This is a genomic window from Streptomyces sp. NBC_00483 (genome assembly GCF_036013745.1).
GTDB lineage: Bacteria > Actinomycetota > Actinomycetes > Streptomycetales > Streptomycetaceae > Streptomyces.
Genome location: NZ_CP107880.1, coordinates 3,819,527 through 4,277,799 on the forward strand (window position 1 = coordinate 3,819,527; position 458,273 = coordinate 4,277,799).

At 70.2% G+C, this 458,273-nt stretch carries 387 protein-coding genes, 7 tRNA genes, 3 rRNA genes, 1 other RNA gene, 2 pseudogenes and 2 riboswitches (1 of these 402 cut by a window edge); of the genes and pseudogenes, 173 read left to right on the forward strand and 227 right to left on the reverse strand.

What is annotated here, in order from left to right; translation table 11 throughout:
- Together OHA73_RS16865 and OHA73_RS16870 are read left to right on the forward strand one after the other, a co-directional pair.
- A protein-coding gene (locus tag OHA73_RS16865; protein ID WP_327655446.1) for a DUF6531 domain-containing protein crosses the window boundary here: on the forward strand, window positions 1-827 show its 3' portion. It extends 3,664 nt beyond the left edge of the window; only the last 827 of its 4,491 coding nucleotides appear in the window; its start codon lies off the left edge, out of view; it ends in the stop codon at window positions 825-827.
- Window positions 828-882: 55 nt separating this feature from the next.
- Window positions 883-1,905 (forward strand): hypothetical protein, encoded by a 1,023-nt coding sequence (locus OHA73_RS16870; protein WP_327655447.1) that lies wholly within the window; start codon window positions 883-885, stop codon window positions 1,903-1,905.
- Between the two features lie 78 nt (window positions 1,906-1,983).
- Here the strand turns inward: OHA73_RS16870 and OHA73_RS16875 are convergent, their stop codons facing one another.
- Window positions 1,984-6,375 (reverse strand): FtsK/SpoIIIE domain-containing protein, encoded by a 4,392-nt coding sequence (locus tag OHA73_RS16875; RefSeq protein ID WP_327658475.1) that lies wholly within the window; start codon window positions 6,373-6,375, stop codon window positions 1,984-1,986.
- Between the two features lie 211 nt (window positions 6,376-6,586).
- Between OHA73_RS16875 and OHA73_RS16880 the strand changes: the two genes are divergently transcribed.
- Entirely contained in the window at window positions 6,587-7,534 is a 948-nt protein-coding gene (locus OHA73_RS16880; protein WP_266719461.1) for a hypothetical protein, read from the forward strand.
- A gap of 3 nt (window positions 7,535-7,537) precedes the next feature.
- On the opposite strand, the gene OHA73_RS16885 is transcribed toward OHA73_RS16880, so the two are convergent.
- Window positions 7,538-8,125, reverse strand: a complete 588-nt coding sequence (locus tag OHA73_RS16885; RefSeq protein ID WP_266719459.1) for a sigma-70 family RNA polymerase sigma factor — start codon at window positions 8,123-8,125, stop codon at window positions 7,538-7,540.
- A gap of 141 nt (window positions 8,126-8,266) precedes the next feature.
- Window positions 8,267-9,040, reverse strand: a complete 774-nt coding sequence (locus tag OHA73_RS16890) for a LamG domain-containing protein (protein ID WP_327655448.1) — start codon at window positions 9,038-9,040, stop codon at window positions 8,267-8,269.
- A 244-nt stretch (window positions 9,041-9,284) separates the two neighbouring features.
- On the opposite strand from OHA73_RS16890, the gene OHA73_RS16895 reads away from it, so the two are divergent.
- From OHA73_RS16895 to OHA73_RS16910, 4 genes are all read left to right on the forward strand, one after another.
- Window positions 9,285-9,797, forward strand: a complete 513-nt coding sequence (locus tag OHA73_RS16895; RefSeq protein WP_327655449.1) for a toxin-antitoxin system HicB family antitoxin — start codon at window positions 9,285-9,287, stop codon at window positions 9,795-9,797.
- A 95-nt stretch (window positions 9,798-9,892) separates the two neighbouring features.
- Window positions 9,893-10,735, forward strand: a complete 843-nt coding sequence (locus OHA73_RS16900; RefSeq protein ID WP_327655450.1) for a DUF4097 family beta strand repeat-containing protein — start codon at window positions 9,893-9,895, stop codon at window positions 10,733-10,735.
- 130 nt (window positions 10,736-10,865) lie between these two features.
- Window positions 10,866-11,858: an ATP-binding cassette domain-containing protein gene (locus OHA73_RS16905; RefSeq protein WP_327655451.1), complete on the forward strand. Its 993-nt coding sequence runs from the start codon at window positions 10,866-10,868 to the stop codon at window positions 11,856-11,858.
- Window positions 11,855-12,631 carry an ABC transporter permease gene (locus OHA73_RS16910; protein ID WP_266719449.1) on the forward strand — a complete coding sequence of 259 codons (777 nt, stop codon included), beginning with the start codon at window positions 11,855-11,857 and terminating at the stop codon, window positions 12,629-12,631. Before OHA73_RS16905 ends, OHA73_RS16910 begins: the two co-directional genes overlap by 4 nt.
- Window positions 12,632-12,730: 99 nt before the next feature.
- Here the strand turns inward: OHA73_RS16910 and OHA73_RS16915 are convergent, their stop codons facing one another.
- The 3 genes from OHA73_RS16915 to OHA73_RS16925 all read right to left on the reverse strand — a co-directional run bounded on the left by OHA73_RS16915 (window position 12,731) and on the right by OHA73_RS16925 (window position 16,244).
- The gene (locus OHA73_RS16915) at window positions 12,731-13,420 is read right to left on the reverse strand and encodes an SPFH domain-containing protein (RefSeq protein WP_327655452.1); all 690 of its coding nucleotides are present in this window, start codon (window positions 13,418-13,420) and stop codon (window positions 12,731-12,733) included.
- A 132-nt stretch (window positions 13,421-13,552) separates the two neighbouring features.
- Window positions 13,553-15,484, reverse strand: coding sequence for an AMP-dependent synthetase/ligase (locus tag OHA73_RS16920; RefSeq protein ID WP_327655453.1), 1,932 nt, complete (start codon window positions 15,482-15,484; stop codon window positions 13,553-13,555).
- A gap of 145 nt (window positions 15,485-15,629) precedes the next feature.
- Window positions 15,630-16,244, reverse strand: a complete 615-nt coding sequence (locus OHA73_RS16925; protein WP_266725457.1) for a TetR/AcrR family transcriptional regulator — start codon at window positions 16,242-16,244, stop codon at window positions 15,630-15,632.
- A 145-nt stretch (window positions 16,245-16,389) separates the two neighbouring features.
- On the opposite strand from OHA73_RS16925, the gene OHA73_RS16930 reads away from it, so the two are divergent.
- Together OHA73_RS16930 and OHA73_RS16935 are read left to right on the forward strand one after the other, a co-directional pair.
- Entirely contained in the window at window positions 16,390-16,857 is a 468-nt protein-coding gene (locus tag OHA73_RS16930) for an SCP2 sterol-binding domain-containing protein (RefSeq protein ID WP_267070388.1), read from the forward strand.
- A gap of 21 nt (window positions 16,858-16,878) precedes the next feature.
- Window positions 16,879-18,093 (forward strand): acyl-CoA dehydrogenase family protein, encoded by a 1,215-nt coding sequence (locus OHA73_RS16935; protein ID WP_266719443.1) that lies wholly within the window; start codon window positions 16,879-16,881, stop codon window positions 18,091-18,093.
- 68 nt (window positions 18,094-18,161) lie between these two features.
- On the opposite strand, the gene OHA73_RS16940 is transcribed toward OHA73_RS16935, so the two are convergent.
- Both OHA73_RS16940 and OHA73_RS16945 read right to left on the reverse strand, forming a co-directional pair.
- The gene (locus OHA73_RS16940; protein ID WP_327655454.1) at window positions 18,162-19,055 is read right to left on the reverse strand and encodes an ABC transporter permease; all 894 of its coding nucleotides are present in this window, start codon (window positions 19,053-19,055) and stop codon (window positions 18,162-18,164) included.
- Entirely contained in the window at window positions 19,052-21,796 is a 2,745-nt protein-coding gene (locus tag OHA73_RS16945; RefSeq protein WP_327655455.1) for an alpha/beta fold hydrolase, read from the reverse strand. The genes OHA73_RS16940 and OHA73_RS16945 overlap by 4 nt, the downstream gene beginning before the upstream one ends.
- A 395-nt stretch (window positions 21,797-22,191) precedes the next feature.
- Here OHA73_RS16945 and OHA73_RS16950 point away from each other — a divergent pair, with 395 nt between their 5' ends.
- From OHA73_RS16950 to OHA73_RS16975, 6 genes are all read left to right on the forward strand, one after another.
- Window positions 22,192-23,481 carry an ABC transporter substrate-binding protein gene (locus tag OHA73_RS16950; RefSeq protein ID WP_327655456.1) on the forward strand — a complete coding sequence of 430 codons (1,290 nt, stop codon included), beginning with the start codon at window positions 22,192-22,194 and terminating at the stop codon, window positions 23,479-23,481.
- A 47-nt stretch (window positions 23,482-23,528) separates the two neighbouring features.
- Window positions 23,529-24,500, forward strand: coding sequence for a carbohydrate ABC transporter permease (locus OHA73_RS16955; RefSeq protein WP_266719435.1), 972 nt, complete (start codon window positions 23,529-23,531; stop codon window positions 24,498-24,500).
- A gap of 2 nt (window positions 24,501-24,502) precedes the next feature.
- The gene (locus tag OHA73_RS16960) at window positions 24,503-25,369 is read left to right on the forward strand and encodes a carbohydrate ABC transporter permease (RefSeq protein ID WP_266719433.1); all 867 of its coding nucleotides are present in this window, start codon (window positions 24,503-24,505) and stop codon (window positions 25,367-25,369) included.
- Window positions 25,370-25,374: 5 nt separating this feature from the next.
- Window positions 25,375-25,992, forward strand: coding sequence for a hypothetical protein (locus tag OHA73_RS16965; protein WP_327655457.1), 618 nt, complete (start codon window positions 25,375-25,377; stop codon window positions 25,990-25,992).
- A gap of 152 nt (window positions 25,993-26,144) precedes the next feature.
- Window positions 26,145-27,164: a LacI family DNA-binding transcriptional regulator gene (locus OHA73_RS16970; protein ID WP_267070384.1), complete on the forward strand. Its 1,020-nt coding sequence runs from the start codon at window positions 26,145-26,147 to the stop codon at window positions 27,162-27,164.
- A gap of 5 nt (window positions 27,165-27,169) precedes the next feature.
- Window positions 27,170-28,489, forward strand: coding sequence for a Gfo/Idh/MocA family protein (locus OHA73_RS16975; RefSeq protein WP_327655458.1), 1,320 nt, complete (start codon window positions 27,170-27,172; stop codon window positions 28,487-28,489).
- Window positions 28,490-28,511: 22 nt separating this feature from the next.
- Here OHA73_RS16975 and OHA73_RS16980 read toward each other — a convergent pair whose 3' ends face one another.
- From OHA73_RS16980 to OHA73_RS17000, 5 genes are all read right to left on the reverse strand, one after another.
- The gene (locus OHA73_RS16980) at window positions 28,512-29,903 is read right to left on the reverse strand and encodes an APC family permease (RefSeq protein WP_327655459.1); all 1,392 of its coding nucleotides are present in this window, start codon (window positions 29,901-29,903) and stop codon (window positions 28,512-28,514) included.
- 310 nt (window positions 29,904-30,213) lie between these two features.
- Window positions 30,214-31,722 carry a CoA-acylating methylmalonate-semialdehyde dehydrogenase gene (mmsA, locus tag OHA73_RS16985; RefSeq protein WP_266719423.1) on the reverse strand — a complete coding sequence of 503 codons (1,509 nt, stop codon included), beginning with the start codon at window positions 31,720-31,722 and terminating at the stop codon, window positions 30,214-30,216.
- 31 nt (window positions 31,723-31,753) lie between these two features.
- A complete protein-coding gene (gene iolD, locus OHA73_RS16990; RefSeq protein ID WP_327655460.1) occupies window positions 31,754-33,637 on the reverse strand; it encodes a 3D-(3,5/4)-trihydroxycyclohexane-1,2-dione acylhydrolase (decyclizing) in 1,884 nt (627 codons plus the stop codon).
- Window positions 33,634-34,464 (reverse strand): 5-deoxy-glucuronate isomerase, encoded by an 831-nt coding sequence (gene iolB / locus OHA73_RS16995; protein WP_266719419.1) that lies wholly within the window; start codon window positions 34,462-34,464, stop codon window positions 33,634-33,636. The genes iolD and iolB overlap by 4 nt, the downstream gene beginning before the upstream one ends.
- 15 nt (window positions 34,465-34,479) lie before the next feature.
- Window positions 34,480-35,406 (reverse strand): Cgl0159 family (beta/alpha)8-fold protein, encoded by a 927-nt coding sequence (locus tag OHA73_RS17000; protein ID WP_267070379.1) that lies wholly within the window; start codon window positions 35,404-35,406, stop codon window positions 34,480-34,482.
- A gap of 147 nt (window positions 35,407-35,553) precedes the next feature.
- On the opposite strand from OHA73_RS17000, the gene OHA73_RS17005 reads away from it, so the two are divergent.
- The 5 genes from OHA73_RS17005 to OHA73_RS17025 all read left to right on the forward strand — a co-directional run bounded on the left by OHA73_RS17005 (window position 35,554) and on the right by OHA73_RS17025 (window position 40,748).
- Window positions 35,554-36,456: a sugar phosphate isomerase/epimerase family protein gene (locus tag OHA73_RS17005; RefSeq protein WP_267070378.1), complete on the forward strand. Its 903-nt coding sequence runs from the start codon at window positions 35,554-35,556 to the stop codon at window positions 36,454-36,456.
- 236 nt (window positions 36,457-36,692) lie between these two features.
- A complete protein-coding gene (locus OHA73_RS17010; RefSeq protein WP_266719414.1) occupies window positions 36,693-36,890 on the forward strand; it encodes a helix-turn-helix transcriptional regulator in 198 nt (65 codons plus the stop codon).
- 127 nt (window positions 36,891-37,017) lie between these two features.
- Window positions 37,018-37,965, forward strand: coding sequence for a PrsW family intramembrane metalloprotease (locus tag OHA73_RS17015; protein WP_327655461.1), 948 nt, complete (start codon window positions 37,018-37,020; stop codon window positions 37,963-37,965).
- A gap of 53 nt (window positions 37,966-38,018) precedes the next feature.
- A complete protein-coding gene (locus OHA73_RS17020) occupies window positions 38,019-38,318 on the forward strand; it encodes a heavy-metal-associated domain-containing protein (RefSeq protein ID WP_327655462.1) in 300 nt (99 codons plus the stop codon).
- Window positions 38,319-38,378: 60 nt separating this feature from the next.
- Window positions 38,379-40,748 carry a heavy metal translocating P-type ATPase gene (locus OHA73_RS17025; RefSeq protein ID WP_327655463.1) on the forward strand — a complete coding sequence of 790 codons (2,370 nt, stop codon included), beginning with the start codon at window positions 38,379-38,381 and terminating at the stop codon, window positions 40,746-40,748.
- Between the two features lie 571 nt (window positions 40,749-41,319).
- Here OHA73_RS17025 and OHA73_RS17030 read toward each other — a convergent pair.
- From OHA73_RS17030 to OHA73_RS17040, 3 genes are all read right to left on the reverse strand, one after another.
- The gene (locus OHA73_RS17030; protein WP_266719407.1) at window positions 41,320-42,630 is read right to left on the reverse strand and encodes a citrate synthase; all 1,311 of its coding nucleotides are present in this window, start codon (window positions 42,628-42,630) and stop codon (window positions 41,320-41,322) included.
- A gap of 184 nt (window positions 42,631-42,814) precedes the next feature.
- On the reverse strand, window positions 42,815-45,076 hold the full coding sequence (gene recD2, locus OHA73_RS17035) for an SF1B family DNA helicase RecD2 (protein WP_267070375.1): 2,262 nt from the start codon (window positions 45,074-45,076) through the stop codon (window positions 42,815-42,817).
- A gap of 82 nt (window positions 45,077-45,158) precedes the next feature.
- A complete protein-coding gene (locus tag OHA73_RS17040; protein ID WP_267070374.1) occupies window positions 45,159-45,737 on the reverse strand; it encodes a hypothetical protein in 579 nt (192 codons plus the stop codon).
- Window positions 45,738-46,017: 280 nt separating this feature from the next.
- Between OHA73_RS17040 and OHA73_RS17045 the strand changes: the two genes are divergently transcribed.
- From OHA73_RS17045 to rbsD, 5 genes are all read left to right on the forward strand, one after another.
- Entirely contained in the window at window positions 46,018-47,082 is a 1,065-nt protein-coding gene (locus tag OHA73_RS17045; RefSeq protein WP_327655464.1) for a LacI family DNA-binding transcriptional regulator, read from the forward strand.
- Entirely contained in the window at window positions 47,079-48,632 is a 1,554-nt protein-coding gene (locus OHA73_RS17050; RefSeq protein ID WP_327655465.1) for a sugar ABC transporter ATP-binding protein, read from the forward strand. The genes OHA73_RS17045 and OHA73_RS17050 overlap by 4 nt, the downstream gene beginning before the upstream one ends.
- A complete protein-coding gene (locus OHA73_RS17055) occupies window positions 48,622-50,568 on the forward strand; it encodes an ABC transporter permease/substrate-binding protein (protein WP_327655466.1) in 1,947 nt (648 codons plus the stop codon). The genes OHA73_RS17050 and OHA73_RS17055 overlap by 11 nt, the downstream gene beginning before the upstream one ends.
- Before the next feature lie 72 nt (window positions 50,569-50,640).
- Window positions 50,641-51,540, forward strand: a complete 900-nt coding sequence (gene rbsK / locus OHA73_RS17060) for a ribokinase (protein ID WP_327655467.1) — start codon at window positions 50,641-50,643, stop codon at window positions 51,538-51,540.
- On the forward strand, window positions 51,537-51,926 hold the full coding sequence (gene rbsD, locus OHA73_RS17065; protein WP_266719393.1) for a D-ribose pyranase: 390 nt from the start codon (window positions 51,537-51,539) through the stop codon (window positions 51,924-51,926). The genes rbsK and rbsD overlap by 4 nt, the downstream gene beginning before the upstream one ends.
- A 224-nt stretch (window positions 51,927-52,150) precedes the next feature.
- Here rbsD and OHA73_RS17070 read toward each other — a convergent pair whose 3' ends face one another.
- From OHA73_RS17070 to OHA73_RS17085, 4 genes are all read right to left on the reverse strand, one after another.
- Window positions 52,151-53,311: an IS701 family transposase gene (locus tag OHA73_RS17070; protein WP_327654466.1), complete on the reverse strand. Its 1,161-nt coding sequence runs from the start codon at window positions 53,309-53,311 to the stop codon at window positions 52,151-52,153.
- Window positions 53,312-53,567: 256 nt separating this feature from the next.
- Entirely contained in the window at window positions 53,568-54,413 is an 846-nt protein-coding gene (locus OHA73_RS17075) for a sugar phosphate isomerase/epimerase family protein (protein WP_327655468.1), read from the reverse strand.
- A complete protein-coding gene (locus tag OHA73_RS17080) occupies window positions 54,410-55,564 on the reverse strand; it encodes a dihydrodipicolinate synthase family protein (RefSeq protein ID WP_327655469.1) in 1,155 nt (384 codons plus the stop codon). Before OHA73_RS17080 ends, OHA73_RS17075 begins: the two co-directional genes overlap by 4 nt.
- On the reverse strand, window positions 55,561-56,718 hold the full coding sequence (locus OHA73_RS17085) for a Gfo/Idh/MocA family protein (protein WP_267070369.1): 1,158 nt from the start codon (window positions 56,716-56,718) through the stop codon (window positions 55,561-55,563). Before OHA73_RS17085 ends, OHA73_RS17080 begins: the two co-directional genes overlap by 4 nt.
- A gap of 206 nt (window positions 56,719-56,924) precedes the next feature.
- On the opposite strand from OHA73_RS17085, the gene OHA73_RS17090 reads away from it, so the two are divergent.
- Window positions 56,925-57,971, forward strand: a complete 1,047-nt coding sequence (locus OHA73_RS17090; RefSeq protein WP_327655470.1) for a LacI family DNA-binding transcriptional regulator — start codon at window positions 56,925-56,927, stop codon at window positions 57,969-57,971.
- A 470-nt stretch (window positions 57,972-58,441) separates the two neighbouring features.
- Window positions 58,442-59,098 (forward strand): TetR/AcrR family transcriptional regulator, encoded by a 657-nt coding sequence (locus OHA73_RS17095; protein ID WP_327655471.1) that lies wholly within the window; start codon window positions 58,442-58,444, stop codon window positions 59,096-59,098.
- Between the two features lie 36 nt (window positions 59,099-59,134).
- On the opposite strand, the gene OHA73_RS17100 is transcribed toward OHA73_RS17095, so the two are convergent.
- Together OHA73_RS17100 and OHA73_RS17105 are read right to left on the reverse strand one after the other, a co-directional pair.
- Window positions 59,135-60,082 (reverse strand): ornithine cyclodeaminase family protein, encoded by a 948-nt coding sequence (locus OHA73_RS17100; protein ID WP_327655472.1) that lies wholly within the window; start codon window positions 60,080-60,082, stop codon window positions 59,135-59,137.
- 73 nt (window positions 60,083-60,155) lie between these two features.
- Complete coding sequence (locus OHA73_RS17105; RefSeq protein ID WP_327655473.1) at window positions 60,156-61,583, reverse strand: alkaline phosphatase family protein; 1,428 nt, start codon at window positions 61,581-61,583, stop codon at window positions 60,156-60,158.
- A 322-nt stretch (window positions 61,584-61,905) separates the two neighbouring features.
- Between OHA73_RS17105 and OHA73_RS17110 the strand changes: the two genes are divergently transcribed.
- From OHA73_RS17110 to OHA73_RS17125, 4 genes are all read left to right on the forward strand, one after another.
- Window positions 61,906-62,841 carry a bifunctional helix-turn-helix transcriptional regulator/GNAT family N-acetyltransferase gene (locus tag OHA73_RS17110; RefSeq protein ID WP_266719377.1) on the forward strand — a complete coding sequence of 312 codons (936 nt, stop codon included), beginning with the start codon at window positions 61,906-61,908 and terminating at the stop codon, window positions 62,839-62,841.
- A 17-nt stretch (window positions 62,842-62,858) separates the two neighbouring features.
- The gene (locus OHA73_RS17115; RefSeq protein ID WP_327655474.1) at window positions 62,859-63,659 is read left to right on the forward strand and encodes a sugar phosphate isomerase/epimerase family protein; all 801 of its coding nucleotides are present in this window, start codon (window positions 62,859-62,861) and stop codon (window positions 63,657-63,659) included.
- Window positions 63,660-64,102: 443 nt separating this feature from the next.
- Complete coding sequence (locus OHA73_RS17120; protein WP_327658476.1) at window positions 64,103-65,911, forward strand: glycoside hydrolase family 3 protein; 1,809 nt, start codon at window positions 64,103-64,105, stop codon at window positions 65,909-65,911.
- 126 nt (window positions 65,912-66,037) lie between these two features.
- The gene (locus OHA73_RS17125; protein ID WP_327655475.1) at window positions 66,038-66,643 is read left to right on the forward strand and encodes a hypothetical protein; all 606 of its coding nucleotides are present in this window, start codon (window positions 66,038-66,040) and stop codon (window positions 66,641-66,643) included.
- 55 nt (window positions 66,644-66,698) lie between these two features.
- On the opposite strand, the gene OHA73_RS17130 is transcribed toward OHA73_RS17125, so the two are convergent.
- From OHA73_RS17130 to OHA73_RS17140, 3 genes are all read right to left on the reverse strand, one after another.
- A complete protein-coding gene (locus tag OHA73_RS17130; protein WP_267070363.1) occupies window positions 66,699-67,124 on the reverse strand; it encodes a hypothetical protein in 426 nt (141 codons plus the stop codon).
- A gap of 106 nt (window positions 67,125-67,230) precedes the next feature.
- A complete protein-coding gene (locus OHA73_RS17135; protein ID WP_327655476.1) occupies window positions 67,231-70,968 on the reverse strand; it encodes an ABC transporter ATP-binding protein in 3,738 nt (1,245 codons plus the stop codon).
- A 99-nt stretch (window positions 70,969-71,067) separates the two neighbouring features.
- Window positions 71,068-72,093 carry an esterase-like activity of phytase family protein gene (locus tag OHA73_RS17140; RefSeq protein WP_327655477.1) on the reverse strand — a complete coding sequence of 342 codons (1,026 nt, stop codon included), beginning with the start codon at window positions 72,091-72,093 and terminating at the stop codon, window positions 71,068-71,070.
- Window positions 72,094-72,262: 169 nt separating this feature from the next.
- Here OHA73_RS17140 and OHA73_RS17145 point away from each other — a divergent pair, with 169 nt between their 5' ends.
- Both OHA73_RS17145 and OHA73_RS17150 read left to right on the forward strand, forming a co-directional pair.
- Window positions 72,263-74,542 carry an ArnT family glycosyltransferase gene (locus tag OHA73_RS17145; protein ID WP_443063088.1) on the forward strand — a complete coding sequence of 760 codons (2,280 nt, stop codon included), beginning with the start codon at window positions 72,263-72,265 and terminating at the stop codon, window positions 74,540-74,542.
- A 154-nt stretch (window positions 74,543-74,696) separates the two neighbouring features.
- Complete coding sequence (locus OHA73_RS17150; RefSeq protein ID WP_327655478.1) at window positions 74,697-75,500, forward strand: endonuclease I family protein; 804 nt, start codon at window positions 74,697-74,699, stop codon at window positions 75,498-75,500.
- Window positions 75,501-75,551: 51 nt separating this feature from the next.
- On the opposite strand, the gene OHA73_RS17155 is transcribed toward OHA73_RS17150, so the two are convergent.
- On the reverse strand, window positions 75,552-76,460 hold the full coding sequence (locus tag OHA73_RS17155) for a LysR family transcriptional regulator (protein WP_327655479.1): 909 nt from the start codon (window positions 76,458-76,460) through the stop codon (window positions 75,552-75,554).
- Window positions 76,461-76,552: 92 nt separating this feature from the next.
- Here OHA73_RS17155 and OHA73_RS17160 point away from each other — a divergent pair, with 92 nt between their 5' ends.
- Both OHA73_RS17160 and OHA73_RS17165 read left to right on the forward strand, forming a co-directional pair.
- A complete protein-coding gene (locus tag OHA73_RS17160) occupies window positions 76,553-77,326 on the forward strand; it encodes an alpha/beta fold hydrolase (RefSeq protein ID WP_267070359.1) in 774 nt (257 codons plus the stop codon).
- A 34-nt stretch (window positions 77,327-77,360) separates the two neighbouring features.
- Window positions 77,361-78,170: an alpha/beta fold hydrolase gene (locus OHA73_RS17165; protein WP_267070358.1), complete on the forward strand. Its 810-nt coding sequence runs from the start codon at window positions 77,361-77,363 to the stop codon at window positions 78,168-78,170.
- A gap of 17 nt (window positions 78,171-78,187) precedes the next feature.
- Here OHA73_RS17165 and OHA73_RS17170 read toward each other — a convergent pair whose 3' ends face one another.
- Genes OHA73_RS17170 through OHA73_RS17180 form a run of 3 tightly spaced genes read right to left on the reverse strand, consistent with a single transcriptional unit; the run spans window position 78,188 to window position 82,380 of the window.
- Window positions 78,188-79,861, reverse strand: coding sequence for a thiamine pyrophosphate-binding protein (locus OHA73_RS17170; protein ID WP_267070357.1), 1,674 nt, complete (start codon window positions 79,859-79,861; stop codon window positions 78,188-78,190).
- A complete protein-coding gene (gene speB, locus OHA73_RS17175; protein WP_267072889.1) occupies window positions 79,858-80,853 on the reverse strand; it encodes an agmatinase in 996 nt (331 codons plus the stop codon). Before speB ends, OHA73_RS17170 begins: the two co-directional genes overlap by 4 nt.
- A gap of 48 nt (window positions 80,854-80,901) precedes the next feature.
- Entirely contained in the window at window positions 80,902-82,380 is a 1,479-nt protein-coding gene (locus OHA73_RS17180; RefSeq protein ID WP_266719356.1) for a sodium:solute symporter, read from the reverse strand.
- Window positions 82,381-82,582: 202 nt separating this feature from the next.
- Here OHA73_RS17180 and OHA73_RS17185 point away from each other — a divergent pair, with 202 nt between their 5' ends.
- Window positions 82,583-83,998, forward strand: a complete 1,416-nt coding sequence (locus OHA73_RS17185) for a PucR family transcriptional regulator (RefSeq protein WP_267072888.1) — start codon at window positions 82,583-82,585, stop codon at window positions 83,996-83,998.
- 63 nt (window positions 83,999-84,061) lie between these two features.
- Complete coding sequence (locus OHA73_RS17190) at window positions 84,062-84,862, forward strand: phosphatase (RefSeq protein ID WP_266719354.1); 801 nt, start codon at window positions 84,062-84,064, stop codon at window positions 84,860-84,862.
- Window positions 84,863-84,890: 28 nt separating this feature from the next.
- Here OHA73_RS17190 and OHA73_RS17195 read toward each other — a convergent pair whose 3' ends face one another.
- From OHA73_RS17195 to OHA73_RS17210, 4 genes are all read right to left on the reverse strand, one after another.
- Window positions 84,891-85,856, reverse strand: coding sequence for a cation diffusion facilitator family transporter (locus tag OHA73_RS17195; RefSeq protein WP_267070356.1), 966 nt, complete (start codon window positions 85,854-85,856; stop codon window positions 84,891-84,893).
- A gap of 68 nt (window positions 85,857-85,924) precedes the next feature.
- On the reverse strand, window positions 85,925-86,797 hold the full coding sequence (locus OHA73_RS17200) for an acyl-CoA thioesterase (RefSeq protein WP_267070355.1): 873 nt from the start codon (window positions 86,795-86,797) through the stop codon (window positions 85,925-85,927).
- A gap of 35 nt (window positions 86,798-86,832) precedes the next feature.
- A complete protein-coding gene (locus tag OHA73_RS17205) occupies window positions 86,833-87,990 on the reverse strand; it encodes an acyl-CoA dehydrogenase family protein (RefSeq protein ID WP_266719348.1) in 1,158 nt (385 codons plus the stop codon).
- A 129-nt stretch (window positions 87,991-88,119) separates the two neighbouring features.
- Complete coding sequence (locus OHA73_RS17210) at window positions 88,120-88,713, reverse strand: SACE_7040 family transcriptional regulator (RefSeq protein ID WP_266719346.1); 594 nt, start codon at window positions 88,711-88,713, stop codon at window positions 88,120-88,122.
- A 106-nt stretch (window positions 88,714-88,819) separates the two neighbouring features.
- Between OHA73_RS17210 and OHA73_RS17215 the strand changes: the two genes are divergently transcribed.
- From OHA73_RS17215 to OHA73_RS17265, 11 genes are all read left to right on the forward strand, one after another.
- Window positions 88,820-90,442 carry a carboxyl transferase domain-containing protein gene (locus OHA73_RS17215; RefSeq protein WP_266719344.1) on the forward strand — a complete coding sequence of 541 codons (1,623 nt, stop codon included), beginning with the start codon at window positions 88,820-88,822 and terminating at the stop codon, window positions 90,440-90,442.
- A gap of 15 nt (window positions 90,443-90,457) precedes the next feature.
- Entirely contained in the window at window positions 90,458-92,443 is a 1,986-nt protein-coding gene (locus tag OHA73_RS17220; RefSeq protein ID WP_267070354.1) for an acetyl/propionyl/methylcrotonyl-CoA carboxylase subunit alpha, read from the forward strand.
- Complete coding sequence (locus tag OHA73_RS17225; RefSeq protein ID WP_327655480.1) at window positions 92,440-93,432, forward strand: hydroxymethylglutaryl-CoA lyase; 993 nt, start codon at window positions 92,440-92,442, stop codon at window positions 93,430-93,432. The genes OHA73_RS17220 and OHA73_RS17225 overlap by 4 nt, the downstream gene beginning before the upstream one ends.
- Window positions 93,433-93,439: 7 nt before the next feature.
- Complete coding sequence (locus OHA73_RS17230) at window positions 93,440-94,600, forward strand: acyl-CoA dehydrogenase family protein (RefSeq protein ID WP_327655481.1); 1,161 nt, start codon at window positions 93,440-93,442, stop codon at window positions 94,598-94,600.
- A 248-nt stretch (window positions 94,601-94,848) separates the two neighbouring features.
- On the forward strand, window positions 94,849-95,895 hold the full coding sequence (locus tag OHA73_RS17235; protein ID WP_267070352.1) for an ABC transporter substrate-binding protein: 1,047 nt from the start codon (window positions 94,849-94,851) through the stop codon (window positions 95,893-95,895).
- A gap of 4 nt (window positions 95,896-95,899) precedes the next feature.
- Window positions 95,900-96,757 carry a siderophore-interacting protein gene (locus OHA73_RS17240; RefSeq protein WP_266719319.1) on the forward strand — a complete coding sequence of 286 codons (858 nt, stop codon included), beginning with the start codon at window positions 95,900-95,902 and terminating at the stop codon, window positions 96,755-96,757.
- Between the two features lie 183 nt (window positions 96,758-96,940).
- On the forward strand, window positions 96,941-98,383 hold the full coding sequence (desA, locus tag OHA73_RS17245) for a lysine decarboxylase DesA (protein ID WP_327655482.1): 1,443 nt from the start codon (window positions 96,941-96,943) through the stop codon (window positions 98,381-98,383).
- Window positions 98,367-99,641 (forward strand): lysine N(6)-hydroxylase/L-ornithine N(5)-oxygenase family protein, encoded by a 1,275-nt coding sequence (locus tag OHA73_RS17250; RefSeq protein WP_266719317.1) that lies wholly within the window; start codon window positions 98,367-98,369, stop codon window positions 99,639-99,641. The genes desA and OHA73_RS17250 overlap by 17 nt, the downstream gene beginning before the upstream one ends.
- Complete coding sequence (locus OHA73_RS17255) at window positions 99,638-100,207, forward strand: GNAT family N-acetyltransferase (protein WP_266719315.1); 570 nt, start codon at window positions 99,638-99,640, stop codon at window positions 100,205-100,207. The genes OHA73_RS17250 and OHA73_RS17255 overlap by 4 nt, the downstream gene beginning before the upstream one ends.
- On the forward strand, window positions 100,204-101,985 hold the full coding sequence (locus OHA73_RS17260) for an IucA/IucC family protein (protein WP_327655483.1): 1,782 nt from the start codon (window positions 100,204-100,206) through the stop codon (window positions 101,983-101,985). Before OHA73_RS17255 ends, OHA73_RS17260 begins: the two co-directional genes overlap by 4 nt.
- A 68-nt stretch (window positions 101,986-102,053) precedes the next feature.
- Complete coding sequence (locus OHA73_RS17265; RefSeq protein ID WP_266719312.1) at window positions 102,054-102,950, forward strand: DUF4429 domain-containing protein; 897 nt, start codon at window positions 102,054-102,056, stop codon at window positions 102,948-102,950.
- Here OHA73_RS17265 and OHA73_RS17270 read toward each other — a convergent pair.
- Window positions 102,947-104,539, reverse strand: coding sequence for a purple acid phosphatase family protein (locus OHA73_RS17270; RefSeq protein WP_327655484.1), 1,593 nt, complete (start codon window positions 104,537-104,539; stop codon window positions 102,947-102,949). The genes OHA73_RS17265 and OHA73_RS17270 overlap by 4 nt on opposite strands.
- A 198-nt stretch (window positions 104,540-104,737) precedes the next feature.
- Between OHA73_RS17270 and OHA73_RS17275 the strand changes: the two genes are divergently transcribed.
- Both OHA73_RS17275 and glmS read left to right on the forward strand, forming a co-directional pair.
- Window positions 104,738-104,995: a hypothetical protein gene (locus OHA73_RS17275; protein ID WP_266719308.1), complete on the forward strand. Its 258-nt coding sequence runs from the start codon at window positions 104,738-104,740 to the stop codon at window positions 104,993-104,995.
- 36 nt (window positions 104,996-105,031) lie between these two features.
- Window positions 105,032-106,849 carry a glutamine--fructose-6-phosphate transaminase (isomerizing) gene (gene glmS, locus OHA73_RS17280; RefSeq protein WP_266719306.1) on the forward strand — a complete coding sequence of 606 codons (1,818 nt, stop codon included), beginning with the start codon at window positions 105,032-105,034 and terminating at the stop codon, window positions 106,847-106,849.
- Window positions 106,850-107,107: 258 nt separating this feature from the next.
- Here glmS and OHA73_RS17285 read toward each other — a convergent pair whose 3' ends face one another.
- Window positions 107,108-107,632 (reverse strand): universal stress protein, encoded by a 525-nt coding sequence (locus tag OHA73_RS17285; protein ID WP_266719304.1) that lies wholly within the window; start codon window positions 107,630-107,632, stop codon window positions 107,108-107,110.
- Window positions 107,633-107,978: 346 nt separating this feature from the next.
- Here OHA73_RS17285 and OHA73_RS17290 point away from each other — a divergent pair, with 346 nt between their 5' ends.
- The 4 genes from OHA73_RS17290 to OHA73_RS17305 all read left to right on the forward strand — a co-directional run bounded on the left by OHA73_RS17290 (window position 107,979) and on the right by OHA73_RS17305 (window position 110,790).
- Window positions 107,979-108,305 (forward strand): hypothetical protein, encoded by a 327-nt coding sequence (locus OHA73_RS17290; RefSeq protein WP_443063089.1) that lies wholly within the window; start codon window positions 107,979-107,981, stop codon window positions 108,303-108,305.
- Window positions 108,306-108,704: 399 nt separating this feature from the next.
- A complete protein-coding gene (locus OHA73_RS17295; RefSeq protein WP_266719303.1) occupies window positions 108,705-109,913 on the forward strand; it encodes a GlxA family transcriptional regulator in 1,209 nt (402 codons plus the stop codon).
- A 79-nt stretch (window positions 109,914-109,992) separates the two neighbouring features.
- The gene (gene orn / locus OHA73_RS17300; protein WP_266719301.1) at window positions 109,993-110,595 is read left to right on the forward strand and encodes an oligoribonuclease; all 603 of its coding nucleotides are present in this window, start codon (window positions 109,993-109,995) and stop codon (window positions 110,593-110,595) included.
- Window positions 110,596-110,717: 122 nt separating this feature from the next.
- Window positions 110,718-110,790: transfer RNA gene (locus tag OHA73_RS17305), tRNA-His, on the forward strand.
- A 79-nt stretch (window positions 110,791-110,869) separates the two neighbouring features.
- On the opposite strand, the gene OHA73_RS17310 is transcribed toward OHA73_RS17305, so the two are convergent.
- Window positions 110,870-111,925: a LacI family DNA-binding transcriptional regulator gene (locus OHA73_RS17310; RefSeq protein ID WP_267070346.1), complete on the reverse strand. Its 1,056-nt coding sequence runs from the start codon at window positions 111,923-111,925 to the stop codon at window positions 110,870-110,872.
- Between the two features lie 277 nt (window positions 111,926-112,202).
- Here OHA73_RS17310 and OHA73_RS17315 point away from each other — a divergent pair, with 277 nt between their 5' ends.
- From OHA73_RS17315 to OHA73_RS17345, 7 genes are all read left to right on the forward strand, one after another.
- Window positions 112,203-113,525 carry an ABC transporter substrate-binding protein gene (locus OHA73_RS17315; protein ID WP_266710624.1) on the forward strand — a complete coding sequence of 441 codons (1,323 nt, stop codon included), beginning with the start codon at window positions 112,203-112,205 and terminating at the stop codon, window positions 113,523-113,525.
- Entirely contained in the window at window positions 113,522-114,553 is a 1,032-nt protein-coding gene (locus OHA73_RS17320; protein WP_266710626.1) for a carbohydrate ABC transporter permease, read from the forward strand. The genes OHA73_RS17315 and OHA73_RS17320 overlap by 4 nt, the downstream gene beginning before the upstream one ends.
- Window positions 114,550-115,455 carry a carbohydrate ABC transporter permease gene (locus OHA73_RS17325; RefSeq protein WP_267070345.1) on the forward strand — a complete coding sequence of 302 codons (906 nt, stop codon included), beginning with the start codon at window positions 114,550-114,552 and terminating at the stop codon, window positions 115,453-115,455. The genes OHA73_RS17320 and OHA73_RS17325 overlap by 4 nt, the downstream gene beginning before the upstream one ends.
- 177 nt (window positions 115,456-115,632) lie before the next feature.
- Window positions 115,633-117,084, forward strand: coding sequence for a GH1 family beta-glucosidase (locus OHA73_RS17330; RefSeq protein ID WP_267070344.1), 1,452 nt, complete (start codon window positions 115,633-115,635; stop codon window positions 117,082-117,084).
- Between the two features lie 107 nt (window positions 117,085-117,191).
- On the forward strand, window positions 117,192-118,868 hold the full coding sequence (gene aspT / locus OHA73_RS17335) for an aspartate-alanine antiporter (RefSeq protein ID WP_266710632.1): 1,677 nt from the start codon (window positions 117,192-117,194) through the stop codon (window positions 118,866-118,868).
- Window positions 118,869-118,884: 16 nt separating this feature from the next.
- Window positions 118,885-120,588: an aspartate-alanine antiporter gene (gene aspT, locus OHA73_RS17340; protein WP_267070343.1), complete on the forward strand. Its 1,704-nt coding sequence runs from the start codon at window positions 118,885-118,887 to the stop codon at window positions 120,586-120,588.
- A 28-nt stretch (window positions 120,589-120,616) separates the two neighbouring features.
- Window positions 120,617-122,269, forward strand: coding sequence for a bifunctional aspartate transaminase/aspartate 4-decarboxylase (locus tag OHA73_RS17345; protein ID WP_267070342.1), 1,653 nt, complete (start codon window positions 120,617-120,619; stop codon window positions 122,267-122,269).
- Window positions 122,270-122,278: 9 nt separating this feature from the next.
- On the opposite strand, the gene OHA73_RS17350 is transcribed toward OHA73_RS17345, so the two are convergent.
- The 3 genes from OHA73_RS17350 to OHA73_RS17360 form a co-directional block, all read right to left on the reverse strand.
- A complete protein-coding gene (locus OHA73_RS17350) occupies window positions 122,279-123,307 on the reverse strand; it encodes a chitinase (RefSeq protein ID WP_267070341.1) in 1,029 nt (342 codons plus the stop codon).
- A 129-nt stretch (window positions 123,308-123,436) separates the two neighbouring features.
- Window positions 123,437-124,834 carry a sensor histidine kinase gene (locus tag OHA73_RS17355; protein WP_267070340.1) on the reverse strand — a complete coding sequence of 466 codons (1,398 nt, stop codon included), beginning with the start codon at window positions 124,832-124,834 and terminating at the stop codon, window positions 123,437-123,439.
- Window positions 124,831-125,520 (reverse strand): response regulator transcription factor, encoded by a 690-nt coding sequence (locus tag OHA73_RS17360; RefSeq protein ID WP_266710642.1) that lies wholly within the window; start codon window positions 125,518-125,520, stop codon window positions 124,831-124,833. The genes OHA73_RS17355 and OHA73_RS17360 overlap by 4 nt, the downstream gene beginning before the upstream one ends.
- A 100-nt stretch (window positions 125,521-125,620) precedes the next feature.
- Between OHA73_RS17360 and OHA73_RS17365 the strand changes: the two genes are divergently transcribed.
- Window positions 125,621-126,199, forward strand: a complete 579-nt coding sequence (locus OHA73_RS17365; protein ID WP_267070339.1) for a hypothetical protein — start codon at window positions 125,621-125,623, stop codon at window positions 126,197-126,199.
- A gap of 189 nt (window positions 126,200-126,388) precedes the next feature.
- Here OHA73_RS17365 and OHA73_RS17370 read toward each other — a convergent pair whose 3' ends face one another.
- Entirely contained in the window at window positions 126,389-127,261 is an 873-nt protein-coding gene (locus OHA73_RS17370) for a spermidine synthase (protein ID WP_267070338.1), read from the reverse strand.
- Window positions 127,262-127,340: 79 nt separating this feature from the next.
- Window positions 127,341-127,784: a hypothetical protein gene (locus OHA73_RS17375; RefSeq protein ID WP_266718623.1), complete on the reverse strand. Its 444-nt coding sequence runs from the start codon at window positions 127,782-127,784 to the stop codon at window positions 127,341-127,343.
- Between the two features lie 295 nt (window positions 127,785-128,079).
- Here OHA73_RS17375 and OHA73_RS17380 point away from each other — a divergent pair, with 295 nt between their 5' ends.
- The gene (locus OHA73_RS17380; RefSeq protein ID WP_266710648.1) at window positions 128,080-129,456 is read left to right on the forward strand and encodes a tetratricopeptide repeat protein; all 1,377 of its coding nucleotides are present in this window, start codon (window positions 128,080-128,082) and stop codon (window positions 129,454-129,456) included.
- Between the two features lie 961 nt (window positions 129,457-130,417).
- Here OHA73_RS17380 and OHA73_RS17385 read toward each other — a convergent pair.
- Window positions 130,418-131,017, reverse strand: coding sequence for a histidine phosphatase family protein (locus OHA73_RS17385; protein ID WP_267070337.1), 600 nt, complete (start codon window positions 131,015-131,017; stop codon window positions 130,418-130,420).
- A 242-nt stretch (window positions 131,018-131,259) separates the two neighbouring features.
- Between OHA73_RS17385 and OHA73_RS17390 the strand changes: the two genes are divergently transcribed.
- The 7 genes from OHA73_RS17390 (at window position 131,260) to OHA73_RS17420 (ending at window position 137,630) form a co-directional block, all read left to right on the forward strand.
- A complete protein-coding gene (locus tag OHA73_RS17390; protein WP_267070336.1) occupies window positions 131,260-132,189 on the forward strand; it encodes a phosphatase PAP2 family protein in 930 nt (309 codons plus the stop codon).
- Complete coding sequence (locus OHA73_RS17395) at window positions 132,113-133,270, forward strand: hypothetical protein (protein WP_267070335.1); 1,158 nt, start codon at window positions 132,113-132,115, stop codon at window positions 133,268-133,270. The genes OHA73_RS17390 and OHA73_RS17395 overlap by 77 nt, the downstream gene beginning before the upstream one ends.
- On the forward strand, window positions 133,267-134,865 hold the full coding sequence (locus OHA73_RS17400) for a hypothetical protein (RefSeq protein ID WP_267070334.1): 1,599 nt from the start codon (window positions 133,267-133,269) through the stop codon (window positions 134,863-134,865). The genes OHA73_RS17395 and OHA73_RS17400 overlap by 4 nt, the downstream gene beginning before the upstream one ends.
- Window positions 134,862-136,229 carry an AAA domain-containing protein gene (locus OHA73_RS17405; protein ID WP_267070333.1) on the forward strand — a complete coding sequence of 456 codons (1,368 nt, stop codon included), beginning with the start codon at window positions 134,862-134,864 and terminating at the stop codon, window positions 136,227-136,229. The genes OHA73_RS17400 and OHA73_RS17405 overlap by 4 nt, the downstream gene beginning before the upstream one ends.
- A gap of 198 nt (window positions 136,230-136,427) precedes the next feature.
- The gene (locus OHA73_RS17410) at window positions 136,428-136,778 is read left to right on the forward strand and encodes a hypothetical protein (protein WP_266710658.1); all 351 of its coding nucleotides are present in this window, start codon (window positions 136,428-136,430) and stop codon (window positions 136,776-136,778) included.
- Between the two features lie 146 nt (window positions 136,779-136,924).
- The gene (locus OHA73_RS17415; protein ID WP_267070332.1) at window positions 136,925-137,566 is read left to right on the forward strand and encodes a bifunctional DNA primase/polymerase; all 642 of its coding nucleotides are present in this window, start codon (window positions 136,925-136,927) and stop codon (window positions 137,564-137,566) included.
- Window positions 137,557-137,630, forward strand: a tRNA-Lys gene (locus OHA73_RS17420). The genes OHA73_RS17415 and OHA73_RS17420 overlap by 10 nt, the downstream gene beginning before the upstream one ends.
- 203 nt (window positions 137,631-137,833) lie before the next feature.
- Here OHA73_RS17420 and OHA73_RS17425 read toward each other — a convergent pair.
- Complete coding sequence (locus tag OHA73_RS17425) at window positions 137,834-139,126, reverse strand: M6 family metalloprotease domain-containing protein (RefSeq protein ID WP_267070331.1); 1,293 nt, start codon at window positions 139,124-139,126, stop codon at window positions 137,834-137,836.
- A 497-nt stretch (window positions 139,127-139,623) separates the two neighbouring features.
- On the opposite strand from OHA73_RS17425, the gene OHA73_RS17430 reads away from it, so the two are divergent.
- Entirely contained in the window at window positions 139,624-141,291 is a 1,668-nt protein-coding gene (locus OHA73_RS17430; protein ID WP_443063216.1) for a putative bifunctional diguanylate cyclase/phosphodiesterase, read from the forward strand.
- A 47-nt stretch (window positions 141,292-141,338) separates the two neighbouring features.
- Here the strand turns inward: OHA73_RS17430 and OHA73_RS17435 are convergent, their stop codons facing one another.
- The 3 genes from OHA73_RS17435 to OHA73_RS17445 form a co-directional block, all read right to left on the reverse strand.
- Complete coding sequence (locus OHA73_RS17435; RefSeq protein WP_327655486.1) at window positions 141,339-142,418, reverse strand: LLM class flavin-dependent oxidoreductase; 1,080 nt, start codon at window positions 142,416-142,418, stop codon at window positions 141,339-141,341.
- 246 nt (window positions 142,419-142,664) lie between these two features.
- Entirely contained in the window at window positions 142,665-143,396 is a 732-nt protein-coding gene (locus tag OHA73_RS17440; RefSeq protein ID WP_327655487.1) for a maleate cis-trans isomerase family protein, read from the reverse strand.
- Between the two features lie 3 nt (window positions 143,397-143,399).
- On the reverse strand, window positions 143,400-144,224 hold the full coding sequence (locus OHA73_RS17445) for a maleate cis-trans isomerase family protein (RefSeq protein ID WP_266710668.1): 825 nt from the start codon (window positions 144,222-144,224) through the stop codon (window positions 143,400-143,402).
- Between the two features lie 341 nt (window positions 144,225-144,565).
- On the opposite strand from OHA73_RS17445, the gene OHA73_RS17450 reads away from it, so the two are divergent.
- From OHA73_RS17450 to OHA73_RS17475, 6 genes are all read left to right on the forward strand, one after another.
- Window positions 144,566-145,972: an amidase gene (locus tag OHA73_RS17450; protein ID WP_327655488.1), complete on the forward strand. Its 1,407-nt coding sequence runs from the start codon at window positions 144,566-144,568 to the stop codon at window positions 145,970-145,972.
- 109 nt (window positions 145,973-146,081) lie between these two features.
- A complete protein-coding gene (gene ehuB / locus OHA73_RS17455) occupies window positions 146,082-147,014 on the forward strand; it encodes an ectoine/hydroxyectoine ABC transporter substrate-binding protein EhuB (protein ID WP_267070326.1) in 933 nt (310 codons plus the stop codon).
- Complete coding sequence (ehuC, locus tag OHA73_RS17460) at window positions 147,011-147,754, forward strand: ectoine/hydroxyectoine ABC transporter permease subunit EhuC (protein WP_266710674.1); 744 nt, start codon at window positions 147,011-147,013, stop codon at window positions 147,752-147,754. The genes ehuB and ehuC overlap by 4 nt, the downstream gene beginning before the upstream one ends.
- On the forward strand, window positions 147,751-148,398 hold the full coding sequence (ehuD, locus tag OHA73_RS17465) for an ectoine/hydroxyectoine ABC transporter permease subunit EhuD (RefSeq protein ID WP_266710675.1): 648 nt from the start codon (window positions 147,751-147,753) through the stop codon (window positions 148,396-148,398). The genes ehuC and ehuD overlap by 4 nt, the downstream gene beginning before the upstream one ends.
- On the forward strand, window positions 148,388-149,203 hold the full coding sequence (gene ehuA / locus OHA73_RS17470; protein WP_266710677.1) for an ectoine/hydroxyectoine ABC transporter ATP-binding protein EhuA: 816 nt from the start codon (window positions 148,388-148,390) through the stop codon (window positions 149,201-149,203). The genes ehuD and ehuA overlap by 11 nt, the downstream gene beginning before the upstream one ends.
- Before the next feature lie 174 nt (window positions 149,204-149,377).
- Window positions 149,378-150,148, forward strand: a complete 771-nt coding sequence (locus OHA73_RS17475; protein ID WP_327655489.1) for an IclR family transcriptional regulator — start codon at window positions 149,378-149,380, stop codon at window positions 150,146-150,148.
- Window positions 150,149-150,271: 123 nt separating this feature from the next.
- On the opposite strand, the gene OHA73_RS17480 is transcribed toward OHA73_RS17475, so the two are convergent.
- The 5 genes from OHA73_RS17480 to OHA73_RS17500 all read right to left on the reverse strand — a co-directional run bounded on the left by OHA73_RS17480 (window position 150,272) and on the right by OHA73_RS17500 (window position 155,456).
- Window positions 150,272-150,345 (reverse strand) — tRNA-Lys (locus OHA73_RS17480).
- 63 nt (window positions 150,346-150,408) lie between these two features.
- Window positions 150,409-152,079 carry an AMP-binding protein gene (locus OHA73_RS17485; protein WP_327655490.1) on the reverse strand — a complete coding sequence of 557 codons (1,671 nt, stop codon included), beginning with the start codon at window positions 152,077-152,079 and terminating at the stop codon, window positions 150,409-150,411.
- Window positions 152,080-152,243: 164 nt separating this feature from the next.
- Window positions 152,244-152,855, reverse strand: a complete 612-nt coding sequence (locus tag OHA73_RS17490; protein ID WP_267070322.1) for a lytic polysaccharide monooxygenase auxiliary activity family 9 protein — start codon at window positions 152,853-152,855, stop codon at window positions 152,244-152,246.
- A gap of 169 nt (window positions 152,856-153,024) precedes the next feature.
- Window positions 153,025-154,143 carry an SPFH domain-containing protein gene (locus OHA73_RS17495; RefSeq protein WP_267070321.1) on the reverse strand — a complete coding sequence of 373 codons (1,119 nt, stop codon included), beginning with the start codon at window positions 154,141-154,143 and terminating at the stop codon, window positions 153,025-153,027.
- A gap of 20 nt (window positions 154,144-154,163) precedes the next feature.
- A complete protein-coding gene (locus OHA73_RS17500; RefSeq protein WP_266718627.1) occupies window positions 154,164-155,456 on the reverse strand; it encodes a peptidoglycan-binding protein in 1,293 nt (430 codons plus the stop codon).
- A gap of 234 nt (window positions 155,457-155,690) precedes the next feature.
- On the opposite strand from OHA73_RS17500, the gene OHA73_RS17505 reads away from it, so the two are divergent.
- The 3 genes from OHA73_RS17505 (at window position 155,691) to OHA73_RS17515 (ending at window position 160,098) form a co-directional block, all read left to right on the forward strand.
- Window positions 155,691-155,764: transfer RNA gene (locus OHA73_RS17505), tRNA-Lys, on the forward strand.
- Window positions 155,765-156,193: 429 nt separating this feature from the next.
- On the forward strand, window positions 156,194-158,164 hold the full coding sequence (locus tag OHA73_RS17510; RefSeq protein WP_267070320.1) for a glycosyltransferase family 2 protein: 1,971 nt from the start codon (window positions 156,194-156,196) through the stop codon (window positions 158,162-158,164).
- On the forward strand, window positions 158,161-160,098 hold the full coding sequence (locus OHA73_RS17515; RefSeq protein ID WP_327655491.1) for a kelch motif-containing protein: 1,938 nt from the start codon (window positions 158,161-158,163) through the stop codon (window positions 160,096-160,098). Before OHA73_RS17510 ends, OHA73_RS17515 begins: the two co-directional genes overlap by 4 nt.
- Window positions 160,099-160,186: 88 nt before the next feature.
- On the opposite strand, the gene OHA73_RS17520 is transcribed toward OHA73_RS17515, so the two are convergent.
- On the reverse strand, window positions 160,187-161,188 hold the full coding sequence (locus OHA73_RS17520; protein WP_266710691.1) for a glycoside hydrolase family 6 protein: 1,002 nt from the start codon (window positions 161,186-161,188) through the stop codon (window positions 160,187-160,189).
- A gap of 160 nt (window positions 161,189-161,348) precedes the next feature.
- On the opposite strand from OHA73_RS17520, the gene OHA73_RS17525 reads away from it, so the two are divergent.
- Complete coding sequence (locus tag OHA73_RS17525) at window positions 161,349-162,089, forward strand: GAF and ANTAR domain-containing protein (protein ID WP_266710693.1); 741 nt, start codon at window positions 161,349-161,351, stop codon at window positions 162,087-162,089.
- 212 nt (window positions 162,090-162,301) lie between these two features.
- Here OHA73_RS17525 and OHA73_RS17530 read toward each other — a convergent pair whose 3' ends face one another.
- Together OHA73_RS17530 and OHA73_RS17535 are read right to left on the reverse strand one after the other, a co-directional pair.
- Window positions 162,302-162,973 (reverse strand): class F sortase, encoded by a 672-nt coding sequence (locus tag OHA73_RS17530; protein WP_266710695.1) that lies wholly within the window; start codon window positions 162,971-162,973, stop codon window positions 162,302-162,304.
- Window positions 162,974-162,980: 7 nt separating this feature from the next.
- Window positions 162,981-163,568, reverse strand: a complete 588-nt coding sequence (locus tag OHA73_RS17535) for a hypothetical protein (RefSeq protein WP_266710696.1) — start codon at window positions 163,566-163,568, stop codon at window positions 162,981-162,983.
- A 312-nt stretch (window positions 163,569-163,880) separates the two neighbouring features.
- On the opposite strand from OHA73_RS17535, the gene OHA73_RS17540 reads away from it, so the two are divergent.
- Window positions 163,881-164,660 (forward strand): HAD-IIA family hydrolase, encoded by a 780-nt coding sequence (locus OHA73_RS17540; RefSeq protein WP_266710698.1) that lies wholly within the window; start codon window positions 163,881-163,883, stop codon window positions 164,658-164,660.
- 38 nt (window positions 164,661-164,698) lie between these two features.
- Here OHA73_RS17540 and OHA73_RS17545 read toward each other — a convergent pair whose 3' ends face one another.
- The 7 genes from OHA73_RS17545 to OHA73_RS17575 all read right to left on the reverse strand — a co-directional run bounded on the left by OHA73_RS17545 (window position 164,699) and on the right by OHA73_RS17575 (window position 171,709).
- Window positions 164,699-165,760 carry a 2-aminoethylphosphonate ABC transporter substrate-binding protein gene (locus tag OHA73_RS17545; protein WP_266710700.1) on the reverse strand — a complete coding sequence of 354 codons (1,062 nt, stop codon included), beginning with the start codon at window positions 165,758-165,760 and terminating at the stop codon, window positions 164,699-164,701.
- A gap of 62 nt (window positions 165,761-165,822) precedes the next feature.
- Complete coding sequence (locus OHA73_RS17550; RefSeq protein WP_327655492.1) at window positions 165,823-166,620, reverse strand: ABC transporter permease; 798 nt, start codon at window positions 166,618-166,620, stop codon at window positions 165,823-165,825.
- Window positions 166,607-167,479, reverse strand: coding sequence for a 2-aminoethylphosphonate ABC transporter permease subunit (locus tag OHA73_RS17555; RefSeq protein WP_327655493.1), 873 nt, complete (start codon window positions 167,477-167,479; stop codon window positions 166,607-166,609). The genes OHA73_RS17550 and OHA73_RS17555 overlap by 14 nt, the downstream gene beginning before the upstream one ends.
- Entirely contained in the window at window positions 167,472-168,539 is a 1,068-nt protein-coding gene (locus OHA73_RS17560) for an ABC transporter ATP-binding protein (RefSeq protein ID WP_327658478.1), read from the reverse strand. The genes OHA73_RS17555 and OHA73_RS17560 overlap by 8 nt, the downstream gene beginning before the upstream one ends.
- Window positions 168,540-168,680: 141 nt before the next feature.
- Window positions 168,681-169,463, reverse strand: a complete 783-nt coding sequence (locus tag OHA73_RS17565) for a GntR family transcriptional regulator (protein ID WP_267070311.1) — start codon at window positions 169,461-169,463, stop codon at window positions 168,681-168,683.
- Between the two features lie 133 nt (window positions 169,464-169,596).
- Entirely contained in the window at window positions 169,597-170,292 is a 696-nt protein-coding gene (locus tag OHA73_RS17570) for a hypothetical protein (protein ID WP_266710708.1), read from the reverse strand.
- A 292-nt stretch (window positions 170,293-170,584) separates the two neighbouring features.
- Entirely contained in the window at window positions 170,585-171,709 is a 1,125-nt protein-coding gene (locus tag OHA73_RS17575) for an ROK family transcriptional regulator (protein ID WP_327655494.1), read from the reverse strand.
- 93 nt (window positions 171,710-171,802) lie between these two features.
- Between OHA73_RS17575 and OHA73_RS17580 the strand changes: the two genes are divergently transcribed.
- Together OHA73_RS17580 and OHA73_RS17585 are read left to right on the forward strand one after the other, a co-directional pair.
- Entirely contained in the window at window positions 171,803-172,885 is a 1,083-nt protein-coding gene (locus OHA73_RS17580; protein ID WP_327655495.1) for a Gfo/Idh/MocA family oxidoreductase, read from the forward strand.
- Window positions 172,885-173,370, forward strand: a complete 486-nt coding sequence (locus tag OHA73_RS17585; RefSeq protein ID WP_327655496.1) for a heme-degrading domain-containing protein — start codon at window positions 172,885-172,887, stop codon at window positions 173,368-173,370. Before OHA73_RS17580 ends, OHA73_RS17585 begins: the two co-directional genes overlap by 1 nt.
- Window positions 173,371-173,387: 17 nt before the next feature.
- Here OHA73_RS17585 and OHA73_RS17590 read toward each other — a convergent pair whose 3' ends face one another.
- The 5 genes from OHA73_RS17590 to OHA73_RS17610 form a co-directional block, all read right to left on the reverse strand.
- Window positions 173,388-174,827, reverse strand: a complete 1,440-nt coding sequence (locus tag OHA73_RS17590; protein ID WP_327655497.1) for a choice-of-anchor A family protein — start codon at window positions 174,825-174,827, stop codon at window positions 173,388-173,390.
- Window positions 174,828-174,950: 123 nt separating this feature from the next.
- Window positions 174,951-175,808 (reverse strand): fumarylacetoacetate hydrolase family protein, encoded by an 858-nt coding sequence (locus OHA73_RS17595; protein WP_327655498.1) that lies wholly within the window; start codon window positions 175,806-175,808, stop codon window positions 174,951-174,953.
- Window positions 175,809-175,949: 141 nt separating this feature from the next.
- Entirely contained in the window at window positions 175,950-176,720 is a 771-nt protein-coding gene (locus tag OHA73_RS17600) for a YidC/Oxa1 family membrane protein insertase (RefSeq protein ID WP_327655499.1), read from the reverse strand.
- Window positions 176,721-176,804: 84 nt separating this feature from the next.
- Window positions 176,805-177,122 carry a DUF6412 domain-containing protein gene (locus tag OHA73_RS17605; RefSeq protein ID WP_327655500.1) on the reverse strand — a complete coding sequence of 106 codons (318 nt, stop codon included), beginning with the start codon at window positions 177,120-177,122 and terminating at the stop codon, window positions 176,805-176,807.
- 54 nt (window positions 177,123-177,176) lie between these two features.
- Window positions 177,177-177,704, reverse strand: coding sequence for a winged helix-turn-helix transcriptional regulator (locus OHA73_RS17610; protein ID WP_327655501.1), 528 nt, complete (start codon window positions 177,702-177,704; stop codon window positions 177,177-177,179).
- Window positions 177,705-177,817: 113 nt separating this feature from the next.
- On the opposite strand from OHA73_RS17610, the gene OHA73_RS17615 reads away from it, so the two are divergent.
- Both OHA73_RS17615 and OHA73_RS17620 read left to right on the forward strand, forming a co-directional pair.
- A complete protein-coding gene (locus tag OHA73_RS17615; protein ID WP_327655502.1) occupies window positions 177,818-179,239 on the forward strand; it encodes an MFS transporter in 1,422 nt (473 codons plus the stop codon).
- A 124-nt stretch (window positions 179,240-179,363) separates the two neighbouring features.
- Window positions 179,364-181,904, forward strand: a complete 2,541-nt coding sequence (locus tag OHA73_RS17620) for an FtsX-like permease family protein (RefSeq protein ID WP_327655503.1) — start codon at window positions 179,364-179,366, stop codon at window positions 181,902-181,904.
- Between the two features lie 15 nt (window positions 181,905-181,919).
- Here OHA73_RS17620 and OHA73_RS17625 read toward each other — a convergent pair whose 3' ends face one another.
- The 3 genes from OHA73_RS17625 to OHA73_RS17635 form a co-directional block, all read right to left on the reverse strand.
- Window positions 181,920-183,425, reverse strand: a complete 1,506-nt coding sequence (locus OHA73_RS17625) for a sodium:solute symporter family protein (protein WP_327655504.1) — start codon at window positions 183,423-183,425, stop codon at window positions 181,920-181,922.
- Window positions 183,422-183,625 (reverse strand): DUF3311 domain-containing protein, encoded by a 204-nt coding sequence (locus tag OHA73_RS17630; RefSeq protein WP_266710731.1) that lies wholly within the window; start codon window positions 183,623-183,625, stop codon window positions 183,422-183,424. Before OHA73_RS17630 ends, OHA73_RS17625 begins: the two co-directional genes overlap by 4 nt.
- Window positions 183,626-183,695: 70 nt before the next feature.
- Window positions 183,696-184,499 carry a class E sortase gene (locus OHA73_RS17635; RefSeq protein WP_267070297.1) on the reverse strand — a complete coding sequence of 268 codons (804 nt, stop codon included), beginning with the start codon at window positions 184,497-184,499 and terminating at the stop codon, window positions 183,696-183,698.
- A 201-nt stretch (window positions 184,500-184,700) separates the two neighbouring features.
- Here OHA73_RS17635 and OHA73_RS17640 point away from each other — a divergent pair, with 201 nt between their 5' ends.
- Window positions 184,701-185,747: an SEC-C domain-containing protein gene (locus OHA73_RS17640; RefSeq protein ID WP_327655505.1), complete on the forward strand. Its 1,047-nt coding sequence runs from the start codon at window positions 184,701-184,703 to the stop codon at window positions 185,745-185,747.
- A 24-nt stretch (window positions 185,748-185,771) separates the two neighbouring features.
- Here the strand turns inward: OHA73_RS17640 and OHA73_RS17645 are convergent, their stop codons facing one another.
- Entirely contained in the window at window positions 185,772-186,809 is a 1,038-nt protein-coding gene (locus tag OHA73_RS17645; protein ID WP_327655506.1) for a YDG/SRA domain-containing protein, read from the reverse strand.
- Between the two features lie 89 nt (window positions 186,810-186,898).
- Here OHA73_RS17645 and OHA73_RS17650 point away from each other — a divergent pair, with 89 nt between their 5' ends.
- The gene (locus OHA73_RS17650; protein ID WP_327655507.1) at window positions 186,899-190,045 is read left to right on the forward strand and encodes a DUF3427 domain-containing protein; all 3,147 of its coding nucleotides are present in this window, start codon (window positions 186,899-186,901) and stop codon (window positions 190,043-190,045) included.
- 75 nt (window positions 190,046-190,120) lie between these two features.
- Here OHA73_RS17650 and OHA73_RS17655 read toward each other — a convergent pair whose 3' ends face one another.
- Window positions 190,121-190,786 (reverse strand): ATP-binding protein, encoded by a 666-nt coding sequence (locus OHA73_RS17655; RefSeq protein WP_327655508.1) that lies wholly within the window; start codon window positions 190,784-190,786, stop codon window positions 190,121-190,123.
- A gap of 227 nt (window positions 190,787-191,013) precedes the next feature.
- On the opposite strand from OHA73_RS17655, the gene OHA73_RS17660 reads away from it, so the two are divergent.
- A complete protein-coding gene (locus OHA73_RS17660) occupies window positions 191,014-191,868 on the forward strand; it encodes a helix-turn-helix domain-containing protein (RefSeq protein WP_327655509.1) in 855 nt (284 codons plus the stop codon).
- Window positions 191,869-191,888: 20 nt separating this feature from the next.
- The gene (locus tag OHA73_RS17665) at window positions 191,889-192,104 is read left to right on the forward strand and encodes a DUF397 domain-containing protein (RefSeq protein ID WP_327658479.1); all 216 of its coding nucleotides are present in this window, start codon (window positions 191,889-191,891) and stop codon (window positions 192,102-192,104) included.
- On the opposite strand, the gene OHA73_RS17670 is transcribed toward OHA73_RS17665, so the two are convergent.
- Window positions 192,076-193,101 carry a hypothetical protein gene (locus tag OHA73_RS17670; RefSeq protein WP_327655510.1) on the reverse strand — a complete coding sequence of 342 codons (1,026 nt, stop codon included), beginning with the start codon at window positions 193,099-193,101 and terminating at the stop codon, window positions 192,076-192,078. The genes OHA73_RS17665 and OHA73_RS17670 overlap by 29 nt on opposite strands.
- A gap of 288 nt (window positions 193,102-193,389) precedes the next feature.
- Here OHA73_RS17670 and OHA73_RS17675 point away from each other — a divergent pair, with 288 nt between their 5' ends.
- Both OHA73_RS17675 and OHA73_RS17680 read left to right on the forward strand, forming a co-directional pair.
- Complete coding sequence (locus tag OHA73_RS17675) at window positions 193,390-193,863, forward strand: carboxymuconolactone decarboxylase family protein (protein WP_327655511.1); 474 nt, start codon at window positions 193,390-193,392, stop codon at window positions 193,861-193,863.
- A gap of 90 nt (window positions 193,864-193,953) precedes the next feature.
- Entirely contained in the window at window positions 193,954-194,259 is a 306-nt protein-coding gene (locus OHA73_RS17680) for a hypothetical protein (RefSeq protein WP_266710747.1), read from the forward strand.
- A 4-nt stretch (window positions 194,260-194,263) separates the two neighbouring features.
- On the opposite strand, the gene OHA73_RS17685 is transcribed toward OHA73_RS17680, so the two are convergent.
- Together OHA73_RS17685 and OHA73_RS17690 are read right to left on the reverse strand one after the other, a co-directional pair.
- Window positions 194,264-194,677 carry a VOC family protein gene (locus tag OHA73_RS17685; protein ID WP_327655512.1) on the reverse strand — a complete coding sequence of 138 codons (414 nt, stop codon included), beginning with the start codon at window positions 194,675-194,677 and terminating at the stop codon, window positions 194,264-194,266.
- A 4-nt stretch (window positions 194,678-194,681) separates the two neighbouring features.
- Entirely contained in the window at window positions 194,682-195,686 is a 1,005-nt protein-coding gene (locus OHA73_RS17690) for a GlxA family transcriptional regulator (protein ID WP_327655513.1), read from the reverse strand.
- 183 nt (window positions 195,687-195,869) lie between these two features.
- Between OHA73_RS17690 and OHA73_RS17695 the strand changes: the two genes are divergently transcribed.
- The gene (locus tag OHA73_RS17695; RefSeq protein ID WP_327655514.1) at window positions 195,870-196,412 is read left to right on the forward strand and encodes a GNAT family N-acetyltransferase; all 543 of its coding nucleotides are present in this window, start codon (window positions 195,870-195,872) and stop codon (window positions 196,410-196,412) included.
- A 17-nt stretch (window positions 196,413-196,429) separates the two neighbouring features.
- On the opposite strand, the gene OHA73_RS17700 is transcribed toward OHA73_RS17695, so the two are convergent.
- Window positions 196,430-197,641: a DUF445 domain-containing protein gene (locus tag OHA73_RS17700; RefSeq protein WP_443063090.1), complete on the reverse strand. Its 1,212-nt coding sequence runs from the start codon at window positions 197,639-197,641 to the stop codon at window positions 196,430-196,432.
- Window positions 197,642-198,104: 463 nt separating this feature from the next.
- On the opposite strand from OHA73_RS17700, the gene OHA73_RS17705 reads away from it, so the two are divergent.
- Window positions 198,105-199,424: an SGNH/GDSL hydrolase family protein gene (locus OHA73_RS17705; RefSeq protein ID WP_327655515.1), complete on the forward strand. Its 1,320-nt coding sequence runs from the start codon at window positions 198,105-198,107 to the stop codon at window positions 199,422-199,424.
- A gap of 209 nt (window positions 199,425-199,633) precedes the next feature.
- On the opposite strand, the gene OHA73_RS17710 is transcribed toward OHA73_RS17705, so the two are convergent.
- From OHA73_RS17710 to bcp, 5 genes are all read right to left on the reverse strand, one after another.
- Window positions 199,634-199,708, reverse strand: a tRNA-Leu gene (locus tag OHA73_RS17710).
- A 10-nt stretch (window positions 199,709-199,718) separates the two neighbouring features.
- Window positions 199,719-200,375: an HNH endonuclease gene (locus tag OHA73_RS17715; RefSeq protein ID WP_327655516.1), complete on the reverse strand. Its 657-nt coding sequence runs from the start codon at window positions 200,373-200,375 to the stop codon at window positions 199,719-199,721.
- A complete protein-coding gene (locus tag OHA73_RS17720) occupies window positions 200,372-200,995 on the reverse strand; it encodes an HNH endonuclease signature motif containing protein (protein WP_327655517.1) in 624 nt (207 codons plus the stop codon). The genes OHA73_RS17715 and OHA73_RS17720 overlap by 4 nt, the downstream gene beginning before the upstream one ends.
- A gap of 157 nt (window positions 200,996-201,152) precedes the next feature.
- Entirely contained in the window at window positions 201,153-202,655 is a 1,503-nt protein-coding gene (proP, locus tag OHA73_RS17725) for a glycine betaine/L-proline transporter ProP (RefSeq protein WP_327655518.1), read from the reverse strand.
- Between the two features lie 173 nt (window positions 202,656-202,828).
- Window positions 202,829-203,296: a thioredoxin-dependent thiol peroxidase gene (gene bcp, locus OHA73_RS17730; RefSeq protein ID WP_327655519.1), complete on the reverse strand. Its 468-nt coding sequence runs from the start codon at window positions 203,294-203,296 to the stop codon at window positions 202,829-202,831.
- A gap of 135 nt (window positions 203,297-203,431) precedes the next feature.
- Here bcp and OHA73_RS17735 point away from each other — a divergent pair, with 135 nt between their 5' ends.
- The 3 genes from OHA73_RS17735 (at window position 203,432) to OHA73_RS17745 (ending at window position 204,723) form a co-directional block, all read left to right on the forward strand.
- Window positions 203,432-203,779 (forward strand): DUF3618 domain-containing protein, encoded by a 348-nt coding sequence (locus OHA73_RS17735; protein ID WP_327655520.1) that lies wholly within the window; start codon window positions 203,432-203,434, stop codon window positions 203,777-203,779.
- A 147-nt stretch (window positions 203,780-203,926) separates the two neighbouring features.
- Window positions 203,927-204,229 carry a GroES family chaperonin gene (locus OHA73_RS17740; RefSeq protein ID WP_266718636.1) on the forward strand — a complete coding sequence of 101 codons (303 nt, stop codon included), beginning with the start codon at window positions 203,927-203,929 and terminating at the stop codon, window positions 204,227-204,229.
- A gap of 61 nt (window positions 204,230-204,290) precedes the next feature.
- Window positions 204,291-204,370: riboswitch (guanidine-III (ykkC-III) riboswitch) on the forward strand.
- Window positions 204,371-204,402: 32 nt separating this feature from the next.
- Window positions 204,403-204,723: a DMT family transporter gene (locus tag OHA73_RS17745; protein ID WP_266710764.1), complete on the forward strand. Its 321-nt coding sequence runs from the start codon at window positions 204,403-204,405 to the stop codon at window positions 204,721-204,723.
- On the opposite strand, the gene OHA73_RS17750 is transcribed toward OHA73_RS17745, so the two are convergent.
- Window positions 204,701-206,965 (reverse strand): transglycosylase domain-containing protein, encoded by a 2,265-nt coding sequence (locus tag OHA73_RS17750; protein WP_327655521.1) that lies wholly within the window; start codon window positions 206,963-206,965, stop codon window positions 204,701-204,703. The genes OHA73_RS17745 and OHA73_RS17750 overlap by 23 nt on opposite strands.
- A gap of 154 nt (window positions 206,966-207,119) precedes the next feature.
- On the opposite strand from OHA73_RS17750, the gene OHA73_RS17755 reads away from it, so the two are divergent.
- Genes OHA73_RS17755 through OHA73_RS17770 form a run of 4 tightly spaced genes read left to right on the forward strand, consistent with a single transcriptional unit; the run spans window position 207,120 to window position 210,507 of the window.
- Window positions 207,120-207,923, forward strand: coding sequence for an ABC transporter permease (locus OHA73_RS17755; protein WP_327655522.1), 804 nt, complete (start codon window positions 207,120-207,122; stop codon window positions 207,921-207,923).
- Window positions 207,924-207,975: 52 nt separating this feature from the next.
- Window positions 207,976-208,740 carry an ABC transporter permease gene (locus tag OHA73_RS17760; RefSeq protein WP_327658481.1) on the forward strand — a complete coding sequence of 255 codons (765 nt, stop codon included), beginning with the start codon at window positions 207,976-207,978 and terminating at the stop codon, window positions 208,738-208,740.
- A gap of 17 nt (window positions 208,741-208,757) precedes the next feature.
- Entirely contained in the window at window positions 208,758-209,747 is a 990-nt protein-coding gene (locus OHA73_RS17765; RefSeq protein WP_327655523.1) for an ABC transporter ATP-binding protein, read from the forward strand.
- A gap of 19 nt (window positions 209,748-209,766) precedes the next feature.
- Window positions 209,767-210,507 carry a DUF1707 SHOCT-like domain-containing protein gene (locus OHA73_RS17770; protein WP_327655524.1) on the forward strand — a complete coding sequence of 247 codons (741 nt, stop codon included), beginning with the start codon at window positions 209,767-209,769 and terminating at the stop codon, window positions 210,505-210,507.
- Between the two features lie 120 nt (window positions 210,508-210,627).
- Here the strand turns inward: OHA73_RS17770 and rdgB are convergent, their stop codons facing one another.
- The 4 genes from rdgB to OHA73_RS17790 form a co-directional block, all read right to left on the reverse strand.
- Window positions 210,628-211,233, reverse strand: coding sequence for an RdgB/HAM1 family non-canonical purine NTP pyrophosphatase (gene rdgB / locus OHA73_RS17775; RefSeq protein WP_327655525.1), 606 nt, complete (start codon window positions 211,231-211,233; stop codon window positions 210,628-210,630).
- 46 nt (window positions 211,234-211,279) lie between these two features.
- A complete protein-coding gene (locus OHA73_RS17780) occupies window positions 211,280-211,672 on the reverse strand; it encodes a hypothetical protein (protein WP_266710775.1) in 393 nt (130 codons plus the stop codon).
- A gap of 166 nt (window positions 211,673-211,838) precedes the next feature.
- Window positions 211,839-212,573 carry a ribonuclease PH gene (gene rph, locus OHA73_RS17785; RefSeq protein WP_327655526.1) on the reverse strand — a complete coding sequence of 245 codons (735 nt, stop codon included), beginning with the start codon at window positions 212,571-212,573 and terminating at the stop codon, window positions 211,839-211,841.
- A gap of 85 nt (window positions 212,574-212,658) precedes the next feature.
- Entirely contained in the window at window positions 212,659-212,892 is a 234-nt protein-coding gene (locus OHA73_RS17790) for a PTS glucose/sucrose transporter subunit IIB (RefSeq protein WP_266710779.1), read from the reverse strand.
- 201 nt (window positions 212,893-213,093) lie between these two features.
- On the opposite strand from OHA73_RS17790, the gene OHA73_RS17795 reads away from it, so the two are divergent.
- Both OHA73_RS17795 and OHA73_RS17800 read left to right on the forward strand, forming a co-directional pair.
- A complete protein-coding gene (locus tag OHA73_RS17795) occupies window positions 213,094-214,377 on the forward strand; it encodes a PTS transporter subunit EIIC (protein WP_327655527.1) in 1,284 nt (427 codons plus the stop codon).
- A gap of 154 nt (window positions 214,378-214,531) precedes the next feature.
- Window positions 214,532-215,782, forward strand: coding sequence for a PTS transporter subunit EIIC (locus OHA73_RS17800; RefSeq protein ID WP_266710783.1), 1,251 nt, complete (start codon window positions 214,532-214,534; stop codon window positions 215,780-215,782).
- A 75-nt stretch (window positions 215,783-215,857) separates the two neighbouring features.
- On the opposite strand, the gene OHA73_RS17805 is transcribed toward OHA73_RS17800, so the two are convergent.
- Window positions 215,858-216,610 (reverse strand): MBL fold metallo-hydrolase, encoded by a 753-nt coding sequence (locus OHA73_RS17805; RefSeq protein ID WP_266710785.1) that lies wholly within the window; start codon window positions 216,608-216,610, stop codon window positions 215,858-215,860.
- Window positions 216,611-217,008: 398 nt separating this feature from the next.
- Between OHA73_RS17805 and OHA73_RS17810 the strand changes: the two genes are divergently transcribed.
- Window positions 217,009-217,452, forward strand: coding sequence for a type II toxin-antitoxin system PemK/MazF family toxin (locus OHA73_RS17810; protein WP_327655528.1), 444 nt, complete (start codon window positions 217,009-217,011; stop codon window positions 217,450-217,452).
- Between the two features lie 101 nt (window positions 217,453-217,553).
- On the opposite strand, the gene OHA73_RS17815 is transcribed toward OHA73_RS17810, so the two are convergent.
- The 7 genes from OHA73_RS17815 to clpS form a co-directional block, all read right to left on the reverse strand.
- Complete coding sequence (locus tag OHA73_RS17815) at window positions 217,554-218,504, reverse strand: PLP-dependent cysteine synthase family protein (protein WP_266710789.1); 951 nt, start codon at window positions 218,502-218,504, stop codon at window positions 217,554-217,556.
- A gap of 8 nt (window positions 218,505-218,512) precedes the next feature.
- Window positions 218,513-218,791 (reverse strand): MoaD/ThiS family protein, encoded by a 279-nt coding sequence (locus OHA73_RS17820; protein WP_266710790.1) that lies wholly within the window; start codon window positions 218,789-218,791, stop codon window positions 218,513-218,515.
- Window positions 218,792-218,908: 117 nt separating this feature from the next.
- On the reverse strand, window positions 218,909-219,010 hold the full coding sequence (locus OHA73_RS17825; protein ID WP_323179532.1) for a putative leader peptide: 102 nt from the start codon (window positions 219,008-219,010) through the stop codon (window positions 218,909-218,911).
- A 104-nt stretch (window positions 219,011-219,114) separates the two neighbouring features.
- Window positions 219,115-219,531, reverse strand: coding sequence for a M67 family metallopeptidase (locus tag OHA73_RS17830; RefSeq protein ID WP_266710792.1), 417 nt, complete (start codon window positions 219,529-219,531; stop codon window positions 219,115-219,117).
- Between the two features lie 98 nt (window positions 219,532-219,629).
- Window positions 219,630-221,066, reverse strand: a complete 1,437-nt coding sequence (locus OHA73_RS17835) for an amino acid permease (RefSeq protein ID WP_266710794.1) — start codon at window positions 221,064-221,066, stop codon at window positions 219,630-219,632.
- Between the two features lie 333 nt (window positions 221,067-221,399).
- A complete protein-coding gene (locus tag OHA73_RS17840; RefSeq protein ID WP_266710796.1) occupies window positions 221,400-222,005 on the reverse strand; it encodes a DUF2017 domain-containing protein in 606 nt (201 codons plus the stop codon).
- Between the two features lie 10 nt (window positions 222,006-222,015).
- On the reverse strand, window positions 222,016-222,333 hold the full coding sequence (clpS, locus tag OHA73_RS17845; protein ID WP_266710798.1) for an ATP-dependent Clp protease adapter ClpS: 318 nt from the start codon (window positions 222,331-222,333) through the stop codon (window positions 222,016-222,018).
- Between the two features lie 80 nt (window positions 222,334-222,413).
- Between clpS and OHA73_RS17850 the strand changes: the two genes are divergently transcribed.
- Window positions 222,414-223,742, forward strand: coding sequence for a nicotinate phosphoribosyltransferase (locus OHA73_RS17850; protein ID WP_266710800.1), 1,329 nt, complete (start codon window positions 222,414-222,416; stop codon window positions 223,740-223,742).
- Between the two features lie 114 nt (window positions 223,743-223,856).
- Complete coding sequence (locus OHA73_RS17855) at window positions 223,857-224,447, forward strand: isochorismatase family protein (protein ID WP_266710802.1); 591 nt, start codon at window positions 223,857-223,859, stop codon at window positions 224,445-224,447.
- Between the two features lie 12 nt (window positions 224,448-224,459).
- On the opposite strand, the gene OHA73_RS17860 is transcribed toward OHA73_RS17855, so the two are convergent.
- Both OHA73_RS17860 and OHA73_RS17865 read right to left on the reverse strand, forming a co-directional pair.
- A complete protein-coding gene (locus tag OHA73_RS17860; protein WP_266710804.1) occupies window positions 224,460-224,786 on the reverse strand; it encodes a hypothetical protein in 327 nt (108 codons plus the stop codon).
- Window positions 224,787-224,910: 124 nt separating this feature from the next.
- Complete coding sequence (locus tag OHA73_RS17865; protein WP_327655529.1) at window positions 224,911-227,319, reverse strand: immune inhibitor A domain-containing protein; 2,409 nt, start codon at window positions 227,317-227,319, stop codon at window positions 224,911-224,913.
- Between the two features lie 314 nt (window positions 227,320-227,633).
- Here OHA73_RS17865 and OHA73_RS17870 point away from each other — a divergent pair, with 314 nt between their 5' ends.
- Entirely contained in the window at window positions 227,634-227,930 is a 297-nt protein-coding gene (locus tag OHA73_RS17870) for a hypothetical protein (protein ID WP_266710808.1), read from the forward strand.
- Window positions 227,931-227,966: 36 nt separating this feature from the next.
- On the opposite strand, the gene OHA73_RS17875 is transcribed toward OHA73_RS17870, so the two are convergent.
- Complete coding sequence (locus OHA73_RS17875; protein WP_327655530.1) at window positions 227,967-228,614, reverse strand: RDD family protein; 648 nt, start codon at window positions 228,612-228,614, stop codon at window positions 227,967-227,969.
- Between the two features lie 106 nt (window positions 228,615-228,720).
- Window positions 228,721-230,151, reverse strand: coding sequence for an RDD family protein (locus tag OHA73_RS17880; RefSeq protein WP_327655531.1), 1,431 nt, complete (start codon window positions 230,149-230,151; stop codon window positions 228,721-228,723).
- Window positions 230,152-230,384: 233 nt separating this feature from the next.
- On the opposite strand from OHA73_RS17880, the gene OHA73_RS17885 reads away from it, so the two are divergent.
- Complete coding sequence (locus OHA73_RS17885; RefSeq protein ID WP_266710814.1) at window positions 230,385-230,864, forward strand: SsgA family sporulation/cell division regulator; 480 nt, start codon at window positions 230,385-230,387, stop codon at window positions 230,862-230,864.
- A gap of 22 nt (window positions 230,865-230,886) precedes the next feature.
- Here the strand turns inward: OHA73_RS17885 and OHA73_RS17890 are convergent, their stop codons facing one another.
- The 6 genes from OHA73_RS17890 to hppD form a co-directional block, all read right to left on the reverse strand.
- A complete protein-coding gene (locus OHA73_RS17890) occupies window positions 230,887-231,081 on the reverse strand; it encodes a hypothetical protein (protein ID WP_266710816.1) in 195 nt (64 codons plus the stop codon).
- A 198-nt stretch (window positions 231,082-231,279) separates the two neighbouring features.
- A complete protein-coding gene (locus tag OHA73_RS17895; RefSeq protein WP_327655532.1) occupies window positions 231,280-232,650 on the reverse strand; it encodes an FAD-binding oxidoreductase in 1,371 nt (456 codons plus the stop codon).
- A 101-nt stretch (window positions 232,651-232,751) separates the two neighbouring features.
- Entirely contained in the window at window positions 232,752-233,339 is a 588-nt protein-coding gene (gene nthA, locus OHA73_RS17900) for a nitrile hydratase subunit alpha (protein ID WP_327655533.1), read from the reverse strand.
- Window positions 233,329-233,628 (reverse strand): SH3-like domain-containing protein, encoded by a 300-nt coding sequence (locus OHA73_RS17905; protein ID WP_327655534.1) that lies wholly within the window; start codon window positions 233,626-233,628, stop codon window positions 233,329-233,331. Before OHA73_RS17905 ends, nthA begins: the two co-directional genes overlap by 11 nt.
- Window positions 233,621-233,905: a hypothetical protein gene (locus tag OHA73_RS17910; protein ID WP_323187268.1), complete on the reverse strand. Its 285-nt coding sequence runs from the start codon at window positions 233,903-233,905 to the stop codon at window positions 233,621-233,623. The genes OHA73_RS17905 and OHA73_RS17910 overlap by 8 nt, the downstream gene beginning before the upstream one ends.
- A gap of 22 nt (window positions 233,906-233,927) precedes the next feature.
- A complete protein-coding gene (gene hppD / locus OHA73_RS17915; protein WP_266710825.1) occupies window positions 233,928-235,073 on the reverse strand; it encodes a 4-hydroxyphenylpyruvate dioxygenase in 1,146 nt (381 codons plus the stop codon).
- Between the two features lie 149 nt (window positions 235,074-235,222).
- On the opposite strand from hppD, the gene OHA73_RS17920 reads away from it, so the two are divergent.
- The 5 genes from OHA73_RS17920 to OHA73_RS17940 are packed head-to-tail and all read left to right on the forward strand — an operon-like array spanning window position 235,223 to window position 239,521.
- The gene (locus OHA73_RS17920) at window positions 235,223-235,693 is read left to right on the forward strand and encodes an Lrp/AsnC family transcriptional regulator (RefSeq protein ID WP_266710827.1); all 471 of its coding nucleotides are present in this window, start codon (window positions 235,223-235,225) and stop codon (window positions 235,691-235,693) included.
- A 34-nt stretch (window positions 235,694-235,727) separates the two neighbouring features.
- The gene (locus OHA73_RS17925) at window positions 235,728-236,375 is read left to right on the forward strand and encodes an ABC transporter permease (protein WP_266710829.1); all 648 of its coding nucleotides are present in this window, start codon (window positions 235,728-235,730) and stop codon (window positions 236,373-236,375) included.
- Entirely contained in the window at window positions 236,368-237,651 is a 1,284-nt protein-coding gene (locus OHA73_RS17930) for a betaine/proline/choline family ABC transporter ATP-binding protein (protein ID WP_323179533.1), read from the forward strand. The genes OHA73_RS17925 and OHA73_RS17930 overlap by 8 nt, the downstream gene beginning before the upstream one ends.
- Complete coding sequence (locus OHA73_RS17935; protein WP_266710831.1) at window positions 237,648-238,526, forward strand: ABC transporter permease; 879 nt, start codon at window positions 237,648-237,650, stop codon at window positions 238,524-238,526. Before OHA73_RS17930 ends, OHA73_RS17935 begins: the two co-directional genes overlap by 4 nt.
- A 23-nt stretch (window positions 238,527-238,549) precedes the next feature.
- A complete protein-coding gene (locus OHA73_RS17940) occupies window positions 238,550-239,521 on the forward strand; it encodes a glycine betaine ABC transporter substrate-binding protein (protein ID WP_327658482.1) in 972 nt (323 codons plus the stop codon).
- Between the two features lie 18 nt (window positions 239,522-239,539).
- Here OHA73_RS17940 and OHA73_RS17945 read toward each other — a convergent pair whose 3' ends face one another.
- The 4 genes from OHA73_RS17945 to OHA73_RS17960 all read right to left on the reverse strand — a co-directional run bounded on the left by OHA73_RS17945 (window position 239,540) and on the right by OHA73_RS17960 (window position 244,797).
- A complete protein-coding gene (locus tag OHA73_RS17945; RefSeq protein WP_266710833.1) occupies window positions 239,540-240,331 on the reverse strand; it encodes a S16 family serine protease in 792 nt (263 codons plus the stop codon).
- A gap of 106 nt (window positions 240,332-240,437) precedes the next feature.
- The gene (locus OHA73_RS17950) at window positions 240,438-241,079 is read right to left on the reverse strand and encodes an IclR family transcriptional regulator (protein WP_266710835.1); all 642 of its coding nucleotides are present in this window, start codon (window positions 241,077-241,079) and stop codon (window positions 240,438-240,440) included.
- Window positions 241,080-241,360: 281 nt separating this feature from the next.
- Complete coding sequence (locus tag OHA73_RS17955; protein ID WP_266710837.1) at window positions 241,361-243,163, reverse strand: DEAD/DEAH box helicase; 1,803 nt, start codon at window positions 243,161-243,163, stop codon at window positions 241,361-241,363.
- Between the two features lie 185 nt (window positions 243,164-243,348).
- A complete protein-coding gene (locus OHA73_RS17960) occupies window positions 243,349-244,797 on the reverse strand; it encodes an MFS transporter (protein ID WP_327655535.1) in 1,449 nt (482 codons plus the stop codon).
- 174 nt (window positions 244,798-244,971) lie between these two features.
- On the opposite strand from OHA73_RS17960, the gene OHA73_RS17965 reads away from it, so the two are divergent.
- Window positions 244,972-245,046: transfer RNA gene (locus OHA73_RS17965), tRNA-Cys, on the forward strand.
- 60 nt (window positions 245,047-245,106) lie between these two features.
- On the opposite strand, the gene OHA73_RS17970 is transcribed toward OHA73_RS17965, so the two are convergent.
- The 6 genes from OHA73_RS17970 to OHA73_RS17995 form a co-directional block, all read right to left on the reverse strand.
- Window positions 245,107-247,449 (reverse strand): xanthine dehydrogenase family protein molybdopterin-binding subunit, encoded by a 2,343-nt coding sequence (locus tag OHA73_RS17970; RefSeq protein WP_266710841.1) that lies wholly within the window; start codon window positions 247,447-247,449, stop codon window positions 245,107-245,109.
- Complete coding sequence (locus OHA73_RS17975; RefSeq protein WP_327655536.1) at window positions 247,446-249,074, reverse strand: 2Fe-2S iron-sulfur cluster-binding protein; 1,629 nt, start codon at window positions 249,072-249,074, stop codon at window positions 247,446-247,448. Before OHA73_RS17975 ends, OHA73_RS17970 begins: the two co-directional genes overlap by 4 nt.
- On the reverse strand, window positions 249,071-249,970 hold the full coding sequence (locus OHA73_RS17980; protein WP_266710845.1) for an FAD binding domain-containing protein: 900 nt from the start codon (window positions 249,968-249,970) through the stop codon (window positions 249,071-249,073). The genes OHA73_RS17975 and OHA73_RS17980 overlap by 4 nt, the downstream gene beginning before the upstream one ends.
- 310 nt (window positions 249,971-250,280) lie before the next feature.
- A complete protein-coding gene (locus tag OHA73_RS17985) occupies window positions 250,281-251,894 on the reverse strand; it encodes a beta-N-acetylhexosaminidase (RefSeq protein ID WP_327655537.1) in 1,614 nt (537 codons plus the stop codon).
- 165 nt (window positions 251,895-252,059) lie between these two features.
- On the reverse strand, window positions 252,060-252,359 hold the full coding sequence (locus OHA73_RS17990; protein WP_266710849.1) for a DUF3039 domain-containing protein: 300 nt from the start codon (window positions 252,357-252,359) through the stop codon (window positions 252,060-252,062).
- Window positions 252,360-252,401: 42 nt separating this feature from the next.
- Complete coding sequence (locus OHA73_RS17995) at window positions 252,402-252,971, reverse strand: YqgE/AlgH family protein (RefSeq protein ID WP_266710851.1); 570 nt, start codon at window positions 252,969-252,971, stop codon at window positions 252,402-252,404.
- Between the two features lie 249 nt (window positions 252,972-253,220).
- Here OHA73_RS17995 and murA point away from each other — a divergent pair, with 249 nt between their 5' ends.
- A complete protein-coding gene (gene murA, locus OHA73_RS18000) occupies window positions 253,221-254,561 on the forward strand; it encodes a UDP-N-acetylglucosamine 1-carboxyvinyltransferase (protein WP_266710853.1) in 1,341 nt (446 codons plus the stop codon).
- Between the two features lie 209 nt (window positions 254,562-254,770).
- Here murA and OHA73_RS18005 read toward each other — a convergent pair whose 3' ends face one another.
- The 8 genes from OHA73_RS18005 to OHA73_RS18040 form a co-directional block, all read right to left on the reverse strand.
- Entirely contained in the window at window positions 254,771-255,052 is a 282-nt protein-coding gene (locus tag OHA73_RS18005; RefSeq protein ID WP_016645140.1) for an HU family DNA-binding protein, read from the reverse strand.
- Window positions 255,053-255,350: 298 nt separating this feature from the next.
- Window positions 255,351-256,784: an NAD-dependent malic enzyme gene (locus OHA73_RS18010; protein ID WP_267070268.1), complete on the reverse strand. Its 1,434-nt coding sequence runs from the start codon at window positions 256,782-256,784 to the stop codon at window positions 255,351-255,353.
- Window positions 256,785-257,121: 337 nt separating this feature from the next.
- The gene (locus OHA73_RS18015; RefSeq protein ID WP_327655538.1) at window positions 257,122-259,488 is read right to left on the reverse strand and encodes a HelD family protein; all 2,367 of its coding nucleotides are present in this window, start codon (window positions 259,486-259,488) and stop codon (window positions 257,122-257,124) included.
- A 110-nt stretch (window positions 259,489-259,598) separates the two neighbouring features.
- On the reverse strand, window positions 259,599-260,414 hold the full coding sequence (locus OHA73_RS18020) for an anti-sigma factor family protein (RefSeq protein ID WP_266710858.1): 816 nt from the start codon (window positions 260,412-260,414) through the stop codon (window positions 259,599-259,601).
- On the reverse strand, window positions 260,411-261,016 hold the full coding sequence (locus OHA73_RS18025; RefSeq protein WP_266710860.1) for a sigma-70 family RNA polymerase sigma factor: 606 nt from the start codon (window positions 261,014-261,016) through the stop codon (window positions 260,411-260,413). The genes OHA73_RS18020 and OHA73_RS18025 overlap by 4 nt, the downstream gene beginning before the upstream one ends.
- 74 nt (window positions 261,017-261,090) lie before the next feature.
- The gene (locus tag OHA73_RS18030) at window positions 261,091-261,195 is read right to left on the reverse strand and encodes a CGNR zinc finger domain-containing protein (protein ID WP_403855055.1); all 105 of its coding nucleotides are present in this window, start codon (window positions 261,193-261,195) and stop codon (window positions 261,091-261,093) included.
- Between the two features lie 113 nt (window positions 261,196-261,308).
- Window positions 261,309-261,917: a CGNR zinc finger domain-containing protein gene (locus OHA73_RS18035; RefSeq protein ID WP_327655539.1), complete on the reverse strand. Its 609-nt coding sequence runs from the start codon at window positions 261,915-261,917 to the stop codon at window positions 261,309-261,311.
- Window positions 261,918-261,982: 65 nt separating this feature from the next.
- Window positions 261,983-262,525, reverse strand: a complete 543-nt coding sequence (locus OHA73_RS18040) for a GNAT family N-acetyltransferase (protein ID WP_327655540.1) — start codon at window positions 262,523-262,525, stop codon at window positions 261,983-261,985.
- Window positions 262,526-262,618: 93 nt separating this feature from the next.
- Between OHA73_RS18040 and OHA73_RS18045 the strand changes: the two genes are divergently transcribed.
- Complete coding sequence (locus tag OHA73_RS18045; protein WP_327655541.1) at window positions 262,619-263,191, forward strand: anthrone oxygenase family protein; 573 nt, start codon at window positions 262,619-262,621, stop codon at window positions 263,189-263,191.
- 98 nt (window positions 263,192-263,289) lie between these two features.
- Here the strand turns inward: OHA73_RS18045 and OHA73_RS18050 are convergent, their stop codons facing one another.
- From OHA73_RS18050 to OHA73_RS18075, 6 genes are all read right to left on the reverse strand, one after another.
- Window positions 263,290-264,453, reverse strand: a complete 1,164-nt coding sequence (locus tag OHA73_RS18050; RefSeq protein ID WP_327655542.1) for a uroporphyrinogen-III synthase — start codon at window positions 264,451-264,453, stop codon at window positions 263,290-263,292.
- 124 nt (window positions 264,454-264,577) lie between these two features.
- Window positions 264,578-265,948, reverse strand: a complete 1,371-nt coding sequence (locus OHA73_RS18055) for a nitrate/nitrite transporter (RefSeq protein ID WP_327655543.1) — start codon at window positions 265,946-265,948, stop codon at window positions 264,578-264,580.
- Between the two features lie 161 nt (window positions 265,949-266,109).
- On the reverse strand, window positions 266,110-267,573 hold the full coding sequence (locus OHA73_RS18060; RefSeq protein WP_266710872.1) for an acyltransferase family protein: 1,464 nt from the start codon (window positions 267,571-267,573) through the stop codon (window positions 266,110-266,112).
- Window positions 267,570-269,759: a glycosyltransferase gene (locus OHA73_RS18065; protein WP_266710874.1), complete on the reverse strand. Its 2,190-nt coding sequence runs from the start codon at window positions 269,757-269,759 to the stop codon at window positions 267,570-267,572. Before OHA73_RS18065 ends, OHA73_RS18060 begins: the two co-directional genes overlap by 4 nt.
- Window positions 269,760-270,578 (reverse strand): hypothetical protein, encoded by an 819-nt coding sequence (locus tag OHA73_RS18070; RefSeq protein ID WP_266710876.1) that lies wholly within the window; start codon window positions 270,576-270,578, stop codon window positions 269,760-269,762.
- Window positions 270,579-270,736: 158 nt separating this feature from the next.
- Complete coding sequence (locus OHA73_RS18075; RefSeq protein WP_327655544.1) at window positions 270,737-271,714, reverse strand: LysR family transcriptional regulator; 978 nt, start codon at window positions 271,712-271,714, stop codon at window positions 270,737-270,739.
- Between the two features lie 106 nt (window positions 271,715-271,820).
- On the opposite strand from OHA73_RS18075, the gene OHA73_RS18080 reads away from it, so the two are divergent.
- Entirely contained in the window at window positions 271,821-273,089 is a 1,269-nt protein-coding gene (locus OHA73_RS18080) for an MFS transporter (protein WP_327655545.1), read from the forward strand.
- Window positions 273,090-273,106: 17 nt separating this feature from the next.
- Here the strand turns inward: OHA73_RS18080 and dacB are convergent, their stop codons facing one another.
- The 6 genes from dacB to ftsE all read right to left on the reverse strand — a co-directional run bounded on the left by dacB (window position 273,107) and on the right by ftsE (window position 278,801).
- A complete protein-coding gene (gene dacB, locus OHA73_RS18085; RefSeq protein WP_327655546.1) occupies window positions 273,107-274,690 on the reverse strand; it encodes a D-alanyl-D-alanine carboxypeptidase/D-alanyl-D-alanine endopeptidase in 1,584 nt (527 codons plus the stop codon).
- A 110-nt stretch (window positions 274,691-274,800) separates the two neighbouring features.
- Window positions 274,801-275,188, reverse strand: a transfer-messenger RNA (tmRNA) gene (gene ssrA / locus OHA73_RS18090).
- Between the two features lie 126 nt (window positions 275,189-275,314).
- Window positions 275,315-275,860, reverse strand: coding sequence for an SsrA-binding protein SmpB (gene smpB / locus OHA73_RS18095; protein WP_266718643.1), 546 nt, complete (start codon window positions 275,858-275,860; stop codon window positions 275,315-275,317).
- Window positions 275,861-275,891: 31 nt separating this feature from the next.
- Entirely contained in the window at window positions 275,892-277,064 is a 1,173-nt protein-coding gene (locus OHA73_RS18100) for a S41 family peptidase (RefSeq protein ID WP_327655547.1), read from the reverse strand.
- Window positions 277,065-277,142: 78 nt separating this feature from the next.
- Entirely contained in the window at window positions 277,143-278,060 is a 918-nt protein-coding gene (ftsX, locus tag OHA73_RS18105; protein WP_267070256.1) for a permease-like cell division protein FtsX, read from the reverse strand.
- Window positions 278,061-278,111: 51 nt separating this feature from the next.
- Window positions 278,112-278,801: a cell division ATP-binding protein FtsE gene (gene ftsE, locus OHA73_RS18110; RefSeq protein ID WP_266710884.1), complete on the reverse strand. Its 690-nt coding sequence runs from the start codon at window positions 278,799-278,801 to the stop codon at window positions 278,112-278,114.
- A gap of 290 nt (window positions 278,802-279,091) precedes the next feature.
- Between ftsE and OHA73_RS18115 the strand changes: the two genes are divergently transcribed.
- The gene (locus tag OHA73_RS18115; RefSeq protein ID WP_266710885.1) at window positions 279,092-279,283 is read left to right on the forward strand and encodes a hypothetical protein; all 192 of its coding nucleotides are present in this window, start codon (window positions 279,092-279,094) and stop codon (window positions 279,281-279,283) included.
- Window positions 279,284-279,351: 68 nt separating this feature from the next.
- Here the strand turns inward: OHA73_RS18115 and OHA73_RS18120 are convergent, their stop codons facing one another.
- The 4 genes from OHA73_RS18120 to OHA73_RS18135 all read right to left on the reverse strand — a co-directional run bounded on the left by OHA73_RS18120 (window position 279,352) and on the right by OHA73_RS18135 (window position 284,914).
- Entirely contained in the window at window positions 279,352-280,182 is an 831-nt protein-coding gene (locus OHA73_RS18120; protein ID WP_327655548.1) for a hypothetical protein, read from the reverse strand.
- A 342-nt stretch (window positions 280,183-280,524) separates the two neighbouring features.
- Window positions 280,525-281,631 (reverse strand): peptide chain release factor 2, encoded by a 1,107-nt coding sequence (gene prfB / locus OHA73_RS18125; RefSeq protein WP_266710887.1) that lies wholly within the window; start codon window positions 281,629-281,631, stop codon window positions 280,525-280,527.
- Window positions 281,632-281,688: 57 nt separating this feature from the next.
- Window positions 281,689-282,930, reverse strand: coding sequence for a serine/threonine-protein kinase (locus tag OHA73_RS18130; protein WP_267070254.1), 1,242 nt, complete (start codon window positions 282,928-282,930; stop codon window positions 281,689-281,691).
- A 319-nt stretch (window positions 282,931-283,249) separates the two neighbouring features.
- Window positions 283,250-284,914: a serine/threonine-protein kinase gene (locus tag OHA73_RS18135; protein ID WP_327655549.1), complete on the reverse strand. Its 1,665-nt coding sequence runs from the start codon at window positions 284,912-284,914 to the stop codon at window positions 283,250-283,252.
- A 433-nt stretch (window positions 284,915-285,347) separates the two neighbouring features.
- On the opposite strand from OHA73_RS18135, the gene OHA73_RS18140 reads away from it, so the two are divergent.
- From OHA73_RS18140 to OHA73_RS18165, 6 genes are all read left to right on the forward strand, one after another.
- Window positions 285,348-288,461: an FHA domain-containing protein gene (locus tag OHA73_RS18140; protein WP_267070252.1), complete on the forward strand. Its 3,114-nt coding sequence runs from the start codon at window positions 285,348-285,350 to the stop codon at window positions 288,459-288,461.
- 353 nt (window positions 288,462-288,814) lie between these two features.
- Window positions 288,815-290,227 (forward strand): ABC transporter substrate-binding protein, encoded by a 1,413-nt coding sequence (locus tag OHA73_RS18145; protein ID WP_327655550.1) that lies wholly within the window; start codon window positions 288,815-288,817, stop codon window positions 290,225-290,227.
- 7 nt (window positions 290,228-290,234) lie between these two features.
- Complete coding sequence (locus OHA73_RS18150; RefSeq protein ID WP_266710892.1) at window positions 290,235-291,638, forward strand: carbohydrate ABC transporter permease; 1,404 nt, start codon at window positions 290,235-290,237, stop codon at window positions 291,636-291,638.
- Window positions 291,635-292,516 carry a carbohydrate ABC transporter permease gene (locus tag OHA73_RS18155; protein WP_266710893.1) on the forward strand — a complete coding sequence of 294 codons (882 nt, stop codon included), beginning with the start codon at window positions 291,635-291,637 and terminating at the stop codon, window positions 292,514-292,516. The genes OHA73_RS18150 and OHA73_RS18155 overlap by 4 nt, the downstream gene beginning before the upstream one ends.
- Before the next feature lie 153 nt (window positions 292,517-292,669).
- Entirely contained in the window at window positions 292,670-293,512 is an 843-nt protein-coding gene (locus tag OHA73_RS18160) for a class I SAM-dependent methyltransferase (protein ID WP_327655551.1), read from the forward strand.
- A gap of 139 nt (window positions 293,513-293,651) precedes the next feature.
- Window positions 293,652-294,962: a hypothetical protein gene (locus OHA73_RS18165; RefSeq protein WP_327655552.1), complete on the forward strand. Its 1,311-nt coding sequence runs from the start codon at window positions 293,652-293,654 to the stop codon at window positions 294,960-294,962.
- A 3-nt stretch (window positions 294,963-294,965) separates the two neighbouring features.
- On the opposite strand, the gene OHA73_RS18170 is transcribed toward OHA73_RS18165, so the two are convergent.
- A complete protein-coding gene (locus OHA73_RS18170; protein ID WP_327655553.1) occupies window positions 294,966-295,379 on the reverse strand; it encodes an organic hydroperoxide resistance protein in 414 nt (137 codons plus the stop codon).
- A gap of 115 nt (window positions 295,380-295,494) precedes the next feature.
- Here OHA73_RS18170 and OHA73_RS18175 point away from each other — a divergent pair, with 115 nt between their 5' ends.
- The gene (locus tag OHA73_RS18175; protein ID WP_327655554.1) at window positions 295,495-295,977 is read left to right on the forward strand and encodes a MarR family winged helix-turn-helix transcriptional regulator; all 483 of its coding nucleotides are present in this window, start codon (window positions 295,495-295,497) and stop codon (window positions 295,975-295,977) included.
- Here OHA73_RS18175 and OHA73_RS18180 read toward each other — a convergent pair.
- Window positions 295,974-297,473: a threonine/serine ThrE exporter family protein gene (locus OHA73_RS18180; RefSeq protein ID WP_267070248.1), complete on the reverse strand. Its 1,500-nt coding sequence runs from the start codon at window positions 297,471-297,473 to the stop codon at window positions 295,974-295,976. The two genes, OHA73_RS18175 and OHA73_RS18180, sit on opposite strands and share 4 nt — an antisense overlap.
- Window positions 297,474-297,537: 64 nt before the next feature.
- Between OHA73_RS18180 and OHA73_RS18185 the strand changes: the two genes are divergently transcribed.
- From OHA73_RS18185 to OHA73_RS18195, 3 genes are read left to right on the forward strand one after another with little or no spacing between them, the layout of a single operon-like run.
- Window positions 297,538-298,029 carry a helix-turn-helix transcriptional regulator gene (locus OHA73_RS18185; protein ID WP_327655555.1) on the forward strand — a complete coding sequence of 164 codons (492 nt, stop codon included), beginning with the start codon at window positions 297,538-297,540 and terminating at the stop codon, window positions 298,027-298,029.
- A gap of 54 nt (window positions 298,030-298,083) precedes the next feature.
- On the forward strand, window positions 298,084-298,518 hold the full coding sequence (locus tag OHA73_RS18190; RefSeq protein ID WP_327655556.1) for a VOC family protein: 435 nt from the start codon (window positions 298,084-298,086) through the stop codon (window positions 298,516-298,518).
- Complete coding sequence (locus tag OHA73_RS18195; RefSeq protein WP_327655557.1) at window positions 298,515-299,378, forward strand: class I SAM-dependent methyltransferase; 864 nt, start codon at window positions 298,515-298,517, stop codon at window positions 299,376-299,378. The genes OHA73_RS18190 and OHA73_RS18195 overlap by 4 nt, the downstream gene beginning before the upstream one ends.
- 92 nt (window positions 299,379-299,470) lie before the next feature.
- Here OHA73_RS18195 and OHA73_RS18200 read toward each other — a convergent pair whose 3' ends face one another.
- Window positions 299,471-300,094, reverse strand: a complete 624-nt coding sequence (locus tag OHA73_RS18200; RefSeq protein ID WP_266710904.1) for a TetR/AcrR family transcriptional regulator — start codon at window positions 300,092-300,094, stop codon at window positions 299,471-299,473.
- Between the two features lie 148 nt (window positions 300,095-300,242).
- Here OHA73_RS18200 and OHA73_RS18205 point away from each other — a divergent pair, with 148 nt between their 5' ends.
- Both OHA73_RS18205 and OHA73_RS18210 read left to right on the forward strand, forming a co-directional pair.
- Window positions 300,243-301,163, forward strand: a complete 921-nt coding sequence (locus OHA73_RS18205) for an ABC transporter permease (protein ID WP_267070246.1) — start codon at window positions 300,243-300,245, stop codon at window positions 301,161-301,163.
- Complete coding sequence (locus OHA73_RS18210) at window positions 301,156-302,001, forward strand: ABC transporter ATP-binding protein (RefSeq protein ID WP_267070245.1); 846 nt, start codon at window positions 301,156-301,158, stop codon at window positions 301,999-302,001. Before OHA73_RS18205 ends, OHA73_RS18210 begins: the two co-directional genes overlap by 8 nt.
- A 73-nt stretch (window positions 302,002-302,074) precedes the next feature.
- Here the strand turns inward: OHA73_RS18210 and OHA73_RS18215 are convergent, their stop codons facing one another.
- The gene (locus OHA73_RS18215) at window positions 302,075-307,024 is read right to left on the reverse strand and encodes an NAD-glutamate dehydrogenase (RefSeq protein WP_266710907.1); all 4,950 of its coding nucleotides are present in this window, start codon (window positions 307,022-307,024) and stop codon (window positions 302,075-302,077) included.
- 461 nt (window positions 307,025-307,485) lie between these two features.
- Between OHA73_RS18215 and OHA73_RS18220 the strand changes: the two genes are divergently transcribed.
- Entirely contained in the window at window positions 307,486-308,055 is a 570-nt protein-coding gene (locus OHA73_RS18220; RefSeq protein ID WP_266710908.1) for a DJ-1/PfpI family protein, read from the forward strand.
- A 246-nt stretch (window positions 308,056-308,301) separates the two neighbouring features.
- Here OHA73_RS18220 and OHA73_RS18225 read toward each other — a convergent pair whose 3' ends face one another.
- The 3 genes from OHA73_RS18225 to OHA73_RS18235 form a co-directional block, all read right to left on the reverse strand.
- On the reverse strand, window positions 308,302-310,590 hold the full coding sequence (locus tag OHA73_RS18225; protein WP_267072880.1) for an ATP-binding protein: 2,289 nt from the start codon (window positions 310,588-310,590) through the stop codon (window positions 308,302-308,304).
- A gap of 181 nt (window positions 310,591-310,771) precedes the next feature.
- A complete protein-coding gene (locus OHA73_RS18230; RefSeq protein WP_327655558.1) occupies window positions 310,772-311,455 on the reverse strand; it encodes an HAD family hydrolase in 684 nt (227 codons plus the stop codon).
- Window positions 311,456-311,688: 233 nt separating this feature from the next.
- Window positions 311,689-312,195, reverse strand: coding sequence for a DUF6912 family protein (locus OHA73_RS18235; protein ID WP_327655559.1), 507 nt, complete (start codon window positions 312,193-312,195; stop codon window positions 311,689-311,691).
- A gap of 269 nt (window positions 312,196-312,464) precedes the next feature.
- Between OHA73_RS18235 and OHA73_RS18240 the strand changes: the two genes are divergently transcribed.
- A complete protein-coding gene (locus tag OHA73_RS18240; protein ID WP_327655560.1) occupies window positions 312,465-312,914 on the forward strand; it encodes an Rv3235 family protein in 450 nt (149 codons plus the stop codon).
- Between the two features lie 48 nt (window positions 312,915-312,962).
- Here OHA73_RS18240 and secA read toward each other — a convergent pair whose 3' ends face one another.
- On the reverse strand, window positions 312,963-315,776 hold the full coding sequence (gene secA / locus OHA73_RS18245; RefSeq protein ID WP_266710913.1) for a preprotein translocase subunit SecA: 2,814 nt from the start codon (window positions 315,774-315,776) through the stop codon (window positions 312,963-312,965).
- A 228-nt stretch (window positions 315,777-316,004) separates the two neighbouring features.
- Between secA and OHA73_RS18250 the strand changes: the two genes are divergently transcribed.
- A complete protein-coding gene (locus OHA73_RS18250) occupies window positions 316,005-316,577 on the forward strand; it encodes a GNAT family N-acetyltransferase (RefSeq protein WP_266710914.1) in 573 nt (190 codons plus the stop codon).
- Window positions 316,578-316,653: 76 nt separating this feature from the next.
- Complete coding sequence (locus OHA73_RS18255) at window positions 316,654-317,841, forward strand: winged helix-turn-helix domain-containing protein (protein WP_267070241.1); 1,188 nt, start codon at window positions 316,654-316,656, stop codon at window positions 317,839-317,841.
- A 52-nt stretch (window positions 317,842-317,893) separates the two neighbouring features.
- Here OHA73_RS18255 and OHA73_RS18260 read toward each other — a convergent pair whose 3' ends face one another.
- The 7 genes from OHA73_RS18260 to mtnA all read right to left on the reverse strand — a co-directional run bounded on the left by OHA73_RS18260 (window position 317,894) and on the right by mtnA (window position 326,722).
- Entirely contained in the window at window positions 317,894-318,646 is a 753-nt protein-coding gene (locus OHA73_RS18260) for a response regulator (RefSeq protein ID WP_266710916.1), read from the reverse strand.
- A gap of 204 nt (window positions 318,647-318,850) precedes the next feature.
- Window positions 318,851-319,546 carry a ribosome hibernation-promoting factor, HPF/YfiA family gene (gene hpf / locus OHA73_RS18265; RefSeq protein ID WP_267070240.1) on the reverse strand — a complete coding sequence of 232 codons (696 nt, stop codon included), beginning with the start codon at window positions 319,544-319,546 and terminating at the stop codon, window positions 318,851-318,853.
- Between the two features lie 336 nt (window positions 319,547-319,882).
- Window positions 319,883-320,710 carry a ComF family protein gene (locus OHA73_RS18270; RefSeq protein WP_267070239.1) on the reverse strand — a complete coding sequence of 276 codons (828 nt, stop codon included), beginning with the start codon at window positions 320,708-320,710 and terminating at the stop codon, window positions 319,883-319,885.
- Window positions 320,711-320,836: 126 nt separating this feature from the next.
- Window positions 320,837-322,699, reverse strand: a complete 1,863-nt coding sequence (locus OHA73_RS18275; RefSeq protein ID WP_327655561.1) for an LpqB family beta-propeller domain-containing protein — start codon at window positions 322,697-322,699, stop codon at window positions 320,837-320,839.
- Window positions 322,683-324,839 (reverse strand): MtrAB system histidine kinase MtrB, encoded by a 2,157-nt coding sequence (gene mtrB / locus OHA73_RS18280; protein ID WP_327655562.1) that lies wholly within the window; start codon window positions 324,837-324,839, stop codon window positions 322,683-322,685. The genes OHA73_RS18275 and mtrB overlap by 17 nt, the downstream gene beginning before the upstream one ends.
- 1 nt (window position 324,840) lies before the next feature.
- A complete protein-coding gene (mtrA, locus tag OHA73_RS18285; protein WP_323179534.1) occupies window positions 324,841-325,530 on the reverse strand; it encodes a two-component system response regulator MtrA in 690 nt (229 codons plus the stop codon).
- 4 nt (window positions 325,531-325,534) lie between these two features.
- On the reverse strand, window positions 325,535-326,722 hold the full coding sequence (gene mtnA / locus OHA73_RS18290) for an S-methyl-5-thioribose-1-phosphate isomerase (protein WP_266710922.1): 1,188 nt from the start codon (window positions 326,720-326,722) through the stop codon (window positions 325,535-325,537).
- 140 nt (window positions 326,723-326,862) lie between these two features.
- Between mtnA and OHA73_RS18295 the strand changes: the two genes are divergently transcribed.
- The 5 genes from OHA73_RS18295 (at window position 326,863) to OHA73_RS18315 (ending at window position 332,650) form a co-directional block, all read left to right on the forward strand.
- Window positions 326,863-328,251 (forward strand): glycerophosphoryl diester phosphodiesterase membrane domain-containing protein, encoded by a 1,389-nt coding sequence (locus OHA73_RS18295; RefSeq protein WP_266710923.1) that lies wholly within the window; start codon window positions 326,863-326,865, stop codon window positions 328,249-328,251.
- Between the two features lie 4 nt (window positions 328,252-328,255).
- On the forward strand, window positions 328,256-328,948 hold the full coding sequence (locus tag OHA73_RS18300) for a DUF4129 domain-containing protein (RefSeq protein ID WP_266710924.1): 693 nt from the start codon (window positions 328,256-328,258) through the stop codon (window positions 328,946-328,948).
- Between the two features lie 227 nt (window positions 328,949-329,175).
- Window positions 329,176-330,321: a DUF4350 domain-containing protein gene (locus OHA73_RS18305; protein ID WP_266718645.1), complete on the forward strand. Its 1,146-nt coding sequence runs from the start codon at window positions 329,176-329,178 to the stop codon at window positions 330,319-330,321.
- The gene (locus tag OHA73_RS18310) at window positions 330,321-331,310 is read left to right on the forward strand and encodes an AAA family ATPase (RefSeq protein ID WP_266710925.1); all 990 of its coding nucleotides are present in this window, start codon (window positions 330,321-330,323) and stop codon (window positions 331,308-331,310) included. Before OHA73_RS18305 ends, OHA73_RS18310 begins: the two co-directional genes overlap by 1 nt.
- Before the next feature lie 29 nt (window positions 331,311-331,339).
- A complete protein-coding gene (locus tag OHA73_RS18315; RefSeq protein WP_266710926.1) occupies window positions 331,340-332,650 on the forward strand; it encodes a DUF58 domain-containing protein in 1,311 nt (436 codons plus the stop codon).
- Window positions 332,651-332,735: 85 nt separating this feature from the next.
- Here OHA73_RS18315 and rrf read toward each other — a convergent pair.
- The 4 genes from rrf to OHA73_RS18335 all read right to left on the reverse strand — a co-directional run bounded on the left by rrf (window position 332,736) and on the right by OHA73_RS18335 (window position 339,496).
- Window positions 332,736-332,852 (reverse strand): 5S ribosomal RNA (rrf, locus tag OHA73_RS18320).
- A gap of 88 nt (window positions 332,853-332,940) precedes the next feature.
- Window positions 332,941-336,062: ribosomal RNA gene (locus tag OHA73_RS18325) — 23S ribosomal RNA — on the reverse strand.
- Between the two features lie 314 nt (window positions 336,063-336,376).
- Window positions 336,377-337,902, reverse strand: a 16S ribosomal RNA gene (locus tag OHA73_RS18330).
- The 16S, 23S and 5S rRNA genes sit together here, the layout of an rRNA operon.
- Window positions 337,903-338,488: 586 nt before the next feature.
- Window positions 338,489-339,496 (reverse strand): stage II sporulation protein M, encoded by a 1,008-nt coding sequence (locus OHA73_RS18335; RefSeq protein ID WP_327655563.1) that lies wholly within the window; start codon window positions 339,494-339,496, stop codon window positions 338,489-338,491.
- Between the two features lie 105 nt (window positions 339,497-339,601).
- Here OHA73_RS18335 and OHA73_RS18340 point away from each other — a divergent pair, with 105 nt between their 5' ends.
- Window positions 339,602-340,597, forward strand: coding sequence for an RDD family protein (locus OHA73_RS18340; RefSeq protein ID WP_327655564.1), 996 nt, complete (start codon window positions 339,602-339,604; stop codon window positions 340,595-340,597).
- 10 nt (window positions 340,598-340,607) lie between these two features.
- Here OHA73_RS18340 and OHA73_RS18345 read toward each other — a convergent pair whose 3' ends face one another.
- Window positions 340,608-341,222 (reverse strand): hypothetical protein, encoded by a 615-nt coding sequence (locus tag OHA73_RS18345; protein ID WP_266710929.1) that lies wholly within the window; start codon window positions 341,220-341,222, stop codon window positions 340,608-340,610.
- A 225-nt stretch (window positions 341,223-341,447) separates the two neighbouring features.
- Window positions 341,448-342,911: an adenosylhomocysteinase gene (gene ahcY, locus OHA73_RS18350; RefSeq protein WP_327655565.1), complete on the reverse strand. Its 1,464-nt coding sequence runs from the start codon at window positions 342,909-342,911 to the stop codon at window positions 341,448-341,450.
- A gap of 447 nt (window positions 342,912-343,358) precedes the next feature.
- Between ahcY and OHA73_RS18355 the strand changes: the two genes are divergently transcribed.
- Window positions 343,359-345,491, forward strand: coding sequence for a fructose-specific PTS transporter subunit EIIC (locus OHA73_RS18355; protein WP_327655566.1), 2,133 nt, complete (start codon window positions 343,359-343,361; stop codon window positions 345,489-345,491).
- Between the two features lie 93 nt (window positions 345,492-345,584).
- On the opposite strand, the gene OHA73_RS18360 is transcribed toward OHA73_RS18355, so the two are convergent.
- From OHA73_RS18360 to OHA73_RS18390, 7 genes are all read right to left on the reverse strand, one after another.
- Window positions 345,585-346,562 (reverse strand): cation diffusion facilitator family transporter, encoded by a 978-nt coding sequence (locus OHA73_RS18360; RefSeq protein ID WP_266710932.1) that lies wholly within the window; start codon window positions 346,560-346,562, stop codon window positions 345,585-345,587.
- An 85-nt stretch (window positions 346,563-346,647) separates the two neighbouring features.
- Window positions 346,648-347,799 (reverse strand): mannose-6-phosphate isomerase, class I, encoded by a 1,152-nt coding sequence (manA, locus tag OHA73_RS18365; protein ID WP_266710933.1) that lies wholly within the window; start codon window positions 347,797-347,799, stop codon window positions 346,648-346,650.
- Window positions 347,800-347,869: 70 nt separating this feature from the next.
- A complete protein-coding gene (locus OHA73_RS18370) occupies window positions 347,870-348,997 on the reverse strand; it encodes an SIS domain-containing protein (RefSeq protein WP_267070229.1) in 1,128 nt (375 codons plus the stop codon).
- Between the two features lie 106 nt (window positions 348,998-349,103).
- Window positions 349,104-349,274, reverse strand: coding sequence for a Trm112 family protein (locus OHA73_RS18375; protein ID WP_266710935.1), 171 nt, complete (start codon window positions 349,272-349,274; stop codon window positions 349,104-349,106).
- Window positions 349,275-349,520: 246 nt separating this feature from the next.
- Window positions 349,521-350,888, reverse strand: coding sequence for a phosphomannomutase/phosphoglucomutase (locus tag OHA73_RS18380; protein ID WP_266710936.1), 1,368 nt, complete (start codon window positions 350,886-350,888; stop codon window positions 349,521-349,523).
- Window positions 350,889-351,047: 159 nt separating this feature from the next.
- Complete coding sequence (locus OHA73_RS18385) at window positions 351,048-352,664, reverse strand: L-lactate permease (RefSeq protein WP_266710937.1); 1,617 nt, start codon at window positions 352,662-352,664, stop codon at window positions 351,048-351,050.
- Window positions 352,665-352,810: 146 nt separating this feature from the next.
- Complete coding sequence (locus tag OHA73_RS18390) at window positions 352,811-353,188, reverse strand: DUF3499 domain-containing protein (protein WP_266563502.1); 378 nt, start codon at window positions 353,186-353,188, stop codon at window positions 352,811-352,813.
- 321 nt (window positions 353,189-353,509) lie between these two features.
- On the opposite strand from OHA73_RS18390, the gene OHA73_RS18395 reads away from it, so the two are divergent.
- Window positions 353,510-353,995, forward strand: a complete 486-nt coding sequence (locus tag OHA73_RS18395) for a metallopeptidase family protein (RefSeq protein ID WP_267070228.1) — start codon at window positions 353,510-353,512, stop codon at window positions 353,993-353,995.
- A 61-nt stretch (window positions 353,996-354,056) separates the two neighbouring features.
- Here OHA73_RS18395 and OHA73_RS18400 read toward each other — a convergent pair whose 3' ends face one another.
- The 3 genes from OHA73_RS18400 to OHA73_RS18410 all read right to left on the reverse strand — a co-directional run bounded on the left by OHA73_RS18400 (window position 354,057) and on the right by OHA73_RS18410 (window position 359,675).
- On the reverse strand, window positions 354,057-355,517 hold the full coding sequence (locus tag OHA73_RS18400; RefSeq protein ID WP_267070227.1) for a DUF5719 family protein: 1,461 nt from the start codon (window positions 355,515-355,517) through the stop codon (window positions 354,057-354,059).
- Window positions 355,514-359,197: a glycosyltransferase family 2 protein gene (locus tag OHA73_RS18405; protein WP_267070226.1), complete on the reverse strand. Its 3,684-nt coding sequence runs from the start codon at window positions 359,195-359,197 to the stop codon at window positions 355,514-355,516. Before OHA73_RS18405 ends, OHA73_RS18400 begins: the two co-directional genes overlap by 4 nt.
- 214 nt (window positions 359,198-359,411) lie before the next feature.
- Window positions 359,412-359,675, reverse strand: coding sequence for a WhiB family transcriptional regulator (locus OHA73_RS18410; protein ID WP_127831770.1), 264 nt, complete (start codon window positions 359,673-359,675; stop codon window positions 359,412-359,414).
- Between the two features lie 612 nt (window positions 359,676-360,287).
- Here OHA73_RS18410 and OHA73_RS18415 point away from each other — a divergent pair.
- From OHA73_RS18415 to OHA73_RS18425, 3 genes are read left to right on the forward strand one after another with little or no spacing between them, the layout of a single operon-like run.
- On the forward strand, window positions 360,288-360,827 hold the full coding sequence (locus OHA73_RS18415; RefSeq protein WP_267070225.1) for a cysteine dioxygenase: 540 nt from the start codon (window positions 360,288-360,290) through the stop codon (window positions 360,825-360,827).
- A 43-nt stretch (window positions 360,828-360,870) separates the two neighbouring features.
- The gene (gene cofD / locus OHA73_RS18420) at window positions 360,871-361,842 is read left to right on the forward strand and encodes a 2-phospho-L-lactate transferase (protein ID WP_266710941.1); all 972 of its coding nucleotides are present in this window, start codon (window positions 360,871-360,873) and stop codon (window positions 361,840-361,842) included.
- Window positions 361,839-363,146 (forward strand): coenzyme F420-0:L-glutamate ligase, encoded by a 1,308-nt coding sequence (locus OHA73_RS18425; protein WP_327655567.1) that lies wholly within the window; start codon window positions 361,839-361,841, stop codon window positions 363,144-363,146. The genes cofD and OHA73_RS18425 overlap by 4 nt, the downstream gene beginning before the upstream one ends.
- A gap of 71 nt (window positions 363,147-363,217) precedes the next feature.
- Here the strand turns inward: OHA73_RS18425 and OHA73_RS18430 are convergent, their stop codons facing one another.
- The 3 genes from OHA73_RS18430 to OHA73_RS18440 all read right to left on the reverse strand — a co-directional run bounded on the left by OHA73_RS18430 (window position 363,218) and on the right by OHA73_RS18440 (window position 366,827).
- A complete protein-coding gene (locus tag OHA73_RS18430) occupies window positions 363,218-364,195 on the reverse strand; it encodes a DNA-3-methyladenine glycosylase family protein (RefSeq protein ID WP_443063091.1) in 978 nt (325 codons plus the stop codon).
- Between the two features lie 192 nt (window positions 364,196-364,387).
- Window positions 364,388-365,470 carry a nucleotidyltransferase family protein gene (locus tag OHA73_RS18435; RefSeq protein ID WP_266710945.1) on the reverse strand — a complete coding sequence of 361 codons (1,083 nt, stop codon included), beginning with the start codon at window positions 365,468-365,470 and terminating at the stop codon, window positions 364,388-364,390.
- 91 nt (window positions 365,471-365,561) lie between these two features.
- On the reverse strand, window positions 365,562-366,827 hold the full coding sequence (locus OHA73_RS18440; protein ID WP_266710947.1) for a peptidoglycan recognition protein family protein: 1,266 nt from the start codon (window positions 366,825-366,827) through the stop codon (window positions 365,562-365,564).
- 164 nt (window positions 366,828-366,991) lie between these two features.
- On the opposite strand from OHA73_RS18440, the gene OHA73_RS18445 reads away from it, so the two are divergent.
- The 4 genes from OHA73_RS18445 (at window position 366,992) to OHA73_RS18460 (ending at window position 372,880) form a co-directional block, all read left to right on the forward strand.
- Window positions 366,992-367,747: a TIGR03089 family protein gene (locus OHA73_RS18445; RefSeq protein ID WP_327655569.1), complete on the forward strand. Its 756-nt coding sequence runs from the start codon at window positions 366,992-366,994 to the stop codon at window positions 367,745-367,747.
- Window positions 367,748-367,873: 126 nt separating this feature from the next.
- Entirely contained in the window at window positions 367,874-369,130 is a 1,257-nt protein-coding gene (locus tag OHA73_RS18450) for an LCP family protein (RefSeq protein ID WP_327655570.1), read from the forward strand.
- Between the two features lie 277 nt (window positions 369,131-369,407).
- Window positions 369,408-371,117, forward strand: coding sequence for an LCP family protein (locus OHA73_RS18455; RefSeq protein WP_327655571.1), 1,710 nt, complete (start codon window positions 369,408-369,410; stop codon window positions 371,115-371,117).
- An 86-nt stretch (window positions 371,118-371,203) separates the two neighbouring features.
- On the forward strand, window positions 371,204-372,880 hold the full coding sequence (locus OHA73_RS18460; protein WP_327655572.1) for an LCP family protein: 1,677 nt from the start codon (window positions 371,204-371,206) through the stop codon (window positions 372,878-372,880).
- Window positions 372,881-372,948: 68 nt separating this feature from the next.
- Here OHA73_RS18460 and OHA73_RS18465 read toward each other — a convergent pair whose 3' ends face one another.
- On the reverse strand, window positions 372,949-373,995 hold the full coding sequence (locus OHA73_RS18465) for a glycosyltransferase family 2 protein (RefSeq protein WP_266710952.1): 1,047 nt from the start codon (window positions 373,993-373,995) through the stop codon (window positions 372,949-372,951).
- A gap of 175 nt (window positions 373,996-374,170) precedes the next feature.
- Here OHA73_RS18465 and OHA73_RS18470 point away from each other — a divergent pair, with 175 nt between their 5' ends.
- The gene (locus OHA73_RS18470; protein ID WP_443063092.1) at window positions 374,171-375,643 is read left to right on the forward strand and encodes an LCP family protein; all 1,473 of its coding nucleotides are present in this window, start codon (window positions 374,171-374,173) and stop codon (window positions 375,641-375,643) included.
- 88 nt (window positions 375,644-375,731) lie between these two features.
- On the opposite strand, the gene OHA73_RS18475 is transcribed toward OHA73_RS18470, so the two are convergent.
- Window positions 375,732-376,277 (reverse strand): acyl-CoA thioesterase, encoded by a 546-nt coding sequence (locus OHA73_RS18475; RefSeq protein ID WP_266710954.1) that lies wholly within the window; start codon window positions 376,275-376,277, stop codon window positions 375,732-375,734.
- A 108-nt stretch (window positions 376,278-376,385) separates the two neighbouring features.
- Here OHA73_RS18475 and OHA73_RS18480 point away from each other — a divergent pair, with 108 nt between their 5' ends.
- The 3 genes from OHA73_RS18480 to OHA73_RS18490 are packed head-to-tail and all read left to right on the forward strand — an operon-like array spanning window position 376,386 to window position 379,189.
- Entirely contained in the window at window positions 376,386-377,663 is a 1,278-nt protein-coding gene (locus tag OHA73_RS18480) for an LCP family protein (protein ID WP_266710955.1), read from the forward strand.
- A 26-nt stretch (window positions 377,664-377,689) separates the two neighbouring features.
- A complete protein-coding gene (locus OHA73_RS18485) occupies window positions 377,690-378,433 on the forward strand; it encodes an SDR family NAD(P)-dependent oxidoreductase (RefSeq protein ID WP_327655573.1) in 744 nt (247 codons plus the stop codon).
- A 12-nt stretch (window positions 378,434-378,445) separates the two neighbouring features.
- Entirely contained in the window at window positions 378,446-379,189 is a 744-nt protein-coding gene (locus OHA73_RS18490; RefSeq protein WP_327655574.1) for an SAM-dependent methyltransferase, read from the forward strand.
- Between the two features lie 37 nt (window positions 379,190-379,226).
- Here the strand turns inward: OHA73_RS18490 and OHA73_RS18495 are convergent, their stop codons facing one another.
- Window positions 379,227-380,384 (reverse strand): acyl-CoA dehydrogenase, encoded by a 1,158-nt coding sequence (locus OHA73_RS18495; RefSeq protein WP_327655575.1) that lies wholly within the window; start codon window positions 380,382-380,384, stop codon window positions 379,227-379,229.
- A gap of 204 nt (window positions 380,385-380,588) precedes the next feature.
- Here OHA73_RS18495 and OHA73_RS18500 point away from each other — a divergent pair, with 204 nt between their 5' ends.
- Window positions 380,589-381,914 (forward strand): UDP-glucose dehydrogenase family protein, encoded by a 1,326-nt coding sequence (locus OHA73_RS18500; protein WP_266710959.1) that lies wholly within the window; start codon window positions 380,589-380,591, stop codon window positions 381,912-381,914.
- 16 nt (window positions 381,915-381,930) lie between these two features.
- Here OHA73_RS18500 and OHA73_RS18505 read toward each other — a convergent pair whose 3' ends face one another.
- A complete protein-coding gene (locus tag OHA73_RS18505; protein ID WP_327655576.1) occupies window positions 381,931-382,434 on the reverse strand; it encodes a CGNR zinc finger domain-containing protein in 504 nt (167 codons plus the stop codon).
- Between the two features lie 87 nt (window positions 382,435-382,521).
- Here OHA73_RS18505 and OHA73_RS18510 point away from each other — a divergent pair, with 87 nt between their 5' ends.
- Window positions 382,522-382,884 carry a VOC family protein gene (locus OHA73_RS18510; protein ID WP_266710961.1) on the forward strand — a complete coding sequence of 121 codons (363 nt, stop codon included), beginning with the start codon at window positions 382,522-382,524 and terminating at the stop codon, window positions 382,882-382,884.
- Window positions 382,885-382,993: 109 nt separating this feature from the next.
- On the opposite strand, the gene OHA73_RS18515 is transcribed toward OHA73_RS18510, so the two are convergent.
- From OHA73_RS18515 to OHA73_RS18530, 4 genes are all read right to left on the reverse strand, one after another.
- Window positions 382,994-384,163, reverse strand: coding sequence for a dipeptidase (locus OHA73_RS18515; protein ID WP_327655577.1), 1,170 nt, complete (start codon window positions 384,161-384,163; stop codon window positions 382,994-382,996).
- Between the two features lie 802 nt (window positions 384,164-384,965).
- Window positions 384,966-386,153: a dipeptidase gene (locus tag OHA73_RS18520; RefSeq protein ID WP_327655578.1), complete on the reverse strand. Its 1,188-nt coding sequence runs from the start codon at window positions 386,151-386,153 to the stop codon at window positions 384,966-384,968.
- Window positions 386,154-386,161: 8 nt separating this feature from the next.
- Window positions 386,162-386,704, reverse strand: a complete 543-nt coding sequence (purE, locus tag OHA73_RS18525; RefSeq protein WP_267070209.1) for a 5-(carboxyamino)imidazole ribonucleotide mutase — start codon at window positions 386,702-386,704, stop codon at window positions 386,162-386,164.
- Window positions 386,701-387,903, reverse strand: coding sequence for a 5-(carboxyamino)imidazole ribonucleotide synthase (locus OHA73_RS18530; RefSeq protein ID WP_443063093.1), 1,203 nt, complete (start codon window positions 387,901-387,903; stop codon window positions 386,701-386,703). The genes purE and OHA73_RS18530 overlap by 4 nt, the downstream gene beginning before the upstream one ends.
- Window positions 387,904-388,033: 130 nt before the next feature.
- Between OHA73_RS18530 and OHA73_RS18535 the strand changes: the two genes are divergently transcribed.
- Window positions 388,034-388,558, forward strand: coding sequence for a GtrA family protein (locus OHA73_RS18535; protein WP_327655579.1), 525 nt, complete (start codon window positions 388,034-388,036; stop codon window positions 388,556-388,558).
- A gap of 43 nt (window positions 388,559-388,601) precedes the next feature.
- Here OHA73_RS18535 and OHA73_RS18540 read toward each other — a convergent pair whose 3' ends face one another.
- Together OHA73_RS18540 and OHA73_RS18545 are read right to left on the reverse strand one after the other, a co-directional pair.
- Window positions 388,602-389,882: an ATP-binding protein gene (locus OHA73_RS18540; RefSeq protein WP_327655580.1), complete on the reverse strand. Its 1,281-nt coding sequence runs from the start codon at window positions 389,880-389,882 to the stop codon at window positions 388,602-388,604.
- Between the two features lie 97 nt (window positions 389,883-389,979).
- Window positions 389,980-390,657: a response regulator transcription factor gene (locus OHA73_RS18545; protein ID WP_266710971.1), complete on the reverse strand. Its 678-nt coding sequence runs from the start codon at window positions 390,655-390,657 to the stop codon at window positions 389,980-389,982.
- 458 nt (window positions 390,658-391,115) lie between these two features.
- Between OHA73_RS18545 and OHA73_RS18550 the strand changes: the two genes are divergently transcribed.
- Window positions 391,116-392,615, forward strand: coding sequence for a peptide MFS transporter (locus OHA73_RS18550; RefSeq protein ID WP_266710972.1), 1,500 nt, complete (start codon window positions 391,116-391,118; stop codon window positions 392,613-392,615).
- A 198-nt stretch (window positions 392,616-392,813) separates the two neighbouring features.
- Here the strand turns inward: OHA73_RS18550 and OHA73_RS18555 are convergent, their stop codons facing one another.
- The 6 genes from OHA73_RS18555 to OHA73_RS18580 all read right to left on the reverse strand — a co-directional run bounded on the left by OHA73_RS18555 (window position 392,814) and on the right by OHA73_RS18580 (window position 398,370).
- Complete coding sequence (locus OHA73_RS18555; protein ID WP_327658484.1) at window positions 392,814-394,127, reverse strand: hypothetical protein; 1,314 nt, start codon at window positions 394,125-394,127, stop codon at window positions 392,814-392,816.
- Between the two features lie 38 nt (window positions 394,128-394,165).
- Window positions 394,166-395,308, reverse strand: coding sequence for a hypothetical protein (locus tag OHA73_RS18560; RefSeq protein WP_327655581.1), 1,143 nt, complete (start codon window positions 395,306-395,308; stop codon window positions 394,166-394,168).
- The gene (locus OHA73_RS18565) at window positions 395,305-396,192 is read right to left on the reverse strand and encodes a COG1470 family protein (protein WP_327655582.1); all 888 of its coding nucleotides are present in this window, start codon (window positions 396,190-396,192) and stop codon (window positions 395,305-395,307) included. The genes OHA73_RS18560 and OHA73_RS18565 overlap by 4 nt, the downstream gene beginning before the upstream one ends.
- A 169-nt stretch (window positions 396,193-396,361) precedes the next feature.
- Complete coding sequence (locus tag OHA73_RS18570; RefSeq protein ID WP_327655583.1) at window positions 396,362-397,066, reverse strand: LPXTG cell wall anchor domain-containing protein; 705 nt, start codon at window positions 397,064-397,066, stop codon at window positions 396,362-396,364.
- A 145-nt stretch (window positions 397,067-397,211) separates the two neighbouring features.
- Window positions 397,212-397,703 (reverse strand): ATP-binding protein, encoded by a 492-nt coding sequence (locus OHA73_RS18575; protein WP_266710976.1) that lies wholly within the window; start codon window positions 397,701-397,703, stop codon window positions 397,212-397,214.
- A gap of 283 nt (window positions 397,704-397,986) precedes the next feature.
- Window positions 397,987-398,370 carry an STAS domain-containing protein gene (locus tag OHA73_RS18580; protein ID WP_267070206.1) on the reverse strand — a complete coding sequence of 128 codons (384 nt, stop codon included), beginning with the start codon at window positions 398,368-398,370 and terminating at the stop codon, window positions 397,987-397,989.
- A 243-nt stretch (window positions 398,371-398,613) separates the two neighbouring features.
- On the opposite strand from OHA73_RS18580, the gene OHA73_RS18585 reads away from it, so the two are divergent.
- Window positions 398,614-399,522: an RNA polymerase sigma factor SigF gene (locus OHA73_RS18585; protein ID WP_266710978.1), complete on the forward strand. Its 909-nt coding sequence runs from the start codon at window positions 398,614-398,616 to the stop codon at window positions 399,520-399,522.
- Window positions 399,523-399,723: 201 nt separating this feature from the next.
- Complete coding sequence (locus OHA73_RS18590; protein ID WP_327655584.1) at window positions 399,724-401,406, forward strand: ricin-type beta-trefoil lectin domain protein; 1,683 nt, start codon at window positions 399,724-399,726, stop codon at window positions 401,404-401,406.
- A gap of 3 nt (window positions 401,407-401,409) precedes the next feature.
- On the opposite strand, the gene OHA73_RS18595 is transcribed toward OHA73_RS18590, so the two are convergent.
- From OHA73_RS18595 to hutU, 7 genes and pseudogenes are all read right to left on the reverse strand, one after another.
- Window positions 401,410-402,261: a hypothetical protein gene (locus OHA73_RS18595; RefSeq protein ID WP_327655585.1), complete on the reverse strand. Its 852-nt coding sequence runs from the start codon at window positions 402,259-402,261 to the stop codon at window positions 401,410-401,412.
- A 183-nt stretch (window positions 402,262-402,444) separates the two neighbouring features.
- Window positions 402,445-402,666: pseudogene (locus tag OHA73_RS18600) on the reverse strand (hypothetical protein); the annotation flags it as partial.
- The gene (locus OHA73_RS18605; protein WP_266710984.1) at window positions 402,663-402,821 is read right to left on the reverse strand and encodes an Lsr2 family DNA-binding protein; all 159 of its coding nucleotides are present in this window, start codon (window positions 402,819-402,821) and stop codon (window positions 402,663-402,665) included. The pseudogene OHA73_RS18600 and the gene OHA73_RS18605, both read right to left, overlap by 4 nt.
- 33 nt (window positions 402,822-402,854) lie before the next feature.
- Window positions 402,855-404,027 (reverse strand): imidazolonepropionase, encoded by a 1,173-nt coding sequence (hutI, locus tag OHA73_RS18610; RefSeq protein ID WP_327655586.1) that lies wholly within the window; start codon window positions 404,025-404,027, stop codon window positions 402,855-402,857.
- A 138-nt stretch (window positions 404,028-404,165) separates the two neighbouring features.
- Window positions 404,166-405,509 carry a formimidoylglutamate deiminase gene (locus OHA73_RS18615; protein ID WP_327655587.1) on the reverse strand — a complete coding sequence of 448 codons (1,344 nt, stop codon included), beginning with the start codon at window positions 405,507-405,509 and terminating at the stop codon, window positions 404,166-404,168.
- Window positions 405,506-406,717, reverse strand: a complete 1,212-nt coding sequence (locus tag OHA73_RS18620; protein ID WP_327658485.1) for an allantoate amidohydrolase — start codon at window positions 406,715-406,717, stop codon at window positions 405,506-405,508. Before OHA73_RS18620 ends, OHA73_RS18615 begins: the two co-directional genes overlap by 4 nt.
- 146 nt (window positions 406,718-406,863) lie before the next feature.
- The gene (hutU, locus tag OHA73_RS18625; protein WP_327655588.1) at window positions 406,864-408,528 is read right to left on the reverse strand and encodes a urocanate hydratase; all 1,665 of its coding nucleotides are present in this window, start codon (window positions 408,526-408,528) and stop codon (window positions 406,864-406,866) included.
- Window positions 408,529-408,672: 144 nt separating this feature from the next.
- Between hutU and OHA73_RS18630 the strand changes: the two genes are divergently transcribed.
- The 5 genes from OHA73_RS18630 to OHA73_RS18650 all read left to right on the forward strand — a co-directional run bounded on the left by OHA73_RS18630 (window position 408,673) and on the right by OHA73_RS18650 (window position 412,338).
- Window positions 408,673-410,010, forward strand: coding sequence for an APC family permease (locus OHA73_RS18630; RefSeq protein WP_327655589.1), 1,338 nt, complete (start codon window positions 408,673-408,675; stop codon window positions 410,008-410,010).
- Window positions 410,011-410,200: 190 nt separating this feature from the next.
- Window positions 410,201-410,614 carry a hypothetical protein gene (locus OHA73_RS18635; protein WP_266710989.1) on the forward strand — a complete coding sequence of 138 codons (414 nt, stop codon included), beginning with the start codon at window positions 410,201-410,203 and terminating at the stop codon, window positions 410,612-410,614.
- On the forward strand, window positions 410,611-411,369 hold the full coding sequence (locus OHA73_RS18640; RefSeq protein WP_327655590.1) for a DUF4388 domain-containing protein: 759 nt from the start codon (window positions 410,611-410,613) through the stop codon (window positions 411,367-411,369). Before OHA73_RS18635 ends, OHA73_RS18640 begins: the two co-directional genes overlap by 4 nt.
- A 44-nt stretch (window positions 411,370-411,413) precedes the next feature.
- Window positions 411,414-411,920, forward strand: coding sequence for a roadblock/LC7 domain-containing protein (locus OHA73_RS18645; RefSeq protein ID WP_266710991.1), 507 nt, complete (start codon window positions 411,414-411,416; stop codon window positions 411,918-411,920).
- 43 nt (window positions 411,921-411,963) lie between these two features.
- Window positions 411,964-412,338 carry a hypothetical protein gene (locus OHA73_RS18650; protein WP_266710992.1) on the forward strand — a complete coding sequence of 125 codons (375 nt, stop codon included), beginning with the start codon at window positions 411,964-411,966 and terminating at the stop codon, window positions 412,336-412,338.
- 85 nt (window positions 412,339-412,423) lie between these two features.
- Here the strand turns inward: OHA73_RS18650 and OHA73_RS18655 are convergent, their stop codons facing one another.
- From OHA73_RS18655 to OHA73_RS18680, 6 genes are read right to left on the reverse strand one after another with little or no spacing between them, the layout of a single operon-like run.
- Complete coding sequence (locus OHA73_RS18655; protein WP_266710993.1) at window positions 412,424-412,855, reverse strand: hypothetical protein; 432 nt, start codon at window positions 412,853-412,855, stop codon at window positions 412,424-412,426.
- Between the two features lie 11 nt (window positions 412,856-412,866).
- A complete protein-coding gene (locus tag OHA73_RS18660; protein ID WP_266710994.1) occupies window positions 412,867-414,279 on the reverse strand; it encodes a purine-cytosine permease family protein in 1,413 nt (470 codons plus the stop codon).
- Between the two features lie 12 nt (window positions 414,280-414,291).
- A complete protein-coding gene (locus OHA73_RS18665; protein WP_327655591.1) occupies window positions 414,292-415,236 on the reverse strand; it encodes an ABC transporter substrate-binding protein in 945 nt (314 codons plus the stop codon).
- 11 nt (window positions 415,237-415,247) lie between these two features.
- The gene (locus tag OHA73_RS18670) at window positions 415,248-415,925 is read right to left on the reverse strand and encodes an ABC transporter permease (protein ID WP_267070198.1); all 678 of its coding nucleotides are present in this window, start codon (window positions 415,923-415,925) and stop codon (window positions 415,248-415,250) included.
- A gap of 7 nt (window positions 415,926-415,932) precedes the next feature.
- Window positions 415,933-416,589 carry an ABC transporter permease gene (locus OHA73_RS18675; protein WP_266710999.1) on the reverse strand — a complete coding sequence of 219 codons (657 nt, stop codon included), beginning with the start codon at window positions 416,587-416,589 and terminating at the stop codon, window positions 415,933-415,935.
- Window positions 416,586-417,791, reverse strand: coding sequence for an ABC transporter ATP-binding protein (locus OHA73_RS18680; RefSeq protein ID WP_327655592.1), 1,206 nt, complete (start codon window positions 417,789-417,791; stop codon window positions 416,586-416,588). Before OHA73_RS18680 ends, OHA73_RS18675 begins: the two co-directional genes overlap by 4 nt.
- A 179-nt stretch (window positions 417,792-417,970) precedes the next feature.
- Here OHA73_RS18680 and OHA73_RS18685 point away from each other — a divergent pair, with 179 nt between their 5' ends.
- Together OHA73_RS18685 and OHA73_RS18690 are read left to right on the forward strand one after the other, a co-directional pair.
- Window positions 417,971-419,434: an aromatic amino acid ammonia-lyase gene (locus OHA73_RS18685; protein ID WP_267070196.1), complete on the forward strand. Its 1,464-nt coding sequence runs from the start codon at window positions 417,971-417,973 to the stop codon at window positions 419,432-419,434.
- 97 nt (window positions 419,435-419,531) lie between these two features.
- Window positions 419,532-420,413, forward strand: a complete 882-nt coding sequence (locus tag OHA73_RS18690; protein ID WP_267070195.1) for a MurR/RpiR family transcriptional regulator — start codon at window positions 419,532-419,534, stop codon at window positions 420,411-420,413.
- Window positions 420,414-420,778: 365 nt separating this feature from the next.
- On the opposite strand, the gene OHA73_RS18695 is transcribed toward OHA73_RS18690, so the two are convergent.
- On the reverse strand, window positions 420,779-422,170 hold the full coding sequence (locus OHA73_RS18695; protein WP_327655593.1) for a cystathionine beta-synthase: 1,392 nt from the start codon (window positions 422,168-422,170) through the stop codon (window positions 420,779-420,781).
- Window positions 422,171-422,328: 158 nt separating this feature from the next.
- Here OHA73_RS18695 and OHA73_RS18700 point away from each other — a divergent pair, with 158 nt between their 5' ends.
- The 3 genes from OHA73_RS18700 (at window position 422,329) to OHA73_RS18710 (ending at window position 425,841) form a co-directional block, all read left to right on the forward strand.
- Window positions 422,329-423,351 (forward strand): SGNH/GDSL hydrolase family protein, encoded by a 1,023-nt coding sequence (locus OHA73_RS18700; RefSeq protein ID WP_267070193.1) that lies wholly within the window; start codon window positions 422,329-422,331, stop codon window positions 423,349-423,351.
- A 207-nt stretch (window positions 423,352-423,558) separates the two neighbouring features.
- Window positions 423,559-424,779: an acetyl-CoA C-acetyltransferase gene (locus OHA73_RS18705; RefSeq protein WP_266711005.1), complete on the forward strand. Its 1,221-nt coding sequence runs from the start codon at window positions 423,559-423,561 to the stop codon at window positions 424,777-424,779.
- 243 nt (window positions 424,780-425,022) lie between these two features.
- Window positions 425,023-425,841 carry a hypothetical protein gene (locus OHA73_RS18710; RefSeq protein WP_266718654.1) on the forward strand — a complete coding sequence of 273 codons (819 nt, stop codon included), beginning with the start codon at window positions 425,023-425,025 and terminating at the stop codon, window positions 425,839-425,841.
- Between the two features lie 112 nt (window positions 425,842-425,953).
- On the opposite strand, the gene OHA73_RS18715 is transcribed toward OHA73_RS18710, so the two are convergent.
- Window positions 425,954-426,265 carry a hypothetical protein gene (locus OHA73_RS18715; RefSeq protein WP_267070191.1) on the reverse strand — a complete coding sequence of 104 codons (312 nt, stop codon included), beginning with the start codon at window positions 426,263-426,265 and terminating at the stop codon, window positions 425,954-425,956.
- Between the two features lie 87 nt (window positions 426,266-426,352).
- Here OHA73_RS18715 and OHA73_RS18720 point away from each other — a divergent pair, with 87 nt between their 5' ends.
- The gene (locus tag OHA73_RS18720) at window positions 426,353-426,583 is read left to right on the forward strand and encodes a DUF4287 domain-containing protein (protein WP_266711007.1); all 231 of its coding nucleotides are present in this window, start codon (window positions 426,353-426,355) and stop codon (window positions 426,581-426,583) included.
- Window positions 426,584-426,677: 94 nt separating this feature from the next.
- Here the strand turns inward: OHA73_RS18720 and OHA73_RS18725 are convergent, their stop codons facing one another.
- The 3 genes from OHA73_RS18725 to OHA73_RS18735 form a co-directional block, all read right to left on the reverse strand.
- On the reverse strand, window positions 426,678-427,583 hold the full coding sequence (locus tag OHA73_RS18725; protein WP_267070190.1) for a Bax inhibitor-1/YccA family protein: 906 nt from the start codon (window positions 427,581-427,583) through the stop codon (window positions 426,678-426,680).
- 147 nt (window positions 427,584-427,730) lie between these two features.
- Window positions 427,731-428,906 carry a 4-hydroxybenzoate 3-monooxygenase gene (locus OHA73_RS18730; protein WP_327655594.1) on the reverse strand — a complete coding sequence of 392 codons (1,176 nt, stop codon included), beginning with the start codon at window positions 428,904-428,906 and terminating at the stop codon, window positions 427,731-427,733.
- A gap of 244 nt (window positions 428,907-429,150) precedes the next feature.
- Window positions 429,151-429,233 (reverse strand) — tRNA-Leu (locus OHA73_RS18735).
- A 383-nt stretch (window positions 429,234-429,616) separates the two neighbouring features.
- On the opposite strand from OHA73_RS18735, the gene OHA73_RS18740 reads away from it, so the two are divergent.
- Window positions 429,617-430,390, forward strand: coding sequence for an ABC transporter ATP-binding protein (locus OHA73_RS18740; protein WP_266711010.1), 774 nt, complete (start codon window positions 429,617-429,619; stop codon window positions 430,388-430,390).
- Window positions 430,391-430,448: 58 nt separating this feature from the next.
- A complete protein-coding gene (locus OHA73_RS18745; RefSeq protein ID WP_327655595.1) occupies window positions 430,449-432,980 on the forward strand; it encodes an ABC transporter permease in 2,532 nt (843 codons plus the stop codon).
- A 70-nt stretch (window positions 432,981-433,050) separates the two neighbouring features.
- On the opposite strand, the gene OHA73_RS18750 is transcribed toward OHA73_RS18745, so the two are convergent.
- From OHA73_RS18750 to OHA73_RS18825, 16 genes are all read right to left on the reverse strand, one after another.
- Entirely contained in the window at window positions 433,051-434,370 is a 1,320-nt protein-coding gene (locus OHA73_RS18750) for an SAM-dependent methyltransferase (RefSeq protein WP_266711012.1), read from the reverse strand.
- A 210-nt stretch (window positions 434,371-434,580) separates the two neighbouring features.
- Entirely contained in the window at window positions 434,581-435,993 is a 1,413-nt protein-coding gene (locus OHA73_RS18755) for an NAD(P)/FAD-dependent oxidoreductase (RefSeq protein WP_266711013.1), read from the reverse strand.
- Window positions 435,994-436,463: 470 nt separating this feature from the next.
- Window positions 436,464-437,408, reverse strand: coding sequence for a Ppx/GppA phosphatase family protein (locus OHA73_RS18760; RefSeq protein ID WP_327655596.1), 945 nt, complete (start codon window positions 437,406-437,408; stop codon window positions 436,464-436,466).
- A 170-nt stretch (window positions 437,409-437,578) separates the two neighbouring features.
- Window positions 437,579-438,103 carry a DUF501 domain-containing protein gene (locus tag OHA73_RS18765; protein WP_266711015.1) on the reverse strand — a complete coding sequence of 175 codons (525 nt, stop codon included), beginning with the start codon at window positions 438,101-438,103 and terminating at the stop codon, window positions 437,579-437,581.
- A gap of 45 nt (window positions 438,104-438,148) precedes the next feature.
- Entirely contained in the window at window positions 438,149-438,640 is a 492-nt protein-coding gene (locus tag OHA73_RS18770; protein ID WP_266711016.1) for an FtsB family cell division protein, read from the reverse strand.
- 94 nt (window positions 438,641-438,734) lie between these two features.
- Window positions 438,735-440,015 (reverse strand): phosphopyruvate hydratase, encoded by a 1,281-nt coding sequence (eno, locus tag OHA73_RS18775; RefSeq protein ID WP_266711017.1) that lies wholly within the window; start codon window positions 440,013-440,015, stop codon window positions 438,735-438,737.
- 326 nt (window positions 440,016-440,341) lie between these two features.
- Entirely contained in the window at window positions 440,342-441,085 is a 744-nt protein-coding gene (locus OHA73_RS18780) for a transglycosylase family protein (RefSeq protein ID WP_327655597.1), read from the reverse strand.
- A 4-nt stretch (window positions 441,086-441,089) separates the two neighbouring features.
- A riboswitch (cyclic di-AMP (ydaO/yuaA leader) is annotated at window positions 441,090-441,247 on the reverse strand.
- A 180-nt stretch (window positions 441,248-441,427) separates the two neighbouring features.
- Window positions 441,428-442,483, reverse strand: coding sequence for a transglycosylase family protein (locus tag OHA73_RS18785; protein ID WP_327655598.1), 1,056 nt, complete (start codon window positions 442,481-442,483; stop codon window positions 441,428-441,430).
- Between the two features lie 143 nt (window positions 442,484-442,626).
- On the reverse strand, window positions 442,627-443,922 hold the full coding sequence (locus OHA73_RS18790) for a cytochrome P450 family protein (protein ID WP_327655599.1): 1,296 nt from the start codon (window positions 443,920-443,922) through the stop codon (window positions 442,627-442,629).
- A gap of 19 nt (window positions 443,923-443,941) precedes the next feature.
- Entirely contained in the window at window positions 443,942-444,952 is a 1,011-nt protein-coding gene (locus OHA73_RS18795) for a nucleoside triphosphate pyrophosphohydrolase (RefSeq protein ID WP_266711021.1), read from the reverse strand.
- Window positions 444,953-444,998: 46 nt separating this feature from the next.
- Window positions 444,999-445,670: a SurA N-terminal domain-containing protein gene (locus OHA73_RS18800; protein ID WP_266711022.1), complete on the reverse strand. Its 672-nt coding sequence runs from the start codon at window positions 445,668-445,670 to the stop codon at window positions 444,999-445,001.
- 180 nt (window positions 445,671-445,850) lie between these two features.
- Window positions 445,851-446,687 (reverse strand): glycoside hydrolase domain-containing protein, encoded by an 837-nt coding sequence (locus tag OHA73_RS18805; RefSeq protein WP_327655600.1) that lies wholly within the window; start codon window positions 446,685-446,687, stop codon window positions 445,851-445,853.
- 44 nt (window positions 446,688-446,731) lie between these two features.
- Window positions 446,732-447,451 carry a hypothetical protein gene (locus tag OHA73_RS18810; protein ID WP_266711024.1) on the reverse strand — a complete coding sequence of 240 codons (720 nt, stop codon included), beginning with the start codon at window positions 447,449-447,451 and terminating at the stop codon, window positions 446,732-446,734.
- A 220-nt stretch (window positions 447,452-447,671) separates the two neighbouring features.
- Window positions 447,672-449,207, reverse strand: coding sequence for a serine/threonine-protein kinase (locus tag OHA73_RS18815; RefSeq protein ID WP_323179535.1), 1,536 nt, complete (start codon window positions 449,205-449,207; stop codon window positions 447,672-447,674).
- On the reverse strand, window positions 449,204-449,803 hold the full coding sequence (locus OHA73_RS18820; RefSeq protein ID WP_327655601.1) for a hypothetical protein: 600 nt from the start codon (window positions 449,801-449,803) through the stop codon (window positions 449,204-449,206). Before OHA73_RS18820 ends, OHA73_RS18815 begins: the two co-directional genes overlap by 4 nt.
- Before the next feature lie 301 nt (window positions 449,804-450,104).
- Entirely contained in the window at window positions 450,105-452,186 is a 2,082-nt protein-coding gene (locus OHA73_RS18825) for an N-6 DNA methylase (protein WP_327655602.1), read from the reverse strand.
- A 225-nt stretch (window positions 452,187-452,411) separates the two neighbouring features.
- Between OHA73_RS18825 and OHA73_RS18830 the strand changes: the two genes are divergently transcribed.
- Window positions 452,412-453,266 carry a DUF4190 domain-containing protein gene (locus tag OHA73_RS18830; RefSeq protein ID WP_267070180.1) on the forward strand — a complete coding sequence of 285 codons (855 nt, stop codon included), beginning with the start codon at window positions 452,412-452,414 and terminating at the stop codon, window positions 453,264-453,266.
- Between the two features lie 42 nt (window positions 453,267-453,308).
- Here the strand turns inward: OHA73_RS18830 and OHA73_RS18835 are convergent, their stop codons facing one another.
- The 6 genes and pseudogenes from OHA73_RS18835 to OHA73_RS18855 form a co-directional block, all read right to left on the reverse strand.
- Window positions 453,309-454,079 carry an N-acetyltransferase gene (locus OHA73_RS18835; protein WP_267070179.1) on the reverse strand — a complete coding sequence of 257 codons (771 nt, stop codon included), beginning with the start codon at window positions 454,077-454,079 and terminating at the stop codon, window positions 453,309-453,311.
- Window positions 454,080-454,083: 4 nt separating this feature from the next.
- Window positions 454,084-454,806, reverse strand: a complete 723-nt coding sequence (locus tag OHA73_RS18840) for an HNH endonuclease family protein (RefSeq protein WP_267070178.1) — start codon at window positions 454,804-454,806, stop codon at window positions 454,084-454,086.
- A gap of 55 nt (window positions 454,807-454,861) precedes the next feature.
- Window positions 454,862-454,960 (reverse strand): annotated as a pseudogene (locus OHA73_RS45765) (SCO6745 family protein); the annotation flags it as partial.
- Window positions 454,961-455,000: 40 nt separating this feature from the next.
- Window positions 455,001-456,032 (reverse strand): endo-1,4-beta-xylanase, encoded by a 1,032-nt coding sequence (locus OHA73_RS18845; RefSeq protein WP_327655603.1) that lies wholly within the window; start codon window positions 456,030-456,032, stop codon window positions 455,001-455,003.
- Between the two features lie 35 nt (window positions 456,033-456,067).
- Window positions 456,068-456,970 (reverse strand): poly(ethylene terephthalate) hydrolase family protein, encoded by a 903-nt coding sequence (locus OHA73_RS18850; RefSeq protein ID WP_327655604.1) that lies wholly within the window; start codon window positions 456,968-456,970, stop codon window positions 456,068-456,070.
- 244 nt (window positions 456,971-457,214) lie between these two features.
- Window positions 457,215-458,258 (reverse strand): LacI family DNA-binding transcriptional regulator, encoded by a 1,044-nt coding sequence (locus tag OHA73_RS18855; RefSeq protein WP_443063094.1) that lies wholly within the window; start codon window positions 458,256-458,258, stop codon window positions 457,215-457,217.
- Window positions 458,259-458,273 lie beyond the last annotated feature (15 nt).

The following is a 458,273-nucleotide window of genomic DNA, read 5'->3' on the forward strand; positions in this document are numbered from 1 at the left end:
GCACCACCGGCGTCATCCTCACCTGGGACCACGACGGCCACCGCCCGCTCACGCAGCTGGAGCGGAAGCCGAGGAGCCAGGACGAGTTCGACTCCCGCTTCTTCGCCATCGTCACCGACCTCGTCGGCACCCCCACCGAACTCGTCGACGAGCAGGGCGGCATCGCCTGGCGCTCCCGCGCCACCCTGTGGGGCGTCACCACACGCAACCGGGACGCGATCGCCCACACACCGCTGCGTTTCCCTGGACAGTACGAGGACCCCGAGACGGGGCTGCACTACAACTACTTCCGGCACTACGACCCGGAGACCGCCCGCTACACGACGCCGGACCCGCTGGGCCTGGAGCCCGCTCCCAACCCCCGCGCCTATCCGCACAACCCCAACACCTGGTTCGACGCCCTCGGACTCGCGCCGTGCGACGAACTGGAGTCCCTGGCCACCGACGTGAACAAGGTGCTGTCCAGGCGTGGCCAGTCGGGCCAGACGGTCGCCGCGGTCCGTGACAGGACCGGTGACATCTGGGTGGGCGGAACGAGCAAGGCGAAGCTGACTCCCGCGCAGCGGGACCTCGTCGAGGCCCGCGGAGCCAAGTTCCTCCCCAACGACCAGTACATTCCGCCGAGGATGCTGGCCGGCCACGCGGAGGAGAACCTGCTGGAATTCCTCGACAGGATCGGGCGGGTGCCCACGCACGGCGCGGCCAGCCGCAGTGTGTGCGAGGACATCTGCGAGCCTCTCATCACGGGATTCGGAGGCCGCGTGGAGGGACCCATTCACGTGCGGGACGCCGGCACCAAGGTCCGGCACTTCGTATTCCCAGGTTGACCACCGCGGGCGCACGGCGGCGCCCGCACCACCCCATCAGGAACGGGAAGCACAGATGCCCGAGGAGATCGCCCCTCAACTCGTCGGTCGGGAGACCGTCGAAGGAATCACGGAGGCCTGGGGAGAATTCGACGGCCGGCAGTTCCGGGACGGGACACTGCGACTGGTGACCCGCTCGCCGGAGCTGGTGTCCGTCAGGACCCTGCGTTCGTCCACCGAGCCGCGGCTCTTCTGCGACGACGTCCTCCACGTCCCGCTGACGGATCTCTACGAGGGCGCCTACGTGACACCGACCGGGGGCGGCATCGCGGCGTCCCGGCAGGACTCGGTGTCGTACCACTCGCGCGACGGCGCCGTGGAATGGAGCTTCAGGCACTTCCCCTGGGGCGGTGGCCCGATCGGCAGCGGGGCCTGTGCGGAGACCCCGGACGGGCAGCGGCTGCTCGCCGTCGTTCCGGGAACTCCGGGAAGCACCGGGGAATATCCGGGTGACCGCTGCGTCCTCCTCGAATCGGCCACCGGGAAGGTGCTCGACGAGGCGCCGCTCCCGTCGTTCTCCGCCTCCTACACCTTGGACGCGCCCTTCGCCCGGGTCTCGGCCTTCTTCCTGTCCGCGGGGCAGGGCCAGGACAGTGCCCACTCCTGGAAGGTGGACGTCGCGGACGACCGCCTGCACCTCACGGAACTCGCATCGGGCTTGGCGCGCGTGGCGGCCACGCAGGACGACAGGGTGCTGGTGCAGGATGTCGGCGGCAGTTGGCTGCAACTGCGCGGTGTCCTCCCCGACGGGACTACGCAGGTCGAGTCCGAGGTGCGCCCGGAAGGCCTGCGGACGGCGGAGGAGTCTTACATCACGGGCGACTCCGGATTCGTCGACGCGTCCCGCGCCATCGCCGCCGTGGGCGAGGAATGGTGGTCCGAGGAGACCGAGCATTTCCTGCTCGACACAGCGGACCTGACCGTTCGTCAGCGGATTCGGTACCCGTTCCCGGACGGCCCGGACGCCAAGGCCCTCGGCGACGGAACGTGGATCACCGTGCACGAGGACGAAGTGCAACGGTGGCGGATCGCGCCGTAACGAACCCGGTTCGCACACCGCAGAGGGCCCCCGCCGAACTCATCGGCGGGGGCCCTCTGTCGTAGCTGCCGCAGGACCTCAGCCCTCGGCCGCCGGCAACACCGTCTCCGGCACCTGCACCGTCCGCAGCACCCCGTCCCCCAGATGCAGCATCGCTCGCCCGGCGGTGGGTGCGTTCAGGCGGCTGCGGGGGATCTTGACGCCGATCAGGTCGCCGTCGCTCATGTTCTGCGGCTTCAGGAGGAGGCCGCAGCGGTTGCGGCGGGCCTCCGTGTGCCAGCCGGAGAAGCCGGAGGAGAGGCGGTCGGTCTGGCCCGCGATCACCAGACCGCGGCCGTTCTCCGCACCGGACTTGGCGATCTGGGTGAGGACGGGCTCGGCCTTCGTCTTCAGCAGCAGGTCGGCGTCGTCCAGGATCACCACGGCGCCCTTCGGCGCGGACGCGAGCACCTGCTCGAGCGCCATGGGGTCGATGTCGGACTCCTCGTAGACCGCGAGGACGCCGGGCCGCCCGGCGAGCCGGCGCAGCGGTGACCTGGAGGGCGCGCCGATGACGAGGGGCGCGCCGACCGAGAGCAGCGACATCGCCAGCGTCGACAGGACCGTGCTGCGTCCCGAGCGGGCGGGCCCGGAGACCATGAACGTCGGCGTCACGGAGAAGTCGGGGCCGACCGCGGCGAGTTCGTCGCCGCCGACACCGGACATCGCCCACCGCGGCGACGGCAGCGGGCGCGGAACGTACTGGATCGCCTGCTCCCAGGTGAGCCGGTCCGGGAGGGTGTCGACCCGGAACGGACGTGTCCCGGCAGGGAGCCCCGCGGACTGTGTCCGGCAGTGTTCGGCGATCTGGTGGAGCGCCCCCGCCTGCGCCTGGCCCTCCGGGTTGTCCGTGAGGAGCGCGATCTGCACCTCCGCCTTGTCGGCGGCGCGGAAGGCGCGGCCCGGCGGGATCTCGTCCGGCACGTTGCGCTGGGTGATGCCGATCTGCCCGTACTCGGACTTCTCGTTCAGCTTGAGGACGAGCTTGTCCTCGGTGGAGCCGTTGACCCGGCTGGAGAACAGCGCACGGTCACCGGTCATCAGCAGGTGGATGCCGACGCTCGCGCCGTCCCGGAGCAGGTTCATGACGGAGGTCAGCAGGTTCCCGGAGTCGTACTCGCCGAGCTGCTTGTCGAAGACCTCCCAGCGGTCGATGAACAGCACGATGTGCGGCGGGCGTTCGGCCTCCGGCAGCGCGCGGCGGAGCTCCGGCAGGTCGGCGCTGCCGCGCGCGGCGAGCATTTCCTGGCGGCGGGTCAGCTCCTTGGTGAGGCGGACCAGCAGCCGGGCGACGCGGTCGGGCTGGGTGCGCTGGGTGATGGCACCGCAGTGCGGCAGACCCTCGATGGGCAGCAGCGCGCCGTTGCCGCAGTCGATGCCGTACATGTGCAGCTTGTCGGCGGAGTGGGCGAGCGCCATGGCACCGGCGATGGTGCGCAGCGCCTGCGACCTGCCCTGGCGGGGCGAGCCGACGATGTGCAGGTGGCCGAGGGTCGCCGGATCGATGACCAGCGGCTGCCTGGCCTGCTGGGCGGGCAGGTCCACGACGCCGTACGGGACGGGCTGGAGGTCGTAGTGCGAGGGGGCGGGGGCCGGGAGGTCGCGGGTGACGAGGACCTCGGGCAGCGGAGGGAGCCAGGGGCTGTGCTGCCGGGGGATGCCCATCTCCCGGTCGGCCGCGCGGATCGCCGTGACGAGCCCGGTGAGGTCGGTCTCGACCTCGGCGGGCGCGGCGGCGGCGCGGGGGCGCGCCGGGAGCGGCTCGCCGAGGTGTTCCCAGCCGACCGCCACTGCCCAGGGGGCGGGCAGGGAGATCGTGGAGGCGCCGGGGCGACGGCCTCCGACGCGTCCGGACTGGAACGGGACGAGGGAGTTCTGGCCGAGGCGGACGTAGGCGCGGCCCGGGTTGCTCTGCGAAATCCCGGCCGCTTCACCGGAGTTGATGACGTCCTGGCTCTCGCCGGAGTCGGTGACGCGGAGCGCGATGCGCAGGTTGGTGTTGGCGCGGATCTCCGAGGAGACGACGCCGCTGGGGCGCTGGGTCGCGAGGATCAGGTGGATGCCCAGCGAACGGCCCCGCTGGGCGATGTTGACCAGGCCCTTCACGAAGTCGGGCAGGTCGCGGACCATCGAGGCGAACTCGTCGATGACGATGAGGAGTCGGGGCATCGGGTCGCGGCCCGACCCCGGTTCGCGCTCCAGGAGGTCGATGTAGTCCTCGATGTCCTTGGCCCCCGCCGCGGCGAGGATGTGCTCGCGCCGGGTGAGTTCGGCCGTCAGCGACACCAGGGCCCGCTCGACGAGGTGGGCGTCGAGGTCGGTGACCATGCCGACGGTGTGCGGCAGGTCCACGCAGTCCTTGAACGCGGAGCCGCCCTTGTAGTCGACCAGTACGAAGGTCATCGCGTCGGGGCGGTTCGCCACGGCGAGGGACGCGACGATGGTCTGGAGGAGTTCGGACTTGCCGGAACCCGTGGTGCCCGCGACGAGGCCGTGCGGCCCGTCGCGCTTCAGGTCCAGGTGGAACGGGCCGTCGAGGGAGACACCGACCGCCGCGCGGGTCGAGCGGCCGCCGGCGAGCCAGCGCCCCCGGATGCCGGCGGCCTGCGGCGGGTCGAGGGCGAGGACGTCGAGCAGCCGCGCGGAGGCGGGCAGCACGGCGGCCTCCTCGTCGCCGCCGCCCGGGTCGCGCAGCGGGCCCATCGCCCGGGCCAGCGAACGGCAGTAGTCGGCGGAGACCAGGTCGGGCCGGACGCCGGTGACGGTGCCACGGCCGGAGCGGCCCACCCGGATGGTGCCGCCGGGCTCCTCCGCGACGACGGCGAGGCACTCCTCGGGCAGCAGCCGCTCCTCGGCGTCGAGGCAGACCGCGCGGACGCCGACGGCCGGGCCCTCGCGCAGGATCTGCGTCACGCCGGGCAGCGAGCGCAGCCTGCGGGCGCCGTCGAGGACGACGAGCACGTCGGGTCCCGCGGGCTTGCCGCGCCGTTCGGCCGCCGTCGCCGTGGCGCGTTCGGCGATCAGCGCGGTGAGTTCGGCGACGCGGAGGGCGCAGCTCTCGGTGCCGTAGCCGATGGAGGCCGGGGTGTCGCCCGACTTCTTGCGGACGTGCGGCAGCCAGCGCAGCCAGGACCAGCCGTCGCGGCCCTGTTCGCCGGTGGTCAGCAGGTGGATCTGGAGGTCGCGGGGGCTGTGCAGGACGGCGGCCTGGGCGATGGCCCAGCGGGCCACGGAGCGCGCGCCGGGCCCCTGGCCCGCGATGCCGAGGACGTGGTGCTCGCGCAGCGGCACCGTCACGGGGACGTCGTAGGCGGTCCACGGGTCCTGGCGGCGGTGCTCGTCCTTCGTCGGGTCGTGGAGCACGACGTCGGAGTCCATGTCGGCGGTGCCGACGCGCAGTTCGAGGAAGTCGGCGTCGGTGGCGCGGCGCTCCCAGAGGCGGCGCCGGGGGCCCACGGCGGTGAGGACGACCTCGGCCGGGTCGGGGAAGCCGCGGCGCCGGGCGGTGCGTTCGGCCGTCAGGGCCTCGTTCGCGTCGCCCTCGATGCGCGCCTTCTTCTCCTCGAACTCGGCGACGCTGTCGGAGTGGGACTGGCGGCCGCTGCGCCGGCTCACCACGTAGTTGCCGACGACCACGACCGGGGACAGCAGCCCGAACAGCAGCATCGACGTGCGGTTGAGGACCAGCGCGCCCACGACGGCCATCACGATCGGGGCCGCGGCGGTGATCCACGGGAGCGGCCGGGCGGCGAGCGGGGCGGGCGGCGACGGCAGGGTGAAGCGGGTGGCGCGCTCGGCGGGGTGCAGCCGCGGCGGCCGGTTGTAGTCCCAGCCGGTGCCGTCCTCGGACGCTTGCACGGCGGCGTCCGGCTTCTGCGGGAGCGCGAGCTCCAACAGGGCGCCGCCGACGAGAAGTTGCGCGCCGACGGGCCAGGCCACCGCCTCGGTGACCTTCTCGCGGTCCAGCTGGAGCGAGCCGTCGCCCGGCACGGACGCGTCGGGCGCGATCCGGCAGCGTCCGCCGGGGCCGACCGTGAGCACGGCGGACGGCAGGTCGGGGACGGCGCGCAGGACCTGGGCGGAGCCGTCGTGGCCGAGGCCGATCCGGTACTCCCCCATGTCGATCCGGTGCACGGCGCCCGCTCCGGGACCGCCGACCGCACGGACCTCCACCAGGCCGTCCGGTTCGGCGGCCGCGGTGCCGGCCGGGCGGCCCAGGCCCACGATGGAGGCGTGTTGGAGCGGCGCGTCCCGCAGCCGCAGGTCCCCGGGCAGCAGCCGGTCGTCGGCGTACAGGCCGAGGCCCTCCGGGGGCCGGTGGACGCCTCCCGCCCCGGCCAGCGCCTCCGCGACAGCGCTCATGGGCGTGTCGGGGTCGGCGTCGAGGTGGACGTCGAACGCGTCACCACCCGCCTCGACCACGGTCAACATCAACGACACGAAAACGTCCTCCAGCCAGGGTGAATGGGGGCGTGGGCAGCCGCGGTCGACGGCTCCCGTACCACTGACGTGACTACGGGGCCGGTCGGCGGACGGTTCACGGAACTTTCCTGTGAACCATCCGCAGGCCGGCCCCGTAGTGGCCATCGGGTGCACGGCGCAGCGACCGTGCCGCTCCCGTTTTGTGACAAGGAGTCAGTGGATGATCTGGTACGTCCTGGCCGCGGTGCTGGGTCTTGCGCTGATCGCGGCGGTGACGGTGCTGATCGTCACGGAGCTGCGGGGCCGGCCGCCGAAGCCCGTCAAGGCCTCGGCCGCCGTCACGAGCCGCGCCGCGCTCGACGTCGTCGACGCGGGCCTGCGCCGGCTGACGGGCGAATGCCTGCGCTCCGGCCGGTCGCTGCCCGATCTGTACGCCGTCGTCTACTCGGAGAAGCGGCTCGGGCTGCTGCTCGCCGGCGCCCAGCAGGACGCGCCCGCGCCCTGGGCGGCCGAGGAGGACGGCGAGCGCTGGACGATCTCGCCCGACGATCTGCACCGGCCGGGCCCCGACGGTGAGCCGGCCCTGCCGTACGCGCTGACGGTGACGGTGGGCCTCGACGGCCCCGACCGGGTGCTCGTCGACCTCTCCCGCGCGGCGGGCCCCATCTCGGTGACGGGCCCGGACGCCGAGGTGCACCGCATGGTGCGGGCCCTCGTCCTCGAGGCGCTCGCCGGTCCCGTGGGGGCGCTCGCCCAGGTCACGCTGGTGGGCTCGCTGGCCGACGGCCGACTCCTCACCGGCGACGAGACGCGCAGCTCGCGGCTGCACAGCGCGGCCAGCCTGGAGGAGGCCTTCGCCAGTGCGGCGGCGTCGGCGAACGCGGGTGTACCGGCTGCCGGTTCGGCCGACGTCACGCAGGTGTTCCGGCTGATCGAGGGCAGCAGCCGGATCGCCGTGCAGGGCGAGGTGCCCCACCTGTTCGTCGTGGACGCCACTCAACTCCCGCGCCGGGACGGGGTGCTCTCCGGCCTGCGCCGCGGGGACGCCCTCCTCGTGCTCGGCGAGGCGCCCACGGGGTGGCGCTGGCGCATCGGCGCGGACGGCTCGCTCGACACCGGACCGCTCGGCCTGAAGATCACCGGCCACGCTGGACGACTGGCCCTCTGAGTGTCACGCCGCCTCGCTGTCCACCGCGCCGTGCGCGTACAGCCCACGCCTGTTCAGCGCCTCGCGCATGGCACGCGCGGCGTAGTACGTGCGGGACTTGACGGTGCCGGGCGGCACGCCGAGCACCTTGGCCGTCTGGTTGACGGTGCGTCCGAGGTAGTGGACGTGCAGCAGGACCTCGCGCTGGGACGGCCGCAGGTCGCCCAGCGCCTCGACGAGGACCTGGGTGGTGAGGATGTGGTCCACGTTGTCGGACACCGGCAGGTGGGCGAGCTCGGGGTCGCCGGTCTCCGGCGGTCTGGCCTGCCGGGCGCGGTGGCCGTCGATGACGAGGTTGCGCAGCGCGGTGAACAGCCAGGGCCGCGCCGAGTCCGCTGTCGGGTCGAGTTCCGCGGCATGCCGCCAGGCGCGTATGGCGACTTCCTGAAGGATGTCCTCGGCGCGGTGCCAGTCGCCCTCCAGTCGCCGCGCGGCGAACTGCAGGAGCGCGGTTCCGTGGAATTCGTAGAGCGCTCTGAGGAACTCGTCGGGTTGGAGGTCCGCGGCACGGGGGCCGGGTATCCGGTCTTCGGGCGAAGCACTGGCCGACAAGGGCCTTTCCTCTCCGGATCTTCTGTGGGGGAAGACGGGTTCCGCCGGGTGCGGACCGACAGGCACCGCCGAAGGCCGCCGTGCGCACGTGTGGCGCCCGGCGGCCCGCGGCGGCGGTGATGTTCGGCGCGTCGGCGCCGGTCAGCCCGGTTCGTGAGAGGAGAGCGTGCTCACCTCACGGGATGTCAACTCGCGGTCGTAGACATGCACGTCGGCGATGTCACCGTTCCAGTAGTCGGTGGCCTTTCCGCCGAACTTGCCGCGGCCGATCATCACGCTGCCCGTGGGCTTGACGCTGCTGGAAGCAACCCTGGTTCCAGCGAGCTTGCCGTCCACATAGATCCGCATCCGGTGGTCCTTCTGACTGTACGTGCCGGTCAGGTGGTACCAGCGGTCGGCCTTGGGCTCCTCCGACGACTCCGCGACGGTACGTGCGCCGGGGAAACTGAAGGCGAAATTCTGGTCCTGGCCGGAGTACTGGAGGAAGAACGCGCTGTTCTTGTCGCCCTCCTGCGAGAGCGCGGTGTGCATGCCCTTCAGGTTCTGCTCGGTGAGGCGCACGCGCGCGGCGACCGAGTAGTCCTTGCCCGCGGTGTCGAGGCTGGTGTTGGTACTGGCGTATCCGCTGGTGCCGTTCAGCCGCAGGGCGCCGCCCTCGGGGCCTTCTGCCCAGGTCACGCCGCCGTTGAACACAGCGTCGTGCTCACCGACCTTCGCGGTGCCGGACCGGTGCAGCGGCCACCATCCGAGGCCGTCCAGCGATTCGGCTTCCTTGCTCGGGCTGGGCGACGCGGCCGGTTTCGCCTCGGCCTTCCCGTTTCCGGAGTCCTGGCCGCGCACCAGTTGGACGCCGACGAAGACCAGCGCGGCGGTCAATACGGCGATCGTGCTGATAAGCGCCCATCTGCGCGTCATGAAGTTCCTCAGAAGTGCGGCATAAACGTGTCACTGGTTGGCTACGCACCCCTGGCGAAAACGGTTCACCATGCACCCAGTTCACACATGGCAGTCACTTGATCCACACGCACCTCACCTGCATCCTGCGCACAGTCCGCACACTGGCACCGCGTGGCGCAGCATGGCACCACGTGATGCCACATGGTGCCACTCTGAGCCAAAGGGCTTGCGCGTGGCGCCATAGTGGTGCCACTATGACGTCATGGACCTCACGCCCTACGTCGACACCCTGCACCGCGAGCTCGCGGTGGCCGCCGAAGCCGGTGGGGACGAAGCACGCGAACTGGCGGAGCGGCTCACCGCTCCGCTGGAGTCGGCGACCCGGCTCACGATGCTCAATGTGCTCTCCGCCGCCATGGACGAGATCACCCGCGACCTGGCGCCCGGTTCGGTCGACGTACGGCTGCGGGGGCTCGACCCCGAGTTCGTGGTGACACCTCAGCCGCGCGACACCCTGGCAGCGCCCGCCGAGCCCCTTCAAGCTCCGGCCGCGCCGCCCGTACCCGAGACCGACGAGGGCGGCACCGCCCGCGTCAACCTGCGCCTGCCCGCCCACCTCAAGGCCCGCGCCGAGGAGGCCGCGAGCCGCGAGGGCCTCTCGGTCAACGCGTGGCTGGTGCGCGCGGTGTCCGGCGCGGTCGACGGCGGCACCGGGCCCCGTACGACGGAGAAGAGCCGCACCGTCGGACAGAGCTTCACGGGGTGGGTGCGCTAGCCGCGCCCCCGTCCCACCAGCACCACCGCCAGCAGAACGGCGCACCACGTCCCATCAGCGGGGACGCCCCAACGAGCCAGGAGGACGGGACAGCCATGCCTACTTACGAGACCCCCGAAGCGATTTCGGTCAACGCCCATGTGGGCGCCGGTTCCATCCAGTTCACCGCGAGCGAGCGCCCCGACACCGTCGTCGAGGTGACGCCCAGCAACCCGAAGCGGGACAAGGACGTGCGGGCCGCCGAGCAGACCGAGGTCTCGTTCGCGAGCGGTGTGCTCACCGTGCGGACGAAGGAGCGCCGCATGATCGGCCCGAGCGGGGGCGTGCACGTGACGGTCGAGCTTCCGACCGGCTCGTCCGTCGAACTGACCGGCTCCTGGACCCAGGTGCTCGGCGAGGGCCGGCTCGGCAAGGTCCGCGTGAAGACCTCGGGCGGCGATGTCCGCCTCGACACCACGGGGCCGCTGGACCTCAAGACGGCGCACGGCTCGGTCCATGTGGACCGGGTCGAAGGCATGGCCGAGATCACCACCAGCTCCAGCAGCCTGCGGGTCGGCGTCATCGACGGTCACGCCGTCCTGAAGAACTCGTACGGCACCACGATGATCGACGCCGTGACCGGTGAGCTGCGGGTGAACGGCGCCCACGGCGACATCGAGATCGGGCGCGCCGAGGGCTCGGTCGCCGCCACCACCGCCCACGGCGCCCTGCGCGTGGCCGATGTCGCCCGCGGCACCGTCCAGTTGGAGACCAGCTTCGGAGCCATCGAGGTCGGCATCCGCGAGGGCACCGCCGCCTGGCTCGACGCGAACGCCGACAACGGCCAGGTCCGCAACACCCTCACCGCCTCCGAGGCGCCCGCGGAGTCCGAGGACTCCGTCAAGGTCCGCGCCCGCACCAAGTGGGGCAACATCGACATCCGCCGCGCCAAGCACTGAGCGGAACACGGACACAACTCCCTTACGCGCCACGGCACTTCACCGGCGCCGGCACCTTCACCGGCGGCGCCTTCGCCGACACCCATCACCCCGCACCCTCACACCGGAGGGCCCCATGCCTTCATCTGTCATGTCCACATCCACCCACAGTGGGACCGGACGGGTCCCGCTCGCCGTCTCCACCGTCGGCCTGCGCAAGTCCTACGGCGACAAGACCGTGCTCGACGGCATCGACCTGAGCATCCCCGCCGGTTCGGTCTTCGCCCTGCTCGGGCCCAACGGGGCCGGGAAGACGACGACCGTGCGGATCCTGTCCACGCTCGTCGACGCGGACGGCGGCCAGGCGCAGGTGGCCGGGCACGACGTCGCCGGAGCGCCGGACGGCGTCCGCGCCGCGATCGGGGTCACCGGGCAGTTCGCCGCGCTCGACAACATGCTCACCGCAGAGGAGAACCTGCTCCTCATGGCCGACCTGCTGCGGCTCGGCAAGCGCGAGGGCAGGAAACGGGCGAAGGAGCTGCTCGAGCGCTTCGGCATCGCGGATGTCGCGGGCAACCGCGCGGCCACCTTCTCCGGTGGCATGCGGCGCCGCCTCGACCTCGCCATGACGCTCGTCGGCGACCCGCAGATCATCTTCCTCGACGAGCCGACGACCGGGCTCGACCCGCGCAGCCGCCGCACCATGTGGGAGACCGTGCGGAACCTGGTCGCCGGCGGTGTCACCGTCTTCCTGACCACGCAATACCTCGAAGAGGCCGACCAGTTGGCCGACCGGATCGCCGTGCTCGACGGTGGCCGGATCGTCGCCGAGGGCACCGCCGACGAGCTCAAGGCGCAGATCCCCGGCAGCCACGTACGGCTGCGGTTCAACGACTGGGCCGAGTACGAGCGGGCAGCCGAGGCCTTCCCCGGTTCGGCCCGTGACGACCAGGAGCTCGCGCTGCGGATCGCGGGCGACGGCGACCTCGCCGCGCTGCGCTCCCTGTTCGACCGGCTGGACGCCACCGGTGTGCAGGCCGCCGACTTCTCCGTGCACACCCCCGACCTCGACGACGTGTTCCTCGCCCTGACCGGCGACGGCACCGACGCCAACCCGCTTCACGTCAAGGAGACCCTGCGATGAGCACCCTCACGTACGCCGTGCACGACTCGATGACGATGACGCGGCGCAACATCAAGCACGCCCTGCGCTATCCCATGGTCTCGCTCGGCGCGTCCATGATGCCGATCCTGATGCTGGTGCTCTTCGTGTTCGCCTTCGGGGACTCGATGTCGGGGGGCGCGGGGCGGGACGCGTATCTGGAGTATCTGACGCCCGGGATCGTGGTCATGGGGGTCGCCTCCGGGGCCATGTCGACCTCGATCGCGGTCTGCCAGGACATGACCGAGGGCATCATCAACCGCTTCCGCACCATGAACATCACGCGCTCGTCGTTCATGACGGGCCATGTCATCGGCAGCGTCCTCACGACGACGGTGAGCCTGGTGCTGGTCGTGGCCGTGGCCATCGCACTCGGCTTCCGGCCGAACGCGAACCCGGTCGAGTGGCTGGCCGCCGCGGGGCTGCTCGTCGCGATCACGTTCGCGATCACCTGGCTCGCGGCGGCGCTCGGCCTCAAGTCCAAGACGGTCGAGTCGGCGAGCAACAAGCCGCTGCTCATCCAGTTCCTGCCGTTCCTCGGCTCCGCGTTCGTGCCGGCCGAGTCGATGGCGCCGGGCCTGCGCTGGTTCGCCGAGAACCAGCCGTTCACGCCGATGATCGAGACGCTGCGCGGGCTGCTCACCGGTTCCGCGATCGGGAACGACGGGTGGATCTCGCTCGCCTGGTGCGCCGCGATCACCGTCGTCGGCTACGTCTGGTCGCGCAAGCTGTACAACGTCAACACCGAGCGTTGATCGGTCAGTTCACCGTGGGGGCTCCGCGCCGGAGCCCCCACAGTCACGTCCCGACAGCCACGCCCCGACCGTCACGTCCCGACAGCCACATCCCCACAGTCACGTACCCGAGTCCCCGCGCGCGAACGCCACCGTCAAGTCCCGTACCAGCGCGTTGCGTTCGTACTCATCGAGCTCCACGAGGCCGCGCCCCGCCAGCCGTTCGAGTGTGTCCTCCACCGAGTCGACGACGCTGGTCAGCACGCCCGCCCGCTGCCGCGCGTCGAGCGCCGCGATCCGGCGCCGGTGCATCGCGTCGGCGATCTCCGGCGCGTACTCGATGCGCGTCGGGCGCACCGCGAGCACCTCGACGCCGATCGCCGCGCACTCCTCGGACAGCGCCTGGGCCAGCTCGGCACCGACGGCCTCGGGGTCGCGCAGGGTCGGCGCGGATTCGTGAAAGGCCCCGGGCGGCAGCCGCGAGAACACCCGGGCGAGCGCCACCTCGATCTGTCCGCGCAGATACGCGTCGTGGTCCTGCACCGCGAACAGCGCCCGCGCGGTGTCCCGCACCCGCCACACCACCAGGACCTCGACGCGCAGCGCCATCCCGTCCGCGTCGACCGCGGGCAGCGGCTCGCTGCGCCAGTGCCGCAGCCGTACGTCGATCCGGCGGCGCAGCACGAGCGGGCTGACCCAGCGCAGACCGGTGCGCCGCACGGTGCCGCGGTAGCGGCCGAAGAGGCTCAGCCCCAGCGCATCGCCCGACCGGCACCGGGTCAGCCCGCCGAAGGCGAGCACGGCGAGCACCCCACACCCCACGACGCACGCGCCCCGCGCGGCCCGGACGGCGTCGCCGCCCCGCGCCGCTCACGTTATGCGGCAATAGGTCAAAAATGCCGGAATTCAGGGAGGGCGTGGAGTTACACCGTGGTCGCGGCCTCAGTCACCGTAGAGCTCCCCGATCTCGCGCTCGTACGCGGCCATGACGGCGGTCCGCTTGATCTTCAGAGAGGGCGTGAGGAGCCCGTTCTCCTCACTGAACTCGCCCTCCACCAGCGTGAACTTACGGATCGACTCGGCGCGCGAGACGGCCTCGTTGGCGTAGTCGACGGCCTTCTGGACGTCCGCGACGATCCGGGGGTCGCCGATCACCTCGGACATCGGGGTGTCGGCGGGCATCTTGCGGACACCCAGCCAGTGCGCGACGGACTCCGGCTCCAGGGTGATCACGGCGCCGACGTAGGAGCGGTTGTCGCCGACGACGATGCACTGGCCGACGGGCGAGCGGCTGCGCAGCCGGTCCTCAAGGACGGCGGGCGAGACGTTCTTGCCACCGCTGGTGACGAGGATGTCCTTCTTGCGCCCGGTGATGCTCAGGTAGCCGTCGTCGTCCAGCTCTCCGAGGTCGCCGGTCGCGAACCACCCGTCCCCGTCCAGGACTTGATCGGTCGCGGCCTGGTTGTTCCAGTACGCGCCGAAGACGATGCCGCCCTTGATGAGCACCTCGCCGTCGTCCGCGATCCGGACGGCGCTGCCGGGCACGGGCAGGCCCACGGTGCCGGGGCGGGGCCGCAGCGGCGGGGTGATCGTGGCGGCGGCCGTGGTCTCGGTGAGGCCGTAGCCCTCGTAGATCATGACCCCGGCGGCGTAGAAGAACAGGTTCAGATTGCGGTCCAGCGGCGAGCCGCCGCTGATCGCGTACCGGAGCCGGCCGCCGAGTTCCTTGCGCACGCGCCGGTAGACGAGCAGGTCGTAGAGCCCGGCGGCGAGGGTCAGACCGGGCCCGGGACCCTTGCCCCCGTTGAGGAACCGCTCCAGATGCGCCTCGGCGTAGCGCACCGCGATCCGGTCGGCGCGGTCGAAGGACGAGCCGCGCCCGAGCTTCTCCGCCGTCGCGCGCCCGGTGTCGTGGATCTTCTCGAAGAGATACGGCACGCCGACCACGAACGTCGGCCGGAACGAGCGCAGTTCGGGCCGCAGCTCGTCGGGCTTGATGCTCGGGCAGTGCCCGAGCTCGATCCGGGCGAGCATGCACGCCACCTGGATCGTCCGCCCCAGGATGTGCGCGAGCGGCAGGAACAACAAGGTCGACGCGGACTGTCCGGTGATCGCCTTGAAGATCGGGTGGAGCAGCTCGACGGTGTTCGCGGCCTCGGCGTACAGGTTGCCGTGCGTGAGGACGCAGCCCTTGGGCCGGCCGGTGGTGCCGGAGGTGTAGCAGACGGTCGCGATGGTGTCGGGGGTGAGCGCGGCGCGGCGCTTGACGACCTCCTCGTCGGCCACGTCGGCGCCCAGGGCGGCGAGTTCGAGCACGGCACCTGCATCAATTTGCCGGATGCCGGGGCGGTCGGCCTCGGGCATGTCGGCGACGGCCTCGCCGGCCGCGACAGCGTTCTCCGGCGTCTCGACGATCAGCATCGTCGCGCCGGAGTCCCGCACGATCCACTCGATCTGCCCGGGCGAGGACGTCGCGTAGACGGGCACGGTCTGCCCGCCGGCGGCCCAGATCGCGAAGTCCAGCACCTGCCACTCGTAGCGGGTGCGCGACATCAGGGCGACGCGGCCGCCCGGTTCGAGCCCCGCCGCGATCAACCCCTTGGCGGTGGCGGTGACTTCACGGGCGAACGCGGCGGCGGTGACCGGCCGCCACTCCCCCGCCTCCTTGCGCCGTACGACGACGGCGTTCGGCGCGTCCTCGGCGTTCCGATACGGGATGTCGGCGGGCGTGGACCCGTCCTTCGGCGGCTCGGCGAGCGCCGCGACGCGCGCCTCGCGCACGGCCCCGTTCTCGCCCCTGACCAGTTCGACCTTGACGCGATCGGCCAGGTCGCGACGGGCGCCTGCCCGCTTCAGATCCTTACGTACGCCCATGACGGCTCCCGTGTGCGCGGCTGCCCGACTCGTACTTACTGGAGAGTCAACTTACCTACGCGTAAAGAAAATTCAATGGTCGCGTACGAATCCGCGACCACCGCCGGCGATCCACCGGCCAAGACGACTGGGGCAGCTGAGGCGGCTACGGCACCCAGACCTCACCGTCGAGCACGTCCCGCATCCCCACCCACACCATGTTCATCAGACGCAGCGTGATGCCCTCCGGGGACTGGCCCGGATGGTGCTCCATCCAGTCGGTGAGCGAGTCGGCGGCGCCCACGAGGGCGTGCGCGACGAAGTCGGCGTCCTCGTCGCCGAGTTGGGAGCCGCGGCCGCTGTCCGAGATGCCGTCCCTGATGAGCCCGGCCACCTCGGCCATGATCGCGCGCCGCGCGTCGGCCACGGCCGCGGCGATCGCCACGCTCAGCTCGGAGGCCTGCCGGTGCAGCACGACCCAGCTGTCGCGGTGCTCGGCGACGAACGCGAAGAACGCCGAGAGCCCGGCGTGCAGCCGCAGTTCGGGCGCGGCCCCCGCACCGCGCGCGGCCTCCTGGAACGCGGCGACGAGCCGCTCGGCCTCCCGCCGCAGACAGGCCAGGAACAGCCCCTCCTTGGAATCCAGGTACAGATACACCATCGGCTTGGAGATTCCGGCGAGTTCGGCGATCTCGTCCACGGACGCCGCGTGATAGCCACGCTTGGCGAAGACCCGCACGCCGACGTCGATGATCTGCTGCTCGCGCATCTGGCGCGGCATGCGCTTCCTGCGCGCCGCCGTACGCCCTTGAGCCGCTCCCGATGTGCCCGTCACTCTTGTCAGCCTATCTACGTCGCCGTAACCTTACCAATCAGTAAACTTACTAAGCGGTAAGGTCGCCGTAAGCAAGAAGGAGAGTGGGCCCATGAGCGGTGCCGAGGAGATCGCGGCGCTCGACTTCGCGAGCGTCACGCCCGAGGAGTTCGCGCGGATCGTGAAGGGGCTGTCCGCGAAGGAGATCGGCCGGATCGCGCGGGACGAGGAGCTGCGCACCCGCGTCCTCAAGGAAGTCTTCGGGCGCATGGAGCGGCAGTTCAAGCCGGACGTCGCCGGGTCCCTCGAAGCCCTGATCCGCTGGAAGGTGACCGGCCAGGACGAAGTCCCGGAAGCGGTCTACGAAACCAAGATCTCGGGTGGCACCTGCACGGTCACCGAGGGCCGCTCGGACGCCGAGCCGCGCGTCACGCTGATCATGGGCGACGCCGACTTCCTCAAGCTGGTCTCGGGCAACTCCTCGCCCGTCACGATGTTCATGATGCGCAAGGTCAAGATCGCGGGCGACGTCGCACTCGCCTCCGGCCTGACCCGCTACTTCGACATCCCCAAGGCGTGAAGGGAAGGAGTTCGGTCCACCATGGCCTTCTCTCTTGAACTGGGCGAGGAACAGCGCGACCTGCGGGACTGGGTGCACGGCTTCGCCGCCGACGTCGTCCGCCCCGCGGCCGCCGAATGGGACGAGCGCGAGGAGACGCCCTGGCCGGTGATCCAGGAGGCTGCCAAGATCGGCCTCTACGGCTTCGAGTCCCTCGCCGAGATGTTCGGCGACCCGAGCGGCATCTCGTTGCAGATCGCCAACGAGGAGCTGTTCTGGGGCGACGCCGGCATCGGCATGGCCCTCTTCGGCACCTCGCTCGCGGTGGCCGGGATCTTCTCCTCCGGCACGCCCGACCAGCTCGCCGAGTGGGTGCCGCAGTGCTACGGCGACGAGGACGACCCCAAGGTCGCGGCGTTCTGCGTCTCGGAGCCGCAGGCGGGTTCGGACGTCGCGGCGATGCGCACGCGGGCCCGCTACGACGAGGCGAAGGACGAGTGGGTCCTGTCCGGCCAGAAGGCGTGGATCACCAACGGCGGCATCGCGAACGTGCACGTCGTCGTCGCCTCCGTCGACCCGGAGCTCGGCTCGCGCGGACAGGCGGCGTTCATCGTGCCGCCGGGCACGCCGGGCCTCGAAGGCGCCAAGAAGATAAAGAAGTTGGGCCTGCGTGCCTCCCACACGGCCGACGTCTTCCTCGACGACGTCCGCGTCCCCGGCCACTGCCTGCTCGGCGGTCGCGACCGGCTGGACGCGCGCCTCGCTCGGGCCCGCGAGGGGACGTCGCGCTCCCGTGGCCAGGCCGCGATGTCCACCTTCGAGGTCAGCCGGCCGACGGTGGGCGCGCAGGCGCTCGGCATCGCGCGCGCCGCGTACGAGTACGCGCTCGACTACGCGGGCGAGCGCGAGGCGTTCGGCCGCCCCATCATCGAGAACCAGGCGATCGCGTTCGCCCTCGCCGACCTGCGCACGGAGATCGAGGCCTGCCGCCTCCTCATCTGGCAGGCGTCCTGGATGGCCCGCAACGACAAGGTCTTCGACGCGGGCCAGGGCTCGATGTCCAAGCTGCGCGCGGGCGAACTGGCCGTCGCGGCGAGCGAAAAGGCCATCCAGGTCCTCGGCGGGGCCGGATACAGCCGGGAACACCCGGTGGAGCGGATGTACCGGGACGCGAAGATCTACACGATCTTCGAGGGCACGAGCGAGATCCAGCGCCTCGTGATCGCACGAGCGATCTCGGGGCGGCAGATCCGCTGAGTGGGGCCGGGAAGGTTCTGTGACGTAGGACTACGACGCGGTCGTAGTCCTACGTCACAGTTCCCCTCTTAGGACACCACGTCCTTACGCGCGAACCCCCGGAACGCCAGCGCGAACAGCACCACCGCGTACGCCACCGAAACCGACGCCCCCTGGATCATCCCGCCCCATTCGGGCTGCGCCTGGATCGCGTCCGCCCAGGCGAACTGCCAGTGCGCGGGCAGGAAGTCGCGCCAGTCGCCGAGCGCGGTAACCGCGTCCAGGACGTTGCCGACGATGGTCAGGAAGACCGCGCCGCCGACCGCGCCCAGCGGGTTGTCCGTCTTGGTCGACAGCCAGAACGCGAGCCCCGCCGTGACCAGTTGGGACACGAAGATGAACGCGACCACGGCCAGCAGGCGCTGCACCGCCGTGCCCGCCGGCAGCGCGCCGCCGGTCGGGATGTCCAGCGGTCCCCAGCCGTACGCCACCGCGCCGACGCCGAGCGCGACCAGCGGGAGCAGCAGCATCGCGGCGAGGCTGAGCCCGAACGCGACGGCCAGCTTGGACCACAGCAGGCGGGCCCGCGGCACCGGAGCGGCCAGCAGATAGCGCAGGCTCGACCAGCTCGCCTCGGACGCGACGGTGTCGCCGAAGAACAGGGCCACCGGGACGACCAGCAGGAACCCGGCGGACACGAACAGGCTGACCGCCGCGAAGTTCGCCGCGGACGCGGTGGCCGTGTCCATCAGGTTCACGCGCTGGCCGCCGTCGCCTCCGCCGCCGCCCGGCTCCCCGCCGATCGCGAACGCGGCGACGAGCACGAACGGGAGCAGTGCCAGGACCGCGCCCATCACCAGCGTGCGCCGCCGCTTCACCTGGCGGACGAGCTCCACGCGCAGCGGGAGCGTGCGCCCCGGCCGGTAGCCGTGGGCAAGTTCGGGCACGTCGCGCGCCCCGGTCTCGACTCCGGTCGTCGTCATGCCGATGCCCCTCCGATCAGGGTCAGGAACGCGTCCTCGAGGCGCCGGTGCGGGCCGAGGGAGCGCACCGGTACGTCGAGCCGCACCAGTTCCGCGACCAGCCGGGCGGCCGGGTCGGACCCGGTGGTCGGGTCCGGTTCGAGGCCGGGGTCCGGGGTGAGGCGGACCAGCAGGCCGTCGTCGACCCGCACCACCGATTCCACGCCCGCGAGGCCGCCGACCTTCTCCACGAGCGCGTCGGAGACCTCGCCCGCGACGCCGACGAGCAGCGTGTCGCCGGAGCCGACGATGTCCGCGACGGGGCCCGCCTGGACGAGCCGGCCGCGGTCCATCACCACGAGGTGCGTGCAGGTCTGCTCGACCTCGGCGAGGAGGTGGCTGGAGACGATGACCGTGCGTCCTGCGCGCGCGTAGCGGATCATCACCTCGCGCATCTCGCGGATCTGCGGCGGGTCGAGCCCGTTCGTCGGCTCGTCGAGGATGAGCAGGTCCGGGAGGCCGAGCATGGCCTGGGCGATCGCGAGGCGCTGGCGCATGCCCTGCGAGTACGTGCGCACGGAGCGGGCGAGGGCGTCGCCGAGGCCTGCGATCTCCAGGGCCTCGTCGAGGTGCGCGTCCGCGGCCGGGCGGCCGGTCGCCTTCCAGTACAGCTCCAGGTTCTCCCGACCGGACAGGTGCGGCAGGAAGCCGGCGCCCTCGACGAACGCGCCGACCCTGGAGAGCACCGGGGAGCCCGGCCTGATCGCGTGGCCGAAGACCCGGATCTCGCCCTGGTCGGGCCGGATGAGGCCCATGAGCATGCGCAGGGTCGTGGTCTTGCCCGCGCCGTTCGGCCCGAGCAGGCCGAGGACCTGGCCCTGTTCGACGCGGAAGGACAGGTCGCGCACCGCGTACCGGTCAGTGGAGCCCGCGTACTTCTTACTGAGGTCCGCGATCTGGAGCGGGACCTCGGCGAGCGCCGGGTCGGGCGCGGGCGCCGACGTGCGCCGCCGGGCCGTGAGGAGCAGCCCCGCCGCGACGGCGAGCGCCCCGGCCGGCAGCCACCACACCCATGCGGGCAGCGGGGTGGGCGCCGTCTTCACGTCGGGGGCGGAGGGCACGCTCAGGCTGTCGTGCACGGAGACCTGGTACGTCGCGGGCTCGTTCGGCGACGCGAAGCCGAGGTCGGTCGCGGAGAGCACGAGCCGCAGCTTGTGGCCCTTCTGCACCTCGTGGTCGATGGCCGGGAGCGTGATCTTCACGTCCTTGCCCGCGCCGTCCGCGCCGGTCACCTTGACCGGCGTCACCAGCTGCGAGGGCAGCACCTGACGCGTCCCGTCGGGCCCGGAGTCGTACACCTTCGCGAACAGGACGGCCGTTCCGGTGGAGGACTTCACGTGCGCGGTGACCGTCGGGGAGCCGGTGACGCGCAGCGACTTCTTCAGCGGCGCCGAGTCGAAGCGCGCGAACTGGCCGGGGTACTCGAGGGAGAAGCCGACGCCGAGCGAGGACGACAGGTTCGACACCTTGCCGAGGCCCGGCACCGAGGAGATCGACGGCGGTCCGCCGCCCGGCGGGTTCTGGAAGGTCTCGGTGGCCGTCTTCAGCGGCACCGCCGTGCGCCGCTCGCCGCGCAGGCCCGGGTACATGTCGCCGCTCGCGCCGCGCAGTGTGGCCGCGCCGTCCGTGGAGTCGACGCCGCCGGTGCGGGTGACGCGGAACGCGGGGCCCGTGTCGACGTTCTCGTCCTTCAGGTAGCGGTCGAACCAGGACGTCACGCGCGCGTGCAGCCGGTCGAGCTCCATGTCGCCGCCGTCGTGCCCGCCGTTCAGCCAGTCGACCTGGACCGGCGCGCCGTTCGCCTTGACGTGGCGCGCGATCTCGTCGGCCTGCCCGAGGGGGAAGAGTGAGTCCGTCTGGCCCTGGGCGATGAACGTGGGGACCTTGATGCGGTCACCGACGGCGACGGGGCTGCGCTCCTCCAGGAGCTTGCGCGCCGCGGCGTCCGGCTTCCCGGCGACGGCGACGCGCTTGTACATGTCGCACAGCTTTTCCTCGAAGCGGCCGCAGGCGAGCCCGGCCTCACTGGTGCGCGTGCCCACCGGCGCGGAACCGGAGGTGAAGAAGGCGCCCGCCCACAGCTTCTTGAAGACGCCGTCGGGGAACAGCGCGTCCGCGAGGTTCCAGTACGTGATCTGCGGGGCGATCGCGTCGACCCGCTTGTCGTGGCCCGCCGCGAGCAGCGAGACCGCGCCTCCGTACGAGGCCCCGGTGACGCCGACGCGCGGGTCGCCCGGCTTGTCGAGCTCCACCTCGGGGCGCTCGGCGAGCCAGTCGATCATGCGTGAGACGTCGGCCACCTCGTGCTTCGGATCGTTCAGGCCGATCTTGCCGCCGGATCGGCCGAAGCCGCGGGACGACCAGGTCATGACCGCGTACCCGTGGGCGGCGAGCTTCTCCGCCTCGGCGCGGACGTCGGCCTTGCTGCCGCCGAAGCCGTGCGTGAGCAGCACCGCGGGGCGCTTGTGGGACGGATCACCCGCGGTGAAGTACGAGGTGTCGATGCGCACCCCACCGCCCATCGGCATCATCCGGTCCTGCCGGTGCACGGCGGATGCCCCGCCGGAGCCGGAGTCCGCGGCCGCCGAGAGTCCCGTCCACGTACCCGCCCCCGCGAGCACGACAAGGGCCGCCGCGACGGCTACCCACCGTCGCGGCCACCCGCGTATCCGCTCGCGCCACACGCGCCGTCGAAAAACCATGGGTCAACGGTAGGCGCCACCACCGACAACCACCGCATCCGGTGGACCGAGGCAACCACCCTCCCCTGGGCGTACGAGTCCCTCCGGGGTACTGCAGGTGTCGTACGTGGCCGCGACGCCGAGAACCACGGACTCGACCGGTCGACCGGTCCCACGTCACGGGGCTCCGCCCCGGACCCCGCGCCTCAAACGCCGGCGGGGCTGGAATTGGGGCTGAAGTTGTCCCGGCATTCTGCGAGCGCTCGCAGAGTTCGTCAAGAGGGCGTGCGGTGAAGGGAGTTGGCGGGAATTTCTAGTTCCGGAAATCCCTGCGCAACCCATTGACCGGCCTGCGAGCGCATGCAAACGTCCTCCCTCGACAGCGCCCACCGCCGAGCCGCTCGTGGAGGCCCCCTATGGGCAGTGCCGCCCCCTCCCGTCGCACCACCCTGTCCGCCCTGCTCGCCTCCGGCCTCGGTGCCGCGCTCACCGCCTGCGGCGGACCCTCGCGGTCCGTCGGCGCCGGCGGCAGCGTGACACTGCGCTACTTCTTCTGGGGCGACAGCGGCAGGGCCGACCTGATCAACAAGTGCATAGCCGTCTTCGAGCGAGAACATCCCAAGATCAAGGTGAAGTCGAGCTTCGCCGCCTTCGACTCCTTCTGGCCGAAGCTCAGCACCGCCGCCGCGGGCGGCAACCCGCCCGACGTGATGCACGTCGACTACGCCTGGATCCGCACCCTCGGCGAGCACGGCGTACTCGCCGACCTGAACGACCTCGCCGGCTCCGGCAAGGAGATCGACACCTCGACCGTGGTCGAGTCGGTGCGCACGGCGGGCCTGGTGAACGACCGCCGCGTCGGCCTGCCGCTCTCCCACAACAGCGTCGCGCTGCACTACGACGCCGAGTTCTGGGCCAAGGCGGGGGCCCGCCCGCCGACGAAGCGGATGGACTGGGACACCTTCATGGAGCAGTCCCTGAAGGTGTCCAAGTACGGCAGATACAAGCAGTTCGGCATGGACAACCCCGGCCAGAACTATCTGGGCGTCGAGATCTGGATGCGGCAGCAGGGCCTCCAGATGTGGACGGAGAACGGCGAACTCGGCTTCTCCCCCGACGACATGCGCCGCTACTTCACCAAGGTCAACGAGTGGCGCAAGGAGGGCGCGCTCGGCGGGCCCGACGTCGTCCTGGAGTCGCTGCCCGGCTACCCCATCACCACCCGCCGCGTCGCCTCCAACCTGGAGTGGGACAACCAGGTCGGCGGCCGCAGCGACATGCGCGGCAGCAAGCTCAGCCTCGGCTATGTGCCGAGCGACACCAGCAAGTCCGGCATCTACTCCAAGCCGGGCATGTTCCTGGGGGCCGCAGCGAAGAGCCCGTACCTCAGCGAGGCCGCGCAGTTCATCAACTTCCTGATCAACGACCGGCGCGTGGGCAAGATCCTCGGCACCAACATCGGCATGCCGCCCACGACGAGCCAGGAGGGCGCCGCCGATCTCAGCGACCCGAAGGTGCGCCAGGTCCAGACGTACGAGAAGCAGGTCGAGAAGACGCTCGCGTCGACCCCGCCGCCCCCGGCCGACGGCGGCGCCTCGCTCAACGTCTATCTGCAGCGCGTCGCCGAGAAGCTCTTCTACGACCGCATCTCCGTGGACCAGGCCGTGGACCTCTACTTCGACCAGTCCAAGGTCACCCTCGCCTGACGCACGGCCGCCTTCGCCTCCCCTCCCCGCAAACGTACGGAGCCCTCATGGCCTCTACGACGACGACCGACGCCGCGATACCCCGCGCACGCCGCGGCGACTCCCCCTCGACCAGCCCCGCCAAGCGCCGCCGCCGGGGCACGAACGACCGCTCCGCGTACGTCTTCCTCACGCCGTGGATGATCGGCGCGGCCGTGCTGACGGTCGGACCGATGCTGTTCTCGCTCTACATGTCGTTCACGGACTACAACCTGTTCGACTCGCCGCGCTGGATCGGCCTCGACAACTACAAGCGCATCCTGTTCGACGACCCCGAGGTCCGGGACACCGTCGGCGTGACGCTGCTCTACGTAGTCGTCGCGACGCCCCTGAAGCTGATCGCCGCGCTCGGTGTCGCCCTGCTCCTCCACACCCGGCGCAAGGGCCGCAACTTCTACCGGGCCGCCTTCTACATGCCGTCCCTGATCGGGGCGAGCGTCGGCGCGGCCATCGTGTGGCGGCTGCTGTTCTCCACCGGAAGCGTCGTCGACCAGTTCCTCGGCACCTTCGGGATCCACACGGGCGGCTGGATCTCCAACCCCGACTGGTCGCTGATGTCCCTGGTCGCGCTGTCGGTCTGGCAGTTCGGCGCGCCGATGGTCATCTTCCTGGCGGCGCTCCAGCAGATACCGAAGGAGCTGTTCGAGGCGGCGGAGATCGACGGGGCGGGCCCCTGGCGCCGCTTCCTCTCGGTGACGGTCCCCATGCTGTCCCCGGTGATCTTCTTCAACCTGGTCCTCGAGATGGTGCACGCCTTCCAGATGTTCAACTCGGCGTTCGTGCTCTCCAACGGCACCGGCGGGCCCGCGGGCTCCACCCACGTCTACTCGATGTACCTGTACGAACTCGGCTTCAACGACTTCCGGATGGGCTACGCGGCGGCCCTGACCTGGGTGCTGCTCCTGGTCGTCGGCGTGATCACCGCGGTGCTCTTCAAGACTTCGGGCCGCTGGGTCCACTACGCGGGCGAGGAGAAGTGACGATGGCTACGACGACGCCGAATGCGGCCCTTCGGACACTGCGGACCCGCTCCCTGACCTGGCACGCGGGCGCGATCGCCCTGCTCCTGGTCCTCCTCTATCCCGTGGTCTGGGTGTTCACGGCCTCCGTGAAGCCCGCCGACGAGATCATCTCCAGCTTCAACATCCTCCCGTCCCAGCTCAGTTGGAGCGGATTCGGCACGGCGCTCGACGGGATCGCCGAGGTCCCGGCGTGGCGCTTCTTCGCCAACTCCCTTGTACTCGCCGTGGGTTCGGTGATCGGCAACGTACTGTCGTGCTCGATCGCGGCCTACGCCTTCGCCCGGCTGCGGTTCCGGGGACGCGGGGCGATGTTCGCGGTGATGATCGGCACGATCCTGCTGCCGACGCACCTGCTGCTCATTCCGCAGTACACGATGTTCCAGAAGGTGGGCCTGGTCGACACCTACGTCCCGCTGCTGCTCGGCAAGTTCCTCGCCACGGACGCGTTCTTCGTGTTCCTGATGGTGCAGTTCGTACGCAACCTGCCGCGCAGCCTCGACGAGGCGGCGCTGATCGACGGCTGCGGCCACTTCCGCATCTTCGGCCACATCGTCCTTCCGCTGCTGCGCCCGGCGCTCATCACCACGGCGATCTTCACCTTCATCTGGTCCTGGAACGACTTCTTCGCACCGCTCGTCTACCTCCAGTCACCGGAGAAGTACCCGCTGCCGGTGGCGCTCCGCCTGTTCGTCGACTCGACGAGCAGCCAGGACTACGGGGCGATGCTCGGCATGTCGGTCCTCTCGCTCCTCCCGGTGATCGCCTTCTTCATCGCGTTCCAACGGCTGCTGATCGAGGGCGCGTCGACGTCCGGAATGAAGGGATGAGCGGGATGACCGGCACGGGCACGGTGACGCGGCGCGACACCCCGTACGGCGAGCGGTTCACGCTCTTCGCGGAGGTGCTGTGGATCGGTCTGCTGGTGGCGGCGGGTTCCCTGCTGCTGGTCACGTGGCCGGCGGCGATGGCGGCGGGGTGCGCGGCGGTACGTCGCTGTGTGCCGGACGGCCCGTCGCCCGGCACGGCCCGCCGGTTCGCGGCGGACTGGCGGGCGGCGCTGCCGGGCGGCTCCGCGGTGGGGGCGGTGGGCCTTGCGGTCCTCGGCTTCCTGGGCGCGGACCTGCGCCTGGCCGCGTCCGCGGGTGACCTGCCGTTCTTCTGGCTGCTGGCTCTGGTGATCGCGGGGGCGGCGGGCGCGGTGGTCGTGTACCAGGTCCGGATGGCGTCCACCTGGTCCTCCACGGGTCGCTGGGCGCGGCCTCGGCGGGATCCACGGGGGTCGGCGATGCTCGGCGGGGCGGTGCTGGTCTCGGCAGTGTGCGTATGGCAGTTGACCGTTCTGGCGCCTTTGGTGACAGGTGTACTGGCTCTGGCGGCAGTGGCGGTCGACCGCCGCAACGCCTCGGGGCTCCGCCCCGGCCCCCGCTGCTCAAACGCCGCAGGGGCTTGAATTGCGCCCTGGATCGCCGACCGCAGGTCGGCATTTCAGGGGCGCGCGGCGGTGTCGATCTGCGGCTCCGCCGCGGGGCGCAGACCCACGACGCAACCGCACCCGACCACCCACGGCGCAGACGCGAAAACGACCACCTAAAGGGGCACGCCATGCGTAACGATCACCAGCAAAGCGGCGCAGCCGCAAGCGCTGAGGACGTCGCGGCGGACGCCGGCGTCTCCCCGTCCACCGTCAGCCGCTGCTTCGCCTCCCCGCACCAGGTCCGGCCGGACACCCGCGCCCGGGTCCTCGCGGCAGCGGAACGTCTCGGCTACCGCCCCAGCCGCATCGCCCGCTCCCTCGCCGAGGGCCGCACGCGGACACTCGGCCTCATCGTGCCCGACATCGCCAATCCGTTCTTCGCGGTGATCGTGAAGGCCGTCCAGGCCCGCGCCCGCCGCAAGGACTACGCCGTGTTCCTCGCGGACACCGACGAACACCCCGACGACGAGTACGAGTTGGCGCTGACGCTGGCCCGCCAGGTGGACGGGCTGCTGCTCGTCGCCCCGAGGATGGACGGTGCCCGGCTCGGCGAGGTCGTCCGGCAGGTGCCGAGCGTCGCCGTGAATCGGAGCGTGTCCGGCGTGTCGTCCGTGGTCGCGCCCAGCGAGGACGGCCTGCGCCAGGCTGTGGCGCATCTGCACGCGCTCGGCCACCGCCACCTCGCCCTGATCCTGGGGGCCCGCAACTCCTGGTCGAGCGAGCAGCGCGGCCACGCGGTCCGTTACGCGGCCGAGCAACTGGAGCTGAAGGTAACCGAGTTCGGCCCGCACGAGCCCAAGTTCCACACGGGCGCGCAGGTCGCCGACCTGGCCCTGGCGGCGGGCGCGACGGCGATCGTCGCACACAACGACCTGATGGCACTGGGGGTACTCTCCCGCCTCGCCGACCGCGGGGTCCGCGTCCCGGACGACGTGAGCGTCGTCGGCGCCGACGACACCCTCCTCGCCACCACGGCCACCCCCGCCCTCACCTCGGTCCGCATCCCGCTCGACGCGCTCGGCGAACGCGCCGTCGATCTGATGCTGCGACTCCTCGACGACCCGAGCCGCGTACCCGAAGAGCTCACCCTGGACAGCGAGTTGATAGTCCGCCGCTCCACAGGCCCAGCCCCCCGAAAGGAATCCTGACCTCCATGAAGCGCGCCGCGATCATCGGTACCGGTCACCGTGCCCAGATGTACACCAAGGCCCTGGGCGCCCGCCCCCACTACGACGTAGCCCTCCTCGCGGACCCGAGCCCGACCCGTATCGCCCACCACAACCGGGTGCTCGCGGAGCTCGGCGCACCGGAGGCGGCGGCCTGCGACCCGAGCGACTTCGCGCAGGCCCTGCGCACGCACCGGATCGACGAGGTCCTCGTCACCACGGTCGACGCGACCCACCACACGTACATCAACACGGCACTCGAAGCGGGCTGCCGCGTCGTCACGGAAAAGCCGATGACGACGGACGCGGAGAAGTGCCGCTCGATCCTCGAAACGGTGGACCGCACCGGCGGCGAGCTCTCCGTCGGCTTCAACTACCGCTACAACCCGGCCCACGAGAAGGTCTGGCAGCTCCTCCACGACGGCGCGATCGGCGAAATCCGCTCGGTCCACTTCGAATGGCTCCTCGACGTCCGCCACGGCGCCGACTACTTCCGCCGCTGGCACCGCGAGAAGCAGCACAGCGGCGGCCTCCTCGTCCACAAGTCGGGCCACCACTTCGACCTGGTCAACTGGTGGCTGGGCGCGGCCCCTTCACGCGTGTACGCGGAGGGCGGCCTCGTCTTCTACGGCCGCGACAACGGCGAACGAACCGGCCTCCGCCGCGACTACGTCCGCGCGCACGGCTCGTCCGAGGCCACCGACGACCCGTACGCCATCCACCTCGCCGACGACCCGCACCTCAAGTCCCTTTACGTGGAGGCGGAAGCGGCGGGCGACTCCGACTACGTCCGCGACCGCAACGTCTTCGGCGACGCGATCGACGTCGAGGACGACCTGTCGGTCCTGGTCCGCTACGACTCCGGGGCCACGATGACGTACCACCTGACGGCCTACTCCCCCTGGGAGGGCTACCGGGTGATGTTCAACGGCACGGCCGGACGCCTGGAGCTGGAGGTCGAGGAGAACACGTGGCAGCCGCCACGGGTTGCCTCCGGCGGGGCGGGTGCGTCGCACGGCGGAGTGGTCATGGACCGCCCCGGCCGCACGTCGATCCTGCTGCGCCCGCTGTGGGAGGCGCCGCGGGAGATCCCGTACGAGTGGTCGGCGGGCTCCCACGGCGGCGGTGACCTCCGCATGCTGAAGGAGCTTTTCGGACCCCTGGGCGACGGCTCCGACGAGGGCGCGGCCCCTGCGGCGGGCAAGGGGGCCACCGCGCGCGACGGAGCGCTTGCCCTGGCGGTGGGTGTTGCCGGCAACTCGTCGTTGGCTACCGGCCTCCCGGTGGAGACCGGTCAGTTGTGGTGACGGCCCCGGGGATCGAGTCGAATCAATCGGTCGGCACCGACACCAACCACCGCGTCTCCTGCCTCGGCCTGAGGTAGAAGGCCCAGTACAGCGTCGCCACCGCCATGATGCCGCCCGTCCACAGCAGGTACGTGACCTCCTGTTCGATCAGGATGTAGATCATCAGCGCGATCAGGACCACGGGGATCCCCGGCCACAGGGGCATCCGCCAGGCCGTCCTGTCCTTGTGGGCGCCGCGGCGGGCGAACAGGGCGGCCACCGCGACCAGCAGGTACATGCCGGTGACGGAGACGCCCGTCACGCCGTACAGGGTGTCGAGGTTGACGAAGCAGAGGGCCGCGCCGGGGACGCCGACGGCCAGTGTCGCGACCCACGGCGAGCCGAAGCGGCCGAGCCGGGACAGCGCGTTGTTGACCGGTCCCGGCCAGGCCTTGTCGCGGGCCGAGGCGAACAGGACGCGGGAGTTCTGGATGACCATGACGATGCCCGCGTTGATGATGGCGAGCGCGACGCAGAGCGAGACGAACGCGCCGACCGCCGAGTTCGACCAGGCCACGACCATGGTGCTGATGTCGCCCGAGGTGAGCGCCGAGAGGTCCTTCGCGCCCATCGTGATCGCGACGACCGGGACGAGGATGACGACGGTGGAGATGGCGAGCGTGGCGAGGACCGTGCGGGCCACGGACTTGCGCGGGTTCTCCAGTTCCTCGGAGAGGTAGACGGCGGTGGAGAAGCCCTGGGTGACGAAGAGGGCGATGGCGAGGCCGGAGACCACGAGCATGCCCGTGACCGCGTCCGTGTGTCCGTTCGCGCCCGCGACCTGCATCGAGCCGAGCGAGCCGACACCGCGTTCGGCGTGCGCGAAGCCGAGGACCGCGACGAGGGCCGCCGCGATGACCTCAAGGACGAGGAAGATGCCGGTGATCCACGCGTTGGCGCGCAGGTCGAGCAGGCCCGCGAGGGTGGACAGCAGCATCACGCCCGCGCCCGCCATCGCCGGGTCGAGGTGGATCAGCGGCTCCAGGTAGTCGGCCGTGCCCATCGCGATCACCGGCGGCACGATGAAGACGACCAGCAGGGACAGGACGAAGACCAGCCAGCCCGCCAGGCGCCCGGCCAGCGTCGACACCATGGCGTACTCGCCGCCCGCGCTGGGGATGAGGGTGCCCAGCTCCGAGTAGAGGAAGGCGACGCCGATACAGATCAGCGAGCCGACGGCGATGGTGAGCGCGGTGGCGGTGCCGAGGCTGCCGAACAGGTCGGGGACGACGACGAAGAGCGAGGAGGCGGGCGTCACGCAGGACAGCGTGAGCAGGGTGCCTCCGACGACGCCGATGGAACGCTTGAGCTTCTGCTCCTGGGGTGCCGCCTCCGGCGGGGACGGGGCGGCGACGGGGCGAAGCGTGTCGGTCATGAAGCGGATCCGATCGGCTCGTGCGACAGGGAGGCGTCATGCAACCTCGCCGATATCCGAACGTCAACGCCTGTTCGCCTTCGGAATCCGCACCACCGCTTGCGCCAACTGCACGCGATTCTTTAGGCGTTCGCAAAGTTGCCCGGGATAGATGCAGCGACTCCCGTGAATGACCTTGCTATCCAAGGCCCTCACGGGAGTCGGCTTACGCTGCCCGGTTCATCCCCTACGTACGGGAACCGCAGCCGGAGCGCTGAAGTTCACAGCGAACTGTCCGTACTCCGGACTGTGCGGGGACGGTTCACGACCCTCAGTGGTTGCTGGGGAAGCCCAGGTCCACGCCGGCGGGGGCGTCGGCCGGGTCCGGCCAGCGGGTCGTGACGACCTTGCCGCGGGTGTAGAAGTGCGTGCCGTCGTTGCCGTAGATGTGGTGGTCGCCGAAGAGCGAGTCCTTCCAGCCACCGAAGGAGTGGTAGCCCACCGGCACCGGGATCGGCACGTTGACGCCGACCATGCCGGCCTCGATCTCCAGCTGGAAGCGGCGGGCGGCGCCGCCGTCACGCGTGAAGATCGCGGTGCCGTTGCCGAACGGGGACGCGTTCATGAGGGCCACGCCCTCCTCGTACGTCTCCGTGCGCAGCACACACAGGACCGGGCCGAAGATCTCGTCCTGGTACGCCTTGGCGGTCGTGGGGACGTTGTCGAGGAGCGACAGGCCCACCCAGTGGCCGTCCTCGAAGCCGGGGACCGTGTAGTCGCTGCCGTCGAGGACGACCTCGCAGCCCTCGGCCGCCGCGCCCTTCACGTACGAGGCGACCTTGTCGCGGTGGGCGGCCGTGATGAGCGGGCCCATCTCCGAGGTCGGGTCGTTGCCCGGACCGATCTTGATCTTCTCGGCGCGCTCCTTGATCTTCGCCACGAGCTCGTCGGCGATGGAACCCACCGCGACGACGGCCGAGATCGCCATGCAGCGCTCGCCTGCCGAGCCGTACGCGGCCGAGACCGCGGCATCAGCGGCCGCGTCCAGGTCGGCGTCGGGAAGGACCAGCATGTGGTTCTTGGCGCCGCCGAGAGCCTGCACGCGCTTGCCGTTGGCGGAGGCCGTGGCGTGGATGTGGCGGGCGATCGGGGTCGAACCGACGAAGGAGACGGCCGCGACGTCCGGGTGCTCCAGGAGGCGGTCGACGGCGACCTTGTCGCCGTGCAGGACGTTGAAGACGCCGTCGGGCAGGCCGGCCTCGGTGAGCAGCTCGGCGATCTTGACGGCGGCCGAGGGGTCCTTCTCGGAGGGCTTGAGGACGAAGGTGTTGCCGGTCGCGATGGCGATCGGGAACATCCACATCGGCACCATGGCCGGGAAGTTGAACGGCGTGATGCCGGCGACGACGCCGAGCGGCTGGCGGATCGAGGACACGTCCACGTTGGTGGCGACCTGCGTGGACAGCTCACCCTTGAGCTGCACGTTGATGCCGCAGGCCAGGTCGACGATCTCCAGGCCGCGGGCGACCTCGCCGAGCGCGTCGGAGTGCACCTTGCCGTGCTCGGCGGTGATCAGCTCGGCGATCGCGTCACGGTTGGCGTCGAGCAGCGCGCGGAACCGGAAGAGGATCTCGGTGCGCTTGGCGAGCGAGGACAGGCCCCACGACTTGTACGCCTCCTTGGCGGTGGCGACGGCCGCGTCCACCTCCTCGACGCTCGCGAAGTCGACGTGCGTGGTGACGGCGCCGGTCGCCGGGTCGGTCACCGGGCCGTGATTGCCCGACGCGCCCTCGACGGTCTTGCCGCCGATCCAGTGGTGGACCAACTTCGTGTCAGACATACGGGCAACTCCTGTGACGGCTACGTACTTCTCAGAGGTGACGGCGTCGACCGGCGGCGCGCCGGTCGTACTCCTCGCGGGCCTTGACCGCGGCGCTGCGCTCCGCCGTCTCGGCCACAGGAACATCCCACCACGCCTGCGCGGGAGGCGGGCCCGACACTGTGTCTGCCGTTTCGGTCTCCACGTAGACACATGTGGGGCGGGTCGCGGCACGCGCGACGGCGAGCGCTTCGCGCAGGTCACGCACGGTCTTGGCGCGATGCACCGTCATCCCGAGGCTGGCCGCGTTGGCGGCGAGGTCGACGGGCAGCGGCGCGCCCGCGTACGCCCCCTGCTCCCCCGTGAACCGGTACTGCGTGGCGAAGCCCTCGGCCCCCACGGAGGCGGACAGACCGCCGATCGAGGCGTACCCGTGGTTCTGCAGAATGACCACCTTGACGGGAATGCCCTCCTGCACGGCGGTCACGATCTCCGTCGGCAGCATCAGATACGTGCCGTCGCCGACGAGCGCCCACACGGGCCGGCCGGGCGCGGCGAGCGCGACTCCGAGCGAGGCCGGGATCTCGTAGCCCATGCAGGAGTACCCGTACTCGACGTGGTACTGGTCGCGGGAGCGGGCCCGCCACAGCTTGTGCAGATCGCCGGGAAGCGACCCGGCCGCATTGATGAGAATGTCGTCCCCGGTGACCAACTCATCCATCACACCCAGGACTTGGGCCTGGGTCGGACGTACGAGTTCGTCCTCGGCGGCGAAGCAGGCGTCGACGCGTTGCTCCCAGCGCTCCTTGTCCTCGGTGTACTCGGCGACGTACGCGGGCTCGGCCCGGTACGCCCCGCCGAGCGCCCCGCTCAGCGCGGCAAGCCCCGCGCGGGCGTCGGCGACGAGCGGCTGCGCGGACAGCTTGTGGGCGTCGAAGGCCGCGACGTTCAGGTTCAGGAAGCGGACGTCGGGGTTGGCGAAGAGGGTGGCGGAGGCCGTCGTGAAGTCCGTGTACCGGGTGCCGATGCCGATCACCAGGTCGGCGGTGCGGGCGAGTTCGTTGGCGGTGGCGGTCCCGGTGTGCCCGATGCCGCCGACGTCGGCGGGGTGATCGTGCAGCAGCGAGCCCTTGCCGGCCTGGGTGGAGGCGACCGGAATCCCGGTGGCGTCGACGAAGTCCTCCAGGGCACCCTCGGCACCACTGTGATGCACCCCGCCACCGGCGACGACGAGCGGCCGCCGAGCGCTCTTCAACTCCCGTACAGCAGCGGCGAGTTCGATGGCATCCGGCTCAGGCCGACGCACGGCCCACACCCGCTCCCGGAAGAAGTCGTCCGGCCAGTCGTACGCCTCCGCCTGCACGTCCTGCGGCAGCGCGAGCGTGACGGCGCCGGTCTCGACCGGATCGGTGAGCACACGCATGGCCTGCAAGGCGGCCGGAATCAGCTGCTCGGGCCGCTCGACCCGGTCGAAGTACTTCGACACGGGCCGCAGACAGTCATTGACCGACACATCGCCCGCATACGGGACTTCGAGCTGCTGAAGCACGGGATCGGCGGGCCGGGCCGCGAACACGTCACCAGGCAACAGCAGTACGGGCAGGTGGTTGATGGTGGCGAGGGCGGCGCCGGTGACGAGGTTGGTGGCGCCGGGCCCGATCGAGGTGGTGACGGCGTGCGTGGACAACCGGTCGGACTGCCGGGCGTAGCCGACGGCGGCGTGCACCATCGCCTGCTCGTTGCGGCCCTGGTGGAAGGGCATGTCGTCGCCGTACTGGAGGAGCGCCTGCCCGAGCCCGGCCACGTTGCCGTGGCCGAAGATGCCCCAGGTGGCGCCGATCAGCCGCTGCCGGGCGCCGTCGCGCTCCGTGTACTGACAGCTGAGGAAGCGGACGAGGGCCTGGGCGACGGTGAGGCGAGTGGTGCTGGTCTTCATCGGTATCCCTCCGTCACGTGATCGGGATGGAAGCAGATCCGCCACTCCCGCTCGTCCCCCGGCCCCGCCATGACATTCAGGTAGTACATGGCGTGCCCCGGCTGGGCGATCGAAGGACCGTGCCAGCCGTCGGGCACGAGCACGGTGTCGCCGGAGCGGACCTCGGCGAGGAGATCGGTACCACCGGGCCGGGAGGGGGACACACGCTGATACCCGTACCCCGGAGACGAATCCGCGGCCCCGCCCTCGGGCCCCTCGATCTCGAAGTAGTAGATCTCCTCGAGCAGCGCCTCCTCGCCCGGCCGGTGCTCGTCGTGCTTGTGCGGTGGGTACGAGGACCAGTTCCCGCCGGGAGTGATCACCTCGACGGCGATGAGCTGATCGCAGTCGAAGGCGTCGGCGGCGGCGAAGTTGCGCACTTGGCGTGCGCTCTGGCCGCCGCCCCTGTCCTCGACGGAAACCTCCGGCGCGGGGCCGTAGCGGACGGGGAGTCGTCGACCGCATTTCGCTCCTGCCAGGGCGAACCGGCCTCCCGCACCGGAGGAGATCTCCACGCTGGTGTCGCGCGGTACATAGGCGAAGTCACTCACTCCGCTGAATACGCTGCCCCTGCCCGCCAGTTCAAGGTTCATCCCTTCCGCGCGGACGGAACATCCGCCGGAGAGCGGCAGCACGATCCACTCGCTCTCCCCGGTGTCGAAGGCGTGCGTCTGCCCGGCCCGGAGTTCGAGGATCCGCAGCCCGGCCCGGGCCCAGCCGACCTTGTCGGGGTCGACGGACAGGGCGTAGGGCCCGTCGGCGGCGCTACCGCGTGGAAGGTGCGTCATCCCTCTACTCTCCTCCTAGGTGTCCGCACGCGTGGTGCGCAGCAGGCCCACGGCCGTGTCGACGGCGGCCGCGACATCCCCGTCGGCCGGGTAGAGCAGCGAGCGCCCGACCACGAGCCCCTGAACCGTGGGCAGTTGAAGCGCGGCACGCCACTTCTCGTACGTGGCGTCCTGATCGCCGTCCTTGATGTCGCCGCCGAGCAGCACGGCGGGCAGGGCGGAGGTCTCCATGACCCGGGCCATGTCGTCGGGGTCGTCGGTGACCGGGAGCTTCAGCCAGGTGTACGCGGAGGTGCCGCCGAGCCCGGAGGCGACAGCGATCGACGTGATGACACTCTCGGGACTCAAGTCGTTTCGCAGCAGCCCGGTTTCGGGATCGCGACGGCTCAGGAACGGCTCGACGAAGACGGGCAGCCGACGCGCGGCCATGGCATCGACGGCACGGGCGGCAGCCTCCAACGTCCGCACGGACCCGGATCCCGGATCCTCATGATCGACCCGCAGCAACAACTTCCCGGCATCGAAGCCGAACCGCTCCAGATCCTCGGCCCGATACCCGGTGAACCGGTCGTCCAGCTCGAAGGAGGCCCCGGCGAGCCCGCCCCGGTTCATGGACCCGATGACGACCTTGCGGTCCAACACCCCCAACAGCAACAGGTCTTCGACCACATCGGCGGAGGCCAGCACCCCGTCCACGCCCGGCCTGGCCAGCGCGACGCACAACCGGCGCAGCAGATCGGCCCGGTCGGCCATGGCGAACGCCCGCTCCCCGACGCCGAGCGCACCCCGGGCCGGATGGTCGGCGGCCACGATCATCAACCGCCGCCCCGCTCCGAGCAGCGCCCGCCGCTCCCGCCGGCCCGCGGCCTCGGCGACCGCCCCCGGATCCTCGGCCCGCACACGGGCAAGCCACCGGAGGTCGACACCCTCTGCCTCACTCAAGCCCGGCTCCATCCCCTTCGGTACGACGCCCTGCAATCTCCGTCGCCCCGCCAGATCTAGCCCCACCCGGGCCCCCTGTCAACACTTTGTCCTGACATTCGGACCACGTCTTGACACCCCTCTCCGAACGGCTCAAGGCTTGAGTCCATGACGACCACGCCCTCGCGCATCCGCATCGGTTCGGCCCCCGACTCCTGGGGCGTCTGGTTCCCCGACGACCCGCAGCAGGTCCCGTACCAGCGCTTTCTCGACGAGGTGGCCGAGGCCGGGTACGAGTGGATCGAGCTGGGCCCGTACGGCTATCTGCCGTCGGACCCGCGCGTACTCACCGAGGAGACGGGCCGCCGCGGCCTGAAGGTGTCGGCGGGCACGGTGTTCACGGGCCTGCACCACGGCCCCGCGGTATGGGAGAAGACCTGGGACCACGTGTCCTCCATCGCCGAACTCACCCGGGCGATGGGCGCGGAGCACTTGGTCGTCATTCCCTCCTTCTGGCGCGACGACAAGACGGGCGAGGTGCTGGAGGACTCCACCCTCACCCCCGACCAGTGGCGCCACCTGTCCACGCAGACCGAACGCCTCGCACGCGAAATCGGCGACCGCTACGGCCTGAAACTGGTCTTCCACCCGCACGCCGACACCCACATCGACACAGAGGAGAACGTGACCCGCCTCCTCGACGCGACCGACCCCGACCTCGTGTCGCTGTGCCTGGACACGGGCCACTACGCGTACTGCGGCGGCGACAGCGTCAAGCTCATCGAGACGTACGGGGAGCGGATCGGCTATCTGCACCTGAAGCAGGTGGACCCGGCGGTCCTCGCCACCGTCCACGAACAGGGCACACCCTTCGGCCCGGCCGTGGCACAGGGCGTCATGGTCGAACCTCCGCGCGGGGTACCGGAGTTGGAGCCGGTACTGGCCGCCGCGAGCAAACTCGACATCGACCTGTTCGCGATCGTCGAGCAGGACATGTACCCGTGCGAGCCGGACCGCCCGCTCCCGATCGCCGACCGCACACGCCGCTACCTGCGTTCCTGCGGGGTTTGACGCCGCCCCTATCCACTTACGCGCCGGAGCATGCGCCCACAGCACGCCCCCTTTGCTTCATTCGCGTCACAAACGCCCCCATCGCGTCACACATGTCAGGCCTACGCGGGTTCTGCGTCACAGAGGCCCCACAGGCCCTCCCTTCACCCCGGTTCACGTCGTTCTCCGGGCACAGGCTGAGTTGATCACGCCGGCACCCCCGAGCCGCCGTGAGCGCCGCCAGGGAGGAGCCACCGATGAACGACCGCAGGCTCTGGTCGTACAAGGACATCGCCGCGCACATCCGCGTACAGCCCGACACCGTCCGCTCATACCGCAAGCACGGCCTGCTGCCCCCGCCCGACCACGTCGAGGCGGGCAAGCCCTACTGGTACGCCGACACGGTCCGCGCCTGGGTGGCCTCCCGCCCGAGCAACCGGGGCCGCAAGGACTGACCCGGCAGCGCCGGGCCGTGCGTCCGCACGACCCGGCGCCCACACTGCGACACATCCGACCCCGCCATAAACTTCGGACAAATCACCCAAGGTGACCGTAAGTTACCGGCAAGCCGGAGGGATCTCAGTGACGCAGCCCCAGCCGCCCTACGGGGCACCCCAGGCCCGAATCCCCCAGCAGCCGCCCCCGCCGGGCCCGCAGATCCGCCCCGGCCTCTGGAAGCGCTGCCTCTGGGGCGGCCTCGCACTATGGGTGCTGACGGCGATCGTCACGTACGCGACCCAGAACACCACCCTGCTCCCCACGCTCATCCTGCTGGGCAGCTTCCTCACGCCGGCAGTCTTCGTGCTGTGGGCGTACGAGCGGCACGGCCGCGACCTGGGCGTGAGCCTGATCCTGGGCTGCTTCCTGGTGGGCGGCATCCTGGGCGTACTCGGCGCATCGGTCATGGAGTACTACCTCGTACACCCCTCGGTCTGGATGTTCGTGGCCGTCGGCCTGATCGAGGAGGCGGCCAAGCTGCTCGCCCTCGTCTACGTACTGCACCGCCACCCGCGCATCAGCGGACTGCGCGCGGGCCTGGTCCTGGGCGCCACGGTCGGCTTCGGCTTCGCGGCCTTCGAGAGCGCGGGCTACGCGTTCAACGCGGCGATCACCATGAAGGGCATCGACCTGCGCGCCCTCCTGGAAACAGAGGTCCTCCGCGGCCTGCTCGCCCCCTTCGGCCACGGCCTGTGGACAGCAATCTCCGGAGCAGTCCTCCTCTCCTTCCGCAAGCCAAACGGCGGCTACCGCTTCACAACGCCGGTAATCCTCACCTACCTGGGCGTCTCCCTCCTCCACGCCCTCTGGGACTCGATGCACGGCATCGCGATCTGGCTGGTGGCCCGCCTCACCACCACGGACCTGGACCGCACCCTCTTCGCCGAGGGCTACATCCCCAAGCCGACCGACGCGCAGCAGCACCTCTTCACGCTCTTCTCGGTGGGCGGACTAGTCATCATCACGCTCCTGGCGCTGACCTGGGTGCGCTCACTCGCCCGCCGGGACCCTTCTTGGAAAAGTACCCCCTAGGGGTATAGGGTCGGTCGCATCAGGAGATGCCCCTCACCACCAAGGAGTACGTCATGAGCGCCCACACCGAGCTCCCCCAGGCCGACACCGAGTCCGCCGGTTCCTGCTGCGGCGGCGCCTGCCACACCGACGCCGCGGCCACCGAGGGCGCCTTCACGGCCGTGTACGAGGTCAAGGGCATGACGTGCGGCCACTGCGAGGGCGCGGTGTCCAGTGAGATCTCGGAGCTCGCCGACGTCACTTCGGTCCAGGCGAGCGCCGCCACCGGCCAGGTCACGGTCGTCTCCACCGCCCCGCTCGACGAGGAAGCGGTCCGCGCGGCGGTGGACGAGGCGGGCTACGAGCTCGTCTGAGCCGCACGGCCGGGGCCGGAACCTCCACCACCGGCCCCCGCCCGTACGCTCGGCACCACCATGACGGACGACGCACCACGCCCCACGGAACAACTCGACCTGGCCATCGGGGGCATGACCTGCGCCTCCTGCTCCGCCCGCATCGAGAAGAAGCTCAACCGCATCGAGGGCGTGACAGCAACGGTCAACCTGGCCACGGAAAAGGCCAAGGTCTCCCACACACCCGAGGTCACCCCCGAATCCCTGATCACCACGATCACAAAACTCGGCTACACGGCAGAACGCCTCGCTCAGGCAGCGTCCGAAGCCGCAGCCGAGATCGAACAGGGAGTGAAGTCAGACCGGCAGCCGCCGATGCGAGGGAGGGGACGCGTCGGGGTGCCCCCGCAGGACTCCGCAGAAGCACCACTCGTGGAGTCGCAGTTCCCGGAGGCGCCCGCCCCGGTGGCCGAGGAGGTACCCCGACGCGGCCCCGCACCCACGGACAAAGACAGGACGCCCACGGCCGACCGCCCGACACCACTCCGCCAACGCCTCACGGTCTCCGCACTCCTCGCGGCCCCCGTGATCCTCATGGCGATGATCCCGGCCCTCCAGTTCACCAACTGGCAATGGCTGTCGCTCACCCTGGCGTCCCCCGTCGTCGTCTGGGGCGGCCTCCCCTTCCACCGCGCCGCATGGACGAACCTGCGACACGGCGCGGCCACCATGGACACCCTCGTCTCCCTGGGCACACTCGCCGCCTACGGCTGGTCCCTGTGGGCACTGTTCCTCAACACGCCACCCACACCACCCATCTACCTGGAAGTGGCCTCGGGCGTGGTCACCTTCATCCTCCTGGGCCGCTACCTGGAGGCCCGCGCCAAGCGCGCCGCCGGCGCCGCCCTGCGCGCCCTCCTCGACCTGGGCGCCAAGGAGGTCACCCTCCTCACCCCCGACGGCGCCGAAGTACGCGTCCCGGCCGACCACCTGAAGCCCGGCGACCGCTTCGTCGTCCGCCCCGGCGAGAAGATCGCCACGGACGGCACGGTCACCGAGGGCACAAGCGCCGTGGACACCTCGATCCTCACCGGCGAGTCGATCCCCACCGACGTCACCGTCGGAGACCCCGTCACGGGCGCCACCGTCAACGCCGCGGGCCGCATCGTCGTGGAGGCCACCCGCGTAGGCGCGGACACCCAGCTCGCCCGCATGGCGAAGCTCGTCGAGGAGGCCCAAACAGGAAAGGCCCAGGTCCAGCGCCTGGCGGACAGAATCTCCGCGGTCTTCGTCCCAGTGGTCCTACTGATCGCCCTCGGCACACTGCTCACCTGGCTCTTCACCACCGGCAACACGACATCCGCCTTCACCGCAGCGGTGGCCGTCCTGATCATCGCCTGCCCCTGCGCCCTCGGCCTGGCCACCCCCACGGCCCTCATGGTCGGCACGGGCCGCGGCGCAAGCCTGGGCATCCTGATCAAGGGCCCCGAGGTCCTGGAATCAACCCGCACGGTCAACACGGTCGTCCTGGACAAAACCGGAACGGTCACCACAGGCCACATGACCCTCACGGCCGCACACTCGACCACCACCGACGAAAAGACCCTGCTCCGCCTGGCAGGCGCCGTAGAGCACGCCTCAGAACACCCGGTGGCCCGAGCAATCACAACAGGAGCAGCCGACCACGCAGGCGAACTCCCCCGGGCAACGGACTTCACCAACACCCCCGGCCTGGGCGTACGCGGCACGGTCGAGGGCCACACCGTCCTCGTAGGCCGCGAGCGACTGCTCACGGACCACGGCATCCCCCTGCCACCCGAACTCACCAGAACCCGCACCGCCGCGGAAGCGACCGGCGGCACAGCGGTCACGGTCGCCTGGGACGGCGAGGCCCGCGGCGTCCTGACGGTCACGGACGCGGTCAAGGAGACGAGCGCGGAGGCGGTGACCGCCCTCCGCTCCCTGGGCCTCACACCGATCCTCCTGACCGGCGACAACCGCGCCGCGGCGGACTCGGTCGCCCGCGCGGTGGGCATCGCCGAGGAGGACGTGATCGCGGAGGTCATGCCCGAGGACAAGGTCGACGTGATCAAGCGCCTTCAGGCCGAGGGCCGCAGCGTCGCGATGGTCGGCGACGGGGTCAACGACGCCGCCGCGCTGGCCACCGCCGACCTGGGCCTGGCCATGGGCACCGGCACGGACGCGGCGATCGAGGCCGGCGACCTGACACTCGTCCGCGGCGATCTACGGGTGGCCGCGGACGCGATCCGGCTCTCGCGCCGCACCCTCGCCACGATCAAGGGCAACCTCTGCTGGGCCTTCGGCTACAACATCGCGGCGATCCCGCTCGCCGCGGCCGGCCTGCTGAACCCGATGATCGCGGGAGCGGCGATGGCCTTCTCGTCGGTGTTCGTGGTGACGAACAGCCTGCGGCTGCGCAGATTCACGTAGAGACCTGCCGAGATCCCTGGACCTCCACACAATCCACACGGCACAATTGCAGCACTCCCCCACAGAGGCCGATATCCACATATCGGACCCCTTGCGGACGCACGGGACATATGCAAGAGACGCAGATCACATTGGTCTGGACGTAACCCTTTGCGGCTCTCGTGAGTCTAAGGAGGCGATGCAGGAACGTCTTGGGGGACGTTTCCGCATCGGAGGGACCCGTCTTGGGGGACGGTCCCGACAGCGTTGGCCGGGGCACGTGCGCCGGGAAGCTTGAGCGGCCCGCCCGGCGGTACGTGTTCCGGCGGCCGACGCACCAAAGACCCCCAGGCCGGATCCCGTGGGGGGAATCCGACCCGGGTAAAGGAAAGCGCCCCGACTGTCGGCCCGTGGGGGGACCGACAGCGGGGCGCTTTCTGCTTGCCGCAGGTTGACCAGGAGGTGCGGGAGCCGCGACCTACCCAACGTTTCGGTTGGAGTGGTTACGGTTGCGGGGCTCTGCCCCGGACCCCGCGCCTCAAACGCCGGCGGGGCTTGATATGCCCAACCGGCGTTGCGGGAAGCAGTGAAGTCAGCGCTGCTCGACCGGGAGGAAGTCGCGTTCGACGACGCCCGTGTAGATCTGGCGCGGGCGACCGATGCGCGAACCCGGCTCCTTGATCATCTCGTGCCACTGGGCGATCCAGCCCGGAAGGCGGCCGAGGGCGAAGAGGACCGTGAACATCTCGGTCGGGAAGCCCATGGCCCGGTAGATCAGGCCGGTGTAGAAGTCGACGTTCGGGTAGAGCTTGCGCTCGACGAAGTACTCGTCGGCCAGCGCGTGCTCTTCCAGCTTCAGCGCGATGTCGAGCAGCTCGTCGGACTTGCCGAGCGCCGAGAGGACATCGTGCGCCGCCGCCTTGATGATCTTCGCCCGCGGGTCGAAGTTCTTGTAGACGCGGTGCCCGAAGCCCATGAGCTTCACGCCGTCTTCCTTGTTCTTCACCTTGCGGATGAACTCGTCGACGTCGCCGCCGGCCGCCTGGATGCCCTCGAGCATCTCCAAGACGGACGCGTTGGCGCCACCGTGCAGCGGACCCCACAGCGCGGAGATACCGGCGGAGATCGACGCGAACATGTTGGCCTGCGACGAGCCCACCAGGCGCACCGTGGACGTCGAGCAGTTCTGCTCGTGGTCCGCGTGCAGGATGAGCAGCTTCTCGAGGGCCGAGACGACGACCGGGTCCGGCACGTACTCCTGGGCCGGCACGGAGAACGTCATGCGCAGGAAGTTCTCGACGTAGCCGAGGTCGTTGCGCGGGTAGACGAACGGGTGGCCGATCGACTTCTTGTAGGCGTACGCCGCGATCGTCGGCAGCTTCGCCAGCAGGCGGATCGTCGAGAGGTGACGCTGCTGCTCGTCGAACGGGTTGTGGCTGTCCTGGTAGAAGGTGGACAGCGCGGAGACCACGGAGGACAGCATGGCCATCGGGTGGGCGTCCCGCGGGAAGCCGTCGAAGAACCGCTTCACGTCCTCGTGCAGGAGCGTGTGCCCGGTGATCTCGTTCTTGAAGGTGGAGAGCTCGTCGACCGTCGGGAGCTCGCCGTTGATCAGCAGGTAGGCGACCTCGGTGAACGTCGAGTTCTCGGCCAGCTGCTCGATCGGGTACCCGCGGTAACGCAGGATGCCCTGCTCACCGTCGAGATAGGTGATCGCGGATTTATAGGCGGCTGTGTTGCCATATCCGCTGTCGAGGGTCACCAGGCCCGTCTGGGCCCGCAGCTTCCCGATGTCGAAGCCCTGGTCGCCCACGGTGCTGTCGATCACCGGGTAGGTGTACTCGTCGTCGCCGTACTGGAGTACTACAGCCTTCTCGTTCTGCTCGCTCACGTCATCCCTCACCGACGTAGTGCCTCTTCTTCGAGGTGCCCTGACTGTCTCTACCTTCCCCCACTTGGCCCAGCAGAGTGCACTCGGGGTCGCCCATTGGGCTCATTGACGGCACTCAGTGCCGTCAACTTGCTCATCCTGCCCCCTTCGCCCTGGTTCCGGAAGTGCTTGTGACCTTCGTGACTCACTTGATCGATCAAATCTTTTGAGCAACGGCACCTGCCAGCCGGAAATTCAGGGCGGTACACCGCCTTCCGGCCGAAATCGTACGCACCGCCTGGCCGATCGCTCTGCGCGAACCGACCAGGACGACGAGCTTCTTGGCGCGGGTGACCGCCGTATAGAGGAGGTTGCGCTGGAGCATCATCCAGGCTCCCGTCGTGACGGGGATCACCACGCACGGGTACTCGCTGCCCTGGGAGCGGTGGATGGTCACAGCGTAGGCATGCGCCAGCTCGTCCAGCTCGTCGAAGTCATAGGGGACCTCCTCGTCCTCATCGGTGCGGACGGTGAGTCTCTGCTCCTCGGCGTCGAGGGACGTGACGACGCCCACCGTGCCGTTGAAGACGCCGTTCGCCCCCTTCTCGTAGTTGTTCCGAATCTGGGTGACCTTGTCCCCCACCCGGAACACACGCCCACCGAACCGCTTCTCGGGAAGCTCGGGCCGCCCCGGCGTGATCGCCTGCTGGAGCAGCCCGTTGAGATTCCCGGCGCCGGCGGGACCGCGGTGCATCGGCGCGAGCACCTGGACGTCGCGCCGCGGGTCGAGGCCGAACTTGGCGGGGATCCGGCGGGCCGCGACGTCGACGGTGAGCCGCCCGGCCTCCTCGGTGTCGTCCTCCACGAACAGGAAGAAGTCATTGAGCCCCGAAGTAAGGGGCTGCTGGCCGGAGTTGATCCGGTGCGCATTGGTGACGACGCCGGACTCCTGGGCCTGCCGGAAAATCCGGGTGAGCCGCACAGCGGGCACAGGGCTCCCCTCGACGAGCATGTCCCGCAGCACCTCACCGGCCCCCACACTCGGCAACTGATCCACATCCCCCACAAACAGAAGATGCGCCCCGGGCGGCACCGCCTTCACCAGCTTGTTGGCGAGCAGCAGATCCAACATGGAGGCCTCGTCCACGACCACAAGGTCGGCGTCCAACGGCCGCTCCTTGTCGTACGCGGCGTCCCCGCCCGGCTTCAATTCGAGCAGCCGGTGAACAGTCGACGCCTCGGCCCCGGTCAGCTCGGCGAGCCGCTTGGCGGCACGCCCGGTGGGAGCGGCGAGCACGACCTTGGCGCGCTTGGCGCGGGCCAGCTCCACAACGGACCGTACGGTGAAGGACTTTCCGCAGCCGGGGCCGCCGGTGAGCACGGCCACCTTCTTGCTGAGCGCGAGCTTGACCGCCTCCTCCTGCTCGGGAGCGAGCTGCGCCCCCGTGCGGTCGGCGAGCCACGCGAGCGCCTTGTCCCACGCGACGTCCTGGAAGGCGGGCATCCGGTCGTCCTCCGTGCGCAGCAGTCTGAGCAGCTGGGCGGAGAGGGCGATTTCGGCCCGGTGGAAGGGGACCAGGTAGATCGCGGTGACCGGCTCCCCGTCCTCGCCCGGCACCGTCTCGCGTACCACGCCGGGCTCGCCGGAATCCTCGTCGGGCAGGGCCAGTTCGGCGAGGCACTCGATGACGAGGCCGGTGTCGACCTGGAGCAGCTTCACGGCATCGGCGATGAGCCGCTGCTCGGGCAGGAAGCAGTGCCCCTGGTCGGTGGATTGCGAAAGGGCGTACTGGAGACCGGCCTTGACCCGCTCCGGGCTGTCGTGCGGGATGCCGACGGACTGGGCGATGCGGTCGGCGGTGAGGAATCCGATGCCCCAGACGTCGGAGGCGAGGCGGTACGGCTGGTTCTTCACGACGGAGATCGACGCGTCGCCGAACTTCTTGAAGATGCGCACGGCGATGGAGGTGGAGACGCCGACGCTCTGGAGGAAGACCATCACTTCCTTGATGGCCTTCTGCTCCTCCCACGCGTCGGCGATCTTCTTCGTCCGCTTGGGGCCGAGCCCCGGCACCTCGATCAGCCGCTTCGGCTCCTGCTCGATGATGTCGAGGGTGTCGAGCCCGAAGTGCTGCGTGATGCGGTCGGCGAAGACGGGTCCGATGCCCTTGACCAGGCCGGATCCGAGATAGCGGCGGATGCCCTGGATGGTCGCGGGCAGCAGCGTCGTGTAGTTCTCGACCGTGAACTGCTTGCCGTACTGCGGGTGGGAGCCCCAACGGCCCTCCATCCGCAGCGACTCCCCCACCTGCGCCCCGAGCAGCGAGCCGACGACGGTCAGCAGGTCCCCTGCGCCCCTGCCGGTGTCGACCCGGCCGACCGTGTACCCCGTCTCCTCGTTGGCGTACGTGATCCGCTCGAGGACGCCCTCGAGCCGCGCCATCTGCCGCGCTCCGGCAGCCTCCTGCTGCTTCGCCATGATCCGACGTTAGCGGGAGGGTCCGACAACGCGGGAGGGGTCACCCGGCCCCGGCCTCTGCCCCGGCCTCTGCCGGCGGGGATCACACCCCGCCCATCGGCTCCGGATCCACCCTCACCGGCGTGCCCCACACGCGGACGACCTCGTAGTCCGTGAACTCGTGGACCAGGCGGTACGCCATCGCCGCGTCCGGACGGCGGCGCTGGGCCGCCAGGTAGAGGTCCGCCTCGCGGCGGTCGTGGCGGGGGGTGCCGCAGAGCTGCCACACCTGCCCGTTCCACATCTCCGGGATCCAGCGCTGCTGGGGCTGGGGGCGGTCCTCGCGCGTGCCGTAGCGGGAGAGCACGGGGCCCTCCTCGGCGGAGCGGGACGCCGAGGAGGGGGCGCCCGAGATCTGGGAGCGGCGGGCCTTGCGGCGGCGGGTCTCGCAGAACAGGCACAGGTCGGGGGCGGACTCCTCGACCGGGCCGTAGGGGTGCTCCTTGCAGCGGGTCGTGGGCTTCTCCCCGGACACCGCGTCGTCGAGCTGGTCGAGGGCGCGGGTCAGGTCGCCGCGGACCTCGTGCAGCACGTCGTCCGGGGTGTCGCCGGTGAGCTTCTCGCCGTGCTCGCCGAGCACGCGGAGGGCGCGGCCTAGTGCGGTGAGCTGCGCGTGGTTCACGTCCGTTGCTCCGTCTCCGTCATCCATGACTCATTGCTTCGCAATGAGTTCCACCTTCGCACGCGCCACCGACAATCCCGTCCGGCGACAGCGTTACGCCCCGGGCTCCGCCCCGGACCCCGCGGGCTCTCGTCGAAGAGCGGGGCTTGATCGGCCGATCACGATCACGATCCCGTCACGACCACTCCCACCCCCTTGCCCCCACCCCATGTAATCGATTCCAATCCCTCATGCAGATCGATGTAATCGATTCCACGTAGCCACAAGGAGGTGGCCGGCGATGGCGAGTATCAAGGATGTCGCGGCCGCGGCCGGCGTTTCCGTCGCCACGGTTTCCCGGGTCCTGAACAGCCACCCGTCCGTCAGCCCGGACGCCCGCACCCGCGTGCTCACCGCCGTGGAGTCGCTCGGCTACCGTCCCAACGCGGTGGCCCGTTCGCTGCGCACCGCGCAGACCCGCACGCTCGGCCTCGTCATCAGTGACGTGCTGAACCCGTACTTCGGTGAGCTCGCCCGCTCCGTCGAGGACGAGGCCCGCGGGCTCGGCTACAGCGTGATCATCGGCAACGCCGACGAGCGGCCGGAGCTCCAGGACCACCACGTACGCACGCTGCTCGACCGGCGCATCGACGGCCTGCTCGTCTCCCCCACCGACGGCGCCTCGCCGCTGATGCTGGACGCGGCCCGCGCGGGCACGCCCATGGTCTTCGTCGACCGGTGGATCCCCGGCGTGGACGTGCCCGTGGTGCGCTCCGACGGGCGGGCGGCCGTCCGGGACCTCGTCGCCCACCTGCACCGGCTCGGGCACCGCCGCCTCGCGATCATCGCGGGCCCTGCCGCCACCACGACCGGCAGCGAGCGCGTCGACGCCTTCCGGGAGGCCCTCGCCTCGTACGAGATCGAGCTTCCGGACGCCTACATAGGGCAGGGCGACTTCCAGGCGGACAGCGGGCGCCGGGTGACCGAGGCGTTCCTCGATCTGCCCGAGCCGCCCCAGGTCGTCTTCGCGGCCGACAACCTCATGGCGCTCGGCGCGCTCGACGCCATCCGCGCGCGCGGGCTGCGCGTCCCGGACGACATCGCGGTCGCCGCGTTCGACGACATCCCGTGGTTCGTGCACACCGATCCGCCCATCACGGCGATCGCCCAGCGGACCAAGGACCTCGGCCGGGCCGCCGTGCGCGCCTTGGTCGACCGCATCGAGGGGCGGGTGCCCGAGTCGGTCACCCTCCCCGCCCACCTCGTCGTACGACGCTCCTGCGGCGAGACAGGCGAGATCGGCGAGACCCCCCACACGCCCCAAGCCCCCCACACGCCCACCTCAATGGAGAGGAGCAACGGATGAGCAGCTCCGAAGAGTTGCTGCGTATCGAAGGGATACGGAAGACCTTCCCCGGCGTGGTCGCGCTCGACAGCGTCGACTTCGACCTGCGCCGCGGGGAGGTGCACGTACTGCTCGGTGAGAACGGGGCCGGTAAGAGCACGCTGATCAAGATGCTCTCCGGTGCCTATACGCCCGACGAGGGCCGTATCACCGTCGGTGGCGAGCAGGTCCGCATCCATGGTGCGCAGGACGCCGAACGGCTCGGCATCGCGACGATCTATCAGGAGTTCAATCTCGTTCCTGATCTGACCGTCGCCGAGAACATCTTCCTGGGGCGCCAGCCGCGCCGCTTCGGTCTCATCGACCGGAAGAAGATGGAAGCGGACGCCGAGGAGCTCCTCGCGCGCGTGGGCGTGAAGGTGTCGCCACGCGCGCGGGTGCGCGAACTGGGCATCGCCCGGCTCCAGATGGTGGAGATCGCGAAGGCGCTCAGCCTGAACGCGCGCGTGCTCATCATGGACGAGCCGACCGCCGTGCTCACTTCCGAAGAGGTCGAGAAGCTGTTCGCGATCGTGCGGCAGCTGCGCGAGGACGGCGTCGGCGTCGTCTTCATCACCCACCACCTGGAGGAGATCGGCGCGCTCGGCGACCGGGTGACGGTCATCCGGGACGGCCGCAGCGTGGGCCAAGTGCCCGCCGCCACCCCCGAGGACGAGCTCGTCCGCCTCATGGTGGGCCGCTCCATCGACCAGCAGTACCCGCGCGAACGCCCGGACGCACAGGGCACGGCCGGCGCGTTGCTGAAGGTCGAGGGCCTGACCCGGGACGGCGTCTTCCACGACGTCGGCTTCGAGGTGCGGGCCGGCGAGGTCGTCGGCATCGCGGGGCTCGTGGGCGCGGGACGTACGGAGGTCGTACGGGCCGTCTTCGGCGCCGACCCGTACGACTCGGGCTCCGTCGAGGTCGCGGGCAGCGCGCTCCCCCGACACGACGTCATCGCCGCGATGGCCGCGGGGGTCGGGCTCGTCCCCGAGGACCGCAAGGGGCAGGGGCTCGTCCTCGACCAGTCGGTGGAGGAGAACCTGGGGCTCGTCACCATGCGGGCGGCGACCCGCGCAGGGTTCGTGGACCGGCAGGGCCAGCACGACGCCGCCGAGCGGATCGCGAAGCAACTGGGCGTCCGGATGGCCGGGTTGGGCCAGCACGTGCGCACGCTGTCCGGCGGCAACCAGCAGAAGGTCGTCATCGGCAAGTGGCTGCTCGCGGACATCAAGGTGCTGATCCTCGACGAGCCGACGCGCGGCATCGACGTCGGCGCGAAGGTCGAGATCTACCAGCTCATCAACGAGCTGACCGCCGCAGGGCACGCCGTGCTCATGATCTCCAGCGATCTCCCCGAAGTCCTCGGCATGAGCGACCGGGTCCTTGTGATGGCGCAGGGACGCATCGCCGGTGAACTCGCCGCCGAGGAGGCCACGCAGGACTCCGTGATGGCCCTCGCCGTCAGCAACCAGAACACCGACAACCAGCAGCACAACGCCTTCGAAGAGGAGGGCTCCCGTGACCACTGAGACACTCAACAAGCCACAGGCCAAGAACAACGGGAGCCTGCTGCGGCTGCTCCTCGACAACGGCGCGCTGACCGCGCTCGTCGTCCTGGTCGTCGCCATGTCGCTGATGTCCGGCGACTTCCTGACCACCCAGAACCTGCTGAACGTCGGCGTGCAGGCGGCCGTCACCGCGATCCTCGCGTTCGGTGTCACCTTCGTCATCGTCTCGGCGGGCATCGACCTGTCGGTCGGCTCGGTGGCCGCGCTGTCGGCGACCGTCCTCGCGTGGGCGGCCACGAGCGAGGGCGTGCCGGTGGTGATAGCCGTGCTGCTCGCCGTCGTCACGGGTGTCGCCTGCGGCTTCGTCAACGGCCTGCTCATCTCGTACGGCAAGCTCCCGCCGTTCATCGCGACGCTGGCGATGCTGTCGGTCGGGCGCGGTCTGTCCCTTGTGATCTCGCAGGGCTCGCCGATCCCGTTCCCCGACTCGGTCTCCAAGCTCGGTGACACGCTGGGCGGTTGGCTGCCCGTGCCGGTCATCGTGATGATCGTGATGGGGCTCATCACGGCGGTCGTCCTCGCCCGTACGTTCATCGGCCGGTCCATGTACGCGATCGGCGGCAACGAGGAGGCGGCCCGCCTCTCCGGTCTGCGCGTCAAGCGGCAGAAGCTCGTCGTCTACGGCCTGTCCGGCCTGTTCGCGGCCGTCGCCGGCATCGTGCTCGCCTCCCGTCTCGCCTCCGCGCAGCCGCAGGCCGCGAACGGCTACGAGCTGGACGCCATCGCCGCCGTCGTCATCGGCGGCGCCTCGCTGGCCGGTGGTACGGGCAAGGCGTCGGGCACGTTCATCGGCGCGCTGATCCTCGCCGTGCTCCGCAACGGCCTCAACCTCCTTTCGGTGTCCGCCTTCTGGCAGCAGGTCGTCATCGGTGTCGTGATCGCCCTCGCGGTGCTGCTCGACACCGCGCGCCGCAAGGCCGGTGCGCAGCCGGCCTCCGCGGGTGCCGGGACCGGTGGGCCCAGGCAGCGGATGCAGTACGTGCTCGCGGCCGTGGTCGCCATCGCGATCGTCGGCGGCCTCGCGGTGTGGAACAACACCGGTTCCTCCGGCGGCAAGAAGGACCTCAAGCTCGGCATGGCCGTCTCCACGCTCAACAACCCGTTCTTCACCGAGATGCGGGCGGGCGCCCAGGCCGAGGCGAAGAAGCAGGGCGTCGAGCTGACCGTCACTGACGCGCAGAACGACGCCTCGCAGCAGGCCAACCAGCTCCAGAACTTCACGAGCGAGGGGCTCAGCGCCGTCATCGTGAACCCGGTCGACTCCGACGCCGTCGGCCCGTCCGTGCGCACCGCCAACAAGGCCGACATCCCCGTCGTCGCCGCCGACCGCGGCGTCAACAAGGCGAAGGCCGCGACCCTCGTCGCCTCCGACAACGTCGCGGGCGGCAAGCAGGCCGCGAAGATCATGGCCGACAAGCTGGGCGGCAAGGGCAAGATCGCGGTCCTCCAGGGCCAGGCCGGTACGTCCGCCAGCCGTGAGCGCGGCGCGGGCTTCGCCGCGGGGATCAAGAACTACCCGGGCATCAAGGTCGTCGCCAAGCAGCCCGCGGACTTCGACCGCACCAAGGGCCTGGACGTCATGACGAACATGCTCCAGTCGCACCCCGACGTCGACGGCGTCTTCGCCGAGAACGACGAGATGGCGCTCGGCGCGATCAAGGCGCTCGGCTCCAAGGCCGGCAAGTCCGTCCCCGTCATCGGCTTCGACGGCACGCCCGACGGCTTCAAGGCGGTCAAGGCGGGCACGCTGTACGCCTCCGTGGCCCAGCAGCCGCGCGAGCTCGGAAAGATGGCCGTGCAGAACGCGATCGCCGCGGCGAAGGACAAGAAGATCTCCTCGGCGGTGAAGGTGCCCGTGAAGGTCGTCACGGCGAAGAACGTCGCCGACTTCAAGTGACGGACCACGAGTGACCGGCCCCGTTCGGCGGCTCTCGTACCCTTTGCGGTGACGTACGAAGAAAGGCACAACATGAACACGTACGACCTCCTCGTCGTCGGGTCGGCCAACGCCGACCTGGTGGTGGGCGTCGACCGGCGGCCGGCCGCGGGCGAGACCGTTCTCGGCTCCGACCTGACGACCCACCCCGGCGGCAAGGGCGCCAACCAGGCGGTCGCCGCCGCCAAGTTGGGCGCTCGTACGGCACTGCTCGCGCGGGTCGGCGACGACGGGCACGGCAGGCTGCTGCGCGACTCGATGGAGGCGGCGGGCGTGGACACGTCCGGCGTGCTGGTCGGCGGGGCGCCCACCGGGGTCGCGCTGATCACCGTGGACCCGTCCGGCGACAACTCGATCGTGGTGTCGCCGGGCGCGAACGGTCGGCTCACACCCGAGGACGTACGGGCGGCGGGCGAGCTGTTCGCGGGGGCGCAGGTCGTCTCGATGATGCTGGAGATCCCGCTGGATACGGTCGCGGAGGTGGTCCGCAATCTCGCGGACGGCACCCGCCTCGTCCTCAACCCCTCGCCGCCCGCCCCGCTCCCCGACGAGGTGCTCGCGGCCTGCGACCCGCTGATCGTCAACGAGCACGAGGCGAAGGTCATCGCCGGTACGGACCTCGGCGACGACCCCGAGGACTGGGCGCGGCAGCTGCTCTCGCTCGGCCCGCGCTCGGTCGTCGTCACCCTCGGCTCCGAGGGCGCGCTCGTCGCGGACGCGGCGGGCTCGCAGCGGGTCGCGGCGGTGAAGGTGAAGGCCGTCGACACGACCGGCGCCGGTGACGCGTTCACGGCGGCGCTCGCGTGGCGGCTCGGCACCGGCGAATCGCTCGCCGACGCGGCCGCCTACGCGGCGAAGGTCGGCGCGGCCGCGGTCACCAAGGAGGGCGCGCAGGCCTCGTACCCGACCGCCGAGGAGGTCGGGTCGCTGTGAAGAAGGCCGGAATACTCAACCGCCATCTCGCGGGCGCCATAGCCGAGTTGGGGCACGGCGACGGGGTGTTGATCTGCGACGCGGGCATGCCGATCCCGGCGGGACCGCGCGTCGTCGACCTCGCGTTCCGGGCCGGTGTGCCGTCCTTCGCGGAGGTCCTCGACGGGCTGCTCGACGAGCTGGTGGTGGAGGCGGCCACGGCGGCCCGCGAGGTGCGGGAGGCGAACCCGGACACCGCCGAGCTCCTCCAGGACCGTCTGGAGCCCCTCGGTTTCGTCACGCACGAGGAGCTGAAGGCGCTGTCGGCGCACGCGCGGCTCGTCGTGCGCACGGGAGAGGCACGTCCGTACGCGAACGTGCTGCTGCGCTGCGGAGTCTTCTTCTGAGCAGGCCCGACTCCGGCCTGATCCAAACGACAGGCCCTAGTACTGCAACGGTGCTTGCCGTGACTGGTGGCCAGGTCAGGGGCTGTGTCCGCGTCGTTTGTAGTGACTGGTGCGGGCCTGGTGTTGCCGACGGCGGCGCCAGGTCGACCAGTGGAGGATGTGCTCGACAGGCCTGGGCCGGCGGTTGGCGAGACGGGTGATCAGCCGTCGTATCTCGGCGAGGCTCAGGTGGACCAGCTGGGAGGATCCGTTTCTGCTTTCCCGGCATCCAACTCCCGGGCTCGCAGGACGGTCAGGCAGGCGTGGGCGGCCATGGCGAGGGTCATGTGGCGGTGCCAGCCGGGATAGCGGCGGACTTGGTAGTCGTCCAGACCGCATTCCTGCTTGGCGCTTTGGAAGCACTCCTCGATGGCCCACCGGCTGCCCGCGATGCGGATCAGCTCATCAAGCGTGGTCTCGGCGGGGCAGTAGGCGATGTAGTAGGAGATCTCCTGCGGGCGGGCAACGCTGCGGCGGGCGATGACCCAGTGGCGGCGGTCGGGCCGATGCCAGGGCCGGACCTCGACGCGTGCCCAGTCGTAGATCCGCGGACCGTGAGCCCCGCTGCCACAGGAACGGCGCTTCCACTTCTGCGGGGCAAGGCCGTTGAACAGCTCGTGGACGGGATGGTCCAGTGCCCAGCGGGTGACGACGGTGTCGTGCCGGGTGGTGGCCATGACGTGGAAGATGTCCGCCCGTTCCAGCTCCGACCTCCAGCCCTTGCTGAACCCGTAGGCGGCATCCCCGGTCACCCACCGGAACGGGATCTGGTCCGCGATGGCGCGGCGGACCATCGCCTTGGCCATGGCCACCTTGGTCTCGAAGACGACCTCATCAGTGATGCCGGCCCGACGGCACCTATCCCGGTCGTCGGTCCAGGAGGCGGGCAGATACAGACGCCGGTCGATCAGCGTCCGCCCGCGGTCGGTTGCATAGGCGAGGAAGACGCCGACCTGGCAGTTCTCCGTCCGCCCGGCCGTGCCGGAGTACTGCCGCTGCACCCCTGCCGACCGCGTCCCCTTCTTCAAGAAACCCGTGTCGTCCACGACCAGGACCGCGTCCCGGCTACCGAGGTTGTCGACCACGTACTGACGCACGTCATCGAGGACCTCGTCGGCGTTCCACTCGATCCGGTTCAGCATCCGGTGGATGCGGTCCGGGCCGTCATGGCCGGCTTCCTCTGCCAGCGTCCAGCCGTTCTTCCGCTGCAAGGGAGCGATCAGGCCCCGCATATAGGCCAGTGCCGATTCCCGAGGTTCTGACCTGCTGAAACGGTGCACGAACCGCCCATGCACAGCTTCCAGTTCACCCGCCCACAGCCTGACATCAGCTAGGTCCCCACCCATAATCACACCAACGACCGACCTGGCCACCAGTCACGGCAAGCACCGTTGCAGTACTAGTAGGCCTGCCCCACCCCGAAAACCCTGCGAGGGGCCCGGTCCGCGGACCGGGCCCCTCGGGCTCTCCCCCTCCTGCGCCGGAACCCCGATCCCCCCAGATCGCCCCCCTGGGTGTTCCGACACCCAGTACGACACTCGGGCGGTGCAGAGGGTTGTACGTGGTTGCGGAGAAAACTTTTTACAGGGCGTGCGCCGCGAACTACACGGCGTGTGCCGTGAACCGCTCAGCCGTCTCGGCCAGCACCTCGCGCCCGTCGCGGGCCCACAGACCGTCGTTGAACAGCTCGACCTCGATGGGCCCCGTGTACCCCTGCGCCTCGACGAGACCGCGCCAGTACCGCATGTCGATCGCGCCGTCTCCGATCTGCCCGCGCCCGTTGAGGACGCCCTCGGGCAACGGCGTGGTCCAGTCGGCGAGTTGGAACGTCGCGATACGTCCCTGCGCCCCGGCCCGCGCGATCTGCGCGGGCGCCTGGTCGTCCCACCAGATGTGGTACGTGTCAACGCAGACGCCGACCTGCTCCGCCGGGAAGCGTTCGGCGATGTCCAGGGCCTGCGCGAGCGTCGAGACGACGCAGCGGTCGGACGCGTACATCGGGTGCAGCGGCTCGATCGCGAGCTGAACGCCGCGCTCGGCGGCGTACGGGGCGAGTTCGACGAGCGCGTCACCGATACGTTCGCGGGCGCCCGGCAGGTCGTACGAACCGGCCGGGAGGCCGCCCGAGACCAGCACCAGGACGTTCGTGCCGAGGGTGACGGCCTCGTCGACGGCGCGCTTGTTGTCCTCGATCGCGGCCTTGCGCTCGGTCTCGTCGATGCCGGTGAGGAAGCCGCCCCGGCAGTGCGTCGTGACGTTGAGCCCGGCGTCGCGCAGCAGCTTCGCCGCGGCCTCGACGCCGTACTCCTGGACGGGCGCACGCCACGTACCGAGGTTCTGGACACCCAACTCGTGGCAGGCGTCGACCAGTTCGGGAAGCCCGAGCTGCTTGACGGTCATCTGGTTGATGGAGAAGCGGGAATCCGCGGTAAAGGTCGTGCCGCTCATGAGGTCACTCCGTACAGGGCGAGCAGGTTCTTCATCCGGGCCTCGGCGAGCTCCGGCTTCGGGAACAGGCCCAGCTGGTCGGCGAGTTCGTAGGCGCGCGCGAAGTGCGGCAGCGAACGCGCGGACTGGAGGCCGCCGACCATCGTGAAGTGGTCCTGGTGGCCGGAGAGCCAGGCGAGGAAGACGACGCCGGTCTTGTAGAAGCGGGTCGGCGCCTGGAACAGGTGGCGCGACAACTCGACGGTCGGGTCGAGGAGTTGACGGAATCCGGCCACATCACCCGTGTCGAGGGTGCGTACCGCCTTCGCGGCGAGCGGGCCCAGCGGGTCGAAGATGCCGAGCAGCGCGTGCGAGAAACCGCGCTCGTCGCCGGCGATCAGCTCCGGGTAGTTGAAGTCGTCGCCGGTGTAGCAGCGCACGCCGTTCGGGAGGCGGCGGCGGATGTCGACCTCGCGCTGGGCTTCGAGCAGCGAGACCTTGATGCCGTCGACCTTGTCGGAGTGCGCCTTGATGATCTCGACGAAGGTGTCGGTGGCGGCATCCAGGTCGGACGAGCCCCAGTAGCCCTCCAGCGCCGGGTCGAACATCGGGCCGAGCCAGTGCAGGATGACGGGTTCGGTGGCCTGGCGGAGCAGGTGGCCGTACAGGTCGACGTAGTCCTGCGGGCTGTTCGCGGCGGCGGCGAGCGCGCGGGAGGCCATCAGGATGACCTGGGCGCCCGCCTCCTCGGCGACCGCGAGCTGCTCCTCGTACGCCGCGCGCACGTCCTTGAGGGACGCGCCGGGCGCGATCTGGTCGGTGCCGACGCCGACCGCGATGCGCCCGCCGACCGACTTGGCCTCGGCCGACGAGCGGCGGATCAGCTCGGCGGCGCCCGCCCAGTCCAGGCCCATGCCGCGCTGCGCGGTGTCCATGGCCTCCGCGACGCCGAGGCCGTGCGACCACAGGTGGCGGCGGAAGGCGAGGGTGGCGTCCCAGTCGACGGCGGCCGGGGAGTCCGGCGTGGTGTCGGCGAGCGGGTCGGCGACGACGTGCGCCGCCGAGTAGACGACGCGGGACGCGAGCGGGGCGCCCGTGTCGAAGGTGAGGGGCTCGGCGCGCGGCTTGTAGGCCTTCAACTCACCGGCAGCGTTGGGGAGATGGAGGGTCACAGCGAGATCTCCGGAACGTCGAGGCGGCGGCCCTCGGCGGACGACTTCAGGCCCAGCTCGGCCATCTGCACGCCGCGCGCACCGGCGAGCAGGTCCCAGTGGTAGTCGGCGCCGGCGTAGACGTGCTGGAGGAACAGCTCCCACTGGACCTTGAAGCCATTGTCGAACTCGGTGTTGTCCGGCACTTCCTGCCACTGGTCGCGGAAGGAGTAGGTGGCGGGCAGATCCGGATTCCAGACCGGCTTCGGCGTTGAACTGCGGTGCTGCACACGGCAGTTGCGCAGGCCGGCGACAGCGGACCCTTCCGTACCGTCCACCTGGAACTCGACCAGCTCGTCACGGTTGACGCGCACGTCCCACGACGAGTTGATCTGCGCGACGATGCCGCCCTCGATCTGGAAGATGCCGTACGCGGAGTCGTCGGCGGTGGCGTCGTAGGGCTTGCCGTTCTCGTCCCAGCGGGTGGGGATGTGGGTCTGGGCCAGCGCGTTCACGGAGGTCACGCGGCCGAACAGCTCGTGCAGCACGTACTCCCAGTGCGGGAACATGTCGACGACGATGCCGCCGCCGTCCTCCGAGCGGTAGTTCCAGGAAGGCCGCTGGGCCTCCTGCCAGTCACCTTCGAAGACCCAGTACCCGAACTCGCCACGCACGGACAGGATCCGGCCGAAGAAGCCGCCGTCGATGAGCCGCTTCAGCTTGAGCAGGCCCGGCAGGAACAACTTGTCCTGCACGACACCGGACTTCACGCCCGCCTCGCGCGCCAGGCGGGCCAGCTCGATGGCGCCCTCAAGCCCTGTGGCGGTCGGCTTCTCGGTGTAGATGTGCTTGCCGGCGGCGATCGCCTTCTTGAGGATCTCCTCGCGGCCCGAGGTCATCGCGGCGTCGAAGAAGATGTCGATGCTGTCGTCGGCGAGGACGGCGTCCACGTCGGTGGAGATATTGGCCGGGTCGAGGCCGTGCTCCTCGGCGATCGCCTTCAGGGCGTGCTCGCGGCGCCCGACGAGGACCGGCTCGGGCCACAGCACCGTGCCGTCGCCGAGGTCGAGTCCGCCCTGCTCGCGGAGGGCGAGGATGGAGCGGACGAGGTGCTGGCGGTAGCCCATGCGCCCCGTCACACCGTTCATGGCGATGCGCACCGTCTTGCGTGTCACGTGAGTTCCTTCCTCCGGCCGACCGGCCATTCGTGCCCCGCGTATTGCTGCATACGCGAGGTGGCGCCTGCGGAATCTTTCGTAGCAAGCGCTTTCTACCTAAGAAGAAGCTAGCCTCTGGACTGCCGCTCGGACAAGAGCGGATACGAGACCGGGGTCTCGGGAGCTTCGCCGCGGACCCGGGACCCTTCACGGAGGAAGACTCGATGACCGTGACCCTGTCGGATGTGGCCGCCCGCGCGCAGGTGTCCCCCGCCACCGTCTCGCGCGTCCTGAACGGGAACTACCCCGTCGCCGCGAGCACGCGCGAGCGGGTGCTCAAGGCCGTGGACGATCTGGACTACGTGCTCAACGGGCCGGCGAGCGCCCTCGCCGCCGCCACCTCCGACCTGGTCGGGGTCCTGGTCAACGACATCGCCGACCCGTTCTTCGGGATCATGGCCTCCGCGGTGCAGTCGGAGATCGTCGGGCCCGGCGGCCGGGCGGGCGGCGAGCGGCTCGCGGTGGTCTGCAACACGGGCGGCGAGCCGGAGCGCGAGCTGACCTATCTGACCCTGTTGCAGCGCCAGCGCGCGGCGGCGGTCGTGCTCACGGGCGGGGCGATCGAGAACGAGGCCCATGTCGCGGCCGTGGCCGCCAAGTTGCGGCGCCTCGCGGAGGCCGGGACGCGGGTCGTGCTCTGCGGCCGTCCGCCGGTGCCGGACACGGACGCGGTGGCGCTGACCTTCGACAACCGGTCCGGGGCAAGGGAGTTGACGGATCACCTCCTGGCCCTCGGGCACCGACGGATCGGCTACGTCGCGGGTCCCGAGGAGCGCACGACGACCCGCCACCGGCTCGAGGGCCACCGCGAGGCGCTGGCCGCGGCCGGTGTGAGCGAGTCGGACGGTCTTGTGGCGCACGGCTCGTACGATCGCACGTCGGGCTACGAGGCGACGGCCGAACTGCTGCGCCGGGAGCCGGAGTTGACGGCCGTGGTGGCGGCGAACGACAGCGTGGCGCTCGGCGCGTGCGCGGCCCTGCGGGAGGCGGACCTGCGCATCCCGGAGGACGTCTCGGTGGTCGGCTTCGACGACCTCCCCTTCAGCATCGACGCGGCGCCTCCGCTGACGACGTTCCACCTCCCGCTCGCCGAGGCGGCGGCGCGGGCGGGCCGGATCGCGATGGGCCGGGAGGCGGCGCCGAAGGGGCGGATCGTGGAGGTGCGGGGGGAGTTGGTGGTGCGGGGGTCGACGGGGAAGCCGCGGGCGTAGGTCCTAGCGCTTGACCGGGGCGGGGGCAGGGGCGGCGACGCCCGACCGCTGCCGCCGCCGCCCGGCCAGCCGGCACCCGACACAGTCGACGTGACCTTCCCGGGCGGTCAAATCCCTTACGCGTACGGGGTGTTGGTCATGGCGCCGCGGCCCGGGCGGCTTGCCCCACCCCGCGAGATGCAGCCCCCAGGTGAGCAGCACAGCCACGGCCAGCACCACGGGACCGAGCCAGACCCCCGGACGCCACCCGATGACTCCGACACCAGTCACAGCCACCCCGACCGCGGCAGCCGCGCAGCCCGCCCATCCGGCGAGAGTGTGCCCTTCATCCGTCGCCACCATGTGCCATACCCCCAGTCCGCGATCACCATCATTTATTGAACGATGACTCAAGAACAAGCCACTCGGACCCTAGCACCGTTCTTGAATGGCCGCTCAAGATATCCGGGAAACCGGGATACAGTGACGCCATGACTGGCGGAACAACCGGCGGAACGACTGACGGCACGACCGAGGGAAAGACCCGCCCCCGCGGGCGGCCCCGCACGTTCGACCGGGACGCGGCGCTGGCCGTGGCCGTCCGGCTGTTCTGGGAGCGGGGCTACGAGGCGACCTCGGTGGGCGAGCTGACCGGGGCGATGGGCATCCGCCCGGCCAGCCTGTATGCCGCGTTCGGCGACAAGAAGTCGCTGTTCAGGGAAGCCGTCGAGGTCTACGGACGGTCCCCCGTGGGCGCCTTCGTCGGCGTGGCGCTCGCCGAGGAGCCGACGGCGTACGGAGCGTTCGCCCGCATCCTGCGCGAGGCGGCACGTACGTACGCGGACCCCTCGCACCCGGCGGGCTGCCTGGCCAACAGCGCCGCGACCAACGTGACGGAGCAGGACGCGGAGATCGCGGCGTTCCTCCGTGACGTCCGCAACGCCGGGGTCGCCTCCTTCGAGCAACGCCTGCGCCAGGGTCGGGCGGCCGGGGAACTGCCGGAGGGCACGGACACGCCCGCACTCGCCTCGTACTTCGCCGCCGTGGTCCAGGGCCTGTCCCAACGCGCCCGGGACGGCGCGGACGCGGACGAGCTCGCGCAGGTGGCCGAGTTCGCGCTGGCGGCGTGGCCGGGAGCCAGGGACTGACGTCCGTCCCGCGGCGGACCCTCGGCCTGGCCGGCTTCAGGCCAGCAGATCCACCTCGCTGCCGACCCCGTCACGTTCCGCCACTCGATACGCCTCCCAGGCCAGCGCCAGGTCCTGCCACGGGAGGCCGACCGGGGCGTAGACGGTGGGGGCGTCGGAGTGCGGGAGTCGGGCGGCGCCCGTCAGGACCTCGCCCAGGGTGAGCACACGGGGCGTCTCGCCCGCCCCCTCCGCCCGCAAGGAGCCCAACACTCCCGACGCATCGGCAAGTTCGCGGTCGTCCACGACCAGGCGAGCGGCACGCAGCAGACCCGGTGACAGCTCCAACTTGCCCGGCTCGTCCGCGCCGAGGGTGGTGAAGTGCTGCGCCGGGCGTGCGTCCACGAGGTCCAGCAGCGGGGTACGGGACCACGTGGCGAGCAGCACGATGTCGGCCTCCGCCGCGACGGCCTCGGGCGTCGGCAACGCCCGCCCGCCGTGCCGGGCCGCGAACGCCCTGGCGCGGTCCGCGTCGACGTCCTGCACCACCAGGGCGTCCGGGTCCCGCAACGCACGCAGCCCGCGAACCATCAGCTCGGCCTGCGCACCCACCCCGACCACACCGACCGTACGGGCACCCGGCGGTGCCAGCGTGTGCGTACCCAACGCGGCGGCGAGCCCGGTACGCCAAGAGGTCACCGTCGCCGAGTCCATGAGGGCGAGCAGTTCACCATCGGCCCCGCCGTGCAGGCAGACGACACCGCGCAGGGCCGGCGCGGCACCGGGGAACTTGGCGTTGACCTTGACCGTGTAGGCCGGGACGCCGGGCAGCGTTCCAGGAATGAGGGCCGTGGCGGTGCCGGGAAACGGCAGCTCGGCAACCACCCGCCGCGCACCCCCGGCCCCACCGTGCGCCGTGGCCCGGAACCCCGCCGCAAGCACCTCGATACAGCGACGCGGTTCGAGCAACTTCAGCAGATCGGCACGGGCGAGAACACGGGTCATTCGCGGATCATCCCAGGGCTCACGGCTCCCTGACCCACGGCACCACCCCCAGCCCTGAGCACGGTGGCAGGCCCTACACGTGCGGCCTGCGCCCCCGCTCCTGTTCCGGGAAGGACTGGTCCTCCCCCGGCAGCGTCGGCTTCGGGAGGGTGGACACTTCCTGTTTGGCCTGGGCCAGTTGATCCGCCGTGTTGGTGGGGAGCTTCGGCGGGTGCGGCTTGGCGTGGGAGAAGCGGAAGGCTGAGGTCAGGTCGCCGAAGGTGGTGCGGCGCCAGTCGGTGATGTTGGGTTCCGAGACGCCCGTGAACTTCTCCAGGAACTGGAGTGCCGACGTGTGGTCGAAGGACTCCGAGGCCACCCAGCCGCCCACCGTCCAGGGCGAGACGATGATCGCGGGGACGCGGAAGCCCCCGCCGATGGGGAGGCCCTGGATGAATTCGCCCGCCGTGCCCGCCGGGGGCGTGGGCGGGGTCACGTGGTCGAACAGGCCGTCGTTCTCGTCGTAGTTGAGGATGAAGGCGGTCTTCGCCCAGACCTTGGGGTTCGACGCTATCGCTTCTATTTTGCGGGCCACGAAGTCGGCTCCCGCCGCCGGCAGGTAGTCCGGGTGCTCGGACTCGTACGACGTCGGCATGATCCAGCTGACCGCCGGGAGGCGGTCGCCCCGGGCGTCGTCCTCGAAGGTGCCCTCGGGCTGGGGGCGCATGCCGCGTTCGTAGAGGTCAGAGCCTGGCTTCGCGTTCTTGAACGAAGCGAACTGCTCCAGCATGTTGCAGCCGTAGTCGTCGTCCTGCTGGTAGACCTTCCAGCTGACGCCCGCCGCCTGGAGGCGCTCCGCGTAGGTCGTCCAACGGTAGGGCGTGGGCGCGGTGTTGTTGAGGATCGGGCCGCCGTGCGTGCCGGACGGGTCGATCGAACCCGTCATCCAGTACAGGCGGTTGGGCCACGTCGGGCCGAAGACGGAGCAGAAGTAGTTGTCGCAGATGGTGAAGGTCTCCGCGAGGGCGAATTGGAAGGGGATGTCCTTTCGGGTGTAATAGCCCATCACGTAGGGGCCGTTGGCGCCGTCGGCCTTGCGGTGGGCCGGGAGCCACTGGTCCATTTTGCCGTTGTTCCACGCCTCGTGCTGGACCGACCAGGCGTGGCTCGTGGACGGGATGGCCTGGGCGCTGGACGTGTGCGTGTCCAGGTGGAAGGGGAGCAGGTAGCCCTTCGGGTTCTCGGCGTCGGGCTGGTAGAAGACCGAGCGGCCGGTGCCCAGCCTCTGCGCCTCGGGATCGTTGAAGCCGCGTACGCCCTTGAGCGTGCCGAAGTAGTGGTCGAAGGAGCGGTTCTCCTGCATGAGCATCACGACGTGCTCGATGTCCCGGAGCGATCCCTTGCGGGGCGGGCCCGCCGCCACCGCCTTCTGGACGCTGGGCGGCAGGAGCGAGAGGGCGGCGGCGCCACCGACGGCGCCGGCCGCGGAGCCGAGGAGTCTACGTCGGGTGAGTTCGGCCATGAGTGTCCCCTGGTGTGAGGTGCCGGAAGGTCCGGGCATGCCAACGGCCCGCGTGCGACGGGCCGTTGGATCACTGTGCTGCGCGCCGGATGTGGCGCGGAGGAGGCCCGCGATGAACTCGGGAACAACGTGCGGAGAGCGCTTTCCCAACCCATGGGACGCCCTTGAAGCGCTATACCTGCCGTATGCATGGACTTGACCGGGCGGACGCTTTCACGGGCGCCCCGGCGTCCGTCGCGTGGACGGGCCCCCACCCCCGGCGTACGGTGGGCACCGCCCCGAACCTCTGACTGAGTCAACCATCTGACCCGCGAGGTGGCCCATGACCGTGCAGGACATCCGGTCCTTCAACCGCTTCTACACGAACGTGATCGGCGCGCTCGACTACAGCCGCCACCTGTACGCCCCGTACACCCTCACCGAGTCCCGCGTGCTGTACGAGCTGGCGCACACGGAGAAGGTCGACGCGGCCGACCTGCGCGTCCGACTGAGCCTGGACGCCGGTTACTTGAGCCGCATCCTGGGCAAGTTCGAGCGGGACGGGCTCGTCGAGCGCGGATCGTCGGAGAAGGACTCGCGGCGCCGCCGCATCACCCTCACCGGGCGCGGCCGCACCACCGCCGAACTGCTCGACGAGCGCTCGCGGGAAACAGTCGGGGCGCTCCTCGACTCCGTCCCCGCCACCGACCGCGACCGCCTGTCCGAGGCGCTGCGCACCGTCCGCGAGATCCTCGGCGACGGCCGCGCCGCCCCGCACCCCGAGAACGTACTGCTGCGCGAGCCGGGCCCCGGCGACCTGGGCTGGATCGTCGCGCGCAACGGGGCGCTGTACGCCGCCGAGTTCGGCTGGAACGCGGACTACGAGGGCCTGGTCGCGCGCATCGTCGCCGACTTCGCCGAGGACCACGACCCGCACCTGGAGCGGGTGTGGATCGCCGAGCTGGACGGCCGTCCCGTGGGCTGCGTGATGTGCGTACGCGACGAGGCTCCGGGCACCGCGCGGCTCCGGCTCCTGCTCGTCGAGCCGGAGGCGCGGGGGCTCGGCATCGGGGACCGGCTGGTGCGGGCCTGCATCGACTTCGCGCGGGGCGTCGGGTACCGGGAGATGACGCTGTGGACCAACGACGTGCTGAAGTCGGCCCGTTCGATCTACCAGCGGCACGGGTTCGTACTCGTCGGCGAGAAGCCGCACCGCTCGTTCGGCGCGGATCTGATCGGCCAGGACTGGAAATTGACCCTCCATAGGACGGCGGACTGACGGGTAGGGTCCGGCCCATGAAGCTGGCGTTCTCCACCCTCGGTGTCCCTGGTCTCCCCCTCGACGACGTGCTCGCGCTCGCCACCGCGCACGGCTATCACGGCGTCGAACTGCGTGCCCATCCCGAAGAGCCGGTGCATCCCGGGATCGACCGGGAGCAACGGGCCGATGTCGCCTCCCGGTTCAAGAGTGCCGGGGTGGAGGTGCTCGGCGTGGCCGGGTACGCGCGCGTGGCGGCGCCGGGCGAGGACGGGCCGGTGCTCGACGACGTACGGGCCCTGGTGGATCTCGCGCGGGACCTGGGCGCCCGGTACGTGCGCGTCTTCCCGGGCGGGGGTGATGAGCAGGGCCCCGAGGAGGCGGATGCCACCGCGGCGCGGCGTCTGGGCGTCGCCGCGGAGTATGCGGCGGACCGGGGTGTGCGGGTGTTGCTGGAGACGCACGACTCGCATCGGACCGGGGCGGCCGCGTCCCGCATCCTCGGCACCGTCGGCCACCGGAACGTGGGGGCGTTGTGGGACGTGATGCACACGTGGCTCGGCGGCGAGCAGCCAGTGGCCTCGTACGCGGCGCTGTCCCCGTACCTCGGATACGTACAGGTGAAGGACATCGCGGGGCCCGACGACACGACTCCGCTGCCGCTGGGGGGTGGGGTGCTTCCGTTGGCCGAGTGTGTGGAGGTGCTGAGCCGGGAGGGGTGGGACGGGTGGTTGTGCTGGGAGTACGAGGCGCGGTGGTATCCGGCAGCGGCTCCCCTGCCGGAGCTTCTCGGTGCGGGGCGGGAGCACGTGGCGCGGTTGCTGAACGAGTCGGCGTAGCCGGGAGCCCAGGTGCGGCCCCCGTGTCCGACGCCACGGGGCTCCGGCAAGATCCGCCAGAAGGGCCCCGGACGGGACCTGACGACGACCCAGCCACGGCCGCCTCGTTCACCACCTGCGCACCTATTTCACTGAATCCTCGAATTTCGGGAACCCGGGCCATCATGCTTCCGTCAGAGAGACACGCTGCCGGAGAGTCACCGCAGTGCGGTGTCGGCCTCGCTGCTGGCTGCGAACGCTGACAAACCCTCTCCGCCGCCTGCGGCCGGCAGCGTCGCCGTCACCGGTACGCCCCCTCCATAGTGCCGGTGGCGGCCCCCTCCCCGGAGGCGATCACCTGCCAACTCCCGGGCCTGCGCGGGCTCTTGACTGGCAGAAATTTTCCGGATACTCGTTGCGCGCGGAAGTTGTTTTCAGGGTCCGCGCCTCCTCCGGAAGGAGCGATCGTGCCACTGTCCAGACGTACCGTGCTCGCCGCCGCCACCATCGGCGCCACGGCGGTCGGCCTCAGCGCCACCACCGCACGCGCCGCGGGCGCCCCCGCGTCCGACCAGGCCCTCAAGAAGCTCATCTCCAAGATGTCGCTGGAGGAGAAGGTCGGCCAGCTCTTCGTGATGCGGGTGTACGGCCACTCGGCCACCGCTCCCGACCAGGCCGACATCGACGCCAACCTCGAGGAGATCGGCGTCCGCACCGCCGCCGAGCTCATCGACAAGTACAAGCTCGGCGGCATCATCTACTTCGCGTGGGCGCACAACGTGCGCGACCCGCACCAGATAGCCGACCTGAGCAACGGGATTCAGAAGGCCGGGCTCCAACAGCCGTCCCGAATACCGCTGTTGATCTCCACCGACCAGGAGCACGGCATCGTCGCCCGGGTCGGCAAGCCCGCCACTCTGCTCCCCGGCGCGATGGCGTTCGGCGCGGGCGGCTCCCAGAAGGACGCGCGCAAGGCAGGCCAGATCGCAGGCGCCGAGCTGCGCGCCCTCGGCATCCGGCAGGACTACGCACCCGACGCCGACGTCAACGTCAACCCGGCCAACCCCGTCATCGGCGTACGCTCCTTCGGCGCGGACCCGAAGGCCGTCGCCGGGCTCGTGGCCGCGCAGGTCAAGGGCTACCAGTCCTCTCACATCGCCTCGACGGCCAAGCACTTCCCCGGACACGGCGACACCGCGACGGACAGCCACACCGGGATCCCGTACATCAGCCACACCCGCGAGCAGTGGGAGCAGCTGGACGCGCCGCCGTTCAAGGCGGCGATCGCGGCCGGCATCGACTCGATCATGACGGCCCACATCGTCGTGCCCGCCCTCGATCCGTCCGAGGACCCGGCGACGCTCTCCCGCCCCATCCTCACCGGCATCCTGCGCGAGCAACTCGGCTACGACGGCGTCGTGGTGACCGACTCGCTCGGCATGGAGGGCGTACGGACGAAGTACGGCGACGAGCGGGTCCCGGTGCTCGCGCTGAAGGCGGGCGTCGACCAGCTGCTCAACCCGCCGGACCTGTCGGTCTCTTGGAACGCGGTGCTGGAGGCCGTACGGGGCGGCGAGCTGACCGAGGCGCGGCTCGACGAGTCGATCCTGCGCGTGCTGCGTCTGAAGTCGAAGCTGGGGCTTCTCAAGGATCCCTACGTCTCGCAGGCAGGCGTCGACCGCGCCGTCGGCACCCCCGCGCACCTCGCCACGGCCGACCGGATCGCCGAGCGCACGACGACGCTCCTGGTCAACAAAGGCAAGCTGCTGCCGCTGTCCCGTCGTACACACAAGAACGTGCTGGTGCTGGGCGCGAACCCCGCCTCCCCCTCCCTCAGCGACGGCCCGCCGACCACCGTGATCGGCGCGGCGCTCACCGAACTCGGCTTCACCGCCACGGTGCTCGCGACCGGCACGGCACCCACCCAGGCGGTGATCGCGCAGGCCGTGGCGGCGGCGGAGGGCAAGGACGCCGTGGTCATCGGCACGTACAACGTCGCCGCGGGCAGCGCGCAGCAGTCGCTGGTGAACGCGGTGGCCAAGGCCGGGGTGCCGGTCGTCACGCTGTCGATGCGCAATCCGTACGACGTCGCCCAGCTGTCCGCCGCCGACGCGCACGTGGCGGCGTACTCGTGGATCGATGTGGAACTGCGGGCTGCCGTACGGGTGTTGACCGGGAAGGCGGAGCCGCGCGGGAAGCTGCCGGTGCCCGTGCAGAAGGCCGACGATCCGGCGCAGGTCCTCTACCCGATCGGCTACGGACTGTCGTACTGACCCGTCCGTAGGGGGCGTACGCCGTGATCGGCGTATCCCGCCCCCAACTGGCGCAAAGCCCCCCGCACACCTGGCGTGCGCCCGCCGCCACGGGCCACGCTGGACGGGTGTACCGGGGGGAATGCCATGTTCGCGCGGTTGGTCGGGTGGGTGTGCGCGGTGTCGCTGCTCGCGTTCGCGCTCGCCGGATGCCAGGGCTCCCCGGGCTCTTCGGATGACCGGCCGTCCACGCGCGCGTCCTCCGGGTACGGGGCGGTGTTCCTCGCGGCCGGCGAGTGCAGTTCGCGCGGGCGCGCGTCGTTCAACGAGGTGCCGTGCCGCAGCGAGCGGGCCGTGGCCCGGGTCCTCGACCGGCACGACGGGGAGCCGCCGGCCAGGTCCGCGTGCCCGGCCCGCACCGACTTCGTGCTGCACATCAGCGAGAACCGGCCCGCGGCGGACGAGAACGGCGACGGGTCCGTCGACCGCGGCTACGCCTGCATGCGCAACCTCGATCCCCCGCACCCCGGCGACCCGGGCGGCGGTGGCGGCCCGCGCACGATCGTCGGCGACTGCCTCACGGCGGCGGGCAAGGGCCAGGTCCGGGAGACGGCCTGCGCCGGCACGGGCGGGCGCGCCCCGCAGTACCGGGTACTCGAGGCCGTGCTGTCCCGCTCGGCCTGCCCGCCGTCGACCACGCTCTACGTGACCCTGGGCGGCAGCAAACCGGTGGGGTGCGCGGTCACGGTGTGAGCGCGCCGCCTCGGCCTGCCGCCCGGCACCGCCGCGCACGGGCCGGGGCCCCGGTTCAGCACAGGATCCAGCCGGTGCGCACCGACTTCGTACCCACGGAGCCCTTCACGCGGACGCAGCGGTGTCCGGCGTGCACGGTGACGGGGCCCGCGTGCCGGGTGTAGCGGCCCTTGTCGACGACGGCCCGGTTGCCGCGGGCCTGGACACTCACGGTCATGGTGCGGCGGGCGCCGGTGCGCTTGGCGTAGGTGACGGCGCAGACGTAGCCGTTGTTCTTGTAGAGGACCGTGCGGCCGGTCTCGAAGCGCAGGGTACGGACGTGGTGTCCGCCGCACAGCGAGGCGGCCTGGGCTCCGGTGACCGTGGGCCCGCCGAGGACCAGGAGGGCCGCGGCGACCAGGACGGACAGCGCCGACGCGAGCCCCCGGCGTGGCCCGCGCGGCGTGCGTATGCCGCCCTCACCGAGCCCTTGTCCGCGCACCTCAGCCCCTCCCGTCACATCCGCACCAGCGTACTGATGAACTGACGCGGCAGACGGGCGGGGCGGTTGCGTGCCGACACCGCCGCCGACCGTGTGATCTCCGGCATCACGTCGAAGAGCTGACCTCGTCGGCCTCCACCGGCTCCCCCAGGAACGTCTGCCACAACGCGGCGTACTTCCCGCCCAGTTGCAGCAGCTCGTCGTGGGTGCCGTCCTCCGCGACGCGTCCGTGGTCCATCACGACCACCCGGTCCGCGCGGGCCGCCGTCGTCAGGCGGTGGGCGACGACCAGGGTGGTGCGCTTGCCGGAGATGCGGTCCGTGGCCTGGTTGACCTGGGCCTCGGTGGCGAGGTCGAGGGCGGCGGTCGCCTCGTCGAGCAGGAGGATGTCCGGGTCGACGAGTTCGGCGCGGGCCAGGGCGATCAACTGGCGCTGTCCCGCGGAGAGGTTGCGGCCGCGCTCGGCGACCTCGTGGAGGTAGCCGCCGTCGAGCGTCGCGATCATCTCGTGCGCGCCGACCGCCCGGGCCGCCGCCTCCACCTCGGCGTCGCTCGCGTCGGGCCGCCCGTAGGCGATGGCGTCGCGGACCGTGCCGGGGAAGAGGTAGGCCTCCTGCGGGACGACGCCGAGGCGGTGCCGGTAGCCGGTGAGGTCGAGTTCGCGCAGGTCGATGCCGTCCGCGGTGACCCGGCCGCCCGTCGGGTCGTAGAACCGGGCGACGAGCTTGACGAGGGTCGACTTGCCCGCGCCGGTCTCGCCGACGAACGCGACGGTCTGCCCGGCGGGGATCCGCAGCCGTACGTCGCTCAGCGCCACCTCCGGCCGGTCGGCGGACCCGTACGCGAAGTCGACGTCCTCGAAGGCGATCTCGCCGCGCAGCGACGGTACGTCGCGGGGGCGCTCGGCGTTCTTCGTCGACGTCGGCTCGCGCAGCAGTTCCTGGATGCGGCCGAGCGAGACGGTGGCCTGCTGGTAGCCGTCGAAGACCTGGGACAGCTGCTGCACGGGCGCGAAGAACAGGTCGATGTAGAGGAGATACGCGACCAGGGCGCCGGTCGTGAGCGTGCCCGCGTCGATCCGGTGCGCGCCGACCGCGAGGACGGACACCGTCGCCACGGCCGACAGGAGCTGCACGAACGGGAAGTACACGGAGATCAGCCACTGGCCGCGGATGCGCGCCTTGCGGTAACTGGCGCTGCCCGCGGCGAACTTCTCGGCGCCGTCCTTCTCGCGCCGGAAGGCCTGCACGATCCGCAGCCCGGCCACCGACTCCTGAAGGTCGGCGTTCACGACGGAGATCCGCTCGCGCGCCAGCTCGTACGCCTTGACGCTGGAGCGCCGGAAGAAGAACGTCCCGATGATCAGCGGCGGCAGCGTCGCGAAGACGACGAGCGCGAGCTGTACGTCGATCACGAGGAGCGCGACCATGATGCCGAAGAACGTGACGAGGGAGACGAACGCGGTGACGAGCCCGGTTTGGAGGAACGTCGACAGGGCGTCCACGTCGGTGGTCATCCGGGTCATGATGCGACCCGTCAACTCCCGCTCGTAGAAGTCGAGTCCGAGCCGCTGGAGCTGGGAGAAGATCTTCAGGCGGAGCGAGTACAGGACCCGCTCGCCGGTCCGTCCCGTCATCCGCGTCTCGCCGAACTGCGCGGTCCACTGCACGAGCACCGCGACGAGGCCCAGCGCGGCCGCCGTCCACACCGCGCCGATCGCGAGCTGCGAGACGCCCTCGTCGATGCCGTGCCGGATGAGGATCGGCAGCAGCAGGCCCATGCCCGCGTCGACGGCGACGAGCGCGAGGCTGATCAGCAGCGGCGCCCGGAAGCCGCGCAGCAGCCGGCGCAGACCGTACGACTCCTCGGCCGCGACGGCCCGCGTCTCGTCGACGTCGGGGGTGTCGGTGGCCGGCGGCAGCGCGTCGACCTGCGCGAGGAGTTCCGGCGTCGCGGGCGTTCCGGCGAGCGCGGCGTCCCGCGGCTCGCGGTCGCCCGTCCACAGCCTGGGGGTGACGCCGCGTTCGGCGTCGAACTCCGCGTCGAGTTCGTCCCGTACGGAGGTGTCCTCCACCGGCTCCCCCGCGGCGGGAGCGGTGTGTCCCGGCGACACCCCGCCCAGCTCGTCGGGGTCGGTGAGCAGGCGCCGGTACAGCGGCGAGCCCGCCTCCAGCTCCTCGTGCGTGCCGATCGCGGCGAGCCGCCCGCCGTCGAGCACGGCGATCCGGTCGGCGAGGCCGAGGGTGGAGCGGCGGTGCGCGATGAGCAGCGTCGTACGGCCCGCCATCACGTGTGCAAGCGCCTCGTGGATCTCGTGCTCGACGCGGGCGTCCACGGCGGACGTCGCGTCGTCGAGGACGAGGAGGCGGGGGTCGGTGAGGATGGCGCGGGCGAGCGCGACGCGCTGGCGCTGGCCGCCGGAGAGGGTGAGGCCGTGCTCGCCGACCTTGGTGTCGTAGCCCTCGGGCAGCGCGCTGATGAACTCGTGGGCCTGCGCGGCGCGCGCGGCCGTCTCGATCTGCTCCTGCGTCGCTCCCGGGGCGCCGTACGCGATGTTGGTGCCCACGGAGTCGGAGAACAGGAACGAGTCCTCCGGGACGAGCCCGATCGCGGAGCGCAGGGACGCCGTCGTCAGCTCGCGCACGTCGTGGCCGCCGACGAGGACGGCGCCGTGCGTGACGTCGTAGAAGCGCGGGAGCAGCAGCGAGACGGTGGACTTGCCGGAGCCGGAGGAGCCGACGACGGCGAGGGTCTCACCGGCCCTGATCTCCAGGGAGAGGCCGTCGAGGACGGCGTGTTCGGCGTCCGAGTACGTGAAGGACACATCGTCGAACTCGACGGTCGCGGGGGCGTCCGCGGGCAGTTCCTTCGTGCCGTCCTCGATGCTCGGCTCGGTGTCGATCAGTTCGAGGACGCGCTCGACACCGGCGCGGGCCTGCTGCCCGACGGTGAGGACGACCGCGAGCATCCGGACGGGCCCGACGAGCTGGGCGAGGTACGAGGAGAACGCGACGAACGTGCCGAGCGTGACCTGCCCGTGCACCGCGAGCCAGCCGCCGAGGGCCAGCATGGCGACCTGCCCGAGGGCGGGCACGGCCTGGAGTGCCGGGGTGTACTTCGAGTTCAGCCGGACGGTGCGCAGGCGCCCCGCGAAGAGCCTGCGGCCGACCGTCTTGAGCTTCCCGGTCTCCTGCTCCTCCTGCCCGAACCCCTTCACGACGCGGACGCCGCTGACGGACCCGTCGACGACCCCGGCCACGGCGGCGGCCTGCGCCTGCGCGTACCAGGTGGCGGGGTGCAGCCGGGAGCGGCTGCGCTTGGCGATGAACCAGATGGCGGGGGCGACGGCGAGCGCGACCAGGGTCAGCGGCGGCGACAGCCACGCCATGATCACCAGGGAGATGACGAAGAGCAGCACGTTCCCGATGGTCATCGGGAGCATGAAGAGCAGGCTCTGGATCAGCTGGAGGTCACTGGTGGCGCGGCCCACGACCTGCCCGGTCGACAGCTCGTCCTGGCGCCGGCCGTCGAGCCGGGTGATCGACCCGTGCATCTCGGTGCGCAGATCGTGCTGGACGTCGAGGGCGAGCCGGCCGCCGTAGTAGCGGCGGACGAACGCGAGGACGTAGACGACGACGGCCGCGCCTATGAGCGCGCCCGCCCAGACGGCCATGGACCGGGAGTGGTTCCCGATCACGTCGTCGATGATCACCTTCGTGATCAGCGGGACGAGCGCCATGACGCCCATGCCGCCGAGCGAGGCCCCGAGCGCGAGAACGACGTCCTTGGGATGGCGCCATGCGTATCCCGCGAGTCGTTTCGCCCAGCCCCGTTGTTCCGCCACTCCGTGCCGCCTCCCGCTCGCCTGACCTCTCGCCCTGAGCTGCCGAAGGGCCAACGCGAGCGGGATCGGATTTCATCCCGCTGCAACAATCCGTACGCGTCAGTGCGCGGATACGGTCAGTGAGTAGAAGCGGGTGATCTGGTTCGCGCTCTGGTTGTCGTCGCTCGCGAGGAGCAGGCGGAGGGCGCCGTGCGGGCCGCGGCCCGCGGACCCCGTGACCGTCATCGCCTCGATGTTGTCGAGCAGCGGGTTGGGCTGGGGCTGGTGGGCGGGGGCGCCGAGCGACGGGCAGTTCGCCAGGTCGGCGAGGAGCGTCTTGTGGGCGAGGCGGACGCCGGGTTCGGAGCCGGTGAGGGTGTCGCGGCCAAAGACGTCGGTGGCGCCGCGGAGCTCGGCGGCGTACAGCCGGATCGTGTTGCCGACGCCGCTGGTGAAGCCGCGTTCCAGGACGAGGAGGCGGCCGTCGGGGGCGGCGGTGACCTCGGAGATGCCGAGGTTCGGGTCGGCGCGGTAGCCGTACTGGGCGGCGGGCGCGAAGGAGCCTGTTGGCGTGCGCCGCCAGGTCTGGAGCCGGTTGACCTCGTCTCCGGTGAGCGGGGACTCCATCGAGGCGAGGAGGGTGCGGCCCCCGGGCAGCAGGGTCAGGCCCTCGAAGGAGGCGTTGGCCGTGGCCCGGTCCCGGAGCCGGGCGGGGACCGGGAGGCGGTCGAGGATGCGGGCGCCCGTGCGGTCGTAGCGGCGGATCGAGGGCTCGGTCTCGGACGTGACGAGGTAGGTGCCGTCGCGGTCGACGACCAGTCCCTCGGAGTCGAGCGCGGCCCCCTTCTCGTCGGCGAGCGGCGCCACGGAGCGGGGCGCGAGGGTGCGCCCGTCCAGCGTGAACAGGGACGAGCGGTCGGACAGCGCGGCGAGGCGCCCGCCCCGGTCGGTGGCGAGCGCGGAGATGTTGCCGACGAAGGTGCCGTCGTACGTCGTCTTGTCGAGGGCGTCGGAGTAGCCGGTGATCGACACGGTCGGGGAGCAGTTCCCCGCCGCCCCGGTGGCGTGCGCCGGTCCGGAGACGGTCAGACAGGCGGCCGACACGGCGACGAGGGCGAGCACGGAGCGTACTGATCTGCGCGACATGGGGTCACCGTAGAGCGCGGTTGGCGACGCCCGGGCGGACTTTCGCTGAACGGTGTGGGCGGACTTGTCCTGAACGATGCGGTGCGCGAACCGATGTCCGGTCCGCATCCACAGGTGACACCCAGCTTCACCACAGCCCGCCCCCACCGGGGCCGTGCACCGTGCAGTGGTGACCTCCTTGACCGAATCGCATTCCCACGCACCCGCACCCCCACCGCCGGTGGACCCGCCGGGCGTGCGCCGCACGCCGCGCTGGTCGCTGCCGGCGCTGCTCGCGATCCTCGTGCTCGCCGGGGTGCTGTACTCCTGGAACCTGTCGTCGGGCAGCCTCAACAGCTTCTACAGCGCCGCGATCTACAGCGGCACGCAGAGCTGGAAGGCCTGGTTCTTCGGCTCCATCGACGCGGGCAACTTCCTGACGGTGGACAAGCCGCCGTTCTCGTTGATGGTGATGAGCCTGTCCTGCCGGATCTTCGGCTTCGGCACCTGGCAGATGATGCTGCCGCAGGTCGCCGCCGGGCTCGGCTCGATCTGGATCCTGCACTCCTCCGTGAAGCGGGTCTGGGGCCACGCGGCGGCGATCATCGCCGCCCTCGTCCTCGCCCTGACCCCGATCACGGTCGCCATCAACCGGGACAACAACCCGGACACCCTCCTGGTGCTCCTGATGGTGGGCGGCGCGGCCCTCGCGCTGCGCGCCACCCGCAACGGCAGGCTGCTCCCGCTGCTCGCCTCCGCGGCGTGCTTCGGTCTGGCCTTCAACACCAAGATGCTGCAGGGCTACATCGCGCTGCCCGTGGTGTTCGCCGTGTACGTGTACGCGTCCGACCTCGGCTGGGCGAAGAAGGTCCGCAACCTGGTGCTCGCCGCCGTGGTGCTCGCCGTCTCCAGCCTCTGGTGGGCGACGGCCGTCTCCCTCGTACCGGCCGACAGCCGCCCCTACATCGGCGGCTCGACGGACGGCTCCGCCTGGGACCTGATCATGGGCTACAACGGCTTCGGCCGGATCCTCGGCGGCGAGGGCAACGGCGGGGGCGGTGGCGGCGGAGGCGGCGGCTTCTCCGGGACCGCGGGCCTCGGCCGGCTCTTCAACGACACGCTCGGCGGCCAGATCTCCTGGCTGATCCCGTTCGCGGCGATCGCGCTCGTCGGTGGTCTGGTGCTGTGCGGCCGCGCCAAGCGCACCGACATCACCCGCGCCGCGCTCGTGCTGTGGGGCGGCTGGCTGCTCCTGCACTACGTCACCTTCGCCACGGCCGAAGGCACCATGCACCCGTACTACACGACCGCCGTCGCCCCCGGCATCGCGGCGCTGTGCGGCGGTGGCGGCGTGATGCTGCTGCGCGCCTTCCGTACGGACAAGCGGTGGGCGTGGGTGCTGCCGGTCGCGCTCGCCGTGACCGGGATCTGGTCGGCGGTGCTGCTGCGGCGCGCCTCCGGCTGGAACAGCTGGCTGTGGCCGGTGATCGCCGTCGTCATGGCGCTCGCGATCGCGGGTCTGCTGGTCTTCCGTACGTCGACGGGCCGAAAGCTGCGGCTGCTCGCCGTGGCGGTGTCGGCCGCGGTCGTCGCGTCGGTGGCGGGTCCGGCGGCGTACGCCTCCGCGACGACGTTCTCCTCCTCCGGCGGTGGCGGCGGCATGGGCGGTTCGAACCCGACGGCCGGGCCCTCCACGGGTGGCGGCATGGGCGGACCCGGCGGTGGCGGCGGTGGCCGCGGCGGCTTCCCCGGCGGCGGCGAGATACCGGGCGGCGGACAGCAGCGGGGCGGCTCCCAGCAGGGGGGCGGTTCGCAGCAGGGGGGCGGTGAGACGCCCGGTGGCGGTGAGGCGCCCGGTGGCGGTCAGGCGCCCGAGGGCGGCTTCCCGGGTGGCGGCTCCCAGCAAGGCGGTTCCGAGCAGGGCGGCGGCATGCCGGGTGGCGGCGAGATGCCGGGTGGCCAGGGCTCCGGCAAGCAGGAGTCCGGCTCCGGCAAGCAGGAGTCCGGCCAACGCGGCGGAGCCACACGCGGCGGCATGGGCGGCGGTGGCATGGGCGGCAACGTCTCCAGCGACCTGATCAAGTACCTGGAGAAGCACCAGGACGGCGCCAAGTGGCTGCTCGCGGTGTCCAATTCGCAGTCCGCCGCGCAGGTCATCCTGAGCACCAAGAAGCCCGTCATCTCCATGTACGGCTTCACCGGCTCCGACAAGGGCATGACCGTCGCCAAGCTCAAGAAGCTGGTCAAGAGCGGCCAGTTGCACTACATCCAGGTCGGCGAGAGCGGCATGGGCGGCGGAATGGGCGGCGGCAACGACGTCAGCTCCGCGGTCACCAAGTGGGTGAAGAAGCACGGCACGGCGGTGAAGGAGAGCGAGTACACCAAGAGCTCCAAGAGCTCGGACAGCTCCTCTTCGTCCTCGTCCTCGTCCTCGTCGCTGTACCGCCTGGACGCGTCCGACGTGAACTGAACCCCGTAACTCCCTCCACCCCAAAGACCCCTGACACCCAGTCAGGGGCCTTTGTCGTCACACAATCGACGCCCGGCATTCACCCAATCCATACGTGTTCATGTCACGCTCCGTTCCACCAAATCAACCCGCGTAGAACGGACGGACACCCCACATGCCCGGATTCCACATACGCACCTTCGCCCTCACCACCGCGGCCGTACTGGCCGCCGTCGCCCTCCCCACAGCGACGGCGACGGCGACCCCGACCACCACCGCGACCACCGCCGCGTACGACGACACGTACTACCAAGACGCGGAAGGCAAGACCGGCACCGCCCTCAAGAGCGCGCTGCACACGATCATCAGCGACCAGACGAAGCTCTCCTACGACGCGGTCTGGGACGCCCTGAAGGCCACCGACCAGGACCCGGCCAACAGCTCCAACGTGATCCTGCTCTACAGCGGCACCTCACGCGCGAAGTCGGCCAACGGCGGTGACAGCGGCGACTGGAACCGCGAGCACGTCTGGGCCAAGTCGCACGGCGACTTCGGCACCGCGACGGGCCCCGGCACGGACCTGCACCACCTGCGCCCCGAGGACGTCACGGTCAACTCGATCCGGGGCAACAAGGACTTCGACGCGGGCGGCAGCGCGGTCGCGAACGGCGGCGGCAGCCTCACGGACTCCGACTCGTTCGAGCCGCGCGACGCCGTCAAGGGCGACGTCGCGCGGATGATCCTCTACATGGCGGTCCGCTACGAGGGCGACGACTCCTTCGCCGACCTCGAACCCAACGACTCCGTGGACAACGGCAGCGCGCCGAACATCGGCAAACTGTCGGTCCTGAAGAAGTGGAGCGACGAGGACCCGCCGGACTCCTTCGAGCAGAACCGCAACGAGGTCATCTACGACACCTACCAGCACAACCGCAACCCGTTCATCGACCACCCGGAGTGGGTCGAGTCGATCTGGTAGCCCGATCCCGGGACACCGGGTACCGGTTCAGCCCCGCTCGGACTCGACGGGTCAACTCGCCATTACGGAAGCGGTATTGACCTCGTTGCACGCATCGAGCAGCTTCGCGAGGCGGCGTGACGGCGGGTCGGGGCGTACCGCCAGGTACGTCTGCAGGCCCGGTGCCGTCGCCGGGTCCGCGAACGGGCGGAAGGCGATCCGGTGCGCGGGCTGCACCGCGGCCTGCGCGGCGAAGTAGACCGTCCAGCTCGCCCGGCCCGCGGCGATGGCGGCCAGGGTGTCCTGGTCGGTGGTGAACGCGGGGCCCATGACCGGCTCGAAGCCCGCCGCACCGCACGCGTCGACGACCGCGTCGACGAGGTACGGATTGGTGTCACGGGTCGCGATCCGCAGGGGCAGTTCGGCCAGTTCGGCGAGGGCGACCGTGTCCCGCTCCGCCAGCGGGTGCGCGGCGGGCAGCGCGGCGACCAGGACGTCGCGCCACAGCGGCAGCAGTTCGAGCCCGGGCCTCCGGTCCGTGCCGCGCACGAAGGCGGCGTCGAGCTCGCCGTCGCGGACCTGCTGGAGCCGGGACGCGGTGGGCCCGCTGACCAGCTCGACCATCAGCTGCGGGGCCCGGTCGGACAGGGCGCTCAGCACGCCGTCCAGGCGGAGTCCGAGGCCCACGCTGGTGCCGACCCGCAGCGTCGCCTCCTGCTCGGCGCGCACCTCGTCCATCGCCTCGGTCGCCGCCCGCTCGGCCTTCAGGACCGCGCGGGCGTGCGGCAGGAACGCACGGCCGGCGTCGGTCAGCGCCACCGAGCGGCTGGTCCGGTCGAACAGCTCCAGGCCGAACTCCCGCTCCAGGCGCCGGATCTGCTGGCTGACGGTCGGCTGCACGATGTGCAGGCGCTCGGCGGCCCGCCCGAAGTGCAGTTCCTCGGCCACGGCCACGAAGTACTTCACCTGCCGCAGTTCCACAGACACCCCTCGGGCGATCCATCACGATCCGTGATGAGTCTAAGAGCGGATCACTCCTTGGTCGACGGCCGTTCGGCCAGTGGAATGGCCGCATGCCTTACGCCACCGCGAACGACACGACGCTCCACTACGAGGATCTCGGCTCGGGCCGCCCGCTGGTCTTCCTGCACGGCTGGGGCACCAGCGGCCGGGTGTGGGACGCGCAGGCCGCGGACCTGGCCGCCGATCACCGGGTGATCACGCTCGACTGGCGTGGCTGCGGCCGTTCGGACCGGCCCGCGAGCGGCTACACCATCGATCAACTCGCCGATGATGCATTGGAGTTCATCGATGTACTGGGGCTGGAGCAGCCCGTTCTGGTCGGTTCGTCGATCGCGGGCGCGTTCGTCATCGAGGCCGCCCTGCGGGCGCCCGAGCGGATCGGCGCCATCGTCCCGGTGGACTCGGGCGTGCAGCACTTCAGCACGAGGCCCGAGGCCAAGCAGGCGATGGCCGAGCTCGTCGAGGACATGCGCGCCGACCGTGCGGGCACCCTCGCCGGGTTCGTCCCGCACTGGTACGCGCCCGGGACGAGCGCCGCGCTGATCGAGTGGACGGTCCGGCAGGTCCTCGACGCCACGCCCCGCATCGACGGCCTCGCCGCCGACCAGGCCGAGTACGACCCGCGCGAGCGGCTGCCCGCGCTGCGTGTCCCCACGCACTTCCTGCACGGCGAGCTCGACTCCGAGGTTCCGCTGTCCGTCCCGCGCGAGCTGCTCGGCCTGATCCCCGGCGCCCGTCTGACGGTGATCGAGGGCGCCGGCCACATGGCGCAGCAGGAGCGACCCGATTCCTTCAACCAGGCGCTGCGTGCGGTCCTGAACTGACCCGACCGCCCTTTTCCCGTAAAGGAGTTGGACCATGCCCTTCGTCGACGTCCCGGTCTCCGGCGGCATCAGCAAGACCCACTACCTCGTCACCGGCAGCGGTCCTGGCCTCGTCCTGGTGCACGGCACCGGCGCCTCCGCCGAGGGCAACTGGGCCCCGCTCATGGCGGCACTCTCCGACCGTTTCACCATCGTCGCCCCGGATCTGGCGGGCTCCGGCGAGACGGTCGACCCCGGTGGCCCGATCACCCTGGACGACATGGTCGCGCCCGTCGTGGCGGCGGCCCGTGACGCCGGGCTCGACCGCTTCCACCTCGTCGGCCACTCGCTCGGCGCGGTGGTGGCGACGGCGACCGCGGCCCTCCACCCGGAGCTGGTCAAGTCCCTGACCGCGCATGCCCCTTGGGTGAGGGCCGACGCGCACATGACGTTCCAGTTCGGCCTGTGGCAGCAGCTGACCCGCACCGATCCGGCCGCCCTCGCGCACCTCATCCTGCTCACGGCGCTCGGCAAGGACACCCTGCGCTCCTGGGACGAGGCCACCTTCGAGGGGGCGGCCGCCGCCTTCACCGAGCTGATCACGGCGGGCCGCGGCGGCTTCGCCCGCCAGTCCGCGGCGAACGCGGCCGTCGACCTGACCGACCTGCTCCCCCGGGTCGCGGCGCCGACGCTGCTGATATCCAGCGCCGACGACCGCATGGTCCCGCCGCCGCACCAGCACGACGTCGCCGAACGCATCCCGCACGCCCGCCTGTTGCGCGTCCCCGGCGGGCACGGGCTGCCGGCGGAGAACCCGGAGCTGCTGATCGCGAAGGTTGCCGAGCACCTGGCCGAGGTCGGCTGAGAGCCTGCCCTTGAGGCTCAGTCGAGGTGCGTCGGCGCGAACATCCGCAGTACGGCGGGCAGCACGATCACCCGCGGTCCCGGCGCGGCGAAGGCCTTCGCCAGGTCGTCGTGGAGCGTCTCCGGGGTGGTCCGCACCCCGGGGACGCCGAAGGACTCGGCGAGTGCCACGAAGTCGGGGCGGGCCAGCTCCGTGGCGGTGGCCTCACCGAAGGCGTCCGTCATGTACTCGCGGAGGATGCCGTAGCCGCCGTCGTCGACGATGAGCCAGGTGACGTTCAGGTCGTACTGCTTCGCCGTGGCCAGTTCGGCGATGGAGTACATGGCGCCGCCGTCGCCGGAGACCGCGAGGACCGGGGTCGTCGGGTCGGCGGCGGCCGCGCCGATGGCCGCGGGGAACCCGTAGCCGAGGCCGCCCGCGCCCTGCGCCGAGTGCAGGGCGCCCGGCCACGCGGACCACGCCCAGTACGCGAGGATCGTCATGTCCCAGAAGGACGGGGAAGCGGCCGGGAGCGCCTCGCGCACCGACGCCAACACCTCTTGCTCCAGGGTAAGTTCCTGGGCGTCGATACGTTCCCGTACGGCCTTCAGGACCGCTGCGACGCGGGCGGGCGCCGCGTCGTCCGGACGCTCGGCGACCGTCTCGACCAGCGCCTGGAGCGCGAGGCGTGCGTCGGCGTGGATGCCGAGGGCCGGGTGGTTGGACTCCAGCTTGCCGGCGTCGGCCTCGATCTGGATGACGCGGCCGCGCGGCTTGAACGTGTGGTAGTTCGAGGAGAGTTCGCCCAGGCCCGAGCCGATGACCAGCAGGACGTCCGCGTCCTCCAGGAAGTCCGTCGTGTGCCGGTCCTCCATCCAGGACTGGAGCGACAGCGGGTGCTCCCATGGGAAGGCGCCCTTGCCGCCGAAGGTGGACACCACGGGGGCGTTGACGCGTTCGGCGAGCGCGAGGAGCTTGCCGGTCGCGTCGGCGCGGACGACGCCGCCGCCCGCGATGATCGCGGGGCGCTCGGCGCCCGCGAGGAGGTCGGCGGCGACGGCGGTCAGCTCGGGGCGCGGCACCAGGTCGTCCGGCGTCGCGTCCATGGCCGTGACCTGCGGAAGCGTGGTCTCCGCGAGAAGCACGTCCTGCGGGATCTCCACCCAGACCGGGCCGTGCGGTGCGGTCAGCGCGGACTTCCAGGCGGCGGCGATGGCCGACGGGATCTGCGACTGCGTACGGACGGTGTGGACCGACTTCACGATGTCGCGGAACGAGGCCTGCTGGTCGCGGAGTTCGTGCAGGTAGCCGTGGCGGCCGCCGCCGAGTCCCGCCACGGGGATCTGGCTGCCGATGGCGAGCACGGGCGCGGAGGCGGCGGCCGCCTCCTGGAGCGCCGCGAGGGACATGAGCGAGCCGGGGCCGGTCGAGAGGAGCAGCGGGGCCACCTCACCGGTGACGCGGCCGTACGCGTCCGCCGCGAACCCGGCGTTGTTCTCGACGCGCAGGCCGACGTATTTCAGCGTGGAGCGGCGCAGCGCGTCGAACATGCCGAGCGCGTGCTGTCCCGGCAGGCCGAAGACGGTGGCCGCGCCGAGGCCGTGCAGCGTCTCGACGACGAGGTCGCCGCCGTTGCGGCCCGCGGGCGGGTTGAGGGCCGCCGCCGTCTGCTCGGGGGTGGGCGTCAGCTCGATGTCGTGGTCGTGCGTCACTTGTTCCGTGCCTCCGCGATCTGGCGGGACATGATCGTCGTCAGCTCGTACGCGGTGTGCGAGGCGGCGACGGACGTGATCTCCGCGTGGTCGTACGCGGGCGCCACCTCGACGACGTCCGCGGACACCAGGTTGCACGAAGAAAGGCCGCGGAGGATCTCCAGGAGCTCGCGGGAGGTCATGCCGCCCGCCTCCGGGGTGCCGGTGCCGGGCGCGTGGGCCGGGTCGAGGCAGTCGATGTCGATGGAGATGTACAGCGGGCGGTCGCCGATGCGCTGGCGCAGCTGGTCGGCGACCTCGTCGGCGCCGCGGCGGTAGACGTCCGCCGAGGTGACGATGCCGAAGCCGAGCTTCTCGTCCTCCGTGAGGTCGGAGCGGCCGTACAGCGGGCCGCGCGTGCCGACGTGGGAGAGCGCGGAGGTGTCGAGGATGCCCTCCTCGACGGCGCGGCGGAACGGGGTGCCGTGCGTGTACTCGGCGCCGAAGTACGTGTCCCAGGTGTCGAGGTGCGCGTCGAAGTGCAGCAGCGCGACCGGGCCGTGCTTCTTCGCGACCGAGCGGAGGAGCGGCAGCGCGATGGTGTGGTCGCCACCGAGCGTCATCATGCGGGCGCCGGAGCCGAGCAGGTCGTCGGCGGCGGCCTCGATGGTGTCGACGGCCTCGTTGATGTTGAACGGGTTGGCGGCGATGTCACCGGCGTCCGCGACCTGCGCGAGCGAGAACGGCGACGCGTCCTGCGCCGGGTTGTACGGGCGCAGCAGGCGGGAGGCCTCGCGGATCGCGTTGCCGCCGAAGCGGGCGCCGGGCCGGTAGGAGACGCCGGTGTCGAAGGGGACGCCGACGACCGCCACGTCGGCGGCGTCCACCTCGTCGAGCCGGGGCAGGCGGGCGAACGTCGCGGGGCCCGCGTAGCGCGGGACCCGGGAGGAGTCGACCGGTCCGACGGCGCCTGTGGGGCCGTTGGGAACGCGGGGCGTCTCGTTGCTGTTCATTGCGCGCATGCCTTCTTTCCTGCGAGTGCGTACGGGGTTCGTACGGGATTACTGCGTGACGGCGGCGGGAGCCGGCTCGGGCTCCTCGGCGCCGCGCCCGGCGAGCCGCTCGCGCCAGTTGGCGAGGACGGCGGCGTCGGTGGGCCTGGTGGCCAGCGACACGACGACGTAGACGACGAGTGACGCGGTGAGGCCGTAGTACACGGGCTGGTTGGCGAGGATGCCGTAGCGCCACATCGCGCCGATGACGGTGAGGCCGCCGACGGCGACGGAGGCGAGGGCGGCAGGACCCGTGCCGCGCTTCCAGACCAGCCCGCCGATGATGGGCACGAGCAGCCCGCCGACGAGCAGGTTGTAGGCGACGGTCAGCGCCTCGACGACGTTGTTGAGGAGGATCGAGATGACGATCGCGACGACGCCGAGGCCGAGGATGAACATCCGGTTGCCCTTGACCTCGTCGTGCTCGTCCTCCTCGGACGACGACCCGGCCTTGACGCCGCGCAGCCGCTTCCAGATGTCGTTGTTGGCGACGGTGGCGCAGGCGATGAGCGCTCCGGACGACGTCGACATGACGGCCGCGAGGGCGGCGGCGAGGACGAGCCCGCGGACACCGACGGGCAGCTCGTCCTTGACGATCTGCGCGAACGCCTCGTCGGCCTGGCCGAGCCCCTTCGGGTAGAGGACCTTGGCGGCGGTGCCGATGACCGCGCCGCCGATCGCGTAGAGCAGGCAGTAGACGCCGGAGACGGTGCCGCCCCAGCGGGCCACCTTGTCGTTTCGGGCGGTGAAGACGCGCTGCCAGATGTCCTGCCCGATGAGGAGGCCGAACGTATAGATCAGCACGTACGTGAAGATCGTCTCGCCGCCGATGCCCAGCGGGTCGAAGTACGAGGTGGGCAGCTGGGCCTTCATCTCACTGAAGCCACCCGCCTTGACGACGGCGACCGGCAGCAGGATCAGCAGCACGCCGATGGTCTTCACGACGAACTGCACCATGTCGGTGATGGTGATCGACCACATGCCGCCGAGCGTCGAGTAGGCGACGACGATGGTGCCGCCGACGATGATCGCCAGGGTGCGCGGCACGTCGAAGAGGACGTCGAAGATCGTCGCGTACGCGATGGTGGACGTGACCACGAGCATCAGCGTGTACGCCCACATCACGATGCCGGAGATCATCCCGGTGCGGCCGCCGCCGTAGCGCAGGTCGAGCATCTCGGAGACCGTGTAGACCTTCAGGCGGGCGATGCGCGCCGAGAAGAAGAGCGACAGGGCGAGGATGCCGAGGCCGATGGTGAACACCAACCACGCGCCCGACAGACCGTACTGGTAGCCGAGGCCGACACCGCCGATGGTGGAGGCGCCACCGAGCACGACGGCCGCCATGGTCCCGGAGTACATGGCGGGACCGAGGCGCCGGCCCGCGACCAGGAAGTCGCTCTTGGACTTGGCGCGGCGCATGCCCCACCAGCCCATCGCCAGCATGCCTGCCAGGTAGACGACGATCACTACATAGTCGACGGCCATGGGGCGTCCTCCTTCGTCCACCTCGGTGGCGTGTCGTGCAGGGGAGTTGTCCGGCTGCGGAGCCCCTGTTGGGCTCCTGGGGGTGTCGGGGACATCCGCCCGTACCCGCACCCACCGGTCGGAAGAAATCTAGGTGGCCGAAAAGCAGCACTGAAGTGTACGTTTCATCCACCGCCCCGGATTAGAGCAGAGGAATCATCCACTGGTGACCGTGACCGCACCGCCCACGCCGGGCATTCCGCTCGCCGCGGTGCTCTCCCGCGCCGACCTGGGCCTTCGCCGGATCGCTGGGCCCGACGCGGCGGACGTCCTCGTGCACGGGGCGCACACGTCGGAGCTGACGGACCCGGAGCCGTACCTGCTGGGCGGCGAGCTGCTCCTGACGGCGGGCGTGCACGCGCCCGCCGCGCCCGTCGGCGACTACTTCGAGGAGTACGCGGAGCGGGTCGCGCGGGGCGGGGCGGTGGCGCTCGGCTTCGGTGTGACGCCGGTCTTCGACACGGTGCCGCCGGAGCTGGTCGCGGCCTGCGAGCGGCGCGGGATCCCGCTCCTGGAGGTCCCTCCGCGGACCACGTTCAGCGGGGTCGCGCGGGCCGTTTGGGAGCTGATGGCGCAGGCCAGGAACGCGGAGCTGCGCCGGGTCACGGAGGCCCAGCAGGCGCTGGCGTCGGCGGCGGCGCGACCGGACCCGCTCCCCTCCGTCCTGCGTCAACTCGCCCAGCGCACCGGCGGATTCGCGGTGGCGGTCACCCCGGAGGGCGACGAGCCGCACCACGCGGGGGCGCGTCCCCCGCGCGCCGTGAGCGAGGCGCTCGCCGAACTGACGGCGGTGGTCCGCCCGCACGCCACGCACCTCTTCCCCACCCCGTCCTCGGCGGCGGACACGGTGGGCGGCACGCATCTGTCGGCGTACGCGCTGAGCACGGGCGGCGCGCTCGGCCTCGCGACGCAGGCCCGCTCGCCGGGCGACCACACGATCGCGGGAGCGGCGATCGTCCTGCTCTCCCTGCTCACCGGCGAACACCGCTCGACGGGCGACACGCGCCGCGCGGCGACCCTGGTCGACCTCCTCCTCGGCGCGGACCGCGCGGAGGCGGCGACGGAGCTGCTGGGCGCGGACACCACCTGGCGGGTGATCCACGCCCGCCCCCTCACGCCCCGCCCGGCCCCGGACCTGGCGACCCCGCTGACCTCCACCTCGACCGACGACTCCCTCACCCGCGCCCTGATCCCGTCCGACCAGGACGTCACGGCACACACGGGCCACGTGCTCGGCGTCAGCGCCCCCGCCCTCGCCCGTGACCTGCCGCTCGCCGACACCCAGGCGGCGCACGCCCTCACCCGCGCACGGGCGACCCGCAGCCCGCTGGCCCATCACCGCCCGGACGACGCCCCCGCGCCGACCCTGGCCGCGCTGTCCGGCAAGCCGGCGCTCCTGGAGACCCTGCGCACCTGGCTCTCCCTGCACGGCAGTTGGGAAGGCACGGCCCTCGCCCTGACCGTCCACCGCAACACGGTCCGCCAGCGCATCGCCCGCTGCGCCACGCTCCTGGAAGCGGACCTCGACGACCCGGACACCCGCATGGAACTCTGGTTCGCCCTCCGGCACATGGCGTGACGCCGCGGGTCCACTCCCCGGAACCGATCACCGTCCCGCCGCGACCCCCGGCACAATGGACGTATGCCGATACCCGGACTGCCCAGCGATACGCCGACCCGCGCCGCCCTCATCGACCACCTCGTCCGCACCCGTATCGCGGGCGACGTCGCCACCCCACGCGAGAACAACCTTTCGCACTACCGAAGGCTCGCGAACGGCGACCGCCACTACTGGCTGGGCCTTGAACTCGGCGACCGCTGGACCGACGAGCAGGACGTGCTCGCCGTCATGGCCGAACGCTGCGGCGTCGTACCGGACCCCGGGCACCGCTCCGGCCAGGACACCATCGACCCGGAACTGACGGTCGACGCCCTGGATCGCATGGCGGCGCGCCTGCGCAAGGCCGCGGAGGACCACCAGCGCGTCCTGCTCGCCACGGGCCACCCGGGCGGCCTCCTCGACGTCCACCGGGCGACGGCGACGGCGCTGCGCGCGGCGGGCTGCGAGATCATGACGATCCCCGAGGGCCTGGCCACGGACGAGGGCATGGTCTTCCAGTTCGCGGACGTGGCGATGCTGGAGCGCGGTGCGACGCTGTGGCACACGCACTCCCCCGACCCCATGGCCGCGATCCTCGACGGCCTCGCCCGTGAGGGCCGCCCGCAGCCCGACCTGGTCGTCGCCGACCACGGCTGGGCGGGATGCGCGGCCCAACGCGGCCTCGACTCCATCGGCTACGCGGACTGCAACGACCCGGCCCTCTTCGTGGGCGAATCCGAGGGCACGATGCAGGTGACGATCCCCTTGGACGACCACGTCACGAGCCCGCGGCACTATGACCCGATGACGGCGTACCTGCTGTCCGCGGCGGACCTGCTCTAGCGCCTGCGGCGGCAGGGGCTTAATCGGCTCACCACGGATTGAGCCCCTCCGTGCGGCGCGCCGCGAACCCCGGGGTCGGGTCCAAAAACACTCGCCGCACCGCGGGAAACCTCTCCCGAATCCTCCGCGAAGCGTCTTCGCAGGCCCACTCGATCTGCGCCGCGGTGGACGCATCCCGGAAGTCGACCTTCGCCGCGACCAACGCCTCCCGCGGCCCCTGCACCAACGTGGTCAGCTCAAGGACCGCCTCGACGTGCTCGACCCCGAGCACGATCTGCCGGATCTCGTCCCGGAAGGGCTTCGGCAACGGCCGCCCCACCAGCAACTCCGCGTTGGACCGCCCGAGCACCCACGCCACCCACAGCAGCAGCACGCCGATGCACAGGGACGCCGCCCCGTCCCACGCCCCCGACCCGGTGAGCTGCGAGCCGAGCAGCCCGCCGGCCGCGAGCACCAGACCCGCCAACGCCGCACTGTCCTCCAGTACGACCGCCTTCACCGCCGTGTCGGGCGTGTGCCGCAGATACGTACCGAAGGGCACCCGCACCCGGGCCGCCTCGCCCCGCGCCTGCTTGACCGCGGTGCGCAGCGAGAACCCTTCCAGGACGAACGCCACGGCCAGCACCACGTACGACACGAGCGGATCGCCCAGCTCCTCGCCGGCGACGAGCGTGTGGATCCCGTCGTACAGGGAGAAGACGGCGCCGCCCACGAACGTGGCGACGGCCGCGAGCAGCGCCCACACGTACCGCTCGCCGCCGTAGCCGAGCGGATGCTCCTCGTCGGCGGGCTTGTCGCTGCGCTTCAGGGAGGTGAGGAGCAGCAGTTCCGTGACGGTGTCGGCGAAGGAGTGCGCGGCCTCGGAGAGCATCGCGCTGGAGCCGCTGATGACGCCGGCGACGGCCTTCGCGAGGGCGATGCCCAGGTTGGCCACCGCGGCGACGACCACCGTGAAGACGCTCTCCCCGCCCGCTTCTTCCGCACGCTCATCCATGTACGGGACGTTATGTCCGATCAGGAGGGAACGCGAACCACGCCCCGCCCGGCCACCCGGTCGCCCGGTCAGCGCGGAACGCGCACCACACCCTCCTGGATGACGGTGATCGCGAGCCGCCCGTCCTGCGTGTAGATCCGGGCCTGCCCGAGCCCGCGCCCGCCGGACGTGGACGGCGACTCCTGGTCGTACAGCAGCCATTCGTCGGCCCGGAACGGCCGGTGGAACCACATCGCGTGGTCCAGGGACGCGCCCACGACATCGCCGACGGCCCAGCCGCCCCGCCCGTGGGCGAGCAGCACGGAGTCGAGGAGCGTCATGTCGGAGACGTACGTCGCGAGGCACACGTGCAGCAGCGGGTCGTCCGCGAGCTTGTCGCGCGCGCGGAACCAGACCTGGGAGCGCGGGGGCTGCGGGTCGCCGACGAAGGCGAACGGCGGCGCGTCCACGTACCGCAGGTCGACGGCCTCACGGGCTTCGAGGAGGCGCCGGACGACGTCGGGCTCCAGCACGTCGTCGACATAGCGCGGGAGTGTCTCCTCCGCGGTCGGCAGCGACTCGGGGTCGGGCGCGGGCGGCATGTCCGCCTGGTGCTCAAGACCTTCCTCGTACGTCTGGAAGGACGCGGAGAGGTGGAAGATCGGCTGCCCGTGCTGGACGGCGACGACGCGGCGCGTGGTGAAGGAGCGGCCGTCGCGGATCCGGTCGACGGTGTAGACGATGGGCGCGCCCGGGTCCCCCGCGACGAGGAAGTACGCGTGCAGGGAGTGGGCGTGCCGGTCGGCCGGGACGGTGCGGCCGGCCGCGACCAGCGCCTGGGCCGCCACCTGCCCGCCGAAGACGCGCGGGACGACGGAGGACCGGGACTGGCCGCGGAAGATGTCCTCCTCGATCTGCTCGAGGTCGAGCAGATCGAGGAGGGATTCGAGTGCCTTGTGCATGGAGTCAGTTGTACCGAGCAGAGATTCCTGCCGGGTTACAGCCCCATGTTCTTCGCGATGATCGACTTCATGATCTCGCTGGTGCCGCCGTAGATGCGGTTCACGCGGTTGTCCGCGTACAGGCGGGCGATCGGGTACTCGTTCATGAACCCGTAGCCGCCGTGCAGCTGGAGGCAGCGGTCGATGACGCGGTGCGCGACCTCGGTGCAGAACAGCTTCGCGGAGGCGGCCTCTGCGGCGCTCAGCTCACCGGCGTCGAGGGCCTCGAGCGCGCGGTCGGCGACGGCCTCGGCCGCGTCCACCTCGGCCTGGCAGGCGGCCAGTTCGAACTTGGTGTTCTGGAACGACGCGACGGTCTTGCCGAAGACGGTGCGGTCCTGGACGTACGCCTTGGCGAACTGCACCGCGGCCTTGGCCTGCGCGTACGCGCCGTAGGCGATGCCCCAGCGCTCGGACGGCAGGTTCTTGCCGAGGTAGTAGAAGCCCTTGTTCTCCTCGCCGAGGAGGTCCTCGACGGGGACCTTCACGTCGACGAACGCCAGCTCGGCGGTGTCGGACGTCTTCAGGCCGAGCTTGTCGAGCTTGCGGCCGATCGAGTAGCCCTCGGACTTGGTGTCGACGGCGAACAGCGAGATGCCGTGGCGGCGGTCCTCGGCGGTCGGCGCGGCGGTGCGGGCGCAGACGATGACGCGGTCGGCGTGCACGCCGCCGGTGATGAACGTCTTGGAGCCGTTGAGCACGTAGTGCGTGCCGTCGTCGGAGAGCTTGGCCGTGGTCTTCATGCCGGCCAGGTCGGAGCCGGTGCCCGGCTCGGTCATGGCGAGGGCCCACATCTCCTCGCCGGTGACGAACTTCTCCAGGTAGCGCTTCTTCTGCTCGTCGGTGGCGAGCAGCTTGATGTACGGCAGGGCGAGCAGCACGTGCACACCGGAGCCGCCGAAGGAGACGCCCGCGCGGGCGGTCTCCTCGTACTGGATGGCCTCGAACTTGTGGGTGTCCAGGCCGGCGCCGCCGAACTCCTCCGGCACGTTGATGCCGAAGAGGCCCAGGTCGGCCATCTTCGAGTAGAGCTCGCGCGGCACGATGCCCTGCTGGAACCACTCGTCGTAGTGGGGGACGACCTCGGCCTCGATGAAGGCGCGCAGGGTCTCCCGGAACGCCTCGTGGTCCTCATCAAAAACGGTACGGCGCACGGAGAACTCTCCCTCTACGACGAGTGTGCGGACAACGACCAAACGACTAAGCGCTTGCTCAGAGGTAGGTTACCCACGAGTCGCAAGGAGCGTCCAGAGATACAGGTCACTCTGCGGCAGCCACCGACCTCACTCTGCGGCAGCCGCCGCGAACGCGCCACGCGCCAGTTTGTGCAGCATCCCCGCGGTCGCCGTCCGGCCGGGCAGCGAGCCGGGACGGCTCAGGTGCGGGGTCGAGTTCAGCAGCCCGAAGACCGCGTGCACGGCCACGCGCGCGTGCGCCTCGACCAGCTCGGGATAGACCTTCCGCACCGCCTCCACCCACAGCTCCACGTACTGACGCTGCAGCTGCCGCACCAGCTTGCGGTCGCTGTCGCGCAGCCGGTCGAGCTCCCGGTCGTGCAGCGTGATCAGGTCGCGGTCGTCGAGCGCGAAGTCGATGTGCCCCTCGATGAGCGAGTCGAGCAGCGCCTCGGGCCCGTGCTCCGCCTCGGCGACCCGCCGCTTGCCGCCGGTCAGCAGCTGCCCGCTGATCCCGACGAGCAGCTCGGCGAGCATCGCGTCCTTGCCGGCGAAGTGTCGGTACAGGCCGGGGCCGCTGATGCCGACCGCCGCCCCTATCTCGTCCACGCCCACGCCGTGGAAACCGCGCTCGGCGAAGAGCCGCGCGGCCTCCCTGAGGATCTGCTCGCGGCGGGTGGGGGCGTCGGTTCTCGTGGCCATGAAGCAATTCTAGACAGGGACGTTAGCGAGCGTTAACCTGACGGGAGTGGGTTAACGCTCATTAACTTCCGCACCATTCCTCATACGAGCAAGGGAGCTCGAGGCGATGCAGGAGGCACCGGAGCTGATCGGCGCGGCGGAGCCCGCGTCGGAGGCCTGGCCGGCCAATGAGGCGGCGCACCGGGCGCTCGGCGAGGAGCTGCGCGCCAAGCTCGCCGCGGCCCGGCTCGGCGGCGGCGAGAAGGCGCGGGCGCGGCACACCGCGCGCGGCAAGCTGCTGCCGCGCGACCGGGTGGACGCGCTCCTTGACCCCGGCTCCCCGTTCCTGGAGCTGGCGCCGCTCGCGGCGGACGGGATGTACGAGGGGCAGGCCCCGGCCGCGGGTGTGATCGCCGGGATCGGCCGGGTCAGCGGCCGCGAGTGCGTGATCATCGCCAATGACGCGACGGTCAAGGGCGGCACGTACTACCCGATGACGGTGAAGAAGCACCTGCGCGCGCAGGAGGTGGCCCTGGAGAACCGGCTGCCGTGCGTCTACCTGGTGGACTCCGGCGGCGCGTTCCTGCCGATGCAGGACGACGTGTTCCCGGACCGCGAGCACTTCGGGCGGATCTTCTACAACCAGGCGCGGATGTCGGGCGCGGGCATCCCGCAGATCGCGGCGGTCCTCGGTTCGTGCACGGCGGGCGGGGCGTACGTCCCGGCGATGAGCGACGAGGCCGTGATCGTCCGGAACCAGGGCACGATCTTCCTGGGCGGCCCGCCGCTGGTGAAGGCGGCGACGGGCGAGGTGGTGACGGCCGAGGAGCTGGGCGGCGGGGAGGTCCACTCGCGGGTGTCGGGCGTGACGGACCACTTGGCGGAGGACGACGCGCACGCGCTGCGGATCGTCCGCACGATCGTCTCCACGCTGCCGGAGCGCGGCCCGCTGCCGTGGGCGGTAAAGACGGCGATCGAGCCGAAGGTGGACCCGGCGGGGCTCTACGGAGCGGTGCCGGTCGACTCCCGCACTCCGTATGACGTACGCGAGGTCATCGCGCGCGTCGTGGACGGCTCGCGGTTCGCCGAGTTCAAGGCCGAGTACGGGCAGACGCTGGTCACCGGGTTCGCGCACATCCACGGCCACCCGGTCGGCATCGTCGCCAACAACGGCATCCTGTTCTCCGAATCCGCCCAGAAGGGCGCCCACTTCATCGAGCTGTGCGACCAGCGCGGCATCCCGCTCCTCTTCCTCCAGAACATCTCGGGCTTCATGGTCGGCCGTGACTACGAGGCGGGCGGTATCGCCAAGCACGGCGCCAAGATGGTCACGGCGGTGGCCTGCACGCGCGTGCCGAAGCTGACCGTGGTGATCGGCGGCTCGTACGGCGCGGGCAACTACTCGATGTGCGGCCGGGCCTACAGCCCTCGCTTCCTGTGGATGTGGCCCGGCGCGAAGATCTCCGTGATGGGCGGCGAGCAGGCCGCTTCGGTCCTCGCGACCGTCAAGCGCGACCAGTTGGAGTCGCGCGGCGAAGAGTGGGCGGCCGAGGACGAGGACGCGTTCAAGGCGCCGATCCGCGCCCAGTACGAGTCGCAGGGGAATGCCTACTACGCGACGGCCCGGCTCTGGGACGACGGCGTGATCGACCCGATGGAGACCCGCCAGGTCCTCGGCCTGGCCCTGACCGCGTGTGCCAACGCGCCGCTGCCGGAGAAGTCCGCCGGCTTCGGTGTCTTCCGGATGTGAGGGGCGGAGCGAGACGTGTTCGAGACGGTACTTGTGGCCAACCGCGGCGAGATCGCGGTGCGCGTCATCCGTACGCTGCGGGCGCTCGGCATCCGCTCGGTGGCGGTGTTCAGCGACGCCGACGCGGACGCGCGCCATGTGCGCGAGGCGGACGAGGCGGTACGCATCGGGCCGCCGGCGGCCACCGAGAGCTATCTGGTGGCGGAGCGGATCATCGAGGCCGCGGCGGCGACCGGCGCGCAGGCGGTGCACCCGGGCTACGGATTCCTCGCGGAGAACGCGGCGTTCGCGCGGGCCTGTGAGGAGGCCGGCCTGACCTTCATCGGCCCGCCCGCCGAGGCGATCGCCCTGATGGGCGACAAGATCCGCGCCAAGGAGACGGTGAGCGCGGCCGGGGTCCCGGTGGTGCCCGGCGGCCGCGACCCGGAACTGGCAGAGGCGGCAAGGAAATTGGGCGCGCCAGTCCTCCTGAAGCCGAGCGCGGGCGGCGGCGGCAAGGGCATGCGCCTGGTCCGCGATCTGACCACCCTGGAGGAGGAGATCGCATCCGCCCGACGCGAGGCACGGGCCTCCTTCGGGGACGACACGCTCCTCGTGGAGCGCTGGATCGACCGCCCACGGCACATCGAGATCCAGGTCCTGGCGGACGGCCACGGGAACGTGGTGCACCTCGGCGAGCGCGAGTGCTCCCTCCAGCGCCGCCACCAGAAGATCGTCGAGGAGGCACCGTCCGTGCTCCTCGACGAGGCCACGCGCGCGGCGATGGGCGCCGCGGCCGTGGAGGCGGCGCGCTCCTGCGGCTACCGGGGCGCGGGCACGGTGGAGTTCATCGTGCCGGGCGAGGACCCGGCGGCGTACTGCTTCATGGAGATGAACACGCGCCTCCAGGTCGAGCACCCGGTGACCGAGCTGACTGTGTCCATCGGTCCGGCTGCCGCCGGGGAGGGCGTCGACCTCGTGGAGTGGCAGCTGCGGGTGGCGGCGGGCGAGCAACTGCCGTTCGCACAGGACGACATCACGCTCACCGGGCACGCGGTGGAGGCCCGCCTGTGCGCCGAGGACCCGTCCCGCGGCTTCCTCCCCTCCGGCGGCACGGTTCTGGCGCTGCACGAACCCGAGGGTGAAGGCGTACGGGTCGACTCCGGACTCACCGAGGGCACCGAGGTCTCCAGCCTCTACGACCCGATGCTCGCGAAGATCATCGCGTACGGCCCCGACCGGGACACGGCGCTGCGCAGACTGCGGGCCGCGCTCGCGCGCACGGTGACGCTCGGCGTACCGACGAACGCCGGGTATCTGCGCCGCCTGCTCGCCCATCCGGACGTCGTGGCGGGCGAGTTGGACACGGGTCTGGTGGAGCGTGCGACGGACGAGCTGGTTGACGCGGAGGTCCCGGCGGGGATCTACGCGGCGGCGGGCGCACTGCGCCAGGAGCGTCTTGCCCCGGCCACGACCGAGGGCTGGACGGACCCGTTCGACCGGCCCACCGGCTGGCGGCTCGGCGGCGAACCGGCGTGGACCGTGCACCCCTTGAGGGTCTCGGGCCACGACCCGGTCGAGGTCCGGGTGCGCGGCGCCGAGGTCCTGGTCGACGGCGTCCCGACCACCCCCGCCCGCCTCACCGCGACCGCGGGCGACTGGCTGGCGCGCGACGGCGACGCCTGGCACGTGCGGGACCACGACCCGGTGACGGCGAACCTGACGGGGGCGGGCGCCGGCGGCGCGGGCTCCCTGACGGCGCCGATGCCCGGCACGGTGACCGTGGTGAAGGTGACGACGGGCGAGCAGGTAGCAGCGGGACAGAGCCTGTTGGTGGTGGAGGCGATGAAGATGGAACACGTGATCACGTCCCCGCACGCGGGCACGGTGACGGAGCTGGACGTGTCGCCCGGGACGACGGTGGCGATGGACCAGGTGCTGGCCGTCGTCGCCCCGGCGGACGCGGACACCGATACCGGCCCCGCCGTCGGCTCCAACTCCGGCGGGGAGGCCACGCGATGACCCCCACACCCGCGACACCCGCGCTCCCCATGGTCGTCCCCACCCAGGGTCTCCCGGCCCGCGTCCGGATCCACGAGGTGGGGGCGCGCGACGGGCTGCAGAACGAGAAGCGGGCCGTGCCCACCGAGGTGAAGGCGGAGTTCGTCCACCGCCTGGCCCGGTCCGGCCTCACGACCATCGAGGCCACGAGCTTCGTGCACCCCAAGTGGGTCCCCCAACTCGCGGACGCGGAAGACCTGTTCCCGCGGCTCCAAGACCTCGGACCCGGCGTCCACCTCCCCGTCCTCGTGCCGAACGCGCGCGGTCTGGACCGGGCCCTGGCCCTCGGCGCGCACCGGGTTGCCGTGTTCGCCAGCGCCACCGAGTCCTTCGCCAAGGCGAACCTGAACCGCACCGTTGCGGAGTCCCTCGCCGTGTTCGAGCCGGTCGTGGCGGCGGCCAAGGAGCACGGGGCGCACGTCCGCGGCTACCTCTCCATGTGCTTCGGCGACCCGTGGGAGGGCCCGGTCCCGGTCCACCAGGTCGTCTCCGTCGCCAGGGCCCTGAGGGACATGGGCTGCGACGAACTGAGCCTCGGCGACACGATCGGCGTGGCCACACCCGGACACGTACAGACGCTCCTGTCGGAGCTGAACGAGGAGGGCGTGCCGACGAACACGATCGGCGTGCACTTCCACGACACGTACGGCCAGGCGCTCTCCAACACCCTGGCGGCGTTGCAGCACGGCGTGACGACGGTGGACGCCTCCGCGGGCGGCCTCGGCGGCTGCCCGTACGCGAAGAGCGCCACCGGCAATCTCGCCACCGAGGACCTCGTCTGGATGCTGCGCGGTCTCGGCATCGAGACCGGGGTCGACCTCGGCCGTCTCACCGACACCAGCAGGTGGATGGCCGGGCACCTGGGCCGACCCAGCCCGTCCCGCACCGTTCGCGCCCTCGCACCCGAGGCCGACGCCGACGCCAATGCCGATGCCGACCAGGAGCAGTGAGGCAGTCATGGATCACCACCTCTCCCCCGAGCACGAGGAACTCCGCCGCACGGTCGAGGAGTTCGCGCACGAGGTCGTCGCCCCGAAGATCGGCGACCTCTACGAGCGGCACGAGTTCCCCTACGAGATCGTCCGCGAGATGGGCCGCATGGGGCTCTTCGGCCTCCCCTTCCCGGAGGAGTACGGCGGCATGGGCGGCGACTATCTGGCGCTCGGCATCGCGCTTGAGGAGCTGGCGCGCGTCGACTCCTCGGTGGCGATCACGCTGGAGGCCGGGGTCTCGCTCGGTGCGATGCCGATCCACCTCTTCGGCACGGAGGAGCAGAAGCAGGAGTGGCTGCCGAAGCTGTGCAGTGGCGAAGTCCTGGGCGCGTTCGGGCTCACCGAACCCGAGGCGGGCTCGGACGCGGGCGGCACCCGCACCACGGCCGTACGGGACGGGGAGACCGGCGACTGGATCATCAACGGCACGAAGTGCTTCATCACCAACTCCGGTACGGACATCACGGGCCTGGTGACGGTGACGGCGGTGACGGACCGCACAGCGGACGGCCGCCCGGTGATCTCCTCGATCATCGTGCCGTCCGGGACGCCCGGCTTCACGGCCGCGGCGCCGTACTCGAAGGTGGGGTGGAACGCGTCGGACACGCGTGAGCTGCACTTCGACGACGTACGGGTGCCGGCGGCGAATCTGCTGGGCACGGAGGGCCGCGGCTTCGCGCAGTTCCTGCGGATCCTCGACGAGGGGCGCGTGGCGATCTCCGCGCTGGCCACGGGTCTTGCGCAGGGGTGCGTCGACGAGTCGGTGAAGTACGCGAAGGAGCGCCGCGCCTTCGGGCACCACATCGGCAGCTACCAGGCGATCCAGTTCAAGATCGCCGACATGGAGATGAAGGCGCACACCGCGCGGCTTGCGTGGCGGGACGCGGCGTCGCGGCTTGTCTGCGGGGAGCCGTTCAAGAAGGAGGCGGCGCTGGCGAAGCTGTACTCGTCGACGGTCGCGGTGGACAACGCGCGGGAGGCGACGCAGATCCACGGCGGGTACGGGTTCATGAACGAGTACCCGGTCGCCCGGATGTGGCGCGACTCCAAGATCCTGGAGATCGGCGAGGGCACGAGCGAGGTCCAGCGCATGCTGATTGCGCGGGAGCTCGGGCTGACCAAATAGAGCCCCTGCGGCGATTGAGCAGCGGGGTATGGGGCAGAGCCCCAATCTTTCGAACGGCATCCGGGCCTGGGCCGCGGGGCTCCGCCCCGGACCCCGCGCCTCAATCGCCGGCGGGGCTTGATTTGCCCCAACGGCGTCAGGCTCGGGGTGGCCCCCACCCCCTGGACAACCGGGGAACTTAGGTTAACCTACCCTGAGTTTCAGTACCCGCCCGGTCGCCGCCTCGGCACGTCCGAAAGTTGCCCGTCATGCCCAACGCCCGACTGTCCCGCCCCACCCGCCGCGGCATCCTCGCCGCGACCGGCGCCATCGGCCTCGGAGCCGCACTCGCCGCCTGCGGCGACGGCGGCTCCAAAGACGGCGGTTCGAGCTCGGCCGGCTCCGCCAAGAAGTCCGGCCCCTGGTCGTACAAGGACGACCGCGGCAAGACCGTGAAGCTGGACAAGGTCCCGACGAACATCGTCGCCTTCACCGGCATGGGCGCCGCCCTCTACGACTACGGCATCCAGGTCAAGGGCGTCTTCGGCCCGACCACGACGAAGGGCGGCAAGCCCGACGTCCAGGCCGGCGACATGCCTGTCGGCAAGGTCACGGTCATCGGCAACGAGTGGGGCCAGTTCAACATCGAGAAGTACGCGGGGCTCGCCCCCGAGGTGCTGATCACCACGATGTTCGACGGCGCGGGCACCCTCTGGTACGTCCCCGAGGAGTCCGCCAAGAAGATCGCCAAGCTCGCCCCGAGCGTCGGCATCTCCGTCTACGACCGCCAGCTCACGACGCCGCTGGAGCACGTCTACAAGCTGGCCGAGTCGCTCGGCGCCGACCTGAAGGCCGACAAGGTCGTCAAGGCCAAGAAGCGCTTCGAGGACGCCGCCGCCCGGCTGCGCAAGGCGGCGAAGGCCAACCCCGACATCAAGGTGCTGGCGGGCAGCGCGAGCCCCGACATCTTCTACGTCTCGGGCACGAACCTCTCCATCGACCTGGAGTACTTCAAGGCGCTCGGCGTGAACTTCGTGGAGCCCTCGGAGGCCGCGAAGAAGGCGTCCGGCGGCTGGTTCGAGAACCTGAGCTGGGAGAACGTCAACAAGCACAAGGCCGACATCATCATGATGGACGACCGCGCCCAGGCGATTCAGCCCGCCGACATCGACGAGCCGACCTGGAAGAAGCTGCCGGCGGTCAAGGCGGGCCAGGTCATCTCCCGCTCCCCCGAGCCGATCCTGTCCTACGACAAGTGCGCCCCGCTCCTGGAAGACCTCGCGAAGGCCATCGAGACGGCGAAGAAGGTGTCCTGATCCCATGACGGCGACGACCGAAGCCCCTGCTGTAGCCCCTTTCCGATTCTTCGATCTGCAAGTGGTCCGCACCCGGCGGCTCGGTCCGTCGCTGCTCAGGGTCACTTTCACGGGTCCCGACCTCGCCGACTTCCACGGCGGCGGCCGGGACCAGTCCCTCTCCCTCTTCCTGCCGCGGCCCGGCCAGGACGCCCCCGTGATGCCGCCGGTCAACGCCGGCGAGGACGGCCGCGCCTGGCACGCGGCGTACCGGGCGATCCCGGACGGCGAGCGCGCGATCATGCGCTCGTACACGCTGAGCGGCCAGCGCCGCTTCCCCGCGGAGGAAGTCGACATCGACTTCGTGCTGCACGACGACGACCCGTCGACCTCGGGCCCCGCCTGCCGCTGGGCCCGCGCCGCGGCCCCCGGCGACCGCGCCGTCGTGCTCGGCCCGGCGATCGCGGACAACGCCGCCGTGCGCTGCCAGCCCCAGGACGACTTCGACCACATCCTGATGTGGGGCGACGAGACGGCGCTTCCCGCGGCGCTCGGCGTGCTGGCCTGGCTGCCCGAACACGTCTCGGCGCACGTGTACTTGGAGGTTCCGCACCGCGAGGACATCCAGCCGATCATCACGCTCGCGGACGTCACCGTCACCTGGCTCGTCCGCGACGAGGGTGCGCCCTCGGTGGTGGACACCGTGCGCGCGACCCAACTCCCCGACGCCGTAAGCCCGTACGCGTGGCTGTCCGGCGAGTCCGGGACCATGAAGGAGCTGCGCCGGCACCTGGTGCGTGAGCGCGGCTACGACAAGCGTGCGGTGACCTTTGTCGGGTACTGGCGGCGCGGCATGAGCGAGGACGCCCTGCGCGCTGCGTGACACCTCGGGGCCCCACCCCTGACAACAGCGCACATTCCAGCCACACCAGCCATTCCAGCCACATGACAGGGGCGGGGTCGCGAGCCAAAGTTAGGTTAGGCTAACCTAATCGAAGGGTTCGCGATCCCGCCCTTTTTCCTGCCCCACCCGGGAACCACCCCACCCCACCCGGAGGAACCGTTCATGCGCTCGCACCTGCTCAATGACACCACCGCGGAGCTATACCGCAACTCCGTGACCGAAGGAGTCGAGCGGGTGGCGGCCAAACTCGCCACCACCACAAGGCCGTTCACCGGCGTCACCCCGGACGCCCTCTCCCCCACCGTCGACGCCGTCGACCTGGACGAGCCGCTCCAGGACACCATCGCCGCCCTGGACGAGCTGGAGGACGTCTACCTCCGCGACGCCGTCTACTTCCACCACCCCCGCTACCTCGCCCACCTCAACTGCCCGGTCGTCATCCCGGCAGTGCTCGGCGAGGCGATCCTCTCCGCGGTCAACTCCTCGCTCGACACCTGGGACCAGTCCGCGGGCGGCACGCTCATCGAGCGCAAGCTCATCGACTGGACCACCGGGCGGATCGGCCTCGGCCCCGCGGCCGACGGCGTGTTCACCTCCGGCGGCTCGCAGTCCAACCTCCAGGCGCTGCTGCTCGCCCGGGAGGAGGCCAAGTCGCAGGACCTGTCCAAACTCCGCGTCTTCGCCTCCGAGGTCAGCCACTTCAGCGTCAAGAAGTCCGCGACGCTGCTCGGCCTCGACCCGCAGTCCGTCGTCTCGATCCCGGTCGACCGCGAGAAGCGCCTGCAGACCGTGGCCCTCGCCGCCGAGCTGCAGCGCTGCCGCGAGGAGGGCCTCGTCCCCATGGCCGTCGTCGCGACCGCGGGGACGACCGACTTCGGCTCCATCGACCCGCTGCCGGAGATCGCCGAGCTGTGCGCCCAGTACGACACGTGGATGCACGTCGACGCCGCGTACGGCTGCGGGCTGCTCGTGTCGAACAAGAACCGCGACCGGCTCACCGGCATCGAGCGCGCCGACTCGGTCACCGTCGACTACCACAAGTCGTTCTTCCAGCCCGTGAGTTCGAGCGCGATCCTGGTCCGCGACGGAGCCACCCTGCGGCACGCCACGTACCACGCGGAGTACCTCAACCCGCGCCGCACGGTCGCCGAGCGGATCCCCAACCAGGTCGACAAGTCCCTCCAGACCACCCGCCGCTTCGACGCGCTCAAGCTGTGGCTGACGCTGCGCGTCATGGGCGCCAAGGGCATCGGTGGCCTCTTCGACGAGGTGTGCGACCTGGCGTACGAGGGCTGGCAGCTGCTCGCGTCCGACCCGCGCTTCGACGTGGTCGTGGAGCCGAGCCTGTCCACGCTCGTCTACCGCTACATCCCGGCCGATGTCGCCGACCCCGCCGAGATCGACCGCGCCAACCTCTACGCCCGCAAGGCCCTGTTCGCCTCCGGCGACGCCGTCGTCGCGGGCACCAAGGTGGGCGACCGCCAGTACTTGAAGTTCACCCTGCTCAACCCCGAGACGACCCTCGACGACATCTCGGTCGTCCTCGACCTCATCGCCGGCCACGCCGAGCAGTACCTGGGAGACACCCTTGACCGCGCATCCTGACACGTACGACTTCATCGGGATCGGCCTCGGCCCCTTCAACCTGGGTCTGGCCGCGCTCACGGAGCCGATCGACGAGCTGACCGGACTGTTCATCGAGTCCAAGCCGGACTTCGAGTGGCACTCGGGGATGTTCCTCGACGGCGCCCACCTCCAGACCCCGTTCATGTCGGACCTGGTGACGCTCGCCGACCCCACGTCCGAGTACTCCTTCCTCAACTACCTGAAGGAATCGGGGCGGTTGTACTCGTTCTACATCCGCGAGAACTTCTATCCGCTGCGCGTCGAGTACAACAACTACTGCCGCTGGGCCGCCGCCAAGCTGTCCTCGATCCGGTTCTCGACGAGCGTCACCGAGGTGCGCTACGACGACGCGGCCGAGGTCTACGTCGTGGACACCGACAAGGGCGAGACGTTCCGCGCCCGCCACCTGGTCCTGGGCACCGGCACCCCGCCGTACGTCCCCGAGGCCTGCCAGGGTCTCGGCGGCGACGGGGTCGTCCACAACTCCCGCTACCTCCAGCACAAGCAGCAGCTCCAGCAGAAGAAGTCGATCACCCTGGTCGGCAGCGGGCAGTCCGCGGCCGAGATCTACCAGGACCTGCTCAGCGAGATCGACTCGCACGACTACCGGCTCAACTGGGTCACCAGGTCGCCGCGGTTCTTCCCGCTCGAGTACACCAAGCTGACGCTGGAGATGACGTCCCCGGACTACATCGACTACTTCCACAAGCTGCCGGAGGAGACCCGCTACTCGCTGGAGCAGCGGCAGAAGGGCCTGTTCAAGGGCATCGACGGCGAGCTGATCGACGCCATCTTCGACCTGCTGTACCAGAAGGGCCTCGACGGTCCCGTGCCGACGCGCCTGCTCACCAACTCGGCGCTGCGCACGGCGAGTTACGAGGACGGCACGTACACCCTCGGCCTGCACCAGGAGGAGCAGGACAAGGAGTTCGAGCTCGAGACCGAGGGCCTGATCCTCGCCACCGGCTACAAGTACACGACGCCCGCCTTCCTGGAGCCGGTCCGCGACCGCATCCGCTGGGACGGCCAGGGCCGCTACGACGTCGCCCGCAACTACGCGATCGACACCACCGGGCGTGGCATCTTCGTGCAGAACGCGTCCGTGCACACGCACTCGATCACCAGCCCCGACCTGGGGATGGGCGCGTACCGCAACAGTTACATCATCGGCGAGCTGCTCGGATCCGAGTACTACCCCGTCGAGAAGACCATCGCGTTCCAGGAGTTCGCAGCATGAGCACCACAAGCACCACGAACAGCGCCGTAGGGAAACTGTCCCTCCGTCCCGTCGACCCGCAGGCCGACGCCGACCTCCTGCACCGCTGGGTCACCGACCCCAAAGCCGCCTTCTGGCTGATGCAGGACGCCAAGCTCCAGGACGTCGAGCGCGAGTACATGTCCATCGCGGCGCACGAGCACCACGACGCCTTCCTCGGCCTGCACGACGGCGAGCCCGCGTTCCTGATGGAGCGCTACGACCCGCGGTACGTCGAGCTCGTCGGCCTGTACGAGCCCGAGCCCGGCGACATCGGCATGCACTTCCTCACCGCCCCGTCCGACGTCCGCGTCCCCGGCTTCACGCGCGCCGTGATCACCACGGTGATGGAGCACCTCTTCGCCGACGCGTCGGTGAAGCGCGTCGTCGTCGAGCCCGACGTGGGCAACAAGGCGGTGCACGCCCTGAACGAGGCCGTCGGCTTCGTTCCCGAGCGTGAGATCGACAAGCCGGAGAAGAAGGCGCTGCTGAGCTTCTGCACGCGCGAGCAGTTCGAAGCGGCCACGGGAAGGACCACCGGAGCATGAGCATCGCCGACGCCGCCACCCACCTCTCCCCCGAGCGCTGGGCCGAGGCCAACCGCCTCCTCATCCGCAAGGCACTCGCGGAATTCAGCCACGAGCGGCTGCTCAAGCCCGAGATATCGGGGGCCGCCGCCGCCGACCGGTACTTCGTCCTCAGCGACGACGGCCTGACCCGCTACGAGTTCACCGCGCGCCGGCTGCGCCTCGACCACTGGCAGGTGTCCGCCGACTCGATCACCCGCCACCGCGACGGCGCCGAACTCCCGCTGAACGCCCTGCAGTTCTTCATCGAGCTGAAGGACAGCCTGGGCCTGAGCGACTCGACCCTCCCGGTCTACCTGGAGGAGATCTCCTCCACGCTCTCCGGCACCTGCTTCAAACTGACGAAGCCGTACCTGTCCTCCGCCGAACTCGCCGCCACCGGCGACTTCCAGGCGATCGAGACGGGCATGACCGAGGGCCACCCCTGCTTCGTCGCCAACAACGGCCGGCTCGGCTTCGGCGTCCACGAGTACCTCTCGTACGCCCCCGAGACGGCGAGCCCCGTCCGGCTGATCTGGCTGGCGGCGAGCCGCGAGCGCGCGGCCTTCACGGCTGGCATGGGCCTCGACTACGAGTCCTTCCTGCGCGCCGAGTTGGGCGACGAGACGATCGCCCGCTTCGACACGGTCCTGCGCGACCAGGGCCTCGACCCGGCCGACTACCTCCTCATCCCCGCCCACCCGTGGCAGTGGTGGAACAAGCTCTCCGTCACGTTCGCCGCCGAGATCGCGCAGCGGAACCTGGTGTGCCTGGGCGAGGGCGACGACGAGTACCTGGCGCAGCAGTCGATCCGCACGTTCTTCAACAAGAGCGCCCCCGAGAAGCACTACGTGAAGACGGCCCTCTCGGTCATCAACATGGGCTTCATGCGCGGCCTTTCGGCGGCGTACATGGAGGCGACGCCGGCGATCAACGACTGGCTGGCGCACCTCATCGAGAACGACGAGGTACTCAAGGACACCGGCCTGACGATCATCCGCGAGCGCGCGGCCGTCGGCTACCGGCACCTGGAGTACGAGGCCGCCACCGACCGCTACTCGCCGTACCGCAAGATGCTGGCGGCGCTGTGGCGCGAGTCCCCGGTGAACTCGCTCGCGGACGGCGAGCGCCTGGCGACCATGGCGTCCCTCCTCCACGTGGACCGCGAGGGCAAGTCCTTCGCGGGCGCCCTGATCGAGCGCTCGGGCCTCACGCCGCGCGAGTGGCTCAAGCCCTACCTGAAGTCGTACCTGACGCCGCTCCTGCACAGCTTCTACGCCTACGACCTGGTGTACATGCCGCACGGCGAGAACGTCATCCTGGTCCTGGACGAGCAGGGCGTCGTCAAGCGGTCGATCTTCAAGGACATCGCCGAGGAGATCGCGGTGATGGACCCGGACGCGGTCCTGCCGCCCGCCGTGGAGCGCATCAAGGCCGAGGTCCCCGACGACATGAAGCTCCTGTCGATCTTCACGGACGTCTTCGACTGCTTCTTCCGCTTCCTCGCGGCGAACCTCGTCGAGGACGGCGTCGTGGACGAGGAGACGTTCTGGTCGGCGGTCGCGGACTGCGTGCGCGACTACCAGGCGGCGATGCCCCAACTCGCCGAGAAGTTCGAGCAGTTCGACATGTTCGCGCCCAACTTCTCGCTCTCCGCCCTGAACCGTCTCCAGCTGCGCAACAACGAGCAGATGGTCGACCTGGCGGACCCGTCGGGCGCCCTGCAGTTGGTGGGTGACCTGGACAACCCGATCGCGTAAGCGATCCCACGGACCAGGGGCTCGGGAGACGGTCCTCCCGAGCCCCTTTCCCGTACGAGAATGTCGGCATGGCGGAAATCATCCAGCGCGACGGCACTTGGACGTATCTCGGGGACACGCTGCGGCTCGTGCCGGGGCGCGACAAGGCCGTGAGCCCGCTCCGCAAGGCTCTGGGCGAAGTGACCGTGCCGCTGACGGCGCTCGCGGGCGCCTCCTTCGAGCAGGGCAAGAAGTCCGGACGCCTCCGTCTGCGCCTGCGCGACGGCGCGGACCCCCTCCTCCAGGCGACCGGCGGCAAGCTGACCGAGGGCATGGACCCGTACCAGCTCACCGTCGAGTCGGACCGCTACGGCGTCGCCGAGTACTTCGTCGACGAGGTCCGCAACGCGCTGCTCCTGGACGAGGTCCCCACGTCGGCCTGCGACACATACCTCCTGCCGGGTCCCGCCGTGCCACTGTCCGTCTCCGCCGGGGACGGCACGGCGAGCTTCGACGGGGAGCGTGTGCGCCTGGAGTGGAACTGGAAGACGGAGGAGGCCAAGTCCTCCGCGGGCACGCGGGTGCTCGCGCTCGGCGACATCGCGGCGGTCGAGTGGCAGCCGGCGGTGGGCCTGGAGAACGGCTGCCTCCGCTTCACGGTCCGCTCCTCCCCCACAAAGGCGCCACCGAAGTACGACCCCAACTCCATCGAACTGTGGGGCTTCAAGAAGGACCCTCTGATGGCCCTCGTAGCGGCAGCGGTCCAGGCCCGCCTCCCCCACCCGGGCCCTGCGGGCGAACCAGCCACGCCCCCTGCCCTGGAACAGGCCCCACCCGCGGCCCCCGCGGAGGACGAACACGACGCCCTCCTGCGCCGCCTCCGCGAACTGGGCGACCTCCACAACTCCGGAATACTGACGGATGATGAGTTCGCACTGGCGAAGGCGGCAGTCCTGAAACGCCTTTCAGGGCCGTCCGGCGATTAGTGCCGCACCTTGCGCGCCACCACGAACCGGTCGACCTCCGCCCCCGTCTCGGCGAGCCCCCGCACGGTCAGCTTCGCGGTACGCCCCACCGGCGCGGGCTCCACATCCACCCGCAGGAACGAATAGTTGGTGTACCGCACCCGCGACCAGTCGACGGTCACCGCCTTCTTGCCGCCCCCGTCCTGCGTCACATACGAGGCGAACGGGTCGACCTTCTTCTCGTGCCCCTCGTACGTGTCCTCGACCGGGAACTCGTAGAGCCCCTTCCCCGCCGCCCCCGCCGTCACATACACAACCCCGTCCGTCTCCGGGTACGCCGTGCCCCCGATCGGCAGCTCCTTGGTGACCTTGTCGCCCTTCAGCACATCCGTACGCTCGTAGACGTGGTTGTGCCCGTTGATCACAAGGTCGACGGTGTACTTCTCGAACAGCGGCACCCACTCCTTGCGCACACCCCCCTCCGAGGCATGCGCGGTGGCGGTGCAGTACGCGCAGTGGTGGAAGAACACGACGACGAAGTCGATCCCGGACCCGGCGGCCCGGAACTTCTTCAACTGCCGCTCGAACCAAGCCGTTTGAGTCCCACCGGAAATCCCCAGATTCGCCGGAATCTCGTACGAGACATCATTCGCGTCGAGCGAGATCACGGCCGTGTTCCCGTGCACGAAGGAGTACACGCCCGGCAGCTCCTTCGGGTCGGGCCCATTGCCCGGCGGCGCGAACCGGGCCTCCTGGCTCCCGTACCCGTTCGGCGAGTACCACGCCTCCATGTCGTGATTGCCGTACGACACCATCCACGGCACGGACTTGGCGACCGTCTCGGTCTGCGCGAGGAACTGGTCCCAGGTGCGCGCGTCGAACGTGTCCGTCGTCTTGCCCTGCCCGGAGGGATCCGCGTACGCGATGTCGCCCGCGTGCAGGTGGAAGGCCGGCCCCTGCGCGAGGATCAGGCTGTCGTTGGCGAGCGCGTGGTAGCTGACGCCCTGGTCGCCGAAGGCGGTGAACGTGAAGCGCTCCGCACGGGCGGGCGCGGTCGTGAACGTACCGATCGTCCCCGCGAACCTCGGCGACGCCGGGTCGAAGCCCCGGTGCCCGACCCCGTAGTAGTACGTCTTGCCGGGCTTGAGGCGGGTCAGCCTGGCGTGCACGTAGTACTGGGTGTGGTCGGCGCTCGTCCCGACGCCCGCCGGAGTGTAGAGCGCCTTCAGCTCCGCCGGAATCTTCCGCGACAGCTCACCGGCACCGGCCCCGACCCGGATGAACGGGTCCTTCACCGCGACCGGCACCTGCCACGACACGGTCATCTCGGTGCGCGCGTCGTCGCCGTAAGAGAGGTGCCGGCCGAAGGGCGCGACGAGCGCGCCGTCGACGGCCTCGGCGGCCGGTGCGGACGCGGTGGTGGCCGTCGCCGTCCTCTGCGAGGCGCTCGCGGCCCCCGGCACGAAGACACCGCCCGCCACCGCGCCCAGGGTGACGGCCCCGCCGCGGATCATCGTGCGCCGCGAGAACCGGCTGCGCAGATACTCGTGCTGCTCGGCGAGGGGCCGGTCGGCGAGCTCGGCGGGTACGCCCATACGTGGAATGTCCATGCCCGGAAAGATGCTTGAGGCATCTATCCGCCAGGGGTACGCAGGGTGAACGCGGTCATAAATAGCCCCGCCGGCGATTGAGGCGCGGGGCCCGGGGCAGAGCCCCGCGACCGCAACCACGGCCACCCGAGCGAAACATCTGCCCGATATCGGGCAGGATTCTTGCGAAACCCACCCGGAACCCCGAGGATCGGCTGCGTGCACGAGGAACTCGTCGATCACCTGACGCGCAGCAGCGCCCTGAGCCGGGGCGAAGCGCTGCGGGTGATCCAGGACGTGCTCGCCTACTTCGACGAGTCGACGGAGGACTACGTCCGCCGCCGGCACCGCGAACTCCAGGGTCAGGGCCTGGTGAACGCGGAGATCTTCGAACAGATCACGGCGGACCTGCGGTACCGGGCGGTGGCGCCGCCGGAGCTCTCGCTCCGGCAATTGCGCCGCATCGTCTACGGCTGACCGCGGACCCACTACCCGAGGGGATCAACACCACACATGTGCGGAATCGTCGGTTACATCGGCAAGCGTGACGTCGCGCCGCTCCTTCTCGAAGGACTGCAGCGCCTGGAGTACCGGGGTTACGACTCCGCGGGCGTCGTCATCACCAGCCCCAAGGCCACCGGCCTGAAGATGGTCAAGGCCAAGGGCCGCGTGCGCGACCTGGAGGCGAAGGTCCCGGCCCGCTTCAAGGGCACCACCGGCATCGCCCACACCCGCTGGGCCACGCACGGCGCCCCGTCCGACGAGAACGCGCACCCGCACATGTCGTCCGACGACAAGGTCGCGGTCGTCCACAACGGCATCATCGACAACGCCTCCGAGCTGCGCGCGAAGCTGACCGCCGAGGGCATCGAGTTCCGCTCCGAGACGGACACCGAGGTCCTCACCCACCTCATCGCCCGCTCCCAGCAGACCGACCTCGAGGACAAGGTCCGCGAGGCGCTGCACCTGGTCGAGGGCACGTACGGCATCGCGGTCGTGCACGCCGACTTCCCGGACCGCATCGTCGTGGCCCGCAACGGCTCGCCGGTCGTCCTCGGCATCGGCGACAAGGAGATGTTCGTCGCCTCGGACATCGCCGCGCTGATCACCCACACCCGCCAGATCGTCACGCTCGACGACGGCGAGATGGCCACGCTCAAGGCCGACGACTTCCGCACGTACACGACGGCCGGCACCCTCACCGCCAACGAGCCGACCACCGTGGACCTCGAGGCCGCCTCCTTCGACATGGGCGACCACGACACGTACATGCACAAGGAGATCTCCGAGCAGGCCGACGCCGTGGACCGCGTGCTGCGCGGCCGCATCGACGACCGGTTCTCCACGGTGCACCTCGGCGGCCTCAACCTGGACGCCCGCGAGGCCCGCACGGTCCGCCGCGTGAAGATCCTCGGCTGCGGCACCTCGTACCACGCGGGTCTGATCGGCGCCCAGATGATCGAGGAGCTGGCCCGCATCCCCGCGGACGCCGAGCCGGCCTCCGAGTTCCGCTACCGCAACCCGGTCGTGGACCCCGACACCCTCTACATCGCGGTCTCCCAGTCCGGCGAGACGTACGACGTCCTCGCGGCGGTCCAGGAGCTGAAGCGCAAGGGCGCCCGCGTCTTCGGCGTCGTGAACGTCGTCGGCTCGGCCATCGCCCGTGAGTCGGACGCGGGCGTCTACGTCCACGCGGGCCCCGAGGTCTGCGTCGTCTCGACCAAGTGCTTCACGAACACGACGGTCGCCTTCGCCCTCCTGGCCCTGCACCTGGGCCGCATCCGCGACCTCTCGGTCGCCGACGGCAAGCGCATCATCGAGGGCCTGCGCAAGCTCCCGGCCCAGATCACCGCGATCCTCGACCAGGAAGCGGAGATCAAGAAGATCGCCGAGGAGTACGCGGACGCCCGCTCGATGATGTTCATCGGCCGCGTGAGGGGCTACCCGGTGGCCCGCGAGGCGTCCCTGAAGCTCAAGGAGGTCTCGTACATCCACGCCGAGGCCTACCCGGCCTCCGAGCTGAAGCACGGCCCGCTGGCGCTGATCGAGCCGGCGCTGCCGACGGTGGCGATCGTCCCGGACGACGACCTGCTCGAAAAGAACCGCGCCGCGATGGAGGAGATCAAGGCCCGCTCCGGCCGCATCCTGGCGGTCGCCCACCAGGAGCAGGAGAAGGCCGACCGCACGATCGTCGTCCCGAAGAACGAGGACGAGCTGGACCCCATCCTCATGGGCATCCCGCTCCAACTCCTCGCCTACCACACGGCCTTGGCCCTCGGCCGCGACATCGACAAGCCCCGCAACCTGGCGAAGTCGGTCACGGTCGAATAGGCCCTCGCGCCACACAAACGGGTCCCGTACGCGCCACCAAGCGCACGGGACCCGTTTTCGTGAGGGCCGGAGCCGCCCATTGCCCCGACCCTTGGCCGTCGACCGGCGGCCGTCACCCGCCGGCCTCCGGCCCGCCCACGTTCTTCCAGCGACCCGTATTTACCCTTCACAAGGGCACAAAGCACCTCTACGCGGGAGTAGATTTATCCAACGGCGCAAATTCAACTACCGGGCCAACTCCCGCTTCCCCACAGGGACTTAAGGGATCACAATGACCGGCCGCTGCGCGCGCCGCGCAAGCCGCCCGGCGACCGAGCCGAAGATCCGCCCGACGAGCCCGTGGGTCGAGCCCACGACGATCGCGTCGGCCGAGTACTCGTGCCCGACCTCCTCCAGCTCGTGGCAGATGTCGCCACCGCGCTCGACGAGGATCCAGGGCACCTCGGACAGATACTCCGCACAGGCGAGCTCGAGCCCGAGGACCTCCGTCCGGTGGTCCGGCACGTCCACGAACACCGGCGGCTCACAGCCCGCCCACACCGTGGTGGGCAGCCGGTTGGCCACATGGACGATGACCAGCCCCGAGCCCGAACGGTGGGCCATGCCGATCGCGTACGCGAGTGCCCGCTCGCTCGATGTGGAGCCGTCGAAGCCGACGACGACCCCGTGCTTGAACGCGGGATCACAGGCTTGACGTGTCTCTTCCGCCGCTCGGGGCGTCGCCGTGGGATCGGCGACCTGCCGCTTGCGGTCCGCGGGTTCAGGGATTTCGTGACCGGCCATGAGTGTCTCGGCGTGTACCTCGTGGGCCTCTAATGAGGGGACGACAACTGATCGGCGGAGCCGTGTCCGGGAATCATCTTCCCAACCCCATACCCCCAAGGGTACGGCGACACTCCTCCTCTGCCCAGACTCTGCTCTCCGGGCCCAGAGCCGCACCTTCGTTCACCGATGGCCCCGCTCCGCCGCGTTCAGGGGAGCATGCACGAGGGTCGGCCGTATGGCAATGGTTGCTGCCCCGTACAGGCGGATTGCGCGCCCAACTGGGCGTCTGTCATCCCACGACGAAGTGACCCGGGCCGGTCGGCGGCGTTGAACTCGCGTACCGAAAGACACAGGGGAGCGCTCAGTGCCCGGACCGACCATCGCCCAGCGAACCAGCGCCGCGGCCCATCCCGACGCACCCCTGCCCGCGCGCTGGGCCGCGTTCAGCTGCGTCCTGGTGCCGCCGCTCGTACTCGTCTGGTACGGCTCCTCCGGCGCGGGCGCCGCCGGCGCCGCCCTGGGGCTCGCGGCGATCACCACGGCGTGCCGGTTACTCCTTCGACAGTCGGAGCGCGGGGCTGCACAGTTGCACAGTGAACAATGCCGGGCGCATCGTGGTCGGCACGGCGGGAGCGGGTCGGACGCGCGGGACGGCGAGCGCCGGACCGAGCGGGATACGCCCGTTGGCTGACCGGTTTCAACGCGGCGCTCCGATAATTTTCAGCCAACTTGGGCCAGCGGGCCACCCCTTGCGTTTCGCCTCCTCCAACCCCCGTTCCACCAGGGCAGAAACAGCGATAAAAAGCGCTTCCACCCTACGGGGACCGGCCACGGAGTTGAGGCCCACTTCCCAGCAACGCCCTTGAGTGCAACGCTTCGTGATCGAATGCTTCACGCCAAGTTGCCTTGTCGACAATCTGTCAGGTTCTTAACTGGTCACGACGGCACCATGGGACGCAGTAGATTCGATCTTGACTGTCTGATCTGAAGGCGGCGGGGGACTTCGTGCATCACCGAGGGGAAACGTGCAGGAGCGAACGACCCGTCAAAATATTGAGGGAGCCGGGATCACCGAGGGGGGCTTAGCAGCATGAGCCACGACGCCACCACCGCGCCGGAGGCGGCGGCTCGCAAGCTGTCGGGGCGCCGTCGACGAGAGATCGTCGCGGTGCTGCTGTTCAGCGGCGGACCCATCTTCGAGAGTTCCATTCCACTCTCCGTGTTCGGCATCGACCGACAGGACGCGGGAGTTCCGCGCTATCGATTGCTCGTGTGCTCCGGCGAAGAGGGACCCCTGAGGACCACGGGGGGACTCGAACTCACCGCGCCGCACGGACTCGAGGCGATATCGCGAGCGGGCACGGTGGTCGTGCCCGCCTGGCGGTCCATCACTTCTCCGCCACCGGAGGAGGCGTTGGACGCCTTGCGTCGCGCCCACGAAGAGGGCGCGCGCATCGTCGGCCTGTGCACGGGAGCCTTCGTGCTCGCCGCGGCAGGCCTGCTGGACGGCCGTCCGGCGACCACGCATTGGATGTACGCGCCGACGCTCGCCAAGCGCTATCCGTCGGTCCATGTGGACCCGCGCGAGCTCTTCGTGGACGACGGCGACGTACTGACGAGCGCCGGCACCGCGGCCGGTATAGATCTGTGTCTGCACATCGTGCGCACGGACCACGGCAACGAGGCGGCCGGAGCGCTCGCCCGCCGTCTGGTGGTCCCACCGCGCCGCAGCGGCGGCCAGGAGCGCTACCTCGACAGGTCTTTACCCGAGGAGATCGGCGCGGACCCGCTGGCCGAGGTCGTCGCCTGGGCCCTGGAGCACCTCCACGAGCAGTTCGACGTGGAGACGCTCGCCGCCCGCGCCTATATGAGCCGCCGCACCTTCGACCGCCGCTTCCGGTCACTGACGGGGTCCGCCCCGCTCCAGTGGCTGATCACGCAGCGGGTGCTGCAGGCCCAGCGGCTCCTGGAGACGTCCGACTACTCGGTCGACGAGGTGGCGGGCCGCTGCGGCTTCCGCTCCCCCGTCGCGCTGCGCGGGCACTTCCGGCGCCAGCTGGGCTCGTCCCCGGCCGCGTACCGGGCTGCCTACCGGGCGCGCAGGCCACAGCCGAGCGAGAGTCACGGGAAGCCGGAGAAGCCCGACAGGACGGTCGAGCTCGCGGGTGTGCCGGGCGCCGAGGGGACTCCGGTCCCCGCGCAGTCCCGGCGCACGGCAGCCGCGAGCGCACTCGGCCCGCACGCGGCTTCGATGCCGATGGGCCACTCGGGTCTGCCCGGCCCGCGCACGGCTTCGTAGGCCCGCAGGACAGCACCGAGCACAGGAGCTGATGCCCGTCGTCTGCCAGTGGGAAGGTCGGACCCGTAGGGTTGGGCGCATGAACGATCGCATGGTGTGGATCGACTGCGAGATGACCGGACTCTCGCTGGCGAACGACGCGCTCATCGAGGTGGCCGCACTGGTCACCGACTCGGAGCTGAACGTACTCGGCGACGGTGTGGACATCGTGATCCGCCCGCCGGACGAGGCCCTGGAGACGATGCCCGAGGTGGTGCGCAACATGCACACCGCCTCGGGTCTCCTCGACGAGCTGGCGGGCGGCACGACGCTCGCGGACGCCGAGGAACAGGTCCTGGCGTACGTGCGTGAGCACGTCAAGGACGCGGGCAAGGCCCCGCTCTGCGGGAACTCGGTCGGTACCGACCGAGGATTCCTGCTGCGTGACATGCCGACGCTGGAGGACTACCTCCACTACCGGATCGTCGATGTGTCCTCGGTCAAGGAGCTCGCCAGGCGCTGGTACCCGAGGGCGTACTTCAACAGTCCGGACAAGAACGGCAACCACCGGGCGCTCGCCGACATCCGCGAGTCCATCGCCGAGCTGCGCTACTACCGCGAGGCGGTCTTCGTCCCGCAGCCCGGGCCGGACTCGGACACCGCGAAGTCGATCGCGGCGAAGTACGTCCTGCCTGCGGAATAATCCCTCGTAAGCCCCTGTGTACGGGGTCCGGACCCACCCGGGAAAAGGTGTGCGCGAGCACCCCTTCGGACCCTGTACACTTTTTCTCGGCCGGTCGGAAGAAAGACAAACGACCGGACATGGTGGGTGTAGCTCAGTTGGTAGAGCACCTGGTTGTGGTCCAGGTGGCCGCGGGTTCAAGTCCCGTCACTCACCCTGAAGGATCCGAAGGCCCCGGTTCGAGAGAACCGGGGCCTTCGGCGTTCCCGGGGGATGCTGACCCCCGGGGCCACATCTACGACGAGGCGCGGACCACCAGCTCCGTCGGAAGCACCAGGTGCCGCTGCGTGCCCCGGCGGACGGACGAGCGCTTCCCCTCCGCGGCCAGGGCGATCTCGTCGAGCAGCAGCCCCGTCATCGCCCGGCCCATGTCCAGGGTGGGCTGGCGCACGCTGGTGAGGCCCGGCTCCATGTGGCGGGCGATCACCGAGTCGTCGAAGCCGACCAGGGAGACGTCGTCGGGGATGCGGCGGCCCGCCTCGCGCAGCACCTGGCGGGCGCCCGAGGCCATCAGGTCGGAGCAGGCGAAGACCGCGTCGAGGCCGGTGCCGCACTCCAGGAGCTCCTCCATGCAGCGGCGGCCGCCCTCCTCCGTGAAGTCTCCGTAGGTCACCAGCTTCTCGTCGTAGCCGATGCCGCTCGCGGCCAGCTCGTCCACGTAGCCGCCGAAGCGGCGCTGGGCCCCGTACACATCGAGCGGGCCCGCGATGATCGCGACGGAGCGGCGGCCCCGGGAGACCAGGTGCTCGACGGCGGAGCGGGCGCCCGCGTAGTTGTCGGTGTCGACCGAGGGCAGCGGCTCGTCCGCGGAGCGGGGGCCGCTGATCACGGTCGGGATGTCCATCTGGATGAGGCGGTCCGCGAGCGGGTCGTCGGAGTGCACCGAGACCAGGAGGACGCCGTCGACGCGGTGGGCGGCGAGGTAGGTGGCCAGCCGGTCCTGTTCGCGCTCGCCGCGGGCGAAGGTGAGCAGGAGCTGGAGGTTGGTCTCGGCGAGGGCGAGGCCGACGCCGCCGACCATGCCGGAGAAGTACGGCTCGGAGAAGAACCGGGACTCGGCCTCCGGGACCACCACGGCTATGGAGTCCGAGCGGTTGGCCGCGAGGGCACGGGCCGCCGTGTTCGGTACATAGCCGAGCTCGGCGACCGCCTCCTCGACCGCGGCGCGGGTGCGGTCGCTGACCCGCGGCGACCCGTTGATGACACGGGAGACCGTGCCCCGGCCGACGCCCGCTCGGGCCGCGACCTCCTCGAGGGTCGGGCGCCTGCCGTGCGTGCCGTGAGCCACCATGACTCGTACCTCCCCAGATCTTGAGCGGAATCTAACAGCCCGATAACCGCACGAACTTGTCGCCGCCGAGTGTCTTGACACCCCGGGTTCGAGCGACGACCCTTCAACTCATCACGGATGGGAGCGCTCCCACCCTACTGGACGCATACAGAAGCCGCACGTTCCCCGCCCGAGCCGCAAGTGAACAACCGGGCCCAGTACAACAGTTGGCAGTGGCAGTTGGCCGGGGGGTCTGCACGTCTCAGCATCAAGAGCACTTGAGCACTTGGAGGACGCAATGCGCACTGCCCGTACGTCCCGACGCGCGATGACCTTCGCGGTCGTCGCCGCCTTGGCCACAGGCCTGCTTGCCGGTTGTGCGAGCGATGACGGCGACGACTCCGGGGGCGCCGGAGGCTCCGGTGACAAGGAGGGCGCGACCACACTGACGGTCGGCACCTTCGGCACCTTCGGTTACAAGCAGGCCGGGCTCTACGACGAGTACATGAAGCTGCACAAGAACATCACCATCAAGGAAAACGTCACCACCCGGACCGACGTCTACTGGCCCAAGACCCTCACCCGTCTGCAGGCCGGATCCGGCACCGACGACATCCAGGCCATCGAGATCGGCAACATCACCGAGGCCGTGCAGACGCAGGCGAACAAGTTCGTCGACCTCGGCAAGGAGGTCGACAAGTCGCAGTGGCTGGACTGGAAGAACAAGCAGGCCACCACCAAGGACGGCAAGCTGATCGGGCTCGGCACCGACGTCGGTCCGATGGCGATCTGCTACCGCAAGGACCTCTTCAAGAAGGCCGGCCTGCCCACCGACCGCACCAAGCTCGCCGAGATGTGGAAGGGCGACTGGGCGAAGTACGTCGACGTCGGCAAGGACTACATGAAGAAGGCGCCGAGCGGCACCAAGTTCGTGGACTCCGCCTCGTCGGTCTACAACGCGGCGCTGGGCGGCGCGAAGGACCGCTACTACGACAAGAGCGGCAACGTCATCTGGGACAAGTCCGAGGGTGTCAAGAAGTCGTGGGACGCCTCGATGGAGGTGGCGACCTCCAACATGTCGGCGAAGCTGAAGCAGTTCGACAAGCCGTGGGACCAGGGCTTCGCCAACGCCAAGTTCGCCACCGTCGCCTGCCCGGCGTGGATGGTCGGCTACATCCAGGAGAAGTCCGGTGACGCCGGCGAGGGCAAGTGGGACATCGCGGCCGCGCCGACCGCGGCCAACTGGGGCGGCTCCTTCATCGGTGTGCCGACGGCGAGCAAGCACCAGAAGGAGGCCATCGCCCTCGCGAAGTGGCTGACCGCCCCCGCGCAGCAGGCGAAGGTCTTCGCCAAGCAGGCCAGCTTCCCGTCGACCCCGTCGGCGTACTCGACCCTGAAGCCGAAGGCCGAGACCCTGGCGTACTTCTCGGACGCGCCGCTGACGCAGATCTTCTCCGACTCGGCGAAGACCATCCCGGTGCAGATCTTCGGCATCAAGGACCAGCCGATCAACACGGCGATCACCGACACGGGCATCCTCCAGGTCGAGCAGAAGGGCAAGTCGCCCGAGCAGGGCTGGGACGCTGCCACCAGCGAGGTCAAGGACGTGCTCGGCCAGTGACCAGCTCCAACGAGGCTCTCGCGCAGACCGCGTCGAGCGCCGACGCCGCGTCCGACTCCACCGAGGAGTCGGGCGCGGCCCGGGGCGCTCAGGGTCGCGGTACGCCGCCGTCGGACACGTCCTGGCGCAGCCGGCTGTACCGCTGGGACATGAAGGCGTCGCCGTACGCGTTCATCGCCCCCTTCTTCATCATCTTCGGTGCCTTCTCGCTTGTGCCGCTGCTCTACACCGCTTGGTACTCGCTGCACAACGTGCAGCTGTCGTCCCTCGACAGCCAGACCTGGGCGGGCCTGAAGAACTACACGAACCTGTTCGACTCGGAATTCTTCTGGAACGCCCTGGGGAACACGTTCACCATCGGCGTGATCTCCACCGTGCCGCAGTTGATCGTGGCGATCTGGCTCGCCCACATGCTCAACTACCGGCTGCGCGGCTCCATCGTGTGGCGCGTCGTCATGCTCACCCCGTACGCCACTTCGGTGGCGGCGGCGACGCTCGTGTTCGTCCTGCTGTTCTCGCCGGACAACGGAATGATCAACTGGGCGCTCGACCTGGTCGGCATCGACCCGGTCAACTGGCGTGAGTCCGACTGGGGTTCACAACTCGCGGTCTCCTCCATCGTGATCTGGCGGTGGACCGGGTACAACGCGCTGATCTACCTCGCCGCGATGCAGGCCATCCCGGCCGACCTGTACGAGTCGGCGGCGCTGGACGGCGCGAACCGCTGGCAGCAGTTCCGGCACGTGACCGTTCCGATGCTGCGGCCGACGATCCTGTTCACCGTCGTCGTCTCCACCATCGGCGCGACCCAACTGTTCGGTGAGCCGCTGCTGTTCGGCGGGGTCAGCGGCACCAAGGGTGGGTCCCAGCACCAGTACCAGACGCTCGGCCTGTACATGTACGACCAGGGCTGGATCAACGGCAACCTCGGCAAGGCGGCCGCCATCGCCTGGTCGATGTTCCTGATCCTTTTGGTCATCGCCGCGATCAACCTGTTGATCACCCGACGGCTGAGGAAGGCCCAATGACCACCATCAGTGATGTGACGCCCGGCCGGCTGGCCAAGGAGGGCGCCGGGCCGCCGACCCGCCGACGGATCATGGGCGCGGGCAAGCAGCTGCACGCGGGGCCCATCACCTATGTCTCCCTGGCCCTGTTCGGCGTGATCTCCCTGGCGCCGCTGCTGTGGACGGTGATCGCGGCGTCCCGTACGAACGCCCGGCTCGCCCAGACGCCGCCGCCGTTCTGGTTCGGCGGCAATCTGTTCAAGAACCTGGACACCGCCTGGAACCAGGCCGGCATGGGTTCCGCGATGTTCAACACGATCCTCGTGGCGAGCTGCATCACCGTCGGCACCGTGCTGTTCTCCACGCTCGCGGGATTCGCCTTCGCCAAGCTGAAGTTCCGCTTCTCCTCGACGCTGCTGTTGATGACCATCGGCACGATGATGATTCCGCCGCAACTGGCCGTCGTACCGCTGTACTTGTGGATGTCCGACCTGGGCTGGGCCAACCAGCTGCAGACCGTCATCCTGCCGACGCTCGTGTCCGCCTTCGGCACGTTCTTCATGCGGCAGTACCTGGTGCAGGCGCTGCCGACCGAGCTCATCGAGGCGGCGCGGGTCGACGGGGCGAGCAGTCTGCGGGTGGTCTGGCATGTGGTGTTCCCCGCGGCGCGGCCCGCGATGGCCGTGCTCGGGCTGCTGACGTTCGTCATGGCCTGGAACGACTTCCTGTGGCCGATCATCGCGCTCAACCAGGAGAACCCCACGGTGCAGGTCGCGCTGAACGCGCTCGGGACCGGGTACATCCCCGATGACTCGGTGATCATGGCGGGGGCGTTGTTGGGGACGTTGCCGTTGCTTGTCGCGTTTCTGCTGTTCGGGAAGCAGATTGTGGGCGGGATCATGCAGGGGGCGGTTAAGGGGTGATCACGGGGTGGGCGGGGTGTTCTCGTTGCGCCCCGCCGCTCCTACGCCTCGGGGCTCCGCCCCGGACCCCGCGCCTCAAACGCCGGCGGGGCTGGATCTGCTCAATCGCCGCAGGGGCTTGATGTGCGCGGCTCGAAGTGCCCGCCCCGTCTGATCACTATCTATGGGAGCGCTCCTATGACCACCACTGACAACACCAGCACCGCCCTCACCGGCGAACCCGTCGCGACCCGGTTTCCGGCCGGGTTTCTTTGGGGGGCGGCCACTGCCTCGTATCAGATCGAGGGGGCCGTGCGGGAGGACGGGCGGACGCCGTCGATCTGGGACACGTTCAGTCATACGCCGGGGAAGGTGCTGAACGGCGACACGGGGGACGTCGCCGTGGACCACTACCACCGGTGGCGCGACGACGTGCGGCTCATGGCCGACCTGGGGCTGACCTCCTACCGCTTCTCCGTGGCGTGGCCGCGGGTGCAGCCCACCGGGCGCGGGCCCGCCGTGCAGCGCGGGCTCGACTTCTACCGTGGGCTCGTGGACGAGCTGCTCGCCAATGAGATCAAGCCCGTGGTGACGCTCTATCACTGGGACCTGCCACAGGAGTTGGAGAACGCGGGCGGCTGGCCCGAGCGGGACACCGCCTACCGGTTCGCGGAGTACGCGGGGCTCGTCGGCGAGGCGCTCGGCGACCGCGTCGAGAGCTGGGTGACGCTCAACGAGCCCTGGTGCAGCGCCTTCTTGGGCTACAGCTCCGGGGTGCACGCCCCCGGGCGGACGGACCCGGCGGCCGCCCTGCGCGCGGCGCACCACCTCAACCTCGGTCACGGGCTTGCCACTTCGGCCCTGCGCGGCGTGCTGCCGGCCCGCGCCAAGGTCGGCATCAGCCTGAACCCGAGCGTGGTCAGGGCGCTCACCGAGAGCCCCGAGGACCAGAACGCCCGACGCCGGATCGACGCGCTCGCGAACCGGGTCTTCACCGGGCCGCTGCTCAAGGGCGCCTATCCGCGCGACCTCCTCACCGACACCGCGGCCATCACGGACTGGTCGTTCGTGCGGGACGGGGACACCGCGGCGATCCACCAGCCGCTCGACTTCATCGGCCTGAACTACTACACGCCGGCCGTCGTCTCGGCCGCCCGCCCCGAACAGGCGGGCCCCCGCCTCGACGGACACGGCGCCAGCGAGCACACCCCGTGGCCGGGCGCCGACGACGTCGCCTTCCACCACGCGCCCGGCGAACTCACCGCCATGAACTGGCCCGTGGACCCGACCGGCCTCACCGACCTGCTCCTCGACCACACCGCTCTCGCGCCGGGCATCCCGCTCTATGTGACCGAGAACGGGGCGGCGTACGACGATGTGGTCGACGCCGACGGCCGCGTGCACGACCCGGACCGCATCCGCTATCTGCGCTCCCACCTCGCCGCCGTCCACGACGCCATCGAGCAGGGCGCCGACGTCCGCGGCTACTTCCTCTGGTCGCTGCTCGACAACTTCGAGTGGTCCTACGGATACGGCAAGCGGTTCGGCGCCGTGTACGTCGACTACGAGACGCAGGAGCGCATCCCGAAGTCCAGCGCCACCTGGTACTCCCAGGTCGCGCGCAGCGGGGGGCTGCCCGCCGAATCGTGACCCCCGGCGGGCAGTGGGCCGGTGCGCGTCGCGTGGCAGCGGCGGGCACCGGCCCTTAGCTTTCCCGTATGCCCGATATCAACCAATACGAGCGGTCCTGAAGCGCCATGGGTGTTCTCAAGGACCATCCGGAACTCGTCCTGTTCGTGAGCCTCGCGCTCGGCTACCTCGTGGGGAAGCTGCGCGTGGGGCCGCTGACGTTGGGCGGCATCTGCGGGACGCTGATCGTCTCGCTGCTGCTCGGGGCCTGGACCAAGGCCCATGTCTCCGACGACGTGAAGACCGTGTTCTTCGCGCTGTTCATCTTCGCGCTCGGCTACATGGCCGGGCCGCAGTTCTTCCGCAACCTCAACAAGAAGAGCCTGCGCTTCTTCGTGCTGTGCGGCATCGAGCTGGTCTGTGTCATCGGCATCGCGCTCGGCCTGGCGAGCTGGTTCGACCTGGACGTCGGCACGGCCTCCGGCATCCTGGCCGGCGCCGCCACCGAGTCCGCGGTCGTCGGCACGGCCACCGAGTCCATCGGCAAGCTCAGCAACCTCACGGCCGCTCAGATCACCGAGTACCAGGGCAACGTCGCCACCGCGTACACGGTCTGCTACCTCTTCGGCCTGATCACGATCGTGCTCTACACGAGCCAGATCATGCCGATGATGATGCGCATCAACCTGCGCGACGCCGCCCGTGAGCTGTGGGAGCGCACGCGCAGCAAGGGCAGCCTGGAGGCGGACGAGCGCCCCGCCCTGCCGGGCATGGTGGGCCGCACGTACCTGGTGACGACGGCCGACGGACGTACGGTCGGGGACCTTCAGTCCTCGCTCGGCGAGCGCGTCACCGTCGAGTCGGTCAAGCGCGGCAGCAAGGTCCTCGACGTCGCGCCCGGCCTGGAGCTCACCCTCTCCGACCTGGTGCTCCTGGTCGGCCGCCGGGCGAACGTGATCGACGCGGGCCGGGTCATCGGCCCGGAGACGCCGGGCGTGCCGGGGCTCGACTCGCCGCTCGCCTCCCGCGAGGTCTCGGTCACCGACAAGGCGCTGGACGGGAAGTCCGTCGACGAGCTGCAGAAGGCGTACCCCGAGTTCTACAAGGACGGCGTCTACGTCACCGACATCACCCGCGGCGACCAGGACATGCCCGCCAACGGGGACACGGTGCTGCACCGCGGCGACGTGGTGACCCTGGTGGGCGCCCGCTCGGGCCTGAACAAGCTGGTCGCCAGGATCGGCTCGGTCGTCAAGAACGACGCCACCGACTTCATCTACCTGGGGCTCGGCATCGCGGCCGGTTCACTGCTCGGGCAGGTCGTGGTGAAGTTCGGCGACATCCCGATGTCGCTCGGCACCGGCGGCGGCTGTCTGATCTCGGGGCTGCTGTTCGGCTGGTTCCGCTCGCGCTCGCAGACCTTCGGCGCGTTCCCGCCGCAGGCCGCCTCGACGATCAAGGACATGGGGCTCGCGGTCTTCATCGCCTGCACGGGCCTCGTCTCCGGGCCGCAGGCCTGGCCGCTGATCAAGGAGTACGGGGCGCTGCTGCCGTTCGCCGGGATCGCGATGGTGCTGATCCCCGCGACGATCTCACTGTTCGTCGGCCGCAAGCTCCTCAAGATCGAGAAACCGCTCCTGATCGGAGCCATCGCGGGACAGCAGTGCTCGACCCCCGCGATCACCGCCGTCACCCAGGTGGCGCAGTCGTCCGTGCCGATGCTCGGCTACACGATCACGTACGCCCTCTCCAACTTCCTGCTCCCGCTGACGGGCCCCGTGCTCGTCGGCATCCTCGGCAACTGAGAGGGCGGTTCACGACGTGATCGACTTCCTCAACCGGAACATCTTCCAGCCCTATCCGGAACTCCTGATCTTCCTCACGGTCGCCTTCGGCTTCCTGTTCGGGAAGATCCGCTACAAGGCCATCGCGCTCGGCGCCGTCACCGGCTGCCTCATCGCGGGCCTGATCCTCGGCGCCTGGACCGAGGTCGAGATCAACGGCACGGTGAAGAGCCTGTTCTTCGTCATGTTCCTGTTCGCCCTCGGCTACAAGGTCGGCCCGCAGTTCTTCCGCGGCCTCAAGACGGACGGCCTGCCGCAGGTCCTCAACGCCGTCGTGGTCTGCGTGTCCGGCCTGCTGATCTGCTGGGTCTTCGCGGCGATGCTCGGCTACGGCCCCGGGCTCTCGGCCGGACTGCTCGGCGGCGCGCTCACCCAGTCCGCGGTCATCGGTGTCGCGCAGGACGCCATCGGCACGCTGCCGGGCCTGTCCTCCGGGGCGGCCAAGAACGAGGAGAACCTCGTCGCGATCGGCTACGCGGTGACGTATCCGCTCGGCACCATCCTGTGCGCGATCCTGCTCGCCACGATCCTGCCGAAGCTCTACAAGAAGGACCTAGCCGCCGAATCGGCCCAGCTCGCCAAGGAGTTGGACGCGCCCGAGAGCGACCCGGACCTGGCCGAGGGCTACTACGAGGTGGTGCTGCGCGCCTACACCATCGAGCGCCCCGACATCGTCGGCCGCACCATCGACGACTTCGAGAACCAGCAGAAGGAGCTCGGCCACCGCATCTACATCACGCGGGTGCGCCGCGACGGGCAGATCCTCGACCACACCCAGCGGACCGCGCTGCGCGAGGGCGACGTCGTCGCGCTCAGCGCGCTGCGCGGCTCGCTCGTCGACTACGACGCCCGCACCCACATCGGCATGGAGACCGACGATGTGGAGCTGCTCGGCTACGAGACGGAGTCGCTGCACGTGGTGGCGTCCGAGAAGGCCCAACTGGGCAGGACCGTCGCGGAGTTGAGGCGCGAGCCGTTCATGGTCGGCGTCTACGTCGACAAGATCTACCGCTCGGGCGCCGAGTTCCCCTACCGCCTCTCCACGAAGATCGAGCGCGGTGACACGCTGATCCTCACCGGGCCCAAGCGCCTCGTGGACCCGGCGGGCGCGGCCATCGGCAAGCCGGTCCCCACCTCGTTCGCCACCGACATGATCTGGGTCGGCATCGGCATCTTCCTCGGCGGCTGCATCGGCATCCCGGCGCTCACCGTCTCGGGCGTCCCGATCTCGCTCTCCACCTCCGGTGGCGCGCTCATCATGGGCCTGATCTTCGGCTACATCCGCGGCAAGTACCCGACGTACGGCAATGTGCCGCCCGGCGCCCAGTGGTTCATGGACACGCTCGGCCTGTGCATGTTCGTCGCGATCGTCGGCATCAACGCGGGGCCGAGCTTCACCTCGGGTCTGTCCGAGGCCGGTTGGGGACTGCTGCTCTTCGGCGCGGTCGCCACCGTCGTCCCCCTCCTGATCGGCTTCCTCTTCGGCCACTACGTGCAGAAGATCCGCTTCCCGATCCTGATGGGCGTCCTCGCCGGCGGCCAGACCACCACCGCGGCGATCGGCGCGATCAACGAGTCCTCCCGCTCCCAGGTGCCGACGCTCGGCTACACGATCCCGTACGCGGTCGGCAACGTGCTCCTGACCATCTGGGGCGCCGTGATCGTCCTGCTCCAACACTGAGCCCCCGCACCGCACTTAAGGACCCCTCATGACCAAGACGACGTTCACGCGCGAAGAGATCCAGCAGTACGCCCAGCTCTCCCCCTTCGAGCTGAAGAACATCTTCATCGACCTCGCCGAGCAGGCGCAGGCCGACAAGCCCGGCCAGAAGGAGAAGTCGAGCCGCCAGATGCTCAACGCGGGCCGCGGCAACCCGAACTGGATCGCCACGGGTCCCCGCGAGGCGTACTACGCGCTCGGCTACTTCGCCCTCGAGGAGTCGCGGCGCGTGTGGACCGCCGACAACCTCGGCGGGATGCCGGAGAAGCACGGCGCGTACGAGCGCTTCGACGCGTTCGTACGCCGCCACCCCGACCTGCCGGGCATCGAACTGCTCGCCCAGTGCGTCCAGCACGGCATCCAGCGCTTCGGGTTCGACAAGGACGAGTGGGTGCACGAGCTGACGGACGGCATCACGGGCGACAACTACCCGGTGCCCGACCGCATGTTGACCCATGGCGAGCAGGTGGTGCGCGGCTACCTCGCGGACGAGATGTTCGACAAGAAGGCGCCCGCGGACAACAACTTGTCGCTGTTCGCCACCGAGGGCGGCACGGCGGCCATGTGCTACATCTTCGACTCCCTCATGAAGAACGGGCTGTTGAAGAAGGGCGACAAGATCGCGCTGATGGTCCCGGTCTTCACTCCGTACATCGAGATCGCCGAGCTCGACACCTACGAGTTCGACGTCACGTACATCTCGGCCAGCAAGTTCGCGGAGACGGGCGTGCGCGAGTGGCGGTACCCGGAGGAGGAGGTCGCCAAGCTGGAGGACCCGGAGATCAAGCTGGTCTGCCTGGTCAACCCCTCCAACCCGCCCTCCCTGGCGCTGAGCACCCGGGTCGCGAACCAGATCAAGGAGATCGTCGCGGCGAAGAACCCGAACCTGCTGCTCGTCACCGACGACGTGTACGGCACGTTCGTCGAGGGCTTCCGCTCGATCGCCGCCGACCTGCCGCGCAACACCCTGCTCGTCTACTCGTACTCGAAGCACTACGGGTGCACGGGCTGGCGGCTCGGCGTGATCGGGCTGCACGACGACAACATCATCGACGAGCGGATCGCCCAGCTCCCCCAGGAGGAGAAGGACCGCCTCAACAAGCGGTACGGCTCGCTCACCCTGGAGCCGGAGAAGATCAGGTTCATCGACCGGCTCGTCGCGGACTCCCGGCAGGTGGCGCTCAACCACACGGCGGGCCTGTCACTGCCGCAACAGGTGATGATGACGCTCTTCTCCCTGTTCGACATGCTGGAGGAGGGCCAGGCGTACAAGGAGAAGATCCGCTCCATCGTCCACCAGCGCCTCGACCTGCTCCTCGAAGGCGCCCAGATGAAGATCCACGAGGATCCCCACCGGGCCGCCTACTACATCGAGCTGGACCTCCTCGCCGAGGCCGAACGCGTCCACGGCAAGGAATTCGCGGACTACCTGGAGAAGAACTACGAGCCGGTCGACGCCCTGTTCCGGCTCGCCCAGCAGACGGGCGTGGTGCTCCTCAACGGCGGCGGCTTCGAGGGCCCCACGTGGTCCGTCCGCGTCTCGCTGGCCAACCTCGACAACCTCGACTACCTGAAGATCGGCCACCACCTGCGTGGCATCTTCAACGACTACGCGGAGGAGTGGCGGACCGCGAAGGCGTGACCCCAGGGGTCAGTTGAACGAGGCGAACGCCTTCTGGAAGGCGTTCGCCTCCTGCTCCACCGAGCTGCACGTCGGCTGCGCCGAGTCGGAGGCCCCGCCCTCGCACGCCTTGTCGCGGGTCGCCGACCACATCGACAGGCCGCCGAGGCCCTTCTCCTTCGCGAAGGAGACGAGCTGGGTGGCGTCCTCGACCTTGAAGACCTCGGACGAGACGTCGTTGACACCGATCATCGGGGTGATCGCGACGGCCTTCCAGGCATCCGCGTCCGACAGGCCGAGCGCCGACTTCACCTGCGCCTGCGTGGCGGTCGCCGCCTGCTCGGCGTAGTCGCCCATGTCGCCGCTGTACGACGCCCCGTAGTCCATCGCCATGATGTTGACGAGGTCGGGCGAGGCGCCGTTGTCCTTGGCGTTCTTGAGGAAGTTCACGCCGTCCTGGGTGAGGCCCTCGGGCATCACCGGCAGCGTCACCGACACGTTCAGGTCGGGGTTGTTCTTCTGCAGCGTCGCGATCGCCTCGGCGCGCTCGGTGTTGGCGGCCGTGTCGGGCAGCGCGCCGCCCTCGATGTCGAAGTCGACCTTGGTGAGGTCGAACTGGTCGATGACCTTCTGGTACGCCGCCGCGAGGTCGCCCGCCGAGGAGCAGGCCTGCGCCAGCTCGGTGCCGGACGCGCCACCGAAGGAGACCCGTACGTCACCGCCCGCCGACCTCAAGTCACCTATCTGCGAAGCGACTTCGTCACTGCCGAGGTCGGTGACGCCGCCCCACTTCGGGGCGCAGTCGCCGCCGGAGGTGATGAAGGCGAGGTTGAACTCCTTGACGCCGGTGGCCTTGGAGGAGTCGACCAGATCGAACTTCGGCTGCAACGAGGTGTCGACGTACGGAGCGAAAGTGGCGCCCGCGTCCGCGTCCGTCACTTCGGCGGACGCGCCTGAGGCGAAGAGGAACGCGCCGCCACCCACGAGAGCGGCGGCCACGACACCGCCCACCGCCTTCTTCCTGCCGCTGATCCTGCGCCGGTGCATGCTGCTGCTCATCGCGTGCCTGCCTTAGGTATGCGTGGGGGGTGGGTGCGCCCACGAGTAGGTGGGGCCCGGCAGACGCTAGCGACCCGCAACCCGGCAATTCGGGCAACAGGGAAGGGCGTTGAGGATCTTAGGGTTGACTTAAGTAAGGGATCGGGACCGGTTAAAGGTCGATACCAATCCTTTGCGTTCCCGGCCGCGCCGCCCGTGCCCGCGGCGCCCCTGGACGGGCCGGTACCCCTCCAGCTGCAGCCAGATCCGCACCTCGGTGCCACCGAGCACGGACGAGCCGATGCGCACGTCGCCGCCGGTGGACTCGGCGACCCGGCGCGCGATGTCCAGACCGAGCCCGGTCGAGCCGACCTCGACGCCCTCCGTGCCGCGGGCCAGCGCGGCCTCCGGGTCGGCGATGCCGGGGCCCGCGTCGGAGACGAGCACGATCACGGCGCCATCGGCCCGGTGCACATCGACCGCGAACGCCGTGCCCTCGGGGGTGTGCCGGAACACGTTGCCGAGCAGCGCGTCGAGCGCGGCCGCCAACTCCCCGCGGGCGACCGGCAGTCGCACGGGCCGGTCGACGCCGGCGACCCGCACCTTGCGCCCCTCGTCCTCGGCGAGCGCCGACCAGAAGTCCATCCGCTCGCGGATCACCTCGGCGGCGTCGCAGCCCGCGCCGGGCCCGGCCGCGGCGGTCTGGGGCTTGGCTTCCCTGGCCGTACGGATGATGGTGTCGACCTCGTGCTCCAGCTGCTCCACGGCGGCCCGGGTCTGCTCGGCGGCGGGCCCGTCCCCGAGAGAAGCGGCATTGAGCCGCAACACGGTCAACGGAGTCCGCAGCCGATGCGACAGATCGGCAGCCAACTCCCTCTCATTGGCCAGCAGTTGAACAACTTGATCAGCCATCGAATTGAACGCCACGGCGGCGAGCCGCAGCTCGGTCGGACCGTCCTCGGGCACCCGCGCCCCGAGCTTCCCGTCCCCCAGATCGTGCGCCGCGCCCACGAGCCGCTGCGCCGGCTGCACCATCCGCCCGCCGAGCCGGTCCGCGACCGCCACGGACCCGATGATCAACGCGATGCCGACACCACCGAGCACGACCCACGCGGTCGTCACGCCGTTGGTGACCTCGGCCTCGGGCACGTACACCTCGACGACGGCGATCTTGCCCGTGCTCACCGCGATGGGCTGCAACCACACCGAGCCGCCCGGCACGTCCACGACGGTGGCCTGCCGGATGTCGAGCCGGTCCCGGCCGACCCGCTGCTCACCGAGCCGGATCGCCTCGTTCCCGCCGCCGGCCGGGACGTACACCGACATCCGGTCCTCGCCGCCGGTCTGCGCGGTGGCGAGGGCGCGGTCGAGCTGGTCGCGGTCGGTGGTGATGGAGAGGGTGGGGCCGATGGCGGCGGCGGTCCGCTCGGCGTTGGAGAAGGCCCGGTCCCGCGCCATCTCCTTGATGACCAGGCCGAGCGGTACGGCGAAGGCGACCACCACCATTGTCGTGACGGCGAGGCACACCTTCACCAGCGCCCACCTCATGCCGGCGGCTCCAGCTTCACACCGACGCCGCGCAGGGTGTGCAGATACCGCGGCCGCGCGGCAGTCTCCCCCAACTTCCTCCGCAACCACGACAAATGAACATCAATGGTCTGGTCGTCCCCGTACGACTGCTGCCACACCTCGGCGAGCAGCTCCTTGCGCGCGACGACCACGCCGGGGCGTCCGGCGAGGAAGGTCAGCAGGTCGAACTCGCGCCGCGTCAGATCCAGCGGCGCACCATCGAGCTCGGCCTGCCGCCGCAACGGATCGATGGCGAGCCCACCGACCCGGATCACCCGCGAGGGCGGCTCGGCGCCCGTGGTCCCCCGCGAGCGGCGCAGCACGGCGGCCATCCGGGCGGACAGGTGCTCGGGCGAGAACGGCTTGGTCAGATAGTCGTCGGCGCCGTCGTTCAGCAGCCGCACGATCTCGGCCTCGTCGTCCCGCGCAGTGGCGATGATCACGGGTACGTCGGTGATCCCGCGCAGCATCTTGAGCGCCTCGGCCCCGTCGAGATCGGGCAGACCAAGATCCAGAATCACCACGTCGAACCGGAAATGAGCGACCTCGCGCAGCGCCTCCAACGCGGTGCCGACGCTGCGCACGGTGTGCGCGGCGTCGGTCAGGTGCCGGATGAGGGCTGAGCGTACGAACTGGTCGTCCTCGACCACGAGCACACTTGCCATGGGACGGCACCGTACGCCATCCGGTGGTTTTCGGCCCTCTGCCGGGTGACTGCGGTGCTCGCGGGACAGCCGGGGCGGGTGTGGTGCAGTATGGCCCGCGATGCACGAGAGCCCGCCCCCGCCTTCCCCGAGCCAGGACCACCCCGGCCGTCGACGGCTCACCCACGGCGTCGCGTGGCTGCTCGCCACCGGGGCCGCGGTGACGCTGTCGTGGTGGGGCGTCCACACGGTGATGTCGGGCACGGTGTACGACCCGCCGCAGGCGCTGCCCGTCGCGGCCACGCAGGACGAGCCGGACGCGAAGCCGCCGGTGTCCTCCTCGACCCACCGGCCGGAACCGTCGACGTCGACGCGCAAGCCGTCGGCGTCACCGAGCCGTACGTCACCGTCCCCGTCGAGGTCGGCGTCCTCCCCCTCGCCCACCCCTCGTACGACGTCCCCCGCGCCGCCGTCCTCCGGCTCGGTCAAGAGCTACGCGACGACCGGCGGCCGCGCGGTCTTCGACCTCCAGAAGACCTCGGCCACCCTCGTCTCCGCGACACCCGCCGCGGGCTGGTCGGTCGAGGTGTGGAAACAGGCGACGTGGATCCGCGTCGAATTCACCTCGGGTGAGAAAAAGGTCTCAGTCTTCTGCACGTGGCACGACCACGAGCCGACGGTGGAGATCGCGAAGTACTGACCGCTTTCAGCCCCGCTCTTGGACGAGAGCCCGCGGGGCCAGGGGCTTTCAAGCCCCGCTCTGGGACGAGACTCGCGGGGTCCGGGGCAGAGCCCCGATCTTTCAAGCCCAGCGGCGGGTGGGCAAATCCAGCCCCGCCGGCGTTTGAGGCGCGGGGCCCGGGGCAAAGCCCCGCGACGTGGGCCACGACTAGCGGAACACCGACGGCGGCGGAGCCGGAGACGCCTTCGCCGACGCATCGGTGACCGCCCCCACCCCACCCGTGAAGTCCACAAGCTCCTTGCCATGCACAACCCGCCCCGGGTGAGGGTCCCCCGCCGCCCGCCGCGTCAACTCCGCCACCCCCAACACCCCCGCGGACGCGACCAGCACCGCGTTCCCGAACCGCTTCCCCCGCAACACCGCCGGATCGGCGACGAGCGCAAGCTCGGGAAAGACAGCCGCGGCAGTGGCGATCTGCCCCCGCAGATACGCGAGCGGCGGCCCGTCCGCGATATTCGCGACATACGTCCCCGCCGGCCGCAACACCCGCCGCACCTCCGCCAGGAACTCCGTACTGGTGAGATGCGCGGGCGTCCGGGCCCCACTGAACACATCGGCCACGAGCACGTCCGCCCAGTCGTCGGGCAACTTGGCCAGCGCCTCACGCGCGTCGGCGGTCCGCACCCGGATCCGCTGCCCCGGGTCCAACGGCAGCGTGCCGCGCACGAGTTGGATCAGCGCCCCGTCGCGCTCCACGACCTGCTGCGTGGAGCGGGGCCGGGTGGCGGCGACGTAGCGGGCCAGGGTGAACGCCCCGCCGCCGAGGTGCACGGCCTGCACGGGGCGGCCCCGCTCGGCGGCCAGATCGATGACGTGCCCGATACGGCGCTGGTACTCGAAGGTGAGGTGGCCCGGGTCGTCGAGATCCACGTGCGACTGCGGCGCACCGTCCACGAGCAGCGTCCAGCCGGCCGGACGGTCCCGGTCGGGCACCAGCTCGGCGAGCCCACCGTCGACCTTCTCGACCACGGCTTCCCGCCCCGCGCGCCCCTGCCCCTGCTTCCCTCGCGACCTTCCCATTCGGCCATTATCGACGGCCGCGCCCGGAACGGCTCAGCGGTGGTTGCCCACCGGGGCCCCGGCCCCCGCACGCACGGACTCAGCGGTGGTTGTCCGCCGCCTCGATCATGCGCGCCGCCTCGTCGAGCGCGGCCCGCAGCACCGCGGGGTCGGTGACCAGGTCCGTGAGCCCCTCCACGGGGTCCGGCGGGAGCAGCCAGCCCGTGCCCTCGACCGGTGGGTCGGGCCGGGCACCGAGCGCGAGGCCGCGGCCCTGCGTGTGCGTGCAGTCGCTGCCGGGCACGTCCCAGCCGTCGGCGGTGCCGGGCGGGACGAGGAAGCCGAGGGTGTCGCCGCCCCCGTCGTGCAGTACGGGACCAACCGTTTCCGTACAGCCGCGGCGCAGGATGTCGACCGCCTCCAGGCCCTGCCGGGCCGGCACGGTGACCAGGTCGCAGTCGCCCGGCGGCGATGCGCTGCTCTCCTCGCTCGGTCGATGCCGCACCGTCGTGGGAGTCGTTGGGGTCGTGGGAAGTGACAGCATGGGCTTGGTCGCGTCCAACACGTCGGTCCCTCCTCGCTCGTGGGGTTCCGCCGCAAGGTTCAACGCGTACGCGCCGTCAACAGCTACGGCGGCACGCCGCCGCAAAGGATGGCAGTTCATGGCGGATCGTGGGTGAGATATCCGGTTTGTAGCCAAACCCAGCGTGTCGGGGTCGTGACAGCCGGTACCTTCGAGCCTCGCCGGAACATGGAAGTTGCGGCAGCCCTCCCCTCGGGGCCCCGGGCGCTCCCAACTTCCCTGCCGTCCGGCACGGTTCGCACGGGAGGACCCGCTCATGACGTCGTCGCCGATTGCCTCGGACATCTCGACGCCGCAGTCTCCACGACCGAACCTCGCCTTCCGGGAGCTGCGCGGCCAGCGCTCGCCGGGCGAGTTCGCGGCCGCGGTGCGGCGCGCGGCCCGGGAGATCGGTGAGCGGGTCAGCTGCGACGCGCGCTACATCGGACGCGTGGAGGCCGGCGAGATCCGCTGCCCCAACTACGCGTACGAGCGGGTGTTCCTGCACATGTTCCCGGGCCGGACCCTCGCGGACCTGGGGTTCGCGCCCCGCTCTGCGGTACGTGGCCGGGGTGCGCGCCCCGCCGCTGCCACCGCCGACGCGCAGTACACGTGCCACGCAGAAAACAAGGAGAGCGACGTGCGACGTCGCGCATTCATGACCGGCATGACCGGTTCGACAGCCACCGTGGCCGTTGCCGCCCTGGCGCCCTTCGGCGTCCCCACGCTTCCCGCGGACCTCGACCGGCATCCGGCACGGGCCGGGATCAACGCCGTCGAGGAGGCGATCCGGCGAATCCGGCTGCTCGACGACCGGCACGGCGCCGACGGCCTGTACCGGCGGGCCTCGACCCCGCTGCGGACCGCATTCGAGCTGCTCGACGCGGGCCCGGGCCAGCGCGAGGTCACCGAGCGACTGCAGGCCGGGGCGGGTGAACTGGCCATTTCCGTAGGCTGGTTGGCCCATGACTCGGGCCGCTTCGACGACGCGCGCTCGCACTACGCGGAGGCGCTCGCGACGGCGCGGATGGCGGGCGACGAGGCGTTGGAGGCGCACGCGTTCTGCAACACGGCGTTCCTGGCGCGCGACGCGGGGCGCCCCCGCGAGGCGGTACGCGCCGCCCAGGCCGCGACCCGCGTGGCGTCCCGCCTCGGCTCGCCCCGGCTGCTGTCCCTCCTCGCGCTACGAGAGGCAGGCGGCTGGGCGGGGTTGGGCGACCAGCCCTCCTGCGAACGCTCGCTCGCCCGCGCGCAGGCGCTGTTCGCGCGGGGGGCGTCGGACGCGGATCCGGAGTGGATGTCGTTCTACGGCGAGGCCGAGTTGGAGGGCCTGGAGGCGCAGTGCTGGTCGGCGCTGGGCGGCTGGGACCGGGCGTCCCTGCACGCGCGGCGCGCGGTGGCCCTCCAGGATCCGCACTTCACCCGCAACATGGCGTTGTACACAGCCGAGTTGGCCGACGACCTGGCGCGCGCTGGTCACCCCGACGAATCGGCTGCAGAGGGTCTGCGCGCCCTCAACCTTCTCCAAGACGTCCGCTCTTCCCGCATCGAGGGCATGCTGGCCACGACGGCCCGCGTCCTCCTCCCCCACCGCCGCGCATCGGGCGTCTCCGCGTTCCTGGACACCCACGCGATGTCGCGCCGCTCGGCCTAGTCACCCGCCCCTACGCCACGGGGCTCCGCCCCGGACCCCGCGCCTCAAGCGCCGGCGGGGCTAGATTTGCCCAACCCGCCGCTGGGCTTCAAAGATCGGGGCTCCGCCCCGGACCCCGCGAGTCTCGTCCCAGAGCGGGGCTTGATTTGCCCACCCACCGCGGCACTTGAATTGACCACCCGCCGCAGGGGCTTGAAGTGACCCGCCCACCCGCAAGCGATCCCCCGGCTCCCGCCCATCTCCCACAGGGGCGTCGGCCCGACGGGGTGCCGCACCACGCCTTGGGCGACCCGGCGACGACCACGGCTCCCCACCCGTTGCGGTCGACGCCGTCCCCACCTTGGGCGAACCCCGCCAGCCGCAGCTCCCCGCCCGTTGCGATCGACCGCCGCCCCCGCCTTGAGCAACGCCAACCCCGGCTCCCCACCCGTGACGGCCGACGCCGCCCCGCCTTGGGCAATCTGCCGCCTGGGGCGGCAGGGTGGGCAAGGCGGCACCCCGGTGCCGCGCACCCCTTACGACGGGCCCCGCCCCGGCACAGCAACCCGGACCCGGGACGGGCCGAAGCCCCCGGAGGGGGCGGGCGGGCGGGCGATAACCGGGCACCGGCGCAGCCGGACAAGGACCGGTACCGCGGACCAGTGCCCACAGGCACCGACCCCGGCAGAGCAGCACCCGGACCCCGGACGGGCCGAAGCCCCCGGAGGGGGCGGGCGGGAGGGAGATGACCGGGCACCGGCACAGCCGGAAAGACACCGATGCCGCACGCCGAACGCAAAGGCACACACCCCGGCACAGCCGGAAAGGCACCGGTGCCGCGCGCCGAGCGCAGGGGCACCCACCCCGGCACAGCCGGACAAGGACCGGTACCGCACGCCGAACGCAAAGGCGCCCGCCCCGACGCAGCCGGACAAGGACCGGTGCCGCGCGCCGAGCGCAAGGGCGCCGACCCCGGCACCGCTCAGCCCACCGCCAGGTGCCCCGTTTCGTTCCAGGACTCCAGCGCCGGCTCCCCGTACGCCCACCCGAGCACCGACAGCGACGTCGGGTTCAGCCGGATCCGCGCCGCGAAGTCCAGCGGGAATCCGAGCCAACGCGCCCCGATCGACCGCAGGATGTGACCGTGGGCGAAGACGAGAACGTCCCGGTCGGCCGAGCGCGCCCACTCCACGACCTCGTCGGCCCGCGCCGTCACCTCGGCGAGCGACTCCCCCTCCGGCACCCCGTCCCGCCAGATGAACCAGCCGGGCCTGCGCTCCTGGATCTGCGCCGGCGTCAGCCCCTCGTACGCCCCGTAGTCCCACTCCATGAGCGCGTCCCACACAGTCGCCCGCTCCCCGAACCCGGCAAGCTCGCACGTCTCGCTCGCCCGCACCAGCGGGGACGTCCGCACCTCCACCCCGTCGAGCCCGTCGTACGGCGCACGCCCGAGCCGCTCCCCGAGCAGTTTCGCGCCACGCCTGCCCTCTTCCAGGAGTGGAATGTCCGTCCTCCCGGTGTGCCGTCCGGACAGCGACCATTCGGTCTGTCCGTGCCGGGCCAACAGGATGCGCGGTGCCATGAGGAGGCCTCTTTCGAAACTACAAGCAACTACAAGGGTTCAAGGGTGAACATAGGACGAGCGGGAAGGCTCGCCCCGTCCATCATCGCGCAACCCACAGGGAGGTCGCCCGGCGGGCAACCCGTGGCGCGATCGCTGCGTCTAGGAGGGTCGGGGGTCGCCCACACAGAGCCCCATATACACCGTAAGAGTGAGGCCGTGGCCAGAGGCCGGCGCACGAGCGAAGAGGGGGAGCGGCCCGCATGTCGCAGACCGACGAGGCACCGCGCACGGAAGCGATACCCGGCGCCGGGCTCCGCTGGTGGACGGAACTGCCGCTGATCCTCCTGGTGTACGGCGCGTACTCGGCGGGCCGACTGCTCGCCCGTGGCGATGTGGGACAGGCCGTCGACCACGGTCTCGCGATCCTCCGGGCCGAGCAGGCCGTCCGCCTCAACCTCGAGCACCCGCTGAACCGTCTCTTCACCCGCGAACCGTGGCTCGGCGTCCCCGCGGACTTCTGGTACGCCTCGCTCCACTATCTGGTCACGCCGATCGTCCTCGTCTGGCTGTTCCGCCGCCGCTCCGAGATCTACCGCACGGCCCGCACGTGGCTGATGACCTCGACGATGATCGGCCTCATCGGCTTCGTCCTGCTGCCGACCAGCCCGCCCCGGCTGCTCGCCGCGAACCACGGCTTCATCGACACGATGGCCCACTACAGCTCGTACGGCTGGTGGGGCGGCGCGGCCAGCGCTCCCAAGGGCATGGGCGGCCTGACCAACCAGTACGCGGCGATGCCGAGCCTGCACGTCGGCTGGGCGCTGTGGTGCGGCGTCCTGCTGTGGCGGCACGCCCGCTCCCCGTACGTGAAGGCGATGGGTGTCGCGTACCCGCTGCTCACCACGGTCATCGTGATGGGCACGGCCAACCACTACTTCTTCGACGCGCTCGCCGGGGTCGCGGCGATGGCCCTCGGCCTGCTCCTGACGAAGCCGGTGCGGCTCGTCGCGGCACGCCTGAAGGACCGGGCGGGCCTCGTGCTCGCGGGGGCGCAGGCCTCCCCTTCCGCCACGCACGCCCCGATTGTCAGTGGAGAATGCCAGACTTCCCAGGGTGAGCGAATTCCCCGACAGCGCAAGGCAGCCGCGTCGCAGGACAGCGACGACGGGGCTGCGGCACCGGCTCGCTGAACTGCGCGGCCCCGACCATCCGCCGCGTCCGCTGGACGCCCGGGCCCTGGCCGCGCTCGCGGCGAACCCGGGCTGCCGAAGGCGGGCGCTCCTGGACGGCGCGGGGGTCGACAAGGCGCGCGTAGCGGATGCGTTGGGCTCACCGTCCTCGTTCGGCCAGTCCCAGTTCGCCCTGGCCCGCGGCAATGTGTTCGAGGCGCGGGTGAAGTCGGACGGCGGCGCGGAGCTGCTCAAGCTGGTCCACGCGCGCGTGGACGGCACCGCGCCCGAGCCGACGCCCGATGTCGTACGGGCCCCCGACCTGTCGGCGATCGGCCCCGAGGGCCGCACGGCGCGCACCGCGCTCGCCCTCCGGGAGGCCGTCGAGTCGCCGGGGACCTGGACGTTCCTGGACCACCCGATGTTGGCGCTCGACGTGGCGGGCAGCCCGGCGTTCCTGGAGCCGGACGCGGTGGTGGTGCATCCGGACGGCAGCTGGACGGTCGTCGAGATCAAGTCGTTCCCGATGATCGACGGTGCGGCGGACGCGTCGAAGGTGGGCGCGGCGGCCCGCCAGTCGGCGGTGTACGTGCTGGCCCTGGAGGAGGTCGCGGCGCGGATGCCGGACGCGGAGGTGCGGGTCAGGGACCGGATCGTCCTCGTCTGCCCCAAGGACTTCTCGAACCTGCCGGCCGCGTCGGCCGTCGACGTGCGCAAGCAACGGTCGGTGACGCGCCGCCAGTTGGCGCGCCTGACCCGCGTGGAGGACATCGCGGCGGAGCTCCCGCCCGGCACCGTCTTCGACCCGGAGCTGCCCACGGACGAGCTGACGGCGGCGGTCGAGTCGGTTCCCGCGACGTACGCGCCGGAGTGCCTGGCCGCGTGCGAGCTGGCGTTCCACTGTCGCGACCACGCGCGCGGGGAGGGCGCGGTGACCGCGCTCGGCCGCCCCTTGCGCGCCGAACTCGGCTCGCTGACCACGGTCGACGAGGTACTCGCCGCCGCCCACGGCGAGGCGGGCGACCCGACGGACCCGACGGTGGCGGCGCTGCGCCGCGCGGCGACGCTGCGGGCCGAGGCACTCGGAGGTGCGCACCGGTGAGCCTGATCAACCACCTGGCCCGGCTTGAAGCCACCCACTCCGGGCGCGCGCAGCGTACGGCCACGGTCCGGCACCGCCACCTGTCCCAGCGCCCCCTGGTGGTCGTGCCGCTCACGACGGCCGGTGAGACCGGCGCTCCGCTCGGCGCGCTCGTCGGCACCGAGCGCACGTCACCGCGTCTCCTGGTCGTCCCGCAGCCCCGCGACCGCGACCTCCGCTTCGCGTTCCTGACGCAACTGGCCGATGAGGTCCTGCCGTACATCGACACGTACGCCACCGATGTCGAGGCCGCAGAGCGCAGCGAGGTCGACCCGGAGACCGGCAAGAAGGTCAAGGTCGAGGTCGAACTGTGCGCGGACGCCCCGCAGATGATCGTGCCGGGCCGCGCGGGCATCGAGTTCCTCCGCCTCCTCGGCCGCTCCATGCGCTTTCGCCGCACCGCGGAGCAGGACCCGGAGACTCCCTACCCCGCGCCGCCGCACGTCCCGCTCCTCGGCCGCTGGCTCACGCACTTCGGGGAGCGGTCGCGGGTCCCCGGCTCCGCCCTGCTCCTCGCGATGACGGACCTGCTGTCGCGGCACTGGGCGACGGGCCAGTCGAGCCTGGAGGACCAGCACTTGGGCGCGCTGCTCGCCTGGATCGAGGCACCGGAAGGCACCTCGGGCGCGGCGGCCGCGCTCGGCGCCGAGCTGGACCGCGACAGGCACGGGCAGCTGCTCTGCCCGCCTGCGGGCCCCGCCACGGACCCCGCGTTCGACAACAAGCTGCTCGCGCCCGCGATCGAGCGCTACGACAAGGCCCGTACGCGCCACGCGGCCGCCGAGGACGCCGTCGAGGCGGAGGGCCGCCTCGCCGAACTGACCGCGGCCGAGCGGGAGATCAACGCCCTGGTCGAGTCCCGTACCCGGCCCACCTGGGACGCGGTGTGGCGCGGCCTCGACCAGCTGTGCACGCTGCCCGAGGGCGCGTACGCGGCGGAGCGCTGGACCCGCGACCGCTGGTCGTTCACCGGGCACCGCGACCGGGTCCTCGCGGGCGAGCCCCCGCAGCCGCGCCGCGACGACGCGGTGACGGCGGCGAACAAGCTGGCCACGCGCGAGCGCGAGCAGGCCCGCCTGGACGCGCAGGAGGCGCTGGACGACCCGCTGGTGATGGCGGGCCGCCGCCTCTCGGGCGAGGCGTTCGCCGGTGAGGTGACCGAGGTGGTGGCGGCGTACAACGAGAAGAAGCGGCCCCGCCCGCTCGTCACGCTCCGCACGCAGGACGGACCGCGCCTCGGCGTGGGCGTGAAGGTGTACCGCACCCTCGAAGGCAAGCCGCAGACGGCCGAGTTCGTGGGTTACGAGGACGAGGGCGCCGAGGGCGCGGACGCCCCCGTCGTGCTGCGGATCCTGGACAAGATGGGGCGCGGCAAGGAGCCGGCCGAGGGCTCGCTGCCGGAGAAGGGCGAGCGGATCTGCTGGACGCTGTTCGAGCACGAGCAGCGCGGCGGCCCCAAGCTGCCGGAGCCGGAGGAGACACCGTGGACGCACGGCGGCCCGCCGGGGACGGGCGCGGAGTCGCCCGACACCGTGACTTCGGAGGACGTGCTGTGACCACGACGACCACGCCCACAACCACGACCACCGCCCTCAGCCCGTCAGAGGCGGCCGGGCAGGCGACCGCCGCCATCCTCCGCGACACCCTGCACGGCACGGCGCGCGGCATCGTCGTCGACTCGCCTCCCGGCGCCGGAAAGTCCACCCTCGTGGTGCGCGCCGCGCTCGAACTCGCGGACGCGGGCCGCCCGTTGATGATCGTTGCGCAGACGAACGCGCAGGTGGACGACCTCGTCCTCCGCCTCCACACGAAGAACCCGGAGCTCGCCGTCGGCCGACTGCACAGCAGCGACCCGGACGCGTACGAGAAGGCGCTCGACGACCTGCCGAACGTCCGCCTGTCGACGAAGGTCGGCGACCTGTCCCCGCTGCCGATCGTCGTCTCGACGGCCGCGAAGTGGGCGCACGTCAAGGACGTCGAGCCGTGGCCGCACGCGATCGTCGACGAGGCGTACCAGATGCGCTCCGACGCGCTGCTCGCCGTGGCGGGGCTGTTCGAGCGGGCGCTGTTCGTGGGCGACCCGGGGCAGTTGGACCCGTTCGCGATCGTCGGCTCGGAGCAGTGGGCGGGCCTGTCCTACGACCCGTCGGCCTCGGCGGTGTCGACGCTGCTCGCCCACAACCCGGAGCTGCCGCAACACCGCCTCCCGGTCTCCTGGCGCCTGCCTGCCTCGGCGGCGCCCCTGGTCTCCGACGCCTTCTACCCGTACACGCCGTTCCGCAGCGGCACGGACGAGGGCGACCGGGAGCTGGGCTTCAAGGTGGCGTCGGACGGTTCGGGCCCGGACCTGGTCATCGACGAGGCGGCGGCCTCCGGCTGGGGCCTGCTCGAACTCCCCGCCGCGCACACGCCACGTACGGACCCGGAGGCGGTACGGGCCGTGGCCCTGGTCGTACGACGACTGCTCGACCGGGAGGGCGTCACGCGCTCCGAGTCCGGCGAGGGCGCGCTTACGGCGGACCGGATCTGCGTCGGCACCGCGCACCGCGACCAGGCGGCGGCGGTACGGGCGGCGCTGGAGGACCTCGACGTCAAGGACGTCACCGTCGACACGGCGAACCGCCTTCAAGGCCGCGAGTTCGACGTCACCGTCGTCCTGCACCCACTGTCCGGACGCCCCGACGCGACGGCGTTCCACTTGGAGACGGGCCGGCTCTGCGTCCTCGCGTCACGGCATCGGCACGCGTGCGTGGTGGTGTGCAGGGCCGGGGTCGCGGACCTCCTGGACGAACACCCGTCGGCGGACCCGGTGCAACTCGGGGTGACGGTGAAATTCCCGGACGGCTGGGAGGCGAACCACTCGGTCCTGGCCCGCTTGGCGGAACACCGAGTCGGCTGGTCAGGCCCCTCCGGCGATTGAGCAGCTTCGAGACCACAATCAAGCCCCTGCGGCGATTGAGCAGCGGGGTCCGGGGCAGAGCCCCGATCTTTTGCCCCGGACCAGCCCCACCCCTCCACCCGCCCCCGGCGGAGCCCCCCGCCCTCTTGCGGGCCGAAGGACAATGGAAGGTGGCCCGACACCGAACCGCGGGCCACCCCGGCAACAGGAGGCCGCACGATGGCGGAGCCCGACCGTACTCACCAGCCCCGGCTGCGACCCGCCCCGCTGATCTTCGAACCCGCGGAGGCGTCCGCCGACCCGGAGCACTTCTTCGACCTGGAGTCCATCGAGGACCCCCGCGACCTGCTCACGCGCGCCACGGAGCTGACGCACGCGTTCCGCTCCGCGGCGGACCGGTCCATGGAGTTCCAGGCCGTCGCCGCGGCGCAGCTCGCGGACCCGCGCCGCTTCGACCGGCTCACCACGGCGGACATCGCGGAGCGCGCGGACTGGACCGAGGACTATGCGAAGAAGATGGTCGAGTTCGGCCGCGATCTGCTGCGCGGGAGCCAGGAACAGACGACGTGACGAGGGCCGCGTCGGGGCCGCGCAGCGAGCCAGAAAGATCATTTGGCATATGCCAGGTGGGCAAGATACTCCACCCCGCCCACCCCTGTCCCGATTTTCCGCAACCCTTGGCAATCGCCCCCTCACCCCCTGTAGATGTATGAGGCATGAGCACCGCGACGCCTCCGTACTCCCCCCACGCCCCGTCGGCTACGGCCCCTGGCGCGCGTGACCACTTCGACATCTGCGACGTCACCCCCGAGGGAGCCGCCTGGCTCGCCTCCGCCGGGGCGTACCCCCGATCCACGCTCGCCCACTGGGAGGCGCGACCCACGGCCCCCGTCGTCCTCCCCTGCGGATCCGCCTTCGACGTGGTGAACGTGCCCGCGATCTTCGGCCGGCGGATGTTAGACCGTCTCTGGTCCGAGGGGCCCGGCTCCGGGCCCGTCGCCACGCACCGGGGCCGCATGCTCCTGTTCACCGCGCCGGGCACGGCCCAGCGCCTGCCGTCCCTGCTCCACTGGGAGGAGTGGGGCCACGCGGTGCCGCCGCTGCTGTACCACGGCGCCGGCGACGCGGTCACGGGCCCGGCCCCCACGACCCGCGCCGCGCTCCGGCCCGACCAGCGCCAGGAGTCCCGCTGGGTCGTCGCCCCCGACACCCGTCACCCCTGGCTGCCGGGACCCGAGGTCATGCGCTGGGCATGCGTCCGGGCGGCCCGCGCGAGTGCGCAGGCCGCGGTACGGATTTCGATTTTTCCTGCCCCCGATCCTGGTGCTAATGTCTACGACGTCAACCGGCGCCATTAGCTCAGTTGGTTAGAGCAGCGGACTCTTAATCCGCGTGTCCGGGGTTCGAGTCCCTGATGGCGCACCTAAAGACAAGGCCTCTCGCGAACCGCGAGGGGCCTTTGTCGTGCGCCTCGAGGGCGGGACACCCAAGCCGGGTAGGCAATTCAAGCCCCGCACTTGAACGAGAGCCAGCGGGGTCCGGGGCAGAGCCCCGAGGCCGCAACGCCGGTGCGCGTGGGGTCCGGGGCAGAGCCCCGAGGCCGCAACCACGGTGCCGGTGTGGGATCAACCCGCCGTCGTCACCTTCACCGTCCACGCCCCCGACGCCGTCCGGTTCTCCGCCTCGACGCGGATGTTGTCGTCGCCCGGCACCGTGAAAGTTTCGCCGACGCCCACCGGGGCGTCGGCCAACGGCGGGTAGACGGATTCGCCGTAGCAGGCCTCCGTGCGGGGGTGGGCGTCGAGGACCTCCATGGGGCCGCCCCCGGACGCGGAGTCGCTGCGTACGCGGTAGACGAGAACACCCCGGCTACAGGTCGCCGCATCATTGCCGGAGCCACCTCGCGCCTCCAGGGCAATGGCACTGTCGACGCCCGTGCGGATGACGGCGAGCTTGGTGCCACCTCCCGTACCGAACGGAGAACCCGCCCCCCGCGGCCCCGTACTCAGCGGCTCCAGGGTCAACCGGGTCTCACCACTGCGCTTCACACACGTCACCTGCCGCTGATCCAGCCACCCCAGCTTCCACTTGTGCCAGCCGAACAGGTCCGGCGAGAGGCCGAACTGGCTGCCCATGACGTCCCAGTCACCGACATACGTGTCCCAGTCGCCCTTGCCGTCGGTGGGCCGGTGGTAGAGGTCGGGCAGGTCGAAGACGTGACCGGTCTCGTGCGCGAGCACATTGCGGTCCGGCGGGTGCCGCTCGAAGACCGTGACGATGCGGCGGATGTCCGTGCCGTCCGCGCGCATCGGCTGGTCGAAGTTCACGACCTTCGTCGCGTCGGAATCGACGCCGGGCGCGTCCGGGTCGGCGACGAAGTACACGACGTCGTACTTGCTGAAGTCCGTGTACGGATCCGCCGCCTTCAGGGCGTCCTGCAGATACGCGCTGCGGTGCGCGGCGTCCCAGTCGCGCTGTATGGCGTACGCGGTCGAGGGGTGCGGCATCTGGACCCACTGCCGCTGCGGATGCGGGACCAGGGAGAACTTCCCGTACGAGGCCCGGTCGAAGAAGCGGCTGGTGGACGGGAAGTAGTCGGAGGCCAGCTCGTCGGGCGTGGTCAGGGGCAGCGAGTCGGGAAACGAGAGGAAGACCATCACGGCGTTCAGGGTCTTCTTGGGCTTCGGGTACGCCGGATTCCAGGTGTCCAGACCCTCGGAGTGGTGGGCCGCGGTGCGCTCCAGGGCGCAGGGCCCCGCGAACGGAACGGCCGCGGCCGGCCCCGCGACCAGCCCCATGGCGGCCACGGCCGCAAAGGCGGTGAGCCCCGCCGCGAGTGCGCGCGGGCCTGGCTTGTCCACTCCCGCGAGTGGCTGCGGACGCGGCAAGTCGACCTCCGGGACGGGAAAGCGGGACACCCAACCCAGAGTGTTGGTATTTGATGTGATTTGCCCTGTTTATCTGGCCCGGACGAGTGACCGACGACACTCCGGTCGATCACGGAACGTCACAGCCGATCGGCCACGATCGGGCCACGACAGGAGGTCGGTCTCCGGCGAGCAGAAACGATCTACCGGGGAGATGTTCGGCGGCCCGGAACCCATGTGCACCGCGATCCAGGCTGGATAGGCCGTCCGACCTGCCTCTATGATCGGCACACTTTCCTGCCGGGACCCCGCAGCAGACCACGCAACCATCCGACGCACCACGGGAGCGAGCGGTGAGCGCACAGCCCGAAGGGCCCACGACCGCGCGCCGGGTGGCTCCGCCCGGCCTACGCAACGATCCCCTCGCGGGGATCCCGGGGCTCACGGAGACCTCGAAGATCACGGAGGGTGATGGCGTGGGGTCGGCTTCACGGCCTCCGTCCGCCCAGGCCCTCTACCGGCCGGCATTCGCGACGTCGCCGCTGGCCATGGCGGTCGTCGATCGCGAGGGCGTGATCGTCGGCGCCAACGACGCCGCATGCGCCCTGCTGTGCGGGGAGGACACCGGGCAGCTCGCCGGCCGTACCGTCGACGAACTGCTCGACCTGCACTCGGACCCCCGCACCGCGGACGCCTACCAGGAGATTCTGCGCGGGCGGCAGGCCCGGCTCAGCCGCACCCGCCGCCTCAAGCACCCCTCGGGCCACTCGCTGTGGCTGCGCGTCACGGTGTCACCGCTCCCGGACGCGGAGGCCGTGCTGCTCTCGCTCAGCGACATCACCGCGCACCGCGGCCTCCAGGACCGGCTGCACCACCTGGAGCTGCACGATCCGCTGACCCGGCTGCCCAATCGCGCGCTGTTCTTCGAGCGCGTCTCCGCGGCCCTGGAGTCCGGGACGTACGAGAACACGGGCGCGACCGGACGCGTGGGGCTCTGCCTGCTGGACCTCGACGGGTTCAAGGCGGTCAACGACTCCCTCGGGCACCCGGTCGGCGACCGGTTGCTCGTCGCCGTCGCCGAGCGGCTCACGCACTGCGCGGACCGCGCGCAGAGCGCCACGGGCGCCCCGCTGGTGGCCCGGCTCGGCGGTGACGAGTTCGCGCTGCTCGTCGAGGACTCCACCGGTACGGAGGAGGTGGCGGAGCTCGCCCGGGCGGTCCTTGACGCGCTGCGGGAGCCCTTCGACCTCGCCGGTGAGCGGGTGTCGGTCTCCGCCTCGATCGGTGTGGTCGAGCGGCAGATCACCGGCACCAGCACGACGGCCCTGATGCAGGCGGCCGACACCACGCTGTACTGGGCGAAGGCGGACGGCAAGGCCCGCTGGACCTTCTTCGACCCGGAGCGCAACGCCCACCGGATGACCCGTCAGGCCCTGTCGTCCAGCCTGCGGCCCGCGGTCGACCGGGGTGAATTCGCCCTGGAATACCAGCCGTTGGTGGAGATGGCGGACGGTGAGCTGCGCGGGGTCGAGGCGCTGGTGCGCTGGCGGCACCCGCAGTTCGGCCTGCTGTCGCCGAATCGGTTCATCCCACTGGCCGAAGAGGACGGCTCCATCGTGGAGTTGGGGCGATGGGTGCTGCGGACGGCCTGCGCGCAGGCGCGGCGCTGGCAGGTGGAGCACCCCGAGGCGCCGCCGGTGTTCATGAGCGTCAATGTGGCGGTGCGTCAGATGTGGGACTCGGACCTCGTGGCGGACGTCGCGCAGATCCTCGCCGAGACCGGACTCCCGCCGGAACTCCTCCAGTTGGAGCTGATCGAGTCCGCCGTGATGGGCTCGACGGGACGGCCGTTGCAGGCGCTCCGGGCGCTGAGCGACATGGGTGTGCGCATCGCCATCGACGACTTCGGCACCGGGTACTCCAACCTCGCGTACCTCAGCCGGCTGCCCGTGTCGGTACTCAAGCTCGACGGGGCGTTCGTGCGGGGATTCGAGGGGGACGGGTCCACGCCCGCGGAGCCGGCGGACGCGATGATCGTCGAGGCGCTCGTGCAGCTGGCGCACCGGCTCGGGCTCACGGTGACCGCCGAGTGCGTGGAGACGGCGGAGCAGGCGGAGCGGCTGCGCCGGCTCGGGTGCGACACCGGGCAGGGGTGGCTCTACTCGCGGCCGGTGGCAGCGGATCGTATCTCTGGGCTCCTTGCCGAGCGCAAATGAAGCGCAAGTGATCCGCCGCCGTCAGGCGGCCCCGGGTTCTCGGGCTCTCAGGCGCGCGGCAACTCGTAGGCGTCCGCGATGAGTTCGTAGGAACGCAGGCGTACGTCGCCACCGTGGGCGTTGGCCGTGAGCATCAACTCGTCGGCGCCCGTGCGCTTTTGCAGCTCGTCGAGGCCGGAGCGGACCTCGTCGGGGGTGCCGTGGATGACGTTGGAGTTCCAGGACTGGACGAAGTCCCGCTCCATCTCGTTGAACTGGTACGCCTCCGCCTCCTCGGGCGTCGGCACGAGGCCGGGGCGGCCGGTGCGGAGCCGGACCATGTTGAGGGCGGCGGCGAGCACCTGGCGGCGGGCCTCCGTGCCGTCGTCGTCCGTCGCGAGCGCCGATACGCCGATGAGGGCGTAGGGCTCGGAGAGGGTCTCGGACGGGCGGAAGTTCTCGCGGTACAGGTCGAGCGCCGGGAGGGTGTTCTGCGCCGAGAAGTGGTGCGCGAAGGCGAACGGGAGGCCGAGCGTCGCGGCCAGGCGGGCGCTGAAGCCGGAGGAGCCGAGGAGCCAGACCGGCGGGCGGTTCGGGTCCTGTACGCCGCCGGGGGACGTGGCCTGGACCGGGCCCGGGACGGCGTGGATGCGGGAGTACGGGTGGCCGTCGGGGAAGTCGTCGTCGAGGAAGCGGGTGAGCTCGACGAGCTGCTGCGGGAAGTCGTCGGCGCCTTCGTTGAGGCGGTCCGAGCGGCGCAGGGCGGCGGCGGTCGCGCCGTCCGTGCCGGGGGCGCGGCCGAGGCCGAGGTCAACGCGGCCCGGGGCCATGGCCTCCAGCGTGCCGAACTGCTCCGCGATCACGAGCGGGGCGTGGTTCGGGAGCATGACGCCGCCGGAGCCGAGGCGGATGCGGTCCGTGTGGGCGGCCAGGTGGGCCAGGATCACGGCGGGGCTGCTGGAGGCTACGCCGGGCATGGAGTGGTGCTCGGCGACCCAGTACCGGTGGTACCCACGGTTCTCCGCGAGCCGGGCGATGTCGACGCTGGTACGGAGGGCCTGGGTGGCCGTGCGACCCGCTCCCACGGTGACCAGGTCCAGGACGGAGAGGGGGGTCGGGGCAGTGCCCTGGGCTGCGCCGCGGATCACGGGTCCTCCTGCGTACGTACGGGGTATATGGCTTGACCCCGGCGTAACGGAGGCCTACTCCGCTTTATTCCCGGCACCGTGGCCGGACCCCGCTTAACTGTCGCGCCGCACCGGGGCGCCGCCTTGCCCACCCTGCCGCCCAAGGCGGCAGATTGCCCAAGGCGGCAACGGCACCATCAAGCCCCGCCGGCGTTTGAGACGCGGGGTCCGGGGCGGAGCCCCGTGGCGTGGGCCGGGCGGGCCGCCTCACACCTGCACCACCGGCTCCTTCGTGAAGAGCGCGCCCAGGGCCGGCGCGTTGACCCGCCGGTCCACCAGTCGCAGCGCCTCCCAGACGGAGACCTGGTTCGCCGTGAGGACCGGCTTGCCGAGCTCGGACTCCAGGTCACGGACGTACGCCGCCGTGTGCAACGCCGTGTCGGGCAAAAGCACCGCATCCGCGTCGGGGTGGTCGCCGGCCCGGGCCATGGCGAGGATCTCGTCCCACCCCCACGTCCCCACCTCGGCCGCCGTGATGATCCCGCTCCCCCGGACGGCCAGGACCTCCGCTCCGGCAGCCTTGAGGAACGTAGCGAAGTGGTCCGCGACGTCCTCCGGATAGGTCGCGGCGACCGCCACCCGCCGCGCCCGCACCTCCCGCAACGCGTGCGCGAAGGCGAAGGACGTACTGGAAGCGGGCAGCCCCGCCGCCCTCGCGAGCCCGCGCACCTGCTCGTGCGCGCCGTCCCAGCCGAAGACGAAGCTCCCGGACGTGCACGCCCAGACCACCGCCTCCGCGCCGGAGAGCCGCAGTTCCTCGACCCCCGCGGCGAGGCGGTCCGGCGCGCCCATCTTCAGCAGCGCGTCGACACGGTGCGCGTCCTCTCCGATGTCGGTGTGGACGACAGGCAGCCGCACATCGCTGTCGATCAGCATCTCGATGCGCGGGTAGTCGTCCTCCGCGGAGTGTCCGGGGTAGAGAAATCCCAGCGAGGTCATGCGCTATGCCCACCCTTCCTGTTCCTTCGACCGTTCCCTCGGCAGATCCTCCGGAGGCAGCGCCTCCGGCACGTCCGCCGGGGGCCACACCCGCGCCGCCGGATCCAGCAGCGCCTGGTACGGCCCCACCGCACGTGTACCCAGCCGGGCGAGGGCTGCCCACATCGTGACTTGATTGGCCGAGATCACCGGAATCCGCAACTCCGCCTCCAGCTGCGGGATGACGTCGTACGTCGGCAGGTTGGTGCAGCTGATGAAGAGCGCGTCGGCCCCGGAGCTCCCCGCTTCCCTGGCCATCGCCGCCACGTCCCGGTAGGGCACCTTCCAGATGTGCCGGGTCAGACCGAGGTAGGCCCGGCCCGTGACCGTGATGCCGGCCTCCGACAGATACTCCTCGAGCGATTCGGTGACCGATCGCGTATAGGGCGTCACGAGGGCGATGCGTCGCGCGCCCAGTTCGGACAGGGCCTGGAGCAGGGCCCCCGATGTGGTCACGGCGGGCAGCTCCCCGGCCCGCCGCATCGCCGTGCACATCGCCCGCTCCCCCGCGAGACCGCCGACGAAGCTGCCGGAGGCGCAGGCGTACGCGAGGACTTCCGGCCCGGTGGCACCGAGCGCACGGACCGCTTCACCGAGCGTCTCGTGCTCGCTGACCAGGCGCGCCAGGTCGAGGCCGACCTCGACGGGCACGTAGGGAGTACGGGTGAGGTGGAGGGATACATGGTCGGGTACCCAACGCCACAGCTCGCGGTCGAGAGCGAAGTCGAACGGGGCGACGACGCCCACGCCGCGCTGCGGTTTCGGTCCCCCCAGGAATGAGACGTCCATGAGCAGGCCCCATGTTCAGCTGACTGATTCAATGCCGGGGTGGTGCTTGAGCCGGCGAACCGCCGGGACGTCGGGACAGCGACACAGCGCGAAACAAGGTGCAGGAACCCTAGTGGTGTCCTCTGTTGTCGACGGTAGGTTCCGGTGCCTGCGGGGTCAATCCGCGCATGTCGGAAGGTGCCTTCGAACTTTCCGTTGTTCGTGAAATTGGTGGCTGTTCCCGACTTCTCGCGCCCAGGAAAGCGGATCTTCATTGCCGGACGGTTTCCCCGCGATGTCCGTGCCTGACGAGGTGATCCTGGGTAGGTCCCCGGCAACGTATCGCTGGTGCTGGAGGGCGGATGACGAGCGTGCTCATCGGACTGACCGCGCAGGACCTCATCGAGGGATATCGCAAGGGAGAGTTCAGCCCGGTCGACGCGACCCGCGCCGTGCTCGCCAGGATCGAGGAGACCGACCCTGCGCTGAACGCGTTCGTGCGTGTCGACGCGGAAGGTGCCCTCGCCCGGGCAGAGGCGAGCGCGCGACGGTGGCGCGAGGGCGAACCGATGGGCCTGCTCGACGGGGTACCGGTGTCGGTGAAGGACATCCTGCTGCAGCGGGGCGCGCCCACGCTGCGCGGCTCGAAGACCGTGTCGGAGCAGGGCAGTTGGGACGAGGACTCGCCGTCGGTGGCCCGGCTGCGCGAGCAGGGCGCGGTCCTCGTCGGCAAGACGACGACGCCCGAGTTCGGCTGGAAGGGCGTGACCGATTCGCCGCTGTCGGGCGCGACCCGCAATCCGTACGACACCTCGCGTACGGCGGGTGGTTCGAGCGGCGGGAGCGCGGCGGCGGTCGCGGTGGGCGCGGGGCCGCTGTCGCTCGGCACGGACGGCGGGGGTTCGGTGCGCATACCCGCCGCCTTCTGCGGGATCTTCGGCCTCAAGCCGACGTACGGGCGGGTGCCGCTGTACCCGTCGTCGGCGTTCGGGACGCTGGCGCACGTGGGGCCGCTGGCCCGTACGGCGGCCGACGCGGCGCTCATGATGGATGTGATCTCGGGCCCCGACCCGCGGGACTGGTCGGCCTCGGGACCGCCGTCCGGCGGCTTCCGGGACGCGCTGCACGGCGGGGTGCGCGGGCTGCGCGTCGCGTACTCGCCGACGCTCGGCGGACAGGTGGCGGTGCGGCCCGACGTCGCCGCGGCGGTGCGCGCGGCGGTGACGCGGCTCGCCGAACTCGGCGCGTACGTCGAGGAGGTGGATCCGGACTTCACCGATCCGGTGGAGACGTTCCACACGCTGTGGTTCAGCGGCGCGGCGCGAGTGGTGCAGCATCTCCCGGCGTCCAAGCGGCAGTTGCTCGACCCGGGGCTGCGGGAGATATGCACCCGGGGCGCGCGGTACAGCGCGCTCGACTATCTGGCGGCGGTCGACGCACGGATGGCGCTCGGGCGGCGGATGGGCGCCTTCCACTCGACGTACGACCTGCTGGTGACGCCGACGGTGCCGATCACCGCCTTCGAGGCCGGAGTTGAGGTTCCGCGCGGCTCCGGCCTGCGGCGATGGACGGGCTGGACCCCGTTCACGTACCCCTTCAACCTGACCCAACAGCCCGCCGCTTCCGTGCCCGTGGGGCTCGACAAGGGCGGTCTACCGGTCGGCCTCCAGATCGTGGCGGCGCGGCACAGGGACGATCTCGTACTCCGGACCGCGCACACGCTCTACGAGGCGGAAGTGGCGAGTCACTCCAGTCCCAACACGGCGTGAATCGCGTGAAGTTAGGACATGGACGTATTGCTTATGAATTCAGATCTCGGCTTTATCAAGGGCCGAAAACGATAGGCATATCTCCCGGGGCTTCGGGTAATGGCGCGCCATGGCTCCACCACTTGGTAACAATGAGGGATTCATCGCCAGACCAGTCCGCCGCCGCTCCCTGCTCTACGGTGCGGGGGCGGCGGCGCTGGGTGTGTTCGGTACCGCGGCCTGCAGCCGAGTGCCGGAGGAGGGGAAGGTCGAGGGCGGGGATCTGCTGGACCGGCTGCGCGACGCCGGAGAGGTCAAGATCGGCGTGGCGGGTGAGGTCCCGTTCGGATACATCGACGAGAACGGCGAGGTCACCGGAGAGGCGCCGGCGATCGCCAAGGTGATTTTCCCGCGCCTCGGGGTGCCCAAGGTGAAGGCGGTGCCGACGCAGTTCAGCGCGCTGATTCCCGGGCTGACCCAGGCGCAGCAGTTCGACGTGGTGTCGGCGGGCATGTACATCAATCCGGTTCGCTGCGAACAGGTGCTGTTCTCCGATCCCGACTACCTGATGCCCGACTCGTTCATCGTGCGCAAGGGAAACCCGCACGGCATCAAGACGTACAAGGAAATTGCGGACAAGAAGCTGAAGTTCGCGACGGGCACGGCCTACGCGGAGATCGATACCGCCAAGGCCTTGGGCATCAAGGACATGCTGATCCTGCCCGACCAGGTCGCCGGGCTCGACGCCGTGCGCCAGGGCAGGGTCGATGCCTTCGCCGGCACGGCCGTCACGGTCCGCACGGTGATCAAGGGCAAGAGCGGGGTCGAGGCCGTCGAGCCCTTCCAGCCCTACGTGGACGGAAAGCCGGTCTACGGAGCGGGCGGATTCGCGTTCCGGAAGTCGGAGAAGAACCTGCGCGACGCGTTCAACAAAGAGCTGCACAAGCTCAAGGACAGCGGTGAACTCCTGCGCATCATGGCGCCCTTCGGTTTCACGAAGAAGGAGATGACCGACCTCACGGTCGAGAAACTCTGCCCCCCTGTCAAGGGAGCCGCCTCATGATGTCCGCGAAGTTCTTCGAGAACTGGTTCCTGCCGGGCATCTGGATCACGCTCGAGGTCACGGTCCTCAGCGCGATCATCGCCTTCGTCATCGCGTTCATCATCGGCGTCCTGCGCACGTCCAATGTGTGGTTCGTGCGCTTCTTGTCCGGGGCGTACTTCGAGATCTTCCGCAGCACGTCCTCGCTGGTCTTCATGTTCTGGATCGCGTACACCGTGCCGATGCTGTTCCACATCAACTTCGAGCCCATGTTCGCGGGCATCCTGGCGCTCAGCATCACCTACGGCGCCTACGGTTCGGAGATCGTGCGCGGCGCACTCGCCGCGGTGCCGCCCGCCCAGCGCGAGGCAGGCATCGCCCTCAACTTCACGCGCACCCAGCGCCTGCGCCGCATCGAACTCCCGCAGGCCTGGCCGGAGATGATCCCGCCGTTCAACAACCTGCTGATCGAGCTGCTCAAGGGAACCTCGCTGGTCTCCCTCATCGCGGTGGCCGACATGACGTTCGCGGGCAACCTCAAGCGGCTCGTCTCCGGCGACAGCGCGCCGGTCTACACGCTGCTGCTCGTCCTGTACTTCGTGTTCGCCTTCATCTTCACCCGCCTCATGCGCCTGCTTGAGCGGCACGCCAAGAGCCGAGTCGGCCAGGCGCCCGAGAAGGGCGGCCTGCGCGTGCTCCTCGGCGGTATGCGCTCCAAGTCGACGATCGACGCCGTCACCGGTGCCGGAGGTGCCAAGTGAACTGGGACTGGTCCAACGTCGCGGACTTCATGCCGCAGTTCTGGGACGGCGTACTCGTCACGCTCCAGGCGCTCGTCGGTGGTGCGGTCATCGCCTTCGCCCTCGGCCTGGTGTGGGCGATCGCCCAGCGCTCGAAGACGAAGTGGGTCAGCTGGCCGGTGACGGCGGTCACCGAATTCATCCGGAACACCCCGCTCCTGGTGCAGCTGTTCTTCCTCTTCTACGTCGTTCCCTCCTGGGGCATCTCGATGTCCCCGCTGGTCACCGGCATCGTCGGGCTCGGCCTGCACTACTCGACGTACACGTCCGAGGTCTACCGGGCCGGCATCGAGGGCGTGCCCGTCGGCCAGTGGGAGGCCGCCACGGCGCTCAGCCTGTCCAAGGGCCGCACCTGGCGCGCGGTGATCCTGCCGCAGGCCGTCCGCCGCGTGATTCCCGCGCTCGGCAACTACGTGATCGTCATGCTGAAGGAGTCGCCGCAGATCATGGCGATCGGCGCCCTTGACATGCTGGGCGAGGCCCAGGGCTTCAGCCAGACCACCTTCACCTACGAGGCCATCAGCATCGTCGGTGTCGCCTTCATCGTCATCGCCTACCCGGCTTCTCTTCTTCTGCGAGTCTTGGAGCGTCGTCTTGTCCGCTGACAGCAGCACTTCCCAGGAAATTCCCAATCCTGCCGTCGACGGCAGCGAGCTCATCCGCTTCGACAAGGTCACCAAGCGGTTCGGCAGCAACACCGTCCTGGACAACCTGGACTTCTCCGTCGACTCCGGCAAGCACGTCACGCTGATCGGCCCGTCCGGATCCGGCAAGACCACGATCCTGCGTCTGCTGATGACGCTGATGAAGCCCGACGAGGGCACCATCAAGGTGGGCGGCGAGTTCCTCACGCACGAGCAGAAGGACGGCAAGCTCGTCTCGGCCGGCGAGAAGCACATCCGCGAGATCCGCAAGAACATCGGGATGGTCTTCCAGCAGTTCAACCTGTTCCCGAACATGAACGTGCTGCGCAACATCACCGAGGCACCGGTCAACGTGCTCGGCCTGTCCAAGGACGAGGCGGAGCAGCGGGCCAAGGAGCTGCTCGACATGGTCGGCCTCGGCGACCGCGTCGACGCGTACCCCTCGCAGCTCTCCGGCGGCCAGCAGCAGCGTGTGGCGATCGCCCGCGCGCTTGCGATGCGCCCGCAGGTGCTGCTCCTGGACGAGGTCACGTCGGCGCTCGACCCGGAGCTGGTGGCCGGTGTCCTCGACGTGCTGCGGGACATCGCGCGCACCACGGACATCACCATGCTGTGCGTGACGCACGAGATGACCTTCGCCCGGGACATCTCGGACCAGGTCCTGATGTTCGACTCGGGTCGCATCATCGAGTCCGGTTCGCCGGAGAAGATTTTCAGCGAGCCGGAGCACGAGCGCACCCAGGAGTTCCTCAGCGCCGTGCTGTGACCAGCCACCTACCGAGTGGTGCATGACTTTGGCATATGCCAGGGTGGCGCGTTCCTGCTGAGAGGCACGGAACGCGCCACCAATCTCTCCAACCACCGCCCCCAAAGGGGGTGTTGGCGGCTATCGTGGACGAAGCCCAGCTGTCCGGAACCGGTCCATGCAGGGGGAAGAACCGTGGCGCTGAAGCACGAGCAAGGTGCGTCCCCGCACCAGCCGCACGAGGCGGTGCAGCACGCGTTGCGCGTGCTGGAGACCGTCGCACACCGAGGCGTGGGCGTGACCGACACGGAGCTGGCGCGGGTCACCGGACTGCCTGCCGACCAGCTGACGATCCTGCTGCGCATGCTGCGCAGGGAGGGTTACGTCCAGCAGGGCGCCGACGGGGCGTACACCACCGGCGAGACCCTGACCAGGCTCGGAGCCGCGGACGGCCAGGCGGCCGCGCTCACCGCGAAGCTCCAGCGGACCCTCGACCGGCTGCGCGACGACGTGGGCGCGGCGGTCTACATGAGCCGTTACGTCGACGGGGAGATCCGGATCACGCAGGTGGCGACGGGGCCCGAGACGCCCGCGGTCAACGAGTGGGTGGACTTCCGTGTCTCTGCGCACGCGAGCGCCATCGGCAAGAGCCTCCTCGGCCAGCTCGACATGAACGGGCGGCGGGATCATCTGTCCCGCCACAAGATGGCCCGGCTCACCTCGCGCACGATCACCAACGAGAAGGTGCTGCTGTCCCGCCTCGCCTCCCAGCCGGCGACGGTTCCGGTCCTCGACCTCCAGGAGTACGCCGTGGGCACGGTGTGCGCCGCGGTTCCCATCACGGCGGGCGCGTCCGTCGGATGCCTGGCGCTCTCGCTCCCGGTCGAGCACGCGCACCGTTTGCACGACGCGGCGGAACAGTTGAACAAGGAGGCCGCGCCGGTCCTCCTGTCCTTGGCGATCTGATCCTCACCGGCACGGTGGTTACGGCCTCGGGGCTCCGCCCCGGACCCCGCCGGCTCTCGTCCGAGTGCGGGGCTTTAGACAACAACGACGAAGGCCCCCGCCGTAGCGGGGGCCTTCGGTTTGTGCGCCATCAGGGACTCGAACCCCGGACACGCGGATTAAGAGTCCGCTGCTCTAACCAACTGAGCTAATGGCGCCGGTTGACGAGGTAAATACTACCTGGCCCCAGGGGGTGCTTTTGACCACCGGAGGCGCAGGCGTCACGTGGGGGCGATCAGGGACTCGCGGCCGCGCTCCCGGTACTCCGTCGCCAGATCCGCGCCGTCCTCGCAGGTCAGGGGGCGATGGGTGGCGGAGCCCGGGGGCCGCCACCAGAGGTCGCCGCCGCTCCAGAAGCCCTCGCGGCGCAGCTCCCCGCGTCGGACCTTGTTCGTCGCGGTGACCGGCATACGGTCCACCACCCGGAGGAAGCGAGGGGCCATCTTCGTGCCAAGGTCGGGCTGCGAGGCGAGGAAGGCGTCGAAGGCCACCGGGGAGAACGTGCGGCCCTCGCGGAGCGCGATCGTCGCCATCACCTGGTCCCCGGCCACCGGGTCCGGCACCCCGTAGACCGCGACGGCCGCCGCGTCCGGCCAGCGGGCGAGGATGTTCTCGATCATGGCCGGGGCGAGGTTCTCGCTGTCGACGCGGATCTTGTCGTCGGCGCGCCCGGCGAAGTACAGGTACCCGTCGGCGTCCCGGTAGAAGTGGTCGCCGGTCCAGTACCAGCCGTGCTCCCGGACGCGTTCGGCATACGCGGCGTCGTTGCGCCAGTAGCCCTCGAAGGGTGAGCGGCCACGGTTCACCAGCTCCCCTATCGCCGACTCCCCGTTGAGGAGGCGCCCGCCCTCGTCGAAGCGCGCCGGCGGGCACTCCGCCTTCGTCTCCGGGTCGAGCACCGCGAGGTCGCTGCCGGGGGCCGCCAGGCCGATCGCGCCCGCCGGGGTGTCGGCCGTGCGCTGCACCGCGGCGCCGCCCTCCGAGGACCCGTACCCCTCGACGAGCCGCACCCCGAACCGCTCCTCGAACCGCGCCGCGTCCACGGCCCCCGCCTCCGTACCGAAACCGACCCGGAGGGGATTGTCCCGGTCGTCGGGGCGTTCATCGGTGGCCAGGATGTACTGGACGGCCCGGCCCACGTAGGTGAAGTACGTGGCGCCGAATCGGCGTACGTCGCCCAGGAACTGGGACGCCGAGAAGCGGCGGCGCAGCGCGACCCCGGCGCCCGCCGCGACGGCCGGCGCCCAGTCCGCGATGACCGCGTTGCCGTGGAAGAGGGGCATGCAGATGTAGTGCACGTCGTCCGCGCGGACCCCGAAGTTCGACACCAGGGACTGCCCCGCCGCCGCAAGCCGCCCCTGCGTGCACAGCGCCGCCTTCGGGGCCCCGGTCGACCCGGAGGTGAAGTAGAGCAGCATGCGGGTGTCGGGGCCGACCCGGCCGTCCGCCTCCGGCTTCGTCCCTTCGTACGGCGTGAGCAGCTCCTCGTACGCGCCGGTGTCGGTCACCAGGATCCGGACGCCCGGCAGGTCGAGGCCGTCGAGCAGCGGGAGGTGGGCCCGCTCGGTGACCAGGACACGGCACTCGGTGTGCGTGATGTCGCGGGCGAGTTCGGCGCCGCGCCGGGTCGGGTTGAGGCCGGCGACGGCGGCGCCGGAGAGCGCGGCGGCGCCCAGCCACTGGGGGAATTCGGGGGTGTTGTCGAGGAGCAGGCCGATGTGGGGGTCCGCCGCCCGCGGCAGCAGCTCACCGAGAAGCGCGGCGCGGGCCGCCGCTCCGGCCGCGACCTGGTGATGGCTGAGCACCTGGTCCTCGTACGCGAGTCCGGGCCTGTGGTCGCCCCAGCGCTCCTGGATGAGTTCCGCGAAGGTGCGCGTCGTCATGGATCCCATGGCGGCGAACCATAATTGACGTTCCGTCAGATGTGGAGAGCGGCGACGCCGATCCAGCCCCTCCGGCGTTTGAGGATCGGGGTCCGGGGCGGAGCCCCGAGGCATGCACCACGGGTGCCGGTGAACCCCGGCGCGCCGTGGGGCGGCGCACCGGGGTCACGGGCTCAGAACGTGACGTCCGAGCACGCGTAGAAGGCGTTCCCCGTGTCCGCGACGTTCCACACCGCGAGGATCACGTGGTGGCCCGACTTCCCGGAGGGCAACGTGCCGGAGTGCGAGAGCGTCGCCGGCGGCTGGCCGCTGTACGGGACCGTGAGGAACGGCGCGGTCTGGAGGGACGACCGGGTCAGCGGCTGACTCTGGTCCCAGCCGTCCTTGGTGATGTAGTAGCGGAAGTCCGCGGTGGAGTGCCGCGCGGTGAACTGCCAGCGGAAGGTCTGACTCTGACCGCCCGTCACCTTCGTGGTCGGCCAGGCGTTCCCGTTCGGCTGCTTGGCGGCGTCGAGCGCGCTGAAGCCGCCGTTCCCTGCCGAACAGAGCTTGCCGTCGGCGGGGCCGGCCGCCGGGAAGCCCTTCGGGCCCTCGACGCTCTGCGGCTCCCACTGGATGCTGCCGCAGCCGCTGACGCCGCCGTTGGCGCACAGCTTCTGCCTGCTGACGGGCAGGTCGGTGTAGCCGTGACCGCTGGCGCCGCCCGCGGAGAGCGCGAACGCCCCCGCGGTCGTCAGGCCGAGCAGGGCCGCGTACGCCTTCGTACGCTTCGAGGTTTTTCGCATGCTGCCGCTCCTGGGGGGTGTTGGGAGTGCCGGAAGCCGTGCGCACAGCGATAGTTCAGGTCTAGACCAACGCAACGCACAATGTAGAACCGGGAGTTGAGCATGTCCAGACCAATCGCAATTCCCGGCACGGCCCCTTCCGGTCACCCCTCGGACAGGCCCCAGGGCGTCACTCTCCTCGACCTGTGTAGAACGCGACCGTCAGGTCCTTCACGAGCAACTTGCGCTCGTAGTCGTCGAGATCGACGAGACCCCGCGCGGTCAGCCGCGTCACGGTGTCCTCCACCGAGTCCACGACCGTGGTGAGGACGGTGTCCCGGCGCCGCGCGTCGAGTGCCGCGATCCGGCGGCGCCGCATCGCGGCGGCCACCTCCGGCTCGTACTCGATCCGCGTGGGCTGCGCCGAGAACACCTCGATGCCGACCGGTTCCGCGTCCTCGGCGAGGCGCCGGGTGAGCAGATCTCCCAGGGCCTCCGCGTTGCGCAGCACGGGCGCGTCCCGGTCGCCGACCACGGCGGGCAGCCGGGACAGCACCCGCGCGAGGCCCGCCTCCACGCACTCGCGCAGATACGTCTCGTGGTCCTCGGTCCCGAGCGTCGCCCGCGCCGTGTCCTTGATCCGCCAGGCGACGAGCACGACGACGCGCAGCGCCTCGCCATTGGTGTCGACCGCCGGCATCGGCTCGCTGCGCCAGTGCCGCAGCCGCAGGTCGACCCGGCGGCGCACGAGCAGCGGGTTCAGCCACAGCAGCCCCGCCCTGCGCACGCTCCCCCGGTACCGGCCGAAGCGCGTGAGCACCCAGGCCCCGCCGGTCCGCCCGCGCGCGAGCCCGCCGACGCCGAACAGGGCGAGCGCGCCGGACCCGGCGAGCGCCGCCCACTGCGCGGGCCCGAACCCGGCGCCCGCGTATCCGTCGAGGTGGGCGAGGTCGGTCATGATCCGGGGCAGCACCCCCGCCCAGCCGAGCGCGGCCGCGGCCCCGGCCGCGCCCACCGCCCCGCCGAACACCCCGAAGGCGCCGGGCAGCGCCCGCCCGGCCCGCTCCTCCAGGTCGGGGTCGACGGAGGGTGCGGGCCGGCTCGGGGTGCGGGCCGGGGCGGGACGGAGTGTCCGGCCAGGGGCCGTCGCGCTCGCGCGCTCGACCTGGGCCTTGGTGACCACCGCGGGCCGCAGCGGCACGGCCACCGGGTCCGGGTCGTCGCGGAAGAGGAGGTGGACCGGGATCTCGGTGGTGGACTCGTTGCGGATGAGCCGCGCGGCGCGCGCCCCTCCGTCGGTTTCGCTCATGGAACCCTCCGCGTTGCGCGTCATGAGAACAGCCGACGCCAGGTCTCGGGGCCCGGGTAGCCGTCGGCCGCCTTGCCCCGCCAGCCCTGGGCCCGCTGGAAGGCCTCGACATTGCGCCGGTCCGCCTCGCTCCAGCGCGGCCCGGGGCCCTGGCGGTAGAACTTGCCGAATCCTTTCTTCACGAGCTGCTTGCCGAGCCGCGTGACGTCGGAGTTCTCCGCGCCGGGGCGGAACTTCGCCTTGCCGGGGAAACCGGAGGAGGACGGGGCCCGCTCGGCGCCGCCGCTGCCGGCGGACGGGATGCTCCGCCCTTGCCCGGTCGTCAGATACGCCCAGGTCGTGGGGCCCGGGATGCCGTCGGCCGCCGCGCCGCGCCAGCCCTGCGCGCGCTGGAACGCGCGCGTGGCCTTGCGGTCGGCCTCGCTCCACCGCGGCCCTGGCCCGACCTTGTAGAACCGCTTGCCGCCCCGCTCGACGAGCATCTTGCCGAGCCGTGTCACGTGCGCGTTGTTCTTGCCGGGGCCGAAGTACTTGGCGCCGGGGAACTTCGTCGACGACGCGCTCGATCCTGAACTGCCGTCCGTGACGGCCCGGTACCGGAACGCGACGTAGCTGCTCGAGTGGCTCCAGTACGCGTACGGGGTGGACTGCACCCGCGTGCCGGGCTTGGTCTGCTCGTATGCGATGTACCGGGTGTGGGACGCGTCCGTCCAGCCGCCGAAGATCGTGACGTGCGAGCCCTTTTCCGGGTCGGCCGGGTTGTGGAAGAGCAGCATGTCTCCGGGCTGCAGCTGCGACTTGGTGATCCGGGTGCCGTACTGGGCGAGGCTCCCGGTCCACTCGTTGCCGGGCAGGCCCCACGCCATGGAGACGAAGCCGGAGCAGTCCTGGCGGTAGCCGTCCTTCCAGTACTTGTTCATGTTGTACGGGACCTTGGCCTCGACCCACTTCCTGGCGCGGTCGAGGATCGCGGCCCGGGAGGTCTTGCGCAGGGTCGTGGACTGGACCATCGAAACGGAGCCGGCGGCCGGGGCGGGCGCTCCGTGCAGCGGCCCGGTCCCACCCTGCGGCGCCGTGTCGACCCCGTCGCCGGGGGGCGGGGTCAGTGGTCTGGCCTCGTGGTGTTCGGCCGCGGCCGCCGGAGTGGTCTGGAGGCCGCCGATGACGGTGCCCGCGGCGGCGGCGAGGACGAGGGCGTGGCGGGCGCCCACCTTGGTGCGCACCGGGTGCGGCACCGCGCGCCGCCACTCGGCGCAGCCCGCGCAGTCGCAGTCCTCGGCCGGGTCGACGTCCTCGAAGACCGGGGCGCCCATCGGCTCCGCCGTGTCCCCGTGCTCCATCCGCTCCATGCGATTCCCCTCACACTCCGGTGCCGGACTTTGGAATAAAGAGCCTCGATTCCGCACGCAGGAAGCGTCTCAACTCTCATGACAAATCGCATGTTGACGGTCCAAATGATTGAAACCACCAGATTTCACCCACTCCCCCGGCGTGTCGAGTGGTCAGAAGCACCCAAGGGGGTCGGGTAAAGTTATGCAGGTCGACCGGCGCCATTAGCTCAGTTGGTTAGAGCAGCGGACTCTTAATCCGCGTGTCCGGGGTTCGAGTCCCTGATGGCGCACAAACCGAAGGCCCTCCGCGATTGCGGGGGGCCTTCGTCGTTGGCCCCCGCCCACCCGCAATCGCCAGGCGCGGCTGGGGGTCCGAGGCGTAAACGGCACGTTTCACGGCGTATCGGCCTTGCGATCATGAACCGGGTGACAGCACTCTGTCATGGAGCCATTGGCTCCCAAGAGGCTTACGGTACAAGGCACTTGAAATGGGCACCGTGTCACACCGGGCCCGAGCCGGTTGCCGAGCGCGCGGGGAGGGGGCCCCGCTCATGAACCGATGTCGAGGGGGGCATCATGCAACCGGAAGGCCGTCGTTCCAGTCTTAGATAGGGGTGGGACGGTGGCCCGCCAGTGATACGTCCGGGGGCACGGTCAGGGGGCCCGTTCCCGGGCGCAGGACCGACGAACACGCGGTGACGCGTGCGGGGGGATGACTCATGACGTCGACGCCGACGGGCGCCCGGCCGGAATTCGACCCGTCCGAGACGACCCAGCTGCGAGTGCCACCGCACCGCACTGGCGGTTTCCGGCGCATCAGAAAATCGTTGCCGCGCTACGACTACGAGCACTACAGCCGGCTCGCCGGGCCACTGACCCAGCCCGATCCGAACCAGCCGTACAAGGTGCGCTACCGCTCACTGCTCTCACAGGAACCGCACAGGATCCGGGCCGCGCTGATGCTGGGCGCGGCCCCGCTGCTCTCCCTGGTCCTGCTGTTCTGGCTGATGCAGCCCACGCACTGGACCGAACGGGACTACCCCGCCTACGACTTCCTGCCCGCACTCGACATCGTGATGCTGGTGTCCATCGGGCTCATCGAGTTCTTCCGCTGCATGAACGTGCTGTCGAACGCACACGCGACACTGGTCGCCCGCGACCCGATCCCGGTCGTGCCGGAGACCGGCACGCGCGTCGCGTTCCTCACCTCGTTCGTGCCCGGCAAGGAGCCGCTCGAGATGGTGACGAAGACCCTGGAGGCGGCAGTGAAGCTGCGCCACCGGGGCCTGCTGCACGTCTGGCTGCTCGACGAGGGCGACGACCCGGAGGTCAAGGAGGTCTGCGAGCGGCTCGGCGTGCACCACTTCTCCCGCAAGGGCGTCGCGAAGTGGAACCAGCCGAAGGGCCCGCACCGCGCCAAGACCAAGCACGGCAACTACAACGCCTGGCTGGACGCGCACGGCTCGGACTACGACTTCTTCGCCTCCGTCGACACCGACCACGTGCCGATGCCCAACTACCTGGAGCGGATGCTCGGCTTCTTCCGCGACCCCGACGTGGGCTTCGTGATCGGCCCTCAGGTCTACGGCAACTACGACAACTTCATCACCAAGGCCGCCGAGTCGCAGCAGTTCCTCTTCCACGCGCTGATCCAGCGTGCGGGCAACCGCTACGGCTCGCCCATGTTCGTCGGCACGTCCAACGCCGTACGCATCAGCGCGCTCAAGCAGATCGGCGGCCTGTACGACTCCATCACGGAGGACATGGCGACCGGCTTCGAGATCCACCGGCACCGCAACCCCTCCACCGGCAAGAAGTGGCGCTCCGTGTACACGCCGGACGTGCTCGCGGTCGGCGAGGGCCCCAGCGCCTGGACGGACTTCTTCACCCAGCAGATGCGCTGGTCGCGCGGTACCTACGAGACGATCCTCAAGCAGTACTGGAAGGGCTTCTTCACGCTCCCGCCGAGCAAGCTCTTCAACTACACGATGATGATCATCTTCTACCCGATGGCGGCCATGAACTGGATCCTGGCGGCGCTGAGTTGTGCGCTGTTCCTGGGTCTCGGCGCCTCGGGTGTGAACATCGACCCGACGATCTGGCTGATGCTGTACGGCAACGCGTCGGCGCTGCAGATCGGCCTGTACATCTGGAACCGCCGGCACAACGTCTCGCCGCACGAGCCGGAGGGCTCCGGCGGTGTGGCCGGCATGGTGATGTCCGCGCTGTCGGCGCCGCTGTACGCGAAGGCGCTCTTCGACGCCGTGCTGCGCCGCAAGAGCAAGTTCGTGGTGACCCCCAAGGGCGATTCGGCAAGCCCCGACCGCTGGTTCGGGACCTTCCGCTACCACTGGTACTTCATCCTCATCTTCGGCGGCTCGATCGGCGCGGGCTTCTACTTCGGCCACTCCCACCCGGCGATGATCACGTGGGCCTGCTTCGCCCTGCTGATCACCGCGGCCCCGATGTTCGCGTGGCGCTACATGCTCCGCCAGGACAAGAAGAAGCCGAAGCCTCCCGCGCAGGCCCCGCAGCCGGAGCGTCCCGAGCAGCCGGCTCCCGCGCCGCGGGCGCACACCGCGCCCCAGCACAAGCCGAGTTGGGCCGCGCAGCCGAGCGGCAGGAGCGACGTGGTCAACTGGGGCAAGGACCAGACCGCGCAGATTTCCCTGGGGGGACATAACAAGTGAAAGACGGTGCGAGCCGCCGCCGTGCCCGGCGCATAGTCATCGGCACGGTGGTGGTCCTGGCGCTGGCCGGGATGAACGGACCCTGGCTGTACCGCTTCGGATCGGCCAAGTATCACGAGTACAAGATCAACAAACCGGAGTACAAGGCCGAGAACGGGCACTGGGACGTCATCGATTTCCCCCAGAACATGCGCCTGAACACGATTCACGCGGCGCTGTTGCGCACCGGGAAGATCCTGCTCGTCGCCGGGTCGGGGAACAACCAGAAGAACTTCGACGCGAAGAAGTTCGACACCCGGCTCTACGACCCGGTGAAGAAGTCCATCAAGAAGATTCCCACGCCGACGGACCTGTTCTGCACGGGACATACGCAGCTGGCGAACGGGAATCTGCTGATCGCGGGCGGCACCAAGCGCTACGAGAAGCTGAAGGGTGACGTCACCAAGGCCGGCGGCCTGATGATCGTGCACAACGAGGACCCGGACGCGCCCAAGACCATCAAGGCGGGCACGGTCTTCACCGGCAAGGAGAACGGCAAGTCGTTCGTCGCCAAGGACAACATCACGGTCGAGCGCGCCAAGAAGGTCTTCGACAAGGCGACCGGCCGGTTCCTGCGCAATGAGCCGGGCCTCGGCCGGGTGTACGTGGAGGCGCAGCGCAGCGGCGCCAGGTACGAGACCGGCACCCAGGACAACTACCGGGTGCAGGGGCTGACCGGCCAGGAAGCGCGCAATGTGTACGGCATCGCGCAGAAGCTCGCCCTGGACAAGAAGGACTTCCAGGGGATCAGGGACAGTTACGAGTTCGACCCGGTCGCCGAGAAGTACATCAAGGTCGACCCGATGAACGAGGCGCGCTGGTATCCGACGCTGACCACGCTCTCCGACGGCAAGGTCCTCTCCGTGTCCGGGCTCGACGAGATCGGGCAGCTGGTACCGGGCAAGAACGAGGTGTACGACCCGAAGACGAAGAAGTGGACGTACCTGAAGGACGTCCGCCAGTTCCCGACCTATCCGGCGCTGTTCCAGATGGAGAACGGGAAGATCTTCTACTCGGGCGCGAATGCCGGTTACGGCCCCGACAACGTCGGCCGCAAGCCCGGCGTTTGGGACCTGACGACCAATAAGTTCCAGAAGATTCCCGGGCTTTCGGACCCCGACCGTCTGGAGACGGCCAATACCGTCGAACTGCCGCCCGCGCAGGACCAGAAGTACATGGTGATCGGCGGCGGTGGCGTCGGCGAGTCCAAACTGTCCAGCAAAAAGACCCGGCTCGTCGATCTGAAGGACCCGAGCCCGAAGTTCGTGGACGGTCCGACGCTGGAGAAGGGCACGCGTTATCCGCAGGCCTCGATCCTGCCCGACGACTCGGTCCTCGTCTCGGGCGGCTCGGAGGACTACCGCGGGCGCGGCGACACCAACATCCTCCAGGCCCGGCTGTACGACACGAAGAAGAACACGTTCAAGCAGGTCGCCGACCCGCACGTGGGCCGCAACTACCACTCGGGCTCGCTGCTCCTGCCCGACGGGCGCGTGCTGTTCTTCGGCTCGGACTCGCTCTACGCCGACAAGGCCAACACCAAGCCCGGCACGTTCGAGCAGCGCATCGAGATGTACACGCCGCCGTATCTGTACCGGGACTCGCGGCCGACCCTGGAGGGCGGCGAGAAGACGATCCGGCGCGGCGGTTCGGCGACGTACAAGACAGAGCACGCCTCGTCCATCAAGACGGCCCGGCTGATCCGGCCCAGCGCCTCGACGCATGTGACGGACGTGGACCAGACGTCCATCGCGCTCGATCTGAAGAAGTCGGCCGACTCGGTTTCGGTGACGGTGCCGAAGAGTCGGTCGCTGGTGGAGTCGGGCTGGTACATGCTGTTCGTCACGGATGACGAGGGGACGCCGAGCAAGGCGCAGTGGGTTCACGTGCCCTAGCCGGTTGGCGTGGGGCGGAGGTCCGAGGTCGTCGTCGCACACGACTCGGGGCTCCGCCCCGGACCCCGCTGCTCAATCGCCGCAGGGGCTACCCATCCGCCAGCTTCTCGGCGTATTCACCCCACCATTCGCCCGCCTTCGGGCCGCCCTTGCAGGTGCCGTCGGATTCGCCCGGGCGTTTGACCCACAGGTAGGCCTTCACCTGGGGGTCGCCGGTCTTGGTGGTCGGTTCCTCACCGAGGGCGCGGCCCGGCGGGTTGCACCAGCGCTCGTCCGCGGCGCCGCCCGTGTACGGCCCGTTGCCGTTGCGGCTGGTGTCGACCACGAACGGCTTGTTCCCGACCTTCGCCGAGAGCTCCTTGCCGTACTTGACCGACTCCGCGGTGGTGTAGAAGTTCGACACGTTGACCGAGAAGCCGTCGGCCTGGTCGATGCCCGACCACTTCAGCGGCTCGTAGATCTGGTCGGGCTTGCCCCAGCCCGCGTTGCCCGCGTCGAGGTAGACCTTCGTGTCCTTCAGGGACTTGAACTTCGCGATGGCGCCCTTGAGCAGGTCGTAGCGCTCCTCGTGGAACTGCTCCGGCGTGCAGTTGTCCACCATGTGCTGCACCGCGTCGGGCTCCAGGATCACCGTCGCGGGGCGGTCCTCGATGCCCGCGGCGACCTGGTCGATGAACTCCCGGTACGCGTTGCCGTCCGCCGCGCCGCCGCCCGAGTACTGGCCGCAGTCGCGGTGCGGGATGTTGTAGACGACCAGCAGCGCGTCCCGGTTCGCCTTCTGGGCGGCCTCGGTGTAACCGCGCGCCTGCTCCGTCGCGTTCTCCGGCAACAGCCATTCCCCGCTGGGCTGTTCGGCGATCTTGCGGACCTTCGCGGCCGCGTCGTCCTTGCCGTCCTTCGCGAGAGTCGCGACGGCCTTCGCCGCCTTGCTGTCGGGGTTGACCCAGAACGGGTCGGCGCCCTTGGGCTGCTGCTTCACAGGCCCCGTCGACTCGTCCCCCTCGTTGTTGTCCCCGCCGCCGGATGAACAGGCCGACACGAGCAGCACCGCCCCCACGGCGACCGCTCCAGCCCTCAGTTTCCGGTACATCCACTCCCCCTTGGGTGCACTGTCTGGCTCTCAATCCTGGCATACGCCCCTGTCGTGCCACGAGCGCGTACGCCGCTTGTCAAGGACCTGTTACAGCGTGCGCGGCCCGGGTAGGCGCGACCAGGAACACTCCGATACGCGGGGTGAAAGGGGGCGTGACTTGTCCAGTGAGACGAGTGAACTGCGCCTGGCAGTTGCCCTTCTGGAGTACGCGGAGATCTTCCGTGACGCCTTTGACCCGCCGCGCTATCTGCGCCGCCTGACCGACCACTGCGTGGATCTGCTCGGCGCCCTGGGCGCGGGTGTGCTCCTCGCCCGACCGTACTGCCCCACCCCGGCAAGCCACCGGCGTGAACGGCGTGACGTCGTGCGGGAGTTGGTGGCCCCGGACAGCCCTGTGAGCCCGGCGCACGACACCCTGCGCACCGGCCGGGCGGTGGCCCCCGTGAACCTGGGCTCCGTGAAGAGCGCGGCGCGCTGGCCCGCGTTCACGGCGATCGCCCGCCGTCGCGGCATCGCCTGCGCCTACGCGGTTCCGCTGCGCGGGGCCGCAGACCTGAAGGGGGCGCTCGCCGTCTTCCAGACGGAAGAGTCGGCGAGCCAGGGCGAGTTCGCGATCGCCCAGGTGCTCGCCGACGCGGCCACCACCGGGCTGCACAACCACCGCGTGCACGCCCGCGACCAGGATCTGACCGAGCAGTTGGGCGTGGCGCTCGGCAGCCGGGTGCGGATCGAGCAGGCGAAGGGCATGCTCGCCGAGCGCTGGGAGACCGCGCCGGACGCCGCGTTCACGGCACTGCGACGGTACGCGCGCTCGAACCGGCTGCCGCTCGACCAGGTCGCGTGCTCGGTGATCAGCCGCACCCTGCCCGACGACCGGGTGCGGCCCGACTCGTCGTGAACCCTCGACCACACTCTGTGCCGATCCGCCCAACCGTTCTAAAGTCGTGATGAGTGGCCCCAGTCCTCGGCCGGTTCGATCCGACGGACCATCACAGCCTCCCGTGCAGAGGCCGGGCCCTCCCGCAGCCCGCCGCCCGCGCGGTCGAGGACCAGTCCGGCCGGCGGCTCCAGGGGGAGTGGGCTGCCGGCCGGACCAGGTGGCTCGCGCACTCAACTCGCCTTCTGGGGCGCACTGTTCAGGCCCGACAGATACGCGGACACGATGACGTTCGCGGAGTACGTACCCGAGGCCTTGTCGAAGCTGCCGCCGCAGGTGATCAGGCGGAGCTCCGCTCGCTCGGAGCGGTGCGGCCCGTACGCCTTGGCCGGGTCGAAGTTCTCGCGGGAGAACACCCGGACGTCGTCGACGGTGAACTCGGCGACGGAGCCGTCGGACCGCGTCACACGCACCGTGTCGCCGGGCTCGGCCTCGCTGAGGTGGTAGAAGACGGCGGGCCTGCGCTCGGTGTCGACGTGCCCGACGAACAGGGAGGTGCCGCGCTCCCCCGGCCGCACCCCGTCGCTGTACCAGCCGACGACACCGGCCCGCGCGTACGGCGGCGGGTCGATGGCGCCGCCCGCGTCCAGGCCGCGGGCCACGACAGGTGCCTGGATGCGCAGCGCCGCGATGTCGACGCGCCGCGGGTCCGCTCCCTCGACCGGCTCGTGGGCGGCCGGCAGACGGACGTCCGAGGGACGGCCGACGGCGGCCGCGTCCCCGGTCGTCGGCGACGACAGGTTCAGATCGGTGGCGCCGTGGCCCCACAGCCACAGGCCGAGCAGCAGCACGACCCAGGCGACCCCCGTGAGGAGCCGCCCGGCCCCCTGCGACCGGTCACTCATGGCAGGGTCAGCGCCTCGTCGACGGACCGGGCGCCCTGCGGCGGCGCGCGCTGCGGACGGCCACGGCGACGGCGGCGATCGCGGCGAGCCCCAGGCCGATGAGGGCGTGCCGGGTGCCGGGGCCCTCGCTGGGGGCGGCCGACGGGGCCCGGTGGACGGCGAGCGCCTGCCGCTCGGCGGTGCCGCCGCCGCCCGCGTGCACGGGGGCGGTCGGGGACGGGCTGGGCGTCGCGCCGGCGGCGGATCCGTCGAGGACCCGGAGGGTGCCGGTGACCTTGCCGTCGACCCCGTCGCAGGTCACCGAGACCGGGTAGGCGTCGGGCGCGGCGGAGGACTTCACGCGTGCCTCCGCGAACAGGGTGGGGTCGTCGGCGGAGGGCGCGAGCCGGGCCGGGGACACGAAGGCCGCGGAACTGGCGCTGCCCGTGGCGCCGTCGCAGCCGGTCACCCGCAGGTCGACCTCGGTGCCCGCGGGCGCGGCCCGCGGGGTGACGGTGATCGCCGCGCCGCCGTCGGCCGCCTGGGCCGCGGTGGCCGGTGCGGTCACCAGGACGGCCGCCCCCGCGACACCGACAGCAAGCAGTCCTGTACGCATCGTGAACCTCCTCTAGGCAGGGTCACGCTTCGGGCCGCGTTCCGCATCCCGAGAGGCTTCCGTGGCACGTCACGCCTGTAGGGCCTGTCTTCAAACTCCCGTCGTCGCCCGGAGGGCGGCCCGGCGGCGTCTGGTGCGTGCGATCGCAAGGCGCCGGAGAGTCCTAGTAGCGGAGCTACTCGGGCTTTTCGGCAACGCAGCGAGCGTGCGTGCCAGGCGTCGCCGGGCAGACGGGAGTTTGAAGACAGGCCCTAGGGACGGGTGAATACGATGGTGGCAGTCAGTCGATCCTGAGCCGAGGAGTCCGCACACATGGCAGAGCCCAAGCCCATCCAATCGTGGCTGACCGACATGGACGGGGTCCTCATGCACGAGGGGGTGCCGATCCCGGGCGCGGACGCGTTCATCAAGAAGCTGCGGGACTCCGGCAAGCCGTTCCTCGTGCTGACGAACAATTCCATGTACACGGCCCGTGACCTGCACGCCCGTCTGAACCGGATCGGCCTGGAGGTCCCGGTCGAGAACATCTGGACCTCCGCCCTCGCGACCGCCCGGTTCGTCGACAGCCAGCGGCCGAACGGCACGGCGTACGTGATCGGCGAGGCCGGTCTGACGACGGCGCTGCACGAGGAGGGCTACATCCTCAGCGACTCGGACCCCGACTTCGTGATCCTCGGCGAGACCCGTACGTACTCGTTCGAGGCGCTCACCAAGGCGATCCGGCTGATCAACGGCGGGGCCCGGTTCATCGCCACCAACCCCGACAACACCGGCCCCTCCACGGAGGGCGTGCTGCCCGCGACGGGCTCGGTGGCGGCGCTGATCACCAAGGCGACCGGCAAGGACCCGTACTTCGTCGGGAAGCCGAATCCGCTGATGATGCGGACCGGGCTCAACGCCATCGGGGCGCACTCCGAGTCCAGCGCCATGATCGGCGACCGGATGGACACGGACGTGCTCGCGGGCCTTGAGGCCGGGATGACGACGTATCTCGTCCTCACCGGGCTCACCAGCACCTCGGACATCGACCGCTTCCCGTTCCGGCCGACCAAGGTGGTCGACTCGATCGCGGACCTCGTCGACCTGGTCTGATCCACCGGATTCCGTACGGCGGCCGGGCCGGCTGCGGGTCAGCTGCCGGTCGCCGTCTTCCAGTCGTCCACGTACGTCTGGAGATTCTTGGCGACGTCGTTCCAGTCCGGCTCGAAGATCTGCACGCCGTCCATGATCTTGGCGAGTTCGACGGCGTTGTCGTCGGTGGCCTTCACATCGGCGCGCGGCGAGAAGCCGCCGCCGATGGAGCTGACCTCCTTCTGCTGCTTAGCGGCGAGCATGAAGTCCAGGAGCTTCTTGCCGTTGGCGGTGTGCGGCGCGTTCTTCACGAGGCCGCCCGCGTACGGCAGGGCGAAGGAGGTCGGCTTGCCGCCGGCCTTCTTCGGGAACCAGATGCCGAGGTTCGGCATGTCCTTGGACTGGGCGTAGTTCATCTGTACGTCCCCGTTGGCGACGAGGAGTTCGCCCTTGTCGACCTTCGGCGCCAGCTTGCCGGTGGAGGCGGACGGGCCGACGTTGTTGGCCTGGAGCTTCTTCAGGTAGGCCATGGCCTGCGCCTTGCCGCCGAAGTCGTGCATGGCCTTGACCAGCAGGGCGGTGCCGTCGCCCGCGATGCCGGGCGTCGAGTACTGGAGCTTGTTCTTGTACTTCGCGTCGAGGAGCTGCTCCCACGTGGTGGGCGGGGTCTTCAGCTCCTTCTTGTTGTGCACGAAGCCGAAGTAGTTGTTCACGACGGACGTCCAGGTGCCGTTCGCCGCCTTGTCGGCGCCGTCGACCTGATCCGAGCCGTTGGGCGTGTACTTCGCCAAGAGGCCCTTGCTGTCTGCCTGTTGAATGAACGGCGGCAGCGTGACGAGGACGTCGGCCTGGGTGTTGACCTTCTCGCGGACGGCGCGCTGCACCATCTCGCCGGAGCCGCCCTCCACGTAATTGACCTTGATACCGGTCTTCTTGGTGAAGTCCTTGAAGACCTTGTCGTACCAGCCGTCGCCGTTCTCGCCCTTGAGGCCGTCGGCGCTGTAGACGGTGACGACCTTGCCGTCGGAGGCGGCGGAGCTGCCGCCGCAGCCGGTCAGGGTCGCGGCGAGGGCGAGACAGCCGGTGGTGGCGGCGACGGTGGTGAGCGTGTTCTTGCGCATGGCGTGGTGAACTCCTGTGCTGGGTAAGGGCTTTGGGTGTCCAGCGGTACTTCAGCGTTGCTTCAGCGGTACGAGGCCTTGGTGCGGATCCGCGAGACGGCCAGCAGGACGAGCAGGGTGGCGGCCATCAGGACCACCGCGATCGCGGAGCCGGTGAAGAGGGAGCCGCGGTCGGTGGTCGCGTAGATCTGCACCGGGAGCGGCATCCAGTCCGGCGGGTAGAGCATCATCGTGGCGCTCAACTCGCCCATGGACAGGGCGAAGCAGAGGCCCGCGGCGGCGTTCAGGGAAGGCAGGAGCAGCGGCAGCTTCACCTTCCACAGGACGTACGCGGGGCGGGCGCCGAGGGAGGCCGCGGCCTGTTCGTAGACCGGGTCGAGGCGCTGGAGGGCGGCCGAGACGGACTGGTAGGCGAACGCCGTGACGAGGATCGTGTGGGCGATGATCACGATCCAGCGGGTGCCATTGAGCAGCATCGGCGGCCGGCTGAACGCCACGAGGACGGCGAGGCCGACGACCACGGACGGCACGGCGACCGGCAGCATGAACAGGGCGTCCATCACGCGGCGCCCGCGCTTCTTCAGTGCGGCGGCGGCGAGCGCGGCCCACCCGCCGACGACCAGCGCGAGGACGCTCGCGGTGACGGCCGTGACCAGGCTGGTGGTCAGGGCGGTGAGGGAATCGCCGCTGGTGGCGGCCTCGTAGTGGCCGCCGGTGAAGCCGGAGGGCAGGGCGCCGGACCAGTTCGTGGCGAAGGACGCGGCGAGGACGACGAGGAGCGGAAGGGCGAAGAGGGGAAGGAAGAGGACGAAGAAGAGGGCCCAGGACGCCCACTTGCCGGTCTTGCTATGTACGAGCACGACGGCTCACCACCCGGTACAGGCCGTAAATGCTCACGGACACAAGGACGTTGACGACCGCGACGACGCACGCGCCCGGATAGTCGGACTCGAGGATCGCCTTGCTGTAGACGAGGGTCGGCAGCGTCGTGACGCCCTTGGCGCCGGTGAAGAGGACGATCCCGAACTCGTTGAGGCACAGGACGAGGACGAGGCTGCCGCCGGCCGCGAGCGCGGGCAGCGCCTCCGGCAGGATCACCTGCCGCACGATCCGGGCGGGCCGCGCCCCGAGCGACGCGGCGACCTCCAGCTGCGCCGTGTCGACCCCCGAGAACGCGGCGAGCAGCGGGCGCATCACGAACGGCGTGAAGTAGGTGATCTCGGCGAGCAGCACGCCCCACGGCGTGGCCAGGAACTGGAAGGGGCCGGTGGTGGCGCCCGTGGCGTCCGTCCACAGCCCGTTGGCCATGCCCACCTGCCCGTACACGAAGAGCAGCGCGAGCGTGATCAGGAAGGACGGGAAGGACAGGAACACGTCGATGAAGCGGGCGACGGCCTTCGCGCCGGGGAACGGCACGAACGCGACGATCAGCGCGAGCGCGAAGCCGAGGACGAGGCAGCCGGCCGTGGACCCGACGGCGAGCCACACCGTCGTGCCGAGCGCCTCGCGGAACGCGGAGGACGCGAAGACGTCGGCGTACGGCGTGAGGGAGGTGCCGCCGGTGTCGGGGGTGAGCGACTGCTGGACGACGAGGAAGAGCGGGTAGAGGAAGACGACGGCGAGGGCGGCGACGGGCGGCAGGGCCAACACCCAACCGGCGCTCATCTTCCGGGACTTGGTGGCGCCCTCACGAGGAGCGGCGAGCGTGGCGCTAGCCATCCTTGCCCACCTCCGCGGCGAGCAATATGCCGTCCTCCGGGGCGAAGTGCACGGTGACCTGCTCCCCCAGCGCCGGTGGCTCGCGCAGTTCGCGCAGGTCGGCCTTGACGCGGTGGCCGTCGACGTCGACGTAGAGGCGGTGTGTCGAGCCGCGCCACTGGACCTCGGAGACCTTTCCCGTAAGGGAGTTGGGGCCTTCGCCGAGGCCGACGAGGTGGGGGCGGACGCAGAGGGTGGCGGTGGAGCCGGGCGCCACGTCGCTCTGCGTCGGGACCTTCAGTTCGGTCGGGCCGAAGGAGACGGTTCCCGTGCCGACCTGTACGGGGAGCAGGTTGGCGTTGCCGACGAAGGACGCCGTGAACTCGGTGCGCGGGCGCCGGTACAGGTCCTGCGGCGTGCCGACGTCCTGGAGGCGGGCCTTGTCCATGACGGCGATGCGGTCGGCGAGGGTGAGTGCCTCGACCTGGTCGTGGGTGACGTACAGGATCGAGACGTCGGGCAACTCGCGGTGCAACCGGGCCAGTTCCGCGAGCATTCCGGAGCGGAGCGTCGCGTCGAGCGCGGAGAGCGGCTCGTCGAGCAGCAGCACACCGGGCTGGACGGCGAGGGCGCGCGCGATGGCGACGCGCTGCTGCTGGCCACCGGAGAGTTCGCGCGGGTAGCGCTTGGCGTAGGCGGCCATGCCGGTCAGTTCGAGGGCTTCGGCGACGCGGGCCGGGATCTCGCCCTTCGGCACCTTCTGCGCCCGCATCCCGAACGCGACGTTGTCCTCGACGCGCAGGTGCGGGAAGAGCGCGTACTGCTGCACGACCATGCCGATGCCGCGCCGGTGCGGCGGCAGGTCGGTGACGTCGCGCCCGCCGAGGAACACCCTCCCGGACGCGGGCCGCACGAACCCGGCGACGGCGCGCAGCGCGGTGGTCTTCCCCGAGCCCGAGGGGCCGAGGAGGGCCATCACCTCGCCGGGCTCGACGGTCAGGTCGAGGGAGTCGAGAACGGTGGTGCCGCCGTACGCGACCGACACCCGGTCGAACCGGATGCCGCTCAGCTTCTGGTCGATGTCTCTCACGGCGGCCACGCTCGTGGCGGCGGGTGTCCCGCACGGAGCGGCGCGGCAACGGGACGGTGAACGGGCACCCAAGGTTGGACCAGACCCGTTATTCGTTTGTTATTTGGGTGGAGTGCGGAAGGTCAACTCGCTCTAGGAGGAGGCGGGTTGCCACCCTTCCGCTCCCAAACGGGCGGTGAACGAGAAGCGGTCCCCGCGGTAAAGCGTCCGCACCCGCTCCGTGGCGCGGCGCCCGGTGTCGTACGAGATCCGGTGGATGAGCAGCATCGGGAGCGCGGGCGGTGTGCCGATGAGCAGGGCCTCGCGCGGGGTCGCGAGCACCGTCTCGATGCGCTCGTCGGCCGAGCCGAACTCGATGCCGAGGCGGTCGTGGACGTAGGAGTAGAACGAGGAGTCGGGGTCGAACTCGGCGTCCAGGCGCGGCACGCGGGACACGGGCACGTAGGTCGACTCCAGGCCGACGCGCTCGTCGTCGGCGAGCAGCACGCGCTCCATGTGCCAGACGGGCTCGCCGCGTTCGAGGCCGATCTCGGCGGCGAGCGCGGGCGGACACGGGAAGCGTTCGAGGCCGATGAGGGTGCGCCCCGGGCGCCGGCCCTGCCTGCGTACGCCCTCCGTATACGAAGCGAGGGAGAGCGGCTGCGCCAGCTTCGGGCCCGCGACGACGGTGCCCCTGCCGTGCCGCCGCAGCCGCCCTTCGAGCAGCAGCTCGCGCAGCGCCTGCCGCACGGTCTCGCGCGCGACCTCGTAGCGCAGGGCGAGTTCGCGCTCGGCGGGGAGGGTCTCGCCTTCGGTCAACTCGTCGACGAGCGCGGCGATTTGGGCCTTCACGGCGTAGTACTTCGGGATGCGCCCGTGCTCGGGGATGCCGTCGCGCACGGGGGCGCCGGGGGCCTGATCGTTCGGGTAGTCCACGCGGGGATGGTCGCAGATGGGGGTGAACGCGTGTCCTACGCCTCTCCTGTACCCCGTGGGGCCGGAGGGCCTTGGGCCCGGCCGCCGCGCTTGTTCGGCTGGGGCGGCGGCCGGGCCGGTGGCGGGCCGGGGCTCAGCGTCCGCCGACGCGGAGCCGCCGGGCTCCCACCACGAGGGTCGTGCCGGCGAGGAGGAGGGTGCCGGCCGCGACCCCCAGTCCGAGCAGGGCGCGCGGGCCCGTCCGGGCGAGTTCGTCCGCGAGGGTCGGGCCCGCGGCCTCTTCGATGGTGAACGGGTAGTCGTCGGACTCGCCCACCCAGTCGCCGTCGTCGTCCTTGCGCCGGACGAGCGCGGCGGTGGCGACGACCCGGTCGGGCCGGGTGTCGTCGGCGAACGCGAGGCGGACGTCGACGGAGACCGTGTCGCCCGCGCCGACCGAGAACCCGGGGAAGCCGTCGAAGACGCCGATGTTCTCGTCCCGGCCGGTCCGCTCGACGGTCACGGGACGCCAGCGGCCCGCGTCGCGGAACTCCAGCGTGATGCGCTTCGGCGTCAGTTTCCGGGCCTCGTCGACCAGGACGAGGACGGGGTGGAGGTCGGCGCAGCGGGTGGCGGTGGTGTTGGTCAGGTCGAGCGAGAAGTGCCGGGGGGCGTCGCCGGGGTGGTAGGTGGCGGGGCCCTCGTCGATGCGGGTGTCGATGGGGAAGTCGCCGCGCTTGTCGGCGGCGCAGGCCCTGGTGCCGGTGTCGGCGACCGCCTCGTGGGTGGGGCCGAGGGCGGTGAGGGCGATGGCCGTGGCGGCGAGGGCGAGCGGGCGGCGCAGTCGCATGAAGGCCCTTCACTGGTCGCGGAGTTGACGACAGTCGTGGGCCAGAACCTTGCCAGTGCCGTCCGGCGGGGTTCGGGTATGTGGGTTGCGGCGCGCGGGGGAATCCCCCGATCGGCCCAGCCGGACGACGCTTGGGCAGCACCGGCGTTACGGACGCGGGGCTCCGCCCCGGGCCCCGCGCCTCAATCGCCGGCGGGGCTTGAATGATCCGCTCCCGCCTTGGGCGGCAGGGTGGGCAAGGTGGCACCCCGGTGCCGCGCAACATGGACGCGGGCGCCAACCACGGCCCGAGTCAGAGGCGGTCGTGGCCGAAGAGAGGGGCCAGGATCATGTGGGCCGCGCCCTCGACCGCCTGGGTGTCGCCGCCGGGTGCCGCCCGCACGGGTATCGCGGGGCCACCGCCCTCCCGGCGGGCACGGGCCGCGACGACCTGTTCCACCCCGCGTACGAATCGCTTCTCGTGCGCCGCCACCGTCCGCCCACCAAGCAGCACCGCATCGATGTCGAGCAGGCTCACCAGGTTCGCCGCACCCTCGCCCAGCACCCGCGCGGCCTCGTCCAGACCCCCGTCCGTGCCGGAGGCAACCGCCGCGAGGGAGAGCGCCTCGATGCAGCCCCGGTTGCCGCAGCTGCACCGCGGACCGTCCAGCTGGATCACCTGGTGGCCGAATTCGCCCGCACCGGTGCGGGCGCCGCGATAGAGCGAGCCGTCGAGGACGAGCCCGGCACCCAGTCCCGTACCGAGGTGGAGGTAGGCGAAGGAGCGTTCCCCCTCTCCCTCCAGGGCCAGCCCGAGCGCCGCCGCGTTCGTGTCCTTGTCCACGACGACGGGCAGGCCGAGCCGCTCGGCGAGCGCCTCGCGCAGCGGGAAGCCGTCCCACTGCGGGAACCCGGTGACCCGGTGCAGCACCCCGTCGGCGTGGTCCAGCGGCCCCGGCACGGCGACGCCGACGCCGAGGACCGTCTGGCTCCCGTCCGCGTCGAGCAGCGCGTCGACCTCACAGGCCGCGGCCGCGAGCACCGCGTCGGAGCCCGCGCCGAGGTCGAGCGGGGCACGCCGCGCCGCGACGACCGCGCCGGACAGATCGGTCAGCACGGTGCGCAGCTCGTCGCGGTCCAGGTGCAGGCCGACCGCGTGCGCGGCGCCCGCGAGCAGCCGGAGGACGGTGCGCGGCTTGCCCCCGGTGGAGGCCCGGCGGCCGGCCTCGACGGCGAGACCGTCCCCCCTGAGCCGCGCCGTGATCTTGCTGACGGCCTGCGGGGTGAGCCCCGTGCGCTCGGCGAGCTCCAGGCGGCTTATCCCGGCCTCCCCCGCCGTACGCAGCAGATCGAGCACGAGCGCCGCGTTGTGCCCGCGCAGGGCGCTCAGATTCGCGCCCACCGTCGCCGCCATGGTCCTCCTCACGTGCCTGTTCATCACGTCCATTGTCCCCCGCGCTTGCACTTTGGCAACACCGTTGCTTAAGTGGAAGGCATGGATCGTATGGAAGGTACGGAAGGTATGGAACCCATGACCGGTACGAGTGCCCCCTTGCGCGTGGGCCTGGTCGGCTACGGCCTGGCGGGCTCCGTCTTCCACGCCCCGCTGATCGCCGCCACCGAGGGCCTGACCCTGGACACGGTCGTCACCTCGAACCCCGAGCGGCAGGCCCAGGCGCGCGCCGAGCACGGCGAGGGCCTGCGCTTCGTCGCGTCCCCCGACGACCTGTGGGAGCACGCGGACGAGCTCGACCTGATCGTCATCGCGTCGCCGAACAAGACGCACGTGCCCCTCGCGAAGGCCGCCATCGCCGCGGGCCTCCCGGTCGTCGTCGACAAGCCGGTCGCGGGCACCGCCGCCGAGGCCCGCGAGCTCGCGGAGCTGGCCGAGAAGCAGGGCGTCCTGCTGTCGGTCTTCCAGAACCGCCGTTGGGACAACGACTTCCTGACCCTCCAAAAGCTGCTCTCGGACGGCGAGTTGGGCGACGTCTGGCGCTTCGAGTCGCGCTTCGAGCGCTGGCGCCCGCAGCCCAAGGGCGGCTGGCGCGAGTCCGGCAACCCGGAGGAGATCGGCGGCCTCCTGTACGACCTCGGCAGCCACGTCGTCGACCAGGCCCTGGTCCTGTTCGGCCCGGCCGTCTCCGTCTACGCCGAGTCGGACGTGCGCCGCCCCGGCGCCGAGGCCGACGACGACACGTTCATCGCGATCACCCACGCGAACGGGGTCCGCTCGCACCTGTACGTGTCCGCCACCACCGCCCAACTCGGCCCGCGTTTCCGCGTGCTGGGCTCGCAGGCGGGCTACGTGAAGTACGGGCTCGACCCGCAGGAGGCCGCGCTGCGCGACGGCAAGCGCCCGACGGCCGGTGAGCCGTGGGGCGTTGAGGGCGAGTCGCTGTGGGGTCGCGTCGGCTCCGGCGAGTCCCCGCTGACGGGCGGCGGCCGTCCGTTCGCGACGGTCGACGGCGACTACCCCGCGTACTACGCCGCCGTCGCCGCGGCGCTGCGCGACGGCACCCCGAACCCGGTGCCCGCCACGCAGGCCGCCGACGCGCTCGACGTCCTGGAGGCGGCCCGCGTCTCGGCCCGCGACGGAGTGACGGTGAAGCTGTGATGAGCACCCAGAACGCGAACCCCGAAAACGCCCCGCAGATCCCCGAGTTGGAGGACCAGGAGCGCCGTCTCGTCCTGAACTCCTTCACGTACGACGACGCCTGGGCCCTCGGCAACCTGCTCGTGGACCTCGCGCGCGAGCGGCAGGCGCCGGTCGCGATCGACATCACGCGCGGCGGCCAGCAGCTGTTCCACGCGGCGCTGCCGGGCTCGGCCCCGGACAACGACGCGTGGATCGCCCGCAAGCGCCGCGTCGTCGAGCGCTACCACGCCTCGTCCTACCTGGTCGGCAGCCGCTTCCGGGCCAAGGGCACGACGTTCGAGGACGCCTCGCGCCTCGACCCGGACACGTACGCGGCACACGGCGGCGCCTTCCCGATCTCCGTACGGGGAGCGGGAGTTGTGGGCGCCGTGGTGGTCTCGGGCCTCCCGCAGGTCGAGGACCACAAGCTGGTCGTGGCGGCGCTGGAGCGGTTCGTGGGCTAGGGCGGCGTGGCCCTGGTTCAGCCACGGACTCCGGCCCGCCGCCTGCGCGCCAGGAAGACGGCGCCCGCGCCCGTCGCCGCGAGGCCCGCCGCGATCGAGCCGAGCACCGCGGCGCCGAGGGACGGCGTACCGGTGTCGGCGAGATGGCCCCCGCCACCGCCCGTGCCTCCCGTACCTCCGGCGCTTCCGCCGCCGGACGCCCCGCCGTTGGCACCGCCGCCGGACGGGGGTGCGGGGGTGGTGTCGCTCGGGGAAGGGGTAGGCGTGGGTGTGGGTGTGGGTGTGGGTGTGGTCTCGGTGGGGGTGGGAGTGGGGGTGTCCGTCGGAGTGGGGGTCGGGGTCGGCGTGACGCCGGTGGGCGTGGGGGTAGGTGTGGGCGTCGGCTGGTTGTCCTCACTGGTGCACGTCGGCAGGTCACCGACGAACGGGTAGGCGTGGAACTCCTCGCCTCCGCCGCCGGACGCCGTCGGGGACCCGTGAGTGAGTGAACCGGCCGTGTAGAGGCGGCCGTTGGTGCCGGACATGCTCACGGTCGTCGTACTCGACTGGTTGCCGACGAGGACGCTCCCCGAGAACTGGGTGCCGCCCGCGAGCTCCACGCTCGTCGCGTCGGGGAAGTTCCACAGCAGCCGGTCGCGCAGCTCGGCCGGGAGCATCGTCTCGTACGTGTTGATCTCCCGCGCGCTCCCGTAGAGGTTCACCAGCACGGTGGCCCCCGACGGAATGCCGTCGAACCGGAAACCCGACGAGCCGCCGCTGGCGGAGACCAGGTCGGCGTCGACGTCGAAGATCTGGATCGGGGAGCTGCCGTCGCCGGTGAAGACCGTGGCGTTGCCGTTGTTGACGGCGGTGCCGGTCGGGGCGCGGCGTACGCCGCGGTCGTACGCGTAGCAGTGGCTGGCGTCGGTGAGGTCCTGCCGGATGCCCTTGTAGGGCGCGGCCGCGTCGGGGTCGTGGACGGACCGGCTCTCCACGGTGCCGTCGAGGGTGCCCCCGTACCGCGCGACACCGGTGGCCCCGTCGGCCTCCACCGCGACCCGCTCCCCCGTGGCGACCGTCAGATCACCGCCGACGGTGAGGAAGTCGGTGCCGTCCTCGGGCGGCACGCGCGATCCCACGCCCGCGACGCCCACGTTGTAGAGCCCCGAGACGCCGGGGTCCTTGTCCTGGTCGTAATCGCCGAGGACGACGACCTTGCCCTCCGCCTCCGCGGAGCCACGGCGGACGAGGAAGTCCCCTCCGACGTAGATGTTGATGTTGTTGTCGTGGCCGGTGGGAGTGCCGTTGTTCGTGTCCGGGTACGTGCCCGGGCAATCGGGGGCCCGGCAGGGCCCGAGCCCGTCCGGCAGCGGATCGGCGTACGCGGGCCCGACGGCGGCCCCTACGAGGAGGACCGCGGAGGCGAGGGCCCCGGCCGGGAGCCGGGACTTTGAGATGACGGTACGAATTGTTCCCATGCCCGAACTATGGGAACGGCCCTCCCGCCCTCCGGGGAGACACGCACCCAGGGCCGCCGAGGGCACCCCGATCGGGGGTGCCCCGGCGACTCACGTCACCCGGCGGAGAGGCGGAGAGAGCGCCTACGCCCCCTTCAGCTCCTGCCGCTGTCGCCCGAGCCCGTCGATCTCCAGCTCCACCACGTCACCCGCCCGCAGATACGGCTTCGGCTCGGGCTGGCCCATGGCGACGCCCGCCGGCGTACCGGTGTTGATGACGTCGCCGGGGTACAGGGTCATGAACTGGCTTACGTAGCGCACCACTTCGGCGACCGGGAAGATCTGGTCGGCCGTCGTGCCGTCCTGCTTGAGCTCGCCGTTCACCCACAGCCGCAGCCCGAGCGCCTGCGGATCCGGCACCTCGTCGGCGGTCACGAGCCACGGGCCGAGCGGGTTGAACGTCTCGCAGTTCTTGCCCTTGTCCCACGTGCCGCCGCGCTCGATCTGGAACTCGCGCTCCGACACGTCGTGCGCGACCGCGTACCCGGCGACGCAGCGCAGCGCCGCCTCCTGGGACTCGGCGTAGCGGGCCGTGCGGCCGATGACGATGGCCAGCTCGACCTCCCAGTCGGTCTTGACCGAGCCGCGCGGTACGAGGACCGTGTCGTCGGGCCCGACGACCGTGTCGGCCGCCTTGAAGAACACGACCGGCTCGGCGGGCGGCTCGGCGCCGGTCTCCGCCGCGTGGTCGTGGTAGTTCAGCCCGATGCACACGACCTTGCCGATACGGGCCACCGGCGGGCCGATCCGCAGCCCCGACGCGTCGAGGACGGGCAGCTCCCCGGCCGCGGCAGCGGCCCGTACGCGCTCGATCGCGGCGTCGTCGGCGAGCAGCGACCCGTCGACGTCCGTGACGAGTTCCGACAGGTCGCGCAGGGTTCCCTCGGCGTCGAGCAGCGCGGGGCGCTCGGCTCCGGCGGGACCGACTCGCAGCAGCTTCATGGTGTAACTCCCTCTGCAGTAGGAGGAGCCTCCACGGCCCGGTGCGGCGTGCAGCCATCGGAGGACTGGTCGATCCTCCAAGGTGAACGTCCAGTCCGCAATACCCCGTTCACGGACTGGACCCGGACCATCGCCGAGAGTTCAGAGCGCGGGCGCGGCCGCCACCCCACCGGCGTACGGCATGTCCCGGTAGAGCACGGCGCGCTCGATCGAACTCCACGTCGTCGACGTGACGACGTACAGCGCGGCGGCGAGCGGCACGAAGGCGACGGTGAAGAGAGTGAAGAAGGACATCAGCGGCATGAACTTGCCCATCGCCGCCATGCCGGGCGCCTGCGGCTGGTCGCCGTTCGGCTTGTTCTGCTGCGCCTGCGCCATCTGCCGCTTCGTCCGCCGGTAGTTGAAGCTCGCGACGGTGGCGACGAGCGCGAACAGCGCCACGTAGACGAGCCCCTGCTCCCCGAAGAGCCCGCCGTGCGCGAGCGCGTCGTGGAACCGGCCGCCGAGCGGGGCCGCGCCGAGGGTGTGGCCGAGCAGCGCGTTGGGCTCGCCGCCGATGCTCCGGTTGGAGAACAGGTGGTAGAGCAGGAAGAACGCCGGCATCTGGAAGAGCATCGGCAGACAGCCGGTCAGCGGGGAGACCTTCTCCTCGCGGTGCAGCTCCATGATCGCCTTCTGCATCGCCTCGGGGCTGCTCTTGTGCTTCTTGCGCAGCTCGGCGATGCGCGGCTGCAGCTTGGCCCGTTCCCGCTGCCCACGGGCCGCGGCCCGCGACAGGGGGTGGACGAGGAGGCGTACGAACGCGGTGAACAGGATGATCGCCGCGGCCGTGGCGGAGGCGTGCAACAGCGGCTGGAGGAGGTCGGCGAGGTGTGCGACCAAGCTGGCAAAAACGGACATGAACGACGACATGAGTGAGCCCTCCGGGGGTCTCGTCGTGCCTGACATCGGAATGCGAGTCGGCGTGACGGACTACGGCCCCGTACGAGGTAGGGGCTAGTAAGCCGTCGGGACGAGGCGCCCGGGTGCTCGGGGCCTGGGGCGGCCAGAGGCGTCGGGATCGCGCTGCGGCAGGAACGCGGTGCGCCGCTCCCGGTCGCGGATGGCGGTGCGGACGCGGGTGCGCGCCACGGCGGGCGCGGAGCGCGCGGCGAGGACGGCGCAGGCGGCGAGCGCGGAGCCCGCGGCGGCGGTCGCGGCGAGCGCGACGGCGCCGGCGATGCTGCCGGTGTCGACGAGCGCCGAACCGAGGAGGACGAAGAGCAGCAGGGCGACGGGCCGCAGCGTGACGGACCCGCTGGTTGCGCGTGCCATGCGGCGGCCTCCTCTCCGGCTCCCGTTTCGTTCGGGCTGTATGCGTCCTGTCAGTTATACAGGCTCGGTCACGACCGGCTGGAGGAGGCGCCGGGGCGCGAGCAGGGCCCGGCTCACCGGATCGGCGGGGTCCGGGTCGAGCCCGGCGCCGGGCAGCATCTCGACTTCCTCCAGCGGCACAAGGCCCCCGCAGCCCGGACACTCCCCCACGATGCCGAGCGGGGTGCCGCACACGGCGTGCTGGAACTCACGCATCGGCAGGGACCCCGGGATCTCCCTGCCCCACGCGCCGAGCGCCCGCACCGCCGGCCACAGTCCGCGCCCGCGCGCGGTCACGACGTACTCGTGGCGCGGCGGCGACTCCTGGTACTGCCGCTTCTCCAGGACTCCCGCGCTGGTGAGCGCCTGGAGCCGGGTCGCGAGGACGGCGCGCGGGATGCCGAGGTGGACGAGGAAGTCGTTGTAGCGCCGCACGCCGTAGAGCGCGTCGCGCACGACGAGGAGCGTCCAGCGTTCACCGACGATCTCCAGTGCGCGGGCGAGCGAGCACTGCTGGGTCGCGTAGTCCTTGCCGAGAGCCATGGCCCCACTGTAACCACTTTCCGGCTTCTGAGTTCAATGACCGAACCTGCCGTGCTACGTTCATGAAGCCCGGTAAGTTCATTCACTGAACCCACGACTGGATGGGCCCACCCATGCCGCAGCACGTACTCGAGCAGGCCGCGCAGACCCCGACCGGAGCCCGCCCCGGCGCCACCCTCGCCGTCACGAGCGCGGCGACCGCCGTGGCCCTGATGACGTACACCGCGCCGATGATCACGCTCGCCGACACGGCCGCGTCCCTGCACACCGGCCTCTCCGCCCAGGCCTGGCTGCTGAACGGCACCCCGCTCGGGCTCGCCGCGCTGCTCCTGGTCGCGGGCAGCCTCGCGGACGACTACGGGCGGCGCCGCGCCTTCGTCCTCGGCACCTTCGCCCTCGGCCTCATGACGATCCTGGGCGCGCTGGCCCCCACCACCCTCCTCTTCACGCTCGCCCGGGTCGCGCAGGGCGCCGCCTCGGCCGCGATCATCGCCGCGAGCCTGGGCCTGCTGGTGCACGCGTTCCCGACCCCGGCGGGCCGCATCAGGGCGACCGGGGTGTGGGGCGCGTTCGTCAGCGGCGGCATCGCGATCGGCCCGGTGGTCGCGGGCTGGGTGGCCGGGCTCGCCGACTGGCGCTGGTCGTACGCGGTCCTGGGCGCGGCCGCGCTCCTCGTCGGCGCCCTCGCCCCGCGCGCCCTGACCGAGTCCCGCTCGCCCCGCGCCGGCCGCCCCGACCTGCCCGGCGCCCTCACGCTCGGCCTCGCGCTGGTCGCCCTCCTCGCCGCGCTCACGCTCGGCCGCGACGGCTGGCTCCGTGCCCCCATCGGCGTACTGCTCGCGGCAACCGCCGTACTCCTGGCGGCATTTGTGGCGGTCGAGCGCCGCAGCGCGAGCCCCATGCTCGACCTCTCGCTCTTGCGCCGCCCGCTCTTCCTGGCCTCCACGGCAGGGGGTCTGTTCACGGGTCTGTCGGTCGTCGCGCTCTTCAGCTACGTCCCGACGCTCGTCCAGAACACGATGGGCGTGTCCCCGATGGGCACGGCCGGGTTGTTCGTGGTCTGGTCCGGCACGTCGTTCCTCGTCGCGCTTCAGGCGCGGCGCCTGGCGGGCCGGGTCTCGCCGCGCCACCAACTGGCCGTCGGCTTCGCCCTGCACGCGCTGGCCGTCGCCACGATGCTGGGCGCGGCGGGCTCCGGCCACTGGACGCGGCTGCTGCCGGGGCTCGTCGTCTCCGGCGTCGGCAGCGGACTCCTCAACGCCGCGCTCCCGCTCCTCGCCGTCGAGTCGGTCCCGGCCGGGCGCGCGGCGATGGGCTCGGGCGCCAACAACACGGCGCGGTACATCGGTTCGGCTGCCGGGGTGGCCCTGATGATCGCGGTGTCCACGTCTACGGGCACGTCGACGCACGCGCTGGCCGGCGGCACGAACGCGGCGCTGATCACCTCCGGCGCGCTGGCCCTCGCGGCGGCGGGCCTGCTGCTCGCGCTGCGGGAGCGACGGGCGCCGCAGCCACAGCCACAGCCGCGCAGCTGAACCCGCTCCCGTTGCGGGGGTTCTCCCTACCCCGCACTCGGGCGCCACTCCCATGGGCGTGCACGACCTACGTCCCTAGCGTGATCGGTGAGATCAGGCGGAGGGGACGAGGGGACGACGGGACATGTGGAAGCTGGCCAGGCGCACCATCCGGTACAGAGGGAAGAGCCTCACGGCCACCTTCCTCGCACTCTTCCTCGGCACGGTCATCGTGATGACCTGCGGCGGCCTGCTGGAGACCGGCGTACGCAACAACGCGCCCGCGCAGCGGCTCGCGCAGGCCGACCTCGTGGTGACGGGCGACCGTTCGGTGGCCCCGCCGCTCGCCAAGGGCGACGACCCCGACGACGCCGAGGACCCGGCGATCATGCCCGAGCGGGTTCCCGTACCCACTGCGGCACTTGACCGGGTGCGGGGCGTCGAGGGCGTCCGCGAGGCCGTCGCCGAGCGGACCTTCGACGCGGCGCTCGTACGGGAAGGACGGGAAGTACGGGACGGGGCGGGCCCTGTGAAGGCGCAGGCGCACGGCTGGGCGTCGGCCGCCTTCGCACCGTACGGAATCGCCGAAGGCAAGGCGCCCGCGCGGGACGACGAGGTGGCCCTCGACACCCGGACCGCCCGTGCCGCGGGCGTCGGCCCCGGTGACAAGGTCCGCATCGCGGCCGGGGACGGCACACGGAAGTACACCGTGAGCGCGATCGTGAAGACCTCCCGGCAGCTGGACCGGTCGGCACTGTTCCTCACCGACGGCCGGGCCGAGGCGCTCGCCCCCGCCGTCGCGGACATCGCCGTACGAACGGACTCCGGCACGGACCTCGCAGACGTACGCGACCGGGTCGCCGCCGCACTCGACGGGCAGCCGCTCAAGGTCGTGTCCGGCGACGGCAGGGGCACCGTGGAGTTCCCCGAGGTGCTGACCAGCGGCAGCGATCTGGTCGCGCTGGCGGGGGCGTTCGGCGGCATGACCACCGTCGTCGCGATCATGGTGGTGTCCGGGACGGTCGCGCTGTCGGTGGGCCAGCGGCGCCGGGAGTTCGGGCTGCTGCGGTCCATCGGCTCGACGCAGCGCCAGCTGAGGCGGATGCTGCTGACCGAGACGCTGATGGTCGCCGTGGTCGCGGCGGGCGCGGGCTGGTTCGCGGGACCGCCGGTGGGCCGCTGGCTGTTCGGCGAGTTCCAGGGCACGGGCTTCGTCTCCGACTCCGTGATCTACGCGCAGGGCTGGATCCCGGCCGTGGCCGCGGCCGGCGCGCTGCTGATCACCGCGCTGCTCGGCGGCTGGATCGGCGCCCGGCGCGGGGTGAACGTCAAGCCGGTGGAGGCGCTGCGGGAGGCCGAGGTGCAGCTGCGCTGGGCGCACCCGCTGCGGATCATCCTGGCCGTCCTGTTCCTGTCCGGGGCCACCGCGCTGGCGATCCTCACCGTCCTGCTCTTCGACGGGCCGATCGCGGGCAGCACCGCGGGACCGACCGTGCTGTGCGCCGTCATCGGGTTCGCGCTGCTCGGACCGGGCCTCACCAAGCTGATGGCGTGGCTGATCGGCGGCCCGATCCGCTGGTTCACCGGCTCCAGTGGCAAGCTCGCCGTCTCGCACGCCCGGGTCCGCGCCGTCCGCATGGCCGCCGCGGTGACGCCGCTGATGCTGGCGACGGGCATGGCGACCGGCAACCTCTACCTCCAGACCACGCAGATCGAGGCCACGAAGTCGGCGTACGCGGCCAACCTCCGCGCGGACGCGGTGCTTTCACCGGCGGCGGGCGGCGTCTCGGACGCGCTCCTCTCCAAGGTCCGGCACACCAAGGGCGTCGAGGCGGCGAGCGCGTACGCCACGAGCACGGGCTTCATCGACGGCGCGACCGACGAGGACGGCATCCCGCTCCAGGGCGTCAGCGCGCGGCAGGCCTCCCTCACCACGGCCGTACGCCCGGTCGCAGGCAGCCTGGAGAAACTCGACGGGACCACCGTGGCGCTGACCACCGAGCGGGCGCGCAAGCTGCACAAGGCAGTCGGCGACACCGTCACCCTCCGCCTCGGCGACCGGGACGAGGTCGACGTACGCATCGTCGCCCTCTTCAAGGGCCGCCCCGGCTACGAGACGGCCTTCCTGCCCGCCGCCCTGCTCGCGTCCCACACGGATCTGGGTCGCCCCTCGCAGATCCTGGTCCGGACGTCGTCCTCGGCCGTCGTCCCGGGTCTCGCGTCCCTCGCACCGGGCCTGGAAGTCACCGACCGCCAGTCGCTGATCGAGGCCAACGCCGAGGACGCACAGACCCAGGCGTGGATCAACTACCTGCTGATCGCGATGATCGTGGCCTACACGGTGCTCGCGGTGGTCAACTCGCTGGTCCTCTCCGTCGGCAACCGCAGCCGGGAGTTCGCGCTCCAGCGGCTGGTCGGCTCAACGAAGGGCCAGGTCATGAAGATGCTGACCATCGAGGCCCTGATCGTCGCCGCGATCGGCCTGCTCCTTGGCACGGCGGCAGCAAGTACCTCACTCTTCCCGTTCGCGCACGCGGCGGCGAACACCTGGATGCCGTCCGGGCCTTGGTGGATCTACGGGGCGATCATGGCCGGTGCCGTCACGCTGTCCCTGGCGGCGACGCTGCTGCCGGCGTGGGCGGCGCTGCGTATCCGGCCGGTGGAGGCGGCGGGGGCGCAGGAGTAGCTACCGGGCACCGGGCTATCCGGCCGCCCCGATCGGATCCCGGGCCAGCACGTCCTCGTCCGCCCGCTCGTCCCGGTCCGCCGGGAACGCGTACGTCACCACCAGCGTCACGGCGAGATTAGCGGCGAGGGCGACGATCCCGGCGTTCATCCCGAACACCGGATCGTGCCCGCTGAACACGAGCCCGCACACGACCCCGACCCCCACCACGAGCCCACTCAGCGCACCCACCAGACTCAACCGCCGCCACACCAGGCCGATGAGCAGCATGGGGACGAGCTGCGCCATCCCCTCGTACGAGATGAGGGAGAGCCGGACGAGCGTGTTGGGAGCGGCGTACGTCAGCACGAGCGCGACCGACCCGGCGACGACGACCACGACCTGCGACCCGGCCTTCTGCGCCCGCGACGCAGCCTCTGACGCCCCCCGCCACCTCGGCACGAGGGACATCACACTGCTCCCCCACATCGTGCCGATGACCAGCATGAACACGGCCATCGGCACGATCGACGACAGCGCCGCCGCGACCCCGACGATCCCCACGACCCACGCGGGAAGCGAGTCGACGACGAGCTTGAAGAGCGCGAGATTCGAGTCGGCCCCGGTGAGCCCCGGAACGACGAACAGGGCCGCCATCCCGAGCAGCATCGGCACGAACAACAGCACGTTGTACGCGGGAAGCCACATGGCATTGCGCCGCAGCGCGTCGGCGTTCCGGGCGCCGAGATACCCGGCGACGGTGGTCGGGAAGATGACGACGGTGAGGGCGTTCAGGAAGGTCGTCGTGGCGAACCACCCTTCCCCGTAAGGCGATCCACCGCTACCGGGCAACGTCAGCCAGGCGCTCTTCTCCTCAACGAGCCGCCCGAGGAAGTCCCCGTACCCGTCGAAGTAATGAAGAGGTACGTAGATGGCGAGGAAGGCGAGCGTGACGATGACGAGGAGGTCCTTCAGGACGGACACCCAGGCGCTCCCCCGCAACCCGCTGACGACGACGAAGACGGTGGTGACGGCGAAGCCTATGAAATAGGCCCAGTTGAGGCTGACGGCACCGTACGAGATCGTCGAGACGACGACGCCCATCCCGGTGATCTGCAACTGGATGTACGGGAGCAGAAACACGGTGACGAGAACGGCGACGCCGGCGCCGAGCCAGGGCCTGCGGTACCGGTGGGCGACCATGTCGGTGATGCTCACGAGCCCGTGCTGCCGCGCGTAGGACCACAACAACGGCCCGACGACGTACCCGATGGCGTACCCGCAGGACATGTAAGCGACGACATACAGAACAGGGGCGCCGTAGTTGTACCCCCACCCGGCAGCACCCAGATAACTGAAACTGGTGTACCCCTCCCCCGCCATCAGCACCCACACGAACACGGCCCCCAACGACCGCCCGCCCACGGACCACTCGGCGAGCCCGCCTCCGCGGCCCTTTCCACGTACGGCGAGCAGCCCGAGAGCGACGGTGGCGACCATGAAGACGCCGAAGAGGGTGGTGGCGACGGCGGCGTTGCTCATGACAGGCCCCGCTTGAACCGCTGGTCGCCACGCCAGGTGAGCCAGACGGCGAACGGGGTGACGAGCGTGGCGCCCAGCAGCCACACGAACAGGAACGGCAGCCCGAACACGACGGGTTCGACGCGGTTCACGAAGGGCAGCGCGCCGATGTAGAGCACGAAGGGGACGAGGAGCCAGAGCAGGTGGGGCCGTTTGATCACGAAACGGCAGCCTATCGGGGGCGTCGACGCCTATCGGGGACGCGTGGCGCCCACCGGGGACGCATGGCGCCTACCGGGGGCTCATCCGGCTGAGCTTCCCCCACACCACGAGTCGGTACTTGGAGGTGAATTCGGGCGTACAGGTGGTGAGGGTGATGTAGTACCCGGGACTTTGGTACCCGGCCCCCGGAACGACACCACTGCGCGGCACGGGATTGATCACGCCCCCATCACCGGCCGAGGTCTGGGCGAGCGTCTTGTCGACGACGTACGTGTACGAGGCGGTCTTCGTCTGAACGGTGAGGGTGTCGCCGCGCCGCAGCCGGTTGATGTAGCGGAACGGTTCCCCGTGCGTGTTCCGGTGCCCGGCGAGCGCGAAGTTCCCGGCGCCGCCGGGCTGGGCGGTGCCGGGATAGTGGCCTACGTAGCCGTGGTTGAGGACGGCGGACTTGCTGATGCCCTGGGCGACGGGGGCGCGGAGGCCGAGGCGGGGGATGCCGAGGATGGCGTAGGCCTGGTCCCAGTTCGGCTGGGGCGGCGCGGGCTTGGTGCGGTGGTCGTCCGGAGTGACGGAGGGATCGTCGCTCGGGGCGTCACTGGGGGTGTCACTGGGCTCGACGGCCCCGGCGGCGGGCTCGGTGCGATCGGTACTTCCGCCCGAGCCCTCCCCCCATTGCCGCTCAAGAGCCTGCACCTGCCGATCGGCACCGGCCCTGGCCTGCCGATTGGTCCACCACAACTGGTGCACGACGAGCAGCAGCACGACGAGCCCGAGGGTGACGGCGACCTCGGCACCGTTCCACAGAACGCGGCGGACGGCGGACCTGCGGTACCGCCCTTGGGCGACGACAGCAGGCCGCCTATCGGTACGCATACGTTGCATACGTTGCAGCAGCACGCGCGCAAGATAGATCGCGGGGCGCGAAGTCGCCAGGGGTAGGGCGGGGGCTGTGGGTGTGCAAGCCCCGATCCGACGGGAGCCGCGGGCGGAAACCGCAGGCGCTCGGAACCCATGGGTGCGCGAGACCCGATCGGGCGGGTCCCCGGCCAGGGATCCAGCAGTACGGTGTCCCCCATGCGCCCCGACACCCCTGCCACGCCCGCCGAGACCGACCGTGCGAACCATGTCGCGGAAGCCGAGCGCCTGGAGCGCACGGCGGCGATGTACCCGGAGGACGCGGAGCACCTGCTCCTCCAGGCCGCGGCCCACTACGAACTGGCCGAGGCCCGCGACCGCGCGACGACCCTCTACGACGGCCTGCTGTCCGCCGACGCCCCCCAGTCCCCCGCCCTGATCCGCGCACTCAAGGCAGCGAACCTCTGGGAGTACGGCCACGAGGCCGAGGCCCAGGCGATCATCGCGGGAATCCGCACGGCGGCGCCGCGCGACCCCGCGCCCTGGGTGATCGTGGCGGAATCCCTCGAAGCCCACGACGAACTCGAAGAGGCCCACGCCACGTTCACGGAGGCCCTCGACCTCCTGATCCCGGAGCCGGAACGCTCCGGGGGCGGCCCGGGCATCCCCCTGGCAAAGCACACCCTCCTCCTCGGCCGCCACCGGGTCCGCCGCCTGCTCGCGGTCGACCACGACTCGTGGGACACCCTCGCGGACGAGGTCAACCGCACCTCGGTCTCCCTGGACGAACTCCACGACCCGAAGCGCGTCTGGGCCCTCGGCTCGGAGAACCCGGCGGAACTCCAGGCCGAAATCTCCCGCATCCGGGCGGAGTTGGGCTCGTACCGGGAGGCCCTGTCGCGCCCCTTCCCGGTGGCGGTGCTCCACTGGCCGTCCCCGGAATACACGGAACTCCTGTCGGCGTACCCGACCCTCTCCTCCGAATACCCCTCCTACGAGGCCCACTTGGCGTCGACGGAGGCTTCCCTGAGGGAACTGACAACATCGGGCACGGCCAACGTCGGCATCGTCACGGGCACAGTCCCCTCCTACGAGGCCTTCGCAGCATCAGAGGGCTCATCCCCAGAGGACGTCTCGCTCCTCCCGCAGTACGCAACGACCCTGGCGGCCCGGGGCCGCGCGGTGGCGTGGCCGCCGGCGAGTGGGGCGGGGTGTTGGTGTGGGTCGGGGACGGCGTATGCGTCGTGCCACGGGGCCGGAGCGTAAAGCCCGCGGCGCTGGGCTGTGGGGCTAGAGCCCTTGGCTCCTGTCAGCCCAGCGCGATCGGTGCTGCTTCAAGAAGGCCACGCCTATGCGGTGTCGAGGCCTCTCGACATAAAGCCTCCCCACCACTTGCCGGGTAAAGCCGTCGACGATGTCCAAGTCGTCGGTGATCAGTAGCGCCCCGTTATCGAACCTAACGTGGCAGTTCGGGCAAAGGCAGAGGATGTTGGAAGCCACATCGGGGCCATGATGCGGTTCACCTAGAGCCTGTATATGAGCCCCTTCGCTATACCGCTCCCCATCCACTCCCACGACCACAGGAACTCGACACACCTGGCAAGTATTGGCGTAGATCGACTTGACCTTGCGTGATGCCCTGGTGTTGCGGACTCGCCGCTGGGATGTGACGTAGCGAGCCGTCGCCCGCTCAAGCTCCGTCATGTCGGGGTCCAGCTCGACTTCCACGTCCCCTGGAACACTTTCGCCAAGATCCCTGACAAGCCGAAATTGCCACATCAGGTGACCCCGCGCAGTCTGCGTGCACCAGTGGTCCTCTACGCGATAGAGCCCCGCATATCGATAACCACCCCTGGCTTTACCGCTGCGAATATCCAAGCCGCGAACGTAACGTACGGGGAGTCCTTCGTTCTGATTGAGGACTAGCCCGGCATTGCACCCATCGAGTCGCTGATCCGTGGTTATGTGCCCATCCTTATCTGGGTCTCCCCCCATCGCCGTGTAGATCACGACATCCCCTTCATCACTATCTGCCGCATATCCACCGCTTGCGACGATTGAGTCCACGCCCTCGCGTGCCGTGCCGGATATGCCTCGCCCGCGGAAGCGATGGACGCCAGCAGCGTGCAGCTCGGTGTGTCCCTTGAACCACTGGCCAGGACTCACCTCCGGCGGAGGGCCGAAGTAGATGCTTTTGGAGGGTTGGCGTGAAGAAGTAGGCATGCCGGCACTCTGACAAGTTGCAGCATGCACTTCAGCTACTTCGAGCTCAATTTGGCTACAGTCGATCACTTCAGGGCCGAAAACAGTCGTTGACTGCCAGGGCATGCCTTGCATCACCTATCCCGTGACTGTCAGTGGCTCTTGCTAGAACTGAGTCACAACGGATCTGCGATCGAGAACACCCAGGGGGACCGATGGCCAAGTCACACCAGCCCGAACCGCTCGAGCCAGGAGTACACGAGCGGCTCATCACCCGAGCTCTTCGGGGTGACATGACGCGGCTCGAGGCTGCGGGCTGGAAAGCCATCGAAGGAGAAGTGACCGCAGAGTCAACTCCGCACGTCCTGGCACATCATCTCGGCGAGACAATTGGCCGGCGCCTCCAACAACTGCCACACAACCAGCAAGTCGCAGCAGCCAACACGATCATGGCTGCCTTGGAATCGGCAGCCCCCTCGGACGACTCATATGCGGACACGCAACTGATTGAGGACGGCCCTCATCAGCTGCTCGCCCTCGCAGAGCAAGAGGCGCCCGGGGTCTACGCGATCCGCCCGCTGACACCGCTCTCTGAAACGGCCCTCATCACGAACTCGCCCGAAGACCCCAGCCTCGGAGCGGAGCTCAGAGCTGAACTAGCCGTGGCCGATCGCATCGACCTGCTCTGCGCCTTCGTGAAGTGGTACGGCATCCGAGTCCTGGAAGGGGCCCTGCGCGAGGCCGCCGATCGCGGGGTTCCCATTCGCGTCGTCACCACGACGTACATGGGCGCCACCGACCGCCACGCCTTGGACCGGCTCGTTCGCGACTTCGGTGCTGAGGTGAAGGTCAACTACGAGACGCGGTCCACGCGGCTGCACGCCAAGGCCTGGCTGTTCCGCCGCAACAGTGGATTCGACACCGCCTACGTCGGCAGCTCGAACCTCTCCAAAGCCGCCCTGCTCGACGGGCTTGAGTGGAACGTTCGGCTGTCGTCGGTAGCCACACCCGCCGTCTTGAAAAAGTTCGAGGCGAGCTTCGACTCGTACTGGAACGACATCTCCTTCGAGACCTACGACCCCGATCGCGATGCCGCCAAGTTGGACGAAGCGCTAGGAGTGGCTGGCGGCTCAACGTCTGGCGATGACCTCAAGATCAGCCTGTCCGGTCTTGAGGTCCGGCCCTATCCGCATCAGGCCGACATGCTGGAGCGCCTTCATGTCGAGCGCGAAGTGCGCGGTCATGACCAGAACTTGCTGGTAGCGGCCACAGGGACAGGGAAGACCGTCATGGCCGCCCTGGACTTCCGCAATCTGCACCAACAGTGGGGCGGCAAGGAGTACCCGCGGCTCCTCTTTATCGCGCACCGCAAGGAGATCCTGAAGCAGTCGCTGCGCAAGTACCGAGAGGTACTCGACGACGCATCGTTCGGCGAGCTGCTCTTCAGTGGCGAACTCCCCCGCGACTGGAAGCACGTCTTCGCCAGCGTCCAGTCCCTCACTGACCAACGGCTCGACCAGTTCAGCCCCGAGCACTTCGACATCATCGTCGTCGACGAGTTCCATCACGCCACGGCGACCACGTATCGCCGCGTACTCAACCACTTCAAGCCCAAGCAACTTCTCGGACTCACCGCCACCCCGGAGCGGGCGGATGGACTCAACGTGCAGAGCGAGTTCTTCGGCGGTCGCGTCGCCGCCGAAATGCGACTCTGGGAAGCCCTCGACAACGACCTTCTCTGTCCGTTCCACTACTTCGGTGTCCCTGATGGAACCGATCTGACCCGCCTCAACTGGCGTTCCGGAACGTATGACCAGAGCCAGCTCGGAGACCTCTTCTCGGCTGACCACGCCCGCGCCCGCATCGTCATCAAGCAAGTCCGGGACAAAGTGTCCGACCCCGGGAGTATGCGGGCGCTCGGCTTCTGCGTCTCTCGCAAGCACGCTCACTTCATGGCCAATTGCTTCCAAGAGGCCGGCTTCCAGGCCAAGGCACTGGACAGCGAGTCGAGGCCCGAGGTCCGGGAGCAGGCTCTAGACGACCTCAAGTCGGGGAAGATCCAAGTCCTGTTCTCCGTCGACCTCTTCAATGAGGGTCTGGACATTCCTGACGTCGATACGTTGTTGCTCTTGCGCCCGACGAGCAGCGCCACCGTGTTCCTCCAGCAGCTCGGCCGTGGTCTGCGCCGCACGCCCAACAAGCCGGTTCTGACGGTCTTGGACTTCATCGGACAGCACCGCGCCGAGTTCCGATTCGAGGAGCAGTTCCGCGCGATGACGAACCTGTCGCGTAACCGCCTCCTTGAGCACGCTGAGCACGACTTCCCGCAGTTGCCCTCTGGCTGCCAGATCATCCTGGAGGGCAAGTCCAAGGACCTGGTGCTGGACAACATCCGCACGCAGATCAAGGCAACAGTTCAGACCCTGGCTAAGGAGGTCAGCGCTTACAACACTCCGCGACTCGCTGACTACTTGAGGGAGAGTCGCCGCGAGATCAAGGAGTTGTACAAGTCCAGCAACTCGTGGACCACTGTCCTACGCCGAGCTGGCCTCGCCGATATGTCCGAACAGCCTGGGGAGAGCGACCTGTTGAAGCGCGTCCACGCGTTCCTTCACGTCGACGACCCAGAACGTGCGGCGGCCTACAAGCGCCTCCTGAGCGACGATGCGCCGGCCTACGAAGATCTGAACGCGACGGACAAGACGTTCGCACGCATGCTGTTCTTCAACCTCTGGGACAAGGCCGGTGGCTTTGACTCCTACGAAGAAGGCCTCGCATCGCTGCGCGGGCAGACAGCACTCCGCGATGAGTTGCGCCAGGTACTCGACTACGTGATGGACGAGACCGACCACTTCCCCATCCCGCTGGAAGGCCCACACGCGCATCTGCCCCTGAAGATCCACAGCGCATACAACCGCTCGGAAATCCTGGCTGCCCTCGGCGTGGCCCGGTTCGGTGGCCAGATGCCCGGATCGTTCGCCCAGGGCGTCCTGTGGGATGAGGCCAACCAGACAGATTCGCTCCTGATCACCCTCGAAAAGAACGAGAAGGACTTCTCTCCCACCGTCCGTTACAAGGACTACGCCCTGAGCCCAAGCCTCTTCCACTGGGAGTCGCAGAACGCGACCGCAGACATTTCCCGTACCGGACTGCGCTACCAGCAGCACGCCGAACGCGGAGGCCACATCCTCCTTTTCATGCGGCGCTACAAGGACACCGACACCGGCAAGGCTCAGCCGTGGATGCTGCTCGGCCCGGCCACGTACGACTCCCACACCGGAAGCAAGCCCATGTCCATCACATGGCGCCTCCACCATGAGCTTCCTGCGGACGTGTGGACATACGCGTCGGCCGTCGCCTAGGGGGCGAATCAACTTCCGCCTCCTCTCGGTGCGAACAGCCGTCCGTAGTGGATGAGTTGGCACAGAGGCCCCAACTCATCCACTGCGCGTGCGCAGCTCGCTCTCGCAGCGAAGCTCGGCGCTCTCCACCACCTCATCTACGTCGAACCCATGGGCGTCCGCCCAGCACAGCATGTCGGCGATGACATCGATCGCGGTCGCCTTGCCGACGGGAGCTTCAACGCGCGCCACCTCGCCACTGGCGTCCGACCGCGAGAGCACCACCTGCCCGTACAACCCGAGCAGCGCCTCCGCCCGATCAACGCTCGCGTGCACCACATGACCTTCCGGATCTTCGAGCCCAGTGGCCAGTTCGCACCAGACGACCTTTCGGTCAGCCTTGAGGAGCACGCCCCAGCGATCCGTCATGGCGTCGACGAGTCGCATGCCCCGGCCAGTCTCCGAATCAAGCGCCCCGGCCAGTAGCGTCGGAAGCGCCCTCAAATCCGGGTCCAGTACCTCGATACGTAGGAACGTGCCACTCATCGAGAGCGTCAGCTCTGTAGGCGTACCAAGGCCCACGTGCCTGATGACGTTCGCCACCATTTCGGTCACGCATAGCTCGACAGCTTCATCCAGGTGATTCAGGCCCCACAGCCTCAGGTGCATCCGCGCGATGCGCCGCAAGGCCGCCAGCTCCTCAGGCTCGGCCGCGAAGGCCAGGCTCCAGGGCTTGCGGAGCATGCAGTGTTGCTGGATCACGAGCACTCCCTCTCCATTGAGGTTCACGACCGCTGGACCGCCCATGCATCAACTGCGGTCAGTAACACGCGCGTTCATCGATCTCGTCACGCTTCCAACCGCACTACCAGAGTGGCGTCAGAGCATCCCTTCTTGCAATTTGCAGAACGGGATTCCCACCTTCGAGTGATTGGCAAGCACGGGGCTTGGCGCGGAGACTGAGCCTCGCTAGCGAGGAGGGTGTCTAGATGGCTGGATCTCCGACTGCACGACGTCGGCGACTGTCGTTCGAGTTGAAGAGGCTCCGCGAGTCAAGCGGCATGACCTGCGCACAAGTTGGCGCAGCCGTGGACTGGAGCGGCTCCAAGGTGAACCGAATGGAGACCGGCCACGGACGCGTACAGCCGTCCGACGTGGAAGCTCTGTGTCGGCTCTACGAAACCACCGCTGAAATGCGCGAGTTCCTCAAGTCTTTGGCGCGCCAGGCCAAGACGAAGGGCTGGTGGCAGGTTCACGGGTCGGGGGTGCCGGAGTGGTTCAACATCTACATCGGCCTGGAACAAGAGGCGGACTCGTTTCGCCAGTACCAATGCGAGATCGTCCCGGGCTTGATGCAGACACCTGCGTACATCCGAGAGCTGCACTTCGCGGGCTCACACATGAAGCCGGAGGACGCGGAGCGAGCCATCCATGTCCGGCTCGAAAGGCAGGAAATGCTGTCGCGCCAGGATCCGGAGCCACCTGATGCATGGTTCGTCGTCAGCGAAGCCGCACTGCGGAACGTCGTCGGCGACCACGCCGTCATGCGGGATCAGCTGGAGCACCTACTGGAAGCCGCACAAGCGACCGCGATCACCCTGCAAGTGCTGGCCTTTGACTCGGGAACGCGCCCTTTGACTGGCCCGTTCACCATCCTTGGCTTCCCTGATCAGGAAGACCCTGACGTCGTGTACCGGGACGGCATCACCGATGCCGTGTACCTCGAAGGGGAGCATCATGTTCGGGAGTACACGCGAGCCTTCGACGGGCTCAGGGCAGCCGCCCTCAGCCCGCATCGCTCCCTTCGCCTGATCGAGAGCATCATCAAGGAGTACGCGCAGTGATCGTGAACACCGGCCGTGGTGTGGTTAGTTCCGAGTTCCTCGGCCATCTCGACTGGTTCAAGGCGTCGTACAGCAATGGCGCGGGCGGCGAGTGCCTGGAGTGCGCCATAGCGCCTAAGGGATCCGTTCTCATACGGGACTCCAAGTGCGCGAACAGCGACGTCCTCGCCTTCGGCCCGCAGGCTTGGACCAGCTTCCTACGCGAAGCTAACTCAGGCCCACAGGCTGCTGGTTGACCCACACATCAGGTACGGGGCGGTTACGGCACCTGGCCAACGCCGCCCGAATCCCCTCCGCCACCCCCTCCGCCCGCCCCCGCAGATCCTCCGCCGTGACGGACAGAACAGGGAGGCCCGCGCCGGCGAGGCGGTTGCGGTGGGACAAGGTGCGGCGCCAGGAGGCCGGGTCCAGGTGGTACTCACGGGAGTCGACCTCCAGGGCCAGGCCCTCCGCCGGCCAGTACGCGTCCGGGCGGGCCAGGAAGGTGCCGGTCAGCGGGTCGTGGAGGTTCGGGTTCCAGAGGGGCTCCGGGAGAGAGTAGGCGTGGATCAACGCACGGGCGTCCGCCTCCAACGGTGAGTGCACACCCGCCGCCAAGTGAGCCGTCGCCCTCGCGACGTACGGGGCGTAACGGCGATGGGACGCGCCGAGTTCGGCCAGGAGCGCCTCCGGCGTGCAGAAGCCGCGCTGCACCGCCTCCGCCAGGAGCGCCGTCACATCACGTTCGCAGCTGAGGCCCGGAACCGCGTCCGCCACCGCCCGCGCGATCTCCGCGACCCCCAGGCCCGCCACCGGGAAGTTCTCCGGCATACGGCGCGTCCGGTGCACCCTCACGAACGACGTGCCGCGCGCTCCCACACCCTCGTACGGCACCAGTACGTCGATGTGGCGCAGCCGCTCCGGGCGCGGCGCCGCCCGGAAGTTGTGCAGGGACAGTGCCGCGAGCCCGGTGAGCAGGGCGCACTCACCCGCGTACAGGAGTGCCGCGCGCATGCGTTGGCGCGGGGTCGGCGTGCCGGAGTGGAGGACGTGAACCCGCGGCAGCACGCGCTGCCACGGGCCGCCGGGGCGGCAACGGTGACTGGTCGTCGAGTCCGCGCAGCCCAGCGCCACCAGTTGGGCGCGGGTGAGGAGTTGGTCCTGGGTGAGGGCGAGGGGGTGGCGTGCCAGTGCCGCCATGGAGGGGGCGGCGAGCCGGGCAGCGGAGGGGTGCTTCGTAAGGGGCTGGTTCATGGTTCTCCTCTCCCCTTCTCGCCCCCATCCTCACCCTCCGTAGTCGGTCCTTAGCGGGGAGTGTGGTGGACTGTGACGTGTGGCCACGATGCCTTCGTAGTTTCGCGTCACAGACCCATCAGAGTCGGGAGGCCTCCACCACGCCTCCCCACCGTGAGACCGGCGTCACACTCCCCCGTGTCACATCCCCGCGCCCCGCTCCGTCACATCTACGTAGCCGCGCAAACAGCGCCGGAACGATCGACACAGAACACACGGACACACGGACACACCACACAGGAGCCCACCATGGAAGCCCGTATCAACCCCTTCGCCAGCCCCATCGCGGGGAAGGTCATCAAGCACATCAACTCCGCCGGGAAGGCCGTCGCCGACTCCACGCTCCCCGCCGCGACGCAGGAGCTCGTGAAGATCCGGGCCAGCCAGATCAACGGCTGCGGGTTCTGCACCGACATGCACACCAAGGACGCCGCGCACGCCGGCGAGACCGTGCAGCGACTGCACCTCGTCGCGGCCTGGCGCGAGGCCACCGTGTTCACCGACGCCGAGCGCGCCGCGCTCGAGCTGACCGAGCAGGGCACGCGGATCGCCGACGCGGCCGGCGGCGTCCCGGACGAGGTGTGGGCGAACGCCGCGAAGCACTATGACGAGGAGCAGCTCACCGCCCTCGTCTCGCTGATCGCCATCATCAACCTCTACAACCGCATGAACGTCATCGTGCAGATGCCCGCCGGGTCCTACCAGCCCGGCCAGTTCGGCTGACGGACCCAGGGCGTAACCTCGCAAATGGGCGGGTTCCGGCCCGCCCTCCGGAAGCCGCTTCCGGACACCACTACGCAGGAGGTTCACCCCATGGCCCGCGCCCTCCCCACCGCCCCGATAGCCGCCGCCGGACTCGTCGGGGGTTACGCCACCGCCCGGTTCACCAAGAAGCGGCAGCTGGGTGGGGTCGTGCTCGCCGTGGCCGGGGCCGCCGCCGCGACGCAGTGGACGAAGACGCGGGGCGGGAAGGTCGCGGGGGCGCTGACCGGTGCGTACGTGGCCGCGTTCGCCGGGTCGCACCCGCTGGCCAAGAAGGTCGGGGCGTGGCCCGCCGTGTTCGGTGTCGCCGGGGCTGTCGCCGCCGCGTCGTACGTCCTCGTGGACCGCAAGGCCTGAGGTTCTACGGCCGGGCGTGCGTCAGGACGTTCACGACCTTCCCCTGCGGGTCCCGTACGAAGAAGCGGCGCACGCCCCACTCCTCGTCACGCAGGTCGTGGACGATCTCGGCGCCCGCCGCGCGCATCGCCGCATACACCGCGTCGACGTCGTCCACCTCCACGCTGATGTCCGGCACCACCGGGCCCGTCGCCTCGTGCGTGAAGAACTGGATCTGCGCCGTGGGGTCGGAGGGCGAGACCAGGGTCATGATCCAGCCCATGTTCATCGCCTCGCGGAAGCCGAGCACCCCGTAGAAGTCGCGGTTCGTCGCCATCGCCGCCTCGTCGGACACCTCTACGTTCGGGACCGCCCTGCGGATGTGCGGGTGTGCGTGCCCGGGTGCGGATGCGGGTGCGTGTGCTTCGTCGGGTGCCATGCGCTCATCGTCCCCGGAACGTAGCCCTGTACGCCCCCGGCGACACCCCCAGCACCACCTGGAAGTGCTGTCGCAGCGAGGTTCCGGAGCCGAAGCCCGTCTCCGCCGCCACCCGGTCCACCGTGTGGTCCGTCTGTTCCAGCAACTCCCTTGCCCTGTCGACCCGTTGGCGGTTCAACCAGGTCATCGGGGTCAGCCCCGTCTCCTCGCGGAAGCGGCGGTTGTACGTGCGGATCGACATGGCGTCGCGGGCCGCCAACTGGCCCAGCGACAGGGGCTCCGCCAGCCGTCCCAGCGCCCACTCCCGCGAGGCCGACGTCGATGTCGGACCCAACTCCTCCGCCGGAACCGGGCGTTGGATGTACTGCGCCTGGCCGCCCTCCCGGTGCGGGGGCACCACCGTGCGGCGCGCCAACTCCGCCGCCACCGCCGCGCCGTGGTCCTCGCGGATCATGTGCAGGCACAGGTCGATGCCCGCCGCCTCCCCGGCCGAGGTCAACACCCGCCCCTCGTCCACGTAGAGGACGTCCGCGTCGACCGTCACCGACGGGAACGTACGGGCGAAGTGGGCCGAGGACATCCAGTGCGTCGTCGCCCGACGACCGTCCAGGAGCCCCGCCGCCGCCAGGACGAACGAGCCCGTGCAGATCGATGCCACCCGGCCGCGGGAGCCCTCGATGACACCGGCCAGTGAGTCCGTCAACTCCCCACCCAAACCGCCTGGTTGAAGCGTCTCGTCCGTCTCGTGCGACGCCGGGACCAGTACCGTGTCCGCCGCCGCGACCGTCTCCAGGCCGTGCTCCGCGTAGATCGGGAAGTCGGCGTCCGTACGGATACGGCCGGGGCGGGGCGCACACGTCGTCACCTTGTAGAGGCGCTCCCCCGTGGACGGATCGCGGGCCGTGCCGAAGAGCTGGTGGATCAGGCCCAGCTCCATGGGCAGGACACCGTCCCGCACGAGGACCGCCACCGGGGTCGGGCCGCCGCTCTTTCCACGCCGCGTACGCATGGCCAGATTCTTTCACATCGGGGCCGTCTGGCCAGTCGAGCGCGCGTACCGGTCCGGCGCGGCGCGGTGGCGGCATTGGGGGATCCCCCACCCCCATGCGAACCGCCCACCCCCACCAGGCCTACTCTCCCGAACATTGCTGACCGAGCGGGGCGACCCGCACGAGTGATCGGGTGGGACGACATGGCCGACTGGACGCTGCGGGCGGCCACCGCCGCCGACGTGGAGCCGATCGCCGAGCTGCGGGCCGTCGTGATGCGGCCCGACCTCGAACGGCTCGGACGGTACGACGAGCAGCGCGTACGGCAACGGTTCCGCGACGCGTACGAGCCCGCGCACGCCTGGGTGATCGAGGTGGCCGGGGCCTTCGCCGGGTGCGTGGCGCTGCGCCCGGACGGTGCCGCGTACTGGCTGGAGCACTTCTTCCTGGACCCGGAACTGCACGGCCAAGGCGTCGGCGGCGCCGTGCTCCGCGAACTCCTGGAGCGGTGCGACCGGGAGCGCGCCCCGGTCCGCCTGAACGTGCTGCGGGGCAGCCCGGCCCGCCACCTCTACGAACGGCACGGGTTCACCGTCGAGAGCGAGGATCCGGTGGACGTGTTCATGGCACGCCGACCGGCCACCACCGCACCGGAGCACCGGCCCGCCCGACCGGCCACCACCGCACCGGAGCACCGACCCGCCCGACCGGCCACCACCACGACGGAGCGCCACCCCACCCCGTAGACCCGCAAAACGCCCCCCTACGCCCCCAACGCCCGCGACACCGTAAAGATCAGCAGACCCGCCAGCGAACCCACCACCGTGCCGTTGATCCGGATGAACTGCAGGTCACGGCCGATGTGCGCCTCGATCTTGCGGGTCGTGTGCTCGGCGTCCCAGCCCGCCACCGTGTCCGTGATGAGGGACGTGATCTCCGCGCGGTACGTCGTCACGACGTACACCGCCGCGCCCTCCACCCAGCCGTCGACCTTCGAGCTGACATCCGGCTCCGTCGCCATCCGCCGCCCCAGCGAGAGCAGCGAGGCCCGCACCCGAAGACGCAGCTCACTGCGCTCGTCCTCCGCCGCCGCGACGATCATGCCCCGGACCGCGGACCAGGCCGACGCGATGATGTCCTGCACCTCGGAACGGCCGAGGATCTCCGACTTCAGACGCTCCACCCGGTCCCGGGTGTCCGAGTCGCCCTGAAGATCGGCCGCGAAATCGGCCAGGAAACGGTCGAGCGCACCGCGCGCCGGGTGCCCCGGCATGTCCCGCATCTCCGTGACGAAACGCAGCAGCTCCTTGTAGACACGCTCGCCCACCCGCTTGTCGACGAACCGCGGCGTCCAGCCGGGAGCGCCGCCCTCCACCGCATCCATCACCGAATCCGAGTGCAGCACCAGCCAGTCGTGGGCGCGGGCGCACACCAGGTCGACGACCCGCTTGTGACCGCCGTCGGCAACGACCTTCTCCAGCATCTTGCCGAGCCCCGGCGCGATCTCCGCGTTGTCCGCCCGACGCGTGATGGCCTCACCGACGATCGCCTGCACATCCGAATCACGCAGCACCGTCAGGGCACCCCGCAGCGCCGTCGCCAGCTCCGCCGTCACCCGATCGGCGTGATCCGGCTCCGCCAGCCACGAACCGAGCCGACTGCCGATGCCGACGGCACGCAACCGGTCCCGTACAACCTCGCCCGACAGGAAGTTCTCACCCACGAACTCGCCGAGCGAGACACCCAGCTGGTCCTTCTTCGTCGGGATGATCGCCGTATGCGGAATACGCAGGCCCAACGGGTGGCGGAACAGAGCCGTGACCGCGAACCAGTCGGCCAGCGCACCGACCATGCCGGCCTCCGCGGCCGCCGCGACATACCCGGCCCAGGCACCCGCACCCGCGTTCTCCGCCCACGTGGCCAATACATAGACGACCGCGACGAAGACGAGCAGCCCGACCGCCATCAACTTCATCCGGCGCACACCACGCCGCTTCTCCTCGTCGGCCGCGGTGAACTCCGCGACGAAACGACGAGCGGGACGGGAGGGCCGGGATTGACCCGATGTGGCGTGGGAATACTGCCCGTTGTCCGCTTCAGCCGCTTTGGGACCTTCAGTCGTTTCAGACCCTTCGGCCGCTTCAACCGCTTTGCCCGCTGTGTCGTACGCACCCTGGGACCCCTGCGCCCCGCGCTTCACGTCGCCGTCCACTCAGCCCACTCCGCATCGGTCATCGGCCCGACCTGTCGACTTCGACTCGACTGTCATTCGCCTCACACATTGTCCCTTCCTGACCTACTCCCGGAACGAACCAAAGGTTCCCGGCGTCTACCTGTCCGGAGGGGGGCCAGTGTCGGCCTCCGCCCGCCCCATGACGCATCATGGGTTCATCACATCGGAGCCTCGGGCTCCCCCTGCCCGAGGAGACACACACCGCATGACCAAGCGTCACGGTTATGCCTTGTTGACCGCACTCGTCGCGGTCGTCGTGATGATCTCTGCCGCCATCTACGTGGGCTTCTCCGGAGTCTTCGGCGGCGATGACGACATACAGGCCGGCGGCGCGCACCCGCGCAGCTCCGCCGCCCCCGCCTCCACCGGCACCTGGGCCGGCAGCTGGTCCGCCTCCCCCGCAGGCGGGGAACCCGGCACGGAGACCAACGGATTCTTCGGCCACTCCATCCGCAACATCGTGCACACCAGCGTCGGCGGCAACGCCGCGCGCATCACCCTCTCCAACCTGTACGGCCAGTCGCCCCTGCGCATCACGCACGCCTCGATAGCCGTGGCCTCGGCCCCCAACAACCCGACGGCCCTGTCCGACACGATGCGCCGCCTGACGTTCTCCGGAAACTCCTCGGTCGTCATCCAGCCCGGCCAGCAGGCCGTCAGCGACGCACTGCGGATCACCGTCCCGAGCGACTCGGACATGCTGGTCACCACGTACTCGCCGACACCGTCCGGACCTGTCACGTACCACCCGCAGGCCCGCCAGATGTCGTACGTCGCCCGCGGCGACCGCACCGAAGAGCCCAGCGGCACGCTCTACAACCAGCAGAGCCCGTACTGGCGCTACCTCAGCGCCCTCGACGTGCTCAGCAACGAGGCACAGGGCACCGTCGTCGTCATCGGCGACTCCCTCACCGACGGCATCACCTCCACGATGGGCGCCAACCGCCGGTGGACGGACATACTCGCCGAGCGGCTGCGCACGGAGTCGGGTGCCCCGCGCTACGGCGTCGTGAACCAGGGCATAAGCGGAAACCGGATACTGGCCGACGGCTTCGGCCGCCCCGCCAACAACCCGAGCGGCCTGTCCCGCTTCGAGCGCGACGCGCTCAGCCGCTCCGGCGTCCGCGCGGTCATCATCGACCTCGGCATCAACGACATCCTGCGCACGCCGCAGCAGACCGACCCCACGAAGATCGTCGACGGTCTGCGCGAGCTGACCCGGCAGGCGCACGCGCGCGGCCTGCGGGCCGTCGGCGCGACGCTCATGCCGTTCCAGGGCCACCCCGGCTACCGCCCGGACCTCGAGGCGGTCCGCCAGACCGTGAACGAGCAGATCCGCGCCGGCAAGGTCTTCGACAGCTACGTCGACTTCGACCGCGCCCTGCGCGACCCGTACAACCCGCGCCGCCTCCTCGACCAGTACGACTCCGGCGACCACCTCCACCCCAGCGACTCGGGCTACCGCAAGATGGCCGAATCCCTGGACCTGTCGTCCCTGCGGGGGTCGACGGGGGCGGAGCTCTAGCACCTCTCCGGAGCGGGATGCCCGACGTGGCGCCTGTACGGGCGCCGCCTGTACCGGCCCCGCCCCTCTCCCACCCCCCGCCCCCTCCGGGGGCTCCCGCTCAGAAGCGGCGCGGGCGTTGGCGCCGGCGGTGCGGGAGGTGCTGGGCTGGGCTGGGCTGAGCCCGGAATACAGCGAAGGGCGCCCCTGTGGGGGGCGCCCTTCACATGTGGGCCCGGCGGGACTTGAACCCGCGACGCACCGCTTCTAAGGCGGCGTCCTCTAGCCAACTGGGATACGGGCCCGCAGCGGTGCCTACTCTAATGCGTCCTTGCGATGACGGTTCGAGAAGGTGCGGGTCTGGCTGTGGCACGAGGGACAGAGGTACCGGAGGTTCTCCCGGCGATTGTCCAGTCTGTCCCCGTCGATGTGGTCGATCTCCAGCACCAGCCGTTTCCCCTGCCACAGCTCGCCCTGGCCGCACTCGGCGCAGGCATGTGGAACGCCGACTTCGTCGAGGGCCCTGCGTAACAGGGTTCCCCGTGTTCGTTGCGAGCCTGCCGGGCGGCGCACGAGAATTTCAGGTGCGGACATACGCATTGGCGAGACAGTCCCCGCCAGGTGCCCCTGCCCGACGAAGTGCTCCGTCGACAGCCCGTATTCGTCGATGCTGCGCTTTGCCCTGGCGCGGTCAGTTCCGTTCGCAGGTGACAGGCCGAGACGGCGCAGCACGTCGGCCAGCCCCCTCGACTCGGCGACGGCTCGCGTGAATTCCTCTTCCGGGAAGAGGTTTTGGCCCGCTGTCCCCCGCCAGGTGAAGTGACTGATGTCGATGCCGTAGTGGGCGAGTTGCAACTGCAGATCCCGGCGAGGCTCGCTGGCCATGGGAGCGTCGACGCGGCGCATGAGGTCGACCAGGCTGGAGGAGGCCGCCGCGGCCTCCTCCAAGAGCTCTCGTGAATATTTGCTCATGCTGACGTCCGCTTCCGGCCGCGGTAAGTGTCCGTCACCGAATGGCAGTTGGGGCACAGCAGGCGCAGGTTCTCGCGGCGGTTGTCCCACCACTGCCCGTTGATGTGGTCGACCTCCAGTCGCAGGGGCCGCTTGTTCCACTCCGTGCCCGTCCCGCACATCGAGCACTGCTCGGCGACGCCGAGTCGCAGCAACTCACGCCGGAGACGTCGACCTGGCACCCGCCCGTCCTCCGGGGAACGCAAGGTCAGGGGATTGCCGAGCGCTCCCTTTGGCCTCTGCTCCGCACGCACGAAGTGTGATGTGTCGATCCCGAGCGCCGCGATCCGTCGACTGATGTGAGCCTGGTTGCCGCCCACGGCACTGATACCAAGGCGGCGCACGACGTCCTTGAAACTGCTGGCCCCCGCGACCACCGTGCGCAGCGTCTCCTCCGTATGCCGTGACCAGTACCGAGGAAAGTGCGACGTATCGATCCCTTCCTCGGCCATCCGCTTGTGGAGGTAGGCCCGACGGCCCGCCGTCGGCTCACCCCCGCAATACCGAACCGCCTCGTCCCACGACCCCGCGTTCCGCGCCGCCGCCTCCAGCCGCTCCCGCGTGTACCGCTGCCCCGCCATGTGGCCCCCCCCCTTTCGGCCACGCGTTCGTGGCCTCGTACAGGGCAACGAAACGAAAATCGGACCGTCACGCACGGAATGCGGAACGGTCCGAACTGTGTGGGCGGGCCACATATGGGGGGTGTGGCCCGCCCACACAAGGAGCAAGGGAGGGGTGTCAGAACTTCGGCGTAGGCGCCTGGGACTCGACCATTTCCGCTGCCTCTTCGTCCGTCTCCACGGAGGGCGGGGAGCCGGCCAGGGGCTTCTGGGCCGTTTCCTTCATGCAGGCCACCGCGATGATGCCGACGAGCGCCGCGGCCATCGAGTAGTACGCGGGCATCATGTCGGAGCCGGTCAGTCCGATCAGGGCGGTGATGACCAGGGGGGTCGTGCCGCCGAAGATCGAGGCCGAGAGGTTGTAGCCGACCGAGAGGGAGCCGTAGCGGACCTGTGTCGGGAAGAGCGCCGGGAGGGCCGCCGACATGGTGCCGAGGAGGCAGACCAGGGAGAGGCCGAGCAGCAGCATGCCGAGCGAGACGGCCCACAGGGCGCCGTTCTTCACCAGGAGGAAGGAGGGGATCGAGAGGACGAAGAAGCCGATCATGCCGGCCATCAGGAGCGGCTTGCGGCCGAAGCGGTCGGAGAGCTTGCCGATCTGGCTGATGATGCACATGAGGACGATCATCGTGATGATCAGGATCAGCAGGCCGTGCGTCTCCGAGTAGCCCATCTCGTCCGACAGGTACGTCGGCATGTACGAGAGGAGCATGTAGTCGGTGATGTTGTAGGCGCCGACGAGGCAGATGCAGAGGATCAGGCTCGGCCAGTAGTCGCGGAAGATCCTGGCCAGGTCGCCCTTGGCGGTGGTCTCCACGGAGGAGGCGGCGTCGGTCGCGCGGTGCGAGGACTCGTCCTCCAGCTTCTGGAAGGCGGGGGTCTCGTCGAGGCGCAGTCGCAGGTAGAGGCCGACGAGGCCGATGGGGCCCGCCACCAGGAACGGGATGCGCCAGCCCCAGGACTCCATGCCGTCGCTGCCGAGCACGGCCGTCAGGATCGTGACGAGGCCGGCTGCTCCGACGTAGCCGGCGAGCGTGCCGAATTCGAGGAAGCTGCCGAAGAAGCCGCGCTTCTTGTCGGGGGCGTACTCGGCGATGAAGGTGGAGGCGCCGCCGTACTCGCCGCCGGTGGAGAAGCCCTGGACGAGGCGGAAGAGGATCAGCAGGACCGGTGCCCAGAATCCGATCGTCGCGTAGGACGGGATGAGGCCGATCGCGAAGGTGCCGATGGCCATGAGGATCATGGTCAGTGCGAGGACCTTCTTGCGGCCGACCTTGTCGCCCATGGGGCCGAAGACCATGCCGCCGATCGGGCGGACGAGGAACGAGACCGCGAAGGTCGCGAACGACGAGATCAGCTGGACCGTGTCGTTCCCCGAGGGGAAGAAGACGTGGCCGATGGTGACGGCCAGGTACGAGTAGATCCCGAAGTCGAACCATTCCATGGCGTTACCGAGCGACGCCGCCTTGACCGCGCGCTTCACCGCGCTGTCGTCGGTGACGGTGATGTCGGTGCGGCGCAGCGGCGGGTTCTTGCGCCGCTTGACGGCGCGGAACAAGGCGCGGTGACGCTTGACCGCCTCCGGGTCGGGCACCAGCCCTTCCTCGGTGTCGGTGGTCATGGGGTGGATCCCTTCTCTGACTGCAAAGCGCTTCCAGGCTCCACCTGCTCACGGACGTTCATTGCAAACGAAAGTCCCCAGCGTTCGGGACTTTCGTCACAACCTTTCGTCCCTAACTTCCGCCAATGCCCGAACTTTCGCACGTGGAGTTGGTCCAGGAAGTGCGGGGATTCTCAGATGCCGAGATCCTTGATGATCTTCGCTACGTGGCCGGTTGCCTTCACGTTGTAGAAGGCGCGCTCGACCTTTCCTTCCTCGTCGACGACCACCGTGGAGCGGATGACTCCGGTGACGACCTTTCCGTACAGCTTCTTCTCGCCGAAGGCGCCGTAGGCCTCAAGAACCTTCTTCTCGGGGTCGCCCACCAGGGTGACCTTGAGGTTCTCCTTCTCCCGGAACTTGGCGAGCTTCTCCGGCTTGTCCGGGGAGACGCCGATGACGTCGTAGCCGGCCTCGGCGAGCACGTCGAGGTTGTCGGTGAAGTCGCAGGCCTGCTTGGTGCAGCCGGGGGTGAGGGCGGCGGGGTAGAAGTAGACGATCGTCTTGCGGCCCTTGTGGTCGGCGAGGGAGACCTCGTTGCCGTCGGCGTCGGGCAGGGTGAAGGCGGGCGCGGTGTCGCCGGGCTGCAGTCGCTCGCTCATGGGTGGCCTCCTGGGCGTCGTGGCGTGTGGACTTCGTTGAGCGTAATGGGGGTGCCGGGGGGTGGTGGAGGCGGCGAGCTGACAGACTGTCCATTACTCATACGCAGTGAGAGCAGCGACCTTGGAGGCAGCGCGGTGTCGCACACGTCCAGTACGCCGGATAGCCCGGACACGCGGACCCCGGCCCAGATCGAGGCGGACATCAAGCGCCGTCGCGAGACCTTGGCCGAGACGCTCGACGAGATCGGTGTCCGGGTCCACCCGAAGACGATCGTCGGGGACGCGAAGGCCAAGGTCGCCTCGCAGGTCGACCACACGCTCGGTCGGGCCTATGTCGGGGCGAACCGGCTGGTCTCCGAGGTGAGGGGGCAGTTCGTCTCGGAGGAGGGCGCGCCGCGCCTGGAGCGGATCGTGCCGGTCGCGATCGTCGTGGTGGGTGTCGTGGGGCTCTTCGCGGTGGGGTCGCGGCGTCGCAAGCGCTGACCCGGGGAGCGTTGTCGGAGCTGCCGCGCCGCGTACCAAGGGGCGACCCGGCGGCGTACAAGTGCGCGTGGGGCGGGTAGGTTCGTCGGCGTGAGCGCCAATCCCGATAAGCACAGCACCCGCCATGACGACAAGCTGCCCATCCGGATGTTGCACGACCGCGTGCTCGTGCGGCAGGACTCCTCCGAGGGTGAGCGGCGCAGTGGTGGCGGCATTCTGATTCCCGCGACGGCGGCCGTCGGCAAGCGTCTTGCCTGGGCCGAGGTTGTCGCGGTCGGGCAGAACGTGCGGGCCGTGGAGCCGGGTGACCGGGTGCTGTTCGATCCGGAGGACCGGGCGGAGGTCGAGGTGCGGGGTGTCGCGTACGTGCTGATGCGCGAGCGGGATCTGCACGCGGTGGCGGCCGACCGGTTCGAGGGCTCCGAGGATTCGACGGGCCTGTACCTGTAGCCGTCCGCCTCCCCGCCTGGGGCCGATGAGGGCTGGTGACCATCGTCACCAGCCCTTTTTATCTGTCCTTTGCTACCTTTGAGGGACCCCGACGAGACGCGCCGTACCGGGCTGAGCAGCACTTCGCAAAGACGACGCACCCCTGTTGAGAACCACTGACGGAGGTGCCAGTCATGGCCTGGATCCTGATCGCTGTTGCCGGACTTCTCGAAGTCGCCTGGTCGATCGGCATGAAGTACACCGAGGGCTTCACCCGCCTTTGGCCGAGCGTGTTCACGGGCGCGGGAATCGTCGCGAGCATGGTGCTCCTGTCCTACGCCGCCAAGTCCCTGCCCATCGGTACCGCGTACGGCGTGTGGGTGGGGATCGGGGCCGCGGGAGCCGCGATCGTGGGGATGGTCGCCCTGGGCGAACCCGTGTCCGCGGCCCGAATCGGCTTCATTGCGCTGCTGCTTGTGGCGATCGTGGGGCTCAAGGTGACTTCTGGGCACTGAGTGGGTTCAGGTCCGTGTCGTCGGGGCTGGGGGAATCGGTGGGTTCTTCCTCGCCGCCCGTCGGGTCCTCGGACGGGGGTGTCTCGCTCGACGGTTCGTCGGACGGGGTGTCCTCGTCCGAGGGGGTCGCTGAGGCGGTGTCCGAGGGGGATTCGGTCGTCGATTCCGATGAGGATTCCGGGGTCGAGGGCAGCGGTTCCTGTTCGGCGCCGCTCTGGAGGTCCAGGTCGAAGTCGTTGGCCGGGGTGCCGGACAGGGCGGCCTGCGTGAACTGGGCCCAGATCTGCGCCGGGTACCCGCCGCCGTTGATCCGGTCGAGGCCCGTCGCCCCGTACAGCGGGGTCTGCGTGCCGGAGGTCGGGTCCTGGCCCATCACGGAGACGACGGTCGCGAGGTCCGGGGTGTAGCCCGCGAACCAGGCCGCCTTGTCCTCCTCCGCGGTGCCGGTCTTGCCGGCGGCGGGGCGGCCCGCGGCCTTGGCGGCGGTGCCGGTGCCGCCGTCGACGACCGATTTGAGGATCGACGTCGTGGTGTCGGCGGCCGCGCGCGGGACGGCCTGCCGGGTCTCCTTCTCGGGGAGCGTGATGTCCTCGCCGTTCTTGGTGATCGAGTCGACCAGCGTGTACGTGCCGTGCTCGCCGTGGTTGGCGAGCGTCGCGTACGCCTCGGTCATGTCGAGGACGGACGCGGTGGACGGGCCGAGCGCGATCGAGGGTGAAGCCGTGAGGTCCGGGGTGTCCGAGGGGATGCCGAGGTCGAGGGCGGTCTGCTTGACCTTGTCGGAGCCGACGTCGACGGCCATCTGCGCGTACACCGCGTTGACGGACTTGTCGGTGGCGGTGGAGACGGTGATGTTGCCGTAGGAGCGGTCGTCCTCGTTGGCGGGGGCGTAGTGGCCGCCGTCCCAGCCTTGTACGGGGCGCTTGTTGGTGCCGTCGTAGATGGTGCTGGGGGTGATCCTGCGGCCGTCCTGCGTGGTCGAGGCGTTCTCGACGGCGGACGTGAACACGAACGGCTTGAACGTGGAGCCGACCTGGTAGTCGCGGCGCGTGGCGTTGTTGACGTACTGCTTCGTGTAGTCGACGCCGCCGTACATGGCGCGCACCTTGCCGTTCGACGGGTCGATGGCGGCGCCGCCCGCGCGGACGTTCTTGTCGATGTCCCTGGCGTCCTTGTCGAGCTTCGACATCAGCTGGTCGTCGACCGCCTTTTCGAAGGCGGTCTGCTTCTTCTTCTGCAGGGTGGTGGTGATGCGGTAGCCGCCGCCCGCGAGGGTGTCCTCGTCGAGGATCTTGTTGTCGGTGATGTAGTCCTTCACGGCCTGCACGAGGTAGCCGCGCTGCCCGGAGAGGCCCGATGGCGCCTTCGCCTGGTCGGGCACGGGGAACGTCATGTTCTTGCGGTCGGAGGCTTCGAGCCAGCCCTCCTTGACCATGCCGTCGAGCACGTAGTTCCAGCGGGCGGTGGCCGCTTCCTTGTTCTCGGGGTGGGCGGCCACGTCGTACGCGCTCGGGGCGTTCACCAGGGCCGCGAGGTAGGCGCCCTGGGCGGCCGACAGGTCCTGGACGTCCTCGCCGTAGTACGCCTGGGCGGCGGCCTGGATGCCGTACGCGTTGCGCCCGAAGTAGCTGGTGTTGAGGTAGCCCTCGAGGATGTCGTCCTTGGACTTCTCGCGGTCCAGCTTGATGGAGATGAAGAACTCCTTCGCCTTCCGGGAGACGGTCTGCTCCTGGCCCAGGTAGTAGTTCTTCACGTACTGCTGGGTGATCGTGGAGCCACCCTGTTTGCCCTTGCCGGTGAGCGTGGACCAGGCGGCGCGCAGCATGGCCTGGGGGTCGACGGCGGATTCGGAGTAGAAGTCGCGGTCCTCGGCGGCGAGTACCGCGTGCTGCACCGATTTGGGGATCTGGGTGAGGCTCACGTTCTCGCGGTTGACCTCGCCGTCGCGGGCGATCTGGCTGCCGTCCGCGTACAGGTACACGTTGCTCTGGGCGGTCGCCGCGGAGTTGGCGGGCGGGATGTCCACGAGGAAGTAGCCGAGGGCGAACAGGCCGACGCACAGCAGGATGAAGCCGACGAGGCCGCCGAGCACCATTCGCCAGGTGGGGATCAGGCGCCGCCAGCCGGTGCGCCTGGGCCGCTTGCCCTTGCCTGCGGCGGCGGGCGTGGCGCCCGTGCCGGGCCCGCCCGGTTCCTGGGGCTCCGTCGGCTGCTCGGGCTGCTCCGGCTCGTCGCTGCTCATGTCCTGTGGAACTCCTGATCCGCGTCGTACGTCACGTACGCCTCGTATGGCACATAAGACCTCTAAGACTGCTACATCCCGTGGAAAATCCGTGGCAGGCGACGCGCCCTGTGACTAGGCTCCTGCGCTTCGGCCTATTTCGCGAGGGGGACAGGTGGGAGCAGTGCGGCTGTACGCGACCGTCGCCGCAGGAGGTTTCCGCAGATACGCCACCTACCGCGGGGCGACCCTCGCCGGGGTCTTCACGAACACCGTGTTCGGCCTGATCATCGCCTGCACCTATATCGCGCTGTGGGACGAGCGGCCGCAGCTCGGCGGGTACGACCAGGCGCAGGCGCTGACGTTCGTGTGGGTCGGGCAGGCGATGTTCGCAGTGATGGTGCTGCAGATCGGTGGCGGTTTCGAGACCGATCTGATGGAGCGGATCCGCAGCGGGGACATCGCGGTCGATCTGTACCGGCCGGTGGATCTGCAGTGCTGGTGGCTGGCGCAGGATCTCGGCCGGGCGGCCTTTCAGTTCCTGGGGCGCGGGGTCGTGCCGATGGCGGTGGGGTCGCTGATCTTCGAACTCGCGCTGCCCGCCGACCCGTTGAGGTGGGTGGCGTTTCTGCTGACGCTGCTCGGCGGGGCGTCGGTGAGTTTCGCGATCCGCTATCTGGTGGCGCTGTCGGCGTTCTGGCTGATGGACGGCAGCGGGATCGTGCAGATGTCGGGGCTCGTGTCGACGTTCCTTTCGGGGATGCTGCTGCCGCTGAACGTGTTCCCGGGCGCCTTCGGCGAGTTCGCCCGCGCGCTGCCGTGGTCGGCGCTGCTCCAGGTGCCGGCGGATGTGCTGCTCGGTGAGCGGGGCGTGGGTGGCGCGCTGCTGTTCCAGGTGGTGTGGGCGGTGGTGCTGCTCGGTGCCGGGCGGCTGCTGCAGTCCGCCGCGACGCGGAGGGTGGTGGTGCAGGGTGGCTGAGCGGGGCACGGTCCTTGCCGAGTCGGCGCGGACGTACCGGCTGGTGGGCGGGATGTGGATCCGGTCCACGATGACGTACCGGGCATCGTTCCTGATGACGGTCTTCGGGAACTTCGCGGTGACAGGACTGGAGTTCGTCGGGATCCTGCTGATGTTCTCGCAGGTGGACAAGCTCGGCGGGTACGGGCTGTCCGAGATCGCCTTTCTGTACGGGGCGGCGGGCACGTCCTTCGGCCTGGCGGATCTGGCGTTCGGGTCGGTGGGGCGGCTCGGGCAGCGGGTGCGGGACGGCACGCTCGATACGTTCCTGGTGCGGCCCGCGCCGGTGCTCGCGCAGGTGGCGGCGGACCGGTTCGCGCTGCGCAGGCTGGGGCGGGTCACGCAGGGCGCGGTGGTCCTCGCCTACGGCCTGACCGTGATCGACGTGGCGTGGACGCCGCTGAAGGTGCTGCTCGTCCCGGTCCTGGTGGTCAGCGGCGGCGCCATCTTCACGGCCGTGTTCATCGCGGGCGCGGCCTTCCAGATCGTCGCGCAGGACGCCTCCGAGGTGCAGAACGCGGCGACGTTCGGCGGCAACGCCATGCTCAGCTATCCGCCGACCGTGTTCGGCGACACGCTGTTGCGCGGCGTCACGTTCGTGCTGCCGCTCGCCTTCGTGAACTGGCTGCCCGGCCTCTACATCCTGGGCCGCCCCTATCCGCTCGACCTGCCGCGGTGGGTGGCGTTCGCGCCGCCGCTGGTGGCGGCCGTCTGTCTGGCCCTCGCGCTGTCCGCCTGGCGGGCGGCGCTTCGTACGTATCGCAGCACGGGGAGTTGATGGTGGAAATGGGCCCCATGGGTGACGAGACGGGTGACGAGTTCATTCGCCTCGACGAGGTCGAGAAGGTCTTCGACGTACGCCGCAAGACGGGCTTCATGCGGCGGGAGCGGCGCGAGGTGCGGGCCGTGGACTCGCTGAGCTTCACGGTGCGCCGCGGCGAGATGGTCGGCTACATCGGGCCGAACGGCGCGGGCAAGTCGACGACGATCAAGATGCTGACGGGGATCCTCACGCCGAGCGGGGGCCGGCTCCGGGTCGCCGGCATCGACCCCTCACGCGAACGGTCCCGCCTCGCGCACCGCATGGGCGTGGTCTTCGGCCAGCGGACGACGCTGTGGTGGGATCTGCCGCTGATCGACTCGTACCGCCTGATGCGGCGCATGTACCGGATCGAGGACGGCCGCTACGAGGAGAACCTGGCGCGCCTCGTCGAACTCCTGGAACTGGACGACCTGTTGGACGCGCCCGTGCGCCAGCTCTCGCTCGGCCAGCGGATGCGCGGCGACATCGCGGCGGCGCTGCTGCACGACCCCGAGGTGCTGTACCTGGACGAGCCGACGATCGGCCTCGACGTCGTGTCGAAGGTCAAAGTACGCGGATTCCTCCGGGACTTGAATGCCGACCGCGGCACGACGGTACTGCTCACGACACACGACCTCACCGACATCGAGCAGCTGTGCCGCCGCGTGATGGTCATCGACCACGGGAAGCTCATGTACGACGGTGAGCTGGAGGGCCTGCACGCGACGGGCGGCGCGGCGGCGGAGCGGACGCTCGTGGTCGATCTGGAGCGTGAACTGCCGCCTCTGGACGTCGAGTTCGCGCGGGTGGTGAAGGTGGAGGGGGCGCGGCAGTGGCTGGCGTTCCCGGCCGGGCAGTCGGCGGCGCCGCTCGTGGCGCGGATCGCCGAGCGGTATCCGATGGTCGACCTGTCGGTGCGCGAGCCGGACATCGAGGCGGTCATCGCGCGAATGTACGCGAGGGGCACGTCCGTCACGCCCTGACATACGTACGCTGACCCCTATGACGGACGAATCCGGCCGACCGAGGCCCTCCGCTGACACCCCCGAACTACGCGCGTCCGACGCCGACCGCGAGCTCGTCGCCGAGCGGTTGCGGGACGCGCTCGCGGAGGGGCGGCTCGACATGGAGGAGTTCGGCGAGCGGCTCGACGCGGCGTATCAGGCGCGTACGTACGGGGAGTTGGCGCCGCTGACGAAGGACCTGCCGGTCGGGGCGGGCGCTTCGGGGGCCGTGAGTTTCGTGAAGGAGCCGCTGCCGGAGGGGGCCGTCGACTGGGCTTCGCGGATCCGGGGCGAGGCGAGTTCCACGTGGGGCGTCGGGGTCATGTCCGGGTTCCAGCGCAAGGGGCGGTGGACGGCGCCGCGGCGGTTCAACTGTTTCGCGTTCTGGGGCGGCGGCGAGATCGATCTGCGCGAGGCGGACTTCGAGGCGCGCGAGGTCGTGATCAACTGCGTGGCGGTCATGGGCGGGATGAACGTGGTCGTGCCGCCGGGCGTCGAGGTCGTGGTGCGTGGCATCGGCATCATGGGCGGCTTCGACCACAGCGAGGAGGGCGTGCCGGGGGACGCGGGCGCGCCGCGCGTGGTGGTCACCGGGTTCGCTTTCTGGGGCGGCGTCGGCGTGGAACGCAAGGTCACCCGCGCGGAACGCCAACGCCTCAAGGCGGCGCGGCGGCAGGAGAGGTTGGACCAGCGGTCGGAGCGGCGGCGGCTCGACCGGGGGCCGGACGAGTCCCGCTGACGGCCCGGCGCCGGTCTGCGCCCTGGGGCTCTGCCCCAGACCCCGCTCCTCAATCGCCGGAGGGGCTCTATTTGGCCCCGCCGGCGCTTGAGGCGCCGGGGCGGAGCCCCTAGGGGTGGCTCAGACCAGCAGGTCCCGGACCACCGGGACCAGTGCCCGGAACGCCTTTCCTCGGTGGGAGATCGCGTTCTTCTCGTCGGCCGTCAGTTCGGCGCACGTGCGGGTGTCACCCTCGACCTGGAGGATCGGGTCGTAGCCGAAACCACCCGACCCCGCAGGGGCGTGCCGCAGCACCCCACGCAACTGCCCCTCGACCACCCGCTCCGTACCGTCCGGCAACGCAAGCGCCGCCGCACACGCGAAGTGGGCCGTACGGTGACGGTCCTCGTCGATGTCGCCGAGCTGCGCCAGCAACAGATCCAGGTTCGCCTGGTCATCACCGTGCTTGCCGGCCCAACGCGCCGAGAAGATCCCGGGAGCACCGCCCAGGACATCGACGCAGAGGCCGGAGTCGTCGGCGACGGCGGGCAGCCCGGTGGCCTGGGCAAGGGCATGGGCCTTGAGAAGGGCGTTCTCGGCGAACGTCACGCCGGTCTCACGGACGTCCGGGACCTCGGGATACGCGTCGGCGCCGACCAGCTCGTGGGGCAGTCCGGCGTCGGCGAGGATGGAGCGGAGCTCGACGATCTTGCCGTTGTTACGGGTGGCGAGGATGAGGCGGGTCATGCCTCCAGTATCCAGCCCCTGGCCGGCCACCCGCACGCCCCGTGACCTACGACGAGGTGCAGACCTTGGTCAGCTCGCCCGCGGAGTCGGTCACCGGGGTGACGTCCGGCGCCTCGTCGCCGTTCTTGATCGACGTACGGACGTTGCCCACCGCCTTGTTGAGGTCGTCGACGGCCTTCGAGACATCCGCGTTGTCGGTCTTGTCGCCGATGTCGTCGAGGTTCTTGTCGATCTTGTCGAGGGACTCGCCGGCCTGCGTCGGGTCGTTGGACGCGTTCTCCACGGCCTGCTGCAGGTCGGTCACGCTGTCGGCGATGGAGTCGGCGGTGCGGGCACAGTCGAGTGCCTTGTCGACGGCCGAGCAGCCGACGGTGGCCGGAATCGCGACGAGTGCCGCGGTGGCGGCCAGTATGGCGAGACGTCGGTGGCGCGCGGGCATGGAAGGGTCCTCCCCCTGAAGTACGGACGGCTGGACGGCAGTTGGCGTCGTACGCCGTCCACCCACCCGTAGTGACGCAGTCGATGGCTGTGCGGTTGCTGTGCCCGGCCACCCTACTTGGGGAGTTCTTTACCTGGTCGAGGAGCCAGGCGGCGACCCGACCGCCCTAGGAGAGGGTCTCCTCCAGGGCCTTGCGCTGGATCGCCGCGAGCTCGTCGCAGCCCCCGACGGCCAGGTCCAGAAGCGCGTTGAGCTCGTCGCGCGCGAAGGGCTCGGCCTCGGCGGTGCCCTGGATCTCGACGAAGCGGCCGTCGCCGGTGCAGACGACGTTCATGTCGGTGTCGGCGCGCACATCCTCCTCGTACGGGAGGTCGAGCATGGGGACACCGTCGATGATGCCGACGGAGACGGCGCTCACCGTGCCGGTCAGCGGCTTGCGGCCGGCCTTGATGAGCTTCTTGCCCTGGGCCCAGGAGATGGCGTCGGCGAGCGCCACATACGCGCCGGTGATGGCGGCCGTGCGGGTGCCGCCGTCGGCCTGGAGGACGTCGCAGTCGAGGACGATCGTGTTCTCGCCGAGGGCCTTGTAGTCGATGACGGCGCGCAGCGAGCGGCCGATCAGGCGGCTGATCTCGTGCGTACGCCCGCCGATCTTGCCGCGGACGGCCTCGCGGTCGCCGCGGGTGTTCGTGGAGCGCGGGAGCATCGAGTACTCGGCGGTGACCCAGCCCTCTCCGCTGCCCTTGCGCCAGCGCGGGACGCCCTCGGTGAAGGAGGCGGTGCAGAAGACCTTGGTGTCTCCGAAGGAGACGAGGACGGAGCCTTCGGCGTGCTTGCTCCAGCCGCGTTCGATGGTGATCGGGCGGAGCTGTTCGGGGGTGCGGCCGTCGATGCGAGACATAGGGAGGAGCGTATCGGGTGCACCGAAGGCCCCACCCCTTGCGTGGGGGTGGGGCCTTCGCGCGTGTGACCTCAGTGGGTCGGGGTCACATCATGTCTTCGATGTCGGCGGCGATGGGGTCCGCGTCGGTGCCGATGACGACCTGGATCGCGGTGCCCATCTTGACGACGCCGTGGGCGCCGGCGGCCTTGAGCGCGGCCTCGTCGACCAGCTCCGGGTTGACGACCTCGGTACGCAGGCGGGTGATGCAGCCCTCGACCTCTTCGATGTTGTCGAGTCCGCCGAGGCCGGCGACGATCTTCTCAGCCTTCGTGGCCATTTCGTTCTCCCTGTGTTCTCCGGGCCCGCCTATGGGCCGCTTTGTCACGGTAACCCACGGTTGGCCCATCTTCGCGGGCGGTAACCCCACCCGTGACGAAAGATGACGATCACGGACCGACCCGTGTCCCCACAACTGGTCTACACCAGTAGCCAGAGTATCCGACGCCCGCCAAACGTGGCCTGTTCCGGGAGGACGCCCATGAGCGCCAACGCGGCCGCCGCACCACGACCGAGCCCCTGGAGCAACTTCTTCCAGGGGCTCCAGAAGATGGGGCGCAGCCTTCAACTGCCCATCGCCGTGCTGCCGGCGGCGGGCATCGTCAACCGGCTCGGCCAGCCCGATGTCTTCGGCGACGACGGTCTCGGCTGGACCAATGTCGCCAAGGTCTTCTCGGGCGCGGGCGGCGCGCTGCTCGACGCCGACCTCGGTCTGCCGCTGCTCTTCTGCATCGGCGTCGCGATCGGCATGGCCAAGAAGGCGGACGGTTCGACGGCTCTCGCGGCGGTGGCCGGGTTCCTCGTCTACCGGGGTGTGCTGCACCAGTTCCCGATCGACTGCCCGTCCGGGTCGAAGGCGGTGGCGACGGGCTGTCTGGCGGACGGGGCGGTGACCGCCGCGACGTTCCAGAACCCCGGGGTGTTCGGCGGCATCATCATGGGCTTCCTGGCCTCGTTCTTCTGGGTCCGCTACCACCGCACGAAGCTGGTCTCCTGGCTCGGCTTCTTCAACGGCCGCCGGCTCGTCCCGATCATCATGGCCTTCGTCGGCATCGTCTTCGCGGCGCTGTGCCTGTGGATCTGGCCGGCGATCGGTGACGCCCTGGAGAGCTTCTCGAACTGGCTGGAGAGCCTGGGCGCCGTCGGATCCGGCATCTTCGGTGTCGCCAACCGCGCGCTGCTCGTGATCGGCCTGCACCAGTTCCTCAACGTTCCGCTGTGGTTCCAGTTCGGCTCGTACACGAAGCCCGACGGCACCACCGTGCACGGCGACATCAACATGTTCCTGAGCGGCGACCCGACCGCGGGCATCTACCAGTCGGGCTTCTTCCCGATCATGATGTTCGCCCTCCCGGCGGCCTGTCTCGCGATCGTCCACTGCGCACGGCCCGAGCGGCGCAAGGTGGTCGGCGGCATGATGCTGTCGCTCGCGCTGACCTCGTTCGTCACGGGTATCACCGAGCCGATCGAGTACTCCTTCGTCTTCATCGCGCCGGCGCTGTACGCGGTGCACGCGGTGCTGACCGGCGTCTCGATGGCGGTGACCTGGGCGCTCGGCGTCAAGGACGGCTTCAGTTTCTCCGCGGGTCTGATCGACTACCTGATCAACTGGAACCTGGCCACCAAGCCATGGATGATCATTCCGATCGGCCTCGCCTTCGCCGTCCTCTATTACGTGATCTTCCGTTTCGCGATCACGAAGTGGGACATCAAGACACCGGGCCGCGAGCCCGAGGAAGAAGTCGAGGACATCACCAAGGCATAACGCTTTTCGGCTCCTTCGCGATGGGCCCCCGGACCACTCGGTCCGGGGGCCCATTGCCGTGGGAATCAAGGGTTCCTTATCCCACCTTCACCGTGCTACAACAGGTCTACACCACTGAGTGGTGTAGACCATCTGCTTTTCATGGAGGAAGTTGATGAGCACCGCCAGCGCTACGGCGGCCCCCGCAAAGAAGCGGGGTTCCGGCCTTTTCCAGGGCCTCCAAAAGGTGGGCCGCAGCCTGCAGTTGCCGATCGCGGTGCTTCCTGCCGCCGGCATCATGGTGCGGCTCGGCGCCGATGACGTCTTCGGCAAGGACGGTCTGGACTGGGGCACTGTCGCCACGGTCTTCGCCAACGCGGGTTCGGCGATCACCGACAACCTGCCCATCCTGTTCTGCATAGGCGTGGCCATCGGCTTCGCCAAGAAGTCCGATGGCTCGACGGCGCTCGCCGCCCTCGTCGGCTTCCTCGTCTACAGCAAGGTCCTCGAGGCCTTCCCGGTCAGCGAGGCCGTCGTCAAGAAGGGCGAGGACGTCGCCGCCGTCTACAACAACCCCGGTGTCCTCGGCGGCATCATCATGGGTCTGCTGGCGGCCATGTTCTGGCAGAAGTACCACCGCACCAAGCTGGTCGACTGGCTCGGCTTCTTCAACGGCCGCCGGCTCGTCCCGATCATCATGGCCTTCGTCGGCATCATCGTCGGTGTCTTCTTCGGCCTGATCTGGGAGCCCATCGGCGACGGCATCACCAGCTTCGCCGAGTGGATGACCGGCCTCGGCGCCGGTGGTGCGGGCCTGTTCGGCCTGATCAACCGTGGTCTGATCCCGATCGGCATGCACCAGTTCGTCAACACGGTGGCCTGGTTCCAGCTCGGTGACTTCACGAAGCCCGACGGCTCCGTCGTGCACGGTGACATCACGCGCTTCCTCGCGGGCGACCCGTCGGCCGGCATGTACCAGGCCGGCTTCTTCCCGATCATGATGTTCGGTCTGCCGGCCGCCGCCATCGCCATCGCCCACTGCGCGCGGCCCGAGCGCCGCAAGGCCGTGATGGGCATGATGGTCTCGCTCGCGCTGACCTCGTTCGTCACCGGTGTGACCGAGCCGATCGAGTTCACGTTCATGTTCATCGCGCCGCTGCTGTACGTGCTGCACGCGGTCCTGACCGCCGTCTCCATGGCGATCACCTGGGGCCTCGGCGTCCACGCGGGCTTCAACTTCTCGGCGGGCTTCATCGACTACGCCCTGAACTGGAACCTCGCGACCAAGCCATGGCTGATCATCCCGATCGGCCTGGTCATGGCGGCCCTCTATTACGTGGTGTTCCGCTTCGCGATCATGAAGTTCAACCTCACCACTCCGGGCCGCGAGCCCGAGGAGGAGGTCGAGGACCTCACGAAGGCGTGAGCTCCTCCCCCGTGTGACCGTACGACGAGGAAGGCCCCGGAACCGTGTGGTTCCGGGGCCTTCCTCGTACGGCTCTCAGACCGTGTACGTCACTCCGGGCGCGGCCAGCTCGACCGGGCCGTCGTACACCGCGCGCGCGTCCGCGAGGTTCACCTGCGGGTCGGTCCACGGCGGGATGTGCGTCAGGACGAGCTTGCGGGTGCGGGAGCGCTGCGCCGCCTCCCCCGCCTCCCGGCCGTTGAGGTGCAGCGCCGGGATGTTCTCCTTGCCGTGCGTGAACGCGGCCTCGCACAGGAACAGGTCGCTGTCCTCCGCCAGTTCGTCCAGCGCGGCGCACGGCCCGGTGTCCCCGGAGTACGTCAGGGAGCGCCCGCCGTGCTCGACCCGGATCGCGTACGACTCCACGGGATGGCACACCTTCTCCATGCGGACGGAGAACGGCCCGATCTCGTACGAACCCGGCTTCACGGTGTGGAAGTCGAAGACCTCGCTGAACGCGGAGGCCGAGGGCGTGTCGGCGTGCGCGGTGGTCAGGCGCTGCTCGGTGCCCTCGGGTCCGTAGACGGGCATGGGAGCGCAACGGCCGCCGTCGTGACGGTAGTAGCGCACGACGAAGTACGCGCACATGTCGATGCAGTGGTCCGCGTGCAGATGCGAAAGGAAGATCGCGTCGAGGTCGTAGAGACCGACGTGGCGCTGCAGCTCGCCCAGGGCGCCATTGCCCATGTCGAGGAGCAGCCGGTAGCCGTCGGCCTCGACGAGGTAGCTCGAGCAGGCCGAATCCGCGGACGGGAACGACCCCGAGCAGCCGACGACGGTGAGCTTCATAGGAGCTTTCAACCTCCGCGCTGGCGGTCGGAAATGCGGGGTGGAGCCACGGGCCGTGGGCCGGGGCCTGTGCCGGGTCCTGTGCCGAGTTTCCCGTCGTCCGCCCGACGGGCGGGCCCCGCGGCGTCTGGTGCGTACGATCGCAAGGCGCCGGAGCGTCCTAGTAGCGGAGCTACTCGGATGTTTCGGCAACGCCGCGAGCGTGCGTGCCAGGCGCCGCGGGGCAGACGGGAAACTCGGCACAGGACCCGAGGGGGTCAGTCGAGCGTAAGGCGCAAAAGGGCGGGTGGCTCCTCCGTCACGGGCTGTTGTGGGCGAACTCACCTGCGCTGTCACCGGTTCGGAGGGCTTCGGGGCCGCGGAAGCACCCCGCGTGTCACCCCGGTACCGTCATGTCCATGGACACGTCCTGGTGGCTCGCGCTCGCTGCCGTCGTACTGCTCGCGCTCGTCGCGACGCTGGTCGACGGGTGGGGGCGCGGCACGCGCCATCGCCGCCGGGAGCGGCATGTTCCGCGGGATACGCACGCGCGTGGGCCCGAGCCGGGTGACATCTGGTGGGCGATGGTGCCGTACGAGGACGGGCCCGGCGGGAAGGACCGGCCGTGCCTGGTCCTGTCGGTGCGGCGCGGGGTGGCCACGGTCGCCAAGATCACCAGCCGGTATCACGACGAGCGGCCGGGGGTTATCGCGTTGCCGCCCGGGACCGTGGGGGATGCGCGGGGGCGGGCGAGCTTTCTGGAGACGGATGAGCTCCGCTCGGTGCCGCTGAGTGACTTCCGTCGGCCGGCCGGGGTGATCGATCCGGGGTTGTGGGATCAGGTGCGGCACCTGGGCCACTAGGCATGGGTGAGCCCCTCCGGCGTTACGGTCCTGGGGCTCTGCCCCAGACCCCGCTTCTCAATCGCCGAAGGGGCTCAAAATGACGTAGCTGGCCCGAAAGGTCACGCCCAGAGCTGGCCGTGCAGGACCTCGATCGCCTCTTCCGTCGTCGCGGCCGTGTAGACGCCCGTCGACAGGTACTTCCACCCGCCGTCGGCGACGACGAACACGATGTCGGCGGACTCCCCCGCCTTCACCGCCTTCTTGCCCACCCCGATCGCGGCATGCAGCGCCGCCCCCGTGGAGACACCTGCGAAGATGCCCTCCTGCTGGAGGAGGTCACGCGTACGGGTCACCGCGTCGGCCGAGCCGACGGAGAACCGGGTCGTGAGCACCGACGCGTCGTACAGCTCGGGCACGAACCCCTCGTCGAGGTTCCGCAGCCCGTAGACGAGGTCGTCGTAGCGCGGCTCCGCGGCGACGATCTTGACGTCGGGCTTGTGCTCGCGCAGATACCGGCCGACGCCCATGAGCGTGCCGGTGGTGCCGAGCCCCGCGACGAAGTGCGTGACGGACGGGAGGTCGGTGAGGATCTCCGGGCCGGTCGTCGCGTAGTGCGCGCCCGCGTTGTCCGGGTTGCCGTACTGGTAGAGCATCACCCAGTCCGGGTGCTGCTCGGCCAGCTCCTTGGCGATGCGGACCGCCGTGTTGGAGCCGCCCGCGGCCGGCGAGGGAATGATCTCCGCACCCCACATGGCGAGCAGGTCGCGGCGCTCCTGCGAGGTGTTCTCCGGCATGACGCAGACGATGTTGTAGCCCTTGAGGCGGGCGGCCATCGCGAGCGAGATGCCGGTGTTGCCGGAGGTGGGTTCGAGGATGGTGTCCCCGGCCTTGATCCGGCCTTCCTTCTCGGCCTGTTCGATCATGTGGAGCGCGGGGCGGTCCTTGATCGAGCCGGTCGGGTTGCGGTCCTCCAGCTTCGCCCAGATCCGCACGTCGTCGGAGAGCGAGAGCCGCGGCAGGCGCACCAGGGGGGTGTTGCCCACCGCGGCCAGCGGGCTGTCGTAGCGCATGAGCCCGCTCAGCGCATTCCGCCGGCCACGGCCGGCAGGATCGTGACGTTGTCGCCGTCGCTGAGCTTGGTGTCGATGCCGTCGAGGAAGCGGACGTCCTCGTCGTTCAGGTAGACGTTCACGAAGCGGCGCAGCTTGCCGTCGTCCACGATGCGCTCGGCGATGCCCGCGTGCCGGGAGTCGAGGTCGGCGAAGAGTTCCTTGAGGTTCTCCCCGGCGCCTTCGACGGCCTTCGCGCCGTCGGTGTAGGTGCGGAGGATGGTCGGGATGCGGACCTCGATGGCCATGCTGGGCTCCTGTCGGGAGTCGGAAGTCTGTGGGTGGGCGCGCCTGGGCGCGGGCGTTTCCGGTCAGGTGCGTGGGTGGCTGGAGCCGCGGGCCCTCGGCGGGTACGGCGGTCCGGCTCAGCGCGGACAGATGGCGCTGGCGAGGCGGCACAGGTCGACGTGCAGCCGCGCCACGAGCAGCATGCCCGGCGTCTTTTCGCTCACGTCGTGGGAAACCATGGGCTCATCGTATCGATTCCCGGTCCGGATCCCGGAATGTGATCTCACCATGCGGTCGAAATGCGTCCGGCAATTGAGAACTGCATGGTCGGGAGGGGTGTCGATCAGGCGGTGATCTCGACCTCTTCCTCGGTGATCTCGCCCTCGACGATGCGGTACGAGCGGAACTGGAAGGGGCCCGCGTCGTCGGTGTCGGCGGTGGAGACCAGCACGTAGTGGGCGTTCGGCTCGTTCGCGTACGTGACGTCGGTGCGCGAGGGGTACGCCTCGGTGGCCGTGTGCGAGTGGTAGACGACCACCGGCTCCTCGTCGCGGTCGTCCATCTCGCGGTAGAGCTTCAGCAGGTCACCGGAGTCGAACTCGTAGAACGTGGGCGACCGGGCGGCGTTCAGCATCGGGATGAAGCGCTCGGGGCGGCCCTCGCCGACCGGACCCGCGATGACGCCGCAGGCCTCGTCGGGGTGGTCCTTGCGGGCGTGCTCGACGATCTGGTCGACCAGGGACTGGGAAATCTTCAACATGCGGCCAGCATAAGCAAGTGGGCCCCCTCGTACCGGAGTGCGGTACGAGGGGGCCCACCTGGTGAGACGCGGGGTGAGAACCGGTGCGTCGGGTGCGCCTAGTTGCGCTTCGCGAAGGCGGCGCTCTCGGGGTTGCGCTTCTTCAGGAAGAAGTACGAGACACCCAGGATCGCGGCCCAGACCGGAGCGGCGTACAGGGAGACGCGCGCGTCGGGGTCGATGCCCATGAGGACGATGACGAGGAAGATGAACGCCAGCGCGAGGCCGCTGACCCAGACGCCCCACGGAGCGCGGAACTCGGACTTCGGGAGCTCACCGCGGTCGGACTTGAGGCGGTAGCGGATCTGGCAGATCAGGATGACGATCCAGGCCCACATGCCGGAGATGGTGGCGAAGGAGACGACGTAGTTGAACGCCTCGCCCGGCCACTGGTAGTTGATCCAGACGCCGACCAGCATCATCGCGGCGGAGAACGTGGTGCCGATGACCGGCAGACCGTTCTTGCTCAGCTTGGTGAAGAAGTTCGGGCCCTGGCCGTTCTGCGCGAGGTCGCGCAGCATGCGGCCGGTGGAGTACATGCCCGAGTTGCAGGAGGACAGCGCGGCGGTCAGCACGACGAAGTTGACGATGGCGGCGCCGATGCCCAGGCCCATCTTGTCGAAGGCGTGGACGAACGGGCTCTCGCCGGCCTTGAAGGACGTCCACGGCACGACCGAGAGGATCATGATCAGGGCGCCGACATAGAAGACGGCGATGCGCCACGGCACGGTGTTGATCGCCTTCGGCAGGACCTTCTTGGCGTCCTTGGCCTCACCCGCGGTGACGCCGACGAGCTCGACCGCGAGGAACGCGAACATCACCATCTGCAGGGTCATCAGCGTCGAGCCGATGCCGTTCTCGCCCGCGAAGAAGCCGCCGAGGTCCCACAGGTGCGAGATGGAGGCCGTGTCACCGACGTCGGAGAAGCCGATGGTGAGGATGCCGGCGCAGATCAGGATCATGCCGACGATGGCGGTGACCTTGACCGTGGAGAACCAGAACTCCAGCTCACCGAAGAGCTTCACGGAGATCAGGTTGGCGCCGTAGAGGATGACGGTGAAGACGAGTGCGGACACCCATTGCGGGATGTCCCACCAGAACGTCATATAGGTGGCCGCCGCGGTGACCTCGGTCATGCCGGTGATGACCCAGAACAGCCAGTACGTCCAGCCGGTCGCGAAGCCCGCGAAGGGGCCGATGAACTCGCGCGCGTACTCCGAGAAGGAGCCGGACACGGGTCGGTACATGAGGAGCTCGCCGAGAGCCCGCATGATGCAGAAGATGACCACGCCGGCGACCGCGTACGCCAGGATCAGGCTGGGCCCCGCCTTGGAGATGCCCTTGCCCGCACCGAGAAAGAGGCCGGTCCCGATGGCGCCGCCGATGGCGATCATCTGGATCTGCCGGGCCCCGAGTCCCCGCTTGTAACCCTCGTCGGTCTCGCCCTGCGCGGCCTCATTGCCGTCGTGCTGCTCGTCGACCTGCACTGAGGTCATGATGTGCGCCTTTCTCCATGCCGATCCGTGCCGTACTCGGCTCGGATCGACTGTGACGATCCTTTGGGGTCTGGGCCCCTGGATGGATGGAGCTTGTGCCTACCGGCGGTCGGCCGGTCGGGGCGCCCTCTGACTGGACAGGGGTGGCGTCCGTCAGGTGGTCGTGAAGATTTATCACGGCGTTCATCGGGGTCGGCCGAGACGCGTGTGGCGTACGCCACCAGCAAAAGGGGACAAAACAAATCACCGCGCCGCAATGTGGGTGGGTGCGGTGACGGGATCGTTATACGGATTTGAGGGCCCGCTGAGCGAACAGGCCAACCTGACCGACGGTCAGGCCGTCAGGGTCTCGACGAGGGTCTCCTGCAGCCCGCCGAGCCACAGATATGCCATCACCATCGGCTTGCGTGCGTCGTCGTCAGGGAGCCGGTAGAGGAGGTCCGTGTCCTCCTCGTCGGTGATGTCGAGGCGGGTGCCGATCGCGAGGCGCAGATCGTTGAGCGCGCGCATCCACTGGATGGACTCGCTCTGGGACAGCTTGAGGACCGCTCCCCCGTCGCCCGCCGGGCTCAACGTGTCCAGCGTGCGGATCACCGCGAGGGCGTCCTCGCGCTTGCCGGCCCGCAGATCGTTCTCGGTGAAGCGGCGGAACTCCGAGGAGTGGGCGCGCAGCTCCTCGGCGTCCTCGACGCTCTCACCCTCGCCGCCCGGACCGCCGTACGCGTCGGGGAAGAGGCGGCGCAGCACCGCGTCGGAGGGCGGTTCGCTCGGACCCTCGGCGAAGAGCTCCGCGAGCGGGTCGTCGCTCACCTCACCGCCGGGCCCTGGCCCGATCAGCTCCAGGAGCTGGACCGCCAGCGAGCGGATGATGGAGATCTCGACGTCGTCGAGGGCGACGGCCGCGCCGCCACCGGGGATCGGTTCGAAATGTCCTGGCATCGGGATGCTGCTACTTCCGATCCTGTTGAAGCGTGGCCCACAGGCCGTATCCGTGCATCGCCTGCACGTCGCGTTCCATCTCTTCGCGGGAGCCGCTGGAGACGACGGCCCGACCCTTCTGGTGCACGTCCATCATGAGCTTGGTGGCCTTGTCCTTGGAGTACCCGAAGTACGTCTGGAAGACGTACGTCACGTAACTCATGAGGTTCACCGGATCGTTGTGGACGAGCGTGATCCAAGGGGTGTCCGGCTCGGGGACGACGGACGCGTCCTCCGTCGTCTCGGGCCTTTCGATCTCAAGGGGTGCTGGAGCCGTCACAGGGCCCATGCTGCCACCACCACCCGCCCCACGCACAAACGGACGCAGAAATCGTCACCCTGACGCTAATCGGGGGTAGCATCAATCCTATGAACACAGCGGACCTGGGCCTGCCGGTGGACGTTCCGTCGACGGCGCTCTTCACCGACCACTATGAGCTGACGATGCTGCAGGCGGCCCTGCGCGGGGGCACCGCCGACCGGCACTCGGTCTTCGAGGTCTTCACCCGGCGACTGCCCGAGGGGCGCCGCTACGGCGTCGTCGCGGGCACCGGGCGCGTCCTGGACGCCGTCGAGAACTTCCGCTTCGACGCGGCCGTGCTCGACTTCCTCCGCGAGCGCGACGTCGTCGACGAGCCGACGCTCCAGTGGCTCGCGGACTACCGCTTCTCCGGCGACATCTGGGGCTACCCCGAGGGCGAGGTCTACTTCCCCGGCTCCCCCGTGCTGCGCGTCGAGGGCTCCTTCGCCGAGTGCGTGCTCCTGGAGACGGTGATCCTCTCGATCCTCAACCACGACTCGGCGATCGCCGCCGCCGCGTCCCGGATGTCCTCGGCCGCCGGTGACCGGCCGCTGATCGAGATGGGCGCGCGCCGTACGCACGAGCTGGCCGCCGTGGCCGCCTCGCGCGCCGCGTACGTGGGCGGGTTCGCGACGACCTCGGACCTGGCGGCCGGATTCCGGTACGGGATCCCGACCGTCGGCACCAGCGCGCACGCCTTCACGCTGATCCACGACACCGAGCGGGACGCCTTCCGGGCCCAGGTCGACTCCCTGGGCAAGGGGACGACGCTGCTCGTGGACACGTACGACGTGCAGGAGGCGGTCGCGACGGCCGTCGAGATCGCGGGGCCCGAGCTGGGCGCCGTCCGGATCGACTCCGGCGACCTGCTGCTCGTCGCGCACCGGGTGCGCCAGCAGCTGGACGAGCTGGGCGCCGAGAACACCAAGATCGTCGTCACCTCCGACCTCGACGAGTACGCCATCGCCTCGCTCGCCGCCTCGCCCGTGGACGCGTACGGGGTGGGTACGCAGCTGGTGACCGGGTCCGGGCAGCCCACCTGCTCCATGGTCTACAAGCTGGTCGCGCGCGCAGAGTCCGCCGACCCGAAGGCGCCGCTGGTGCCCGTGGCGAAGAAGTCGGCGGGCGGGAAGACCTCGATCGGCGGCCGCAAGTGGGCCGCGCGCCGGCCGGACGCGGACGGGGTCGCGGAGGCCGAGGTCGTCGGCACGGGGGCCGTCCCCGAGGAGCTGGCCGACCGGCAGCTCCTCGTCGAGCTGGTCAAGGGCGGCGAGGTGGTGGCCCGTGAGCCGCTCGACGCGGTGCGCGAGCGGCACATCGCGGCGCGCGACCGGCTGCCGCTGTCGGCCACGCAGCTGTCCAGGGGCGAGCCGGTCATTCCGACCGAGTACGTCTGAGGCTGTTTGGGGCCGTCCGGGGACGGACGGCCCTCTCGAGCGCCCCCCATGCCCTCTCCCGCAACGCACTTGAAGCTTCTACGCTCGTAGTCTCCAAGCAGAAGGACAGCAATCATGCGTCGCGCCCTGATCGTCGTGGATGTGCAGAACGACTTCTGCGAGGGCGGCAGCCTCGCGGTGGCGGGGGGTGCCGATGTCGCTGCCGCGATCACCGATCTCGTCGGGCAGACCGGCGGCGGTTGCTACCAGCACGTCGTCGCCACGCGTGATCATCATGTCGATCCCGGTGAGCACTTCTCGGAGGCGCCGGACTTCGTGCACAGCTGGCCGCGGCACTGTGTCGCGGGGACCGAGGGGGTCGGGTTCCATCCGAACTTCGCCCCCGCGGTGGCCTCCGGCGCGATCGACGCGGTGTTCGACAAGGGGGCGTACTCGGCCGCCTACAGCGGGTTCGAGGGGGCGGACGAGAACGGGGTGCCGCTGGAGGAGTGGTTGCGGCGGCGGGAGGTGTCCGAGGTGGATGTGGTCGGGATCGCCACGGATCACTGCGTGCGGGCCACTGCCGTGGATGCGGTGCGGGCCGGGTTCCGTACGAAGGTGTTGCTCGACCTGACCGCCGGGGTGGCGGCCTCCTCCACCGAGGCGGCACTCGAGGAGCTGCGCTCGGCCGGCGTCGAACTCACGGGTAAGCCAGTCGTGGCCTAGGTCGCGGGGTGGTCAGACGCCCGACGGGCTCACTCTGCCCGGCAAGAGGGTGCGTATGGGGTGCCAGAGTTCGCCGGATCTTGTGTCCGGGGCCGTACGCCAGATCAGGCCGTCCGGGTGGTGGAGGACCGCCGTTATCTCGTCCGGGGTCGGTGGCTGGGCGTTGCCTCTGAGGTAGACCGCGCGCAGGCCCAGATTGCGCAGGCGGGTCAGGGCGCGGGCCCGGTTCGTGGCGTGCACCAGGAACCGTACGGCGCCGTCGCCGGGGCCTGGCGCGGGCAGCGTCAGAGCGACCACCACGGTGCCTCCCGGCAGCTTGCAGAACCCTCCTGCGGACATGACTGTCACACCCCCGTGGGACGTAGTGTCAATAAGGAACTCACAGGACGCACCTAAACACGACCGGCCGCGACCCCGCTAGAGGGTCGCGGCCGATACGTTTCTGACCTGCGGTTTTGCCGTGCTACTTGGCCGAGGGGCCCACCTTGATCGTCATCGAGGAGCCGTCGAGCGGCTGCTTCACGATGCTGATCTTGGTGTTGGTGTCAGTTGTGCGCACGCTTCCCGTGGGGTTCTCCTCGTACCAGTACGTGCCCTTGTGATCGTCGAAGACGGGGACGCCGGCCTGCGCCGGGATCTTCGTTTCGACGCCCAGCTTGTGGAGCTTCATGCCGGGGACCGGGTAGCGGCCGAAGGCGGCGTCGTACGGCGTGATCTTGTTCGTGATCAGCTTGCCGTCGGACCACTTCAGCGGCTTCGCGTGCGCGTCGACCGGGAGGATCAGACCCTTGCCGGGGTGCTGGCCGACGTTGTTGTTGCGCTGCGAGGTGTCCCACTGCCAGACCATGAGGCCGGGGCGGTAGGAGTAGTGCTCGACCCAGTTCTGCTTGGCGCCGCCGTCACGCCAACCGAAGTTGTACGGGCCGGACTTGAGGGTCTTGTCGTAACTCACGTACTGGCGGTTCTCGGCGAGGTAGAACTGCGGGTAGTCGCCGGAGATCGAGGCTCCGACGCGGGAGAAGCCGCGCGTGGTCCAACCCGCCTGCTCCGTCTCGGCGTTGTCGGAGAACAGCGTCGCGCCGTCCGCCTTGACCGTGAAGTTGTCGAAGGCGAAGCCCATTTGGGCCACTCCGCCGTCGGTCTTGTAGCGGAAGCGGACGTCGATCTTCTGGCCGGCGTAGGCGTCCAGCGGGTAACTCAGGTGCTGGAACTTGCCGTTGGTGCCCGTGAGGGCCGGCTTGTCGCCGCCGTCGCGCGGGAGGGGCTGGCCGTCGGCGGTGCCGTCGATGGTCTTCCAGCTCGCGCCGCCGTCGGTCGACACCTGCGTGTACAGGTAGTCGTAGTCCTTCTCGATGTCGTACCAGCCGTCGAGTTCGAGGGCCGCCGATGTCTTGCCGGTCAGGTCGACCGTGCGCGAGAGGGTGTTGTCCAGGTCGTCGCCGTAGTCCGACCACCACTGCTTCGTGCCCTCGGTGGGCTTCACGATGTCCGTGGTGACGTTCTTCTTCGGCAGTTCGACGACGAGCGCCTGCTTGAGCTTGGTGTTGTACTCCGAGACACCCAGCTTGTGCGTCGACTTGGTGGCGGCCTTCGCCTTGTCGTAGTTCAGCCAGCCGAGCTGGAGCTTGTCCCAGGCCGTCATGTCGCCCGGCATGTCGCCGATCGAGTCCTTGCCGGTGCCGAGCCAGGAGCCCGCCGACATCAGCGACCAGAAGCCGACCGAGTTCTCGCCGGTGTACGTCGTGTCGTACAGGTCCGGCAGGCCCAGGTCGTGGCCGTACTCGTGGGCGAAGACGCCGAGGCCGCCGTTCTCCGGCTGCATCGTGTAGTCGCCGACCCAGATGCCGGTGTCGCCGATCGGGGTGCCGCCCGCCTTGAAGCCGGAGGGGCCCGTGTCGCCGTCGTCACGACTGAAGGCGTAACCGCGGTGCGCCCAGAGGGAGTCGCCGCCCTGCGCGCCGCCGCCGGCCGAGCCGTCCTCGCCCGCGTGGACGATCTGGAAGTGGTCGATGTAGCCGTCGGGCTCGTTGAAGTTGCCGTCGTTGTCGTGGTCCGTGCGGTCCCACTGGTCGTACTGGGCCATGTCGGCCTTGATGTCGGCGTCCGACTTGCCGGCCGTCTTCTGCTGCGCGACCCAGGCGTTGACGCCGTCGCGGACCAGGTCCTCGACGTTCGGGCAGTTGTCGGCGCCGCAGTAGTTGGAGCCGTAACGGGCCTCGTTGTACTCGACCTTGACCCAGTCGGAGACCTCGCCCTCGACCGAGTAGCGGCCCGATGAGGTCTTCTCGTAGTACGTCTTGAGGGACTCGGCACCCTTGCCCGACGCGGTCTTGCCGTCGCCGAAGTAAAGGTCCTTGTAGTGCTGGGAGTTGTAGTCCTTCTGCCAGGCCGTGCTGTTGTCCTTGGCACGGTCCGGCTCGGCTATCCGGTTGTGCAACGGGCCCGGCGTGCCGCCGTACTTGGGCTTCAGCTCGTCCGTGTCGTCGTCCGCGCGGTCGACCAGGGTCGTGTTGTCGACCTTGTCGCCGAACTCGGTCAGGATCGTGAAGATCTTGTCCGTGCGCTCGCGGCCCAGCTCTACGTACTTGCCCTTCGACAGCTCCACGACCTTGGAGCCGTGCTTCTCCTGGACCTTCGAGTCGCCCTGGAGGACCTGCTGCAGCGCCGCCTGCCGCTGCTTCTCCTGCTGCTTGCTGAACGGGCCGTCGAAGACGTGGCCCTTGCCCCCGTACGTCTTTCCGTCGGCGGTCGCACTCGCCCTGGCCGGGGTGTCGGCCTGAGCGGTGGTCGCCGCGAGCGAGCCCGTGGCCGCGGTGGCGGCGAGGGTCGCGAGCACGGCGACCGATCTCAACGCCCGTCTCTTGGTGGTCACTTGAGTGGTCCCCTCCTCCGTGGCGTGAGCGCCACGCGTCACAAGTGACGTCATTTGACCGGAGGTAGAGAAGAAATAATAGACCTTGACTGAGACATTCACTTTGCACTATGCAGAGCGATTGGTTCGGAATACGGACGGATCGACAGCGGCCGCTCCATGGGCAACAGGCGCGCCCTGCCGTCCACTTGGCGGACCCGGTGACTCCGTGCGCCCCCCATGCTCCTGCGGCAATGCTTAGGGCATGCTTACCGGGTGCTCTGCTCGGGCACAGGTCCGAATAGTCCCCCGATGTCACGAGGACGGATCTCACCATGCCTCGCCCGACTGTCGCTCAGCTCGCCTACGGTTCGGCCACCGTCGTCTGCTCCACCATCGCCATGGTCCTGCTGTCCCAGACCGAATCGGGCCCCGGTGTCCCGGTCATCGCCGTCTCGGCGCTCATTCTGGGACTGTTCGTGGCGATGTCGGTGCCGACCCGCAAACGAGATCCCGAGGCCGGACCCGGCTCCGCCGAGGAGCGGGTGCCGGCGCAGCGCCTCAGCACCAGGGTCCCCTCCCCCTCGGCCTCGGCCGAGGCCTCACGCGCACGCGAACCGGCGGGCCCGTGAGACACGGACCCGCCGGTTCGCCGGTGTGGACTTCTGTCAGGCGGCGCTGACCACCACGGTTTTCGCCGCCTTGTCGTGCAGACCCTGCTTGTAGGGCTTGTCGAAGAAGCTCCAGCCGCCGCAGATCGCTGTCCAGATGCAGGCGCAGCAGAACACCGCGGGCACCCACAGGACGACCGCGCGCAACAGGTTGGTCTGCATGCTGGGCGTCGCGCCGTCGCTCAGGTTGGCGACGCGCAGCTTCAGCCACTTCTTGCCGAGCGTCTGCCCGGTCTTCGCCGTCATGATCGTGTCGTAGCCGACGTAGAGAATGGCCCCGATCAGCGACTGGGCGAGCCGCTTGCCCGCGTCCATCTCGTCGGTGTCGATGTTGTACTGGCCGACCCCGAAGATCCACGACAGCAGGCCCACCACGATCGCGATGAGGATGATGTCGATGATCCGCGCGAGGACGCGCTTGCCGCTGTCGGCCAGCGGCGGCATCCCCGCGAGCGGGTCGGCGGCGCCGTAGCCGCCACCGTAGGGATCACCGCCGTACGGGGGCGGTGGTGGGGGCGCCGAGTCGTAGGGGTTCTGGGAGTTGTCGTACGGCGAGCCGCCGCCCTGGTCGTTGGGCGGCGGCTTACGGAACGGGTCGTCGTCCGGCGGCTGGCCGGACCCGGAGGGCGGCGGTTCGGTGCTCATGGCCCGAGTGGAACGCGAACCCCGCCGCCGTGCACGTGGCGGGCCGCCGTCCGGATGACCCTGCCGTCAGTCGGATGACTCTGCCGTCGGTCGGACGACCCTGCCGTCAGTCGGCCGCCACGAACGTGCGCGCCGCCTTGTCGTGCAGGCACTGGCGCCACGGGCGGTCGAAGGCGCCCCACAGGACGCCGAGGACGCCCACGACGAGGACGCCGGGCACGCTGTACGCGATCCAGCGCTTGAGGGCCGAGACGAACGTCGGGGCCTCGTGCTCCTCGATGTCACGGACCGTCAGGCCGAGCAGCTTCTTGCCGAGGGTGTAGCCCCACTTCGAGGTCGGCAGCGCCTCGTAGAGCGTGCCGACCACGAGCAGCACCGCGAGCACGATGCCCAGGTACATGCCGGTCGTGCCGTCGAGCAGCCAGACCGTGACCTGGTGCCCCGAGGCCTTCGCCTCGTCGATCTTGCCGTTGATGTGGTCGGCGGCCTTGGTGCCGAGCGGTACGGCGGCGATCGCGGTGACCGCGCCGACGACGACCGAGTCGATGAGCCGGGCCGCGAGCCGCTTGCCGAGGCTTGCCGGGCGGGCCGCCGCCGCGGCCTGCGCCGCGGCGAGGAACGGGTCGGTGGCGACCGGCTTGAACGGCGTCACCGGACCGTTCGGGTCCGCCGCGGGTGCCTGGCCCTGGGCCGGGCCTTGTCCCTGCGCCTGCCCCTGGCCCGCCAGCTGGTGCACCTGCTGCGGCCACGAAGGGGAGCCGCCGCCGGGCCCCTGCGTCATGGGGCTCTGGAGGTGCGCCTGCGCCTGGGGCGGCTGCTGTTGTTGTTGCGGCTGCTGGGGCTGCTGCGGCTGTTGTTGCGGGACGTTCGGATGGGCCGGGGCGGCCGGGGCCTGCGGAGCCGGCTGCGGGTTCAGGCCCGCGCGGGCCTGCGCCTGGGACTGGCCCGGCGTGGCGGCCCCGCCGCCCTGCCCGCCCTGGCCGCTCTGCCCATCCTGCTTCGGCAGCGCGCGGAACGCCATCGTGCCGTCGGCGGGGGCCTGCTGCCCGCCTCCCGGCTGCTGCATGGCGCGGAGCTTGACCGTGCCGTCCGTGCGGTCCGGCGGCGGGGACGCCTCCGGGGAGGCCTGCTCGGGGGTCTCGGCGCCCGGGGCCGCGCCCCAGGAGACCCGGTTCGCCTGCTCGGTGCCGAAGCCCGTCTGCCGGGCGGTGTTGGCCCCCCAGGCGGACGCGGGCTCGGGGGCCGCGGGTGCGCCGTGGTCCGAGGGCCCCATCTCCGTACGGATGGAGGGCTCCTCGTCGAGGAAGACGGGTCCTGTCTCCTCCGCGGGAGGGGGCTCGGACACCGAGTTGGGGGCGGGGGCGGCACCCCCACCGGGCGGGGCCGGAAGGGATTGTCCGTCGGAGGGGGCGGGGCGGCTGGTGCCCGGGACCCACGCAGCCCCGTTCCAGTACCGGACATATCCGGGAATGGACGGATCGGGGTAGTAGCCTTCGCGGGGCCTGTCGTCACCGGGGGCCGGGGTTGGCGCACTCATGTCCGTCGTCCCGTATCTGCTCGGGGGTCTTGTTGTGGGTTCCACATCTATCAGACCGCCGCGCCCGCCCGTGCCGCTCCACCGTTACGGACCACTTTTCGGGGAACGTGACGCCCCTTGTCGGAGAGCGGAGAAATATCTTCGTCGAACTCGCGTAATGCTCCCGGCAGATCGCGCTCTCACCTTCCAACGGGCCCGCTCCGGACCCGTACGACGGAGAGGAAACGCACGACATGCACACCGTGGTGGAACGCGAACTGGAACTGAAGCTCGTGCTCTCGCCGGAGCGGAGCATCCCCGTCCCGGCCCGACTGTCCTACCGAACCGACGATCCCTACGCCGTCCACATCACGTTCCACATCGGCTCGCACCACCCGGTCAACTGGACGTTCGCCCGCGAGCTGCTCGTGGAAGGGGTGTTCCGGCCGTGCGGGCACGGGGACGTGCGGGTGTGGCCGACGAAGGTGGACGGGCGCAGCGTGGTTCTGGTGGCGCTGAGTTCGCCGGACGGGGACGCGCTGCTCGAGATGCCGACCACGCAGGTCTCGGCCTGGCTGGAGCGGACGCTGCGGGCGGTGCCGCCCGGCACGGAGACGGATCAGCTCGGCATCGACGACGCCCTGGCCGAGCTGCTCACCACGGCCCCGGCCGCCGACGACCTGTACCTGTGCGACCCGTGGCCGGGGGACGAGTCGTCCTCCGACGACCTGTGAGGGGCCCGGCACGGGGGCGGGATCACTCGGAAGGTGTGCCCGGGTCCAACGTGCCGGTGAGCGTGGCGCCCGCCGGGGCGGGGCCCGGGTCGGCGACCGCCGTGCCGACCGCGAGGCCGACGGAGGAGAGCGCGATGGCGCCGACCAGTACGGCGGCGGTCGTCCTGCGGCGGCGGGCGGACTTGTCGTGGTTACGGCTGACGTTGCTGGCGCTCATCGGCGGGACCTCATCGGGCTGCGGGATGCCGACCGGCGCCCTGACGGCCGGCCGTGCGACCCCTTCAGGATCCCGCCGGAGTGCACCCCGTCACATGAGGCTTTCGTCCTTTATGCGGGCCGTACGTGACCGGGGCCGCACTCCCCGCGATCAGGACGGTCACCAGAGCAGGGATCGGGACAGCGATCAGGACAGCGGTCAGAACAGCTTGCCCGGGTTGAGGAGGCCCAGCGGGTCGAAGGCCGCCTTCACCGCCTGCTGCATCTCGACCCCGACCGGGCCCAGCTCGCGGGCGAGCCACTCCTTCTTCAGCACGCCGACGCCGTGCTCGCCGGTGATGGTGCCGCCGAGTTCGAGGCCGAGCGCCATGATCTCGTCGAACGACTCACGGGCGCGGCGCCCCTCGTCGGCGTCCTGCGCGTCGAAGCAGACGGTGGGGTGCGTGTTGCCGTCGCCCGCGTGCGCGCACACCCCGATGGTGAGGTCGTACTTCTCGGCGATCCGCTCCACGCCTTCGAGCAGCTCGCCGAGCTTGGAGCGGGGCACGCACACGTCGTCGATCATCGTGGTGCCCTTGACCGCTTCGAGGGCGGTGAGCGACAACCGCCTTGCCTGGAGCAGCAGTTCGGACTCCGCGGCGTCCTCGGCGGGCACGACCTGGGTGGCGCCCGCGGCCTCGCACAGCGCGCCGACGGCCGCGAGGTCCGCGGTCGGGTCCGAGGTGTCGAAGGCGGCGAGGAGCAGCGCCTCCGTGGTCTCCGGCAGGCCCATGTGGGACATGTCGTTGACGGCCTTCACCGTCGTACGGTCCATGAGTTCGAGCAGGGACGGGACGTGCCCGCCCTCCATGATCCGGCAGACCGCGTCGCAGGCGGCCTCCGCCGAGCCGAACTCGGCCGCGAGCACGAGCTGTTGGGGCGGCTGTGGCTTCAGCGCGAGCGTCGCCTTGACCACGATACCGAGGCTGCCCTCGGAGCCGACGAAGAGCCGCGTCAGGTCGTAGCCGGCGACGCCCTTCGCGGTGCGCCTGCCCGTCTGCAGCAGCCGCCCGTCGGCGAGGACGACGTCGAGCCCGAGCACGTACTCCGCCGTCACTCCGTACTTCACGCAGCACAGGCCGCCGGAGGCCGTGCCGATGTTGCCGCCGATGGTGCACATTTCCCAGCTGGAGGGGTCCGGCGGGTAGTAGAGCCCGTGCTCGTTCACCGCGCGGGAGATCGTGGCGTTGATGACGCCCGGTTCGACGACGGCGATCCGGTCGACCGGGTTGATCTCCAGGATGCGGTCCATCTTGACGAGCGAGAGGACGATGCAGCCCTCGCTCGCGTTGGCCCCGCCCGACAGGCCCGTGCGGGCGCCCTGCGGGACGACCGGGACGCGCAGCGCGGTCGCCGTGCGCATCACGTGCTGGACCTCTTCGACGGTGCGCGGCAGGACGACGACGGCCGGCGTGCCGGCGTCACAGAAGCTCGCCATGTCGTGGGCGTACGAGGCGGTGACGTCGGCGTCGACGAGGATCGCTTCCGCGGGCAGGCCCGTACGGAGCTCTTCCATGAGTGTGCGGCTCATGATCACAGCCTCGCACTCCGTGCCACCTGTGTGAACCCCTTACTGCCGGGGCTCTGCCCCGGACCCCGCAGGCTCTCGTCCAAAGGCGGGGCTTGATCGGGTTACACCAGCGCCGTGCCGATCAGGCCGTTGCGGGTGATCAGGGACGCCAACTCCGGCTCGCTCAGTCCATCCGTTCCGGCGGGACGCCTCGGCAGGACCATGTAGCGGGTCTCCGCGCTGGAGTCCCAGACGGTGACCTTGACGTCGTCCGGGAGGGTCACGCCGAACTCACCCAGCACCGCGAGGGGTTCGCGTACCACCCGCGAGCGGTACGCCTCGCTCTTGTACCAGCCGGGAGACGGGCCGAGGAGTCGCAGCGGGTAGCAGGAGCAGAGCGTGCACACGATCATGTTGTGCACGTCGGCCGTGTTCTCGGTGACGCGCAGCCTCTGGGGCTGAACTCCCCCACTGGAGAAGCCCAGTTCGGCCACCGCCTCCGAGCCGTCCGCCAGCAGCCGCTCCTTGAAAGCCGGGTCGGTCCAGGCGCGGGCCACCACCTTCGCCCCGTTGACCGGAGACGCGCCCGCGAGGAAGCCGTCGATGACCTCGTCGACCGTCTCGCCGCCGACGATGCCCTTCTCCTCCAACAGGCTTTCCAGGAGCCGTACTTGGCGGGAGATCACCGCGTCGTCGTGGTTACCGGACATCGCCGTCGGCCTTCCTCAGGTAGCTCTCGGACAGGTCGAGGACGACGTCGTGCTCGCCCTCGCCCCACAGCTCGCGCGCCGCGAACCGCACCGCGTAGATCATCTCGACGGGCGCGTCCCCACGCCCCTGCGCACGCACGTCGGCGAGCGGCGCCCGGCCCTCCGGCTCGACGACGACGCCGAGCTTGCCGCGGGCGTAGCGCGGCAGGCGGGTGTGGTGCGGCGGGTCGTGCCGGTACGTACGGACCAAGTCCCCGGCCACGTATGCGGGTTGCTCGGGATCAGGCACGGTCGAGCACCCCTTCCTCGATGACGCCCTTGCGCTCGAGGAGCGTCCGGATCGCGTGGAACCAGCGCTCGTAGTACGAGGCCGCGAGGTACTCCTGGGGCGGCATCGTCTCGATGGCGTCCCGGAACTCGTCGAGGTTGAAGACCTTCTGGACGAGCAGCGCGCGCTGGAGCGCGAAGACCCGCGCCTCCCAGTCCGCGTGGAAGGGTTCGGCGTCATCGGTGGTGTCGATGGCGCCGAACCCTGTCGTTCCGCCTACATCGTTCATCCTGGCCATGAGGCCAGCCTACGAGCGCCGGTCAGAGATTTCCGCGCTTCTCCTGCTCCCGCTCGATCGCCTCGAAGAGCGCCTTGAAGTTGCCCTTTCCGAAGCCCATGGAGCCGTGCCGCTCGATCATCTCGAAGAAGACGGTCGGCTTGTCCTGGACCGGCTTGGTGAAGATCTGCAGCAGGTAGCCGTCCTCGTCACGGTCGACGAGGATCTTCAGCTCGCGCAGCGTCTCGACGGGCACGCGGGTCTCGCCCGCCCACTCGCCGAGGGTGTCGTAGTACGAGTCCGGGGTGTCCAGGAACTGAACTCCCGCCGCACGCATGGCCTTTACGGACGCGACGATGTCGTTCGTGGCGAGCGCGAGGTGCTGGACGCCGGCGCCGCCGTAGAACTCCAGGTACTCGTCGATCTGCGACTTCTTCTTGGCGATGGCCGGTTCGTTGATCGGGAACTTCACCTTGAGGGTGCCGTCCGCGACCACCTTCGACATCAGCGCGCTGTACTCGGTCGCGATGTCGTCGCCCACGAACTCCTTCATGTTCGTGAAGCCCATGACCTTGTTGTAGAACGCCACCCACTCGTTCATCTTGCCGAGCTCGACATTGCCGACGCAGTGGTCGATGGCCTGGAAGGTGCGCTTGGCCGGGGGCTCGACGATCGGGGCGGCGGCCGCGAAGCCGGGCAGGTAGGGGCCGTCGTAGCCGGAGCGCTCGACGAGGGTGTGGCGGGTCTTGCCGTACGTGGCGATGGCGGCGCGCACGACGGTGCCGTGCTCGTCCTTCGTCTCGTACGGCTCCTCGATGCCACGGGCGCCGTGCTCGGTGGCGTACTTGTACGCGGCGCGCGCGTCCGGGACCTCGATGGCGAGGTCGACGACGCCGTCGCCGTGCGCCGCGACGTGGTCGGCGAGGAAACGACCCCACTCGGTGGAGGGCCTGATGACGGACGTGAGGACGAAGCGGGCCGAGCCGTTGGTGAGGACGTAGGAGGCGGTCTCGCGGCTGCCGTTCTCCGGTCCGGAGTAGGCGACGAGCTTCATGCCGAAGGCGGTCGAGTAGTAGTGCGCGGCCTGCTTGGCGTTGCCCACGGCGAAGACGACCGCGTCCATCCCCTTCACCGGGAAGGGATCGGCCTGCCGGGCGGTGTCGGGGGTGTGCTGTGTGGTCTGCGTCATACCGTGAGACTCCCGCCGGTCCGCAAGGTGCGCAATAGTTTGCGTTTTCGCTGGGCAATGTGACCAGTGGAGGGTCCGTTTCTGCGGGCTGCTTGTACAGGGTGACCACCCGGCGACGGGGCGGCAGCGGGACGACGGCGGAGGCGTACATGGCGATCGACGATCTGGACGGGCGGCTCATCGTGCTGCTCGCGCGCGAACCGCGGATCGGGGTGCTCGAGATGTCCCGCCGGCTCGGCGTCGCGCGCGGCACCGTGCAGGCCCGCCTCGACCGGCTTACCTCGAACGGAGTCATCCGCGGGTTCGGCCCCCAGGTGGACCCGGCGGCGCTCGGCTACCCGGTCACCGCGTTCGCGACGCTGCAGATCAGGCAGGGGCAAGGAGCCGATGTCAGGACCCATTTGGACGGCGTCCCCGAGGTCCTGGAACTGCATACGACGACCGGTAGCGGGGACATGTTGTGCCGCCTCGTGGCCCGCTCGAACGCGGATCTTCAACGTGTGATCGACCGGGTTGTCGGTTTTGATGGCATCGTCCGGGCTTCCACGGCGATCGTCATGGAAAATCCTGTTCCGCTGCGGATCATCCCGCTCGTGGAGCAGGCGTCAGGAGATTCCTGACGGCTATCCGAGCACCGCCCGGGAGTGAGGTGCGATGAACTTCTGGGACTACCTGGGCGCCCGGCACCAGCAGCTGCTCGCCGACGCCTATCAACACGCGAGCGCCGTCTTCCAGTGCATGGTCCTCGCGACCTTGATCGGCATCGTCATCGGCATCGTCTCGTACCGCAGCGAATGGGCCGGGAACCTGGCGACGACCGCCACCTCGACCATCCTGACCATCCCCTCGCTCGCCATGATCGGTCTGCTGATCCCGATCGTGGGGCTCGGCGTCGCACCGACCGTCATCGCGCTGACCCTGTACGGGCTGCTGCCGATCGTGCGGAACGCGATCGTGGGCCTGCGCGGCGTCGACCCGGCGCTCATCGACGCGGCGAAGGGCATCGGGATGTCCCGGACCGCCCGCCTGTTCAAGGTGGAACTGCCGCTCGCCTGGCCGCCGATCCTCACCGGGATCCGGGTCTCCACGCAGATGCTGATGGGCATCGCCGCCATCGCCGCGTTCGCCTCGGGCCCCGGACTCGGCAACGAGATCTTCCGCGGCATCGCCTCCCTGGGCAGCGCCAACGCGCTCAACCAGGTGCTCGCCGGAACGCTCGGCATCATCATCCTCGCCCTGCTCTTCGACGCCGCGTACGTCCTCATCGGACGGCTGACCATCCCGAGGGGGATCCGTGCCTGAGACCACGACGACCGCGACGACCGAGCCGTCCGGGGCCCCCGAGGCGTCCGGGGCCAGCATCGAGCTGGAGAACCTCACCAAGCGCTATCCGGGCTCCACCGACCCCGCCGTGGACAGCGTCAACATGGAGATCAAGGCGGGCGAGCTGATCATCTTCGTCGGCCCGTCCGGCTGCGGTAAGTCCACGACGCTGAAGATGATCAACCGGCTGATCGAGCCGACCGGCGGGCGCATCCGCATCGGCGGCGAGGACGTCACCGACATGGACCCGGTGAAGCTGCGCCGCAAGGTCGGGTACGCGATCCAGTCCTCCGGGCTCTTCCCGCACATGACGGTCGCCCAGAACATCGCGCTCGTGCCGAAGATGATCGGCTGGTCCAAGTCGAAGATCAAGGCGCGGGTGGAGGAGATGCTCGACCTGGTCGGCCTCGACGCCGCCGAGTACCACGGCCGCTATCCGCGCCAGCTCTCCGGCGGCCAGCAGCAACGCGTCGGCGTGGCCCGGGCGTTGGCGGCCGACCCGCCCGTCCTGTTGATGGACGAGCCGTTCGGCGCCGTCGACCCGATCACCCGCGACCACCTCCAGGACGAGCTGATCCGGCTCCAGCACGAGCTGCACAAGACGATCGTCTTCGTCACGCACGACTTCGACGAGGCGATCAAGCTCGGCGACCGGATCGCGGTGCTCCGCGAGAAGTCGCACATCGCTCAGTTCGACACCCCGGAGGCGATCCTCACCAACCCGGCGGACGACTTCGTCTCCGGGTTCGTCGGCGCCGGGGCCGCTCTCAAACGCCTCAACCTCACCCGCGTACGCGACGTGGAGGTCACCGACTATCCGACGGTGCACGTCGATGACCCGCTGCAGGACATCTTCAACAAGCTGCGGGCGGCCGGCACGAACGAGTTGCTGCTGCTCGACAGGCGAGGCCGGCCCTACAAGTGGCTGCGCCGCGGCGACCTGATGCGCGCCAAGGGCTCCCTCGCCCGCGCGGGCACCCTCGTGCACGACACCGTCACCCGCGACGCCACCCTGCGCGACGCCCTCGAAGCGGTCCTCACCGACAACGCGGGCCGCGTCGCGGTGACCGGGCGGCGGGGCGCGTACGAGGGCGTCGTCGACATGGAGACGCTGATGAACTCCGTGCACGAACTCCTGGACGCCGACCGCCTCGAAGCGGTCGAGCACCAGCACGAGCTGGAGGAGAAGCGCGCCGAGCAGACGCACCTCGAGCAGGAGGGCTCCCAGGGCGCCGGCGGGGAGGCGAAGGCGTGAGCACACCGTCCCGAAAATCGCCTCCGAACGGCGCGCGCCCCGAGGGCGAACACGAGGTCAAGGGCCTCGCGTTCCGCGACGAGGGCCAGGGCGAGCAGGAGGCACCGCCGCCCTCCCCGCCCGCCCGGAAGGAACCGTCCCGCATCACCTGGAAGAAGCTGACGTTCCTTCCGGTGTTCCTGATCCTCGTCCTGCTCATCACCTGGCTCTGGTTCCGCAACGCCGACCTCGACACGATCTCCGAGAACGCCATCGCGGGCGGCAAGGTGTGGAAGGCGCTGCGCCAGCACATCAGCCTGACGGTGATCTCGACGTTCTTCGTGCTGATCATCGCGATCCCGCTGGGGATCCTGCTGACCCGCAAGATGTTCCGCAAGGCGACCCCGTTCGCCCTGGCGATCGCCAACATGGGCCAGGCCACCCCGGCCATCGGCCTGCTCGCCCTGCTCGTCATCTGGCTGGGCATCGGCGAGAAGTCGGCCCTGATCGGCATCATCATCTACGCGATCCTGCCGGTGCTCTCCAACACCATCGCGGGCCTGAAGGCCAACGATCCGACGCTCCTCGAAGCGGCGAAGGGCATCGGGATGTCGCCGATGGGGGTGCTCAGCAAGGTCGAACTCCCCCTCGCCGTACCGCTGATCCTCGCGGGCGTGCGCACGGCGCTCGTCCTCAACGTCGGTACGGCGACGCTGGCCACCTTCGGCGGTGGCGGCGGGCTCGGCGTCCTCATCACCACCGGGATCACCAACCAGCGCATGCCGGTCCTGATGCTCGGCTCGATCCTGACGATCGCGCTGGCCCTGCTCGTCGACTGGCTGGCCTCGCTGGCCGAACTGCTGCTGCGCCCGCGCGGGTTGGAGGTGCGCTCATGAGGTCCTTCAACCCCGTGAAGCCCATGAAGTACCGCGTACGTGTGGCGGTCGCGGCGAGCTGCGGGATCGCGCTCCTCGCGAGCGGCTGCGGACTGACCAGTGGCAGCCCGCTGGTCGACGATGTGCAGCCCGGCTCCGTCGGCAAGGGCAAGCCCCTGGCGGGCGCGGACATCACCGTCACGTCCAAGGAGTTCACCGAGCAGCTGGTGCTCGGCGCGATCATGGGCATCGCGTTCAAGGCGGCCGGCGCGGACGTCCTCGACCGGACCGGCATCCAGGGCTCCATCGGCGCCCGCGAGGCCATCAAGTCCGGTGACGCCGACGCCATGTACGAGTACACGGGCACGGCCTGGATCACGTATCTCGGCAACTCGGACCCGATCACCGACCCGCAGAAGCAGTACGAGGCCGTGGCCAAGGCCGACAAGAAGAACGGCATCACCTGGCTGCCGCAGGCCGAGCTCAACAACACCTACGCGCTCGCCATGAACGACGCCAACTTCAAGAAGTACGGCACCAAGACGCTCTCCGACGTCGCCGCGCTCGCCAAGAAGAACCCGAAGGCCGTCACGCTGTGCGTGGAGAGCGAGTTCGCCAACCGGGCCGACGGTCTGCCCGGCATGCAGAAGGCGTACGGGATGAATCTGCCCACCGCCAACATCACGCAGATGGACAGCGGCATCATCTATACCCAGGCGTCCAAGGGCAGTTGCACCTACGGCGAGGTCTACACGACCGACGGCCGGATCAAGGCGATGCACCTGAACGTCATGGAGGACGACAAGAAGTTCTTCCCGAACTACAACGCGGCGCCCTCGATCAACACCAAGGCGCTCAAGAAGTACCCGGCGATGGCGGACATCCTGGAGCCGATCACGAAGAAGCTCAACAACACCGTCGCCCAGGACCTCAACTCGAAGGTGGACGTCGAAGGGCAGGACCCGCACGACGTGGCGAAGGACTGGCTGGTGAAGGAGGGCTTCGTCAAGGAGTGAGTGTCCGGTCCTTCAGCGTCAGCACTCCGGGACCGTGCCCGAGCCCTTCTCCATGTTCGTCAGCGCGGTCATCGTGCCCTTGAGCGTGCTCACCGAGATCAGCTTCATCGAATCCGGTGCGGAGGCCTTCGCGTCCGAGCACTCCGCCTTCGGTACGAGGAAGACCGTGGCGCCGTCGCGGTCGGCGGCCTGCACCTTCAGCGAGACGCCGCCGACCGGGCCGACCTTGCCCTTGGCGTCGATGGTGCCGGTGCCTGCGATGGACTTCCCGCCGGTGAGGTCGCCGCCGCTGCCGTCGCCGTCCAGCATGTCGATGATGCCGAGGGAGAAGAGCAGTCCTGCGCTCGGGCCGCCGACGTCGCCGAGCTGGAGGTCGACCTTGATGTCCTTCGAGGACTTGCCGAGATAGGACAGGGCGGCCTCGGTGGCGGCGTCCTGCGAGCCCTTCATCTCCTGCTGGTTGTGCTGCTCGACCTCCTTCGTCGAGTCGCCCGACGGGTACACCGCGTCGCGCGGCATGACCGCGCGGTTCTCGGCGAACCAGCCGTCGAGTACGTCGCTGAGGTGCACGGAGGCGTCGGGGCCCGTCGCCACGATGGTCACCGCGCGCAGCTTGCCGTCCGTGGGGCGGGTGGGGGCGCCGCTGATGTCGATGACGGGTTTGCCGTCCGACTTCCCGAGCACGTTCGTCGTGGGCCCGGGCTGCGCGACGGAGAACGGCAGCGGGGCGAAACCCGCTACCGCGAGGAGGGCGACGACCGGAGCCGCGCAGGCGGCGATGGCAACGGGGCGGCTGAGGCGATTGAGCACGGGTTGACTCTAACGTGAGGGCGTTTCGGCAAAATCCAGCCCCGCCGACGATTGAGGCGCGGGGTCCGGGGCGGAGCCCCGGAGCGCAACGCCGTCGCCGAGGGAGTTACCGGAGCGCGTCCGACACTTCGCGGGCCGCGTCCAGGACCCTGGGGCCCACCCGTTCCGGGACGGAGTCCGAGAGCATGACCACGCCCACGCTGCCCTCCAGGCCGGTCACGCCCAGCAGTGGCGCGGCCGCGCCGCTGGCGCCCGCCTCCAGTTCGCCGTGGGTGAGCGTGTAGCCGGACTCGGGGAGCACGCCCTGGCGGGCGCCGAGGATGGCGCGGCCCGCGGCGCCCCGGTCGAGCGGGTGGCGGAAGCCCGTGCGGTACGCCACGTGGTAGTCGGTCCAGGTCGGCTCGACGACGGCCACGGCGAGGGCCTCCGTACCGTCCACCAGGGTGAGGTGGGCCGTCGCCCCGATGTCCTCGGCGAGGGAGCGCAGGGCGGGCAGCGCCGCCTCGCGTACCAAGGGGTGGACCTGGCGGCCGAGGCGCAGGACGCCGAGTCCGACGCGGGCGCGGCCACCCAGGTCGCGACGGACGAGGGCGTGCTGTTCGAGGGTGGCGAGCAGGCGGTAGACGACCGTGCGGTTGACCCCGAGCTTGTTGGAGAGCTCGGTGACGGTCAGGCCGTGGTCGGTGTCTGCGAGCAGTTTGAGGACGCGCAGTCCCCGGTCGAGCGTCTGGGAGGTCTCCGCGGTCACGACGCCCACTCCTTAGTGGTGAGGGACGACGGTCTCTGCGCGGGGGTCGCGTCACCTGTCCCGTGGGCGACGCGCGTCAGAGGCCGCCGGTCGGTGATCAGGCGCTGGGCTGCTTACGGCTGTCATTGGACGCACCGGCTGCGCTCCGCGGCGGCTCTGCCACGGGGCGTGTGCGTTGCCCGGAATGTAGCGAGGTCGTCCCGCTGAGCGGAAGACTCCGTCCAGAATCCGGGCAGCCAACGGCCGGAGATGTGCGCGATTGCCCGCACTTGATCCCCATGTCACTTCATGCGGGTGGCCCATTCCTGCACCTTGGCGATGCGCTGGCGCAGCTGTCCGCCGGTCGCCTCCGCGCTCGGCGGCCCGCCGCACACGCGGCGCAGCTCGGTGTGGACGACACCGTGCGGCTTCCCGCTCTGATGCACGTACGCGCCGACGATGGTGTTGAGCTTCTTGCGCAGCTCCATCAGCTCCTTGTGGGAGACGACGGGGCGGCGGTCGGCCGGCAGCTCCAGGAGGTCGGCCTCGCTGTCCGGCTTCTTCTTGCTGTGCGAGATCTGGCGGGCCTGGCGCTTCTGGAGGAGCATCTGCACCTGGTCGGGTTCGAGGAGGCCCGGGATGCCGAGGTAGTCCTGCTCCTCCTCGCTGCCGGGGTGCGCCTGCATGCCGAACTCGGCGCCGTTGTACATGACCCGGTCGAAGGTGGCCTCGGACTCGAGGGCCTCGAAGGAGAACTGCTCCTGCTCGCCGGTGTCCTCGTCCTGCTCCTTGTTCGCCTCGTCCATCTCCTTCTCGGACTCGGCGTAGGGGTCCTCCTCCTCGTCCTTCTTCGGCTTGTCGAGGACGTGGTCGCGCTCGACCTCCATCTCGTTGGCGAAGCCGAGCAGGTCGGGGACGGTGGGCAGGAAGACGGAGGCCGTCTCGCCGCGCCTGCGGGACCGTACGAAGCGGCCCACGGCCTGCGCGAAGAAGAGCGGGGTCGAGATGGTCGTGGCGTAGACGCCGACCGCGAGGCGCGGCACGTCGACGCCCTCGGACACCATGCGGACGGCGACCATCCACCGGTCGTCGCTCGCCGCGAAGTCGTCGATCCGGTTCGAGGCTCCGGTGTCGTCGGAGAGCACGACGGTGGCCTTGCTGCCCGTGATCTCGCGGATCAGCTTCGCGTACGCGCGGGCCGATTCCTGGTCGGAGGCGATGACGAGGCCGCCCGCGTCCGGGATGCCCTTCCTGACCTCGGTGAGGCGGGCGTCGGCGGCGCGCAGCACGCTCGGCATCCACTCGCCGCGCGGGTCGAGGGCGGTGCGCCAGGCCTGGCTGATGGCGTCCTTGGTCATCGGCTCGCCGAGCCGGGCCGCGATCTCGTCACCGGCCTTCGTGCGCCAGCGCATGTTGCCGCTGTACGAGAGGAAGATGACCGGCCGCACGACGTTGTCGGCGAGCGCCTGGCCGTAGCCGTACGTGTAGTCGGCGGACGAGCGCCGGATGCCGTCCCTGCCCTCCTCGTACTGGACGAAGGGGATCGGGTTGGTGTCGGAGCGGAACGGCGTACCGGTCAGCGCGAGGCGGCGGGTGGCCGGTTCGAAGGCTTCCAGGCAGGCCTCGCCCCACGACTTCGAGTCACCGGCGTGGTGGATCTCGTCGAGGATGACGAGCGTCTTGCGCTGCTCGCTGCGGTTGCGGTGCAGCATCGGCCGCACGCCCACACCCGCGTACGTGACGGCGACGCCCTGGTACTCCTTGCTGAGCGGACCCGCGCTGTACTCGGGGTCCAGCTTGATCCCTATCCGGGCGGCCGCTTCGGCCCACTGCTTCTTCAGGTGCTCGGTCGGCGCGACCACGGTCACCTGCTGCACGACGTGGTGGTGCAGCATCCAGGACGCGAGGGTGAGCGCGAACGTGGTCTTCCCGGCGCCCGGGGTCGCGACCGCCAGGAAGTCGCGCGGCTGCTCCTGGATGTACCTGTCCATCGCACCCTGCTGCCAGGCACGCAGCTTGTTGGCCGTGCCCCAGGGGGCGCGGCCGGGGAAGGCGGGTGACAGGTGGGCGGACGAGGCAGAAGGAGTGGTGGATGTAGTAGTCACGGTCTCCGGTTACTCAAAGCTGGACGGCACGGCTACGTATGACAACCGGGCCACCCTACCGGTGCCGAGGTTGACGGGCGCGCTGGGCGAGGCCGGGGACGGCGTGGTTGGGACGTGTGTCACAGATCAACTGGCGGCCCGGAGCGTCGACTTCCACGTCACTTCTACGCGGAGTCAGGGCTACGTCACCGGTGCGCACGCAGCCGGGAGGCCACCCATACGCCCACGAGCGCGACGGCCGCCATCGGCAGGAACACGGCGACGAACGCGGCCGGATGCGAGCCCCCGGCCCCCTGTGCGACACCGTGCTCCGCGGCCCCCACCGCTCCCCCGCCGAGCGCGGCGAAGGCGGCGCCGCCCGCGGCGAGCAGCAGCGCGTTGGAGAGGCCGTCGGAGATCTGCAGCGCGGCGGAGTTCGTCCCGGCCTCCTCGGGCGCGGACAGCTGAAGCAGCAACACGGACGTGGACGAGATCACGAGCCCCATCCCCAGGCAGCCGAAGGCCCAGGCGACGGCCACCGTCCACACGGGCACGGCCGGGATCAGCACGCTCGGCGCGACGGCCACGGCCGCGGCGACCAGCACCATGCCCCCGGCGACGAGCCGCTCCCGGTACGGCTCGACCCGCGGCCGGGACTGCAGCCACGAGCCGAACGCCCAGGTGCCGCCGCCCGCGGCGAGCGAGAACCCGGCGAGGGTGGGACTGAGGCCCCGCTGCGTCACCAGCATCAGCGGCACGAACGACTCGGCCGCGATGAACGACCCCGCCGCGATCCCGCGCAGCAGCACCACGGACGGAAGCCCGCGCGCGGCCCGGTACGTGCCGCGCGGCAGAAGGCCGAGCACGGACGACACGAGGAGGGCGACGCCGACGGCTGCGGGCAGCAGGGACAGCGGCCGCAGGTCCTGGGCGGCGTACTGGAGGAGGCCCGCGCCGAGGGAGATCCCGAGGGCGAGGCGGATGCGCCGCCGGTCGAAGCGCGCGGGCGCCGTCCCCTCGGGCGGCCCGCCGGCCCGCCGCCGCACCTCGGGAAGCGCAAGCGCGAGCGGCAGCACGACGAGCACGGGGATGCCGAGGAACACCCACCGCCAGCCGATGTGCTCGGTCACGGCCCCGGCCGCCAGCGGCCCGACGATCGACGGCACGACCCAGCTCGCCGCGAACGCCGCCATGATCGCGGGCCGCAGCCGCTCCGGGTAGGCGCGGCTGACGACGACGTACAGCCCGACGATCACGAGCCCGCCGCCGAGCCCCTGCACGGCCCGCCCAGCGATGAACATCCACATACTGCCCGCGGTCCCGGCGAGCAGCAGCCCCGCGGCGAAGGACCCGATCCCGGCCGTGACGGGGCCCAGCGGCCCGCTCCGGTCGGCCCACTGCCCGGCGAGCACCATTCCGAACAGGCTGGTCGTGAAGAAGCCGGAGAACGCGAACGCGTACAGCGACACCCCGTCCAACTCCCTTGCCGCGACGGGCATTGCCGTCCCCACGGCGGTCGCCTCGAAGGCGATGAGCAGCACGACGGTGACGATGCCGATGCTGAGCGCGCGATAGGTGCGGCCGAGGACACCTTCGGTCTCTGAGGGGACGGTGCGGGCGGGGGCGTCGTCAGTGACGTCTTCGAGGGCGGCCATGCGGTTCAGAGTAAGGGGCGTAGGGGGCGCTGACCCCTGTCCGGAGACGGGTTCTCGGGTCGTCCGTTGGTCGTAGGTCGGCTTGGTGTGTGAACGGCGTATGGCAGTCACATTGCAGGGCGCCGGGAAGCCTTGAGGACGGTGATCACGTGCCCGTAGCGTGAGGCGCAGCTTGGCCGTGTGCCCGAGTGGCTTAGGGATTCGCCTGCAAAGCGAAGCACACCGGTTCGATTCCGGTCACGGCCTCCACGCACGAAGGGGCGCCCCGCATGAAGCGGGGCGCCCCTTCGTCGTGCACGGGGTACGGCCTCAGCCGGTCGCGTCCGCCACGACCGTTCCCGGAGCCGGCGCGTCCGTGACCACCGCCGCCTGCGGCCTGATCGGCAGCCGGTTGACCGGGCGGCCGGTCGCCGCGCGGACCGCCGAGGCGATCGCCGCCGGGGACGCGACCACGGGGGCCGCGCTCGCGGACTTCGCGCCGAAGGGGGCGATCACGTCGCGCTCCTCGACCAGGTTGACGATGTGGATCTCGGGGGCGTCGAGCGAGGTGGGCAGCGCGTAGCCGGTCAGGTCGGGGCGGCGGACGATGCCCTTCGGGGTGCGGAGGTTCTCCGTGAGGGCCGCGCCCACGCCCTGGGTGACGCCCGCCTCGATACGGGCCGCGAGTTGGGCGGGGTTGAGGATGCGGCCGACGTCCTGGGCGACCGCGAGTTCGACCACGCGCACCGAGCCGAGCTCCACGTCCACGTCCACCACCGCGCGGATCGCGCAGAAGGCCATGCCGACGAAGGCGTCGCCCTGGCCCGAGGCGTCGAGCGGCTCCGTGGGGTGCGGGCGGCACTGCGCCGTGGCCCACAACTCCTTGCCGTCCATGGCCTCTTCGACGGTCGTCGAGAGCACGCCGTCGTAGGACGTGATCTTGCCGTCCGCGATCTGCAGCAGCTCCGTGGACATGCCGAACTTGTGCGCCAGGGGCTGGAGAAGCTGGGTGCGGACCATCTTGGCCGCCCGCTCGACCGCTCCGCCCGACACCCATGTGTGCCGGCCCCGGCAGCCGGGGCCCGCGGGCGGCTGGTCCGTGTCGACCGGCGCCACGTGGACTTCCTCGACGCCGAGCGTCTCCTGGACGATCTGGCGGGCGAGCGTGGCGAAGCCCTGGCCCGTCTCCACGGCGGCGCAGATGACCGTCGCGACGCCGCCCTGGACCTTCACCGTGGCCGTGGAGACCTCGTCCGTGCCCTCCGCGCCCAGCATGTGCACCATGCCGATGCCGTAGCCGACGCCGCGGCGGATCGCGGCCGGTTCACCGACGCCCTCGGGCCCGCCAGGAAGGAGCCAGTCCTCCTCCGGCGAGTCCTTGGGCAGCGGCGGCAGCGGGAAGTCCCTTACGGAGGACAGCAGTTCGGCCACGGGCGCCGGGCACGTCACCGTCTGCCCCGTCGGCAGGATGTCGCCGGTCGCCAGGACATTGCGCAGGCGCAGTTCGGCCGGGTCGACGCCCAGCTTCTTCGCGAGCTTGTCCATCTGCGCCTCGTACGCGGCGCAGACCTGCAGCGCGCCCTCTCCCCGTACGTGTCCCGAGGGCGGGTTGTTCGTCCGTACCGCCCAGCCCTCGATGGAGGCGTGCGGCACTACATAGGGGCCGCAGGCGAAGGAGACCGCCGCGGCGAGCGCGTCGGACGACGTGTCCGCGTACGCGCCCGCGTCCAGCAGGATCTGGGCCTCCACCTTGACCAACCGGCCGTCCGCGTCAGCGTGGTGGCGGTAGCGCAGGAGGGTGGGGTGCCGGTGCGGGTGGCCGAGGAAGGACTCCTCGCGGGACGCCGCCAGCTTGACCGGGCAGCCGGTGTGCAGGGCGAGCAGGCCCAGCGGGAGGTGGAAGCTCGGGTCCTCCCGGTCGGCCGTCGCGCCGGGCACGCCGGTGACGACGACCTTCACGCGCTCGCGCTCCAGGCCGTAGCGGGCGGCGGCCAGATCACGGTCGCCGTGCGGGTCGGTGGAGGCGATGTACAGCTCGACGCCGCCGTCGGGGCGGGGCACCGCGAGGCCCGCCTCGGCGCCGATCGGCGCCGGGTCCTGGCGGCCGATGCGGTAGAGGCCCTCGACGATGACCTCGCCCGCCGCCTCGGGGTCGCCGTGCTGGAGCGGGATGTGGCGGATCAGGTTGCCGTCGGGGTGCAGGGGCTCAGCGCCGAAGGACTGCTCGGGGTCCGTGACCGGGTCGAGGACCTCGTACTCGACGATGATCGCGGCCGCCGCCATGCGCGCCGTGTCCGGGTGGTCGGCCGCCACGGCCGCGAGGGCCTCTCCGTGGTGACGCACCACTTCGGAGGCGAACATCGGGCGGTCCGACGCGCGGTGTCCCGCCAACGGGCCGCCGGGGACGTCCTCGTGCGTGACGACCGCGAGGACGCCGGGCATCTCGCGCGCGTGGCTGGTGTCGATGCTCACCACGCGCGCGTGCGCGTGCGGGGAGCGCAGGATCGACGCCCAGAGCAGGCCCTCGGCCCACAGATCGGCGGCGTACGGGAACGTGCCCTCCGCCTTGGCGTGCGCCTCCGCCGAGGGGAGCGACATGCCGAGGCCGTGCGGGAAGCTCTCCGCTTCCGGAGCGGCGGGGGCCGTGGAGGTCGTGGCCGTCTCGTTCGTCATGCCTGGCCTCCGTCCGGGAAGTCCTGCGGGTTCTGGGGGTTCTGGAAGTCCTGGGGACGCGGGACGTCCGCCGGGTGCTGAAAGCCCTGGGGACGCGGGAGGTCCACCGGGTTCTGGAAGCCCTGAGGGCTTTGGAAGCCCTGCCTGGCCTGGCCGCTCTGCGGCTTCGCGTCGACCTGGATGTCCTCGGCCGCCAACGGGCCCGCCTGGCGCGGGATCAGCGGCTCTTCCGCGCCGCCCTCGGCCGACGGGGCCTCGCTCGCGGCGTTGGCCGCCGCCCGGCGCTCATCGGCCACTTGGCGCACCGCGTCCACGACGCCCCGGTAGCCGGAGCAGCGGCACAGGTTGCCGCACAGCGCCTGGCGGGTCTCCAGGGCGGTCGGGTTCGGGTTGCCCTCCAGGAGGTCGTGCGCCGTCATCGCCATGCCGGGGACACAGAAGCCGCACTGCACCGAACCGCACGCGGCCAGCGCCCGCTGCACGTCCGAGGGCCGACCGTCGGTGGCGAGACCCTCGACCGTACGGACCTCACTGCCCGCGGTGGTCGCCGCAGGCACCAGGCAGGAGGCCACGAGGCGGCCGTCCACCTGCACGTTGCACGCGCCGCACTCGCCCTGCGAGCAGCCGTCCTTGGCCCCCGCGAGCCCGAGCCGCTCCCGCAGCACGTACAGCAGCGACTCCCCGATCCACGCGTCCGTGACGGGCCGGTCCGCACCGTTGACCCGCAGGACGTAGCTGGCGAGGGGGTGGTCGTCGTGAAGCATGGGCCGAGCGGAAGCCTCGTCGTCCGGCACCTCCGGGTCGGCACCGACCTCAACCTCGGGAGCCTCCGTGGCGCCGTCGACCTCGGGAGCCTCCGGGACGGCGTCGACCTCGACCTCGGGAGCCTCCGGGGCGACGGCCTCGTGGCCATCAGGGGCCGCCGGCACATCCAGCTCTACCGGCGATTGAGCCGCAGGGTCCGGCGCATCAGCGCTCGGCACATCAAGCCCTGCCGACGCCTGAGAAGCAGAGTCCGGCAATTCAAGCCCCGCCGGCGATTGAGGCGCGGGGTCCGGGGCAGAGCCCCGCGACGCAGGCCCGGTCGGCCGCTCCGGGGGGACGAGCGAAGGCCCCGCCTCAACACCCGGTACCGCCGCGGCAGCACCCGGTACCGCCGGGGCCTCCGGCTGCGCTGCCCACGGCGCAGACGCACCACCCGGCAACGTCGCGGGCGGCATGTGCCCACCCCACTGCTGAGCCATCGTGGAGGCGGTGAACTCACCCGATTCGTCCGGGAGTTCCCCCCCGGCCAGCGGAATCGACCACTGCCCGGTCTGTCCGTGATGAGGCGCCTGCTCCACGGGCTCGGCCGCGACGGACTCCGCCCCACCGCCAGCGGAACCCGGCCCGACCAGATCCTGCGGCAGCACCCACACACCGGTCGCCGCGGGATCGGTCGCGGCCGCACCCGTGGCCGGGCTCACCGTTATCGGCGGCGGCACATAGCCGTGACCCGGCGCCTCCAGCGGCGCCGCGTCCGGGAAGCCCTCGGGGGGCAGCTGCACAAAGGCCGTGGCGTCGGAGTCGTACTCACCCTGGGGTACCGGCTCCCAGCCGTCGGGTCCGGGGTACTCGTTCGTCACGACAGCGCCCTCCCAAGTGCACGTCGGGCCAGCACGGCGACGGTGCGCCGCAGATGCAGTACGGCGGGCGGCAACTGCTGCTGCGTGCCGTCCGGCGCGGGGTCCGGGTCGGGGACGCAGGCCGCGGCGACGTATTCGCCGAAGGCGTGCACGGCCTCCGGCACGAGGGCGCCGCGATTGCCGTCCCAGTCGATGAGCGAGGCCACCCACTGCTCGGCCTCGAGGGGCCGCAGCGGCATCGGCGCGATGGCCCCGACGGCGCAGCGCACCCCGCGCCGCGCCGGGTCGAGGACGAGCGCGACGGAGGCCATGGCGCGGCCGGGCCCTGTGCGCCCGGTCGCCTTCAGGAAGACCTGCGGCGCGTGCAGCAACGGGACCCGTACAAATCCGATCAACTCGCCCGGAGCGAGCATCTCCATGCCGGCCAGCAGGTGCGAGACCGGCACTTCGCGTCTCGCGCCGCCCGGCCCCGCGATGATCAACGTGGCTTCCAGCGCGGCCAGTACGGGCAGCGTGTCGCCCGCGGGGGCGCCGGAGGCGATGTTGCCACCGAGCGTGGCAGCGTTGCGGATCTGGGGCGGGCCCGCGGCGCGCGCGGCGGCGGCGAGACCGGGGATGAGCGCGGCGAAGTCGGGGCGGCCGATGCGCGCGTGGGTGAGGCCCGCGCCGAGCAGCGCGTTGCCGTCCTGGTACTGCCAGCCACGGATCTCGCTGATCCGGCCGAGCCCGACGAGGGCGGCAGGGCGCAGCCCCCCCGCGTTGACCTGGGCCATGAGGTCCGTGCCCCCGGCCACCGGTACGGCGGCGGGCATGGCGGCGAGCGCCGCGACGGCCTCGTCCAGCGAACCCGGAAGTACCGCGGCTTGTGTCGTCGCCTGCGGTGCGTGCGTGGTCAAACCGGCTGCCCCTTCCCGATGTCCGGCCGCGTGCCTGGCAACGGCGCCGGTCCCCGCGTGGTCCGCGCGTGACCGCCGTTCCCGCCGTTACGCCTGTTCCGCCGTACGGTACGTGCTGACAGGCCGGACGTGGCAACTCTGGCACATCTTCCTTCCGGCCCGGAGAGGGGGTCCGGTAGGAGGCATTCGCCCCTTCCACCTCGCAGATGACCGATATCGCACCAGATCACCTGAGGGGGCGAATTGCCGTTCTGTGCCTACGTATGAGGTGAGGTGCGCGGTGCCGCGCGGCGACCGCCGCCGCACAAGCTCACACGTTCGGGGGTTCCCCTTCGAAGGGACGTCCGAGCACCCCCGGGCGCCGCTGCCAGGGCAACGGGCCACCCGGCGGCCGGTAGGCGACACCGAGGGCGTCAAGTCGCCGGTAGTGCGCGGTCATTCGGTGCTCGAAGTCCGCGAAGTCGCGCGCACCGGGTGCGGGCAGCTCGCTCCACGCGACCTCGCTGAAGGCGGAAAGCCGCGGATACACCTGGTAGTCGAGGCGCTGTTCGTCCTCCGTCACCTCGGTCCACACGTTGGCCTGCGCGCCGAGGACGTGCCGCGCCTCCTCCTCGCTCAGCTGCGGAGGCACCGGTTCGAAGCGGTAGACGTCCTCCAGCGTGCGTACGTAGCCGATGGGGACCGGCTCTTCGTCGCCGGGGGCCTGCCGGTAGTTCAAGTAGACCTGCTGCTCGGGGCACATGACGACGTCGTGACCCGCCCTCGCCGCGGTGATGCCGCCCTCGTAGCCGCGCCAGGAGGAGACCGTGGCGCCGGGCGCGAGGCCGCCTTCGAGGATCTCGTCCCAGCCGATGAGGCGCCGGCCGCGCGCGCCGAGCCAGGTGTCGAAGTGCCGGATGAACCAGGACTGGAGCTCGTCCTCGTCGGCCAACCCCAGTTCCTTGATGCGCTCCTGGGCGGTGGGCGACTGCCTCCACTGGTCCTTGGGGCACTCGTCGCCCCCTACGTGGATGAAGGTCGAAGGGAACAGGGCGAGGAGTTCCTCGAAGACGCCCTCGTAGAAGCGGAGGGTGTTGTCAGTGGGGGCGAGTACGTTCGGATTGACGCCCCAGGTGTCCCAGACGGGGAGGGAAGCCGTGTCGACGACATCACTGTTGCCGAGTTCCGGATACGCGTGGATGGCGGCCTGCGAGTGGCCCGGGAGGTCGATCTCGGGGACGACCGCGATATGCAGCGCGTCGGCGTAGGCGACGATTTCGCGGATGTCGTCCTGGGTGTAGAAGCCGCCGTGCGGCTTGTCCTCCCACAACTCCGAGGCGCGGTGGCCGAATTTCGTCCGTGACCGCCAGGAGGCGGACTCCGTCAGCTTCGGATGGCGCTTGATCTCGACGCGCCAGCCCTGGTCGTCGGTGAGGTGGAAGTGCAGGACGTTGAGCTTGTGGGCGGCCATCAGGTCGAGTTGGCGCAGCACTCCGGCCTTCGGCGTGAAGTGGCGGGCGACGTCGAGCATCATGCCGCGCCAGCGGAAGCGGGGCGCGTCGTCGACGGTGAGGTGCGGGACGGTCCAGGTGCGCCCGGGAAGCGGGGCCCGGCGGTACGCGTCGGGGCCCAGGAGTTGACGAAGCGTCTGGGCGCCCCAGAAGACGCCTGCCGCCGATCCGCCCTCGATCGTGACGCCCGCGTCCGTCGCGCGCAGCCGGTAGCCCTCCGGTTCGAGGGACGGGTCGATGCGCAGGGCGACGACGTCGTCCTCGTCCGCGCCCTTGGGCGGCAGGGCGAGACCGGTCGCCGCACCGAGTGCCGCGCGCAGCCAGCGCGCGGTGTCCTCGGTCCCCTCCCCCGCGGCGATGCCGGTGCGCTCGCCGAGCGCGTGGCGCCCTTCGCCCGAGCGCGTCAGCCGACGGGGGGCGGGGATGAGTTCCATGGCGGGAGGCTAAGAGGACTGGACCAATTCGCGCAATGGTGGGGCGGACGCGCGAAACCCCGGGCATGCGTCACCGCACGACCGGGGTTCACTGGACAGACCGGGGTTCACCGGAAGACCGGGGTTCACCGGGAAGGTTCACCGGGAAAGGAGAGCAGGCGCCGCCTACTTGTCCTTGCCGCCGCCGTCCTTGCCGCCCTTGTCCTTGTCGCCGCCGGCGCCCATGGACTCGTAGATCTCCTTGCACATGGGACACACGGGGTACTTCTTCGGGTCACGGCCCGGCACCCACACCTTGCCGCAGAGCGCGACGACGGGCGTGCCGTCCAGCGCGCTCGCCATGATCTTGTCCTTCTGGACATAGTGGGCGTAGCGCTCGTGATCGCCGTCGCCGTTCGACGTCTGTGGCGTCGGCTCTACGAGGGTCCCCGTACCTGTCCCGCGCTCGGGCTCAAGAGTGCTCATAACCGCCAAGGGTACTTAAGCCCGCCCGGTCCCGGAACGAGGTCAGTTGAGCGAGGGGTCGTCCGGATACGTGGCCACCATCGCCAGTTCACCCCGCTGGCGCCGCAGCACCGCGCGCCACAGGCCCTCGGGGCGGGTGGCCGAGACATCACCCGGCTCCGACTCGACGACGTACCAGGCGCCCTCCGTCAGTTCGTTCTCCAGCTGCCCCGGGCCCCAGCCCGAGTAGCCGGCGAAGATCCGCAGGGAGCCGAGCGCCGCCGCGAGCAGCTCCGGCGGGGCCTCCAGGTCGACGAGACCGATCGCCCCGTGCACCCGGCGCCAGCCGAGCGGGGCCTCCCGCTCGTCGTCCCCGGGGATCACCGCGACGCCGAGCGCCGAGTCGAGCGAGACCGGGCCGCCCTGGAACACGACCCCCGGCTCGCCGGCCAGATCTCCCCAGCCCTCCAGGATGTCTCCGACGTCCACCGGTGTCGGCCGGTTCAGCACGACGCCGAGCGAGCCCTCCTCGTCGTGGTCGAGGAGCAGCACGACCGCCCGGTCGAAATTCGGGTCCGCGAGGGCGGGTGTGGCCACGAGCAGCCGCCCTGTGAGCGAGGACACCTCGGTCATGCGTGACATGATCCCGCATCTGCCCGCCGTAGGGGGAGCCAAGCGCAACAACCGCGTGAACGCAGCTCAGCGCGCAGGGAAGTGGAAGACCCGCACTTCACAAAACCGTCACGCTTTGTGCCTTCTCCGGCGCGCTTCGTGTTGTAGCGAACTCATGACGCTCCCTGGCGCCCTCAGGCATACGAATAAGGGGTGCACCGCCCTTACCCTTGAGCCTGGCCCTGCCCTTCTCTTCGGAACGCGAGATTCATGACCGTCACCGACGATGTCCTCCTTGTCCACGGCGGAACCCCGCTGGAGGGCGAGATCCGTGTCCGCGGCGCGAAGAACCTCGTGCCCAAGGCCATGGTCGCAGCGATCCTCGGCAGTGCGCCGAGCCGCCTGCGCAATGTCCCGGACATCCGCGACGTGCGCGTCGTACGCGGCCTGCTGCAGCTGCACGGCGTGACGGTCGGCCCCGGTGAGGAACCGGGTGAGCTGGTGATGGACCCCTCGCACGTGGAGTCGGCGAACGTGGCCGACATCGACGCGCACGCGGGCTCCTCCCGCATCCCGATCCTGCTGTGCGGCCCGCTGCTGCACCGTATCGGCCACGCCTTCATCCCGGGTCTCGGCGGCTGCGACATCGGCGGCCGGCCCGTCGACTTCCACTTCGAGGTGCTCCGCCAGTTCGGCGCGACGATCGAGAAGCGCGCGGACGGCCAGTACCTGGAGGCCCCGCAGCGCCTGCGCGGCACGAAGATCCGCCTCCCCTACCCCTCCGTGGGCGCCACCGAGCAGGTCCTGCTCACGGCCGTCCTCGCCGAGGGCGTCACGGAGCTCTCGAACGCGGCCGTGGAGCCGGAGATCGAGGACCTGATCTGCGTCCTGCAGAAAATGGGCGCGATCATCGCGATGGACACGGACCGCACCATCCGTGTCACCGGCGTCGACAAGCTCGGCGGCTACACGCACCGCGCGCTCTCGGACCGCCTCGAGGCGGCCTCCTGGGCGTCGGCGGCGCTCGCCACGCACGGCGACATCTACGTCCGCGGCGCGCAGCAGCGCTCGATGATGACGTTCCTGAACACGTACCGGAAGGTCGGCGGCGCCTTCGAGATCGACGACGACGGCATCCGCTTCTGGCACCCCGGCGGCCAGCTGAAGTCGATCGCCCTGGAGACGGACGTCCACCCCGGCTTCCAGACGGACTGGCAGCAGCCGCTCGTCGTGGCGCTCACGCAGGCCACGGGCCTCTCGATCGTCCACGAGACGGTCTACGAGTCGCGCCTCGGCTTCACGTCCGCGCTGAACCAGATGGGCGCGCACATCCAGCTCTACCGCGAGTGCCTCGGTGGCTCCGACTGCCGCTTCGGCCAGCGCAACTTCCTGCACTCGGCGGTCGTCTCCGGGCCCACGAAGCTGGAGGGCGCCGACCTGGTCATCCCCGACCTCCGTGGCGGCTTCTCGTACCTGATCGCGGCGCTGGCGGCCCAGGGCACGAGCCGTGTCCACGGGATCGACCTGATCAACCGCGGCTACGAGAACTTCATGGAGAAGCTCGTCGAACTCGGCGCGAAGGTCGAGCTCCCGGGCAAGGCCCTCGGCTAGCCGTTCGCTCCACGTAGGCAAAGGGCCGCCCCCGGTCATCCGGGGGCGGCCCTTTGCGTTTAGGGGCGCGGGGAACTGCGCAGACGCGAGCACATGCGAGCCGCACCCGCCGGCGCGGAACGCCCCACTGGCCACCCGCGCGGGCAACGCAAAGGGGCGGTCACCCGGAAGGAATCCGGGTGACCGCCCCAAGGCGTTGCGCCTAGGACTTACTTACCCTTGGCGGCTTCCTTGAGCTTCGAGCCCGCGGAGACCTTCACGCTGTAACCGGCCGGGATGTTGATCGGCTCGCCGGTCTGCGGGTTCCGGGCGGTACGAGCGGCACGGTGGGTGCGCTCGAAGGTCAGGAAGCCGGGGATGGTGACCTTCTCGTCGCCCTTGGCAACGATCTCGCCGACGGTCTCGGCGAACGCGGCCAGCACGGCGTCGGCGTCCTTGCGGGTCACCTCGGCGCGGTCGGCCAGCGCGGCCACCAGCTCACTGCGGTTCATGTTTGTACTCCCGTGTTCTTCTTGCCGTTGAGGCGTGCCACGCGGCCAGGCCGCGTGTTGGGCAACAGCAAAGTTGATGCTGCCAGGGTCTCGGTCAGGCCCAGGACCCGGGTCCGTCTTCCAGACCCTTGCGCCTGAAGAGGCATCCTGCCCCTACCCACGGCGGTAAAGCCAATCCGGCACCCCTTGGGGTCACACGGAAAGCGCCACCGTGCCGGGTGCAGGGGCGGGCCCGGGGGCCTGTTTCCCGGCCAGCCTATGGGGCCCGAGGGCCCCGTAAACCGCGACGCGCCGGTAATCAGGCGGTCGTGGCCGCCGTCACAGCCGCTCCGGCGGCCTTCGCGGCGTCCCGGACGGCTCCGGCGACCGCTCCGGCCACCTTGTCGTTGAAGACGCTCGGAATGATGTAGTTCGGGTTGAGTTCGTCCTCGGTGACCACGTCGGCCAGGGCCGTCGCGGCCGCCAGCATCATCTCCGTGTTCACCGTGCGCGACTGGGCGTCGAGCAGGCCGCGGAAGACGCCGGGGAAGACGAGGACGTTGTTGATCTGGTTCGGGAAGTCGGAGCGGCCCGTGGCCACCACGGCGGCCGTCTGACGGGCGATCGCCGGGTCGACCTCCGGGTCCGGGTTCGCGAGCGCGAACACGATGGCACCCTCGGCCATCGCGGCCACGTCGTCGCCGTTCAGCACGTTCGGGGCCGAGACGCCGATGAACACGTCCGCGCCGACGACCGCCTCCTTCAGCGTGCCGGTCAGGCCCTCGGGGTTGGTGTTGTCGGCGATCCAGCGCAGCGGCGAGTCGCTGTCGGCGTCCTTGAGGTCCTCGCGGCCCGCGTGCACGACACCGTGGATGTCGGCCACGACGGCGTTCTTGACGCCCGCCGCGAGCAGCAGCTTCAGGATGGCCGTACCGGCGGCGCCGGCGCCCGACATGACGACACGGATGTCGTTCATGTCCTTGCCCGCCACCCGCAGCGCGTTGGTCAGCGCGGCGAGCACCACGATGGCGGTGCCGTGCTGGTCGTCGTGGAAGACGGGGATGTCGAGGGCCTCGCGCAGGCGGGCCTCGATCTCGAAGCAGCGGGGCGCCGAGATGTCCTCGAGGTTGATGCCCGCGAAGCCGGGGGCGATGGCCTTGACGATCTCGACGATGGCGTCGCTGTCCTGGGTGTCCAGGCAGATCGGCCAGGCGTCGATGCCCGCGAAGCGCTTGAAGAGGGCCGCCTTGCCCTCCATGACCGGCAGTGCGGCCTTCGGGCCGATGTTGCCGAGGCCGAGCACCGCGGAGCCGTCGGTGACGACCGCGACGGAGTTGCGCTTGATGGTCAGACGCCGGGCGTCCTCGGGGTTCTCCGCGATCGCCATGCAGACGCGGGCCACACCCGGCGTGTAGACCATGGAGAGGTCGTCACGGTTGCGGATGGGGTGCTTGGACTGCATCTCGATCTTGCCGCCGAGGTGCATCAGGAACGTACGGTCGGAGACCTTTCCGAGCGTGACGCCCTCGATGCCCCGGAGCTTGTCGACGATCTCGTCCGCGTGGGACGTCGACGAAGCCGCGATCGTGACGTCGATCTGGAGCTTCTCGTGACCGGAAGCGGTGACGTCGAGGCCGGTCACCGAGCCGCCGGAGGACTCCACGGCGGTGGTCAGCTGCGAGACGGCGTTACCGCCCGCGGGGACCTCCAACCGGACCGTCATCGAGTAGGAGACGCTGGGCGCCGTTGCCATGGCCGACTTCCTCTGCTTTCACCGTGTAGCTGTTGCCGTCCGATGGTCCCACCTACCGGTGAGTACGTGGTAGTCGCATCGGGTTTTGAAGCTAACGTTCATTCATCTTTTGGAAAGTAGTTTCCACCATACGAGAAGTCGGGGGAAACGGGAAGAGGAAACAGAACGAGGCCCACGTCACGGAAGTGACGTGGGCCTCGCCTCACATTCATGACACCGACCCGCCATGCTCGCCTCGCGGCAAGTGGTCCCTCTAAGGGACGATGGTTGGGCCCGGGGGCTTGGATCGAGCCGGTGCCGTCATCAACGGTAACACCGGAGACAGTGGGGGCAAGAGTCAGTCGCGGAGCAGATCCGGCACCCCGTTCGCGTCCGGTTCGTCCCGCTCTCCGGAGACCACCGTGAGCTGCTGCGTCGCCCGGGTCAGGGCCACGTACAGGACGCGCAGACCCGCCGGGGACTCGTCGGCGATCTCGGCCGGGGAGACCACGATCGTGGCGTCGTACTCCAGCCCCTTGGCCTCCAGGGAGCCGAGCGCCACGACGCGCTCGCCGAGTCCGGAGAGCCAACGGGCCGCCTCGTCCCGGCGGTTCATCGCCACGACGACGCCGACCGTGCCGTCGACCTGCTCCAGGAGCCGGGCGGCCTCCGCCCTGACGGTGTCCCCGGTCCTGTCCCGTACGGCCTCGAAGCGCGGCTGGACGCCCGTCGAGCGGACCGCCGAAGGGGACTCCGAGCCGGGCATCGCGAGCGCCAGGACCTTCGCGGCCAGCTCGGCGATCTCGGACGGGTTGCGATAGTTCACGGTCAGGGTGAAGCGGCGGCGGGGCCGGGAGCCGAGGGCCTCGTCGCGGGCGGCGCCCGCCTCGTCCGGGTCGGACCAGGAGGACTGGGCGGGGTCGCCGACGATCGTCCACGTCGCGTGCCGGCCGCGGCGGCCGACCATCCGCCACTGCATCGGCGTGAGGTCCTGCGCCTCGTCGACGATGACGTGCGCGTACTCGGTGCGCTCCTGGGCGAGGCGCTCGGCGCGCTCGCGCTGGGACTCCTCGCGCTGCGGCATCAGCTCTTCCAGGCCGGTGAGCTGGTCGAGCGGGTCGTACTCGCGCTTCTTCTTCTTGCGGGCCGGGGCGCCGAGTACGGCGGTCAGCTCGTCGAGCAGGGCGACGTCGTGGACCGAGAGGGCGTCGCGGCGCAACGATCTGGCGAGCTTGCGGACCTCGCCGGGGTTGAGGATGCGGCGGGCCCAGCGGCCCAGGCGCCGCTCGTCGGACATGGCGGACAGGACCGCGCGGGGCGTCAGCTCGGGCCACCACGCGTCGAGGAAGCGGAGGAACTCGTCCTCGCTCGTGACGTCCTCGTCGAAGGAGGAGCGCAGTTCGGCCGCGAGCTCGGGGTCGGAGTGCCGGCTCCCGGCGCCCGACTGGTCCCACAGGGCGTCGAGGAGGAGCTTGCGGGCGCGCGGGCGCAGGTGGTTGACGGGGGCGGTGCCGCCGAGGGTGGCCTGCCGGATCCGGTTCAGCCGGTCCGCGTCCAGCTCCAGGCGGCGGCCGAAGGCGACGACGCGGAGCCGGGTGGGGGTCTCCCCCGTGGCGGCCTCCGGCTCCTCGGAGCCGAAGTCCCCGAACGCCAGCTGCTCCTGGGCGGGCTGCTTCGGGCGCCCGCTCTCCAGGGCTCCCCGTGCGGCCTTCCTGAGCACACTCAGCATCCGCGACGAGCCCTTGACGCGGGCCACCGCCGGGGAGTCGTAGACCGTGGCCTCCGCGCCGTCGACCAGCGAGCCGACCGCGCGGATCGCGACCTGGCCCTCCTCGCCGAGCGAGGGCAGCACGCCCTCGGTGTAGGCGACCAGGAGCGGGGTCGGCGAGACGATCAGGATGCCGCCCGAGTAGCGGCGCCTGTCCTGGTACAGGAGGTACGCGGCGCGGTGCAGCGCCACCGCCGTCTTGCCGGTGCCGGGACCGCCCTCTACGTACGTCACGGACGCTGCGGGGGCCCGGATGACCTGGTCCTGCTCGGCCTGGATGGAGGCGACGATGTCGCGCATCGAGTGGCTGCGGGCCTGGCCGAGGGCGGCCATCAGCGCGCCGTCGCCGATGGCGGGCAGCCGCTCGCCGTCCAGGTACGCCGTCAGCTCCGGGCGCATCAGGTCGTCCTCCACGCCGAGCACCTTGCGGCCCTTGGAGCGGATGACGCGGCGGCGCACCACGCGGCCCGGATCGACCGGTGTGGAGCGGTAGAAGGGGGCGGCGGCCGGGGCGCGCCAGTCGATGACGAGCGGCGAGTAGTCCGCGTCGAGCACGCCGATACGGCCGATGTGCAGCGTCTCGGCGATGTCGGCCGTGTTGTCCTCGCGGACGGCGCCGTCGGCCGGCTCGATCGCCGTGTACGCGCCGTCCGGGCCCTTCTTGCCGTCCTTGCCCTGGAGCAGGTCGATGCGGCCGAAGAGGAAGTCCTCGAACTCGTTGTTGAGGCGGTTGAGGTGGATGCCCGCGCGGAAGACCTGCGCGTCGCGCTCGGCGAGCGCGCCGGGCGTGCCGACCTGGCCGCGCTTGGTGGCGTCCTCCATCAGGAACTCGGCCTCGTGGATCTTCTCTTCGAGGCGTCGGTAGACGGCGTCGAGATGGTTCTGTTCGACGCCGAGCTCGCGGTCGCGGACCGAATCCGCGGACTCGACCCCACCTGAACTCGTATCCGATTTCACCGCTGAATCGTGCGGAGCCTGAGCGGCCACCGGGCCCCCTTCTGACGTGCTGGGCAGCCGTCAAAGGTACGCGAAGGGGGCCCCGTAGGGCTACGTGCGGCGCCGTGCGGTCAGGCGTTCACCTCCACGAGCCGCTTTCCGTCGAGCGTCTCGACCTCGAAGTGGTCGATCTGGCCCCGGTCGAAGGCCGCGCCCCCGTGCACGTACAGGGGATGCTTCGCGTTCGCGTTCGCACTGTCGTCGATGCCGTAGCCCCACTTCGGGACGGCCCAGGTGGTGACCGTCTCGCGCTCGCCGTTCTTGCCGACCGCGACGAGGGAGCACTTCAGCGGGCCCTTGACGTTCTTCAGTTCCAGGACGGTGTGGGTGCCCCAGGCCTTCTTCTCCATGCCGATCGTCGCCGTGACGTTCGTGGTGGCGTCGGTGGCCTTCACCTTGTCGGTCATGTGGTTGAAGAAGGCGTCCTTGGCGGGGCTGGTGGAGTGCGGCTCCGCGACGGTGTTGTTGCCGCCGTCGTCCGTCACCGCCATCACCGTCAGCGGGCCGCCGATGATCAGGGCCGCGGCGGCCGCGACCAGGTAGAGGCCGCGCCTGCGCTTCTTCGCGCGGCGGCGCCCCAGTTCGTCGGCGAGGGACTCCGCGAGGCGGGGGCTCGGGCGGGCCGCGAGGGAGTCGCCGATCTGCGGGGTCGGCTCCCGGGGTGCGCCGCGCTCGGCCGGCAGGTCGGCGAGGGCCGCGAGCATCGGCTCCATGCCCGCGAACTCCTCCAGGTTCCGCGCGCACCGCTCGCACGTCGCCAGGTGTGCCTCGAAGGCGCTCGCCTCGATGTCGTCGAGGATGCCGAGCGCGTAGGCGCCGACGGTCTCGTGCACGTCGCCCGCCTGCTCATGGCCGAAGGGACCGTACGATCCGTGGCCCGTCGTCATGCCGTCACCCCCCGCTCCTCCAGCGCCAGCTTCATCGAGCGCAGCGCGTAGAAGACCCGCGAGCGCACCGTGCCGCTGGGGATGCCGAGCGTCTCGGCCGCCTCGTTGACCGTACGTCCTTTGAAGTACGTCTCCACGAGTACTTCCCGGTGGGCCGGGGTCAAGTCCTCCAGCGCGTCGGAAAGGGTCATCAGCCACAACGCCTTGTCGATCTCGTCCTCCGCGGGGATGACCTCCAGCGGCGACGGATCGACCTCCTGCGGCCGGGCCTGCCGACTGCGGTGGCCGTCGATGACGATGCGCCGGGCGACCGTCACCAGCCAGGGGCGTACCGAACCGGTCGCTCGGTTGAGCTGTCCGGCGTTCTTCCAGGCACGGATGAGCGTCTCCTGTACGACATCCTCCGCGCGCTGCCGGTCCCCCGCCACCAAGCGGAGCACATAGGCCAGAAGCGGCCGTGCGTGCTCGGCGTAGAGCGCGCGCATCAGCTCCTCGTCCGGCTCGGGCGGCCGGGGCGCACGATGTCGGGCCCGGGGCGGGCGTTCATCGGCCACGGCGGAATCCTTGCGCACGCCTACCTCCGGTGTCCCCTGTTCGGCCATGTCTCTCGGCTGGGCTCACGGGAGGGATACGCAGACGAACTCACGGATGTTCAAAGGGAGTTACGGAAGTCGACTCACGCCCTGGCCAGAGCCGCCGCCCTGCGTCGATGTCTGGCCACCCGCTCACGGTTGCCGCACACCTCGCTGGAGCACCAACGGCGCCTGCGGCCACGGGACATGTCGAGGCTGCATCTCCCGGGGGATAACCCCCGGACCCCCAGCCACAAAAGCCGCCGAACCGGGCTCCGGCCGCCACGACGGCCCCGGCACCCCAGCCCGCACGCTCCAGCGCTCAGGCCCTGGCCAGAGCCGCCGCCCTGCGCCGGTGTCTGGCCACCCGCTCACGGTTGCCGCACACCTCGCTGGAGCACCAACGGCGCCTGCGGCCACGGGACATGTCGAGGTAGATGATGGGGCAGTTGTCGCCCTCGCACTGGCGCAGGGAGCCGCGGGCGGTGGGGTCGGTGAGGAGGTCGATGGCGTCCCGCGCGACGGCCGCGAGCAGGGCCGGGCAGCCGGGTTCGATGTGCAGGGAGCGGACGAGGGTGCCGTCGGCCGCGCGTACGGCACGGGGTGCGGGCGGGGCCGCGCGGGCGAGCAGGTTGACCCGTTCCAGGGCGCCGGGGACCGGGCGGCCGGAGAGTTCGCCGCGGACCAAATGGGCTATGTGCGCGCGCAGTTCGCGGAAGGCGGCGAGCCAGGCGGGCGAGCGGTCCGCCAGCGCGGCGGCGTCCGGGACGAGCCCCGCGCCGACCAGCCAGGCGCGCAGCAGGTCGGGGCTCGTGAGGCGTTCGTCGGGGTGCGCGGTCGCGACGAGGTCCAGGCAGAGACGCCCGGAGTCGAAGCGCAACTCGTAGGGGGCAGGGGCAGGCGGGTGGGGCCCTGTGGGTACTGCTGCCATGCCCTCTACAGTGCCCGTCCGCGGGCGTGGCCGGAACCCCCGCTGCCGGAACCGGAGTTGACGGCCTAGGCGCGGCCGTACGCCGGAGGATCGTCGTGGAGGATCCGCTGGAACAGGACGTGGTCGCGCCAACCTCCGTTGATGTGGAGGAACTTGGGCGCGAGCCCGTACCGGACGAAGCCGCACTTGGCGAGCACGCGCTGGGACGCCTCGTTGTCCGTGAGCGTGCCCGCCTCCACGCGATGCAGGCCCATTTCGTCGCGGGCGGCGCGGCAGACCTCCTCCACGGCGGCGGGGATCAGGCCCCGGCCCCGGTAGTCGGAGTCGACCCAGTAGCCGAGGCTGGCGCTGCACAGGGGGCCGAGGTGGATGCCGTTGAGCGCGGCGCGGCCGACCACACGCCCGTCGGCGGACCGGTCGAACAACAGCCACAACGCCCCACCGGGCTCGGCGATCCGCTCGGCCTGCTCCCGCGCCGTGTAGTACTCCTCGGAGCGGTACGGCTCCCAGGTCTTCATGAACTCCCGGTTCCGGACCACGGCGTCGGCCAACGCCTGGGCGTCCTCGGGGACGGCGCGGCGGAGTTCTGTGTCGGGGGTGATCAGCATGCCGGTACGGTACGCGGGCCCCTGGACGCTCGCGCATGGGGTTGCGCGGATCGACGATGTCGGGGCGGCACGGCCCGCGGCTTGACTGGGGCCATGACGACATCGACGCGTTTCACGGGATGGGTACTGGGGGCGGCCACGGTCGCCATGGGTCTGGCGGCAGGGTCGTTCTACGTGTTCGCGTGCGCCGTGATGCCCGGCCTGGCGCGCAGCGGCGACCGTACGTACATCGAGGTGACGCAGCACATCAACGACGTCATCCAGAACCCGGTGTTCTTCCTGAGCTTCATCGGGGCGCTGGTGTTCACCGGATACGCGGCCTGGCGGGTGCGAGGTCAACAGGGGCCGCGCGGCTGGGTGTTCGCGGCGCTGGCCTGTTACGCGGTGGCGTTCCTGCTGACGATGACGGTGAACGTGCCGCTGAACGACGCGCTGGCCGCGGCCGGCTCCCCCGCGAGGATCTCCGATCCGGCGCGGGTGAGGGAGGAGTTCGAGGGGCCGTGGGTGGCGTGGACCGTGGTGCGGGCGGTGCTGTGCACGGGGGCGCTCGGGTGCTTGGTGCGGGGGCTGGTGGTGTGGGGGCGGCGAGCCGCTGCCCCTGCGGCCTTGCAAGCCCCGCCTTCGGACGAGAGCCAGCGGGGCAAATCAAGCCCCTGCGGCGATTGAGCAGCGGGGTATGGGGCAGAGCCCCAATCCTTCGGCCCGTCCGGCGCACGCTCTCGGGGCTCCGCCCCGGACCCCGCTGCTCAATCGCCGCAGGGGCTTTAAACGTCCGCGTACTTCGCGTCCGCCGCCGGGTCCAGCGCCAACCGATACCCCCGCTTGACCACCGTCTGAATCAGTTTCGGTGTCCCCAGGGACGACCTGAGCCGCGCCATCGCCGTCTCCACCGCATGCTCGTCGCGGCCGGCGCCCGGCAGCGCGCGCAGCAGCTCCGCGCGGGACACCACCCAACCGGGGCGCCGCGCCAGCGTCCGCAGCAGTGACATGCCCGCGGGCGGCACCGGGCGCAGCTCGTCGTCCACCACCACGGCCTGCCCGCGGATCTGCATCTGGTGGCCCGCGATCGGCAACGTACGCGCGCGTGCGGGCAGTTCCTTGCACAGCAGCTGCACCAGCGGACCGAGCCGGAAGCGCTCCGGCTGCACCGTGTCCACGCCCCGCGCCTGCAACGGCACGGCCGTCACCGGGCCGACGCAGACCGCGAGCACGTCGTGGTGCAGGGCTGCGATCAGCTCCGCCTCCAGGCCCCGCTCCTCCGCGCGACGCAACAGCGCCTGCGCGGCGGGGGCCGAGGTGAACGTCAGCGCGTCCACGCCGCCCGCCACCGTGGCGTCGAGGAGGCGGTCAACCGGCCCTATGTCCTGCGGCGGGAGCCAGCGGTAGACGGGGACGCCGACCACTTCGCCGCCCGCCTCCCGCAGCGCCTCCACGAACCCGGGGAGCGGCTCGCCGTGCAGCTGCACCGCGATGCGCCGCCCCTGGACGCCCTCGTCGAGCAGCCGCTCCAGGACCTCGGCCATCGACTCGGACGAGGGCGACCACTCCTCGGTGAGGCCGGCCGCCCGCACCGCGCCCTTCACCTTCGGGCCGCGCGCGAGGAGCTCGACGCCACGAAGGCGCCCGAGCAGGTCCTCGCCCAGGCCCCAGCCGTCGGCGGCCTCGACCCAGCCGCGGAAGCCGATGGCGGTGGTGGCCACCACCACGTCCGGCGCGTGGTCGATCAGCTCCTTGGTGGCGACGAGGAGTTCGCTGTCGTCCGCGAGCGGCACGATCCGCAGGGCGGGCGCGTGCTGCACCGAGGCCCCGCGCCGCTGGAGCAGCGCGCCCAGTTCGTCGGCGCGGCGCGCCGCGGTGACGCCCACGGTGAAGCCCGCGAGCGGCCCGTGGGCCTGCTCCGGCCTCGTGGCCTGCTGTTCCTCGTCCATGCTGGTTCTCGCCCCGCTCGACGTTTTTCCGTGTACCGGGCCCACCGGCGCGTGGTCCGAGCTTGTCAACGCTCCGTGTCGGCCCCGGATCAACGTTATTGCGTACGTGTTACGGGAGCCAATGTCACACCTCCGCGTAGCTGAGCTGCGGCTTCGTCTCCGCCGTGGAGCTCGCGACGGTGCGCGACGCCGAGCGGCGAAGGTATACGGCCCAGGTCACGGCGAAGCACACGGCGTAGAAGACGAGGAAGGCGAAGAAGGCCCCGGTGCCGGTGCCGGCCGTCTGGAAGGACTGCCGGAACGCCAGGTTGATGCCGAGCCCGCCGAGCGCGCCGACCGCGCCGATCAGCCCCATGGAGGCGCCGGAGAGCCGCCGCCCGTACGCGGCCGCTTCCTCGCCGGTGAGCCCCTTGGCCAGCGCCTTCGCCTGGAAGATGCCGGGGATCATCTTGTACGTCGACCCGTTGCCGAGCCCGCTCAGCACGAACAGGGCGATGAACGCGACGGTGAACAGGGTGAGCGACTTCTCGACCGAGGCCAGGATCACGACGGCCGTGGCGAGGGCCATGCCGACGAAGTTCCACAGCGTGATGCGCGCGCCACCGTACTTGTCGGCGAGCTTGCCGCCGACGGGCCGGATGAGCGAGCCGAGCAGCGGGCCGATGAAGGTGACGCCGGCCGCCTGGAGCGGCGTACGGCCGAACTGGGTCTGCAGGACGAGGCCGAAGGCGAAGGAGTAGCCGATGAAGGAGCCGAACGTCCCTACATAGAGGAACGACATGATCCAGGTGTGGCCGTCGCGCACGGCCTCCTTCGCGGCGCCGGTGTCGTTCTTCACGGTCGCCAGGTTGTCCATGAACAGCGCGGAGCAGACCGTCGCGACGACGATCAGCGGGATGTAGATGCCGAGCAGCACGCGCGGCCCGCCGCTCGCTCCGATCACGGCGAGCGCGACGAGCTGGATGACGGGGACGCCGATGTTGCCGCCGCCCGCGTTCAGGCCGAGCGCCCAGCCCTTCTTCCGCAGCGGGAAGAAGGAGTTGATGTTGGTCATGGAGGAGGCGAAGTTGCCGCCGCCGACGCCGGTGAGCGCCGCGCACCACATGAAGGTGGTGTACGAGGTGCCCGGCTCCATCACCGCGAACGCGGCGATCGACGGCACCAGCAGCATGCTCGCCGAGACGATCGTCCAGTTGCGGCCGCCGAAGACCGCGACGGCGAACGTGTAGGGCACGCGCGCGAAGGCCCCCACCAGCGTCGCCATCGACACGAGGAAGAACTTCCCCGCCGGGTCGATCCCGTACTCGGGCCCCATGAACAGGACCATCACCGACCACAGGGTCCAGATGGAGAATCCGATGTGTTCGGAGAGGACGGAGAAGGCGAGGTTGCGCCGGGCCACCTTCGCCCCCGTCTCCTCCCAGAACACTTCGTCCTCGGGATCCCATCGCTCGATCCAGTTCCGGCTCCGGGTCTGTTCCTTGGGGCCAGGCATCTCACGCCTCCAGGTCACGGTTCGCGTCTGTGTGACCGAAGGTAGGGAGGCGGGATTTCCGCTTCGTGGCGCGAAGTGACCACGGGGGAACTTTGCGCTCACCTGGAGGGCGGGGCGGGGGTGAGGCTCCACCCTGCGCCTCACCCTCCGCGCGCCGACCCTTACTTGCGCCGGCTCCCCGAGCCGCCGCTCCGGCGGCCGTCCGGCCACAGGCGAGGTTTGCGCTTCGCGGCCAGGTCCTCGACCCAGCCGGTGGCGACGATCGCGAGGCCGATGAGCGGCCAGATGAGGACGAACGACCAGAGCATGTACGTCGAGTCCAGCGCCGAGCTCAACTTGTCGTCCATGAACGGCAGTTCGTAGAGCAGGTCGATCAGCGGGAACGTCGCCATGATGAGCAGGTTGTGCCACAGGTAGATCGTGACGGCCCTGTTGTTGGCCAACGTCACCAGGCGGTCCCAGCGGGCGAGCCGGCCCGGCAGCTGCTGCCAGGACGGCGCGTACTGGAGCAGGATGACGACGAATCCGAGGGACCAGGTCGCCTGGGCCAGCGGGATCTCGTTCAGATCCCAGCCCTCTTCGGACAGGTGGCCCGAGGCCCACCACAGGCCGAAGCCCATGAGTAGCGCGGCGCCGGACACCGCGGCGTAGCGCGGCACCTTCTGCAGCACGCCCTCCTGGTGCGCGAAGCCGAGGACCCAGCAGCTGCCGTACACGGCGAAGTCGGTGACGGCCTCCCCTGTACGGCCGGGGATCTCCACCAGGCCCGTGCCGATCACGGCCGTGAGGGCGAGCGGCGCGCACAGCGTCGCCCACGGCAGCTTGCGGAACGCCTTGAGCAGCAGCGGGGACGCGAGCACGAACCACATGTAGGCGCGCAGGTACCAGAGCGGGCCGATGCCCTGCTCGGCCCACGTGGTCTCCAGGAAGCCGGGCGGGTTGGCGATCTCCCACGGGTAGGCGGGGGCGCCGATCGGGATCACGTAGTTGACGATGCCGAGCCAGCCCCAGGCGCCGCCGCCGGTGTCGGGGTCCTTGCCCGGGTTCCAGCCGCCGATGAAAAGGAGTGGCAGCACCAGCGCGCTGAACAGCCACATCGGCGGGAGGAGGCGCCGCAGCCGCCCTCGTACGACGCTCAGCGCGGGCCTGCTCAGGGAGCGCGCCATCAGCGATCCGGCGAGCGCGAACATCACGCCCATGGACGGGAAGACGACCGAGAGCCAGACCCAGCCGAACAGGTGGTAGGCGATGACCCGGACGAGCGCGACGGACCGCAGCAGGTCGAGATAGCGGTCCCGGCCGGGCTTCTTGGGCGCTGGGGCCGCCTCCGGCGGCGGGCCCTCCGCCTCCGGCAGCGGGCTGGTGGCTTCGGCCCGCTGGAGTACTTCAGGGAACCGGGCGGTCGCCTCGGCCGCCACTCCCCCGGTGGCCACCGCGTCGGTGAGCACCGGGCCGCCGCCGGGTCCGCGGGGCGGCGTCGCGCCGGTCCTGGCGGGCGGCACGGCCGGCCATCCGGCCTCGGAGACGCCCAGGGTTCGGCCGTGTTCCGGCTTGGCGAACCAACTTCCCTGCGCCGAGGGCTCGTCCACGCCCTCGCCGTTCCCGCCGTTCGTCGGATGCGTCATGCCACCGGCCTCCGCTCGTCACCGGAGACGGAGCTCGTCCGCTGGTGCGGCACCCGGCCGCCGGGCCCTGCGCCCACCACGCCGGTGCGGCGCAGCTTCTGCCAGCGCAGCCGGCCGCCGGTGAGCGCGGTGATCCAGGACTGGAGCAGCACGACGTACATCAGCTGCCGGTACAGGAGTTGCTGGAGCGGGAGGGATATCAGGTGCGTCATGCGTTCCTTGTCGAGCCGGAAGGCGTACGCGGCGCAGATCGCCTGGATCGCGAGCACGCCGAACCAGGCGCCGACGGTCTTCTCCGTGGGGCCGAACACGAGCCCGTAGAGGAGGAAGATGTCGATCAGCGGCGCGAGCAGCGGGGCCAGCACCATGAAGAGCGAGACCAGCGGGAGGCCGACGCGGCCGAAGCGTCCCGAGGGGCCGCGGTCGACCAGGGCCCTGCGGTGCTTCCAGATGGCCTGCATCGTCCCGTACGACCAGCGGTAGCGCTGCGACCACAGCTGCTGGACGGTCTCCGGGGCCTCGGTCCAGGCCCGCGCCTTCTCGGCGTAGACGACGCGCCAGCCGTCGCGGTGCAGCGCCATCGTGACGTCGGTGTCCTCGGCGAGCGTGTCGTCGCTCATCCCGCCGACGCGCTCCAGGGCGCTGCGGCGGAAGGCACCGACCGCGCCGGGGATCGTCGGCATGCAGCGCAGGATGTCGTACATGCGGCGGTCGAGGTTGAAGCCCATCACGTACTCGATGTGCTGCCACGCGCCGATCAGCGAGTCCCGGTTGCCCACCTTCGCGTTGCCCGCGACGGCGCCGACGCCCGGGTCGCCGAACGGCTGGACCAGCTCGCGCACGGTGGCCGGTTCGAAGACGGTGTCGCCGTCCATCATCACGACGAGGTCGAACCGGGCGTTGGCCAGGCCTCTGTTGAGGGCCGCGGGCTTGCCCGCGTTGTGCTGACGTACGACGCGGACGCCGGGCAGCCGCATGTTCTCCACGATGCGCGCGGTGCCGTCCGTCGACCCGTCGTCGATCACGACGACCTCGATGGGGTGCTCGCTCAGCGTCAGCGAACGGACCGTGTTCTCAATGCACTTGGCCTCGTTGAAGGCCGGTACGAGGACGGAGACCGGCTCGGTGACCTGGGGGCCCCATGCGAAGCCCTTGCGGCGCACCCGGCGCGCGTGCACCGCGGACAGGATCAGCATCAGGCCGAAGCGGGACATGACGAGGACGCCGATGACGGCGAGGCCGACGACGAGGACGCCCGTGATGTTGTCCGAGGCCCCCACCGCGTAGACCCACGCCTTGCCCTTCCACAGCTCGACGCCGCTGACGGGCGTGTGCGCGCCGGGCATGCCGAGGGCCTCGGTGAGACTGGCGAACTTGTAGCCCTCGCCCTGGAGTCCGGGCAGGAAGCGGTCGAGCGCGGCGACGGTCTGCGAGCGGTTGCCGCCGGAGTCGTGCATCAGGACGATCGCGCCCTTGCCGTCCTTGGGCGTGGCACGGCGGATGATCTCGTCGACGCCGGGGCGCTTCCAGTCCTCGCTGTCCGTGTTGTTGACGACCGTGATGTAGCCGCGCGAGCCGATGTACTTGGTCACCGGCCACGACGCGTCGTCCATCGCGTCGGCGAACGAGGAGTACGGCGGCCGGAACAGGGAGGTGCGCACGCCTGCCGCGCCTTCGAGCGCCAGCTGGTTCTGCGACAGCTCCCAGTCGATCCGCTTCTTCGACTGGTAGGAGAGATCGGGGTGGTTGAAGGTGTGCAGGCCGACCTCGTGCCCCTCGTCCACCATGCGGCGCACCAGGTCGGGATAGCGCGAGGCCATGGTGCCGGTGACGAAGAAGACGGCGTGCGCGTCGTGCTTCTTGAGGACGTCGAGGACCTTCGGGGTCCACTCCGGGTCGGGGCCGTCGTCGAAGGTGAGCACCAGTTGGTGCTTGCCTATGGAACGGCTGGTCTCCTGGCCGCCCCTGGTGTCGATGACGGGCCCGCCGTCGAGGATCTTCTCCGGCACCTTGTCGGTGGCCGCCTCGGGGCGGATGCGGTGGTCGGCGAGGATCTCGCTGTGGACGTAGCCGCGCAGCATCAGCATCGTGATCATCGCGACGAGCAGGAGCGAGGGCAGCAGATAGCGCAGCGGAAGGCGGCGCCTGCGGGCACCGACCCGTGCGTGGCGTGAGCGGTCGGACATCTACAGGACGCTGCTTTCCAGGGACGGGACAAGGCTGCCCAGAGGCTGGACAAGGCTGTCCAGGGGCTGGACGAGGGGCGCCACGAGCAGCTGTACGAGGCCGCCTTCGGCGAGGGTTTCCGAGCCGTCGGTCCCGGGACCCCCTGCGGGGTCGCTCACGGTGTCGTCCGGCGGCGTCGTCGGGTCGGTCGGCTCGGACGGGTCCGTCGACGGCTCGTCGCTGTCGGCCGGGCCTGACGGATCGACGGGCGGTGTCGTCTTGCCGCCCGTCGGCCTGCCGGACGGCGAGGTCCCGGTGGACGGCTTCCCGGAGGCGCTGTCCCCGGCCGACGGCGACGCACTCGCGCCGGGCGCGGCGGAGGCGCCCGGCACGGCGCTGCCGGTGACGCTCGACTCCGGGGTGGCACCCGGAGACTGCGCCGTCGACGTCGACGGAGTGGGCTCGGACGACCTGGTGCCGACCTTGCCCGCGCCCTTGCCCTCGGCGGGCATCGGCAGCCACGGCGCGTCGGAGTTGCCGGAGAAGACGGTGACCACGATGACAACCGCGTAGACCGCGATGGCCAGGCCCGCGGCCACCCCGAAACGGCGGAAATTGCGGCCGCGCCGCCCCGAGTCGTCGACGAAGACGGGGAGTTCCTTGTCGTCGGCGCCTTCTCGGCCCGCCCGACCCTCACCGCCGCCTGCGCCGCTCCCGCCCTCGCCCGGTCTCACGCCGACCGGACCGCCCAACTGACGCCCTGAGACGTCGAGTTGAACCGTCACCTCGTGCGGGTCATGGGTCGGCCCCGACAGGCCGTCTTCTCGCGAGTTCTCCACCGTACGCACATCCCCCCAAGGACACGTTCATGAGTGCGCGGGCGACGGTGGGGCTTTCGCCGGTCGAACCGGGCCCCCACCCGATCCGAGCGCCCCCACTATCACATCGCACCCAAACCCAGAATGTAGCGCACACCAGTGACACCCACGCACACACCTCATTCACGACTCAACATAATCTGCACATCTGTGGCTGGAATCCACGCCTCCGCGGGGCGTTCAAGCCATCCGTTCTCCGCCGCGACGGCGGTCGCGGCGGCCCGAAGTGCCGCGATTCCGGGGTGTTTACGCCCCTTTCGCCACACGAGTGACACGGGTGACAGTGGCACGGGGTCGACGAGCGGTCGCAGCACCGAACCCGGCATGGCCGGAAAATCCACTCCGGTGAGGACCGGATTTCGATACTTGTCCATGATCCGCCGAAACTCCTTCTTGCCGATGGCGAGCGGCGCCGGCGGCGCGACACGGATGCCCCGGCCCTCGAACAACTGCCGGGCCAGATCGGTCCATTCGGGTGTGCGGGGGTTGCCGGCGCCCGCGTAGACCGACTCACCGGCCAGAAGGCCAAGGGGCACGGCGTCGAGCGCCGCCAGCGGATGGTCGTCGGGCAGCATGATCGCCATCGGCTCGTAGCGCACGGGCTGTTGGGAGAGCCGCGCGCGCACGGCCGGGTCGAGCCCGGCGAACCGGCCGAAGGACACATCGAGCCGCCCGGCCAGGAGTTCGGCGGCGGCGCCGGTCAGGCCGCTCTCGTAGCGGGCCATCAGCTCGTGGTCCGGGGCGAGTTCACGGGCGCGCGCGAGCACCCGCTCGTGCGCGAGACCCGGGCTGTTGATGTCGACGAGCAGCGGCCTGTCGGTGGCGGCGGGCCCGGTGAAGGCCGTGAGCAGCTCGTCCTGCGCCGCGATCACGCGCCGCGCGTGCGGCAGCAGCCGGGCCCCGTCCGTGGTGAGCGTCACCTGCCGGGTGGTGCGGCCGAAGAGGTCGACGCCCAACTCCCGCTCCAGGCGCCGGATATCGCGGCTGAGCGCCTGCTGGGCGACGTAGAGCCGGGCGGCGGCGCGGGTGAAGTGCAGCTCGTCGGCGACGGCGAGGAAGGCGCGCAGCAGGCGGGGTTCGACGTTCGCTGGAGGCATCGGGCGAACTTACAACGCAGGCGCGTGAAAATTAACAACACAGGGGCGTGAATCGGCACCGAGTAAGTGTTGGACCCCGCACGTGACCTGCGGCGACGCTCTTCGCATGCCCACTGCTCCCACGTCCACCGGCTCCACCTCCGCCGCTCCCACGTCCACCGGCTCCCCGCCCTCCTCCGCCACGTCCTACACCCGACTGTTCGCCATCCCCGGCGCCCGCGCCTTCACCCTCGGCAACCTCATCGCCCGCTTCCCGCAAGGGATGTTCAGCATCAGCGCGGTGATCATGATCTCCGGCTCGCGCGGCTCGTACGCACTCGCGGGCGCCGTCACCGCCACAGGTCTGGTCGCCAACGCGCTCGTCGGACCGTGGACGGCCCGCCTCGTGGACCGCCACGGCCAGGCGCGGATCGCGGTCCCGGCCACCGTCATATCGGCCTGCGGCTCGCTCGCCCTGCTCCTGTGCGTGCACTTCGGGGCGCCCAACTGGACGTTGTTCGCCGCCTACTTGGCGTCCGCGACGACCCCCAACACGGGCGGCCTGTCCCGGGCCCGCTGGGCGCACCTCCTTAAGGAGACCCCGGACGCCCTGCACACGGCGAACTCCTTCGAGCAGGCGGCGGACGAGCTCTGCTACATGCTCGGCCCCGTAGCGGCCGCCTTCCTGTGCGGCTCGCTGTTCCCGGAGGCGGGCACCCTGGTCAGCGTCGTGCTCATGGTGACCGGCGTACTGATCTTCGCCGCGCAACGGGCGACGGAACCGCCGCCCCACGCGCGTACGAAGGCGACGAAAACGCCGCTACGCGCGCGTGGCATGCCGCCTCTGCTGCTCGCCTTCCTCGCCACGGGCGCGATCTTCGGCTCGCTCGAAGTGGTCACCGTCGCCTTCGCCGACGCGCAGGGCCACAAGGTGTGGGCGGGCGGCATCCTGGCGCTCCAGGCGGCGGGCTCCTGCGCCGCGGGCCTGGCCTACGGGGCGTGGCGACCGGCGGGCCCGGCGGCCCGCCGCCATCCGCTCTGCGTGGCGGCGATGGCGGCCCTGATGACGCTGCCCCTGCTCGCCGCCTGGCTCACGGGCTCCCTGTACGTCCTCGGGGGCGCGCTCCTTGTCGCGGGCATGGCCACGGCACCGACGATGGTGACCGGCATGACCCTGGTCCAACAGCGCACGCCCACCGGCCAGTTGAACGAGGGCATGACGCTCGCCGTGACCGGCATCCTCACGGGCATCGCCTGCGGCTCCGCGACGGGCGGCGCCGCGGTGGAGCACTGGGGCCCCACCGCGGCGTACACGGTGCCGGTCACGGCGGCGGCGTGCGCGCTACTGCTGGCGCTGTACGCGTACGTACGGTCCGCCCGCCAGGGATCCCGCTAAGGGATCCCGCTAGAGGCTCAGCATGTGGCCGGCTTGCGCCACGAGCACTCCAGGTCGCCGTCCCGCTCGGCGGCCGGCACGGCGCGCGTGGACTTCGGCACGGCGGCCGTCGCCTCCTTCGAGGTCGACTTCGCGAGGGTCACGACGATGGCGTCCTCGAGCGGCTTCACGGAGTCGACGAGGTAGTTGTTCTGGACGACGCTGTAGACGAGCAGCCGCCCGTCGGCATCCTTCACGTACCCGGACAGCGCCGACGCGCCCGTCAACGACCCGGTTTTCCCCCGGGCGTTGAGAGCGGCGGGCGTGTCGCACATCCGGCTCCGCAGCGTCCCGCCGACGAACCGGTCCGGGTCGCAGGCCACGGGCAGCGACTTGTACCAGTCGGCGTACCAGGGCTCGTCCTGTACGGAGAGGAGGAGGTCGGCGAGCTGCCGGGCGGCGAAGTTGTCCTTGCGCGAGAGCCCGGACCCGTCGACCTGCCGCAGCTTGCTGGCGTCGACCCCGGCGCCCTTCAGATAGTCGGCGACGGCGTCGATGCCGTCACCCCAACTCCCGGGCCTTCCGGTCGCCTTGTACCCCATGGCCTTGGTGAGGGACTCGGCGTGCATGTTGTTGGAGAGCTTCATGAACGGGATCAGCAGGTCCTTCAGGGGCATGGACTCGTGCGCGGCGAGCCGCTTCGCGCCCGCGGGCGTGGCCCGCCCCAGCTTGGTGGACCCGCCGACCTTCACCCCGTGCGCGGTGAGCGCGTCCCGGAACACGGAGGCCGCGTACCCGGTCGGCTCCCACACGGTCACCCACTCCTTGGTGGTGTCACCGCCCACCGGCACGGTGCCGCTCACGGAGATGGTGTTGGTCCCGTGCCGCCGCTCGACGGCGACGGTGTCGTCTCCCCCGGCCCCAACGGTGGACGCCCGCATGTCGATGTGCACGTAGCGGTTCTTCGGCGTGACGCTGACGGCCGGCTTGTCCCCCGCCTTGGCGCCGGGCTTCACCTCGACGATGACGGTCCCGGTGTCGTAGTCGGTGTCCGGGGCGACGCTGAGGGCCGAGATCTGGGCGGCGTAGTACGAGGACTCGTCGTCGCCGCCCCAGGTGTCACCGATCCGGTGGTCGTCGAACCGGGTGTCGTCGGCGACCAGCCGCCCGCTGACCCGCTTCACACCGGCCGCGGCGACGTCGGCGGCGAGCTTGTCGTAGTCGGCGGCGAGGGTGGTCGGGTCCCCGGTGCCGCGCAGATACAGGTCCCCGTCGAGCACCCCGCTCCGCACCCGCCCACCGGCGAGCACGTCCGTGCCGAACCGGTAGTCGGGGCCGAGGACCCCCATCGCCGCGGTGGAGGTGGCGAGCTTCGTGTTGGAGGCGGGCATCAGCCGCCCGGTCGGATTGTGCTGGTACAGGGTCTCCCCGGTCTTCGCGTCGGCCACGACGACACTCGCCGCGCCGCCCTCCATCCGCGCGTCCCCGAGAATCGTGTCGATCGCCTCCGGCAGCCCACTGGGGGTGGAATCGGCGCCGGCGGGCGCTCCCCAACTCAGCGTGGCGGCAACGACGACGGCTACGGCGGGCAGGGCCCATCTCGATCCCTTACGTCTCCTCATGCCACAGGAGCATCCCGGAAGCGCAGGGTCCCGCCAAGACCCACAACTGAGCCAACGACAAAGGCCCGACTGTGTGAACAGTCGGGCCCGTATCGCATGGGATGAAACGATGGTGGAGATGGCGGGAATCGAACCCGCGTCCAACGGTGCAGCAGCAGGGCTTCTCCGTGCGCAGTTCGCTTCGATTTTCTCGGCCCCGGTGATCACGCGAACAAGTCGCCGACGGGCCCAGCCACTGTTTGATTTCCTTTTCCGCCCCGTGGCCGGACGGAAAAGTTTAGTTCCCTAGATTATGCCAGGATCCGGGTCGGGAACACTCCCGGGCTGACACCCTTTTAGGGTCCTTCAGTCGCTGTTATTAGGCAGCGAGGGCGAAGGACTGGGAATCGCTCTTAGAATTGGCGATTATTGGTTGCGACATATGGTTAACGAGATCATTGCCGCTTCCTCGACACGCTTCCCCTGCTTCGACATCCGCTGTCGAAACCGATCATCCCCATGTTGTTTTTTCAAGGTGGGCCTTGCGACCCGTGGATCTCTCGATCCGGCGTCCCTGCGTGAGGAACAACCCCATCGTACGTGACCAACGTACGACGATGCCAGCGTATTCCTGACGGACGGGCGTCAGCCCATCCGCTCGTTGTTCCGCTGCCGCCGCTTCGCCGACGCGATCGCCCGGTCCGAGTCCCGCCGGTCCTGCTTCTCGCGCAGCGTCTGCCGCTTGTCGTACTCCTTCTTGCCCTTGGCGAGCGCGATCTCGGCCTTCGCCCGGCCGTCCTTGAAGTAGATCGCCAGGGTCACGATCGTGTGACCGGTCTCCTCGGACTTCGACTCCAGCTTGTCGATCTCTTCGCGGTGCAGCAGCAGCTTGCGCTTGCGGCGCACCGCGTGGTTCGTCCACGTGCCCTGGTTGTACTCGGGGATGTGGGCGTTGTGCAGCCAGGCCTCGCCCCGGTCGATCTGGACGAAGGCGTCGGCCAGCGAGGTGCGGCCCTGCCGCAGTGACTTGACCTCCGTGCCGGTCAGCACGATGCCGGCCTCGTAGGTGTCCATGATCAGGTAGTCGTGGCGCGCCTTCTTGTTCTGCGCGACCATCTTGCGCTTGCCGTCCTTCTTCTCGGACGACGCCCCCTTGCCCTGCTTGGGCTGGGACTCCTTCGGTACATACATTGCCTTGGCCATAGTGCTGGCCATTTTCGCACTACGAGGGGGCCCCGAGGCCAGTCAATACTGTCTCCGCCCGCCGCAGGGTGTCCGCCTCGGTCTCCAGATCGGGGGTGATGCCCCGGCCGTCGACCGCGCGGCCCGAGGGTGTGCGGTAGTGCCCGACGGTGAGCTCCGCCACGGAGCCGTCGGGCAGTCGGCTCGGCATCTGGACCGAGCCCTTGCCGAAGGTCCTGGAGCCCACGACGACCGCGCGGCCGCGGTCCTGCAGGGCGCCGGTGAGCAGCTCGGCCGCGCTCATCGTCCCGCTGTCGACGAGCACGACCACCGGTCTGGACGTGTCGGCCCCTCGCTGTGCGTGCAGGGCCCGCTGCGCCCCGCGTACGTCGTACGTCGCCACGAGCCCGCCGTCGAGGAACGCGGAGGACGCCCTGACCGCCTCGGTGACCAGGCCGCCTGAGTTGCCCCGCAGGTCGAGCACGACGCCCGCGCGCGCGGGTGCCGCGGCGACCGCCGTGCGCACCTGGTCGCCGACGCCCTTCGTGAAAGCGCTCACCTTCACGAGCGCCGCGCCGTCGGGCAGCTGCGCGGAGGTGACGGAGTCGGTCGACAGGTTGGCGCGGCGCAGGGTCTCGCTCCACGCGCGCGTACCGCGCTGCAGGCCTACGTGGACGGGCGTGCCCGCGTGCTTGCCCCGCAGGAGCGCGAGGACCTCGGTGACGGGGTGACCGGTGACCGGCTCGCCGTCGATCGCCGCGATCCGGTCGCCCTCACGGATGCCGGCGCGCTGCGCGGGCGATCCCTGCCGGACCTTGGAGACCTGCACCGATCCGTCGGCGGTGCGGCGGGCCCGCAGGCCGATGCCGGTGTACTCGCCGTCGAGGGACTGCTCGAACTCCTCGTACTCGCCTCGCGAGTAGACGGAGCCCCAGCGGTCGCCGCTGCGGCTGACGGCGTCCTGGGCGGCCTTCGTGGGCGACTTCCCGTCGGCCATCGCCTCGGCCGCCGCGTCGCTCGGATCGGTCGGTCCCGCGATCGGCTTCTCGTGCGCGGCGACGAGCGAACTGTCCGCGTTCTCCGTGGGTTTTCGGTGCTCCTCCGGCCAGGAGCCGGTCGCGGCGCCCGCCGCGAGGACCGTCATGAAGATCAATGTCAGGGTCGCCCCGCGGCCGATACGGCGGGGCGTGGAGTACAGCTCCGGACCTGACATGTCGGTGAGTCTAGGACAACCAAGGGCGTCGTACGGGCCGTTGACCCGCACGACGCCCCGTGGCGCGAAGGACTCTCGTCACACCTTCAGGTACTTGCGCAACGCGACGAACGCGGCAAGCGCCGGCATCAGCACACTCACGGCGAGAATCAGCGGCAGTTTCGTCAACACCGAGTCCCAGCCGATGAAGTTGATGAGCTGCAGCTTGTCGGAGAGGGCCACGCCGTTGTCGATCACGAAGTACTGGCCGGCCGCGAGGAACACACAGGCGATGCCGCCGCCGATGAGTCCGGCGACCGCGGCCTCCATGATGAACGGCGCCTGGATGTAGAAGCCGGACGCGCCGACGAGCCGCATGATGCCGGTCTCGCGCCGGCGGCTGAACGCGGACACCCGGACGGTGTTCACGATCAGCAGCAGCGCGACGACGAGCATCACCGCCATCACCGCGCTGGCCGCGTAGTTCAGGTAGCCGAGCAGCCGGAAGAGGTTGTCGAGCACGCCCTTCTGGTCCTGCACGGACTGAACGCCGGGCCGCCCGTTGAACGCGGTCGCGATGACGTTGTACTTCTCCGGGTCCTTCAGCTTGATCCGGTACGACTCCTGGAGCTGGTCCGGCGTGAGCGAGCTGGCCAGCGGGGAGTCGCCGAACTGCTCCTTGTAGTGCTTGTACGCCTGGTCCTGCGATTCGTGCGCCACGGACTGGACGACGGGCAGCTTGTCGAGGTCCCGCTGGATCTCGTTCTTCTGCTCGGTCGTGACCGGGCCCTTGGCGCAGTTCGGGTCGGAGTCGGCGTCTCCCTTGTTGCACAGGAAGATCGAGACGTTGACCTTGTCGTACCAGTAGCCCTTCATCTGGTTGACCTGGTCGCTCATGAGCAGCGAGCCGCCGAACAGGGCGAGCGAGAGGGCAACCGAGATGATCACGGCGAAGGTCATCGTCAGGTTACGGCGGAGGCCTACGCCGATCTCCGACAGAACGAATTGGGCACGCATAGCGTCACTAACGCCTTTCGCAGCTTTCTTTCTCGGTACTTCTCGCGGTTCTCAGTGCTGGTATCCGTACACGCCGCGCGACTGGTCGCGCACGAGGCGGCCGTGCTCCAGCTCGATGACGCGCTTGCGCATCTGGTCCACGATGTTCTGGTCGTGGGTCGCCATGATCACGGTGGTGCCCGTCCGGTTGATCCGGTCGAGCAGCTTCATGATGCCGACCGAGGTCTGCGGGTCGAGGTTGCCGGTCGGCTCGTCCGCGATCAGCAGCTTGGGCCGGTTGACGAAGGCCCGCGCGATGGCGACGCGCTGCTGCTCACCACCGGAGAGCTCGCCGGGCATGCGGTCGTCCTTGCCGCCGAGGCCGACGAGGTCGAGGACCTGCGGCACGGACTTGCGGATCTCACCGCGGGACTTGCCGATGACCTCTTGGGCGAAGGCGACGTTTTCACCGACCGTCTTGTTGGGCAGGAGTCGGAAGTCCTGGAAGACCGTGCCGAGCTGGCGGCGGATCTGCGGGACCTTCCAGTTGGATACGCGGCCGAGGTCCTTGCCCAGGACGTGCACCTGGCCGTGGCTGGCCCGCTCCTCGCGCAGCACGAGGCGCAGGAACGTCGACTTGCCGGAGCCGGACGAGCCGACCAGGAAGACGAACTCACCACGCTCGACCTCCAGGGAGACATCCCTGAGGGCGGGCCGGGTCTGCTTGGGATAGACCTTGGAGACGTTGTCGAATCGGATCACGGGTGCACCACGGGTAGCCGGAGGTAGGTGTGCGTGACCATACGCGAAGCCGCGCACAGAGCGCAGGCGCCGTCCCTCGTTGAGCGTTTTGTCCCGCTGTGATGCCGCATACGGCGCCGGAATTGTCCGCCCCGTACCTGGTCAGAGGCGGTACTTCCAGGGGGACGCGCCGAATTTCCGGGAAGCTGGCACAGTGGTAGGGGGAACGGTTGCGTTTCCCGGAGCGTTGAGCGGAGAGAACCCAGGGGTGCCCGGTGGCAAGCTCCGCCGCGCGGGAGGAGGAGAAGCGCATGACCTACGACCGATTGGTGTGCGCGAACTGTGCGGCCCCGGTGAGCGAGGGCCGCTGCCCGGTGTGCCGGGCGAATCGCGAGCGGCTCCAGCAGCAGAACCCGCTGGCCGCGCTCAGCCCCATGGCGCTGGTCGCCCTGGTGGCGGTGCTCGTGGCCGCGATGGCGCTCCTCGCGCATCAGACGGTGTAGCCGCCGCACACAGACATGCAAAAGGGCCCGGAGCCGATCGGCTCCGGGCCCTTTGCTTGTGCGTAGTGCTACGCGGCGGCGCCGCCGCGGTTGTTCGCGAGTCGCGGCAGGAGTCGGAAGCCGACACCGCCCGCGATCATCGTGGCCGCACCGATCACCAGGAACGTGGTGCCGGAGGAACCGGTCTCGGCGAGCTCACCGGTGGCCTTGGCATTGCCGGAGCCCGAGCCGGTCTGCTCGACGGGAGCGGAACCGGTGTCCTGCAGGCTGTCCTTGCCCTGGCCCTGCTCGACGGGGCTGTTGTTGCCGTCGGGGTTGGTGTTGTCGCCACCGCCGGTGGACGAGCCACCGGTGCTGGAGCCGCCGCCCGTGGAGTCGTCGCCACCGGTGGACGAGCCACTGGTGCCGTTGCCACCCGAGTTGCCGTTGCCGCCCGAGTTGCCGTTGCCACCCGAGTTGCCGTTGCCACCCGAGTTGCCGTTACCACCGGTGGAGTCGTCGCCGCCGGTCGTGGCACCGCCGGTGGAGTCGTCACCGCCCGTCGTGGCGCCACCGGTGGAGTCGTCGCCACCGGTCGTGGCGCCACCGTTGGTGTTGCCCTCGGTGACGCCGGCGACGCCACCGTTGGTGTTGCCCTCGGACACACCGGCGACGCCGCCGTTGGTGTTGCCCTCGGTCACACCGGCGATGCCGTTGCCCGGGTCCTCACCCTCGTCGCCGCCGTCCGCGCCGTCGTCCTCGGTGGGCCAGCAAATAAGGCCGAGCGGGCCGCAGGTCTCGCCGCTCTTCTCGTCAACGGTGGCGGCGGATGCCGCACCCGCGGCGGTCAGCGAGGCACCGGCCGCAATTACCGCGCCGGCCGCTATCCGCGCAACGCGGATCCGCGTCTTCTTGGTCATCTGTCTGCTACCCCCAGTAGCCAATCGTCAGTGGAGCAGCGCCAGGGACCGCGTTCAACCGGAGACAACAGAGGCCTCGTTCACCCCTCCCCCGTTCACACGCGTCCCACTAATACGCATGCCGCGCGCCAGCCTTTCCACTTTTGGGATCAACGTCAAGGGCGTTGCGCACGTTATGTCCACACTTGGGCGGAGTTGACCGCCATACGAACATGTGACTGTGACGTAAATGCCAGGTCAGTCTTCACAAGTGCGGCACATTTGAAGTTCGGTGCGGGCAAAAACGAAAGGCAACTGCCGCTCGTCGAACGGCAGTTGCCTCTAATTCGTTGAATCCCGGAGTTACTTCTCCTGCTGCTTGCGCCAGCGAATTCCGGCCTCGATGAAGCCGTCGATCTCGCCGTCGAGAACGGCCTGCGGGTTGCCGACCTCGAACTCCGTACGCAGGTCCTTGACCATCTGGTACGGGTGCAGGACGTACGAACGCATCTGGTTGCCCCAGGAGCTGCCGCCGTCGCCCTTGAGGGCGTCCATCTTGGCGCGCTCCTCCTGGCGCTGGCGCTCGAGGAGCTTGGCCTGCAGAACGTTCATGGCCGTGGCCTTGTTCTGGATCTGCGAGCGCTCGTTCTGGCAGGAGACCACGATGCCGGTGGGGAGGTGCGTCAGACGGACCGCGGAGTCCGTCGTGTTGACGCCCTGGCCGCCGGGGCCCGAGGAGCGGTACACGTCGATGCGCAGCTCGGACTCGTCGATCTCGACGTGGTCGGTCTGCTCGACGACGGGGAGCACCTCGACGCCCGCGAAGGACGTCTGGCGACGGCCCTGGTTGTCGAACGGCGAGATGCGCACCAGGCGGTGCGTGCCCTGCTCGACGGAGAGCGTCCCGTAGGCGTACGGGACCTGGACGGCGAAGGTGGTCGACTTGATGCCGGCCTCTTCCGCGTACGAGGTCTCGTAGACGTCGGTCTTGTAGCCGTGGCGCTCGGCCCAGCGCAGGTACATGCGCTGCAGCTGCTCGGCGAAGTCCGCGGCGTCGACGCCGCCGGCCTCCGCACGGATGTTGACCAGCGCCTCGCGCGCGTCGTACTCGCCGGACAGGAGGGTGCGGACCTCCATCTCGTCCAGCGCCTTCTTCACGCCCTTGAGCTCGGACTCGGCCTCGGCACGGGTGTCCGGGTCGTCCTCCTCCTCGGCCATCTCGAACAGCACGCCGAGATCGTCGAGACGGCTGCGCAGCGCCTCGGCCTTGCGAACCTCCGCCTGGAGGTGGCTCAGCTTGCTGGTGATCTTCTGCGCCGCCTCAGGGTCGTCCCAGAGGGACGGCGCGGCCGCCTGCTCCTCGAGAACGGCGATATCTGCCCTCAGCTTGTCGAGGTCCAGGACGGCCTCGATCGACTCCATGGTCGAGGAGAGGGACTTCAGCTCTTCGGATACATCGACGACTGCCACAAGACCAGCCTAACGGCTGGTGCAAGTGATCCGCCCCGGCCGTCCTCAGTGCCTGTTCTAAGGCTCTGTGGGCGCGGAATTGTTGCTGTCCGCGGGGGGCGCCTCGTCGGAGCCGGAGGATGTGGCCGCCCATACGCCGCCGCCGACCGCGGCGACCAGGACGAGCCCGGCCACCCCGAGCGTGATGCGTCTGCGGCGCGCGGACTGCCGGTTGCGGGCCGAGCCGGGGCGGGGCGATCCGTGGGCGCGGGGCGCGCGGGCCGTGCCGCGGGCGCCGCCGGCCAGTTCGTCCGGTGCCGGGACCCTCATCGACGTATGGGTGTCGCGGTTGGAGTCCTTGGGTGCGGAGCCGGGGATCAGGGAGACGGCGCCGCGGCGGGGCCGCTCCGGGGGCTCCTGCGGCGTCTCGGTCCGCTGCTCCGGCTCGTCGGGGGCGGGCTCCGTCTCCGGCTCGTCCACGTCGAGCGGGGGCAGACCCGTGAGCATCGGCTGCAGTTCGCGCAGGCGCGCGGCCAGCTCGGTGGCCCTGAGGCGGGAGGCCGGGGCCTTGGCGAGGCACTGGATGAGCAGCTGCCACAGCTCGTCGGGGATGCCGGGGAGCGGGACCACCGTCTCCGTGACGTGCCGGCGCAGGATGGCGCCGGGGTGGCCGCCCCCGAACGGCGTGAAGCCGGCGAGGAGTTCGTACAGAACCGTCGCGAGCGCGTAGATGTCGACGGCCGCGCGCGCGGGCAGACCCTCGATGACCTCGGGGGCGAGGTAGTCGGGCGTACCGATGATCTTCGTCGCTCGTGTGCGGCGCGGGGTGTCGATCAGCTTGGCGATGCCGAAGTCGGTGAGCAGCGCGGGGTGGGAGCCGCCGGGGCCGAGCTCGCCCTGCATGTCCAGGAGTACGTTCTCCGGCTTGACGTCGCGGTGCACGATGCCCGCGGCGTGCGCGGCGGCGAGGCCCTCGGCGATGTCCGCGGCGACGGCGACCGCGGCCTCGGGCGGCATCCGGCGCTCGCGGTCGAGCCGCGTGCGCAGGTCCGTGCCGCGTACGAGGTCCATGACGAGCGCCAGGTCGTTGCCGTCCACCACCAGGTCGCGCACGCCCACCACGCGCGCGTGGTCGAGGCTCAGCAGGGCGGTGCGCTCCTGGACGAAGCGGCCGACCAGTTCCTGGTCCGCGGCGAGGTCCTCGCGCAGCAGTTTGATGGCGACCGGACCCTCGGGTCCCTCGCCCAGCCACACCGTGCCCGCACTGCCGCGTCCCAGGATCTGGTGTGCGGTGTACCGGCTGCCGATCTTCCGTGCCAAGGCTGCTCCTACAGACGCGTGTTGGCGCCCAAGCTACGCGGCTCGGACGCCAACCTGCGCATCAGAGGGGGAATTCACCCGCTGGGTGTCGACAAATCTCCAACGTCACCGACCAGTTGCCCTTCGGCGGTCGATCGTGACGGCCCGTCAAGACGGACTAGGGTCTGTCGTTTGGATCAGGCCGGATCAGGGAGCGGGGGCCGGTGCGTGCGATCGCAAGGCGGAGGAGGGAGTCGACGCGGAGCGTCGGCGACCGACGACAACGCCGCGAGCGTGCGTGCCGGACCCCGCGAGCCCGGCCTGATCCAAACGACAGGCCCTAGTTGCCGGTTTTGCTCCCCAGATCGCCGATCCAGCCGGACACCGTGGAGAACCAGTCGGAGATCTGGGCCCAGTAGCCCTTGCCGGTGCCGATCCAGTCCTGGAGCGGGGTGAACTCCCAGACCAGCCAGCTGACCACGAAGAGCATCACGATCATGAACAGGCAGCCCTTGAGGCAGCCGAGACCCGGGATCCGCATCCGGTTGGGGCTGCGGCGGCGCGGCTCACGAGGCTCACGCGGCTCCTGTGCCGGGCGCGGGGCCTGGCGGGGCGGCGGCTGCTGCGGCGGCGCGTACTGCTGGGGCTGCTGCTGCGGCTGCCGCTGCGCGTACTGCTGCGGCTGGTGCTGCTGGGGTTGTTGCTGCGGCTGCTGCGGGCGCGCGACCTGGCGCTGCGGGCGACGGCGCAGCGGGTCCTCGTTCGGGGCGAGGTACTGGACCTGCGTCTGCTCGTTGCGGTCGCGGGCGGCGCGCAGCTGGTCGCCCCAGGCGTCGGGCATCTGCTGCGGCGGGCCCTGCGGCATCGGCGGCAGCACGGCCGTCGGGTCGGCCGCGTCGGCGTTCTGGCCGCCGCCCTGCTGGTTCATGACGCTGGTGGCCGCGTTCGGGTCGTACGCCGATGCCGCCGCTGCGCCGGCCGCCGCTCCTGCCGCGCTGGCGAGGCCCGCGGCCGCCGCGTTGTTCGGCAGCACCTGCGTCGGGTCCGCGTCCGAGGTGCCGGGGGTGCCCGGGACCTGGGCCGGGGTGGGGTCCGGCATCAGGAGCGCGCCGACGCCCTCGGCGGCGGCGATCTGCGCGCTGTTCGCGTGCACGCCGATGCCCTCGGCGACGGTGCGCAGGCCGCGCGCGAGGTTCTCCGCGCTGGGCCGCTCGTCCGGGTTCTTGCGCAGGCAGCGCTCGATGACCGTCCACAGCGGGTCAGGGACCGTCGACGGACGACGCGGTTCGGCGCTGAGGTGCTGGTGCAGGACTTCGAGCGCCGAGCCGCCGGAGAACGGGGGCCGGCCGGTCACCAGCTCGTACAGCAGGATGCCCGCGCCGTAGATGTCGACGGCGCTGGTCTGCGGGCGGCCCTCGGCGGACTCCGGCGCCACGTAGGCGGGCGTGCCGACGAACTCGTGGGTGCGGGTCAGGCCCGGGGAGTCGGCGAGGCGGGCGATGCCGAAGTCGGTGAGCATCGGGTACATCTCAGCGCCGCCGTCGGGGTCCCACTTGAGCAGGACGTTCGCCGGCTTGAGGTCGCGGTGCACCACGCCGTCCGCGTGCGACGCGGCGAGCGCGTCGGCGATCTGGGCCGTGAGCAGCGCGGCGCCGACCGGCGAGAACGGTCCGTTCTCACGCAGGTAGCGGTGCAGGTCCGGGCCCTCGACGAGGTCCATGACGAGGGCGAGCAGCTCGCCCTCGACGACCAGGTCGCGGGTCCGCACGATGTTCGGGTGGGTGAGCCGCAGCAGGACGGAGCGCTCCCTGAGGAAGCGCATCACCACGTCCGCGTCGTTGGCGAGCTCTTCCTTGAGGACCTTGATCGCGACGGTCTCGCCGGGCTGCCCGGCGACGGCCGCCTCCGCGCCCGCCGTCTCGCGCTGGCGGGCTCGCCAGACGGTGCCCGTGGCGCCGCGTCCGAGCGGCTCCTCGAGCAGGTACTTGCTGCCTACCGGCCGCACGTCATGCGCTCCCTGCATCGGTACTTGCTTGGGTCACCTGGTTCCGGGTGTTCCGACCCACTCTAGTGGCGGATTCTCCGGTACCCACTGTCGATCTTCTGTGGCTTTCGGTTCGGTCCCGCACCGGCCGCTCCACTCGTGTACGGCCCCGGCACCTACCCGTGTTCGACGGAAAGACGCACGGCTGGGGCCGTTGGTTGCCGAGGGATGACGTGACCGATCTCAAGCAGGCAACGAGCAGGCACTTTTACGGGCAGAGCCGACCAATCAAGATCACTTACGGGTGGCTGGCGGGCGTGTTGTCAGCGGCAAGTGCAAGGATGCCTCCAGCACTGGCTGACGTGCCCGTGGCGGTGGGGGGAATCTGCGGTGGGGGACCGCGGGGCAGCCCCTCTGTTTCCGGGCGCCCGCGCAGAAGGGACCGCAGGCGGCGATGCAGATCCGGCTTACCGTCGTAGACCCCCTGGGCACGCGCCCCGACATGCTCGCACGTGGTGACGACACACTCGCGCGCGGTGTTGACGTACTGGTCACGGCCCCCGCGGGCACGGCGCTCGCCGCGGTCGTCTCCGGCCTGGCCACGGCCGTCGCGGGCGGCGAGGCGGGGTCCACGACCTTGTACGCGGGCACGGAGCGGCTCGACGCTCAGCGCTGCGTCATAGGTGAACCCCCACTGATCGACGGCGCGGTGATCGCGCTCGGCGCCCCCGTGGACCCGGGCCCCGAGCCGGACGACGCGGCGGCCCAGCTCCATGTGGTGGCGGGTCCCGACGCCGGCGGCGTCCACCTGCTGCACGGCGGGCAGATCCGCGTCGGCCGCTCCGCCGACGCGGACGTCTCCCTCGACGACCCGGACGTCTCCCGTCTGCACTGCGCGGTGACGCTCGGCGACGACGGCCGGATCTCCGTGGAGGACCTGGAGTCGACGAACGGGACGTCGGTGGACGGCCGCGCCCTCGACTCCCGCCCCGTCCGCCTGTCCCCCGGTTCGCTGGTGCGCCTCGGCGAATCGGCGCTGCGGGTCTCCGTCGCGGGCGACGCCGCCCGCCCCCGGCCGCTGGGAACGGCGCCGGACGGCGAGGGACACGTACGGGTGCTGTTCGCCGAGAAGCCGGTGGACGCGCCCGCGCAGGTCGCTGCCACCGACCCCGAGCAGGAGACCCGGCACGCGTACGGGGACTCCGCCTGGGGCGCGGCGAGCGATGCCGCTCAAGGGGGCGCGCGGTCACTGGTGCCCGAGCCGGAGGCGGACGAAGAGGCGGACGACACGCGCGTGGGCACTCCCGCGCGCGGCACCTCGCTGCCACGCGCCCCGCGCAAGCGCGGCGGGCTCTCCCGGCTGCTGCGCCGCGGCAAACGCGACGAGCACGACGGCTACGACATGGACGACCAGCAGCACGAGATCCACGAGCCGCACGTGCTGCGGACCCCACAGCGCTCCGAGCCCGTCGCCGACCCGGCCGCACCCGCTGCGGCCCCCGCGTACGAGGAGGAGCCCAGGCCCCTCGCCGGCGCCGCCGAGACGTGGCCCGACGCGGCCGCGCTGCTGCTCACCGCGCTCGGCCCCGGGCCGCGGCTGTGGGAGCGCGGTCCCGGCCACGCGGAGGCGCTCGCGGTGCGGCTCGGCAGCGTCGACCGGCCGGGCCCCGGCGGGGTGGGGCTGCTGCCCGCGGTGCCGGTGACCGTGGGCCTCGCCGAGGCCGGAGCGTTGGGGCTCGCGGGGCCGCGCGCGCGGCTCGCGGGTCTGGCGCGCTGCGCCGTCGCCCAGCTCACGACGCTGCACGCGCCGGAGCGCCTTGAACTCGTGCTGATCTCGACCGACCGGGCGCGCTCCCTGGAGGAGCGGGTCGCCGACTGGTCCTGGCTCGGCTGGCTGCCCCAGGTGCGGCCCGCCCACGGCCAGGACTGCCGGCTGCTGCTCGCCTACGACCGGGAGCAGGCGGCGGCCCGTACGAACGAGCTGCTGCGCCGCCTCGACGACCACGCGGCGGGGCTCAGGCCCTCGGCGCAGGCGCCCGACGAGCCCGTCGCCGCCACGGTCGTCGTGGTCGACGGCGACCCCGGAAGCGCCTCGCTGCGGGAGGCCACGGTGCGGCTCGCCGCCGAAGGGGCCGCGGCCGGGATCCACGTCGTGTGCCTCGCCGAGGCGCCCGCCGCATCGCCCGCCTCCCCGGCCACACAGAGCTACGAGGCGGCGTGCGCGGAGAGCCCGGCGTTCCGCGCGTGCGGGGCCGTGGCGCTGCTCAGCGGTGATGTGGCGACGACGCTGCGGTTGCACCGGGCGGCGCAGGGACAGCTCGTCGGGCACGGCACGGTCGGCACGGCCGACGCGGTGTCGCTCGCCTGGGCGGAGCGGTTCGCGCGGGCGCTCGCCCCGCTGCGCACGGACGCGGTGGGCGGTTCCGGCGACCGGCCGGGCTCGCGCGTGTCGGCGCCGCTGCCTCAAACCTCCCGGCTCCTCGACGAGTTGGGGCTCGCGCGTGCCACCCCGGCGTCCCTCATGGCGCGTTGGGCGGCGGCCGGGGACGATCCGGACTCGCTCGGCGGTCGGGTGTGGGCGGTGCTCGGGGCCGGGCCCCGCGGCCCGTTGACCGTGGACCTGGCCGCCGAAGGGCCGCATCTGCTGGTCGAGGGGCCCGCGGGCAGTGGCCGTACGGAGCTGCTGCGTTCGGTCGCCGCGTCGCTCGCCGCGGCCGAGCGTCCCGACCGGCTCGGGATGGTGCTGGTCGACGGGACGTCGGGCGGGGAGCGCGCGGAGGGGCTGCGGGTCTGCACGGACCTGCCGCACGTCACGACGCATCTCGCCGCCAACGACCCCGTACGGATGCGGGAGTTCGCCCAGGCGCTGAGCACCGAGCTGAAGCGGCGGGCCGAGCTCATAGGGCGTACGCACTTCTCGGAGTGGCACACGCAGCGGGCCGTGTCGGGGCGGGTCGTGTCGCAGCGCGGCGCGCCGTCCGCCGAGAGCGCCGGGGACGTTGACGTGCCGTCGAGTTCGACGATGCGGCTCCGTCCCGGTGCCACGCGGGAGCGGGCTGAGGCCGGGCCTCCGCTGCCGCGGCTCGTGGTGGTCGTGGACGACCTGGACGCGCTGCTCTCGCCGCCGCTCGGTTCGCCGGGGCGGCCGGCCGCCGGGTCGGTCGTTCGCGCCCTGGAGGCAGTGGTGCGGGACGGGGAGCGGCTCGGGGTGCACCTCGTCGCCGCGTTCGCCTCCGGCGGGGCCGGAGGGTGGGTGGCCCGGCCGCGGGTCGTGCTCGACGCACCGGGGACCGGGAGCGAGGATCCGGCGCCGGGGCGCGGGGTGTTGCACGGGGCGGACGGGCGTGACGTGGAGGTGCAGGCGGGTCGGGTGACCGGGCGCATCCCCCGTACGGCGACGCAGCGGCCCACCGTGGTGGCGCTCGAGTGGGCCCGCATGGGCGACCCCCCGGACCGCCGCCCGGTCCGCGAACTGGGCAACGGCCCCACGGACCTGGCCCTCCTCGCCAGCGCCCTGGAACGCGCGGCCCGATCCGTCTCGGCAACCGAGGTCCCGTCGCTCCTGTGACCTGCGCCGGGGGCGGGGCGGGCACACCGTGGTCAACGCCCCCGTCATCGGTGCGCGGCACCGGGGGCCGCCTTGCCCACCCTGCCGCCCAAGGCGGCAGATTGCCCAAGGCGACGGCAATTCAAGCCCCTCCGGCGATTGAGGAGCGGGGTATGGGGCAGCGCCCCAATCTTTCGAGCCCGCCACTCAACCGCCGCAGGGACTCGGAGAGTTGACGCATCACGACCCCGTCACGATCACCCGGTTTACAGCACGGGCACCCTTGCCGGTTCTCCCTGGCCGGGCGTAGACCAGTGCGCACGGGACAGCGCTCAGTACGTACGTTCAGCGTTCAGGACGAGAACGGGGCAGTGATGGGCAGCACTCGCAACACTTTTCGTACACGCACACCCAGCACCCGCAGGACCCGCGGCACCCACACCTTCCGCACGACCCTCGTGGGCATCGCCATCGGTTCCCTCGCGCTCACCCTCACCGCCTGTGGAGGCGATGACGACAACGGCACGTCCGACGGGAGCGGCGACAAGACGCCCGCGTCCTCGGTCAAGCTGCCGAAGCTGAACGGCAAGTCGGTGGAGATAGCCGCCGTCTGGACCGGCGACGAGCAGAAGAACTTCAAGCAGGTGCTCACGGAGTTCGAGAAGCGGACGGGCGCCAAGGTCACCTTCGTCCCCGCCCAGGACCCGATCATCAACTTCCTCGGTTCGAAGGTGGCCGGCGGCGCCCCGCCGGACGTCGCGATGCTGCCGCAGCCCGGCGCCATCAAGCAGGCCGTCGACAAGAAGTGGGCCAAACCGCTGGGCAAGGACGCCGAGGCACAGCTCGCCAAGAACTACTCCCAGGGCTGGCAGGACCTCGGCAAGGTCGACGGCAAGCAGTACGGCGCGTACTACAAGGCGGCCAACAAGTCCCTGGTCTGGTACAACACCAAGGTCTTCGAGAACGCGGCCGCCAAGGAGCCGAAGACCTGGAAGGAACTGCTCTCCACCTCGCAGGCGATCTACGACTCCGGCGTCACGCCGTTCTCCGTCGGCGGGGCCGACGGCTGGCCGCTGACCGACTGGTTCGAGAACATCTATCTGTCGCAGGCGGGCCCCGAGAAGTACGACCAGCTCGCCAAGCACGAGATCAAGTGGACCGACCCGTCCGTGAAGGACGCGCTCACCACGCTCGCCCAGCTGTGGGGCAAGAAGGACTTCCTCGCCGGCGGCAACAAGGGGGCCGTGCAGACCGAGTTCACGAAGTCGGTCGAGCAGACCTTCACCGGCGGCGACCAGCCCAAGGGCGCCATGGTCTACGAGGGCGACTTCGCGCAGGTGAACATCCAGCAGACCAAGGCGAAGGTCGGCACGGACGCGAAGGTGTTCCCGTTCCCCGCGGTCGGCTCCGGTGACAAGCCGGTGGTCAGTGGCGGTGACGCCGCGGTGATCCTGAAGGACTCCGAGGCGGCGCAGGCGCTGGTGACATGGCTGGCCTCGCCGGAGGCGGCGACCATCCAGGCCAAGCTGGGCGGCTACCTCTCCCCCAACAAGAACGTGGACCTCGCCTCGTACCCGAACGCGGTGCAGCGCGAGATCGCCAAGGCGCTCGTGGGGGCCGGCGACGACTTCCGCTTCGACATGTCGGACCAGATGCCGCAGGCCTTCGGCGGTACGCCCGGCAAGGGCGAGTGGAAGGCGCTGCAGGACTTCCTGATGAACCCCAAGGACATCGCGGGCGCCCAGAAGGCCCTGGAGGCCGAAGCGGCCAAGGCGTTCAAGGACTGACGCGGCGATGACATCCGCCACCGGCGGCGGCACCCCGGATCCCGGGGCTGCCGCCGCGACGCCACCGCGCAAACACAAGAGCGTCACCGGCACCCGCAAGTCCGTCGCCGGGCTCTTCCTGCTGCCCTCGCTGATCCTGCTCGGCGCTCTCGTCGTGTACCCGATCGGCTACTCGCTCTTCCGCAGCTTCTTCGACGACTCGGGCGGCTCGTTCATCGGGTTCGACAACTACGAGACGCTGTTCACGCGCGAGGACACCAAGGCCGCGATCAACAACAACATCTGGTGGGTGGTGCTGGCCCCGACGGTCGCCACGGCGCTCGGCCTGATCTTCGCCGTGCTCACCGAGCGGATCCGCTGGGCCACCGCGTTCAAGCTGGTGGTCTTCATGCCGATGGCCATCTCGATGCTGGCCGCGGGCATCATCTTCCGGCTCGTCTACGACCAGGACCCGGAGAAGGGCGCGGTGAACGCGGTCGTGGTCGGGGTGCACGACACGTTCGCCGACTCCTCCGCGTTCCCGAAGGCGCATCCGCGCGGGAACGGCACGCTCGAAGGGAAGAGCGGCGGCCCGTTCCTCACCAAGGAACCGGTGCGGGCCGGAACTCCCGTGCTGCTGCCGCTCGTCGGCGTCGCCGCCGACCAGATGCCCGAGGGCGCCAAACCCGCGAAGGAGCCCGCCGCCGGGAAGGCCGGGGTCACCGGCACGGTGTGGCAGGACTTCACCCTCGGCAAGGGCGCGGGCGGCATCAACAAGGTCGACGCGACCGAGGTCGGCTACCCCGGCATGCGCGTCGAGGCCGTCAAGGACGGCAAGGTCGTGGCCAGCGCGTCGGCCGCCGCAAACGGCACCTTCGCGCTTCCCGCCGCGGCCGACGGCGCCCAACTCCGGCTGCCCGCGGCGAACTTCAAGGAGCCGTACAACGGCGCCGACTGGCTCGGCGACAAGAAGTTCTTCACGATCCACCTCGGCGGATTCGAGCTGTACCTCAACATCGTGACGACCTCGATCATGGTCGCGTACGTATGGATGTGGGCCGGGTTCGCGATGGTGCTCATCGGGGCGGGTCTGGCCAGCATTCCCCGCGAACTCCTCGAAGCCGCCCGCGTGGACGGCGCCTCCGAGTGGCAGGTGTTCCGCCGGGTCACGGTGCCGCTCCTGGCGCCCGTGCTCGCGGTCGTCCTCGTCACGCTGATGATCAACGTACTGAAGATCTTCGACCTGATCTTCATCATCGCGCCGGGATCCTCTCAGGACGACGCCAACGTGCTGGCCCTGCAGCTGTACAGCTCGGCGTTCAGCGAGGGCAACGAGGGCCTGGCCAGTGCGATCGCGGTGCTGCTCCTGCTGCTCGTGATCCCGGTGATGTGGTTCAACATGCGCAGGCTCAGGCAGGAGACACGGCGATGACGACCCTCGGCGAGACCGTCAAGGCCAAGCGCTCGCTCGCCGGCCGGATCGGCGACAAGCTCAGCGGCGGGTTCATCCAGTTCGTGCTGCTGCTGATCGGCGCGCTGTGGCTGGTGCCCACGATCGGCCTGCTGTTCTCCTCGCTGCGTTCGCCCGAGGACATGGCGGACAGCGGCTGGTGGACGGTGTTCAGCAAGCCGGCGCAGCTGACCTTCGAGAGCTACAGCAGCCTCCTGGAGAACTCGGACATCACGCGTTCCCTGGTCAACACGGCCCTGATCACGGTGCCCGCGACCCTGCTCGTGATCGTGGTCGGCTCGCTGGCCGGCTATGCGTTCGCGTGGATGGAGTTCCCGGGCCGCGACTGGTGGTTCCTGATCGTGGTCGGGCTGCTCGTGGTTCCCGTGCAGGTCGCGCTCGTGCCGATCGCCCGCCTCTTCGGCGACATCGGCATCTTCGGCTCGATCTTCGGCGTGATCCTCTTCCATGTCGGGTTCGGGCTGCCGTTCGCGGTGTTCCTGCTGCGGAACTTCTTCGCGGAGATCCCGCGCGAACTCCTGGAGGCGGCCCGCCTGGACGGCTCGGGTGAACTGCGCCTGTTCCTACGGGTCGTGCTGCCGCTCGGCGCTCCGGCGATCGCCTCGCTCGGCATCTTCCAGTTCCTGTGGGTGTGGAACGACATGCTGGTCGCGCTCATCTTCACGGACACCGACAGCCAGCCGATCACGGTCGCGCTGCAGACCCAGGTACGGCAGTTCGGCAACAACATCGATGTGCTCGGCCCCGGCGCGTTCATCTCGATGGTCGTCCCGCTGGCCGTGTTCTTCGCGTTCCAACGTCAGTTCGTGTCCGGCGTGATGGCGGGCGCCGTGAAGTAAACCGGGATTTGTCGAGCGAGAAGGCCTTTCGTTCCCTCCCGGCCACTGCGCGGACACCCCGGGCACCTACCCAGAGCTGATGGCCTCCCGGGGCCGGCCGACGAGCGCGTCGTCCGCCGGCCCCGCACCCACGTCATCCGTACTGGAGCTGACATGCAGCACGAGTCCCACACCGCGCCCGCCGAACTGCCCCGCCCGGCCGCGCTCGACGACGTCAAAGGCTGGTTCCACAACATCGACCAGGTGCTCTTCGACTGGTTCCTGAGCCGGCAGCGCGCGCTCGGCCAGGGCGGGGATCTCCTCGAACTCGGCGTCTACCTGGGCAAGAGCGCCATCTTCATGGGGCAGTACCTGGAGGAGAAGGAGACCTTCACGGTCTGCGACCTGTTCGACTCGCCCGCCGGCGACCTGGCGAACGACAAGGAGATGAACAAGTCCTACAGCAGCCTCACGCGCACCGCCTTCGAGGCCAACTACCAAGCGTTCCATGACGAGTTGCCCGAGGTGGTGCAGGGCCCCTCGCACGTGATCACGTCCCTTGTCGCCCCCGACAGCTGCCGCTTCGTGCATGTCGACGCCTCGCATCTGTACGAGCACGTGCACGGCGACATCGAGGCGTCCCGCGAGCTCCTCGGCGAGGACGGCATCGTCGTGCTCGACGACTTCCGCGCCGAGCACTGTCCGGGCGTCGCGGCCGCGACGTGGGGCACCGTCGCCACAACGGGGCTGAAGCCGCTGTGCATCACGGCGACCAAGTTCTACGGGACGTGGGGCTCGTTCGAGCCGGTGCGCACCGAGCTGGGCGCGATGCTCGCGGGGCGCAAGGACTTCTGGCACGGCGCGGAGGAGGTCGCCGGGCACTCGATGATCCGCATCGACGGCAAGAAGGCGAAGCGCCCGGCGCAGCCGGTGTCGCGCTACGAGTCGACGGCGCCGGCCGTGCCGACGCAGGGCCCGCGCCCGAAGGGCCTGCTGCGCTCCCTGCTCGGCCGCTGACGGTCTAGGGCCTTTCTGCCGGATCCTGCTGGAGTCGCGGACCCCGGCCCCGCCCTTCGTGGACCGTGCCCCTCACCCGCACGGCCCACGAAAGGCGGGGCGGGCCGCTCCGGCGGGGCACGCATGCCCCATGCCGTACATGACGACCACCGCACTCGCCCGGGGAGCGGCGCGCGGCGCGACGGCGCTGCGCGGCGGCCACTTCTGGCGCCCGACCCCGTTCTTCGTCTTCGGTGGCCTGTTCTGGCTGCTGCTGACACTCGCGTACTGGTGGGTGCCGATGGCGTACGACTACGGGCTGCACGCGGCGGTGATCGAACGCCTGAAGGTGAGCCTGCTGCATCCGCGCCACCCGCTGGTCGACCTGCCGGGCGCGGGCAACCCGTACGTCTCCTCCCCGTACGCGATGGCGGAGGGCGCCTTCGCGCGGGCGACGGGCCTGACGGGCTGGGAGGTCATGAAGCTCGCGGGCCCCGCCAACCTGCTGGTTCTACTGACGGGCCTGAACCGCTTCGTCCGGGCGCTCACATCACGCCAATGGGCCCCGGTCCTGGCCCTGTTGACGCTGACACTCCTCTGGGGGACGAGCACGGACTGGCGGACCGAACCGCTCGCGCTGCGCTCCCTGATGATCGACCTCGGCTACCCGTCGACGTTCGCGATCGGGCTCGCCCTGTGGGTGTGGGCGGGCGCGTGGCGACTGCGGCGGGAGGGCGCGCGCTGGGCCGTGGCGGGGGTCGCGGCGGTGGGCCTCGTGTGGCTGTGGCCGGACGCGGACCCCGCACCACCGCACGTCCCGTGGCTCGCGCTGATCGGCCTCCCGCCGCTGTGGCTGCGGCTGCGCCGCGACCGCAAGGACCCGCTCGCACTGCTGTGCGCGGCGGGCGTCGCGGCCCTCGCGTACGCCGCACTGGCCCACCCCTCCGCGTACGGCGCGGCCATGGTCCTCACGGTGGTGCCGCTCCAGCTCGCCCTGGCGATCGCCCTCGCGGCGCCCCGCCCCTGGCCACGGCGGCGCCGGGCGCTCGGCGCGCTGGCGGCGACGGGCGCGGCGCTCGGCTTCCTGGTCACGGCAATCGACCCGCCGCCGAGCTGGCCCGCGTACACCTGGGCGGCGCAGCACATTCCACCCGGCGACACGGTCCTCACCAGCGGCTACCGTCCGGTCCGCGCGCTGCCGGGCTACGGGCCGACGCTGGTCGCGCCCGCCCGCCCCGACCCGGTCGTCGACAGGGCCGACTGGGACCGGCGCCGGGCGGCGGTGCGCGCCTACCTCTCCCCCACGTCCACCCGCGCGGAACGGGAGGCCGTCGCCGACCGCTACCGCGTCCGCTGGCTGCTGCTCGACCGGGGCGAGCGGCTGCCGCCGGAGGCGGTCCTGGTGGCGTGGAGCCCACAGACGGGCGAGGCGCTCGCGCGGGTCAACGGGGGTACGCCGCGGACCGGTTGAGGCCTACTCGACGACGAGCTGCACGTCGATGTTGCCGCGGGTCGCGTTCGAGTACGGGCACACCTGGTGCGCCTGCTCGACCAGCTTGCGGCCGGTCTCGGCGTCGACCGACTCGGGCAGCTCGACACGGAGCACGACGGCGAGCCCGAAGCCCTCGCCCTGCTTGCCGATGGAGACCTCGGCGGTGACGGCGACGTCGGCGACGTCCACCTTGGCGCTCCGGCCGACGAGCCCGAGCGCGCTGCCGAAGCAGGCCGCGTAACCGGCGGCGAAGAGCTGCTCCGGGTTGGAGCCCTGACCGTTGCCGCCCATCTCCGTCGGGATGCCGAGCTGAAGGTCGATCACGCCGTCCGAGGAGACGGCACGCCCGTCGCGGCCGTGGGTGGCGGTGGCGACGGCGGTGTAGATGGCGTCCATGGGAGGACCTGCCTCTCGTTTCCGTGAATCTCTTCGCGACTGTCTTCGTACTCCACTAATAGAGCACACAATTCAATTGCACACAACTCAATCGCGCGAGCGCTACCCTGGATGCATGGCCACGCCCAGCACTCCCAGTACTCCCAGCACCGACGAGTTCCTCCGGCTCGACCGCCAGATCTGCTTCTCGCTCAACGCGGCGTCGCGCGCCTTCGGCGGCATCTACCGGGCGCTGCTCAAGGACCTGGGCCTCACCTATCCGCAGTACCTGGTCATGCTGGTGCTCTGGGAGACCGCCCCCGAGGAGGGCCCGATCCCGGTCAAGCGCCTCGGCGAACGCCTCCGCCTCGACTCCGGCACCCTCTCCCCGCTCCTCAAGCGCCTGGAGGCGAACGGCCTCGTCCACCGCGAACGCAGCGCCACGGACGAACGCTCGGTGACCATCGCCCTCACGCCCTCCGGCGCGGCCCTGAAGGAAAACGCGGCCGAGGTCCCCCGCAAAATCGCCGCCGCAACAGGCTTCGACCTCCAGGAAATCGAATCCCTCCGCTCCCAACTCGACCGCCTGACAACCGCACTGGACAACGCGACCCTCTAGCGCCGCGGCATTATCAAGCCCCTGCGGCGATTGAGCAGCGGGGTCCGGGGCAGAGCCCCGTGACGTGGCCCCCGTCGCGGCGCCACAACACCGGAACCTGGGGAACCCGCCCCCCGAACCCTCCGCCCAAGCTGCGCGGCCTCCCCCGCAAGGCCCACCCCCACCGCAATCGCCAACGTCACCGCCGCCGCATGCACAAGCCCCCCGACCCCTGTCGTGGTCCGCCCGGAGGCAAGCGCGGCCAACGCCACGTACAACGCACTGCCCGGCAGCAACGGCGCGATTCCAGGAACGACGAGCGGCAGCGCCGACTCCCGCCTCCGCCGGGCCACGGCATGCGCGGCGCACCCGACCCCGGCCGCCACCACCGCCGTACCGACGAGCGAGGGAAGCCCGAGGACCGCGAACTCGGCCGCCACCACGAACCCGACGAGCCCGAGCAGCGCCGCGGGCAACCAGTCCCGCCGCGGCGTCCGCGCCCGCGCCGCCACGGCCATCGAGAACACGGCGGCGCCCACGACGGGCGCCCCCAGATACTCGGCCCGTTCCGCCGTCGGCACGACCGGCGCCTCGAACCCGACGAGCCGCCCCACACCGAGCACGGCCACCACGCCGGTGACCACCGCGGCGAACACCAGCATCGCGTCGAAGAGCCGCCCGAGCGCGGTCAGATAGTGCCCGGTGAGCGCGTCCTGCACGGCGCTGACGAAGGTGACGGTCGGCAGCAGCCCCAGCACCCCGGCGACCACGACGGACTGCACGGTCGTCGGCGGCGCACTGTGACTGATCGCGACGGCCAGCACGGCGGTCGGCATCGCGGCGACGGCCGACCGGTAGAACGCGGGCACGCCATGGCGCCCCAACCAGCCGCTCAGCAGCGCACCCAGCAGCCCGGCGAAGAACGCGCACACCGACGCGAGCGCGCCACCACCGAAAGCTATACCACCGCCCGCGGCCACGAACCCGGTCTGCACCGGCACGCGCCACACCGCCCACCTCCCCCGCTCCGCCGGCGCGTCGAGGATCCGCGCGATCGCGGCCCGCGCCTCGTCGAGCCCGAGCTGCCCGGCGCTGATCCGCTCGACGAGGGCGTGGATGCGCCCCAACGTACGGAAGTCGGTGGCGTGCCTACGGATCACCCGGTTCGCGTGCAGCGGCGTGAGTTCACCGGGCGCGTGCGCGGACAGCGACACGGAGGCGAGCGTGACACTCGGCTCGCAGTAGCTGAGCCCGTACGTCTCGGCGACGACGAGCATCCCGGCGACCGCCTCCTCGGCGGAGGCCCCGTACGACAGGAGCGCCTCCCCGAGCCGCGTCGCGAGCTCGGCGACGCGCGCGCCGTAGGCCTCCATGTCGGCCCGCCCGTCGTCGTGCAGCAGCTCGCCGCCGTACCCGTAACTTCTGATCGGCTCGATGCCGCGCAGCCGGGGCAGCGCTTTGGTCAGCCAGGGGTCGGCGCGGTCGAAGGTGGCGGCGGGGCGGGTCCTCGAAGGCATACAAATGGAGCGTAACGGACATCACACTTAAACGACTTAAGAGTTTCGTGCCAGGATCGAAGCGATGGACACCGTCGCCGAAAGCCACCTCACACACCTCCGCCGGCTCCGCGCCGCCAAGGACGTGATGGACCGCGACTGGGCCGACGAGACCCTGGACCTGGATGCGGTGGCGTCCCGCGCCGGCTACTCGCGCTCGCACTTCGTCCGCGTCTTCAAGACGGCCTACGGGCGGACCCCCGGCCAGTACCTCTCCCAGCGCCGCATCGAACGCGCGGCGGAGATGCTGCGCACCTGCGACCTGAGCATCACCGAGATCTGCCACCTGGTCGGCTTCGCCGGCCTCGGCACGTTCACGACGCGCTTCAAGCAGCACATGGGCCAGACCCCTGGCGAGTACCGCCGGTCGAAGATCGCCCGCGGCGCCGCACTCATCCCCGGCTGCTACGCCCTGCTGTGGGCAGGCGGCTTCCACCCCACCAAAGACAGCGGGACCAGCGACAGCGCGACCAGCGACAGCAAGACCAAAGACAGCAATTCTGAAGAAGCCGACTGACACTCCCGCTGCCTACGGTGGACCGGCCAGGACAAGCACACCGCGGGAGCCCCCATGATCAAAGGCGTCGGCATCACCACCATCTGGACGCTCGACCAAGAGCGTACGAAGACGTTCTTCACCGAGAAGCTCGGCATGGAGCTCCGCACCGACATGTCCATGGGCGACTCCCGCTGGATCACCGTCGGCGCCAAGGACCAGCCGGAGTTCGAGCTCGCGCTCATGCGCCCCGACGGCCACGGCGTCGACCCCGAGTCCGCCCGCGCCCTCACCGAACTGGTCACCAAGGGCATCCTCGGCGGCGGCGCCCTTCGCACCGACGACTGCCGCGGCGACTACGAGACGTTCAAGGCGCGCGGCGTCGAGTTCCTCCAGGAACCGAAGGAACGCCCGTACGGCATCGAGGCCGTCTTCCGCGACGACAACGGCAACTGGTACTCGCTGACCGAGCGCAACGAGGAACTCGACCTCACCAAGGAGTGGGCGTGAACACGCAGACACCCCCGACCCCCGCCCCCGACAACACCGCGGAGCGCTGCGCCCTGTGGCGGGCGATGCACGTCCAGGTCGACGAGGCGCCGCACGTACTGGAGGACGAGGTGGGCCTGCGTCTGCTCGCCCCCGCCCCCGACTGGCGCGAGCGCCCCGACATGGAGCCGACCGCGACCCGCGGCTTCCGGGCCGCGATGGTCTCGCGGGCCCGCTTCATCGAGGACCTCGTGGAGCGGGAGTCGGAGCGCGGCGTCGACCAGTACGTCATCCTCGGCGCGGGCCTGGACACGCTGGCCCAGCGCCGCCCGGAACTCGCCGCCCGCCTCGACATCTACGAGGTCGACCAGCCGGGCCCGCAGTCCTGGAAGCGCGCCCGCCTCGAAGCACTCGGCTACGGGGTCCCGCCCCGCCTGCACCTCGTCCCCGTCGACTTCGAGGCGCGGGAGTCCTGGTGGGACGGGCTCACGGCGGCCGGCTTCGATCCGCGCCGCCCGGCGCTCGTCGTCTCGACGGGGGTCGCCATGTACCTCACCCGCGAGGCCACGGCCGCCACCCTGGAGCAGATCGCGAAGCTGGCCCCGGGCTCGACCCTGGCGCTCTCCTTCATCCTCCCGGCGGATCTCCTCGACGAGGCGGACCGGTCGGGCATGGAGACCAGCAAGAAGGGCGCGAGCGCCTCCGGCACGCCCTTCCTCAGCTTCTACGTTCCCGAGGACATGCTCACCCTGGCCCGCAAGGCCGGCTTCGCGACCACCCGCCACGTACCGGGCACGGAGCTCGGGACCCGCTACTTCACAACCCGCAAGGACGCCCTGCGCCCGTCGAGCGGCGAGGACTTCTTGGTGGCCACTACCTGATTCGTAGCCAGTCCGCAGACAGTGGGAACTGTGACGTCGAACTACGAACTGGTCGTAGTTCGACGTCACAGTTGTTCCTCACAGCGCCTCGCTCACAGCGCCTTCAGCGCCGCCGCCGTCGCCACCGACAGCTTCTTCAGATGCCCCTTCGGCAGCTTCGGCGTGCGCACCACCAGCGTGCGCCAGTACAGCGGGCCCGAGATGAGGTCGAGCGCGAGCTCTTCGTCGAGGCCCGAGCTCAGCTCTCCGCGCTCCACCGCCGCTCGTACGATGCCGCTCGCCACCCCGTGCTGCCCCTCGCGCAGCGCCTTCTGAAGGGCCTCGGCGATCTCCGGGTTGCGGGCCGCCTCCGCCTGGAGGTCCGGGATGATCTGGCCGGCCACGGGGTGGCGCAGCGCGCGTGACGTGACCTCGTAGAGGAGGCGGAGGTCGGCCTCCAGGGAGCCCGTGTCCGGCGCGGGCAGGCCCTGCACGGCGATCGCCGAGACCAGGTCGAGGACCAGGTGGAGCTTGGACTTCCAGCGGCGGTAGACCGCCGTCTTGCCGACGCCCGCGCGGCGCGCGATGCCCTCGATGGACATGCGCGCGTAGCCGACCGAGGCCAGCTCCTCGAAGACGGCCGCGCGGATGGCTTCCGTCACGTCCTCGCGCAGGACGGCCGCGCCGGCGGGGGCCCGGCGGCGCGTCGGCTTGGGGGAGTCGGCGTTGGTCGTCATATGGCAAAGCATAGGCGCGCGACGACGAAACGGTTGCGTTCCGACGTCACCTCGCCCTACGCTCACGTCACGACGATACGGACCCGTCCCGACGTAAACGGCGGGTGAACACCAGCCGTCGCCCCACCCCCGACCGAAAGCAGCGGATGTGAGCCAGGTCCTGGACGCGCCTCCCCCGCAGGAGGCACCGCGGTCCACCCCCGAGGATCCGGCGGCCCTCGCCGCCCGGTACGGGCTGAGCGTCAGCGGCGCGCGGCCCTCGCTGTCCGCGTACGTACGCCAGCTGTGGCAGCGCAGGCACTTCATCTCGTCCTTCTCCACCGCCAAGCTCACCGCCCAGTACAGCCGGGCGAAGCTCGGGCAGGTCTGGCAGGTACTGACGCCGCTGCTGAACGCGGCGGTGTACTACTTCATCTTCGGCAAGCTCATGGGCACCAGCAGGGGTGTGCCGGACTTCATCCCGTTCCTGGTCACGGGCGTGTTCGTGTGGACGTTCACGCAGTCGTCGGTGATGGCGGGGACGCGGGCGATCTCCGGGAACCTCGGGCTCGTCCGGGCCCTGCACTTCCCGCGGGCCTCGCTGCCGGTCTCGTTCTGCCTTCAGCAGCTCCAGCAGTTGCTGTTCTCCATGTGCGCGCTCGTGGTCATCCTGCTGGCGACGGGCGTGCCGCCGGCGCCGTCCTGGCTGCTCGTGGTGCCCGCGCTCGCGCTTCAGTTCGTGTTCAACACCGGGCTCGCGCTGATCATGGCGCGGATGGGTTCGAAGACCCCGGACCTCGCGCAGCTGATGCCGTTCCTGCTGCGTACGTGGATGTACACGTCCGGCGTGATGTGGAGCCTGACCAAGCTGACGGACGGGCAGGACGTCCCGTCGTACGTACGGACGCTGCTCCAGCTCAATCCGGCCGCCGCCTACATCGACCTGATGCGCTTCGCGCTCATCGACAGCTTCACCGCGGATCAACTGCCGCCGCACATCTGGGCGTTGGCGGCCGGATGGGCGCTGCTCGTCGGGGTCGGCGGGTTCATCTACTTCTGGAAGGCCGAGGAGACGTACGGACGTGGCTGAGCACATCAACGACCAGCGGATTCCCACCGTCATCGCCGACGGCGTCGACATCGTCTACCGCGTCAACGGGACCGGCGCGGGCCGTGGCGCCGCGACCGCCGCCCTGAGCCGCATCCTCGGCGGCCGGAAGAAGGCCGAGAAGCGGGCCGGGGTGCGGAAGGTGCACGCCGTGAAGAACGTGTCCTTCACCGCCTACCGAGGCGAGGCCATCGGGCTCATCGGGACCAACGGGTCCGGTAAATCAACCCTGTTGAAGGCCGTCGCCGGGCTGCTGCCCACCGAGAACGGGCACATCTACACCGACGGGCAGCCCTCCCTGCTCGGCGTGAACGCGGCCCTCATGAACGACCTCACCGGCGAGCGCAACGTGCGGCTCGGCGGGCTCGCGATGGGCATGTCGCGCGAGCAGGTGCGGGACCGGTACGACGAGATCGTCGACTTCTCCGGGATCAACGAGAAGGGCGACTTCGTGACGTTGCCGATGCGGACCTATTCGTCCGGCATGGCGGCGCGGCTGCGGTTCTCCATCGCCGTCGCGAAGGAGCATGACGTGCTGCTCATCGATGAGGCGCTCGCCACCGGTGACCGTGCTTTCCAGAAGCGGTCCGAGCAGCGCATCAAGGAGCTGCGCAAGCGCGCGGGCACCGTCTTCCTCGTCAGCCACAGCAACAAGTCCATCCGCGACACCTGCGACCGGGTGCTGTGGCTGGAGCGCGGAGAGCTGCGGATGGACGGGCCGACCGAGGACGTCCTCAAGGAGTACGAGGCGTTCACCAACGCCGCCGCCGATGCCGGCAAGCCCAAGCCGAAGAAGGCCAAGGCGCCCGTCGCCGCCTGACCGCGCCCGACCAGCAAAACGGGGGCGCCCCGAGCCGGAAGTCCGGCTCGGGGCGCCCCCGTTCGCGTATCCGCTACGAGTGCGTACGCAGCAGCGTGCGCATCGTGCGCATGGCGACCGAGAGGTTCGCCAGGTCGAACGAGTCCGAGCCCTGGATCTCCTCCAGGGTCGAGCGCGCCCGGCCCAGGATCGCCGCGTTCTTCTCCTCCCACGCCTTGAACCGCTGCTCGGGCGTCGAGGTCCCGTTGCCCGCCGCCAGTACGTCGGCGGTGAGCGCGGCGTGCGCCGCGTACAGGTCCTCACGGATCGACGCGCGGGCCATCGACTGCCAGCGGTCGGAGCGCGGCAGCTCGATGATGCGGTCCATGAGCTGGGTGATGGAGAGCCGGTCGCCGAGGTCGTAGTAGACCTCGGCGACGGACAGCGCGTCCTTGCCCGTGCGGTCGGCGATCTGCACGATGTCGAGCGTCGGGAACGCGGACGAGAATCCGGCGACCCGCTCCGCGAGCTCCTCCGGCACGCCCGCGCCGGTCAGCTCGTCGACGATGCCCTGGTACCACTCGGCGTCGGCGCCGCGCAGCATCTTCGGCATGGCGGCCCAGACCTCGGTGACGCCCTCCTTGAAGAAGTCGATCGTCTCCGCCAACTGGAGCGGCTGCGGACGGTTGTTGAGGAGCCAGCGGGTGCCGCGCTCGACAAGCCGCCGCGAGTGCAGGCGGACCCGGGTCTGGACATCGGCGGCAACGACATTGTCGAGCGCCTCGACCGCGTCCCACACCTCGCTGAGGCCGAAGATCTCGCGCGCGGCGAGCTGCGCCCGCACGATCTCCTCCAGGGACGCGCCCGTCTCCTCACGGAGGCGGTGCAGGAACGTCGAACCGCCCGTGTTCACCGTGTCGTTGACGAGGACCGTCGTGATGATCTCGCGGCGCAGCGCGTGCCCGTCGATCGCCTCGCCGTACTTCTCGCGCAGCGGCTGCGGGAAGTAGGCGTGCAGCAGGCGGCGCAGGTAGGCGTCGTCCGGGAGCGAGGTCCGGATCAGCTCGTCGGCGGCCGTGATCTTCGTGTACGCGAAGAGGACGGCGAGCTCCGGCTGGCTCAACCCCCGCCCGGAGTTGAGGAGTTCACGGATCTGCCGGTCGTTGGGCAGGAACTCCAGGCCCCGGTCCAGGTGGCCCTGCTTGCCGAGGCGGCGCATGAACCGCTGGTGGGCGTGGAGCAGGGACGGCGCCTGGGCGCAGGAGTTGGCCAGCGCGATGTTCTGCGCGTAGTTGTTGCGCAGCACCAGGTGGCCGACCTCGTCCGTCATGGCGGCGAGCAGCTTGTTGCGCTGCTTGACCGTCATGTCGCCGTCGGAGACGAGCCCGTTGAGCAGGATCTTGATGTTCACCTCGACGTCCGAGGTGTTGACGCCGGCGCTGTTGTCGATGGCGTCGGTGTTCACCCGGCCGCCGCTGCGGGCGAACTCGATGCGGCCCAGCTGTGTCGCGCCGAGGTTGCCGCCCTCGCCGATGACCTTGGCGCGCACGTCCTGGCCGTCGACGCGGATCGGGTCGTTGGCCTTGTCGCCGACGTCCGCGTTGGACTCGACCGACGACTTGACGTACGTACCGATGCCGCCGTTCCACAGCAGGTCGACCGGCGCCTGGAGGATGGCCTTCATCAGCTCGGCCGGCGTCATCTTCGCCTGGCCGGACTCGATGCCGAGGGCCTCGCGGATGTGGGCGTTGAGCTGGATCGACTTGGCGGAGCGCGGGAAGATGCCGCCGCCCGCCGAGATCAGCTCCTTGTTGTAGTCCGCCCACGAGGAGCGCGGCAGCTCGAACATCCGGCGGCGCTCGGCGTAGCCGGTGGCCGCGTCCGGCCTCGGGTCGATGAAGATGTGCCGGTGGTCGAAGGCGGCGACCAGACGGATGTGCTCGGAGAGCAGCATGCCGTTGCCGAACACGTCACCGGACATGTCGCCGACGCCGACGACCGTGAAGTCCTCGGACTGCGTGTCGACGCCCAGCTCCCGGAAGTGCCGCTTGACGGACTCCCAGGCGCCGCGGGCGGTGATGCCCATGCCCTTGTGGTCGTAGCCGGCCGAGCCGCCCGAGGCGAAGGCGTCACCGAGCCAGAAGTTGTACGACTCGGCGACCTCGTTGGCGATGTCCGAGAACGACGCCGTGCCCTTGTCGGCCGCGACCACGAGGTACGTGTCGTCCTCGTCGTGCCGCACGACGTCGGCGGGCGGCACGACCTCGCCGCCGACCAGGTTGTCGGTGATGTCGAGCAGCGCCGAGATGAACGTCTTGTAGCTCGCGATGCCCTCGGCCATCCAGGCGTCGCGGTCCACCGACGGGTCGGGCAGCTGCTTGGCGACGAAGCCGCCCTTCGCGCCGACCGGCACGATGACGGTGTTCTTCACCATCTGCGCCTTCACCAGGCCGAGGATCTCCGTACGGAAGTCCTCACGCCGGTCCGACCAGCGCAGACCACCGCGCGCGACCTTGCCGAAGCGCAGGTGCACACCCTCGACACGCGGCGAGTACACCCAGATCTCGTACGCGGGCCGGGGCTGGGGCAGGTCGGGGATGGCCTTCGGGTCGAGCTTCATGGAGACGTACGTGTGCGGCTTGCCGCCCAGCGCCTCCTGGAAGAAGTTCGTGCGCAGCGTCGCCTTGATGACGGTGAGGAAGGACCGCAGGATCCGGTCCTCGTCGAGGGACGCGACCTGGTCGAGGGCGCCGTCGACCTCTTCGAGCAGCCCGTCGATCAGCTCGGTCCCGGCGCGCTGCCGGTCCGGCGACATCCGCGCCTCGAACAGCGACACCAGCAGGCGCGTGGTGTGCACGTTCGTCCGGAGCGTGTCCTCCATGTAGTCCTGCGAGAACGTGGAGCCCGCCTGGCGCAGATACTTGGCGTACGCGCGAAGCACCATCGCCTGACGCCAGTTCAGACCGGCGCCCAGGACGAGGGAGTTGAAGCCGTCGTTCTCGGCGAGGCCGGTCCAGGTGGCGGCGAAGGCCTCCTGAAAGCGCTCGCGGCCGTCGGCCCCGAGGTCGTCCCCGTTGCCGTTCGCCGGCTTCGGCATGCGCAGGCCGAAGTCGTAGATCCACGCGGTCTTGCGGTCGCTGCAACGCAGCTCGTACGGGCGCTCGTCGGTGACCTCGACGCCCAGGCGCTGGAGCACCGGCAGGACGGCGGAGAGCGAGACGGGCGCGCCGATCCGGTAGATCTTGAAGCGGCGCTCGCCGGGGGCCGCGCCCACCGGCTCGTACAGGGAGAGCTCGAAGTCCTTGTTCTCCTGCGTGAGCTGTTCGAGGTGGACCAGGTCGGCCACGGCGGCGCGCGGCGAGTGGTCGGCCTTGAAGCCCTCGGGGAACGCCTGGCCGTAGCGGCGCAGCAGTTCGGCGGCGCGCTCCTCGCCGCACTCGGCGTTCAGCGCCTCCCCGAAGCCGTCGGCCCAGGAGCGGGCGGCCTCGACGAGGCGGGCCTCGATGCGGTCCTTGTCGGCGTCGGAGAGCTCCGGAAGCTCGGTGCCCGGCGGGACGCGGACGACGAAGTGCAGCCGGGAGAGGATCGACTCGGTGTTCCAGGCGGTGAAGTCGACGCTGGTGCCGCCGAGCTCCTCCTTGAGGATGTCGATGATCCGCAGCCGGACGCCCGTGGTGTAGCGGTCGCGCGGCAGGTAGACGAGGGCCGAGTAGTAGCGGCCGTACTCGTCCTGGCGCAGGTAGAGCCGCAGCCGGCGGCGCTCCTGGAGGTACAGGACGGAGGTGACGATGGAGCGCAGCTCGTCGGCGGGCGTCTGGAAGAGCTCGTCGCGCGGGTACGTCTCCATGATCTGCATCAGGTCACGGCCGTCGTGGCTGTTGGGCGTGAAGCCCGCGCCCTTGAGGACCTCTTGGACCTTGCGGCGGATGACCGGGACGCGGCGCACGCTCTCGGTGTACGCGGCGGAGGAGAAGAGCCCCAGGAAGCGCCGCTCGCCGACGACATTGCCCTCGGCGTCGAACTTCTTCACGCCGACGTAGTCGAGGTAGCTCGGCCGGTGCACGGTGGCGCGGCTGTTGGCCTTGGTGAGGACAAGCAGGCGGTGCTCGCGGGCCTTGGCGCGGGCGTCGGCCGGGAGCCGGTTGAAGGACGGCGAGACCGGGTGGTGCTCGTCGCGCTCGTGGTGCGGGTCGGAGCGCAGGATGCCGAGTCCGGTGCCGGGCACGGCGGCCAGCGAGTCGTCGTCGGAGAGGTTGTACTCGCGGTACCCGAGGAACGTGAAGTGGTCGGCGGCCAGCCAGCGCAGCAGCTCGCGGGCCTCATCGACCTCCTGGTCGGGCAGGTCACCGGCGGTCGGCTCGCTCGGCAGCTCCTCGGCGATGCGCAGCGCCGAGTCCCGCATCTTCTCCCAGTCCTCGACGCACTCCCGTACGTCGGACAGGACGCGCAGCAGGTCGGCGGTGATCTGCTTGAGGTCGGAGCGGTCGGTCTCGCGGTCCGTCTCGACGTGGATCCACGACTCGGTGAGCACGTCGTGGCCCTCGGCGGACGAGCCGGCCGGCAGCACCTCGAGGAGCTTGCCGGTGACATCGCGCCGGACCGTGATCTGCGGGTGGATGACGACGTGGATGCCGCGCCCCTGCCGGGACAGCTCGTTCGTCACGGAGTCCACGAGGAACGGCATGTCGTCGGTGACGACCTCGACGACCGAGTGGCTGCACGTCCAGCCGTTCTCCTCGACGGTCGGCGTGTGCACCTTCACGTTGGCCGTGCCCTGCGGGCGGTTCTCCGCGAGGCGGTAGTGCGAGTGTGCGGCCCCGAAGACATCGACCGGATCACGGTCGCTCAGGTCCTCCGGTGCGGTGTGCAGGTAGTAGCGCTGGAGGAACGCGAGCACGCCGTCGGTGTTGGTGGTGGTCCCGGCGGCTTGCGTACCTTCGCCCGTCGCCCCAGTCGGTAGGTTCCCCCCTACCGGGCTGTTCTCAGCTACCCGTGCGGCCCTGGTGAGCAGCTCGGCTTTGGCTTCGTCCAGCTTGGTCTGCATTGTCCTCTGGCTCCTGTCGCGCGCCGTTGCGAGACGTAGATGTGGCGTAGATGAATCGCTCGGCACAACGTCCCGACGCGGGGTGTCCGGTCTGAGACGACGTTATGCCCGGATGAGAGATGGGAGGACGACAATGCGCCGTTTTCAACGAAGAGGCCATCCGCCCGAAATGATCTGCGTCTGAGCGCCGGGCACGACCGCTGTGGCAGGTCGTGATCTCCCGGCGCGGGCAGGGGGCGACGATGCCCCCGCGAGATATCGCGCTGATCACGGGACCAGGCTATCGCTCCCCGAGGGGGCATCGTCATGAGCCGCTTGTGTACAAATCAGGGGGGCGAACTTTGACAGTCTGCACAGAACGCCTGAAGCCCTTGCGTAGTACGGGCTCTTGCCAGCCGGGCGGGGCGGCGACACGTTGGGCGGACGACACGGCGGATCCCGGCGAGGGGAGTGTGTGACCAATGGCACCCAAAATCCTGATCGTCACCGGCGACGCGGCGGAATCGCTGGAAGTCCTCTACCCGTACCAACGGCTGCGGGAGGAGGGGTACGAGGTCGACATCGCGGCTCCGACCCGCAAGAAGCTGCGGTTCGTCGTCCACGACTTCGAGCCCGGCTTCGACACCTACACGGAGAAGCCCGGCTACACCTGGCCGGCCGACCTGGCCTTCTCCGAAGTCGATCCGGGCCAGTACGCCGCACTGGTGATTCCGGGCGGCCGAGCACCGGAATATCTGCGCGCCGACGCCGAGCTCCGCAAGATCATCAAATCCTTCTTCGACACCGACAGGCCCGTCGCGCAGATCTGCCACGGCCCGCTCCTGACGGCAGCGGTCGACGCCCTGCGGGGCCGACGCGTCACGGCGTACCCGGCCCTCGAGACGGACATGCAGGCGGCGGGCGCCACGTTCCAGGACGCGGAGGTGGTCGTCGACGGCACCTTGGTCTCCTCCCGCGCCTGGCCGGACCACTCGCAGTGGATGCGGGAGTTCCTGACGGTGCTGCGGGCGAAGGCGCCGGCGGGCAGCTAGGTAAGTGCGGTGGCTGCCCCGCCGACGAGGGCAGCCACCGAAACGCGCCGTACTCCGGACGCAGCGACGGGGGGCCGATGCCACGACAGCCGTGGGGAGTTGACCATTGCCGTCCGGCGCCCCGCCGCGCCGTTCCTCCAGAGCACGCGACACCTGTACAGCGTGCCGCGCCCCGACCCCCCTCGGCATCGGTATCGCCGTGGAGCCGTATACGCATCTGCGCACGCGGAGCCGGAATCCGTATACCTAGGCAAACTCAGCCCCTCCGGCGATTGAGGGGATCTCCGTACGTGACCCCACCCCCAACTTCGCCAAAATATGCTCCACATGCGCATCCGCCGTCCGCTTGGAGATCACCAACCGCTCGGCGATCTCCCGGTTGGACATCCCCTCCGCCACCAGCACCGCAACCTCCCGCTCCCGCCGGGTGAGCGCATCCACCCCGCCCCCACGCGCCGCCGGCACCTGCGCCACCGGCGGCGCGTCGGCCCCGGCCCGTACGGCATCGAGCACCTGCCGCCCCGAAAGCCGCGCCCCCACGCCCCACCACCGCCCGAACTCCTCCTCGCCCAGGGCCCGCAGTACGGCGCCACGCACGGACTCCTGCTCCTCGAAGAGTGACGGCAGCATCCCGACCGGGTCACCGCCCCCGAGCCGCCGCGCGTTCTCCGCGTACCCGAGCAGCCACGCCGCCCGCACCTGCCGCTTGTCGTACGCGGCGGACCAGGCGAGTCCGAGACAGCACAGCGCGGCGATCAGCACCTCGTCGATCTCCGCGGCGGCCTCCAGGCCCCGGCACAACGAGGCGACGGCCTCCACCCGCTCCCCGGCGAGCCAGAGGATGACGCCCTGCACCATGAGCGTGGACCCGAACAGCTGCCGCTCCCCCGTGCTCTCCAGGTGGGCGAGCCCCGTGCGGCACAGTGCGAGCGCGCCGTCCGTGTCCCCGAGCACGCCGAGCAGCAGCGCCGCTTCGTAGTGGATGACGCCGATGCCGAGGCCGTCCTCGCGCGCCAGGATCCGCTGCCGCGCGTCCTCCATGACGTCGAGCCCGTCCGGTTCCCCGCACAGCGCGTCGAGGCCGCCCAGATACGCGTCGCAGAACAGCTCGACCCGGTCGTTGCCCGAGCGGCGCGCGATGTCGACGGCCCGGTGGAAGAGTTCGAGCGCGCCCGGCAGATCCCCCTGCCACACCGAGAAGAGGGCGGTCATGAACCGCCCCCACGCCTGCTCCTGCCCCACCTCGTCGAGGAGCGCGAGCCCCTTCTCGATCCAGTACCGCCCCTCGGAGAGCTGGCCGACCGCCCGCCAGTACGGGCCGAGCTGCGCGGCGAACCACACGCCGGCGGCCACCGAGTCGGGACTCTGGTAGGCGTATTCGAGCGCGGCCCTGACATCGGCCCGCGCCGCGCGCAGCACCCGGTAGTGGCCGACCTGCTCGGTCGTCAGGAAGCCGTCCCAGTAACGCTGCCCGAGCTCCCGGTGGTACGCGGAGTGCCGCTGCCGCACGGCCGCCGACTGCCCCGCCTCCTCCAGCCACTCGGCGCCGTACTCGCGGATGGTGTCGAGCATCCGGTACCGGCTGCCGTTCTCCCCGATCCGCTGCACGACGGACTTGTCGACGAGCCCGATGAGCTGCTCGAGCACGTCGGGGCCCGCCAACTCGCCGCCCGCGCCCACGACTTCGGCGGCGGCCAGCCCGAAGGAGCCCGCGAAGACGGAGAGCCGCGCCCACAGCAGCCGCTCCTGCGGCGTGCACAGTTCGTGCGACCAGCCGATGGCCGTACGCAGCGTCTGGTGCCGGGTCAGCGAGGTGCGCCGGCCGCCCGTGAGCACCTCGAAGCGCTGCCCGAGCCGCTCCACCAGATGTTCGAGGGGCACCGCCCGCAGCCGCACCGCCGCCAGCTCGATGGCGAGCGGGATCCCGTCGAGTCGTCGGGCGAGCGCCGCGAGCTGCTCCCGGTTCGCCTCGTCCACGGCGAAGCCCGGCACCACGGCGGACGCCCGTTGCACGAACAGCTCCAGGGCGTCATCGGGGGCGAGCGGCGCGATGGCGCAGCAGCGCTCCCCCGGCACATCGAGCGGCTGCCTGCTGGTGGCGAGCACGCTGACGCCGGCCGCCTCCCGCAGCAGTACGTCGGTGAGCATGGCGCAGGCGTCGACGAGATGCTCGCACGTGTCGAGCACGATGAGCAGCCGCCGCCCCTGAAGGTGCGCGACGACGGCGTCGAGCGGCTCCATGCCCGCCTGTTCCGGCAGTTCGAGCACGGCGGCCAGGGTGACGGGGATCAGCTCGGGGTCGCGCAGCGCGCTCAGCTCGACGAGCCACACCCCGTCCGGGAACCGCTCGGCGAGCCCGGCCGCGGCCCGCATCGCCGTACGACTCTTGCCGACGCCGCCCGGTCCCACCAGGGTGACGAGGCGGGCGCGCTCGAACCCGGCCCGCACCTCGGCCAGTTCGTCCTTCCTGCCGACGAACGTGGTTACTTCTACGGGGAGTTGACCGCCCCGCCGCTGCCCGAACCCGAAACCCATGAACTCCGCCCCCGTCGTATCGCCGCGCCACTGGCCCACCACAGCGTACGCAGCCGACAGCGGAGCGTGAACTGGGTCGATGCAAAAGGCGGCGGATACGGGTGGGTTCACCGCTCCGGTTGACGGCCGGGGGTGCGGCTCGGGGCGCCGGGGGCGCGGTTCAGGGTCCCGGGGGCGCTGCTCAGGCCGCCGCGGCCAGCCGCTCGGCCTCGCGCACCGCCTCCACCAGGGTGTCGACGACGGGAGCGCCCACCCCTTCGAGACTGGCCCTGCTGTGCGAGCCGCCGGTGTAGAGCACGGCCTGCGCGCCCGCGGCGATCGCCGCCACGGCGTCGTCCGCGGCGTCCCCGATGACCACGGTCCGCTCCGGGGCCACGCCGTCGAGGACCTTCAGGTGCCGCACCATGTACTCGGTCTTGCTGCCGCCAGAGGGGCCCGTCCGCCCGTCGACGCGCACGAACCGCTCGGCGATGCCCAACTGGCTTACCAGCGGCACGAGTTGCTCGTGTCCGGCCATGCTGAGGATGGACTGGCTGCGCCCGGCCTCCTGCCAGCCGGCGAGCAGCAGCTCGACGCCCTCGGTGAGCCGGCAGTCCACCGCGTACCGCTCGTAGTGCTGGTGGAACGCGCCGTCCATCGCCGTCCACTCGGCCGGGGTGGGCAGCCGGCCCATCAGCCGCTCGTAGAACTTGGGGATGGGGATGCAGTACAGCTCGCGGTACTTCTCCAGCGTGATCGGTTCGAGCCCGACCGCCGCGAAGGCCGCGTTGCTGGCGCGTATGACCGCCTCGTTGTCGTGGAACAGCGTGCCGTTCCAGTCCCAGACGATGTGTGTGCCCGTGTGCATCCCGAAGTGCCTCCCCATGACAAGAAACTACCCACCCCTGAGGCGGATCCCTCAGCGATCGCCCTAGGGCCCTAGGCCCTGTCGTCAAACTCCCGTCTGCCCGGCGACGCCTGGCACGCACGCTCGCGGCGTTGCCGAAAAGTCCTAGTAGCTCCGCTACGAGGACTTCCCGGCGCCTTGCGATCGCACGCCCCAGACGCCGCCGGGCCGCCCTCCGGGCGACGACGGGAGTTGGAGTTTGACGACAGGACCTAGCCCACGAGGCCCGGGATCTCCTGCGTGGCGAACCACAGCAGGTCGTGGTCCTCGGCGCCGTCCACGACGAACTGCGCGTCGTCGTCGCCCCGGTCGGCCGCGGCGAGCGCCTCTGCGGCGGCCGCCACATCGGCGTCGGCGTCGCCCGAGTCGACGTGCACGGCGGCGACCTTCGCCAGCGGCACCGTCTCGCGCACCGTCAGCTCGCCGAGCGCGCCCTGCTCGCCTCCGCGGTCCTGGTCGGCGACGGCGGCCCCGTCCGGCACGTCCACCGCGACGACGACCCGGCGGCGCGCGGCAGCGGGGTCGGCGGCGACGAGCCGCAGCGAGGCGAGCGCGGCCCGATTGAGCGCCGCGTACTCCAGCTCCTCGATGTCCTCGGACCGGTACCACTCGCGCAGCGCGGGCGTCACGGCGAAGGCGGTGACGGGCGCGGGCCCGATCTCGCCGGCCTTGTACGCCTCTGCGAGTCGAGGCAGGGACAGAGGTACGTACACGCGCATGGTCCGGCTGCTTTCTGCTCTGCGTCGGGGGCTTCAGGATACGTGGGGGCGTCCCCCTTCGGGCCGCCACCCGCGTCCGCCCGGGCGTCAACGCCCACCCACGGCCGACCTCCGTACGCTCCCGGGGGCCGGGCCCTCGCGCCGCCCCGGTCACCCTGATAGGCGAACCCACCGCCGCACCCCGGCTCCGCCCACCGGCGCTTGCCGCCGCACCCCCGGCCTCGTACAAGATCCTCACGAGGAGTTACCGGTCGGTATCGGGAGGCGTCATGCAGAAGGTCATGAACAGGCGGGGGCCACGCGGAAACACCCGGCCGCCCACCCGCCGCGACAGCCGTCGCCCCGGCGCGGTTCCGCGGCGCGTCCCACCACAGGTCCCGCCGCACCCCACCGAGCTGTTCACCCAGCGCCTGCTCCTGGTGCTCAGCGGCGACAGGCCCCTGCACTGGTTCGCCCGCCACGCCGCGCACCAGGCCTTCGACGACCTGCTCTGGCTGGTGGAACGCCGCACCCTGCTGCCCGGCGCGGGGCCCCGCCCGACCGTGCACGGCATCGGCCACTTCGAACCCGCCCCCGGCAGCTACGAAGTGTTCGCCCGCATCGCGGTCGGCCCCCGGCTGCACGCCCTGGCCTTCCGGCTCGCCCTGGGCGAGGACCAGCGGTGGCGCTGCACGGCGGTGGAACTGGGCGGCCGACCCCCACGGGACGACGTCGAGTGACACAAAAGGGGCCGGGCACACCGTGCCCGGCCCCTTTTCAAACTGATGTCACTTCTTGCGGCGGCGGCCCTTCTGCTGCTTGCGCCGCTCGGCGCGGGTCAGCCCGTCCGCAGAGGAGCGCGTGGGCCCGCCGCCCTCGGTCACGAAGTCGCCCTCGTCGACACCGCCCTCGGCGTTCGGCGCCTGGAAGTGCAGCCGGTCGGGACGCTGCGGAGTGTCCAGGCCCTTGGCCCGGATCTCCGGACGGCCCCCGGCCTGCGCCGGCACCGCGTCCTGCTTCTCCAGGTTCGCCGCCGGCGCCGTGTCCGCCACCGGGACCTCCTCGACCTGCTGCTCGACCTGGACCTCCAGGTTGAACAGGTAGCCGACGGACTCCTCCTTGATGCCCTCCATCATGGCGGTGAACATGTCGAAGCCCTCGCGCTGGTACTCGACCAGCGGGTCCTTCTGCGCCATGGCGCGCAGGCCGATGCCCTCCTGGAGGTAGTCCATCTCGTAGAGGTGCTCACGCCACTTGCGGTCGAGCACGCTCAGCACGACCCGGCGCTCCAGCTCACGCATGATCTCGGACCCGAGCTGCTCCTCGCGCGCCTCGTACTGCGCGTGGATGTCGTCCTTGACGGCCTCGCCGATGAACTCGGCGGTGAGACCGGCCCGGTCCCCCACCTCGTCCTCGAGCTCCTCCACGGTGACCTTGATCGGGTAGAGCTGCTTGAACGCGCCCCACAGCCGGTCGAGGTCCCACTCCTCGGCGAAGCCCTCGGCGGTCTCGGCGCCGATGTAGGCGTCGATCGTGTCGTCCATGAAGTGCTGCACCTGCTCGTGCAGGTCCTCGCCCTCCAGGACGCGGCGGCGCTCGCCGTAGATGACCTCGCGCTGCCGGTTGAGCACCTCGTCGTACTTCAGGACGTTCTTACGCGTCTCGAAGTTCTGCTGCTCGACCTGCGACTGGGCGGAGGCGATGGCGCGGGTCACCATCTTGTTCTCGATCGGGACGTCGTCCGGCACGTTGGCCATCGACATCACGCGCTCGACCATCTGCGCCTTGAAGAGCCGCATGAGGTCGTCGCCGAGCGACAGGTAGAAGCGGGACTCACCGGGGTCGCCCTGACGACCGGAACGACCGCGCAGCTGGTTGTCGATACGCCGCGACTCGTGCCGCTCCGTACCGAGAACGTAGAGCCCGCCGAGGTCCTTGACCTCCTCGAACTCGGCCTTGACCGCCTGCTCGGCCTTCTCCAGGGCGGCGGGCAGCGCGGCCGCCCACTCCTCGACGTGCTCGACCGGGTCGAGACCCATCTGCCGCAGCTCCGCCTCGGCCAGGTCGTCCGGGTTGCCACCGAGCTTGATGTCGGTACCACGGCCTGCCATGTTCGTGGCGACGGTGACGGCGCCCTTGCGGCCCGCCTGGGCGATGATCGGCGCCTCACGGTCGTGCTGCTTGGCGTTGAGCACCTCGTGCTGGACGCCGCGCTTGGCGAGCTGCTGCGAGAGGTACTCGGACTTCTCGACGGAGGTCGTACCGACGAGGATCGGCTGCCCCTTGCCGTGCTTCTCGGCGATGTCGTCGACCACCGCGTCGAACTTGGCGACCTCGGTGCGGTAGATCAGGTCGGCCTGGTCCGCACGGACCATCGGCCTGTTGGTCGGGATCGGGACGACGCCGAGCTTGTAGATCTGGTGGAACTCGGCGGCCTCGGTCATCGCCGTACCGGTCATGCCGGAGAGCTTGTCGTAGAGACGGAAGAAGTTCTGCAGGGTGATGGTCGCCAGGGTCTGATTCTCATCCTTGATGTCCACCCCTTCCTTCGCCTCGATCGCCTGGTGCATGCCCTCGTTGTAGCGGCGGCCGGCGAGGATACGGCCGGTGTGCTCGTCGACGATCATGACTTCGCCGTCGATGACGACGTAGTCCTTGTCCTTCTTGAAGAGTTCCTTGGCCTTGATGGCGTTGTTCAGGTAACCCACGAGCGGCGTGTTGACCGACTCGTAGAGGTTGTCGATCCCGAGCCAGTCCTCGACCTTGGCGACACCCGGCTCATGGATGGCCACGGTGCGCTTCTTCTCGTCGACCTCGTAGTCGCCGGTCTCCTCGATGCCCTTCAGCGTGTTGCCCGCCTCGCCCTTCTTGAGGCGGGTGACGAGCTTGGCGAAGTCGCCGTACCACTTCGTGGCCTGGTCGGCGGGGCCGGAGATGATCAGCGGCGTACGGGCCTCGTCGACGAGGATGGAGTCGACCTCGTCGACCACCGCGAAGTTGTGGCCGCGCTGGACGAGCTCGTCCTGGGACCACGCCATGTTGTCGCGGAGGTAGTCGAAGCCGAACTCGTTGTTCGTGCCGTACGTGATGTCGCAGTTGTACATCTCGCGGCGCTGCGCCGGGTTCATGTTCGCGAGGATGCAGCCGACGGACAGGCCGAGGAACTTGTGAACGCGGCCCATCATCTCGGAGTCGCGCTCGGCCAGGTAGTCGTTCACCGTGATCAGGTGGACGCCCTTGCCGGACAGCGCGTTCAGATACGTCGGCAGCGTGCCGACCAGGGTCTTGCCCTCACCGGTCTTCATCTCCGCCACGTAGCCGAGGTGGAGCGCGGCGCCACCCATCAGCTGCACGTCGTAGGGGCGCTGGCCCAGCACACGGCGGGCGGCCTCACGGACGGTGGCGAACGCCTCGGGCAGCAGGTCGTCGAGGGTCTCGCCGTCCTCCAACCGCTGCTTGTACTCGTCCGTGAGTGCGCGCAGCTCGGCGTCGGAGAGACTCTCGAAGTCCTCTTCGATGGAGTTGACCTGGTCCGCGATGCGGTGCAGCTTGCGCAGGATCTTGCCTTCGCCTGCACGCATGATCTTCTGGAGGACGGACACGGGGGTTGGTCTCCTTGCCGGTCGGGCCTGGCACGGTCGGTTTTCTCTGAAACTTCTAAGTATTACTGGGGACTACCAAGGACTACTAGAGCAACGGCCATCGTATGCGAGGACCCCACCGTGCCGGGAGGTCTGCCATGAGGTCCAACGCGCGGGCCGCCGCGAAGGTGCCGGTATGGACCATGAAAAGTCGTGGCGCCCCCGTCGCGTGCCGAGCAGAATCGGGCGATGGACCCCGTGACGCTGACCACCGACCGCCTGCAGTTGCGCACCTTCGTGCCCGCCGACATCGACGAGGTGTACGCCGCGGCCCAGGATCCCGAGATCCAGCGCTGGACCACGATTCCCTCGCCGTACGCGCGCGTGGACGCCGAATACTTCGTCAACCGTGTCGTCGCGGACGGCTGGCTCGGTGACACGGAGTACACATTCGCGATACGCACGGAGGGCAGCGGCCCGGTGGTCGGCGCGGTCTCCCTCCACCACCCGCGCGCGGGTGCCTGGGAAGTCGGCTTCTGGACGGCCAAGCGGTTCCGGGGCCGCGGCTATATGACGGAGGCCGTCCTGGGCGTGGCCCGCTGGGCCTTCACCGACCTCTCCTGTCCACGCCTGGAGTGGCGCGCGGAGGTCGGCAACGTGGGCTCCCTCACGGTGGCGGAACGCGCGGGCTTCACCCTGGAGGCCACCCTCCGAGCAGGCCTGCCCAACAAGGGCGTCCTCCGCGACTGCTGGCTCGCCTCCCTCCTCCCCACCGACCTGAACCTCCCCACCCCACTGCCATACCTCCCGGCTCCGAACTGACCAGCTGCCTCCGCCGCAGCCCACCCCCGGCGCCGCCCCCACCCCGTTGTCAGACCCGGCCTCTATCGTTCCGGCCATGACGACCTCGCCGCGTCCCGCGCCCACTTTGTCCGCCGACGAAGCCCGCCGCATCGCCCTCCGCGCCCAAGGCTTCCTCGGCGCCCCCGACCGCAAAGCCGGGGTACGTGGCGTACTCCGGCACCTCGGCGCGGTCCAGCTCGACACGATCTCCGTCCTTGCCCGCTCGCACGAGCTGATCCCCTACGCCCGCCTGGGCGCGGTCCCCCGGACCAAGGTCGAGTCGGCGTACTGGACGCCGGGCGCGGCCCCGTCCTCCGCCCCCCACGCCTTCGAATACTGGTCGCACGCCGCCTGCGTGCTCCCCATCGAGGAATGGCCGCACTTCGCCTTCCGCCGCCGCGCCTACCGCTCCCGCCCCCACTGGCACCACCACCTCCCCGACGGCGCGTACGACCAGGTGATCAAGCAACTCCGCGCGGAAGGCCCACTCACCGCCACGGAACTGGGCGGCACGAAGAACAAGGGCGAGTGGTGGGACTGGTCCGAGTCGAAGATCGCCGTCGAGCGCGCGCTGATGTACGGCGAGGTGGTCTGCGTGGAGCGCCGCGGCTGGAGGCGGATCTACGACCTGGCGGAGCGCGCGATCCCGTCGCCCCTCCTGCACGACGACCTCGACGACGCGGAGTGCGTCCGCCGCCTGGTCCGCCAGGCCGGCGAGGCCCTCGGCGTCGGCACGCGCGCGGACATCGCGGACTACCACCGCCTGAAGAGCGACCAGTTCGACGCGGTGATCGAGGACACCGGCCTCGTCCCGGTCACGGTGGAGGGCTGGGGCGGCAAGCCCGCCTGGGCCGACGCCACGGCCCTGGAATCAGCGCCCCGCGGCCGCCACCGCACCACGCTCCTGTCCCCCTTCGACTCCCTGATCTGGGAGCGCGCCCGTACCGAGCGGATCTTCGGCTTCACGCACCGCCTGGAGGCCTACGTCCCGAAGCCGAAGCGGATCCACGGCTACTTCGCGATGCCGGTCCTGTCCGGCGGCCGCCTGGTGGGCCGCGTGGACCCCGCGCGAGCGGGCAGCACCCTGGTCGCCAAGCAGGTCTCCCTGGACGGCCCGAAGGCCGTACCGGCGGTGGCGGCGGCGCTCCACGAAGCGGCGAGCTGGGTCGGCTGCGACAGCGTAAGAGTGGAGCGCATGGAGTCGGCGCCCTTGAAGAAGGCCCTGCTCGAAGCCCTGCGCTAGCAGCCCTGCGCTCGCGGCTTCACCCCAGGAGCCCGGCCCCAGGAGCCCCGCCCTACCGGATCTCCAGGATCTTCTCCCGCATCGCGTACACCACGGCCTCCATCCTGGAGTGCAGCTGCAGCTTCTCCAGGATGTTGCGCACATGGTTCTTCACGGTGTTCTCGGAGATGAACAACTCCTTGGCGATGTCCCGGTTGTTCATGCCCGTCGCCACCAGCTTGAGCACCTCGAGCTCCCGGTCGGTCAGCCGGGGCGCGGGCACGAGCCGGCGCTCGTCCGTGCGCTGGATCATCGACTTGAACTCGGTGAGCAGCTTCGACGCCATGGACGGGCTGATCTGCGACTGCCCGTCGGCCACGGCGCGAATGGCCGTGGCCACCTCGTCGGTCGAGATCTCCTTCAGCAGATATCCCGTCGCGCCCGCCTTGATCGCGTCGTAGAGATCGGCTTCCTCATCGCTGATCGTCAACATGATGATCTTGGCGCTGGGCGCCACCTCCTTGATGGAGGTGCACGCCTCGATGCCGCCTCTCTTGGGCATCCGTACGTCCATGAGGACGATGTCCGGCAGCAGATCGGCCGCCTTGTCCACGGCCTCCGCCCCGTCGCCCGCCTCACCGACGACCAGGATGTCCTCCTCGGCCTTGAGGACGATCTCCAGGCCGCGCCGGAACAGGGCATGGTCGTCCACCACAAGCACCCGGATGGGTTCCTCGCGCGAGGATCCGGCATCCGGCCCCGTGTCGGCGCCGTCCTCGCCGGCACCGGCGTCCTCGCCCCGCATCAGTCCGAAGCTGTCCGCCATCGTTCCTCCCCCTGAAGGCCGCGGCCTGTCTTCCTGTGCCGCGCCAACCCGAGGCACCAGCACGCCGGTTGACCCGGCGCCGCCATGATTTCATGCTCCGGCGTCGGCGCGATGGCCGTGCGGTGCACCAGGGGGTCGCACAAGGGTGCCCCTGGGGGCGCACACGCACCTCAGGGGCACCCGATGAGTGGGTGTCAGTTGTGGTCAGCCGCCGATTGCGTCGCCCCCGTCGGCTCCCCTGACCTGGGAGACCATGGGGTCGGTGCTGAGGTGGATGACGCCGTAGTCGTAGGCGTGCCGCCGGTAGACGACGCTTGGTTCCTTCGTCTCGGAGTCGACGAACAGATAGAAGTCGTGCCCGACCAGCTCCATCTCGTAGAGCGCCTGATCGAGCGTCATGGGTGCCGCCACGTGGGTCTTCTCACGGACGACGAGCGGGCCCTCGCCCTTGACCTCCAGCGAGCCCATCTTGGTGGTCGGTACGCCGTCGGGCTCGGCCTCTTCGGTCTTGGCGATCGTGCCGTCCCCGTTGAGCAGGGCGGCGTCCGGAACGTGCTCGGCGACCTCTGCCGCAGAGATCCGCTTGCCGCGCCGCGACGACCGCTTGTCGTGCTCCTTGCGCAGGCGTGCGTCGAGCTTGTCCGTGGCCAGGTCCAGCGCCGCGTACGGGTCGCTTGCCGCGGCCTCTGCCCTGATCACCGGGCCACGCGTGCGCAGTGTGATCTCCACGCGCTCGCACCGGTCCGCCTGTCGGGGGTTCGGCTCCTTGGACACCTCAACGTCGAGGCTGATCACCTTGCCGTCGAGCTTCTGGATCTTCTCCAGCTTCAGCTTCTCGGCCACGTGCTTACGGAACCGCTCTGGTACTTCGGTCTTGCGGCCCTTGACGACGATGTCCACGCAGAACTCCGTTCCCGGATAGCCCCGCTCCTTGGGCGGAGCATCTCCCTCTTGCACCAGACTCCGGCCACTTCCGGAGTCTCGGACTCGGTGACTTCCACCTCCTCCTCCCCCGTGGACAAGATCTACACCCCACCACGACGAGTGATTGCGAAATTGTCTGTGCAATGCGCCTGACACGGCAATCCAATGGTGAGGAGTGGCTCAGACCTTTCCTGCCGAGTTCCTCACAACCGAACATATCTCGCCCGGACGGTTGTCGGCACCCTCTACTGACACGTACCTCCAACCGAGCGAAAGAACCCTGTCTCTACCTGCAACGATGCAGATTCCCAACTAGTTCCGGTTTATTTCGAAGGATTCCGGAGACGCGGCCACCACGGCCGCCCGAAACGCGATCCCGGCGATCTCGCCGGCCTTTCCCGGGCCCGCCTCGGAGCGGCCCCGATCCGACTCGCGTTCCCTATCGATCTTCACGTAACCGGTCGCGGCCGCTATTGCGCGCGCCGCCTCCGCGAGAGAAGCACCCGTCGTGATCAGGTCGTCGACCAGCACGATCCGGCCAATTCCAGTGAGCAACGCGCTGCCACCGCCCACCACTTCCAGCGCGCCCGTCACATTCACCAGCCGCTGCCGGGCGTCCAGGCCCGACTGGTCGGCCACCGCTCGCCGCTGCCGCAGCACGGCCAGCACCCGCGCCGGGACACCCGCACGGCGCAGCTCGGCCGCCGCCGCGTACGCGATCCGCCGCGTCGGGTCGTGACCGCGCGCCCGCACGGCCCGCGGCGCGGACGGCACAGGGACGAGCGTCACGGGGCCCACAGGGCCGCCAGGAGCCCGCCCGGCCCCGCCACCCCACTCGACCCCGCCGTCCACGAGTCCGGCCCGCACAGCCCCGGCCAGCGCCTCGCCCAGCGGCCGGGCGAGGCCGAGCGCACCACGCTCCTTGTGGGCGAGGAGCACGGCCCGCACCGCGTTCCGGTACGGGACGGCGCCGAACACGACCGGCATCCCCGGCGGAGCCGGTCGCGGCCGCACCCGGCTCGGCACAGCGCCGCGCAACGCCGCCGAGCACCGCGCGCACAGCGTCGTACGAGATCTGCCACAGCCGGCACACTCGGCCGGCAGCACCAGATCGGAGAAGTCCTGCCACCACCCCCGCATACCCACCACTGTGCCGACCCGCGGGCCGCCCCACCAGCCCTGTGGACAACGCCCTGTGGACAACTCGACGGTTGTGAACAGGGGTTGAACTCGTGTGGGTGACACCCGGGCCGACGGCCCTCGTCGCTACCCCGGATAGACCGGAGCCGTCCCGTCCTTCAGCACCGACTGCCACGCCGCCCCGGAGGGCAGGCGGACGATGCCGTCGTCGGAGTGCGCGAGCAGCGGCAGTTCGTCGTTGTCCGACGCCGCGATCTCGCTGACCCTGGTCAGACCCGGCAGCGCCTGCCCGGTCGGCGTCGATCCGTCGCTCAGCACGTACTGCATCTGCTGCAGCCCACCGGGCTCCCGGCCGACGACGACGAGCCGGCTGTCGCCCGCCCACGACACGGCCGTCACCTCTTCCATCTGCGGTGCCGCCTGGCGCAGTTCGGTCACCGAGACCTCCGTGTCGCCGTTCGCGTCGGCGTGCCGCTCGACGCGCCCGATCCACAGCGACGTGGTGTCCTCCTCCGACACAAGGAGTCCGATGCGCGCTCCGTCGGCGGACGCCTTCACCGTCTCGATGGTGGCGTCGTCGCCGAGCCCCTCGACCCGGACCTTCTGCACCTTGTCCGCCTGCCCCTGGCCGAACATCAGCAGCCGCCGGTGCTTCGGATCGCGGTCGGCCACCCACAGATCGCCGTTCCCGTCCCAACTGGGCGTCGTGAAGCCGTTCTTCTCCGCCTTGGCGTGGCTGCTCGCGACCGGGTCCCCCAGCGAGGCACCGGCGATCAGCGACGCCACGTACAGCGAGCGCCCGTCGTTCGAGACCCCCGCCGCGCGCTCCTGGTCGCGCGAGACGGCCACGGAACGCAGCACCTGCTCGCCCTCGCCCAGCGGCCCCGGCACCTGCTCGGGGCTCTTGTCGGACCTGCTCTTGCCCGGCATCCGCACCAGGCGGCCCTTGGCGTCGAGGAAGTACTGGTCCGGGACGCGCCCGGTGGAGCGCGGCGCCGCGAGGGCGTCCGCCCCGTCCTCGGTCATCGCACACATGAACCGGCCGTCGGAACGCTTCAGTTCCACCTCGTTCACGCTCGACGACGACAGGTCCCGCAGCGAGAACAGCAGTTGGGCCGCCATCTCCTTGCACTTGGCCTGCCCGGCCCTGCTGCCCGCCTCGTTCAGCGGCACCGTCAGCTTGTTGGCGTCGTCCGGCGCCAGCGAGTCGGTGCCCTTCTTCAGCGCGGCATGCGTCGGAAACGCCGTCCGCACCACCGGATTCAGCCAGCGCGTCGGCCCCTGCAACAGCTCCTTGACGGTCTCCGTCAGCGGGTCGGTCCACTGCCGTACGAAGACGGGGTCCGCGACCAGGCGCCGCTGCCCGGCCTCACCGCCCGACGTCGAATCCACCGCGTAGTAGTACTTGTTGACGGAGCTGTAGATCCGCTGGAAGTCGGACTCGCCGAGAACGACCCCCTCCGGGAGGGCGTCGATCCGCCACTGCTTGCCCTTGGAGGTGTTCACCTGCGTCAGGTGCAGATCCCCCTGGTACGCCCCGCCCCGCGGCTGGTACGCCTGCTGCTGGTCGACCGTGGCGACCTGCTTGCCGGTCAGTTCGTAGGAGCGGCCGTCGTTCCCCGAATTCGGCCGGCCCGTCGGGCGCGTGCTGGGGCCGTCGTCGAGCACCACGGTCTGCCGCTTGGGCTCCCAGTTCTTCGCGGCCTTCGACGTCAGGTACTTGCGCGCCATCGTGTACGAGGGGTCGTCACTGGTCAGCGCCTCCAGGAAGCCCTCGACGATGGAGGAGGGCCCGACGTCGTCCTTCGGCGGCAGGGCGAAGACGCGCACCTGTGAGTCCGGGCGCTGCGAGGCCTCGACCGATTCGAGGCCCCCGTTGTCCGGCATCGACGCGCAGCCGGCGAGTACGAGCGCACCGCACCCGGCCAGCATTCCGGCCCGCATCCCGCGCCGCTGCCGCGGCACCCGCTGTTCATCCACGACCGCCATCGCTCCCCTCACCGCGCGATGTCGCCGCGGTCCGCTCGGTACGCGCCCGCGCGGGCGCCCCGGGTTCCGCCGACGCCTCGCCGTCCGCCACGCGCGGCCCGCCGCGCTCGTCACGCCCACCGTGCCCGTCCGGGGCACCGTGCTCGTCACGGTCCTCGGCCTGCCGCGGCTCGCCCGCCGCCCCGCCGCGCGCCACCACGCGCGCACCGCTGCCGGGCAGCGCCGTGGGATCGGCGGACACCGCCGCCTGCGCGGGGCGCGGGGCGATCGGAGCCTTGGCCGGTACGGGCGGCGCCTGGGCCGGCACGGTGGCGAGCTTCTTGCCGTCGGCGCCCGGCAGCCCGGCGTCACCGAGTCCCCGATTGCGCCGCGAATCCTCCGGCTCCAGCGGTATCGGCGAACCGCGCAGCGCCTCGTCCACCGTCCTCGGCAACGTGAGCCGGAACTGTGAGCCGCCGCCCGGCTCGCCCCAGGCCTGCAGCCACCCTCCGTGCAGCCGCGCGTCCTCCAGGGCGATCGACAGGCCGAGCCCGGTACCGCCCGTAGTACGCGCGCGTGCCGGGTCGGCCCGCCAGAAGCGGCTGAACACGCGGGTCGCCTCACCGGGCTTGAGTCCCACTCCGTAGTCGCGCACAGCGACGGCGACCGCGCCTCCCGCGGTCGCGAGCCGCACCACGACGTCCTGGCCGTCGCCGTGCTCCACGGCGTTCACCACCAGGTTGCGCAGCACGCGCTCCACGCGCCGCGCGTCCGCCTCTGCGACCACCGGCTGGTCGTCGCCGACGATCCGGATGTGCGTGCCCTTGCGCTCCGCGAGCGGCTCGGCGCCGCCCACCACGCGCCGTACGACCTCCCGCAGATCTATCGGCTCGGCCTCCAGCGCGGCGGCCCCGGCATCGAACCGGCTGATCTCCAGCAGGTCGGCCAGCAGCGACTCGAACCGGTCCAGCTGGTCGGCCAGCAACTCCGCGGACCGCGCGGTCACCGGATCGAAGTCGACCCGCGCCTCATGGATGACATCGGCGGCCATCCGTACGGTCGTCAGCGGCGTACGCAGCTCATGGCTCACGTCCGAGACGAACCGCCGCTGCATCCGCGACAGGTCCTCGAGCTGCTGGATCTTCAGATAGAGGTTCTGCGCCATCTTGTTGAAGGCCTCGCCCAGGCGCGCGATGTCGTCCTCGCCCGTGACCTTCATACGTTCCTGGAGGCGGCCCGCGGAGAGCCGCTCGGCGACCCCCGCCGCCATCCGCACCGGCGTGACGACCTGCCGCACGACGAGCCAGGCGATGGCCCCGAGCAGCACCACGACGAAGAGTCCGGCCGTCGCGAGCGTCCCCTTGACCAGGCCGAGAGACTTCTCCTCCTGCGTCAGCGGGAAGAGGTAATACAGCTGATAGGCGTGCCCCTGCGGATCGTTGAGCCGCTTGCCGACGACGAGACCCGGCTGCGCGTCCTTGCCGCCGTCGTAGACGATCTTCGTGTACTGCTGCGACGCGCCGGCGATCCGGTCGACCTGCCCCCGCAGGTCGTCGGGCACGCTGCGGTTCGGGTCCACCAGACCGGAGCCGCGCGGCGCCCGCCCGTTGCCACTGTCGGCATCGTTCGAGCTGAGGGTCACGACGTCGAACGCGCCCTTGCCACCACTCGCGAGCTGCGTGACGAGCTCGCTCATCCAGTTGTTGGGGTTCAACGTGGTGCGACTGTCACCGGACGCACCGTCCCGCACCCCGGCCGCCGCGGAGTCCGCCTTGTCCTTGGCCGCGCGGAAACCGCCCTCGGCCTGACTCTGCGAAGCCTTCACCTTGGCGTCGAGCAGCCCGTTGCGCACCGAGCCGATGACGACGATGCCGAGCAACAGCACGACACCGAGCGACATCAGCAGCGTCGTGACGACGACCTTCAGCTGGATGTTCCGCCGCCACAGCCGCATCGCGGGCAGCAACGGACGCCGCACCCAGCGGGCGAACAGGCGCAGCACAGGGCTGCCCTTCATACCGCCCTGGAGCAGCAGGCCCCCGTCGACGGCCCGGCGCAGCCGTGACCCCCGAGCGGCGGTGGGCCCCGCCGCGGGTCCCACAGGCCGCTCCGGGCGGGACCCCGCGGCCCCGGGCGCCGAAGCGGCACTGTTTCGGGACACGTCAGCTCGGTCCTGCCTTGTAACCGACGCCTCGGACGGTCACCACGATCTCCGGCCGCTCCGGGTCCTTCTCGACCTTGGAGCGCAGCCGCTGCACATGCACATTGACCAGGCGCGTGTCCGCCGCGTGCCGATAGCCCCACACCTGCTCGAGGAGCACCTCACGCGTGAACACCTGCCAGGGCTTGCGCGCGAGCGCGACCAGCAGATCGAACTCGAGCGGCGTCAGCGCGATCGGCTGCCCCTCCCGCTTCACCGAATGCCCGGCCACATCGATGACCAGGTCACCGATGGCGAGCTGCTCCGGCGCAGGCTCCTCCGATCTCCGCAGCCGTGCCCGGATCCGGGCAACCAGCTCCTTCGGCTTGAACGGCTTGACGATGTAGTCGTCGGCCCCCGATTCGAGGCCCACCACCACATCCACGGTGTCGCTCTTCGCCGTGAGCATCACGATCGGCACCCCGGACTCCGCCCTGATCAGGCGGCACACCTCGATACCGTCCCGGCCCGGCAGCATCAGATCGAGCAGCACCAGATCGGGCTTGGTCTCACGGAAAGCGGCCAGCGCCTTGTCGCCGTCAGCTACGAACGACGGCTCAAAACCTTCACCACGCAGCACAATGCCGAGCATCTCGGCCAGTGCGGTGTCGTCGTCGACGACAAGGACTCGTCCCTTCATGGACCACATCATCCCATTAGCTCATCGTTGCCTGGAGTGAGCTGGCACACAGTTCACCCAAGCCATCACTTGTCACAGGCGACACAACGCCCCACTCCGTGACGATCGCCGTCACCAACTCCGGAGGCGTCACATCGAACGCGGGGTTGTACGCCTGCGTCCCCAGTGGTGCCACCGGAATCCCGCCACCTGCCTCCACTCCGGCCAGCGGCGCCCGCGGCGCCGTGACCTCCGTCACCTCATGCCCGGCCCGCTGCTCCACCTCGATGGAAGCCCCGTCCGCGGTCTCCGGGTCGATCGTCGTCACCGGCGCGACCACGATGAACGGCACATGGTGGTAACGCGCCAACACCGCGAGCGGATAGCTCCCCACCTTGTTGGCCACCGAACCGTCGGCCGCGATCCGGTCCGCGCCGATGAGCACGGCATCCACCTCACCCGCTGCGAACAGCGAACCCGCGGCGTTGTCCGTAAGCAATGTGTACGCCATCCCGTTGCGCGCGGCCTCATACGCGGTCAGACGAGCCCCCTGCAACAGCGGGCGCGTCTCGTCCACCCACAGCCGGCGCAGCCGCCCGGCCCGATGCGCGGCGAGCGCGACCGCGAAAGCCGTGCCCTCACCGCCGGAGACCAACGCCCCGGTGTTGCAGTGCGTCAGGATGCGGTGATTGCCACCGGGCACCAGCTCGTCGAGGAGCCGCAGACCCTGCTCGGCCATCTTGGCACTGGCCGCCGCGTCCTCCTCGTGCAGCGCCCGCGCCGAGGCGAGCGCCGCCGCGGCAGCCCGCTCCCGCGCCTGCGCCTCGTCACCAGCCCCGCTCCCGAACGCGGACCGGTACGCCTCCTGCGCCCTGCGCGCCCCGTACGCCAGATTGACCGCGGTGGGCCGCGCGTCCGCCAGCGCGTCGGCCGCCTCCTCCACGTCGAAGCCGCGGGCGGCCGCGAGCGCCACGCCATACGCCCCGGCGATCCCGAGCAGCGGCGCCCCGCGCACGGCGAGGGTACGGATCGCCTGCACCAGGGCCTGCGGATCCGTGCAGACCAGCTCGACCTCTTCCGCGGGCAGCCGCGTCTGGTCGAGCAACACCAGAACGGGCCCCTCCGCCGGCTCCTCCCATCGGATCGCCGGGATGTCGACGGCCTCGGGCTGTGCGCCGTCGATGGGCCATATGTCCTCGCCGGATTGCGCGTACTGATCAGCCATCCGCCCAGTCTGCCCCGTACCGACCCGACAATTGAAGGTGTGCAGCCCTCACGGGGCCAGGTCATCCGGCACCCACCCCATGGCACGATGGCAGCCAACCTGCTGCCGCGACCGCGGACGGGCACTTTGAAGGAGCGACGATGAACGACACTCCGGGCTGGGCATCGCCCGGATCTGCCCCCTCCGACGGCCCGGACGGCAACCGTAAGGACGGCCCCGAGCAGAACGGCGACGCACAGGGCAGCGGTCCGCAGGACGCGCCCCCGCAGGACGCCGCGGGCCAGGGCCCGAAGTGGTCCAAGGAGCAGCCCCCGCCCGCCCAGTGGTCCGCCCCCTCCGGCTCCGCCCAGACCCCTCCCCCGCCCCCGCCGGCTCCCGGCCAGGGCCAGGGCCAGGGCCAAGGTCAGGGTTGGGGCGGTCAAGGCTGGGGCGGTCAGGGCTGGGGCGGCCAAGGCGGAAACGGTGGCCCCGGTCAGGGACCGGGCGGCCCCGGAGGCGGCGGCTACCCCGGCTGGGGCGGCGGCTGGCAGGGCAAGCCCTCGGCGGCCAAGCCCGGCGTCATCCCGCTGCGCCCGCTCGGCGTCGGCGAGATCCTCGACGGCGCGGTGTCGACGATGCGGACCTACTGGCGCACCGTCCTCGGCATCTCCCTGACGGTCGCCGTGGTCACCCAGCTCCTGGCGGTCCTCCTCCAGGGCTTCGTCCTCAACGACGCGGCGACCACCACGGCCCTCGACAACCCCGACGCCACGCCGCGCGAGATCTTCAGCGCCCTGGGCGCACTCCTGATCGGCTCCGCGGTCGTCGCGGTCGTGACGCTGCTCGGCACGATCGTCGCGACAGCCCTGCTGACGACGGTCACCAGCCGCGCCGTGCTCGGCCGCCCCGTCACCATAGGAGAGGCCTGGCGCGACGCCCGGCCGCAGATCCTCAGGCTGCTCGGTCTGACGCTGCTCCTCCCGCTGATCGCCGCCGCGATCATGCTCGTGAGCATCGTGCCCGGCATCCTCGTCGGCGCACTCGGCTCGACCGCGGGCGGCATCGCACTCGGAGTCGTCGGCGGTCTCGCCGGCCTCGCCGTGACGATCTGGCTGATGGTCCGCCTGTCGCTGGCCTCGCCCGCCCTGATGCTGGAGAAGCAGACCGTCCGCAAGGCCATGGGCCGCTCCACCAAGCTCGTCCGCGGCTCCTGGTGGCGGGTCTTCGGAATCACGATCCTGGCGTCCCTGATCGCCGCGGTCGTCTCGGAGATCATCCTCTTCCCGTTCACCGCCATCGCCGGGGCGGTCAGCGGAGACGGCTTCACCAGCCTCCTGGAAAGCGGCGGGAACTTCGGCTGGGCCTTCCTCATCATCACCGGTATCGGCTCGGTCGTCGGCTCCACCATCACCTTCCCGATCACGGCCGGCGTCACCGTGCTCCTCTACATCGACCAGCGGATCCGCCGCGAGGCCCTCGACCTCGAACTCGCCCGCTCCGCAGGCCTGCACGACTACGGGTCCGCCCCCGGCGCCACTCCGGGGAGTTGATGACGTGAGCGCACTTGGGGGAGTGCTCCACACGACGATCTCGTCGGTCCTCACCGGCGGCGAAGAGCCGCCGGTGAGGATCCCGCGCGACCCCGCGCGCGAAGCGGCGAAACGCGAGCTGTCCAAGCCCGCGTACCACCAGGACGACCCGAACTGGTTCATGCGCGCCCTGAACAAGTTCTGGGACTGGATCGACGAGCTCTTCTCCGCCGCGTCCGGCGCCGCCCCCGGCGGCGCCGTCGGCCTGCTCGTGATCCTGCTGGCCGTCGTCGCCGTGGCGGCCGCCCTCTGGTGGCGCCTCGGCACACCGCGCCGCTCCCCCACCTCCGCGCCCCCGCTCTTCGACGACCGCCCGCGCAGCGCCGCCGAACACCGCGCGGCCGCCGAGGCGCACGCCGCCCAGGAACACTGGAACCAGGCCGTCCAGGAACGGATGCGCGCCCTGGTCCGCTCCCTGGAGGAGCGCGCCCTCCTCGACCCGCGCCCCGGCCGCACCGCCGACGAGGCCGCCGCCGAAGCGGCCCGCCCGCTGCCCCAGCACGCGGACCGCCTCCGCGCGGCGGCCCGCGACTTCGACGACATCGCGTACGGCGGCCGCACCGCGACCCCGGAGACGTACGAGCGCCTGTCCACCCTGGACACCGAGGTGGAACGCACCACCCCCACGCTCACCCCCACCGCGGGAGCGCCCCGGTGACCGAACCGACCGACCCCCGCACCCCGAACTCCGGCCGCAGCGGCGGCGACCGCACGCCCGACCGGCCCCGGCCCGCCACCGCGCACCCGATCAACCCACCGGGCCACCAGCCGGAATCCGAGCCCGGAACACACCCCGGAGCCCCCACCGCCACGACGACCCTCACCGCGCCCCCGTCGCCCCCGGCCCCCGAGGGCACCACCTCCAGCACGCCCACCGCCCGCCAGATCTGGACCCGCACCCGCGGCATCGCCCTGGCCCTGGTCTTCCTCTTGGTCGCGGCCGTGGCCATCGCGGTGGTCCGCTCCGGTGACCAGCACGGCGCCCTCGATCCGCGCTCCGCCGACCAGCGCGGCAGCCGCGCCGTCGCCGAACTCCTCGCCGACCGGGGCGTCGACACGCGCGTGGTCACCACGACCGCCGAGGCCCGCGCGGCGACAGGCCCCGACACCACCCTCCTGGTCGCCGCGCCCGACCGGCTCACGGCACGCCAGCAGTCCCGGCTCCAGGCCGCCACCGTCGACTCCGGCGGCCGCACCGTCCTCGTCGCCCCCGGCGCCGCCGCGGTCGACATGCTGGCCCCCGGCGTCGCCACCGACCCCGAGCCCGCCGCCGACAAGCCCCTCGCGCCCGGCTGCGCGCTGCCCGAGGCCCGCCGCGCCGGCCCCGCGGACACCGGCGGCCACCGCTACAGCAGCACGCTCGCCGGCGCCGACTCCTGCTACCCGAGCTACGGCTCCCCCACGCTCCTGCGCCTTCCGTCCCCCGCCGGCGAAGGCGACACGGTCGTCCTCGGTTCCCCCTACATCCTTCTCAACGACCGCCTCGACGAACAGGGCAACGCCTCGCTCGCCCTTCAACTCCTCGGTTCGCGCCCTCATGTGGTCTGGTACCTCCCCTCCCTCTCCGACGACTCGGCGGCCGACGGCGCGCAGAACGACCGCAGCTTCGTCGACCTGATCCCCAAGGGCTGGCTCTGGGGCACCCTTCAGCTCTTCATCGCGGCAGCACTGGCCGCACTGTGGCGCGCACGCCGCCTGGGCCCCCTGGTCCAGGAGCGCCTGCCCGTCGCGATCCGCGCCTCCGAAACCGTCGAAGGCCGCGCCCGCCTCTACCGCAAGGCGAACGCCCGCGACCGCGCCGCCACGGCCCTACGTATCTCCACCCGCACGCGCCTGGCCCCCCTCATCGGCGTCCCCGTCTCCCAGGCCCACTCGCCCGAGACCTTCCTCCCGGCCCTGGCACGCCAACTCCCCACGCCCGCCCGGGACCCGCACACTCTCCTCTTCGGCCCGCCCCCCGCGACCGACGCAGCACTCATCGCACTCGCCGACCACCTCGACGCCCTCGAAAGTGAGGTACGGAACCCATGATGGACCCGACCACTGACAACGCCGGGCCCACGACGGATCCCCGCAGCTCAAGGGCGTCTTTGGAGGCCCTGCGTACGGAGATCGCCAAGGCCGTGGTCGGCCAGGACTCCACCGTCACGGGCCTCGTCGTGGCCCTCCTCTGCCGCGGCCACGTTCTTCTCGAAGGAGTGCCCGGCGTCGCCAAGACACTCCTCGTACGCGCCCTGGCCTCGTCCCTCGAACTCGACACGAAGCGCGTACAGTTCACCCCCGACCTGATGCCGAGCGACGTGACGGGCTCGCTGGTCTACGACACCAACACCGCTCGCTTCTCCTTCCAGCCGGGCCCGGTCTTCACCAACCTTGTCCTCGCCGACGAAATCAACCGCACCCCGCCCAAGACCCAGTCCTCCCTCCTCGAAGCGATGGAGGAGCGTCAGGTCACGGTCGACGGCACGGCGCGCCCGCTCCCGGACCCGTTCATGGTGGTCGCGACCCAGAACCCGGTCGAGTACGAGGGCACCTACCCCCTCCCCGAGGCCCAACTGGACCGCTTCCTCCTCAAGTTGAACGTTCCGCTGCCTACCCGCCAGGACGAGATCGACGTCCTGACCCGGCACGCCTCCGGCTTCAACCCCCGCGACCTGCACGCAGCGGGCATCCGCCCGGTGGCCACGGCAGCCGACCTCGAAACGGCCCGCGCGGCAGTCGCCAAGACAACGGTCTCCCCGGAAATCACCGCCTACGTAGTCGACATCTGCCGAGCGACCCGCGAATCCCCGTCGCTCACCCTCGGCGTCTCCCCACGAGGCGCCACGGCCCTCCTCGCCACCGCCCGCGCCTGGGCGTGGCTGACCGGCCGCGACTACGTCACCCCCGATGACGTCAAGGCCCTCGCCCTCCCCACCCTCCGCCACCGCATCCAACTGCGCCCGGAGGCCGAAATGGAGGGCGTCACCCCGGATTCCGTCATCAACGCGATCCTGACCCACGTCCCCGTCCCCCGCTGACCCGACGCCCGACGGAGGACGACACGACAATGGCACTGACCGGACGCACGGCCCTTCTCGCAGCCCTGGGCTCCCTCCCCGTCGGCATCTGGGACCCCAGCTGGACCGGCATCCTGGCCGTCAACACCCCGCTGGCCCTGGCCTGCGCGTGCGACTTCGCCCTGGCCGCCCCCGTACGCCGCCTGCGCCTGACCCGCTCGGGCGACACCTCCGTACGTCTCGGAGACCCGGCCGACGTCACCCTCACGATCACCAACCCCGCGCGCCGCCCCTTGCGCGCCGCCCTCCGCGACGCCTGGCCGCCGAGCAGCTGGCACTCCGGCATGGAGTACGAGTCGTCCCGCCACCGCGTGAACATCCCCGCCGGCGAAAGGCGCCGCGTCACGACGCGCCTCCAGCCCACCCGCAGAGGCGACCGCACGGCCGACCGCGTCACCATCCGCTCCTACGGCCCCCTCGGCCTGTTCACCCGCCAAGGCACCCACAGGGTCCCCTGGACGGTCCGTGTCCTGCCGCCCTTCCACAGCCGCAAGCACCTCCCCTCCAAGCTGGCCCGCCTCCGCGAACTCGACGGCCGCACCAGCGTGTTGACCAGGGGCGAGGGCACAGAATTCGACAGCCTCCGCGAGTACGTTCCCGGAGACGACACCCGCTCCATCGACTGGCGCGCAACGGCCCGCCACTCCGCGGTGGCCGTCCGCACGTGGCGCCCGGAACGCGACCGCCACATCCTCCTGGTCCTCGACACCGGCCGCACCTCCGCCGGCCGAGTCGGCGACGCCCCGCGCCTCGACGCCTCCATGGACGCCGCTCTCCTCCTGGGCGCCCTGGCCTCCCGAGCCGGCGACCGCGTGGACCTGCTGGCCTACGACCGCCGCACCCGCGCCCTGGTCCAGGGCCGAACCGCAGGCGACGTCCTCCCCGCCCTGGTCAACGCCATGGCCCCACTGGAACCAGAACTGATCGAAACGGACGCCCGAGGCCTCACGGCAACGGCCTTGCACACAGCGCACCGCCGATCCCTCATCGTCCTTCTTACGTCCCTGGACGCGGCCCCCATCGAAGAGGGCCTCCTCCCCGTGCTCTCACGTCTCACGAAACGCCACACGGTCGTCCTGGCATCGGTTGCCGACCCCAAAGTCGAATCGATGACATCGGCCCGGGGCACCACAGAAGCCATCTACGACGCCGCGTCAGCGTCCCAGGCAAAGGCCGAGCGCCTACGCACAGCCGAACAACTCACTCGCCACGGCGTCACCGTCGTGGACGCCACCCCATCCGAATTGGCCCCAGCCCTTGCGGACGCCTACCTGGCCCTGAAATCCGCCGGCCGCCTTTAAGAAAGAGGGGGCGTTCCCCAAAACGCTCCTGAAACGCAGAAAAGCCCCGGACCGTATCCCGGTCCGGGGCTTTTCTATAAAATTTGTTCGGCGGCGTCCTACTCTCCCACAGGGTCCCCCCTGCAGTACCATCGGCGCTGTGAGGCTTAGCTTCCGGGTTCGGAATGTAACCGGGCGTTTCCCTCACGCTATGACCACCGAAACACTATGAAACTGTCAACCGGAGCCGTGGCACATGGCTACGACGGTTGTTCGTGGTTTCAGAACCAACACAGTGGACGCGAGCAACTGAGGACAAGCCCTCGGCCTATTAGTACCGGTCACCTCCACACCTTGCGGTGCTTCCAGATCCGGCCTATCAACCCAGTCGTCTACTGGGAGCCTTAACCCCTCAAAGGGGGTGGGAATACTCATCTCGAAGCAGGCTTCCCGCTTAGATGCTTTCAGCGGTTATCCTTTCCGAACGTAGCCAACCAGCCATGCCCTTGGCAGGACAACTGGCACACCAGAGGTTCGTCCGTCCCGGTCCTCTCGTACTAGGGACAGCCCTTCTCAATATTCCTACGCGCACAGAGGATAGGGACCGAACTGTCTCACGACGTTCTAAACCCAGCTCGCGTACCGCTTTAATGGGCGAACAGCCCAACCCTTGGGACCGACTCCAGCCCCAGGATGCGACGAGCCGACATCGAGGTGCCAAACCATCCCGTCGATATGGACTCTTGGGGAAGATCAGCCTGTTATCCCCGGGGTACCTTTTATCCGTTGAGCGACGGCGCTTCCACAAGCCACCGCCGGATCACTAGTCCCGACTTTCGTCCCTGCTCGACCCGTCGGTCTCACAGTCAAGCTCCCTTGTGCACTTACACTCAACACCTGATTACCAACCAGGCTGAGGGAACCTTTGGGCGCCTCCGTTACTCTTTGGGAGGCAACCGCCCCAGTTAAACTACCCATCAGACACTGTCCCTGATCCGGATCACGGACCCAGGTTAGACATCCAGCACGACCAGAGTGGTATTTCAACGACGACTCCACAACCACTGGCGTGGCCGCTTCAAAGTCTCCCACCTATCCTACACAAGCCGAACCGAACACCAATATCAAACTATAGTAAAGGTCCCGGGGTCTTTCCGTCCTTCTGCGCGAAACGAGCATCTTTACTCGTAGTGCAATTTCACCGGGCCTATGGTTGAGACAGTCGAGAAGTCGTTACGCCATTCGTGCAGGTCGGAACTTACCCGACAAGGAATTTCGCTACCTTAGGATGGTTATAGTTACCACCGCCGTTTACTGGCGCTTAAGTTCTCAGCTTCGCCACACCGAAATGTGACTAACCGGTCCCCTTAACGTTCCAGCACCGGGCAGGCGTCAGTCCGTATACATCGCCTTACGGCTTCGCACGGACCTGTGTTTTTAGTAAACAGTCGCTTCTCGCTGGTCTCTGCGGCCACCCCCAGCTCATGGAGCAAGTCCAATCACCAGGAATGGCCCCCCTTCTCCCGAAGTTACGGGGGCATTTTGCCGAGTTCCTTAACCATAGTTCACCCGAACGCCTCGGTATTCTCTACCTGACCACCTGAGTCGGTTTAGGGTACGGGCCGCCATGAAACTCGCTAGAGGCTTTTCTCGACAGCATAGGATCATCCACTTCACCACAATCGGCTCGGCATCAGGTCTCACCCTCATGTCTCCCGGATTTACCTAGAAGACGGGCTACACCCTTACCCCGGGACTACCATCGCCCGGGCTGGACTACCTTCCTGCGTCACCCCATCGCTCACCTACTACCAGCTTGGGCCGGCGGCTCCACCACTTTCCATTCCCCGAAGGGTCCGGAACGGCTTCACGGCCTTAGCATCACTGGATTCGATGTCTTTCGCGTCACAGCGGGTACCGGAATATCAACCGGTTATCCATCGACTACGCCTGTCGGCCTCGCCTTAGGTCCCGACTTACCCTGGGCAGATCAGCTTGACCCAGGAACCCTTAGTCAATCGGCGCACACGTTTCTCACGTGTGTATCGCTACTCATGCCTGCATTCTCACTCGTGAACCGTCCACAACTACCTTCCGGTGCTGCTTCACCCGGCACACGACGCTCCCCTACCCATCCATACAGGCGTTGGCCCTGTTGTATGAATGACACGACTTCGGCGGTACGCTTGAGCCCCGCTACATTGTCGGCGCGGAATCACTTGACCAGTGAGCTATTACGCACTCTTTCAAGGGTGGCTGCTTCTAAGCCAACCTCCTGGTTGTCTCTGCGACTCCACATCCTTTCCCACTTAGCGTACGCTTAGGGGCCTTAGTCGATGCTCTGGGCTGTTTCCCTCTCGACCATGGAGCTTATCCCCCACAGTCTCACTGCCGTGCTCTCACTTACCGGCATTCGGAGTTTGGCTAAGGTCAGTAACCCGGTAGGGCCCATCGCCTATCCAGTGCTCTACCTCCGGCAAGAAACACACGACGCTGCACCTAAATGCATTTCGGGGAGAACCAGCTATCACGGAGTTTGATTGGCCTTTCACCCCTAACCACAGGTCATCCCCCAGGTTTTCAACCCTGGTGGGTTCGGTCCTCCACGAAGTCTTACCTCCGCTTCAACCTGCCCATGGCTAGATCACTCCGCTTCGGGTCTTGAGCGCGCTACTAAATCGCCCTATTCGGACTCGCTTTCGCTACGGCTTCCCCACACGGGTTAACCTCGCAACACACCGCAAACTCGCAGGCTCATTCTTCAAAAGGCACGCAGTCACGACGCATTGAGTAAACTCAATGCGCGACGCTCCCACGGCTTGTAGGCACACGGTTTCAGGTACTATTTCACTCCGCTCCCGCGGTACTTTTCACCATTCCCTCACGGTACTATCCGCTATCGGTCACCAGGGAATATTTAGGCTTAACGGGTGGTCCCGCCAGATTCACACAGGATTTCTCGGGCCCCGTGCTACTTGGGTGTCTCTCAAACGAGCCGTTAATGTTTCGGCTACGGGGGTCTTACCCTCTACGCCGGACCTTTCGCATGTCCTTCGCCTACATCAACGGTTTCTTACTCGTCTCACGGCCGGCAGACCGTAAAGAGAGATCCCACAACCCCGCACACGCAACCCCTGCCGGGTCTCACACGTATACGGTTTGGCCTCATCCAGTTTCGCTCGCCACTACTCCCGGAATCACGGTTGTTTTCTCTTCCTGCGGGTACTGAGATGTTTCACTTCCCCGCGTTCCCTCCACACTGCCTATATATTCAGCAGCGGGTGACAGCCCATGACGACTGCCGGGTTTCCCCATTCGGAAACCCCCGGATCAAAGCCTGGTTGACGACTCCCCGGGGACTATCGTGGCCTCCCACGTCCTTCATCGGTTCCTGGTGCCAAGGCATCCACCGTGCGCCCTTAAAAACTTGGCCACAGATGCTCGCGTCCACTGTGCAGTTCTCAAACAACGACCAACCACCCGTCACAACCCACCGAAGCGGATTTTTACCGGGGCCGGCACTGAAGGCGACCGTTACGGCCGTACCTTCAGATACCCAACAGCGTGCCCGACACCCTCGCCACTCGTGATCAGCTTTCCACGCTCCGAAGAGCAGTACTTGCAGCCCGAGATGACTGACGGTGCCGAATAATCAACGTTCCACCCATGAGCAACCACCGTCGAACGTTTGCCGACGTAGTGGCCTCTGACCTCGTCCCGAAGGACTCGGTAAGAAGTGCTCCTTAGAAAGGAGGTGATCCAGCCGCACCTTCCGGTACGGCTACCTTGTTACGACTTCGTCCCAATCGCCAGTCCCACCTTCGACAGCTCCCTCCCACAAGGGGTTGGGCCACCGGCTTCGGGTGTTACCGACTTTCGTGACGTGACGGGCGGTGTGTACAAGGCCCGGGAACGTATTCACCGCAGCAATGCTGATCTGCGATTACTAGCAACTCCAACTTCATGGGGTCGAGTTGCAGACCCCAATCCGAACTGAGACCGACTTTTTGAGATTCGCTCCACCTTGCGGTATCGCAGCTCATTGTATCGGCCATTGTAGCACGTGTGCAGCCCAAGACATAAGGGGCATGATGACTTGACGTCGTCCCCACCTTCCTCCGAGTTGACCCCGGCGGTCTCCTGTGAGTCCCCATCACCCCGAAGGGCATGCTGGCAACACAGAACAAGGGTTGCGCTCGTTGCGGGACTTAACCCAACATCTCACGACACGAGCTGACGACAGCCATGCACCACCTGTACACCGACCACAAGGGGGCGCCTGTCTCCAGACGTTTCCGGTGTATGTCAAGCCTTGGTAAGGTTCTTCGCGTTGCGTCGAATTAAGCCACATGCTCCGCTGCTTGTGCGGGCCCCCGTCAATTCCTTTGAGTTTTAGCCTTGCGGCCGTACTCCCCAGGCGGGGCACTTAATGCGTTAGCTGCGGCGCGGACAACGTGGAATGTTGCCCACACCTAGTGCCCACCGTTTACGGCGTGGACTACCAGGGTATCTAATCCTGTTCGCTCCCCACGCTTTCGCTCCTCAGCGTCAGTAATGGCCCAGAGATCCGCCTTCGCCACCGGTGTTCCTCCTGATATCTGCGCATTTCACCGCTACACCAGGAATTCCGATCTCCCCTACCACACTCTAGCTAGCCCGTATCGACTGCAGACTCGGGGTTAAGCCCCGAGCTTTCACAATCGACGTGACAAGCCGCCTACGAGCTCTTTACGCCCAATAATTCCGGACAACGCTTGCGCCCTACGTATTACCGCGGCTGCTGGCACGTAGTTAGCCGGCGCTTCTTCTGCAGGTACCGTCACTTTCGCTTCTTCCCTGCTGAAAGAGGTTTACAACCCGAAGGCCGTCATCCCTCACGCGGCGTCGCTGCATCAGGCTTTCGCCCATTGTGCAATATTCCCCACTGCTGCCTCCCGTAGGAGTCTGGGCCGTGTCTCAGTCCCAGTGTGGCCGGTCGCCCTCTCAGGCCGGCTACCCGTCGTCGCCTTGGTGAGCCATTACCTCACCAACAAGCTGATAGGCCGCGGGCTCATCCTTCACCGCCGGAGCTTTTAACCCCCATCCAGGAGAATGGGAGTGTTATCCGGTATTAGACCTCGTTTCCAAGGCTTGTCCCAGAGTGAAGGGCAGATTGCCCACGTGTTACTCACCCGTTCGCCACTAATCCACCCCGAAGGGCTTCATCGTTCGACTTGCATGTGTTAAGCACGCCGCCAGCGTTCGTCCTGAGCCAGGATCAAACTCTCCGTGAATGTTTCCCCGTCATCGGGGTGACACACACGAGAGCGGAACAGTCGGAGGAATAATCCGACCGTTCACAGCGTCCTCGCTGTGCGCCTGCCGACCAGAAGGCCTGCAGGACTTTTCAAAGGAACCTCGCCCCAGCAGATGCTGGAGACGGGGTATCAACATATCTGGCGTTGATTTTTGGCACGCTGTTGAGTTCTCAAGGAACGGACGCTTCCTTTGTACTCACCCTCTCGGGCTTTCCTCCGGGCGCTTCCCTTCGGTATTTCGTGTTTCCAACTCTACCAGATCCGTTTTCCGTTCCGTTTCCGGTTCGGATTTCATTTCCGGTGGCCGTTGGAGGGCCTTTGCCTTTCGGCGGTGCCGACTTTATCAGAAGTTTTGGGCCGGTCTGACCGGCTCAGGGTTTCCGATTAATCGGGAGGGGCTTCTCGAAAGAATTGAATTTCGTGAAGCGAGCTAGATACTAGCCGTTGCAATCGAACCTGTCGAGTTCGGGGCAACTGTTCGAATCTACCTCCCCGGTCTGTCCGTGTCAACGGTCTTTCCGGGGCGAAGAGGAGACTAGCAGGTCAGCGGGGCGCTCGCACATCAGGCGGCCGTGGGCAGCAGCGCACTGCGCTCGTCCGTCGCCACATCGCCCGTTTCGCCCTCACGAACCGCTCGGCCGCCAAGGACATAGACGTACGCCAGGAAGGCCAGTTCTGCCGCGATGCCGATGGCGATGCGGGCCCAGGTCGGGAGGCCGGAAGGGGTGACGAAGCCTTCGATGGCCCCGGAGATGAAGAGGACCAGGGCCAGTCCGATGGCCATGCCGAGGGCCGCGCGGGACTCTTCGGCCAGGGCTGTTCTGCGCGTACGGGGGCCCGGGTCGATCACGGTCCATCCGAGGCGGAGGCCGGTACCGGCCGCGACGAAGACCGCGGTCAGTTCGAGCAAGCCGTGCGGGAGGATCAGCCCCAGGAAGGTGTCGAGGCGGCCGACGGAGGCCATCAGGCCGATGCCCACACCTACGTTGAGCATGTTCTGGAAGAGGATCCACAGGACCGGCAGGCCCAGGAAGATGCCCAGAACCAGGCACATGGCAGCGGCCTGAGCGTTGTTCGTCCAGACCTGGGCGGCGAACGACGCGGCCGGGTGGCTCGAGTAGTACGTCTCGTACTGCCCTCCGGGGCGGGTCATCTCGCGGAGCTCGGAGGGGGCTGCGATGGAGGCCTGGACATCGGGGTGGGTGCCGATCCACCAGCCGATGAGGGCGGCTATCGCGGTCGACAGCAGCGCGGTGGGTACCCACCAGTGGCGCGCCCTGTAGACGGCTGCCGGGAAACCGTGGGTCAAGAAGTGCGTGACGTCGCGCCATGAAGCACGGCGGGTACCCGTCACCGCACTACGCGCGCGGGCCACGAGTTGGGTGAGGCGGCCGATCACCCGGGGGTCCGGTGCGCTCGACTGGATGAGCGAGAGGTGGGTGGCGGTGCGCTGGTACAGGGTCACCAGTTCGTCCGCCTCTGTGCCGGTGAGGCGGCGTCGACGGCGCAGCAGGGCGTCCAGTCGGTCCCACTCGGCCCGGTGGGCGGACACGAAGACGTCGAGGTCCATCCGGTCTGCTGCTCCTCGCTTTCCGGCACCTGTACGGCGCGATGGTCCTTCAGCTTGGCAGACTGGCGGTTCCTGGGGCAGCTCGTTGAAGGGTGGGTGGCCGGCGTGAGTGAGCTGGTGACGGGTGAGGCGGTGGCGCTGGAGCTTCGGCCCGCGAAGCTGCCGAGTCGGGCGCTTGCGGTGCTCATCGATCTGGCGGTGGCGTTCGCCGTCTATATGGCGGTGACCATGGCCTTCGCGGCTGCGACCGCTTCGCTCGACGACGCGGCGGTCGCGGCCGTCGCGGTGGCGACGTTTCTGTTGGTGCTGGTCGGGATCCCGATCGCCGTGGAGACGATGAGCCATGGGCGGTCGCTGGGGAAGCTCGCGTGCGGGCTGCGCGTCGTGCGGGACGACGGTGGGCCGATCCGGTTCCGGCATGCGTTGGTGCGGGGGGCCGTCGGGGTCGTGGAGATCCTCATGACCTTCGGGGTCGTGGCGTGCATCGCTTCGCTCGTGTCCGCGCGGGGCCGGCGGGTCGGGGACGTGTTCGCCGGGACCCTCGTCGTACGGGAAAGGGTGCCGACCGGGCAGTTGGCGGTCGTGCCGCCTCCCCCGCCGTGGCTGGTGGGAAGGTTCGCCGAGCTGGATCTGTCGGCCGTGCCTGAGGGGCTGTGGCTCGCGGTGCGGCAGTACCTGACGCGGATGGGGCAGTTGGATCCGCAGGTGGGGTGGGGGATTGCCGAGCGGCTCGCGGGTGAGCTCGCCGCGCACACGGGGGCGCCTGTGCCGAGTGATGTGCCGCCTGCCGCGTTCCTGGCGGCCGTGACGCACGAGCGGCAGTCGCGGGAGGCTCAGCGTGCGTTCGGAGCGAGCGCCGCCGCGGGTGGTCAGGCGGCTTCCGGCGTGGCTGGTGCGGCTCCCGGGCCGTACGGCGGATACACGGAGGCCGCAGGGCCCGTGCCGCCCGCGACTCCCCTCGCTCCTCCTGTTCCTCCGGCCCCAGCGGCAGGCCCGGCCGGCTCCCCCGCGCAGCGCCCGGGCCCGACCCCGGCCGACAACCCCCCGGCGGGATCCGGGAGTTCGGACCGACCGGCTACCGGGTTCGTGCCGCCGGCCTGAGCGCGCGGCGTCAGCGGAACGCCGACGGCGGGGTCTCGAGGGCCTCCAGCTCGATGCCGGGGGCCGCGAGGACGACGTCGCCGCTGATGTGGACCGTCTGCTGCTCCCCCGTGTCCAGGGCTGTGACCTGGTATTCGTCCACGGTCAGAGGTCCGTTGTCAGTGGCGTGTGCTTCGCTGTTCAGCAAGGTCCAGGACTGGTCCAGAGTGCGCGGCGCAAGGACGGGATCCGTCAGGGCGACGAGGCGGACGCGGGTCGGAGGGGAAGCGGGGGTGAGACCGAGCAGACGTGCGGTGGCGATGAGGAACGCGGGGGATGTTCCCGTGAACGCGTGCGCGGGGGCGTTTCCTTCGGTCGCGTGAGTGCCGGTGGGGTCGGTGCGGACCCATGTGACGCCGTCGATGGCGGCGCCTCTCACCTGCCAGCTCGCCGCATTCAGTTCGAGGCGGATGGGGCGGCCGAGTTCGTCGAGGGCGAGGTCGATCGAGCCGGCGTGGTCGCCGGAGGGGGTGGTCCGTTGCGCTACATAGCGCCAGCCGGAAGGGCCGGGCGCGCACTGGAAGTGTTCTTCGCCGAGGGGGGTGTGATCGTGCAGATCGTGGAGCGAATAACGGCCGCGGGGCATGGCGTTCGTGGAGTCCTCTGTCTGGCCTGGTGACGGCCGCCGTCGGGTGCGGCGCCGGCGGTCGTCGAAGGACGTGACCACCGTAGCCAGCGGTGTGCGCGGACACGGGACAGGCCCCCGACACGGGGGTGCGGGGGCCTGTCCTGCGAAGCGGTCAGCCGACGGGCGGCTGGTGCGCGGTGCCGAGTCGAGTGGTCAGGAGACGAGTGCTCGGCAGGCGCGTGCTCAGTAGCGGTAGTGGTCCGGCTTGTACGGGCCCTCGACCTCGACGCCGATGTACGAGGCCTGCTCCGGGCGGAGCGTCGTCAGCTTCACGCCGAGCGCGTCCAGGTGGAGGCGGGCGACCTTCTCGTCCAGGTGCTTGGGCAGCACGTACACGCCGGTCGGGTACTCGGACTGCTTGGTGAAGAGCTCGATCTGGGCCAGCGTCTGGTCCGCGAACGAGTTGGACATCACGAAGGACGGGTGGCCCGTCGCGTTGCCCAGGTTCAGCAGGCGGCCCTCGGAGAGCACGATGAGGACCTTGCCGTCGGGGAACGTCCAGGTGTGGACCTGCGGCTTGACCTCGTCCTTGACGATGCCGTCGATCTTCGCCAGGCCCGCCATGTCGATCTCGTTGTCGAAGTGGCCGATGTTCCCGACGATCGCCTGGTGCTTCATCTTGGCCATGTCGCTGGCCATGATGATGTCCTTGTTGCCGGTCGTCGTGACAAAGATGTCGACCTTGTCGACGACCTCGTCGAGCGTCGCGACCTGGAAGCCGTCCATCGCCGCCTGCAGCGCGCAGATCGGGTCGACCTCGGTGACGATGACGCGGGCGCCCTGGCCGCGCAGCGACTCCGCGCAGCCCTTGCCCACGTCGCCGTAGCCGCAGACGAGGGCGGTCTTGCCGCCGATGAGGACGTCGGTGGCGCGGTTGATGCCGTCGACGAGCGAGTGGCGGCAGCCGTACTTGTTGTCGAACTTCGACTTGGTCACGGCGTCGTTCACGTTGATCGCCGGGAACAGGAGGTCGCCGTCACGCTGCATCTCGTACAGGCGGTGGACGCCGGTCGTGGTCTCCTCGGTGACGCCGCGGATCTCGGAGGAGAGCTGGGTCCACTTCTGCGAACCGTTCGAGATCGTGCGGTTCAGGAGCTGGAGGATGACGCGGTGCTCGTCGGACTCGGCGGTGTCGACCGAGGGGACCTTGCCGTCCTTCTCGTACTCGACGCCCTTGTGGACGAGGAGGGTGGCGTCACCACCGTCGTCGAGGATCATGTTCGGGCCGCCGGTGGGGGTGTTCGGCCAGGTCAGAGCCTGCTCCGTGCACCACCAGTACTCCTCCAGCGTCTCGCCCTTCCAGGCGAAGACCGGGATGCCCTGGGGGTTGTCCGGCGTGCCGTTCGGGCCGACGGCGATGGCCGCGGCGGCGTGGTCCTGCGTGGAGAAGATGTTGCAGGAGGCCCAGCGGACCTCGGCGCCGAGCGCGACGAGGGTCTCGATGAGGACGGCCGTCTGGACCGTCATGTGGAGGGAGCCGGTGACGCGGGCACCCGCGAGGGGCTGGGCGTCGGCGTACTCCTTGCGGATCGCCATGAGGCCGGGCATCTCGTGCTCGGCGAGGGTGATCTCCTTGCGGCCGAAGGCGGCGAGGGAGAGGTCGGCGACCTTGAAGTCCTGGTCCTGTCGGTTGGCGACAGAAGTCATAAGTGAGCTGCTCCTCGGTGCTGTTGCAGTCGGTCGAGGTGGGCTGACGCGCCTGTCCACGGTATGGGCATGCGCGCATGGAGCTGACCTGCGGCGTCCTGGGACACAAGTGTCCCCTGGCGCTCGCAGCGCAGTCCGTCGGAGGCCCTCTCTCCCTCGGCCGACCCGGCGTACGGGCCGCCCGACCGCCATCAGCAGCGACGTCTGGCTCGGTACAAAGCTACACCGATCGGCCCAGCCGAACCCACCCCGCCTCTCGATCCGGTCGGGCGCGTTCCGGACCGGGCCTCCTGGGAGGGATGGGCGAGGAATAAATAGGGAGACATGACGACGGACTACTGGATCAGGGACCTTTGAACTGTCGACTCTGTGCGTATGTGTTGCACCATGCTGGGAGAGCGGCAAAGATTTGCGCGCTCTTGCACGGAACGCTTGAAGGAGAGCCACGTGACCAGTCCGGCCGACCCCCACGCGGGCGGAGGGGCCGTCGAGCAGCAGAAGAAGTTGAAGCTGCTCGCGGTGACCGCATGTCCGACCGGCATCGCGCACACCTACATGGCGGCGGAGAAGCTGCAGCAGGCAGCGGATGCCGCAGGTATCGACATGAAGGTGGAGACGCAAGGGTCCATCGGGGCCGAGAATGTCCTGACCGACAACGATGTCAAAGCCGCCGACGGCATCATCATCGCCGCCGACAAGGACGTCGACCGCGCCCGGTTCGCCGGTAAGCGGGTGCTGTCGGTCGGCGTGTCGGAGGGCATCAGCCACCCCGAGCAGCTGATCGAGCGAGTGCAGAGCGCGCCCGTGGCCGGCTCGGAGGGCGGTGGTGCGCAAGAGGCCGCGGCGTCCGGCGGCAAGGAGCGCAGCGCGGCGTACAAGGCGCTGATGAACGGCGTCAGCTTCATGATCCCGTTCGTCGTCGTCGGCGGTCTGCTGATCGCCGTCTCGCTGGCGATCGGCGGTCACGCGACGCCCGACGGCATCCAGATCCCCAAGGACACGTTCTGGTTCAACGTCAACGCGCTCGGCACGCTCGGCTTCAAGCTGATGCTGCCGATCTTCTCCGGCTATATCGCCTACGCGCTCGGTGACCGGCCCGCGCTCGTGCCGGGCATGATCGGTGGCTTCCTCGCCGCCGACGCCAGCATCTACGGCTCCGACGCCAACGCCGGCTTCCTCGGCGCCATCGTGACCGGTTTCCTCGCGGGCTACATCGTCATCGCGATCAGGAAGATCAAGGTCCCGAAGGCCATCCAGCCGATCATGCCGATCATCGTGGTCCCGATCGCGTCCACGCTGGCCGTCGGTCTCGCCTTCATCTACATCCTCGGCGGGCCGATCTCCTGGGTGTTCACGCACCTCACCGACTTCCTCGGCGGGATGACCGGGTCGAGCGCGGTGCTGCTCGGTGCGCTCATCGGTCTGATGATCGCGTTCGACATGGGCGGCCCGGTCAACAAGACCGCGTTCCTGTTCGCCGTCGGGCTGATCGGGACGAACAACGCCGTCATGGGTATGGCCGCCGCGGCCATCCCGGTCATGCCGCTCGGCCAGGGCCTGGCCACGATGATCCGCCGCAAGCTCTACACGGACGCGGAACGCGAGGCAGGTATCGCGGCGCTGTTCATGGGCTGTTTCGGCATCTCCGAAGGTGCCATCCCGTTCGCGGCGGCACGTCCGGCGCAGGTCATCCCGGCGAACATGCTGGGTGGCGCGGTCGCCGGTGCGATCGCCGGTATCGCCGGGGTCGAGGACTCCGTGCCGCACGGCGGTCCGATCGTCGCGGTGTTCGGCGCGATCAGCGGGCTTGCCTGGTTCTTCATCGCGATCGTCGCGGGCACCGTGATCACCGCCGTGACGACGAACGCGCTCGTCGGCGTGAGCAACCGCCGCGCCGCCGCCAAGCAGGCCGCGGCCGACTCCGCGAAGCCTGCTGAGGCCGTCGCGGCCGGTGCCACTCCGGCCGTCGCCGCCGAGAGCGCGCCGGAGCCGGCCCACGCCACAGCGTCGGTCGCCTCCGCGTCCGCTTCCGCCTCGCTCCAGGCGGCCACGGCGAGTGCCACCGCCTCCGGCGCCGCCGAGGCCGAGGAGGCGTCCGCCGCGGCGGACGAGGCCGCGGAACCCGAGGTCCTCTCCGGCTACCTCACCGACGAGACCGTCAAGGTCCAACTGGACGCGCAGGACAAGGAAGCGGCCATCCGCGAGATGGCGGGCCTCGCCGCCGGTACCGGCAAGGTCGCCGACATGGAAGAGCTCGTACAGACCGCGCTGCGGCGCGAGGAGCAGGGCACGACCGGGCTCGGCGAGGAGATCGCCATCCCGCACGCCAAGACGGACGCGGTGACCGCTCCGGTCGTCTGCTTCGCGCGGTCCGACGAGGGCATCGAGTGGGGCTCGCTCGACGGCACGAAGGCCAGGCTCGTCTTCATGATCTCGGTGCCGGAGGCCGCCGCGGGCGACGAGCACCTGCGGATCCTGGCGCTGCTCTCGCGGAAGCTGATGGACACGGACTTCCGGGCGCGGCTGCAGGCGGCGCCGGACGAGGCCGCGATCCTGCGGGTGCTGGCCGAGGTTCAGTAACCGAACCAGGTGTCTACGTAGATGGGGCCCAGCCGAGATTCTCGGCTGGGCCCCATCTACGTAAGGAAGTGCTCAGTGCTCAGTGCTCAGTGCTCAGTGCTCCGGCGTCTGCGTCGGGCCGCCCGGGCTGGCCTCCCGGTCGGAGCCCTTCGCGGCCTCGGACTCGCTGTAGATGTCGGGCTCGAGGTAGATGACGCGGGCGATCGGGACGGCGGCGCGGATGCGGGCCTCGGCTTCGTTTATGGCGCGGGCCACCTCGGCGGCCGTGTCGTCGTGCTGGACGGCGACCTTCGCGGCGACGAGGAGCTCCTCGGGGCCGAGGTGGAGCGTGCGCATGTGGATCAGGCCGGTGACGGTCTCGCCGTCGACGACGGCCTGCTCGATCTTCGCGACCTCCTCCGCGCCCGCGGCCTCGCCGAGCAGCAGCGACTTGGTCTCCAGGGCGAGGACGATCGCGATGACGATCAGCAGGATGCCGATGCAGAGGGTGCCGATGCCGTCCCAGACGGCGTCGCCGGTGGCGAGGGTCAGGCCGACGCCGAACAGCGCGAGGACCAGACCGATGAGCGCGCCGAAGTCCTCCAGGAGGACGACCGGCAGCTCAGGCGCCTTGGCGCGCTTGATGAACTGACCCCAAGTGAGCTTGCCGCGCAGCGCGTTGGACTCCTTGATGGCCGTACGGAAGGAGAAGCCCTCGGCGATGATCGCGAAGACGAGCACGCCGACCGGCCAGTACCAGTGCTCCAGATCGTGCGGGTGGCTGATCTTTTCGTAGCCCTCGTAGACGGCGAACATGCCACCTACGGAGAAGAGGACGATCGACACCAAGAAGGCGTAGATGTAACGCTCGCGTCCGTACCCGAAGGGGTGTTGCGGAGTCGCCTCTCGCTGGGCCTTCTTGCCGCCGATCAGCAGCAGGAACTGGTTGCCCGAGTCCGCGAGCGAGTGGACTGCCTCGGCGAGCATCGACGAGGAGCCACTGAAGAGGAACGCCACGAATTTCGCTACCGCGATCGCTAGGTTGGCGGCCAGCGCCGCCACGATCGCCTTGGCTCCGCCTGAAGCACTCATGTCGTTCCTGGTGTCCTTTCGAGGTTCTACGTACGTCCCGTGCGCGGTGGGTCATTGTTGCAGCACGGGACGTCGCAGGTGCCTCTCAGGCCACCACGGTCGCACGGAAAACCGTGCCGGATCCGGACACATTCACCTTTTCACCCGCCGGAACGAAGGCCGACTCGCCGGGCGCGAGCGCGAGCTCGCCGGCCCGGACGGTGCCCGCCGTGCACAGCAGGACCTGCGGCGTCGCGGCCGTCAGGTCGTGGTCCGCGCCCCCCTCGGGCAGGACGAAGCGCGAAAGGCGGAACTCGTCGATGGGGGTGTCGTAGACCTCTTCGCCCTCCGGAGACGCCTCGGGGCGCAGCACGCCGGGGTCGGTGGCCTCGAAGCGGACGATGCGCAGCAGCTCCGGCACGTCGACGTGCTTGGGGGTGAGTCCGCAGCGCAGCACGTTGTCCGAGTTGGCCATGATCTCGACGCCGAGGCCGTTGAGGTAGGCGTGCGGGACGCCGGCGCCGAGGAACAGGGCCTCGCCGGGCTGCAGTTGGACGTAGTTGAGCAGCATCGCCGCGATGACGCCCGGGTCGCCGGGGTAGTGGTGGGCGATGCCCGCGTACGGCTCGTAGGCGCCGCCGATGCGCTGGGCGGCGGCCGTGGCGTCGGCGACGGTCCGCTCCATCTCCCCCGGATCGGCGCTCAGTACGGCGGTGAGGACCTCGCGCAGCGCCGCCTCTTCGGGGTGGGCGCGCAGCAGATCGGCGTACGGCTTGAGGCTGTCGACGCCGAGACCTTCGAGGAGTTGGGCGGCTTCCTCGGGCGCGCGGAAACCGCACAGGCCGTCGAACGGCGTGAGCGCGCAGATCAGTTCGGGCTTGTGGTTGGCGTCCTTGTAGTTGCGGTGCGGGGCATCGATCGGGACGCCGCGCCGCTCCTCGTCCTCGTAACCCTCCTTCGCCTGCTGGAGGTTGGGGTGCACCTGGAGGGAGAGGGGCGCGCCCGCGGCGAGCAGCTTGAGGAGGAACGGGAGGCGGGGGCCGAACTTTTCGACGGCGGCGTCGCCCAGTTCGTCGGCCGGGTGCGCGTCGATGACCTCGTTCAGCGGGCCGCGCTCGGTACGCGAGGGGGCGCCCGGGTGCGCGCCCATCCACATCTCCGCCTGCGGTTCACCGGTCGGGCTTACGCCGATGAGCTGCGGGATGGCGGTGGTGGAGCCCCAGGCGTAGGGGCGGATGGTGTTGGTGAGGCGGTCCATGAGGCTTTCTTTCGATACGCGGTCCGGGCGGACGACAAAGATTGTTCTGAAGCTGATTGTTCTGAAGCTGTCAGGCGCGCGAAGCGAGACCCAGGTAAACGGCGGCGAAATCCGTGACGGCGATCAGCTCCGCGAGGGTCTCCAGGTCGCTGCCCTCCTCCGGTTCCAGCTCGCTGATGGCGATGTCGTGCGACAGCGCGAGTTCGCGGGCCGCGGGTGCGGCGGTGAGGCCGCCGGCCGGCCGGTCGCGCAGCAGGACGACGCGGGCGCGCAGCATCTGGACCTCCTCGACGCGGTCGCGGAAGAAGTCCTCGGGGTCGGCGCCGGCGGCCAGGTCACCGGTGAGGAGCGCGCCGTGGGCGACCATCGCCTCGGGCAGGTCCGCGGCGAGCGCGGGGTGCCCTGCGAGCTCGGCGATGGCGGCGGCGAAGCGACGGCCCGCCGGGCCCGCGGCGGCGCCCTCGGTCCAGATCAGCGGGAGCGCCTCTGCGAGCTCGGCGGCGAGCGTCTTGGCCGGGTTGCTGTACGTGGCGATGGCCGGGCCGCAGCGCTCGGCGACCTGGTCGAGGCGGTCGGCGACCTTCTCGAGCGTGTCCGGCGCGGCCGGGAGGAGCCCCGTGCGGTCGAGCAGCGCGAGGAGGGGCGTGAGCAGCGCCCAGAGCGCGCCCGGCGCGGAGGCGGCCGCGGGTTCGTCCTGCTCGTACGGGGCCGTGGCCATCGGTACGAAGAGGCCGTGCGCCCCCGCGACGGCTTCGGTCAGCGGGGCGCCGGAGGGGCAGACCGCGACGGCCGTGACGCCGCGCCGGTACGCCTGCTCCACGAGGAGCGAGAGGCTCGGCTCCGTGCCGTCCGGGGTGGCGATCAGGAGGAGGTCGACCGAGCCCGCCCAGCCCGGCAGCTCCCAGCGCAGCGCGCCCGCGGCGGGGGCCACGCCTGTGGGGCGCAGGCGGACGACCGGGGAGGCCGCGCCTGCCAGGCGCCCGATGAGGTCGGCGACGCCCGCGGCGGCCGTGCCGGGACCCGCGATCAGGACGGCGCGGGGGCGGCCGTCGGGCTTCAGGTCGGCGATGCCGGCCTCTGCCGCGTGCCGGGCCGCCGTGCGGACGCGGGCGCCGGCTTCTGCGGCGCCGCGCAGCAGGCCGCGGCGGTCGGCCCTGGCCAGTGCGTCCGGGTCGTCCAAGAGCGATTCGTCGAACATGGCGTCGGGCCTCCTGCGGGGCGTGGTGGAGGGTCAGGGCCTGTCCGGGTGTCCGGCGGATCGGGTCCCATGCGGGCGGCCCTGATCCGTCGGCGCCGGTGAGGTCCTACGCGGGGCGGCGCGCCTCGTCGATCAGGAGGACGGGGATGCCGTCGCGGACCGGGTAGGCCAGGCCGCAGTCCTTGCCGGTGCAGATCAGCTCGGCGTCGGCCTCCTTGAGCGGGGCGTGGCAGGCCGGGCAGGCGAGGATCTCCAGGAGGCCGGCTTCGAGCGGCATGGTTTCCCTCCGGGGGTGAGTGGGGTTCGGGTGCGATGCACCTTGTGCGGTGGCCGGGTGGCCGACCGGGGTGCGGCGCTGGTCACCAGCCTACCGGCGGAGGCGGTGCCGTGGCCGGGGCCTTCCGGTGAGCGTGCGCCGCGCCGGGATGTGGGGGCGGGCTGCCCAGGCTCAGCCGGGCTTGACGCCACGGGGCTCCGCCCCGGACCCCGCTGCTCAATCGCCGCAGGGGCTTGATTTGGAGCCTTACCCCCGGATGATCGCCAGGACCTCGTCGCGGGTTTTTTCCATCGTTGGGGTGTCCCGGGCCTCCGTGTTCAGGCGGAGAAGCGGTTCCGTGTTGGACGGGCGGACGTTGAACCACCAGTCGGTCGCCGTGACCGTCAGGCCGTCGAGCTCGTCCGTCGTGATGCCCTCGCGGCCCGCGTACGCCGCCTTGATCGCGGCGAGGCGGTCGGTCTGGTCTGCGACCGTGGAGTTGATCTCGCCGGAGGCCGCGTAGCGGTCGTAGGAGGAGACCAGGGCGGAGAGCGGGCCGTCCTGGCCGCCGAGCGCCGCGAGGACGTGGAGCGCCGCCAGCATGCCCGTATCGGCGTTCCAGAAGTCGCGGAAGTAGTAGTGCGCGGAGTGCTCGCCGCCGAAGATCGCGCCGGTGGTGGCCATCTCCTGCTTGATGAACGAGTGGCCCACGCGCGTGCGCACGGGCGTGCCGCCGTTCTCCTTCACGACCTCCGGCACGGTCCAGGAGGTGATCAGGTTGTGGATGATCGTGCCCGAGCCGCCGTTTCGCGCGAGTTCGCGGGCGGCGACCAGGGCGGTGATCGCGGACGGGGACACCGGGTCGCCGTTCTCGTCCACCACGAAGCAGCGGTCCGCGTCCCCGTCGAAGGCGAGGCCGAGGTCGGCTCCCTCGGCACGCACGCGTGCCTGGAGGTCCACGATGTTCGCCGGGTCCAGCGGGTTCGCCTCGTGGTTCGGGAACGTGCCGTCCAGCTCGAAGTACATCGGCACGACGTCGAGCGGCAGTCCCCCGAGGACCGTCGGGACCGTGTGCCCGCCCATCCCGTTGCCCGCGTCCACCACGACCTTCAGCGGACGGATCGCCGTCAGGTCGACCAGGCCGCGCAGGTGCGCCGCGTAGTCCTGCAACGTGTCCCGCCGCGTGACGGTCCCAGGTGTCGCGGCCGGCTCCGGGGCGCCCGACGCGCTCCACTCCTCGGCCAGCCGGCGGATCTCCGCGAGGCCCGTGTTCTGACCGACCGGCGCCGCGCCCGCCCGGCACATCTTGATGCCGTTGTACTGCGCCGGGTTGTGCGAGGCCGTGAACATGGCGCCGGGCAGGTCGAGCGCGCCCGACGCGTAGTACAGCTGGTCCGTCGAGCACAGGCCGATCTCGGTGACATCCGCGCCGAGGGCGGCGGCCCCGCGCGCGAACGCCCTCGTCAGGCCGGGCGAGGAGGGCCGCATGTCATGACCCACGACGATCGCGGAGGCGTCCGTCACCCGCACGAACGCGGCGCCGAACAGGGCGGCGAGCTCCTCGTCCCACTGGTCCGGGACCACCCCACGCACGTCGTACGCCTTCACGATCTGCGACAGATCAGCAGCAGCCACGGTCTGCCCAGCCCTCCTGGAGTCCTGCACGGACCCACAAAGTACCTGGCCGCACTGACAGCGGATCGTGAACCCCTCATTCCTCCCGAGGAACCCGGCCTCCCACGTCCTCACTGGTCACAGAAGTACTCAGCTGTGACCGGTGAGTACCGACATCGCTCACGGCAGCATCCACCCCAGCACCGCCGTGCTCTGCCCCCACACGATCAGACACATCACCAGCAGCAGCCCGGCGCTCCATGGCAGCACCTTGCGCAGCAGGTCGCCCTCCCGGCCCGCGAGGCCGACCGCCGCGCAGGCGATCGTCAGGTTCTGCGGCGAGATCATCTTGCCGAGGACGCCGCCCGAACTGTTCGCCGCGGCAAGGAGTTCCGGCGAGAGGCCCGACTGCTGGGCGGCCGTCACCTGGAGAGCGCCGAAGAGGGCGTTGGCCGAGGTGTCGGATCCGGAGACCGCGACGCCGAACCACCCCAGGACCGGTGACAAGAAGGCGAGCCCGGCGCCCGCGGCCGCCACGAAGTGCCCGATGGTGGCGGCCTGTCCGGACAGGTTCATGACGTACGCGAGGGCCAGCACGCTCGTCACCGTCAGGATCGCGAACCGCAGTTCGTGCACGGTGCCGAACCACTCACGCACCGCATCGCGCGCGTGCACCCCGATCACGACCGCGGTGAAGACGCCCGCGATCAGTACGAGCGTGCCGCCGGTGGAGACGAGCGGCAGCGTGAAGATGTTGCCGCCCACGGGCTTGCCGCTCGGGTCGGCGACGTTCAGGAAGGGCCAGTCGAAGACCCAGTTGGCCTTGGCGAGCCAGTCCTTGATGGCGGGGATCTGCGCCAGGGAGAAGATCACGACGATGAGCGCGTACGGGGCGTAGGCGCGCAGCACCTCGGACCGCGCGTCCTCCTCGTCGAGGTCCTCACTGCGTACGCCGGTCAGGACGGCGGCGCGTACGGGCTCGGCGGCCGGCCTGCGCGCGTGCGGCACCGCGACGAGGGCGCCGGCGCCCACCAGGGCGGCGCCGATGTCGGCGAGTTGGGCGGACACGTAGTTGGAGGCCACGAACTGGGCGACGGCGAAGGCGAATCCGCACGCGAGGGCGGGCACCCAGGTCTCGCGCAGGCCCCGCTTGCCGTCCACCAGGCCGACGAGCACGAGCGGCACCACGAGGGCCAGCAGCGGCGTCTGACGACCCACCACAGAGGCGACGGCGTCCAGCGGAAGGCCCGTCACCTGAGCCAGCGTCACGACCGGCGTGCCCATGGCCCCAAAGGCGACGGGTGCCGTGTTGGCGACGAGCGCGACGACCGCGGCCTTCACGGGGTCGAAGCCGAGCGCGACCAGCATCACCGAGCAGATGGCGACCGGCGCGCCGAATCCGGCCAGCGCCTCCAGTAGCGCGCCGAAACAGAACGCGACGACGAGCGCCTGGATGCGCGGATCGTCGGAGAGCCGCCCGAAGGAACGGCGCAGGATGTCGAAGTGCCGGGTGCGCACCGTCATCCGGTACACCCACAGGGCGTTGACGACGATCCACATGATGGGGAAAAGACCGAAGACCGCGCCCTGTGCGGCGCTGGAGACGGTCTGCCCAAGGGGCATGTCGTACACGAGCCAGCCGACGGCGGCTGCCACGGCGAGGCCGATCAGGCCCGCCCGGTGCGCCTTCATGCGCACGGCGCCGAGCAGGACGAGGACGGTCACGAGTGGCAGGGCCGCGACGAGGGCGGACAGGCCGAGCGAGCCGCCTACGGGCTCCAATTGCTGGACGAACACGTGCGCCTCCCGGAATCCCGGAGTCGGGTGGCGAAATCGTCGTGTCCTCAACAATCGCGGGTCAACGCGTACGACTGTGAAGATCCCGTGAAGGGGGCTGATCTACAAGGAAGTTGACCGAGGAAGTCGACTGGCCGCCGGCCCGGTCAGTTGTCGGGCGAGCGCAGCACACGGAGGTGGCCACGGCGCGCGACCTCCATGGGGTCCGCGGCGCGCGGCCCCGAGCCGCCGGCCTCGGCCGCGCGCTCCTGGGGGCGGGCCGCCTCGCGCACGGCGTTGGCGAGGGCCTCCAGGTCGTCCCCACTGGGGCGGCTGGGACCGCTGGTGTCGGCGAGGCGGACGACCTCCCAGCCACGCGGCGCGGTGAGGCGCTCGGAGTGCTCGGCGCACAGGTCGTAGCAGTGGGGTTCGGCGTAGGTGGCGAGCGGGCCGAGGACCGCGGTCGAGTCGGCGTAGACGTACGTCAGCGTCGCGACGGCGGGACGGCCGCAAGCGGTGCGCGAACAGCGACGTACAGGGCTCACAGCGTTGGACGGTACCGCACTCTTGAGCGGGCCGCGACGACTCTCCCCGAGGTCACCCCACCGTGTCGTGGCGTGACACGGCGCACACCACCGCGCGCGGGCGCCCCGATGACCTGCGTCTACCCCGGGTTGTGCGCCCCATGCGGCAATTGAAAGCGGTCACCACTCGGGGCATATAGCGCCAATTGCCGCGAGATCATCGATCCGGGAAAGAAGTTGAATCAGCCCCAAGATTGGCTTGATCGGTCAGGAAGCGACATGGAGCGCTCCGGCAGGCGCCGCCCCGCTTCCGGCGCCGCGGAGGACTACGCTGCGTCAGTGATGGAAAGGCCAGTCAACACAGACGACGCGGTTTCGCCGCCCTCCGGGGAACCGCGCCCGCCGCGCCGCCGCGACCGGCACGGCCGGGGCATGCGCGGCCCCGTGGCGCCGCCGCAGGTGCCGCTGTCCGCGAGCCGTGCCGAGGCCTTCTCCGACCTCGTACAGGACTCCGTGGAGCGCCTGGAGCGGCGCTGGCCGCAGCTCGCCGAGGTCGACTTCCTGATTCTGGACGTGCCCCGGCTGACGGCCGAGGACGAGGCGTGGGTCGGCGGCACGGTGCCGCTCGGCGGCACGGTCCCCGCGCAGGAGGACACCCCCGCGCGCGTGGTCATCTACCGGCGCCCCGTGGAGATCCGCACCAAGGGGCGCGAGGAGCAGGCGGCGCTCGTGCACGAGGTCGTCGTCGAGCAGGTCGCGGAGGTTCTGGGGCTCACCCCGGAGACCGTGGATCCCCGCTACGGGGACTACGGAGACGGCGAGGACTGACCCCGCCGCCCCGTAGGCAGCCGCCTTCTTTACGTAGGCAGCCGCTTCTTTATGTAGGCAGCTACTTCTGCACCACCGAGAGGTCCTCGTCCGCCTTCGGTACCGACACCATGCCCCGGTCGTCCGGCAGCGTCTGCACCGTGAACGCGGGGACGGATCCCTGCTTCCTCTCCAGCATCCGCGAGCCGTGGACCGGGCCGCCGGACACCGGCTCCACCGTCAGCGCGTAGCTGCCCTTCAGGCCGGACGGGACGGGCGGGGTGACCGACATGGTCGTGCCGCCCTTGACCGTGTACTCCTTCGTGGTCGCCGTGCCGCCCTCGGTGCCCGGGGACGCGGTGACCTTGACCTTGCCGGTCGACTCGGGGGCGGTCAGGGCGAGCGTGGAGCCCTTGGAGCGGTTGTCGGCGACCGTGGCGCGCGCGCCGATGCTCCGCGTGGCCGGGATGAACGCGGTCTCCTGGTCGGCGCCCTTGCCGCGCGTGACGCGCAGGGCGGCCACGACCGGCACGGAGCCCTCGGAGGGCGTCAGGATCAGCGACCCCGCGTCGCCGCGCGTCACCGCGCCGAGGTTGACGGCCGTGGTCATGCCTGACTTCAGGTGCAGCGTGTCGTGCCCGGCAGGCGCGATCTTGCCGCTGGAGGTCGCGAGCCGGACCTTCAGGTCGGCGTCGTCCTGCCCCGGTGCGAAGGCGACCAGGCGCACGTTCTTGGCGTCCTTCGGGATGCCGGGCAGCACGAGGGACGCGGCCGGGTCGGCGACGGCGGGCAGCCAGTCCCCGCCCTGCTTCTCGTCCACGTCCGACAGGGCCGCCCCGACCCGGCCGCTGCGCGCGGTCACGTGCAGCGTGAGGTTCGTGTACGCCTTGTCGGTCAACGTCGACAGCAGCACGGGGACGCTGGAGTGCGGCCCTACGGTGATGCCCTCGCCGACCTCGGACTTGATGGCCCCTTCGGGGCCGTACATCTGCACGTCCACGACCGCGGCCTCGTCGTCCGGGTTCGTGAGGTGGACGTAGTCGCTGCGGCCCTTGGCGGTGCTGGCGCCGGGGAAGTAGAAGTCCGTGTCGGGCTCCGAGCAGTTCACCCCAAGCAGGCCGCGGCCCGATCCTGCGGTCACGCTGGTCGTCTGCTGGACGGTCCAGCCGGGCGCGAGGGGGCCGTCGGCGGTGCCGGTCAGGGCGGGCGCCTCGGCCCCTGTGGCGTCGCCCGCGACGGGCGTGCCGGGCTTCTTCGGGGTGACGACCGCCTTGCCCTTCTTGCCGCCCTTGGCGGGCATCAGCTCGGCCGTGCCGGAGCCCTCGGTGCCCTTCGTCTCGGGCGTGTACGAGGTGTACGCGGTCTCGGCCAGGTCGGACTGGCTGGGCTCCGGGCACAGCAGGCTGGAGCGCTCGACAGGGAGGCGCGCGGCGGCCGCGTTGCCAGACGTGTCGTCCTCGCCGGGCGTGGTGGCCGCGGCGAAGCCCGTGACGGCGGCCAGGGCGGTCACGGCGACGATCAGGGACAGGGTCGTGCGGTTCACTGCTGGCTCCCGTCGGGGCGCTCATTGTCGGTGCCGTGGCCGTGCTGCTGCTCGTACGTCGGGTCGTACTGCGGGGGCTGGGGCTGAGGCATCTCGTACCCGCCTCCGTAGGCGTACGGGTCGTACTGGCCCGCCTGGTAGGGGTCGGCCTGCTGGTCGTACCCGTAGGCGCCGCCCTGGTACTGCTGCTCCCCCGCCGCGTACGTGCCGTACTCGGCGCCCGCGTAGCTGGGCTGGTCCCACTCCGCGTAGGTCTGCTGGTGCGGGAAGCCCGCCACCGGGACCTCCTCCGGAGGAGGAGGTATGTCGGCCCCGGGAACCGGCTGGGGCGCCGGCTCCGCCTGTGCCGCCTGCTCCGCCTCGGCCTGGGCGCGCAGTCGGCGGGCCCTTCGGCCGTCGCCCGCGAGGTCCTCCGCGGTCACCACGGGCTCGTCCGGCAGGTCGTCGTCGACGTTCTCGCGCCGGCCCGGCAGGGCGAGCACCACGAGGACGAGGGCGAGCGCGCCCTGCGCCCACAGCCAGGCGACGTGCGTGATCGGCGCGTCGTACGTGACGTCCAACGTGCCGCCCGATGAGGGCAGTTCGAAGCCCTGCGCCCAGCCGTCGACGGTGGTCTTCGTAAGAGGCGTGCCGTCCAGCGTCGCGGTCCAGCCCTCGGCGGACTGGTCGGCGAGGCGCAGGATGCGGCCCTCCTTGCCCTGCGGCACCTTCGTGTGCAGCTCGACGGGGCCCGCCGCGACCGGCACGGCCTCCTCCGCCGTGGAACCGGCGTCCGCCTTCGGCAGGACGACGGCCCGCGCCACCTGCCGGTCGACGCGCCACAGCGCCGTGCCGTCCTGCTGGCTGAGCCTGGTCAGGCCGGGCGTCGCGTCGAGGACGCGGCTCATCTCGCGCGGCGCACCGCCCCGTACGAGGACGTAGCGCACGGCGAAGCCGCCGAGCTGGTCGGCCTGGTCGGCGCCGGAGCCGGCGACCAGGTTGGCGACGACCTTGTCGAGCTTGGCGTTCTCGCCCGCGGCCTCGGTCAGCTCGCCGTCACCGAGACGCACGCCCGAGCCCCGCACCAGCGAGTACGCGACGTCGCCCGTGGAGCCGTCCATGACGAGCGTGCGGGCCTGGTCGCGGGTGCCGGCCTCCTCGGCGACGAACGCGGGCACCTGCACCGGGTCGCGCCGCTCGACGGGCCCGTCGGCGCCGCCGATCATCCAGCCCGCGGCGAGCAGCACAGGGCCCGCCGCCGCGGCGAACGCGATGAGCGCGGCCACCGGCTGACGCCAGCCGAAGCTCTGCTCGGCCACGCGCGAGCGGGCGCCGTCGGCGCCGAGCGCGGCAGCGGCCAGCAGCGCGATGCCGTAGACGAGGGTGGCGGGTCCTGCCCACGCCGAACCGTTCGACAGGGCCGCGAAGACGAGTGCCACGACGGCGACGGACCAGGAGGCGACGATCGCGCGGCGGCGCTCGTGGCGCAGCAGGGCGGCCAGCGCCGCGAGGACGATGCCGACGAGCAGCAGGCTGCCCGTGGTCCCGGCGCCGCCCGGCGACGCGCCGAGCAGTCCGAGCCCGGTCGCGGAGCCCGCCCCGTACGGGATTCCGGCCTCCTTGAAGAAGCCGAACGGGAGCAGCGAGAGGGACCACGGAGCGAGCATCAGCAGCGGCGTGCCGAGCACGGCCAGAAAACGCAGCCCGTAGGCGGTGATGTCGGAGCGCCGCACTACAAGGAGGGCGATGCCGAGGACGAGCGCGATCGGCCACACGATCGGCGTGAAGGCCGTCGTGATCGTGAGCAGCAGCGCGTACGCCCAGGTGGCCCGCCAGCTGCCGCGCCCGCCCTGAGTGTGTGTCAGGCCCGAAGCGGCGAGACCCGCGCGCGCGAGAAGCGGCAGCAGGATCGCAAGGACCGCGGTGCCGATGCGGCCGCCTGCGAGGGCGCCCGTGACGGCGGGCAGGAAGGCGTACGCGACGGCCGCCCACGCGCGCAGCAGGCGCGAGGTGACGAGTGGCCTGGACGCGAAGTACGCGGTGAAACCGGCGAGCGGCACCGAGCCGACGAGCAGCGCGGTGACCGCGAGCCCGGTGGAGCCGAACAGCACGGAGGCGAGGGTGGCGAGCAGCGCGAGGTACGGGGGCGCAGCCTGGGTGCCGCCCGTACTGGTGGCGTGCCAGGCGTCGACGTACCGCGCCCACAGCTCGGACGCGTCGGCGGGAGCCGGCAGCAGCGCGCCGCCCGCGAGCGCTCCGCCGCCCAGCAGCCCTCTACAGGCGATGAGGGAGACGAAGAGCAGCACCACCAGGAGCATCGGTCCGGGGTTGCGGGCGATGCGCTTGAGGCGCGCGAACCGCTCGACCCGGACGAATTCGGCGTCGTCGGGCGACACGAGGCCACCGCCACCGTGCCGGCCCGCCCTGGCGGTCTCCGGGTCGGAGCCTTCGAAGAGGCTCCCCGCCACCTGTTCGACGGTGAGCCGCACCGTCGCGCCCGGCGGCGGGAACAGCGGGCGGAGCTCCTTGGGGTCGACGACGCCGTTGCCGCGCTGCCTACGGGCGGCGAGAATCCGCCCCGGCCGCAGCAGCGTCGCCAGCAGACCGGTGATCTCGTCGAAGGCCTGTCCCGGCACCTTGCCCACGAGGTACGCGAGCGTACGGAGCAGCGTGCCGAACACGAGGCGGAGCAGGGCCCACGGAAGGGCCGCCCCGCGCGCGTTGGCCAGCAGCGTGTAGACGGCGCCCGCCTTGTCGACCTTGTGCGGCGACGTGGCGGTGCGGCCGACGCAGTCGACGGTGCGGCGCTCGCGGGAGGCGGCCTCAGCGTGCCGCACGACGGCTTCGGGGGCGACGACGACCCGGTGGCCCGCTGCGTGGGCGCGCCAGCACAGGTCGACGTCGTCACGCATCAGCGGCAGCCTGCGGTCGAAGCCTCCGAGCTGCTCGAAGACATCACGCCGGATCAGCATGCCGGCGGTGGACACGGACAGCACGGGCCGCACGTGGTCGTGCTGCCCCTGGTCCTGCTCGCGGCGGTCGAGGCCGGTCCAGCGGCGCCCGGAGTGGGCGATGGAGACGCCCACCTCGAGCAGCTGCCTGCGGTCGTACCAGCCGCGCAGCTTGGGGCCGACGATCGCGACGTCGCTGCCGGCCTCGCGCTCCCTCTCGACGACGCGCAGCATCTGGGCGAGCGCGTCGGGATCGGGCGCACAGTCGTCGTGCAGCAGCCACAGCCACTGCTCGGGTTCGCCGTGCGGCAGGTCCGGCATGTCGTACGCGTCGTCGCGCCAGGAGCGGCTGACGGGATCCCAGCCGCTGGGGCGCTTCAGGTACGGCAGCTCTTCGGGGGTGAGGACGCCCGCGCTGCGCACGGCTTCCTCGACGGCCTGGCCGAAGCCGGTGCGGCGCGCGAGGTGCAGAACGCGGTCGTCACCGATGGCCTGCGCGACGAGCGCGGCGGAGTCGTCGGCGCTGCCGGTGTCGGCCGCCATCGCGTTCTGTACGGGGCGCTCCTGGGAGAGCAGTCCTGTCAGAACGTCGGGCAGCCAGCGCGCTCCGTCGTGCGAGACGACGACGGCGGTGACGACATGCCTGGGGAACTCGGGGGCGCTGCTCGGGTCGACCCCTGCTGCGGGCCCCGGGTTGAACGCGGCGGCGGCAGTACCGAATTGGTCTGCCGAGTGGCTGTGCACGGACATCGAGGTACGGGCCCCGGTTCGTTGGACTGCGGTGGACGCCCGCGCCCGCTGGGGACACGGTGGCGTCCGGGACGGGGCCCCACACTAACGGCTGCCAACAACAGCGACCCGCCGCCTGTGGACAACCACTGGCAGCGGGCCGGAAAGCACCGCACATCTCGGGCGACGACGGGAGTTCGAGGACAGGCCCCAGGCCTGATCCGAACGACAGGCCCTAGACAGCGGCCTTCTTCAGTCGGCGGCGCTCGCGCTCGGAGAGGCCGCCCCAGATTCCGAAGCGTTCGTCGTTGGCGAGCGCGTATTCGAGGCACTCGGAGCGGACCTCACACGCGAGGCAGACCTTCTTGGCCTCTCTCGTGGAGCCGCCCTTCTCCGGGAAGAAGGATTCGGGGTCGGTCTGGGCGCACAGCGCGCGCTCCTGCCAGCCGAGTTCTTCTTCCGCGTCCTCGACCAGCAGATCCTGAAACGACTCGGTCATAGTGCGCCCCTCGTCTGTCCGTGCGTCCCCGTGATGTTGCCGTTACCGATTTCGGCTGAACGACACGAGTGAAATTACAAGTGTGCCGATCCGGGGCAGTCAAGCCGAGATCTGCTATTGGGCCCGTTATTCACTCTGCGGAACCAAGGCTATGCGGAAAGTGTTCAAATCGCCAAAAACCATGACACTTGCCCGCGGCTCATGCGGAGCCGGCCGCACTCCATGCAGTCACCCCTCCTTCGATGAACCGCTACAAGGAAGGACGCCGCAAAGATCACTGCCGTTCCGACGTTTGCACGCCTGGTTGCTGCGCCACATGTCCCGAGGCCTCGCTGCACAAACCTTTCGCCTGCCAAGGACACCGGATGAGGTGAACCATATTCCACAATCCGGACATTGGGTTGACAACAAGGGCATGACCCGCTGTCCTGTTGGGCATGCTCGCGATTTCGGCACCCTCGACGACCCGCACCGCCGGGTCCGTTCGCGTTGCCCTCGCGTGTTGTTGCTGTTCCAGCTGTTGAGTCGTTGAGCCTGTCGGCTCCGACCACGCTTCTTCTCATCTCAGTACGGCTCTGTGCACCGCACTCCCTTGAGGAACACCACCACCCCATGAACAGCGACAGCGACCTCCAGATCGCCGGCGACATCCTCGAAGTACCGCACCTGCTGCAGCCCGTCCGGGAGCACCCCGGGACGGTGGCCGAATTCGTCGGTCTCGCGCGCTCCATCGCCGCCGACCGCTCCCAGTGGGAGCACCTCGTCGAGTACGACGCCACGACCCGCTGGTACCACCGCCTGCGCACAGGACCCGGCTACGAGGTGTGGCTCCTGTCGTGGGTGCCGGGCCAGGGCAGCGGGCTGCACGACCACGGCGGATCCTCCGGCGTACTGACGCTGCTGCAGGGCGAACTGACGGAACGTACGGAAGGGGGCGTGCGGGCACTCGACACCGGCGCGCAGCGGGTCTTCGCGCCCGGTTACGCCCACGAGGTCGTCAACGACTCCCTGGAACCCGCGGTCAGCCTGCACGTCTACTTCCCCGGCCTGACCCGGATGCCCATGCACCCCCACGCCACCGACTCCGCCCGAGCGGCGGGAACCCCCTCCCCGACCTGCTCGGTCGCCGAAGGCACCGACGCCACTGTCTGAGACCGGCCGACGCGTTGTCAGAGGTGCCTGAGATGCTGGGCACATGCGCATTGTGGTTCTGGCAGGCGGCATCGGTGGTGCCCGGTTCCTTCGCGGTCTCAAGCAGGCCGCGCCGGACGGTGCGGCCATCACGGTCATCGGCAACACCGGGGACGACATCCACCTCTTCGGTCTGAAGGTCTGTCCGGACCTCGACACGGTGATGTACACGCTGGGCGGCGGCATCAACGAGGAGCAGGGCTGGGGACGTACGGACGAGGCGTTCACGGTCAAGGAGGAGCTCGCGGCGTACGGGGTCGGACCCAAGTGGTTCGGGCTCGGCGACCGGGACTTCGCGACCCACATCGTCCGTACGCAGATGCTGGCCGCGGGCTACCCGCTCAGCGCGGTCACCGAGGCCCTGTGCGAGCGGTGGCAGCCGGGCGTGCGGCTCCTGCCCATGTCGGACGACCGCGTGGAGACGCACGTGGCGGTCGATGTGGACGGCGAGCGCAAGGCCGTGCACTTCCAGGAGTACTGGGTGAAGCTGCGCGCCTCCGTGGACGCGCAGGCCGTGGTGCCGGTCGGCGCCCAGGAGGCGAAGCCCGCACCGGGCGTCCTGGAGGCCATCGCCGAGGCCGACGTGATCATCTTCCCGCCGTCGAACCCCGTGGTGAGCGTCGGGACGATCCTGGCGGTCCCCGGGATCCGGGAGGCCATCGCCGAGTCCGACGCCCCCGTCATCGGGCTCTCGCCGATCGTCGGTGACGCCCCGGTGCGCGGCATGGCCGACAAGGTGCTCGCGGCCGTGGGCGTCGAGTCCAGCGCGGCCGCCGTCGCCGAGCACTACGGCGTGGGGCTGCTCGACGGCTGGCTGGTCGACACCGTGGACGAGAAGGCCGTGGAGCGGGTCGAGGCGGCCGGGATCCCGTGCCGGGCCGTGCCGCTGATGATGACGGACCCCGTGGAGGGCACCGCCGCCGCGGAGATGGCGCGCGAGGCGCTGAAGCTCGCGGAGGAGGTGCGGGGCGCGTGACCGGAACCCCGGGCTTTCGCGCGTGGGCCCTCGCCGGCATTCCCGAGGTGCGGGAGGGCGACGACATCGCGAAGCTGATCGTCGCCGCCGAGCCGGGGCTCGTCGACGGTGACGTACTGCTCGTCACCTCGAAGATCGTCAGCAAGGCCGAGGGCCGCGTGATGCTGGCCGACGACCGGGAGGCCGCGATCGACGCCGAGACCGTACGGGTCGTGGCGCGGCGCGGCACGCTGCGGATCGTCGAGAACAAGCTGGGGCTCGTGATGGCCGCGGCAGGGGTCGACGCCTCCAACACCCCTGCAGGGACAGTGCTGTTGCTGCCCGAGGATCCGGACGCCTCGGCGGCCGCGATCCGGGACGGCGTGCGGGACGCACTCGGAGTGGACGTCGGGGTCGTCGTCACCGACACCTTCGGCAGGCCGTGGCGGAACGGGCTGACGGATGTCGCCATCGGGGCGGCAGGCGTGCGCGTACTCGACGACCTGCGGGGCGGCACGGACGCGTACGGGAATCCGCTCAGCGCCACCGTGGTGGCCACCGCCGACGAGCTGGCGGCCGCGGGTGACCTCGTGAAGGGGAAGGCCGGCGGTCTTCCGGTCGCCGTGGTGCGCGGTCTCGACGCGGCCGCGGCCGAGGGTGAACAGGGCGGATCCGCAAGGGAGTTGGTGCGGGTCGCGCGCGACGACATGTTCCGGCTCGGCACGTCGGAGGCGGTACGGGAGGCCGTGACGCAGCGGCGGACCGTGCGGGCGTTCACCGACGAGCCGGTCGACCCGGGGGCCGTGCGGCGGGCCGTCGCCGCGGCCGTCACGGCGCCCGCGCCGCATCACACGACGCCGTGGCGGTTCGTGCTGCTGGAGTCGGAGGAGTCGCGGACGCGGCTGCTCGACGCGATGCGGGACGCGTGGGTTGCTGATTTGCGGCGGGACGGGAAGAGCGAGGAGTCGATCGCGAAGCGGGTGCGGCGCGGGGATGTGCTCCGTAACGCGCCCTACCTGGTGGTGCCTTGTCTCGTGATGGACGGGTCGCACACGTACGGGGACGCGCGGCGGGATGCCGCCGAGCGGGAGATGTTCGTGGTGGCCACCGGGGCCGGGGTGCAGAACTTCCTGGTCGCCCTGGCCGGGGAGCGGCTCGGGTCCGCGTGGGTCTCGTCGACCATGTTCTGCCGGGATGTCGTACGGGACGTGCTCGGGCTGCCTCAGGCGTGGGACCCGATGGGGGCCGTCGCGGTGGGGCATGCGGCGGGGGCGCCGGGGGTGCGGCCGGAGCGGAGTGTCTCCGACTTCGTGGAGGTTCGGTAGGGGCGGTCGGCCGCCCGGGCTTCGTGGAGGTTCGGTAGGGCAGCCCGGCCGCTGTGGCGGCGAGCCTTGGCTCACCACTCCGCGATGTTCACCCTGCGCATCTTGGGTTGCCTGCGCGGTGGTGAGACGCCGCTGAGCATGATCAGGCGGGCCGCCCGGTGGCGCTGGCCCGCGTACGGGGCCAGGAGTTCCAGCATGTCCTCGTCCGTCGCGTCCCTGTTGGCCGCGAGGGCGTAGCCGACGATGCCGGGCAGGTGCAGATCGCCCGTCGTCACCTCGTCCGGGGCGCCGTGCGTGCGCTGGACCGTCTCCGCGGAGGTCCAGGGGCCGATGCCGGGGACCAGTTCCAGACGGGCGCGGGCCGCCGCGGGCTCCATCTGTGCCGCCTCCTCAAGGCGGCGGGCCACCTTTGCGGACCTGATGATCGTCGCGGCGCGCTTGTTGTCCACGCCTGCCTTGTGCCACTCCCAGGACGGGATCAGCGCCCACGTGCGGGGGTCCGGCATCACGCGCATGCGCAGTTCTTCGCCGGCCGGGCCCGGGGCCGGTTCGCCGTACTTGTTCAGGAGCAGGCGCCAGGCGCGGTACGCCTCGTCCGTCGTGACCTTCTGTTCCAGGATCGACGGGATCAGGGACTCGAGGATCAGGCCCGTGCGGGTGAGGCGGAGGCCGGGGCGGCGGCGGGTCGTCTGTGCGACGAGGCGGTGGCGGGGTTCGAAGGCGGTGGGGTCGTCCGACTCGCCGAGCAGGTGCGGGAGTTGGGACAGGAACCAGGTGGCGCCCGGTCCCCAGGCGTGTGCCTCGACGGTTGTCGTGTCGGGGTGGTGGGTTACGCGGAGTGTGGCCGGGCCCTCCGGGGTGCGGCTGGCTCGCCACAGGGCGCCGGTCGGCGTGGTGCGGAAGGTGGGGTCGGCCGGGCCGCGGCGCAGGGGGCCGAGGGTGAGGCCGAGGTGGAGGGGGGTTTCCGGGGTGTGGGTGTGCGTGTGAACGGTTGGGGTGGTGGGGGGCGCCGGGGTGGGGGTGGGTACGTGGGTTTCGCCGCCGCGCACGGTTGTGCGGGTGGGTGGGGGTTGCGTACGGGGGGCGTATCGGCGGCCGGCCACGGGGTCCTTCGGGTGGGGCGGGTGGGTCTTCGAGGGTAGGGGGTTTTCTTCCCCGACCCGCCCCTTCCCGGAACTGGGGGCTCTGCCCCCAGACCCCCGCGCCTCAATCGCCGGCGGGGCTTGAAATGCGAAGCGGCCTCACTGGTCCGATGAGAAGCGGATGGAGGCCGGGGGGAGGGTTGTGTTGCACCAGATGCGGGCGCCGGATTGGAGTTCGTTGTCCGCGCCCACGTGGGCGCCGTCGCCTATCACCGCGTCCTTGAGGGTCGTGCGGGCGCCCACGCGGGCGGCGGTGCCGACCAGGGAGTCCGTGATCACCGCACCCGGTTCGATCACCGCGTCGGGCAGGATCGCGGAGCCGGAGATGCGCGCGCCCTCGCCGATCAGCGCACCCTCGCCCACGACCGTGCCCTCGGTGAGCTTCGCGTCCGGGGCCACCCGTGCCGTCGGCAGGATCAGGCGGTCGCCGCGGCGACCGGGGACGGCGGGCGACGGGGCGCGGCCCATGACCAGGTCGGCGGAGCCGCGGACGAAGGCCTGGGGGGTGCCGAGGTCCAGCCAGTAGGTCGAGTCGACCATGCCCTGGAGGTGGGCGCCGGAGGACAGGAGGTCGGGGAACGTCTCGCGTTCCACCGAGACCGGGCGGCCCGTGGGGATCGTGTCGATGACCGAGCGGCGGAAGACGTACGCGCCCGCGTTGATCTGGTCCGTGACGATCTCTTCGGGGGTCTGGGGTTTTTCGAGGAACGCCGTCACCCGGCCCGTGTCGTCCGTGGGGACCAGGCCGTACGCGCGCGGGTCCTCGACGCGGGAGAGGTGGAGGGAGACGTCCGCGCCGGTCGTCTTGTGTTCGTCGACCAGCGCGGCGATGTCGAGGCCCGTGAGGATGTCGCCGTTGAAGATCAGGACCGGGTCGTCGGGGCCCGAGTGCAGGCGCGAGGCGACGTTGCGGATGGCGCCGCCGGTGCCGAGGGGCTCGACCTCGGTGACGTACTCGATGTGCAGGCCGAGGCCGGAGCCGTCACCGAAGTACGGCTCGAAGACCTCGGCCAGGTACGAGGTGGCCAGAACGATGTGGTCGACGCCCGCCGCCTTCGCGCGCGCCAGCTGGTGCGTGAGGAACGGCACACCGGCCGCCGGGACCATCGGTTTCGGGGTGTTCACCGTGAGTGGCCGGAGTCTGGTGCCCTTGCCGCCGACCAGGAGGATCGCTTCTGTCACCTGTCGTCTCTGCTTCCTGCTTGGGCCGGCCGAACTGTCTTTCGGCCGGCCAGTGTATGCAGACCGTGCGAGGCGCCCAGGCCGGCCGGCGTCAGCGACCCTGTAGGTGGGCGGAGCTGGAGCGGGCACTGCCGAGCTTGTTGTAGAGACGGCGTCCCGGACATTCGGTCGCGAAACCGTCCCTGTGACCGGAGATCACCTTGAGTCGTACATTCTTTCCCTTGCGGTAGAGATTGCCACCGCCCGACTTCAGATATGTAGACCCGCGCGGATTCGCGCCGTAGAGCCCGAGCTTCCAGGCCGTGAGACGCGCGATGGCCCTGACGGCCGCGGAGGGCGGGTTGGAGCTGCCGTACGTGCCCAGGACCGCGATGCCCGTGCTGTTGGTGTTGAAGCCGAGGGTGTGTGCGCCCATGACCGGCTTGGCGACGCCACCGGCCCGTCCTTCGTAGATGTTTCCGCACTTGTCCACGAGGAAGTTGTAGCCGATGTCACGCCAGCCACTGCTCTTGACGTGGTAGCGGTAGATACTGCGGATGACTGAAGGGGCTTGCGAGCAGCGGTAGTTGTTGCCGGAAGCACTGTGGTGGACGAAGGCGGCCTTGACGGTTTTGGTGTAGCCGAGTTTGCGTTCCCGGAGTTTCTCGTTGGCGCCCCAGCCCTTGCGCGTGATGATGCGCGGGCGCGGGCCGATGAACGGGCGGGACTCGGCCGCGGCCGGCTTGCCGCCGCGGGCCTCGATCAGTTCGTCCTCCGTCTGCTTCTTGTCGAGGGCGGGGATGACGCCGGCGTTGGCCCCTTCGGCGCGGGAGCCCTGCGGGGGCTCCTCGCCGGGGTCGACGAGTTCGAGGCGCAGGCCCTTGGGGAGGGGGGACGGCTGCGCGGCGCGCTCGGGCTCGTCCGACTTCACGCGGACTTCCACGCCGTCGCTGTCGCCGACCCAGAGCGGGGCGGTCGAGCCGTGCAGGCTGCCCGCGGCGCGTTCCGGGGTGTCCAGGTCGGGGGCGTCGTCGTTGTGGGTCTCCACGTCCTGCCAGGTGGACCAGCGGGTGGTGTCCGTGGTTCGCGTACGCACTTGTACGTGGCCGTCGAGGTGGGCGTCCGGGTCGTCCCAGACGACGCCGACGAGGGAGAAGGGGCGCACGTCGCGGCGTGCGAGCCCCTGTTCTTGCGGGGCGCCGGCGGCGCGTGTCGAGGTGCTGCCGGGTGACGATTCGAGGGGCAGGGACTGGGTGCTGCCGGGGACCGCTTCGCGCGTCGGGGACGGCGCGGCGTGCGAGGCCGTGGGCAGAGTGAGCGGGAGGGCCAGGGCCGCCGCGCAGGTGACACCGATCGATGAAGCCAGAAATCCACGCATGCGCACGATCGTGTGCGGATCCTTGGGCATCGGCCATTGGGGAGGGTCATACGGGTGTTGGCGGGGTGCCGTTGCGCGGCGCCGGGGTGCCGCAAGGCGGCGACAGCCCACCGCCACGGGAGGGGAGCCGGGTCGGGTCGGGCCCGGTGCGTAGGGTGGTTTGTGTGAATGTTGCTGCTCGTACTCCCGCCGCTCTGCTTCAGGCCGCTCTCGTCGCCGATCCGGGGCGGCCGCTCGTCACCTTCTATGACGACGCGACCGGGGAGCGCGTGGAGTTGTCCGTGGCCACGCTCGCGAACTGGGTGTCCAAGACCGCCAATCTGCTCCAGGGCGACCTGAACGCCGAACCCGGCGACCGCCTCGCCCTGTTGCTGCCCGCCCACTGGCAGACCGCGGTGTGGCTGCTGGCCTGTTCGTCCGTCGGGGTCGTCGCCGAGGTCGGCGGGGATCCGGCCGGAGCTGATCTCGTCGTCAGCGGGCCCGACACGCTCGACGCCGCCCGCGCCTGCTCCGGGGAGCGGATCGCGCTCGCGCTGCGGCCGCTCGGCGGGCGGTTCCCGCAGCCGCCCGAGGGCTTCCTCGACTACGCCGTCGAAGTACCGGGGCAGGGCGACCGGTTCGCCCCCTTCGCACCGGTCGACGCGGACGAGCCCGCGCTCGTCGTGGCCGGCGCCGAGCTGACGGGCGCCGAGGTCGTCGAGAAGGCCGCCGCCGACGCCACCGCGCTCGGGCTGACCGGACCCGGTTCGCGGCTGCTGTCCGGTCTTGCGTACGACACCTGGCAGGGGCTCGCCGCGGGTCTCTACGCGCCGCTGGCCACCGGCGGCTCCGTCGTGCTGTGCCGCAACCTCGACCGGCTCGACGAAGAGGCCCTCGCCAAGCGGGTGGAGAGCGAGCGGGTCACCGCGACCGCCCGCTGAGCCAATAAGCCCGCTGACCTCGTAGGGAAGCACAGCTAGTCCGTTCGGCTCAGCTCCCCCGGCCCGTTCGCGCGGTGGGGTCCATGGTCGTAGGTACGCCTACGTTTCCATGAGGGGGACCTGTACGTGACCGACTCCGCTGCCACGCCCCCGGACCCCGGGCCGGCCCACGGCTCCTCGCCCACCGGCGCGGGGCGCGCGCGGCGGCGCAGGAGATGGCTGCGGTACTCGGCGATCTGCGCGGCCTTCCTGGTGCTCGTCGCCGGCGGCGTCGGCTGGATCGCGTACGACAGGCTCAACGGGAACATCACCGAGGACACGGACACCGCCGCCGAGCTCGCGCGCTACGAGAAGGAACGGCCCACCGTGCTGGCCGAGGGCGCGCAGAACCTGCTGCTCATCGGCTCCGACTCGCGGGCGGGCAAGAACGGGAAGTACGGCCGCAACGACGGCACCCAGCGCTCCGACACCACGATCCTGTTGCACGTCGCGGCGGACCGGAAGAGCGCGACGGCCGTCTCGTTCCCGCGCGATCTGATGACCGAGGTGCCGACCTGCCGGCAGCGGGACGGCTCCCGGCACGACGAGATGTTCGCGATGTTCAACTACGCCTTCGAGGTGGGCGGTTCGGCCTGCACGATCCGTACGGTCGAGAAGATGACGGGAGTCCGGGTCGACCACCACATGGTCGTGGACTTCGACGGGTTCAAGGACATGGTGAACGCCGTCGGCGGCGTCACGGTGTGCCTGGACCGGCCGATCGACGACGACGACGCGCATGTGCGGCTGGCCGCGGGCACCCACCATCTGAACGGCGAGCAGGCCCTGGGCTACGTACGCGCCCGCAAGAGCCTCGGCAACGGCAGCGACACCGACCGGATGGACCGTCAGCAGCGGTTCCTCGGCGCGCTCGTCGCGAAGGTGCAGAGCAACGGCGTGCTGCTGAACCCGACCCGGCTCTACCCCGTGCTCAACGCCGCCACTTCCTCGCTGACCACCGACCCCGGACTCGCCAGCCTGCGCGGCCTCTACGACCTGGTGCGCGGCATGCGCGGCATTCCCGCCGATCGCGTCCGCTTCCTGACGGTGCCCCGCGAGTCGTACGAGTACAACGCCAATCGGGACCAGCTCGTGCAGCCCGCGGCCGAGCGGTTGTTCACGCAGCTGCGCAAGGACACGCCCGTGAAGGTGGCCGAACAGTCGTCCCCGGCCGAGGAGTACGGCGCGCAGGACGAATACGGCACAGACGGCGAATCAGGCGGATACTCCGACGGATACGACGAGTACGACGAATACGGCAGCTACGGCAGCGTCGGGAAACCCGGCGCCTCTGCCGCCCCCACCTTTCGTGGCAACACGGCCGGACAGGCCTCCTGCGGCTGAGAACGGACGTCCGGACGGCGCCTCAACGGCCCCTGGGTAAAGCGGAAGTCATCAACCGACTCACAGGTTCAAAGATATGGTCCGTATTGCCCAGTTGTATGGGAGTGGAATTTGTCACCGTCCTCGCTTGACGCTGAACTGGGCGGATAGTGTGAGCGATCCGGTGCACCCGGCCATGCTTGCGAGCCAGGTCGCGCACTACTGACCGACTTGACCGGGCGCCCGCTTTTAAGGGGGGTGGGGCGCCGCGTGGCCCCGACGGAGGACACAGACAACCGTGGACGCGCAAGGCCGTGGGCGGGCGGAGAACATCGACCCCGCAGATCAGTGGGTGCTCAACCCCCACACCGGTGACTACGAACTGCGACTGACCCCCTCCGCTGGGCAGTCGGCAGTGCCCAGCCCGCGCCGCGCCGCGCCGCGCGGTGGCGGTTCCCGCCGTGGCAATCCGCAGGGTGGCGGCGGCGGTCGACGCGACGTTCCTCCGCAGCGCAGACGCCGTGAGGCGCCCGCGCAGGACCAGGGCTCCGGCCGGCGGCGTTCGCGGCCGAAGAAGAAGTCGAAGGCCAAGAAGGTCATGCTGTGGACGGCCGGCGGCATGGCCATGGTCGTCCTGGTGGGAGCCGGAGTCGGCTACTGGTACTGGGAGCACCTCAACGGCAACATCACGTCGCAGGACGTGGTCGGCGCCAAGAACGGCTTCGCCAAGGACGAGGCGATCAACGTCCTCGTCATGGGTACCGACAAGCGCACCGGCAAGGGCAACGAGGGCTACGGCGACAAGGGCAGCGTCGGCCACGCCGACACCAATGTGCTGCTGCACGTCTCCAAGGACCGTACGAACGCGACCGCGTTGAGCATTCCGCGCGACCTCGTCGTGGACGTGCCGGACTGCGAGGTGAAGCAGAAGGACGGCTCGCTCAAGACCATCAAGGGCACGCCGAACGTCCGCTTCAACACCAGCCTCGGACAGGACGAACGCGACGCCGGCTGTGTCATGAAGACCGTCAAGGCGGTCACGGGCATCACCGTCGACCACTTCATGATGGCGGACTTCAACGCGGTGAAGACGCTGTCCAGCGCCGTGGGCGGGGTCCAGGTCTGCGTCGGCAAGGATGTCAACGATCCGGACTCGCACCTCAAGTTGTCGGCGGGCACGCACAATCTGGAGGGCGAGCAGGCGCTGGCCTTCCTGCGCACCCGGCACAGCTTCGGCAACCAGGGCGACCTGGACCGGATCAAGGTGCAGCAGCAGTTCCTCGGTTCGCTCGCCCGCAAGATGAGTTCGAGCGACACGCTCACCAACCCGCGCAAGCTGACGAGCCTCGCCGAGGCGGCGACCAAGGCGCTCACCGTCGACAAGGGCATCGGCAGCCTGAGCAGCCTCAAGGACCTGGCCCTTGAGATCAGGAAGGTGCCGCCGAAGAACCTGTCGTTCACCACGGTTCCCGTGATCGACAACCCGGCGGAGCCGACTCCCGTGACCGTCGTCGTGAACCCGACGGCCGGGCCGCCGGTCTTCAACGCGATCAAGAACGACGTGTCCCTCACGGAGACGAAGAAGAAGCAGAAGGAGAAGCAGGCGGCGAAGCTCAAGGGCTCCAAGTCCGCCGCCTCCGCGGTCCGCGTCAACATCTACAACGGCAGTGGCAAGACCGGCGCCGCTCAGGAAACTCTCACGGAACTGCAGAACAATGAGGGCGTACTGAAGTCGAGCCAGATGGGCAACAAGCCGAATCAGGCGAAGACGAGCCTCGAGTACTCGCCGAACCAGGCGAGTCAGGCCCGGCGGCTCGCGGACATCATGGGCCTTCCGGCGTCCGCGCTGAAGGAGGGCCAGAGCGAGACCAACGATCAGGGGCTGCCGGCGATGAAGCTCATCCTCGGCGGCGACTTCAAGGGTGCGGGGACACCCGTCGACGGAGCTTCGGCAAAGGCGCCGGAGGTCGACAAGACAACAGCGGACAAGGCTGTGTGCGCCAAGTGACCAACCTCGGCCGCCTGTTGACTGTCTAAGTAAGTGACAGAGGGCGGCCGAGCCGCTGTCACAGGGCGGGGAGGGCGGGGTAGGACATGGGGCGAGGCACTGTGCGTGGGGAGCGCACACGGCGGCCTGCCGGGCGGGGAGAACCACCGAAACAGGCGTCCGACCTGGGGTGGGACGACAGCCTGTACGAGGACGCACCGGGCGGTGACGACGCGGACAGCCGCGGTCGCACCACCCGCAGCAGGCAGCGCGCGGCCGTCAGGCCGCGCCGCCGCAGACGACGAATACTGCGCTGGACCGCGAGCATCCTCGCGGTCCTGATCATCGGCACGGCGGGCGCCGGATACCTCTACTACCGCCATCTGAACGGAAATCTCGAAACGGGCAAGCTCAATCTCGGCGAGCACAAGGTGCCCGAACCGACGCCGAACGCGGCGGGTCAACGGCCGCTGAACATCCTGCTGATCGGCTCCGACAGCCGGAACACCAAGGAGAACCTGAAGCTCGGCGGGCACAAGCAGAGCGTCGGCTCCGCCCCGCTGGCCGACGTACAGATGCTGCTGCACCTGTCGGCCGACCGCAGCAACATGTCCGTGGTGAGCATGCCCCGCGACACCCTGACCCGGCTGCCCAAGTGCACCGACCCGAAGTCCGGCAAGGTGTACGAGGCGACGTTCTCCCGGCAGATGGTGAACTCCTCGCTGGCCCGCGGCGGCGCCGGCTGCACGGTCGCCACCTGGGAGGAGATGACCGGCATCCACATCGACCACTACATGATGGTCGACTTCTCGGGTGTCGTGTCGATGGCGGACGCGATCGGCGGCGTACCGGTCTGCGTCAACGCCAATGTCTACTCCAGAAACAGTTCGGGCGAGGGCTCGGGCCTGAAGCTGCGAAAGGGCACGACGTCCGTCAAGGGCGAGCAGGCCCTGCAGTGGCTGCGGACCCGGCACGGCTTCGAGGACGGCAGCGACATCGCACGCGCCAAGGCGCAGCACATGTACATGAGCTCGATGGTGCGCGAGCTGCGCAAGAACGCGACGTTCAGCCACCCGGCCAAGCTGCGCACGCTCGCCGAGGAGGCGACGAACGCGCTCGGCGTCGACGACGGCCTCGACACGGTCAAGAAGCTGTACGACCTGAGCAACGAGCTGAAGCGGCCCGCGCCGAAGCGGATCACGATGACGACGATGCCGTTCGTGTACGAGGGTGCGCGCGTGGTGCCGAAGGCGAAGGACGCCGACGCGCTGTGGCGCCTGCTCCGTGACGACATCGCGCTCGACGGCAAGGACAAGGACGACAAGAAGAAGCCGAAGGACGAGACGTCCGACGATCCGGCCGCGGCCGACGGCAAGATCGCGGTGCAGGTGCGCAACGGCACGCGGACCGCGACGACGCCCGCGGCGCCCGGTCGGGCCGCGCAGGTGGCGCAGGCGCTCACCGCCGAGGGCTTCACGCAGGCGGTCCCGGACCAGGCGCAGTCCCTCGTCGAGGACAGAACAGTGATCCGCTATCCGTCGGACGACCTGGAGGGCGACGCCCAGGCGGTCGCCAAGTCCCTCGGGATTCCGCTGAGTTCGGTGCAGGAGTCGACGGAGGTGTCCGGGGTGACGCTGATCGTGGGCGCCGACTGGAAGACGGGCACCGCCTACCCGAAGTCGACGGACGACGAGGACGCGAGCAAGGCACTGGACAAGGAGCAGACGCAGAACGGCGCGGACGACTCGAAGTGCATGGAGGTGGAGCAGGGCTACACCTGGTAGCCCCTGCGGCTCTCACGCACATCAGGGCGCGGGAGGCGAACTCCCGCGCCCTGTAAGCGTATTGACGGTCAGTTGACCGCGGGCTCCTGCGGCACGGCCGGGCGGCGCGACGCGATGACCTTCTTCGCGAGCGACTTCGGGCTGGTCAGAAAGCCCCAGCCCCACGTCATGTGCATCGTGGCGAGCGCGACGGGGATCTGGGCGCGCGCCTTCAGCGGCAGCCCCTTGCCCGCCGGGACCGAGCCCGCGACGATCGCCGCGAGGTAGCCGCCGGGGATCACGAAGCCCCACGGCGTGAGGGCGACGCCGACCACGACGCCCGCCGCGATCGCGCACACGGCGGTCGGCGGGGCGAGGTAGCGCAGGTTGATCGAACCGGAGTGGAAGCGGGCGACGACGTGCCGCCAACGGCCGTAGTTCCGGTACTGCTTGGCGAGTTCCCTGACGCTCGGCCGGGGCCGGTAGGCGACCTTCAGGTCGGGCGAGAACCAGATGAGGCCGCCCGACTCACGGATCCGGAAGTTCAGCTCCCAGTCCTGGGCGCGGATGAACTCCTCGTTGTACCCGTCGAGCTTCTCGAGCACCTCGCGCCGGAAGACGCCCAGATAGACCGTCTCGGCCTGCTGCGCCTCGCCGCCCGTGTGGAACGCGGCGTTGCCGACGCCGATCTTCGACGTCATCGCGGCGGCGACGGCCTGCTCCCAGGCGTTGGTGCCCTGGGCGTGCATGATGCCGCCGACGTTCATCGCGCCGGTCTCATCCATGAGGCGGACGGCGGTGGCGATGTAGCCGGGCGAGAGCGCGGCATGACCGTCGACGCGGACGACGACCGGGTGGCGGGAGGCCTTGATCGCGGCGTTCAGGGCGGCGGGGGTGCGGCCCGTCGGGTTCGGCACCGTGGACACCTTGGGGTGCTCGGCGACGAGCCGCGCGGCGACCTCGTCCGTACGGTCGGTGGAGGGGCCGAGAGCGAGCACGACCTCCATCTCGCCGTCGTACTCCTGCGTCAGGATCGCCTCGACGGCCTCCTTCAGATGCCGCTCCTCGTTGAGGATGGGCATGATCACGGAGACGGCCGGGAGCTGCCGGTCGGGATTCGTGTTCTGGGTGTCCATTTCGTCTTTCACGGCCGGGGGTCCGGGGGTTGCCCCCGGAAAGTGCAGCATCGCGGGTCACGTTACCGCTAATGGGGGACACGGGCGCGCGCCGCCGAGTCGCTGCCGTGGGCAGCAGATCGTATGGGCCTACTGTGCTCGCGTCCCACGCCCACTGCCGCGGAGGTGTCCCCCGGTGCCCACGCCGCCCCGCTCCCCCGACCGTCCGCAGCGGCCCTCCCGTCCCCGGGGGCAGGCCCGCAGGACCGGTCGTCCGCCCCTCAGGAAGAAGTCCAGGTGGGCCATGCGGGTGGCGACGGCGCTCTCGGTGACGGTGCTCACCGCGGCCGGCGTCGGGCACGCGCTCGTCACCGGCATCGACGCCGGGATCCACCGGATCGACCCCTTCAAGGACATGAAGAACCGGCCCGCGGCGGGCGACGGCATGAACGTGCTGCTCGTCGGCACCGACGGCCGCGACAAGATCACCGAAGAGGAGCGTCAGAAGTACAAGCTCGGCGGCGCGCCCTGCCACTGCACGGACACCGTGATGATCGTGCACATCTCGGCGAACCACGAGCGCGCCTCCGTCGTCTCCCTCCCCCGCGACAGTTACGCGGAGATGCCGGCGCACACCGACATCAACAGCGGCGAGAAGCATCACCAGCACCCCGTGAAGCTGAACGCGGCGTACGCGGAGGGCGGGCCGCAGCTGACGCTGCGCACGGTCGAGCACATGACGAAGGTGAAGCTCGACCACTATCTGGAGGTCGACTTCACCAGCTTCATGAAGACGGTCGACGAGCTCGGCGGCGTCGACATCTGCACGGACTCCCCGCTCAAGGACTCCTACACCGGGCTCGATCTGGACACCGGTACGCACCGGTTGAACGGCGGGGAGGCCCTGCAGTACGTGCGGGCCCGGCACATGGACAGTGCGGGCGACCTCGGCCGGATGCAGCGCCAGCAGCGGTTCATGGCCGCGCTGATCTCGAAGGCGACGTCGTCGGGCGTGCTGCTCAATCCGGTCCGGTTCCGCGGTGTCGCCTCCACGCTGCTCCAGTCGGTCCGTGCCGACAAGGGATTCGGGTCGGACGAGATGGTGGACCTGGCGCGGGCGATGCGGAACTTCTCGCCGTCGTCCTCGGAGTTCACGACCGTGCCGATCGGGAACATGAGCTACCCCGTGCCGAACATCGGCTCCACCGTGAAGTGGGACGACAAGAAGTCCGCGGCGCTGTTCAAGGCGCTGCGCGAGGACAAGCCGCTCGCTCCGCACCTGCCGAAGGCGAAGAAGGCGGCCGTGGTCGACGTCTCGCCGAAGGAGATCAGCGTCCAGGTCGAGAACGGGACGATGTCCTCCGGGCTCGGCAAGAAGGTCGACGCCGCGTTGAAGGGGACCGGGTTCCGGACGACCGGGGCGCCGGTCAACGCGGACGACCGCACCGCGAAGCGGACGACCGTGTTGTACGACCCCGGGTGGGACCGGTCGGCCAAGTCGTTGGCGGCGTCCCTGCCGGGGGCGGAGATGACGCCGGTGGACGGTCTTGGGTCGACGTTGAAGGTGGTCGCCGGGGCGGATTACAAGGGGGTGCGGGCGGTGCGGGCTCAGGATGCGGATCCGGGGGCGTTCGGGGCGGTTACCGGGGACCAGGTCGTGTGTGGTTGACCTCTTGTTGCGGTCGGCCGGCGTTGCGGTCGCGGGGCTCTGCCCCGGACCCCGCGGGCTCTCGTACGAAGAGCGGGCTTGATTCGGCTCAATCGCCGGCGGGGCTTGAACTGCTCGCGCGCAGTTCCTTGATTGCGCGGCGCTTCGCCAAGCGGTGTTGGCGGCGGATCTGGGCCTCCTGGTAGCGGCGGCGGTCGCGGTCGGTCTCGGGTTCCACCGGGGGGACCGTGCGGGGCTTGCCGTCCGCGTCGACCGCCGCGAAGACCAGGTACGCCGAGCCGACCTGCTGCGCGGGCGTCGACTCGTTCCAGCGCTCGGCGAGCACCCGCACGCCCACCTCCATCGACGTGCGCCCCGTCCAGTTCACCTGCGCCTTCACGTGCACCAGGTCGCCCACGCGCACGGGCTCCAGGAACGCCATCTCGTCCATGGAGGCCGTCACCGCAGGTCCGCCCGAGTGCCGGCCGGCCACGGCACCCGCCGCGTCGTCCACCAGTTTCATGATCACGCCACCGTGCACCGTGCCGAGGAGGTTGGTGTCGTTGTGCGTCATGATGTGCGACAACGTCGTGCGGGAAGCGGAAGTCGCCTTGCCCGGAATATCCGATTCCGTGCCGTGGGCCAGGTCTGTCATGGCACCAACCTTATGCGCGTACCGAATGTGTTAGCTCTGCAACAGCACTGGTGCGATTTCTCTTCAGGGCTTGTGAGGCACACATTCGGGCACGGCACACTGAGCCCTATGAATGAGTGGCCCGACGGGCGGAGCGACAGGCAGGGCGGCGCCGGCAACGGCGGATACGGCCGTGGCAGCGGTAGCGCACGCCCGGAAGGCGCCCGTGTCATGGGGCACGTGCAGCGCCCCGTACCGCAGCAGCAGCAACCGCCCGCGTACGACGGCGGTGGCGGCGGGTACAACGCGTCGCACGACGACGGGTACAACACGGGCCAGGTCTACGGCCAGCCGAGCGGCCGGGGCCGGGGCCCCGGCTTCGACGACGGTGGCGACTACGGGCCGCCGAGCGGCCGACCGGTGCGCCCCCGCAACTGGGGCAAGCGCATCAAGTGGACCGTCCTGACCGTGCTCTTCGTGGTGGTCGTCGCGAGCATCGGCACGTACTTCTGGGCCGACTCCAAGCTGCACCGCGACGTCGACCTGTCGAAGGTCATCAACCGGCCCGAGGCGGGCGACGGCACGAACTACCTGATCGTCGGCACCGACAGCCGTGAGGGCATGACCGCCGAGGACAAGAAGAAGCTGCACACCGGCTCCGCCGAGGGCAAGCGCACGGACACGATGATGATCCTGCACGTCGGCTCCAACGGGGACACCCTCGTCTCGCTGCCGCGTGACTCGAACGTCGAGATCCCCTCGTACAAGGGCGCCGAGTCCGGCAAGACGTACCCCGCCACGGGCCGCCAGACGAAGCTGAACGCCACGTACGCGGAGGACGGCCCGACGCTGCTCGTGCGCACCGTCGAGTCCAACACCGGTCTGCACATCGACCACTACGCGGAGATCGGCTTCGGCGGCTTCGCGAGCATCGTGGACGCGGTCGGCGGCGTCGACATGAACCTGAAGGAGGGCTTCAAGGACAAGTGGTCCGGGGCCGACTTCCAGAAGGGCAAGCAGACCCTGGACGGCCAGCAGGCCCTCGCCTTCGTCCGTACGCGGCACGCCTTCGCCCAGTCCGACCTGCAGCGCACCAAGAACCAGCAGCAGTTCCTCGGGGCGCTCGCCCACAAGGTGTCCTCGCCCTCGACGGTCCTGAACCCGTTCACGCTGTACCCGACGATGGGCGCGGGTCTCGACTCGCTCACCGTCGACAAGGACATGAGCCTGTGGGACCTCGGCAAGATGTTCATGGCGATGAAGTCCACCAACAGCGGTGACGGCAAGTCCATGAACATGCCGACGAGCGGTTCGGTCGGCGGCAACCTGCTGTGGGACAAGGCCAAGGTCAAGCAGCTGGTCGACCAGTTCAACAACGACGAGAAGGTCACGGTCTCCAGCGACTGAGGCCAGGATGTCGTCATGATGCCGTCATGACGTCCGCTCTCGTTCTCGGTGCCGCCGGTGGGGTCGGCCGGGCGATCGTGGCCCGGCTCGCCGCCGGCGGTACGCATGTCGTCGCGGTCGACCAGGACCCGACGGTCCGTCAACTCTCGGGCGTGCACGCGGTGTTGGTGGGCGACGCCACCGAACCGGCCGTCACCGGACGGGCCTTCGACGCCGCTCCCGAGGCGCCCACCGTCCTCGTGCACGCACTGCTGCACGAACTGCGGGCGCCACTCGGTGAGTTGACCGCGCCGCAGTGGCACCGGGTCTTCGACGTCGGGCTCGTCTCCGCCTGGCAGGCCGCCGCAGAGCTGGTGCGGCGCAAGGGTGCGGGGCCCGCGTCCGTGGTCCTCGTCGGCTCTGTGCACGCGCACGGTGCGGCGCCCGGCTGCGCCCCGTACGCGGTCGCCAAGGCGGGGCTCGGAGCGCTCGCCCGCGCGGCGGCCACCGAGTGGGGGCCGCTGGGGGTGCGCACCAATGTCGTCGAGCCCGGCTTCGTGCCCGTCGAGCGCAATGCCCACCGCTGGCGCGACCCCGCCGCACGCGCCCGCGTCGAGGCCGACTACCCGCTCGGCCGCCTCTGCTCCCCCGAGGAGATCGCCGACGTCGTCGCCTTCCTGGCCGGGCCCTCCTCCTCGTACGTCAACGGGGTCTGCCTGCCCGTGGACGGCGGCTACCTCGCGGCGCTGCCGGAAGTCACAAAAGGTGGTGCGGCGGGCCCCCGCCCCTGACACGCTGCGCCGATGGATCGCGAAGAGATCTCCCGCATCGCCCACACCGACCACCCGATCAAGGCCCCGCTCGGCGACGACTCCGTACGCGAACTGCTGCGCCACGCCCTGCCCCGCGGCGACGAGCGTGTCCTCGACCTCGGCTGCGGCCCCGCCGAATGGCTGCTGCGCGCCCTCGCGACGCATCCGGGCGCCCGGGCCGACGGCGTCGACCTGGACGAGAGTTCCCTGACCGAGGCCCGCGAGCGGGCGGCCGCGGCGGGCGTGGGCGACCGGCTCGCACTGCACCACAAGGCGGCCGAGGACTTCGTGCCGGAGAAGCCGTTCGACGCCGTGCTCAGCGTCGGCGCCGCGCACGCCTTCGGCGGCCTGCTCCCCACGCTCGACGCGGCCCGCGCCCACCTGGCTCCGGGCGGCCGGGTTGTGATCGGCGACGGCTACTGGGAGGCCACGCCCTCCGCCGAGGCGGTCGAGATGCTCGGCGACTTCGCCGACCTGGCGACCACGATCGACCGGGTCGCCGAGGCCGGCTGGACCCCGGTCGCGGCGCACCTCAGCACCCGGCACGAGCTGGACGCGTACGAATGGTCCTGGCTCGGCTCCGTCGCGAACTGGTCCCTCGACCACCCGGACCACCCCGCCGGCGCCGACCTCCTGGAACTGGTCGGCGAGCGCCGCACGGAATGGCTCCGCGGCTACCGCCACTGCTTCGGCTTCGCGTGCCTGGTGCTGCGGCGGACGCACGAAGGCCCCTGATCCGTGCGGGTGATCAGGGGCCTCGGCGTGAGCGGTGTTACGGAAGGTTCCTCGCCATGACGACGCGCTGCACCTGGTTCGTACCCTCGTAGATCTGGGTGATCTTGGCGTCGCGCATCATGCGCTCGACCGGGTAGTCGCGGGTGTAGCCGTAGCCGCCGAGCAGCTGGACGGCGTCCGTGGTGACCTCCATGGCGACGTCCGAGGCGAAGCACTTGGCGGCGGCGCCCTGGAACGTCAGGTCCTTGTCGCCGCGCTCCGACTTGGCGGCGGCCGCGTAGGTCAGCTGGCGGGCGGCCTCGATCTTCATGGCCATGTCCGCGAGCATGAACTGGATGCCCTGGAAGTCGCCGATCGGCTTGCCGAACTGCTTGCGCTCCTGGACGTAGCCCTTGGCGTAGTCGAGGGCGCCCTGGGCCACGCCCAGCGCCTGGGCGGCGATCGTGATGCGGGTGTGGTCGAGGGTCTTCATCGCCGTGGCGAAGCCGGTGCCCTCGGCGCCGATCATGCGGTCGGCGGGGATCCGCACGTTGTCGAGGTAGACCTCGCGGGTCGGCGAGCCCTTGATGCCGAGCTTCTTCTCCGGGGCGCCGAAGGAGACGCCCTCGTCGCTCTTCTCCACGACGAAGGCGGAGATGCCCTTCGAGCGCTTCTCCGGGTCGGTGACGGCCATCACCGTGTAGTACTCGGACTCACCGGCGTTGGTGATCCAGCGCTTCACGCCGTTGAGGACCCAGGAGTCGCCGTCGCGCACGGCGCGGGTCTTCATGCCCGCCGCGTCCGAACCGGCGTCCGGCTCGCTCAGGCAGTACGAGAACATGCCGTCGCCCTTGGCCAGCGGGCCCAGGTACTTCTTCTTCAGCTCCTCGGAGCCGGAGAGGATCACGGGGAGGGAGCCGAGCTTGTTCACGGCGGGGATGAGGGAGGACGAGCAGCAGACGCGCGCCACCTCCTCGATCACGATGACCGTGGCGAGCGCGTCGGCGCCCGCGCCGCCGTACTCCTCGGGGACGTGCACCGCGTGCAGGTCCGATGCGGTCAGCGCGTCGAGCGCCTCGCGCGGGAAGCGCGCCTCCTCGTCCACCGCGGCGGCGAACGGGGCGATCTTCGCCTCGGCCAGCGCACGGATCGTGTCGCGGAGCATGTCGTGCTCCTCGGACGGGCGGTACAGGTCGAAGTCAGCCGATCCGGCCAAGGTCTCTCACGCTCCAAGCCACGCTTTTACTGGTGCAGATGTCGATGCTAATTACCGTTAAGTAACTCGAATTTTAGGTCTCGGCGCACACCACGGATACGTGAGCTACGCGACAAACGGAAAGTTGCCCGGTGAGGCGCCTCCACACGCCACGGCTATGCTCGGCAGCGCCCTGAAGCACCCACACCTCTGGAGCCCCCCGATATGGCCCTCAAGATCACCGTGATCGGCACCGGCTACCTCGGCGCGACACACGCCGCAGCCATGGCCGAACTCGGCTTCGAGGTGCTCGGCCTGGACGTCGTGCCCGAGAAGATCGACATGCTCACGCGGGGCGAGGTCCCGATGTACGAGCCCGGCCTGGAGGATCTCCTGCGCCGGCACGTCTCGGGGTTCGAGGGTTCGAGCGGGCGGCTGCGCTTCACGATGGACTTCGCCGAGGCAGGCGAGTTCGGCGATGTGCACTTCGTGTGCGTGAACACGCCGCAGAAGCACGGCGAGTACGCCTGCGACATGAGCTACGTCGACGCCGCCTTCTCCTCGCTCGCCCCGCATCTGAAGGAGGGCGCGCTCGTCGTCGGCAAGTCGACCGTGCCGGTCGGCTCGGCGGTCCGCCTCACCGAACTGCTGCCGCAGCACGCGGAGTTGGCGTGGAACCCGGAGTTCCTGCGCGAGGGCTTCGCCGTGAACGACACGCTGCACCCGGACCGGATCGTGGTCGGCGTGAACAGCGACAGGGCCGAGAACCTGCTGCGCGAGGTGTACGCGAAGCCGCTCGCCGAGGGCACCCCGTTCATCGTGACGGACTACCCGACCGCCGAGCTGGTGAAGACGTCGGCGAACTCCTTCCTCGCCACGAAGATCTCCTTCATCAACGCCATGGCCGAGGTCTGCGAGGCGGGCGGCGGCGATGTCGCGAAGCTCGCCGAGGCGATCGGCTACGACGAGCGGATCGGGCACAAGTTCCTGCGGGCCGGGATCGGCTTCGGCGGCGGCTGCCTGCCCAAGGACATCCGCGCGTTCATGGCGCGCGCCGGCGAACTGGGCGCCGACCAGGCCCTGACGTTCCTCCGCGAGATCGACTCCATCAACATGCGGCGGCGCGGCGCGATGGTCGAGATGGCGCGCGAGGCGCTCGGCGGCGGGGCGTTCCTGGGCAAGCGGGTCGCCGTCCTCGGCGCCACGTTCAAGCCGGACTCCGACGACGTACGCGACTCCCCCGCCCTCAACGTCGCCGGGCAGATCCACCTCCAGGGCGGCCAGGTCACGGTCTACGACCCCAAGGGCATGGACAACGCGCGCCGCGTCTTCCCGACGCTCGGCTACGCGGACTCGGCCCTCGATGCGGTGCGCGGGGCGGACATCGTGCTGCACCTCACCGAGTGGCGCGAGTTCCGCGAGCTCGACCCGGCGGATCTCGCCAAGGTCGCCACGAGCCCGGTGGTCCTGGACGGGCGCAACGCGCTGGACAGTGCGCTGTGGCGGGCGGCCGGGTGGACGTACCGGGCGATGGGACGTCCGTCCGCCTAGACCCCGTTCCGAGGCTCTACTTGGCGCGGTAGCGCCGCATCTTCGCCCGGGCCCCGCAGACCGCCATGTCGCACCAGCGACCGCGGCCCGCGGGGCTCCGGTCGTAATACGCCCAGTGGCAGTCGGCCGCCTCGCAGGCCTTGAGCCGCGCCCAGGTGCCGTCGCCGCGCGCCTCGGCGATGGCGGCCGCCACGCGTCCGGCCAGGGAGCCGCCGCGCACCGGGACCAGGCTCGCCGCGCCGTCCCGCTCGTCGACCGCCACCCGCAGCGGTGCCCGCGCGAGCAGCTCGCCCAGCGGGGTCACGGTGCGGTGCGGCGGATGGCCCGCGTGGGCCAGACAGGCCGCGCGCAGCGACTCGCGCAGTTCGCGCGCCTCGTCCAGCCCGTCCGCCGCGATGCCGAAGCGCTCGCGCACCTCGGCCCGGTCCAGCGCGTCCTCGCCCGTCGCGATGTCGAGCAGCGTGTTCACCAGGGCCTCGATCAGGGCAAGGCCGCCGGGTGCGGTCGGGCGGGCATTCATGGTTGCGACGTTACCCGCAATGCGGGATTATCCAGTAACGCCGAAGTTACCGGTTGACCCCATATAGGGGTAACACGAGGAGGCATCATGCCCATCGCACAACTCGGAGTCGTCGTCCTGGACTGTCCGCGGCCGCGTGAGCTGGCGGAGTTCTACGCCGCCGTGCTCGGCGGCAGCATCACCGGGGACGAAGAGGGCTGGGTCGACGTTGCGGCGCCGGGCGGCCACCGCCTCGCGTTCCAGCAGGCGCCCGGGTACGTGGCGCCCTCCTGGCCCGCGCCGGACGCGTCGCAGCAGTACCACCTCGACCTGACCGCGGAGGACCTGGACGCGGCCGAGAAGGAGATCCTCGCGCTGGGCGCCACGGTGCTCGACGCGGAGGACCGCGACCGCAGCTGGCGGGTTTACGCGGACCCCGCGGGGCACCCGTTCTGCCTCTGCGCCTGCTGAGCCTCGCGGGACGCGTCTGACGACGAGGGCGGCGCGCGTGACTTCCGGGTGTACGCGGATCCGGCGGGGCATCCGTTCTGCTTGATCCGGCCGGAGGCCGACTAGGGCGTCAGGGTTCGTGGGTGGCGGTCGACGGGCCGCGGCGGTGTTGCGCGGCGCGGGAGACGAACTCCGTGCTGCGCAGCACCCGTTGGGCGTTGCCCCAGGTGAGCAGGGCGAGGTCGGCGTCGGTCCAGCCGCGGTCCTGGAGTTCCGCGATCAGGGCCGGGTAGCCGGCGACGTCGGTGAGGTCCTCGGGGCGCGCCTCCCCGGTGTCGTACGTCCCCGACAGGCCGACCGCCTCGGGGCCCGCGAGGCGCCGCACATGGTCGACGTGGTCGGCCACGTCGCGCAGGGCGGGGCCCGTACGGTCCGCGGAGCACGGCACCAGGCACAGTCCCCCGCCCTCGCCGAGTGCGGCGAGGAGGTCGTCCGGGGCGTTGTCGGGGTGGTGGTTCAGGGCGTGGGCACCGGAGCGTGTCAGGGCGACCGGGGCCTTGGAGACGGCGAGGACGCGGGTGGCGGTCGCGGCGGAGGCGCCGGTGAGGTCGATGAGCATGCCGAGCCGGTTCATCTCCCGTACGACCTCTTCGCCGAACCGGGTCAGGCCGGCGTCCGACGCCCATGACGTGCCGCTCAGCGTGAGGGCGCGCAGGCCGAGGGCGTGCAGGGAGCGCAGCGTGCCGAGCGAGTCCGCCGCCGCCATGGCCGGGGCCGGGCCGATGAGGACGGCGATACGGCCGTGGGCGCGGGCGTCGGCGGTGTCCGAGGCGGAGCGGGAGAGGCGGAGGTCCTCCGGGTGGCGGGCGACGACGTTGGTGATCAGGTCGATCTGCTCCAGCGTCGTGGCGACCGGGGCGTCCGGGGCTACGTGGGGTGCCCACAGCTGCGCGCCGGTGCCGCCTGCGCGCAGCCTCGGCAGATCGGCCTCCACGGCACTCTCGCCCAGCTCCAGGTCGTACCAGGGCAGAGTCCGCAGGACCTGCGGGAGACCGCAGTATCCGTCGGCCACGGGGTGGCGGGTGAGGAGGTCGTGGGGTGGGGTGGGGTCCGCGGGGGTCGGGGCCGCCGGTGTGGGATCGGCGGGGGTTGGGGCGTTGCCCGTGTTGCCCGTGTTGCCCGCGTCGGCCGGGGCGTGGCCTGCGGGCGTGGGTCTTGCGAGGTCGGCGGTGGCGGGCCTCGCGGCTTCCAGGTCGCCTGCCTCGGCGGGGGCGGTGAGTTCGTCCTGTAGGTCTGCCATGGCAGGGCTCCGGACGTCGGTGGGACAGTCGTTCGGACCACCGTTGCACGGGGTGCGGGCGGGGTCTCGGTGAGCGGTGCCGTTCGGGTGGGCGGGGGTGTGGTTGGGCGGGGCCGGGGGTCTCTGGTCCGGGGAGCCGGGGTCCCGACCTGCGTACTCGTGCGCGGCACCGGGCCCCGACCTGCGTACTCGTGCGCGGCACCGGGGCCCCGAGCTTTGCCGGGGGCGGCACCCCACGCCATCCGCACGATCCGCTGCACCACCCCGCGGAGGGGGTGGGTGGGAGATAGGCGGGGCGGCGGCCCAACGGGCCCCGGCGCCGGACGCGTCGCGGCGCCCGCCGCAACAGCCGCGCGGCGGCGGGGTTCGAAGCGTTGCGGGACGGCGCCGGAGGCGATGGGCGCGGGGCGCCGGGGGCGGACGTGCCCACCCTGCCGTCCGATGGGGTCGCACCTGCCGGAGCCGGTCGGAAAGCTTGGGAAAGGCAGATTGCCCAAGGCGTGGCAGGCCCTGCCGTCTCGGGTGGGGAAGTCACGTCCGGCGGCGGACTACCCGATGCGGGGCGGCAGTCGACGCCATGGACTGGGGCTGAACCATGCCGGTGGCTGCTCGTCCGAGGCAGGGGCGGCGGGGCTGGGGCTGGGGGCGTAGCCCCAGGGCTCAACCCCGGCGCAGGCAGCGCGAATCAGCGCCGGGAAGCGCCCAACCGCAGCCCCCGGAGGGGGCGGGTGGTGGGAGGTGGGCGAGGCAAGCCGAGCGAGCCGGGGGCACCGCAACCACCCCACCCGGTCCGAGCCGCCCGCTACCCGTCCAGCTGCGACAGCGTCGCGTTCGACGGGCCCCTGCGGGACCGGAGGTCGGCCGCAACCGACTCCGCGTCACCCAGCACCCGCACCGCGTTGCGCCACGTCAGCTTGGAGAGGTCGTCGCGGGACCAGCCCCGGTCGACCAGCTCCGCGATGAGGTTCGGGTAGCCGGAGACGTCGTCGAGGCCGTCCGGTGTGAACGCCGTGCCGTCGTAGTCGCCGCCGATGCCGATGTGGTCGACGCCGGCCACTTCGCGCATGTGGTCGAGGTGGTCCGCCACCGTGGACACCGTGGCCACCGGCCGCGGGCGCGCCTCCTCGAAGGCGCGGTGCAGCTTCATCGCCTCCGGGGACGTGTCCAGGTGGTGGAAGCCGTGGGAGCGGAGGTTGTCGTCCGCGGCCGCGGTCCAGTCGACGGCCGCCTGCAGCACGAACTTGGGGACGAAGGTGGCCATGGCCACTCCCCCGTTCCCCGCCAACCGCTCCAGTACGTCGTCAGGGATGTTGCGGGGGTGGTCGCACACCGCCCGCGACGAGGAGTGGGAGAAGATCACGGGTGCCTCGGACACGTCCAGCGCCGCGCGCATCGTCGTCGCCGCGACGTGCGAGAGGTCGACCAGCATGCCCTCGCGGTTCATCTCGCGGACCACCTCGCGGCCGAAGGCCGAGAGGCCGCCGACGCCGGGCTCGTCCGTCGCCGAGTCCGCCCACGCGATGTTGTCGTTGTGCGTGAGTGTCATGTAGCGGACGCCCAGCGCGTACAACGCCCGTAGCGTGGCAAGGGAGTTGTTGATGGAGTGGCCGCCCTCGGCGCCCTTGAGCGAGGCGATGCGACCCTCGGTCCGCGCCGCTTCCATGTCGGCCGCGGTCCGCGCCTCGCGCAACTCACCCGCGTACCGGGCGATCAACTGGTCGACGCAGTCGATCTGTTCGAGCGTGGCGCTGACCGCCGCGTCGCCCGACAGGTCCGTACGGACGTACACGGACCAGAACTGCGCGCCGACGCCGCCGGCTTTCAACCGGCCCAGGTCCGTGTGGAGATGGGCGCTCTGGTCGGTGGCGATGTCGCGCGCGTCGATGTCGTACGTGACCTGCTCGCGCAGCGCCCACGGCAGGTCGTTGTGCCCGTCGACGACCGGGAACTCGGCGAGCAGCGAGCGGGCTTCCTCAAGAGGGGTACTCATGCGCGCGCTCACTTCCCGAAGCCGAAGCCCGTGCCCGAGCCCTCGACCTTGGCCCGCAGCCGCTTGCCCTTCTCGGTCGCCTGGTCGTTGAGCTCCTGCTGGAAGTCCCGCATGCGGCCGAGGAGTTCCTCGTCGTGGGCGGCTAGGATGCGGGCCGCGAGCAGGCCCGCGTTGCGCGCGCCGCCGACCGAGACCGTGGCGACGGGGACGCCCGCCGGCATCTGCACGATGGACAGCAGGGAGTCCATGCCGTCGAGGTACTTCAGCGGGACCGGCACGCCGATCACCGGCAGCGGCGTCACCGACGCCAGCATGCCGGGCAGGTGGGCCGCACCGCCCGCGCCCGCGATGATCGCCTTGAGGCCGCGCTCGGCGGCCTGCTCCCCGTACGAGATCATCTCGTGCGGCATCCGGTGCGCGGAGACGACGTCGACCTCGTAGGGGATCTCGAACTCGTCGAGGGCCTTCGCCGCGGCCTCCATGACGGGCCAGTCGGAGTCCGAGCCCATGACGATGCCGACGACGGGGGACGTGCGGGTCGTGCTGCTCATTCGGTGATCGTGCCCCTCAGGTAGCCGGCTGCGTGACGGGCGCGGTCCAACACGTCGTCCAGGTCGTCGCCGTAGGTGTTGACGTGACCGACCTTGCGGCCGGGCTTCACGTCCTTGCCGTACATGTGGATCTTGAGCTGCGGGTCGCGGGCCATGCAGTGCAGATACGCGCTGTACATGTCCGGGTAGTCGCCGCCCAGGACGTTGCACATGACCGTCCATGTCGCGCGCGGGCGCGGGTCGCCGAGCGGCAGATCGAGGACGGCGCGCACGTGGTTCGCGAACTGGGACGTCACCGCCCCGTCCATCGTCCAGTGGCCGGAATTGTGCGGGCGCATCGCGAGTTCGTTGACCAGGATGCGGCCGTCGCGGGTCTCGAAGAGCTCGACCGCGAGGTGGCCGACCACGCCGAGCTCCTGCGCGACGCGCAGCGCCAGCTCCTGCGCCTCGCCGGCGAGGGACTCGTCGAGCTCGGGGGCCGGCGCGATCACCGTGTCGCAGACGCCGTCGACCTGCTGGGACTCGACGACCGGGTACGCGACCGCCTGGCCGTGCGGGGAGCGGACGACGTTGGCCGCCAGCTCCCGTACGAAGTCGACCTTCTCCTCGGCGAGGACCGGCACGCCCGCCTTGAACGGGTCGGCGGCGTCGGCCTCGGAGCGTACGAACCACACGCCCTTGCCGTCGTAGCCGCCGCGCACCGTCTTGAGGATGACGGGGAAACCCTCGCCCTCCTCGGCGAACGCGACCGCATCGGCCGGGTCCCGCACGATGCGGTGGCGCGGGCACGGCACGTCGAGCGACGTGAGCTTCGCGCGCATCTCGCCCTTGTCCTGGGCGTACAGCAGCGCGTCGGGCCCCGGTCGGACGGGGATGCCGTCCGCCTCCAGGGCCCGTAGGTGCTCTGTCGGTACGTGCTCGTGATCGAAGGTGATCACGTCACAGCCCCGCGCGAACTCGCGCAGCGTGTCCAGGTCGCGGTAGTCGCCGACGACGACATCACCGACGACCTGCGCCGCGGAATCCTGCGGGGTGTCACTGAGGAGCTTGAACCTGATGCCGAGCGGGATGCCTGCCTCGTGTGTCATACGAGCGAGCTGTCCACCGCCGACCATGCCGACTACGGGGAACGTCACCGGTCCAGGGTATCGGCCATTTGACCGGATCTCGTACGCACCTCGTCCTGTAGGAAAGGACAAGGAAGGGGCGAGGTACGGCCATCGTCACCGTCCCCCGACGTCCGGGAGGGGCCCCGGTTAGCATGGCTGGGTCGGTCATGACCGGACGGACCGGCCCAGATCAGGAAACCACGGGGGCTGAGGCGACTACATGGGTATCACCGGACGTACCGGCCGCATCGGCGCACTGCGACAGCGGCTCGCGGGCGTGGCCCGTGAGGTCGCGAAGTTCGGTGTCGTCGGCGCCCTGGGCGTCCTCGTGAACTTCGCCGTCTTCAACCTCATGCGGCACAGCACCGACCTCCAGGTGGTGCGGGCCAGCGTGATCGCGACGGTCGTCGCCATCGCCTTCAACTACGTGGGGTTCCGCTACTTCACGTACCGCGACCGCGACAAGAGCGGGCGGACCAAGGAACTCACGCTGTTCCTGCTGTTCAGCGCGGCGGGCCTGATCATCGAGAACGGTGTCCTGTACGCGGCGACGTACGGGTTCGGCTGGAACAGCTCGTTGCAGAGCAACATCTTCAAGTTCCTCGGCATGGGGCTCGCGACCCTGTTCCGGTTCTGGTCGTATCGGACGTGGGTGTTCAAGACGCTGCCCGCGAGGGAGGCCGTGGCCAGCGCGGAATCGTTCCTTGGCGAGTCGCCCGCGCCGCCGGTGCAGCGCGTGAAGTGACCGCGGCTGCCTGATCCAGTGACCGCTCTCTGATCCACCTGATCTACCTGATCATCTGGCCCTCGTCCTCGGCCTCGCCCGACGCCTTCTTCAGTGGCGTACGGGAGAGGAACAGGCCGAAGACCGGCGGGGTGGTCTGGAGCATTTCGAGGCGGCCGCCGTCGGCCTCCGCCAGGTCGCGGGCGACGGCGAGGCCGATGCCCGTCGAATTCCGGCCACTGATGGTCCGCTCGAAGATCCGCGAGCCCAGCTCCGGCGGGACACCGGGGCCCTCGTCCGTGACCTCGACGATGGCCTGGCTGCCGGTGACGCGGGTACGGAGGGCGACCGTGCCGCCACCGTGCATCAGCGAGTTCTCGATCAGCGCGGCGAGCACCTGGGCCACCGCGCCCGGGGTGCCGACCGCCGTGAGGTGGCGCTTGCCGGAGGAGACGATCGCGCGTCCGGCGCTGCGGTAGGCGGGCCGCCACTCCTCCAGCTGCTGCTTGATCACCTCGTCCAGGTCGAAGGGGACGGCGGATCCGGTGCGCGGGTCACGGGAGTTGGTGAGCAGCCGCTCGACGACGTCGGTGAGCCGCTCGACCTGCGCGAGCGCGATCGTCGCCTCCTCCTTCACCTCGTCGAGGTCCTCGGTCATGGTGATCTCCTCCAGGCGCATGGAGAGCGCCGTGAGGGGCGTACGCAGCTGGTGCGAGGCGTCGGCCGCGAGGCGCCGCTCGGCCGTCAGCATGCGGGCGATGCGCTCGGCCGAGCCGTCGAGGACGTCGGCGACGCGGTCCAGCTCCGGGACGCCGTAGCGCTTGTGCCGGGGGCGCGGGTCGCCGGACCCGAGGCGTTCCGCCGTTGAGGCGAGGTCGGTGAGCGGGGACGCGAGGCGGTTCGCCTGGCGTACGGCGAGCAGCACGGCGGCGACGATCGCGAGGAGGGCCACGCCCGCGATGATCAGGAGCGTGCGGCCGACCTCCGTGGTGACGGCCGAGCGGGCCTCCTCGACGGTGACCTTCTCGCCCTGCTCGCCCGTCGCCGTGTAGGAGATGACCTCGCCTACGGGTTCCGTGCCGATGGTGAGCGGCTGGCGGCCGGGCATGTCGATCTCGGCGTAGCGCTCCCCTGCGACCTGGTCCTTGAGGATGCTGCCGGTGATCTGTTCCTCGCTGAGGATTCTGCTGTCCACGATGGAGGCGAGGCGGACGGCCTCCGACTCCACGCGTTCCTGGGCGCTGTTGGTGATGGTTCGGGTCTCCACGATGACCAGGGAGACGCCGAAGACGGCGATCACGACCAGGACGACGGCGAGGGTGGAGTTGATCAGGCGGCGGCGCATGTTCTTAGTGTCCCGGATTGGTGCGCGGCACCGGGGTTAGGGACTCGGGGCTCCGCCCCGGACCCCGCTGCTCAATCGCCGCAGGGGCTTATCCGGATCAGCTTTTCTCGAACCTGAAGCCCACGCCGCGGACCGTTGCGATGTAGCGCGGATTCGCCGCGTCGTCGCCCAGCTTCTTCCGCAGCCACGAGATGTGCATGTCGAGTGTCTTGGTCGACGACCACCACGTCGTGTCCCAGACCTCGCGCATCAGCTGGTCGCGGGTGACCACGCGGCCCGCGTCCCGTACGAGGACCCGCAGGAGGTCGAACTCCTTGGCGGTGAGCTGGAGTTCCTCCTCGCCCATCCACGCGCGGTGCGACTCGACGTCGATCCGGACGCCGTGCGTGGCCGGGGCCTGGACGGGCTCGGTGGCGCCGCGCCGGAGCAGGGCCCGGACGCGGGCGAGCAGCTCGGCGAGGCGGAAGGGCTTGGTCACGTAGTCGTCGGCGCCGGCGTCGAGGCCGACGACCGTGTCCACCTCGTCCGCGCGGGCGGTGAGGATCAGGACCGGCACCGTGTGCCCCTCGGCGCGCATTCTGCGGGCCACCTCGAGGCCGTCCATTCCCGGCAGTCCGAGGTCGAGCACGACGAGGTCGATGCTTCCCTGCAGTCCGGCGTCGAGGGCGGTCGGGCCGTCCTCGCGCACTTCCACCTCGTAACCCTCGCGGCGCAGGGCGCGGGCCAGCGGCTCCGAGATGGACGCGTCGTCCTCGGCGAGCAGTACACGGGTCATGAGGTGATGGTAGTCCGCGGCGGACGACGCCCGTGGGGTGATCCGCCACTGCGGCTTCCCGTGCCTAACGGAATTTTGGCCTCCGGGCTCGCGCCCTGCGGTGTCCGGGTGCCATCGTGGGGATGACCTTTGAAACAGCGCCGGTGGTTCCGTGAAGGCCTGTGATCCATCTCTCAAGTCCTTCCATATACCACTGAGTCGTTCGTAAGGTGATTCAACGCCTGATGCACTACTGGGGGACCTTTGGAGCGCACTGCGCACCCAAGGTCCCTTTCTTGTGTGAGCTGACGTCAGTCAGCATTTTTAGGAATGACCTGTGGCCGGGCCCCGCGTGTAAGGAAGCGCGCCGGGGTGTGGATCTCGGGCCCGCCGCATCGGCGGGTTTCGGTGCCGGCCTCCCCCACGCGGGCGCCCGCTCCCCACGAAGGTGCAGCGTCCCGAGCGAGCAAGGAACCCCCATGGCGTCCAGCCTGACGAAGGAAGCCACCGCGCCCGGCGCCGGTGAGAAGACCTTCCTTGGCCACCCTCGCGGCCTGGCCTTTCTGTTTCTGACGGAGATGTGGGAGCGCTACAGCTTCTACGGGATGCGCGCGCTTCTCGTGCTGTACCTGTCGGCCGGTGTGATCGACGGTGGCCTCGGCCTCGACATCGCCACGGCGACGGCGATCTACTCCGTCTACAACGCCCTTGTGTACCTGCTCGCCCTGCCGGGCGGCTGGCTCGGCGACCGCGTCTGGGGTCCGCGCAAGACGACCGCGGTGGGCGCGGGCATCATCATGGTCGGCCACTTCACGCTGGCGCTGCCCTGGGCCGGTTCGTTCTACCTCGGCCTCGGTCTGATCGCCGCCGGTTCGGGTCTGCTCAAGGCCAACATCTCCACGATGGTCGGCCACCTGTACCCGGAGAAGAACGACCCGCGTCGTGACGGCGGCTTCTCGATCTTCTACATCGCGATCAACGTCGGCGCCTTCTTCGCGCCGCTGACGATCGGCACGGTCGGCCAGAAGGTCAACTGGCACCTCGGCTTCGCGATGGCCGGTGTCGGCATGGCGCTCGGCCTGGTCTGCTTCCTGTTCGGCTTCCGCTACCTGTCGGACGAGTCCACCGTCGTCCCGTCGCCGATGAGCGACGACGAGAAGCGCGTGCTGTGGAAGAAGTCCGCGATCTGGGCCGCCATCGCCCTCGTGGTCTACGCCGCCGCCGGCGCCGGTGGCCTGCTGACCGTGAACTGGATGCTGTGGCCGCTCACCATCCTCGGCCTGGTCCTGCCCATCTGGTACCTGGTCAAGATGAAGCGCGACCGCGAGCTGTCCGACACCGAGCAGTCCCGTGTCTCCGCGTACATCTGGTTCTTCGTCGTGGCCGCCGTGTTCTGGGGCATCTACGACCAGACCGGTTCCACGCTGACCCTGTTCGCGCAGAACGACACCACCAACACGCTGTTCGGCTTCGAATTCCCGTCCAGCTGGTTCCAGTCCCTGAACCCGCTGTACGTCATGGCGCTCGCGCCGGTCGCCGCCTGGCTGTGGATCTGGCTCAACAAGCGCGGCAAGGAGCCCAGCACCATCTCGAAGTTCGCCAACGGCGTCTTCCTGATCGGTATCTCCTTCTTCGTGATGATGCTCGCCCAGACCGCGGCCTCCGGCGACGCCAAGGTCACGCCGCTGTGGCTGTGCTCGGTCTACCTGATCCAGACCATCGGTGAGCTGACGCTCTCCCCGGTCGGCCTCTCCCTCACCACGAAGCTGGCGCCGGAGAAGTACGGCTCGCAGATGATGGGTGTCTGGTTCCTCGCCGTCACCGCCGGCGACTCGGTCATCGCCCTGCTCCAGCTGATCGGCGCGCCGACCGACACCGAGTGGTGGTTCGCCTCCCAGGGCGCCCTCGCCGTCCTCGCGGGCGTCGCGGTCTTCATGTTCCGCCGGAAGGTCAAGCCGCTGATGGCGGGCGTGCACTAGCGCTCCGCTCGGCTACGTGAAGGGGCCGGTCCGCACCGTTTCGGTGCAGGCCGGCCCCTTCTGTGTGTGCTCCGACGCACGGGGCGGTCCCCGGCGCCCAGCCTCGGGGCTCTGCCCCGGACCCCGCTGCTCAATCTCCCCCAGCTACCGCTGGGAGGTGCCCCCTGCAGGGGCTTGAATTGCCGGGGTCCGATGGGGCTATCGGCGGACCACCCGGCGTGCCCGTGGCAGGAACGTGAAGACCGCGCCGCCCAGGAGGATCACCGTGCCGGCCGCCAGGCCGAGGGCGCGGAGGGCGCCGTCGTTGGAGGAGCCGGTTTCGGCGAGGCCGCCGCCGGTTGCCGCGGAGCCGCCGGCCGCCGCGTCACCCGCGCCGCCCGCCGAACCCGTGCCGCCGGCCGCGCCGCCCGCCTGCTTCGACGTGTCGAGCTCCAGGGAGACCGGAGCGCTCTTCGGCGTGCAGGTGGTGGTCGTGCCCAGCGCCTTCACCGTGAGGACGCCCGGCGAGAGCGTCGACTTGCCGTCGGCGCCCGGCTTGTACGTGCCGGTCAGGTCCGGGATCTCGATCGGGTCGCCGGACTTGAAGGCCTTCTTGTTGGTCGGGCCCTCGACGGAGACCGTGCCCTTGTCGGAGCCGCCCAGCTTGACCGCCATCGACGGCTTCACCGAGTCGGCCGGGATGTCGGCCGGACTGTCCATCACGGACTTCTTGAACTTCACCGTGAGGCCGAAGTTCCCGCCGTCCTTCTTGGCGTTGATCTGCACCGGAGACGTGGCGCTCTTGTCGCCGATGGGCGTCTTGCAGGCGTAGGGGACGCTGACCTCCTTGCCGGTGAAGTCGCTCTTGCCGCTGTCGCCGCCGCCTGTGGAGGAGCCGCCCGAGTCCCCGGACCCGCCCGCGTCGCCGCCACCGGAACTCGACGAGCCACCCGTCGAGGTGCCCGTCGAGGTGCCCGGAAGGCCGCCGATGGCGCCACCCGATCCGCTCGAACCGCCCGAACTTCCGGCGCCCTCAAGGACCTTGATGACCGCGCCGGGATCCACGGCCTCCTTCGGAGAGCACTTGGTGTCCGTCGACATCGGCTTGCTGACGTTGATGTTGTACTTGTCCGGGGTCAGCTTCAGCTCGCCCGGCTTCTCCAGCTTCAGCTTGCCCTTCATCGTGGACAGCTTCATCGGGCTGTTCTTGGGGATCGCGGGGTTCTCGCGCGGCCCCTCCATGGCGATGTCACCGGTCTGCGCGCCGGCCGCCTTGAGCGTGCCGGTGGGCTGGACGGTGTTCTCGCTGAGGTCGAGGACGTCCGGGTTCTTCGACGCGCCCTGGATGAACTTCCAGGTCACATCGATGGTGTCGCCGACCTTCGCCTCGGCGGGCGCCGTGATCTGCGTGATGGTGGTGCCCTGCACCGGGTCGAGCCCGGAGATCGAGGGCGGTATGCACTCCGTCTTGTACGAGCTCTCGGCGGCCTGCGCGGGAGCTGCCACGAACAGCAGACCCGCCCCGCCGAGCATCAGGGCGACACCGGCCGCGCTCACTCTCCGTTGGGTGCTCACGTATTTCCTTTCGTCGTCGGACTGTTCTCGTGCGGTGCGGAGAGCTGACCGGCCTCGGGCCGCTCCGGACCGGTGGGACCGGTGTCCGGGGTGAACCAGGGCAGGGTCGTGGTCTGTGTGGTGCCGGCCGGACCGGTGGGCGCGTCGGCGGGCGTCGGCCGCTTCGGTTTCTGCTGCGGCAGCCGCACCTTCGGAAGCCGTACGGTGCGCCCGCCCGCCCCGTTGGACGCCCGCGGCCCCCTGGACCTCGACCGGCGATCGCGCGGCCGTACGCGGTCCACGACCGCCATGCCGATCCGGAAGACGGCGGCCGGCACGACGATGCAGAGCAGGATCCAGAAGAGGGTGACGCCCCAGGGGCGTCCCACGCCCCAGGGCTGTTCGGCCAGCACCTTCCCGCCGTATTTGAGCGAGACGAGATAGTCGCCGTGCGCGCCCGCCGACAGTTCGACGGGCAGCTCGACCTGTGCCTTCTGCCCCGGCTTGATCGTGCCGCGCCACTGTTGGTCCTCCCATTGCGGCGCGAACACGCCGTGGGAGGTGCCGACTTGGAAGATGGGATTCTTGACCGGGGTCGAGCCGACGTTGCCCACGGTGAACGTGAAGGACCGCGACGGCGGGGCACCGAACCAGGTCAGCAGGCCGCTGGACCCGTCGAGCCGGGTGTCGGCCACCATGGACAGCTGTCCGCTGCCGGACGTCTTCGGCAGCGCCTTCACCGGATGCCCGGCCACCTGGAACACGGCGTCCGCCTGCGCCTTCTGCCCGGTCACCGTGGCGACATGGACGACGCACGGGCACGGATTCGGCGGCTCGGCGACCGGGAGCGACTTGCTGAACGCCCCCTTCGTGTCGGTGGTGACCGCGCGGCCCTCGGAGTTGGCGCAGGAGTTGGTGCCGCCGATGACGCCGCGCGACGGGCTGGACTGCCCGCAGATCAGCATCATCAGCAGCGTGTCGGGCCGCCAGCCCGCACCCTTCACGGTGATCGAACCCCCGGTCCCCGCCTGGGACTTGGAGAGGGTCACGGACGGCTTGTCGGCGGCTGCGGAGGCGGCGGCCGCCCAGGGCGCGGTGCCCGCGAGCAGGGCCGCCACGAGGGCGAGGACGGTCAGCAGCCGCGAGCTGCGGCGGTTCATGGCGCACTCCTTACGTTCCCTTGTCGGCGGAGCAGTCGGAGCAGGTGCGGCGGTACGGGCCAGGAGGGCCGTCGGCGGCGCAGGTACCAGTAGGCGGCGCACCCCGCCCCCGCCAGCACGGCGAGGATCCCGCCGACCGCCGCCCACGGCACGAACCGGGCGCTCGCCGTGGCCGAGTCCGCCGCGCCGCCTCCCGCGGTGACCGTCACCTTCACGTCGACGGCGTCGAGCGCCGGGGCGTTCTTCCACGGTTCGGTGAGGCTAACCCTGCGGCCCGGCAGCAGCTGCACCGGCAGGGCCCGGCTCCTGTCGAGGGCGGCGCCGAGCACACCGTCGGCCTTCACCGCGAGGCGCGGCGAGAGCGTCGTGTTGCCGCGGTTCACCACGTCGTAGGCGATGGCGCCCTTGTGCACCCGTACGTTCTCGACCGTGAGCGCGGACAGCGTGGGGCCGCTGACCCGCAGATGGACACTGACCCCGGCGTCGCGCCCGCCCGCCCGTGCCACGACGGCGCCCGGATGGTCGCCGGGGGTCGCGCCCGCGGGCACGGACACCGTGAAGGGGACCTCGGCGCGGGTGCGCGCCGGGATCTTCACGGTCTTCTCGGCGAACCGGATCCAGGCCCCGGTGTCCGTGGCCTTCTTACGGACATCCAGCGCACCGTCGCCCGTATTGTCGGCGTCGGCCCCCCGCAGGGAGACCTTCAGCGGCTTGTCCCCCGGATTCGCGACCGCCACCTTGTCCTCCAGCACAGACCCCGGAGTCCCCTCGGCGTAGATGTACGCCCGCCCGTCATCATCGGCGGGCCGGGTCCCCCCGGCAGAGGAGGGCGCAACGGTCCAGCCGGGTCCGGCCGCGGCGACCGGGACCGAGAGGCCCCCCATGAGGAGAGCCGCGGCGACAACAATCAAGCCCCTGCGGCGACTGAGCAGATCTTTCAAGCCCCTGCGGCGATTGAGCAGCGGGGTCCGGGGCAGAGCCCCGCGGCCGTAACACCGCGGGGCCCTACCTCGCATCGACGAGCGCAACGTCATCGCAGCTACTCACGCCCCCTTAACGGGACGCCGCCTGATGACGCCGCGTCAACCACAGCACCCCCGCCGCTCCGGCCAGGAACACCGTCCCGCCAAGCGTGCCGAGCGCGATCGCCGAATCCTCCGGCCCGGTCTGCGGCAGCTCCCCGCCGCCGGACGGCGCCGACGCCGACGAGCCCGAATCCGCGGCCCCGCCGCCACCCGCGGCCGCCTTCACGTCCATCTCAAGCGACGGCTTCGGACTGTTGGACGGCGTACACGTGGTGTTCGTGCCGAGCGCCTTGATGGTGAGGACGCCGGCGGTGAAGTTCACCTTGCCGCTCTTCTTCGGCGTGTACGTACCCGTCAAGTCACTGATCTTGATCGGGGAGTTGGCGGGGATCGCCTTGTCGTTCGGCGGCCCGGTCGCCGTGAACTGGCCGCTGTCCGCGCCGCCCACCTTGATCACCGCGCTCGGGTGCATGGCGCCCTTGCCGAGCTCGACGGGGCTGGACGAGACGCCCTTCTGGAAGGACATCGTGACCTTGTAGCCGCTGCCGCTCTTGGCGCTCTTGATGTCGATCGGGGAGACGGCTCCCTTGTTCCCGATCGGCGTCTTGCACTGGTAGTTCACGCTCTGCACCGTGGCCGAGGCGGTGGGGGCGGCCATCAGCACCGCCGAGCCCGCCAGGGCCGCGCTGAGCGCGAACGCGGCGGTTCGCTTCTGGTACGTCCGGTACGTCACCTCGAAGTCCCTTCAAACCGAAGGTTACTGACGGATCATCAGATCTGGGTGGCTCAAGGTACGCCGGGGACCTTGCCGAGGGAAGACAAAGAGCACGCCGGATCGAAGTCGATCCGACGTGCTCTCAAGAACGCACGAAATGGGGCTACGCGGGGGCGCCGACCTCCGCCCACACGACCTTGCCCGTGACGCCCGGGGTGCGGACAACTCCCCAGTCCAGGCAGAGGCGTTGGACGATGAACATGCCGTGCCCGCCGGGCCGTCCCGCCCGGTGCGGGGTGCGCGGCGCCGGCTGGCCCGCCCCGCGGTCCGTGACCTCGATGCGCAGCACCTTGTTGGCCGGGGAGTCGCCGAAGTACAGGATGATCTCGTCGGGCCCCTCGGCGTGCAGGCACGCGTTCGTGACGAGTTCCGAGACGACGAGCAGCACGTCCTCCGCCGCGGCCCGACGGTCCGCGGTCGCCGCCGGCAGCCATCCCCAGGCGTGCAGCGCTTCGCGGGTGAAGTCGCGGGCGAGCGGCACGATTCCGCTCGCGCCGCTGAGGCTCAGCCTGCGGACCCGCGCACCCGCGACGACCGGTACTTCACCGGACTCGGGGCCGTGGTCGCCCGGCGAGTAAGGCCGGGTGGTGCTCATCAGCACTTCACCTCACCGATTCACCAATTCAGCTTCAGGATTCAGGGTTCAGGGTCCGAGTGCCCACTGCCCGGCCATGAAGTCCGGGTCGCGGATCGGGGTCGGAGGGTCATCGGGGTCGCAGGGTCGGAGTCGTGTTCGGGGGGTCTCCTGCCCGAGGGAACGCCGGAAACACCCACTTGTTCAGAACAGCTCCTGTGACGCTGGTAACGCCTAGATCACACAGCGACAACTGGAGCGTAACTTCTGCAGTCGACCACAGTACGCAGTCGCCCGGTTCCGGTCAGTCGCCCGAGGGGTCCGGCTCGAGGGCCTCGTCGAGCGACGCGTGCACCGTGAAGACGGCCTCCGCGCCGGTGATCTCGAACACCCTGGCAACCACCGGAAGCATGCCCGCGAGGTGCACTCCACCACCGGCCGCCTCGGCCTTCAACCGGGCCCCGAGCAGCACGTTCAACCCCGTCGAATCGCAGAATTCGAGGCGCGAGCAGTCGATAACCAGCCTGGAATGTCCATTGCTGAGGCATTCATCCAGGGGTTCGCGCAGCAGATCGGCCGTATGGTGATCCAACTCACCGGCCGGGGTCACGACGGCACTGGTGCCCTCTTGTCGCACCTCGACCAGAAGCCGGCCCCGATGCGCACTGCCGACTGTCCCGCGGTCCATGACGTCTCTCTCTCGCTGCCTTCGACGTGCCGATTGACGCCCTCGAACACTACGCCCTCAGGCTGTGCATCGGCACCCGAACAACCTCTAGAATTCGGACATTTCGGCTCAGAACGCACTTGCGGCCCGGTGTGGAAAACGGGTAGGCCTAGTAAGGACAACATTCGACCACGGCCGGCTTTGGAGGCGCCGCACTTAAAAGCAGTGCACGCATCGGCATCGGCAGCCATATGCCGAGAACGCATGGAGGACATCATGTCAGCCCGGCTCGACGAATCGCGTACTGACCAAGCGACGTCGACACTCCCCCCGGAAACTGTCGACGTCGAGGCGGAAAGCCTTGAGGGCCTCGAAGGCCTTCCGGAGATCCCCCCCTACGACGAGGTGGGGCCGCTCGACGCCCGAGCCCTCTCCAAGACCCTCTTCGAGCGGCTCGAGTCCCTCGAAGAAGGCACGCACGAATTTTCGTATGTCCGCAACACGCTGGTCGAGCTGAACCTGGCTCTGGTCAAGTTCGCGGCCTCTCGGTTCCGCTCCCGCAGCGAACCGATGGAGGACATCATCCAGGTCGGCACCATCGGCCTGATCAAGGCGATCGACCGGTTCGAACTGAGCCGCGGGGTCGAGTTCCCGACCTTCGCGATGCCAACCATCGTCGGTGAGATCAAGCGCTTCTTCCGCGACACCTCCTGGTCCGTGCGCGTACCGCGCCGCCTCCAGGAACTCCGTCTCGACCTCGCCAAGGCGGGCGACGAACTCGCCCAGCAGCTCGATCGCGCCCCCACGGTGGGCGAGCTCGCCGAACGCCTGGGCCTGTCGAAGGAAGAGGTCGTCGAGGGCATGGCGGCGTCCAACGCCTACACCGCCAGCTCGCTCGACGCCCAGCCCGAGGAGGACGACTCCGAGGGTGCGCTCGCGGATCGCATCGGCTACGAGGACCACGGCCTCGAAGGCATCGAGTACGTCGAGTCCCTGAAGCCGCTGATCGCCGACCTCCCCCCGCGCGACCGCAAGATCCTCTCGCTGCGGTTCGTCGCCAACATGACCCAGTCCGAGATCGGTGAGGAACTGGGCATCTCGCAGATGCACGTGTCGCGACTGCTGTCGCGGACGCTGGTGCGCCTGCGCAAGGGCCTGACGCTCGAGGAGTAATCGCGCGGACCCGTAACACCGGCACCACCCGTAACACCCTGTCACGTCGTGGGGGCCGACCGTAAGACGGTCGGCCCCCTCGATGTTTTTTATGCCAACTCCCGCCGCCCGGCGTCCTGTTACCGCGAGAAACGCCTACCCGTAGCACCTCTCCTGCACCACTATGAGCACCCATCTGGCACCCGGTGACAGGAGGACACGGTGTTTGCGAACGGTGGCGCCCATGCCACGGCGCCCGACCACCGGCTCGTCGCCCTGCTGCGGGCCGACACCCCGACCGCGTATCCGGCGCTCGGCGAGCTGCGCGACAGGCACCGGCACGCGCTCCTGGCGTACGCCCAGGTGTGCGCCAACGACACCGACGCCGCGCGGCAGTTGGGCGCGCAGGCCTTCGCACGCGCCGCACGGGAGGTCGCGCGCGGCCTCGAACCGCGCGGCTCCTGGCGCCATCACGCGCTGCTGCTCGTCCACCGCACCGCGGCCGAGTGGGCCACCGACGAGCGCCGCGGGCGCCTCTCCCCCGGCCTGCTGGGCACCCTCGGCACGCCGGACGCCCCCCGGGCGCCCGCGTTGCTCTCCGCCTTCCATACGCTGCCGGCGCGCACCCAGACGCTGCTCTGGCACTCCGTGGTGGACGGGGATTCCGACGCCGCCACCGGCATCGCCACCGGAACGTCCGCGCGGGACGTGGCACAGGCGCGGGGCGCGGCGCTCGACGCGCTGCGCGGCGCCTGCCTCGCGGCGCGGGCGGCCCGCGCGCAGGACACGCACTGCCGGGGCTATCAGCGCCTGATCGAGGAAGCGACCAGACCCGGTCGGCCACGCAACACCGCCGACCTGGACGCGCACTTCGCCCGCTGCCCGAGCTGCACCGCCGCGTACCTGGAGCTGACGGCCCTGCGGGACGATCCGCGCCGCGCGCTCGCGGAGGGCCTGTTGCCGTGGGGCGGCACGGACTACCTGCTGACCGAGGCGCCTCCGACGGCTCCGCCTCCTGCTCCGGCCCCTGCTGCGGTGCCCCAACAGACCGCCCCGCGCAGCCACCGCGCGACATCCACGACGAGGGCCGACCGTCGCCGCCCGGCCGGCCGCGCCCGCCGGAAGGCCTCCCGGCGCCCCGCGGTCGTCCGCGCGACACCGATGGGGTTCGCGCTCGCCTCGGCCGCGGTCGGCGTGGCGCTCGTACCGCTGCTGATCCTGACGCTGACGGAGGGTCGCCCCGACCTGTCGGCGGTGGGCCAGGGCATGGGCGCTACACCCTCGACACCGCCCCCGGTCCGGGTGACGGTCACGGCGACGACGACGGCCACCACGACGACCACGACGACCGCCACCGCGACGACGACCGCGCGGAGCACGGAGACGATCACGGTGCCCCCGTCACCGAAGCCCACCACCAACCCCCCACAGGGGAAGCCGAGTTCGACCCTGCCCCCGTCCGGCAAGCCGAAGCCGCCGCGCTTCCGCCCGCCCGGCGAGGAGTACGCGGAGGTGATCGACGTCGCCTCCGGGCTGTGCCTCGACGTCTCCCGCACGCCCATGGCGGACGGCGACGACGTCGTGGCCGTGAAGTGCGACCGCACGGGCAGCCAGCAGTGGCGCGTGGACCCGGCCCGCGGCGTCATCCAGTCCGCCGCCAACCCCGACTTCTGCCTGGACAACCGCGGCGACACCGACCGCCCGATCGGCCTCGGTCACTGCACGGCCGCCGACGACGACCACGGAGCCGACCTCACCTTCTCCGTGCACGGCGACGGCTCGATCCGCCCCGCCGCCGACTGGAAAACCGCCGTCACCCCACTCGACGACGGCTCGTTCCGGCTGGGCCAGCGCAAGTTCCAGGGTGGGGACGAGCAGCGGTGGCGGGCGGGAAAGAGTCTGTAGCCGCTAGTCGACGGGGCGGAGGGCGGCCCTCGCGAGGGCGATCACGTCACGCAGGCCCTGGCCAGGGGTAGGTGCCGGTGCCGACGCCGGCTTCGCCGCGATCCCGGCACAGGCACGGCAGATCCCCTTCCCGACTCCTCGCGGCAGCGGGTCGCGGCACTCCGCGTATTCGCCGAGGGGAGCTACGCGCTTGCCCACGACGGGAGTTGGCGGGGCAGCGGCAGGCGGCCGGTTCTCCAGTCGATACCTGACGAGGGCGGCAGCGGAACGGAGTGCGCGTGGCAGGTCCGTGGTCAGGCAGCGACGGAGGTCGGTTTCGGTGGCGCCGGCCGCCAGTGCGCCGTCGATGAGCGGCGCGAGGCTTTCGACGTCGCGGGCGCCCAGGCGCAGCGCCGGTTCGCGGTCGGCGAGGCGTTCCAGGAACGCGGTCCCACGGTTGGGGGTGTTGTCCTTCGGGGTTTCGCCCAAGGGGTATGCGCCGACGGCCTGCTCTGTCGCGCCACCGACGGGCGGGTCCTGGTCAGTCGGACCGAAGGCGGCGTTGACCTCTTCGGGTGACGTCAACGGCACGTTGGAGACGAGGACTTGAGTCGTCCAGCGCCCCGTCTCCGGATCCTGTGAACGTCGCGTGTGGAGGTACCCCTCCTCGTCCAGCTGCCGCCTGGCCTTTCGTACGGCCAGACGGCCTTCCGGCATCTTCTCGCCGAGGGACTGGACGGTTTCCCGGGAGCCCTCGGGAAGGGACAGCGCCCAGACGAGGAGCCGTACGGCTGTGCCGTTCAGGCGGGGATTCCGGATGATCTCGTTCGGAACCTGAGAGAAGAAACGGGCAGGCGGGATAGCATGCTTGAGCATCGCGGTGGAGTCCTTGTCCACTCGTCGGTGAAGGCCCTCAGATTGGTGTTTGCGCACCGCTGAGGGCCGCTCCGTGTTTGCGCACGGAGCGTGATAACGCGATTACTGTAGCGCGGACTTCGCGGCGAAGTTTACGAAAGCGGTCCAGCTGTCGGCCGAAATGGCCAGTGTGGGACTGGAGTTGGACTCGGACACCTCTACGGCACCGCCGAGCATCCAGTTGTACTGGCCCGGGAAGCGTGAATCGTCGTCGGGGCGGCGGTGGACGAGGGTGCGGCCCTCGGGGTCGCGGCAGACGATCGTGGCGATGCGGTGCAGCCAGTTGTGGCTGATCGCGTCAGCCCTGCTGACGACCGCCACGACCTCGTCGTTGTCGTCGACCCGTTCGACGCGTTCGGTACTCACTGCGACTCGTCGTAGGCCTCGCGGATGTTCCGGGGGACGCGGCCTCGGTCGTGGAGGACGATGCCGTTTTCACGGGCCCAGCGGTGCAGGGCGTCCTCCACCGGAGGCTCGGCCGGTTCTTCCACGCCGTCACCGGCTTCGATTTCGGGATCCATCGGTTCCCCCAGTCCGCAGTTGGTCGGGAAACCCTAGACGCGATTCCCCGCCCGCCACACCTCCGAGACCAGCGGCACACCCGGCCGGTAGGCGAAGTGGACGTGGCTCGGGGCGTTCAGGAATGTGAGGTCGGCGCGGGCGCCCGGGGAGAGGTGGCCTACGTCCGTGCGGCGGAGGGCCTTGGCGCCGCCTGCCGTGGCCGACCAGAGGGCCTCGTCGGGGGTCATGCCCATGTCGCGTACGGCGAGGGCGATGCAGAACGGGACCGAGGACGTGAAGGACGAGCCCGGGTTGCAGTCCGTGGAGAGCGCGACCGTTGCGCCCGCGTCCAGGAGGCGGCGGGCGTTCGGCCACTCGGCGCGGGTCGAGAACTCGGCGCCCGGGAGGAGTGTCGCCACTGTGTTGCCCTGCGCCAGGGCGTCCACGTCGGCGTCCGTGAGGTGTGTGCAGTGGTCGGCCGATGCCGCGTCCAGTTCCACCGCGAGTTGGACGCCGGGGCCGTAGCTGAGCTGGTTCGCGTGGATGCGGGGGAGCAGGCCCTTGGCCTTGCCCGCCGTCAGGATTGCCCTTGCCTGGTCGCCGTCGAAGGCGCCCTTTTCGCAGAAGACGTCCACCCAGCGGGCGTGGGGGGCGCAGGCGTTGAGCATTTCGCCCGTCACCAATTCCACGTATGCGGCGGGGTCGTCCGCGTAGTCCGGGGAGACGATGTGGGCGCCCAGGTAGGTGACTTCGTCCGTGTGGGCTGCTGCGATGCGGAGGGCGCGTTCCTCGTCGGCTGTCGTCAGGCCGTAACCGGACTTTGTTTCGAATGTTGTTGTGCCCTGGCGGAGGGCTTCCGTGAGGTGGTGCTTGAGGTTTGCTTCCAGGGCTTCGTCCGTTGCGGCGCGCGTTGCCGCGACTGTCGTGCGGATGCCGCCTGCGGAGTAGCTCTGGCCCGACATGCGGGCGTTGAACTCGGCGGTGCGGTCGCCTGCGAAGACGAGGTGGGAGTGGGAGTCGACGAAGCCGGGGATGACGGCGCGGCCGGCGGCGTCGTGGGCCTCGTCCGTGGCCGGGGCCTTGGCCGTTGGGCCCGCCCAGGCGATCTTGTCGTTCTCGATGACGAGGGCGGCGTTGTGGATTTGGCCCAGGGGGCCTTCGCCCAGGTCGGGGTTGTTCGTGACCAGGGTGCCGATGTTGGTGATGGCCGTGGTGCGGTTCGTCATGGGTCCTCTCCGTGGGTGGGCGGGGTGTTTCTTCCCCACCCCGCCCCTTCCCGAAAGTCCTGCCGGACGGGCCGCCTCAATCGCCGGCGGGGCTTGATAGATCAAGCCCCGCCGGCGATTGGGCGGAGCCCCGGGGCGTTAGTTGTGTAGGGCCGCGATGGATGTCGTCAGGGCTTCTGCCACGTTGCCGACCAGAACGTGTTCGCCGTCGCGGACCACCACGCGGCCGGACGACACCACGTCCGTCACGTCGGAGGCGGTCGCTGCGAAGACTGCCGTTTCCGCGCCGAAGCGGGGTTCGGGGCCCGCCGTGCGGACGGAGTTCAGTGTCACCGTGACCAGGTCGGCCCGCGCGCCCGGTTCGATGGCGCCCGCGTCGTCCCAGCCGAGGGACGCGTGGCCGTCGGCGGAGGCCGCGCGGAGCAGCGCCGCCGCCGTCCAGTGGCCGCGGGTCCGGGACCGTAGGCGCTCGTTCAGCTCCATCGCGCGCGCCTCCTCGAAGAGGTCGATCACCGCGTGGCTGTCGGAGCCCAGCGACAAGGGTGAACCCGCCTGCTGGAGCTGTACCGCCGGGCCGATGCCGTCCGCCAGGTCGCGTTCCGTCGTCGGGCACATGCACGTGCCCGTGGACGAGCCGCCGAGCAGGGCGATGTCCGTGTCCGTGAGGTGGGTGTTGTGGACGCCGACGGTCCGTGCGCCCAATACCCCGTGATCCGACAGGAGTTGGGTGGGTGTGCAGCCGTGGGCTGCCTGGCATGCGTCGTTCTCCGCTGTCTGTTCGGAGAGGTGGACATGGAGTGGGGCGCTGCGGGCCGACGCCCAGTTCGCGACCGTTGGCAGTTGGGCTGCCGGGACCGCCCGTACCGAGTGGATCGCCGCGCCGATCCGCACCCCCGGCCGCTCCTTCAGCAGTGACGCCCGTTCCGCCCACGCCTCCGCCGTGCCGTCACTGAAGCGCTGCTGGTGGTGGTCCGGGGCCTTGCCGAAGCCTGAGGAGACGTACGCCGTGTCGAGGAGGGTGATGCGGATGCCCGCCTCGTCCGCCGCCGCGATCAGCGCCTCGCCCATCGCGTTCGGGTCGGCGTACGGGGTGCCGCCGGGGGCGTGGTGGAGGTAGTGGAATTCACCGACCGCCGTGATCCCGGCCAGTGCCATCTCCGCGTAGACCGCCCGCGCGAGTGCGTGGTACGTGTCCGGCGTCAGGCGGTCCGCCACCGAGTACATGACCTCGCGCCACGTCCAGAACGTCCCGGACCCGACCTGGACCGTCGAGCGGAGCGCCCGGTGGAAGGCGTGGCTGTGGGCGTTCGCGAGGCCGGGGAGGGTCAGGCCGCGCAGGGCCGTCGCGCCGGGCGGGGGCGCGCCGACCCCCGTGCGGACCGCCGTGAAGCGGCCCTCGTCCGACACGTCCACCGCCACGCCCGGCTCGACGTGCGTGCCGAGCCAGGCGTGTTCCAACCAGTACGTCGTCGTCTGCGTCACGTGCAGGCCAGTCCTTCCAGTACGTCGGCCAGTGCGCGTACCCCTTCCAGGCAGTCGTCCTCGGCCGCGGACTCGGCCGGGGAGTGCGAGACGCCCGTCGGGTTGCGCACGAACAGCATGGCGGTGGGGATCGACTGGGCGAGGATTCCCGCGTCGTGTCCCGCCCCCGTTCCGAGGACGGGGATTTTCAGATCCGCTGCCGAGTCCTTCGTGCCCAGGATGCGGGCCAGCTCGTCGCGGAGCGCGTCGTCGAACTCGACGACCGGCGTGAACGACTCGCGGGTCAGCGATACGTCGATGCCGTGCGCCTCCGCGTACTCGCGGGCCGCCTTCTCGACCCCGGTGACCGTCGCGTCCAGGGACTCCTGGTCGGCGGCGCGGGAGTCGAGCCAGCCGCGTACGAGGGAGGGGATGGCGTTGACGCCGTTCGGCTCGACCGAGATCTTGCCGAAGGTCGCTACTGAGCCTGCCAGTTGGGCCTCGCGGCGGGCCGCCAGGACCGTCTCCGCGTAGGACAGCATCGGGTCCCGGCGGTCGACCAGGCGGGTCGTGCCCGCGTGGTTGGCCTCGCCGCGGAAGTCGAAGCGCCAGCGGCCGTGCGGCCAGATGGAGCTTGCGATGCCGATGGCGTCGCCGGACAGGTCCAGGGCGCGGCCCTGTTCCACGTGGAGTTCGATGAACGCGCCGATACGGTCCAGGCGTTCGCGGTCCGCGCCGATCGCGTCCGGGTCGTGGCCCGCCCGCTCCATGGCCTGCGGGAGGGTGATTCCGTCGGCGTCCGTGAGCTTGTGGGCCTGGTCGCGGGTGAGGACGCCTGCGGTGAGGCGGGAGCCGACGCAGGCGAGGCCGAAGCGGGCGCCTTCCTCGTCGCCGAAGTTGGTGATGGCGAGGGGTCTGGTGAACTCCGCTCCCCTGCGGCGGAGTTCGTCCAGGGCGGCGAAGGAGGAGACGACGCCGAGGGGGCCGTCGAAGGCGCCGCCGTCCGGGACGGAGTCCAGGTGTGAGCCTGTGACGACGGCGTCGCCGGCCTCCGGGTCGCCGAGCCAGGCCCACTGGTTGCCGTTGCGGTCCAGTTCGTAGGTCAGGCCGCGGGATTCGGCCTGGGCCTTGAACCATGCGCGGCAGTCGGTGTCGGCGGCCGTCCAGGCGAATCGGCGGTAGCCGCCGGAGTCGGCGTTGCGACCGATCGGCTGCAAGTCGCGCCACATCTCCAGGAAGGAAGGAGAATTCCCCACCCCGCCCCTTCCCGAAAGTCCTGCCGGACGGGCCTGCCTCTCGTTCCAGGGCGGGGCTGAAATACCAGCCCGTCCGGCGTTTGAGGACGAACTGGGGGCGGAGCCCCCAGGTGCGGAAGTCACTCGCCCTCGCCCTCCCGCATCGGTACCCGAACGCCGCGCTCCGCCGCGACCTCCGCCGCGTGCTCGTAACCCGCGTCGACGTGGCGGATGACGCCCATCGCCGGGTCGTTCGTGAGGACGCGTTCGATCTTCTGGGCAGCGAGGTCCGTGCCGTCCGCGACGCAGACCTGGCCCGCGTGGATGGAGCGGCCCATGCCGACGCCGCCGCCGTGGTGGAGGGAGACCCAGGTGGCGCCGGAGGAGGTGTTGACCAGGGCGTTCAGGAGCGGCCAGTCGGCGATCGCGTCGGAGCCGTCCTTCATGGCCTCCGTCTCGCGGTAGGGAGAGGCGACCGAGCCCGAGTCGAGGTGGTCGCGGCCGATGGCGACCGGGGCCGAGAGTTCGCCGGACGCGACCATCTCGTTGAACTTGAGGCCCGCCAGGTGGCGTTCGCCGTAGCCGAGCCAGCAGATGCGCGCCGGGAGGCCCTCGAAGGCGATGCGCTCGGCGGCCATGTCGAGCCAGCGGTGCAGGTGCTTGTTCTCGGGGAACAGCTCCTTGATGGCCTTGTCGGTGGCCTCGATGTCCTTCGGGTCGCCGGACAGCGCGGCCCAGCGGAACGGGCCGAGGCCCTCCTCGAAGAGCGGACGGATGTGCGCCGGGACGAAGCCGGGGAAGGCGAAGGCGCGGTCGTAGCCGGCCTTGCGGGCCTCGTCGCGGATCGAGTTGCCGTAGTCGAAGACCTCGGCACCCGCGTCCAGGAAGCCGACCATGGCCTCGACGTGCAGGCGCATCGACTGGCGGGCCTTGTCGGTGAAGCCGGCCGGGTCCGCCTCGCGCTCCTTGTCCCAGTCCTCGACGGAGATGCCGACGGGCAGGTAGGCGAGCGGGTCGTGGGCCGAGGTCTGGTCCGTCACGATGTCGATCGGGGCGCCGCGGCGCAGCAGCTCCGGGAAGACCTCGGCGGCGTTGCCGACGACGCCGATGGACACGCCGCGGCGCTCGTCGCGGGCCTGCACGGCCAGTTCGAGGGCGTGGTCGAGGTTGTCGGCCTTCACGTCGAGGTAGCGGGTGCCGATGCGGCGGTCGATGCGGGTCTCGTCGACGTCGACGCAGATCGCGACGCCCTCGTTCATCGTGATGGCGAGGGGCTGGGCGCCGCCCATGCCGCCGACACCGGCGGTGAGCGTGATGGTCCCGGCGAGCGTGCCGTCGAACTTCTTGCGGGCGACCGCGCCGAAGGTCTCGTAGGTGCCCTGGACGATGCCCTGCGAGCCGATGTAGATCCATGAGCCGGCCGTCATCTGGCCGTACATCATGAGGCCTTCGGCCTCCAGCTTGCGGAACTCCTCCCAATTGGCCCAGTCGCCCACGAGGTTGGAGTTCGCGAGCAGCACCCGCGGCGCCCACTCGCTGGTGCGCAGCACGCCGACCGGCTTGCCGGACTGGACGAGGAGGGTCTCGTCCGACTTCAGCGTCTTCAGCGTGCGCACGATCGCGTCGTACGCCTCCCAGGACCGGGCCGCCTTTCCGGTGCCGCCGTAGACGACGAGCTTGTCGGGGTGCTCGGCAACCTCGCCGTCGAGGTTGTTCATGAGCATCCGCAGCGCGCCCTCCTGCTGCCACCCCAGGGTGTTGAGCTCGGTGCCGCGCGGGGCTCGTACGGGGCGGGGTCCTGACATCGGCGGCCTCCTGGAGTGCGTGTCAATCAGCTGTTCAGCCTTCTATTCACATCCTGGCGACATGAATAGGTCTAGTCAAGAGGTGCTCGGGGGAATCCCTACCTCCTACGCGGACAACCACCTACGCACCTCGCGGGAGGTCCAGTGACATCTGCGACAGCCGACACCCCACTGCACCGGGCGATCGGGCCAAAACTGCTGATCCTGTTCGTGGTCGGGGACATCCTCGGCACCGGGATCTACGCGACCACCGGCAAGGTGGCGGGGAAGGTCGGCGGCGCGCTGTGGCTGCCGTTCGTCATCGGGTTCGTCGTGGCGCTGCTCACCGCCGCCTCGTACGCCGAACTCGTCGGCAAGTACCCGAAGGCGGCGGGCGCGGCGCTCTACGCGCAGAAGGCGTTCAAGGTCCCGTTCCTGACCTTCATCATCGCGTTCATGGTGATGTGCTCGGGGCTCTCGTCCGCGAGCGCCGCCGCCCGCGCGTTCAGCGGTGACTACCTCGGCGAGCTGACGAGCAACGCGCTGCCGCCCACCCTGGTCGCCATCCTGTTCGTGCTCGCGCTCGCCGCGCTGAACCTGCGGGGCGTAGCTGAGTCGGTGAAGGCGAACGTCGTGCTGACCCTGGTCGAGGTGACCGGGCTCGCCATCATCCTCGCCATCGGCGCGTCCGCCGTCCTGACCGGTGAGGGGGAGCCCTCCCGGCTGGCCGACATCGATACGGGCGGCACCGGATTCGCCCTGATGACAGGGGTGTTGGGGGCGACCGCGCTGGGCTTCTTCGCGTTCGTCGGGTTCGAGGACTCGGTGAACATGGCCGAGGAGACCAAGGACCCGGCCCGCACCTTCCCGCGCGCCCTCTTCATCGGCGTCACCGTGACCGGCACCATCTATGTGCTCGTCGCGCTCGTGTCCTCGCTGCTCGTCGACCACAAGGTGCTGGAAGCGTCGAGCGGGCCGCTGCTCGAAGTGGTGAAGGCCGGCGGCGTCGACTTCCCGCACAAGCTCTTCGCGCTGATCGCCCTGTTCGCCGTCACCAACTCGGCGCTCATCAACATCATGATGGCCTCGCGGCTCTGCTACGGGATGGCCAACGAGCGCATCCTGCCGAGCGCGATGGGCCGCGTGCTGCCCAAACGACGCACGCCCGTCGTGGGCATCGTCTTCGTGTCGCTGCTCGCGGTCGGGCTCGTGTCGACCGGGGAGATCGAGGGGCTCGGCGACACCACGTCGTTCCTGCTGCTCTGCGTGTTCGCCGTGGTCAACGTCGCCGTGCTCGTGCTGCGCAAGGACCCGGTCGACCACCGGCACTTCCGTACGCCGACGGTCCTTCCGGTGCTCGGCGCGGTCACCTCGCTGATCCTCGCCAGTCCGCTCGCCGACCGGCCCGCCGAGGTCTACATCCGGGCGGGCGTGCTCATCGCCATCGGGATCGCACTGTGGGCCGTCAACAGGGTGGTGATGAAGACGCACGGGGAGGAGTAGGGGCTCAGAAGCGCACCCGAGGCGCCTGAATCCGCCAACCCCCAGGGTCAGTTGGCGGATTCTAGCCGCCCCACGCATGTTCCACCGGGAAATGCCAGAAGCCTCACCTGGTCTCCGTACCGTGCGTAGCTTCGTCGTCACACGTGTACGAGTGGTGCACAAAGTGGCGATCCGGTGGGGAGGTTCAGGGGTGCCCGGAATCGACGAATGCCTCCTGGAGGTCATGCGGCTTCCAGGAGCACGTGGCGCCTCCGTCGTCGACTGGACCAGCGGACTCGCCCTCGGCACGGTCGGCGACACACGCAACGGGGACCACGAGGCGGACGCCGCCGAGTCCGCCGAACTGGCCCGGATCGCCGCCGAGCACCGCGCCTTCGCCCCCGCCGACGGCAGCGACTGGACGCAGGGCTCCGCAAGTGACAAGGCGCCCCCCGTCGAGGACGTCATCGTCACCAACCGAGACAGCTATCACGTGCTGCGCTTCGTGCGCACCACCTTCGACAGCAGCGTCTTCATCCACCTGTGGCTGAACCGGGACGAGGGCAACCTCGCGCTCGCCCGGCTCCGGCTCACCGACATAGCCGACCGGATGGTCCTGGGATGAGCGTCGACGTCCGTACGGGCGTCTCGCCGATGCTCAGCCGGCTCGCCGACGAGCAGGCCACCGGCGCCCTGATCCGCGAGCACGGCACGCTCTACCTGGAGGACGGCCGGGTCGTGCACGCCGAATCGCCCTCGACCCCCGGCATGGACGTGCTGCTCACCAGGGGCGGCGCGGTGCAGGCCGAGGGCTGGTCGGAGGCCGTGGACCGGGCGGGCGCGCGGCAGCGGGTCGGCCGCTACCTCGTCGAGCAGGGCCGGCTCTCCGACGGGGCGCTCGAACTGTGCCATCTGGGCGCCCTGTTCGACGCCGCGTACTTCACACTCGCCCCGAGCAGCGGGCCGACCAGGTTCCGGTACGGCGTCTCGCACTGGTTCGGGACCGTGCGCCCGGTGCTGGTGGCGGCGGTCCAGCGCGAGACGCTGCGCCGCCGCGACCTGCTCCAGCGGATCTGGCCCGAGCCGGACACGGACACGGCGCCGCTCAACCGGATCATCCGGCACGGCGAGGTGTGCGTACCGCCGCGCAGACGCAACGTCCTCGACCTCGTCGACGGCGCGCGCACGGCCTCCCAGATCGCGCTCACCCTGGGCAGGCCCGCCTTCCACACCCTTGTCGACCTGCGGCGCCTCGCCGCGTGCGGACTGGTGACCCCGGTCTTCGCGCCGGCTCCGCCCACGTTGCCCGAGCAGGCCGTCGTCGAGGACCCCGACGTTGCCCTGTTGCGGCGGCTGCGCGCCGGTCTGGAGGCCCTGTGAAACGCCTGCTGCGTTCCTCCCGAACCCCAGAAAGGAGACTTCCGATGGCCGACCAGGGCGAGCTCCTCGCCGAACTGCAGCGGTTGAGAGTCCGCGTACCCCAGGTCACGGGGGCCCTCGTCGCCAGCGTCGACGGCCTGGTGCTCGCCCATGACGCCCCGGGCGTCGAACCGGAGGGCGTCGCCGCGCTCACCGCCACCGCGCTCGGTGTCACCCAGCGTCTCTCCGACGCCACCGAGCAGGGCGCCTTCCGCGAACTCCTGGTGCGCGGCGCCGCCGGCTACGTCGCCACGTACGCGGCCGGGGACACCGCCGTCCTCACGCTCCTCGCGGAGGACCGGGTCAACGTCGGCCGGCTGCATCTCGAGGGACGTCGCTCCAGCACCCGCATCGGTGAACTCACCGCTCCCCCGGAGGAGGAAGCGCCGCCCGAGCCGACCCCCCGCGTCCGCGGCAGGGCCCGTGCCCGCACGGCATCCACCACCACGACGACCGAGACCGGACTCCCTGTCCGGCCGCCCACCAACGTGCCGACCCAGCCCATGCGTTGACCACCGGCACGCCCTCAAAGAACGCACGAAAGGACCCAGCATCATGGCCAACACCGAGACCGCCCTCAAGGACGCCCTCGCCTCCATCGAAGGCGCCACCGCCGCGGCCCTCGTCGACTACACCAGCGGCATGGCCCTCGGCACCATCGGCGGCTCCAAGAGCTTCGACCTGGAGGTCGCGGCCGCCGGCAACACCGACGTGGTCCGCTCCAAGCTGCGCACCATGGAGCAGTTGGGACTCAAGGAGGGCATCGAGGACATCCTCATCACCCTCGGCAGCCAGTACCACCTGATCCGCCTGATCAAGGGGCGTGGTGGCAACGGTCTGTTCCTGTACCTGGTGCTCGACAAGTCCCGCGCGAACCTCGCGATGGCCCGCCATCAGCTGAAGAAGATCGAGGGCGAGCTGGAGGTCTGAGCGCAGCACGTGAGGGGCGCCGCGCCGGATCCACCGGCGCGGCGCCCCTCACGTCACCTCAAGTCCGCGCAGGCCGCCCCGGGCCCTACCCCTCCCAGTCGGACTCCTCGCGATCCCGGCGCTCGCGGCGCCGGACGGGCCCCCACCGCACCGCGTGCAGCGCGTTCACGCCGACGATCCCGCCCCAGGCCACGAAGAGCCCGGCCAGTCCGGCGTTGACCACGGCGATCGCGGACAGCGGGATGGCGAGGACGAGCGAGACCACGGCGAAGCCGAAGCGCTCGCCCCAGTTCTCCGCGCCGGTGTCGCGGGCCCCGCGGGCCACGCTGACCCGGTGCTCGGCCAGCTGTCGTCGCACCCTGCGGTCGACGACGGAGTCGAGCCGCTGCTCGACTTTTTCGAGGAAGGAGTCGACGAGCGCCGGCTCGTAGTCGTCGCCCAGCTCCCTGCGTGCGTGCAGGGTGGCGTCGAGTTCCTTCTTGAGTTCGGCGTCGCTTGCGCGTTCGCGGGCTTCCATACCGCTCGACGTTACGGAGCGGTGGCCCCCACCGCAGTAGGGCTATCCCCCGTCTTCTCAGTGGGCCACTCCCCCGCATTGCGCCGGGCGAGCAGCCAGTACAGGACGGCCGGGACGACGAGCCCCACGATCCACGACACGTCCGCCCCGCCCAGCGGCCCGACGAGCGGGCCCGTGTAGAAGGCGGTGGCGAGGAACGGCAGCTGGGCGAGCAGCCCGATCCCGTAGACGACGAGTGCGTCCCAACGCCAGGCGCCGTAGCGGCCGTTGGGGTCGGAGAGGGCCGGGAGGTCGTAGCGCTCGCGCGAGATCAGGTAGTAGTCGACCAGGTTGATCGCGGACCACGGCGTGAAGAACGTCAGCAGGAACAGCAGGAAGTCCTTGAACGAGGTCAGGAAGCTGTCCTTGCCGGCCAGGGCGACCACCGTGCCCGCGACCATGATGATCCCGATGTAGACCGCCCGGCCGCGCTGCGAAAGCACCCGCTGGCCGCGGAATCCGCTGATGCCGGTGACCATCGACATGAAGCCGCCGTACGTGTTGAGCACGTTGACGGTGAGCTTGCCGAGCGCGATCACGAAGTAGAAGAACGAGGCGGCGAGCCCCGCCCCGCCGAGCGACACGACGTATCCGACCTGGTTGTCGATGAACTTCTCGCCCGCGCTCGCCGCGACCAGCACACCGAACGCCATGGACCACTGCGAGCCGAGCGCGGAGCCCGCGAGCGTCCACCAGAACGTGGCCTTGCCGCTGGTCGTGCGCGGCAGATAGCGCGAGTAGTCGGCGACGTAGGGGCCGAAGGCGAGCTGCCACGAGGCCGACAGGGAGACGGCGAGCAGGAACATCGGCATCGAGAAGTGCGCGTCGGACAGGAGCGCGCCGACGTCGGCCCGGTCGAAGAGCCGCACGCCCAGGTAGACGAAGGCGAGCGCGCACACGACGCTCGCCACCCGCCCGAGGACGTGGATGACGCGGTAGCCGACCGTCGCCACGATCCCCGTGACGAGCGCGAAGACGATGATGCCCGTCGTGTCGTTGGTGTGCGTCAGCTGCGCGGTGGCCTGCCCGGCGAGCACGGTGCCGCTCGCGAAGAACCCGACGTACATCAGGACGACGAGGAGCAGCGGGACGACGGCGCCCTTCACCCCGAACTGGGCCCTGGACTGGATCATCTGGGGCAGCCCGAGCTTCGGCCCCTGCGCCGAGTGCAGTGCCATGACGGCGCCGCCGAGCAGATTGCCGAGCACGAGCCCGATCAGCGACCAGACCACGTCGCCGCCGAAGACGACGGCGAGCCCGCCGGTGACGACGGCCGTGATGTGGAGGTTGGCGCCGAGCCAGAGGGTGAACTGGTTGAACGCGCTGCCGTGCCGTTCGCTGTCCGGCACGACGTCGATGGAGTGCTTCTCCACTACCGCTGCCATCCGATGGCCTCCCTACTTCTTGCTGAGCCCGTGCCGGCGCGCGTAGTCGTTCGCGACGTCCTCGGGGTCCTTCTTGTCCTTGTCCACGAGCCGGTTGAGCTCGGTGAGGTCCTCGGTCGTCAGCACGTTGCCCAGGCGGGCCAGGGCCTTGCGGACGGTCGAGTCGGCCTTGCGGTCGGCGATCAGCGGGACGACGTGCTGACCGGGGACCAGGTTCTTGGGGTCGGTGAGGACGACCCAGTCGTTGGCGGCGATGTCGGTGTCGGTGGTGAAGAGGTTGGCGACATCGACATCGCCGCTCTTCAGCGCGCCCTTCACCAACGGGCCCGAGGAATCAAGGGACTTGAACTCCTTGAACTCGACGCCGTAGACGTCCTTGAGCCCGACGGACCCCACCTGCCGCTTCTTGACCTCCGGGGCGGCGCCGATGACGAGCTTCCCGTTGTGGTTCGCGAGGTCGGCGAGCGACTTGAGCTTGTACTTCTTCGCGGTCTCGCGGGTCACCACGAACGCGTCCGAGTCCTCGGCCAGCCCGTACGGCAGGATCTGCAGGCCGGTCGGGAGCACCATGGCGAGCGCGTTCTGCATCTCGCCCTCCTCGGTGGCCTTCGCCTTCTTGTCGAGGTAGTGCAGGAGGGCGCCCTGGTACTCGGGCAGCAGGTCGATGTCGCCGCCCTTGAGGGCGGGGATGAGGATCTCGCGGGTACCGAGGTTCGGCCGCACGCTCGTCTTCACACCGGCGGCGTCGAGCGCGGCCGCGTACAGGTAGCCGAGCACCTGGTTCTCGGTGAAGTTGGCGGTGCCGATGGTGACACCCTTCTTGCTGGAGCCGCCACCCGAGAGCGAACCCCCTTGCTGGTCGAGCGAGGTGATGCCGCTGGAGCAGGCGGACAGGGCCGGGACGGAGGCCGCGGCTGCCAGGCCGCCCAGGAGGGCACGTCGGTTGAGATTGCGCATCTTGCTTGCTCCTAGGCGGACTTGAGAGTGGCGGGGCGGTTGCGGAAGAGGAGACGCTGGAGCCCGGAGAGGGCCAGGTCGAGCACGACGGCCACGACCGCGACGAGCACGGCCCCACCGAGCACCTGCACCAGGTCGCGCTGGGCGAGCCCGTCGAAGACGTAGCGGCCGAGCCCACCGAAGGACACGTACGCGGCGATGGTGGCGGTGGCGACGACCTGGATGAGCGCGAGCCTCAGCCCCGTCATGATCAGCGGCAGCGCGAGCGGCAACTCGACCTGGAACAGCACCTGGTGGGCCTTCATGCCCTGCCCGCGCGCGGCATCCCGCACCTCGGGATCGACGGCGGTCATCCCGGCGTACGTATTGGTGACGATGGACGGCACCGCGAGCGCGACGAGCGCGATGTAGACGGGCCACATCGAGAGCCCGCTCGCGAGGAACACGAGCACGACCAGGCCCACGGTCGGCAGGGCCCGCCCGAAGGACGACAGGTTGATGGCGACGAAGGCGCCCCGCCCGGTGTGCCCGATGAGCAGCCCGACCGGCAGAGCGATCACGGCGGCGACGAGGGTGGCGAGCAGCGAGTACTGGAGGTGCTCGGCGACGCGCGTCGCGATGCCGTCGCTCCCCGCCCACTGCTCCCCGCCGACCAGCCAGGCCCCGAGGTTCTTGAAGAGTTCGAACATGGCGGGTTCAGGCCTTCCGGGTCCGAGTACGGGTACGGGCCCACGGAGTGAGCAGCCGCTGGGCGCCGACGAGCAGCGCGTCCGCGACGAGCGCGAGCAGCAGGGTGAGGACGACGCCGACGATCACCGGGGTCGGGAAGTTCCGCTGGAACCCGTCGGTGAACAGCTGACCGAGCCCGCCGTCCCCGATGTACGTCGCCACGGACACGAGCGAGATGGCCATCACGGTGGCGATCCGCACGCCCGCCATGATCACGGGCAGCGCGAGCGGCAGCTCGACGGTGAGCAGCGTCCGCATCGGCCGCGTCCCCATCGCCTTCGCCGCCTCCTTCGTCTTCGCGGGCACGGAGTCGAGCCCCTCGACGGTGTTCCGCAAGAGGACGACGAGCGTGTAGATCGTCAGGCCGATGACGGTGGTGGTGCGGGTGAGCCCGGAGATGGGCAGCAGCAGCACGAAGACCGCGATGGACGGGATGGTGAACAGCACGTTCGACATCCCGAGCAGAAACCCGCGCAGCGGCCGCACCCGGTGCGCGACGACGGCCAGCGGCAGGGATATGACCAGCCCGAACAGCACGGCGCTGAGGGCGGCTTGGAGGTGGGAGAGGGTGAGGGTGGCGAGATCGGACTGATGCGACCCGATCCAGGACCAGTCGATGGTCACGCGGCACCGCCCGCGGACTCAGCCTTCTCGCCGGTGTCGGACACCTCGGCGCCGTCGGGCTCCTCGGTCTCACCGCGCGATTCCGCACCATCAAGCGCCGAGTTGCCCAAATTCAGCCCCTGCGGCGATTGAGCAGCGGGGTCCGGGGCAGAGCCCCGAGACGTCCCGCCGGACTGGGCGGCACTGTGCGCCTGCCCGGACCGCTCATGGACGTCGTCCCGCGAGCTGACACCCGTAAACACACCGTCCGCGTCCACCCGGACAACCAGCCCGACGGGCGACGCCACCGACTCGTTCAACGCCGACAGCAACGAGTCCCCGTCGCGCAGCGCCCGCACCGGGAACTCGGCCCCACCGTCCCGCTCGCGCCAAGCGACCGGCTTACGCGCCCCGTCAAGGACGAGCTCCCACGCCCCGCCCTCCGGCGCGGCCCCCTGCGACACATCGCCCAGCGTCGTGAGCGACAACAACTTCAACCCACGCTCGGCCCCGAGGAAGTCCGCCACGAACTCGTCCGCGGGCCGCGCGAGCAGCTCCTCCGGCGGCGCACACTGCACGAGGTGCCCGCCCTCACGGAACACGGCTATTCGGTCCCCGAGCCGCACCGCCTCGTCGATGTCATGCGTGACGAAGACGATCGTCTTGCTCAACTCGGTCTGCAGCCGCAGCAGTTCATCCTGAAGCTGGGTACGCACGACGGGGTCGACGGCCCCGAACGGCTCGTCCATGAGCAGCACCGGCGGATCCGCGGCCAGCGCCCTCGCGACACCCACCCGCTGCTGCTGACCACCGGACAGCTGATGCGGATACCGCTTCCCCATCTCGGCGGAGAGCCCCACCCGCTCAAGAAGCTCACCGGCCGCGGCCCGCGCCTTCTTCCGCCCCCAGCCGAGCAGCAGCGGCACCGTGGCGACGTTGTCGAGCACGGTGCGGTGCGGGAAGAGCCCCGCCTGCTGAATGACGTAACCAATGGATCGCCGCAGCTCAGCGGCGTCCTGCTCCAGGACGTCGCGCCCGCCGACCCGAATGGTGCCGGACGAGGGCTCGACCATACGATTGATCATCCGGAGGCTGGTCGTCTTGCCGCAGCCCGACGAGCCGACGAAGACGGTCACACCCCCTTCCGGCATGTCGAGCGAGAGATCATGCACCGCTGTCGTGCCGTTCGGGAACCGCTTGTGGACCGCGTCGAACTGGATCATGGAGCGCCTCTGGAGTCCTCTTGCCCGTCCTGCATATCGTCATGCAGAGTTCTCGGTACGTGAATAACTTGTCAATGCCCCCGCGTAAATCGCAGGTAAATCCCCGTACCGGGGACCGAACTATGAGACGCGGACGCCCGTTTCGGGGCATTTGAACACTGATCAAGGGGGAACAGCGCATGGTGTCACAGCCGGTCGTCGTGCTCGACGGCCACGGCCTCCCGGTCGCCGACGTGGTCCGCCTCGCCCATGCGAGCGCCCGTCCGGTCCCCGGCACGGACGCCATGAAGCGCGTGGACCGGTCCTGGAACGCGGCGCGGGAGATCGCCGCCTGGGGCAGGGTCTACGGCCGCTCCACCGGCGTCGGCGCCAACCGCAGCGAGGACGTGCCCACCGAGGCCGCCGCCGACCACGGCCTGCGCCTGCTGCGCAGCCACGCGGGCGCGATCGGCGACGAGCTGCCCGAGCGCGAGGTGCGCGCGATGCTCGCGGTCCGCGCGAACCAGCTCCTGGCCGGTGGCGCGGGCCTGCGCCCCACGGTCGTCACGGCGCTCTGCGAGGCCCTGGAGGCGGGCGCGTACCCGGCGGTCAACGAGCACGGCTCGGTCGGCACCGGCGACATCGCGCCCCTGTCCCAGATGGGCCTGGCCCTCGCCGGCGAGCACCCGTGGCGCGGCAAGGGCACCCCGCCCAAGCCGCAGCCCCTCGACAACAACGACGCCCTGGCCCTGATCTCCTCCAACGCACTCACCCTCGGCCAGGCGGCCCTCGCCCTGCACGAGATGCGCGACCTGCTGGCGGCGACGAACCTGGTGGCGGCCCTGAGCCTGCTCGCGGTCGACGGTTCCTACGAGGCGTACGCCCTGCCCGTGCACGAGTCGCGCCGCCACAGGGGCAGCTTCGACGTGGCGGCCCGGATGCGCGAGATCCTCGGCGCCGACGACCACCCGACGCCCCCGCTCGGCCGGATCCAGGACCCGTACGGCTTCCGCTGCGTGCCGCAGATCCACGGCCCTGCGCAGGACGCGGCGGACGCCTTGGAGGACGTCCTCACGGTCGAGATCAACGCGGCGGCGGAGAACCCCCTGATCTCGTACACGGAGATGGCGGCCTACCACCACGGCGGCTTCTACATGGCCCAACTCGCCCTGGCCCTGGACCACTTCCGGCTCGCGGTCAGCCAGGTGGCCCGCCTCTCCACGTCCCGCCTCTCCACCCTCAACGAACCGAACTTCACCCGCCTTCGCCCGTTCCTCGCGGACGGCGAACCGGCGTCGTCCGGCGTGATGATCCTGGAGTACGCGGCCGGTGGCGCCCTCGCCGACCTGCGCGCCTTCTCCGCTCCCGCCTCGCTCGGCCACGCCGTGCTCTCCCGCGGCGTCGAGGAGCAGGCCAGCTTCGCCTCCCTGGCGGCCCGCCAGACCCTGCGCGCGTGCGCGGCGTTCCGGCAGGTCGTGGGCTGCGAACTGGTCGCGGCGGTGCGGGCGTTGAGGCTGCGCGACCTGCACCCGGACGTGGAGCTTCCGGTGGGGCGGGCGTTCGAGCTGGCGTTGCAGGACCTGCCGGCGGAGATCGCGGACCGGCCGCTGACGGAGGACGTGGCGCGCGCGGCACAGCTCCTGGGCCGCTTCGTGACCCCCTAGCCACCTCCCTTCATCAGCCCACACCCCTAGCCCCCACCCCTTCATTTTGAATAGAATCATGCACAATTCGGCACCCTTGAATGGACCGGCGGGAGACATGAGCGAGCGCACGGACAGCACACGGAGCGGGTCGGACAACGACGCGGGGGCGCAGGGCCCCTCCGCCCGCCTCCAGAGCCTCTTCGAGGGGCACCGCCTCACCCCCACCCAGCGCCGCATCGCGCACTGCATGGTGCGGCGCGCGGCCGAGGTGCCGTTCCTGTCGTCCGTGGAGCTGGCCGAGCTCGCGGGCGTGAGCCAGCCCTCCGTGACCCGGTTCGCGGTGGCGCTCGGCTTCGACGGCTACCCGGCGCTGCGCAAGCACCTGCGCGAGACGGCGCCCTCCGGACCGGCCACCGCCACCAAGGCCAACGAGTACCAGCAGGCCGTGGAAGCCGAGATCGCCAACCTCCGGCACCTCGCCGAGCTGCTCGCCGACCCGGAGCCGGTGGAGCGGGCGGGCAGGATCCTCGCCGCCTCACCGACGCTGCTCGTCCTGGGACTGCGCGCGGCCGCGTCCCAGGCGTTCGGCTTCGCGTACTTCGCCGCGAAGGTCCACCCCGACGTACGCCTCCTCGACGAGGGCGGCACCATGCTCGCCGACCGCATCGACGCGGCCGTCCGCGCGGGCGCCAAGACCCTGCTCTGCTTCGCGCTCCCCCGCCACCCGCGCGAGGTCGTCGACGCCCTCGCGTACGCGAAGGAGGCGGGCCTGACCGTCGTCACGGTCGCCGACTCCGCCTTCGCCCCCGTCGCCCGCCACTCCGACCTGCTGCTGCCCGCGGCGGTCGGCACGGGCCTCGCCTTCGACACGGCGTGCTCGCCGATGCTGCTCGGCCGGGTACTGCTTGAGGCGATGTGCGACGAGCTGCCGCAGGCACAGGCGCGACTCGAGGAGTTCGACGTACGGGCGGCGGAGCGCGGCCTCTTCGTCGAGTGACGGTCGATTCCCGTGGACGGTCAACACCCGTACGGGAGAAGTGAGTTGCGCGGGGACCGCCGCACCCCCGTGTGACGGGGGGCGGGACGACGGCGGTCCCCGCGAAGGGCGTGCACCAGGTCAGGCCGGGTGCGCGCCCAGGGCGTCCGTGGAGGTCCGGGAGCCGCTCCGGAGGTTCCTTTGACGCCGCTCGGTGTCGGGTGGGGCGGGGAGCCGCTCCCGCCCCTTCCGACATCCACCAATCTGCCGGACCCGTGTTAAGCCGGTGCTGCGCGCACGTGTCGCGCTCGTACCGTTTTCGCGAACCCGGGAAAGCGACGTACGAAACGGCCCCCGAAACGGCCCCCGAAGCAGCCCGAATCGGCCTACTTCGCCGCGTCCTTGGCCAGGAACGACAGCAGGTCCTGACGGCTCACCACACCCGTCGGCCTGCCCTCGACCAGCACGATCGCCGCGTCGGCCACACCGAGCACACTCATCAGGTCCGCCACCGGCTCCCCCGAGCCGACCTGCGGCAGCGGCGCCGACATGTGCTTCTCCAACGGGTCGTGCAGGGACGCCCGCTGGGCGAACAGCGCGTCGAGCAGCTCCCGCTCCACGACGGACCCGATGACCTCGGCGGCCATCACGTCCGGGTGCCCCGCGCCCGGCTTCACGATCGGCATCTGCGAGACCCCGTACTCGCGCAGCACCTCGATGGCCTGACCGACCGTCTCCTCCGGGTGCATATGGACGAGCGAGGGCAGCGCGCCGCCCTCCTTGTCCTTCAGCACGTCGCCGACGCGCGCGCTGGGCCCGGAGTCCTCCAAGAAGCCGTAGTCCGCCATCCAGTCGTCGTTGAAGATCTTCGAGAGGTATCCGCGCCCGCTGTCCGGCAGCAGCACGACCACGATGTCGTCGGGACCGAGCCCCTCCGCGACCCGCAGCGCCGCCATCACGGCCATCCCGCAGGAGCCGCCCACGAGGAGCCCCTCCTCCTTGGCGAGGCGCCGCGTCATCTGGAACGAGTCCTTGTCGGACACCGCGACGATCTCGTCGGCGACCTCACGGTCGTAGGCGGTCGGCCAGAAGTCCTCGCCCACGCCCTCGACGAGGTACGGACGCCCGGAGCCACCGGAGTAGACGGACCCCTCGGGGTCGGCCCCGATGACCTTGACCCGCCCCTCGCTCGCGTCCTTCAGATAGCGCCCGGTCCCGGAAATGGTGCCGCCGGTGCCGACGCCCGTGACGAAATGGGTGATCCGCCCGTCCGTCTGCTCCCACAGCTCGGGCCCGGTGGAGTGGTAGTGCGACTCGGGGTTGTGCGGGTTGCTGTACTGGTCCGGCTTCCAGGCGCCGGGCGTCTCGCGTACGAGCCTGTCCGAGACGTTGTAGTACGAATCCGGGTGCTCGGGGTCCACCGCCGTGGGGCAGACCACGACCTCGGCGCCGTACGCGCGCAGCACATTGATCTTGTCCGTGGAGACCTTGTCAGGGCAGACGAAAATGCACTTGTAGCCCTTCTGCTGGGCCACCATGGCGAGGCCGACGCCGGTGTTTCCGCTGGTCGGCTCGACGATGGTGCCCCCTGGCTCCAGCTCCCCACTCCGCTCCGCCGCCTCGATCATGCGCAGCGCGATGCGGTCCTTCACGCTGCCGCCGGGGTTGAAGTACTCGACCTTGGCCAGGACGGTCGCCCGCAGCCCTTCGGTCACCTTGTTGAGCCTCACCAGCGGGGTGTTGCCGACGAGGTCGATCATCGATTCGTGGATGCGCACCGTGGTCTCCGGGTTCTCCTCCGTAATGGTGCCGCCAGGGTAAGGCGCACACCATGGACCATGGGGCTTCATCCGGCGTTGCGATTGGCCGACAGGGATAACGGGGCAAGGAGTCCTTGTAGCCGTAAAAGAGTCGCAGAGGCAGGTGGCCGCGGAACATGTCGAGCAGGGCGAGGGTGGCACGGCGGATCGCAGCGGGCGCAGCGTACGGCGGCGGCGGGATCGGGCTGCTGGGTGCGGCCACGGTCGGAGTCGTGCTCGCCGAGGTACATATCGCGCGCCGTCAGGTCGGCAACCACGGTCCCGAGCCGGTGCACGTGCCGGCCGCGGACGGTGTGTACGGGCGGCGGATGTACGGCCCTCGCGACGGCGAACCGTTGCGCTTCCTCATGCTGGGGGACTCGACGGCCGCGGGGCAGGGTGTGCACCGGGCGGGGCAGACGCCGGGCGCGCTGCTCGCGTCCGGGCTCGCGGCGGTGGCGGAGCGGACGGTGGAGCTGCGCAATGTGGCGCTGCCGGGCGCGCGCTCCGACGACCTGGACCGCCAGGTGCCGCTCGGGCTCGCCGACCCCGGCTGGCAGCCCGACGTCTGCGTGATCATGATCGGCGCGAACGACGTCACGCACCGCATCCCGGCGACGAAGTCCGTACGGCACCTGTCCGCGGCCGTACGTCGGCTGCGCACGGCCGGCGCCGAAGTGGTGGTCGGAACGTGCCCCGACCTCGGGTCGGTGGAACCGGTCCAGCAGCCGCTGCGCTGGCTGGCCCGCCGCGCCTCGCGCCAGCTCGCGGCGGCGCAGACCATCGGCGCGGTGGAGCAGGGGGGCCGCACGGTGTCGCTGGGCGACCTGCTGGGGCCCGAGTTCTCGGCGAACCCCCGCGAAATGTTCGGCCCGGACAACTACCACCCCTCCATGGAGGGCTACGCGACCGCGGCGATGGCGGTGCTCCCCACACTCTGCGCCGCGCTGGGCCTCTGGCCGGAGGAGGAGCGCCCGGACGCCTCCCGCTCCGAGGGCTTCCTCCCGGTCGCCCGCGCGGCGGCGCAGGCCGCCCAGGAGGGCGGTACGGAGGTCGCCGCGGCCATGCCGACCGGTCCCCGGGGACCGTGGGCGTTGCTGAAGCGGCGCCGCAGGAGGCGGGTCCCGGCGGAGGAGCCGGTATCGCAGTCGAGCGCTTGACCGTCCCCCGCTCCCGGCTCCGCCCCGGACCCCGCGCCTCAAGCGCCGGCGGGGCTGAATTTGCCCAGCCCCGCCGCAGGGGCTTGAAGGGCTGAGCAAGCGCTTAGTAAAGTGCGGCAGGGGTCACACCCCAGTACCGGTGACCCGAGCGGTACGTACGGGTAACTTCCCTCACGGTCAGCCGTATCGAACTCTTGGAGCCGCGTGATGCCCGAAGCAGTGATCGTCTCAGCCGCCCGTTCCCCCATCGGCCGCGCCTTCAAGGGGTCGCTCAAGGACCTCCGCCCGGACGACCTGACCGCCACGATCATCCAGGCCGCCCTCGCCAAGGTCCCCGAGCTCGACCCCCGCGAGATCGACGACCTGATGCTCGGCTGCGGCCTCCCCGGCGGCGAGCAGGGCAACAACCTCGGCCGCATCGTCTCCGTACAGATGGGCATGGACCACCTCCCGGGCTGCACCGTCACCCGGTACTGCTCCAGCTCGCTCCAGACGACCCGCATGGCGCTGCACGCCATCAAGGCCGGCGAGGGCGACGTCTTCATCTCGGCCGGCGTCGAGATGGTGTCCCGCTTCGCGAAGGGGAACTCGGACTCGCTCCCCGACACCCGCAACCCGCTCTTCGCCGACGCCGAGGCCCGCACCGCCGAGGTCGCCACGCAGGAGAACACCAGCTGGCACGACCCGCGCGAGGACGGCCTGGTCCCGGACGCGTACATCGCGATGGGCCAGACCGCCGAGAACCTGGCCCGCGTGAAGGGCATCACCCGCGCCGAGATGGACGCCTTCGGCGTGCGCTCGCAGAACCGCGCCGAGGAAGCCATCAAGAACGGCTTCTGGGAGCGCGAGATCACCCCGGTGACGACCCCGGACGGGACCGTGGTGAGCAAGGACGACGGGCCGCGCGCCGGCGTCACGCTCGAAGGCGTCTCGGGCCTCAAGCCCGTCTTCCGCCCCGACGGCCTGGTCACGGCCGCCAACTGCTGCCCGCTGAACGACGGCGCCGCCGCCCTCGTGATCATGTCGGACACCAAGGCGCGCGAGCTGGGCCTGACCCCGCTCGCCCGCGTCGTCTCCACCGGCGTCTCGGGCCTGTCCCCCGAGATCATGGGCCTCGGCCCGGTCGAGGCCAGCAAGCAGGCCCTGAAGCGGGCCAACCTGACCATCGACGACATCGACCTGGCCGAGATCAACGAGGCGTTCGCCGCGCAGGTCATCCCGTCCGCCCGCGAGCTCGGCATCGACGAGGACAAGCTGAACGTGAACGGTGGCGCCATCGCCGTCGGCCACCCCTTCGGCATGACCGGCGCCCGGATCACCGGCACGCTGATCAACTCGCTCCAGTTCCACGACAAGCAGTTCGGCCTGGAGACCATGTGCGTCGGCGGCGGCCAGGGCATGGCGATGGTCATCGAGCGCCTGAGCTGACCCGGGCCGGACCGAGGCGGTCTACCCGTTCGTGATCCAATCTCCCCCAGGATGTGACGTGCATCTCGGGGGAGATTGATTTTCGCAGGTCAACCCCGTTCCCACCCCATACCGGTGCTAAACACCCGCCAAAAGACCTGTCCGTTTCGTGACGTAATGCACTGACAGCTGGTTCGTCCAGGCTTCAAGCTGATGTAGGAAGTCGGGGGTCGACTTGAAACCGGGAGTACGTCAGTGAGCGCCATGCCTGCCGCCATAAGTGTCCTCGTGCTCGCCACGGCCGCTGCCACGGCCGTCGGCGTCGCCACCCTGCAGCACGTCAGGGGTCTGCGCCGACAGGTCTCTGAGCTGCGCGACGAGCTGAGCAGGGATCGCGCCGTCCAGGCGCTTCCCGGCATCCCCGCCGCCCGCACCACGCCGGACGCCGAGGCGATACGCAACGCCGTCGCCGACGCCCTCGCCGAGGAGCGGGAGCGGGAGCTGGCGGAGGCCCGGGCGTTCTGGGCCGCCCAGGAGGCGCGGGACAGCTCGGAGCTGCCGCCGTTCCTGGCCGGCGGCGCGCTCGGCGACGACATGTTCCTGCCGCGTCAGGCGGACCTCGTGGGCCTTGAGCCCTTCGGGGAGCCGTCGCTCGAGCCGGAGGACGAGTTCGCCGGCACGGCCGCGCTCGACGAGATCGTCGAGGAGTCGCCCGAGCTGGCCGCCGCGCGCCGTCGGCACCCCTCGCACCCGGACTTCGTGCCGGTCCAGTCGCCGGTCGTGGGCGACCACGAGCGCACGGTGCAGTGCCTCGAGGAGCTGGCGCAGACGCGTACCGCCCTCGCCGACGTCCGTCCGGGTCCGCTCGGCACGCTCGACGTGTACGTGTTCACCGACGGCACGACGCTCTGCATGACGCCCGGACACCGGGAGACGGCGGAGCAGTTGGCGTCCGCCCTGCGCGAGGGCGAGACCCCGGTCCTCCTCGGCGGCTCGGGCGTCTCCGGCGCGTACGCCCTGACCTTCGAGTGCGCCCGCTCCAACGTCTACATACTGGCCGACCGCGTCATAGCTTCGGCCTAATTCAGCCCCGCCGGCGATTGAGGCGCGGGGTCCGGGGCAGAGCCCCGATCTTTTCAGCCCCGCCGGCGATTGAGGCGCGGGGTCCGGGGCGGAGCCCCGAGGCCGTAACGGGTCAGACACCGGCCCGCTTCATCGCCGCCTCGACCAATTCCACCGCCTCCGCGACCTCCCCCGCCCCCCGGAGGGAAACCGCCAAGTCCCGCCCCGCGACCGTCACTTGGTCGGCCGCGGCGAACATCCCCGCATCGGGCATCTCCCGCACGGGCACGTCGGGCGCATCCAACTTCTGGGCCCGCTCCGAAAGCTCCCTGGCCAGCGCCAGCGCCTCCGCGGCAGCGTTCCGCTGCAGTCTGCTCTGCGGCGCGGCCCGGAGCCGATCGGCGAACTGATCCACTGCTGCGGTCAAAGGCGTCGTATCAAGCACGCGGCGACTGTAGCTGTTTACAAGGCCCCGGCGCTCAGGCACGGTGGCGTGAAGGACCGGCCACATCGAAGCGTTCCGGAGGCGCCGATGTCCCAAGTCTTCTCCGAGGAGACCCACCGCAATCTGCTGGCTCGCATCCCCCACTGCACCGGTCGCGAACTCCGCGACTGGATGCGCACCGTCGAAGAAGGTCCCTGCTTTCTTCGCTTCGAAGAGAAGGTCAGTTGGCTGCGCGGCGAGCACGATCTCGCGTACGGCCACGCGAAAGCGATCATCCACGAGTACGACCTGAGGCGCGCCGCTCGGCGATTCCGGTAGCGCCCGCTCCCCTTCACAACCCTCACCTCACAGCAAAGGGGCCCGCACACCCAAGGTGTGCGGGCCCCTGACACTCGACCGTCAGGCGTTACGCCTAGTCGCTGCCCTGCAGGATCGCGATGAGTCGCAGGAACTCCATGTAGATCCAGACCAGCGTCATGGTGAGGCCGAACGCGGCCAGCCACGCCTCTTCCTTCGGGGCGCCGTACGCGATGCCGTCCTCGACCTGCTTGAAGTCCAGGGCCAGGAAGCAGGCACCGAGAAGAATGCCGACGATGCCGAACACGACGCCGAGCCAGCCGCTGCGGAAGCCGAGGCCGTCACCGCCGCCGAAGACGGCGAACAGCAGGTTGATGCCCATCAGCAGCACGAAGCCGAGGGCCGCCGCCATCACGAAGCCGTAGAAGCGACGGTTGACGCGGATCCAGCCCGCCTTGTACGCGACGAGGACCGCCGTGAAGACGGCCATCGTGCCGAGCACGGCCTGCATGGCCGCACCGCTCGCGATGTAGTTGTCGACGATGCTGGAGAGCACGCCGAGGAAGACACCCTCAAGGGCCGCGTACGCCAGGATCAGCGGCGGGGACGCCTTGCGCTTGAAGGCCTGGACGAAGCCCAGGACCATCGCGACGAGGCCCGCGCCGATCGCGATGCCGTACGACTTGCCGAGGTTGGCCTCGTCGATCGGCAGCAGCACCCAGGAGAGCGCCGCCGTGACGATCAGCAGGCCGAGCGTCGTGGCCGTCCGCGTGATGACGTCGTCGATCGTCATGCGGCCGGTGGTGGCGGGCGCCTGCGGAGCCCCGTACTGGACGTCCTGCTGTGCGTAGGGGTTCTGCGCGTACGGGTTGCCGGCGGGGGCCTGGGCGTAGGGGTTCCCCTGCGCCGTGCCGACAGCGGGGCCCCCGGCCTGCGGCTGCTGCGCGTTCGCATTGAACTGCGCGTAGCCGTTGTCGCGGCTGAACCCCCGTCGCGAGAAGACCGGGTTGCTGCTCCTCATCTCACTCCTCCATGGCCACCCTGTATGGCCTTGCCATCAAGAGTAATGGTCTGGCAAAGATCCGACCCTAGTGCTCAGGGAGGATCTTTCCCATCCTGTTACGAGGAACGTCCCGCGCACCCTCTGTGTTCCGCCTTCCGGCCCTCGTCAGACGGGGAAACCGGTGTACGCCTCGGCAAGATCCGTCTCGGCCGCCCTCGACGTGGTCACCCGGTCCAGCTGGGCCAGCTGGATCTTGTCGTCGAAGGCGGTGGCGTCGGGGGCGCGGTGCAGCATGGTCGTCATCGCGTACGAGAACCGCTCCGCCTGCCAGACACGGCGCAGGCAGGTCTCGGAGTACGTGTCGAGCGCTTCCGCGTCGCCCTTCTCCACGTACGTGGTGAGGGCGCGGGCGAAGGTGATGACGTCGCCGACGGCGAGGTTGAGGCCCTTGGCGCCGGTCGGCGGGACGATGTGGGCCGCGTCCCCGGCGAGGAAGAGGCGGCCGTGCCGCATCGGCTCGTGGACGTACGACCGCATGGGGGTGACGGACTTCGACATGATGGGGCCGCGGGCGAGGCGCCAGGTCGGGTCGTCGACCTCCAGGCGGCGGTCGAGTTCGGCCCAGATCTCGTCGTCGGACCAGGACTCGGCGTCGGTGTCCGCCGGAACCTGGAGGTACGCGCGCGTGACGTGCGGTGAGCGCATGGACATGAGGGCGAAGCCGCGGTCGGAGCGGTTGTAGATCAGCTCGTCGTGGGAGGGCGCCACATCGGCGAGGATGCCGAGCCAGGCGTACGGGTAGGTGCGCTCGTACGTCCGCGAGAGCTCCTCGGGGACCGCCTTGCGGGCCACGCCCCAGAAGCCGTCGCAGCCGACCACGTAGTCGCAGTCGAGGGTCTGCTCGCGGCCCTCGTGGCGGAAGCGGACGCGAGGGCTGTCGGTGTCGGCACCCTCCACCGCCAGCGCCTCCGCCTCGAACAACAGGGGGCCACCGTCGGCCAGTTGGGCCGCGATGAGGTCCTTGCAGACCTCGGTCTGCGCGTACACCATGACCTGCTTGCCGCCGGTCAGGGCGGGGAAGTCGACGCGGTGGCGGCGCCGGTCGAAGCGCAGCTCGATGCCGTCGTGCGGCAGGCCCTCGCGGTCCATGCGCGCGCCGACACCGGCCTCGCGCAGCACGTCGACGGTGCCCTGCTCCAGGATCCCGGCGCGCTGACGCTGCTCCACGTAGGCGCGATCGCGGCTCTCCAGGACGACCGATTCGATGCCGGCGTTGTGCAGGAGCCTGGCCAGGAGCAGCCCGGCCGGGCCCGCTCCGATGATGCCGACGGTGGTGCGCATACGGGATCCCTCTCGCGTCATTGCGGTTGTTCGCCTGTGGTGCCTTTGTAGCGTCGTGTTCGCCTGGTGAACTTTCGTTCATCAAGTTCTGAGCGGATCCTCGCCCCGCGCGGGGCGGGTGTCAATGGTTTCGAGGGTCCCTGGGTCGACCGGACCACGCGGGAGCTGGGAGAGGGCACACCAACACCCCTGAGAGCAACGGAGGTTGGGGGCCGCGACGCGCAGCGGAGAGGAAGTTCGGAGGTGCCCGGAACCGGACTTGAACCGGTACGCCCGCTAAGGGCAGCGAGGTTTAAGCTCGCCGTGTCTGCATTCCACCATCCGGGCAGACTGTGGGGCTCCGCATCGACGTTCCGAGCCTATCCGGCGGCGTCCCCCGATCAGCGGAAGTGCATCCCCACGTTGTCTTATTTTATTGACGTCTGAGGGTGCATCAGCACACGCCGGGGCCTTCAACACCTGCCGGGAGCCCTGCGGCCTTCGGGGACGGCTTCCCGGGGATTGACGGAATTTCACCGCCTCGGTTCCGCGCACCCGGGTCCGGCACCTCTCAGGGGCCGGGGTCATCCCCAGGTATGACTCGGGCTCCCCCGATCCCTCCGAAGTCGCCCTCCGGAACGAGAGCTGCGACTGACCTCCCCCGCCCGATCCGCCGGGAGGATGGAAAGCGTCCCCGTAAGCAGCACGCCGACCGACAGGAGCACCCTCCCGTGACCACCACCCCGCTCGCGGGCCGCCCCACCACCACGGCCGCCGCCCGCGCCACGGATCTGTCGAAGATCTACGGACAGGGCGAGACCAAGGTGGTCGCGCTCGACCAGGTCTCCGTCGAGTTCCGGCAGGCCGAGTTCACCGCGATCATGGGCCCGTCCGGTTCCGGCAAGTCGACGCTGATGCACTGCGTCGCCGGCCTCGACTCGTTCTCCTCCGGGTCCGTCCGGATCGGCGAGACCGAGCTGGGGTCCCTGAAGGACAAGCAGCTCACCAAGCTCCGCCGCGACAAGATCGGCTTCATCTTCCAGGCGTTCAACCTGCTGCCGACGCTGACCGCCCTGGAGAACATCACGCTTCCCATGGACATAGCGGGCCGCAAGGCCGACAAGCAGTGGCTGGAGAACGTGATCCAGATGGTGGGGCTCTCCGGGCGCCTCGGGCACCGGCCCGCGCAGCTCTCCGGCGGGCAGCAGCAGCGGGTGGCGGTGGCCCGCGCGCTCGCCTCCAAGCCCGAGATCATCTTCGGTGACGAGCCCACGGGAAACCTGGACTCGCGGTCCGGGGCCGAGGTCCTGGGCTTCCTGCGCAACTCCGTGCGGGAGCTGGGGCAGACCGTGGTCATGGTCACGCACGACCCCGTCGCGGCGGCGTACGCGGACCGGGTGATCTTCCTGGCCGACGGCCGCATCGTCGACGAGCTCCGGGACCCCTCGGCGGACTCGGTCCTTGACCGGATGAAGCGGTTCGACGCCAAGGGCCGGACGAGCTGACCGGCCGTACGACCCAAGCGCCCCGCTGGAAGCCACCGACCCAGGACTGAGTAGACCCATGTTCCGAACCGCCCTGCGCAACGTCTTCGCGCACAAGGCCCGGCTGCTGATGACCGTGCTCGCCGTCATGCTCGGCGTCGCCTTCGTCAGCGGCACCCTCGTCTTCACCAACACCATCTCCGGCGCCATGGAGAAGTCCTCGGCCAAGGGCTACAGCCACGTCGACGTGGCCGTCACCGCCCAGTACGGCGAGGACAAGGGCAACACCGTCGGCAAGGAGGCCAAGCTCACCGACGCCACCCTGAAGGCGGCGCGGGACACCCAGGGCGCAGGCTCCGCGTACGGCGTCCTCAGCGGTTACGCCGCCGTCGCCGACCAGGACGGCAAGCTCGTCGGCAACGGCTTCTCCACCAAGGGCGGCAACTACTGGGGCAAGGACGACTCCCGGTACCCGCTGAAGAAGGGCACCGCCCCGCACGGCGCCGACCAGGTCGTCCTCGACGCGAAGACCGCGCAGCGCGCCGGCTACAAGGTCGGTGACCAGGTGCGGATGTCCGTCGACGGCCCCGTCCTGACCCCGACCCTCACCGGCATCTTCAGCACCGACGACGGCAACGTCTCGGCGGGCGGCTCGCTCGCCCTCTTCGACACCCCGACCGCGCAGCAGCTCTTCCACAAGCCGGGCGGGTACGACGAGATCGACGTGACGGCCGCGGCCGGGACGAGCCAGCAGCAGCTGAAGTCCGCGCTGGACAAGGCGCTGCCCACCGGTCAGACCGAGACCACCACCGCGCAGCAGCTCGCCGACGACCAGGCGAAGTCCATCTCCAACCAGATGAGCTCCATGAAGACGATGCTGCTCGTCTTCGCGGGCATCTCGCTCTTCGTCGGCATCTTCATCATCGCCAACACCTTCACGATGCTGGTCGCCCAGCGCACCAAGGAGCTCGCGCTGATGCGGGCCGTCGGCGCCTCCCGGCGTCAGGTCACCCGCTCCGTGCTCCTGGAGGCGTTCGTGGTGGGCGCGGTCGCCGCCGTGACCGGTCTCGGCGTCGGCATCGGCATCGCCGCGGGCATGCGGGAGCTCATGGGCACGACGGGCGCGATCATCCCGGACGGGCCGCTCGTCGTCTCCGTCGGCACCGTCGTCGCCGCGCTGGTCGTCGGCATCCTGATCACGATGCTGGCCGCCTGGCTGCCGGGCCGCCGCGCCGCGAAGATCCCGCCGGTCGCCGCGATGAACGCGGTGCACGCCGCGCCCACCGCCAAGTCCCTGGTGCTGCGCAACACGCTGGGCGCCCTGGTCTCCGCGGCCGGTGTCGCCGCCGTGCTCTACGCGACGACCCTCAGCGGCGACAGCGGCCAGGCCCCGATGGGGCTCGGCGCCGGGCTCCTGGTCATCGGCGTCTTCATCCTCACGCCGCTGCTCTCCCGCCCGCTGATCGCGCTCGCGGCCCCGGTCCTGCGCGCCTTCGGCATCTCCGGCAAGCTGGCCCGCCTCAACTCGGTGCGCAACCCGCGCCGCACCGCCGCCACCGCGTCGGCGCTGATGATCGGCCTGACCCTGATCACGGGTCTCACGGTGATCGCGGGCAGCGTGCAGTCGGCGATCAACAAGATGGCGGCGGACTCCCTGAAGGCGGACTACACCGTCTCCATGGCGAACGGGAACCAGCTCTCCCCCGACGTCGTAGGGACCCTCGACAAGACGCCCGGTGTCACGGCCGTCAGCGGCCTGACCAACTCGCCCGCCCGCATCGGCGGCGACACCGAGTTCCTGACCGGCGTCAACGGAAAGACGATCACACAGCTCGCCGAACTCCCGCTGGACAGCGGAAAGTTCACGGTCGGCGGCAGCCAGGTCGTCGTCGACAACAAGACCGCGAAGGACCACGACTGGACCACCGGATCGACCTTCACCACGCACTACGAGGACGGCAAGCGGCAGAAGCTGACCGTCGCGGGCGTCTACGAGGCCAACGAGATGATGCGCGGCATCATGGTCGACACTCCGACCCTCGCCCCGCACCTCGCCAAGGACGCCGGTGACATGCAGGTCATGGTGAAGACGTCCGGCGGCGCCTCCGACGCCACGCAGGACAAGCTCACGAAGGCGCTCGGCGAGAACCCGGCGATCAAGATCCAGGACAAGCAGGACGTCTCCAACGAGATCGCCCAGGTCTTCACGCTGATGCTGAACATGCTCTACGGCCTGCTCGCCATGGCGGTCATCGTCGCCGTGCTCGGCGTCATCAACACCCTGGCGATGTCGGTCTTCGAGCGCCAGCAGGAGATCGGGATGCTCCGCGCGATCGGCATCGACCGCAAGGGCATCAAGCGGATGGTCCGCCTGGAGTCCCTGGTGATCTCCCTGTTCGGCGGCGTGCTCGGCATCGGGCTCGGTGTGTTCTTCGGCTGGGCGGCCGGGCAGCTCATCGGCAACTCCATGTCGACGTACGAACTGATCCTGCCCTGGGGCCGGATGGGGATCTTCCTCGCGCTCGCCGCGGTCGTCGGCATCCTGGCGGCCCTGTGGCCGGCCCGCCGCGCGGCCCGTCTGAACATGCTCGACGCCATCAAGTCCGAGTAGCTGTACAGGAGTGACGAAACTGGGGCGCATCCGCGACTGCGGATGCGCCCCAATTCGCTTACGGGACCGGCTAGCTGACGATGTTCCAGGTGCGGGCCCGCAGCGGCGTCCCCGACGCCCCGCTCTCCGGCGTCTTCACCGCGAGGATCTGGTTGACCCCGATGTGGTTGCGCTCGAAACTGAGCGCGGACGCGGCCATGTAGAGCCGCCAGACCCGGGCCCTGCCGGGGCTGACCAGCTTCAGGGCCTCGGACCAGCGCGCCTCCAGGTTCCTGACCCACTGGCGCAGCGTGAGCGCGTAGTGCTCGCGGATCGCCTCGACGTCCCGCACCTCGAATCCGGCCCGCTCGAGCTGCCCGGTGGTGGAGCCCACCGGCGCGAGCTCGCCGTCCGGGAAGACGTACGCGTCGATGAACTCGTCGACCTCGTACTCCGACTCGTCCCGCTGCGGCCGCCGCGCGATCTGGTGGTTGAGCAGCCGCCCGCCGGACTTGAGGAGGGCGTACAGATCGGACGCGTACTCCAGGTACCGCTCGGAGCCCACGTGCTCGGCCATACCGATGGACGAGATCGCGTCGTACGGGCCGTCACGCACGTCGCGGTAGTCCTGGACGCGGATCTCGACGCGGTCGGTCAGACCCTCGTCGGCGACCCGCTTCCTGGCGTACGCGGCCTGCTCCTGGGAGAGCGTCACACCGACGACGCTCACACCGTGCTCACGCGCGGCGTGGATCGCCATGGAACCCCAGCCGCAGCCCACGTCGAGCAGCCGCATGCCGGGCTTCAGCGCGAGCTTGCGGGAGATCAGCTCCAGCTTGTCGCGCTGGGCCGATTCGAGACCGGCCTCGGGCGACTCCCAGTAGGCGCACGAGTAGACCATCGACGGGCCGAGGACCAGCTCGTAGAAGTCGTTGCCCACGTCGTAGTGGTGGCTGATGGCCTGCTTGTCGCTGCCCTTGGTGTGCAGGTGGAGACGGCCACCCCTGCGCATCTCCTCGGGCGGCGGGGCGGGCGGCAGCGGGGCGCCCGCGAGCTTCACCAGCTCCTTGGCCGCGGCGCGCACCTTGGGGTCCTTGAGGGCCTGTGCGAGGCTCTTGGACTCCCCGTCGCCCTCGTCGGGGTCCCGCTCCCAGATGAGGCCTGACATCCGGTCGAGGACCGCGTAGAGGTCGCCCTCCACGTCCAGTTCACCGGCCACCCAGGCCCTGGCAAGACCCAGCTCTCCCGGTTTCCAGAGCAGTCGGCGCAGCGCGCGACGGTTCCGGACGATGAGCACGGGGGCGTCCGGAGGACCTGCCTCCGAGCCGTCCCAGGCGCGCAGGCGCACCGGGAGTTCGACGCCGAACAACTGCTCGGCGACATTCTTCAGCCGCTGTGCGGCGTTCTGCATGGCGGACACCTCCGTGACGAGACGAATTCTCGGAAATCCCGGAACGGTTCAACACCACGTAAACACCGACGGGCCACCTGCGCAGTCCCGATATCGAGTCACGGAACGGCAAAATACCTGTACCCACCACGTACATCGGGAGGGGAACGCCGAAGGGGCCGCCCGCACCACGGATGGCGAGCGACCCCTTCGGGATGAACTATCTGCAGGTCAGGAGGCCTTGGCCTTCTCTTCGACCTTGTCGTCCTTCTTCTCCTCGGCCTTCGGCGCCTCGGCCGCGGGCTTCGGAGCCGGCTTGGCGGCCTCGTAGAACTCCTCGCGCGGAGTCTCCAGGGCGCCGAGCGCGGTGATGTCGCGCTTCTGGAACATGTTGATCGTCCACTCGGCGATCACACGGATCTTGCGGTTGTACGTCGGCATGGCGAGCCCGTGGTAGCCACGGTGCATGTACCAGGCGAGACGACCCTTGAGCTTGATCTTCATCTTGCCCATGACGATCATCGCGACGCCCTTGTGGAGGCCGAGACCGGCCACCGCACCCTTGTTGGCGTGCTTGTAGTCGCCCTGCGGGAAGCCCCGCATGCCCGACACCACGTTGTCGCCGAGGACCTTGGCCTGGCGCATCGCGTGCTGGGCGTTCGGCGGGCACCAGGCGTTCGGGTTGCCGTTCGCGCGACCGACCAGGTCCGGAACCTGGGCGTTGTCGCCCGCGGCCCAGATGTAGTCGCTGCCGGCGACCTGGAGGGTGGCCTGCGTGTCCACGTGACCACGCGGGCCGAGCGGGAGACCGAAGCGGGAGAGGGCCGGGTTCGGCTTGACGCCGGCGGTCCACACGATCGTGTTGGAGTCGACCTCGAGGCCGTTGCTGAGGACGACGTGGCCGTCGACGCAGGAAGGCATCGTGGTGGAGAGGTAGACCTCGATCCCGCGGGACTCCAGGTGCTTGCGGCCGTAGACGCCGAGCTCCGGGCCCACCTCGGGCAGCACCTTGTCGGCGGCGTCGACGAGCACGAAGCGCATGTCCTCGCGCTTCACGTTCTTGTAGAACTTGGCCGCGTCGCGCGCCAGGTCCTCGACCTCACCGATGGTCTCGGCGCCCGCGAAGCCACCGCCGACGAAGACGAAGGTGAGCGCCTTGCGGCGGATCTCCTCGTCCGTCGTCGACTCGGCCTTGTCGAGCTGCTCGAGTACGTGGTTGCGCAGGCCGACGGCCTCCTCGACACCCTTCATACCGATACCGGCCTCGGCGAGGCCCGGCGTCGGGAAGGTGCGGGAGACCGCGCCGAGCGCGATCACCAGGTAGTCGAAGGGAACCTCGTACGCCTCGCCGACGATCGGCGCGACGGAGGCGACCTTGCGGTCCTGGTCGATGGAGGTGACGCGGCCGGTGAGAATCTCGGCGCCCGGCACAGCGCGTCGCATGGGGACGACGACGTTGCGCGGCGAGATGCTGCCGGCGGCGGTCTCGGGGAGGAAGGGCTGGTACGTCATGTACGAGCGCGGGTCCACGACCGTGACGGTCGCTTCGCCGTAGCGCATCTTCTTGAGAATGCGCCGCGCCGCGTACAGGCCTACGTACCCACCCCCGACAATGAGGATCCTGGGACGCTCCGTGGTGCTCATGCCATCGAGTATCCACCCGACTGGCGGGGGTCGCTCGTGCGCCCCTTCACAAGCTTGTAGGGGGGCTCTGCTACACTGCGCCGCCCACGTGACCCATGTCATGACATCCAGGGGGAACCACCGCACCGCCCCAGACGTTGCTCACCCCTCTTGAGCAGCCATAGTGAGCATTTGGCGGTACTGGACCACTTCGGTCCGCAATCGACTCGCAACACTGCGGCAACCTCACGCGCGACCCTCGACGAGGTCGCCTCACGCCCTCGAACGGGCCCTCGGCCGCGTAACAGCCACCAAGTGGGCCGATTTCCTTGTGAAGAAGTTCACGAACTTTCCCGACAGCGTGTCGCGGCGGGGTGTCGGAAGCGCCCCGCAGGGCGCTCAGACGCTGTGCGGGGCGCTCAGGAGAGACGATTTCGGGGCGGTTCGGGGGCCGGCCCGGGGCTGTCCCAGGCCTGATTCCGGAGCCCGTGTCAGGCGATGGACCAGGCGATCCCGTCGAGGATGTCGTGCTCGCTGACGACCACCTCGCGTGCCCCGATCCACTCCATGATCAGGCGCAGTACGAGCGCGCCCGAGGCGATGACGTCGACCCGGCCGGGGTGGATGACCGGCTTCAGCGCGCGCTGGTCGTGCGAGGACGTCAGCAGCCAGTCGGTGAGCTCGGCGACCTTGTCGAAGGAGATCCGGGAGTGGTGGATCGCCGTCGAGTCGTACTCGGCCAGGCCGAGGGCCAGGGCGGCCACCGTGGTGACCGAGCCGGCCAGGCCGACCAGAGTGCGGGCCGCGGTCAGCGGCACCGTCTGGTTGACCAGGTCCAGGGCCTCGCCGATGTCCTGGCGGATCGCCTCGATCTGCGCCGGGGTCGGCGGGTCGGAGACCGTGCCGTCCTCGGCCACGAGGTGGCGCTCCGTCATCCGTACGCAGCCGATGTCCACGGAACGGGCGGCGCGCACGGTGTCGTCGCCGACGACGAACTCGGTGGAGCCGCCGCCGATGTCCACGACCAGGTAGGGCTTGTCCAGGTCCGCCCGGCCCGTGAGTTCCTTCGTCGCACCCGTGAAGGAGAACGTCGCCTCCTGGTCACCGGTGATGACCTCGGGCTCGACGCCCAGGATGTCGAGGACACCGCTCACGAAGTCCGCGCGGTTCTCGGCGTCGCGGGAGGCGGAGGTGGCCACGAAGCGGAGCTTCTCGGCGCCGTGTTCCTTGATGACCTCGGCGTACTCGCGGCATGCGGCGAAGGTGCGCTCCAGGGCCTCCGGGGCGAGGCGGCCCGTCTTGTCGACGCCCTGGCCGAGCCGGACGATCGTCATCCGACGGTCCAGGTCGACGAGTTCACCGGTTTCCGGGTTGGCGTCCGCGACGAGGAGTCGGATCGAGTTCGTGCCGCAGTCGATGGCGGCGACCCTGGTCATGGCGGGTGGGCTCCTTAGGTCGTCGTGTGGTTGCGGTGAGCCGCTGGGGGCTCCGCCCCCAGACCCCCGCGCCTCAAACGCCGGCGGGGCTGGATTTTCCAGCCCCTCCGGCGATTGAGGAGGCCCGTCCGGCAAGACTTTCGGGAAGGGGTGGGGTGGGGAAAAGGGGGTCAGTCCGTGGACTCGGACGTGACGCAGGCGCCCTTGCGCCACCACTCCGGGAGCATGGCGATCGCCTCGTCGCCGAGCGGGTTCACACCGGGCCCCGCGGCCAGCGAGTGACCGACCAGGACGTGCAGACACTTCACACGATCCGGCATCCCACCGGCACTCGGGAAGTTCTCCAGGACCTCGATGGCGTCACGACGAGCGATGTAGTCCTCGTGCGCCGCACGGTACTGACGAGCCAGCTCAGGGTCCGTCTTGAGCCGCTCCGTCATCTCCTTCATCACACCGTTGGCCTCGAGCGTCCCGATCGCCGACGCTGCACGCGGACACGTGAGGTAGTACGTCGTCGGGAACGGCGTACCGTCCTCCAGACGCGGGGCCGTCTCGACCACATCCGGGTTGCCACAGGGACAGCGGTGCGCGATGGCGCGCAGGCCGCGCGGCGGGCGCCCCAGCTGCTCCTTGAACGCCTGGATGTCGGCGTCCGTGGGCGCGGTGGGCTCGGTCTGCGGCGGGGGCGTTTCCATCGCTCGGGTGTTCCTTCAGTGATTGTCAGTTGTCGGCGGTGAACGTCAATTGTCCGCCTGGTCGGCCTTGTCGACGCCGTCCCAGACGTTGGAGTACCAGGGGCGGTCCTCCGCGCCCTGCTCGGCGCGCTCGGCGGCGGCGGTGCGCTCGTTCGGCACCACGTAGCCGGTCTCGCCCGGCATCACCATGTGCAGGCGCTCGCGGATGCGCTGCTCGGCGAACGCGTCGTCCTGCCAGCGGGCCTTCTGGTCGCGCAGCTTGTCGACCCGCTCCTTGGCCTCCTGCTGCTGGCGCTGCAGGTCCTCGATCTCGCCGCGCTGCGACACGTACTGCCTTATCGGGTACGCGAGCGCGACCACGAGGGTGCACAGGACGAGGGCGAGCAGGGCCGCGCGGCCGGTGAGCCGGGAGCGGCGGGCCTGCCGCTTGCTCTGCGAGCGGTAGACGCGCTCGGCGGTCTGCTCACCCAGGACGCGCAGGCGGGTGGCCGTCGAGAAGCGATCTCTGGAGTCCCTGTCCCGTACCTTTCCGGGCATCGCCTGCTCCCGCCTCCCCGCTCACGTACGTACGTCCCCGCACACGGTACGGGACCGAGTGCGGGGACGTACGTAACTGCTACCTCAGTGAGGCTCAGCCCTTGAAGCGCGGGAAGGCCGAACGGCCGGCGTAGACCGCCGCGTCGTCCAGGATCTCCTCGATGCGCAGGAGCTGGTTGTACTTGGCGACGCGCTCGGAGCGGGCCGGGGCGCCGGTCTTGATCTGGCCGCAGTTGGTGGCGACGGCGAGGTCGGCGATGGTGACGTCCTCGGTCTCGCCGGAGCGGTGCGACATCATGCACTTGAAGCCGTTGCGCTGCGCGAGCTCGACGGCGTCCAGGGTCTCGGTCAGCGAACCGATCTGGTTCACCTTCACGAGCAGGGCGTTCGCCGAGTTCTCCTCGATGCCGCGGGCCAGGCGCTCCGGGTTGGTGACGAAGAGGTCGTCGCCGACGAGCTGGACCTTGTCGCCCAGCTTCTCGGTGATGACGTTCCAGCCGGCCCAGTCGTCCTCGTACAGCGGGTCCTCGATGGAGACGAGCGGGTACGCGGAGACGAGCTCCTCGTAGTACTCCGTCATCTCGGCGGCGGAGCGCTCCTTGCCCTCGAACTGGTACTTGCCGTCCTTGTAGAACTCGGAGGCGGCGACGTCCAGCGCGAGCGCGATCTGCTGGCCGGGAACGTAACCGGCCTCCTTGATCGCCTCAAGGATGAGGTCCAGGGCGGCACGGTTGGAGTCGAGGTTCGGCGCGAAGCCGCCCTCGTCGCCGAGGCCGGTGGCCAGGCCCTTGCTCTTCAGGACCTTCTTCAGCGTGTGGTAGACCTCGGCGCCCCAGCGAAGGGCCTCGGAGAAGGACTCCGCGCCGATCGGGGCGATCATGAACTCCTGGATGTCGACGTTGGAGTCGGCGTGCGACCCACCGTTCAGGATGTTCATCATCGGGACGGGCAGCAGGTGCGCGTTCGGACCACCGAGGTAGCGGAACAGCGGCAGGTCGGAGGCCTCGGAAGCGGCGTGCGCGACGGCGAGCGAGACGCCGAGGATCGCGTTGGCGCCGAGCGAGCCCTTGTTGTCGGTCGCGTCCAGGTCGAACATCGCCTGGTCGATCAGGCGCTGCTCGGTGGCGTCGTAACCGACCAGCTCCGGGCCGATCTGCTCGATGACGGCGAGGACGGCCTTCTCGACACCCTTGCCGAGGTAACGGTTGGGGTCACCGTCACGGAGTTCGATGGCCTCGAAGGCACCGGTGGAGGCACCCGACGGGACGGCGGCACGGCCGGTGCTCCCGTCGTCGAGGCCGACCTCGACCTCGACCGTGGGGTTGCCTCGGGAGTCCAGGATTTCCCGGGCTACGACGACGTCGATGGACGGCACGAGCATCTCCTTCTTGGATGTGACGCAGGCTATGCGGGCGGCTGCTTGGTACGTGGTCCCGCACCCCTGAGCGTAACCGGCTCGCGGGCATCGGCCATCCGAACGCCCGCCTCGTGGACAACGCCGATAGCGAAATGTTCCTTAACTGAACAAAAACAGCGACCTCCGCCCCGGCTGTGCCGGGACGGAGGTCGCCGAAGTGAGCGACCCGTGGGGACGGGGTGCGGCGGGGCTCGGCGTCCGCCGATGCCGAGCCCGTACCTGACGGCCTGGGAGGGCCTGGGGTGGTCCTGTGCGGACCGGTGGTCCTCTGCGGACCGGACGTCTTAGCTGAGGTGCAGCTGCTGACCCGGGTAGATCAGGTTGGCGTCCTTGACGATGTCCTTGTTCTTCTGGAACAGCTGCTGCCAGGTCGTGTCGTGCGCCTCGGCGATCTTGCTGAGGGTGTCACCGGACTTGACCTTGTACTCGCCGTCACCCTTCTCGACCTTGTTGCCGGTCGGGGTGGTGACGGTGTCCTGCTTCGGAGCCGCCTCCTGCTTCGGGGCCTCCTGCTTCGGGGCCTCCTGCTTCGGCTGCTCGCGCTGCTCGGAGCGGTCGGCACGCTGCTGCGTGTCCTGCTGCTGCGTGCTCTGGGTGTCCTGCTTCTGGGTGTCCTGCTGCTGCGAGGACGAGTCGTCGGCGCCACCCTCGTTCGGGGTGGAGGACAGGCCCGAGCCGCAGTTCGGCCAGGCACCGTTGCCCTGGGAGGCGAGGACCTTCTCGCCGACGGCTATCTGCTGGGCCTTGGAGGCCTGGTCGGCGGAGGAGGCGTACTGGTCGCCGCCGTAGGCGGACCAGGTGGAGGACGAGAACTGGAGGCCGCCGTAGAAACCGTTGCCGGTGTTCGTGGACCAGTTGCCACCGGACTCGCACTGCGCGACCTGGTCCCACTCGGACGTGGTCGCGGCGGAGGCGGACGTCGCACCCATCAGCGGCACGGCGACGGCGGCAGCGGCGACACCGCCGAGCGTGGCGACGCGGACGGCCTTGGACGGGCGGCGGTGCTTGTTCTTGCCGGAAAACAGCATGGAGATATCTCCTCACCGACGCCTGCGAGGTGAGCTGTCGGGTTCGGGCCAGTGAGTGCCCGGCAGACGCATCCTTGTGCGCTGCTTAACCCCAAGCCCGTCCGGTCTCCCGGAAGGGCACTTACCTGGGTCCCCCGCTCCTGCCTACGGCGCATACGCGTCGACTGTTCCCGTACGGACGTTGGCAGGATTCGGCGTGACGTCCATCGGGGCCCGCTGAAGCGAGCGGTCACGAACGTAAGCGGTCGATCCGTCCGATTTCAAAGTCGATCAGGGGCTTTGAGACCCATGTCTCACTTGATCAATATCGGACAAAGCCCCTTCAACCGCCCCGAACTCCCGCTACTTTTTGTCCGATCCGTCCCCAAGATCCAGGCTCTGACCAGGAAGGATGAGGTCTGGGTCGGTACCGACCGTCTCCTTGTTCCGCTCGTAGAGCGCATCCCATCCGCCGTGCACGTCCTGGGCCTTCGCGATGTCCCAGAGGTTGTCGCCGGCGTGCACCTTGTACGTGTCGCCGTCGCGCTTGTCGTCGCGCGAGGCGTGACGCCCCTCTCCCGTACGGGAGTCGGAGCCGCCCTCGTCGGCGCGGTCGCCGCGGTGGCGGCCCGACGTGGCGCTGTCCTGCGTCTCGCCGGAGGGCGAGGCGGACGGCGGGGCCGTCTCGGAGGCGGCGTCGTCAGAAGGCGCGTGGGACTTGTCACTTGAAGAGGTCGAGGACTCCTCGGCCTTGTTACCGGAGGTATCGCCCGACTCGTCCGCCGAGGCCTTGTCCGACGCGTCGGAGCCCTCCGCCTCGTCGTGACCCTTGTCTCCCGAATCCGCCGATTCGGTCGAGTCGCCCGGATCGCTCGATTCGCTCGAATCCGTCGCGTCCGTGGAGCCCGCCTTGTCGGCGTCCTCGTCGGCGCTCTTGTCGCCACCCTCGTCCGACTTGCTGTCGGCATCGGTGTCGGACGAAGCGGAGGACTCGGACGGCTGCGGCGACGCGGACACGCCCGGGTCGACGTCCGCCGAGTCGTCGTCCTTGGTGAGGTCGGCGGTGAGCGAGCACATCGGCCAGGCGCTCACGCCCTTGTCGTCAAGAACCTTCTCGGCAACGGATATCTGCTGCGAGCGGCTGGCCTGGTCGGCACGCGGGGCGTAGTCGAGCCCCCCGTACTCCTCCCATCTCTCCTGCGTGAACTGGAGTCCGCCGTAGTAGCCGTTACCGGCGTCCAGGCTCCACTGCCCACCGCTCTCGCACTCGGCGAGCTTGTCCCACGCCTGCGTGGTCGCGGCGCTCGCGCCGCTCGCGGCGAACAGCGGGATCGCGATGGCGCTGCCGGCGACCCCGGCGGCGACGACGAGAGCAGGGGCCTGACGGGGGCGACGGTGACGACCGTTCCCGGAGAGCATGCGTTTGCCTTTCGCGAGACTGATGCTGCTACGCGCGACGGGTAGTGCAAGTGGTGCGAGTTGTGCATGTGTCGCGATGATCCGTGAACGTAGCGGCACTCGAACGCCTGTCACAAGTCGATGCAGCGTAGATCACGTGAAAGTCACAGTGTTGACGGTCCGTCAGCTGACCCGTCGGTTCCGGTGGGGATCTGACGCGGGGTGAACTCCACCGGGAGCGTGCGCAGTCCGCGCATGATGAGGCCGCCGCGCCACCGCAAATCGGTAGGTTCCACCGCAAGTCGCAGGTCCGGGAGGCGGGTCAGGAGGGTGGCGAGGGCGGTCTGTCCCTCCAGGCGGGCGAGCGGGGCGCCGAGGCAGTAGTGGATGCCGTGTCCGTAGCCGAGGTGCTGGTTGTCGCGGCGGGAGAGGTCGAGGGTGTCGGGTTCTGTGAAGCGCGCCGGGTCGCGGTCGGCGGCGGCGAGCACGACGAGGACCGGGTCGCCCACGCCGATCTCCTGGCCGCCGATGGTCAGCGGCTCCCTGGCGAAGCGCCACGTGGCCATCTCCACCGGGCCGTCGAAGCGCAGCAGTTCCTCGATCCCGGTCGCCAACAGCCCCGTCTCCCCCGCCGCGATCGACCTCTGCAGGCGCTCACGCTGGTCGGGGTGTGTGAGCAGGGCGTACGTGCCATTGCCGATCAGGTTGACCGTAGTTTCAAAACCGGCGAAGAGCAGCACGAAACACATGGCCGCCACCTCGTTCTCCGTGAGGTGTTCGCCGTGGTCGGAGGCGCGGATCAGCTCGGAGATCAGGTCGTCGGTGAGGTCGCCGCGCTTGCGGTGGATCAGCTCCACCAGGTACGCGCGGATCCGCTTCACCGCGCGTCCCACCCCGCCGCGCGGTCCACCGCCGTGGCGGATCATCATGCCTGCCCACTCGCGGAAGTCGTCCTGGTCCTCGCGGGGGACGCCGAGCAGGTCGCAGATGGCGTAGATGGGGAGGGGGAAGGCGAAGTCGTGGATGAGGTCGGCTTCGCCCTTGGCCGCGAAGGCGTCGATGAGGTCGTCCGTCAACTGCTGGACGCGCGGCGCGAATTCGGCGACCCGGCGTGGGGTGAACGCCTTCGAGACGAGGCGGCGCAGGCGGGTGTGGTCCGGCGGGTCGATGTTGAGGAGATGGGTCGTCAGCTCGGCCTGGCGTTCGCCGGGGATGCCCGTCTTGCCCTTGGCGGGGCTCCGCTCGTCGTGGTGGTCCGCGTTCTTGCTGAGCCGTTGGTCGGCGAGCGCCTGGCGGGCGTCCGCGTACCGGGTGACCAGCCAGGCCTCGACGCCGCTCGGCAGCGTGGTGCGGTGCACGGGGGCGTGCTCGCGCAGCCAGGCGTAGGCGGGGTACGGGTTGCTTGCGAACTCCCAGCTGAAGAGTTCGGGGGCGCTGGAGGGGGTGGGGCTCTCGGTCACCACCCGACCGTAGCCGCCCCTACTGGTCGGTGAGCCCCTCGGTGGTCCGCACCGCATCACGGTAGGCGCGGGCGGCGGCTCTGAGCGCCGCCTCCGGGTCCACGCCCTCCGCCTCGGCGTGCAGGGCGAGGGCCAGGAGTTCGTAGCCGACGCCCTCGCCCGTGGGGACCGGGACGTCCAGGCCCGCCGTGCGCACCCGCGAGCCGAGCTTGGCGGCGAGGGCGAGGCCCGGCTGGCCCACCGGGACGCCGTCCGTGACCGAGGCGCGGCGCTTCTCCTCCGCCTTGGTGCGCAGCCAGTGCTCCTTGACCTCTTCGGGGGTCGTGGCGGTGTCGTCGCCGAAGACGTGCGGGTGGCGGTGGATGAGCTTGTCGACGATGCCGCCCGCCACGTCGTCCACCGAGAACGGCTCGTCGGCGTCCTCCTCGGCGATGCGCGCGTGGAAGACGACCTGGAGGAGTACGTCGCCGAGCTCCTCGCGCAGTTCCTCCCGGTCGTCCGTCTCGATGGCCTCGACCAGCTCGTACGCCTCCTCGATCGCGTACTTGGCGAGGTCCTCGTGGGTGCGCTGCTTCGACCAGGGGCATTCGCGGCGGATGCGGTCCATGACCTGGACGAGGTCGAGGAGGCGGGCGCCCGGCAGGTCGTAGGAGCCGGGGAGCAGTTCGAGGTTCGGCATCTGTTCGCGGCCCGAGCCCGCGAGGCGCGCCAGGCCGTCCGTGAGCTGCCGGTCGCCCTCGGCGGTGGCGAGGACGACGAGCGCCCGCCCGCCGTCGGCGCAGCGGTCGACGAGCTCGCGGGCGGTGGGCGAGGCGATCGTCACCTGGACGCCCGCGTCCTTCACGTACGGCAGCTGCGGGTGCGCGGAGTCGGCGCACAGCACCTCGTCGGCCGTGCGCAGCGCCTGCCACGCCTGCCAGGAGAGGAGCCCGGGGGCGACCCGGTGGCTGGTGGTGAGCAGGACGACGCGGCCGGCGATGTCGCCTGCGTCGGCGGGGGTGTCGTGGTCGTGCGCCTCGGGTTCGTTCACCCCTCGAACGTAACGCAGGCCACTGACAACCCCGCCTCCCCCGGCCCTACGTCGTCTGCTGCTGGGCCGGGGCTTCCTTGGTGATCTGCTTCAGCCACGGCGTCTTCGCGTCGACCCGGCTGTTCTTGGTGACGTCCCAGGTCCCGTAGCGGGGGTTGAGGTCGACGTTCAGCTCCTTGGAGGCGCTGGAGAGCGCCTTCCAGAAGACGGCCTTGCCCTGGGGGGTCTGCATGTCCGCGCCGAGCGCGGTCGACAGCTTCTGCGCCTCGATCTCGGTGCGCAGGCTCTCGGTGAGCCGGTTCGGCGGGATGTTGTACTGCTGGAGCCAGGCGACCTCCAACGCCTTCGCGCCGCCCGCCTGTTGCTCCAGGCCCGACCGCATGCTCTGCATCTCCTTGCGGGTGACGGAGATGCCCGCGTCGGTGGCGGCGCGGTGCAGAACGCGGTCGAGGACCATCGTGTGCAGCGTGTTGCGGGTGAGGCCGCCGGTCTTGGCGATGGCCTGTTCGTACTGCGCGGAGTCCTTGGTGGCGGTCTGCTGCGCGTCCCGCACCTCGTTCACCCGGCTCTCCAGTTGCGAGACGGTGATCCGCTGGCCGCCGACGACGGCCGCGGCACCGGGGTGCGCTTCGCTGCCACAGGCGGTCAGGGCGGGTACTGCGGCGATGGCGGCGGCGGACAGGACGAGCGCGGTCCGGCGGCTGTTGCGGCGGTGCAAGGTGGGCCTCCCTGCGAAGAGTTTGTGGGCATCCCGCCGCGCGAAGCGCGTCCACCAGGGGTGGTGGTCGGGTGACGGGCGGGCGCACAAAGTCCGGCGTTGATCGATGTTAGGCAGTGGCCGCTTGCTAGGCCACCTATTCGACAACGATTCGCCGCGGGTCGAGGTATCGACCGGCGCTCAGCCGACCACGGCCACCGGCGCGTCCCACGCGTCGCGGTCGACGGTGATCGCGTAACCGCCGCGCGACTCCTTGCTGTTGACCAGGTACTGGTGGCCCCGGTGGCGGCCGGTCCACAGGGTGGAGGCGAACGGCCAGTCCGTGGTGGCCGTGTTCACCTTGTCCCACTTTGCGTACCAGAGGTTGCCCGGCAGGTTCGTGCGGTCGGTCGTCGTGGCGACGGCCTTGGCGCTGGAGCTGGAGAACCCGTACATGCCGGTCCGGTAGTACTTCCCGTGGACCGCCTTCTGCCAGTTGCGGATGTACGTGAGAACGGCCGTGTTGCAGGAGGAGTTCGTGGTGTCGTACGCCTCCATGTCGAGGTAGAGCGCACTGCCCGCCTTCATGCCGAGCGCGGACGCCTTGGCGACGGCGTCGGCGCCGTCGGTGGCACCGAGGGAGGCGGCGGTCGTGGAGGTCATCCTCTCCGGGTTGGTGCCGCTCGCGCAGGACGGTTGCGCGCCCACATAGAGCGGAATCAGCTTCCAGCCCTGGGAGTTGACGGTCTTGACCCAGGAAGCGGTGAGGTTGGCCTGGGTGCAGCCGCGGTTCTTGCCGCCCACGTAGACGGCCGCCGCGCCGTAGAAGCCGGTGTGCCAGGCCTTCATGGCTGAGGTGGAGGGCGCCGTGCAGGCGTCGAAGGCGCGGCCGGTGTAGTACTTCGCCGCGGGCCAGGAGGTCGTGGAGGCGAGGGACTGCTGGACCGTGATCCCGCCCGCGAGGACGGCGGCGCCGACCGCGCCGATGGCGAGGCGGCGGCGGGTGCGGGAGCGCCGGTGCCGGACCGATGTGGGCATGCGTCTTCCTTCGTCGTACGCGGGCGGGTGGGTGGGGGACGGCGTCAGTTGAGGGCGGCGACGGCGGTGGTGTCCTTCGCGGCCAGCTTCTTCGCCGTGGCCGCGCCGTTGTCGTGGCCGTCCGTCGACATGACAGTCACGACGGCGCTTCCAGTGCGTACGGCGATCAGGGTCGTACCGTTCTCCCACGCCGGGTCGGTGAGGGTGATGGTGTACGCCTCGTCGCCGAGCCCGGACGTCGCTGTGCCCGCCACCTTTACGTCGCTCTTGGTGTCGGCGTCCTTGTAGGTGGGGCAGGAGGCGACGGCCTTCTGGAGGTGCCGCATGACGGTGGCCGCGGTCTTGCCGCGGAAGACGTCTGCCTGCTGTGCGATGTCGGCGGTGGTCTTCTCGTTCGCGTAGTCGTTCTGTGCGAAGGAGACGCCCTCGTCGCCGGTGAGGGCGAGCCAGCTGGTGCCGCCGAGCTTGGTGCAGTCCGGCTTGCTCAGGGCGGCCGGGTCGCTGCTCGGCTCCTGGTAGGTGTCGCCGGTGTCGCGGGCGGCGTCCTGGTCGATCCGGTAGCCGGCGCCGAAGAACGACGCGGGCGCGAGCGCCGACTTCAGTCGGGCCCCCTTCGCGAGTCCGGCGTCGGGGTCCCGGGAGGTCTTGGAGGCGGTCTTGCCGGCGTCGTCGGAGTCGTGGGAGCCGCCGGACGAGCAGGCGGTCAGGGTGAGCGGGAGGGCGGCCAGGGCGAGCACGGCGGCAGCGCGGACAGCGGTACGCATGAGGTTCCTTGGTGACTACGAAATGGGGACATGCGTGGGGGGAACGCCGTGTGGGCGCCGCCGAGGGCGGGATGCGCGGGGTCCGGTGGGGCGGGACCCGGGCGCGCCGGGGGATGCACACAGGGAGCTGACTGATTGTGCACGATCAATTCGCCGTCACCGCCCCTGGAACGGCGCTTTGGGGGGATCTTGGCCGGGGCTTGACCGTAAAGGCCGCTGCTCAGCCGCGCACTTGTCCCAGCCATTGCAGCGTGCGCCGCACCTCCGCGGGGAACGGGTGGCCGGGGCCGTGCAGCCGTTCGGCGTCGTGCAGCAGCCGGGTCAGCGTCTCGTGGGCCGCACGCCGGTCGCCCACGGAGAGCAGCAACTGGCCGATGCGGCGCCGTACTTCGAGGGCGAGCCTGAGGTCCGTGGTCGCGTACTGGTTCTCGTAGTACGGGAGCAGGGAGCGGTACTCGGCGAGCGCCGCGGCGGGTTCACCGAGGGCTTCCAGGCACTGGGCCGCCTCGTAGCGGAACTGGAGGGACTGCGGGTCGGCGTGGCCCGCCTCCGCGGCGCGTTCGTCGGCGAGTCGGCGCAGTTCGGGCAGGGCGCGCCGGTACTGGCCGTCGTCCATGAGGGTGGCCGCGTACTGCTTGCGCAGGGTGCGGACGACGGGTGAGTGCTCGCCGTGCTGGACGGCCGCGGCGGGCAGGATCGCGCCGAGGATGTCGACGGCCTGCGTGATGCGGCCCTCGCCGAGCAGCACCTTCACTTCGTCGACGGCGCGTGCCACGTCGGGGCGGTCGCCCTGGAGGTCGGTTCCCGGGGGCTGTGGGGCCGGGGTGACGGCGCGGTCGGGCCAGGGGGCGTGCGGGCGCAGGAAGGGGCGGGTGGGGTCGAGCGGGCGGCCGGTGGGCACGCCGCGCGCGGGCAGCAGCGGGAGCAGTTCCTCGTACGTCTGCTGGGCGGAGGCCGGGCGGTCCTGGGGGTCCTTGGCGAGCAGGCGCAGCACCAGGTGTTCGAGTGGCTGCGGTACTTCGGGGCGCAGTTGGCGGACCGGGACGGGGGCCTCGTAGAGGTGGCGGTGGAGGATGCCGAGGGCGGTGGTGCCCGCGAACGGGACGTCGCCGCTGAGGAGTTCGTACAGCAGCACGCCGAGCGCGTACAGGTCGGTGTGCGGGCCGACGGCGCCGCCCATCGCCTGTTCGGGCGCCATGTAGGCGGGCGTGCCGATGGGCGATCCGGTGTGGGTGAGGCGGGTGGTGTCGGTGTCGAGGACGGAGGCGACGCCGAGGTCGAGGACGGTGAGTGTGCCGTCCTGCTTGACCATGACGTTCCGTGGCTTGAGGTCGCGGTGCACGATCGGCACCGCGTGCACGGCGGAGAGCACGGCGCACAGTTGCGCGGCGACCGCGACCGCCCAGGGCCAGGGGAAGGGGCTGTGCTCGGCGAGGTGGTCGGCGAGGTCGGCGCCGTCGATGTACTGCATGACGAGGTACAGCTCGTCGCCGTCGCTGCCCGCGTCGTGCACGGTGACGAGGCCGGGGTGGTCGACCTGTGCCGTGACCCGGCATTCGCGCAGGAAGCGGCGGCGCAGCTCGTCGGCCTCGGCGCCCGCGACCCGGTCGGGGCGTACGAGCTTCACGGCGACGCGGCGGTCGAGGCGCTGGTCGTACGCCGTCCAGACCTGGCCCATGCCGCCCTGGCCGATGAGCGTGGACAGTTCGTAGCGGCCGGCGACGACGCGGCCGCCGGCCTGGGGGTGCCCGGTCACCGGCCGCCGTCCTGCTTGCGCAGGTAGTCGCTCAGCTCGTCCAGCTCGGCGCGAACCTGGTCGATGCGGTGCGGCGGCGGGGCCTGGTTCTGCGGCGGCGCGGGCGGCGGGGCGGGTGTGGGCGTCGGCGCGGGTGCAGGCGTGGGCATGGGTGTGGGCGTGCCCATCGTCGTGTGCGTCTGCGGCGGTGCGGTGGGCCAGGGCTGCTGCGGCCTCGGGTGTCCGTAGGCGGACGGCGGGGGCGTCGGGGCGTACGGGCTCGGCGGGAGCGCGGCGCGCGGCCTGCGTATGTCGTAGACGAGGAAGTACACGGCGCTGCCGATCGCGAGGAGCAGCAGCAGGGCGAGGGCGACGTCGGTGCGCGGGTCCGCCTCCGGCAGCGAGCCGATGATGCCGAACAGCGTGATGCTGACCGGCAACGAGGCGATGGCCAGGGCCCAGTCGAGCGGCCTGCGTCGCAGCGCCGCGATGCGGAACAGCGGGGCGCAGGAGAGCAGGCCGCAAGTCAGCACGGACAGCGCAGGGAACAGCACCCTCAGGGTGATGACCGCGCCGTCGCTCTCGCGGCGGGGCGGCGCCGCGCCGGGCCCGTACATGGCAGCTCCTGGTCACTTGTGCGGGGTGGAACACGCGGCAATGCGATGCCGGTTCCTTCGAGCGTATAGGCGGACTCGGACAACGGGACCGGGGTTGTACGGAACGGATGTCGCTCCGCTCACACCGGGCTCTTGTGGAACGGGTGCCTCCGGTCGTGGCGGGCCCGCCGGTCCTACGTCGCGGGGCTCTGCCCCGGACCCCGCGCCTCAATCGCCGGCGGGGCTTAATTTGCCCAACCGGCGCCGAGGCTGAATGTGCCCGACCGGAGCCGGGGCCGAAATTGCCCAACCGGCGCCGGGCCTAACTGTTCGGTGGCAGGGTGCCCGCCGTCAGGCCGTCGTGGAGGCCCTGGACGAGTTGTTCGCCGAGGCGGGACGCGTGGCGGAGGGTGTTTTCGAATGTGGCCAGGGATTTGAAGCGCTCGCCGTACTCGGACTGTTCGGCGCGGGGCAGGCGGGGCAGCTGGAGGCGCCGGACGTCGAGGCGCGTGGCGGTGGACGCGTGGCTGGAGGCCTGCCGGTTGTTGGCCGTGGAGCGCAGGAAGCCGGCGAGGAACCACGGGTCCAGCGCGGCCGGTTCGGGCCGCAGCAGGGCCAGGCCCCTGCCGAGCGCGGCGCCTGCGTCCGCCTCGTCGACGACGCGCACGGCGGCGGTGCCACCGACCACCGGCACGACGACGTCCCCGACTTCCAGGATCACGGGGTCGTCGTCCGCGGAGTGGGCTCCAGAGGGTGCCGTGCTCGTCAGGACGTCGTGGTCGGTGAGTACGGGTACGCGCGCGTGGCCTCCCGGGCCGCCACCCGTCGCCGCGGTGCGCAGCGACAGGGCGCCCGCGCGCGCGAGTTCGCCGACCGTCGTCAGTGGCCAGCGGGCCGGGGCCGTGGCGTCGGGGACGGACCGCGGGGCGAGTTTCGTGGTCAGCCGCAGCGTGTCGGCGAGCTCCTCGCGTACGGCGGTCAGCTCTGCCGCGCCGCCGCCCGTGGCCGGCGGGGGCAGGCGGCGGGCGGGCGCGAGGTCGACCTCGTCGTCGAGCAGGTCGATGACGGGCACGGAGCGGGCGAGGCCCGGCCGCTCCTCCAGGGAGCCGTCCCGGTCGTGGGCGCGCCAGGCGTCGAGCACGGTGCGGCGCACCTCGTCCCACACCTGCTGCTCCCGTACGTCACCGGACTCGGCGAGCGAGGCCGTGTCGACGAGCAGCAGCTCGGGGGCGGCGGGCGCGCCCGGGCCGGGGCGGCGCAGCACCCACAGGTGCAGCGGGATGTTGTTGGGCGGGACGGCGCCCGCGGGCAGCGCGATCACCGCGCGCAGGGCGCCGCGGCGCAGCAGGTCGGCGCGGATCCGGCGGCCCGAGCGGCGCGAGGCGACGGTGGGCGGCATCAGGAGCACGGCGCTGCCGCCGTCCTTCAGGCGCGCCAACGCGTGCTGCACCCAGGCCAGTTCGGACTCGGTGCGGGCGGGGAGGCCGTACTCCCAGCGCGGGTCGTAGGCCAGCTCGTCGTGGCCCCAGCCGCGCTCGTTGAACGGCGGGTGGGCGAGCACCGCGTCGGCCCGTACGTCGCTCAGGGCGTCGGCGCGCAGGGTGTCGGCGGCGGCGGTGCGCACGGCAGGGGCGTCCGTCCCGCCGTTGCCGTCGAGGGCGAGGCGGAGCGCGGTGAGCGCGGCGAGTTCGACGGAGGCGTCCTGGCCGTACAGGGTGCGGCCGGGCCGCGAGTCGTGGGCCCGCACGGCGTCGAGGAGGGCGCCGGTGCCGCAGGCCGGGTCGAGGGTGGTGGTGGCAGGGCCGACGAGCGCGGCCATCAGTTCGGCGGGCCCCTGCGGGGTGAGCGTGTACTGGCGCGGGTTGGCGTCGAGATGCCGGCCGAGCAGGAACGCGAAGGTGCCGCGGGCGCCCAGTTCCGCGGCGAGTTCGGCGGCGCCGCGCAGCAGCGGCACCGAAGGCAGCAGGTCGGCGGGCGACGGTGTGCCGACCGCCCGTTCCGTGGCGTGGCCGAAGCGTGGGGTGAGGACGCCTTCGAGGGCGGCCGACAGGCGCTGGGCCAGGTCGCGGTCCTTGTCGGTCGCGGCGAGCGTGAGCCATTCCGTGGGCCGGTCGTGCACGAGCAGCAGGGCGCAGCCCGTGTGCAGGAGGGCGGCGACCGGGCCCGCCGGGTGCCCCGCGAGCTGCTGCCACACGCGCTCGCGCAGCGGGACCTCGGCGAGCTTGCCCTGGTCGCGCAGCCACTCCTCGACCTCGGTGAGCGCGAAGGAGGGGCTGGTCTCGGTACCGCCGACCGGCCTGGGGAAGTCCGCATGCCTGCGGCGCCAGTTGCTGACGGCGGCGCGCCCCACCCCGGCGAGCCGGGCGATTCCCGCGGCCGTCACCTCTGTCGCGTTGTCCTGCACCGAGCCGACTCCCCTCCGGACGCCTGTCCCGCAGATACGTCCTGACGTGCCTGTGCGACCGACCATACAGACTCCCGCGTAAGACCCGCATTCACAGCCGTGAGCGCATCAAGTTCTGTGTACGCGGTTGACTCGGTTCACAGACGGTGCTGTTATTGCCTCAGCCAACCGCCGGATACACGGAAAGCCGGGGGGAGGTTGGCTTCTCTCATCGGAGGAACAGCTATGTCCCAGACCCAGCCGCCCCAGTCACCCCATTCGCCCCAACAGCACCCCCAGTACCCGCCGTTCCAGCAGCAGCCGCCGCAGCAGGTCGCGCGCAACGGGCTGGGGACGGCCGCGTTGATCCTCGGCGTCATCGGCGCCCTGTCGGGGCTGATCCCACTGCTGTTCTGGCTGGCCGGGATCCTCGGTGTGATCGCCCTGATCCTGGGCCTGACGGGGCGCGGCAGGGCCAAGCGCGGCGAGGCCACGAACAAGGGCGTCGCCCTGACCGGCACGATCCTCGGCCTCGCGGCCATGGGCCTCGCGGTCTTCGGTGCGTACACGACGTTCAAGGCGGTGGACGACGCGGTCGACGAGATCAACAAGTCGGTGTCCGACACGAAGGCCAAGGACGCGAAGTCGTCCGGCGACGCGAAGGACAAGGACGGCGAGAGCGGCAAGGGCGACGAGAAGCCGGCCGCCGGCAAGACGCTCGCCGCGGGCGACTCCGTGGTCTACGACGACGACCTGACCGTCTCCGTCTCCAACGCGGTCACGTTCAGCCCGAGCGAGTACGCGGCGGGCCACAAGAACGGCAACCACGCCTACAAGGTCACGGTCACCGTCACCAACGACTCCAAGGAGAAGTTCGACGCGACCCTGCTGACCGCGAACGCCCGCGCGGGCGAGGACGGCACCAAGGCGGAGCAGATCGTCGACGACAAGGTCGCCATGGGCTTCGAGGGCACGGTCCTGCCCGGCAAGAAGGCCACGGTCGTCTACGGATTCGACGCCCCGGCGGACGCGAAGAACCTGACCGTCGAGGTCACGCCGAGCTTCGACTACGACGGCACGCAATGGGACCTGAAGCTGTAGCAGCCGAGCGAGGAGCTCACAGGGGGGTGGTGCGGCAGGCGCTCACAGCGCGTGCCGCATCCACACGTTCGGCTCGACGTACACGGCGTAGCCGCCCTCCGGTTCGCAGTGCACCGGCACCAGCGCGCCGGGCACCTCGACCGGACCGGCGGTGTCGAAGGCGAGGCCCGTCCACGTCCGCCACTGCTCCAGCGATCCGGACACGGTCATCGAGGCGGGCGCCACCTTGTCGATGACGGCGCCCGCGCGGGCGTGCACGCGCAGCCATGGGTCGGCGGGCAGCCCGTCCGACTCCCTTACGCGGTACGCGTATGCGCTCATCGGGGTCGCGGGCTCCAGGTGCTTGGCGCTCGGCCGGACCGGCGCGACGACCTCGTGAAAACCCCGGGCGCGCGCGTTGTCCCGCATCGCCGCGAGCATCCGCCCGGACAGTCCCTTGCCCTGCATCCCGGGCACGATGGTGATCTCGATCGCGCTGACGGTGTCCGGGGCGAGTCCGGCCGCGCGGTCGGCGAAGGCCCACGTCAGCACCTGGTCCCAGCCCCGGTCGGGCAGTTGCCCGCGCCCCTCGGCGCGCAGCGCGAACGGCACGCTGAAGCCCCGGGCCACGACGGCCCCTTCGGCGTCGGTGGCGACGAGTACGTACTCGGGCAGCTCGTCGCGCACCCGGTGCATCAGCAGGGCGCCGACCGGGTCGTGCGGCACGAAGACGGGCCAGTTGTCGGGCATGGCCCACAGCGGCCCGACCAGTTCGGGCCGCTCGGCGAGGGTGGTGACGGTCAGGCCGTCGGGGGTGGCGGGATGCGTGCTCATGCGGTCATCGTGCATGGAAGCGCGGAGGCGCCGCAGTCGGATTTCCGCCCGTCGGCAGCTTCTGGTCCGGGCAGGCGTTCAGCACCTTCTTCATGGCGTCGCGCTCGGCGGCGGTCACCCACACCCCGTACTTCTTCTTCACGGCGACCTGCCCGGCGACGTACGTGCACCGGTACCCCTTGTTGGGCGGCAGCCAGGTGGCGGTGTCGCCATCTCCCTTGCTGCGGTTGGGAGTCGCGTCGACGGCGAGCAGGTTCAGCGGGTCGTTGGCGAACGCGATGCGCTTGCTCGGCTCCCACTGGAAGGCGCCCTTCTGCCAGGCGTCGGACAGCGCGACGAGGTGGTCGATGTCGACCTTGCTGCGGCCGCGCGTGAAGGAGATGTCCTTGCCGCCGTACGGGTCCGGGGAGAGCGTGCCGGAGACGACCTTGCAGTCGCCGTCCGAGTAACGCACGCCTTCCAGGTCCCGCTTGAGGATGTCGTCACGGGTGTCGCAGCTGTTGGAGTCGGTGTCGGCCCAGGCGCTGCCGAACCGTTCCCGCGCGTAACCGGTCTTCGGGGCACGCCCCTTGACGGTCAGCGAGCCGACGGCGGAGAGCGCGCTGCCCGCCTTGCCCTGGGGCTCCGGACCGGCCTCGCCGCCCCCGCCCGTCGCCGCCTCGCACCCGGTGACGGCGACCACGGCCACCAGCACGGCGGCCCCGGCCCGTACAGCGCCTCGCAGCACGGCGCTACCTCCCCTTTTGTTCGCGTTCGGTCCACTCACCGTATCCGAGGCATGATCACACCGTGCCGATGCCCAGCGTCGTCACGGAAGGCAGCAGACCCGACCCGATGACGGCTACCCACAACGGGCCCAGCAGATCCGTGAGTTCGGCGCTCGCCGGTGTCGTAAGCGCCACAGGGCCGGGGCCGGCCGGCTCAGCCCGTCGCGCTGTTCAGCGCCGAGAGGACCGCGCCGTACGCCTCCTTCTTCTGGTACGAGCCGTTGAAGAGGAGCGGGGTCTCCTGGGAGCGCCAGGAGTACTTGTCGGTGACGCCCCACACGGTGATGCCGTTGCACCGGGCGACGGCCACGCAGGCCTGGGTGACCTGCCGGTACACGTTGGCCTGTGCGGAGCCGGAGCCGCCGACGTCGAGTTCGGTGATCTGTACGTTCACGCCGAGGTCGGCGAAGCGCTGGAGGTTCTGCTTATAGGTGCTGAGGTTCTCGTTCGAGGAGAGGTGGCTCTGGAAGCCGACGCAGTCCAGCGGGACGCCGCGGGTGCGGAAGTCCTTGACCATCCGGTAGACGGCGTCGCTCTTGGCGTTGACGCCGTCGGTGCCGTAGTCGTTGTAGCAGAGCTTGGCCTTGGGGTCGGCCGCCTTCGCGGTGCGGAAGGCGTCCTCGATCCAGCCGTCGCCGAGCTGCTTCTGCAGGTTGGACTGGCGTCGGCTGCCGTCCCACTCGTACGCCTCGTTGACCACGTCCCAGGTGTCGATCTTGCCCGCGTAGTGTCCCGCGACCTTGGTGATGTGGTTGCGCATGGCCTGGCGCAGGCTGTCGCCGGTCAGCCCCTGGATCCAGCCGGGCTGCTGGGCGTGCCAGACGAGGGCGTGGCCGCGGACGAACGTGCCGCGCTGCTGTGCGTAGTTGACGAGGTCGTCGCCGCCGCTGAAGTTGAACTGGTTCGGGCTCGGCTCGGTGGCGTCCCACTTCATCGCGTTCTCGGCGACGACGCTGGAGAACTCGCGGTTGAGCGTGGACTCGTAGTCGCTCTCGCCGAGGCGCGGGGCGACCGCGGCGCCGAAGTACCTGCCGTGCTCGGCGGCCGCGCCACCGAGCGTGTCGGCGGCCTGGGCGGTGGGCGACAGGGTCAGGGCGGCGGCCGCCGCGAGGGCGCCGGCCGCCGCGGCGACGAGCACGGATCTGGTCCGTCGTGAGGTGCGGGTTCTGGAGGAGCTGTCGGTCATGGCGCTTCCCTCTCTGGTGGGGGGCCTTGTGGGGCTCAGGACAGGGCGGCTTCCCAGCGCGTACCGTCGCCGGTGGCGTCGGCGGCGAGCCGGTCGCGGGCGGCGGTGTCGTCGTACAGGCGCCAGCGGAACCAGTCCACGAGGGTGTTCTGGGTCCGGTCGAAGGTGGGGAACCCCGGGTTCAGGTACGAGGCGTGGTCCGCGCCGAGGTGGGTGAGGAACGCCTTGGGCGCCGGCAGCTCCGCGTACGCCCGCCGGGCCAGGGCGTAGTCGCAGGTCGGGTCCTTGTCGCCGTGGATGAACAGCGTGCCCGCGTGGACCGAGGCGGCGGGGGTGCCCATGTCGACGCAGGCGACCGGTACGGCGGCGACGATCCGCTCGTCGGGCCAGGCGGTCAGCAGGCCGTGGATGGTCATGCCGCCCATCGAGTGCCCGGAGACGCCGACGCCCGCCGCCGTGTCGATGTGCCCGGCGAAGGGGCCGCTCTGGTTCAGGGCCAGGGTCCGGGTGAGGACCTCGGAGACGTCCTTCGACCACTCCCCTCCGTATACGGAACCGATGTTGGTGTTGTCGGAGATCGAGGGGGCCGGACAGATGAAGCCGGCGGAGGCTATCGCGTGGGTCTGCGAGGCGTACGAGTCGGAGTTGCCGTACGCGCCGTGGTTCCACTCCGCGACGGGGAACACGCCGTCGGCGAGCGGGGCGTCGGGAACGGGGGCGCCGCCGGGGGCGCCGGGGGTCGGGTAGAAGACCTTGGTGAACAGGGAGCGGCTGCCGCGGCTCCAGTTGAACTGGCGCACTCCGATCGCGAACTGCTGTGCGGGCGCGGCCTGTTCGGCCCCCGAGGCCGGGTACAGCCCGGAGTCGAGCAGGGGGACGCTCAGCCCCGCCGTCGCGGCCGCGGTCAGGCCGAGGAAGGTACGTCGCTTCAACGACATGCGTGAACTCCTTGGGTGTGGGGGGGGTGCGCATGCGTGCAGCTCAGGCCGCCATTGGTCGAAATACCGGACGACGGCCGGGCCTTCGGACGTAGGAATGATGGAGGGCTTGACGGTGAGCGGTCAACGTTTCTCGCGCAATTGTTTCGGCAGCTGGACCGAAACTCTTGCGGGAAAGTTTCAACACCACTGGTGAGCGGGCGACTTGGAGGACGGAGAAAAAATCCGGTCGGCGCGGCAGCGCTCAACTCCGCGGCGCCGCCGTGCTCTCGCGGACCACGAGTTCCGTGGCGATCTCCACACCGAGCTGCCGCACCCGCTCCCCACGGCCCAGCGCGAGGGCCAACTCCGTTGCGGAGGCGGCCATTTCGTCGAGCGGCTGGCGCACCGTCGTCAGCGGCGGATCGGCCCAGACGGCGACCGGCATGTCGTCGAAGCCGACCACGCTCAGGTCCTGCGGGACGCGCAGCCCGGCCTCGCGCGCCGCCTGGTAGACGCCGAGTGCCTGCATGTCGTTGGCGGTGACGATCGCGGTGGGCCGGTCGGGGCGGCCCAGCAGCGCCCGGGCCGCGGCCTGGCCGCCCTCGCGCGTGAGCGGCCCACGGACCGTCGCGTCCGGGTCCACGGGCAGCCCGGCCGCCTCCAGCGCGGATCGGTAACCGGCCGCCCTGGCAAGGCAGAACGCGTGGTCGGGGCCGCCGATCAGGGCGATGTGCCGGTGGCCGAGGGCGATCAGGTGGCGCGTCGCCGACCGGCCGCCCTTGAAGTTGGTGGCGCCGACGTAGGGGACGCCGTCGGGCACGTCGTCCATCGGGTCGAAGACGACGTACGGGATGCCCTTCGCCCTGAGCCGCTCGCGCTCCGCCTCGGGGAGCTGGAACACCGACAGTACGCACAGCGGGCGCCGCCCCACGGTGTCGTCGACCGAGGCGTCCGCGTCGTGCAGGCCGAACTTGGAGACGATGACACCGGCCCGGTTCCTGCGGGCCACCTCCTCGACGCCGCGGATGATCTCCCCCACCCACATGCTCTTCAGCTCGCGGAAGATCAGCTCCACGAACTTCTGCCTGTTGTCGGAGGTCTTGCGGTATCCGTGCTCGCTGATCAGTTCCTCGATCCGGGCCCGGGTCCCGTCGGACACCCCCGGCCTGCCGTTGAGCACCCGCGACACCGTCGGCACCGACACTCCCGCCAACGCGGCGATGTGCGCGATCCGCACCGACGCCGGACCCTCATCGCGCGCGGCCTTCCCGCTGCCCGCCGACGTACCCTCACGGCTGTCCGCCACGACCACTCTTCCCGA

Coding starts and splice junctions, on each gene's coding strand:
- OHA73_RS16870 (WP_327655447.1), top strand. CDS start 883: ATGCCCGAGGAGATCGCCCCTCAACTCGTCGGTCGGGAGACCGTCGAA.
- OHA73_RS16875 (WP_327658475.1), bottom strand. CDS start 6,375: ATGTTGACCGTGGTCGAGGCGGGTGGTGACGCGTTCGACGTCCACCTC.
- OHA73_RS16880 (WP_266719461.1), top strand. CDS start 6,587: ATGATCTGGTACGTCCTGGCCGCGGTGCTGGGTCTTGCGCTGATCGCG.
- OHA73_RS16890 (WP_327655448.1), bottom strand. CDS start 9,040: ATGACGCGCAGATGGGCGCTTATCAGCACGATCGCCGTATTGACCGCC.
- OHA73_RS16895 (WP_327655449.1), top strand. CDS start 9,285: ATGGACCTCACGCCCTACGTCGACACCCTGCACCGCGAGCTCGCGGTG.
- OHA73_RS16900 (WP_327655450.1), top strand. CDS start 9,893: ATGCCTACTTACGAGACCCCCGAAGCGATTTCGGTCAACGCCCATGTG.
- OHA73_RS16905 (WP_327655451.1), top strand. CDS start 10,866: ATGTCCACATCCACCCACAGTGGGACCGGACGGGTCCCGCTCGCCGTC.
- OHA73_RS16910 (WP_266719449.1), top strand. CDS start 11,855: ATGAGCACCCTCACGTACGCCGTGCACGACTCGATGACGATGACGCGG.
- OHA73_RS16920 (WP_327655453.1), bottom strand. CDS start 15,484: ATGGGCGTACGTAAGGATCTGAAGCGGGCAGGCGCCCGTCGCGACCTG.
- OHA73_RS16925 (WP_266725457.1), bottom strand. CDS start 16,244: ATGCCGCGCCAGATGCGCGAGCAGCAGATCATCGACGTCGGCGTGCGG.
- OHA73_RS16930 (WP_267070388.1), top strand. CDS start 16,390: ATGAGCGGTGCCGAGGAGATCGCGGCGCTCGACTTCGCGAGCGTCACG.
- OHA73_RS16935 (WP_266719443.1), top strand. CDS start 16,879: ATGGCCTTCTCTCTTGAACTGGGCGAGGAACAGCGCGACCTGCGGGAC.
- OHA73_RS16940 (WP_327655454.1), bottom strand. CDS start 19,055: ATGACGACGACCGGAGTCGAGACCGGGGCGCGCGACGTGCCCGAACTT.
- OHA73_RS16945 (WP_327655455.1), bottom strand. CDS start 21,796: ATGGTTTTTCGACGGCGCGTGTGGCGCGAGCGGATACGCGGGTGGCCG.
- OHA73_RS16950 (WP_327655456.1), top strand. CDS start 22,192: ATGGGCAGTGCCGCCCCCTCCCGTCGCACCACCCTGTCCGCCCTGCTC.
- OHA73_RS16955 (WP_266719435.1), top strand. CDS start 23,529: ATGGCCTCTACGACGACGACCGACGCCGCGATACCCCGCGCACGCCGC.
- OHA73_RS16960 (WP_266719433.1), top strand. CDS start 24,503: ATGGCTACGACGACGCCGAATGCGGCCCTTCGGACACTGCGGACCCGC.
- OHA73_RS16965 (WP_327655457.1), top strand. CDS start 25,375: ATGACCGGCACGGGCACGGTGACGCGGCGCGACACCCCGTACGGCGAG.
- OHA73_RS16970 (WP_267070384.1), top strand. CDS start 26,145: ATGCGTAACGATCACCAGCAAAGCGGCGCAGCCGCAAGCGCTGAGGAC.
- OHA73_RS16975 (WP_327655458.1), top strand. CDS start 27,170: ATGAAGCGCGCCGCGATCATCGGTACCGGTCACCGTGCCCAGATGTAC.
- OHA73_RS16980 (WP_327655459.1), bottom strand. CDS start 29,903: ATGACCGACACGCTTCGCCCCGTCGCCGCCCCGTCCCCGCCGGAGGCG.
- mmsA (WP_266719423.1), bottom strand. CDS start 31,722: ATGTCTGACACGAAGTTGGTCCACCACTGGATCGGCGGCAAGACCGTC.
- iolD (WP_327655460.1), bottom strand. CDS start 33,637: ATGAAGACCAGCACCACTCGCCTCACCGTCGCCCAGGCCCTCGTCCGC.
- iolB (WP_266719419.1), bottom strand. CDS start 34,464: ATGACGCACCTTCCACGCGGTAGCGCCGCCGACGGGCCCTACGCCCTG.
- OHA73_RS17005 (WP_267070378.1), top strand. CDS start 35,554: ATGACGACCACGCCCTCGCGCATCCGCATCGGTTCGGCCCCCGACTCC.
- OHA73_RS17010 (WP_266719414.1), top strand. CDS start 36,693: ATGAACGACCGCAGGCTCTGGTCGTACAAGGACATCGCCGCGCACATC.
- OHA73_RS17020 (WP_327655462.1), top strand. CDS start 38,019: ATGAGCGCCCACACCGAGCTCCCCCAGGCCGACACCGAGTCCGCCGGT.
- OHA73_RS17025 (WP_327655463.1), top strand. CDS start 38,379: ATGACGGACGACGCACCACGCCCCACGGAACAACTCGACCTGGCCATC.
- recD2 (WP_267070375.1), bottom strand. CDS start 45,076: ATGGCGAAGCAGCAGGAGGCTGCCGGAGCGCGGCAGATGGCGCGGCTC.
- OHA73_RS17045 (WP_327655464.1), top strand. CDS start 46,018: ATGGCGAGTATCAAGGATGTCGCGGCCGCGGCCGGCGTTTCCGTCGCC.
- OHA73_RS17050 (WP_327655465.1), top strand. CDS start 47,079: ATGAGCAGCTCCGAAGAGTTGCTGCGTATCGAAGGGATACGGAAGACC.
- rbsK (WP_327655467.1), top strand. CDS start 50,641: ATGAACACGTACGACCTCCTCGTCGTCGGGTCGGCCAACGCCGACCTG.
- OHA73_RS17070 (WP_327654466.1), bottom strand. CDS start 53,311: ATGGGTGGGGACCTAGCTGATGTCAGGCTGTGGGCGGGTGAACTGGAA.
- OHA73_RS17075 (WP_327655468.1), bottom strand. CDS start 54,413: ATGAGCGGCACGACCTTTACCGCGGATTCCCGCTTCTCCATCAACCAG.
- OHA73_RS17090 (WP_327655470.1), top strand. CDS start 56,925: ATGACCGTGACCCTGTCGGATGTGGCCGCCCGCGCGCAGGTGTCCCCC.
- OHA73_RS17095 (WP_327655471.1), top strand. CDS start 58,442: ATGACTGGCGGAACAACCGGCGGAACGACTGACGGCACGACCGAGGGA.
- OHA73_RS17100 (WP_327655472.1), bottom strand. CDS start 60,082: ATGACCCGTGTTCTCGCCCGTGCCGATCTGCTGAAGTTGCTCGAACCG.
- OHA73_RS17105 (WP_327655473.1), bottom strand. CDS start 61,583: ATGGCCGAACTCACCCGACGTAGACTCCTCGGCTCCGCGGCCGGCGCC.
- OHA73_RS17110 (WP_266719377.1), top strand. CDS start 61,906: ATGACCGTGCAGGACATCCGGTCCTTCAACCGCTTCTACACGAACGTG.
- OHA73_RS17115 (WP_327655474.1), top strand. CDS start 62,859: ATGAAGCTGGCGTTCTCCACCCTCGGTGTCCCTGGTCTCCCCCTCGAC.
- OHA73_RS17125 (WP_327655475.1), top strand. CDS start 66,038: ATGTTCGCGCGGTTGGTCGGGTGGGTGTGCGCGGTGTCGCTGCTCGCG.
- OHA73_RS17140 (WP_327655477.1), bottom strand. CDS start 72,093: ATGTCGCGCAGATCAGTACGCTCCGTGCTCGCCCTCGTCGCCGTGTCG.
- OHA73_RS17150 (WP_327655478.1), top strand. CDS start 74,697: ATGCCCGGATTCCACATACGCACCTTCGCCCTCACCACCGCGGCCGTA.
- OHA73_RS17160 (WP_267070359.1), top strand. CDS start 76,553: ATGCCTTACGCCACCGCGAACGACACGACGCTCCACTACGAGGATCTC.
- OHA73_RS17165 (WP_267070358.1), top strand. CDS start 77,361: ATGCCCTTCGTCGACGTCCCGGTCTCCGGCGGCATCAGCAAGACCCAC.
- speB (WP_267072889.1), bottom strand. CDS start 80,853: ATGAACAGCAACGAGACGCCCCGCGTTCCCAACGGCCCCACAGGCGCC.
- OHA73_RS17180 (WP_266719356.1), bottom strand. CDS start 82,380: ATGGCCGTCGACTATGTAGTGATCGTCGTCTACCTGGCAGGCATGCTG.
- OHA73_RS17190 (WP_266719354.1), top strand. CDS start 84,062: ATGCCGATACCCGGACTGCCCAGCGATACGCCGACCCGCGCCGCCCTC.
- OHA73_RS17195 (WP_267070356.1), bottom strand. CDS start 85,856: ATGGATGAGCGTGCGGAAGAAGCGGGCGGGGAGAGCGTCTTCACGGTG.
- OHA73_RS17200 (WP_267070355.1), bottom strand. CDS start 86,797: ATGCACAAGGCACTCGAATCCCTCCTCGATCTGCTCGACCTCGAGCAG.
- OHA73_RS17210 (WP_266719346.1), bottom strand. CDS start 88,713: ATGGCCACGAGAACCGACGCCCCCACCCGCCGCGAGCAGATCCTCAGG.
- OHA73_RS17215 (WP_266719344.1), top strand. CDS start 88,820: ATGCAGGAGGCACCGGAGCTGATCGGCGCGGCGGAGCCCGCGTCGGAG.
- OHA73_RS17225 (WP_327655480.1), top strand. CDS start 92,440: ATGACCCCCACACCCGCGACACCCGCGCTCCCCATGGTCGTCCCCACC.
- OHA73_RS17230 (WP_327655481.1), top strand. CDS start 93,440: ATGGATCACCACCTCTCCCCCGAGCACGAGGAACTCCGCCGCACGGTC.
- OHA73_RS17235 (WP_267070352.1), top strand. CDS start 94,849: ATGCCCAACGCCCGACTGTCCCGCCCCACCCGCCGCGGCATCCTCGCC.
- OHA73_RS17240 (WP_266719319.1), top strand. CDS start 95,900: ATGACGGCGACGACCGAAGCCCCTGCTGTAGCCCCTTTCCGATTCTTC.
- desA (WP_327655482.1), top strand. CDS start 96,941: ATGCGCTCGCACCTGCTCAATGACACCACCGCGGAGCTATACCGCAAC.
- OHA73_RS17255 (WP_266719315.1), top strand. CDS start 99,638: ATGAGCACCACAAGCACCACGAACAGCGCCGTAGGGAAACTGTCCCTC.
- OHA73_RS17260 (WP_327655483.1), top strand. CDS start 100,204: ATGAGCATCGCCGACGCCGCCACCCACCTCTCCCCCGAGCGCTGGGCC.
- OHA73_RS17265 (WP_266719312.1), top strand. CDS start 102,054: ATGGCGGAAATCATCCAGCGCGACGGCACTTGGACGTATCTCGGGGAC.
- OHA73_RS17270 (WP_327655484.1), bottom strand. CDS start 104,539: ATGGACATTCCACGTATGGGCGTACCCGCCGAGCTCGCCGACCGGCCC.
- glmS (WP_266719306.1), top strand. CDS start 105,032: ATGTGCGGAATCGTCGGTTACATCGGCAAGCGTGACGTCGCGCCGCTC.
- OHA73_RS17285 (WP_266719304.1), bottom strand. CDS start 107,632: ATGGCCGGTCACGAAATCCCTGAACCCGCGGACCGCAAGCGGCAGGTC.
- OHA73_RS17295 (WP_266719303.1), top strand. CDS start 108,705: ATGAGCCACGACGCCACCACCGCGCCGGAGGCGGCGGCTCGCAAGCTG.
- orn (WP_266719301.1), top strand. CDS start 109,993: ATGAACGATCGCATGGTGTGGATCGACTGCGAGATGACCGGACTCTCG.
- OHA73_RS17310 (WP_267070346.1), bottom strand. CDS start 111,925: ATGGTGGCTCACGGCACGCACGGCAGGCGCCCGACCCTCGAGGAGGTC.
- OHA73_RS17315 (WP_266710624.1), top strand. CDS start 112,203: ATGCGCACTGCCCGTACGTCCCGACGCGCGATGACCTTCGCGGTCGTC.
- OHA73_RS17325 (WP_267070345.1), top strand. CDS start 114,550: ATGACCACCATCAGTGATGTGACGCCCGGCCGGCTGGCCAAGGAGGGC.
- OHA73_RS17330 (WP_267070344.1), top strand. CDS start 115,633: ATGACCACCACTGACAACACCAGCACCGCCCTCACCGGCGAACCCGTC.
- aspT (WP_266710632.1), top strand. CDS start 117,192: ATGGGTGTTCTCAAGGACCATCCGGAACTCGTCCTGTTCGTGAGCCTC.
- OHA73_RS17345 (WP_267070342.1), top strand. CDS start 120,617: ATGACCAAGACGACGTTCACGCGCGAAGAGATCCAGCAGTACGCCCAG.
- OHA73_RS17350 (WP_267070341.1), bottom strand. CDS start 123,307: ATGAGCAGCAGCATGCACCGGCGCAGGATCAGCGGCAGGAAGAAGGCG.
- OHA73_RS17355 (WP_267070340.1), bottom strand. CDS start 124,834: ATGAGGTGGGCGCTGGTGAAGGTGTGCCTCGCCGTCACGACAATGGTG.
- OHA73_RS17360 (WP_266710642.1), bottom strand. CDS start 125,520: ATGGCAAGTGTGCTCGTGGTCGAGGACGACCAGTTCGTACGCTCAGCC.
- OHA73_RS17365 (WP_267070339.1), top strand. CDS start 125,621: ATGCACGAGAGCCCGCCCCCGCCTTCCCCGAGCCAGGACCACCCCGGC.
- OHA73_RS17370 (WP_267070338.1), bottom strand. CDS start 127,261: ATGGGAAGGTCGCGAGGGAAGCAGGGGCAGGGGCGCGCGGGGCGGGAA.
- OHA73_RS17375 (WP_266718623.1), bottom strand. CDS start 127,784: ATGCTGTCACTTCCCACGACCCCAACGACTCCCACGACGGTGCGGCAT.
- OHA73_RS17380 (WP_266710648.1), top strand. CDS start 128,080: ATGACGTCGTCGCCGATTGCCTCGGACATCTCGACGCCGCAGTCTCCA.
- OHA73_RS17385 (WP_267070337.1), bottom strand. CDS start 131,017: ATGGCACCGCGCATCCTGTTGGCCCGGCACGGACAGACCGAATGGTCG.
- OHA73_RS17390 (WP_267070336.1), top strand. CDS start 131,260: ATGTCGCAGACCGACGAGGCACCGCGCACGGAAGCGATACCCGGCGCC.
- OHA73_RS17410 (WP_266710658.1), top strand. CDS start 136,428: ATGGCGGAGCCCGACCGTACTCACCAGCCCCGGCTGCGACCCGCCCCG.
- OHA73_RS17415 (WP_267070332.1), top strand. CDS start 136,925: ATGAGCACCGCGACGCCTCCGTACTCCCCCCACGCCCCGTCGGCTACG.
- OHA73_RS17430 (WP_443063216.1), top strand. CDS start 139,624: ATGGCGGTCGTCGATCGCGAGGGCGTGATCGTCGGCGCCAACGACGCC.
- OHA73_RS17440 (WP_327655487.1), bottom strand. CDS start 143,396: ATGACCTCGCTGGGATTTCTCTACCCCGGACACTCCGCGGAGGACGAC.
- OHA73_RS17445 (WP_266710668.1), bottom strand. CDS start 144,224: ATGGACGTCTCATTCCTGGGGGGACCGAAACCGCAGCGCGGCGTGGGC.
- OHA73_RS17450 (WP_327655488.1), top strand. CDS start 144,566: ATGACGAGCGTGCTCATCGGACTGACCGCGCAGGACCTCATCGAGGGA.
- ehuB (WP_267070326.1), top strand. CDS start 146,082: ATGGCTCCACCACTTGGTAACAATGAGGGATTCATCGCCAGACCAGTC.
- ehuC (WP_266710674.1), top strand. CDS start 147,011: ATGATGTCCGCGAAGTTCTTCGAGAACTGGTTCCTGCCGGGCATCTGG.
- OHA73_RS17485 (WP_327655490.1), bottom strand. CDS start 152,079: ATGGGATCCATGACGACGCGCACCTTCGCGGAACTCATCCAGGAGCGC.
- OHA73_RS17490 (WP_267070322.1), bottom strand. CDS start 152,855: ATGCGAAAAACCTCGAAGCGTACGAAGGCGTACGCGGCCCTGCTCGGC.
- OHA73_RS17495 (WP_267070321.1), bottom strand. CDS start 154,143: ATGAGCGAAACCGACGGAGGGGCGCGCGCCGCGCGGCTCATCCGCAAC.
- OHA73_RS17500 (WP_266718627.1), bottom strand. CDS start 155,456: ATGGGCGCCCCGGTCTTCGAGGACGTCGACCCGGCCGAGGACTGCGAC.
- OHA73_RS17510 (WP_267070320.1), top strand. CDS start 156,194: ATGACGTCGACGCCGACGGGCGCCCGGCCGGAATTCGACCCGTCCGAG.
- OHA73_RS17520 (WP_266710691.1), bottom strand. CDS start 161,188: ATGTACCGGAAACTGAGGGCTGGAGCGGTCGCCGTGGGGGCGGTGCTG.
- OHA73_RS17530 (WP_266710695.1), bottom strand. CDS start 162,973: ATGAGTGACCGGTCGCAGGGGGCCGGGCGGCTCCTCACGGGGGTCGCC.
- OHA73_RS17535 (WP_266710696.1), bottom strand. CDS start 163,568: ATGCGTACAGGACTGCTTGCTGTCGGTGTCGCGGGGGCGGCCGTCCTG.
- OHA73_RS17540 (WP_266710698.1), top strand. CDS start 163,881: ATGGCAGAGCCCAAGCCCATCCAATCGTGGCTGACCGACATGGACGGG.
- OHA73_RS17545 (WP_266710700.1), bottom strand. CDS start 165,760: ATGCGCAAGAACACGCTCACCACCGTCGCCGCCACCACCGGCTGTCTC.
- OHA73_RS17555 (WP_327655493.1), bottom strand. CDS start 167,479: ATGGCTAGCGCCACGCTCGCCGCTCCTCGTGAGGGCGCCACCAAGTCC.
- OHA73_RS17570 (WP_266710708.1), bottom strand. CDS start 170,292: ATGCGACTGCGCCGCCCGCTCGCCCTCGCCGCCACGGCCATCGCCCTC.
- OHA73_RS17575 (WP_327655494.1), bottom strand. CDS start 171,709: ATGAACAGGCACGTGAGGAGGACCATGGCGGCGACGGTGGGCGCGAAT.
- OHA73_RS17580 (WP_327655495.1), top strand. CDS start 171,803: ATGACCGGTACGAGTGCCCCCTTGCGCGTGGGCCTGGTCGGCTACGGC.
- OHA73_RS17585 (WP_327655496.1), top strand. CDS start 172,885: ATGAGCACCCAGAACGCGAACCCCGAAAACGCCCCGCAGATCCCCGAG.
- OHA73_RS17590 (WP_327655497.1), bottom strand. CDS start 174,827: ATGGGAACAATTCGTACCGTCATCTCAAAGTCCCGGCTCCCGGCCGGG.
- OHA73_RS17595 (WP_327655498.1), bottom strand. CDS start 175,808: ATGAAGCTGCTGCGAGTCGGTCCCGCCGGAGCCGAGCGCCCCGCGCTG.
- OHA73_RS17600 (WP_327655499.1), bottom strand. CDS start 176,720: ATGTCGTCGTTCATGTCCGTTTTTGCCAGCTTGGTCGCACACCTCGCC.
- OHA73_RS17605 (WP_327655500.1), bottom strand. CDS start 177,122: ATGGCACGCGCAACCAGCGGGTCCGTCACGCTGCGGCCCGTCGCCCTG.
- OHA73_RS17610 (WP_327655501.1), bottom strand. CDS start 177,704: ATGGCTCTCGGCAAGGACTACGCGACCCAGCAGTGCTCGCTCGCCCGC.
- OHA73_RS17615 (WP_327655502.1), top strand. CDS start 177,818: ATGCCGCAGCACGTACTCGAGCAGGCCGCGCAGACCCCGACCGGAGCC.
- OHA73_RS17620 (WP_327655503.1), top strand. CDS start 179,364: ATGTGGAAGCTGGCCAGGCGCACCATCCGGTACAGAGGGAAGAGCCTC.
- OHA73_RS17625 (WP_327655504.1), bottom strand. CDS start 183,425: ATGAGCAACGCCGCCGTCGCCACCACCCTCTTCGGCGTCTTCATGGTC.
- OHA73_RS17635 (WP_267070297.1), bottom strand. CDS start 184,499: ATGCGTACCGATAGGCGGCCTGCTGTCGTCGCCCAAGGGCGGTACCGC.
- OHA73_RS17640 (WP_327655505.1), top strand. CDS start 184,701: ATGCGCCCCGACACCCCTGCCACGCCCGCCGAGACCGACCGTGCGAAC.
- OHA73_RS17645 (WP_327655506.1), bottom strand. CDS start 186,809: ATGCCCTGGCAGTCAACGACTGTTTTCGGCCCTGAAGTGATCGACTGT.
- OHA73_RS17650 (WP_327655507.1), top strand. CDS start 186,899: ATGGCCAAGTCACACCAGCCCGAACCGCTCGAGCCAGGAGTACACGAG.
- OHA73_RS17660 (WP_327655509.1), top strand. CDS start 191,014: ATGGCTGGATCTCCGACTGCACGACGTCGGCGACTGTCGTTCGAGTTG.
- OHA73_RS17670 (WP_327655510.1), bottom strand. CDS start 193,101: ATGAACCAGCCCCTTACGAAGCACCCCTCCGCTGCCCGGCTCGCCGCC.
- OHA73_RS17675 (WP_327655511.1), top strand. CDS start 193,390: ATGGAAGCCCGTATCAACCCCTTCGCCAGCCCCATCGCGGGGAAGGTC.
- OHA73_RS17680 (WP_266710747.1), top strand. CDS start 193,954: ATGGCCCGCGCCCTCCCCACCGCCCCGATAGCCGCCGCCGGACTCGTC.
- OHA73_RS17685 (WP_327655512.1), bottom strand. CDS start 194,677: ATGGCACCCGACGAAGCACACGCACCCGCATCCGCACCCGGGCACGCA.
- OHA73_RS17690 (WP_327655513.1), bottom strand. CDS start 195,686: ATGCGTACGCGGCGTGGAAAGAGCGGCGGCCCGACCCCGGTGGCGGTC.
- OHA73_RS17695 (WP_327655514.1), top strand. CDS start 195,870: ATGGCCGACTGGACGCTGCGGGCGGCCACCGCCGCCGACGTGGAGCCG.
- OHA73_RS17700 (WP_443063090.1), bottom strand. CDS start 197,641: ATGAAGTTGATGGCGGTCGGGCTGCTCGTCTTCGTCGCGGTCGTCTAT.
- OHA73_RS17705 (WP_327655515.1), top strand. CDS start 198,105: ATGACCAAGCGTCACGGTTATGCCTTGTTGACCGCACTCGTCGCGGTC.
- OHA73_RS17715 (WP_327655516.1), bottom strand. CDS start 200,375: ATGAGCAAATATTCACGAGAGCTCTTGGAGGAGGCCGCGGCGGCCTCC.
- OHA73_RS17720 (WP_327655517.1), bottom strand. CDS start 200,995: ATGGCGGGGCAGCGGTACACGCGGGAGCGGCTGGAGGCGGCGGCGCGG.
- proP (WP_327655518.1), bottom strand. CDS start 202,655: ATGACCACCGACACCGAGGAAGGGCTGGTGCCCGACCCGGAGGCGGTC.
- bcp (WP_327655519.1), bottom strand. CDS start 203,296: ATGAGCGAGCGACTGCAGCCCGGCGACACCGCGCCCGCCTTCACCCTG.
- OHA73_RS17740 (WP_266718636.1), top strand. CDS start 203,927: ATGTTGCACGACCGCGTGCTCGTGCGGCAGGACTCCTCCGAGGGTGAG.
- OHA73_RS17745 (WP_266710764.1), top strand. CDS start 204,403: ATGGCCTGGATCCTGATCGCTGTTGCCGGACTTCTCGAAGTCGCCTGG.
- OHA73_RS17750 (WP_327655521.1), bottom strand. CDS start 206,965: ATGAGCAGCGACGAGCCGGAGCAGCCCGAGCAGCCGACGGAGCCCCAG.
- OHA73_RS17760 (WP_327658481.1), top strand. CDS start 207,976: ATGTGGATCCGGTCCACGATGACGTACCGGGCATCGTTCCTGATGACG.
- OHA73_RS17765 (WP_327655523.1), top strand. CDS start 208,758: ATGGGTGACGAGACGGGTGACGAGTTCATTCGCCTCGACGAGGTCGAG.
- OHA73_RS17770 (WP_327655524.1), top strand. CDS start 209,767: ATGACGGACGAATCCGGCCGACCGAGGCCCTCCGCTGACACCCCCGAA.
- rdgB (WP_327655525.1), bottom strand. CDS start 211,233: ATGACCCGCCTCATCCTCGCCACCCGTAACAACGGCAAGATCGTCGAG.
- OHA73_RS17780 (WP_266710775.1), bottom strand. CDS start 211,672: ATGCCCGCGCGCCACCGACGTCTCGCCATACTGGCCGCCACCGCGGCA.
- rph (WP_327655526.1), bottom strand. CDS start 212,573: ATGTCTCGCATCGACGGCCGCACCCCCGAACAGCTCCGCCCGATCACC.
- OHA73_RS17790 (WP_266710779.1), bottom strand. CDS start 212,892: ATGGCCACGAAGGCTGAGAAGATCGTCGCCGGCCTCGGCGGACTCGAC.
- OHA73_RS17795 (WP_327655527.1), top strand. CDS start 213,094: ATGAGCGCCAACGCGGCCGCCGCACCACGACCGAGCCCCTGGAGCAAC.
- OHA73_RS17800 (WP_266710783.1), top strand. CDS start 214,532: ATGAGCACCGCCAGCGCTACGGCGGCCCCCGCAAAGAAGCGGGGTTCC.
- OHA73_RS17805 (WP_266710785.1), bottom strand. CDS start 216,610: ATGAAGCTCACCGTCGTCGGCTGCTCGGGGTCGTTCCCGTCCGCGGAT.
- OHA73_RS17810 (WP_327655528.1), top strand. CDS start 217,009: ATGGACACGTCCTGGTGGCTCGCGCTCGCTGCCGTCGTACTGCTCGCG.
- OHA73_RS17815 (WP_266710789.1), bottom strand. CDS start 218,504: ATGCGCTACGACAGCCCGCTGGCCGCGGTGGGCAACACCCCCCTGGTG.
- OHA73_RS17820 (WP_266710790.1), bottom strand. CDS start 218,791: ATGGCCATCGAGGTCCGCATCCCGACCATCCTCCGCACCTACACCGAC.
- OHA73_RS17825 (WP_323179532.1), bottom strand. CDS start 219,010: ATGGTTTCCCACGACGTGAGCGAAAAGACGCCGGGCATGCTGCTCGTG.
- OHA73_RS17830 (WP_266710792.1), bottom strand. CDS start 219,531: ATGTTGAAGATTTCCCAGTCCCTGGTCGACCAGATCGTCGAGCACGCC.
- OHA73_RS17835 (WP_266710794.1), bottom strand. CDS start 221,066: ATGACCTCAGTGCAGGTCGACGAGCAGCACGACGGCAATGAGGCCGCG.
- OHA73_RS17840 (WP_266710796.1), bottom strand. CDS start 222,005: ATGCCAGGACATTTCGAACCGATCCCCGGTGGCGGCGCGGCCGTCGCC.
- clpS (WP_266710798.1), bottom strand. CDS start 222,333: ATGGGCCCTGTGACGGCTCCAGCACCCCTTGAGATCGAAAGGCCCGAG.
- OHA73_RS17850 (WP_266710800.1), top strand. CDS start 222,414: ATGAACACAGCGGACCTGGGCCTGCCGGTGGACGTTCCGTCGACGGCG.
- OHA73_RS17855 (WP_266710802.1), top strand. CDS start 223,857: ATGCGTCGCGCCCTGATCGTCGTGGATGTGCAGAACGACTTCTGCGAG.
- OHA73_RS17860 (WP_266710804.1), bottom strand. CDS start 224,786: ATGTCCGCAGGAGGGTTCTGCAAGCTGCCGGGAGGCACCGTGGTGGTC.
- OHA73_RS17870 (WP_266710808.1), top strand. CDS start 227,634: ATGCCTCGCCCGACTGTCGCTCAGCTCGCCTACGGTTCGGCCACCGTC.
- OHA73_RS17875 (WP_327655530.1), bottom strand. CDS start 228,614: ATGAGCACCGAACCGCCGCCCTCCGGGTCCGGCCAGCCGCCGGACGAC.
- OHA73_RS17880 (WP_327655531.1), bottom strand. CDS start 230,151: ATGAGTGCGCCAACCCCGGCCCCCGGTGACGACAGGCCCCGCGAAGGC.
- OHA73_RS17885 (WP_266710814.1), top strand. CDS start 230,385: ATGCACACCGTGGTGGAACGCGAACTGGAACTGAAGCTCGTGCTCTCG.
- OHA73_RS17890 (WP_266710816.1), bottom strand. CDS start 231,081: ATGAGCGCCAGCAACGTCAGCCGTAACCACGACAAGTCCGCCCGCCGC.
- OHA73_RS17895 (WP_327655532.1), bottom strand. CDS start 232,650: ATGAGCCGCACACTCATGGAAGAGCTCCGTACGGGCCTGCCCGCGGAA.
- nthA (WP_327655533.1), bottom strand. CDS start 233,339: ATGTCCGGTAACCACGACGACGCGGTGATCTCCCGCCAAGTACGGCTC.
- OHA73_RS17910 (WP_323187268.1), bottom strand. CDS start 233,905: ATGGCCAGGATGAACGATGTAGGCGGAACGACAGGGTTCGGCGCCATC.
- hppD (WP_266710825.1), bottom strand. CDS start 235,073: ATGACGCAGACCACACAGCACACCCCCGACACCGCCCGGCAGGCCGAT.
- OHA73_RS17920 (WP_266710827.1), top strand. CDS start 235,223: ATGGCGATCGACGATCTGGACGGGCGGCTCATCGTGCTGCTCGCGCGC.
- OHA73_RS17925 (WP_266710829.1), top strand. CDS start 235,728: ATGAACTTCTGGGACTACCTGGGCGCCCGGCACCAGCAGCTGCTCGCC.
- OHA73_RS17940 (WP_327658482.1), top strand. CDS start 238,550: ATGAAGTACCGCGTACGTGTGGCGGTCGCGGCGAGCTGCGGGATCGCG.
- OHA73_RS17960 (WP_327655535.1), bottom strand. CDS start 244,797: ATGGCCGCCCTCGAAGACGTCACTGACGACGCCCCCGCCCGCACCGTC.
- OHA73_RS17970 (WP_266710841.1), bottom strand. CDS start 247,449: ATGACGAACGAGACGGCCACGACCTCCACGGCCCCCGCCGCTCCGGAA.
- OHA73_RS17985 (WP_327655537.1), bottom strand. CDS start 251,894: ATGGAACTCATCCCCGCCCCCCGTCGGCTGACGCGCTCGGGCGAAGGG.
- OHA73_RS17990 (WP_266710849.1), bottom strand. CDS start 252,359: ATGAGCACTCTTGAGCCCGAGCGCGGGACAGGTACGGGGACCCTCGTA.
- OHA73_RS17995 (WP_266710851.1), bottom strand. CDS start 252,971: ATGACCGAGGTGTCCTCGCTCACAGGGCGGCTGCTCGTGGCCACACCC.
- murA (WP_266710853.1), top strand. CDS start 253,221: ATGACCGTCACCGACGATGTCCTCCTTGTCCACGGCGGAACCCCGCTG.
- OHA73_RS18005 (WP_016645140.1), bottom strand. CDS start 255,052: ATGAACCGCAGTGAGCTGGTGGCCGCGCTGGCCGACCGCGCCGAGGTG.
- OHA73_RS18010 (WP_267070268.1), bottom strand. CDS start 256,784: ATGGCAACGGCGCCCAGCGTCTCCTACTCGATGACGGTCCGGTTGGAG.
- OHA73_RS18020 (WP_266710858.1), bottom strand. CDS start 260,414: ATGACGACGGGCCACGGATCGTACGGTCCCTTCGGCCATGAGCAGGCG.
- OHA73_RS18025 (WP_266710860.1), bottom strand. CDS start 261,016: ATGGCCGAACAGGGGACACCGGAGGTAGGCGTGCGCAAGGATTCCGCC.
- OHA73_RS18030 (WP_403855055.1), bottom strand. CDS start 261,195: ATGTCCCGTGGCCGCAGGCGCCGTTGGTGCTCCAGCGAGGTGTGCGGC.
- OHA73_RS18035 (WP_327655539.1), bottom strand. CDS start 261,917: ATGGCAGCAGTACCCACAGGGCCCCACCCGCCTGCCCCTGCCCCCTAC.
- OHA73_RS18040 (WP_327655540.1), bottom strand. CDS start 262,525: ATGCTGATCACCCCCGACACAGAACTCCGCCGCGCCGTCCCCGAGGAC.
- OHA73_RS18045 (WP_327655541.1), top strand. CDS start 262,619: ATGACGACATCGACGCGTTTCACGGGATGGGTACTGGGGGCGGCCACG.
- OHA73_RS18050 (WP_327655542.1), bottom strand. CDS start 264,453: ATGGACGAGGAACAGCAGGCCACGAGGCCGGAGCAGGCCCACGGGCCG.
- OHA73_RS18055 (WP_327655543.1), bottom strand. CDS start 265,948: ATGCCTGGCCCCAAGGAACAGACCCGGAGCCGGAACTGGATCGAGCGA.
- OHA73_RS18060 (WP_266710872.1), bottom strand. CDS start 267,573: ATGACGCATCCGACGAACGGCGGGAACGGCGAGGGCGTGGACGAGCCC.
- OHA73_RS18065 (WP_266710874.1), bottom strand. CDS start 269,759: ATGTCCGACCGCTCACGCCACGCACGGGTCGGTGCCCGCAGGCGCCGC.
- OHA73_RS18075 (WP_327655544.1), bottom strand. CDS start 271,714: ATGCCTCCAGCGAACGTCGAACCCCGCCTGCTGCGCGCCTTCCTCGCC.
- OHA73_RS18080 (WP_327655545.1), top strand. CDS start 271,821: ATGCCCACTGCTCCCACGTCCACCGGCTCCACCTCCGCCGCTCCCACG.
- dacB (WP_327655546.1), bottom strand. CDS start 274,690: ATGAGGAGACGTAAGGGATCGAGATGGGCCCTGCCCGCCGTAGCCGTC.
- smpB (WP_266718643.1), bottom strand. CDS start 275,860: ATGTATGTACCGAAGGAGTCCCAGCCCAAGCAGGGCAAGGGGGCGTCG.
- OHA73_RS18100 (WP_327655547.1), bottom strand. CDS start 277,064: ATGTCAGGTCCGGAGCTGTACTCCACGCCCCGCCGTATCGGCCGCGGG.
- ftsX (WP_267070256.1), bottom strand. CDS start 278,060: ATGCGTGCCCAATTCGTTCTGTCGGAGATCGGCGTAGGCCTCCGCCGT.
- OHA73_RS18115 (WP_266710885.1), top strand. CDS start 279,092: ATGACCTACGACCGATTGGTGTGCGCGAACTGTGCGGCCCCGGTGAGC.
- OHA73_RS18120 (WP_327655548.1), bottom strand. CDS start 280,182: ATGACCAAGAAGACGCGGATCCGCGTTGCGCGGATAGCGGCCGGCGCG.
- OHA73_RS18140 (WP_267070252.1), top strand. CDS start 285,348: ATGCAGATCCGGCTTACCGTCGTAGACCCCCTGGGCACGCGCCCCGAC.
- OHA73_RS18145 (WP_327655550.1), top strand. CDS start 288,815: ATGGGCAGCACTCGCAACACTTTTCGTACACGCACACCCAGCACCCGC.
- OHA73_RS18150 (WP_266710892.1), top strand. CDS start 290,235: ATGACATCCGCCACCGGCGGCGGCACCCCGGATCCCGGGGCTGCCGCC.
- OHA73_RS18155 (WP_266710893.1), top strand. CDS start 291,635: ATGACGACCCTCGGCGAGACCGTCAAGGCCAAGCGCTCGCTCGCCGGC.
- OHA73_RS18160 (WP_327655551.1), top strand. CDS start 292,670: ATGCAGCACGAGTCCCACACCGCGCCCGCCGAACTGCCCCGCCCGGCC.
- OHA73_RS18165 (WP_327655552.1), top strand. CDS start 293,652: ATGACGACCACCGCACTCGCCCGGGGAGCGGCGCGCGGCGCGACGGCG.
- OHA73_RS18170 (WP_327655553.1), bottom strand. CDS start 295,379: ATGGACGCCATCTACACCGCCGTCGCCACCGCCACCCACGGCCGCGAC.
- OHA73_RS18175 (WP_327655554.1), top strand. CDS start 295,495: ATGGCCACGCCCAGCACTCCCAGTACTCCCAGCACCGACGAGTTCCTC.
- OHA73_RS18180 (WP_267070248.1), bottom strand. CDS start 297,473: ATGCCTTCGAGGACCCGCCCCGCCGCCACCTTCGACCGCGCCGACCCC.
- OHA73_RS18185 (WP_327655555.1), top strand. CDS start 297,538: ATGGACACCGTCGCCGAAAGCCACCTCACACACCTCCGCCGGCTCCGC.
- OHA73_RS18190 (WP_327655556.1), top strand. CDS start 298,084: ATGATCAAAGGCGTCGGCATCACCACCATCTGGACGCTCGACCAAGAG.
- OHA73_RS18200 (WP_266710904.1), bottom strand. CDS start 300,094: ATGACGACCAACGCCGACTCCCCCAAGCCGACGCGCCGCCGGGCCCCC.
- OHA73_RS18215 (WP_266710907.1), bottom strand. CDS start 307,024: ATGCAGACCAAGCTGGACGAAGCCAAAGCCGAGCTGCTCACCAGGGCC.
- OHA73_RS18220 (WP_266710908.1), top strand. CDS start 307,486: ATGGCACCCAAAATCCTGATCGTCACCGGCGACGCGGCGGAATCGCTG.
- OHA73_RS18225 (WP_267072880.1), bottom strand. CDS start 310,590: ATGGGTTTCGGGTTCGGGCAGCGGCGGGGCGGTCAACTCCCCGTAGAA.
- OHA73_RS18230 (WP_327655558.1), bottom strand. CDS start 311,455: ATGGGGAGGCACTTCGGGATGCACACGGGCACACACATCGTCTGGGAC.
- OHA73_RS18235 (WP_327655559.1), bottom strand. CDS start 312,195: ATGCGCGTGTACGTACCTCTGTCCCTGCCTCGACTCGCAGAGGCGTAC.
- OHA73_RS18240 (WP_327655560.1), top strand. CDS start 312,465: ATGCAGAAGGTCATGAACAGGCGGGGGCCACGCGGAAACACCCGGCCG.
- OHA73_RS18250 (WP_266710914.1), top strand. CDS start 316,005: ATGGACCCCGTGACGCTGACCACCGACCGCCTGCAGTTGCGCACCTTC.
- OHA73_RS18255 (WP_267070241.1), top strand. CDS start 316,654: ATGACGACCTCGCCGCGTCCCGCGCCCACTTTGTCCGCCGACGAAGCC.
- OHA73_RS18260 (WP_266710916.1), bottom strand. CDS start 318,646: ATGGCGGACAGCTTCGGACTGATGCGGGGCGAGGACGCCGGTGCCGGC.
- OHA73_RS18270 (WP_267070239.1), bottom strand. CDS start 320,710: ATGCGGGGGTGGTGGCAGGACTTCTCCGATCTGGTGCTGCCGGCCGAG.
- OHA73_RS18275 (WP_327655561.1), bottom strand. CDS start 322,699: ATGGCGGTCGTGGATGAACAGCGGGTGCCGCGGCAGCGGCGCGGGATG.
- mtrA (WP_323179534.1), bottom strand. CDS start 325,530: ATGATGTGGTCCATGAAGGGACGAGTCCTTGTCGTCGACGACGACACC.
- mtnA (WP_266710922.1), bottom strand. CDS start 326,722: ATGGCTGATCAGTACGCGCAATCCGGCGAGGACATATGGCCCATCGAC.
- OHA73_RS18295 (WP_266710923.1), top strand. CDS start 326,863: ATGAACGACACTCCGGGCTGGGCATCGCCCGGATCTGCCCCCTCCGAC.
- OHA73_RS18310 (WP_266710925.1), top strand. CDS start 330,321: ATGGACCCGACCACTGACAACGCCGGGCCCACGACGGATCCCCGCAGC.
- OHA73_RS18315 (WP_266710926.1), top strand. CDS start 331,340: ATGGCACTGACCGGACGCACGGCCCTTCTCGCAGCCCTGGGCTCCCTC.
- OHA73_RS18335 (WP_327655563.1), bottom strand. CDS start 339,496: ATGGACCTCGACGTCTTCGTGTCCGCCCACCGGGCCGAGTGGGACCGA.
- OHA73_RS18345 (WP_266710929.1), bottom strand. CDS start 341,222: ATGCCCCGCGGCCGTTATTCGCTCCACGATCTGCACGATCACACCCCC.
- ahcY (WP_327655565.1), bottom strand. CDS start 342,911: ATGACTTCTGTCGCCAACCGACAGGACCAGGACTTCAAGGTCGCCGAC.
- OHA73_RS18360 (WP_266710932.1), bottom strand. CDS start 346,562: ATGAGTGCTTCAGGCGGAGCCAAGGCGATCGTGGCGGCGCTGGCCGCC.
- manA (WP_266710933.1), bottom strand. CDS start 347,799: ATGGACCGCCTCACCAACACCATCCGCCCCTACGCCTGGGGCTCCACC.
- OHA73_RS18370 (WP_267070229.1), bottom strand. CDS start 348,997: ATGTTCGACGAATCGCTCTTGGACGACCCGGACGCACTGGCCAGGGCC.
- OHA73_RS18375 (WP_266710935.1), bottom strand. CDS start 349,274: ATGCCGCTCGAAGCCGGCCTCCTGGAGATCCTCGCCTGCCCGGCCTGC.
- OHA73_RS18395 (WP_267070228.1), top strand. CDS start 353,510: ATGGAAAGGCCAGTCAACACAGACGACGCGGTTTCGCCGCCCTCCGGG.
- OHA73_RS18405 (WP_267070226.1), bottom strand. CDS start 359,197: ATGTCCGTGCACAGCCACTCGGCAGACCAATTCGGTACTGCCGCCGCC.
- OHA73_RS18410 (WP_127831770.1), bottom strand. CDS start 359,675: ATGACCGAGTCGTTTCAGGATCTGCTGGTCGAGGACGCGGAAGAAGAA.
- OHA73_RS18415 (WP_267070225.1), top strand. CDS start 360,288: ATGAACAGCGACAGCGACCTCCAGATCGCCGGCGACATCCTCGAAGTA.
- cofD (WP_266710941.1), top strand. CDS start 360,871: ATGCGCATTGTGGTTCTGGCAGGCGGCATCGGTGGTGCCCGGTTCCTT.
- OHA73_RS18440 (WP_266710947.1), bottom strand. CDS start 366,827: ATGCGTGGATTTCTGGCTTCATCGATCGGTGTCACCTGCGCGGCGGCC.
- OHA73_RS18460 (WP_327655572.1), top strand. CDS start 371,204: ATGGGGCGAGGCACTGTGCGTGGGGAGCGCACACGGCGGCCTGCCGGG.
- OHA73_RS18465 (WP_266710952.1), bottom strand. CDS start 373,995: ATGGACACCCAGAACACGAATCCCGACCGGCAGCTCCCGGCCGTCTCC.
- OHA73_RS18475 (WP_266710954.1), bottom strand. CDS start 376,277: ATGACAGACCTGGCCCACGGCACGGAATCGGATATTCCGGGCAAGGCG.
- OHA73_RS18480 (WP_266710955.1), top strand. CDS start 376,386: ATGAATGAGTGGCCCGACGGGCGGAGCGACAGGCAGGGCGGCGCCGGC.
- OHA73_RS18485 (WP_327655573.1), top strand. CDS start 377,690: ATGACGTCCGCTCTCGTTCTCGGTGCCGCCGGTGGGGTCGGCCGGGCG.
- OHA73_RS18490 (WP_327655574.1), top strand. CDS start 378,446: ATGGATCGCGAAGAGATCTCCCGCATCGCCCACACCGACCACCCGATC.
- OHA73_RS18500 (WP_266710959.1), top strand. CDS start 380,589: ATGGCCCTCAAGATCACCGTGATCGGCACCGGCTACCTCGGCGCGACA.
- OHA73_RS18505 (WP_327655576.1), bottom strand. CDS start 382,434: ATGAATGCCCGCCCGACCGCACCCGGCGGCCTTGCCCTGATCGAGGCC.
- OHA73_RS18510 (WP_266710961.1), top strand. CDS start 382,522: ATGCCCATCGCACAACTCGGAGTCGTCGTCCTGGACTGTCCGCGGCCG.
- OHA73_RS18515 (WP_327655577.1), bottom strand. CDS start 384,163: ATGGCAGACCTACAGGACGAACTCACCGCCCCCGCCGAGGCAGGCGAC.
- OHA73_RS18520 (WP_327655578.1), bottom strand. CDS start 386,153: ATGAGTACCCCTCTTGAGGAAGCCCGCTCGCTGCTCGCCGAGTTCCCG.
- purE (WP_267070209.1), bottom strand. CDS start 386,704: ATGAGCAGCACGACCCGCACGTCCCCCGTCGTCGGCATCGTCATGGGC.
- OHA73_RS18535 (WP_327655579.1), top strand. CDS start 388,034: ATGGGTATCACCGGACGTACCGGCCGCATCGGCGCACTGCGACAGCGG.
- OHA73_RS18540 (WP_327655580.1), bottom strand. CDS start 389,882: ATGCGCCGCCGCCTGATCAACTCCACCCTCGCCGTCGTCCTGGTCGTG.
- OHA73_RS18545 (WP_266710971.1), bottom strand. CDS start 390,657: ATGACCCGTGTACTGCTCGCCGAGGACGACGCGTCCATCTCGGAGCCG.
- OHA73_RS18550 (WP_266710972.1), top strand. CDS start 391,116: ATGGCGTCCAGCCTGACGAAGGAAGCCACCGCGCCCGGCGCCGGTGAG.
- OHA73_RS18555 (WP_327658484.1), bottom strand. CDS start 394,127: ATGCTCGGCGGGGCGGGTCTGCTGTTCGTGGCAGCTCCCGCGCAGGCC.
- OHA73_RS18560 (WP_327655581.1), bottom strand. CDS start 395,308: ATGAACCGCCGCAGCTCGCGGCTGCTGACCGTCCTCGCCCTCGTGGCG.
- OHA73_RS18565 (WP_327655582.1), bottom strand. CDS start 396,192: ATGGGGGGCCTCTCGGTCCCGGTCGCCGCGGCCGGACCCGGCTGGACC.
- OHA73_RS18575 (WP_266710976.1), bottom strand. CDS start 397,703: ATGAGCACCACCCGGCCTTACTCGCCGGGCGACCACGGCCCCGAGTCC.
- OHA73_RS18580 (WP_267070206.1), bottom strand. CDS start 398,370: ATGGACCGCGGGACAGTCGGCAGTGCGCATCGGGGCCGGCTTCTGGTC.
- OHA73_RS18585 (WP_266710978.1), top strand. CDS start 398,614: ATGGAGGACATCATGTCAGCCCGGCTCGACGAATCGCGTACTGACCAA.
- OHA73_RS18595 (WP_327655585.1), bottom strand. CDS start 402,261: ATGCTCAAGCATGCTATCCCGCCTGCCCGTTTCTTCTCTCAGGTTCCG.
- OHA73_RS18605 (WP_266710984.1), bottom strand. CDS start 402,821: ATGGATCCCGAAATCGAAGCCGGTGACGGCGTGGAAGAACCGGCCGAG.
- hutI (WP_327655586.1), bottom strand. CDS start 404,027: ATGACGAACCGCACCACGGCCATCACCAACATCGGCACCCTGGTCACG.
- OHA73_RS18620 (WP_327658485.1), bottom strand. CDS start 406,717: ATGTGGCGCGACTTGCAGCCGATCGGTCGCAACGCCGACTCCGGCGGC.
- hutU (WP_327655588.1), bottom strand. CDS start 408,528: ATGTCAGGACCCCGCCCCGTACGAGCCCCGCGCGGCACCGAGCTCAAC.
- OHA73_RS18640 (WP_327655590.1), top strand. CDS start 410,611: ATGAGCGTCGACGTCCGTACGGGCGTCTCGCCGATGCTCAGCCGGCTC.
- OHA73_RS18645 (WP_266710991.1), top strand. CDS start 411,414: ATGGCCGACCAGGGCGAGCTCCTCGCCGAACTGCAGCGGTTGAGAGTC.
- OHA73_RS18650 (WP_266710992.1), top strand. CDS start 411,964: ATGGCCAACACCGAGACCGCCCTCAAGGACGCCCTCGCCTCCATCGAA.
- OHA73_RS18655 (WP_266710993.1), bottom strand. CDS start 412,855: ATGGAAGCCCGCGAACGCGCAAGCGACGCCGAACTCAAGAAGGAACTC.
- OHA73_RS18660 (WP_266710994.1), bottom strand. CDS start 414,279: ATGGCAGCGGTAGTGGAGAAGCACTCCATCGACGTCGTGCCGGACAGC.
- OHA73_RS18665 (WP_327655591.1), bottom strand. CDS start 415,236: ATGCGCAATCTCAACCGACGTGCCCTCCTGGGCGGCCTGGCAGCCGCG.
- OHA73_RS18670 (WP_267070198.1), bottom strand. CDS start 415,925: ATGTTCGAACTCTTCAAGAACCTCGGGGCCTGGCTGGTCGGCGGGGAG.
- OHA73_RS18680 (WP_327655592.1), bottom strand. CDS start 417,791: ATGATCCAGTTCGACGCGGTCCACAAGCGGTTCCCGAACGGCACGACA.
- OHA73_RS18685 (WP_267070196.1), top strand. CDS start 417,971: ATGGTGTCACAGCCGGTCGTCGTGCTCGACGGCCACGGCCTCCCGGTC.
- OHA73_RS18690 (WP_267070195.1), top strand. CDS start 419,532: ATGAGCGAGCGCACGGACAGCACACGGAGCGGGTCGGACAACGACGCG.
- OHA73_RS18700 (WP_267070193.1), top strand. CDS start 422,329: ATGTCGAGCAGGGCGAGGGTGGCACGGCGGATCGCAGCGGGCGCAGCG.
- OHA73_RS18705 (WP_266711005.1), top strand. CDS start 423,559: ATGCCCGAAGCAGTGATCGTCTCAGCCGCCCGTTCCCCCATCGGCCGC.
- OHA73_RS18710 (WP_266718654.1), top strand. CDS start 425,023: ATGCCTGCCGCCATAAGTGTCCTCGTGCTCGCCACGGCCGCTGCCACG.
- OHA73_RS18720 (WP_266711007.1), top strand. CDS start 426,353: ATGTCCCAAGTCTTCTCCGAGGAGACCCACCGCAATCTGCTGGCTCGC.
- OHA73_RS18725 (WP_267070190.1), bottom strand. CDS start 427,583: ATGAGGAGCAGCAACCCGGTCTTCTCGCGACGGGGGTTCAGCCGCGAC.
- OHA73_RS18730 (WP_327655594.1), bottom strand. CDS start 428,906: ATGCGCACCACCGTCGGCATCATCGGAGCGGGCCCGGCCGGGCTGCTC.
- OHA73_RS18745 (WP_327655595.1), top strand. CDS start 430,449: ATGTTCCGAACCGCCCTGCGCAACGTCTTCGCGCACAAGGCCCGGCTG.
- OHA73_RS18750 (WP_266711012.1), bottom strand. CDS start 434,370: ATGCAGAACGCCGCACAGCGGCTGAAGAATGTCGCCGAGCAGTTGTTC.
- OHA73_RS18755 (WP_266711013.1), bottom strand. CDS start 435,993: ATGAGCACCACGGAGCGTCCCAGGATCCTCATTGTCGGGGGTGGGTAC.
- OHA73_RS18760 (WP_327655596.1), bottom strand. CDS start 437,408: ATGACCAGGGTCGCCGCCATCGACTGCGGCACGAACTCGATCCGACTC.
- OHA73_RS18765 (WP_266711015.1), bottom strand. CDS start 438,103: ATGGAAACGCCCCCGCCGCAGACCGAGCCCACCGCGCCCACGGACGCC.
- OHA73_RS18770 (WP_266711016.1), bottom strand. CDS start 438,640: ATGCCCGGAAAGGTACGGGACAGGGACTCCAGAGATCGCTTCTCGACG.
- OHA73_RS18780 (WP_327655597.1), bottom strand. CDS start 441,085: ATGCTGTTTTCCGGCAAGAACAAGCACCGCCGCCCGTCCAAGGCCGTC.
- OHA73_RS18785 (WP_327655598.1), bottom strand. CDS start 442,483: ATGCTCTCCGGGAACGGTCGTCACCGTCGCCCCCGTCAGGCCCCTGCT.
- OHA73_RS18805 (WP_327655600.1), bottom strand. CDS start 446,687: ATGCCCACATCGGTCCGGCACCGGCGCTCCCGCACCCGCCGCCGCCTC.
- OHA73_RS18810 (WP_266711024.1), bottom strand. CDS start 447,451: ATGCGTACCGCTGTCCGCGCTGCCGCCGTGCTCGCCCTGGCCGCCCTC.
- OHA73_RS18820 (WP_327655601.1), bottom strand. CDS start 449,803: ATGTACGGGCCCGGCGCGGCGCCGCCCCGCCGCGAGAGCGACGGCGCG.
- OHA73_RS18830 (WP_267070180.1), top strand. CDS start 452,412: ATGTCCCAGACCCAGCCGCCCCAGTCACCCCATTCGCCCCAACAGCAC.
- OHA73_RS18835 (WP_267070179.1), bottom strand. CDS start 454,079: ATGAGCACGCATCCCGCCACCCCCGACGGCCTGACCGTCACCACCCTC.
- OHA73_RS18845 (WP_327655603.1), bottom strand. CDS start 456,032: ATGACCGACAGCTCCTCCAGAACCCGCACCTCACGACGGACCAGATCC.
- OHA73_RS18850 (WP_327655604.1), bottom strand. CDS start 456,970: ATGTCGTTGAAGCGACGTACCTTCCTCGGCCTGACCGCGGCCGCGACG.